409 protein-coding genes, 6 tRNA genes, 3 pseudogenes and 2 riboswitches (2 of these 420 running past the window's edge) are annotated in these 458,526 nt (G+C 71.3%); of the genes and pseudogenes, 170 read left to right on the top strand and 248 right to left on the bottom strand.

Translation table 11 applies throughout. The features are described from left to right. On the top strand, positions 1–329 hold the 3' portion of the coding sequence (locus OG562_RS31095) for an NADAR family protein (protein ID WP_266403792.1). Its footprint begins 232 nt before the window's first position; only the last 329 of its 561 coding nucleotides appear in the window; its start codon lies off the left edge, out of view; the stop codon is at positions 327–329. Positions 330–406: 77 nt separating this feature from the next. Here OG562_RS31095 and OG562_RS31090 read toward each other — a convergent pair whose 3' ends face one another. Continuing rightward, positions 407–1,255, bottom strand: coding sequence for a DUF4190 domain-containing protein (locus OG562_RS31090; RefSeq protein ID WP_266403791.1), 849 nt, complete (start codon positions 1,253–1,255; stop codon positions 407–409). Between the two features lie 448 nt (positions 1,256–1,703). Between OG562_RS31090 and OG562_RS31085 the strand changes: the two genes are divergently transcribed. Together OG562_RS31085 and OG562_RS31080 are read left to right on the top strand one after the other, a co-directional pair. Next, positions 1,704–2,840, top strand: coding sequence for an adenosine deaminase (locus OG562_RS31085; RefSeq protein WP_266409625.1), 1,137 nt, complete (start codon positions 1,704–1,706; stop codon positions 2,838–2,840). Positions 2,841–2,901: 61 nt separating this feature from the next. Further along, the gene (locus tag OG562_RS31080) at positions 2,902–3,594 is read left to right on the top strand and encodes a glycerophosphodiester phosphodiesterase (RefSeq protein WP_266403789.1); all 693 of its coding nucleotides are present in this window, start codon (positions 2,902–2,904) and stop codon (positions 3,592–3,594) included. Here the strand turns inward: OG562_RS31080 and OG562_RS31075 are convergent. Continuing rightward, positions 3,576–5,270, bottom strand: a complete 1,695-nt coding sequence (locus OG562_RS31075; RefSeq protein WP_266403786.1) for an RNA polymerase sigma factor — start codon at positions 5,268–5,270, stop codon at positions 3,576–3,578. The two genes, OG562_RS31080 and OG562_RS31075, sit on opposite strands and share 19 nt — an antisense overlap. Before the next feature lie 253 nt (positions 5,271–5,523). Between OG562_RS31075 and OG562_RS31070 the strand changes: the two genes are divergently transcribed. Then, positions 5,524–6,696, top strand: a complete 1,173-nt coding sequence (locus tag OG562_RS31070; RefSeq protein WP_266403783.1) for a serine hydrolase — start codon at positions 5,524–5,526, stop codon at positions 6,694–6,696. Positions 6,697–6,762: 66 nt separating this feature from the next. Here the strand turns inward: OG562_RS31070 and OG562_RS31065 are convergent, their stop codons facing one another. Continuing rightward, positions 6,763–12,717 carry a TIR domain-containing protein gene (locus OG562_RS31065; protein WP_266403782.1) on the bottom strand — a complete coding sequence of 1,985 codons (5,955 nt, stop codon included), beginning with the start codon at positions 12,715–12,717 and terminating at the stop codon, positions 6,763–6,765. Positions 12,718–12,851: 134 nt separating this feature from the next. Between OG562_RS31065 and OG562_RS31060 the strand changes: the two genes are divergently transcribed. Continuing rightward, positions 12,852–14,165, top strand: coding sequence for an SLC13 family permease (locus tag OG562_RS31060; protein WP_266403780.1), 1,314 nt, complete (start codon positions 12,852–12,854; stop codon positions 14,163–14,165). Here the strand turns inward: OG562_RS31060 and OG562_RS31055 are convergent. The 10 genes from OG562_RS31055 to OG562_RS31010 all read right to left on the bottom strand — a co-directional run bounded on the left by OG562_RS31055 (position 14,119) and on the right by OG562_RS31010 (position 22,692). Then, positions 14,119–15,078 carry an inositol monophosphatase gene (locus OG562_RS31055; protein ID WP_266403779.1) on the bottom strand — a complete coding sequence of 320 codons (960 nt, stop codon included), beginning with the start codon at positions 15,076–15,078 and terminating at the stop codon, positions 14,119–14,121. The two genes, OG562_RS31060 and OG562_RS31055, sit on opposite strands and share 47 nt — an antisense overlap. Continuing rightward, positions 15,044–15,712 carry a hypothetical protein gene (locus tag OG562_RS31050; protein WP_266403777.1) on the bottom strand — a complete coding sequence of 223 codons (669 nt, stop codon included), beginning with the start codon at positions 15,710–15,712 and terminating at the stop codon, positions 15,044–15,046. The genes OG562_RS31055 and OG562_RS31050 overlap by 35 nt, the downstream gene beginning before the upstream one ends. Before the next feature lie 43 nt (positions 15,713–15,755). Continuing rightward, positions 15,756–16,721: a hypothetical protein gene (locus OG562_RS31045; protein ID WP_323187576.1), complete on the bottom strand. Its 966-nt coding sequence runs from the start codon at positions 16,719–16,721 to the stop codon at positions 15,756–15,758. 75 nt (positions 16,722–16,796) lie between these two features. Then, positions 16,797–17,414, bottom strand: coding sequence for a hypothetical protein (locus tag OG562_RS31040; RefSeq protein ID WP_323187575.1), 618 nt, complete (start codon positions 17,412–17,414; stop codon positions 16,797–16,799). Continuing rightward, positions 17,398–17,895 (bottom strand): RNA polymerase sigma factor, encoded by a 498-nt coding sequence (locus OG562_RS31035; protein ID WP_266403772.1) that lies wholly within the window; start codon positions 17,893–17,895, stop codon positions 17,398–17,400. Before OG562_RS31035 ends, OG562_RS31040 begins: the two co-directional genes overlap by 17 nt. After that, positions 17,892–18,548, bottom strand: coding sequence for a class F sortase (locus OG562_RS31030; protein WP_266403770.1), 657 nt, complete (start codon positions 18,546–18,548; stop codon positions 17,892–17,894). Before OG562_RS31030 ends, OG562_RS31035 begins: the two co-directional genes overlap by 4 nt. Continuing rightward, positions 18,545–18,910 (bottom strand): Tat pathway signal sequence domain protein, encoded by a 366-nt coding sequence (locus tag OG562_RS31025; protein ID WP_266403767.1) that lies wholly within the window; start codon positions 18,908–18,910, stop codon positions 18,545–18,547. Before OG562_RS31025 ends, OG562_RS31030 begins: the two co-directional genes overlap by 4 nt. A 175-nt stretch (positions 18,911–19,085) precedes the next feature. Further along, positions 19,086–19,541, bottom strand: coding sequence for a sel1 repeat family protein (locus OG562_RS31020; RefSeq protein WP_266403765.1), 456 nt, complete (start codon positions 19,539–19,541; stop codon positions 19,086–19,088). Positions 19,542–19,864: 323 nt separating this feature from the next. Beyond that, positions 19,865–21,067, bottom strand: a complete 1,203-nt coding sequence (locus OG562_RS31015) for a spermidine/putrescine ABC transporter substrate-binding protein (protein ID WP_266403764.1) — start codon at positions 21,065–21,067, stop codon at positions 19,865–19,867. 176 nt (positions 21,068–21,243) lie between these two features. Continuing rightward, positions 21,244–22,692, bottom strand: a complete 1,449-nt coding sequence (locus OG562_RS31010; RefSeq protein ID WP_266403763.1) for a gamma-aminobutyraldehyde dehydrogenase — start codon at positions 22,690–22,692, stop codon at positions 21,244–21,246. A gap of 165 nt (positions 22,693–22,857) precedes the next feature. Here OG562_RS31010 and OG562_RS31005 point away from each other — a divergent pair, with 165 nt between their 5' ends. The 7 genes from OG562_RS31005 (at position 22,858) to OG562_RS30975 (ending at position 29,690) form a co-directional block, all read left to right on the top strand. After that, positions 22,858–23,376: an Lrp/AsnC family transcriptional regulator gene (locus tag OG562_RS31005; RefSeq protein ID WP_266403761.1), complete on the top strand. Its 519-nt coding sequence runs from the start codon at positions 22,858–22,860 to the stop codon at positions 23,374–23,376. 37 nt (positions 23,377–23,413) lie between these two features. Next, positions 23,414–24,778, top strand: a complete 1,365-nt coding sequence (locus tag OG562_RS31000; RefSeq protein ID WP_266403758.1) for an aspartate aminotransferase family protein — start codon at positions 23,414–23,416, stop codon at positions 24,776–24,778. Between the two features lie 195 nt (positions 24,779–24,973). Further along, the gene (locus OG562_RS30995; protein WP_266403755.1) at positions 24,974–25,717 is read left to right on the top strand and encodes an ABC transporter ATP-binding protein; all 744 of its coding nucleotides are present in this window, start codon (positions 24,974–24,976) and stop codon (positions 25,715–25,717) included. Further along, positions 25,699–27,096 (top strand): hypothetical protein, encoded by a 1,398-nt coding sequence (locus tag OG562_RS30990; RefSeq protein ID WP_266403752.1) that lies wholly within the window; start codon positions 25,699–25,701, stop codon positions 27,094–27,096. The genes OG562_RS30995 and OG562_RS30990 overlap by 19 nt, the downstream gene beginning before the upstream one ends. 127 nt (positions 27,097–27,223) lie before the next feature. Next, positions 27,224–27,643 (top strand): VOC family protein, encoded by a 420-nt coding sequence (locus OG562_RS30985; RefSeq protein WP_266403750.1) that lies wholly within the window; start codon positions 27,224–27,226, stop codon positions 27,641–27,643. 45 nt (positions 27,644–27,688) lie between these two features. Further along, positions 27,689–28,825 (top strand): LOG family protein, encoded by a 1,137-nt coding sequence (locus tag OG562_RS30980; protein WP_266403748.1) that lies wholly within the window; start codon positions 27,689–27,691, stop codon positions 28,823–28,825. A 160-nt stretch (positions 28,826–28,985) separates the two neighbouring features. Beyond that, complete coding sequence (locus OG562_RS30975; protein ID WP_266403746.1) at positions 28,986–29,690, top strand: LAETG motif-containing sortase-dependent surface protein; 705 nt, start codon at positions 28,986–28,988, stop codon at positions 29,688–29,690. A gap of 127 nt (positions 29,691–29,817) precedes the next feature. Here OG562_RS30975 and OG562_RS30970 read toward each other — a convergent pair whose 3' ends face one another. The 6 genes from OG562_RS30970 to OG562_RS30945 all read right to left on the bottom strand — a co-directional run bounded on the left by OG562_RS30970 (position 29,818) and on the right by OG562_RS30945 (position 36,932). Next, entirely contained in the window at positions 29,818–30,840 is a 1,023-nt protein-coding gene (locus OG562_RS30970) for an ABC transporter ATP-binding protein (protein ID WP_266403745.1), read from the bottom strand. Then, the gene (locus OG562_RS30965; RefSeq protein WP_266403742.1) at positions 30,840–32,510 is read right to left on the bottom strand and encodes an iron ABC transporter permease; all 1,671 of its coding nucleotides are present in this window, start codon (positions 32,508–32,510) and stop codon (positions 30,840–30,842) included. The genes OG562_RS30970 and OG562_RS30965 overlap by 1 nt, the downstream gene beginning before the upstream one ends. Then, positions 32,486–33,571 carry a thiamine ABC transporter substrate binding subunit gene (locus tag OG562_RS30960; RefSeq protein ID WP_266403741.1) on the bottom strand — a complete coding sequence of 362 codons (1,086 nt, stop codon included), beginning with the start codon at positions 33,569–33,571 and terminating at the stop codon, positions 32,486–32,488. Before OG562_RS30960 ends, OG562_RS30965 begins: the two co-directional genes overlap by 25 nt. Before the next feature lie 70 nt (positions 33,572–33,641). After that, a riboswitch (TPP riboswitch) is annotated at positions 33,642–33,749 on the bottom strand. A 33-nt stretch (positions 33,750–33,782) separates the two neighbouring features. Continuing rightward, positions 33,783–34,889, bottom strand: a complete 1,107-nt coding sequence (gene rlmN, locus OG562_RS30955) for a 23S rRNA (adenine(2503)-C(2))-methyltransferase RlmN (RefSeq protein ID WP_266403739.1) — start codon at positions 34,887–34,889, stop codon at positions 33,783–33,785. A gap of 349 nt (positions 34,890–35,238) precedes the next feature. Next, positions 35,239–35,481: a hypothetical protein gene (locus tag OG562_RS30950; protein ID WP_266403737.1), complete on the bottom strand. Its 243-nt coding sequence runs from the start codon at positions 35,479–35,481 to the stop codon at positions 35,239–35,241. A 68-nt stretch (positions 35,482–35,549) separates the two neighbouring features. Next, the gene (locus tag OG562_RS30945; protein WP_266403734.1) at positions 35,550–36,932 is read right to left on the bottom strand and encodes a S8 family serine peptidase; all 1,383 of its coding nucleotides are present in this window, start codon (positions 36,930–36,932) and stop codon (positions 35,550–35,552) included. Positions 36,933–37,501: 569 nt separating this feature from the next. Between OG562_RS30945 and OG562_RS30940 the strand changes: the two genes are divergently transcribed. Further along, positions 37,502–38,290 (top strand): NUDIX domain-containing protein, encoded by a 789-nt coding sequence (locus OG562_RS30940; RefSeq protein ID WP_266403732.1) that lies wholly within the window; start codon positions 37,502–37,504, stop codon positions 38,288–38,290. Here the strand turns inward: OG562_RS30940 and OG562_RS30935 are convergent. Then, positions 38,274–39,281: an XRE family transcriptional regulator gene (locus OG562_RS30935; protein WP_266403730.1), complete on the bottom strand. Its 1,008-nt coding sequence runs from the start codon at positions 39,279–39,281 to the stop codon at positions 38,274–38,276. The genes OG562_RS30940 and OG562_RS30935 overlap by 17 nt on opposite strands. 815 nt (positions 39,282–40,096) lie before the next feature. Here OG562_RS30935 and OG562_RS30930 point away from each other — a divergent pair. The 16 genes from OG562_RS30930 to OG562_RS30855 all read left to right on the top strand — a co-directional run bounded on the left by OG562_RS30930 (position 40,097) and on the right by OG562_RS30855 (position 53,394). Further along, entirely contained in the window at positions 40,097–40,276 is a 180-nt protein-coding gene (locus OG562_RS30930) for a hypothetical protein (RefSeq protein WP_266403729.1), read from the top strand. Positions 40,277–40,444: 168 nt separating this feature from the next. After that, the gene (locus OG562_RS30925; protein WP_266403727.1) at positions 40,445–40,702 is read left to right on the top strand and encodes a DUF6284 family protein; all 258 of its coding nucleotides are present in this window, start codon (positions 40,445–40,447) and stop codon (positions 40,700–40,702) included. Then, positions 40,699–41,010, top strand: a complete 312-nt coding sequence (locus tag OG562_RS30920; protein ID WP_266403726.1) for a hypothetical protein — start codon at positions 40,699–40,701, stop codon at positions 41,008–41,010. The genes OG562_RS30925 and OG562_RS30920 overlap by 4 nt, the downstream gene beginning before the upstream one ends. Beyond that, positions 41,007–41,876, top strand: a complete 870-nt coding sequence (locus OG562_RS30915; protein ID WP_266403725.1) for a DUF2637 domain-containing protein — start codon at positions 41,007–41,009, stop codon at positions 41,874–41,876. The genes OG562_RS30920 and OG562_RS30915 overlap by 4 nt, the downstream gene beginning before the upstream one ends. A 9-nt stretch (positions 41,877–41,885) precedes the next feature. Continuing rightward, the gene (locus OG562_RS30910; protein ID WP_266403722.1) at positions 41,886–42,968 is read left to right on the top strand and encodes a phosphoadenosine phosphosulfate reductase family protein; all 1,083 of its coding nucleotides are present in this window, start codon (positions 41,886–41,888) and stop codon (positions 42,966–42,968) included. 88 nt (positions 42,969–43,056) lie between these two features. Then, on the top strand, positions 43,057–44,610 hold the full coding sequence (locus tag OG562_RS30905; RefSeq protein WP_266403720.1) for a hypothetical protein: 1,554 nt from the start codon (positions 43,057–43,059) through the stop codon (positions 44,608–44,610). Between the two features lie 2 nt (positions 44,611–44,612). After that, on the top strand, positions 44,613–46,817 hold the full coding sequence (locus OG562_RS30900; protein WP_266403718.1) for a hypothetical protein: 2,205 nt from the start codon (positions 44,613–44,615) through the stop codon (positions 46,815–46,817). 222 nt (positions 46,818–47,039) lie between these two features. Continuing rightward, the gene (locus OG562_RS30895) at positions 47,040–47,348 is read left to right on the top strand and encodes a hypothetical protein (RefSeq protein ID WP_266403716.1); all 309 of its coding nucleotides are present in this window, start codon (positions 47,040–47,042) and stop codon (positions 47,346–47,348) included. Positions 47,349–47,368: 20 nt separating this feature from the next. After that, positions 47,369–47,515, top strand: coding sequence for a hypothetical protein (locus tag OG562_RS30890; protein WP_266403714.1), 147 nt, complete (start codon positions 47,369–47,371; stop codon positions 47,513–47,515). Positions 47,516–47,602: 87 nt separating this feature from the next. Further along, on the top strand, positions 47,603–47,950 hold the full coding sequence (locus OG562_RS30885; RefSeq protein WP_266403712.1) for a hypothetical protein: 348 nt from the start codon (positions 47,603–47,605) through the stop codon (positions 47,948–47,950). Continuing rightward, complete coding sequence (locus tag OG562_RS30880; RefSeq protein WP_266403710.1) at positions 47,947–48,867, top strand: bifunctional DNA primase/polymerase; 921 nt, start codon at positions 47,947–47,949, stop codon at positions 48,865–48,867. Before OG562_RS30885 ends, OG562_RS30880 begins: the two co-directional genes overlap by 4 nt. Continuing rightward, on the top strand, positions 48,864–49,223 hold the full coding sequence (locus OG562_RS30875; RefSeq protein WP_266403709.1) for a hypothetical protein: 360 nt from the start codon (positions 48,864–48,866) through the stop codon (positions 49,221–49,223). The genes OG562_RS30880 and OG562_RS30875 overlap by 4 nt, the downstream gene beginning before the upstream one ends. Further along, the gene (locus OG562_RS30870; protein ID WP_266403707.1) at positions 49,220–50,764 is read left to right on the top strand and encodes a YfjI family protein; all 1,545 of its coding nucleotides are present in this window, start codon (positions 49,220–49,222) and stop codon (positions 50,762–50,764) included. Before OG562_RS30875 ends, OG562_RS30870 begins: the two co-directional genes overlap by 4 nt. A 333-nt stretch (positions 50,765–51,097) precedes the next feature. After that, a complete protein-coding gene (locus tag OG562_RS30865; protein WP_266403704.1) occupies positions 51,098–51,346 on the top strand; it encodes a helix-turn-helix domain-containing protein in 249 nt (82 codons plus the stop codon). 77 nt (positions 51,347–51,423) lie between these two features. After that, positions 51,424–52,662 carry a site-specific integrase gene (locus OG562_RS30860; protein ID WP_266403703.1) on the top strand — a complete coding sequence of 413 codons (1,239 nt, stop codon included), beginning with the start codon at positions 51,424–51,426 and terminating at the stop codon, positions 52,660–52,662. 129 nt (positions 52,663–52,791) lie between these two features. Beyond that, positions 52,792–53,394: a hypothetical protein gene (locus OG562_RS30855; protein WP_266403701.1), complete on the top strand. Its 603-nt coding sequence runs from the start codon at positions 52,792–52,794 to the stop codon at positions 53,392–53,394. A gap of 267 nt (positions 53,395–53,661) precedes the next feature. Here the strand turns inward: OG562_RS30855 and OG562_RS30850 are convergent, their stop codons facing one another. The 6 genes from OG562_RS30850 to rpsB form a co-directional block, all read right to left on the bottom strand. Beyond that, a complete protein-coding gene (locus OG562_RS30850; RefSeq protein ID WP_266403700.1) occupies positions 53,662–54,111 on the bottom strand; it encodes an SRPBCC family protein in 450 nt (149 codons plus the stop codon). A 115-nt stretch (positions 54,112–54,226) separates the two neighbouring features. After that, positions 54,227–55,441: a phosphatidate cytidylyltransferase gene (locus OG562_RS30845; RefSeq protein ID WP_266403698.1), complete on the bottom strand. Its 1,215-nt coding sequence runs from the start codon at positions 55,439–55,441 to the stop codon at positions 54,227–54,229. Then, a complete protein-coding gene (gene frr / locus OG562_RS30840; RefSeq protein ID WP_107448712.1) occupies positions 55,441–55,998 on the bottom strand; it encodes a ribosome recycling factor in 558 nt (185 codons plus the stop codon). Before frr ends, OG562_RS30845 begins: the two co-directional genes overlap by 1 nt. Before the next feature lie 219 nt (positions 55,999–56,217). Beyond that, positions 56,218–56,976, bottom strand: a complete 759-nt coding sequence (gene pyrH / locus OG562_RS30835) for a UMP kinase (RefSeq protein ID WP_266403693.1) — start codon at positions 56,974–56,976, stop codon at positions 56,218–56,220. Positions 56,977–57,165: 189 nt separating this feature from the next. Then, positions 57,166–58,002: a translation elongation factor Ts gene (gene tsf, locus OG562_RS30830; RefSeq protein ID WP_266403691.1), complete on the bottom strand. Its 837-nt coding sequence runs from the start codon at positions 58,000–58,002 to the stop codon at positions 57,166–57,168. Positions 58,003–58,174: 172 nt separating this feature from the next. Beyond that, complete coding sequence (rpsB, locus tag OG562_RS30825) at positions 58,175–59,122, bottom strand: 30S ribosomal protein S2 (protein WP_266403689.1); 948 nt, start codon at positions 59,120–59,122, stop codon at positions 58,175–58,177. 280 nt (positions 59,123–59,402) lie between these two features. Between rpsB and OG562_RS30820 the strand changes: the two genes are divergently transcribed. Then, positions 59,403–59,981 carry a M23 family metallopeptidase gene (locus OG562_RS30820; RefSeq protein WP_266403687.1) on the top strand — a complete coding sequence of 193 codons (579 nt, stop codon included), beginning with the start codon at positions 59,403–59,405 and terminating at the stop codon, positions 59,979–59,981. A 28-nt stretch (positions 59,982–60,009) separates the two neighbouring features. On the opposite strand, the gene OG562_RS30815 is transcribed toward OG562_RS30820, so the two are convergent. From OG562_RS30815 to proS, 18 genes are all read right to left on the bottom strand, one after another. Then, positions 60,010–60,567: a TetR/AcrR family transcriptional regulator gene (locus OG562_RS30815; protein WP_266403685.1), complete on the bottom strand. Its 558-nt coding sequence runs from the start codon at positions 60,565–60,567 to the stop codon at positions 60,010–60,012. A 63-nt stretch (positions 60,568–60,630) separates the two neighbouring features. After that, a complete protein-coding gene (gene whiG / locus OG562_RS30810; protein ID WP_266403683.1) occupies positions 60,631–61,473 on the bottom strand; it encodes an RNA polymerase sigma factor WhiG in 843 nt (280 codons plus the stop codon). 302 nt (positions 61,474–61,775) lie between these two features. Then, entirely contained in the window at positions 61,776–62,936 is a 1,161-nt protein-coding gene (gene dprA / locus OG562_RS30805; RefSeq protein ID WP_266403680.1) for a DNA-processing protein DprA, read from the bottom strand. Further along, on the bottom strand, positions 62,933–64,558 hold the full coding sequence (locus tag OG562_RS30800) for a YifB family Mg chelatase-like AAA ATPase (RefSeq protein ID WP_266403678.1): 1,626 nt from the start codon (positions 64,556–64,558) through the stop codon (positions 62,933–62,935). Before OG562_RS30800 ends, dprA begins: the two co-directional genes overlap by 4 nt. A gap of 1 nt (position 64,559) precedes the next feature. Continuing rightward, positions 64,560–64,931: a YraN family protein gene (locus OG562_RS30795; protein WP_266403676.1), complete on the bottom strand. Its 372-nt coding sequence runs from the start codon at positions 64,929–64,931 to the stop codon at positions 64,560–64,562. Positions 64,932–65,113: 182 nt separating this feature from the next. Next, a complete protein-coding gene (locus OG562_RS30790) occupies positions 65,114–65,422 on the bottom strand; it encodes a DUF2469 domain-containing protein (RefSeq protein WP_005311352.1) in 309 nt (102 codons plus the stop codon). Between the two features lie 56 nt (positions 65,423–65,478). Then, positions 65,479–66,003 carry an NUDIX hydrolase gene (locus tag OG562_RS30785; protein ID WP_266403674.1) on the bottom strand — a complete coding sequence of 175 codons (525 nt, stop codon included), beginning with the start codon at positions 66,001–66,003 and terminating at the stop codon, positions 65,479–65,481. Continuing rightward, a complete protein-coding gene (gene lepB, locus OG562_RS30780; protein WP_266403672.1) occupies positions 65,993–66,775 on the bottom strand; it encodes a signal peptidase I in 783 nt (260 codons plus the stop codon). Before lepB (OG562_RS30780) ends, OG562_RS30785 begins: the two co-directional genes overlap by 11 nt. 117 nt (positions 66,776–66,892) lie before the next feature. Next, complete coding sequence (lepB, locus tag OG562_RS30775) at positions 66,893–67,915, bottom strand: signal peptidase I (RefSeq protein ID WP_266403670.1); 1,023 nt, start codon at positions 67,913–67,915, stop codon at positions 66,893–66,895. Continuing rightward, a complete protein-coding gene (gene lepB / locus OG562_RS30770) occupies positions 67,803–68,903 on the bottom strand; it encodes a signal peptidase I (protein ID WP_266403668.1) in 1,101 nt (366 codons plus the stop codon). Before lepB (OG562_RS30770) ends, lepB (OG562_RS30775) begins: the two co-directional genes overlap by 113 nt. Continuing rightward, positions 68,896–69,624, bottom strand: a complete 729-nt coding sequence (lepB, locus tag OG562_RS30765; RefSeq protein ID WP_266403666.1) for a signal peptidase I — start codon at positions 69,622–69,624, stop codon at positions 68,896–68,898. Before lepB (OG562_RS30765) ends, lepB (OG562_RS30770) begins: the two co-directional genes overlap by 8 nt. Before the next feature lie 45 nt (positions 69,625–69,669). After that, the gene (rplS, locus tag OG562_RS30760; protein WP_266403664.1) at positions 69,670–70,020 is read right to left on the bottom strand and encodes a 50S ribosomal protein L19; all 351 of its coding nucleotides are present in this window, start codon (positions 70,018–70,020) and stop codon (positions 69,670–69,672) included. A gap of 137 nt (positions 70,021–70,157) precedes the next feature. Beyond that, positions 70,158–70,991: a tRNA (guanosine(37)-N1)-methyltransferase TrmD gene (trmD, locus tag OG562_RS30755; protein WP_266403662.1), complete on the bottom strand. Its 834-nt coding sequence runs from the start codon at positions 70,989–70,991 to the stop codon at positions 70,158–70,160. Beyond that, positions 70,991–71,575 (bottom strand): ribosome maturation factor RimM, encoded by a 585-nt coding sequence (gene rimM / locus OG562_RS30750; protein WP_266403660.1) that lies wholly within the window; start codon positions 71,573–71,575, stop codon positions 70,991–70,993. The genes trmD and rimM overlap by 1 nt, the downstream gene beginning before the upstream one ends. Positions 71,576–71,687: 112 nt before the next feature. Beyond that, complete coding sequence (locus OG562_RS30745; protein WP_003973401.1) at positions 71,688–71,927, bottom strand: RNA-binding protein; 240 nt, start codon at positions 71,925–71,927, stop codon at positions 71,688–71,690. A gap of 5 nt (positions 71,928–71,932) precedes the next feature. Next, on the bottom strand, positions 71,933–72,355 hold the full coding sequence (gene rpsP / locus OG562_RS30740) for a 30S ribosomal protein S16 (RefSeq protein ID WP_256906009.1): 423 nt from the start codon (positions 72,353–72,355) through the stop codon (positions 71,933–71,935). 295 nt (positions 72,356–72,650) lie between these two features. Continuing rightward, positions 72,651–73,247, bottom strand: a complete 597-nt coding sequence (locus tag OG562_RS30735) for a hypothetical protein (RefSeq protein ID WP_069773287.1) — start codon at positions 73,245–73,247, stop codon at positions 72,651–72,653. A 260-nt stretch (positions 73,248–73,507) separates the two neighbouring features. Beyond that, positions 73,508–74,923 (bottom strand): proline--tRNA ligase, encoded by a 1,416-nt coding sequence (gene proS, locus OG562_RS30730; RefSeq protein WP_266403657.1) that lies wholly within the window; start codon positions 74,921–74,923, stop codon positions 73,508–73,510. 199 nt (positions 74,924–75,122) lie between these two features. Between proS and OG562_RS30725 the strand changes: the two genes are divergently transcribed. After that, positions 75,123–76,025: an SAM-dependent methyltransferase gene (locus OG562_RS30725; RefSeq protein WP_266403655.1), complete on the top strand. Its 903-nt coding sequence runs from the start codon at positions 75,123–75,125 to the stop codon at positions 76,023–76,025. Between the two features lie 8 nt (positions 76,026–76,033). Here the strand turns inward: OG562_RS30725 and ftsH are convergent, their stop codons facing one another. The 6 genes from ftsH to OG562_RS30695 form a co-directional block, all read right to left on the bottom strand. Next, entirely contained in the window at positions 76,034–77,974 is a 1,941-nt protein-coding gene (ftsH, locus tag OG562_RS30720; RefSeq protein ID WP_266403653.1) for an ATP-dependent zinc metalloprotease FtsH, read from the bottom strand. Between the two features lie 131 nt (positions 77,975–78,105). Continuing rightward, positions 78,106–79,656 (bottom strand): signal recognition particle protein, encoded by a 1,551-nt coding sequence (ffh, locus tag OG562_RS30715; RefSeq protein WP_266403652.1) that lies wholly within the window; start codon positions 79,654–79,656, stop codon positions 78,106–78,108. Between the two features lie 220 nt (positions 79,657–79,876). After that, on the bottom strand, positions 79,877–82,336 hold the full coding sequence (locus OG562_RS30710; protein ID WP_266403650.1) for a [protein-PII] uridylyltransferase: 2,460 nt from the start codon (positions 82,334–82,336) through the stop codon (positions 79,877–79,879). 26 nt (positions 82,337–82,362) lie between these two features. After that, positions 82,363–82,701: a P-II family nitrogen regulator gene (locus OG562_RS30705; RefSeq protein ID WP_003997576.1), complete on the bottom strand. Its 339-nt coding sequence runs from the start codon at positions 82,699–82,701 to the stop codon at positions 82,363–82,365. Next, positions 82,698–84,038, bottom strand: coding sequence for an ammonium transporter (locus OG562_RS30700; protein ID WP_266403648.1), 1,341 nt, complete (start codon positions 84,036–84,038; stop codon positions 82,698–82,700). The genes OG562_RS30705 and OG562_RS30700 overlap by 4 nt, the downstream gene beginning before the upstream one ends. Positions 84,039–84,365: 327 nt before the next feature. Beyond that, a complete protein-coding gene (locus OG562_RS30695) occupies positions 84,366–85,853 on the bottom strand; it encodes a hypothetical protein (RefSeq protein ID WP_266403646.1) in 1,488 nt (495 codons plus the stop codon). Positions 85,854–86,300: 447 nt separating this feature from the next. Here OG562_RS30695 and OG562_RS30690 point away from each other — a divergent pair, with 447 nt between their 5' ends. Further along, positions 86,301–86,957: a bifunctional DNA primase/polymerase gene (locus OG562_RS30690; RefSeq protein WP_266403644.1), complete on the top strand. Its 657-nt coding sequence runs from the start codon at positions 86,301–86,303 to the stop codon at positions 86,955–86,957. A 106-nt stretch (positions 86,958–87,063) separates the two neighbouring features. On the opposite strand, the gene ftsY is transcribed toward OG562_RS30690, so the two are convergent. Further along, the gene (gene ftsY, locus OG562_RS30685) at positions 87,064–88,278 is read right to left on the bottom strand and encodes a signal recognition particle-docking protein FtsY (RefSeq protein ID WP_266403642.1); all 1,215 of its coding nucleotides are present in this window, start codon (positions 88,276–88,278) and stop codon (positions 87,064–87,066) included. A 167-nt stretch (positions 88,279–88,445) separates the two neighbouring features. Between ftsY and OG562_RS30680 the strand changes: the two genes are divergently transcribed. Next, positions 88,446–89,417 (top strand): LLM class flavin-dependent oxidoreductase, encoded by a 972-nt coding sequence (locus tag OG562_RS30680; RefSeq protein WP_266403640.1) that lies wholly within the window; start codon positions 88,446–88,448, stop codon positions 89,415–89,417. A gap of 123 nt (positions 89,418–89,540) precedes the next feature. On the opposite strand, the gene OG562_RS30675 is transcribed toward OG562_RS30680, so the two are convergent. The 4 genes from OG562_RS30675 to OG562_RS30660 all read right to left on the bottom strand — a co-directional run bounded on the left by OG562_RS30675 (position 89,541) and on the right by OG562_RS30660 (position 96,047). Beyond that, complete coding sequence (locus OG562_RS30675) at positions 89,541–90,959, bottom strand: sugar porter family MFS transporter (protein ID WP_266403638.1); 1,419 nt, start codon at positions 90,957–90,959, stop codon at positions 89,541–89,543. A 274-nt stretch (positions 90,960–91,233) separates the two neighbouring features. Next, a complete protein-coding gene (locus OG562_RS30670; protein WP_266403635.1) occupies positions 91,234–94,923 on the bottom strand; it encodes an AAA family ATPase in 3,690 nt (1,229 codons plus the stop codon). 258 nt (positions 94,924–95,181) lie between these two features. Then, a complete protein-coding gene (locus OG562_RS30665; protein WP_266403633.1) occupies positions 95,182–95,385 on the bottom strand; it encodes a hypothetical protein in 204 nt (67 codons plus the stop codon). Between the two features lie 380 nt (positions 95,386–95,765). After that, the gene (locus OG562_RS30660; RefSeq protein WP_266403631.1) at positions 95,766–96,047 is read right to left on the bottom strand and encodes an acylphosphatase; all 282 of its coding nucleotides are present in this window, start codon (positions 96,045–96,047) and stop codon (positions 95,766–95,768) included. A 198-nt stretch (positions 96,048–96,245) separates the two neighbouring features. Here OG562_RS30660 and OG562_RS30655 point away from each other — a divergent pair, with 198 nt between their 5' ends. Next, on the top strand, positions 96,246–97,421 hold the full coding sequence (locus tag OG562_RS30655) for a CAP domain-containing protein (protein WP_266409622.1): 1,176 nt from the start codon (positions 96,246–96,248) through the stop codon (positions 97,419–97,421). A 78-nt stretch (positions 97,422–97,499) separates the two neighbouring features. Next, positions 97,500–97,901: a helix-turn-helix domain-containing protein gene (locus OG562_RS30650; RefSeq protein ID WP_266403629.1), complete on the top strand. Its 402-nt coding sequence runs from the start codon at positions 97,500–97,502 to the stop codon at positions 97,899–97,901. On the opposite strand, the gene mutM is transcribed toward OG562_RS30650, so the two are convergent. The 8 genes from mutM to recG all read right to left on the bottom strand — a co-directional run bounded on the left by mutM (position 97,874) and on the right by recG (position 105,439). Beyond that, positions 97,874–98,734 (bottom strand): bifunctional DNA-formamidopyrimidine glycosylase/DNA-(apurinic or apyrimidinic site) lyase, encoded by an 861-nt coding sequence (gene mutM, locus OG562_RS30645; RefSeq protein ID WP_266403627.1) that lies wholly within the window; start codon positions 98,732–98,734, stop codon positions 97,874–97,876. The genes OG562_RS30650 and mutM overlap by 28 nt on opposite strands. A gap of 145 nt (positions 98,735–98,879) precedes the next feature. Continuing rightward, the gene (rnc, locus tag OG562_RS30640; protein ID WP_266403624.1) at positions 98,880–99,746 is read right to left on the bottom strand and encodes a ribonuclease III; all 867 of its coding nucleotides are present in this window, start codon (positions 99,744–99,746) and stop codon (positions 98,880–98,882) included. Between the two features lie 7 nt (positions 99,747–99,753). Then, positions 99,754–99,927 (bottom strand): 50S ribosomal protein L32, encoded by a 174-nt coding sequence (gene rpmF / locus OG562_RS30635; protein WP_007493396.1) that lies wholly within the window; start codon positions 99,925–99,927, stop codon positions 99,754–99,756. A 2-nt stretch (positions 99,928–99,929) separates the two neighbouring features. After that, positions 99,930–100,583 (bottom strand): DUF177 domain-containing protein, encoded by a 654-nt coding sequence (locus OG562_RS30630; protein ID WP_266403610.1) that lies wholly within the window; start codon positions 100,581–100,583, stop codon positions 99,930–99,932. 183 nt (positions 100,584–100,766) lie between these two features. Next, positions 100,767–101,846, bottom strand: a complete 1,080-nt coding sequence (locus OG562_RS30625) for an ATP synthase F0 subunit B (protein ID WP_266403609.1) — start codon at positions 101,844–101,846, stop codon at positions 100,767–100,769. Positions 101,847–101,937: 91 nt separating this feature from the next. After that, complete coding sequence (gene coaD / locus OG562_RS30620) at positions 101,938–102,414, bottom strand: pantetheine-phosphate adenylyltransferase (protein ID WP_266409620.1); 477 nt, start codon at positions 102,412–102,414, stop codon at positions 101,938–101,940. A gap of 26 nt (positions 102,415–102,440) precedes the next feature. Beyond that, entirely contained in the window at positions 102,441–103,025 is a 585-nt protein-coding gene (rsmD, locus tag OG562_RS30615; protein ID WP_266403607.1) for a 16S rRNA (guanine(966)-N(2))-methyltransferase RsmD, read from the bottom strand. A gap of 182 nt (positions 103,026–103,207) precedes the next feature. Further along, positions 103,208–105,439, bottom strand: a complete 2,232-nt coding sequence (recG, locus tag OG562_RS30610; RefSeq protein ID WP_266403604.1) for an ATP-dependent DNA helicase RecG — start codon at positions 105,437–105,439, stop codon at positions 103,208–103,210. A 166-nt stretch (positions 105,440–105,605) separates the two neighbouring features. Here recG and OG562_RS30605 point away from each other — a divergent pair, with 166 nt between their 5' ends. Together OG562_RS30605 and OG562_RS30600 are read left to right on the top strand one after the other, a co-directional pair. Then, a complete protein-coding gene (locus OG562_RS30605; protein WP_266403601.1) occupies positions 105,606–107,447 on the top strand; it encodes an HSP90 family protein in 1,842 nt (613 codons plus the stop codon). Continuing rightward, entirely contained in the window at positions 107,447–110,416 is a 2,970-nt protein-coding gene (locus tag OG562_RS30600; protein WP_266403599.1) for a tetratricopeptide repeat protein, read from the top strand. The genes OG562_RS30605 and OG562_RS30600 overlap by 1 nt, the downstream gene beginning before the upstream one ends. Positions 110,417–110,448: 32 nt before the next feature. Here OG562_RS30600 and OG562_RS30595 read toward each other — a convergent pair whose 3' ends face one another. Further along, the gene (locus OG562_RS30595; protein WP_266403596.1) at positions 110,449–112,197 is read right to left on the bottom strand and encodes a DAK2 domain-containing protein; all 1,749 of its coding nucleotides are present in this window, start codon (positions 112,195–112,197) and stop codon (positions 110,449–110,451) included. A 242-nt stretch (positions 112,198–112,439) separates the two neighbouring features. Here OG562_RS30595 and rpmB point away from each other — a divergent pair, with 242 nt between their 5' ends. Further along, positions 112,440–112,625 (top strand): 50S ribosomal protein L28, encoded by a 186-nt coding sequence (gene rpmB, locus OG562_RS30590; protein ID WP_013000438.1) that lies wholly within the window; start codon positions 112,440–112,442, stop codon positions 112,623–112,625. A 90-nt stretch (positions 112,626–112,715) separates the two neighbouring features. Here rpmB and thiD read toward each other — a convergent pair whose 3' ends face one another. Continuing rightward, positions 112,716–113,528 (bottom strand): bifunctional hydroxymethylpyrimidine kinase/phosphomethylpyrimidine kinase, encoded by an 813-nt coding sequence (thiD, locus tag OG562_RS30585; protein ID WP_266403592.1) that lies wholly within the window; start codon positions 113,526–113,528, stop codon positions 112,716–112,718. Next, positions 113,525–114,490 carry a thiamine-phosphate kinase gene (locus OG562_RS30580; protein WP_266403590.1) on the bottom strand — a complete coding sequence of 322 codons (966 nt, stop codon included), beginning with the start codon at positions 114,488–114,490 and terminating at the stop codon, positions 113,525–113,527. The genes thiD and OG562_RS30580 overlap by 4 nt, the downstream gene beginning before the upstream one ends. Positions 114,491–114,696: 206 nt before the next feature. Here OG562_RS30580 and OG562_RS30575 point away from each other — a divergent pair, with 206 nt between their 5' ends. Further along, complete coding sequence (locus OG562_RS30575; protein WP_266403588.1) at positions 114,697–114,930, top strand: Lrp/AsnC family transcriptional regulator; 234 nt, start codon at positions 114,697–114,699, stop codon at positions 114,928–114,930. Positions 114,931–114,950: 20 nt separating this feature from the next. Then, positions 114,951–115,433 carry a DUF3515 domain-containing protein gene (locus OG562_RS30570; protein ID WP_266403585.1) on the top strand — a complete coding sequence of 161 codons (483 nt, stop codon included), beginning with the start codon at positions 114,951–114,953 and terminating at the stop codon, positions 115,431–115,433. A 67-nt stretch (positions 115,434–115,500) separates the two neighbouring features. On the opposite strand, the gene OG562_RS30565 is transcribed toward OG562_RS30570, so the two are convergent. The 3 genes from OG562_RS30565 to OG562_RS30555 form a co-directional block, all read right to left on the bottom strand. Then, positions 115,501–116,670, bottom strand: coding sequence for a D-alanine--D-alanine ligase family protein (locus OG562_RS30565; RefSeq protein ID WP_266403583.1), 1,170 nt, complete (start codon positions 116,668–116,670; stop codon positions 115,501–115,503). A gap of 80 nt (positions 116,671–116,750) precedes the next feature. Then, positions 116,751–117,761: an NAD(P)H-dependent glycerol-3-phosphate dehydrogenase gene (locus OG562_RS30560; RefSeq protein ID WP_266403581.1), complete on the bottom strand. Its 1,011-nt coding sequence runs from the start codon at positions 117,759–117,761 to the stop codon at positions 116,751–116,753. Then, positions 117,758–118,576, bottom strand: a complete 819-nt coding sequence (locus tag OG562_RS30555) for a 1-acyl-sn-glycerol-3-phosphate acyltransferase (protein WP_266403579.1) — start codon at positions 118,574–118,576, stop codon at positions 117,758–117,760. The genes OG562_RS30560 and OG562_RS30555 overlap by 4 nt, the downstream gene beginning before the upstream one ends. A gap of 165 nt (positions 118,577–118,741) precedes the next feature. Between OG562_RS30555 and cofC the strand changes: the two genes are divergently transcribed. Next, positions 118,742–119,380 carry a 2-phospho-L-lactate guanylyltransferase gene (gene cofC, locus OG562_RS30550; protein ID WP_266403576.1) on the top strand — a complete coding sequence of 213 codons (639 nt, stop codon included), beginning with the start codon at positions 118,742–118,744 and terminating at the stop codon, positions 119,378–119,380. Positions 119,381–119,389: 9 nt separating this feature from the next. Continuing rightward, entirely contained in the window at positions 119,390–119,593 is a 204-nt protein-coding gene (locus tag OG562_RS30545) for a hypothetical protein (RefSeq protein WP_266403573.1), read from the top strand. Positions 119,594–119,697: 104 nt separating this feature from the next. Here the strand turns inward: OG562_RS30545 and OG562_RS30540 are convergent, their stop codons facing one another. The 4 genes from OG562_RS30540 to leuC all read right to left on the bottom strand — a co-directional run bounded on the left by OG562_RS30540 (position 119,698) and on the right by leuC (position 123,101). Beyond that, the gene (locus OG562_RS30540; RefSeq protein WP_266403571.1) at positions 119,698–120,354 is read right to left on the bottom strand and encodes an HU family DNA-binding protein; all 657 of its coding nucleotides are present in this window, start codon (positions 120,352–120,354) and stop codon (positions 119,698–119,700) included. A gap of 138 nt (positions 120,355–120,492) precedes the next feature. After that, positions 120,493–120,723, bottom strand: a complete 231-nt coding sequence (locus OG562_RS30535) for a hypothetical protein (protein ID WP_266403569.1) — start codon at positions 120,721–120,723, stop codon at positions 120,493–120,495. Positions 120,724–121,070: 347 nt separating this feature from the next. Continuing rightward, positions 121,071–121,664 (bottom strand): 3-isopropylmalate dehydratase small subunit, encoded by a 594-nt coding sequence (leuD, locus tag OG562_RS30530; protein ID WP_266403567.1) that lies wholly within the window; start codon positions 121,662–121,664, stop codon positions 121,071–121,073. A gap of 6 nt (positions 121,665–121,670) precedes the next feature. Continuing rightward, positions 121,671–123,101: a 3-isopropylmalate dehydratase large subunit gene (gene leuC, locus OG562_RS30525; protein ID WP_266403565.1), complete on the bottom strand. Its 1,431-nt coding sequence runs from the start codon at positions 123,099–123,101 to the stop codon at positions 121,671–121,673. Positions 123,102–123,289: 188 nt separating this feature from the next. Here leuC and ndgR point away from each other — a divergent pair, with 188 nt between their 5' ends. After that, positions 123,290–124,006, top strand: coding sequence for an IclR family transcriptional regulator NdgR (gene ndgR / locus OG562_RS30520; RefSeq protein WP_028806673.1), 717 nt, complete (start codon positions 123,290–123,292; stop codon positions 124,004–124,006). 78 nt (positions 124,007–124,084) lie between these two features. Here the strand turns inward: ndgR and OG562_RS30515 are convergent, their stop codons facing one another. After that, the gene (locus tag OG562_RS30515) at positions 124,085–124,630 is read right to left on the bottom strand and encodes a DUF4188 domain-containing protein (RefSeq protein WP_266403561.1); all 546 of its coding nucleotides are present in this window, start codon (positions 124,628–124,630) and stop codon (positions 124,085–124,087) included. A gap of 38 nt (positions 124,631–124,668) precedes the next feature. Between OG562_RS30515 and OG562_RS30510 the strand changes: the two genes are divergently transcribed. Beyond that, the gene (locus OG562_RS30510; protein WP_266403559.1) at positions 124,669–125,313 is read left to right on the top strand and encodes a MerR family transcriptional regulator; all 645 of its coding nucleotides are present in this window, start codon (positions 124,669–124,671) and stop codon (positions 125,311–125,313) included. Positions 125,314–125,369: 56 nt separating this feature from the next. On the opposite strand, the gene OG562_RS30505 is transcribed toward OG562_RS30510, so the two are convergent. From OG562_RS30505 to OG562_RS30480, 6 genes are all read right to left on the bottom strand, one after another. Next, positions 125,370–125,442, bottom strand: a tRNA-Glu gene (locus OG562_RS30505). Positions 125,443–125,470: 28 nt separating this feature from the next. After that, a tRNA-Gln gene (locus OG562_RS30500) sits at positions 125,471–125,542 on the bottom strand. Positions 125,543–125,562: 20 nt separating this feature from the next. Further along, a tRNA-Glu gene (locus OG562_RS30495) sits at positions 125,563–125,635 on the bottom strand. Between the two features lie 29 nt (positions 125,636–125,664). Continuing rightward, positions 125,665–125,737, bottom strand: a tRNA-Glu gene (locus OG562_RS30490). A 42-nt stretch (positions 125,738–125,779) separates the two neighbouring features. After that, a tRNA-Gln gene (locus OG562_RS30485) sits at positions 125,780–125,851 on the bottom strand. A gap of 91 nt (positions 125,852–125,942) precedes the next feature. Beyond that, the gene (locus OG562_RS30480) at positions 125,943–126,677 is read right to left on the bottom strand and encodes an HAD family hydrolase (protein ID WP_266403557.1); all 735 of its coding nucleotides are present in this window, start codon (positions 126,675–126,677) and stop codon (positions 125,943–125,945) included. Here OG562_RS30480 and OG562_RS30475 point away from each other — a divergent pair. Next, positions 126,676–126,999 (top strand): hypothetical protein, encoded by a 324-nt coding sequence (locus OG562_RS30475; RefSeq protein WP_266403556.1) that lies wholly within the window; start codon positions 126,676–126,678, stop codon positions 126,997–126,999. The two genes, OG562_RS30480 and OG562_RS30475, sit on opposite strands and share 2 nt — an antisense overlap. 62 nt (positions 127,000–127,061) lie before the next feature. On the opposite strand, the gene gltX is transcribed toward OG562_RS30475, so the two are convergent. The 3 genes from gltX to OG562_RS30460 form a co-directional block, all read right to left on the bottom strand. Then, positions 127,062–128,546, bottom strand: a complete 1,485-nt coding sequence (gltX, locus tag OG562_RS30470) for a glutamate--tRNA ligase (protein WP_266403555.1) — start codon at positions 128,544–128,546, stop codon at positions 127,062–127,064. After that, a complete protein-coding gene (locus OG562_RS30465) occupies positions 128,539–129,324 on the bottom strand; it encodes a fumarylacetoacetate hydrolase family protein (protein ID WP_266403553.1) in 786 nt (261 codons plus the stop codon). Before OG562_RS30465 ends, gltX begins: the two co-directional genes overlap by 8 nt. Positions 129,325–129,515: 191 nt before the next feature. Then, positions 129,516–129,704: a hypothetical protein gene (locus OG562_RS30460; RefSeq protein WP_266403552.1), complete on the bottom strand. Its 189-nt coding sequence runs from the start codon at positions 129,702–129,704 to the stop codon at positions 129,516–129,518. A 602-nt stretch (positions 129,705–130,306) separates the two neighbouring features. On the opposite strand from OG562_RS30460, the gene OG562_RS30455 reads away from it, so the two are divergent. From OG562_RS30455 to OG562_RS30420, 8 genes are all read left to right on the top strand, one after another. After that, positions 130,307–134,161, top strand: coding sequence for a nitrate- and nitrite sensing domain-containing protein (locus OG562_RS30455; RefSeq protein ID WP_266403549.1), 3,855 nt, complete (start codon positions 130,307–130,309; stop codon positions 134,159–134,161). 9 nt (positions 134,162–134,170) lie between these two features. Continuing rightward, positions 134,171–134,584, top strand: coding sequence for a roadblock/LC7 domain-containing protein (locus tag OG562_RS30450; RefSeq protein ID WP_003993189.1), 414 nt, complete (start codon positions 134,171–134,173; stop codon positions 134,582–134,584). A 113-nt stretch (positions 134,585–134,697) separates the two neighbouring features. Then, positions 134,698–135,096: a DUF742 domain-containing protein gene (locus OG562_RS30445; RefSeq protein ID WP_009190816.1), complete on the top strand. Its 399-nt coding sequence runs from the start codon at positions 134,698–134,700 to the stop codon at positions 135,094–135,096. After that, positions 135,077–135,652: an ATP/GTP-binding protein gene (locus OG562_RS30440; RefSeq protein WP_030793795.1), complete on the top strand. Its 576-nt coding sequence runs from the start codon at positions 135,077–135,079 to the stop codon at positions 135,650–135,652. Before OG562_RS30445 ends, OG562_RS30440 begins: the two co-directional genes overlap by 20 nt. 376 nt (positions 135,653–136,028) lie before the next feature. Continuing rightward, on the top strand, positions 136,029–139,307 hold the full coding sequence (locus OG562_RS30435; RefSeq protein WP_266403547.1) for a nitrate- and nitrite sensing domain-containing protein: 3,279 nt from the start codon (positions 136,029–136,031) through the stop codon (positions 139,305–139,307). A 10-nt stretch (positions 139,308–139,317) separates the two neighbouring features. Beyond that, positions 139,318–139,731: a roadblock/LC7 domain-containing protein gene (locus OG562_RS30430; RefSeq protein WP_037737006.1), complete on the top strand. Its 414-nt coding sequence runs from the start codon at positions 139,318–139,320 to the stop codon at positions 139,729–139,731. Between the two features lie 93 nt (positions 139,732–139,824). Further along, positions 139,825–140,409: a DUF742 domain-containing protein gene (locus OG562_RS30425; protein WP_266403542.1), complete on the top strand. Its 585-nt coding sequence runs from the start codon at positions 139,825–139,827 to the stop codon at positions 140,407–140,409. Further along, complete coding sequence (locus OG562_RS30420; RefSeq protein ID WP_026248371.1) at positions 140,390–140,971, top strand: ATP/GTP-binding protein; 582 nt, start codon at positions 140,390–140,392, stop codon at positions 140,969–140,971. The genes OG562_RS30425 and OG562_RS30420 overlap by 20 nt, the downstream gene beginning before the upstream one ends. Before the next feature lie 186 nt (positions 140,972–141,157). Here OG562_RS30420 and OG562_RS30415 read toward each other — a convergent pair whose 3' ends face one another. Together OG562_RS30415 and OG562_RS30410 are read right to left on the bottom strand one after the other, a co-directional pair. Then, the gene (locus tag OG562_RS30415) at positions 141,158–141,352 is read right to left on the bottom strand and encodes an acyl-CoA carboxylase subunit epsilon (protein WP_266403534.1); all 195 of its coding nucleotides are present in this window, start codon (positions 141,350–141,352) and stop codon (positions 141,158–141,160) included. A 57-nt stretch (positions 141,353–141,409) separates the two neighbouring features. Continuing rightward, a complete protein-coding gene (locus OG562_RS30410) occupies positions 141,410–143,005 on the bottom strand; it encodes an acyl-CoA carboxylase subunit beta (RefSeq protein ID WP_266403533.1) in 1,596 nt (531 codons plus the stop codon). A 325-nt stretch (positions 143,006–143,330) separates the two neighbouring features. Here OG562_RS30410 and OG562_RS30405 point away from each other — a divergent pair, with 325 nt between their 5' ends. Both OG562_RS30405 and OG562_RS30400 read left to right on the top strand, forming a co-directional pair. Next, the gene (locus OG562_RS30405; protein WP_266403530.1) at positions 143,331–143,936 is read left to right on the top strand and encodes a YceI family protein; all 606 of its coding nucleotides are present in this window, start codon (positions 143,331–143,333) and stop codon (positions 143,934–143,936) included. A gap of 125 nt (positions 143,937–144,061) precedes the next feature. Next, the gene (locus OG562_RS30400) at positions 144,062–144,700 is read left to right on the top strand and encodes a hypothetical protein (RefSeq protein WP_266403527.1); all 639 of its coding nucleotides are present in this window, start codon (positions 144,062–144,064) and stop codon (positions 144,698–144,700) included. A 79-nt stretch (positions 144,701–144,779) separates the two neighbouring features. On the opposite strand, the gene OG562_RS30395 is transcribed toward OG562_RS30400, so the two are convergent. Continuing rightward, positions 144,780–145,391 (bottom strand): YdeI family protein, encoded by a 612-nt coding sequence (locus OG562_RS30395; protein WP_266403526.1) that lies wholly within the window; start codon positions 145,389–145,391, stop codon positions 144,780–144,782. A gap of 187 nt (positions 145,392–145,578) precedes the next feature. Here OG562_RS30395 and OG562_RS30390 point away from each other — a divergent pair, with 187 nt between their 5' ends. Together OG562_RS30390 and OG562_RS30385 are read left to right on the top strand one after the other, a co-directional pair. Beyond that, positions 145,579–147,657 (top strand): tetratricopeptide repeat protein, encoded by a 2,079-nt coding sequence (locus OG562_RS30390; protein WP_266403525.1) that lies wholly within the window; start codon positions 145,579–145,581, stop codon positions 147,655–147,657. Positions 147,658–147,815: 158 nt separating this feature from the next. Then, positions 147,816–148,601, top strand: a complete 786-nt coding sequence (locus tag OG562_RS30385; RefSeq protein ID WP_266403523.1) for a trypsin-like serine protease — start codon at positions 147,816–147,818, stop codon at positions 148,599–148,601. 81 nt (positions 148,602–148,682) lie between these two features. On the opposite strand, the gene OG562_RS30380 is transcribed toward OG562_RS30385, so the two are convergent. The 4 genes from OG562_RS30380 to OG562_RS30365 all read right to left on the bottom strand — a co-directional run bounded on the left by OG562_RS30380 (position 148,683) and on the right by OG562_RS30365 (position 154,518). Next, complete coding sequence (locus OG562_RS30380) at positions 148,683–150,044, bottom strand: hypothetical protein (protein WP_266403520.1); 1,362 nt, start codon at positions 150,042–150,044, stop codon at positions 148,683–148,685. Between the two features lie 114 nt (positions 150,045–150,158). After that, the gene (gene cimA / locus OG562_RS30375; RefSeq protein ID WP_266403518.1) at positions 150,159–151,790 is read right to left on the bottom strand and encodes a citramalate synthase; all 1,632 of its coding nucleotides are present in this window, start codon (positions 151,788–151,790) and stop codon (positions 150,159–150,161) included. 319 nt (positions 151,791–152,109) lie between these two features. Continuing rightward, entirely contained in the window at positions 152,110–153,198 is a 1,089-nt protein-coding gene (locus OG562_RS30370) for a branched-chain amino acid aminotransferase (protein ID WP_266403517.1), read from the bottom strand. A 276-nt stretch (positions 153,199–153,474) separates the two neighbouring features. Then, positions 153,475–154,518 carry a 3-isopropylmalate dehydrogenase gene (locus OG562_RS30365; protein ID WP_266403514.1) on the bottom strand — a complete coding sequence of 348 codons (1,044 nt, stop codon included), beginning with the start codon at positions 154,516–154,518 and terminating at the stop codon, positions 153,475–153,477. A gap of 152 nt (positions 154,519–154,670) precedes the next feature. On the opposite strand from OG562_RS30365, the gene OG562_RS30360 reads away from it, so the two are divergent. Then, positions 154,671–156,245, top strand: coding sequence for a metallophosphoesterase family protein (locus tag OG562_RS30360; RefSeq protein ID WP_266403512.1), 1,575 nt, complete (start codon positions 154,671–154,673; stop codon positions 156,243–156,245). Between the two features lie 73 nt (positions 156,246–156,318). On the opposite strand, the gene OG562_RS30355 is transcribed toward OG562_RS30360, so the two are convergent. The 3 genes from OG562_RS30355 to OG562_RS30345 all read right to left on the bottom strand — a co-directional run bounded on the left by OG562_RS30355 (position 156,319) and on the right by OG562_RS30345 (position 159,436). Continuing rightward, positions 156,319–156,450: a hypothetical protein gene (locus OG562_RS30355; RefSeq protein WP_256362880.1), complete on the bottom strand. Its 132-nt coding sequence runs from the start codon at positions 156,448–156,450 to the stop codon at positions 156,319–156,321. A 298-nt stretch (positions 156,451–156,748) separates the two neighbouring features. Beyond that, a complete protein-coding gene (pruA, locus tag OG562_RS30350; RefSeq protein WP_266403508.1) occupies positions 156,749–158,380 on the bottom strand; it encodes an L-glutamate gamma-semialdehyde dehydrogenase in 1,632 nt (543 codons plus the stop codon). Positions 158,381–158,509: 129 nt separating this feature from the next. Next, positions 158,510–159,436, bottom strand: coding sequence for a proline dehydrogenase family protein (locus OG562_RS30345; protein WP_266403506.1), 927 nt, complete (start codon positions 159,434–159,436; stop codon positions 158,510–158,512). A gap of 128 nt (positions 159,437–159,564) precedes the next feature. Between OG562_RS30345 and OG562_RS30340 the strand changes: the two genes are divergently transcribed. Continuing rightward, positions 159,565–160,770 (top strand): CdaR family transcriptional regulator, encoded by a 1,206-nt coding sequence (locus OG562_RS30340; RefSeq protein WP_266403504.1) that lies wholly within the window; start codon positions 159,565–159,567, stop codon positions 160,768–160,770. Between the two features lie 35 nt (positions 160,771–160,805). On the opposite strand, the gene OG562_RS30335 is transcribed toward OG562_RS30340, so the two are convergent. Further along, positions 160,806–161,690, bottom strand: coding sequence for an NAD(P)H-binding protein (locus OG562_RS30335; RefSeq protein WP_266403502.1), 885 nt, complete (start codon positions 161,688–161,690; stop codon positions 160,806–160,808). A 112-nt stretch (positions 161,691–161,802) separates the two neighbouring features. Here OG562_RS30335 and OG562_RS30330 point away from each other — a divergent pair, with 112 nt between their 5' ends. Then, positions 161,803–162,768: a LysR family transcriptional regulator gene (locus OG562_RS30330; protein ID WP_266403500.1), complete on the top strand. Its 966-nt coding sequence runs from the start codon at positions 161,803–161,805 to the stop codon at positions 162,766–162,768. Positions 162,769–162,786: 18 nt separating this feature from the next. Here OG562_RS30330 and OG562_RS30325 read toward each other — a convergent pair whose 3' ends face one another. Then, entirely contained in the window at positions 162,787–164,334 is a 1,548-nt protein-coding gene (locus tag OG562_RS30325; protein ID WP_266403497.1) for a hypothetical protein, read from the bottom strand. 186 nt (positions 164,335–164,520) lie between these two features. Here OG562_RS30325 and OG562_RS30320 point away from each other — a divergent pair, with 186 nt between their 5' ends. Genes OG562_RS30320 through OG562_RS30305 form a run of 4 tightly spaced genes read left to right on the top strand, consistent with a single transcriptional unit; the run spans position 164,521 to position 169,496 of the window. Then, positions 164,521–166,023, top strand: a complete 1,503-nt coding sequence (locus OG562_RS30320) for an ABC transporter substrate-binding protein (RefSeq protein ID WP_266403494.1) — start codon at positions 164,521–164,523, stop codon at positions 166,021–166,023. Next, positions 166,020–167,819: an ABC transporter permease subunit gene (locus OG562_RS30315; protein ID WP_266403492.1), complete on the top strand. Its 1,800-nt coding sequence runs from the start codon at positions 166,020–166,022 to the stop codon at positions 167,817–167,819. Before OG562_RS30320 ends, OG562_RS30315 begins: the two co-directional genes overlap by 4 nt. After that, complete coding sequence (locus tag OG562_RS30310; RefSeq protein ID WP_266403491.1) at positions 167,809–168,786, top strand: ABC transporter ATP-binding protein; 978 nt, start codon at positions 167,809–167,811, stop codon at positions 168,784–168,786. The genes OG562_RS30315 and OG562_RS30310 overlap by 11 nt, the downstream gene beginning before the upstream one ends. Further along, positions 168,783–169,496 (top strand): dipeptide/oligopeptide/nickel ABC transporter ATP-binding protein, encoded by a 714-nt coding sequence (locus OG562_RS30305; RefSeq protein WP_266403489.1) that lies wholly within the window; start codon positions 168,783–168,785, stop codon positions 169,494–169,496. The genes OG562_RS30310 and OG562_RS30305 overlap by 4 nt, the downstream gene beginning before the upstream one ends. Here OG562_RS30305 and OG562_RS30300 read toward each other — a convergent pair. Then, on the bottom strand, positions 169,447–170,082 hold the full coding sequence (locus OG562_RS30300; RefSeq protein ID WP_266403487.1) for a TetR/AcrR family transcriptional regulator: 636 nt from the start codon (positions 170,080–170,082) through the stop codon (positions 169,447–169,449). The genes OG562_RS30305 and OG562_RS30300 overlap by 50 nt on opposite strands. Positions 170,083–170,205: 123 nt before the next feature. Between OG562_RS30300 and OG562_RS30295 the strand changes: the two genes are divergently transcribed. Beyond that, positions 170,206–171,723: an MFS transporter gene (locus OG562_RS30295; RefSeq protein ID WP_266403484.1), complete on the top strand. Its 1,518-nt coding sequence runs from the start codon at positions 170,206–170,208 to the stop codon at positions 171,721–171,723. A 155-nt stretch (positions 171,724–171,878) separates the two neighbouring features. Here OG562_RS30295 and serA read toward each other — a convergent pair whose 3' ends face one another. The 6 genes from serA to OG562_RS30265 form a co-directional block, all read right to left on the bottom strand. Further along, positions 171,879–173,468, bottom strand: coding sequence for a phosphoglycerate dehydrogenase (gene serA / locus OG562_RS30290; RefSeq protein ID WP_266403481.1), 1,590 nt, complete (start codon positions 173,466–173,468; stop codon positions 171,879–171,881). A gap of 235 nt (positions 173,469–173,703) precedes the next feature. Continuing rightward, positions 173,704–174,702: a ketol-acid reductoisomerase gene (ilvC, locus tag OG562_RS30285; protein WP_093781113.1), complete on the bottom strand. Its 999-nt coding sequence runs from the start codon at positions 174,700–174,702 to the stop codon at positions 173,704–173,706. Positions 174,703–174,838: 136 nt separating this feature from the next. Next, the gene (ilvN, locus tag OG562_RS30280) at positions 174,839–175,363 is read right to left on the bottom strand and encodes an acetolactate synthase small subunit (protein WP_266403477.1); all 525 of its coding nucleotides are present in this window, start codon (positions 175,361–175,363) and stop codon (positions 174,839–174,841) included. 22 nt (positions 175,364–175,385) lie between these two features. Then, positions 175,386–177,236, bottom strand: coding sequence for an acetolactate synthase large subunit (locus OG562_RS30275; protein ID WP_266403474.1), 1,851 nt, complete (start codon positions 177,234–177,236; stop codon positions 175,386–175,388). A 252-nt stretch (positions 177,237–177,488) separates the two neighbouring features. Then, positions 177,489–180,686 carry a bifunctional diguanylate cyclase/phosphodiesterase gene (locus OG562_RS30270; RefSeq protein ID WP_266403471.1) on the bottom strand — a complete coding sequence of 1,066 codons (3,198 nt, stop codon included), beginning with the start codon at positions 180,684–180,686 and terminating at the stop codon, positions 177,489–177,491. Positions 180,687–181,094: 408 nt separating this feature from the next. Continuing rightward, complete coding sequence (locus OG562_RS30265; protein WP_266403469.1) at positions 181,095–182,072, bottom strand: 2-hydroxyacid dehydrogenase; 978 nt, start codon at positions 182,070–182,072, stop codon at positions 181,095–181,097. Positions 182,073–182,148: 76 nt separating this feature from the next. On the opposite strand from OG562_RS30265, the gene OG562_RS30260 reads away from it, so the two are divergent. Both OG562_RS30260 and OG562_RS30255 read left to right on the top strand, forming a co-directional pair. Then, complete coding sequence (locus tag OG562_RS30260; RefSeq protein ID WP_266403466.1) at positions 182,149–183,147, top strand: aldo/keto reductase; 999 nt, start codon at positions 182,149–182,151, stop codon at positions 183,145–183,147. 188 nt (positions 183,148–183,335) lie between these two features. Beyond that, positions 183,336–184,508, top strand: coding sequence for a sorbosone dehydrogenase family protein (locus OG562_RS30255; protein ID WP_266403464.1), 1,173 nt, complete (start codon positions 183,336–183,338; stop codon positions 184,506–184,508). A gap of 5 nt (positions 184,509–184,513) precedes the next feature. Here OG562_RS30255 and OG562_RS30250 read toward each other — a convergent pair whose 3' ends face one another. The 12 genes from OG562_RS30250 to OG562_RS30195 form a co-directional block, all read right to left on the bottom strand. Continuing rightward, positions 184,514–184,771, bottom strand: coding sequence for a type II toxin-antitoxin system RelE/ParE family toxin (locus OG562_RS30250; protein WP_266403461.1), 258 nt, complete (start codon positions 184,769–184,771; stop codon positions 184,514–184,516). A 26-nt stretch (positions 184,772–184,797) separates the two neighbouring features. Continuing rightward, a complete protein-coding gene (locus tag OG562_RS30245; RefSeq protein WP_266403458.1) occupies positions 184,798–187,827 on the bottom strand; it encodes a helix-turn-helix transcriptional regulator in 3,030 nt (1,009 codons plus the stop codon). A gap of 125 nt (positions 187,828–187,952) precedes the next feature. Beyond that, the gene (locus OG562_RS30240) at positions 187,953–188,183 is read right to left on the bottom strand and encodes a hypothetical protein (RefSeq protein ID WP_266403456.1); all 231 of its coding nucleotides are present in this window, start codon (positions 188,181–188,183) and stop codon (positions 187,953–187,955) included. Between the two features lie 202 nt (positions 188,184–188,385). Then, positions 188,386–189,012 (bottom strand): hypothetical protein, encoded by a 627-nt coding sequence (locus OG562_RS30235; RefSeq protein ID WP_266403454.1) that lies wholly within the window; start codon positions 189,010–189,012, stop codon positions 188,386–188,388. 36 nt (positions 189,013–189,048) lie between these two features. After that, positions 189,049–189,624: a GNAT family N-acetyltransferase gene (locus OG562_RS30230; protein WP_266403451.1), complete on the bottom strand. Its 576-nt coding sequence runs from the start codon at positions 189,622–189,624 to the stop codon at positions 189,049–189,051. Further along, positions 189,602–191,857, bottom strand: a complete 2,256-nt coding sequence (locus OG562_RS30225; protein WP_266403449.1) for an MMPL family transporter — start codon at positions 191,855–191,857, stop codon at positions 189,602–189,604. The genes OG562_RS30230 and OG562_RS30225 overlap by 23 nt, the downstream gene beginning before the upstream one ends. 194 nt (positions 191,858–192,051) lie before the next feature. Then, positions 192,052–192,363, bottom strand: a complete 312-nt coding sequence (locus tag OG562_RS30220; protein WP_266403446.1) for a hypothetical protein — start codon at positions 192,361–192,363, stop codon at positions 192,052–192,054. Between the two features lie 86 nt (positions 192,364–192,449). Then, positions 192,450–193,964 carry an Asp-tRNA(Asn)/Glu-tRNA(Gln) amidotransferase subunit GatB gene (gatB, locus tag OG562_RS30215; protein ID WP_266403444.1) on the bottom strand — a complete coding sequence of 505 codons (1,515 nt, stop codon included), beginning with the start codon at positions 193,962–193,964 and terminating at the stop codon, positions 192,450–192,452. A 15-nt stretch (positions 193,965–193,979) separates the two neighbouring features. Then, positions 193,980–194,219, bottom strand: coding sequence for a hypothetical protein (locus OG562_RS30210; RefSeq protein ID WP_266403441.1), 240 nt, complete (start codon positions 194,217–194,219; stop codon positions 193,980–193,982). Next, positions 194,216–195,718 carry an Asp-tRNA(Asn)/Glu-tRNA(Gln) amidotransferase subunit GatA gene (gene gatA, locus OG562_RS30205; protein ID WP_266403440.1) on the bottom strand — a complete coding sequence of 501 codons (1,503 nt, stop codon included), beginning with the start codon at positions 195,716–195,718 and terminating at the stop codon, positions 194,216–194,218. Before gatA ends, OG562_RS30210 begins: the two co-directional genes overlap by 4 nt. A gap of 6 nt (positions 195,719–195,724) precedes the next feature. Then, entirely contained in the window at positions 195,725–196,021 is a 297-nt protein-coding gene (gatC, locus tag OG562_RS30200) for an Asp-tRNA(Asn)/Glu-tRNA(Gln) amidotransferase subunit GatC (protein WP_018531282.1), read from the bottom strand. Between the two features lie 294 nt (positions 196,022–196,315). Further along, a complete protein-coding gene (locus OG562_RS30195; RefSeq protein ID WP_266403432.1) occupies positions 196,316–196,687 on the bottom strand; it encodes a DUF4267 domain-containing protein in 372 nt (123 codons plus the stop codon). A gap of 109 nt (positions 196,688–196,796) precedes the next feature. Here OG562_RS30195 and OG562_RS30190 point away from each other — a divergent pair, with 109 nt between their 5' ends. Then, entirely contained in the window at positions 196,797–197,381 is a 585-nt protein-coding gene (locus OG562_RS30190) for a TetR/AcrR family transcriptional regulator (RefSeq protein ID WP_266403431.1), read from the top strand. Positions 197,382–197,856: 475 nt separating this feature from the next. Here the strand turns inward: OG562_RS30190 and OG562_RS30185 are convergent, their stop codons facing one another. The 5 genes from OG562_RS30185 to OG562_RS30165 all read right to left on the bottom strand — a co-directional run bounded on the left by OG562_RS30185 (position 197,857) and on the right by OG562_RS30165 (position 205,052). Beyond that, on the bottom strand, positions 197,857–200,136 hold the full coding sequence (locus tag OG562_RS30185; protein ID WP_266403429.1) for a bifunctional diguanylate cyclase/phosphodiesterase: 2,280 nt from the start codon (positions 200,134–200,136) through the stop codon (positions 197,857–197,859). A 269-nt stretch (positions 200,137–200,405) separates the two neighbouring features. Further along, a complete protein-coding gene (gene ligA, locus OG562_RS30180; RefSeq protein ID WP_266403428.1) occupies positions 200,406–202,706 on the bottom strand; it encodes an NAD-dependent DNA ligase LigA in 2,301 nt (766 codons plus the stop codon). A gap of 15 nt (positions 202,707–202,721) precedes the next feature. Beyond that, positions 202,722–203,729, bottom strand: a complete 1,008-nt coding sequence (locus tag OG562_RS30175) for a methionine synthase (RefSeq protein WP_266403427.1) — start codon at positions 203,727–203,729, stop codon at positions 202,722–202,724. A 43-nt stretch (positions 203,730–203,772) separates the two neighbouring features. Then, positions 203,773–204,471, bottom strand: a complete 699-nt coding sequence (locus OG562_RS30170; protein ID WP_266403425.1) for an SDR family oxidoreductase — start codon at positions 204,469–204,471, stop codon at positions 203,773–203,775. A 17-nt stretch (positions 204,472–204,488) separates the two neighbouring features. Beyond that, positions 204,489–205,052 carry a TIGR00730 family Rossman fold protein gene (locus tag OG562_RS30165; protein WP_266403422.1) on the bottom strand — a complete coding sequence of 188 codons (564 nt, stop codon included), beginning with the start codon at positions 205,050–205,052 and terminating at the stop codon, positions 204,489–204,491. Between the two features lie 50 nt (positions 205,053–205,102). On the opposite strand from OG562_RS30165, the gene OG562_RS30160 reads away from it, so the two are divergent. Together OG562_RS30160 and OG562_RS30155 are read left to right on the top strand one after the other, a co-directional pair. Then, a complete protein-coding gene (locus OG562_RS30160) occupies positions 205,103–205,441 on the top strand; it encodes a DUF427 domain-containing protein (RefSeq protein WP_266403420.1) in 339 nt (112 codons plus the stop codon). Between the two features lie 38 nt (positions 205,442–205,479). Beyond that, positions 205,480–206,265 (top strand): alpha/beta fold hydrolase, encoded by a 786-nt coding sequence (locus tag OG562_RS30155; protein ID WP_266403419.1) that lies wholly within the window; start codon positions 205,480–205,482, stop codon positions 206,263–206,265. 9 nt (positions 206,266–206,274) lie between these two features. Here the strand turns inward: OG562_RS30155 and mnmA are convergent, their stop codons facing one another. Further along, positions 206,275–207,402, bottom strand: coding sequence for a tRNA 2-thiouridine(34) synthase MnmA (mnmA, locus tag OG562_RS30150; protein ID WP_266403417.1), 1,128 nt, complete (start codon positions 207,400–207,402; stop codon positions 206,275–206,277). A gap of 82 nt (positions 207,403–207,484) precedes the next feature. Between mnmA and OG562_RS30145 the strand changes: the two genes are divergently transcribed. Further along, the gene (locus OG562_RS30145; RefSeq protein ID WP_266403416.1) at positions 207,485–208,150 is read left to right on the top strand and encodes an N-acetylmuramoyl-L-alanine amidase; all 666 of its coding nucleotides are present in this window, start codon (positions 207,485–207,487) and stop codon (positions 208,148–208,150) included. A gap of 401 nt (positions 208,151–208,551) precedes the next feature. Continuing rightward, complete coding sequence (locus OG562_RS30140; RefSeq protein WP_266403414.1) at positions 208,552–210,123, top strand: multicopper oxidase family protein; 1,572 nt, start codon at positions 208,552–208,554, stop codon at positions 210,121–210,123. A gap of 70 nt (positions 210,124–210,193) precedes the next feature. Here OG562_RS30140 and OG562_RS30135 read toward each other — a convergent pair whose 3' ends face one another. Next, positions 210,194–211,417, bottom strand: coding sequence for a VCBS repeat-containing protein (locus OG562_RS30135; protein ID WP_266403411.1), 1,224 nt, complete (start codon positions 211,415–211,417; stop codon positions 210,194–210,196). A 43-nt stretch (positions 211,418–211,460) separates the two neighbouring features. After that, the gene (locus OG562_RS30130; RefSeq protein WP_266403410.1) at positions 211,461–212,519 is read right to left on the bottom strand and encodes an SUMF1/EgtB/PvdO family nonheme iron enzyme; all 1,059 of its coding nucleotides are present in this window, start codon (positions 212,517–212,519) and stop codon (positions 211,461–211,463) included. 293 nt (positions 212,520–212,812) lie between these two features. On the opposite strand from OG562_RS30130, the gene OG562_RS30125 reads away from it, so the two are divergent. Further along, positions 212,813–213,622 (top strand): SDR family NAD(P)-dependent oxidoreductase, encoded by an 810-nt coding sequence (locus OG562_RS30125; RefSeq protein WP_266403407.1) that lies wholly within the window; start codon positions 212,813–212,815, stop codon positions 213,620–213,622. Between the two features lie 179 nt (positions 213,623–213,801). Here the strand turns inward: OG562_RS30125 and OG562_RS30120 are convergent, their stop codons facing one another. The 6 genes from OG562_RS30120 to OG562_RS30095 form a co-directional block, all read right to left on the bottom strand. Continuing rightward, entirely contained in the window at positions 213,802–214,542 is a 741-nt protein-coding gene (locus OG562_RS30120; protein ID WP_266403406.1) for a GntR family transcriptional regulator, read from the bottom strand. A gap of 121 nt (positions 214,543–214,663) precedes the next feature. Continuing rightward, entirely contained in the window at positions 214,664–215,176 is a 513-nt protein-coding gene (locus OG562_RS30115; RefSeq protein ID WP_266403404.1) for a carboxymuconolactone decarboxylase family protein, read from the bottom strand. Between the two features lie 11 nt (positions 215,177–215,187). Further along, positions 215,188–216,717, bottom strand: a complete 1,530-nt coding sequence (locus tag OG562_RS30110) for a carboxylesterase/lipase family protein (protein ID WP_266403402.1) — start codon at positions 216,715–216,717, stop codon at positions 215,188–215,190. After that, a complete protein-coding gene (locus OG562_RS30105; RefSeq protein ID WP_266403399.1) occupies positions 216,714–217,934 on the bottom strand; it encodes an amidohydrolase family protein in 1,221 nt (406 codons plus the stop codon). Before OG562_RS30105 ends, OG562_RS30110 begins: the two co-directional genes overlap by 4 nt. After that, positions 217,931–218,749 (bottom strand): fumarylacetoacetate hydrolase family protein, encoded by an 819-nt coding sequence (locus tag OG562_RS30100; protein WP_266403396.1) that lies wholly within the window; start codon positions 218,747–218,749, stop codon positions 217,931–217,933. The genes OG562_RS30105 and OG562_RS30100 overlap by 4 nt, the downstream gene beginning before the upstream one ends. A gap of 4 nt (positions 218,750–218,753) precedes the next feature. After that, complete coding sequence (locus OG562_RS30095; RefSeq protein WP_266403393.1) at positions 218,754–219,701, bottom strand: fumarylacetoacetate hydrolase family protein; 948 nt, start codon at positions 219,699–219,701, stop codon at positions 218,754–218,756. Between the two features lie 106 nt (positions 219,702–219,807). Here OG562_RS30095 and OG562_RS30090 point away from each other — a divergent pair, with 106 nt between their 5' ends. Both OG562_RS30090 and OG562_RS30085 read left to right on the top strand, forming a co-directional pair. After that, positions 219,808–220,548: an SDR family NAD(P)-dependent oxidoreductase gene (locus tag OG562_RS30090; protein WP_266403390.1), complete on the top strand. Its 741-nt coding sequence runs from the start codon at positions 219,808–219,810 to the stop codon at positions 220,546–220,548. Between the two features lie 41 nt (positions 220,549–220,589). After that, complete coding sequence (locus OG562_RS30085; protein WP_266403387.1) at positions 220,590–221,372, top strand: SDR family NAD(P)-dependent oxidoreductase; 783 nt, start codon at positions 220,590–220,592, stop codon at positions 221,370–221,372. A 166-nt stretch (positions 221,373–221,538) separates the two neighbouring features. Here the strand turns inward: OG562_RS30085 and OG562_RS30080 are convergent, their stop codons facing one another. The 8 genes from OG562_RS30080 to OG562_RS30045 form a co-directional block, all read right to left on the bottom strand. Beyond that, positions 221,539–223,530, bottom strand: coding sequence for a hypothetical protein (locus OG562_RS30080; protein WP_266403385.1), 1,992 nt, complete (start codon positions 223,528–223,530; stop codon positions 221,539–221,541). 158 nt (positions 223,531–223,688) lie between these two features. Beyond that, the gene (locus OG562_RS30075; protein ID WP_266403383.1) at positions 223,689–224,489 is read right to left on the bottom strand and encodes an ABC transporter ATP-binding protein; all 801 of its coding nucleotides are present in this window, start codon (positions 224,487–224,489) and stop codon (positions 223,689–223,691) included. Further along, positions 224,486–225,373, bottom strand: coding sequence for an ABC transporter permease (locus OG562_RS30070; RefSeq protein ID WP_266403381.1), 888 nt, complete (start codon positions 225,371–225,373; stop codon positions 224,486–224,488). The genes OG562_RS30075 and OG562_RS30070 overlap by 4 nt, the downstream gene beginning before the upstream one ends. 4 nt (positions 225,374–225,377) lie before the next feature. Continuing rightward, positions 225,378–226,145 (bottom strand): ABC transporter permease, encoded by a 768-nt coding sequence (locus OG562_RS30065; RefSeq protein WP_266403379.1) that lies wholly within the window; start codon positions 226,143–226,145, stop codon positions 225,378–225,380. 4 nt (positions 226,146–226,149) lie between these two features. Then, entirely contained in the window at positions 226,150–227,163 is a 1,014-nt protein-coding gene (locus tag OG562_RS30060; protein ID WP_266403377.1) for an ABC transporter substrate-binding protein, read from the bottom strand. Between the two features lie 182 nt (positions 227,164–227,345). Beyond that, positions 227,346–228,761, bottom strand: coding sequence for an FAD-binding oxidoreductase (locus tag OG562_RS30055; protein ID WP_266403375.1), 1,416 nt, complete (start codon positions 228,759–228,761; stop codon positions 227,346–227,348). Between the two features lie 33 nt (positions 228,762–228,794). Further along, entirely contained in the window at positions 228,795–229,820 is a 1,026-nt protein-coding gene (locus OG562_RS30050; RefSeq protein ID WP_266403374.1) for an amidohydrolase, read from the bottom strand. After that, positions 229,813–230,673 carry an SDR family NAD(P)-dependent oxidoreductase gene (locus OG562_RS30045; RefSeq protein ID WP_266403371.1) on the bottom strand — a complete coding sequence of 287 codons (861 nt, stop codon included), beginning with the start codon at positions 230,671–230,673 and terminating at the stop codon, positions 229,813–229,815. The genes OG562_RS30050 and OG562_RS30045 overlap by 8 nt, the downstream gene beginning before the upstream one ends. 194 nt (positions 230,674–230,867) lie before the next feature. Between OG562_RS30045 and OG562_RS30040 the strand changes: the two genes are divergently transcribed. Continuing rightward, positions 230,868–232,187 carry a hypothetical protein gene (locus OG562_RS30040; protein WP_266403369.1) on the top strand — a complete coding sequence of 440 codons (1,320 nt, stop codon included), beginning with the start codon at positions 230,868–230,870 and terminating at the stop codon, positions 232,185–232,187. A 23-nt stretch (positions 232,188–232,210) separates the two neighbouring features. Next, positions 232,211–232,801, top strand: coding sequence for a carboxymuconolactone decarboxylase family protein (locus OG562_RS30035; RefSeq protein ID WP_266403368.1), 591 nt, complete (start codon positions 232,211–232,213; stop codon positions 232,799–232,801). A 41-nt stretch (positions 232,802–232,842) separates the two neighbouring features. Here OG562_RS30035 and OG562_RS30030 read toward each other — a convergent pair whose 3' ends face one another. The 3 genes from OG562_RS30030 to OG562_RS30020 all read right to left on the bottom strand — a co-directional run bounded on the left by OG562_RS30030 (position 232,843) and on the right by OG562_RS30020 (position 234,588). Next, on the bottom strand, positions 232,843–234,012 hold the full coding sequence (locus tag OG562_RS30030; RefSeq protein WP_266403367.1) for a cysteine desulfurase family protein: 1,170 nt from the start codon (positions 234,010–234,012) through the stop codon (positions 232,843–232,845). A gap of 95 nt (positions 234,013–234,107) precedes the next feature. Then, entirely contained in the window at positions 234,108–234,392 is a 285-nt protein-coding gene (locus OG562_RS30025; RefSeq protein WP_266403365.1) for a DUF4190 domain-containing protein, read from the bottom strand. A 31-nt stretch (positions 234,393–234,423) separates the two neighbouring features. Continuing rightward, the gene (locus OG562_RS30020; RefSeq protein WP_266403363.1) at positions 234,424–234,588 is read right to left on the bottom strand and encodes a hypothetical protein; all 165 of its coding nucleotides are present in this window, start codon (positions 234,586–234,588) and stop codon (positions 234,424–234,426) included. Positions 234,589–234,750: 162 nt separating this feature from the next. On the opposite strand from OG562_RS30020, the gene OG562_RS30015 reads away from it, so the two are divergent. Then, on the top strand, positions 234,751–235,377 hold the full coding sequence (locus OG562_RS30015; RefSeq protein ID WP_266403361.1) for a TetR family transcriptional regulator: 627 nt from the start codon (positions 234,751–234,753) through the stop codon (positions 235,375–235,377). 137 nt (positions 235,378–235,514) lie between these two features. On the opposite strand, the gene OG562_RS30010 is transcribed toward OG562_RS30015, so the two are convergent. Together OG562_RS30010 and OG562_RS30005 are read right to left on the bottom strand one after the other, a co-directional pair. After that, the gene (locus OG562_RS30010) at positions 235,515–235,889 is read right to left on the bottom strand and encodes a hypothetical protein (protein ID WP_266403360.1); all 375 of its coding nucleotides are present in this window, start codon (positions 235,887–235,889) and stop codon (positions 235,515–235,517) included. Between the two features lie 233 nt (positions 235,890–236,122). Next, complete coding sequence (locus OG562_RS30005) at positions 236,123–236,962, bottom strand: thioesterase family protein (RefSeq protein ID WP_266403359.1); 840 nt, start codon at positions 236,960–236,962, stop codon at positions 236,123–236,125. A 143-nt stretch (positions 236,963–237,105) separates the two neighbouring features. Between OG562_RS30005 and OG562_RS30000 the strand changes: the two genes are divergently transcribed. After that, the gene (locus OG562_RS30000) at positions 237,106–238,338 is read left to right on the top strand and encodes an esterase family protein (RefSeq protein ID WP_266403358.1); all 1,233 of its coding nucleotides are present in this window, start codon (positions 237,106–237,108) and stop codon (positions 238,336–238,338) included. Here OG562_RS30000 and OG562_RS29995 read toward each other — a convergent pair. The 10 genes from OG562_RS29995 to OG562_RS29950 all read right to left on the bottom strand — a co-directional run bounded on the left by OG562_RS29995 (position 238,247) and on the right by OG562_RS29950 (position 249,903). Beyond that, a complete protein-coding gene (locus OG562_RS29995) occupies positions 238,247–238,903 on the bottom strand; it encodes a trimeric intracellular cation channel family protein (RefSeq protein ID WP_266403355.1) in 657 nt (218 codons plus the stop codon). The genes OG562_RS30000 and OG562_RS29995 overlap by 92 nt on opposite strands. Before the next feature lie 56 nt (positions 238,904–238,959). Beyond that, complete coding sequence (locus OG562_RS29990; RefSeq protein WP_266403354.1) at positions 238,960–240,351, bottom strand: M1 family metallopeptidase; 1,392 nt, start codon at positions 240,349–240,351, stop codon at positions 238,960–238,962. 96 nt (positions 240,352–240,447) lie between these two features. Then, positions 240,448–241,815, bottom strand: coding sequence for an ABC transporter ATP-binding protein (locus OG562_RS29985; RefSeq protein ID WP_266409618.1), 1,368 nt, complete (start codon positions 241,813–241,815; stop codon positions 240,448–240,450). Between the two features lie 17 nt (positions 241,816–241,832). Then, on the bottom strand, positions 241,833–242,930 hold the full coding sequence (locus tag OG562_RS29980; RefSeq protein WP_266403353.1) for an ABC transporter ATP-binding protein: 1,098 nt from the start codon (positions 242,928–242,930) through the stop codon (positions 241,833–241,835). Then, positions 242,927–243,925, bottom strand: a complete 999-nt coding sequence (locus tag OG562_RS29975) for an ABC transporter permease (RefSeq protein WP_266403352.1) — start codon at positions 243,923–243,925, stop codon at positions 242,927–242,929. The genes OG562_RS29980 and OG562_RS29975 overlap by 4 nt, the downstream gene beginning before the upstream one ends. Before the next feature lie 142 nt (positions 243,926–244,067). Then, a complete protein-coding gene (locus tag OG562_RS29970) occupies positions 244,068–245,870 on the bottom strand; it encodes an ABC transporter substrate-binding protein (protein ID WP_266403350.1) in 1,803 nt (600 codons plus the stop codon). 119 nt (positions 245,871–245,989) lie between these two features. Next, on the bottom strand, positions 245,990–246,997 hold the full coding sequence (locus tag OG562_RS29965) for an ABC transporter permease (RefSeq protein WP_266403348.1): 1,008 nt from the start codon (positions 246,995–246,997) through the stop codon (positions 245,990–245,992). Positions 246,998–247,309: 312 nt separating this feature from the next. Further along, positions 247,310–248,065, bottom strand: coding sequence for an enhanced serine sensitivity protein SseB C-terminal domain-containing protein (locus tag OG562_RS29960; RefSeq protein WP_266409617.1), 756 nt, complete (start codon positions 248,063–248,065; stop codon positions 247,310–247,312). A 174-nt stretch (positions 248,066–248,239) separates the two neighbouring features. Beyond that, positions 248,240–249,067, bottom strand: a complete 828-nt coding sequence (locus OG562_RS29955) for an enhanced serine sensitivity protein SseB (protein ID WP_266403345.1) — start codon at positions 249,065–249,067, stop codon at positions 248,240–248,242. Between the two features lie 155 nt (positions 249,068–249,222). Next, positions 249,223–249,903 carry an AAA family ATPase gene (locus OG562_RS29950; RefSeq protein ID WP_266403342.1) on the bottom strand — a complete coding sequence of 227 codons (681 nt, stop codon included), beginning with the start codon at positions 249,901–249,903 and terminating at the stop codon, positions 249,223–249,225. A gap of 177 nt (positions 249,904–250,080) precedes the next feature. Further along, positions 250,081–250,192: riboswitch (glycine riboswitch) on the top strand. A 161-nt stretch (positions 250,193–250,353) separates the two neighbouring features. On the opposite strand from OG562_RS29950, the gene gcvT reads away from it, so the two are divergent. The 10 genes and pseudogenes from gcvT to OG562_RS29900 all read left to right on the top strand — a co-directional run bounded on the left by gcvT (position 250,354) and on the right by OG562_RS29900 (position 259,784). After that, on the top strand, positions 250,354–251,472 hold the full coding sequence (gcvT, locus tag OG562_RS29945) for a glycine cleavage system aminomethyltransferase GcvT (RefSeq protein WP_266403340.1): 1,119 nt from the start codon (positions 250,354–250,356) through the stop codon (positions 251,470–251,472). 165 nt (positions 251,473–251,637) lie between these two features. Next, positions 251,638–252,015 (top strand): glycine cleavage system protein GcvH, encoded by a 378-nt coding sequence (gene gcvH / locus OG562_RS29940; RefSeq protein WP_266403337.1) that lies wholly within the window; start codon positions 251,638–251,640, stop codon positions 252,013–252,015. 14 nt (positions 252,016–252,029) lie between these two features. Beyond that, positions 252,030–253,307 (top strand): serine hydroxymethyltransferase, encoded by a 1,278-nt coding sequence (gene glyA / locus OG562_RS29935; RefSeq protein ID WP_266403335.1) that lies wholly within the window; start codon positions 252,030–252,032, stop codon positions 253,305–253,307. 85 nt (positions 253,308–253,392) lie between these two features. Further along, a complete protein-coding gene (locus tag OG562_RS29930; protein ID WP_266403332.1) occupies positions 253,393–254,760 on the top strand; it encodes an L-serine ammonia-lyase in 1,368 nt (455 codons plus the stop codon). A gap of 276 nt (positions 254,761–255,036) precedes the next feature. Continuing rightward, positions 255,037–255,516, top strand: coding sequence for a hypothetical protein (locus OG562_RS29925; protein ID WP_266403331.1), 480 nt, complete (start codon positions 255,037–255,039; stop codon positions 255,514–255,516). A gap of 699 nt (positions 255,517–256,215) precedes the next feature. Then, a complete protein-coding gene (locus OG562_RS29920; protein ID WP_323187573.1) occupies positions 256,216–256,464 on the top strand; it encodes a hypothetical protein in 249 nt (82 codons plus the stop codon). Positions 256,465–256,606: 142 nt separating this feature from the next. Continuing rightward, on the top strand, positions 256,607–257,593 hold the full coding sequence (locus tag OG562_RS29915; RefSeq protein WP_266403328.1) for a phosphotransferase: 987 nt from the start codon (positions 256,607–256,609) through the stop codon (positions 257,591–257,593). A 160-nt stretch (positions 257,594–257,753) separates the two neighbouring features. After that, a pseudogene (locus OG562_RS29910) lies at positions 257,754–258,083 on the top strand (integrase); the annotation flags it as partial. A 260-nt stretch (positions 258,084–258,343) separates the two neighbouring features. Continuing rightward, entirely contained in the window at positions 258,344–259,036 is a 693-nt protein-coding gene (locus OG562_RS29905; RefSeq protein ID WP_266403327.1) for a PASTA domain-containing protein, read from the top strand. A gap of 160 nt (positions 259,037–259,196) precedes the next feature. Then, positions 259,197–259,784: a hypothetical protein gene (locus OG562_RS29900; RefSeq protein ID WP_266403325.1), complete on the top strand. Its 588-nt coding sequence runs from the start codon at positions 259,197–259,199 to the stop codon at positions 259,782–259,784. 118 nt (positions 259,785–259,902) lie between these two features. On the opposite strand, the gene OG562_RS29895 is transcribed toward OG562_RS29900, so the two are convergent. Next, entirely contained in the window at positions 259,903–262,758 is a 2,856-nt protein-coding gene (locus OG562_RS29895; protein ID WP_266403322.1) for a BTAD domain-containing putative transcriptional regulator, read from the bottom strand. A 305-nt stretch (positions 262,759–263,063) separates the two neighbouring features. On the opposite strand from OG562_RS29895, the gene OG562_RS29890 reads away from it, so the two are divergent. Beyond that, the gene (locus OG562_RS29890) at positions 263,064–263,753 is read left to right on the top strand and encodes an IclR family transcriptional regulator (protein WP_266403320.1); all 690 of its coding nucleotides are present in this window, start codon (positions 263,064–263,066) and stop codon (positions 263,751–263,753) included. A 248-nt stretch (positions 263,754–264,001) separates the two neighbouring features. On the opposite strand, the gene OG562_RS29885 is transcribed toward OG562_RS29890, so the two are convergent. Then, the gene (locus tag OG562_RS29885; protein WP_266403318.1) at positions 264,002–264,412 is read right to left on the bottom strand and encodes a hypothetical protein; all 411 of its coding nucleotides are present in this window, start codon (positions 264,410–264,412) and stop codon (positions 264,002–264,004) included. Then, positions 264,405–267,065, bottom strand: a complete 2,661-nt coding sequence (locus OG562_RS29880) for a CHAT domain-containing protein (protein ID WP_266403316.1) — start codon at positions 267,063–267,065, stop codon at positions 264,405–264,407. The genes OG562_RS29885 and OG562_RS29880 overlap by 8 nt, the downstream gene beginning before the upstream one ends. A 765-nt stretch (positions 267,066–267,830) precedes the next feature. On the opposite strand from OG562_RS29880, the gene OG562_RS29875 reads away from it, so the two are divergent. From OG562_RS29875 to OG562_RS29865, 3 genes are read left to right on the top strand one after another with little or no spacing between them, the layout of a single operon-like run. Then, entirely contained in the window at positions 267,831–268,268 is a 438-nt protein-coding gene (locus OG562_RS29875) for an STAS domain-containing protein (protein WP_266403314.1), read from the top strand. Positions 268,269–268,297: 29 nt separating this feature from the next. Continuing rightward, entirely contained in the window at positions 268,298–269,152 is an 855-nt protein-coding gene (locus OG562_RS29870) for an ANTAR domain-containing protein (protein WP_266409616.1), read from the top strand. A gap of 16 nt (positions 269,153–269,168) precedes the next feature. Further along, on the top strand, positions 269,169–269,885 hold the full coding sequence (locus OG562_RS29865; RefSeq protein WP_266403312.1) for a GAF and ANTAR domain-containing protein: 717 nt from the start codon (positions 269,169–269,171) through the stop codon (positions 269,883–269,885). Positions 269,886–269,898: 13 nt separating this feature from the next. On the opposite strand, the gene OG562_RS29860 is transcribed toward OG562_RS29865, so the two are convergent. Both OG562_RS29860 and OG562_RS29855 read right to left on the bottom strand, forming a co-directional pair. Continuing rightward, the gene (locus tag OG562_RS29860; protein WP_266403309.1) at positions 269,899–270,186 is read right to left on the bottom strand and encodes a hypothetical protein; all 288 of its coding nucleotides are present in this window, start codon (positions 270,184–270,186) and stop codon (positions 269,899–269,901) included. Between the two features lie 107 nt (positions 270,187–270,293). Further along, positions 270,294–270,572, bottom strand: a complete 279-nt coding sequence (locus tag OG562_RS29855; RefSeq protein WP_266403306.1) for a hypothetical protein — start codon at positions 270,570–270,572, stop codon at positions 270,294–270,296. A 344-nt stretch (positions 270,573–270,916) separates the two neighbouring features. Here OG562_RS29855 and OG562_RS29850 point away from each other — a divergent pair, with 344 nt between their 5' ends. Next, on the top strand, positions 270,917–271,180 hold the full coding sequence (locus OG562_RS29850) for a hypothetical protein (protein ID WP_266403303.1): 264 nt from the start codon (positions 270,917–270,919) through the stop codon (positions 271,178–271,180). A 37-nt stretch (positions 271,181–271,217) separates the two neighbouring features. Here the strand turns inward: OG562_RS29850 and OG562_RS29845 are convergent, their stop codons facing one another. Next, positions 271,218–271,880 (bottom strand): NADPH-dependent F420 reductase, encoded by a 663-nt coding sequence (locus OG562_RS29845; protein WP_266403301.1) that lies wholly within the window; start codon positions 271,878–271,880, stop codon positions 271,218–271,220. Between the two features lie 96 nt (positions 271,881–271,976). Then, the gene (locus OG562_RS29840) at positions 271,977–272,738 is read right to left on the bottom strand and encodes a FadR/GntR family transcriptional regulator (RefSeq protein WP_266403299.1); all 762 of its coding nucleotides are present in this window, start codon (positions 272,736–272,738) and stop codon (positions 271,977–271,979) included. A gap of 139 nt (positions 272,739–272,877) precedes the next feature. Here OG562_RS29840 and OG562_RS29835 point away from each other — a divergent pair, with 139 nt between their 5' ends. Together OG562_RS29835 and OG562_RS29830 are read left to right on the top strand one after the other, a co-directional pair. Continuing rightward, positions 272,878–274,404, top strand: coding sequence for a 2-isopropylmalate synthase (locus OG562_RS29835; RefSeq protein ID WP_266409615.1), 1,527 nt, complete (start codon positions 272,878–272,880; stop codon positions 274,402–274,404). A 65-nt stretch (positions 274,405–274,469) separates the two neighbouring features. Further along, entirely contained in the window at positions 274,470–275,249 is a 780-nt protein-coding gene (locus OG562_RS29830; RefSeq protein WP_266403297.1) for an ABC transporter ATP-binding protein, read from the top strand. Between the two features lie 59 nt (positions 275,250–275,308). Here OG562_RS29830 and OG562_RS29825 read toward each other — a convergent pair whose 3' ends face one another. Further along, positions 275,309–275,521, bottom strand: a complete 213-nt coding sequence (locus OG562_RS29825; RefSeq protein ID WP_266403294.1) for an EF-hand domain-containing protein — start codon at positions 275,519–275,521, stop codon at positions 275,309–275,311. 49 nt (positions 275,522–275,570) lie between these two features. Beyond that, positions 275,571–276,485 carry a MerR family transcriptional regulator gene (locus OG562_RS29820; protein WP_266403291.1) on the bottom strand — a complete coding sequence of 305 codons (915 nt, stop codon included), beginning with the start codon at positions 276,483–276,485 and terminating at the stop codon, positions 275,571–275,573. A gap of 49 nt (positions 276,486–276,534) precedes the next feature. On the opposite strand from OG562_RS29820, the gene OG562_RS29815 reads away from it, so the two are divergent. Then, positions 276,535–277,173, top strand: a complete 639-nt coding sequence (locus tag OG562_RS29815; RefSeq protein ID WP_266403289.1) for a GNAT family N-acetyltransferase — start codon at positions 276,535–276,537, stop codon at positions 277,171–277,173. Between the two features lie 12 nt (positions 277,174–277,185). On the opposite strand, the gene OG562_RS29810 is transcribed toward OG562_RS29815, so the two are convergent. The 6 genes from OG562_RS29810 to OG562_RS29785 form a co-directional block, all read right to left on the bottom strand. Further along, entirely contained in the window at positions 277,186–278,376 is a 1,191-nt protein-coding gene (locus tag OG562_RS29810) for a YncE family protein (RefSeq protein ID WP_266409614.1), read from the bottom strand. Between the two features lie 8 nt (positions 278,377–278,384). Then, on the bottom strand, positions 278,385–279,242 hold the full coding sequence (locus OG562_RS29805) for a polysaccharide deacetylase family protein (protein ID WP_266403287.1): 858 nt from the start codon (positions 279,240–279,242) through the stop codon (positions 278,385–278,387). 141 nt (positions 279,243–279,383) lie between these two features. Continuing rightward, positions 279,384–279,887, bottom strand: a complete 504-nt coding sequence (locus OG562_RS29800) for an ATP-binding protein (protein WP_266403284.1) — start codon at positions 279,885–279,887, stop codon at positions 279,384–279,386. A gap of 334 nt (positions 279,888–280,221) precedes the next feature. Continuing rightward, a complete protein-coding gene (locus tag OG562_RS29795; RefSeq protein WP_266403282.1) occupies positions 280,222–280,989 on the bottom strand; it encodes an enoyl-CoA hydratase/isomerase family protein in 768 nt (255 codons plus the stop codon). An 83-nt stretch (positions 280,990–281,072) separates the two neighbouring features. Beyond that, the gene (locus tag OG562_RS29790; protein WP_266409613.1) at positions 281,073–282,257 is read right to left on the bottom strand and encodes an Ig-like domain-containing protein; all 1,185 of its coding nucleotides are present in this window, start codon (positions 282,255–282,257) and stop codon (positions 281,073–281,075) included. Positions 282,258–282,484: 227 nt separating this feature from the next. After that, on the bottom strand, positions 282,485–283,765 hold the full coding sequence (locus OG562_RS29785) for an Ig-like domain-containing protein (RefSeq protein WP_266403280.1): 1,281 nt from the start codon (positions 283,763–283,765) through the stop codon (positions 282,485–282,487). A 153-nt stretch (positions 283,766–283,918) separates the two neighbouring features. On the opposite strand from OG562_RS29785, the gene glgX reads away from it, so the two are divergent. Then, positions 283,919–286,150, top strand: coding sequence for a glycogen debranching protein GlgX (gene glgX, locus OG562_RS29780; protein ID WP_266403277.1), 2,232 nt, complete (start codon positions 283,919–283,921; stop codon positions 286,148–286,150). A gap of 175 nt (positions 286,151–286,325) precedes the next feature. Further along, positions 286,326–287,732, top strand: coding sequence for a sulfatase (locus OG562_RS29775; RefSeq protein ID WP_266403275.1), 1,407 nt, complete (start codon positions 286,326–286,328; stop codon positions 287,730–287,732). On the opposite strand, the gene OG562_RS29770 is transcribed toward OG562_RS29775, so the two are convergent. From OG562_RS29770 to OG562_RS29750, 5 genes are read right to left on the bottom strand one after another with little or no spacing between them, the layout of a single operon-like run. Beyond that, positions 287,720–288,490, bottom strand: a complete 771-nt coding sequence (locus tag OG562_RS29770; protein WP_266403273.1) for a hypothetical protein — start codon at positions 288,488–288,490, stop codon at positions 287,720–287,722. The two genes, OG562_RS29775 and OG562_RS29770, sit on opposite strands and share 13 nt — an antisense overlap. Next, positions 288,487–289,167: a response regulator transcription factor gene (locus OG562_RS29765; RefSeq protein ID WP_323187570.1), complete on the bottom strand. Its 681-nt coding sequence runs from the start codon at positions 289,165–289,167 to the stop codon at positions 288,487–288,489. The genes OG562_RS29770 and OG562_RS29765 overlap by 4 nt, the downstream gene beginning before the upstream one ends. After that, on the bottom strand, positions 289,157–290,422 hold the full coding sequence (locus OG562_RS29760; protein ID WP_266403270.1) for a sensor histidine kinase: 1,266 nt from the start codon (positions 290,420–290,422) through the stop codon (positions 289,157–289,159). The genes OG562_RS29765 and OG562_RS29760 overlap by 11 nt, the downstream gene beginning before the upstream one ends. A gap of 25 nt (positions 290,423–290,447) precedes the next feature. Then, the gene (locus tag OG562_RS29755; RefSeq protein WP_266403268.1) at positions 290,448–291,182 is read right to left on the bottom strand and encodes an ABC transporter permease; all 735 of its coding nucleotides are present in this window, start codon (positions 291,180–291,182) and stop codon (positions 290,448–290,450) included. After that, positions 291,179–292,081: an ABC transporter ATP-binding protein gene (locus tag OG562_RS29750; protein ID WP_266403265.1), complete on the bottom strand. Its 903-nt coding sequence runs from the start codon at positions 292,079–292,081 to the stop codon at positions 291,179–291,181. The genes OG562_RS29755 and OG562_RS29750 overlap by 4 nt, the downstream gene beginning before the upstream one ends. Before the next feature lie 215 nt (positions 292,082–292,296). On the opposite strand from OG562_RS29750, the gene OG562_RS29745 reads away from it, so the two are divergent. The 8 genes from OG562_RS29745 (at position 292,297) to OG562_RS29710 (ending at position 305,000) form a co-directional block, all read left to right on the top strand. Beyond that, on the top strand, positions 292,297–294,117 hold the full coding sequence (locus OG562_RS29745) for an ABC transporter ATP-binding protein (protein ID WP_266403263.1): 1,821 nt from the start codon (positions 292,297–292,299) through the stop codon (positions 294,115–294,117). Beyond that, positions 294,114–296,030, top strand: a complete 1,917-nt coding sequence (locus OG562_RS29740) for an ABC transporter ATP-binding protein (RefSeq protein WP_266403260.1) — start codon at positions 294,114–294,116, stop codon at positions 296,028–296,030. The genes OG562_RS29745 and OG562_RS29740 overlap by 4 nt, the downstream gene beginning before the upstream one ends. A 26-nt stretch (positions 296,031–296,056) precedes the next feature. Then, the gene (locus OG562_RS29735; protein WP_266403257.1) at positions 296,057–297,763 is read left to right on the top strand and encodes an ABC transporter ATP-binding protein; all 1,707 of its coding nucleotides are present in this window, start codon (positions 296,057–296,059) and stop codon (positions 297,761–297,763) included. Further along, positions 297,760–299,526: an ABC transporter ATP-binding protein gene (locus OG562_RS29730; RefSeq protein ID WP_266403254.1), complete on the top strand. Its 1,767-nt coding sequence runs from the start codon at positions 297,760–297,762 to the stop codon at positions 299,524–299,526. The genes OG562_RS29735 and OG562_RS29730 overlap by 4 nt, the downstream gene beginning before the upstream one ends. Before the next feature lie 137 nt (positions 299,527–299,663). Next, positions 299,664–301,715: a M4 family metallopeptidase gene (locus tag OG562_RS29725; protein WP_266403251.1), complete on the top strand. Its 2,052-nt coding sequence runs from the start codon at positions 299,664–299,666 to the stop codon at positions 301,713–301,715. Between the two features lie 331 nt (positions 301,716–302,046). After that, a complete protein-coding gene (locus OG562_RS29720) occupies positions 302,047–303,711 on the top strand; it encodes a M4 family metallopeptidase (RefSeq protein WP_266403248.1) in 1,665 nt (554 codons plus the stop codon). Between the two features lie 85 nt (positions 303,712–303,796). After that, positions 303,797–304,327: a DUF1990 domain-containing protein gene (locus OG562_RS29715; protein WP_266403245.1), complete on the top strand. Its 531-nt coding sequence runs from the start codon at positions 303,797–303,799 to the stop codon at positions 304,325–304,327. Positions 304,328–304,475: 148 nt separating this feature from the next. Continuing rightward, positions 304,476–305,000 carry a hypothetical protein gene (locus OG562_RS29710; protein WP_266403242.1) on the top strand — a complete coding sequence of 175 codons (525 nt, stop codon included), beginning with the start codon at positions 304,476–304,478 and terminating at the stop codon, positions 304,998–305,000. A 130-nt stretch (positions 305,001–305,130) separates the two neighbouring features. Here OG562_RS29710 and OG562_RS29705 read toward each other — a convergent pair whose 3' ends face one another. Then, positions 305,131–306,219 carry a hypothetical protein gene (locus tag OG562_RS29705; RefSeq protein ID WP_323187569.1) on the bottom strand — a complete coding sequence of 363 codons (1,089 nt, stop codon included), beginning with the start codon at positions 306,217–306,219 and terminating at the stop codon, positions 305,131–305,133. Between the two features lie 214 nt (positions 306,220–306,433). Between OG562_RS29705 and OG562_RS29700 the strand changes: the two genes are divergently transcribed. Next, on the top strand, positions 306,434–306,796 hold the full coding sequence (locus OG562_RS29700; RefSeq protein ID WP_266403240.1) for a trypco2 family protein: 363 nt from the start codon (positions 306,434–306,436) through the stop codon (positions 306,794–306,796). A 4-nt stretch (positions 306,797–306,800) separates the two neighbouring features. Next, positions 306,801–310,535 carry a tetratricopeptide repeat-containing serine protease family protein gene (locus tag OG562_RS29695; RefSeq protein ID WP_266403237.1) on the top strand — a complete coding sequence of 1,245 codons (3,735 nt, stop codon included), beginning with the start codon at positions 306,801–306,803 and terminating at the stop codon, positions 310,533–310,535. 78 nt (positions 310,536–310,613) lie between these two features. Here OG562_RS29695 and OG562_RS29690 read toward each other — a convergent pair whose 3' ends face one another. Then, positions 310,614–313,238 (bottom strand): glycosyltransferase family 1 protein, encoded by a 2,625-nt coding sequence (locus OG562_RS29690; protein WP_266403234.1) that lies wholly within the window; start codon positions 313,236–313,238, stop codon positions 310,614–310,616. Positions 313,239–313,461: 223 nt separating this feature from the next. Between OG562_RS29690 and OG562_RS29685 the strand changes: the two genes are divergently transcribed. From OG562_RS29685 to glgB, 5 genes are all read left to right on the top strand, one after another. Further along, positions 313,462–314,721, top strand: a complete 1,260-nt coding sequence (locus OG562_RS29685) for a S8 family peptidase (protein WP_266403231.1) — start codon at positions 313,462–313,464, stop codon at positions 314,719–314,721. A gap of 280 nt (positions 314,722–315,001) precedes the next feature. Continuing rightward, entirely contained in the window at positions 315,002–317,104 is a 2,103-nt protein-coding gene (locus tag OG562_RS29680) for an alpha-1,4-glucan--maltose-1-phosphate maltosyltransferase (RefSeq protein ID WP_323187568.1), read from the top strand. After that, positions 317,101–318,816 carry a maltose alpha-D-glucosyltransferase gene (gene treS / locus OG562_RS29675; protein ID WP_266403229.1) on the top strand — a complete coding sequence of 572 codons (1,716 nt, stop codon included), beginning with the start codon at positions 317,101–317,103 and terminating at the stop codon, positions 318,814–318,816. Before OG562_RS29680 ends, treS begins: the two co-directional genes overlap by 4 nt. Before the next feature lie 111 nt (positions 318,817–318,927). Then, positions 318,928–320,310, top strand: a complete 1,383-nt coding sequence (locus tag OG562_RS29670; RefSeq protein WP_266403226.1) for a phosphotransferase — start codon at positions 318,928–318,930, stop codon at positions 320,308–320,310. Positions 320,311–320,364: 54 nt separating this feature from the next. Continuing rightward, entirely contained in the window at positions 320,365–322,578 is a 2,214-nt protein-coding gene (glgB, locus tag OG562_RS29665; RefSeq protein WP_266403223.1) for a 1,4-alpha-glucan branching enzyme, read from the top strand. 22 nt (positions 322,579–322,600) lie between these two features. Here glgB and OG562_RS29660 read toward each other — a convergent pair whose 3' ends face one another. The 5 genes from OG562_RS29660 to OG562_RS29640 form a co-directional block, all read right to left on the bottom strand. Further along, a complete protein-coding gene (locus OG562_RS29660) occupies positions 322,601–324,001 on the bottom strand; it encodes a cytochrome (protein WP_266403221.1) in 1,401 nt (466 codons plus the stop codon). 131 nt (positions 324,002–324,132) lie between these two features. Then, entirely contained in the window at positions 324,133–326,367 is a 2,235-nt protein-coding gene (locus tag OG562_RS29655; RefSeq protein WP_266403219.1) for a UvrD-helicase domain-containing protein, read from the bottom strand. A gap of 168 nt (positions 326,368–326,535) precedes the next feature. After that, positions 326,536–326,850 carry a co-chaperone YbbN gene (locus OG562_RS29650; RefSeq protein WP_266409608.1) on the bottom strand — a complete coding sequence of 105 codons (315 nt, stop codon included), beginning with the start codon at positions 326,848–326,850 and terminating at the stop codon, positions 326,536–326,538. Positions 326,851–326,864: 14 nt separating this feature from the next. Then, positions 326,865–327,278 carry a MerR family transcriptional regulator gene (locus OG562_RS29645; RefSeq protein WP_266403216.1) on the bottom strand — a complete coding sequence of 138 codons (414 nt, stop codon included), beginning with the start codon at positions 327,276–327,278 and terminating at the stop codon, positions 326,865–326,867. Between the two features lie 29 nt (positions 327,279–327,307). Further along, a complete protein-coding gene (locus OG562_RS29640) occupies positions 327,308–327,751 on the bottom strand; it encodes an Lrp/AsnC family transcriptional regulator (protein WP_266403213.1) in 444 nt (147 codons plus the stop codon). Positions 327,752–327,862: 111 nt separating this feature from the next. On the opposite strand from OG562_RS29640, the gene OG562_RS29635 reads away from it, so the two are divergent. Continuing rightward, positions 327,863–328,774 carry an NAD-dependent epimerase/dehydratase family protein gene (locus tag OG562_RS29635; RefSeq protein ID WP_266403210.1) on the top strand — a complete coding sequence of 304 codons (912 nt, stop codon included), beginning with the start codon at positions 327,863–327,865 and terminating at the stop codon, positions 328,772–328,774. Position 328,775: 1 nt separating this feature from the next. After that, the gene (locus OG562_RS29630) at positions 328,776–329,675 is read left to right on the top strand and encodes an aldo/keto reductase (protein ID WP_266403207.1); all 900 of its coding nucleotides are present in this window, start codon (positions 328,776–328,778) and stop codon (positions 329,673–329,675) included. Between the two features lie 58 nt (positions 329,676–329,733). Here the strand turns inward: OG562_RS29630 and OG562_RS29625 are convergent, their stop codons facing one another. After that, complete coding sequence (locus tag OG562_RS29625) at positions 329,734–330,513, bottom strand: DUF2127 domain-containing protein (protein WP_266403205.1); 780 nt, start codon at positions 330,511–330,513, stop codon at positions 329,734–329,736. A 126-nt stretch (positions 330,514–330,639) separates the two neighbouring features. Here OG562_RS29625 and OG562_RS29620 point away from each other — a divergent pair, with 126 nt between their 5' ends. Next, entirely contained in the window at positions 330,640–331,302 is a 663-nt protein-coding gene (locus OG562_RS29620; protein WP_266403202.1) for a TetR/AcrR family transcriptional regulator, read from the top strand. Positions 331,303–331,442: 140 nt separating this feature from the next. Here OG562_RS29620 and OG562_RS29615 read toward each other — a convergent pair whose 3' ends face one another. Next, entirely contained in the window at positions 331,443–332,849 is a 1,407-nt protein-coding gene (locus tag OG562_RS29615) for a cation:dicarboxylase symporter family transporter (RefSeq protein WP_266403198.1), read from the bottom strand. 153 nt (positions 332,850–333,002) lie between these two features. Between OG562_RS29615 and OG562_RS29610 the strand changes: the two genes are divergently transcribed. Next, entirely contained in the window at positions 333,003–334,676 is a 1,674-nt protein-coding gene (locus OG562_RS29610; protein ID WP_266403195.1) for a sensor histidine kinase, read from the top strand. 59 nt (positions 334,677–334,735) lie between these two features. Next, positions 334,736–335,437, top strand: a complete 702-nt coding sequence (locus tag OG562_RS29605; protein WP_266403192.1) for a response regulator — start codon at positions 334,736–334,738, stop codon at positions 335,435–335,437. 21 nt (positions 335,438–335,458) lie between these two features. On the opposite strand, the gene OG562_RS29600 is transcribed toward OG562_RS29605, so the two are convergent. Next, the gene (locus tag OG562_RS29600; protein ID WP_266403190.1) at positions 335,459–336,034 is read right to left on the bottom strand and encodes a hypothetical protein; all 576 of its coding nucleotides are present in this window, start codon (positions 336,032–336,034) and stop codon (positions 335,459–335,461) included. A gap of 59 nt (positions 336,035–336,093) precedes the next feature. Between OG562_RS29600 and OG562_RS29595 the strand changes: the two genes are divergently transcribed. Together OG562_RS29595 and OG562_RS29590 are read left to right on the top strand one after the other, a co-directional pair. Next, positions 336,094–336,942 (top strand): 5'-methylthioadenosine/S-adenosylhomocysteine nucleosidase, encoded by an 849-nt coding sequence (locus OG562_RS29595; protein ID WP_266403188.1) that lies wholly within the window; start codon positions 336,094–336,096, stop codon positions 336,940–336,942. A 32-nt stretch (positions 336,943–336,974) separates the two neighbouring features. After that, a complete protein-coding gene (locus OG562_RS29590; protein WP_266403186.1) occupies positions 336,975–337,667 on the top strand; it encodes a helix-turn-helix transcriptional regulator in 693 nt (230 codons plus the stop codon). Positions 337,668–337,722: 55 nt separating this feature from the next. Here the strand turns inward: OG562_RS29590 and OG562_RS29585 are convergent, their stop codons facing one another. Then, positions 337,723–338,748, bottom strand: a complete 1,026-nt coding sequence (locus tag OG562_RS29585) for an ATP-dependent 6-phosphofructokinase (RefSeq protein ID WP_266403183.1) — start codon at positions 338,746–338,748, stop codon at positions 337,723–337,725. 257 nt (positions 338,749–339,005) lie between these two features. On the opposite strand from OG562_RS29585, the gene pta reads away from it, so the two are divergent. The 3 genes from pta (at position 339,006) to pyk (ending at position 343,845) form a co-directional block, all read left to right on the top strand. Continuing rightward, on the top strand, positions 339,006–341,096 hold the full coding sequence (gene pta, locus OG562_RS29580; RefSeq protein WP_266403180.1) for a phosphate acetyltransferase: 2,091 nt from the start codon (positions 339,006–339,008) through the stop codon (positions 341,094–341,096). Then, positions 341,093–342,301, top strand: coding sequence for an acetate kinase (locus OG562_RS29575; RefSeq protein WP_266403179.1), 1,209 nt, complete (start codon positions 341,093–341,095; stop codon positions 342,299–342,301). The genes pta and OG562_RS29575 overlap by 4 nt, the downstream gene beginning before the upstream one ends. A 116-nt stretch (positions 342,302–342,417) precedes the next feature. After that, on the top strand, positions 342,418–343,845 hold the full coding sequence (gene pyk, locus OG562_RS29570) for a pyruvate kinase (protein WP_266403177.1): 1,428 nt from the start codon (positions 342,418–342,420) through the stop codon (positions 343,843–343,845). Positions 343,846–343,942: 97 nt separating this feature from the next. On the opposite strand, the gene OG562_RS29565 is transcribed toward pyk, so the two are convergent. From OG562_RS29565 to OG562_RS29550, 4 genes are all read right to left on the bottom strand, one after another. Continuing rightward, positions 343,943–345,310, bottom strand: a complete 1,368-nt coding sequence (locus OG562_RS29565) for a hypothetical protein (RefSeq protein WP_266403175.1) — start codon at positions 345,308–345,310, stop codon at positions 343,943–343,945. Then, complete coding sequence (locus OG562_RS29560) at positions 345,300–345,926, bottom strand: DUF6114 domain-containing protein (RefSeq protein WP_266403172.1); 627 nt, start codon at positions 345,924–345,926, stop codon at positions 345,300–345,302. Before OG562_RS29560 ends, OG562_RS29565 begins: the two co-directional genes overlap by 11 nt. Before the next feature lie 118 nt (positions 345,927–346,044). Then, the gene (locus OG562_RS29555) at positions 346,045–346,677 is read right to left on the bottom strand and encodes a DUF6230 family protein (protein WP_266403169.1); all 633 of its coding nucleotides are present in this window, start codon (positions 346,675–346,677) and stop codon (positions 346,045–346,047) included. A 647-nt stretch (positions 346,678–347,324) separates the two neighbouring features. Then, complete coding sequence (locus OG562_RS29550) at positions 347,325–348,305, bottom strand: tetratricopeptide repeat protein (RefSeq protein ID WP_266403166.1); 981 nt, start codon at positions 348,303–348,305, stop codon at positions 347,325–347,327. A gap of 170 nt (positions 348,306–348,475) precedes the next feature. Between OG562_RS29550 and OG562_RS29545 the strand changes: the two genes are divergently transcribed. After that, positions 348,476–349,132 (top strand): TetR/AcrR family transcriptional regulator, encoded by a 657-nt coding sequence (locus OG562_RS29545; RefSeq protein WP_266403164.1) that lies wholly within the window; start codon positions 348,476–348,478, stop codon positions 349,130–349,132. Positions 349,133–349,173: 41 nt separating this feature from the next. Here the strand turns inward: OG562_RS29545 and OG562_RS29540 are convergent, their stop codons facing one another. From OG562_RS29540 to OG562_RS29515, 6 genes are all read right to left on the bottom strand, one after another. Next, positions 349,174–350,880 (bottom strand): methylmalonyl-CoA mutase, encoded by a 1,707-nt coding sequence (locus tag OG562_RS29540; RefSeq protein ID WP_266403161.1) that lies wholly within the window; start codon positions 350,878–350,880, stop codon positions 349,174–349,176. Between the two features lie 75 nt (positions 350,881–350,955). Further along, positions 350,956–351,294, bottom strand: coding sequence for a DUF3817 domain-containing protein (locus OG562_RS29535; protein ID WP_266403158.1), 339 nt, complete (start codon positions 351,292–351,294; stop codon positions 350,956–350,958). A gap of 43 nt (positions 351,295–351,337) precedes the next feature. Further along, a complete protein-coding gene (locus OG562_RS29530) occupies positions 351,338–351,847 on the bottom strand; it encodes a MarR family winged helix-turn-helix transcriptional regulator (protein ID WP_266403155.1) in 510 nt (169 codons plus the stop codon). 58 nt (positions 351,848–351,905) lie between these two features. Next, positions 351,906–353,036 carry a matrixin family metalloprotease gene (locus OG562_RS29525; protein WP_266403152.1) on the bottom strand — a complete coding sequence of 377 codons (1,131 nt, stop codon included), beginning with the start codon at positions 353,034–353,036 and terminating at the stop codon, positions 351,906–351,908. Between the two features lie 166 nt (positions 353,037–353,202). Beyond that, a complete protein-coding gene (locus OG562_RS29520) occupies positions 353,203–353,502 on the bottom strand; it encodes an MTH1187 family thiamine-binding protein (protein ID WP_266403150.1) in 300 nt (99 codons plus the stop codon). Further along, positions 353,499–353,843, bottom strand: coding sequence for a DUF3817 domain-containing protein (locus tag OG562_RS29515; protein ID WP_266403147.1), 345 nt, complete (start codon positions 353,841–353,843; stop codon positions 353,499–353,501). The genes OG562_RS29520 and OG562_RS29515 overlap by 4 nt, the downstream gene beginning before the upstream one ends. 175 nt (positions 353,844–354,018) lie before the next feature. On the opposite strand from OG562_RS29515, the gene OG562_RS29510 reads away from it, so the two are divergent. From OG562_RS29510 to OG562_RS29495, 4 genes are all read left to right on the top strand, one after another. Beyond that, positions 354,019–354,651, top strand: coding sequence for an AIM24 family protein (locus OG562_RS29510; protein WP_266409607.1), 633 nt, complete (start codon positions 354,019–354,021; stop codon positions 354,649–354,651). A 1-nt stretch (position 354,652) separates the two neighbouring features. Further along, positions 354,653–355,303: an AIM24 family protein gene (locus OG562_RS29505; RefSeq protein WP_266403144.1), complete on the top strand. Its 651-nt coding sequence runs from the start codon at positions 354,653–354,655 to the stop codon at positions 355,301–355,303. A 2-nt stretch (positions 355,304–355,305) separates the two neighbouring features. Then, complete coding sequence (locus OG562_RS29500) at positions 355,306–356,112, top strand: AIM24 family protein (RefSeq protein ID WP_266409605.1); 807 nt, start codon at positions 355,306–355,308, stop codon at positions 356,110–356,112. Positions 356,113–356,216: 104 nt separating this feature from the next. Then, complete coding sequence (locus OG562_RS29495) at positions 356,217–356,693, top strand: MarR family winged helix-turn-helix transcriptional regulator (RefSeq protein ID WP_266403141.1); 477 nt, start codon at positions 356,217–356,219, stop codon at positions 356,691–356,693. A 14-nt stretch (positions 356,694–356,707) separates the two neighbouring features. Here the strand turns inward: OG562_RS29495 and OG562_RS29490 are convergent, their stop codons facing one another. Both OG562_RS29490 and OG562_RS29485 read right to left on the bottom strand, forming a co-directional pair. Next, a complete protein-coding gene (locus OG562_RS29490; protein WP_266403138.1) occupies positions 356,708–358,108 on the bottom strand; it encodes a cell wall metabolism sensor histidine kinase WalK in 1,401 nt (466 codons plus the stop codon). After that, on the bottom strand, positions 358,105–358,863 hold the full coding sequence (locus OG562_RS29485; protein ID WP_266403136.1) for a response regulator transcription factor: 759 nt from the start codon (positions 358,861–358,863) through the stop codon (positions 358,105–358,107). Before OG562_RS29485 ends, OG562_RS29490 begins: the two co-directional genes overlap by 4 nt. Before the next feature lie 136 nt (positions 358,864–358,999). Here OG562_RS29485 and OG562_RS29480 point away from each other — a divergent pair, with 136 nt between their 5' ends. Further along, positions 359,000–359,596 (top strand): PepSY domain-containing protein, encoded by a 597-nt coding sequence (locus OG562_RS29480; RefSeq protein ID WP_266403133.1) that lies wholly within the window; start codon positions 359,000–359,002, stop codon positions 359,594–359,596. A 7-nt stretch (positions 359,597–359,603) separates the two neighbouring features. Here the strand turns inward: OG562_RS29480 and OG562_RS29475 are convergent, their stop codons facing one another. The 3 genes from OG562_RS29475 to OG562_RS29465 all read right to left on the bottom strand — a co-directional run bounded on the left by OG562_RS29475 (position 359,604) and on the right by OG562_RS29465 (position 363,197). Further along, on the bottom strand, positions 359,604–360,806 hold the full coding sequence (locus OG562_RS29475; RefSeq protein ID WP_266403130.1) for an MFS transporter: 1,203 nt from the start codon (positions 360,804–360,806) through the stop codon (positions 359,604–359,606). A 141-nt stretch (positions 360,807–360,947) separates the two neighbouring features. Further along, complete coding sequence (gene meaB, locus OG562_RS29470; RefSeq protein WP_266403127.1) at positions 360,948–361,904, bottom strand: methylmalonyl Co-A mutase-associated GTPase MeaB; 957 nt, start codon at positions 361,902–361,904, stop codon at positions 360,948–360,950. A gap of 81 nt (positions 361,905–361,985) precedes the next feature. Then, positions 361,986–363,197, bottom strand: a complete 1,212-nt coding sequence (locus tag OG562_RS29465; protein WP_266403124.1) for an acetyl-CoA C-acetyltransferase — start codon at positions 363,195–363,197, stop codon at positions 361,986–361,988. Positions 363,198–363,347: 150 nt separating this feature from the next. Between OG562_RS29465 and mce the strand changes: the two genes are divergently transcribed. The 7 genes from mce (at position 363,348) to OG562_RS29430 (ending at position 373,403) form a co-directional block, all read left to right on the top strand. After that, positions 363,348–363,788 (top strand): methylmalonyl-CoA epimerase, encoded by a 441-nt coding sequence (mce, locus tag OG562_RS29460; RefSeq protein WP_073499834.1) that lies wholly within the window; start codon positions 363,348–363,350, stop codon positions 363,786–363,788. A 232-nt stretch (positions 363,789–364,020) separates the two neighbouring features. Then, positions 364,021–367,902: a polarized growth protein Scy gene (gene scy, locus OG562_RS29455; RefSeq protein ID WP_266403120.1), complete on the top strand. Its 3,882-nt coding sequence runs from the start codon at positions 364,021–364,023 to the stop codon at positions 367,900–367,902. A 183-nt stretch (positions 367,903–368,085) separates the two neighbouring features. Then, on the top strand, positions 368,086–369,024 hold the full coding sequence (locus OG562_RS29450) for a cellulose-binding protein (protein WP_266403117.1): 939 nt from the start codon (positions 368,086–368,088) through the stop codon (positions 369,022–369,024). A gap of 85 nt (positions 369,025–369,109) precedes the next feature. Further along, entirely contained in the window at positions 369,110–370,069 is a 960-nt protein-coding gene (locus tag OG562_RS29445) for an ABC transporter ATP-binding protein (RefSeq protein WP_266403115.1), read from the top strand. Positions 370,070–370,071: 2 nt separating this feature from the next. Further along, entirely contained in the window at positions 370,072–370,842 is a 771-nt protein-coding gene (locus tag OG562_RS29440) for an ABC transporter permease (RefSeq protein ID WP_266403113.1), read from the top strand. 216 nt (positions 370,843–371,058) lie between these two features. Further along, positions 371,059–372,546, top strand: coding sequence for an ABC transporter ATP-binding protein (locus tag OG562_RS29435; protein WP_266403111.1), 1,488 nt, complete (start codon positions 371,059–371,061; stop codon positions 372,544–372,546). Next, positions 372,543–373,403 carry an ABC transporter permease subunit gene (locus OG562_RS29430; RefSeq protein WP_266403110.1) on the top strand — a complete coding sequence of 287 codons (861 nt, stop codon included), beginning with the start codon at positions 372,543–372,545 and terminating at the stop codon, positions 373,401–373,403. Before OG562_RS29435 ends, OG562_RS29430 begins: the two co-directional genes overlap by 4 nt. 22 nt (positions 373,404–373,425) lie before the next feature. On the opposite strand, the gene OG562_RS29425 is transcribed toward OG562_RS29430, so the two are convergent. Further along, the gene (locus OG562_RS29425; protein ID WP_266403108.1) at positions 373,426–373,758 is read right to left on the bottom strand and encodes an ATP/GTP-binding protein; all 333 of its coding nucleotides are present in this window, start codon (positions 373,756–373,758) and stop codon (positions 373,426–373,428) included. Positions 373,759–373,981: 223 nt separating this feature from the next. Here OG562_RS29425 and OG562_RS29420 point away from each other — a divergent pair, with 223 nt between their 5' ends. Beyond that, the gene (locus tag OG562_RS29420) at positions 373,982–375,010 is read left to right on the top strand and encodes an LLM class flavin-dependent oxidoreductase (RefSeq protein ID WP_266403106.1); all 1,029 of its coding nucleotides are present in this window, start codon (positions 373,982–373,984) and stop codon (positions 375,008–375,010) included. An 83-nt stretch (positions 375,011–375,093) separates the two neighbouring features. On the opposite strand, the gene OG562_RS29415 is transcribed toward OG562_RS29420, so the two are convergent. After that, complete coding sequence (locus tag OG562_RS29415; RefSeq protein ID WP_266403103.1) at positions 375,094–375,486, bottom strand: SCO5389 family protein; 393 nt, start codon at positions 375,484–375,486, stop codon at positions 375,094–375,096. A gap of 312 nt (positions 375,487–375,798) precedes the next feature. Here OG562_RS29415 and nucS point away from each other — a divergent pair, with 312 nt between their 5' ends. Next, the gene (gene nucS / locus OG562_RS29410) at positions 375,799–376,470 is read left to right on the top strand and encodes an endonuclease NucS (protein ID WP_266403100.1); all 672 of its coding nucleotides are present in this window, start codon (positions 375,799–375,801) and stop codon (positions 376,468–376,470) included. 108 nt (positions 376,471–376,578) lie between these two features. Here the strand turns inward: nucS and OG562_RS29405 are convergent, their stop codons facing one another. Together OG562_RS29405 and OG562_RS29400 are read right to left on the bottom strand one after the other, a co-directional pair. Continuing rightward, positions 376,579–379,143: an ATP-binding protein gene (locus tag OG562_RS29405; RefSeq protein WP_266403097.1), complete on the bottom strand. Its 2,565-nt coding sequence runs from the start codon at positions 379,141–379,143 to the stop codon at positions 376,579–376,581. Positions 379,144–379,386: 243 nt separating this feature from the next. Then, a complete protein-coding gene (locus OG562_RS29400) occupies positions 379,387–379,710 on the bottom strand; it encodes an STAS domain-containing protein (protein WP_266403094.1) in 324 nt (107 codons plus the stop codon). A 396-nt stretch (positions 379,711–380,106) separates the two neighbouring features. Here OG562_RS29400 and OG562_RS29395 point away from each other — a divergent pair, with 396 nt between their 5' ends. Further along, on the top strand, positions 380,107–380,679 hold the full coding sequence (locus OG562_RS29395; protein ID WP_266403092.1) for a cob(I)yrinic acid a,c-diamide adenosyltransferase: 573 nt from the start codon (positions 380,107–380,109) through the stop codon (positions 380,677–380,679). A gap of 115 nt (positions 380,680–380,794) precedes the next feature. Here OG562_RS29395 and OG562_RS29390 read toward each other — a convergent pair whose 3' ends face one another. Beyond that, complete coding sequence (locus OG562_RS29390) at positions 380,795–381,376, bottom strand: hypothetical protein (RefSeq protein ID WP_266403090.1); 582 nt, start codon at positions 381,374–381,376, stop codon at positions 380,795–380,797. A gap of 163 nt (positions 381,377–381,539) precedes the next feature. On the opposite strand from OG562_RS29390, the gene OG562_RS29385 reads away from it, so the two are divergent. The 3 genes from OG562_RS29385 (at position 381,540) to OG562_RS29375 (ending at position 385,302) form a co-directional block, all read left to right on the top strand. Further along, positions 381,540–382,721, top strand: coding sequence for a sensor histidine kinase (locus tag OG562_RS29385; RefSeq protein WP_266403089.1), 1,182 nt, complete (start codon positions 381,540–381,542; stop codon positions 382,719–382,721). Next, positions 382,718–383,359: a response regulator transcription factor gene (locus OG562_RS29380; RefSeq protein ID WP_266403087.1), complete on the top strand. Its 642-nt coding sequence runs from the start codon at positions 382,718–382,720 to the stop codon at positions 383,357–383,359. Before OG562_RS29385 ends, OG562_RS29380 begins: the two co-directional genes overlap by 4 nt. A gap of 119 nt (positions 383,360–383,478) precedes the next feature. Next, complete coding sequence (locus tag OG562_RS29375) at positions 383,479–385,302, top strand: glycoside hydrolase family 18 chitinase (RefSeq protein WP_266403085.1); 1,824 nt, start codon at positions 383,479–383,481, stop codon at positions 385,300–385,302. A 71-nt stretch (positions 385,303–385,373) separates the two neighbouring features. Here the strand turns inward: OG562_RS29375 and OG562_RS29370 are convergent, their stop codons facing one another. The 17 genes from OG562_RS29370 to rpmE all read right to left on the bottom strand — a co-directional run bounded on the left by OG562_RS29370 (position 385,374) and on the right by rpmE (position 400,788). Further along, entirely contained in the window at positions 385,374–385,820 is a 447-nt protein-coding gene (locus OG562_RS29370) for a DUF2550 domain-containing protein (RefSeq protein ID WP_266403083.1), read from the bottom strand. 143 nt (positions 385,821–385,963) lie between these two features. Then, positions 385,964–386,338 (bottom strand): F0F1 ATP synthase subunit epsilon, encoded by a 375-nt coding sequence (locus tag OG562_RS29365; protein WP_266403081.1) that lies wholly within the window; start codon positions 386,336–386,338, stop codon positions 385,964–385,966. Between the two features lie 143 nt (positions 386,339–386,481). Beyond that, entirely contained in the window at positions 386,482–387,918 is a 1,437-nt protein-coding gene (atpD, locus tag OG562_RS29360) for a F0F1 ATP synthase subunit beta (RefSeq protein WP_266403079.1), read from the bottom strand. Beyond that, on the bottom strand, positions 387,918–388,835 hold the full coding sequence (locus OG562_RS29355; RefSeq protein WP_266403077.1) for a F0F1 ATP synthase subunit gamma: 918 nt from the start codon (positions 388,833–388,835) through the stop codon (positions 387,918–387,920). The genes atpD and OG562_RS29355 overlap by 1 nt, the downstream gene beginning before the upstream one ends. A 20-nt stretch (positions 388,836–388,855) precedes the next feature. Further along, entirely contained in the window at positions 388,856–390,445 is a 1,590-nt protein-coding gene (gene atpA / locus OG562_RS29350) for a F0F1 ATP synthase subunit alpha (RefSeq protein ID WP_266403075.1), read from the bottom strand. A gap of 139 nt (positions 390,446–390,584) precedes the next feature. Then, a complete protein-coding gene (locus OG562_RS29345; protein WP_266403073.1) occupies positions 390,585–391,400 on the bottom strand; it encodes a F0F1 ATP synthase subunit delta in 816 nt (271 codons plus the stop codon). Next, a complete protein-coding gene (locus OG562_RS29340) occupies positions 391,397–391,951 on the bottom strand; it encodes a F0F1 ATP synthase subunit B (RefSeq protein ID WP_266403072.1) in 555 nt (184 codons plus the stop codon). The genes OG562_RS29345 and OG562_RS29340 overlap by 4 nt, the downstream gene beginning before the upstream one ends. Positions 391,952–391,992: 41 nt before the next feature. Next, positions 391,993–392,241 carry an ATP synthase subunit C gene (locus tag OG562_RS29335; RefSeq protein WP_030008695.1) on the bottom strand — a complete coding sequence of 83 codons (249 nt, stop codon included), beginning with the start codon at positions 392,239–392,241 and terminating at the stop codon, positions 391,993–391,995. Positions 392,242–392,315: 74 nt separating this feature from the next. Further along, positions 392,316–393,152 (bottom strand): F0F1 ATP synthase subunit A, encoded by an 837-nt coding sequence (atpB, locus tag OG562_RS29330; RefSeq protein ID WP_266403069.1) that lies wholly within the window; start codon positions 393,150–393,152, stop codon positions 392,316–392,318. 210 nt (positions 393,153–393,362) lie between these two features. Next, a complete protein-coding gene (locus OG562_RS29325; protein WP_266403067.1) occupies positions 393,363–393,797 on the bottom strand; it encodes a hypothetical protein in 435 nt (144 codons plus the stop codon). Between the two features lie 311 nt (positions 393,798–394,108). Further along, positions 394,109–395,470: an MraY family glycosyltransferase gene (locus OG562_RS29320; RefSeq protein WP_266403065.1), complete on the bottom strand. Its 1,362-nt coding sequence runs from the start codon at positions 395,468–395,470 to the stop codon at positions 394,109–394,111. A gap of 129 nt (positions 395,471–395,599) precedes the next feature. Next, the gene (gene glyA, locus OG562_RS29315) at positions 395,600–396,838 is read right to left on the bottom strand and encodes a serine hydroxymethyltransferase (RefSeq protein ID WP_266403062.1); all 1,239 of its coding nucleotides are present in this window, start codon (positions 396,836–396,838) and stop codon (positions 395,600–395,602) included. A gap of 241 nt (positions 396,839–397,079) precedes the next feature. Continuing rightward, positions 397,080–397,757, bottom strand: a complete 678-nt coding sequence (locus tag OG562_RS29310; RefSeq protein WP_266403060.1) for a protein-tyrosine-phosphatase — start codon at positions 397,755–397,757, stop codon at positions 397,080–397,082. Continuing rightward, on the bottom strand, positions 397,754–398,401 hold the full coding sequence (locus tag OG562_RS29305) for an L-threonylcarbamoyladenylate synthase (protein WP_266403058.1): 648 nt from the start codon (positions 398,399–398,401) through the stop codon (positions 397,754–397,756). The genes OG562_RS29310 and OG562_RS29305 overlap by 4 nt, the downstream gene beginning before the upstream one ends. A gap of 52 nt (positions 398,402–398,453) precedes the next feature. Then, the gene (gene prmC / locus OG562_RS29300; protein WP_266409603.1) at positions 398,454–399,293 is read right to left on the bottom strand and encodes a peptide chain release factor N(5)-glutamine methyltransferase; all 840 of its coding nucleotides are present in this window, start codon (positions 399,291–399,293) and stop codon (positions 398,454–398,456) included. A gap of 87 nt (positions 399,294–399,380) precedes the next feature. Next, positions 399,381–400,457, bottom strand: a complete 1,077-nt coding sequence (gene prfA, locus OG562_RS29295; RefSeq protein ID WP_266403055.1) for a peptide chain release factor 1 — start codon at positions 400,455–400,457, stop codon at positions 399,381–399,383. Between the two features lie 106 nt (positions 400,458–400,563). After that, entirely contained in the window at positions 400,564–400,788 is a 225-nt protein-coding gene (rpmE, locus tag OG562_RS29290; protein ID WP_189919687.1) for a 50S ribosomal protein L31, read from the bottom strand. A 159-nt stretch (positions 400,789–400,947) separates the two neighbouring features. On the opposite strand from rpmE, the gene OG562_RS29285 reads away from it, so the two are divergent. After that, positions 400,948–401,424 carry a hypothetical protein gene (locus OG562_RS29285; RefSeq protein WP_266403052.1) on the top strand — a complete coding sequence of 159 codons (477 nt, stop codon included), beginning with the start codon at positions 400,948–400,950 and terminating at the stop codon, positions 401,422–401,424. Positions 401,425–401,438: 14 nt separating this feature from the next. On the opposite strand, the gene OG562_RS29280 is transcribed toward OG562_RS29285, so the two are convergent. The 9 genes from OG562_RS29280 to OG562_RS29240 all read right to left on the bottom strand — a co-directional run bounded on the left by OG562_RS29280 (position 401,439) and on the right by OG562_RS29240 (position 414,429). After that, positions 401,439–402,611, bottom strand: coding sequence for an LCP family protein (locus OG562_RS29280; RefSeq protein ID WP_266403050.1), 1,173 nt, complete (start codon positions 402,609–402,611; stop codon positions 401,439–401,441). 167 nt (positions 402,612–402,778) lie between these two features. Then, on the bottom strand, positions 402,779–404,557 hold the full coding sequence (locus tag OG562_RS29275; protein ID WP_266403047.1) for a trypsin-like serine protease: 1,779 nt from the start codon (positions 404,555–404,557) through the stop codon (positions 402,779–402,781). A gap of 180 nt (positions 404,558–404,737) precedes the next feature. Beyond that, positions 404,738–406,792, bottom strand: a complete 2,055-nt coding sequence (rho, locus tag OG562_RS29270) for a transcription termination factor Rho (protein WP_266403046.1) — start codon at positions 406,790–406,792, stop codon at positions 404,738–404,740. 405 nt (positions 406,793–407,197) lie between these two features. Then, a complete protein-coding gene (gene thrB / locus OG562_RS29265) occupies positions 407,198–408,133 on the bottom strand; it encodes a homoserine kinase (protein WP_266403045.1) in 936 nt (311 codons plus the stop codon). Between the two features lie 372 nt (positions 408,134–408,505). Beyond that, positions 408,506–409,564 (bottom strand): threonine synthase, encoded by a 1,059-nt coding sequence (gene thrC, locus OG562_RS29260; RefSeq protein WP_266403043.1) that lies wholly within the window; start codon positions 409,562–409,564, stop codon positions 408,506–408,508. 6 nt (positions 409,565–409,570) lie between these two features. Then, complete coding sequence (locus tag OG562_RS29255) at positions 409,571–410,863, bottom strand: homoserine dehydrogenase (RefSeq protein WP_266403041.1); 1,293 nt, start codon at positions 410,861–410,863, stop codon at positions 409,571–409,573. A gap of 244 nt (positions 410,864–411,107) precedes the next feature. After that, positions 411,108–412,499 (bottom strand): diaminopimelate decarboxylase, encoded by a 1,392-nt coding sequence (gene lysA / locus OG562_RS29250; protein ID WP_266403039.1) that lies wholly within the window; start codon positions 412,497–412,499, stop codon positions 411,108–411,110. Between the two features lie 17 nt (positions 412,500–412,516). After that, positions 412,517–413,617 carry an ArgS-related anticodon-binding protein NrtL gene (gene nrtL / locus OG562_RS29245; RefSeq protein ID WP_266403036.1) on the bottom strand — a complete coding sequence of 367 codons (1,101 nt, stop codon included), beginning with the start codon at positions 413,615–413,617 and terminating at the stop codon, positions 412,517–412,519. 251 nt (positions 413,618–413,868) lie between these two features. Beyond that, positions 413,869–414,429, bottom strand: a complete 561-nt coding sequence (locus tag OG562_RS29240; protein ID WP_266403034.1) for a response regulator — start codon at positions 414,427–414,429, stop codon at positions 413,869–413,871. Positions 414,430–414,546: 117 nt separating this feature from the next. On the opposite strand from OG562_RS29240, the gene OG562_RS29235 reads away from it, so the two are divergent. After that, a tRNA-Arg gene (locus OG562_RS29235) sits at positions 414,547–414,618 on the top strand. Between the two features lie 327 nt (positions 414,619–414,945). Here OG562_RS29235 and OG562_RS29230 read toward each other — a convergent pair. Beyond that, positions 414,946–415,173: pseudogene (locus OG562_RS29230) on the bottom strand (DUF2637 domain-containing protein); the annotation flags it as partial. Positions 415,174–415,709: 536 nt separating this feature from the next. On the opposite strand from OG562_RS29230, the gene OG562_RS29225 reads away from it, so the two are divergent. Continuing rightward, the gene (locus OG562_RS29225) at positions 415,710–416,033 is read left to right on the top strand and encodes a hypothetical protein (RefSeq protein ID WP_266403032.1); all 324 of its coding nucleotides are present in this window, start codon (positions 415,710–415,712) and stop codon (positions 416,031–416,033) included. A gap of 288 nt (positions 416,034–416,321) precedes the next feature. Beyond that, complete coding sequence (locus tag OG562_RS29220; protein WP_266403030.1) at positions 416,322–416,582, top strand: hypothetical protein; 261 nt, start codon at positions 416,322–416,324, stop codon at positions 416,580–416,582. Between the two features lie 484 nt (positions 416,583–417,066). On the opposite strand, the gene OG562_RS29215 is transcribed toward OG562_RS29220, so the two are convergent. Beyond that, positions 417,067–417,195 carry a hypothetical protein gene (locus OG562_RS29215; RefSeq protein WP_266403028.1) on the bottom strand — a complete coding sequence of 43 codons (129 nt, stop codon included), beginning with the start codon at positions 417,193–417,195 and terminating at the stop codon, positions 417,067–417,069. 180 nt (positions 417,196–417,375) lie between these two features. On the opposite strand from OG562_RS29215, the gene OG562_RS29210 reads away from it, so the two are divergent. Continuing rightward, positions 417,376–417,921, top strand: coding sequence for a hypothetical protein (locus tag OG562_RS29210; RefSeq protein ID WP_266403026.1), 546 nt, complete (start codon positions 417,376–417,378; stop codon positions 417,919–417,921). 1,523 nt (positions 417,922–419,444) lie between these two features. Here the strand turns inward: OG562_RS29210 and OG562_RS29205 are convergent. Further along, a complete protein-coding gene (locus tag OG562_RS29205; RefSeq protein ID WP_266403024.1) occupies positions 419,445–419,867 on the bottom strand; it encodes a hypothetical protein in 423 nt (140 codons plus the stop codon). Positions 419,868–420,039: 172 nt separating this feature from the next. Here OG562_RS29205 and OG562_RS29200 point away from each other — a divergent pair, with 172 nt between their 5' ends. The 3 genes from OG562_RS29200 to OG562_RS29190 all read left to right on the top strand — a co-directional run bounded on the left by OG562_RS29200 (position 420,040) and on the right by OG562_RS29190 (position 422,288). Beyond that, positions 420,040–420,984: an alpha/beta fold hydrolase gene (locus tag OG562_RS29200; RefSeq protein ID WP_266409602.1), complete on the top strand. Its 945-nt coding sequence runs from the start codon at positions 420,040–420,042 to the stop codon at positions 420,982–420,984. Between the two features lie 92 nt (positions 420,985–421,076). Further along, positions 421,077–421,769 (top strand): hypothetical protein, encoded by a 693-nt coding sequence (locus OG562_RS29195; protein ID WP_266403021.1) that lies wholly within the window; start codon positions 421,077–421,079, stop codon positions 421,767–421,769. 117 nt (positions 421,770–421,886) lie between these two features. Beyond that, complete coding sequence (locus tag OG562_RS29190) at positions 421,887–422,288, top strand: molybdopterin-binding protein (protein WP_266403019.1); 402 nt, start codon at positions 421,887–421,889, stop codon at positions 422,286–422,288. Positions 422,289–422,372: 84 nt separating this feature from the next. Here the strand turns inward: OG562_RS29190 and OG562_RS29185 are convergent, their stop codons facing one another. Continuing rightward, the gene (locus OG562_RS29185; protein ID WP_266403017.1) at positions 422,373–423,044 is read right to left on the bottom strand and encodes a TetR/AcrR family transcriptional regulator; all 672 of its coding nucleotides are present in this window, start codon (positions 423,042–423,044) and stop codon (positions 422,373–422,375) included. Positions 423,045–423,112: 68 nt separating this feature from the next. Between OG562_RS29185 and OG562_RS29180 the strand changes: the two genes are divergently transcribed. Further along, on the top strand, positions 423,113–423,952 hold the full coding sequence (locus tag OG562_RS29180) for an alpha/beta fold hydrolase (RefSeq protein ID WP_266403015.1): 840 nt from the start codon (positions 423,113–423,115) through the stop codon (positions 423,950–423,952). A gap of 164 nt (positions 423,953–424,116) precedes the next feature. Here the strand turns inward: OG562_RS29180 and OG562_RS29175 are convergent, their stop codons facing one another. Together OG562_RS29175 and OG562_RS29170 are read right to left on the bottom strand one after the other, a co-directional pair. Then, the gene (locus OG562_RS29175; protein ID WP_266403013.1) at positions 424,117–424,809 is read right to left on the bottom strand and encodes a M24 family metallopeptidase; all 693 of its coding nucleotides are present in this window, start codon (positions 424,807–424,809) and stop codon (positions 424,117–424,119) included. 122 nt (positions 424,810–424,931) lie between these two features. Next, positions 424,932–425,438: a molybdopterin-dependent oxidoreductase gene (locus tag OG562_RS29170; RefSeq protein WP_266403010.1), complete on the bottom strand. Its 507-nt coding sequence runs from the start codon at positions 425,436–425,438 to the stop codon at positions 424,932–424,934. Between the two features lie 137 nt (positions 425,439–425,575). Here OG562_RS29170 and OG562_RS29165 point away from each other — a divergent pair. From OG562_RS29165 to OG562_RS29145, 5 genes and pseudogenes are all read left to right on the top strand, one after another. After that, a pseudogene (locus tag OG562_RS29165) lies at positions 425,576–425,959 on the top strand (molybdopterin-binding protein); the annotation flags it as partial. A 79-nt stretch (positions 425,960–426,038) separates the two neighbouring features. Next, positions 426,039–426,887, top strand: a complete 849-nt coding sequence (modA, locus tag OG562_RS29160) for a molybdate ABC transporter substrate-binding protein (protein ID WP_266403009.1) — start codon at positions 426,039–426,041, stop codon at positions 426,885–426,887. Continuing rightward, a complete protein-coding gene (gene modB, locus OG562_RS29155) occupies positions 426,884–427,744 on the top strand; it encodes a molybdate ABC transporter permease subunit (RefSeq protein ID WP_266403008.1) in 861 nt (286 codons plus the stop codon). The genes modA and modB overlap by 4 nt, the downstream gene beginning before the upstream one ends. Positions 427,745–427,794: 50 nt before the next feature. Beyond that, the gene (locus tag OG562_RS29150; protein ID WP_266403006.1) at positions 427,795–428,937 is read left to right on the top strand and encodes an ABC transporter ATP-binding protein; all 1,143 of its coding nucleotides are present in this window, start codon (positions 427,795–427,797) and stop codon (positions 428,935–428,937) included. A gap of 150 nt (positions 428,938–429,087) precedes the next feature. Further along, entirely contained in the window at positions 429,088–429,507 is a 420-nt protein-coding gene (locus tag OG562_RS29145; protein WP_266403003.1) for a molybdopterin-binding protein, read from the top strand. Between the two features lie 30 nt (positions 429,508–429,537). Here OG562_RS29145 and OG562_RS29140 read toward each other — a convergent pair whose 3' ends face one another. The 6 genes from OG562_RS29140 to OG562_RS29115 form a co-directional block, all read right to left on the bottom strand. Beyond that, entirely contained in the window at positions 429,538–431,244 is a 1,707-nt protein-coding gene (locus OG562_RS29140) for a thiamine pyrophosphate-binding protein (RefSeq protein WP_266403002.1), read from the bottom strand. Further along, positions 431,237–432,463, bottom strand: a complete 1,227-nt coding sequence (locus OG562_RS29135; RefSeq protein ID WP_266403000.1) for an aldehyde dehydrogenase family protein — start codon at positions 432,461–432,463, stop codon at positions 431,237–431,239. The genes OG562_RS29140 and OG562_RS29135 overlap by 8 nt, the downstream gene beginning before the upstream one ends. A 279-nt stretch (positions 432,464–432,742) precedes the next feature. After that, positions 432,743–433,816: a LacI family DNA-binding transcriptional regulator gene (locus OG562_RS29130; RefSeq protein WP_266402999.1), complete on the bottom strand. Its 1,074-nt coding sequence runs from the start codon at positions 433,814–433,816 to the stop codon at positions 432,743–432,745. A gap of 326 nt (positions 433,817–434,142) precedes the next feature. Then, positions 434,143–436,539 (bottom strand): beta-galactosidase, encoded by a 2,397-nt coding sequence (locus OG562_RS29125; RefSeq protein ID WP_266402998.1) that lies wholly within the window; start codon positions 436,537–436,539, stop codon positions 434,143–434,145. Further along, on the bottom strand, positions 436,539–438,308 hold the full coding sequence (locus OG562_RS29120) for a beta-galactosidase family protein (protein WP_266402997.1): 1,770 nt from the start codon (positions 438,306–438,308) through the stop codon (positions 436,539–436,541). Before OG562_RS29120 ends, OG562_RS29125 begins: the two co-directional genes overlap by 1 nt. Positions 438,309–438,628: 320 nt before the next feature. Continuing rightward, positions 438,629–439,780, bottom strand: coding sequence for a sugar MFS transporter (locus tag OG562_RS29115; protein WP_266409601.1), 1,152 nt, complete (start codon positions 439,778–439,780; stop codon positions 438,629–438,631). Positions 439,781–440,209: 429 nt separating this feature from the next. Here OG562_RS29115 and OG562_RS29110 point away from each other — a divergent pair, with 429 nt between their 5' ends. Continuing rightward, positions 440,210–440,479: a hypothetical protein gene (locus OG562_RS29110; protein WP_266402996.1), complete on the top strand. Its 270-nt coding sequence runs from the start codon at positions 440,210–440,212 to the stop codon at positions 440,477–440,479. 57 nt (positions 440,480–440,536) lie between these two features. Here the strand turns inward: OG562_RS29110 and OG562_RS29105 are convergent, their stop codons facing one another. Further along, positions 440,537–441,607 carry a Ku protein gene (locus tag OG562_RS29105; RefSeq protein ID WP_266402994.1) on the bottom strand — a complete coding sequence of 357 codons (1,071 nt, stop codon included), beginning with the start codon at positions 441,605–441,607 and terminating at the stop codon, positions 440,537–440,539. Positions 441,608–441,667: 60 nt separating this feature from the next. On the opposite strand from OG562_RS29105, the gene ligD reads away from it, so the two are divergent. Next, positions 441,668–442,558 carry a non-homologous end-joining DNA ligase gene (gene ligD / locus OG562_RS29100; protein WP_266402993.1) on the top strand — a complete coding sequence of 297 codons (891 nt, stop codon included), beginning with the start codon at positions 441,668–441,670 and terminating at the stop codon, positions 442,556–442,558. Between the two features lie 178 nt (positions 442,559–442,736). Here ligD and OG562_RS29095 read toward each other — a convergent pair whose 3' ends face one another. After that, positions 442,737–443,540: a nuclease-related domain-containing protein gene (locus tag OG562_RS29095; RefSeq protein WP_266402991.1), complete on the bottom strand. Its 804-nt coding sequence runs from the start codon at positions 443,538–443,540 to the stop codon at positions 442,737–442,739. Positions 443,541–443,654: 114 nt separating this feature from the next. Here OG562_RS29095 and OG562_RS29090 point away from each other — a divergent pair, with 114 nt between their 5' ends. From OG562_RS29090 to OG562_RS29060, 7 genes are all read left to right on the top strand, one after another. Next, entirely contained in the window at positions 443,655–444,164 is a 510-nt protein-coding gene (locus tag OG562_RS29090; protein WP_266402989.1) for a dual specificity protein phosphatase family protein, read from the top strand. A gap of 100 nt (positions 444,165–444,264) precedes the next feature. Further along, positions 444,265–445,059, top strand: a complete 795-nt coding sequence (locus OG562_RS29085; RefSeq protein WP_323187567.1) for a hypothetical protein — start codon at positions 444,265–444,267, stop codon at positions 445,057–445,059. Beyond that, on the top strand, positions 445,056–446,342 hold the full coding sequence (locus OG562_RS29080) for a HAMP domain-containing sensor histidine kinase (protein WP_266402984.1): 1,287 nt from the start codon (positions 445,056–445,058) through the stop codon (positions 446,340–446,342). The genes OG562_RS29085 and OG562_RS29080 overlap by 4 nt, the downstream gene beginning before the upstream one ends. 147 nt (positions 446,343–446,489) lie before the next feature. Then, entirely contained in the window at positions 446,490–447,083 is a 594-nt protein-coding gene (locus tag OG562_RS29075; protein ID WP_266402982.1) for an SH3 domain-containing protein, read from the top strand. Between the two features lie 54 nt (positions 447,084–447,137). Beyond that, positions 447,138–448,559: an FtsW/RodA/SpoVE family cell cycle protein gene (locus OG562_RS29070; protein WP_266402980.1), complete on the top strand. Its 1,422-nt coding sequence runs from the start codon at positions 447,138–447,140 to the stop codon at positions 448,557–448,559. Further along, on the top strand, positions 448,556–450,013 hold the full coding sequence (locus OG562_RS29065; RefSeq protein WP_266402978.1) for a penicillin-binding protein 2: 1,458 nt from the start codon (positions 448,556–448,558) through the stop codon (positions 450,011–450,013). The genes OG562_RS29070 and OG562_RS29065 overlap by 4 nt, the downstream gene beginning before the upstream one ends. A 133-nt stretch (positions 450,014–450,146) precedes the next feature. Further along, a complete protein-coding gene (locus OG562_RS29060; RefSeq protein WP_266402977.1) occupies positions 450,147–450,659 on the top strand; it encodes a DUF3291 domain-containing protein in 513 nt (170 codons plus the stop codon). A 12-nt stretch (positions 450,660–450,671) separates the two neighbouring features. Here the strand turns inward: OG562_RS29060 and OG562_RS29055 are convergent, their stop codons facing one another. Next, the gene (locus OG562_RS29055) at positions 450,672–451,016 is read right to left on the bottom strand and encodes a hypothetical protein (RefSeq protein ID WP_266402975.1); all 345 of its coding nucleotides are present in this window, start codon (positions 451,014–451,016) and stop codon (positions 450,672–450,674) included. A 58-nt stretch (positions 451,017–451,074) separates the two neighbouring features. On the opposite strand from OG562_RS29055, the gene OG562_RS29050 reads away from it, so the two are divergent. The 4 genes from OG562_RS29050 to OG562_RS29035 all read left to right on the top strand — a co-directional run bounded on the left by OG562_RS29050 (position 451,075) and on the right by OG562_RS29035 (position 454,516). Continuing rightward, a complete protein-coding gene (locus tag OG562_RS29050) occupies positions 451,075–452,016 on the top strand; it encodes a diiron oxygenase (RefSeq protein WP_266402972.1) in 942 nt (313 codons plus the stop codon). 61 nt (positions 452,017–452,077) lie between these two features. Next, a complete protein-coding gene (locus tag OG562_RS29045; RefSeq protein ID WP_266402970.1) occupies positions 452,078–452,728 on the top strand; it encodes a TetR/AcrR family transcriptional regulator in 651 nt (216 codons plus the stop codon). Between the two features lie 14 nt (positions 452,729–452,742). Beyond that, positions 452,743–453,024, top strand: coding sequence for a hypothetical protein (locus OG562_RS29040; protein WP_266402968.1), 282 nt, complete (start codon positions 452,743–452,745; stop codon positions 453,022–453,024). Positions 453,025–453,256: 232 nt separating this feature from the next. Further along, positions 453,257–454,516: an NlpC/P60 family protein gene (locus tag OG562_RS29035; protein ID WP_266402966.1), complete on the top strand. Its 1,260-nt coding sequence runs from the start codon at positions 453,257–453,259 to the stop codon at positions 454,514–454,516. On the opposite strand, the gene OG562_RS29030 is transcribed toward OG562_RS29035, so the two are convergent. The 5 genes in view from OG562_RS29030 to OG562_RS29010 are tightly spaced (at most 56 nt apart) and all read right to left on the bottom strand, a layout consistent with a single transcriptional unit that may run on beyond the window. Next, the gene (locus OG562_RS29030) at positions 454,489–455,742 is read right to left on the bottom strand and encodes a styrene monooxygenase/indole monooxygenase family protein (protein ID WP_266402963.1); all 1,254 of its coding nucleotides are present in this window, start codon (positions 455,740–455,742) and stop codon (positions 454,489–454,491) included. The two genes, OG562_RS29035 and OG562_RS29030, sit on opposite strands and share 28 nt — an antisense overlap. Before the next feature lie 56 nt (positions 455,743–455,798). Beyond that, positions 455,799–456,443, bottom strand: coding sequence for an ATP/GTP-binding protein (locus OG562_RS29025; protein WP_266402960.1), 645 nt, complete (start codon positions 456,441–456,443; stop codon positions 455,799–455,801). Further along, positions 456,424–456,930 (bottom strand): DUF742 domain-containing protein, encoded by a 507-nt coding sequence (locus tag OG562_RS29020; protein WP_266402957.1) that lies wholly within the window; start codon positions 456,928–456,930, stop codon positions 456,424–456,426. The genes OG562_RS29025 and OG562_RS29020 overlap by 20 nt, the downstream gene beginning before the upstream one ends. Continuing rightward, on the bottom strand, positions 456,927–457,454 hold the full coding sequence (locus OG562_RS29015) for a roadblock/LC7 domain-containing protein (protein WP_266402955.1): 528 nt from the start codon (positions 457,452–457,454) through the stop codon (positions 456,927–456,929). Before OG562_RS29015 ends, OG562_RS29020 begins: the two co-directional genes overlap by 4 nt. Beyond that, a protein-coding gene (locus tag OG562_RS29010) for a nitrate- and nitrite sensing domain-containing protein (protein ID WP_266402953.1) crosses the window boundary here: on the bottom strand, positions 457,451–458,526 show its 3' portion. The gene runs 1,810 nt beyond the window's last position; only the last 1,076 of its 2,886 coding nucleotides appear in the window; its start codon lies beyond the right edge, outside the window; it ends in the stop codon at positions 457,451–457,453. The genes OG562_RS29015 and OG562_RS29010 overlap by 4 nt, the downstream gene beginning before the upstream one ends.

Genomic DNA, 458,526 nt, shown 5'->3' with positions numbered 1-458,526 from the left:
AGCGGGCGCTGGCCGCCGGGCACCCCTCCCAGGCGAAGAAGGCGGGGCGACTGGTCCGCGGCTTCGACGAGGAGACCTGGGAGCGTGAGCGGTTCCGGATCGTCGTCGAGGGCAGCGTCCACAAGTTCGCCTCGGACCCCGCGCTGCGGGACTTCCTGCTCGGCACCGGCGAGCGGGTTCTGGTGGAGGCGAGCCCCGTCGACCGCGTCTGGGGCATAGGCCTCGCGGCCGACGACGAGGCCGCATCCCACCCGGACCGCTGGCGCGGCCCGAACCTCCTGGGCTTCGCCCTGATGGAGGCACGGGGACGGCTGCGGGCGGGGGCCTGACGGGAAGCCGAGGCCGGTGGCGCCTCGCCTGCCGGTAGGGCCCGGGCGATGGGCCCGCCTCACCGACGGGGCGGGGCTCAGGGGTAGGCGATCACCAGCACGCCCAGGCCGATGCCGAGGGCGATGCCCACGGAGCCGCAGATGATGCCGGCCAGGGCCTGGCCCGGGTTCGAGGCCTCGCCCCGGCGGGCCTTACGGCGGCCGATCGCGCCGAAGACGATCCCCAGGATGCCCAGGACGACGGCCAGCGGCCACAGACAGAACAGCACGTCCGAGATGATCCCGAGCACGAGTCCGGCGATGCCCATGCCGTTGCTGGCCTCCGCCCCCGACCCGGACCAGCCGTAGTAGCCGCCGCCGTACTGGGGCTGGGAGGGGTAGCCGTAGCCGCCGGGGTAGCCGTACGGGACCTGTCCGGGGCCGTCGGGCGACACCGGCGGCGGGGGGACCGCGCCGTCCTGGGGGGCGGGAGGCGCGAAGGGGTTGGGCGGCGGACCGCCGACCGCCGCGGCGGGGTTCGGCGGCGGGTAGGAGCCGAGGGCGCCGTTCGCCGGCGCGGCGAAGGGGCTGGCCCAGGGCTGCGAGCTGTCCGCCGGCGGCGGGCTCACGCTCGGCAGGGCGGTCACCGTCCGCTGGTCGTGGACCGACGGAGGCGTCTGGTCCACGGGCGAGGGAGCGGGGCTGGACGCGGGGCCGGGGGCGGGGGTCGAGGCGGGGGCCAGCGGCTCGTTCGCGGCGACGGTGGCGCCGGGGCCGCTCTGCGAGGCGTCACCCGGGGCGGCCCACGGGTTGACCTCGGGCACGGCCCCCTTGTCCAACGGCACGCTCGCGGCCGCGTCCTGCGGACCGCCGGTCTCGTCGGAAGCGGGCTCGGGCCACGGGCCACGGGCGGCGTCACCGGCCGGAGTCGGTGCGTCGTCGGACATGCGCGGGGTCCCCTCTTTAGCCCTCTGCCGTACGTCACGCCATGCTACGGCCCACGGTTGGGCCGACGAGCGGCGGGCCGCAAGGCCGAACGGCCCCCGCAAAGCGCGGCGCGGGGGGCGGGGCAGGGGGGCCGGAAGGGAGCGTGTCCCCCGGCGACCCGAGGCGCACCCCACGGTGCGGGCCGGGACGCGGGGCAGGGCGCGGGTCCCGGCACGGGGCGGGGCACGGTTCCGGAGCGGGGTTGGGCGGCGAGCCGAGCGCAGGTCGGGGCGGAGAACAGGGCGGGGCTCGGGGCGGGGTGCGGAGCGCGCGTCGCGGCGGGGTGCGACCCGAAGTGCGCGGTGCAGCGGGGTGCGACCCGAAGTGCGCCTCGCGGCGCGGGGTTGAGGGTGCCTCGGGGCGGGGTCGATGTGGGGCCAGGTGGGGCGTTTACGATGATCCCGAGTCATCGATCAGCCGATCACCCGCGTCCCGTGCGGCCCCAGCGGCCCCGGACGCCGTCCCGGGGAGGACCCCTTGACCGATCACCTCGACCCAGCCAGCACGCCCGCCGCAGGCGACCTGCACGCCTTCATCGCCGGGCTGCCGAAGGCCGAACTGCACGTCCATCACGTCGGCTCCGCCTCCCCCCGCATCGTCTCCGAGCTGGCCGCCCGGCACCCCGACTCCAGGGTGCCCTCCGACCCCGAGGCCCTGGCCGACTACTTCACCTTCACGGACTTCGCGCACTTCATCGACGTGTATCTGTCCGTCGTGGACCTCATCCGCACCCCGGAGGACGTACGGCTGCTGACGTACGAGGTGGCCCGGGATCTGGCCCGGCAGCAGGTGCGGTACGCGGAGCTGACGATCACCCCCTTCTCCTCCACCCGGCGCGGCATCGACGAACGCGCCTTCATGGACGCGATCGAGGACGCCCGCAAGGCGGCGGAGTCGGAGTTCGGGACCGTGCTGCGCTGGTGCTTCGACATTCCCGGCGAGGCCGGTCTCGAGGCCGCCGAGGAGACCGCGCGGCTCGCCGTCGACGACCGTCTGCGCCCCGAGGGCCTGGTCTCCTTCGGGCTCGGCGGGCCCGAGGTCGGCGTACCCCGGCCGCAGTTCAAGCCGTACTTCGACCGGGCGATCGCCGCCGGGCTGCGGTCCGTTCCGCACGCCGGCGAGACGACCGGGCCCCAGACGGTGTGGGACGCGCTGACCCACCTGCGCGCCGAGCGCATCGGCCACGGCACCAGTTCCGCGCAGGACGAGAAGCTGCTCGCGCATCTCGCGGAGCACCGCATCGCGCTGGAGGTGTGCCCGACCTCCAACATCGCCACCCGCGCGGTCCGCACCCTCGACGAGCACCCGATCAAGGAGTTCGTGCGGGCGGGCGTCCTGGTCACGATCAACTCCGACGACCCGCCGATGTTCGGCACCGACCTGAACAACGAGTACGCGGTCGCCGCCCGTCTCCTCGACCTCGACGAGCACGGCGTGGCCGACCTCGCCCGGAACGCGGTCGAGGCGTCCTTCCTGGACGAGACCGGCAAGGCCCGGATCCGGGCCGAGATCGACACGTACACCGCCGGGTGGCTCGCCCCCTGACCCCACCGCCCCGCCGACCGGTACAAGGGGCCCCTGCGGAGACAGCGGACACAATGGGCCCATGCAGACCCTGACGGCCGTGGCCCATCGCGGCGACCCCTACCGCTTCCGTGAGAACACGATCGACTCGCTGCGTTCCGCGCTCGACCAGGGCGCGGACGCCGTCGAGATCGACGTACGGCTGACCAGGGACGGGGAGCCCGTGCTGTTGCACGACGAGACGTTGAAGCGGCTGTGGGAGCACGACCGGCCCCTGCGGTCGCTGTCGGCCGACGAGGTCCGGGGGCTGACGGAGGGCGGGGTGCCGACGCTGGTGGAGGCGCTCGCGGCGACCGAGGGCAGCCGGGTGATGATCGATCTGCCGGGGACTCGGGAGGCGCGTCAGGCGCGCCGCGTCGTGGACGCCGTGCGCGAGGCCGGGGCGGCGGACCGCGTCTACTACTGCGCCGACGCCGTCGCGATGCTCGCCGTCCGCGCCGCCGACCCGGCCGCCGAGATCGCCCTGACCTGCACCAGCGTGGCGCCCCCGCGGCCCGCCCTGCTCGCGGCGGTGAAGCCCCGCTGGCTCAACTACCGCTTCTCCCTGGTGAACCGGGACCTCGCCGCCCAGGTCCACCACGGCGGCCACCTGCTGTCCGTCTGGACCCCGGACACCCGCCGCTCCATGCGCCGTCTGATCGACACGGGCGTCGACTCGATCACCACCAACCGCATCGACGCCCTCTGCTCGCTGCGCTACACGTCCGAGCGCTGAGCCACCGTCGCCGGGTCGGTCGGGACGGCGCGGGTGAGGTACTGCGGGACCGGGGTCGCGTCGTCGCCGGTGTCGCGGACCAGGCCGTAGCGGGTCGCGCCCTGGTCGGGGCCGGTGGTGACGTCCTGCTCCACGGCGTCCCAGGTCGTCGGGAAGACGTTGAGGCCGTAGTCGGCGCCGCGCTCGTTCACGGTGAGGGTGACGTCGCCGTCGACGTAGAAGTACTCGTTCTGCCACATCTGCTGGGTACCGGCGGGCAGGACGGCGTAGCCGGTGGTGGAGTTGCCCATTCCGGTGGCGGAGGCGTCGGTGGAGCTGACGGGGTCGTCCATCCGGCGGCCGCCGCCCGAGGCCACGTGGAAAAGCTTGCCCTTCAGGCCGGTCCAGGCCGGCATGACCAGGCTGCCGGCCCGGTACTGCGGCGAGATCTGCCAGCGCACGAGGACATAGCCCTGGCCGGTGAGCGTCACGGCGTCCCCACGGTGGTTCATGGTGGCGTGCGCGCCGCCCGTGCTGGCGATCCCGGACGCGGGCCGGCGCGGCAGGGCCGCGGGCGCGGTGCCGGGGGCGGGCGCGCTGTCGACGGCGTCCACGACACTGCCGTACAGAGCCGTCTTCTTCTCCGTCACGGAGGGCGACGGAGACGGGGACGAGGAGGGTGACGAGGAGGGAGAGGGCGCGGCCGGGGTCTGCCGGACGGGCGTGCTCGCCGCCGTGGGGGCGACGGCCGCCTGGGCGGGCGGGCCGTCGGGGGGCTGTACGACGATGTAGGCCCCGCCTGCCGCGAGGGTCGCGCCCGCCGTCACCGCGACGGCCGGCTTGGTGAGCGCGCCCAGCACCTTCGCGGACCAGCCCACGGAGCCTGCCGCCGCGGCCGCCGCCGTCTTGCCGCCGAGGGCCAGGGAGAGGGTGAAGCCGACGGGGACGGGCACGAGCGCGATGCCGACGAGGAGCCGTTCCGCCGGTACGACGGTCTCGCGGGCGTCGCCGCAGTAGCCGCAGCCCCGGATGTGCCGGGCCAGCCGCTTGCGCCAGACGGAGTCGGGGCGGCCGGGCCAGCGGGCGGTCAGGTCGCGCAGGTCGGGGCAGGCGCTGTCGAGGGCGCGGACGATGCCCCGGGAGACCTCCAGGCGTTCCTTCATGCGCTGGACGCGCACGGCGGCGTGCTGGCGGCTGATGCCGACGGCGGCGGCCAGCTCGCGGCGGGTGAGCTCGCCCGCGACCTCCAGCCACCACAGGGACAGCAGTTGCCGGTCCTCGTCGTCCAGCCAGGGCACCGCCTCCGCGACCTCGCGCCGCTGGCCCTCCAGCTGGAGCCTGAGGACGGTGAGTTCGGCGAAGTCGGCGGCGTCGCCGTGGGGTGCGCTCTCGTCGAGGCGCGGTGCGGTCCTGCGGCGCGCGCGGTCGCGGATCTGGCGCATGGCGATGGCGACGAGCCAGGAACGGAAGCTGTCGGGCTCGCGCAGCGAGCCGAGGTTGTCGACGGCGCGCAGCATGGTCTCCTGGACGACGTCGTCGACGTCGGCGTGGCCGTTCAGGGCGCGGCCGACGATGTTGTAGACCAGCGGCAGCCAGCCCGCGACCAGCGCGTCCAGCGCGTGCCGGTCCCCGGCCTGCGCCGCGGCGATGGTGGCGCGCCAGTGCTGCCCGGCCTCGCCGTCCGCGTACGTCGTCATGCCCGCACCCTCTCAGCCGGGACCGCGCTGTTGGCAATGTCGGAGATCACACTGTGGAGACGGATCGAGGGGTTCCGGGATAACACTTTTCGGCCCCTAGGGATCACCCCTCAGTAACTTCGTTACCAGACAAGGGACTTGGTCAGGGATCCACCAGGGACGGACGCCCTCCTCAGTGAGGATCCGGTGACGCTCGGTTCACCGGAAGATCGTCGTGAAGCCATTCGACGATCTCCCCTGGAGCCCCCTTCCGATGCGTGCTCGCCGTCGCACCACCCTGGTCACCGCCTCTCTCGTCCTCGCCCTGACGGCGGCCGGCCCCCTGGCCGCCCCCGCGTTCGCAGCACCGGCCGCACCGGCCGCACCCGCTGCCCTTGCCTCCCAGCAGACGGGCGCCCTCGACACGGCGGCCCTCGCCGCCGCGCTCACCGGCCTCCCGGACGCCGACGCGACCGCCGCGCTCGTCCGGGTCGGCGGCACGGACGGCGCCTGGCGCGGCAGCGCGGGCGTGCACGACCTGGCGAGCGGTGCGGCGGCGGACCCCGGTGCCCGCTTCCGGGCCGGCTCGACGACGAAGGTGGTGACGGCGGCGGCCGTGCTCCGGCTCGCGGCCGAGGGCCGGATCGACCTCGACACGCCGATCCAGCACTATCTGCCCGGCCTCCTCGGCAGACAGTTCCGGCCGATCACCGTGCGGCAGCTGCTCAACCACACCAGCGGCATACCGGCGGGCGACGGCCTCGGGAACACCTTCGAGGAGGTGTACGCGCACCGCTTCGACACGCTCGCCCCGCAGCAGGTCGCCGCGTCGGCGGGCGCGAAGAAGCCGGAGTTCTGTCCGGGCGAGCAGCAGCACTACCTGAACATCAACTACACGTTCCTCGGCCTGCTGATCGAGAAGGCGACCGGGCGGTCGTACGCCTCCGAGGCCACCCGGCTGGTGCTGGCGCCCGCCGGGATGCGGGACACGTACTTCCCGGGGACCGACCCGCGCATCCTCGGCCCGCACAACCTCGGCTACCAGAAGGTGAAGAAGGCGGACGGGACGACGGAGTTCGTGGACGTCACCGAGTGGAACCAGGCGGACCGGTTCGCGGCCGGGGACATGATCTCCACGACCGCGGACCTGGAGCGGCTGCTGACCTCGCTCTTCCGGGGCCGAATCGTGCCGGAGCCGCAGCTCCAGGAGATGTTCACGGTGCCGGCGGACATCACCGGCGCCTCCTACAGCGCGGGGCTCCAGCGCTTCGAGTCCGAGGGGAAGGTCTACTGGGTCAAGTCCGGCGGCCGGTACGGCTACAACTCGGCGATGGCCGCCACCCGGGACCTCAGTCGCACGCTCGTCTACTCCGTCAACTCCACGGACGCGAAGAGCGAGGACGCGAACCCGGTCGTCGGCCGGATCATCATGGCCGCGCTCAAGTAGGGGCCGACCGCTCCCCCTGCTCCTGCTCCTGCTCCTGCTCCTGCTCCTGCTCCTGGAAGGGACACCTCACTGCAACGGCTCCTCCAACGCCACGTTCCGCACGCCCGGCAGATGTCCGTCCAGCTCCCCCGGCTCGAAGCGGCACATGCCGACCGCGTGCCAGAACTCGCCGGTCACGTCCCCCTCGTACTTGTAGCCGCCGGACGGCGCGAGCGCGGCCCAGCCGCCCGGCAGGCCTACCAGGGTGGCGCGGAGCGCGGCGGGGCCGTCGGAGGGTCCGGCGGCGGGGACCTCGGCGGGGACGCTCCACAGCCGTACCGTGCCGTCCTCGCCGCCGCTCGCGAGGAGGGAGCCGTCGGGGCTGAAGGCGACCGTCAGGACACGGCCGGTGTGGCCGGTGAGGGCGGCGGTCTCCCGGCCGGTGCGGGTGTCCCACAGGCGGACCGTGCGGTCGTCGCCGGCGGTCGCCAGCAGCGGGCGCCGCGGGTGCGCGGCGGCCGTCCACAGCTTGCCGGTGTGCCCGGTGAGCCGGTGGGCGACCGCGCCGTCCCGCCAGATCAGCGCCCGTCCGTCCCAGGAGGCGCTGGCCAGCCAGTCGCCGTCGGGCGCGAACGCCACGGCGTACACCCGGTCGGTGTGTCCGTCGAGGACGGCGGTGATCCGGCGCTCGGCCACGTCCCAGATCCGCACCTTGCGGTCGTCGCAGCCGGTCGCCAGGAGCACCCCGTCGGGCCGGAAGGAGATGGAGCGGACCCGGCCGAAGTGCTCGCCGACGGTGACGACGTGCGCGCCGGTGGCGCGGTACCAGAGGCGGACGGTGTCGTCGTCGTTGGCGGTGGCGAGCAGGTCGCCGTCGGGGCTGAACGCCTCGGCCCAGACGTGGTCCGTCTCGACGTCCATCTCGCGCTGGTACTCGCCGGTCTCCGCGTTCCACAGGTACATGTCGCCGTCGCTGCTCGCCGTGGCGAGCAGCGGGCCGACGGGGCTGAAGACGGCCGAGACCAGGCGGTCGCTCTGCCCGGCGAGTTCCCGCAGCCGCCGCCCGGTCGCGCAGTGCCACAGCCGGACGACGCCGTCGTTGCCGCCGGCCGCGAGCAGCGAGCCGTCGGCGCTGAAGGAGAGGGTGCCGATCCGGCGGCCGTGGCCGCGCAGGATGCGCCGCCCCTGTCCGGTGGCCGGGTCCCAGAGCCGTACGACGCCGTCGTTGCCGCCGGTCACCAGGAGCGGGCCGGTCTCCGGGGCGGGCCCGGCAGCGCTCTCCCCGCGCGGGCGGAACTTGCACACCCAGACCGAGCCGCGGTGCTCCGGGGGCTGGCGGGTCAGCGGCACGGCGACCGGCCCGGACCGCGCACCGGAGTCCGGGCCGGCGCCCCGGTCGGCGTCTCGTTGGACGTCCCGCCGGGCGTCCCGCCGGGCGTCTCCTCGGGCGTCCCGGTCGGCGTCCGAGAGGAAGCGCCACAGCCGGACCACGCCCTGGCTGTCCCCGGCGGCGAGGAGCGTCCCGTCGGGATCGAACAGCACCTGGTACACGGCCCCGCGGCAGCCGCCCAGCAGCCCGCCCTCGGCCGCGGCCCCGGCGGCCAGGTCCCACAGCCGCACCTCTCCCTCGGTGTCCGCGCTCACCAGGAACCGGCCCCCGGGATGGAAGTCCAGCGTGTAGACGCGTCCCGCGTGCCCGGTGAAGGTGTGCAGCACGCGCCGCCCGGCCACGTCCCACACCCGCACGGTCCCGGCCCGCCCGTCGCCCATGTCCCCGGTGGCCAGCAGCGTGCCGTCCGGGCTGAACCGCGCCCGGAACACCGCCCCCCGGTGCCCCGGCAGCGCCCCCAGCAGCCGCCCGCTCCCGACGTCCCACAGCCGTACGGCAGCGGAGGCGTCCCCGGTGACGAGGGTGGCGCCGTCCGCCGCGAGGGCGACGGTGTAGACGGGCGCGGAGTGACCGGCCAGCCGGTGCAGCGGTGTCCCGGAAGCCGTGTCCCAGAGGGTGACCACGCCGTCGGCGTCGCCGGTGGCCAGCAGCGAGCCGTCCGCGTCGAGGACGACGGGCCAGACGCCCCGCGCATGGATCTCCAGCCGATGCCGGCACGCGCCGGACACCGGATCCCACAGCCGTACGGTCCCGTCCGCGCTGCCGGTCGCCAGCACCCGCTCGCGGAACTTGACGGCGTAGACCCGGTCGGTGTGACCCTGCAGGGTGCGCAGGGCGGTGCCGGTGGCGGCGTCGCAGACCAGGACTCCGCCGTCCTCGCTGCCGACGGCGAGGAGTTCGCCGTCCGGGCTGTAGGAGATCGGCTCGGGCAGCCGGCTGGTGCGCATGTCGAAGCCGTACGGCACACCGACCGCGGAGGGCCGGAAGCCGGAGTCGACGGCCATGCCGGGGGCGAGCGCGGCGGCGGCCAGTTCGGGGGCGTCCGGCAGACCGGGGCCGGTGGTCGCCCCGATCAGCGCGGCGCGCCGCCAGCGGCCGCCCTCGATCCGGGCGTCGGTGAGGTCGGTGCGGATCAGCCGGGCCCGTCGCAGGTCGGCCCCGCGCAGGTCGGCGCCGGTCAGATCGGCGCCGTCGAGCCGGGCGCCGGTCAGCCGGGCGTCGCGCAGCACCGCGCCGGAGAGGTTGGCGCCGACCAGCCGGGCGTCGGTGAGGTCGGCGCGGGTGAGGTCGACGCCGGAGAAGTCGCGGTAGGAGAGGTCCTCCCCGGCGAGGGCCGCGCCGCGCAGGTCGGTGTGGGCGGGCACGCGCAGCCGGGAGAGGATCTTCACGGCGTTGGCGCGGGCGACCTCCGCGCCCCCGGAGTCCCGGTCGGCGAGCGCCCGTTCGGCCCACTCCTGGCAGGCGCGGTGGTCGGCGAGGTCGCACAGGAACTCCACGGCGAGCCGGCTGAGCTGCCGTCGGCCCAGCAGCGCGCTGTCCCCGGCGGCCAGCCGCACCGCGCACTCCCGGGCGATGAGCCACTCGACCACCGAGCCGTGGATGAAGCGGAACACGCCGTCCTCGCTGCGCACCAGCAGGCTGCCGGAGCCGACGGCGTGCGCGGCCTGCGGAACGGACAGCCGGCTGTCGGCGAGACCGGTGAGGGTCTCCGCCACGTCGGTCAGCTCGTCCAGCCGCAGCGAGTCCTGGCCGCTCTCCCACAGTCGCAGGGCGAGCGCGGTGACCGCGTGCCAGAGCTGGTCCTCGCTGAGTCCGGGGGCCCGGCCGGGGCCGCCGGCGGCGCGCTGCCGCTCGTGGCGCAGCCAGGCGGAGAGCACCTCCTGGTAGAGGCCGGCGGGGCTGAGCGCGCGTCCGGCGCCGGCGACGGCGCGCAGCTGGTCGTCGTCGAGGTCGGCGACGAAGCCCAGAAGTCGGGGGTTGCGGCACAGGACCATCAGGTCGGGGATGGCGTCGAGGAGGCGCACCCTGCGGTCGGCGGCGCGGTCGTCGCCGTCGTAGCGGTTGACCAGGTAGGCGCGGATCTGCTGCGGGGTGAACTCCTGGACCGCGAGGACGCGTCGGTGCGGGAGCAGGCCGACGCGCTCGCCGAGCGCGGTGAGCACTTGGCCCCGGGAGCGGAAGTGCTGGGTGCGGCTGCTGACGACGATCTTGGCGTGGTCGACGGCGGAGTCCAGCAGCACCTGGAGGCGTTCGGCGGCGCGGTCGTAGGTGACCCGGGTGACGAGTTCGTCGAAGCCGTCGAAGAGGAGCACGATCCGGCCCTGTTGGAGCATGTAGCGGAAGGCGCGCAGGTCGATGTCGTCGACGCCGTGGACGGCGAGGTGGGCGGCGACCAGTCCCTCGAAGGAGTAGGCCCGGTCCAGCGCGTTCAGTTCCACCAGCAGCGGCACCAGGTGGGGCAGTTCGGTGGGGATACGGCGGGCCAGCTCGCGCAGCGCGAAGGTCTTGCCGTGGCCGAAGTCGCCGAGCAGCAGCAGAAAGCGGCCCTGGTCGGAGTCGAGGAGGCGGAGCATGTCGTCGACCAGGCCGTCGCGGTCCTCGGCGTCGATGCGCTCCACCTCCCGGTACCGCTGGGGCAGATACATGCCCGGCGGATAGCGGGGGTCGGTGCGCAGCCGCTCGCTCTGGGCGCCGACGTAGGCGCGCAGGTCGAGCAGGCCCTGGAACTCGGTGAAGCTGCGCACCCGGACGCCTCTGCGGCGGGCCAGGTCGCGCAGGTCGCGGGCGGGCGGCGGGCCGTCGTGGACGAGTTCGGCCTCGGTCTGGGAGTCGGCCGCGTGCACGAGGGCGACGATCCGGTCGACGTCCTGGGCGGTCGGAGTGCCGGTGTGCACGGCGACGCGCTGCTGTCGCACGAAGCCCGACTGGGTCCAGGTGACCAGGAGTTGGGGCACCGGTCCGGCGACCGGGCGGATCTGGGCGCCCTCGTGCCGGGTCCGGCAGACCTCGGCGACGCGGGCCAGCAGGATCTCGGCCGGGGACTGCACGGCGCGCGGCTCGGCGTCGGGGGCGGCGACCGCGTCCGGGACGTCGGTGGAGGCCGCCTCGTCCGGGGCGAACGCGCGGTGCGCCCGCCGCCACTGGACCCGGCTGCGCCGCGGCTCGCCGGGGCCCGGCCAGGCGGCGAGCCCCTCGCGGCCGAGGCGCAGCAGCTGGTGGCGGGCGGGCCCGGCGGCCCCGAGCAGCGGCAGTTCGCCGGCGGCGGTGGCCAGGGCGGGATGCGCGCCGCCGCCCGCCGGGCCGTGCAGCAGCAGATGGAGGCGGGGTGCGGTGAGGCGGGCGAACACGTCGGTGTCGCGCAGCGGCCCGGAGCCGTCCGGGGCGGCGCCGCGCGGCGCGGCGGTCCGGGCGGCGCCGGGGGCGTGGCGCAGCGCGCCGATCCGCAGCCACCCCTCCTCCTCGTACGGTCGCAGCGCCTGGGCGAACCAGGCGGCCTGTTCGGGTCCGACCAGGCCGTACTGGTCGTCGAGCCGGTGGCTGTAGGCCATGGAGGAGTTGAGTCCCGCGACGACGGTGTGCAGTTCGGGCACGGGGAAGAGGGTCCATGGCTGGTCGCTGTCGAAGACCGCGTCGAGTCCCTGGTACAGCTCCTGGAAGAGCCGGGCGAAGTGCCGCCACTTGGGCCAGTAGGGCGGCCGGGGCGGCATCTCGTCGGCCTCGCAGGTGCTGAAGTAGGCGCGGCAGGCGGCCTGGTTGACGTCGTGGCCGCCGGGGACGAGGGCGACCCGGTGGGGTTCGAGGCCGAGCAGCGCGCGCAGTCCGGTGAGGAAGGCCAGCGCCTGGTCGAACTCGCGGGGGCTGCCGGAGGCGGTGAGGTCGCCGGTGACCACCAGCAGATCGGGGGACGGGGCGCCGGCGTCGGCGAGCTCGACCAGATCCCCCCAGATCGCCGCCTGCAGTTCGGCCGGATCCTGGCCGCGCCCGAAGGCGGGCCCGGCCAGCTGGAGCACGGTGACGGTGTCCCTGGTCGCGGCGTCCCCCGGGACGCGCGGGTACACGGGCGGCGCCGCGGGCCTGCGCCGCCCGGCCCATCCGGGACGGCCCAGCGGCCGGTCCGGCGGCCGGTCCGGCGGGGGCGCGACCGGCGGCGCGGGGGCGGGCGGCACGGGCCGGCCGCTGCCCGGGTAGTCGGGCCGCAGGCTGGGCCGGGCCCGGCCGTCGAGGGCCTGGCGGACCCGGGTCAGGAGCAGGTCGCGGGCGGCGGCCGGGTCGGCGACGGGCACCAGGTCGACGTAGGTGATGGTGGCGAGCAGGCCCTCCACCGGGATGTCCTCGACCCGCACGGTGAGCAGCCGGCGCTCGGGGGCGTCCGGGTCGGCGCGCAGGGCGGCCTGCCACTCCATCCGGCCGTACCGGGACCGTTCGTAGTTCCGCGAGAGCACGGCGACGACGGCCGCGGACTCGCTGACGCCCCGGTCCATGAAGTCCACGAAGTTGGTGCCGGGCACGAAGTCCCAGGCCTGGAGGACCGTGCGGTATCCGGCCTCCTCCAGCGTCCAGGCGATCCAGGACGCCCAGCGTTCGTCGGCGGGCGAATAACTGACGAAGAAGTCCAACGGCCCGGTCTCACCGGTCATCTGACGGTCCCCCATGTATTCATCATGCAATGAACGAGCGTGGATATGAACCGGTTTCGCAGCCCCTGGTCACACCGGGGCACAGGTGTGCGACCCTTCCGACCGTGTCTGTTCTATGGCGACTACATCGACTGCATGTACTGGACAAGGTGGCCATCGGTCTCCTGACGGTCGGGCTGGCGTGCGTGGCCTCGGGCCTGCTGCCCACCGCCCGGGCGGGCGACGCGATGACCCGGATCGCCCCGCTGCTGGCGTTCCTGGGCACGGTGATCGTGCTGGCCGAACTGACCAGCAGGGCCGAGGTGTTCGACGTGGTGGCGGCGCGGGTCGCCAGGGCGGGCCGGGGCAGCTACCCGCTCCTCTTCCTCCTCTGCGTGGCCTTCGCCTCGGTGACGACGATCGCCCTGAACCTGGACACCACCGCCGTCCTGCTGACCCCGGTGATGCTGGCGCTGGCCGCCCGGGTCGGCATCGCGGCGGTCCCGCTGGCGATGACCACGGTGTGGCTGGCCAACACCGCGAGCCTGCTCCTGCCCGTCTCCAACCTGACGAACCTGCTGGCCGCGGACCGGGTGGCACTGTCCCCCCTGGGCCTCGCGGGACGGATGTGGGCCCCCCAACTGGCGGCGATCGCGGTGACCATGGCCTGTCTGTGGGGCTTCTTCTGGCGCCGGGCGCGTCGCACGGCCCAGCGCCCGGCAGCCCGGGGCGACGGCCCGGGGGCGACGCGGGCACAGGACGTACAGGCGGAGGACGTACAGGCGGAGGGAGTACAGACGGAAGGCGTACAGACGGAAGGCGTACGCACGGACGGCGTACCGGCCGAAGGCGTACGAGGGAAGGGCGCCGATCGTTATGCGCCGCCCGAGGTGCACCGGCCCGCCGACCCGGTGCTGTTCCGGGCCTGCGCGCTGGGCTGCGGGGGCTTTCTGCTGGCGATCCTGGTCGCCGACGTGGAGCTGTGGGCGGCGTCCGCGACGGCGGCGGCGGCGGCCGTGGCGGTGTTCGCGCTGCGCGACCGCTCGGCGCTGCGCTGGTCCCTCGTCCCCTGGCGGCTGCTGGTGATGGTGCCGGGGATGTTCCTGGTGGTGGAGACGGTCAACGCGCACGGTCTGCATGAGCTGCTGGCCGCCGCGGTCGGTGACGAAGGCGGCGTCCTGGGACAGTTCCGGGCGGCGGCGGTCGGCGGCGGGCTGTCGAACGTCCTCAACAACCTGCCCGTCTACCTGGCCGGCGAGGACGCGGTCCCCGTCGCCAACCACGACCAGCTCCTCGCCCTTCTGATCGGCACCAACGCGGGCCCGGTGATCACCCCGTGGGCCTCCCTGGCGACCCTGCTCTGGTACGAACGCTGCCTCGCCTACGGGGTACGGGTCCCGTTGACCCGCCTGCTGGGGACGGGCGCGGTGCTGGCGGTCAGCGCGGTGGCCGCGTCGGTGGGGGCGTTGGCGCTGACCCGGTAGTCCAGGCGGCGCGCGTCCGGCCGGTTCGCCCCGCCGGCGTGGACGTCGCCACCAGGTCCAGCAGGGTCGGCAGCATCTCCGGGCGGCCCGCGACGAAGGACCGCTCGGTGTCCGGGCCGGTGAAGCCGCCGGCGAAGTCCCGGCCGTCCAGATGCCGGAGGGCCACTCCGGCCTCGCGGGCGAGCAGGGCGCCGGCCGGCAGGTCGATCGCCTCGGCCCGGTAGCCGACGAAGCCGTCGATGTCACCGCGGGCCAGCATGGCCCAGGCGACCAGCGGGGCCCAGAGCTGGAGCAGTCGGCGGGAGCGGAGTTCCAGGGTGTGCCGCAGCGCACGGACCGTGGGGTCGTCGCGGCGGACCGCGTGTCCCTGGGTCCAGGCCAGCAGGGGGCCGGCCGGGGAGAGGGGGCGGCTCCCGGGAGCGAGCGGTCCGGCGGGCCCGTGCGCGCCGCGGCCGTGCCGGGCCGACCAGGTCCGTCCGGTGACCGGGTCGTGGACCACGCCGACCACGGGCGCCGCGTCGACGCAGAGGGCGATGCCGACGACGTAGACGGGCAGTCCGATCACCACGTTGTTGCTGCCGTCGAGGGGGTCCACCAGCCAGGTGCGGCCGCGGCCGTCCTCGGCGCCGCCCTCGCCGCCGAGGTCGCCGGCCTCCTCGGCGAGGATGCGGTCGTGCGGGAAGTCCGCGCGGATCCGGTCGACCACCAGGTGTTCGGCGAGCAGGTCCAGGTCCGTGACGACGTCGCCGAGTGCGCCTTTGGGGCGGGCGGCGAAGCCGTCGGGGAACCGGGACCGCAGCAGCGCCCCGGCCGCCTCGGCGGCCGTCACCGCCGTACGGCACTCCGCGGTGAAGTCGGGGGTGAAGCCGGAGGCGGGGTCAGACGGGGGGTTCGCGGGGTGGTTCGGGCTCATGGATCCTCCAGAGGGCGGCCCGGGCGATCCGGGCGGTCTGGGCCGTGTCGCACTGTCTGCGCATCACCCGGTGGCCCGGGGCCCGCACCGGGCCCAGGGAGAGGTCCGCCCGGCCGGGCAGGGTCCGCCCCAGCACCAGCGTGGCGGTCGGACGGCCGTCCGGGACCACGGTGGTGTGGAACTCGCCCGCCGGCAGGGCGTAGGTCTGGCCTCGTGAACTCGTCTGTTCGGCGCCCGGCAGACAGCGCACCAGCCGTCTGGTGGGCCGCAGTTCGTCCAGGCCGGTCGGGTCGCTGTGCACCTCGAACACCCGGTGGGTGGGTTTCTCGGTGTCCTCGTCCACGCCCATGCGCCGGTTGCCCAGCCGTCCGTACAGCACGGTGCTGATCAACTCCCAGCTGTGGGAGTGGATCTGATGGTCGGTCAGGATGGGGTCCGTGGGACCGAAGACGTGCACGCAGACGCCCCGCGGCCCGTCGCGCAGCACGGGCAGGCAGACGAACCCCAGTGGATGGCGCACCGCGTGCAGCGCGCGGCGGCCCGTGACGACCTGGTGCAGTTCCGATGCGGCGTGCCGCACCAGCTCGGCGGAGTCCTCCCGCCGGGCGGCCCGTTCCAGGGCCGGGTAGTCCATCGCGTCCCCCCAGAAGGCGAACCAGAAGGCGAAAACACGGCGCTCACCTGCGGTAGGGGTCCTCCGCGCGCAGCGCCTTGTCGATGATGTCGCCGACGTCACGGTCGGTGAAACTCGTGGGCAGGGGCAGTCCGAGCCGCTCCAGCAGGCGTCTGACCTCGTCGACGGTCGGCTCCTCGCTCAGCGGGGTGGCCTCGCGCAGATCGAGCTTGACCGCCTGCTCGCGGCCCTGGTGCAACTCGGTGACGTAGTAGTCGTACAGCGGCCGCCCTCGCTCCACGTACAGGCTGACGCGGCGCGGGTCGTCCTGGGTGATGATCAGGCAGGTGTCGGAGAGGTCGAAGCGCAGGGTCGGGGCCACCGAGGACAGATGGACGTCGATCTCCAGGGTGTCCAGCCGCTGCCGGTGCCAACTGGCGGCGAGGACGGTGGCGTACGACTCCTTGCGGGTGCGTTCGAGGGTCCACTCCGTGAACGCGCCGCCCTCCTGGCGGTGGCCGAAGGTGCGTCTGAACCGGGCGTAGGCGGCGCACACCCGGTCGTCGGCCGGGTTGACGATGTCGATCTTCATGCTGAGGGAGCGGCGCTGCCGCTGTGCCTCCAGGACGCACTGCGGGAGCGTGACGGCGCGCAGATAGGTGCCGGTGCCGCCCTTGAACACCCAGCGGGCGGTGTTGCGACGGGCCTGCTCGTGCGCGAAGCCCACCTCGGCGCCGGACAGCGTGCGCACCATGGACAGGTCCTCGATGGCCCGGCTCGTGCCCTCGGTCGCGTCCCGGATGTCGGCCAGCCGTCTCCGGCGCTCGGTCAGCGATCCGTAGACCAGCGCGGCCAGGACCAGCAGGATCGAGCCGGTGACGATGTTGTCGTTGAACTTCCGGTCCGTGATGTCCAGCAGGCCGACGGTGAGGGCGACCCCGATGGCGACGACCCCGTCCGCGTTGCGGACCGCCCACGCGATCGAGTCCTCCAGCCGGCGCCCCGGCGACTGCGGTGTGCTGCGCGACACGTCCACCCTCCCCCGACGGCAGACCTCCATGGTAGGAGCAGTCACCTGCCGACGGCTACGGTGCGTGAATCGGCCTCAACGGCCCGTACTCGACGCGGACGGCGCATCCGAGGGCGCACTCGACTGGTCGGGGGCTACGGTCGGCTGCGACTGCTGCTGTTCCGTGCCCGCCGTGGTGCCGGGGGCATCGGTGCCTACGGAGGCAGCCGGGGTCGGGTCTTCGGGGACCGGGGCCACGGTCCCCTGCGTAGGGCTCGGTTCGGCCGACGAGGGCGCCGTCGACGGGGTGGGCATGATCGACGGGTCGGGCACGGTCGACGGGCTGCTCGCGGGCGGCGGGGCCAGCGGCACCGCCGGGGAGGCGGGCGCCTCCCGGGCCGTCAGGCGCAGCGGCAGCAGCACGGCGAGCGCGGCGACGGCGCAGGTCGCGCCGACCCCGGCCGCGGCACGCCAGCGCCGGCGGCGGGCGGCGCCCCGCCGGATCTCGTCGTAGCGGCCGGCGGGCGGGGCGAGATGGCCGGCCGCGGGACGCAGGACGACGGTGAGCGGGTCGTCGTGACCCAGGTGGTCGTCGTGACCGGGGCGGTCCAGGTGACCGAGGTGGTCCAGGCGATCGAGGCGATCACGGTGGTCCAGGCGATCGAGGTGGTCGTGGTCCGGGCCGTCGTCGAAGTCGTCATCGGGTGTGATCAAGGCTTCTCCTCAGGTGGGCGCGGAGCAGTTCGCGGGCCGCGTGGAGATCGGCCTTGATGGTTCCTTCCTTGCGCCCGGTCAGCACGGACACCTCCCGGATCGGCATGTCAGCGTAGTAGTGCAGCAGGATCGGGACGCGCAGCCGGTCGGGCAGGGACTGCACGAGCAGCCGGACCGAGGGGTCGTCCTGCTCGGCCGGCGGGCGCACCGCGGCCTCCACCGTCGCCCGGCGCACGGCCCGGCGTTCGCGCTCCAGCTTGCGCCAGTGGTCGCGGACCAGGTTGGCGGCGGTGACGTAGAGGAAGCCCTGGGGTTCCGTCACGGCCGTCCAGCGGGCCCACAGCCGGGTGAACGCCTCCGAGGCGATCTCGTGGGCCGTCTCGTCGTCGTCGACGAGCCGGCGACACCACCCGGCCAGGCGCGGGTAGAGGGCGGCGAACAGCTCGGACGCCGCCCTCTCGCGGGATCGGGACCGTTTCAACGTTCTCCTGCACTGCTCGGCGCGGTACCCAGCGCGGCGAAGACGATCACGTTGTCGCGGTATCCGTCGCCGGTACGGGGGCCGCCGCACGTGATGAGACGCAACTCCGGCCGGTCCACGTTCCCGTAGACGGCCTTCGTCGGGAACGCGTCCTTGGCCACCGTCCGCACCTCGGTGACGGTGAACTCGGCCGTCGTGCCGTTCTCCAGGCGCGCCGCGATCCGGTCGCCCCGGCGCAGCCGGTCGAGGTGGCGGAACACCCCGTCCCCGTAGGCGCCGACCGTGACGTGGGCGAGGATCACCGACGGCCCGGTCTGTCCCGGCGTCGGCGAGTGCTCGTACCAGCCCGCCTGGTCGTGCGCCGTGATCGGAGGCACCTGCACGCTGCCGTCCCCGGCCAGCCCGAGCCGCATGACCGGGGTGTCGACCCCGATCGCCGGGATCCGCAGGCCGACCGGGACCGAGCGCGCGAGGGGATGCGCAGCCCGGCCGGAGCTCTGGCCGGAAGCGCCCGAGGAGGCGGAGTGGTCCGGGGCCGAGGGCGTGCTCGTGGCGCCGGCGGTCGTGGCCTGACCGGTCGGGTGGCCGCCGCAGCCCGCCAGCAGGGCCCCCGCCGCCGCGACGAGGGCGGCGCGCCTGGAGAGGGGACTCATGCCCCGGTCGTCCGGCGGCGCCGCACGAAGTAGACCCCCGCGCCGCCCGCGGCGAACACCGCGACGGCGCCGCCGCCGATCAGCGCGCCGTGCCCCTCGGACGGCTGCGAGACCGGCAGTGAGCCCGTATCGGCCGCACCGCTCGGCACGACGTCGACCTGGCTCGGGACGGCGGACGGGGCGGACGACGGGGCGGTGGTGGCCGCGGGCGCCGGGGTCGGGTCGGTGCTCGCCTCGGCCGGAGCCGGGGTGGCCACGCTGGGGGCCACGGTCGGGTCGGCGCCGTCCGCGAACGCGGGCAGCGCGCCCGCCAGTACGGCGGTGGCCGCGAGGGCCAGGGAGCCAAGAACAGTTCGGCGCATGAGTCGCTCTCCTTCGTCGGTCCGCACGCCCACGTGGTCTGCGCGGGCCGTGCTGCGGATCGGGGGGAGAGACGAGACGACCGGGGGGCGGGTTGTAAAGAGATGGCAAAGCCGAGGAAGGGATGCCCTGTACTGCGGCCGGCGGGGGCCGGCTCACTTCCGGCCGGGGTGCGGCCTACAGAGGGTACAGAGGGTTGTCGCCGTCCATGTTGAGCGCGTGACCAGGTCTGAAGAATCGCTTGGCGAAGAAGTGACCGCGCTCGGCGGCCATACGGAACCACGGTTCCGACGCCTCCAGGCCGTCACGCTGCTCGACCAGGCGACCCATTTCCCACATCGACTCCACATCGCCGGCGGCGACGCCGGTGCGCAACAGACGCTCCGCTTCCCCGAAGTCGTCCTGGATCTTCGCGATCATCGCCAGGCCGCGCAGGGCTCGCATGTCCCCCGCCTCCGCGGCGGCCTTCATGCGCTCCGGAGTGCCGTACCTCCTGCGCAGGACGCTCCCGCGTATGAGCAGCAGGATGCCGATCGCCCAGAACGCCCAGCTCAGTTGGGTGAGCGAACTTCCGCCGGACGCAAAGCCGACGATGCTCAGCACTGCGGCGACGATCAACAAGAACCCGGCCACACCGATCCCCCTCCGCTTCCGCAGGACCCGGCCACGCGCAGAAAAGACCCCGCCGCGCACAGGCCTGCGCTTGCACGCATCGAGTGGCGTAGTCCCCGGCCCCATGCGACCCCAAACGTGCCCATGGCAACCCGAGCCACCACTCGACAGCAACACCGCGGGCTCCAACACACCTCCTGCACACCGGAGTTGATCGACATGCCCAGCGCGGCGGATCCGGGGGTAGGGCGGGTACGGCGGATGCCGCCCACGGCCGGGATGTGAAGCGGCGACATGGAGACGCCGAAGACCCGGTCGCGTCGCCTCACGCCTTCAGAACACCTTCAGAGCCCCACGATCACATTCCACCGCTTCGCGAACTCCACCCGTTCCGAGGACGTGATGTCCCGGGCGATCACGAGCCGCTCGCGCATGCTCGCGTCGGGGAAGATCAGGGGGTTGTCGGCGAGGGCGGCGGTGTCCGCGTCGTCGGAGTCGGCGAGGACCGCCTGGGCCGCGGGGACGGGGCAGACGTAGTTCACCCAGGACGCGAGTTCGGCGGCGACCTCGGGCCGGTAGTAGTAGTCGATCAGCCGCTCGGCGTTCGTCTTGTGCTGCGCGAGGTTGGGGATCATCAGCGAGTCCGACCACAGCTCGGCGCCCTCCTCGGGGACGACGAAGCGGATGTCGGGGTTGTCCGCCTGGAGTTGGATGACGTCGCCGGAGTACGCCTGACAGGCCAGGACGTCGCCGCTGACCAGGTCCTTGGTGTAGTCGTTGCCGGTGAACCGGCGGATCTGGCCGTTGCGCACCTGTTTCTGCACCTCGTCGCAGATCCGGTGGAAGTCGTCGGCCGTCCACTTGGTGACGTCGACGCCGTTGCCCTGCATCAGCAGCGCGAACGCCTCGTCCAGACCGGAGAGCAGGGTGACCCGTCCCTTGAGGTCGCTCGCCCACAGGTCGGAGACGCTGCGTATCTCGCGGCCCAGCCTGCGGCGGTCGTAGGCGATGCCGGTGATGCCGGACTGCCAGGGCACGGTGCACCTGCGGCCCGGGTCGAAGGCGGGCGAACGCAGCAGCGGGTCAAGGTACTCGGCGACGTTCGGCTGTCGGGCCCGGTCCATCTCCTGCACCCAGCCGAGCCGTACGAACCGGGCGCACATCCAGTCGCTCATGACGATCAGGTCGCGGCCGGTCCGCTGGTGGTTCATCAGCGCGGGGCTGATCTTGCCGAAGAACTCGTCGTTGTCGTTGATCTCCTCGACGTAGTCGACGGAGATGCCCGTGCTCTTCCCGAAGGCGTCCAGCGTGGGCCGCTTCGTGGCGTCGTCGTCCGCGGTGTCGATGTAGAGCGGCCAGTTCGCCCAGGTCAGCCGCTTGTCCGTGACGGACAGATCGGCGCCGGCCCGGTCACCGGGCCGTACGTACGCGGCGGGCACCCCGCAGCCGGCGAGGGCGCCGAGAGCGGCGGCGCCGCCGAGGGCGCTCAGCAGGGAGCGGCGGGACGGGGCGAAGGGCTTCGCGGACGTCTTCGGGGGGAGGGGCATGCGCGAAGCCTGCCCCTCCCGGCCGCGCCCGGGCAATCGACGCGGCGTCGAGCGGAACCGGCCGCACCCGACACCTTGTCGATCCCGGCCCCACAGAGGGGACCTCTCCCCTCGGAGGGGACCTCTCCGCTCGGAGGGGACCTCTTGACCAGGCGGAGCCGGGATCTCGTGGGCGTCTACGCGTCCAGCGACGTCATCACATGCTTGATCCGCGTGTAGTCGTCGAAGCCGTAGCCCGACAGGTCCTTGCCGTAGCCGGACTTCTTGAAGCCGCCGTGGGGCATCTCGGCGACCAGCGGGATGTGGGTGTTGATCCACACGCAGCCGAAGTCGAGCTTCTTGGACATGCGCATCGCGCGGCCGTGGTCCTTGGTCCAGACGGAGGAGGCGAGGGCGTACTCGACGCCGTTGGCCCACTCCACCGCCTGCTCCTCGTCCGTGAAGGACTGGACGGTGATGACGGGACCGAAGACCTCGTTCTGGATGATCTCGTCGTCCTGCTTCAGCCCGGAGACGACGGTCGCGGCGTAGAAGTAGCCCTTCTCGCCGACGCGCTGACCGCCCGCCTCGACCTTGGCGTGGGCGGGCAGCCGCTCGATGAAGCCGGTCACCTGCTTGAGCTGGTTGGGGTTGTTCAGCGGGCCGTAGAGCACGTCCTCGTCGTCCGGCTGCCCGGTCTTGGTCTCGGCCGCGGCCTTCGCGAGCGCGGCGACGAACTCGTCGTGGATGGACTCCTGGACGAGCACGCGGGTGGCCGCCGTACAGTCCTGGCCGGCGTTGAAGTAGCCCGCCACCGCGATGTCCTCGACGGCCTTGGCGATGTCGGTGTCCTCGAAGACGACGACCGGCGCCTTGCCGCCCAGCTCCAGGTGGACGCGCTTGAGGTCCTTCGACGCGGACTCGGCGACGGACATGCCGGCGCGCACCGAGCCGGTGATGGAGGCCATCGCCGGGGTCGGGTGCTCGACCATCAGCCGGCCGGTGTCACGGTCGCCGGTGACGACGTTGAAGACGCCCTTGGGCAGGATCGCGCCGATGATGTCGGCGATCAGGACGGTGGAGGCGGGGGTGGTGTCCGAGGGCTTCAGCACGACCGTGTTGCCGGCCGCGATCGCCGGGGCGAACTTCCATACGGCCATCATCATCGGGTAGTTCCACGGCGCGACCTGCGCGCAGACGCCGACCGGCTCCCGGCGGACGATCGAGGTCATCCCCTCCATGTACTCGCCGGCCGAGCGCCCCTCCAGCATCCGGGCCGCGCCCGCGAAGAAGCGGATCTGGTCGACCATCGGCGGGATCTCCTCGGAGCGGGTCAGCCCGATCGGCTTGCCCGTGTTCTCCACCTCGGCCGCGATGAGGTCCTCGGCGCGCTCCTCGAACGCGTCCGCGATCTTGAGCAGAGCCTTCTGCCGCTCGGCGGGCGTCGTGTCCCGCCAGCCGGGGAAGGCCGCGGCGGCGGCCGCCATCGCGGCGTCCACGTCCGCCTGACCGGACAGCGGCGCGGTCGCGTACGCCTCGCCCGTCACGGGGTTGACCACCTCGGTGGTCCGTCCGTCGACGGCGTCCCGGAACTCGCCGTCAATGTAGTTGCGTAGCTTGCGCAGCCGTCCCAGCTCGGTGCTCACTGACCGGCCCTCCACTTCGGGTGTCCATTGACTGAGACACCCACCCTAATCCGCACGCCCACGTTTTCAACACCCCCGCCCGCGCCATACCTGCGGAATCCGCAGATCTCACTCACGTAAACAACGAATTTCATCGCCCCGACCTTGCGGAGCTGTCGAGACGTCGTGCACAGTGAGGTCGTGGCCAGTCGAAGCGCAGAGCACAGGGACTCCCGCGAGTCCAGGAACGGCAGCACCCCTCATCTGGATGCCGTCAGTCTCGCCATCATCGAACAGCTCCAGGAGGACGGCCGCCGGCCCTACGCCGCGATCGGCAAGGCCGTCGGCCTCTCCGAGGCGGCCGTGCGCCAGCGCGTCCAGAAGCTGCTCGACCAGGGCGTGATGCAGATCGTCGCCGTCACGGACCCGCTCACCGTGGGCTTCCGCCGGCAGGCGATGGTCGGGATCAACGTCGAGGGCGACGTGGAGTCCATAGCGGAAGCGCTGACCGCCATGGCGGAGGTCGAGTACGTGGTGATGACCGCGGGCTCGTTCGACGTCCTCGCCGAGATCGTCTGCGAGGACGACGACCACCTGCTGGACGTCATCAACCGACGCATCCGGGCCCTGCCCGGCGTGCGCTCCACCGAGAGCTTCGTCTACCTGAAGCTCAAGAAGCAGACCTACATGTGGGGAACCCGATAACCGTGGGCAACCTGACGACCGTGAGGACCCGATAACCGTGAGCACCAAGGACCTCAGCCGCACCGCGTACGACCACCTGTGGATGCACTTCACCCGCATGTCCTCGTACGAGAACGCGCCCGTTCCCACCATCGTCCGTGGTGAGGGCACCTACATCTACGACGACAAGGGCAAGCGCTACCTCGACGGTCTCGCGGGTCTGTTCGTGGTCCAGGCCGGTCACGGCCGCACCGAGCTGGCCGAGAGCGCCTTCAAGCAGGCGCAGGAGCTCGCGTTCTTCCCGGTGTGGTCCTACGCCCACCCGAAGGCGGTGGAGCTGGCCGAGCGGCTCGCGCACCACGCGCCGGGCGACCTGAACAAGGTCTTCTTCACCACCGGCGGCGGCGAGGCCGTCGAGACCGCCTGGAAGCTCGCCAAGCAGTACTTCAAGCTGGTCGGCAAGCCCACCAAGTACAAGGTCATCTCGCGTGCGGTCGCCTATCACGGCACCCCGCAGGGCGCCCTGTCCATCACCGGCCTGCCGGCCCTCAAGGCCCCCTTCGAGCCGCTCGTCCCGGGCGCGCACAAGGTCCCGAACACCAATATCTACCGCGCCCCGATCCACGGCGACGACCCCGAGGCGTACGGCCGATGGGCCGCCGACCAGATCGAGCAGCAGATCCTCTTCGAGGGCCCGGACACGGTCGCCGCGGTCTTCCTGGAGCCGGTGCAGAACGCCGGCGGCTGTTTCCCGCCCCCGCCCGGCTACTTCCGACGCGTGCGCGAGATCTGCGACCAGTACGACGTGCTGCTCGTCTCGGACGAGGTCATCTGCGCCTTCGGCCGCCTGGGCACGATGTTCGGCTGCGACAAGTTCGGCTACGTCCCGGACATGATCACCTGCGCCAAGGGCATGACGTCCGGCTACTCCCCCATCGGCGCGTGCATCATCAGCGACCGGCTGGCCGAGCCGTTCTACAAGGGCGACAACACGTTCCTGCACGGCTACACCTTCGGCGGTCACCCGGTCTCCGCGGCGGTCGGCCTCACCAACCTCGACCTGTTCGAGCGCGAGGGCCTCAACCAGCACGTCCTGGACAACGAGGGCGCGTTCCTGTCGACCCTGCAGAAGCTGCACGACCTGCCGATCGTCGGCGACGTCCGCGGAAACGGCTTCTTCTACGGCATCGAGCTGGTGAAGGACAAGCACACCAAGGAGTCCTTCAACGACGAGGAGACCGAGCGCGTCCTGTACGGCTTCCTGTCCAAGGCCCTCTTCGACAACGGCCTGTACTGCCGTGCCGACGACCGCGGCGACCCGGTCGTCCAGCTCGCCCCGCCGCTGATCTCCAACCAGGAGACGTTCGACGAGATCGAGCAGATCCTGCGCGCGACGCTGACGGAGGCGTGGACGAAGCTGTGATCGTCAGCCTGATCAGCTGATCAACACCGGCCCCGGTGTCGACCGTTCGAGTGAGAAACGGCGACCCGGGGCCGTGTGCTGTCCGGCCTTCCCGTCCTGGCTGCCTAGCGTGCGAGTGACCGATCGACCCTGCCTTCGTTCCCCCGCACGGGGGATTGGCACGGGAACCACAGATCTGAACCGAGGTGTACGCCCATGGAGGCCCCGCCGGACAACGACGTGCTGTGGGCACGCTCCCTCTACTTCACGCACCGCGACGGCTCACCGGCGCTCGGCGGTGTCTCGCTGGGCGTGCGGGAGGGCGAGATCCTCGCCGTCAGCGGCCCGCGCGGCAGCGGCAAGACGACCCTGCTGCACTGTCTGTCCGGCCTGGTGCCCGCCCAGCGCGGCGAGGTCTGGTTCAACAGCGTGCCCGTCCACACGATGGGCCAGACGGCCCGCGAACGGCTGCGCCGCAACCGCTTCGGCTGGATCGACCCGGCCCCGGTGCTCGTCCCCGAACTGAACGTCTGGGAGAACGCGGCCCTCCCCCTGATGCTGCGCGGCACCAGCCGCCGCCGGGCCAAGGCCGCCGCGCTGGAGTGGCTGGACCGCCTGGACATCGGCGACAGATCCCGAAGCCGCCCGCACGAACTCACCCAGGCCGAGCGCCAGCGGGTCTGCATCACCCGCGCCCTGGCTCCGGCCCCCTCGGTCCTCTTCGCGGACGAGCCGACGGCCCCCCTCCACCGCGCGGACCGGGCCCATGTCCTGCGCACCCTGACGACGGCGGCCCGCTCCCACGGCATCACCGTGGTGCTGGCCACCCACGACCCGGAGACCGCCGCCCTCGCCGACCGCACGGTGCCCCTGATGGACGGCCGCCGGGTGAAGACGGTCCATCTGCCGCCGGTCACGGAGCCGGAAGGCCGGGGGGCCGCGTGCTCGCTCTCCGTCTGACCCGCAGCGCCCACCCGGCCGTACAGCTGCGCCGCCTGCTGGTGGCGACCGCGTCGGCGGGCACCGGCTTCCTCCTCCTGTGCACCCTCGGGCACGCCCTGACCCACCCCGACACCCCGGCCGGCTCCGCCCTCCGGCTGGCCTGGTGCGCGGTCCCGCTGGCCGCCACGGTCCACTTCGCCCTGGCCGTGGCCCGCGCCGACCCCGGCACCCGCCCCCGCCCCGGTCTGGCGGCCGTCGGCCTGGGCCCGGCCCGTCTGATGGCCGTCTCCGCGACCACCACGGCCCTGTCCACCCTCCTCGGCTCGGCGCTCGCCCTCCTGCTCTTCCTGCACCTGCGCGGCGACCTCACGGGCATGCCCTTCGACGGAGCGGCCACCGGGTTCCTCGCGGCGGACCGCCCGCTCCCCCTCCCCGCGGCCCTGACCCTGCTGGCACTGGTCCCGGTGACCGCGTCGGCGTCGGTCGCCCTGATGCTGCGCCCGAGGGAAGCCCGCCTGGCCGTACAGGCCGCCCCCAGGGTGTTCGGCCGGCTCGGAGCGAACAGGCGCCCGGGGGCCCGCGAGCCGTTCGGGGCGTACGGCCGATTCGGCGCACGCCCTGCCCTGAGCGGCCGCACCGCAGCGGCGGCGGCCCCCGCCGCCACCCCCACCCCGGCTTCCGTCCCCGCGCACGACGGCGCCCCGTCGGAGCAGAGCAGCCCGACCGAGCCCACGGCGCCGACTCCGACGCCGAGTCCGGCCGAGGGCACGTCTCCGTCGCCCCGCCGCCTCCCCGACCCCACCGCCCTCCCCTGGGGGACGGCCCTCCTCGCCGCCGGCCTGGCCGTGGAGGCCTACGCCAACCGCATCGCGGACCCCGCCACCCTCGCCCTGCCCGGAGACCTCCCCTCCGGTCCGGCGACCGCCCTGATCGGCTGGACCCTCACCGCCGTAGGCCTGGCGCTCGCCGGTCCCGGCCTCACCCACCTCTGCGGCCGACTGCTGCAGGCGGTCCGCCCCGGCGCGCTGCGGCTCCTCGCGGGCCGCGGGCTGATGGAGGAGGCGTCCCGCATCGGCCGGCCCCTGGGCGTGGTCTGCGCGGTGGCGTCGGGCGCGTTCACCATGGCCGCCCTGTACGACCCGGCCGACCCGTCCTTCGGGCCCCTCACCGGCCTCGGCGCCGCCGTCGTCGCCGGCAGCACGGTGGCCACGCTCCTCACCGCGGCCGTGGAGGCCCGTCAGGACCGCGCCGACACCACCGCCGCGCTGCTCCGCCTCGGCGCCCCGGCCCGCACCCTGCGCACCGCCGCCGCCCTGCGCACCGGCGCCCTGCTGACCCTCTTCGTCCCCCTGACCCTGGTCGTGGCCGAACTGGCGGCCCTTCCGCTGACCCGCTGAGCAGCGTTTCCGAGACCGCGTACGAAAAAGTTCCCGCCCGCCGATGAGTTCCGCAGGGCCCCCCGGTCTACCCAACGAACAGCACGCACCGGGCAGCACGGCCCGAACCCGATGGGAGACACCCCCGATGACCACCTCCGCCTACCAGCAGATGATCTTCGTGAACCTGCCCGTGAACGACCTCGCCGCCTCGAAGAAGTTCTTCACGGACCTCGGCTACACGCTCAACCCGCAGTTCAGCGACGACAACGCGGCCTCCGTGGTGATCAGCGACACGATCGTCGCGATGCTGCTCACCAGGCCGTTCTACGCGACCTTCACCAAGAAGGAGATCGCGGACGCCACGACGACCAGCGAGGTCCTGATCGCGCTGAGCGCCCAGAGCCGCGAGAAGGTCGACGAGCTGGTCGACCGTGCGCTGGCGCTGGGCGGCTCGCCGAGCGGCGACACCCAGGACATGGGCTTCATGTACGGCCGCTCCTTCGACGACCTGGACGGCCACACCTGGGAGGTCATCTGGATGGACCCGGCGACCGTCGAAGGCTGACCGAAGCCGGCCACTCCACCGCACGGCAGTGCCTAGCATGGGCGGGTGCATCCGACGACACCCGCCCAGCCGTTCGACGGTTCCCACGACCGTGAGATCGAGTCTCTCGCCGAGTTCGACGACATCGTCGCCGCGCACGGCACGCTCTCCCACTACCGCGTCCAGGCAGTGGACCTGACGGACCGTACGACGGTCCTGCTCTCCCTGGACACCGCGGGCGCCGTCTTCCTCGGCTGCCCGATGGCCCCGGAGGCGGCCGCGCGGGCCCGTGCCGCCGGCGCCCTGGTCTTCCCGCCGATACCCGGTCTCTCCTTCGACCCGTACCGCGGATTCGTCTACTCCCCCGACGAGTTGTTCGCCTCGCTGAACGAGGGCGACGCGGGCTACGAGGGCACGCCCGACGCCCTGACCTACGCCTGGTTCCAGCGGACGAAGTCCGACGGCGACATATTCGCCTCCATGCTCCGCTCCCTCCACGACGACGCCGTCTCCGACGCGCTCGACGAAGTCCTCCTCGACGCCCGGGTGGTCGGCGTCATGGGCGGGCACGCCATGGCGCGCGGGACGCAGGAGTACGCCGGGGCGGCGCGCCTCGGCCGTGAACTCGCCCGCGCGGGGCTCACCGTGGCGACCGGCGGCGGTCCCGGCGCGATGGAGGCGGCGAACCTCGGCGCGTACGCGGCCCCCTTCGGCGACGAGATGCTGACCGAGGCCCTCCAGCTCCTCGCCAAGGCCCCCGAGTTCACGCCGTCGATCACCGAGTGGGCGCGGGCCGCCTTCGAGGTGCGCGCCGGCTGGCCCGGCGGCGGTCCTTCCGTCGGCATCCCCACCTGGTTCTACGGCCACGAGCCGCCCAACGCCTTCGCCGGGCACATCGCCAAGTACTTCTCCAACGCCACGCGCGAGGACGGCCTGTTGGCCCGCTGCACCGCCGGCGTGGTGTTCCTGCCGGGCGCCGCCGGGACCGTACAGGAGATCTTCGACAACGCGACGCCCAACTACTACGAGTCGCGGGGCGAGCCGACGCCGATGGTTCTGGTGGACCGTGCGCACTGGACCGAACGGCTGCCGACCTGGCCGCTCTTGCGGGCACTCGCCCGGGAGCGGTCGATGGAGTCCCGTATCGCCCTCGTTGACCGGATCGAGGAGGCTCCGGAGGCGTTGAAACGTCTCACAAGTTAATAAGCGGGCAAAGGCGGCCGCTCAGAGGGGTCCTCGCATTGACACTGCTTATGGAACGCTTATAGACCTGTGAGTCTGCTGGGGATGGTGTCACCCTCCGTCCCGACGGGGGCATCTCCCCTTCGACCCCCCGCAGTTGCGCATCCCGTAAAGGACAAACGTGTCCCTATCTCGACGTACCGCCGCCCGTTCGGTGCGCATCCTCGGTGTCACCGCCGCCTCGGCCGCCCTCGCGATCGGCGCCGCCGGCAGCGCGCTGGCCTGCACCATCGGCGACTTCTCCGCCGCCGCCACCTGTGACGGCGCCAAGGGCGTCATCACCGTCACCGACAAGGACGCCTCGGGCGTCCCCGCCGTGGTCACCGTCTTCCTCGAGAACAACGGCGCCGACGCCCGCAAGGTCGGCGAGCTCACGGTCGAGGGCAAGGGCGCCACCATCTCCTTCGCGGAGGACTGGGCCCCCAACGCCGAATACCGCGTCCACGTCGTCGCCACCAAGGGCAAGAAGGTCCTGGTCGACGAGGACATCACGCCGAACCTGACCACCCCGTCCAAGGCCTGCCAGACCGAGGACACCACCAGCCCGTCCCCCTCGTCCAGCCCCTCCGACACTCCCCCGTCGGACGACGAGTCGACCCCGGCCGACACCGGGAGCCCGACGCCGTCCGACACGGCGAGCGACAGCGCCGCGCCCGCGCCCTCCGCGAGCAACGCCCCGTCCGCCGCGGCCCAGGAGTCCAACCTGGCCGAGACCGGCGCCAACTCCAACACCGGTCTGATCGCCGGCATCGCGGCCGCCCTGGTCGTCGTGGGCGGTGGCGCGGTCTTCTTCGGCATGCGCCGCCGCGGGTCCAGCAACCGCTGACCCCCGCCGACCGACCGTAGTCGAACGTCACGTGCGTGGCCCGCCCCTCCGGGGGCGGGCCATCCGCATGTCGGCCGCGTACGACGGCGTCGGTCCCGTACGACGACGACGGCCGCGTACGACGATGTCAGTCGAGCACGACGATGTCGGCCGGGTCGAAGGCGACCCCGACCACGTCCCCGACCTCCGGCGCGTCCCGCAGCGTGCACGCTGCCTCGAGCCTCGGTGCGCCCTCCGGCTGGAGGCGGACGGCGACATGGGTGCCCTTGAAGGTGCGGGCGGCGACCGTGCAGCGCAGGCCCTCGTCCGCGTCCACCAGGCGCACTCCGGCGGGCCGGACGAGCAGCGTGCGCGCCCCCTCGGGGGACCCGGGCGGCACGGGCGCCTTGCCCCAGGGAGTGACGGCGACCTCCCCGGCCACGGTCGCCTCCACCACGTTGTCGAAGCCCAGGAAGCGGGCCACGAAGGCGTCCGCCGGCCGCTGCCACACCTCAAGAGGCGTACCGGACTGGGCGATCCGCCCCTCCCGCATCACCACGACCCGGTCGGCGAGCGCGAACGCCTCGCCCTGGTCATGGGTGACCGCGAGCACCGTGGTGCCCAACCGGCCGAAGAGCTCCCGCAGCTCGACGACCAGCCGCTCCCGCAGCGAGCGGTCGAGCTGGCCCAGCGGCTCGTCCAGCATCAGCAGCCGGGGGCGGGGCGCGAGGGCGCGGGCCAGCGCGACGCGCTGCTGCTCACCGCCGGAGAGCGCGGCCACGGCCCGTCCTGCGGCGCCCGGCAGCCCGACGAGGTCCAGCAACTCCCCTACCCGTTCCCGCTGTTCACGCTTGGGCGTGCCGTGCATCCGCAGGCCGAAGGCGACGTTGCCGCCCACGTCCCGCTGCGGGAACAGCTGATGGTCCTGGAACATCAGTCCGAGCTCCCGCCGATGCGCGGGCACCCCCGCCTGGTCGCGCCCGTCGAGCACCACCCGCCCGGAGTCCAGAAGTTGCAGCCCGGCCACGGCCCGCAACAGCGTCGACTTGCCGCTGCCGCTGGGCCCGAGCACGCACACCACCTCATGCTCGGCGACCTCCAGATCCACCGCGTCGAGCACGGCCCGCCCGCCGAACCGCACGGTGGCTCGCTCCAGTTCGAGCAGTGGCATCAGAACTCCCCCGTCCGGTCGGTCCGCAGCCGCTCCAGCACCAGCAGGGCCACCGCGCACACCACCATCAGAATCGTCGAAAGGGCCATCGCCTGGCCGTAGTTGAGCTCGCCGGCCCGTCCGAGCAGCCGCGCCACCGCGACCGGCAGGGTCGGGTTGTCGGGCCGCGCGATGAACACCGTCGCCCCGAACTCCCCCAGCGACACCGCGAAGGCGAACCCGGCCGCGACCAGCAGCGCCCGCCGCACCATCGGCAGGTCCACCTCCCGCCACACCCGCCACGGCGACGCCCCCAGCACGGCCGCCGCCTCCCGGAGCCGCCCGTCCACCGCCCGCAGCACGGGCAGCATGGTCCGTACGACGAAGGGCACGCCGACCAGCGCCTGGGCGAGCGGCACCAGGATCCAGGTGCTGCGCAGGTCCAGCGGAGGCTCGTCGAGCGCGATCAGGAACCCGAAGCCGACGGTCACCGCGGAGACGCCCAGCGGCAGCATCAGCAGCGCGTCGAAGCCGCGGACCAGGCGTCCGGCGTCGCGACGGGCGAGCGCGGCCGCGGCCAGTCCGCCGATGGCCACGGCGATGGCGGTCGCCGCGAGCGCGTACTGCAGGGAGTTGCCGATCGCGTCGATCGGCGGGACCAGGAAGGTCCCGCCGTCCTCGCTGGTCAGCGCCCGGTAATAGGCGAAGTCGGGCGCGTCCAGCGAGCGCTGCACCAGCACCGCCAGCGGCAGCACCAGCAGCACGGCGATCGTGGCGAGCACCCCGGCCAGCAGCGCCCACTGCCCGGCCCCGCGCGGCCGCCGCGCCGTCACGGACGCGTCCACCAGCCGCAACGCGGTCTCCCGCCGCCGTACGGCCTGGGCGTACACGGCGAGGATCGCGCCCACGGCGGCGAACTGCACGAGGGTCAGGACGGCGGCCGTGGACAGGTCGAAGATCTCGGAGGTCTGCCGGTAGATCTCCACCTCCAGGGTGGAGAAGGTCGGCCCGCCCAGGATCTGCACGACCCCGAAGGAGGTGAAGGTGAAGAGGAAGACCATGAGCGCGGCGGCGGCGACCGCGGGCGCGAGCGCCGGGAGCGTCACCGTGCGCCAGGCCCGCAGCCGGGACGCGCCCAGCATCCGCGCCGCCTCCTCCTGCCGCGGGTCGAGCTGCGCCCACAGCCCGCCGACCGTGCGCACGACGACGGCGTAGTTGAAGAAGACATGCGCGAGCAGGATCGCCCACACGGTGGAGTCCAGTCGTACGCCCCACAGCTCGTCGAGCAGTCCGCCGCGCCCGAGAAGCGCGAGGAACGCCGTGCCGACGACGACCGTCGGCAGCACGAACGGCACGGTGACGACGGCCCGCAGCACCTGTTTGCCGGGGAAGGCGAAGCGCGCGAAGGCATAGGCGGCGGGCAGCGCGAGCAGCAGGGTGAGCACGGTGGAGGCGAGCGCCTGCCAGGTCGTGAACCACAGGACGTGCCGGATGTCGGACTGACCGAGCACGTCCGCGATCCGCCCCAGCCGCCAGACGCCGTCGACCTTCAGCCCACGGGCGACGATCGCGGCGACGGGGTAGGCGAAGAACACCCCGAAGAACGCGACGGGCAGGGCCAGGAGCCCGAGCCTCGCCGCGTTCCCGGCACGCCTTCTGCCAGGCGCTACTTCAGTACGAGCGAGGTCCATGACTTGACCCACTGGTCTCGGTCGGCGGCGATCTTCGCCGGGTCCATGGTCTCGGGATCCTTGGCGGCGGGACCGTACTGCGTGAACTCGGCGGGCACGGCCGCGCCCTTCAGCACCGGGTAGACGAACATGTTGAGCGGCATGTCCTCCTGGAACTTCTTCGTGACCAGGAAGTCGATCAGCGCCTTGCCGCCCGCGGTGTCGCCCGCGTTGCTCAGCAGCCCCGCGAACTCGATCTGCCGGAAGCAGGTGCCGGTCGCCACGCCGGTCGGGGCGGTGGTCGGCTTCGGGTCGCCGTAGATCACCTCGGCGGGCGGCGAGGAGGCGTACGAGACGACGAGCGGCCGGTCGGCCTTCGCCTTCTTGCCGCCGGCGGACCCGGAGAACTCCTCGTTGTAGGCCTGCTCCCAGCCGTCGACGACCTTCACGCCGTTGGCCTTGAGCTTCTTCCAGTAGGCCTCCCACCCTTCGTCGCCGTACTGCGCGGCGGTGCCGAGCAGGAAGCCGAGGCCGGGCGAGGAGGTGGCGGCGTTCTCGGTGACCAGGAGGTCCTTGTAGGCGGGCTTCACCAGGTCGTCGAAGGAGGTCGGCGGGGCCAGCTTGTGGTCGGCGAAGTACTTCTTGTCGTAGTTGACGCAGATGTCGCCGTAGTCGATCGGCGTGACCCGGTGCTTGCCGGCGTCCAGCTGGTACTGCGCGTCGACCTGGTCGAGCCCCTTGGCCTCGTACGGCTGGAAGAGCCCGTTGTCGAGGGCGCGGGAGAGAAGGGTGTTGTCGACGCCGAAGAAGACGTCGCCCTGGGGGTTGTCCTTGGTGAGGATGGCCTTGTTGACGGCCTGGCCGGCGTCGCCGTCCTTGAGGACCTTGACCTGGTAGCCGGACTCCTTCTCGAAGGCGGCGAGCACGCTCTTGGAGACGGCCCACGAGTCATGGCTGACGAGGGTGACGGTCTTGGAGCTCTTCGCGCTCGAGCCGGTGGTGGAATCGTTCGACGATCCGCACGCGGACAGTGTGACCAGCCCGAGGCCGACGGCCACGGCCACGAACGTTTTGGTGTGCACTTGATTTCCTCCTGGGGGTGGCCAGGAAGAGACGCGGCCCCGCCCGGAGTGTCCGGGCAGGGCGCAACAGCTTGAGTAGTCACCGAACTCCCTACCCAGAATGACCTGGGCGAGGTTCAGAGGGTCTGCGGCCTGGTTGCCGCACTCTCAGCGCTGTGGCGCTCCCCTGTCGGATGCTGAAGTTGTGATAAGACGATGTGACCTGGCCAGATTACCTCTCGGTGGCCGCCAGCTGTCCACAGGCCCCGTCGATCTCCTGGCCTCGGGTGTCCCGGACGGTGACCGGCACCCCGTGCGCCGCGATGGCCTGGACGAACGCCTTCTCGTCCTCGGGCCGGGAGGCCGTCCACTTCGAGCCCGGGGTCGGGTTGAGCGGGATCAGGTTGACGTGCACCGGCTTGCCCTTGAGCAGCCGGCCGAGCCGGTCGCCACGCCACGCCTGGTCGTTGATGTCCCGGATCAGCGCGTACTCGATGGAGAGCCGGCGCCCGGACCTCGCCGCGTACTCGAGGCCGGCGTCGAGCACCTCGCGCACCTTCCACCGCGTGTTCACGGGGACGAGGGTGTCGCGCAGCTCGTCGTCAGGGGCGTGCAGGGAGATCGCGAGCCGGCACTTGAAGCCCTCGTCGGCGAACCGGTGGATGGCGGGCACCAGCCCGACCGTCGACACGGTGATGCCCCGCTGCGACAGCCCGAGCCCGTCCGGTGCCGGGTCGGTGAGCGCCCGGACGGCGCCGACGACCCGCTTGTAGTTGGCGAGGGGCTCGCCCATGCCCATGAAGACGATGTTGGACAGCCGCGCGGGACCGCCCGGGACCTCGCCGTCGCGCAGCGCCCGCATCCCGTCCACGATCTGGTGCACGATCTCGGCGGTCGACAGGTTCCGGTCCAGACCGGCCTGCCCGGTCGCGCAGAACGGGCAGTTCATCCCGCAGCCGGCCTGCGAGCTGATGCACATCGTCACCCGGTCCGGGTAACGCATGAGCACCGACTCCACGAGCGTGCCGTCGAACAGCCGCCACAGCGTCTTGCGGGTGGTGCCCTCGTCGGTCGACAGATGCCGGACGACGGACATCAGGTCCGGCAGCAGCGCCTCGCGCAGCTTCTCGCGCGATCCGGCGGGGATGTCGGTCCACTCCGCCGGGTCGTGGGCGTAGCGCGCGAAGTAGTGCTGCGACAACTGCTTGGCACGAAACGGCTTCTCACCGATCTCCGCCACGACCTCCTTCCGCTCGGCGGGCGAGAGGTCGGCGAGGTGCCGCGGCGGCTTCTTGGCTCCGCGGGGGGCGACGAAAGTGAGTTCTCCGGGCTTAGGCATGGCCACACCAGTGTCGCAGATCGAATCTCGTGGCCTGGGCCGGAAGTCCTGCGGGGTAGTCGTTGTTGGTCATCCCTGGTCGTCCTGGGCCCCCCTCGGACGGCCCACAGACGGCCCGGCCCACGGGGGCCAGCGGGGTGTCTGCGCAGGTGAAGCTGCCTCACCGTGACACCTGGGCCCGGAGCGAGACTTTGCTGGGGCCGGTGGTGCTCACCCTCACACCCGAAACTAGAATCGAACGCGTGAACGCACGTAACGCATGCGCCAGCAGGGGGAGACGTCGAGGCGCAGGGCAGGGAAGGTGCGGAGACGCCGAGGTTTGAGCAGCTCTGCGCCTCGATGCCTTCGATCACATACTGGGATCCCCGACAAAATACTCGTCAGGATGCGCTCGCAAGATCTCCGGCACGTCCGTCGTCAGGTCATCGCAAATAGCGTCGGGGGTGCCATCCGGGAAGAGAACCACCATGTGGTCTGGCCACCCCTCCACTGGCGGCACAGCACCCTCGGCACCGAATACCGTCTGCAATTGCGGGACTACTCTCCGCCAGTCCGACTTAGAATCCAGTTCCACGATCACGCGAACTGCCATGGACTCCTACTCCTTCTATCCGACGCCCTCGCCGTACACCTCTGCGACCAGACAACGAACCAGTCCAGTCACGAGTGCCCGCCAGATACGCTTCCGTGCTCCATCACTCGGGACAGGGCCGCTTCAGCATTGATCAGCCCCCAGCCGAAATTTTGATTCGGATGGGGGTCTGCCTGGTCTTGACGCAATGGCGTAGCCGTCTCTCGGATGATTGTCGAGACTTCCTCCGCCGTCAAGTCGGGCGCAATGGAGATCATCAGGGCAGCAAGACCGCTCACGTGAGGGGCCGCAAAACTAGTTCCACTGTGCGTGTCATGCCCATTACTGAGATGCGTGGAACTAATTCCCACACCTGGAGCACACACAACGATGTGGTCTCCACTGTTCGAGAAGTAGGCACGCTGATTATCAAGGTCAGTCGCACCGACGGCAATAACTCCAGAGTATCCCGCTGGATACATCTTCCTATTCTTCGCGTGACCTTCGTTTCCAGCAGCAGCGACCAGAATCTTTCCGCGGTCTTGAGCGTGATGGATGGCCCGGAGTACGAATTCGTTGTTCTTCGCCCTACCCAAGCTCATATTCAAAATGCTGGCCCCGCCGCAGTCCACTGACCATCGAATTCCTGCTGCCAGGTTAGCCATGTTGCCGACGGTTTCATATTCACGCCTGACTGGCTCGTATGCCGTGGCGAGGACGCGTACCGGCAGTATCCGACAGCGTCGCGTCATCCCCGTCACCCCACCAAGATGGCTACATTCGCAAGAGATCGTGCCAGCGACATGCGTACCGTGCCCGACTTCGTCATCTGGACGATCACTGGCCCGCAGGTAGTTGCCTATAAGCTCTCTACCTGCTGGATACTGCTTCCCCGTGAAGTCCACACAGTTCTTACCCTGCAGCAGGTTGGATTGCAGGTCTGCATGGTTGAAGTCGACACCTGAGTCGATAACAGCAACCACGACGTGAGGTTCACCGTAAGTGCGCCTCCACGCTCTCGGGCAGTCAATTGCCTCTAGGTTCCACTGGGTTGGGAAAGTTTCATGTGCTGACCGGTCCACAGCCAGGCTCACATACCAGTCATTCGACGTAGCCAACTCAATGCGCTTGCCTTTCGTATCTAGCAAGCGCGCTACCGCCTCGTCGACAGGCACTTCCGGATCGAACCGCAGTCTATAGCTAACGTGATCCTCATCAGGGTCGGATTTAAACCTGGCCCCATCCCACTTAGGCGGCCCCCTGAAGAACAAGCGCGTGATCGACCACACGCCTATCTCACCCAGAACGCTGTCTATCTCTGGGTCGCCTAGGGTTGTCACGGGAGACGCAGAGCCGGAAGGATCCGGAATGAAGGGATTAACCATGCCCGCCAGCCAGGGAGCCAGCTCGATGAGTACTTCCCCAGGTATTTGCCCGGAGCTCTCTTCCGGAAGCGCGCGTTCTGTGTTCATAGCAGGATGCCTCAAGTCATTTGCCTGCCAACTACTGCTTGGCGGTACCTCGAGAATGTCTCTTCGATCGCGCGGTCGCTTATCCCTCCACGTTAATGGAGGTTTCCCGAGCTCGCACGCCGAGTTGGCTGCCACTCCTTGAAAAGGAAAACAGTGAACACGTGGATTCGCCCTACTCGATGGGCTCACGCGGCCGATGCCTACCTCTGACCTGGTACGCCTTCGACACAAGGTGTGACGCTGCGCGCCCTTACGTCCTCCGCGGATACGGGCAGGAGGTCTGAGGCATGGCCAACTCTCAAGCAGATCGTTGGGCGAGCCAGCCTGAGCGCTGATCATCCGAAGCCTCAGTGCGAACGCGCTGGAACCCCATCCGCTCGCCGCTCGTAGTAGGCGTGCAGGTTCGTTTTCGTGCGCCATATGTCGATGCGCACCCACGTGCGTCCCTCAAGTGCTGCAAGACGGGACAACCAGTCAATGACCCGACGCCGAGTTGCCAGCTGGAGGGTGCGTGCCCCCATGGCCGCTACGCTGGTACGCACCACGGCAGAACGGAGAGTGTTCCGCGCATGGGCCCGAAGACGACCAAGGTCTACGAGACGCTCCACGAACGGCTCGCGTCAGGCGAGTACGCCCCCGGCACCAAGCTCCCGTCCGAACGCACCCTGACCGAGGAACTCGGCATCGGCCGGACGGCGCTGCGACAGGTGCTTGCCCGTCTCGTGTCCGAGGGTGCACTGGAAGTTCGGGGCCGGAGCGCCTACCGCGTTCCGGGACTGGTGAGCGTGAGGACCCCGGAGGGTCTGGAGCCGTGGCGCATCCATGGCGAGCGCGACGTCTACGACAACCGTTGGGTCAAGCTTCAGGTCTGGGATGTGGAGCCCCCCGGCGTCGAGCGGTTCGAGCACCACGTCGTGAAGCTGCACCACGTCGCCGTCACGGCCGTGGTCGACGACCAGGACCGCGTCCTCATGCTGTGGCGGTACCGCTTCGTCCCGCAGCAATTCGGCTGGGAGCTCCCCGGCGGGATCGTGGACGAAGGGGAGGATGCGGCGGAGACTGCGCTCCGGGAAGTCGTCGAGGAGACCGGTTGGCGACCGAAGTCACTCGAGCATGTGGTCACCTATCAGCCGATGATTGGCATGGTGGACTCGCCACACGAGATCTTCGTGGGCCACGGGGCTGAACAGGTCGGCTCTCCGACGGATCTCGAAGAGGCGGGCCACATCGAGTGGGTTCCGCTCGCCGACATTCCAGGACTCATGGCTCGTGGTGAGCTGATGGGCTCCGGAACGCTGGTCGCCCTGCTTCACATCTTGGCCAGCCGTGGCAAGCAGGGGCTTACAGCCGCGCACTGAGCATGTCCACCCGTCGGCGCTGTCGCACCGAGCTGGTGCGGTTCGCCAGTAGTCGAGCCTCCCTCAGGTGGGTGCGCGCGTCGTCGTACTCGGCTCGTGCCAGATGGGCTTGCGCGAGATCGGTGTGCAGTCCCGCGCGCGCCCGCACGAAGGTCGGGTCTGCCACCTCAAGGGCGCTGTAGAGGCTACTCACGGCGTCACCGTCACCGAGCAGGGCAAGCACGCTGCCACGCCAACGGGCCAGATGCGCACCGTTCAAGAAGATGCTCAGCATGTCCGGGTCACGGTCCCCCGACCCCGCCGGGATGCACTCCGTAGCGGCATCGAGGGCGCGCCGGCAGTCGTCGTCCATCCCCGCGCGGGCGCACAGCTCAGCTTCTGCGCCGAACAGCCACGCCCGAAGACGTGGCGAACCGTCCCCGCCGAGAACGCGTTGAGCATCGCGGACCAGGTCGACCCCCAGTGCTGGCCGGCCCGCCTCGCACAGTACGTACGCCTGCTCCGCCATGGCGTGAGCCAGATACATCGGAGCCTCAGCGTCGCGCGCCGCGCGCTTCGCCAACTCGTAGTTTCTCCAGGCTCGTTCGACCGCACCCGAGTCGATCGCCTGCCACGCGGCCATGGTCGACGCGCCCGCGAGCGCGAGCGCGATCGGGCGGCGCGCGCCCGGCAGCACCGCGAAGTTGAGCGCGTCCTCAAGAGCGGAGAGATGCCCCGTCACCTGGTCCACAAGGCTGGCAGCGCCGCGCTCACGGTCCATGGTGCGGAGCAACTCCGTCTGCGCCTCGAAGGCTTGCACCATGGACCCGCTGATGCTGCTGGCTGAATCGATCCTGCTCAGCAACTCGTCATAGCCGTCCACCACGGGCACAGCGACCTGCGATGCGTCACCCCTCAGCTCTGCGTCCGTGGTTCCCAGAAGGCTGCGCAGGATGGCCGCATAGCGGTCCGAGATGGTGCGCTTGCCGTTCTCCCACTCGGACACGTACACCCGCAGACTCGCCGTCGAAGCAACGTCAGTGACGTGTCGTCGGGCGTACTGCTCGATCTCTCGGACCAGTCGCTCCTGGGACCAGCCCCGCGCCGTTCGCGCGCTTCGAAGTCCTGTGCTCACGGACCACCGTCCGGCGATAGCTCCATACACCCACCATCCCAGCATGGCTCGCGTTGTTGCAGGTCAACAGGGGTTAACAGGACGGGGGTTAAGTCCTGTGAGGTACCGAGACCCCCGTCTCGACCTGTCTTCTTGAGGTGCACCGCAAGGCGGATCGCCACCTGAATCAGTGAACCACCTTGACTCTGGTGCGCACCAGATGCAAACCTTCTGGTGCGCACCAGCTCACGGAGCTGACTCCGGTTAGCGGTGCGAAGGAACGTCCCTTTGCAGGCCGTTCCGCGAGCAGAGGGCGGGGACGCTGCAATCCCGCTAAAGGCCAGGCAGAACAGGGTTTCGGCCCGTACTGGCGAGGTGGCCCGGCGACCGCGAGCAACGGCCGGAGAGTGGGGACTCGGTCCCCCTTGCAGTGTTTTCCCTTCCTCCCTTCGACCGAGGAGTTCCGATGCTTCGACGACATCGTTCGGCGCTGCCGTGTGGGACCGACACGGACAGCATCGCCCGCTGAGTCCTTCTACAGCCCCTCCTGAGCACGACGGACCCCAGCTTCGGCTGGCGGGCGTCGCGCACGGGGATACCGCAGCGCGTTCGGATGCGCGCTGTGGGCCGGTTGCCTCCGCTGCTCGTCGCGTACGAGCAGCGCTGAGGGGAGCCGCGCACGCGAGCTTCATCCGTCGGCCGAAGGACTGTTCATGAGCCGCTTGAAGAATGCCGCCGCCTCGAACCGTGCCGCTGCTCAGGTGCAGCGTGACGCCGGCCGCGAGCAGGCTGCGGACCGCCTTGAGGCCCGCGCCGGAGAGCTGGAGTCCGGCAAGGTCGTCGACCGCACCGACGCCGCGAGCGCCCTGGTGCGCTTCGCGTTCCGTCACTGACCAACCCGCATGTCCGCCCCGCCGCTTCGGCCGGGGCGCTTCGGCCGCTGCTGCGGCCGTGCCGCACGTCGCGTGCGGCTGAACCCCATAAACGGCGCGGGCCCCGGAGGTGCAACTCCGGGGCCCGCTGTTCGGGCCGTTCACCCCTGAGAGAGGAAGCACGACCCAATGGATCACATCGTGACTGTTCAGGAAGCTGTTACGGCGTTCGCCGACTGGATGGAGCCGACGGACGCCGAGCTGGACGCGATCGAGGCTGAGATGCCGCTGATCGTCGCGGACATCGAGGCTCTGGACGTTCAGATCGCCCTGCTCGAGCGGACGCCGAGCGAGCTGGACGAGCGGCGGGTGCGCCGCGGCCGGCACCGGGTGCTGGCGGAGCGGGCGGCCCTCGCCAACCGCGTCGTGGCGGGGGAGGCGGCATGAGCGCCGAGGACCTCGCCGGGCAGGGGGCCGTCATCACGTCTCTGGCCGGTCTCCTGGCCCGTCACCCGGATCTGCCCGCCGCCTACTTCACCGTCAGCCGGCACACGGCGGGTGAGTTGGGCGTGCAGCTCGACAGTCCCGTCAAGGTGGAGGCGTGGCGTGAGGCGCTGGGCGTCGACGTGGACCTGATGCGCGTCGAGGCATTCGGTCACCGGTCGTCGCTGGAGTTCGACGCGACCGTGCACGGCGTCGACTTCCACGTCTTCGCCGCCTACGAGCAGGCGACGGCGCAAGCGGGTGCGGCATGAGCGCGCCCGCCTACGTCGACGCGTCGTCGACGCCCGTCGACGTGGAAAAGGCCATCACCGCGATCGCGGCCGTGCTCACGGTGCTGCTGACCGCGGTCGCCTTCTGGCTGTCGTATGAGCACTTGCAGGAGGTGGCCGCCGCCCACGGCATGGCCGAAGCGGTCGCGCGGTCGTGGGCGTGGCCGGCCACGGTGGATCTGTTCATCGTGATCGGCGAGCTGCTGATTCTGCGCGCCTCCCTCGCCCACAAGGTCGACGGGTGGGCGATCGGCCTGGTCGCCGCGGGCGACGGCGCTTCCATCGCGCTGAACGTCGCCGGGGTCGGCAAGGACGCCAACGCTCTGGACTACGTGGTGGCCGCGGTGCCTCCGGTGGCCGCGCTGCTGGCGTTCGGGGCGTTGATGCGTCAGGTGCACGCCTACCTCGCACGCCGCGCGTCGACGCCCGTCACCCTCCCGCCCCCGGGCGTCGACGTGGCTTCGACGCCCGTCGACGTGAGCGTCGACCGCCTGCCCGCCGCACCGCCCGCACCCCCGGCGATCGAGCCGGACCCGGTGCCGGAGCTCGCCGCGCTGCCGGTCGGCGTCGAGGCGGGTTCGACGCCCGTCACCGCCGGACCGGCCGCTGTCGACGCCCGGTCGACGGCCGTCGATCTGTGCACGCCGGTCGTCTACGCCAACCGGGTCGATCAGTTGGTGCGGGCGCTGTACGGGTCGGATTTCACGCAGCCGAGCTCGGCGCGGATGACGCAGGCCATGACCGCCGTCGGGCTGGGCGGGTCGGAGTCGACGGCGCGCACGGCGCGGGGCCGGGTCAAGGCGCGTGAGCCGTACCTGGCCGACTTCCCCGCCGCGATCGCCGGTTGAGGAGACGCCATGACCTCTCGCAACAAGCGCCGGCAACCGGTCGGGGACATGTTCCCGGGCATGGCCGACCGGATCGCCGGCCGCCCTCCGAAAGCGGAGACGGAGCCGGAAGCGATGACGCTGGATGAGGCGATCGCCCGCTCGGTCGCGATCCTCGACCGCGTCCTGGCCGCCTTCCCCGTCGTCGCCACGGTCGGGCTGTTCTCCGGCGGCAACGACTCCGTGGTGGTCAACCACCTCTTCCGCCGCCGGGTGGACGCGGTCGCGCACGTCAACACCGGGACCGGCATCCCGGAGACCACCCAGCACGTTCGCGACGTGGTCGCCTCCTGGGGCCTGCCCCTGCACGAGCTGCACCCCAAGCACTCCTATCGGGATCTCGTGCTCGGCAACGTGCTCGCCACCCGCGGCAAGAGCATCGGCCGCCCGGTGTGGAAGGGCTTCCCCGGCCCGGCCGGGCACTCCGTCATGTACCGCCGACTCAAGGACGAACCCCTTCAGCGATTGCGCGGGCAGATCATCGGCTCGCGCGGGCGTTCCCGCAACGTCGTCTACCTGGGCGGCATGCGGTGGGCGGAGACCCACCGGCGATTCCGCAACGCCGAAGAGGTCGACCGTGAGGGCGCGCTGATCTGGGTGTCCCCGATCGTGCACTGGACCGACGCCCACATGCGCGAATACCGGGCCCGGCACCGCTGCACCCTCCCGCACGAGCACGCCGAACACCAGATGTGCACCCCGGACGCACTGCCCCTGAACGAGGTCACCGCTCACCTGCACATGTCCGGGGAGTGCCTGTGCGGAGCGTTCGCCAAGCCCGGCGAACTCGACGAGATCGAGTACTTCTACCCCCACGCCACCAAGCCCTTGCGGGAGCTGGAGCGCGAGACGGAAGCCGCGGGCCTGCCCGCGTGCAAGTGGGGGCAGCGCCCGCCGGGCCCGCGCTCCCGCCGCCCGGCCGGACGGCTGTGCTCCAAGTGCGACGACGTCGAGGGGCAAGCCGATCTGCTCGCCGAATGGCGAGAGTCCGGGCTGATCACTCCCGCCCAGTTCGACGCCTTCACCCGCACCGACGAACAGCGCGCCGCCTGAACCCCGTCAACACAGAGACCCGGACGCCGCGCCCTGGAAAGCAGTGCGTCCGGGTCCTGCTCTCCTCCATGAAGGAGTGACCCTCAGCATGACCGAGACCACCACCGACCCGGTAGTGCCCCCGCCAGCCACCGCACCCCCTCCCACCCCCACCCCGCCCCGCGTGACGCCCCCGGTGCCTGCCGTGCAGTCCGCCCCGGTCCATACACCGGGTGGCATCCCGGTGCTGCCGCTGGCCCTGTCCGGCACCAACGCCGGCGTCGGCGCGGTGAGCGCCCTCACTCTGGTGGGCGGCGGGCCGGTCGCGCTGGCGGCGGCCGTGGGCGGTGCCGCGGTCCTGGGCACGGCCGCCGCCGTCCGCGCCCGCCGCGACAACCGTGAGCGTCGCAGCAAGACCAACACCGGCAAGTCCGCCCGCCGCAGCCCCTCCCCGTCCCGCAGCGCTGGTTCGCCGAAGGGCGGCGCGCTGGCGGGCGGCAGGGGACGCGGTTCCGGTTCCAAGCCGCGCAGCGGGGCGGGTAAGTCCGGCTCGCTGCGCAGCCTGGCTGCCACCGCCGGGCGTCACGCCGCCCGTCCCACGTCACCCCTCACCAAGGCACGCGCCGCGGGCGCGGCGAGCACCGGCCGTACGGCTGGTGGTGGGGGGCGTGTCGGTCAGGTGCGGGCGCTGCGCCGGGAGCGCAAGGAGCAGGCACCGACCCGCGCGGCGGCCCGCAAGCAGGCCACCGCCGCCCGCCGCGCCGTCGGGGACGCGCGCCGCGACGCCCGCGCCGCAGCCCGCGCCGGCAAGACCGCCCCCGGCGGGAAGGGGTGGGCGGGCCGCGCGGCCGGATGGGCCGGCGGCAAGACGGCGTCCGGCACCCGGGCCCTGGTCGGCAAGGCCCGCCAGGCGCGGGACCGGAGCACGGACGCGCAGGTCGACGCGAAGCGGTCGCAGGTGCGCAAGGCACCCGCCCGCCGCAAGGCCCGTTGGGGCCTTGCGAAGTCCGCGGCCCGCTTCCAGGGCCGCCGTCTGCTGGCCGCGCTCGTCTCCGGGACGGCCGGGGCGCTGGGGTGCCTGACCACTCCGCTGGGGCGCAAGCTCGGCTGGCGGTGGCTGATGCACCCCGGCCAGCGGCTGTACCGGCGGCTCATGACCGCCGCCCACGCCCAGCGCGCCGCCCGCGACGCGGCAATCCGGGCGCGGCGGGCCGCGGAAGAAGCCGCCGTCGAGGAGAGCCCGGACGAGATCGGGGACCGCGTCGCGCGTCCCGCCCGCCTCATCCCCACGGCCCCCGGGGCCGGTCAGGAGATTCACGTGTCTGGTTTCAAGTTCGACGAGGCCGCGGCCGAGATGGAGAACGCGGCGCGCACCTACGAGCCCGACGGGAACATGGAAGTTCTCGCGATGGTCGACGACCTGCCCACGGCGCTGCTGTCGGTCGCGAACACCTTCCGCGTCCTGGCCGAGCGCTCCGACCAGGAGTTCGCCTTCGAGAAGGACGTGGCCACCGGCTTCGACGACATCCACCAGACCCTCCTCAACGCCGTCGACGCGGCCGAGACCCTCGTGCCGCTGTTCCGCCGCGTCCACGAGCAGGACATCGCCCGCCACGAGGACCCCCGCAACGGCACCGAGGCCGAGAAGGGCTGGAACGTCTAGCCATGACCACCACCACCGAGACGGCCGTGACCAGCAGCAAGAACAGCAGCAAGCCGAAGCAGGAGGCCGGGAGCGGCGGTGGTCCGGTGTGGGACTGGGCGGCCGGTCACGGACCCGTGACCGGTGCCCTGTCCGCCACCACCGGCGCGTTCGCCGTCGCCACCACCGGCGCGGCGACCGGCATGCCCCCGGGCTGGGCGCTCGCCGTCGGCGCGGCCGGCGCGATCGGCCACACCGCCGCCGGCATCCGGCTGAGCAACGCCGGCCGTACCGTCGCCGCCCGCGCCGCGTCCTGGCTCGTCGGCGCGGGCTGGACCACCTGGGCCATGACCAACGGCCCGCTCACCTGGCAGGCGCTCGGCTCCCTCGCCGTCATCGGCGTCGCAACGGCCACCGTCACCCGCTCGACCGACCTCTATGAAGAGGCCCGTGAGGAAGAGGCGCTGGCCGCGGAGGAGCGGGCGGTGGCGCTGGAGCTGTCGCAGGAGCGGCGGGCGATCGCCGAGGAATGGATCGACCGGATCCGGCGGGTGTGCGGGGTGAGCGTGCGAGTGTTGGCGGTGGAGCGCTGGCCGACGGGGACCGGGTTCACGATCGACGCGGAACTCCCCGGTGCCACCACGTATGACCAGATCGCCGTGCGGGCGGCCGCTCTGTCGGCGGACGCTCACCTCCCGCACGGCTGCACGGCCACCGCGGGACCGGGCGTCCACCAGGGCCGCACCCTCATCGACGTAGCCACCGTCAACGCCCTGGAGACCGAAACCCCCTACCCCTCCGATTACGCCCCGCTCTCCCTGCACACCGGGATCCCGTGGGGCTACCGCTCCAACGCCGAACAGATCCTCACGTACTTGCGGGAACAGTGCGCGCTGGTCGTCGGGCCGACCGGGTCGGGCAAGACGAACATGGTCCACGTGATCCTGGCCGGGTTCGCCCGCGCGGTCGACGTGCTCACGTTCGTGATCGACCTGAACGCCGGATCGGCCGGCCTGTCCTGGGTGCTTCCCGCTCTCGGGCATCAGCCCGCGCCCGGTGAGCGTCCGATGCGGCCGGGGATCGACTGGCTGGCGGGCACGGTCGAGGAAGCCCACCTGATGCTGGACGCGGTGCTGCGGATCGGGAAGCAGCGCAAGATCTCCTACCAGGCCCTCATGGCGCGGGAGGACACCGACCTGTTGCCGGTCGGGCCGTCGATCCCGCAGATCATGCTGGTCGTCGACGAGGGAGCCGAGATCCTCACCAGCACCGACAAGACCCTGAAGGAACTCGCGAAGAAGATCCTCGAAGTCATCCGGATGCTGCGCGCCATGGGCGTGCGCACCGTCCTGACCGCCCTCGGCTCCACCGGCTCCGTCCTCGGCAACCTCATGATCCGCCGCGAGGCGAAGGTCAGGGTCGCCCTGACCGGCGGGGAGAAGGAGGGCATGGACCTGTCCAAGCTGTTCCCCGGCACCCGCGGCCTCAAGGTCGACCAGGCCCCCTACAAGGGAGCCGGGTTCATGGGCACCCCGGAGTCGCCGGCCGCGCTGTTCAAGTGCTGGCGGATCCTGCCCAGCCAGATCCGCGAGATCGTCGCCGCCACCAGCGAACGCCACCCCGCCCTCGACGACGTCTCCGCCAAAGCGGCCGGGGAGACGTACGCGCGGAGGTGGGACGCCGACCGGATCGACTGGATGCACAGCCCCCAGCCCACACCCCTCACCCCCGCCGACGGCGGGGCGGGCGGGGAGCCGCGGCGCGGACTGAACCTCTCGGCCCTGCGCGACCAGCCCGCCCCGCCGCCGACACCGGAGCAGGAGGCGGGGTCGGACGTCGACCGGCTCGCGGACGCGTTCATGCGCGAGATCGACGAACACTTCGGCACCACCACCGAACCCGACCACGCCCAACCCCAGCCGGAACGGGAGCGGGAGCGGCCGCAGCGTCCGGGACTGAACCTGTCCGCCCTGCGCGACGACCACGGCACCACCCCGGAGCCGGGAACGACGGCGGGGCGGGACGGCGGGCCGGACTGGCTGGCGGGCGCGATCGCCGCGATCGCCGAAGCAGGACCGGCGGGCATGAAGCCGTCCGCCGTCGCCGACCGCGTCAACCGCAGCCGGCAGGGCGTGCGCGACGCGCTCAAGGCCGCCGCCGAGCGGGGCGAGCTGGTCTACCGGGACAACGGACCGCACTCGGTCTACGTCCACCCCGACCACGCCTGAACCGCTCACAGACGGCTACCGGCTAGTGGCTACCGGAAACTTGCCACTAGCCACTAGAACACCCCTCTACTGACCAACAGGGGCCCCTGGCAGGCATTTTCCGCTTGCCAGTAGCCACTAGCCAGTGACCACTAAAACCACACACCGTGACCAGCAGGAGCCCGCCCGGAACCGTTCCGGGCGGGCTCCCGCACGTCCTCGGCTCGCCGGAAGGAGCACCACATGCACCACCGCGAACCGCACGGAAACATCGCCCCGCACATCCCCGCCGACGCCTACAACCGCGCACAAGCCACCGGACAGCCGGTCGTCATCGTCGTCAACGACACCCGCCCGGCCCACACCGAGTGGCGGCGGTTGCTGATGCCGTTCGCCATCGCCGGCGCGACCGTCGCCGGCGGCTGGGGACTGGTCGCCGCCATCTGCTACCTGCTCGACGCCGCCGCCCACACCTTCACCGTCATCGCCGGCGCAGCCGGCCCCATCGGCGTCGGCGGGCTCACCCTCAAGCTCGCCCACTCCAAGAAGTGATCTCGCCGAAGGAGCACCGCATGGAACTCGACCCCGACGAGATCGTCACGGTCGAACTCGGCTGGGACAACGACGGGTTCCCGACAGCCTGGAGCCGCGATATCACCCGCCGCCAGCTCGCCGACCTGCTCTTGCAGATCGACGACATGGCCAACGCCGACCACTAGCTATGCCAAGGGCGGCCCCCGTTCTCGCCAAAGTCCGGGGCCGCCCTTGCCAGCCAGTCACCCATCAAGGAACTGGAGACATTCAGCATGCCCGACCACAGCATCCATCCGCGACTGCCCGAGGGCACCGAACGTGTCGTCAGCACCGGCATTGAGCCGAGCTCCGACGGGAGCGTGATCCTCACCCTGGTCACCGTCGGCCCGACGCTCACCCTGATCGAGTACCGCATGTTCCTCGACCGGTACGTGACCTGGTCCCTGCTGCGCACCCTGGCCCGCGAACTAGACGGCATCGAGGACCCCGGCCCCACCCCGGAGGCCGCCGCCCTGCTCGACGCCGTCCGCACCGACGACCAAACCGCCATCGCCTCCGCCGGAGACGGCCTCAACGACCGCGTCCTCAGCCTGTGGGCAGACGGGAACGCGGCCGCATGACCATCTCCCTGAACACGGACCTCTCCCGGCTGGGGCTGCTCGCCTGGGCTCTCGAAGCCTCACGGCGGGACTGGCCGGTCATTCCCCTGCGGCCCATGGACAAGCGCCCGGCCGGCCACGCCGAAAAGTACTGCCCCCACACGGGCCGTTGCGCCGACGGGCACAAGACCCCAGAGGAGCGCGCCACCACCGACAAGGGCCTGTTGACCGCGGCGTGGACGCAGCAGCCCTACAACGTCGGCATCGCCACCGGCCCCTCCGGGCTCCTGGTAGTCGACCTCGACACCCTCAAGCCCCAGGAGCCGAAAGGAACGCCTGACGGCGTCGCCAACTTCGCAGCGCTCTGCGAGCGCGCCGGACAGACCGTCCCCGACACCTACCGGGTGCGGACCGCGCGCGGCGGGGAACACCTGTACTTCACCCAGCCCCCCGGTGCCCGCCTGCACAGCACCGCCGGACGCCTCGCCAAGAAGATCGACACCCGCGGCTGGGGCGGATACGTCGTCGCCCCCGGCAGCACCACCCCGGACGGCACGTACACCGTCCTCGACGACCGCCCGCCCGCCCCGCTGCCCGGCTGGCTGCACGACGCCCTCAAACGCCCTCAACGCCCCACGTACGCCATCCCGAACTCCATGAAGAGCGCGAGGGGGTACGCCGCGGCAGCGCTGCGCGGCGAGGTCGACAACGTCGCGTGCGCCGCGGACGGAACCCGCAACGCCACGCTGCTCAAGGCCGCACGGGCGCTCGGTCGGCTGATCGCGTCCGGCGACCTCGACCGCGGGGAGGTCGAGGAGGCTCTTAGCAAGGCGGCGGCGGGCAACGCCACCCGGTCGCAGCGCTACTACGACGACGTCATCACCCGCGGGCTGGACTGGTCCATCGCCCACAACCCGGCCGGCAGGCGAACGGCATGACCAACCCCCCGCCTACTAAGAGCCTTCCCGCCACAACCCGCCATCTGCAGGCCGCTCCACAGCCTGTGGACCCGGCGGGCGCATGCGAGCCGAAGGTCGCCGCCCGCAAGGGCGTCCCTTCTGCACGTCGCTCGGAGCTGTGCCCGGACGACGGGCGTCGCCCCGTGGTGTGGCTGCACATCACGGCACCACCGGACTGGAGCGTGACGCCGTCCGGACGTTCCTGGTGCTCGTGCGGCTACGACCGCCACGCCGTAGGGCGCGCCGCGGTCGCCCGGCTCGTGGAAGACCACACCCGGCACCGCACCGCCTGCCCCCGCATCCCCCGCACCCTGGAAGGAGGTACGGCCGCATGACCGCGAACGACGTGAGCCCTGATCTGTGGGAAGGGTTCGACCTGACCGCCGAGGACATCGCCGGACCCGTATGGGACGAGCCGGTACCCCTCAAGTCCCGGCCCCCGCTCCCGGCTTTCCCCGTCGACGCCCTGCCCGGCTGGCTCGCCGGCATGGTGCGCGGGGTGGCCGAGGAGACGCAGACCCCGGCGGACCTCGCCGGGTGCCTCGCCCTCGCCGTCCTTGCCACCGCGGCCGGCGGCCGGGTGAAGGTGTGCGTGCGCGGGCACTGGCGCGAGCCGGTCAACATCTACACCGCCGTCGCCCTGGACCCCGGCAACCGCAAGAGCGCCGTGTTCGACCTCATGGTCCGCCCCCTGCTCGCCGCGGAGAAAGCCCTGATCGAGCTGTCCGGGCCCGTGCGGGCGGAGGCGGAGACGACGCTCCGTCTGGCCAAGACGGCCGCCGACAAGGCCGCCGGCAAAGCCTCGGACGCAGAGCCGGACCAGCGCGCCGGACTGACCGCCGAAGCCGTCGAACTGGCCCAGGCCGTGGACGAGATGAGCGTTCCGGCCGTGCCGCAGCTCGTCGCGGACGACGTGACCCCGGAGAACATCGGGACCCTGCTGGACCAGCAGGGCGGGCGGATCGCCTGCCTGAGCGCCGAGGGCGAGCTGTTCGACATCATCGCCGGCCGCTACAGCGGCAAGCCCAACATGGGCATGTTCCTCAAAGGCCACGCCGGCGACATGATCCGCGTCAACCGCCAGGGCCGCGAAGCCCAGCACATCGACGCCCCCGCCGTCACCGTCGGCCTCGCCGTCCAGCCGGAAGTCCTCGACGCGCTCTCCCGCATCGACGGAGCCGACGGCCGCGGTCTGCTCGCCCGCTTCCTCTACTCCAAGCCCCTCTCCCTGGTCGGGCGTCGCAACCTCACACCCGACCTGCTCGACGAGCAGGTGACCGCCGCCTACAGCAGGAGCCTGAGCGGCCTCACCCTCGCCCTGGCCGACTGGACCGACCCCGCCCTGCTCCAGCTCACCCCCGAGGCCGACGCGGTCCTGCTCGCCTTCCAGAAAGTCACCGAGTCGCGTCTCGGCCCGGACGGAAGCTACGCCCCGATCGTGAAATGGGCCTCCAAGCGCGACGGAGCCGTCGCCCGCATCGCCGGCCTGCTGCACCTGGCCGCCCACCCCGAGGACGGCTGGCACAAGCCGATCGAGGCCGCCACCATGGCCGCCGCGACCGAGCTGGGCGACTACTTCACCGCGCATGCCCTGGACGTGTTCGACACCATGAGCGCCGACCCCGCCCACGACGCCGCCCTCACCGTCCTCGCCCAGCTCGTCACCGGCGCTCTCACGCAGTTCACCAAACGGGAGCTCTTCCGGGCCCTGCGGCGGGCGGACTTCCCCGCCATCGGCGACCTCGACCCCGCCCTGGCCCTGCTCGAAGAGCACGGCTGGATCCGGCAGATCCCCCCGCCGCCGCGCACCGGCCGCGGCGGCCGGCCGCCCTCGCCCCGCTACGAAACCCACCCCCGCATCACCCGCAGCCCCTGACACAACCCCCAACCCGCCGACACAACTGACAGAACCCCCACCGTGACTCGCTGACCTGCATAAACACGCATCATCGCGCTTGTGACAGAACCTGGTTAAAACTCGACAGAACTCCCCGCCCCGCGCCGGGAGCCTCCGTGACAGAACCCCGCCCGCCGAGGTTCTGTCAGGTTTTAACTCAGTTCTGTCAAAGATCGCGAACCCCGTAAAGCAGCAGGTCAGCGGCCTAGCAGCGAGGTTCTGTCAGTTCTGTCAGCGGATCCCGACTCAAGCACCCTCCAACCCGCGCTGAGTGACGGCTCAGCGCAAGGTCACCCACGTTCGGAGGACGCAGTGAAGCCGCACCGCCTGCCCGAAGAGATCGACCCCCGCGTTGTCCTGTGGCGCGGCATCCCGGATCGATACCTCACGCCCGACGACATCGCCGAGATCTTCGACGTGCCGAAAGAGACCGTCTACCAGTGGCGCAAGAAGCGGATCGGCCCGCCCGGCTTCCGCATCGGCAAACACCTCCGCTACGACCCCGCCGACGTACGCGCCTACGTCGACCAGCGCAAGCACGCCGACACCGCCGCCGCCTAACCAAACGCACACCACACAGCAGGGAGAGCCGCCCCCGCGGCTCTCCCTGCTGCATGTCCAGAGAGGACCACTGCCCGATGGCAGGCCACATCCAAGACCGCTGGTTCAAGAGCGAGACCGACGCCGACGGCAAGACCCTCCGCATCAAGACCGACCGCCACGGCACGGGCATGCGCTACCGGGCCCGGTACGTCGGGCCCGACGGTACCGAGAAGTCCAAGAGCTTCCCCGACGGACAGAAGCGCCTCGCGGAGAAGTGGCTGACCAACATCGCTTCCGACATGTCGCGCGGCCAGTACATAGACCCTCGCGCGGCCAGGGTCACCTTCAAGGGCTACGCCGAGAAGTGGCTCAAGGCTCACAGCGCGGACCTGTCCAGCCAGATCGTCACCGAACAGCGCCTGCGCCTGCACGCGTTCCCCGTCCTCGGCACACGCCCGCTCGACTCCTTCCGTCCCGAGCACATCCGCGAACTCACGAGCGCGTTGGAGGCCAACCCCGCCGTCAGCGGCGCGTACGCGCGCAACATATACGGCGACGTTCGAGCCGTACTCAGCGCGGCCGTGGACGACGGCCTGTTGCCTCGCAACCCGTGCTCCGCGAAGTCCGTCCGCCCGCCGGCCGCTGAACGACGGCGCGTCGTCCCCTGGTTGCCCGCCCAGGTGCTTGAGGTCCGTGGCGCACTCCCCGAGCGGTACCGGACCATGGTGGACGTCGGCGCGGGATGCGGACTCCGTCAGGGCGAGATCGTGGGACTCGCTGAGGACGCGCTCGACTTCGAGGGCGGCATCCTGCGGGTAGTCCGACAGGTAAAGCTCATCCGGGGAAAGGCCGTGTTCGCCCCGCCGAAGTGCGGCAAGGAACGGGACGTGCCTTTGCCGTCGTCAGTGGCTGAGGCCCTGCGTGCCCACATGGACGCCTGCAAGTCGGTCGACGTCACCCTGCCGTGGCGGAAGCCCGACGGGCCGAAAGTCTCGGTCCGACTCCTGTTCACGAACACCTCGAGCGGGATCGTGTGGCGCAGCAACTTCAACATCCAGGAGTGGAAGCCCGCGCTCTCCGTGGCCGGCCTCATCCCGGACGCCGGGGACGACGGCAAGTACGAGTCCGCCCGCGAGCACGGCATGCACGCGCTGAGGCACTTCTACGCGTCCGTGTTGCTGGACGCCGGAGAGAGCATCAAGGCCGTGAGCCAGTACCTGGGACACACGGACCCGGGGCTGACGCTGCGGGTGTACGCCCACCTCATGCCATCCAGCCAAGAGCGGACGGGAAAGGCAATCGACGCAATGTTTACAGCGAGGGATCACCGATAACCGATGTCTCCACTCGGGGCAGAGGCGCAACGATGCTGGCAGTCATTCATCTGGCTCTCGTCTAGAGGCGAGTCCCCATACGAGTACCTAGGGTGAGTTGCGAAGCCAGGCGAAAGAGCGGAGCACTCAATGGATGGCGCGCTGCGGGACCAGATCAAGTCGTTGCACCTGTTCGAACAGTGCAATCGCGTGCTCGCGACTGACGAGGTGTGGTCCCGGCGCTTGGCAGAGAAGCCTGCCCTTAGCGACTGGGACAGGCTTTACCTAGCCGGACTCGCGCGCGACATGGCCGATGGCATCGCTGCCATTCACGATCACTCCGACCTCGTGCTTCGGCTGCTGGACACCTACAAACAAGCATCGGAAAAAGAGCGGTATGCCCTGGAAAAAGTGTCCAAATACGCATCGGTCATCATGGATGATACGGAAGGCGTAGCTCATCTGGTGAACCAGGCACTGGACCACCTGGCCACGCATGGGCCTGCAGAGATCGTGGAGCTACAAAACAAGGCACACGAACTCACGTCTATCGAAGGTGGCGTCCCTGTGGGGGACCTCAAACGGAAGACTTGGGGACACATCGCTGTGATCGCGGGGTTTGCGATGCTGGCTGGTTCTGTCGCCATGGCCGTGTGTGGCGGCCCCGTTGGGGTGGCTGCTGGTGGAGCCGTACTGGTTCTGGCTGGCGCACTCTTGCAAAAGGGCATCGACATCGTTATGGAAGAGCCCTGACGGCCCGTAGACGGCCCAGGAACGCCAAATGGCCCCTGCCCAGCACCAAAGGCGCTGGTCAGGGGCCGTTCTTGCCGGATCACTGCCAGTTCTCCGGGCTTAGGCATAGCCATACCAGTGTCGCAGATCGACTCCGGTGCCCCGGTCGCCTCAGAAGAGGGAGGCGATACCGAGGAAGACCCGGCTGACATACGTCTTCGTGCGGTGCCAGGGTCGGCAGTACGGCCGCGGCCTGGGCGGACCCTGTCGACCCGCCCACCAGCGGGTCTACGCCGTCTCGTGCTCCAGCCGCTGCTTCAGCAGCCGCTCGTTCAGCGGCAGCTCCTTGCGGACCTGGGGCCGGACGACGAGGGGCAGCAGGACCTTGCCGATGCCGTGGCCCTCGAAGGCGAGGTCCATGGTCACTCGGGCTCGGCGGCCGCCGTCGAGCGGGGTGATCTCGCCGTGGAAGTGACCGCGGACGGGACCGTCGACGCCCTGCAGGCCCCAGGCGCGCGGTGGGTCGTACTGGGTGTACTCCATCGTCATCGGCATGTCCCGACGCCCCACGTGCCGGGTGATCCGCAGCCGGGAGCCGACGCCGACGGGGCCTTCGTCGAGCGGTTCGGCCGCCACCGCGCTGGCCTGCCATTCCGACAGGTGGGAGGGGTCGATGACGTAGGCCCAGACGTCCTCGGGGCTGCGGTCGACGTCGATCGATTCATGAAAGTCGGACATGGCGCCCGCCCCCTTCCAGGGGTCCCCCTGAATGGATTGTCCGCTCTTTCACCATACGGCGACGGGCCCCCGCCCTGGAAGGACGAAGGCCCGTCGCACCGCATGTGCGGGCCGGTCAGCCGGATCCCACGAACAGCACCAGCAGCAGCCACACGACGGGCGCCGTGGGCAGCAGCGAGTCCAGCCGGTCCATGATGCCGCCGTGGCCGGGGAGCAGCGTGCCCATGTCCTTGATGCCGAGGTCCCGCTTGATCATGGACTCGCCCAGGTCGCCGAGTGTGGCGCTGGCCGCGACCGCGAGGCCGAGCAGCAGACCCTGCCACCAGGTGCCGTCGTCGATCAGGAACTGCATCAACAGCGCACCCGCGACCATCGCGAACGACACCGCGCCCAACAGTCCCTCGCGGGTCTTGCCGGGGCTGATGCGCGGAGCGAGCTTGGTCTTGCCGAAGCGCCAGCCGACGGCGTACGCGCCCGTGTCGCTGACGACCGTCAGGACCAGGAACGTCATGACGCGGAACGCGCCGTCCTCCGCCGTGAGCATCAGGGCGACGAAGGTGGCCAGGAAGGGTACGTAGAACGCGGCGAAGACACCGGCCGTGACGTCCTTGAGGTAGCCCTCGGGCGGCTCGGTCATCCGCCAGACCAGGACCGCCAGCGCGGTCAGGGCCATGGCGACCCAGGCGCCCTCGGGACCCCGGACGTACCCGGCGACGACCATCGCGGCCCCGCCGAGCGCCAGCGGCACCAGGGGCGCCTTGATCCCCTTGCGCTCCTGCAGCCGACTGGTCAGCTCCCACAGGCCGACCACGACGGCGACTGCTATCACTCCGATGAACACGGCCTTGACGACGAACAGCGACGCGACGATCACCACGCCGAGCCCGACCCCGACTCCTATGGCCGCGCCCAGGTCTCGGCCCGCACTCTTCTTCTGCGGTGCGGGCGCGGGCTGAGGGACGTCGGGCATGGGCTCCGGATTCTGCGGCACCGCCGCAAGGGGCTGTGCCGACGGGGTCTCGTGGCGGAACGTCCCGTCACCGGACGCGCCACGGTGCGTGGGGTGCACGTCTTGGTGCGTCTCGTCGCGGAACGCCTCGTCTCGGAACAAGGGGCCGCCCAGCCGAGCGGCCCCCCGGTCGTCATCCTGGTTTCCGCCGTGAGCGGGTACGTCGGGGACGATGGGCATGGGGCGAGTCTGCTGCGCCTCAGGCGCATCGTACGCGGGACCCGCCGGAGCGGCCCCTTGGACAGGCCCCTGGTCGACGGGCCCCCAGTACCCGGCCCGTGACCCGGATTGCGGCGGTGAGCCCCAGGAAGAGTCGTTCATCAGACCTCGAGCAGCTCCGATTCCTTGTGCTTCAGGAGCTCGTCCACCTGGGCGACGTACTTCGCGGTGGTGTCGTCGAGCTCCTTCTCCGCACGGCGGCCCTCGTCCTCGCCGACCTCGCCGTCCTTGACGAGCTTGTCGATCGCGTCCTTGGCCTTGCGACGGACCGCGCGGATGGACACCTTGGCGTCCTCGCCCTTGCCCTTGGCGACCTTGATGTAGTCGCGTCGGCGCTCCTCGGTGAGCTCGGGGAACACCACCCGGATGATGTTGCCGTCGTTGCTCGGGTTGACTCCCAGGTCGGAGTCGCGGATCGCCTGCTCGATGTTGCGCAGCGCGGTCTTGTCGAACGGGGTCACGACGGCCATGCGCGGTTCCGGCACCGAGAACGAAGCCAGCTGGTTGATCGGCGTCGGCGCACCGTAGTAGTCGGCCACGATCTTGTTGAACATCGCCGGGTGCGCACGGCCGGTGCGGATCGCGGCGAAGTCCTCCTTGGCGACCACGACGGCCTTCTCCATCTTCTCCTCGGCCTCGAGGAGGGTCTCTTCGATCACCACTTGCTCCTGCGTGTCTTGAGTAGGCCCGGCTGCGGTTCCTTGCGGGGGCGGCGGCCGGCTGCGTCGCGTCTTCTTCCTGCACGGTTCCCGACCGGCAGAACATTGTCCATCCCCCGACCAGGGTCCGTCCGCCGGTCAGGTGTTGTCGTACGAACCCGGAGGTTCATGTCGTACGAACGCGGGAGTTCATGTCGTACGAATCCGGAGGTTCAGCGGTCAGGACCGGCTGCCCTGCTCACCCACAAGCGTGCCGATCTTCTCACCCTTGACGGCGCGAGCGATATTGCCCTCGGCCAGAAGCTCGAAGACGAGGATCGGGAGCTTGTTGTCGCGGCACAGCGTGACGGCGGTGGCGTCGGCGACCTTCAGCTCGCGCGTGATGACCTCGCCGTAGCCGAGGGCGTCGAACTTGACGGCCTCCGGGTTGGTCTTGGGGTCGGAGTCGTAGACGCCGTCCACGCCGTTCTTGCCCATCAGCAGCGCCTCGGCGTCGATCTCCAGGGCGCGCTGCGCGGCGGTGGTGTCGGTCGAGAAGTACGGCATGCCCATGCCGGCGCCGAAGATGACCACACGGCCCTTCTCCAGGTGCCGCACGGCGCGCAGCGGGATGTACGGCTCGGCGACCTGGCCCATGGTGATGGCGGTCTGCACCCGGCTGTCGATGCCTTCCTTCTCCAGGAAGTCCTGGAGGGCGAGGCAGTTCATGACCGTGCCGAGCATGCCCATGTAGTCCGAGCGGGCGCGGTCCATGCCGCGCTGCTGGAGTTCCGCGCCGCGGAAGAAGTTGCCGCCGCCGATGACGACCGCGATCTGGGCGCCGTCGCGGACGACGGCCGCGATCTCACGGGCGATCTTGTGCACCACGTCGGGATCGACGCCCAGGCCCCCGCCACCGGCGAAGGCCTCTCCGGACAGCTTCAGCATGAACCGGCCGCTCACTTTGCCGTCTTCGCTCTTCTGGGCCTTGGTGGTCATGGCGTTCTCGCTTCTTTCACATGTCGCACATACGAAAGAGGCCACTGCCGATGGGGTGTCGTTGGCATCCCATGCTCGGCAATGGCCTCCTCGTCAGATCTGCTGTCGTCCGTCACACGTCCATGTGACGGCGTACGCGAACGACTGCTGCCGACCCTACCGGGGCCGGGCGTCCGTCGCGGTACGGACTCAGATGCCGACCTTGATGCGCGAGAAGCGCTTCAGGGTGACACCGGCCTCGTCCAGGACCTTCTGGACGGACTTCTTGTTGTCCAGCGCGTACGGCTGGCCGAGGACCGTGGCGTCCTTGAAGAAGCCGTTGAGACGACCCTCGACGATCTTGGCGATCGCGGCCTCGGGCTTGCCCTCGGCGCGGGTGGTCTCCTCGGCGATACGGCGCTCGGACTCGACGACCTCGGCCGGCACGTCCTCCTTGGAGAGGTACTTCGGCGCGAAGGCGGCGATGTGCTGGGCGATGCCCTTGGCGACCTCGGCGTTGGGCTTGTCCAGCTCGACGAGGACACCGATCTGCGGGGGCAGGTCGGGCATCGTGCGGTGCATGTACGCGCTCACGTAGCCGTCGGCGAACTGCGCGAAGCGGTCCAGCACGATCTTCTCGCCGAGGGTGGCGTTGGCCTCGTCGACGTAGGCCTGGACCGTCTTGCCGGCCTCGATCTCGGAGGCGAGCAGCGCCTCGAGGTCGGCCGGGGAGGTCTTCGCGACGTGCGTGGCGATCGTGGTGGCGACGGCCTGGAACTTGTCGCCCTTGGCGACGAAGTCCGTCTCGCACTTCAGCTCGACGAGGACGCCGGAGGAGTTGTCGTCGGCGATGATCGAGACCACCGCGCCGTTCTCGGCGGAGCGGCCCTCGCGCTTGGCGACGCCCTTCTGGCCCTTGATCCGGAGCTCTTCGACAGCCTTGTCGACGTCGCCCTCGGCCTCGTCCAGCGCCTTCTTGCAGTCCATCATGCCGGCGCCGGTGAGCTCGCGGAGCTTCTTGACGTCGGCGGCGGTGTAGTTCGCCATGAGTCTGTGAGTCTTTCTCGAAGTCTGGAAGATCGGAGATCTGCTGAGTCCGCGATCTCCATGACTCCATGATCTCCATGGAGATGTGGATCGCAGACTCTGCGCTGACCTACGGGTGAACGGCGGGAGCGGACTTCATGTCCCCACTCCCGCCGTCACGCTGACCGAAGGGTCAGGCCTGCTCGCCCTCGGCGGCCGGAGCCTCGACGGCGGGCGCCTCGTCGGCGACCGGGGCCTCGGCGGCGGCCGGAGCCTCGGCGACGACCTCGGCCTCGGCAGCGGGGGCCTCGGCAGCGGGGGCCTCGGCGACGGCCGGAGCGTCGGCGGCCGGAGCCTCGTCAGCCTTCTTCTCGCCCTCGAGCAGGTCGCGCTCCCACTCGGCGAGCGGCTCGGCCGCGGCCTTCTCGCCCTTGTCGCCGGTGGCGACGCGGGAACGGGAGATGAGACCCTCGGCGACCGCGTCGGCGATCACACGGGTGAGCAGGGTGACGGAGCGGATCGCGTCGTCGTTGCCCGGGATCTTGTAGTCGACCTCGTCGGGGTCGCAGTTGGTGTCGAGGATGGCGACGACCGGGATGTTGAGCTTCCGGGCCTCGCCGACCGCGATGTGCTCCTTCTTGGTGTCCACGATCCAGACGGCGCTGGGAACCTTGGACATCTCGCGGATACCGCCGAGCGTCTTCTCCAGCTTGGCCTTCTCGCGGGAGAGGACCAGGAGCTCCTTCTTCGTCAGACCCGAGGCGGCGACGTCCTCGAAGTCGATGAGCTCGAGCTCCTTGAGGCGCTGCAGACGCTTGTAGACGGTGGAGAAGTTGGTGAGCATGCCGCCCAGCCAGCGCTGGTTGACGTAGGGCATGCCGACGCGGGTGGCCTGCTCGGCAATGGCCTCCTGCGCCTGCTTCTTCGTGCCGACGAACATGACCGTGCCGCCGTGGGCGACGGTCTCCTTGACGAACTCGTAGGCGCGGTCGATGTACGACAGCGACTGGAGCAGGTCGATGATGTAGATGCCGTTGCGCTCGGTGAAGATGAAGCGCTTCATCTTCGGGTTCCAGCGACGGGTCTGGTGACCGAAGTGGACGCCGCTTTCCAGCAGCTCCCGCATCGTGACGACGGCCATGGCCGTTCTCCTTGGTGTTCTCGGTTGTGCCGCGGATGCCGGACGGCTCCCGCGCCTGACGCCCGCGGTGCGCCGAGCCACGAAGGACCGAGGGGCGCGGATACCGGGAGACCGACCGTGGCCGGCCCCCGATACCGGGGCGTGCGAAGTCGACCCGGTGACCCGGATCGCCAGAAGAAGTGTACGGGACCGGCGAGGTACCGGGTGACGCCGATGTCCACAGGCGGGAGGTCGTCCACAGGTGCCGGCGGTGACCGTCGGCCCACGGCACGCTCACCCCATGCACCTCTATCCGAAGCGCTGCCTGGGCCTGCTGCTGTTCCTGTCGGTCATGACGGCGGCGGCGACCCTGGCCTGGGCGGACCCGACGCCACCGCCCGTCCCACCCCTGCCCCCGCCGGTCCCCGCCATCGCCCGGACCTGGCCGGTGGGCGTCCACCCTCCGGTGCTCCGCACCTGGGAGCCCCCGGCGACCGCGTACGCCCGCGGCCACCGCGGAGTGGACCTGGCGGCCGCGCCCGGCGCTGCGGTGCGCACGGTGGCGGCGGGCCGGGTGTCCTACGCCGGCCGGGTGGCGGGCCGCGGAGTCGTCGCGGTGGAGCTGTCGGGCACCGGCGAACCACCTCTGCGAACGACGTACGAGCCGGTACGGGCGTCGGTGGAGAAGGGGCAGCGGGTCACCCCGGGCGAGGTGATCGGCGCGGTGGAGCCGACGGGCTCCCACTGCACGGCGACGTGCGTCCACTGGGGCCTGCTGCACGCCGACGCCTACCTGAACCCACTCGCCCTGCTGCCCCCGGTCCTCTTGCACAGGGCCCCGTCACGACTGCTGCCGGTACTGGGCGTACCCCTGCCGTAGCCCGGGATCAAGGCTCAGGGCTCAGGGCTCAGCCCAGAACACCCCGTAGGACCATCGACACCGTGGCGTCGGTGATCGCGGCGGGGTCCTCCGCCGCACCCAGTTCGATTCTGCGGACGGCCGCGTCGACCACGCCCTGCACCAGCATCGCCGCCAGCCGGGGCTCCGCGTGGCCCATGTCGCGCAGTGCGTCGACGATCATCGCGACGAGTCCGCCGTGCGCCGCGCGGATCTTCTCCCGGGCCCCCGCGTCCAGCTCGCTCGCCGAGATCGCCACGACCGCCCGGTGCCGGCGGTCGCCCACCAGCGCCAGCTGTCGCCGCACATAGGCCTCGACCTTGGCCTCGGCCCCCTCGGCCGAGGCCATCCCCGCCTCGACCTCCGCCGCCCACACGGGGAAGTCGACCTCGCACAGCTCCTCGACCACGGCCGCTCGCGACCGGAAGTACTCGTAGACGGACGAACGCGCGAGGCCCGTCCGCTCGGCGAGGGCCGGGAAGGTCAGCGCCTCCGTCCCGCCCTCGGACAGCAGGGAGCGTGCCGCGTCCAGCAGGGCGGCACGCTGCATCGACCGGTGCTCGGCCACGGAGGCCGCTCGAATCCTTGGCACATCGGCCACTTTACGGATGCTCCACCCCGAGCGGGAGGGTCATCGACCGAAGCTCGCCAGCTTCGCGCGCAGCTGGAGCACGGACTTGGTGTGGATCTGGCTGACCCGGCTCTCGGTCACGCCCAGCACGTTCCCGATCTCGGCCAGGGTCAGTCCCTCGTAGTAGTACAGCGTGACGACGGTCTTCTCCCGTTCGGGCAGCGTGTTGATCGCCCGCGCCAAGAACCGTCGCAGCTCCCGGTCCTCGGCCACCTCCACGGGGTTGTCCGCGGCGGTGTCCTCCAGCGTGTCCATGACGCTCAGCCCGTCGCCGCCCTCGCCCCCGACGTGCAGCAGCTCCTCCAGCGCCACCACGTTCGCCAGGGACAACTGGCTGAACACCGCGTGCAGTTCGTCCACCGCGATGCCCAGCTCGGCGGCCACCTCCGCCTCCGACGGGGTACGTCTGAGCCGCGCCTCCAGCGTCGCGTACGCCCGCTCCACGTTGCGCGCCTTCTGCCGCACCGACCTCGGAATCCAGTCCAGCGCCCGCAGCTCGTCGATCATCGCGCCCCGGATCCGGGTGATCGCGTACGTCTCGAACTTGATCTCCCGGTCGATGTCGAACTTCTCGATCGCGTCGATCAGCCCGAACACCCCCGACGACACGAAGTCCGCCTGCTCCACGTTGGGCGGCAGCCCCACGCTGACCCGGCCCGCCACGTACTTCACCAGCGGCGAGTAGTGCAGGATCAGCTGCTCCCGGAGGCGCTCGTCCCCCGTCGCCTTGTACGACCGCCACAGCTCGTCGAGCGTCGAGGGAGCGGGCGGTCGCACGCTGCCACCGTCACGGGCGGCTGGGGGGAGCGCCGCCCGGTCGGACCCGGAGGTGTGCTGGGGCATTCGTCGCCTTGTGCCGTTCTGCCGTGAAGTGCGGGGAGTCGGTGCCAAGTGGTGCCAAGTAATGCGAAGTGGTGCCGAGTGATGCTGATCGGTGCAGAGGTGCCGTTCTGTGTCGGAATCCCGTGAGCGTAGCGTGACTGGGGTGTCGCGGTGCGCGAAGAGCGGCCCCCGACCTGTGCGCAGATACGTTCCGCTGGACGCCGCGCGAGGCGACGGCGGTCGCTCCGGGTGACCGCCGCAATGGTCAACTGCGGGAATTCCCAAGGGGTTCGGCGTTCCCCCGGACGGCCGAACAGGCTCGGTCAACACGGGCGTCGACCTCCTCCAACGGAGACCACCGCCTGGCGTGTCAACTTCCAGCCGTCGCCGTGTCGTTCGACGTAACCGAGCGCCCTGAGCTCGTACAGCCTCGCGATCGCGTCGTCCGGCGTGGTCCGGGCCTCCCGGGCGATCTCGTCGGCGGCCGCGGGCCGACGGGACGGCAGTGCCGCCAGAACACGCCGGGCGCCCGGTTCCAGCAGGTCGCGCGGGAGCACCGGGCCGCGCCGCTCCGGGGCCAGCTCGCCCATGTCGCCGACCAGCTCCACGACTTCCGCCGCGTCGGTGACCAGCACCGCCTCGCCGCGCAGGAGTTCGTGCACCCCGGCGGAGAGACCGCTGGTGGCCGGGCCGGGCACGCCCATCGTGTGTCGGCCCAGCCGCTGCGCCGACAGTGCGGTGACCAGCGAGCCGCTGCGGTGGGCGGCCTCGACGACCACCGTGCCCCGGGTGAGCGCGGCGATCACCCGGTTGCGCAGGACGAACCGGCTCTGCGTCGGATGGTCCCCCGGCGGCAACTCCCCGACGACCAGCCCCTGTTCCGCGATCCTGTTGATCAACTCCGTGTGGCCGGGCGGGTAGGGCCGGTCGACCCCGCAGGCGAGGACGGCGACCGTGGCGCCGCCCGCGCCGAGGGCGCCCCGGTGGGCGGCGCCGTCCACGCCGTAGGCGCCGCCGGACACCACCACCCACCCCCGTTCGGCGAGGCCGGCCGCGAGGGTGACGGCCATGTGGGCGCCGTACTCGGTGCAGGCTCGGGCGCCGACGACCGCCACCGAGCGCAGCGCCCACATCCGCAGGCTGGGCCGCCCCCGGATCCACAGACCCAGGGGCCGGCCGTCCCCGAGGTCGTCCAGCGGCCCCGGCCACTCGGCGTCCCCCGGGCACACGAACCGCACCCCGGCCTCCCGCGCGACCCGGAGGTCCCGCTCCGGCTCGGCCCGCCCGGCCCGCGCCCTGAGCCCGGCCCAGCGCCGCGCGCTCACCCCGGGGAGCATCTCCCCGTCGCCCCGCAGCCGCCGCACCACCTCCAGGACCCCGCGCTCGCGCACCCACTGCCCGCCGACCTCGTCGCCGGGCTCGATGACCCGGGCGAGGAAGACCCGGGCGAGCCGGTCGCGGTCCGGCTCGCCGGCGCTGTTCACGTCAGGGCCCCGAGGGCCATCGGCACCCCGCGCGGCACCCCCGTGCGCAGTTGCAGCGCCAGGGCGACGTCGCTCGCGCCGGGCCGGTCGTGTCCGACGAGGTCGGCGACGGTCCAGGCGACCCGCAGGACGCGATCGAGCCCGCGGGCGGTCAGCACCCCCCGCTCCAGGTTCCGCTCGGCCTCGTCCATCGCGCCGGTCGCGGCATGCCAGCGGCTGCGCAGCTCCCGGCCCGGCACCTCGCTGTTGGTCCGCCACGGGGTGCCGGCCAGCCTGGCCGCCGCGCGTTCCCGGGCCGCCCGGACCCGGTCGGCGACCGTCTGGGTGGACTCGCCTCCGGGACCGCGGTGGGCGAGCTCGGCCCTGCTCACCGGGTCCACCTCGACCCGCAGGTCGACCCGGTCGAGCAGGGGACCGGAGAGCCGCCCCTGGTAGCGGCGGATCACCGCGGGCGAGCAGTCGCACAGGGCGTCCCGCTGCGAGAAGCGGCCGCAGGGGCACGGGTTGGCCGCGAGCACCATCAGGAACCGTGCCGGGAAGCGCACGACGCCCGAGCTGCGTGCGATCACGACGTGTCCGGCCTCCAGCGGCTGCCGCAGGGCGTCGAGGGCGTGGCTGCTGAACTCCGGGGTCTCGTCGAGGAAGAGCACGCCCCGGTGGGCCAGGGAGACGGCGCCGGGGCGCGCGATACCCGGGCCGCCCCCGACCAGCGACTGCATGGTGGCCGAGTGGTGCGGGGCGCAGTAGGGGGCGACGTCGATCAGCGGCTTGCCCGGCGGCAGCAGCCCGGACACCGAGTGCACGGCGGTGACCTCCAGCGACTCCTCCCTGCTCAGGCGGGGCAGGACGGCCGGCAGTCGCTCCGCGAGCATGGTCTTGCCCGCGCCCGGCGGCCCCTCCAGGAACAGATGGTGTCCGCCCGCGGCGGAGACCTCCACCGCGGTCCGCGCCGAGCGCTGCCCCACCACGTCCGCGAGGTCGTGTCCGAGGTCGTGCTGGGCTGCGCCCATGCTGTGCATGCCGGTGGCCGCGCCCGTGCCGGGCATCCGCAGCCCGGCGAGGAGCGGATCCGGCCGGCCCAGGTCGTCGGGCTCCTCCTCGGGCACGGGCTCGTCGGCGAGGACGGCGATCAGCTGGCGCAGGCTGCGCACCCCGAGCACGGAGACGCCGGGCACCAGCGAAGCCTCGGCGGCGGCGCACTCCGGCACGACCACCTGTTCGTAGCCGGCGTCCGCCGCGGCGAGCACCGCCGGCAGGATCCCCCGTACCGGGCGCACCCGTCCGTCCAGGCCGAGCTCCCCGATCATCACGATGTCGGCGAGCACCCGTGGGTCGATGCGTTCCGCCGCGCCGAGCACCGCGCAGGCGACGGCCAGGTCGAAGCCGCTGCCGGCCTTCGGCACCGACGCCGGGCTGAGTCCGACGGTGAGCTTCTTCTGCGGCCACTCCCCGCCGGAGTTCACCACCGCCGCCCGTACCCGGTCCCGGCTCTCGGTCAGGCTTTTGTCCGGCAGCCCCACCAGGGTGAACGCCGCCACCCCGGGCTCCAGGTCGGCCTGGACCTCGACGACGACCCCCTCCACGCCCACCAGGGCCACCGAGCACGTCCGCGCGAACCCCATCTCAGGCCACCCCCCGCACGTGCTCGACCACGGCGGCCCCGCGGCGAGGCAGGACGACGCCGATCAGGTCGATGCGGACGCCGCCCGGCGGAGCTCCTCCGTGGGCGTGGATCCACCGCCCGGCGAGCCCGCGCAGCCGTTCGGCCTTCTCCGGCGTCACCGCCGCCATCGGGTGCTGGAAACCACCGCCCCTGCGGGTCTTGACCTCGCAGACGACCAGGACGTCGCCGTCCCTCGCGACGATGTCGATCTCACCGGTCCTGCCGCAGCGCCAGTTGCGCTCCAGGACCGTCATCCCGGCGTCGGCCAGCCGCCGCGCGGCCAGTTCCTCGCCGTACTTGCCGAGTGCACCTCGTGCCAGATCCGTGGTCATGTCGGCACCACCTCCGGCACCCACGCTCACGCACCCGGCCCCAAGAAGTGGATCTTGGTGGACAAGTCAACGCTTGTGGATAACTCCGTCAGCCTCGAGCCGACCCACAGGCCGACCCACAGGCCGACCCGCAAGCCGCACAAGCCACCCCACTGGCCACACAAGCCGCACAGGCCGACCCATCAGCTCCCCGGAAGCTCCAGATCGCTCTTGTTCAGCTCCTCGATGTTCACGTCCTTGAACGTGAGCACCCGCACCTGCTTCACGAACCGGGCCGGCCGGTACATGTCCCACACCCAGGCGTCCGCCATCGACACCTCGAAGAACACCTCGCCCTGGACCGAGTGCACCTGCATCTCGTAGTCGTTGGTGAGGTAGAAGCGCCGCTCGGTCTCGATCACGTATTTGAACAGACCGACGACATCGCGGTACTCCCGGTAGAGCTTCAGCTCCATCTCGGTCTCGTACTTCTCGAGGTCCTCGGCGCTCATGGCATGTTCCCCTTCAGCCGTGCGGTCACCCCATTGTGCGCCAGTCCCGCGCGCCCCTAGACGATTTCCGTGTCCAGGGTTACGGGCCCGGCCGGGGGACCTTCGTCGAGCAGCCTGGCCAGCAGCTCGGCGAGTCTGGTCGGATACACCGTCTCATGGGCCCGCGTCAGTTCCTGACAGGTCCACCAACGCGCTCCGGCGACGCTGCGCCGCTCCAGCTCCGTCAGGGCCGTGGCCCGGGTCGCCGTCACCGTCGTACGGGCCAGGTAGTACCACTCGTCCTGGTCCCAGCGGCGGCCGGCGAAGGGGAAGGAGCACATCCGCGTCCACAGCACCGGGCCGAGTTCGACCTCGGTGATGCCCGTCTCCTCGGCGAGTTCCCGCAGCGCGGCCTGTTCCCGGGTCTCGTCGCCCTCCAGACCGCCGCCGGGGGTGAACCACCAGTCGTCGGCCGGGTCGTCCGGTTCGTGGCCGTGCAGGAGCAGGATGCGGTCGTCGGGGTCGAGCAGGACGACCCGGGCCACCTTGCGCAGTCCGCCCTCGTAGGAGTCGACGCTCGCGTCCGTCGTCTCAGCGGGCACCGGCGGGCTCCGGCTGCGGACGGGTGCGGCTGCGGGACGTCCGCTTGGCGATCGGGCCGTACGCCCCGCCGCCCAGGACCAGCACCGCGCCGCCGACGATCAGCCAGACGATCGTACGGAGCGGTCCCGGCTGGGAGAGGGCGCCGAGCTCCTCGAAGCCCGTGGGGCGCGTGAGCAGGCCGTTCGCGGGCCATACGACGGCGTCCACGCGGGCCGTGACGGCGCTGCGCGCGACCGTGCCCTGGGCCGCGTCCGTGAGGTGGGCGGTGGAGTCCAGGGAGCCCTGGCGTTCGTCGCCGAGGAGGAACAGCCGCCCCGCGGGGACCTTCACGCTCGGGAAGTCCGTGATCTCGGCCAGGCTCCCCTGGGGCAGATACGGTTCGTCGATCTGCTTGCCGTTGACGGTCAGCTTGCCGTTCGTGCAGCAGGAGACCGTGTCGCCGCCGACCGCGACCACGCGCTTGACGACGAGCGCGTTGGTCACCCAGGTCTTGTCGCTGAAGACGACGACGTCCCCGCGGCGCACCTCGCCGCCGTCGATCCGCTGGGCCAGGACCCGGTCGCCGGCGTCGATGGTCGGGGTCATGGAGCTGGTGGGCACGGTGTACGGCCGGTAGATCAGCGCTCCCCAGACGAAGCCGCCCAGGAACAGCACAAGGCCCAGCGCGACGGCCAGTCCGGACAGGCGCTGTCCGGTCCGGCTGCCCACCGGGCCACTGCTGCTGCCACCGCCACTGCGCGGGGCCGTACGCGTCGTGCTCTCGCCACCCATGGATCCGCACCCTACCCGGCGGTACCGAACCAGGTCAGCCCTTCTCCCCGGGCCTCGGTCACAAGCTTGGGAAAGGGTTTGCCGAGTCGGCGGACCGACCCGGCGGGTGCGACGGGCTCAGCGGGTCGCGGAATCCCCCACGGACCCCGCCACGGACTCTCCCGCGCTCTCCCCCACGCGCCGACGGCGCCACAGGGCGATCGGCACGACCCCGGCGAGGGCGAGGCCCTCGGGAGCGACCGTGAGGGCCGCGGACGCCGAGGACTGGGTGTTCAGGCCGGTCTGGTCGAAGGTGTCCGGCACCGGCAGCGTGCCCCAGCGGGTGATCGGCCAGGCCTTGACGATGGCGCGGCCGACGACCTGGTCGACGGGCACCATGCCGTGGTTCTTGTCCGACTGGTTGTAGCGGGAGTCGCGCGAGTTCTGGCGGTGGTCGCCCATCACCCAGAGGTAGCCCTTGGGGATCTTCACCGAGAACTGGCCGCCCTGGTCGTCCTGGCTGCACGGGGTGTTGCCCGGGTACACGTACGGCTCGTTGAGCGCCTTGCCGTTGACCGTGAGCGGGCCCGTGCCCTTGCAGGCGACGGTGTCGCCGCCGACGCCGATGACCCGCTTGATGAGGTCCTTCTCCTCCGCGGACGGCATCAGGCCGATCCAGCTGAGGAAGGTCTGCAGGGCGTTCGGGTCAGTCGTCGCCTCGCCGGCCAGCCAGTTGTCCGGGTCGTGGAAGACGACGACCTCGCCGCGCTCGGGCTCGGAGCCGAACCACGGGGTCAGCTTGTCGACGAGGACCCGGTCGCCCTCCTTGAGGGTGTTCTCCATCGAGGCGGACGGGATCGAGAAGGCCTGCACCAGGAACGTCTTGATCAGCAGCGCGAGGATGAGCGCGATGAAGATCAGGATCGGCAGCTCCTTCCAGAAGGAGCGCGGCTTCTTCGGTTTGGGGGCCGGGCCGCCCGGCCCCTCCCCGTCGCGTTCGGCCCGGGGCGGCTCGTCCGCGGGCGGGCCGTCGCCGCCCGCCGCGGGGTCACTCCCGGAGGTCACGGCGCCGTCCGTAGCCGGGTCGGCGGCTTCCACGGGGCGTCCGCCGTGCTCCTCGCCCTCGTGCCCGGACCGTGCGCCAACCGCCACATCCCCCACGCCAACTCCTCACTCTGTGCCGCTGCCTGCCCCATGTACGACGCAGGCCCACCACTCCCATAACGAGCGGGAGTTCCGCAGGGCTCGGGAGTTGTCGGACGCTTCCGTTCGGATCGTCAGGAGCAACCCTATGCGACTGCTGGGCGGCTCCGGTCGCCGTGGAGGCCGCGCCGGAGGTCACGGAGGAAAAGGTTTGCGGTTCCTTGAGGGACGTCCAGTGACCGAAGGGCCAGGCGATGACCTTGGCCCGCCCGACCACGGAACTCAGGGCCACCGTGCCGCCGTAGTCGGTGTTCTGGTGTGCGCGGGAGTCCGCGGAGTTGCCCCGGTGGTCGCCCATCACCCACAGCCGGCCCTCGGGGACGGTGATGTCGAACGCCGCGTCGGACGGGGCGTTCCCGGGGTACAGATAGCTTCCCTCGTTCAGGGGAACGCCGTTGACCGTGACTCGCCCTTCCGTGTCACAGCACACGACGTGGTCGCCGCCCACGCCGACGACCCGCTTGATGAGGTCCTTCTCGTCGTCGGACGGCAGCAGACCGATGAAGGTGAGCCCTTCCTTGATCTGCTTGACGACGATGGGGTCGTCCTTCTTCGTGGTGGTCTGCTCGTCCTTGAGCCAGCCGCCGGGGTCCTTGAACACGACGACGTCACCGCGCTCGGGCTCGGAGCCGAACCACGGGGTGAACTTGTCGACCAGGACGCGGTCGCCGATCCGGATCGTCTGCTCCATGGAGCCGGACGGGATCACGAAGGCCTGCACCAGGAAGGTCTTCAGGACCAGGGCTATCAGCACCGCGACCCCGACCAGGAGCGGTATCTCCCGGACGGCCGAGCGCCTGCGCTTGCGCTTGACCTTGCGCTGGAGCTTGCGCCGCTCCGCGCGCGAGCGTCCGCCGGCCGAGCCGGACGTGCGCCGTGCGCCGGTGGGCAGAAGGCCTTCCGCCGCGCTGACCGGAACGCCGCGCGGCCTGCCGCGGTTACCCATGGGCGCCCTCCGCGGCGGGCACGCGCGCGTAGACGCTCGGGCGGTCGAGGCGGGTGAGATGCGCGAAGGGCCAGACGATCCAGTCCGCCCGCCCGATCACGTCGTCGACCGGGATCATGCCGCCGCCCGGCGAGCCCAGATGGTCACGGGAGTCGCTGGAGTGGCTGCGGTGGTCGCCGAGGACGAACAGCATGCCGTCGGGCACGACGACGTCGAAGTCCACCGTGGACGGACTGTCTCCGGGATACAGGAACGTCGACTCGTCGACCGACCGGCCGTTCACCTCGATCCTTCCCTCCTTGTCGCAGCAGACCACGTGATCTCCCCCTACACCCACAACGCGCTTGATGTAGTCGGCGTCCCCGAAATACCCGGTGCCGTCGAACACAACCACGTCACCGCGCTGGGGCCGGGCTCCGAAACGGTACGCCAACTTATTTACGAGAACCCGGTCACCGATCCTCAATCCGTTCTCCATGGATCCGCTGGGAATCTGGAACGGTTGCGCCATGAAAGCGTTGAGGAGCAGCAAAAACAGCAGGCAGATCAGCAGGGTCAGGCTGAACCGGCCGCCCGGGATCCGGTCCGTGATCCACGCCACCAACGCGAAACGCGACCGTCCCTCCGGTCCGTCCGTGTCCGGGGCCTCTGGTGAGGGGTCCGCGGAGACGGCAGGGCGGGAGGAGCGGTCGCGCTCGGTCGACTGTGCTTCGGTGTCCATCGGGGCCAGATGCTATCCGGCCCCTCTATGAACCCCGCAGAGCACTCAGTTGTCGCGCTTCTCCTTGATCTTCGCGGCCTTGCCGCGCAGCTCACGGAGGTAGTACAGCTTGGCGCGACGCACGTCACCGCGGGTGACGAGCTCGATCTTCTCGACGATCGGGGTGTGCACCGGGAAGGTGCGCTCCACGCCCACGGAGAAGGAGACCTTGCGGACCGTGAAGGTCTCGCGGACACCGGCGCCCTGGCGGCGGATGACTACGCCCTTGAACTGCTGCACACGGGAGCGGTTGCCCTCGATGACGCGGACGTGGACGTTGACGGTGTCGCCCGGGCGGAAGGCCGGGACGTCGGTGCGCAGCGACGCAACGTCGACGGAGTCGAGCAGGTGAGCCATTTCGTCTGCTTTCTTCGCTGATGCCACAGGTCATCAACGGAACTAGATGTTCGAGGATTGAGTGCCGTGTGCCCGTCGGGGCGGGCGTCGTGTCCCCCTGCGGCAGGGGCGCACACCGGACGGCGCACAACAGCGGCCTATTCTTCCACGCTCTCGGTCCTGCGCCAAAATCGACCGTACGGCGCACCCTCCGGGTCGGGCGCCCAGCCCAGGATGGAGAGCATCTCGCGGTCCTTCTTGTCGAAGGCCTTGGGGTCGCAGCGCTCGATCAGGTCGGGCCGGTGGGCCGTCGTGCGGCGCAGGGCCTCGTCGCGGCGCCACCGGGCGATCTTCCCGTGGTGGCCGCTGAGCAGCACGTCGGGGATCTCCCGGCCGCGCCAGGCCGGCGGCTTGGTGTAGACGGGGCCTTCCAGGAGGTTGGCCATGGCGCCGGGCGCGAAGGAGTCGTCGCGGTGGGACTCGGCGTTGCCGAGCACGCCGGGCAGCAGTCGCGCCACGGCCTCCGTGACGACGAGTACGGCCGCCTCGCCGCCGGCCAGGACGTAGTCGCCGATGGAGACCTCGTAGACCGGGATCCGGGTGGCGTACTCGTCGATGACGCGTCGGTCGATGCCCTCGTAGCGGGCTGGGGTGAAGATCAGCCAGGGGCGCTCGGAGAGCTCTACGGCGAGTTCCTGGGTGAAGGGGCGGCCGCTGGGGGTCGGCACGATGAGCGCGGGCGCGTGCGAGCCGGTCTCGTAGCCGTCGGCGAGGGCGGAGTCCAGGGCGTCGCCCCAGGGGCCGGTCTTCATGACCATGCCGGGGCCGCCGCCGTAGGGCGTGTCGTCGACGGTGTTGTGGCGGTCGTACGTCCACTGGCGCAGGTCGTGGACGTGCACGTTCAGCTGTCCACGCGCGCGTGCCTTGCCGACGAGGGAGACGTTCAGCGGGTCGAGGTACTCGGGGAAGATCGTGACGACGTCGAGGCGCATCACGACGCGCCCTGCTCGTCCTGGGCCGTGCCCTGCTCGCCCTCGGCCGTCTCCCGGGCAGAGGCGATCTCGGCGCGGTCGTCGATCAGGCCGGGCGGGGGGTCGATGACGGCCCGCTGCGCCTCCAGGTCGATCTCGGTGACGATCGCCTCGACGAAGGGGATCATCACCTCGCTGCCGTCGGGCCGCTCGACGATGAAGAGGTCCTGGGAGGGCAGGTGCGAGATCTCGGTGATCCGGCCGACCTCGACGCCGTCCTCGGTGACCACGTCCAGGTCCATCAGCTGATGGTCGTAGTACTCGTCCTCGTCCTCCGGCAGTTCCTCCGGATCGACGTCGGCGATCAGGAGGGTGTTGCGCAGGGCCTCGGCGGCGGTGCGGTCGCGTACGCCCTCGAAGCGCAGCAGGAGGCGGCCGCTGTGGACGCGGCCGGCCTCGATGGTGAGCGGACCGGTGGCGGCCGGGTCGGTGGCCAGCACGGCGCCGGGGGCGAGCCGGAGTTCCGGCTCGTCGGTGCGGACCTCGACGGTGACCTCACCCTTGATGCCGTGGGCGCGGCCGATGCGAGCGACTACCAACTGCACGGTGCTTGATCTCCTGTCATGCATACGAAGGCCCTGAATGTGAAGGCCATACGACTACGGGCCGGGGACGGCCCAGTGGCCCTCCCCGGCCCGAGCCGGTGCTGCGAAAGCGTCAGCGAACGTGGTCCACGTCGACGAGGTCGACCCGGACACCGCGGCCGCCGATGGCGCCCACGACGGTGCGCAGAGCGCGCGCGGTGCGGCCGTTGCGGCCGATCACCTTGCCGAGGTCGTCGGGGTGGACCCGGACCTCGAGCACGCGCCCGCGACGCAGGTTGCGCGAGGCGACCTGCACATCGTCGGGGTTGTCGACGATGCCCTTCACGAGGTGCTCAAGCGCCTCTTCGAGCATGCTGCTCAGGCCTCGGTCGACTCAGAGGACTCGGCGGCGGCCTCGTCCTTCTTCTCGGCCTTCTTCTTCTGGGTGATGGCCTCACCCTTGCCCGAGTCGTCGCCACCGAGGGCCTCGAACGACGGACGCGCCTTCTTCGGCTCGGCGACGAGCAGCGGAGCCGGGGCGGGCTCGCCCTTGAACTTCTGCCAGTCGCCGGTCTTCTTCAGGATGGCGAGCACGGGCTCGGTCGGCTGCGCGCCGACACCCAGCCAGTACGCCACGCGGTCGGCGTCCACCTCGATGATCGACGGGTGGTAGGTCGGCTGGTACTTGCCGATCTCCTCGATCGCACGGCCGTCACGACGGGTGCGGGAGTCGGCGATGACGATGCGGTAGTGAGGCGAACGGATCTTGCCCAGACGCTTCAGCTTGATCTTGACTGCCACGGGAGTGGACTCTCCTGTTTTTGACGTGGTTGGGCACGGCGAGATGGCCGCGTGGGGTTGCGGTACCCGAGTGCCCGATGGACGCGTCAGCCGGAGGAGAGAGGGGTCCTATGCGACTGTCGAGTACAGCTAGTCATTGTGCCACAGCCTGCGGGTCGCTTCCGACCGAGGGGGAATCGCGGGCATGCGTAAGAAGCGCCCGGCGCCGGCGGGGGGCCGCCGCGAAGGCGGCGCCCCCCACCACGCTGAACCGGCAGCCACGAGATGCCGGTGCATGAATACCGTCACACCCTTGCTAGGCCGCGCCCGCGATCTCGGGGATCCGGAACGGCTTGCCGCAGCCCCCGCACACGATCGGCGCCTGGGCCAGGACCGACGGCACCACGCGCACATTGCGACCGCAGTCGCAGACCGCCTTCACTCGGACGCCGCCGCCGGAGGAGCCGTGGCGGGCGGCCGGGCCGCGGAAGGTGCGGGCGGTGTCGGCGGAGGTGGCCGCCGTGTGGGCCTTCAGGGCCCGCTGGAGACGCTCGATCGTCGGACGGTAGCGGCGCTTGGCCTCGGGGTTGAGCGTGACGAGCGAGAAGCCGCTGCTGGGGTGCGGCTCCTCTGGGTGGTCCAGGCCCAGTTCCTCGGCGATCGCGAGGAATCTGCGGTTGTGGTAGCGGCCGGCCCGGGACGTGTCGCGGACGCCGCGGGCGGCGGCGATGCCATGGACTGCCTCATGAAGCAGTCGCTCGAAGGAGAGCTCGTGACCGCAGGCGGACGACGACTCCCCGATCAGGGACTCTGGCGCGGCAAGATCCGGCAGTTCGGGGTGGTACCGCTGAATGTCGGCCCACGCCTCTGCCAGCTCTGCGGCGAGAACAGGTGGTGTCTGTGTCGTGCTCACGTAATGACAACGAGCGGGGGTGCCCCTGTGTTCCTATTCCGGGGCATCCCAAATAATTTGCACGTACCCGTCAGTTGCCGCTGATGCGTCCTGACGAGGGCGGGTGCGCTGATCTGCGGAGAAGCCTCACAGCTCATACCAAGCTGGTGCGTAGTCCTCCGTACGACCCGGCGCGTAGACGGTGTCCACACGCCGGGGTGGGTGACTGCGGCGGATGCGCAAGAGGCCTTTCGGTCGCTCTCGCGGCGGAGGGCGCCGTCTCAGTAAGCGCGCGCGACGATCGCGACGTTACCGGGAGCGTCCCCGTCGTCCGGCACCGACCCGTCCTCGGCGACCAGACACCGTACGGTCAGCGACTGCTCGGACAGCCTGGCCTCGCCCTCCTCGCCGAGGGTCGCCCACGGGACGCGCGCCCAGCCGCCGGCTGCAGCCGCCTCGGCCGCCTCCTCCAGGGTGGACACGTCCGTCGTACGGGACTCGCGGCGCTCGCGGGACTGCCTCAGCAGCAGCGCCTGGTCCTCCTCGAAGATCCCGGGGAGCAGCTCGACGAGCGTGTCGATCGCCACCGGCTCCTTGCCTCCCGGGATGCGACGGGCCAGCATCGCCGTGCCGTTCTCCAGGTCGCGGGGCCCGACCTCGACGCGGACCGGCACGCCCTTGAGCTCCCAGTCGACCGCGCGCCGCCCGAAGGGGACGTCGGTGCGGTCGTCGACCCGGACGCGGACGCCGGCCGCCTTCAGCCGGTCGCCGATCTCGCGGACCTTGGCCAGAACCGCCGCGTCGCCCTTGATCGCCAGCACGACGACCTGGATGTGCGCCAGCCGCGGCGGCACCCGCAGACCGTCGTCGTCGCCGTGGGTCATCACCAGGGCGCCGATCATGCGGGTCGTCGAGCCCCAGGAGGTCTGCCACACCAGCTCCTGAGCGCCCTCCTTCGACAGGTACCGGGTGTTGAAGGCCTTGGCGAAGTTCTGGCCCAGCTCATGGCTGGTGACCATCTGCAGGGCCTTGCCGTCGCCCATCATGCTCTCGAGCGTGAGCGTGTTGATCGCGCCCGCGAAGCGCTCCCTGACGGTCTTGCGGCCGGAGACGAAGTCGATCGCGAGGACGTTGCGCAGGAAGTCGCCGTAGACCTCGCGCTGGATGTGCGCGGCGAAGTCGCGGGCCTCCTCGTAGGTGGCGTGCGCGGTGTGGCCCTCCTGCCACAGGAACTCCGACGTCCGCAGGAAGAGGCGGGGCCGCAGTTCCCAGCGGACCACGTTGGCCCACTGGTTGATCAGCAGGGGCAGGTCGCGGTAGCTCTGCACCCACTTGGAGAAGTACTCGTTGACGATCGTCTCGGAGGTGGGCCGCACGACCGCCGGCTCCTCCAGCTCCTTGCCGCCGCCGTGCGTGACCACGGCCAGCTCGGGCGCGAAGCCCTCGACGTGGTCCGCCTCGCGCGTGAGGTACGACTGCGGGATCAGCAGCGGGAAGTACGCGTTCTCGGCGCCCGTCTCCTTGATGCGGGCGTCCATCTCCGCCTGCATCCGCTCCCACAGCCCGTACCCGTACGGTCGGATCACCATCGTGCCGCGCACCGGGCCGTTGTCGGCCAGTTCCGCCTTGTTGATCAGATCCTGGTACCAGCGGGGGAAGTCGTCCGCCCGCGGGGTGAGAACGGGAGCCTTTGCCATGGCGCGATGGTACGGGCCCACGTTGCCGGGGTGTGAATTCTTTTCACCCGCACAGCCAGACCACAAACCGGCCGCCACAACCCCTGGACGCGGTCGCGGAGGCGGAGTTACCTGACATACGGGGGAAGTGCGAGCGCACTGCACGGGGGCCACCTGATCGGTTACTGCGGCAACTCTCGGCGGATTGGGGCGCTTATCCATGACACCTGTGCTCGTGCGGCAGCACCTGCCTCACGCGGGGCCGACGCTCCACGTGGACCGGGGTGCACGCGCGCGTGACTGGTCGGAGATCCAGGAGCGGATGCTGGTACCGCTCTACGAGGCCGTCTACGAGCGACTGGAAGTGGGCCCGGGCACCCGGCTGCTGGGCCTCGGCTGCGGCGCGGGGCTGGCCCTGCTGATGGCGGCCACCAGAGGCGCCGCCCTCACCGGCGTCGAGCCCTCCTGCCCCGAACGGCTGGCCCTCGCGCGCGAGCGCCTGCTGCCGGAGACACACGAGCGACTGCTCCCGGAGACGGGAAGCGCACGCACGCGTGACGGCGCAAAGGGCGGAGGAGGGAACAGCGGAGGGAACAGCGGAGCGAACAGCAGCAAGAGTATCCGGCTCATCGACGGCTCACCCGAGGACGCGGCCGACGCGGAGACGCCCGCGTACACCCTGGTGACCGCCTTCGAGCCCGTCGGGTGCCGTGCGGGAGACGCGGACCGGCTGCTCGGTCTGCTCGCCGAGGCGACACCGCTCGCCGAGCGCGGGGCGCCGGTGGTGCTCGCCGGCTGGGGTCCCCCGGAGCGCTGCGCCACGGCGTCCGTGCTGCGGGTCGCGACCAGGCCGCCCCTGCGCGACGACCTGGAGGAGATCGCCCGACGGGCGGGGCTGAAGCCGGACGGATCGGGCCGGGTGGCCTGCCCGTTCGGGTACGCCGGGGTCGACAGCGCCGTCAAGGGCCTGCTGTCCACCGGCCTGTTCGACACGGCGATCGCGGCGACGGACCAGGAACAGGTCGACAAGGAGCTGACGGAGGCGCTGCACCCGTACCAGCGGCGGGACGGGGCGGTCTGGATGCCGAACGTGTTCCGGTATCTGATCGCGCGCACCCCCTGACCTGCCTGCTACGCCTCCTCCTTCGTCAGCCGGGCGACGCCCGCGATGCGGTACGCGTCCGCCTCCTCCAGCGTCTCGTTCGCCAGCAGCGCCTCGGCCAGGGCGTCCAGCTGCCCACGGTGATCGACCAGTTTGCGGCACGCCTCCTCGTAGCACTCGTCGACGATGCGCCGCATCTCGTGGTCGATGGCGTCGAGGGTGGCCGGGGCGGCGGCGAGTCCGTAGGCCTGCTGGAAGTCCTCCGGCAGCGCCGAGAGCCGGCCGACGCGGTCGCTCATGCCCCAGCGGGCGACCATCCCGCGCACGATCGACGTGACCTGTTCGAGGTCGTTCTCCGCGCCGGTCGTGACGACCCCGTAGACCACCTGCTCGGCCGCCATCCCGCCGAGCGCCCCGATGATCCGGCCGCGCAGGTACTCCTCCGTGTACGCGTAGCGGTCCGCGTCCGGCGTCGACAGCGTCACCCCGAGCGCCCGCCCGCGCGGCACGATGGTGATCTTGCGAACGGGGTCGGCGCCCGGCTGGAGCATCCCCAGCAGGGCGTGACCGCTCTCGTGGTACGCGGTCCTGCGCCGCTCCTCCTCGGGCATCACCAGCGGGCGTTCCGCGCCGAGCTGGACCTTCTCCAGGGCTTCCGAGAGGTCGGCCTGGGTCACCTGCTCCTGTTGGCGCTTGACGGCGAGGAGGGCGGCCTCGTTGGCGAGGTTGGCCAGGTCGGCGCCGGTCATGCCGGGGGTGCTGCGGGCGACCCGGGCGAGGTCGACGCCCTCGGCGAGCGGGATCTCGCGGGTGTGGATCTCCAGGATCGCCGCACGGCCGCCGCGGTCCGGGGGCGAGACCATGACCACCCGGTCGAAGCGTCCGGGGCGGGTCAGGGCCGGGTCCAGGACGTCGGCGCGGTTGGTCGCGGCGATCACGATGACGCCCTCCGAGCCCGAGAAGCCGTCCATCTCCGTGAGGATCTGGTTGAGGGTCTGCTCGCGCTCGTCATGGCCGCCCACGCTCCCGCCCCCGCCGCGGGCCCGCCCGATGGTGTCGATCTCGTCGATGAAGATGATCGACGGCGCCACCTTGCGGGCCTCGGCGAACAGCTCGCGCACCCGGGACGCGCCGACGCCGACGATCATCTCGATGAACTCGGACGCCGAGGCGGAGAAGAAGGGCACCCCCGCCTCCCCCGCGACGGCCCGTGCGAGCAGCGTCTTGCCGGTGCCGGGCGGCCCGGCGAGCAGTACGCCCCGGGGCATCTTGGCGCCCATCCTGCGATAGGCGTCGGGGTTCTTCAGGAAGTCGACGACGTCGTTCAGCTCGCCCTCGACCTCGTCGATGCCGGCCACGTCCTCGAACGTCGTCCGCTGCTGTCCCGGCTCCAGCTCGACCGGCTTGGGCGGGGCCTTGCGGCCGAGCATGCCGCCCGCGCCGCCCAGTCCGCCCGCGCGCATCCGCCGGGCGATGAACACCCACACCGCGATGAGCACCAGCATCGGCGCCAACGAGATCAGCAGATTGGCCAGAAAGCTGCGGTGCTGGACGACCGGCTCCGCGGTGACCGTGACGTTGTTCTTGGTCAGGTCCTCCCAGAGCTGGTCGTCCGCGAAGGACGGCCGCTGGGTGTTGAACTTGGTGTACGACCCGCCGCCGTCGGGGTTCTTCTCGGACTTCTTCAGCTGCCCCTGGATCGCGTCGCCCTTGGCGTAGATCTTGCTGACGTTGCCCGCGTCGACCTGCTTGCTGAACTCCGTGTACGAGATCGTCGGCTCGTCGCCTTCGTTGAAGAACGACAGCACCAGGTTCGCGATCAGGTACACGACCAGCGCGGCGAGGATCAGGCTCCACCAGCCGCCGCGCATCCTCCGCCCGCCGGACGGCGGCTTCGGCGGCTCCTCGGGGGCGCCCTCGGTACGCCAGGGCTGGTCGGGCGACTTCCGTGGCGGCGCAGGGTTGGTCATATCGGGACGTTACGACACCCTTCGGGCACCGGCACGCGCAGAAGACCGGCAGAGACACCGAGGGCGCCCTTCCGGAGAAGGGCGCCCTCGGCGATGCACTCGGCGACGTAGTCGGCGAGCCGACAGGGCACTCAGCCCATGAACTTCTTGAACTCGTCCGGCAGCTCGAAGTCCTGGGCGCCCTGCTGGGGCAGCCCGAACGCGTTGCCGCCCTGGGCCTGGGCCTCGCGGCGCTGGGCCTCCTCCAGCTCCTGCTGCCTGCGCTTCATCGGGTTGCCGGAGCGCTGCTTGCCCTTGGCCTGCTTCGGCTGCTTCTTCTGCCGGCCGGGGCCGCCGCCCATGCCCGGCATCCCGGGCATCCCGGGCATGCCGCCGCCCTGGGCCATGCGGGACATCATCTTGCGCGCCTCGAAGAACCGCTCGACCAGGCCCTTCACCGCGCTGACCTCGACACCGGAGCCCTTGGCGATACGGGCGCGGCGGGAGCCGTTGATGATCGTCGGCTCCTGGCGCTCGGCCGGGGTCATCGACTTGATGATGGCGGCCGTGCGGTCGACGTCCCGCTCGTCGAGGTTGTTGATCTGGTCCTTGATCTGGCCCATGCCGGGCAGCATGCCGAGCAGCTTGCTGATGCTGCCCATCTTCCTGACCTGCTCCATCTGGGACAGGAAGTCGTCGAGCGTGAAGTCCTGGCCCTTCTTGGACGCCAGCTTGGAGGCCATCTTCTCGGCCTCTTCCTGACTGAACGTCTTCTCCGCCTGCTCGATCAGGGTGAGCAGGTCACCCATGTCGAGGATGCGGGAGGCCATCCGGTCAGGGTGGAACGCGTCGAAGTCGTCGAGCTTCTCGCCGTTCGACGCGAACATGATCGGCTTGCCGGTGACCGAGGCGATCGACAGGGCGGCGCCACCACGGGCGTCGCCGTCGAGCTTGGAAAGGACCACGCCGTCGAAGCCGACGCCGTCCCGGAAGGACTCGGCCGTGTTGACCGCGTCCTGGCCGATCATCGCGTCGACGACGAAGAGGATCTCGTCGGGGCTGACCGCGTCGCGGATGTCCGCGGCCTGCTGCATCAGCTCCTGGTCGATGCCGAGACGGCCGGCGGTGTCCACGATCACGATGTCGTGGACCTTGGTCTTCGCGTACTCGATGGAGTCCCTGGCGACCTGCACCGGGTCGCCCACGCCGTTGCCCGGCTGCGGCGCGTAGACGGACACCCCGGCCCGCTCGGCCACGACGCTGAGCTGGTTGACGGCGTTGGGGCGCTGGAGGTCGGCGGCCACCAGCAGCGGCGAGTGGCCCTGGTCCTTCAGCCACTTGCCCAGCTTGCCCGCGAGGGTGGTCTTACCGGCGCCCTGGAGACCGGCGAGCATGATCACGGTCGGCGGCTGCTTGGCGAAGCGCAGGCGTCGGGTCTCCCCGCCCAGGATCGTGACCAGCTCTTCGTTGACGATCTTGAGGACCTGCTGGGCGGGGTTCAGCGCCTTGGAGACGTCGGAGCCGAGCGCCCTGTCCTTGACGTTCTTGATGAAGGTCCGGACGACCGGCAGGGCCACGTCCGCTTCGAGGAGCGCGATGCGGATTTCACGGGCCGTGGCGTCGATGTCCGCCTCGGACAGCCGACCCTTGCCCCGCAGGGACTTGAAAGTGGCTGACAGGCGGTCGGAAAGAGTATCGAACACGGCGGCGTCGGTCCTTGGAGTCGGCGACAGTTTGGGCTGCCCTCCAGGGTATCCGGCCCCACAAGTAATTCGTCCCCGCCCGCCGTACTCGGCGGGCGGGGACGGAAGCCCCGCGTCGGCGGGGAGCACTCGGCCTCGGGGAGCCGGCCATTGCCGCGCAGCGGACCACCCCCGCAGCGGCGGGGAGCACATCCGCTTGACGCATGACGCGACCGCGAGGTCACCCCCGCAGGATCTCCTCCAGCTTGCGGGCCACGGCCGTCGCCTCCTCGCCCGGCAGGGGCAGGCCCTTGCCGCCTGTGACGTAGAAGGCGTCCACGGCGTTCGCGCCGAGGGTGGAGACGTGCATGCTGCGCACCCGCAGCCCCTCGTCCTCCAGGGAGCGGCCGAGCCGGAACAGCAGTCCCGGGGCGTCCTGGGCGCGCACCTCGATCACCGTGGCGTGCCGGGAGGCGGCGGAGGCGACCGTGACGCGCGGCGGCGGCGCGACCACGCCACGGCGACGGGGGTAGGCCGCGTCGCGTTCCGCGAGCCGGCCCGCGATGTCCAGCGAGCCGTCCAGCGCCCGTACGAGGTCGGCGCGCAGCCGGGCCGCCTGGGGCAGGGAGCCGTACTCCGCGGCGACCCGCCAGTTCAGCAGCAGGACGGAGCCCTCGACGCCGTCCGGCAGGTCCAGGGCGCGCAGTTCGGCGGTGCGGACGGTCAGGCGGTGCATGGCGAGGACGCCGGCCACGGCGGGCAGCACGCCCTCCTGGTCGGGCACGGCGATGAGCAGCTCCACGCCGAGCGGTTCGGGGTCGCCGGGCGGCTGGTCTCCCGCGGAGTCGGCGGGCGGCTCGGTCTGGGCGCGCAGGGCGAGCACCGGGCTGCCGGTGGCGATCGCCTCGATGGCGAGCCGTTCCTGCTCGGCGGTGGGCGCGGCGGCGTCGGGTTCGTCGAGTTCGTTCCCGGCGAGGACCGCCGCGACCCGCCTGACCAGGTCCGCCACGAGCGAACCTCGCCAGGAGGACCAGGCGGCGGGCCCGGTGGCCAGCGCGTCCGCCTCGGTGAGCGCGTGCAGCAGCTCCAGGGTGCTCTGTGTCCCGACGGCCTCGGCGACCGCGCGCACGGTGGCCGGGTCCTCCAGGTCGCGCCGGGTGGCGGTCTCGATGAGCAGCAGGTGCTGGCGTACGAGGGCGGCGAGGACGGCGACGTCCGCGCGGTCGAAGCCGATGCGGGCGGCGACGTCCTTGGCGATGATCTCGCCGGCCACCGAGTGGTCGCCGGGCCAGCCCTTGCCGATGTCGTGCAGCAGCGCGGCGACGAGGAGGAGGTCGGGGCGGCTGACGCGACGGGTGAACTCGGAGGCGCGGACGGCGGTCTCGATGAGGTGCCGGTCCACGGTCCAGATGTGCACGGCGTTGCGCTGCGGGCGGCAGCGCACCCGCTCCCAGTCGGGCAGCAGCCGGGTGATCAGGCCTTCGGCCTCCAGCGCCTCCCAGACCTCGATGGTCGGCTGGCCCGAGCCGAGGAGGGTCACGAGCTGTTCGCGGGCCTCGGCGGGCCAGGGGGTGGGCAGCGGGCGCACGGTGGCCGCCAGCCGCCGTACCGCGTGCAGGGAGAGCGGGAGGCCGGCCTGGGCGGCGGCGGCCGCGGCGCGCAGCGGGAGCACGGGGTCGCGTTCGGGGCGGGCGGCGCGGGCGAGCACCACCTCGCCGTCCTGCTCGACCACGCCTTCGGCCAGCGGGGACCGCTCGCCGGCGGGCTTGGCGCCGCCGCCCAGCATGGCGCGCAGCCGGGGCCTGACGGCGCGCGACCGCAGCACACGCCCCACTTCACGCCAGGTGACGTCACTGGCGTACGAGATGACGCGCGCCGCCTCGTACACCTGCCGCAGGAGTGTGTCCGCGTCGAGGAGGCCGAGCTCGGCGGCGACCTGGTCCTGCTCCTGGAGGGCGAGTCGGTCGGTGGCGCGGCCGGTGGCCAGGTGGAGGGCGTCGCGGACGTCGAGGAGGCGGCGGCGGGCGTCGTCGAGGCCCTCGCGCGGGGCGTCGGCGAGCCAGGAGGCGGCGACGGCGCGCAGGGCGGTGGCGTCTCTCAGTCCGCCCCGCGCCTCCTTCAGGTCCGGTTCCAGCAGGTACTGCAGCTCGCCCTGGCGTTCGGCGCGCTCGGTGCACAGTTCCTGGAGTTCGGGGAGGCGCTTGGGCGCCTGGTTGCGCCAGTCGGCGAGGACGGACGTACGCAGTCCCGCCGTCAGCGCGAGGTCCCCGGCGAGATGGCGGGCGTCCAGGAGGCCGAGTTGGACCTTCAGGTCCTCACCGGCGGTCTTGCGGGCCTCGGCCGGGGTGCGGACCGAGTGGTCGAGGGCGAGGCCGAGGTCCCAGACGGGGTACCAGAGGCGGTCGGCGAGGGCGGCCACGGCCTTGGAGTCGCCGCCGTCGTGCAGCAGCAGGAGGTCGAGGTCGCTGCGCGGGGAGAGCTCGCCGCGCCCGTAGCCGCCGACGGCGACCAGGGAGACGCCCTTGAGGTCCTCGGCGCCCGCCGTGAACAGGCCCGCCAGCCATTCGTCCGTCAGTTCGGCGAGGGCCGCACGGCGCGGCGGCCCGGACCGCACCCCCTCGGTGAGGAGGCGCAGCCGGGCCGCCGCGTAGCCGCTGGGTCCCGAGTCCTCTGCATCCTTGCGCACGTCCGTACTCGTCACCCAGCGACTCCTGTTCTGTTCTGCCGTCAGAGCGCGTCCGGGCCGCGCTCGCCGGTGCGGACCCGTACGGCCGTCTCGACCGGGAGGGACCAGACCTTGCCGTCACCGATCTTGCCGGTGCGGGCCGCCTTGACGATGACGTCGATCAGCTGCTCGGCGTCGTCGTCCTCGGCCAGCACCTCGATGCGGATCTTGGGAACGAGGTCCACGGTGTACTCGGCGCCGCGGTAGACCTCGGTGTGTCCCCGCTGACGACCGTAGCCGCTCGCCTCGGTGACCGTCAGTCCGTGGACCCCGAAGGCCTGCAGGGCTTCCTTGATCTCGTCGAGCCGGTGGGGCTTCACGACGGCGGTGATGAGCTTCATGCGTCCACCTTCTTGCTCTCCGCAGCGGCGAGGCCGGAAACCGAGCCGCCGACGATGCCGCCGCCCGCTCCGCTGAAGTCGTATGCGGTCTCGGCGTGCTCGGCCTGGTCGATACCGGCCACCTCGTCGTCCTCGGAGACCCGCATGCCGATGGTCTTGTCGAGGATGAAGGCGAGGACCGCGGAGGCCACCAGGGAGTAGGCGAGGACCGCGAAGACGCCGGCGCACTGCTTCCACAGCTGGTCGAAGGAGTGGTCGCCGTAGAAGACGCCGGTCGCGGTGGACTGGCCCTTGCCGGTGGCGAAGAAGCCGATCAGCAGGGAGCCGATGACACCGCCGACCAGGTGGACGCCGACGACGTCGAGCGAGTCGTCGTAGCCGAACTTGTACTTCAGGCCGACGGCCATGGCGCACAGCAGACCGGCGATGGCGCCGACCGCGATCGCGCCGAGCGGGGAGATCGCACCGCCCGACGGGGTGATGGCGACCAGACCGGCGACCGCGCCGGAGGCGGCGCCCAGCGTGGTGAACGCGCCGTGGCGGATCTTCTCGTAGACGAGCCAGGCGAGCATGGCGGCGGCGGTGGCGACCTGCGTGTTGACGAACATCAGCGCGCCGACGCCGTCGTCGTTGCCGAGCCACGAGCCGGCGTTGAAGCCGAACCAGCCGAACCACAGCAGACCGGCGCCGAGCATGACCAGCGGGAGGCTGTGCGGGCGCATCGGGTCCTTCTTGAACCCGACCCGCTTGCCGATGACCAGGATCACGCCGAGCGCCGCGGCGCCGGCGTTGATGTGGACCGCCGTACCGCCGGCGAAGTCGATGACGCCCAGCTCGAAGGCCCAGCCGCCGGCGCCCCAGACCCAGTGCGCGACCGGGAAGTAGACGACCGTGGCCCACAGGGCGACGAACAGCGCCCAGGCGGAGAACTTGACGCGGTCCGCGAGAGCGCCGCTTATCAGGGCGGGCGTGATGATCGCGAACATCATCTGGAAGACCATGAAGACGAAGATCGGGATGGTGTAGCCGTCCCAGAGGTCCGTCAGGCCGATGTTGCTGAGGCCGACCCAGTCGGAGTTCCAGCCGATGAGGCTGCCGGAGTCGGTACCGAAGGCGAGGGAGAAGCCGTACAGCACCCACAGGATGGTGACGATCCCGATGCTGATGAAGCTCATCATCAGCATGTTCAGCGTGCTCTTGACGCGGACCATGCCGCCGTAGAAGAAGGCGAGGCCCGGGGTCATGATCAGCACCAGGGCGGAACAGATGAGCATGAAGCCTGTGTTCGCGGAGGACAGCTTGGGTGCCTCCGCGGCAAGCGTGATGGCTGGTGCCATCGGCGTCTCCTCGTCGTAGGTACGGCCCCGTGCGGGCAGAGCCAGAGCGGGTTGTGAGGGGTGGGCCGGTTATGCGCCATGAGATTGACGCAGCGCGGTTTCGGTCGAAGCCCCTCGTTGTTTCGCCGCCGTGACGAAGGCGCCGTGCGTGTTACGCCTCGATGAACTGCCGGATGCGCGCCGGATCGATCGTTATCGTGGCGCAACCTTCACTGGAGGAAGTGAAACCAGGGAAGAGAAACCGGCCGCGGCGGCCTTCCGATGACCTGGCATGGGGGAGCCGAGTCGGGCAGTTCGGGAGGGCCGCCGCGGCCGGGGTTCAAGGGATCAGACGGCCTCGGCCACCGTCTCCGGCAGCTCCATCGCGAGCCGCTCGGTCAGGTCCACGACCTCGGAGAGATCCCCGAAATCGCGTACGGCGCTGTCGACCGTCTTTCGAATACGAGTGTTCACACGCTCGGAGCGCACTTTCTTGGCCTCCTTCATGGCCTGCGCGGCGAGTACGGCGCTCTGCTCGGGCTCGCTCTGCAGCAGATGCACCGTGGCCATCCCGATGAGATTCAGCACGTACGACCGCTGGTGGTCGGCGTCGTCCGCGAACAGCTGGACGGCCTTGCTCATCAGGGGTTCGGCGAGGGAGGCGTAGGTGGGGCTGCGGCCCGCGACATAGGCGAGGTCGCGGAAGGAGTGGGAGTTCTCGCCGTAGAGCTCGGCGGCGGAGAAGAAGCGGATCCAGTCGGGGTCCGGCTCGTCCCACTCGTCGGCCTCGGCGAAGGTGTCCTCGGCCATCCGCACCGCCCGCTTGCACCGCCCGGGCTGCCCCATGTTGGCGTAGGCGCGGGCCTCCATCGCATACAGCATGGACTGGGTGCGCGGGCTCGCGCAGTCCCGGCTGCCGTACTGCGCGAGGTGGATCAGCTCCAGCGCGTCCTCCGGCCGCCCGAGGTGGATCATCTGGCGGCTCATGCTGGACAGCACATAGGAGCCCAGGGGCCGGTCGCCGGCCTCCTTGGCCGCGTGCAGGGCGAGCACGAAGTACTTCTGCGCGGTCGGCTGGAGCCCGACGTCGTACGACATCCAGCCGGCCAGCTCGGCCAGCTCGGCGGCGACCTTGAAGAGCTTCTTCGCGGTGGAGTCGGGCTGGGGCTCCTGGAGGAGGTCCGTCACCTCGTGCAGCTGGCCGACGACCGCCTTGCGGCGCAGCCCTCCGCCGCACTGGGCGTCCCACTGCCGGAACATCGTGGTGGTGGACTCCAGCAGGTCCAGCTCGGGCCGGGAGAGCCGGCCGCGGGCCCGGCTGGTCGGGACGGAGCCGGGGTCCTCCTGCGGGGCGGGCGGGGACGGGACGAGCCAGCGCTGCATGGGCTCGATGAGGGTCGGCCCCGCGGACAGGGCCAGCGAGGTTCCGAGGAAGCCGCGCCGCGCCAGCATCAGGTCGCTGCGCGAGAACTCGCTGAGCAGGGCCACTGTCTGCGGGGCCGTCCAGGGCAGGTCGACGCCGGTCGCGGAGGGCGCCTGGCGCGCGGCCCGCAGCCCGAGGTCCTCGACGGAGACGACACAGCCGAAGCGCTCGGAGAACAGCTCCGAGAGGATCCTGGGGATGGGCTCACGGGGGTTCTCGCCGTCCAGCCAGCGACGCACGCGCGAGGTGTCCGTGGAGATGTGGTTGGCGCCCAACTGACGGGCGCGACGGTTGACTTGACGAGCCAGTTCGCCCTTCGACCAGCCGCTCCGCACGAACCACGAGGTGAGCAGCTCGTTCGGGCGCTTGTCCGCGCTCGCAGCGTTGTGTCCACTTCCGCCGTTGCCGCTCACTGGAACGCCCCCATCCCTGAGACCACTTGTCACTGAGTGCGCCAAGCCTTATCAGAATGCCGGTAAATACGGCCCTCCGTCCGGTAGTTGTCACCCTTCGAACGGAAAGCCGACTTGCCTCCGGCATACCCACAAAGGCATGTGCCTCCAGGACCCGCACACTCAAAGTAATCCTACGATCACGCCCTCAGCCACGGCGATCCCGGAAACGCCACCATTCGCCACCCCTTCGAATGAACTCCCGATGGCCCGCACGCGATTCACTTGACACCGGACGGCCGGGAGTGAGTGGAGGGATGCACTCAGGGGCGCACGCCGCCGAGCACACCACCCGGAGCGCTTCCGGACGCCGCCTGACGCAGGGGGGCACGGGGAAGCGTGAGCACGCACAGTTACGACATGCGTCCGTTACGTAACCAGGGGCGCGTCGGACCCGTTGGAGGGGGCATGGGCTTCACGATCGGCGGCATTCGCGAGATCCGCTCCGGCGCGCGCAGGCGCGGTCGCTCGTCCGAGTGCACCGCCGTCGCCGAGTTCACGGGGCTGTGGGGCTGGGACGTGGCGCCGGGCGCGCGGGCCGCGGCGGGCGTCTGCTCGTGCGGCCGCTCCGACTGTCGCGTACCCGGCGCGCATCCCCTGGAGTTCGCGCCGCAGGTCCCGGCCGGCGCCACGCTCGACGACGCGAGCAGGACCTGGGCGGAGTTCCCGGGCGCCGCGGTGATGCTGCCGGTCGGGCGCGCGTTCGACGTGATCGAGGTGGCCGAGGCCGCCGGGCGTCGCGCGCTGGTCCGACTGGAGCGCATGGGCCTGCCCCTCGGCCCGGTCACCGTCACCCCCGAGGGCCGCGCCCAGTTCTTCGTCGCCCCCGGCGCCGCCGCCGAGCTGGCCGACCTGCTCTACCGCATGGGCTGGGACGACCCGACCTCCCTCGACCTGCACGGACTCGGCCCGGGTACGCACGTCACGGCCCCGCCCTCCGACCGGGGCGGCCTCGGCCCGGTGCACTGGCTGCGCCCGCCCGCGCTGGACTCCGCGACCCGCCCGCCGCAGGCCCGGCTGCTGCTGGGGACGCTGGCGTATGTGGCGCACCGGTCGCGGGCGTAGGACCGCGGCGGACCGTACGACGAGAAGCGCCCGCTCCCACTGGACCTGGGGGCGGGCGCTTCTCACGGCTGCTGCCGAATTCGGTAGCAGGTCTCTCCCCGATAAGTCAGTCCCCGATGAGGGCGTCAACGAACGCCTCCGGTACGAACGGCGCCAGGTCGTCCGCGCCCTCGCCCAGTCCGACCAGCTTGACCGGGACGCCCAGCTCGCGCTGGACCGCGACGACGATGCCGCCCTTGGCCGTGCCGTCCAGCTTGGTCAGGACGATGCCGGTGATGTCGACGACCTCGGCGAAGACCCGGGCCTGGACCAGGCCGTTCTGGCCGGTCGTGGCATCGAGGACGAGCAGCACCTCGTCCAGCGGGGCGTGCTTCTCGACGACGCGCTTGACCTTGCCGAGCTCGTCCATGAGCCCGGTCTTGGTGTGCAGCCGGCCGGCGGTGTCGATGAGGACGACGTCGACCCCCATCTCCTTGCCCTCCTTCACCGCGTCGAAGGCGACGGAGGCGGGGTCGCCGGCCTCGGGCCCGCGCACGGTGTGGGCGCCGACCCGCTCGCCCCAGGTCTGCAGCTGGTCGGCGGCGGCGGCGCGGAAGGTGTCGGCGGCGCCGAGGACGACGGTGCGTCCGTCGGCCACGAGCACCCGGGCGAGCTTGCCGGTGGTGGTGGTCTTGCCGGTGCCGTTGACCCCGACGACCATCACGATGCCCGGCTTGCGGTCCTCGGGCTCGGTCTTCACCCTGCGGTCGACGTCGGTGCCGACCAGCTTGAGCAGCTCCTCGCGCAGCAGGGCGCGCAGCTCGTCGGGGGTGCGGGTGCCGAGCACCCGCACGCGCTCGCGCAGTCGTTCCACCAGCTCCTGGGTGGGGGCCACGCCGACGTCGGCGGTGATCAGGGTGTCCTCGATCTCCTCCCAGGTGTCGTCGTCGAGGTGCTCGCGCGAGAGCAGCGTGAGCAGGCCCTTGCCGAGGGCGTTCTGGGAGCGGGAGAGCCGGGCGCGCAGGCGCACCAGACGTCCCTCGGTGGGCTCCGGGATCTCGATCTGCGGAGCCTCGACGGCCTGGTCGGCGGGCGGCTCCTCGACGGCGACACCGGTCGGGCCGCCGTCGGGAAGGTCCACCTCTTCTATCGTGCGGCGCGGTTCGTCGCGCGGCGTCTCGGCCTCGTCGCCGACGTGCGGCTCGGCCGGGGGCGCGGTGATGTCGGGCGCGGCGGGGGGCGGCGGGGGCAGCGACTTCTTCCGTCGGCTGCCGACGACGAGCCCGCCGAGCACAGCGAGCACGACCACGGCGATGACTACAGCAAGGATGACGGTTTCCATAACGCGTCCAGTATGCGTGACCCCTTCCGGCCGGGGCCGTCGCCCACGCGTCCGAACGGCGGCATGCCGTACCCCTGGTTACCTGATGAGCCGTCAGCTACCGTCCCCCCTCCACACCCGCAGGGGGCTTCCCGGCTTGTCCCCTTCCGCGCCCCAAGGGGGCCCGCATGCCCGTCACCGTCGTCCGTTTCAACCTCGTCGCCCCCGGCGCCTCCCCCGCCGCGCTCGGCGCCCGCTACCGGGCCGCCCTGGAGATGGCCGCGTACGCCGACGAGCACGGGGTCACGACCGTGCAGACCGAGGAGCACCACGGGGCCGAGAACAACTGGCTGCCGTCGCCGTTCGCCTTCGCGGGCGCGGTGCTGGGCGCGACCCGGCAGCTGGCGGTCACCGTCTCGGCGATCATCGGCCCGTTGCACGACCCGCTGCGGCTGGCCGAGGACATCGCCGTACTGGATCTGCTGAGCGGCGGGCGGCTGGTCACGGTCGCCGGGATCGGATACCGGCCCGAGGAGTACGCCCAGTTCGGCGTGGACTGGAAGGAGCGCGGCCGTCTCCAGGACGAGACCCTGGAGACCCTGCTCAAGGCCTGGACCGGCGAGGAGTTCGAGTACCGGGGCCGTACGGTACGGGTCACCCCGCGCCCCGCGTCCGAGCCGCACCCCCTGCTGCTGGTCGGGGGTTCCTCGAAGGCCGCCGCCCGCCGGGCCGCCCGGCTCGGGCTGCCGTTCTTCCCCAGCGCGCATCTGCCGGAGCTGGAGGCGTACTACAAGGAGCGGCTGGTGGAGTACGGGACGGAGGGCTGGACGCTGATGCCGGCCGCCGAGACCCCGTTGCTGCACGTCGCCGAGGACCCGGACCGGGTGTGGGAGACCTACGGCGAGCACTTTCTGCACGAGGCGCGGACGTACGCCTCCTGGCAGTCCGGCGAGATCCGCTCGGCGGTGAAGTCGGGGGCGAGCACGGTCGAGGAGCTCCGGGACGAGGGCGTGTACCGGATTCTCACGCCGGACGCGTGCGTGGCGCAGGGGCTCGACAACCTCGTACTGCATCCGCTCGTGGGCGGGATGCCGGTGGAGGAGGGGTGGCGGAGTCTGCGGCTGTTCTGCGAAGACGTGCTGCCCCGGCTCAGCGAGTGAGCCGGGGCAGCAACGTCTTACGGGTATCGAGGAGCGGGCAGCGGGGACTTGGCCCGGCTCCTCGAGCTCAGGGGGCCCAGGGATCTCAGGGGTCCCAGGGGCCTCAAAGCCTCTTCAGGAGGCTCAGCCCATCTCCTCCAGCGCCTTGCCCTTCGTCTCCTTGACGAACTTCAGGACGAACGGGATGGAGAGCGCGGCGAAGACGGTGTAGATCGCGTAGGTCGCGGAGAGGTTCCAGTCGGCCAGCGACGGGAAGCTCGCGGTGATGGCCCAGTTGGCGAGCCACTGTGCGGAGGCGGCGACGCCCAGGGCGGCGGCGCGGATCCGGTTGGGGAACATCTCGCCGAGGAAGACCCAGACGACCACGCCCCACGACAGGGCGAAGAAGAGGACGAAGACATGGGCGGCGATCAGGGCGACCCAGCCCTGGGTGGCCGGGAGCTTGCCGTCGACCAGGTCGTAGGAGAACGCCCAGGCCTCGAGGCCGAGGCCGATCACCATGCCGACGGAGCCGATCAGGGCCAGCGGCTTGCGGCCGATCCGGTCCACGAAGATCATCGCGATCACGGTGCCGACGATGTTGATGATCGACGTGGTGAAGGAGTAGAAGAACGACTCCGTCGGGTCGACGCCGACCGACTGCCACAGCGTCGAGGAGTAGTAGAACGCGACGTTGATGCCGACGAACTGCTGGAAGACCGACAGTCCGATGCCGACCCAGACGATCGGCCGGAAGAAGAAGGAGCCGCCGAGCAGGTCCTTGAAGGTGGACTTGTGCTCGCTCTTCATGGCGTGCTCGATCTCGGCGACGCGAGCGTCCAGATCGATCTTGTCGCCCTCGACCTCTTCGAGGATCTCGCGGGCCCGCTCGTGCTTGCCGACGGAGATCAGGAAGCGCGGGGACTCGGGGATGGCGAAGGAGAGCAGGCCGTAGAGGACGGCCGGGATCACCATGACGCCCAGCATGACCTGCCAGGCCTCCAGGCCCATGAGCTCGCCGCGCTGGTCGCCGTCGGCGGCGTTCAGCAGACCCCAGTTGACCAGCTGCGAGATGGCGATGCCGATGACGATCGCGGCCTGCTGGAAGGAGCCGAGGCGACCGCGGTAGGCCGGAGGGGCGACCTCCGCGATGTAGGCGGGGCCGATGACGGAGGCCATGCCGATGGCGAAGCCGCCGACGATCCGCCAGAAGGCGAAGTCCCACAGCGAGAAGGGCAGCGCCGAGCCGATGGCACTGATCGTGAACAGCGCGGCGGAGATCTGCATGACCCGGATGCGGCCGATGCGGTCGGCTATGCGGCCGGCGGTCGCGGCGCCGATGGCGCAGCCGATCAGGGCGATGGCGATGACCTGCGCCAGAGCGACGGAGCCGATGTCGTAGCGGCTTCGGATGGCCTCGACGGCGCCGTTGATCACGGAGCTGTCGTAGCCGAAGAGGAAGCCGCCCATCGCGGCGGCGGCCGCGATGAAGATGACATGCCCGAGATGATCGGGGTGAGCCGTCCCGGCTCCTGACTGAGGTGCCTGCGCTGTGCTGGTCACGTGTTCTCCTCGGGCCACCGGCAGCGCTGCCGGGGTGGGGGCGAGCCCTGTCAGATGTGGTTCCAGTGGCGCACAAGTCCACGTCACTCACACCTGAAGGTAAAAGCAACGTTGCAGAGACTATGCCTTCAAGTATCGAAGTCAATAGTCGCCGTCGTGTGAATTTCGGGCCACGACAGCCCCACAGCGCCCCCGCCTCGCGTTCAAGAGTTGAAGACTCCAAAGAGAGCCCAGGTCGGGATAGGTGTAGACACCATGCGTCCGGTGCGGACGTCTAGCGCAGACGCTGCGAGATGACCTTCGACACACCGTCGCCCTGCATGGACACGCCGTAGAGCGCGTCGGCGACCTCCATGGTGCGCTTCTGGTGTGTGATCACGATCAGCTGCGAGGACTCCTGCAGCTCCTGCATGATCCGGATCAGCCGCTGCAGGTTGGTGTCGTCGAGGGCGGCCTCGACCTCGTCCATGACATAGAACGGGCTGGGCCGCGCCTTGAAGATCGACACCAGCATGGCGACCGCGGTCAGCGACCGTTCGCCGCCGGAGAGCAGGCTGAGCCGCTTGACCTTCTTGCCCGGCGGCCGCGCCTCGACGTCCACGCCCGAGGTGAGCATGTTGTCGGGGTCGGTCAGGATCAGCCGCCCCTCCCCGCCCGGGAACAGCCGGCCGAACACGCCCTCGAACTGCCGGGCGGTGTCCCGGAACGCCTCCGCGAAGACCTGCTCGACGCGCTCGTCGACCTCCTTCACCACCTGAAGCAGGTCGGCACGGGTCTTCTTCAGGTCCTCCAGCTGCTCGCTGAGGAACTTGTGGCGCTCCTCCAGCGCGGCGAACTCCTCCAGGGCGAGCGGGTTCACCTTGCCGAGCTGCTGATACGCCCGCTCGGCCGCCTTCAGCCGCTTCTCCTGCTCGGACCGCAGATACGGCCTCGGCTGGTTGCGGGGGTCCTCGGGGTCCTCCGGCAGCACCTCGCCCTCGGCGGCGAGCGAGGGCGGCACGAGCTGATGCGGCCCGTACTCGGACATCAGCCCCGCCGGCTCGACGCCCAGCTCCTCCAGCGCCTTCGTCTCCAACTGCTCGATCCGCAGCCGCTTCTCCGCGCCGAGCACCTCGCCCCGGTGCACCGAGTCCGTCAGCTTGTCCAGCTCGGCCTTGAGATCCCGCCCGGCGGTGCGGGCCGCGGCCAGCTCCTGCTCCCGCCGCGCCTTGGCCGCGTCGGCGGCGACCCGCTCCCGCTCGGCCCGCCCGAGCGACACCTCGACGTGCGCGAGCAGCTGCCGCGCCCCGGAGGCGACGGCCTCCGCGACGGCGGCCTCGTGCCGCAGCCGCGCCCGCCGCTCCTCGGCACGCGCGCGTGCCTCGCGTTCCGCCCGCGCTGCGCGGTCCAGCGAGTCGGCCCGCCCGGCCAGCCCCTTGACCCGCTCCTCGTGCGTACGGACCTGGAGCCGCGCCTCCATCTCGGTCTGCCGGGCATTGGCCCCGTCGGCGGCCAGCCGGTCCCGCACGGACGTGTCGGGCTCGTCCTCGACCGGCATCTCCTCAGCGACGGCCAGCCGTTCGGCCAGCTCCTCCGCCTCCGAGACGGCCCGCTCGAGCGCGTCCTGCGCCCGGGCCGCGGCCGCCGCGGACCGCTCGGCCTCGCCCGCCGCGCCCCGGGCCTGACCCGCGAGCCGCCCCAGCTGCTGGGCCACCGACGACTTCTCCCGGTCGGCGGCCCGCCGCCGCTCCCCCAGCTCCTCGACTAGCGCGACGCACTCCTTGCGCAGCTCCCCCGCCGCGGCCTGCGCCTCGGCCAGCTCCGCGCACCGCACGGCCAGCTCCTCCAGCTCGGCGGCGGCCTCGTCGACGGACGCCTGCACCTCCAGCAGACTGGGCGCACCCGCAGACCCGCCGTGCGCGAAGTACGCGCCGAGGAGATCACCCTCGGCGGTGACAGCGGTCGACTCCGGCCGCGCGTAGACAAGCGCCTCGGCGTCCTCCAGCCCCTCCACGACGACGATCCCGCGCAACAGCCGTCGTACGGCGGGCATCAGCTCGGACGGTCCACGGACGAGATCGGCGGCGAAGGGCGGCGCCACGGAGCCGCTGTCACTGTCGCCGTCGCGGTCGCGGTCCTGGTCAGCCGCCCCGCCCCCGCCCTCCACCGCGGATTCCGTACGGTCCACCCCGGACCCGGCGTCGAGGGCCGCCGTCCGCTGATCGCCTCCCGCCGCGCCCGTCACCGAGGGCGTCGCCTCCTCCGGCGCGCCGGCCAGCAGCAGGGCCGCCCGGCCGCCGTCCTGCTTGCGCAGCAGGCGGATCGCGTCGGCGGCGGCGGACGGCGTGGTCACGGCGAGGGCGTCGGCCGCCGCACCGAAGGCCGCCGCCAGCGCGACCTCGTACCCCGGCGTCACCGTCAGCAGTTCCGCCGCCGGGCCCAGCAGTCCGCCGAGCCGGTCCTTGGCGTCGAGGAGCGCGCCCGTGCCGTCCTTGCGGCGCAGGCCCAGGGCCAGCGCCTCGTGGCGGGCCCGGGTCGCGGCACGGCTGCGCTCCGCGGCCGTGGCCGCCTCGCGGGCCGTGGTGAGGGCGGTCTCCGCCTCGGCGAGCCGACGCCTGGCCGCCTCATGCCGTTCGCCCAGCTCCTGGTCCCCCGCGTCGAGGCCGTCGACCTCCGTCTGCAGCGCCTCGTACTCCTCCTGGGCGGCGACGGCCCGCTCCTGGGCCTCGTCTCGGGCGGCGGCCAGCCGGTCGATCTCGGCCTGGGCGGAGGCGGCGCGTGAACGGGCCGCGTTGACCTGGCCGTTCAGCCGGGCGAGACCCTCCCGACGGTCGGCGATGGCGCGGGCGACGTCCTTCAGCCGCCGTTCCTCGACGGCCAGTTCCCGTTCCAGGTCGGCGCGGTGGGAGACGGTGTCGTCCAGCGCGTGCCGGGCCGCTTCCAGGGCGGCCTCCAGCTCGGCCTCCTGCTCCCGGACCCGGGCGGCCTCGCGCTCCATGTCCTCGGGGTCGCGGCCGCGCCGCTCCTCGGGGGGCGCGGAGGTGGCGCTCTTCACGCGGGCGTCGGCGAGGGAGATCGTGCCGCGGACGCGTTCGGCGAGCTGGGAGAGCTCGTACCAGGTCTGCTGGGCGCGCTGGAGGCGCGGGGAGAGCCGACGGACCTCTTCCTCCAGGAGCGCCTCCCGCTGGAGGGCCTTGCGCAGTTCCTGCTCGGCGGCCTCCTTGCGTTCCTTGAGGGCGGCCTCGTCGGCGACCTCGGTCTGGAGCGCCTCGCGCAGCCGCAGAAGGTCGTCGGCGAGCAGGCGCAGCCGGGCGTCGCGCAGGTCGGCCTGGATGACGGCGGCCCTGCGGGCGACGGCGGCCTGCCGGCCGAGCGGCTTGAGCTGACGCCGGAGCTCGTCCGTCAGGTCCTGCACGCGCGCGAGGTTGGCCTGCATCGCGTCCAGTTTCCTGAGCGCCTTCTCCTTGCGCTTGCGGTGCTTGAGGACGCCCGCGGCCTCCTCGATGAAGGCGCGGCGGCCCATCGGATCGGCGTGCAGGACGGAGTCGAGCTGGCCCTGGCCGACGATGACGTGCATCTCGCGGCCGATGCCGGAGTCGGAGAGGAGGTCCTGGATGTCGAGCAGCCGGCAGGTGTCGCCGTTGATCTGGTACTCGCTGCCGCCGTTGCGGAACATGATCCGCGTGATGGTGACCTCGGCGTACTCGATGGGCAGCGCCCCGTCGGAGTTGTCGATGGTCAGGGACACCTCGGCGCGGCCCAGCGGGGGACGCCCGGTGGTGCCGGCGAAGATGACGTCCTCCATCTTGCCGCCGCGCAGCGACTTGGCGCCCTGCTCGCCCATGACCCAGCTGAGCGCGTCCACGACGTTGGACTTGCCCGAGCCGTTGGGTCCGACGACACACGTGATCCCCGGCTCGAACCGGAGTGTGGTCGCCGACGCGAACGACTTGAACCCTCGGAGGGTCAGGGCCTTGAGGTGCACGCCGCCGGACTCTACCTTCCGCAGTTGTCTCACACGGTGAACGCCTGGCGACCCCGCGGTTTCACCCATGAACGCGCAGGGCACACCACACGTTAAGAAGACTGAGAGGGCGGGCGGGGCGAGTCGGCGGGGGAAAGAGGCGGAAAGAAAGAAGGGACGCCGAGGCGTCCCTTGCAAACCTTTGACAACTAAGCGGTCCGACGCGGATGGAATGTGCCTCCCAATCGCTGCGTGCGCTGTTGTGGAGCGGTGCAGTGATCAGGTGAGCGCAGGCTCCGCCTGGTGTGCGTCGATGCTCTCCATGAACCTGTCGTGAGAAGCGGCAGCCGAGAGAGCGTCGTTCTCGGCCTGGATCCGTCCGAGCTCGGATTCCAGGTCCTGGACGCGCTGCTGGAGCCGTCGCATCTCGGCGAGGAGTCGCGGGTCGGAGCCGCCGACGTAACCGAGAAGCGCCTTTGCCATGATGGATGGTCCTCCACACTGAGTGACCGACCGAAGCGGTGTGGGTCGTGAGGGATTCGCACCCGCGGTGCCTGGCAGGATCTTGTTCGTACTGCCGTTCATCCATGCCAAACAGCTAAGGTGCGCGGGGTGCTATCAGCGTCTCACCAAAAAGTTTGACGGTCAACACGATCACGCCCCGTATTGGCGGGCAACCCTGCTGCGCGCGGCCGAAACGGCGACGCTGCGACTCCTGCGGGACCCTCGGGACGTGGCGATCATCTTTACGTGCGGAGCCTCCCACTGCAAGCGATTCTTGGCAACCACCTGCTCATTTCCGCTGCGGGCAGGTGCCGGTGGCATGTCCCTCCGCTTGTGCGGGGACTCCTCGGGGAGGGTCCTCAGCGAATCGCGAAACCGTCGTAACCGCCGCGCGGTGTGTCCCAGATCTCGGTGACTCCATCCACGCGCCCGGGCGTGTCGTCACCCGTCAGCCAGTCGAGCAGTCCCTCACAGCCCGCGCGGGCCCCTTCCGCGACCACCTGGACCCGGCCGTCGGCCAAATTGAGAGCAAAACCACTCAGGCCGCCGATCTCCAGCGCCTTGGCCCGCGTGAACCAGCGGAATCCCACGCCCTGGACGTGTCCGCGCACCCAGGCGACCAGCCGTACATCCTCGCTCATGGGTGCAACCTAACCGGGCAATGTCTCTCGGGACACTTCCTCCTCGGACGGCATGCGGTACCGTCCCCACCCAATGATTCTCATATGAAACTCACTCGATCGAGTGAGTTAGGTCGCCCAGACGCAGCACGAGGGGACCGTCGCCCCAGAAGCCCGGGGCGGCCGCTGGGACACCGCATGGACGAGGAAGGCAAGGACATGGGACGCCACCGACGCTCCGCCGCCGGCCGCGCCGCCACAAGCCGCGCCACGGGGGTCACACAGACGCACGGCTCGTACGCGGAACGCCACACCCCGCAGGACTCGCACCCGGACGGCCCGGAGACGATGGGCATCGCGCCCTACCTCCACCAGGAGGCGTACGCCGACTCCGTGGCCAGAAGCCAGGATTACCTCTACGCGACGGAGTTCGCCACGTCGTCGTCCACCGCGGGGTTCGCCGCGGACGAGGACTACGCCCGCGCCGACACCGTGATGTTCGCGTCCGACGGCTTCGCACCCGACGGCGGCACCCGGCGCGACGGCCCGGACGGGCCCGGCGCGGGCCGTCGCCGTCGTAAGAAGAAGGGCGTGACGCCGGTCAAGACCGGGCTGCTCGGGGTCTCCGCGGCGGTCGCCCTCGGCACGGTCGCGGTGGCCACCGGTGTGGTGCCCGGCCTCGACAGCTACAAGCTCGGCGGCGGAAACGCCGGCGACAATGTGCAGGCCGCCGGCTCGCCGACCAACTCGGCCTCCGAGCAGGGCGGCACGTCCGGCTCCGCCGACGCCGAGCGCGGCGGTACGTCGACCAGCCGCGACGCCGGCCGGTCGACCTCGCCGTCCGCCTCGCCGTCGCCCTCGGCCTCCACCGCGTCGGCGTCGCCGACCGAGACGGAGACCGAGACCGAGAAGCCCGAGGCCACGCCGTCGAAGGAGCCGGAGACCACGCCGGCCGCGTCGAAGACGGCCGCCAAGGCGCCGGCCGCGGAGTCGGAGTCCCCGGTGACGGTCTCGGCCGAGGCGCAGGCCGCGGCGGAGGTGCTGAAGCTCGTCAACGAGGAGCGGGCCAAGGTGGGCTGCAGCGCGGTGTCCGCGAACAGCTCGCTCGCCGACCTCGCCGAGAAGTTCAGCGACGACATGGCCGCGCGGGGCTTCTTCGACCACACCGACCCCGATGGGGCGACCCCGTGGGACCGGGCGGCGAAGGCCGGCATATCCGACCTCGGCGGCGAGAACATAGCCCGCGGTCAGGCCGACGCGGCCGCCGTCATGGAGGCCTGGATGAACAGCCCCGGCCACAAGGCGAACATACTGAACTGCGACTTCAAGACGCTGGGCGTCGGCGTGCACCTGGGGTCCGGCGGACCCTGGTGGACGCAGGACTTCGGCTACTAGACCGCAACGACGAAGATTGCGCTAACCCCTGGTTAGCGCAATCTTTTGGTTGGCGCTGCCTTCACGTACCCTGAGCGCATGACCGGCACCCAGGAACACGCGACGGAGCAGGACCTCCCGTACAGCGTGTTCGCCAGGGCCTGCCCCTCGCGCGGCACGCTGGAGCATGTCACCGGCCGCTGGGGCGGGCTCACGCTCGGAGCGCTGCACGAGGGTTCCCTGCGCTTCAACGAGCTGCGCCGCCGGGTCGACGGCGTGAGCGAGAAGATGCTGTCCCAGACCCTGCACGCGCTGGAGCGTGACGGACTGGTGCGCCGCGAGGCACAGCCCACCAACCCGCCGCGGGTGGACTACGAACTGACGCCGCTCGGCCATGAGGTCGCCGAGCGCCTGCTGTCCCTCATCCAGTGCGTCGAGGGACGCATGGACGACGTCCTGGCCGCCCGCGAGCGCTACGACGCCACGCGCGGCGCCCGCTGACAGGTCGGGCAGAAGTAGCTGGACCGGTTCATCCAGGGCCGTCGGCGCATCGGCGTCGCACACCGCTTGCAGGGCAGGCCCTCGCGGCCGTACGCGTCCAGGGAGCGGTCGAAGTAGCCCGACTCGCCGTTGACGTTGACATACAGGCTGTCGAAGCTGGTGCCGCCGACGGCGAGGGCCGCGTTCATCACGTCCCGGACATGGCCCAGGAGTTCCAGGGTCCGGGGGCGGGTGAAGGCGGCGGTCGGACGCTCGTAGTGGAGGCGGGAGCGCCACAGGGCCTCGTCCGCATAGATGTTGCCGACCCCGCTGATCAGCGACTGGTCGAGCAGGGCCCGCTTGATGGTGGTGCGCTTGCGGCGCAGCGCCTGGTGGAAGGCCTCGTCGTCGAAGAGCGGGTCCAGGGGGTCTCGGGCGATGTGCGCGATGACGTCGGGCAGACCGTCGGGGGTCGTCTCGTGCAGCGACAGACCGCCGAAGGTGCGCTGGTCGACGAAGCGCAGCTCGGTGTCGACCTCGTCGGCGAAGCGCACGCGGATGCGCAGGTGCTTCTCGTCCGGGGACTCGTGCGGCTGGACCAGGAGCTGGCCGCTCATGCCGAGGTGGGCCAGAACCGCCTGGTCGGTGTCCTCCAGCGGCAGCCACAGGTACTTGCCCCGGCGGCTGGGGGCGCCGATGCGGTGACCCTTGAGGCGGTGCGCGAAGTCGTCGGCGCCGGCCAGATGACGGCGTACGGCACGCGGGTGCAGCACTTCGGCGTCGGCGACCGTGCGATGGGCGACCCACCGCTGAAGACCACGCCGGACGACCTCGACCTCGGGCAGTTCGGGCACGGAGCTCGCTCCTTGGGCAGTTGTGCGGGCGATCGCAGCGTAACGCGCCGTGGACGGGCCGAGCGCCCGCCCCCGGACTGGGGGCGGGCGCTCGGTTCGCGCTGTTCATCGGTGCAGCTCAGGGGCGCTGAAGGCGGCCTGGCTGCTAGGCGGAGGCGGATTCGGACTCCGACTCGGACGCGTGGTCCGAGCTGGAGTCGTCGGCGGGCTCGGCGTGCTCGACGGACTCGACGGCCTGGGCCGTCTTCGCCGCCTCGGCGCGCTCGTCCGCCGCGGCCCGGATGGACCGCCATGCGGACTCTGCGGCCTGCTGCTCCGCCTCCTTCTTGCTGCGGCCGGTGCCGGTGCCGTACGAGACGCCTCCGACGCGGGCGGCAGCAGTGAAGGTCTTCTCGTGATCGGGGCCGGTCTCCGTGACCAGGTACTCGGGGACGCCGAGCCCTTCGGTCGCGGTGAGCTCCTGGAGACTGGTCTTCCAGTCCAGGCCGGCACCGAGGTTCGAGGACTTCTCGATCAGCGGGTCGAACAGGCGGTGCACCAGTTCGGAGGCCGCGCCGAGGCCCTGGTCGAGATAGACCGCGCCGATCACCGCTTCAAGGGTGTCGGCGAGGATGGACGCCTTGTCCCGGCCGCCCGTGCCCTCTTCACCACGGCCGAGCCGGATGAAGGAGCCCAGGTCGAGGCCACGACCGACCTCCGCCAGCGCACGCGAGTTGACCACCGCGGCCCGCAACTTGGCCAGCTGGCCTTCGGGCAGGTCGGGATGGGTGCGGTACAGCGTGTCCGTGACGACGAGGCCGAGCACGGAGTCCCCGAGGAACTCCAGCCGCTCGTTCGTCGGCAGACCGCCGTTCTCGTATGCGAAGGAACGGTGGGTCAGCGCACGCACCAGAAGGGCGGACTCGAGCTGGTAGCCGAGCCGCCCTTCCAGAAGCGTGTGGGACGAGGCCGTGTTGTCCGCCTGTTTCTTGGCGACCGAGTTCGCCTTGGCGTCAGACATGGAGCCTCTCACCAGCCGCTCAGACCTCGAGGACCTGGCGCTTGTTGTAGGTGCCGCAAGACGGGCACGCGATGTGCTGCAGCTTGGGCTCGTGGCAGCGCTCGCACGCAACCAGGGTGGGGACCGCAGCCTTCCACTGCGACCGGCGGTGGCGCGTGTTGCTGCGCGACATCTTCCGCTTCGGAACAGCCACGGCTACTTCTCCTGCTTCTCGGCGGCGCGTGCTGATCGATGCGCTTCGCCGCTCATCTCGTCCTTCTCGCCGTCTTCAGGTGAACCGGCGAGTCCCTGCAGTGCCGCCCAACGAATGTCGACGGCGTCGTGGTGGTGGTCCGGGTCGTCCGTGAGCCGCGCTCCGCATTCGGAGCACAGGCCCAGACAGTCGTCCTGGCACACCGGCTGCATCGGCAGTGCGAGCACCACCGCATCGCGCAGCACGGGTTCGAGGTCGAACAGGCCGTCCTCGATGAAGAGCCTGTCCTCGTCTTCCTCGGCGTCGTCGACCGGTTCCGCTTTCACACGGCCACGGTCGTCGGCGTCAGGGTACGAGAACATCTCCTGGAAGTCCGCTTCGAGCTCCAGCTCAAGCGGCTCCAGACACCTTACGCACTCCCCCTCGGCCGATGCACGGGCGGTGCCTGTGACGAGCACCCCTTCCATGACCGACTCGAGCCGGAGCTCGAGCTCCACCGGGGCGCCTTCCGGCACTCCGATGACCCCTGCGATGCCGAGATCCACCGGGGCGTCGATCGTGCGGGTCAGGCGCTGCAGCGCGCCAGGACGCCGCCCCAGCTCGTGTGTGTCGAACACAAGAGGGTTGCGGTGGTCGAGGCGGGCGTTCAGGGCCATTCCTGCTTTCGATCTTCTGAGCTCTGGGGACGCCGCCCCTACGGTGTTCCGGGGCAGCGTCGATCGCGGGCGTATACGAAGTCTGTGAAGTCAGCGAAGCGCACACGCGACCGATGAGTCAGGATACTGGAGCTTTCGCCCACAGCCCAATCCGGCCCCTGACTGCCGGCTGCCGGACGGGCACTAGAGGCCGCGGCCCTGCTCGTAGGCGCGCAGCTGCTCGGCGCTGATCATGCCCGTGTCGAAGAGGCTGGTCTCGTCGAGGGCGTAGCCCTGGTGGTCGTGCGCGGGCTGCTGGGACTGCTGCGGGACCTGGTTCGGGTCGTAGCCGCCCTGCTGGGTGTCGTAGCCCTGGTACGCGTACGGGTCGGCCTGCTGCTGGTAGCCGTACGGGTCAGCCTGCTGCTGGCCGCCGTAGCCCTGCTGCTGCGCGTACGCGCCCGCGTAGGGGTCCGGCTGCTGCTGGTAGGCGTAGGCCTCCTGCGGCTGCTGCTCGTACGGGCTGTGGGCGGGCTGCTCGGCCGGGGCGTCGCGCTCGGCGTGGGCGACCAGGTCGGCGAGGTAGTCGGCGTCCGAGGAGTGCTGGAAGGTCGTGGTGTCGTCGGCGAGCGAGCCGAGGTCGTCGCTGGCGATCCGGCCGTGCAGCTTCTGGCGGCCGCGGCCGACCGCGTCCAGGGTCTTGGCCAGCACCGCCTCGAACGCGCCCAGCTTGGTGTCGACGTAGGCGTCGGCGTCGCGGCGCAGGGTCTCGGGGTCGTGGCTGCGCTCGGGGGCGTCGTCGTCCTCGGGGTCGGCGAAGCCCTGCTCGTCGAGGCCCGGGCCGGTGCCGAGGAGCTTCTCGCGGCCGCGGCCGACGGAGCCGAGGGTCTTGGTGAGGACGACCTCGAAGTTGGCGAGCTTGGAGTCGACGTAGTCGTCGGCCTCGGCGCGGACGTCCTCGGCCTCCTTGCGGGCCTCGGCCAGGATGCGGTCGGCCTCGGCCTGGGAGCGGCGGGCGATCTCGGTGTCGGAGATCAGGGAGCCCCGTTCGGCGTGCGCGGTGGTGATGATCCGCTCGGCCTCCTGGCGGGCCTGCTCGACCATGTGCTCGCGTCCGCCGATCAGCTCCTGGGCCTGGGCGAGGGAGTCGGGCAGGGCCGCGCGCACCTCTTCGAGCAGGGCGAGCAGATCCGCGCGGTTGACCACACACGAGGCCGACATCGGCATCGACCGGGCACTGGAGACCGCCGTGACGATCTCGTCGAGCTTCTTCTGCACGTCCACCGGTTGCTCGCCACTCTCTACAGCTGTGTTGGAGACGGACGGGACGACTGTACGGCCATGAGGCTGCGGCCGGACACCGAGTGACGGGACGTCACTTCTTCAGGCGTTCGCCCAGGGCCTGGAGCACCAGCGGGGGCACCAGGTGGGAGACGTCGCCGCCCCAGGTCGCGACCTCCTTGACCAGGGAGGAGGAGAGGAAGCTGTAGGTGGGGTTGGTGGGCACGAACAGGGTCTCGACGCCCGAGAGGCCGTTGTTCATCTGGGCCATCTGCAGCTCGTAGTCGAAGTCGCTGACCGCGCGCAGGCCCTTCACGATGGCCGGGATGTCGCGCTGCTTGCAGAAGTCGACCAGGAGGCCGTGGAAGGCCTCGACCCGGACGTTTCCGTACTCGGCGGTGACCTGGCGGATCAGGTCGATCCGCTCGTCGATCTCGAACAGGCCCTTCTTGGACTTGTTGATCATGACCGCGACATAGACCTCGTCATACAGACGGGAGGCGCGGGAAATGATGTCGAGGTGTCCGTTGGTGATCGGGTCGAACGACCCGGGACAGACGGCGCGGCGCACTAGTGATCCCTCGCTCTCCGGTCCGGTCATCGTGCGTCTTCGCACGTAGAGGCGGCGCGACCGTACCAAAACGTTCCCTCGCCGTAGCGACGGGCCCGGAGCGCTTCGAAGCCGTCCGGCCACGGGAACTCTCCGCCTCTGGTGCTGCGCTCCACGGTGACGAGGGCTTCGCCCGCGAGCCACCCTTCCGTGCGGAGTGTGAGCAGAATCTCCCGAAGATCGTCGTCCGAGACGGCGTACGGGGGGTCGAGGAAGACGAGATCGTACGGTGCGGTCGGCGGCGTCTGGATCACCTGCCGGGCCTTGCCGACGCGGACCTCGGCGCCGGGCAGGCCGAGGTTCTTCACGTTCTCCCGGACGGTGCGGGCCGCTCGCGCGTCGGCCTCCACGAGGAGGGTGTGGCTCGCGCCCCGCGAGAGTGCCTCCAGGCCGACCGCCCCTGATCCGGCGTAGAGGTCCAGGACGCGTTCGCCGTCGAGGGGGCCGCCGAGGAGGGCCTGCCAGGTGGAGAAGAGGCCCTCGCGGGCGCGGTCCGATGTCGGACGGGTGCCTGTCCCTGGCGGGACGGCCAGGCGGCGTCCGCCGGCTGCGCCGGCGATCACGCGGGTCATCTTGGGTCCTTGGTCGTGGGGTGACTACCGGTCCAGTCTGGCAGGCGGAGGTGAGGGGGTGGTTCGTGTCGTACGCGACTGCGGGTCCGTTCGGGCTGGTCGCGCCCGCGCGGCGGCAGCCGCATATCCGATGGCGGCAGCCGCATATCCGATACAGCCCCGCGCTCCTGGGGCAGCTGTCCTCAGCCCTTTTCCAGGTACTGCTCCCTTTCCTCGTCCAAGAGGGCGTCGAGAGCTGTTCGCAGGCCCGGGTAGGCGGCCAGCTCCGGGTCGGAGGCGACCACCTGCGCGGCCTCCTCCCGCGCCTCCGCGATGACCTCCTCGTCCTCGATCACCGCCAGGACGCGGAGCGAGGTGCGGGCGCCGGACTGGGCCTGGCCCAGGACGTCGCCCTCACGGCGCTGTTCGAGGTCGATGCGGGAGAGCTCGAAGCCGTCGAGGGTGGAGGCGACCGCGCCGAGGCGCTGGCGGGCCGGGCTGGCCTCGGGCATCTCGGTGACGAGGAGACAGAGCCCGGGCGCCGAGCCGCGCCCGACCCGGCCGCGCAGCTGGTGCAGCTGGGAGACGCCGAAGCGGTCGGCGTCCATGATCACCATCGCGGTGGCGTTCGGGACGTTGACGCCGACCTCGATGACGGTCGTGGCGACCAGGACGTCGGTGTCCCCGGCGGTGAAGCGGCGCATGACGGCGTCCTTGTCGTCGGGGTGCATACGGCCGTGCAGGACCTCGACGGCCAGGCCCTGGAGGGGGCCTTTGGACAGGTGGTCGGCCACCTCGAGGACCGCCAGCGGCGGACGCTTGTCGGCCTCGCCCTCCGCCGGCTTCCTGGCCTTCCTGGCGTCCTCGTCCTTGACGTCCTCGTCGCCGATGCGTGGGCAGACCACGTACGCCTGGTGGCCGTTCGCCACCTCCTCGCGGACCCGCTCCCAGGCGCGGGCCAGGAAGTGGGGTTTGTCGGCGGCCGGGACGACATGGCTGGCGATGGGCGAACGGCCGGCCGGGAGCTGGTCGAGGACGGAGGTCTCCAGGTCGCCGAAGACGGTCATCGCGACCGTGCGCGGGATCGGGGTGGCGGTCATGACCAGGAGGTGAGGAGGCTGCTTGCCTTTGCCGCGCAGGGCGTCGCGCTGTTCGACGCCGAAGCGGTGCTGTTCGTCGACCACGACCAGTCCGAGGTCGTGGAACTGGATCTTGTCCTCGATCAACGCGTGCGTGCCGATCACGATGCCGGCCTCTCCGGTGACGAGGTCGAGCAGCGCCTGTCGCCGCCCGGCCATGCCCATGGAGCCGGTGAGCAGCGTGACCTTGGTGCCCTGCTCGGCCCCGCCCAGCATGCCGCCCTCGGCGAGCTCGCCCATCATCTCGACGACGGAGCGGTGGTGCTGCTGGGCGAGGACCTCGGTGGGCGCGAGCATGGCGGCCTGCCCGCCGGCGTCGACGACGGCGAGCATGGCGCGCAGCGCGACCAGGGTCTTGCCCGAGCCGACCTCGCCCTGGAGGAGGCGGTGCATGGGGTGGTCCGTCGCCAGGTCGTCGAAGATCTCCTTGGAGACCTTCTGCTGGCCGTCGGTGAGGGTGAAGGGCAGGCGGTCGTCGAAGGCGGACAGCAGGCCGTCGGGGGCCGGTCTGCGCGGGACCGCGGGGAGTTGGGCGTCGGCGTGGCGGCGGCGGGCGAGGGCGACCTGGAGGACGAAGGCCTCGTCCCACTTGAGGCGGGCGCGGGCGTCGGCGATGTCGGCCTTGGTGTGCGGGCGGTGGATCTTCAGGAGGGCCTCGGGGAGGGTGACCAGGCCGCGGCCCGCGCGGAGCGAGTCGGGGAGGGGGTCGATCGCCTCCTGGGCGCTGGGCAGGACGGTCTGGATCGCCTTGCCGATCTTCCAGGACTCCAGCTTGGCCGTGGCGGGGTAGAGCGGGATGAGGGCGCCGGCCCAGCTGTCGACGGTCTCGGCCGCGTCGTCGGCGTCGGCGCGCAGCAGTTCGTAGGCGGGGTGGGCCAGTTGGAGACGGCGGTTGAAGACGGAGACCTTGCCCGAGAACATCGCGCGGGTGCCCGGCAGCAGATCCTTGTGGGGCTTGTGGACTCCGCTGCCGAAGAAGACCAGCTGGAGGCGGCCGCTGCCGTCGGTGATGGTGACCTCCAGGCGCTGGCCCTTGCCGCGGGGCGCCTTGGCGGAGGCGAAGGAGTGCAGCCGGGCGTCGGCGACCATCGCGACCACCGTGACGTGCTCGTCCATGGGGAGGTCGGCGAGGTGGGTGAGCTGGCCGCGCTCCTCGTATCTGCGGGGGTAGTGGTGCAGGAGGTCGCCGACGGTGTGCAGGCCGAGATGCTCGGCCATCACCTTCGCGGTGGCGGGGCCGAGCAGTTCCTTCAGCGGCTCTTGCAGCGGTTCTTGCGGTACGGGCACGAGATCCATTGCACACCACCCCACTGACATTGCCGTATACGTGTCCTGAAACCCCTGGTCAGACGGCTCGTTCGGGCTCTAGGATGGCGCGCTCCGGCCATCACGCGGTCACCGCCCCACCGGGACCGCCCGACCCCGCGCCGTCGACAGTCCCCCAACCCGCGGCGCTGCAGCGATGGACTCCCAGACCTCACAGTCATCCCAGGCATCTCCGTCACCTCATACGTTCCAGGTCGACCTGCGTGGTCTGGTGGACCTGCTGTCCCATCACCTCTACTCCAGTCCCAGGGTCTACCTGCGCGAGCTGCTGCAGAACGCCGTGGACGCCGTCACCGCCCGGCGGGCGGAGGAGCCCGGCGCCCCGGCGCGGGTGCGGCTGTTCGCGGCGGGCGGGGAGCTGCGGGTGGAGGACTCCGGCGTCGGGCTCACCGAGGCCGACCTGCACACACTGCTGGCGACCATCGGGCGCAGCTCCAAGCGTGCGGACGGGTTGCAGGAGGTCCGCTCCGACTTCCTCGGGCAGTTCGGCATCGGGCTGCTGGCCTGTTTCGTGGTCGCCGAACGGATCCGGGTGGTCAGCCGCAGCGCCCGTACGCCCGGCGCGCCGCCCGTGGAGTGGACGGCGCGCGACGACGGCTCGTACACCGTGCGGACGCTCCCCCACGACGCGCGCCCCGAGCCGGGCACCACCGTGCACCTGGTGGCGCGGGCCGGGGCCGGGGAGTGGCTCACCGAGGAGCGGGTGCTCAAGCTGGCACGCGACTTCGGCTCGCTGCTGCCGTACGACGTCCGGGTGGGCGAGGAGGCGGTCACCGATCTGCCGGCGCCCTGGGACCGGGCGTACCCCTCCCCCGCCAACCGGCGGGTGGCGCTGGCCCGGCACTGTCACGGGCTGTTCGGTTTCACGCCGTTGGACACGATCGAGCTGAACGTGCCGCTGGCGGGGATCCGCGGGGTGGCGTACGTGCTGCCGGCGGCGGTCAGCCCGGCCCAGCGGGCGGGTCACCGGGTGCATCTCAAGGGCATGCTGCTGACCGAGCGGGCCGAACAGCTGCTGCCCGACTGGGCGTTCTTCGTGCGCTGTGTGCTGGACACCGACAGTCTGCGGCCCACGGCGTCGCGCGAGTCGCTGTACGAGGACGAGACGCTGGCCGCCGTACGGGAGGCGCTGGGCGAGCGGATCCGGTCGTGGCTGACGGGTCTGGCCGCCGGTGATCCGGAGCGGCTGGCGGCCTTCCTGGCCGTGCACCACCTGGGCGTGAAGTCCCTCGCGCGGCACGACCCGGAGATGCTGCGCACGATGCTGCCGTGGCTGCCCTTCGAGACGACCGACGGACGGCTGTCGCTGGAGGAGTTCGCACAGCGGCACCCGGTGGTGCACTTCACGCGGACCGTGGAGGAGTACCGGCAGGTCGCGCCGATCGCGTCCGCGCAGGGCGTCGGGGTGATCAACGGCGGTTACACGTACGACAGCGAGCTGGTGGAGGCGCTGCCGTCGGTGCGGCCGGGGACGGTGGTCGCCGAGCTGGACGCGGACACCGTGACCGCGCATCTGGACTCGGTCGATCCGGCCGAGGAGCTGGCGCTGTCGGGGTTCCTGGCGGCCGCGCGGGCGAAGCTCGACCCGCTGGGCTGCGATGTCGCGCTCCGCGCCTTCCATCCGCTGTCCGTGCCCGCGCTGCACCTGGACGACCGCTCCGCGCGGCACGAGCAGGCGCGGGCCCAGGCCGAGGCGCAGGCCGACGACCTGTGGGCGGGCATCCTCGGCTCGCTGCGCGGCAGCGCCCCGCGCGCGCGTCTGGTGCTCAACCATCTCAACCCGCTGATCCGCAGGATCAGTTCGCTGAAAGATCCCGAGCTGATCGGCACCGCCACGGAGTCGCTGTACGGGCAGGCGCTGCTGATGGCCCAGCGGCCCCTGCGGCCGGCGGACTCGGCGCTGCTGAACCGGGCGTTCATCGGGCTCCTGGAATGGGCCACCCATGGGGAGTCCCCGCATGAAGAGGACGGCCGCTGATGAGTGAGATCACGGACTTCGACGCGCTCCGCCGGGCGATGGCGGAGAACGGCGAGCAGCCGGAGGGCCCGGCGCGCAACGCGCGCGCGGAGCAGCTGTTGACCCAGGCCGAGCAGCTGAACGAGCCGCTCGCGGTGATCGAGGCGCTCGGACACCAGCTGAAGGTCTACAACTACAGCTCCGAGAAGGCCAAGATGTTCGTCCCGTTCGCGCGGCTGCTGCGCATGTGGGACGAACGGCCGGAGGACTTCGACGCGCACGAGACGCACTCGCTGCACTGGGTCTTCAAGTGGGTGTCGGCGGGCATGCTCGACCAGCCGCACGTGCCGCTGGCGTCGGTGGAGAAGTGGCTCGGCGAGATGGAGCACCGCTACCGGCTCGCCGGGCACTCCGAGCGGGCGGTGCGCAGCGCCGAGTTCAGCGTCGCGGCGCATGTGGGGGACGTGGAGCGGGCCGAGCGGGCGTTCGCCGCGTGGCTGGCCGCGGACCGGGACGCCATGGCCGACTGTCACGCGTGCGAGCTGCACGGGCAGGGCTGGTGGCAGGCGGAGCGCGGCCGGGACGCGGCGGCGCTGGAGCTGTGGGAGCCCGTCCTCGAGGGCGCGTACACCTGCGCGCACGAGCCGCACACCGTGCTCGCGTCGTCCCTGCTGCCGCTGTTGCGGCTGGGCCGCGTGGACGAGGCGCGCGCCAACCACCTGCGGGGCTTCCGGCTCGTACGGCCCATGGAGAGCATGCGGGGCGCGTACGCCGACCACGTCGAGTTCTGCGCGCTGACCGGCAACGAGGCGCGGGGTCTCGAGCTGCTCGCGGAGCGGCCGGCGTACTTCACGGACGAGGGGCATCCGCGCAGCAGGCTGGAGTTCCTGAGCGTGGTCGTGCTGATCATGGACCGGCTGTCCGAGCTCGGGCTGGCCGGGCAGCGGGTGCCCGGGCCGGCCGGCCGGGGCTGGGACGCGGCCGAACTCGCCGCACACGCGCGTGCGCAGGCCCTCGCACTGGCCGCGCGGTTCGACGAGCGCAACGGCACGTCGTACGTCACCGAGCGGGCACGCGCGCGTATGGCGCAGCGTCCGCTGGTGGAGCGACTGCCGTTGGGGGTGCGGGCGGTGCTGGCGGCGGCGTACGCGCCCGTCCCGGCGCCGGCTCCGGCGGTCGCTGCGCCCGACCTGTCCGCCCTGCTCGCCGAGGCCCGACGGCTGTCGGACACGCTTCAGCCGCGCGCAGTGGAGGCGTGGGCGGAGGTGGCGCGCGCCGCGGAGGGCGTCGAGCTGGCGGCGCGGGACCGCGCGGAGATCGCCGACCACGAGGCGATGGACCTCGGCCCCGAGGGCGTCGAGCTCTTCGAGCGCGCCGCCGAGCTGTACACGGAGGCGGGCGACCCAGGGGAGGCCCTGGCGGCACGCGCGCGTGCCGCGTACGTGCACGCTCTCGCGGGTGACGTGGACGAGGCGCTCACGGCTGTCGCCGAGCCCTACGACGCGGTCCTCGCGCTCTACGCCGAGGACGGCACGGGCGTACGGCAGACGGCGTCCGTGGTGATGGCGCGGGCGCGGATCCTGATGCGGCGGGTGCACGAGGCCGAGGAGCAGGCCGGCGACACGCTCCTGTCCGACGCGGAGGCGGCCGTGCGGGAGGTGCTCGCGCTCGTCGAGGGACGCACCGAGGACGACGTCCGGCTCGCCGCGCGGGTCTCCGAGGCGCAGGCGATGCTCGCGGAGCTGGCGACCCGTACCGGGGACCTGGAAGGGGCCGTGGAGCTGTTCTCGTGGGCCGCGACGGGGTTCGTCGCAGCAGGGCTGCCGTGGTTCGCGGTGGAGTACGAGGCACGGCTCGCCGCTCTCGCCCATCAGCTGGGCGACATGGTGGAGGCCGAGCGGGCGCTGCGGGCGGCCCTGGACCACGGGGGGCCGCACCTGGAGGCGACGGGACGCGCACAGCTGTATCTGCAGCTCGCCGAGGTCGTCGGCGGCCGGGGGCTGTCCGAGGAGGCCGCCGAGTACGCCCTGGAGGCGGCGCACTGGGCCGACGAGGCGGACGAAGGTCCGACGTTCGGGGCGTGGGCGCGGCACCAGCTGGGCGGGTTCCTGGTGCGGCAGGGCCGCTGGGCGGAGGCCGCGGAGGTGCTGGAGTCGGCGCTGGCGGACCTGTCCGCCCAGACGCACGGCGACGGGGCGGTCGTCCAGACGCAGTGGTGGCTGGGCGACTGTCTGAGCGAGCTCGGGGAGCACCGGGACGCCGCCGAACGCCGACTGCAGGCCGCCGAGATCGCCCGGCACTGGCCCGAGCAGCACGACCACGCGACCCTCGCCCATCTGGCCGCCGAGTCCCTCGGCCGGGCGGGGCTGCACGCCGAGGCGGACCGGGCGTACGCGCGCGCGGGCGAGCTGTGGCGGGGCCTCGGCAACGTGCACGGTCTCGTCCGCTCCGTGCGCGCCCGTGCGTGGCTGGCGCTGCGCACGGAGGACGGGCCGGGCGCGGCACACGCGCTCATGACAAGCGCGGTCGAGGAGTGCGCGGACGCGTTCGACGCGGCGCGGGACGAGGCGGCGCGGCTGCGGCTCGTCGCCGAACTCGGCCACACCCACCGCCAGTTCGGGGACCTGCTGGCCCGCTCGGCGGCCGAGGACGCCGACGACGACTCGATCCGGGCCACCCTGGAGGAGGCGCTGTCCCAGATGGCGGAGGCGGTCGCCGTGTTCGTCGCCCTGGGCGACAGCGCCCTGCACGCCCGCACCGGCGCCGAACTGGCCGCGGGCTGGCTGGAGACCGACCTGGGCCGCCCGTCGGCCGCGGCGGCACGCGCACGTGCGGTGCTACGGGCGTACCCGGAGTCGGCGAGCGCCGCCGACGTCGGCGACATGGACCGCTACGGCGACGCGGACTCCGACGGCGACGACACAGCACCGGCACGGCGGGCGGAGGCCGAACAACTGCTCCAGGTGGTGGCGGAACAGACGACGGACTGAGCCGGGGCCGGGCCGGGGGCCGGAGTCCGGGGCTACTCCACGCCGATCAGCAGGAGCGCGCCTTGGCGGCCGCCCCGGTAGACGACCGTGTCGACGGCGAGGTATGCCTCGCGCACCCTCGCCTCCAGGCGCTCGGCGACGCCTTCGGGGGCGTCGTCGCCGAGGACCAGGGTGACCAGTTCGCCGCCCGCCGCGAGCATGCGGTCCAGGACGGCCTCGGCGGTGACGGTGACGTCCGTGCCGATCACGGCGACGTCGCCGTCGACGAGCCCGAGGACGTCGCCGGCCTGGCAGATGCCGGCCATGGTCCAGGACTGGCGTTCGGCGACGGCCACCTCGGCGTAGCGGGTGGCGCCGGCCGCCGAGGTCATCGAGACGACGTCCTCGTCGAAGCGCCGGTCCGGCTCGTGCACGGCCAGCGCGGCGATCCCCTGCACCGCGGAGCGGGTCGGGATCAGCGCCACCCGGATGCCCTCCGTGCGGGCCTGCTCGGCGGCCGCGGCCGCGGTGTGACGTAGATCGGCGTCGTTGGGCAGCAGGACGACCTCGCGCGCGTGGGCCCGTCGTACGGCCTCGACGAGCTCACCGCTGGCGGGCGGCTCACCGGGGCGTGCGAGGACCGTGGTCGCGCCGGCCTCGGTGTACAGCCCGGCCAGGCCCTCGCCGGGCACGACCGCGACGACCGCCCGCTGGGCCCGTTCGCGCGGCGGACGCTCGCCCCCGCGCGCGTGCGCGTCGTCGACGCCGAAGTGCGTGATGCGGATCCGGTACGGCCGCCCGGCCTCGACGCCCGCCTCCACGGCGGCGCCCGCGTCGTCCACGTGCACATGGATGTTCCACAGGCCGTCGCCGCCGACCACGACGAGCGAGTCCCCCAGAGCGTCCAGCCGCTGCCGCAGCCGTGCGACGGCCGCGTCCTCGGCCTCCAGGAGGTAGATCACCTCGAAGGCGGGCCCGCCGCCGTCCCCCGGCCCGTCGGCGCAGGCGTCCGGCGGGGCGGACTCCACGCGCGCGTGGACGGGGTGAGCCGGGTGGATCCCGGAAGCGGCCCCGGAGTACCCGGGCGTCTCCCCCGTGAAGGTCTCCACCAGCGCCGCGAGCACCGCCACCAGCCCCCGCCCGCCCGCGTCCACGACTCCGGCGTGCTCCAGGACGGCCAGCTGCCCCGGGGTCGCGGCGAGGGCCGCGCAGGCCCCCTGGTAGGCCGCCCGGGAGACGGTCCCGCAGTCCCCCTCCGCTTCCCCGGCCGCGTCGGCGGCGGCCGAGGCGACGGACAGGACGGTGCCCTCGACGGGGTGGGCGACGGCCTGGCGAGCGGAGTCGGCCGCGTGCCGCAGGGCCAGCCGCAGGCCGTCCCCGTCGGTGTGGGGAGCCCCACGCTCGGCGGCGAGCACCTGGGCCATGCCGCGCAGCAGCTGCGCGAGGATCGTGCCGGAGTTCCCGCGCGCGCCTATGAGCGCGCCGTGCGCCATCGCGTGCGCGGCGTCGGCGAGCGTGGGACCCGTGTCACCGAGGTGCTCACCGACGGACCCGCTGACGGACTCCCCGACGGACTCGCTGAGAGGCGTCGAACCGGCCTCGTACCCCGCGAACACCGCCTCGACGGCGGTCGCCGCCGACTCGACGGTCAGATACAGGTTGGTGCCGGTGTCCCCGTCCGCGACCGGGTAGACGTTGATCGCGTCGATCTCCTCGCGCGCGCGGCCCAGCGCGGCGAGCGCGAGACCGCACCAGGTGCGCACCGCGAGAGCATCGAAGAATGTCTGCGGCACCTGCGCCACCTGCGCCTCCTTGAGCGGCTGGACTGGACGCAGCGTAGACCGAGTCGGCGCCGAGGTCGGTGCCGGGGACGAGGCCCTGAGCAGCCATGGTAGTTTCGTTGTACTGGCGCAGTCGTTGTATGCTGCTCCGGTTGCCCGATCACATCGGGCTCTCCCCCTGGCAGCGCCACTCAGATCCTATGATCCTGATCCCGGCATGCCGGGATCAACCGTAAGTGCATCTGAAGTCTTTGGAGTGACCCGTGGCTGCCAACTGCGACGTCTGTGGCAAGGGGCCGAGCTTCGGCAACAACATCTCGCACTCGCACCGCCGTACGTCCCGTCGCTGGAACCCGAACATCCAGCGCGTCCGTACCGTGGTCGGCGGGACGCCGAAGCGCGTGAACGCTTGCACCTCGTGCATCAAGGCCGGCAAGGTCTCGCGCTGACGTACAGCTAAGCGCGCGGCCACTGCTGGTTCGCTGCATTGAGCCGGTCCACCTGGGTGGACCGGCTCAATGCTGTGCCCAAGAGCAGGCTCAGGACGTACCCCGTGTGAGGTCCCAGCCGTGGTCCACCGGGCCGATTCCCGTGCCGAGGGCGAAGCCGGCCGTGATCGCTCCGGTGACGTACCGCTTGGCCGCCGTCACCGCCTCCGGCACGGGGCGGCCCTGCGCGAGCTGTGCGGCGATCGCGGACGCGAGGGTGCAGCCCGTGCCGTGCGTGTGGCGGTTGTCGAGGCGCGGTGCGCGCAGCCAGTGCTCCTCGACGCCGTCCGTCAGCAGGTCCACGGCGTCGCCGGGGAGATGGCCGCCCTTGATCAGCGCCCACCGCGGGCCGTAGGCCAGCACGGCGGCCGCGGCCTCCCGCAGCCCGGACTCCGACTCGACGTGTACGCCGGTGAGTTGGGCCACCTCGTCGAGGTTCGGGGTGGCGACGGTCGCGACCGGCAGGAGTTTCGTGCGGACGCAGTCCAGCGCGGAGGCGGCCAGCAGCGGGTCGCCGTGCTTGGAGACGCCGACCGGGTCGACGACCACGGGAACACCCGTGTCGGCGATCGAATCGGCGATCAACTCGGCGACCGTCTCCACGAGTTCGGCGGAAGCTAGCATGCCCGTCTTCACGGCCTGGACGCCGATGTCGTCGACGACGCTGCGGTACTGGGCCCGCACCGCCTCCACCGGCAGCTGCCAAGCGCCCTGCACGCCGAGGGAGTTCTGCGCGGTGACCGCCGTGATCACGCTCATGCCGTGCACGCCGAGCGCGAGCATCGTCTTCAGGTCGGCCTGGATCCCGGCCCCGCCGCCGGAGTCGGAGCCCGCGACCGTCAGCACGCGCGGGAGTGCGCTCACGACTCGATGTCCCCGAAGTGGTCCCAGCCGCCCTTGCTGGTCCAGGGCGCCCCGTCGACCGTCACCTGGGGCAGGGCGGACGGGTTGAGGACCTCGCCGATCACCTTCCAGCGGGCGGGCAGCTTCACGTCCGGCGGGAAGGTCGCCACGATCGCGTGGTCCTCGCCCCCGGTGAGCACCCACTGGATGGGGTCGACGCCGACGGCCTGTCCGATGTCGTTCATCTGCGTCGGGATGTCGATCGCGCCGGAGCGGATGTCGATGCGGACCTTGCTGGCCTCGGCGATGTGTCCGAGGTCGGCGATGAGCCCGTCGCTGACGTCGCACATCGCGGTCGCGCCGAGCGCGGCGGCGGCCGGCCCCGCGTGGTACGGCGGCTCGGGGCGGCGGTGGGCCTCGACGAAGGCGCGGGGCGAGCGGAATCCGCGGGAGAGGACCGCGTACCCGGCCGCGGACCAGCCCAGCCAGCCGGTCACCGCGACGAGGTCGCCGGGCTGGGCGCCGCCCCGGGTGATGGGCTCCTGGTTGCGCAGATCGCCGAGCGCGGTGATCGACACCATGATCGTGTCGCCGCGCACGACGTCGCCGCCGACCACGGAGGCCCCGGCGACCTGGCACTCGTCGCGCAGGCCGTCCATCAGCTCCGAGGGCCAGGTGACCGGCAGCTCGGCGGGCACGACGAGGCCGAGCAGCAGGGCGGTCGGCACCGCGCCCATGGCGGCGATGTCGGCGAGGTTCTGTGCGGCGGCCTTGCGGCCGACGTCATAGGCGGTGGACCAGTCGCGGCGGAAATGCCGGCCCTCCAGCAGGATGTCGGTGCTGGCCACGACCCGCCGGTCGGGGGCGGCGACCACGGCGGCGTCGTCGCCGGGGCCTACCCGGACCGCCGGGGTGGTGGTGAGACGGGAGGTGAGCTCCCTGATGAGCCCGAACTCGCCGAGCTCACCAACAGTGCCCTTCATTGTCCTTTCGACCCTTCTGTCCCTGTTCGTGCCCAGTCGCGCGTGACCAGTGTCCTCGATACGGTCGTGATGACCGTCGGCTTCTGTCATGCCTGCACCCCGGCGCGCGAGTCGCGGCCCCCGCAGGTCTCCCCGCGGCGCGCGGCGACGCGATACCGTGGCGTTCCTTTTCCCCACATGATCCTCGTGGCCGCCCTGGAGGTTCCGTGGTACAGGCGTACATCCTGATCCAGACGGAGGTCGGCAAAGCGTCGACCGTCGCCGAGGAGATCAGCAAGATCCCTGGGGTCGTCCAGGCCGAGGACGTGACGGGTCCGTACGACGTGATCGTGCGGGCCCAGGCCGACTCGGTGGACGACCTCGGCCGTATGGTGGTCGCCAAGGTCCAGCAGGTGGACGGGATCACCCGTACCCTGACCTGCCCGGTCGTGCATCTGTAGCCCCCGTCTACGCTTGGCCGGTGAACCTTTTCCGGCACCGGCCAGTTGTTCTGCCCTCGCTGGCCCTCCTGCTCGCCGCAGGGGGCTGCTCCTCAGCAGACGGTGACACGTCGGCGGCGGTTCCCAGCCCCTCGGCGACCGTCACCAAGCTGTGCCGGAACCTGGACCAGGCGCTGCCGTCCACGGTGGACGACCTCGACCGCCGGGACCCCTCACCCGCCTCCGCGCTGACCGCGGGCTGGGGGAACCCGGCGATCATACTGCGCTGCGGTGTCGAACGACCCGAGAAGATGAGCGATCCGGAGGCCGACGGGGTGGAGGTCAACGGGGTCGGGTGGCTGCTGGAGAAGCAGGAGAACGAGTCGTTCCACTTCACCACGACCCTGCGCAGGGCGTACGTGGAGGTCACGATCCCCAAGGACCGCACGGCGGACGGCATGGCGCCGCTGGTGGACCTGGCCTCGGCCGTGAAGAAGGCGATCCCCGAAGGGATCGCCGACTGAGCCTCTGCCCCTTGGGCCCCCTGGCCCCTGGCCTCTTGGCCTCTTGGCCCCTTGGCCCCTTGGTTGGCTAGCGCAGGCCCGTCGACCTGCGAAGCGCCGCCTGTACCAGCCTGTCCACCAGCTCCGGGTAGCCGATCCCGCTCGCCTGCCACATCTGCGGGTACATCGAGATCGGGGTGAAGCCCGGCATCGTGTTGATCTCGTTGATGACGAACTCGCCGTCCTCCGTGAGGAAGAAGTCGGCGCGGACCAGACCCTCGCAGGACGCGGCCTCGAAGGCGTCGACCGCCAGCCGCTGCACCTCGGCCGTCTCCTCGGGCGTGAGCGGCGCCGGCACGAGCCCCGGGGTCGAGTCGATGTACTTCGCCTCGAAGTCGTAGTAGGCGTGGGCGTCCGGCGGCGGGATCTCGGCCGGGACGGAGGCGCGCGGGCCGTCCTCGAACTCCAGGACCCCGCACTCGATCTCGCGGCCCCGCAGCGCCGCCTCGACCAGGATCTTCGGGTCGTGGCGCTGGGCCTCGGCGATCGCCTCGTCGAGGCCGGCGAGGTCGTCGACCTTGGTGATGCCGATCGAGGAGCCCGCGCGCGCGGGCTTCACGAACAGCGGCCAGCCGTGCTCGCCCGCGAAGTCGACGATCTTCTTGCGGGCCGCCGACTCGTCCCGCGCCCACTCGCGCGGCCGGATCACCACGTACGGGCCGACCTTGAGCCCGAAGGAGGTGAACACCCGCTTCATGTACTCCTTGTCCTGCCCGACGGCCGAGGCCAGGACGCCCGCGCCCACGTACGGGACGCCGGAGAGCTCCAGCAGACCCTGGAGGGTGCCGTCCTCGCCGTAGGGGCCGTGCAGGACGGGGAAGACGACGTCGACCTCGCCGAGCGCCTTGGGCACCGATCCCGGCTCGCTGTAGACGACTTCGCGGTTCGCGGGGTCGACGGGGAGCACCACGCCGCCCTCCCGCGACTCGGCGAGCTCCTCGACGTCGGGCGTACGGCGGTCGGTGATCGCCATGCGCTCCGGCGCGTCGGCGGTCAGGAACCAACGCCCTTCCCGGTTGATGCCGATCGGCAGGACCTCGTACTTGGTCCGGTCGATGGCCTTGAGGACGGCGCCGGCTGTGACCACGGAGATCCCGTGTTCGGAGCTGCGACCGCCGAACACGACGGCCACGCGCGGCTTGCGGGACGGCTGCTCAGGGCTCGGCTCAGGGCTCTGGGGAAGGTTCTCGGTGCTCATATCGGCATGAGAGTACCCGGTGGTACGGCCGCCAGTCAGCGTCTGTCCCCCCGGGTTCCCTCGGGTTCGCCCGGGATCGCTCAGCGTCGCTCGGGCTTCGCGCTGCGCGACATCAGCTCCTTCAGGGCGACCACCGGAGGCTTGCCCTCGTGCACGATGCCGACGACCGTCTCGGTGATGGGCATGTCGACGCCGTGCCGCCGGGCCAGATCCAGCACCGACTCACAGGACTTGACGCCCTCGGCGGTCTGCCGGGTGACCGCGATGGTCTCCTGCAGGGTCATGCCCTTGCCGAGGTTGGTGCCGAAGGTGTGGTTGCGCGAGAGCGGCGAGGAGCAGGTCGCCACCAGGTCGCCCAGGCCCGCGAGTCCGGAGAAGGTGAGCGGGTCCGCGCCCATCGCCAGGCCGAGGCGGGTGGTCTCGGCGAGACCGCGGGTGATCAGCGATCCCTTGGCGTTGTCGCCCAGGCCCATGCCGTCCACGATGCCGACCGCCAGTCCGATGACGTTCTTCACGGCGCCGCCCAGTTCGCAGCCCACCACGTCCGTGTTGGTGTAGGGGCGGAAGTACGGCGTGTGGGAGGCGGCCTGGAGCTTTCGGGCGACGGCCTCGTCGGTGCAGGCGACCACGGCGGCGGCCGGCATGCGGGAGGCGATCTCCTTGGCGAGGTTGGGCCCGGTGACCACGGCGATCCGGTCGCGGCCCACCTTGGCGACGTCCTCGATCACCTCGCTCATCCGCATGGTCGTACCGAGTTCGACGCCCTTCATCAGCGACACCAGGACGGTGTCCGGGGCGAGCAGCGGCGTCCAGTCGGCGAGGTTGGCGCGCAGGGTCTGCGAGGGGATCGCGAGGACGGTGAAGTCGGCGTCCCGGGCCGCCTCGGCGGGGTCGGCGGTGGCCCGCAGGTTCTCGGGGAGTTCGACCCCGGGGAGGTAGTCGGGGTTGGTGCGGGTGGAGTTGACCACGTCGGCGAGCTCGGCGCGGCGCGCCCAGAGCGTCACCTCGCAGCCCGCGTCGGCGAGGACCATGCCGAAGGCGGTCCCCCACGATCCGGTGCCGAAGACGGCCGCCTTGACGGACTCGCTCACTTGCTGTTCTCCCCCTCGTGCTCGTGACTGATTTCCACGCCGGTCTCCACGCTCGTCTCCGCGCCGCTCTCCACGCTCGTCTCCGCCTGGGTGCGGCGCCGCTGTTCGATCCGCTCCCGGCGCGGGTCGTAGGGCGTGTCGGGCGCCTTCTCGCCGCGGATCTCCTCCAGCTGGCGGGTGACGGCGGCCATGATGGCCTCGGTCGCCTCCTTGAGGAGTTCCGGGCTCATCTCCCGGTCGTAGAAGCGCGCGAGGTCCACAGGCGGCCCCGCGAGCACGTGGTGGGTCTTGCGCGGAAGGAGGTTGGGCTTCTTGGCGTACGGCGGCAGGAGTTCGTTGGCGCCCCACTGGGCGACCGGGATCACCGGGCACTTGGTCTGCAGGGCGACGCGCGCGGCGCCGGTCTTGGCGGTCATCGGCCAGCCGTCGGGGTCGCGGGTCAGGGTGCCCTCGGGGTAGAACGCGACGCACTCGCCGCGCTCCACGGCGTCGATCGCGGCGCGGAAGGCGCTCAGCGCGTCCGTGGACTCGCGGTAGACGGGGATCTGTCCGGTGCCGCGCATCGCGGCGCCGACGAATCCCTCCTTGAAAAGCCCGCTCTTCGCGAGGAATCGCGGGACCCGTCCGCTGTTGTACTGGAAGTGCGCGTACGCGAAGGGATCGATGTGCGAATTGTGGTTCACCGCGGTGATAAATCCGCCGTCGGCCGGAATGTACTCCATTCCATGCCAGTCCCGCTTGATCAGAACCACCAGCCAGGGTTTGCAGAGGACCGCTGCGAAGCGGTACCAGAAGCCGATTCTGCGGCGGGGCACGCGGACACCTTCCTCTAGGACTTCCTGCCGGACTTCTTCCGGAGCCTGGGGCCGCACAAGTGTCGCGCCGGGCCGCCGGTCTGTCGAGAACACCGTACGCCCGCCCACCGGACCGACGGATGGGCCGGGTGACAATGGCCGCGACAAGAGAGGAACGGTACGCCGGTGCAGTGGACCCTGGTCATACCTCTGAAGCCCTTGGCGCTGGCCAAGAGCAGGCTCGCGGACACCGCCGCCGACGCGCTGCGCCCCGGCCTCGCCCTGGCCTTCGCCGAGGACACGGTGACGGCCGCCCTGAGCTGCCCCGCCGTACGGGATGTGGCGGTCGTCACGGACGACGTGCTGGCCAAAGCCGCCCTGGCGGCCCTGGGCGCGCGCATCGTCCCCGACGAGCCGCGCACCGGACTGAACGCCGCCCTCGCCCACGGAGCGACCGCGGTGCGTTCGCTGCGCCCCGATTCCCCGCTCGCCGCCCTGAACGCCGATCTCCCTGCTCTTCGCCCACTCGAATTGGCCCGGGTCCTCGACGCGGCGGCGGAATTCCCCCGCGCTTTTCTTCCGGATGCCGCCGCAATCGGCACGACGCTTCTCGCCGTGACCCCCGGCCGCGAATTGCTCCCCGCATTCGGCACGGATTCCCGCGCCCGCCACCGCGCCTCCGGAGCCGTGGAACTCCGTCTAGACGCGGTCGATTCCGTACGGCAGGACGTGGACACCGGAGAGGATCTGCGGGCGGCGCTCGCCCTGGGGGTGGGTCCCCGAACGGCCGCGGCGGCCGCGCGTCTGCTGATCCCCGGGCAGTAGGCTGCGCCCATGCAGGCGACCGCATACACGTACGACCCCGACAGCCGCAGCGGACAGGTGCTGCTGGACGACGGCACTCCGGTGCCCTTCGACGCGCCGGCGTTCGACGCGGGCGGGCTGCGGCTGCTGCGGCCCGGACAGCGGGTGCGGATCGAGACCGAGGGCGACGGGGACGCACGGCGCGTCACCCTCGTGACGCTGCAGACCTTCTGAGCAGGCCCGCTGAGCACCCAGTCCGGCAAGGGGCCGGACACGCCGCGGGCCGGACTCCGTGAGGGAGTCCGGCCCGGCGCGTGAGTGCCCCTGCTGCCTTGTGTCTAGCGGGCGGTGGTGGCCTTCTTGGCGGTGGTCTTGCGCGCGGTCGACTTCTTGGCCGGGGCCTTCGTGGCCGTCGCCTTCTTCGCCGGGGCCTTCTTGGCCGTCGTCTTCTTGGCCGCGGCCGTCTTCGCGGTGGTGGTCTTCTTGGCGGCCGCCGTCGTCTTGGTGGCCGTCTTCTTCGCGGTCGCCTTCTTGGCGGTGGCCGTGGTCTTCTTCGCGGCCGCGGTGGTCTTCTTCGCCGCCGCAGTCGTCTTCCTCGCCGCAGCGGCCTTGGTGGTGGTCTTCTTCGCGGCGGCCTTCTTGACCGTCGCGGAAGCGCCGCCGGTCAGGCTGCCCTTGGGGGCCTTCTTGACCGCGACCTCGCCGCCCCGCGGGAGCTTCTTCGAGCCGCTCACCAGGTCCTTGAAGCCCTGGCCTGCGCGGAAACGCGGCACGGAGGTCTTCTTGACCCGAACCCGCTCGCCCGTCTGGGGGTTGCGAGCGTAGCGGGCCGGCCGGTCGACCTTCTCGAACGAACCGAAGCCGGTGACCGAGACCCGGTCTCCCGCGACGGTCGCGCGGACGATGGCGTCCAGGACCGCGTCGACGGCGTCGGCGGCCTGCTGGCGGCCGCCCACCTTGTCGGCAATCGCTTCTACGAGCTGCGCCTTGTTCACGTCTTCCCCTTCGGAGACATTAGCCAGAACGAAACTGTTCAAGCTTTTTCGCACGTTAGGCAGATATATACCGCAAATCAAACACGAAACGGGCTAATCACCCTTGTGCCGCAACGAACTCGGCTGCTCCGGAGGCGATCAGTGGTCCCCTTCGGGCATTCGCCCCTCGTCGAGGTCCGCCATGAACCGCTCCAGACGCCTTGTCGCATCGGCGAGATCGTGCTTGGCCGCGGCCGTAATGACCAACAGCTTCCGGGTCAGCGCCATCCGTACGCCCTCCGGGACTTGCAGTGCGCGCACTCTTGTGTGCGCTTCCTTGAGTTGGTTCGCGACCGCCGTATAGAGCTCGAGTTGGCCGTCGTGTTCCATGCACAGATTGTGCCATCTGGGGCGAGTTGTCGCCCGCCCAGGGGGCAACTGCCGCCTCAAACGGCCGTCCGGGCACTTCCGGCGATCGTTTCCACACCAGGCGCGTACCCCGGCAACAACCGTCCTAACGTGGGAAGTTGGGAGGAACGGTGGAGAACTGCGGGGCCGAACGGGTGCAGACACAGCCGTACCCCCGATCGGACCGATCGGGGGTACGGCGGGGGTGTCGCGGTGGCCGAAACTCGACCCGCTGCGAAGCCTGAAGGACCAGAGCCGGCGGATCGAGCCTGCCGGATCGGACCCGAAGACCGGGCCCGAAGACCGGGCCCGGCATCAGACCTGGCGGCTCAGACCTGGACGGTGCGCGGCTTGTGCGAGGGGCGCTTGGCCTCGTACGCGGAGATGTCGCCCTCGTTCTGGAGGGTGATGGAGATGTCGTCCAGCCCGTTCAGCAGCCGCCAGCGGGAGTTCTCGTCCAGCTCGAAGGAGGCGGTGATGCCCTCGGCACGCACTTCGCGGGCCCGGAGGTCGACCGTGATCTCGGCCTGCGGGTCCTGCTCCGTGAGCTCCCACAGCGCGTCCACGATCTTCTGCTCGATCACCACCGTGAGCAGGCCGTTCTTCAGCGAGTTACCACGGAAGATGTCGGCGAAACGGGACGAGATGACCGTCTTGAAGCCGTAGTTCTGCAGTGCCCAGACGGCGTGCTCGCGCGAGGAGCCGGTGCCGAAGTCGGGGCCGGCGACCAGAACGGTCGCGCCCTGCCGCTCGGGGCGGTTGAGGATGAAGGACCCGTCCTTGCGCCAGGCCTCGAACAGCCCGTCCTCGAACCCGTCCCGCGTGACCTTCTTGAGCCAGTGAGCAGGGATGATCTGGTCGGTGTCGACGTTGGAGCGGCGCAGCGGGACGGCCCGGCCGGTGTGCGTGGTGAATGCTTCCATGGCTTCTCAGACTCCAGCGGGCGTACGGGTCTCGGCGTCGGACAGGTCGGCCGGGGAGGCCAGGTGGCCCAGGACGGCCGTCGCGGCCGCGACCTGCGGCGACACCAGGTGCGTACGACCGCCCTTGCCCTGCCGGCCTTCGAAGTTGCGGTTGGAGGTGGAGGCGGAGCGCTCGCCCGGGGCCAGCTGGTCGGGGTTCATGCCCAGACACATCGAGCAGCCCGCGTGCCGCCACTCTGCGCCGGCCTCCTTGAAGACGAGGTCCAGGCCCTCGGAGACGGCCTGCAGACCGACCCGCGCGGAGCCCGGGACGACCAGCATCCGTACGCCGTCGGCGACTTTGCGGCCCTCGACGATCGCGGCGGCGGCCCGCAGGTCCTCGATGCGGCCGTTGGTGCACGAGCCTACGAAGACGGTGTCCACCTTGATGGAGCGCAGCGCCTGCCCGGCCTCCAACCCCATGTATTCCAGGGCCTTTTCGGCGGCGAGGCGCTCCGAAGCGTCTTCGTACGAAGCAGGGTCGGGGACGTCCGCCGAGAGCGGCGAGCCCTGACCGGGGTTGGTGCCCCAGGTGACGAACGGCGACAGCGCGGCGGCGTCGATGACGACCTCGGCGTCGAACTCGGCGTCGTCGTCCGTCTTCAGCGTCTTCCAGTACGCGACCGCGGCGTCCCAGTCCTCGCCCTCGGGCGCGTGGGCGCGGCCCTCGAGGTAGGCGAAGGTGGTCTCGTCGGGGGCGATCATGCCCGCGCGGGCGCCGGCCTCGATCGACATGTTGCAGATGGTCATCCGGGCCTCCATCGAGAGCTTCTCGATGGCGGAGCCGCGGTACTCCAGGATGTAGCCCTGGCCGCCGCCGGTGCCGATCTTCGCGATGATCGCCAGGATCAGGTCCTTGGCGGTGACGCCGTCGGGCAGCTCGCCGTCGACCGTGATGGCCATGGTCTTGGGGCGGGCCAGCGGCAGCGTCTGGGTGGCCAGCACATGCTCGACCTGCGAGGTGCCGATGCCGAACGCCAGCGCGCCGAAGGCGCCGTGCGTGGAGGTGTGCGAGTCACCGCAGACGACCGTCGTGCCGGGCTGGGTCAGGCCCAGCTGCGGGCCGACGACGTGCACGACACCCTGCTCGACGTCGCCGAGCGAGTGCAGACGCACCCCGAACTCGGCGCAGTTCTTGCGCAGCGTCTCCAGCTGGGCGCGGGAGACGGGATCGGCGATCGGCTTGTCGATGTCGAGGGTCGGGGTGTTGTGGTCCTCGGTGGCGATGGTGAGGTCGAGACGGCGCACCGGGCGGCCGTTCTGACGCAGACCGTCGAAGGCCTGGGGGCTGGTCACCTCGTGCAGCAGGTGCAGATCGATGAAGAGGAGGTCGGGCTCGCCCTCGGCGCGCCGGACGACATGGTCGTCCCAGACCTTCTCCGCGAGTGTCCTACCCATCGCTTTCCCTCCGGCCGGCCATGACGCGCCGGCCCAACTAGAGATCTTGTGGAGGCGACGCCCACGCCCCTGTACCCGGGCACCCGCCGCCAGGCCCGTCGGTCTTCGGGCCGCCATGTGTCCAAGGGTTGCGCGTCTCACGGAAAAATGAACTTGCGTTTCACAGAGTGAGACGGGAGTATCGTTGCATGGACAACAGTAGCGGCGTCGGCGTCCTGGACAAGGCAGCCCTTGTCCTGAGCGCCCTGGAGTCCGGTCCGGCCACCCTCGCAGGCTTGGTCGCTGCCACCGGACTCGCACGACCCACGGCCCACCGGCTGGCCGTGGCTTTGGAACACCACCGTATGGTGGCGCGCGACATGCAGGGCCGTTTCATCCTCGGTCCCCGACTGGCCGAGCTGGCCGCGGCCGCCGGCGAGGACCGTCTCCTCGCCACCGCGGGCCCGGTGCTCACGCATCTGCGCGACATCACCGGCGAGAGCGCACAGCTCTACCGCCGCCAGGGCGACATGCGCATCTGCGTCGCCGCGGCGGAACGCCTGTCCGGCCTTCGGGACACCGTCCCGGTCGGCTCGACGCTCACCATGAAGGCCGGCTCCTCGGCCCAGATCCTGATGGCCTGGGAGGAGCCGGAGCGCCTGCACCGGGGCCTGCAGGGCGCCCGCTTCACCGCGACGGCCCTCTCGGGCGTACGACGCCGTGGCTGGGCCCAGTCCATCGGCGAACGCGAGCCGGGCGTCGCGTCCGTCTCCGCGCCCGTCCGCGGCCCCTCCAACCGCGTGGTGGCCGCCGTCTCGGTCTCCGGCCCCATCGAGCGCCTGACCCGCCACCCGGGCCGCATGCACGCCCAGGCGGTCATCGACGCGGCGGGCCGCCTGTCGGAGGCTTTGCGCAGGACGGGCTGACACGGGACACCGGACACGCTGACGCCTGACGGGAAAAGGGCCGGCCTCAACGCCGCGGCAGGCCCTTCCGCACTCGGCTCAGACCTTGCCCGCCTCGCCTCCCGCCCGGTCCCCGCTCGTGTCCCCCGCCTGGTTCCCCGACCGGTACGCGTACCGGTCCTTCGCGTAACGCCCCCGCCGCTCCAAAGGCACCTGCCCGTGCGCGGCCGCAAGTCCGAACGGCGGCATATCGCCGTAGACCGCCTCGTACCGCCCCTCCGGCACGATGTACGCCTCGTGCCAGATCCCCACGTGCCCGCGCACCTTCCCGCCCTTCTCCAGGCGGTTGATCTTCGCCCAGGCCCGGTGGTGGAACGCGTCGGGCGCGCTCGCGTACGCGTAGAGCTTCTCCTTGGACTCCCAGTACTGGACGACGTAGTACGTCCGTGGGGAGGCCGTCAGCAGGACGCGGGAGAGCAGACCGCGGCTCGGGTCCTTCTTCAGCTCGGCCAGCATGCGGAACATCGCGAGCATGACCGGCAGCCATTGGTGCACGGCCCAGAAGTGGTTGACGCGCATCCCGATCAGCAGGACGGTCACGTCCCCCTGGGCGTCCGCGGTGGTACGGGTGGCGGCGTTAGACATGCTTGGATAGTGCCGCTAACCAAGGAGGGGCGCAAGAGATGCGGCTGGCCGAACTGAGCGAGCGCAGTGGGGTGTCCACCGCGACGATCAAGTACTACCTGCGTGAAGGCCTGTTGCCCTCCGGCCGCCAGATCAACGCGACGACCGCCGAGTACGACGAGGAGCATCTGCGCCGGCTGCGGCTGGTGCGCGCGATGATCCAGGTGGGCCGGGTCCCGGTGGCCACGGTCCGGAAGGTGCTCGGGCACGTCGACGACGACTCGCTGGGCCGCACGATCCGGCTGGGCGCGGCCCTGTGGGCGCTGCCCCAGGTCCCCGAGCCGGACGCGGAGGACGAGCACGTGGGCGCGGCCCATGTCGAGGCGGACGAACTGCTGCGGTCCCTGGGCTGGTCGAACGCCCGACTGCTGACGACCATCTCCCCCGCCTACCGCTCCCTGGTGGTGGCGGTGGCCGCGCTGCGCCGCCTCGGCTACGACTGGGACCCCGAACTGCTCGCCTCCTACGCGCGGTTGATGCACCGGGCGGCCGTCCTCGACCTGGACTTCGTGGAGGCGCAGGCGTCGGAGGCGGAGCGGATCGAGACGGCGGTGCTGGCCGCGATCCTGGTGGAGCCGATGCTCCAGGCGCTGCACCGGCTGGCCCAGGAGGAGGAGTCGGCGCGCCGCTACGGCTTCGAGTGAGGCGTCTCCGGGTACGACGAAGGCCCCCCACCGAAGTGGAGGGCCTTCGTTCCGCGTACCCCCGACCGGATTCGAACCGGCGCTACCGCCTTGAGAGGGCGGCGTGCTAGGCCGCTACACAACGGGGGCGTGGATCCTGCGTTTCCGCAGGTCCGAGCTGGTCTACCTGGACTCGAACCAAGAATGACGGTACCAGAAACCGTAGTGTTGCCAATTACACCATAGACCAAAGTGGTTTAAACCATTTCGTACCCCCGACCGGATTCGAACCGGCGCTACCGCCTTGAGAGGGCGGCGTGCTAGGCCGCTACACAACGGGGGCCCTAGCGATCTCGAGTTGATCGAGATCAGTACCCCCGACCGGATTCGAACCGGCGCTACTGCCTTGAGAGGGCAGCGTGCTAGGCCGCTACACAACGGGGGCTTCGTGGAGCTGATCTCCACATGCACAGATGAGCTCTGCGAGCTGGCCTACCTGGACTCGAACCAAGACTAACTGAACCAGAATCAGTCGTGCTGCCAATTACACCATAGGCCACTGGAACGCAAATCCCGGAGGGGATCTTGTTCTAGTTTCGCTCCTCCGGTTTCGGCCTTTCGGCCCGCTCTCCGGCGGCGCAGGAAGAACATTACCCGAAGGTGGACTGCGCTCCAAAACGGGTATCCGCGCCGAGGATCGCGGGGAGTTCGGCGAGGCTGGCGATCCGGTGCCGCCCGGAGGGGAGCTCGACGGTCGCCGCGCCGCCGTAGCGGTCGATCCACACCGAGAGCAGTCCGGCGTCCGCCGCGCCCCGTCCGTCGATCTCCGGGTGGTCGCCGACGTACGCCACTTGGTGCGGGTCCAGCTCCAGGGCGTCGCAGGCCGCGAGGAAGGCGCCGGCCTCCGGCTTGGCGACGCCGAGTTCCGCCGCGCACAGGATGGTCTCGAAGCGGTCGTGGACGCCGAGGACGCGCAGCTTGCGGTCCTGGACGTGGATGCTGGAGTTGGAGAGCACCGCGTGCCGGTGGCTGGCGGCGAGGGCGTCCAGGACGGGCAGGACGTCGGGGAAGAGGGACCAGGCGGCCTCGTAGTGACCGAGGTAGCGCCGGAACCAGTCGTCGGCCTCCGCGTCGGTCAGCTCCGGGCGGCCCAGGAACACCCGTACGCGGTCCCGGCGCTGGTCCTCGAAGGTGATCCCGCCCGCCGAGAACCGCGCCCACTGCTGGTCGGTGACCTCCCGCCACAACGCGAGCGCCTGCTCCGCGGTCCCGTACCCCTCCAGCAGCCCCTCGGCCGCCAGATACGACCGCATGCCTTCGCGATCGGCGGTCGTGTAGTCGAAGAGGGTGTCGTCCACGTCCCAGACCACGGCGAGGATGCTCATGTCTGCGACGGTATCGCGGGCTGGCATCCTGCGGGGCATGATCGAGTACCGCGCCCGGTTCACCGTAGAGGCCCGTGCCACGCTCGACGCTCTGCCCGCGGAACGCCGAGCCCAACTGGACCGCGCCGTTCGCATACTGGCCCGCGACCCCTTCCGCAGGACGTCGACCGCGCAACTCGGCCCCGACGAGCACCTGCGGAGGGCGTACGTGGCCCCGGGCGTGATGCTGAAGTACCTGGTGGCGGCGGCGACCATGGTCGTCGTCGCGGTGGAGACCTTCGACGAGACCGCGTACCTGATCGACGAGATCGACGCCGTCTGAGGCGCGTACGTGAGGGGCGGCGCCCGGGGACTCCGGATGCCGCCCCTCACGTATGCAGAGCGTTACGCCGCCAGCCGTGCCAGCGCCGCGTCGATCCGGGCCAGCGTCTTCTCCTTGCCCAGGATCTCCAGGGACTCGAAGAGGGGCAGGCCGACCGTGCGGCCGGTGACGGCCACGCGGACGGGGGCCTGGGCCTTGCCGAGCTTGAGGCCATGGGTCTCGCCGGCGGCCAGGACGGCCTCCTTCAGGGACTCCGCGGAGGTCCAGTCGGCCGCGTCCAGCTTCTCGCGGGCCGTGGTCAGCAGGGCGTCGCTGCCCTCCTTCATGGCCTTCGTCCAGCTCGCCTCGTCGAAGACCGGCTCCGCGAGGAAGAGGAAGTCGACGTTGTCGGTGATCTCCGAGAGGACCTTGAGGCGGGTCTGGGCGTGCGGGGCGACCGCCTGCCACTTGGCGTCGTCGAAGTCCTCCGGGTCCCAGGGCGCGAAGGGGGCCTTCAGCCAGGGCGCGCAGCGCTCCGTGAAGTCCTTCACGTCCAGCAGCCGGATGTGGTCGGCGTTGATCGCCTCGCACTTCTTCAGGTCGAAGCGCGCCGGGTTGGGGTTGACGTCCGCGACGTCGAAGGCCGCGACCATCTCGTCCATGGCGAAGATGTCCCGGTCGGCCGAGAGCGACCAGCCGAGCAGGGAGAGGTAGTTGAGCAGGCCCTCGGGCAGGAAGCCGCGCTCCCGGTAGAGGTTGAGGGAGGACTCGGGGTCCCGCTTGGAGAGCTTCTTGTTGCCCTCGCCCATCACGTACGGCAGATGACCGAACTGCGGGGTGTGCTTGGCGATGCCCAGCTCGGCCAGCGCCTTGTACAGGGCGACCTGGCGCGGGGTGGAGGACAGCAGGTCCTCGCCGCGCAGCACGTGCGTGATCTCCATCAGCGCGTCGTCGACCGGGTTGACGAGCGTGTACAGCGGAGCGCCGTTCGCTCGTACGATCCCGTAGTCCGGCACGTTCTCCGGGGTGAACGTCAGCTCGCCGCGGACCAGGTCCGTGAAGGTGATCGTCTCGTCGGGCATGCGGAAGCGGACGATCGGGGCGCGGCCCTGGGCCCGGTACTCCTCGACCTGCGCGGCGCTCAGGTCGCGGCAGTGGCCGTCGTAGCCGGAGGGCTTGCCGGCGGCGCGGGCGGCCTCGCGACGGCTGTCCAGCTCCTCCTGGGAGCAGTAGCAGCGGTAGGCGTGGCCGGCGTCGAGGAGCTTCTCGGCGACGTCCTTGTAGAGGTCCATGCGCTGCGACTGGCGGTACGGCGCGTGCGGGCCGCCGACCTCGGGGCCCTCGTCCCAGTCGAAGCCCAGCCAGCGCATCGCGTCCAGCAGCTGGTCGTAGGACTCCTCGGAGTCGCGGGCCGCGTCGGTGTCCTCGATGCGGAAGACCAGCGTGCCCTGGTGGTGCTTGGCGAACGCCCAGTTGAACAGGGCGGTGCGGACCAGGCCCACGTGGGGGTTACCGGTGGGCGAGGGACAGAATCGGACGCGTACGGGGGAGCCGGGTGCGCTAGCCACGCTTGACAACCTTGTTGGTGAGAGTGCCGATGCCTTCGATGGTGACGGCGACCTCGTCGCCGACAGCCAGGGGGCCGACCCCTGCCGGGGTGCCCGTGAGGATCACGTCGCCGGGGAGCAGCGTCATGGCCTCGGTGATGTTGACGATCAGATCCTCGATGGAGTGGATCATCTCGCTGGTCCGGCCCAGCTGGCGTTGTTCGCCGTTGACCGTGAGCTGGATCGTCAGGTCGGACGCGGTGGCGAGGTCCAGGTCCGTCTCCACCCAGGGGCCGAGCGGGCAGGACGTGTCGAAGCCCTTGGCCCGCGCCCACTGCTTCTCGCGCCGCTGCACGTCCCGCGCGGTGACGTCGTTGGCGCAGGTGTAGCCGAAGATGACGTCCGCCACGCGTTCGCGCGGGACCTCACGGCACATGCGGCCGATGACCACGGCGAGCTCGGCCTCGTGGTGGAGCTCCTCGGAGAAGGGCGGGTACTGGATGGCGTCGCCGGAGCCGATCACGGAGGTGGAGGGCTTGAAGAAGGCGAACGGCGCGTCCGGCACCTCGTTGCCCAGTTCACGCGCGTGCTCGGCGTAGTTGCGGCCGAAGGCCACGACCTTGTTGGGCAGCACGGGCGGGAGCAGTCGGACCTTGCTCAGCGGCACCTTCGTACCGGAGAGCTGGTGGTCCGCGAACGGGATGCCCTTGATGATGTCGAGGACGAGCTCGTCCGGCTTGTCGCCCTCGACCGCGCCGAAGGCGACGTTCCCGTCGATGGAGAACCTGGCGATGCGCACGGGTTGGTTGGCCCCTTGACTGAGCTGGCTGGAGTGTGACGCTCCAGGCTAACGCGGAAGGGCGCCCCCGGCCGGGGACGCCCTTGACATCCGTGGGCGGCCGCCTTGAGCGTTCGGCGGCGTGCGCCCGTATCCCTGTGTGAAGATCCGTTCCGCGACTCGTGAAGATCTGATCCGCGGGGCTTGAGGATCTACTCCGCCACGGAGACGGTGGCGGGGATCTCCATGAGGATGGTGCGCTTGGGATTGGCGGTCTGGGCCGGGAGGTCGACGGAGTGCTCCGGCTGCTCCGGGAGCTGCAGTTCGTCGGCGTCCTTGAGGTGCGCCAGCGTCGTGCGCCGCGGGTTGGCGATCTTGTGGAACATCGTCGTCGTCTTCACTGTTGTAGTCGACCCTGTCGTGTCCGGGCGCCGGGCGGGCCCGTGAGGGCCTCGCGCAGGCGCGGCTTGTCGGATGTGCCAATTCCGTAAAGCGTCAGGCTAAACACGCGATTCCCCGGGAACGCGTGCGGGTCTCATGATCACCGTGTGAGTTTGCTCACGACTCCACGGGCAAAACGGTCATTCCTGACCCCTGAGTGCCTGCCATGAAACGGACATTCGGCCCCTGAAGCGCCCATTCCGCTCCTGATCATGGCGACTGGGACACCCCCCGGGGGCCAGTACTTCACCCCTTTATGCCTCCCTTACGCACGTTTCGCGTCCACATCGTGTGACGTGCTCCTCACGTGTTGTCACAGATGTCACAGCACGGCCAACACACCTTGTTGGAGATCCGCCTCTGTGCTGGAATCTCACGGACCGCCGCAGGATCGAGCCGGCGCACAGGGGGCGCACACGCGCCGACGTGGCGGCTAGACAGGGGGAGCGAGCGCCGGTCACTCACGACCACCCGAGGGGCGTAATTCAGGACGCCTCTCAACACGCCGACACCGTCCTTCCGGTCACACGGAAGGGCGCCTGGTCCAGAGGTTGCGACGCTAGTGCAGGGACGTTTCAAGAGGGATGGCAGCGCTTCGGCCGAGCCGGAGCCGCACGGCGGGACCGGCCCGATGGCAGTCGGCTCCTCGCCCCAGCACGCCCAGAACCCGGGCCCGGCACCGTCCGGCGACGGCGGTGAGCGCTCCGGGCGCCCCGGCGCGTCCGCGTCGCCGAGCTCCACTCCCCCGACTCCGGCCGGCAAGCCGCAGACCGGTCCCACCGGGCCCGGCTCGCGCGTGGCCCTGCGCAACTGGCGTATCTCCACGCGCCTGGTGGCGCTGCTGACGCTGCCGGTGGTCGCGGCCACCACGCTGGGCGGGCTGCGCATCAACCAGTCCATGGACGACATCCAGCAGCTCGACAACATGAAGCTGCTGACGGACATGACCACGCAGGCCACCGAGCTGGCCGTCGCGCTCCAGGAGGAGCGCGACCGCTCGGCCGGCCCGCTGGCGCACGGCGCGAAGGCCAGCGACTACGCCGTCAAGGGCCTCCGGGACAAGACGGACCGTGCGCTGACCGCTTTCCAGGACGCCTCGGAAGAGATCGACGGCGCCTCCCAGGACGGCAACCTCCAGGGTGTCCGCGAGACCCTCGTCGGTCTCCTCGGCGACCTCGCCAAGCTCCAGGACGCCCGCTCGACCGCCTACGCGGAGAAGGGCAACTCCTCCCAGACGGTCGACGCCTACCACCGCCTCATCACCGGCCTGGTCGACCTCTCGCAGGACATGGCGCAGGCCACCAGCAACCCGGAGATGATCCAGCGCACCCGTTCGCTGGCGGCCTTCTCCTCCGCCAAGGAGTGGGCCTCCATCCAGCGCGCCGTGCTCGCGGCGGCGCTGCCCGCGAACAACACCACCTACGGCGACCTCTCCGAGAACGACCGGCAGTACGCCGCGGCCGCGTACCAGAACGAGGACTCCGAGCTCAACACCTTCCGCGGCATCTACGGCGACGACAACTCCGAAGAACTGCTGAGCCCCATCGAAAAGGGCAACCCGGTCATCGAGGAGTCCGACACCTACGCCTCCCGCGCGCTCAGTTCCAAGAGCGGTCTCACCTCGCTGGACAAGCGGTCGTACAAGGACTGGGTCGACGACTCCACGACCAAGATCCGGCAGATGAACAACATCGAGCACACGCTGCTCGAGGACATGGAGCAGAAGGCGCGTGAGCTGCGCGCCGAGTCGGAGCGCGAGGCGATCATCTCGGGTGCGCTCATCCTGCTCGTGCTGGGCGTGTCGCTGGTCGGCGCGTTCGTCGTCGCCCGGTCCATGATCCGCTCGCTGCGCCGGCTCCAGGAGACGGCCACCAAGGTCGCCCAGGACCGACTGCCCGAGCTGGTCAAGCAGCTGTCCGAGTCCGACCCGCAGGACGTCGACACCTCCGTCGAGTCGGTCGGTGTGCACTCCCGGGACGAGATCGGCCAGGTGGCCGCGGCCTTCGACGACGTGCACCGCGAGGCCGTCCGCCTCGCCGCCGAGCAGGCCCTCCTGCGAGGCAACGTCAACGCGATGTTCACCAACCTCTCGCGCCGCTCCCAGGGTCTGATCCAGCGCCAGCTGTCGCTGATCTCCGAGCTGGAGTCCCGCGAGGCCGACCCGGACCAGCTGTCCTCGCTGTTCAAGCTCGACCACCTCGCGACCCGCATGCGCCGTAACGGCGAGAACCTCCTCGTCCTCGCGGGCGAGGAGCCCGGCCGTCGCTGGACCCGTCCGGTCCCGCTGGTCGACGTGCTGCGCGCCGCCGCGTCCGAGGTGGAGCAGTACGAGCGCATCGAGCTGTCCTCCGTGCCGACCACCGAAGTGGCCGGCCGGGTCGTCAACGACCTCGTGCACCTCCTCGCCGAGCTGCTGGAGAACGCCACCTCGTTCTCCTCGCCGCAGACCAAGGTCAAGGTCACCGGTCACGCGCTGCCCGACGGCCGCGTGCTGATCGAGATCCACGACACCGGCATCGGCCTCTCCCCCGAGGACCTCGCCGCGATCAACGAGCGGCTCGCCTCGCCGCCCACCGTGGACGTCTCCGTCTCCCGACGCATGGGTCTGTTCGTGGTCGGCCGGCTGTCGCAGCGTCACGGCATCCGCATCCAGCTGCGCCCGTCCGACTCCGGTGGCACGACCGCGCTGGTCATGCTGCCTGTGGACGTCGCCCAGGGCGGCAAGAAGCCCCAGCCCAAGCCCGGTCAGGCCAGTGTCGGCGGCGGTCCCGCCGCCGCGCAGGCCGCCGCCGGCGCCGCCGCGGCACGTCGCCAGGGCGGACAGCAGGGCGGCGCCCTCGGCGCCGGCGCCCCGGTCGGCGGCGCCCTCGGGTCCGCTCCGGGCTCGGGCGGCCGGCTCGCCGCCGGTCAGGGTCCCCGGGCCGCGCTGCCCGGCCGTGACGGCGGTGGCCGTCCCGGCGGCACCCCGCCGCGCGGACCGCAGGGTCCCGCCTCCCCGCAGGGCCGCCCGGCTCCGGCCGGCGCCGGCTTCGGCGGTCAGGCGCAGGGCGCCCCGCAGGGTCTGCAGTCGGCCGGCACGGGTACACAGGGCCAGGACATGTTCGGCGGCGGTCGTCCGCCGCAGCGCCAGAACAACAAGGCCGACCAGGGCGGCCGCGGCCGTCAGCCGCAGCTTCCGCCGCGCGGCGGTCCGCGCGCCGAGCTGCCCGGCGGCAACCCGCCGCGGGTGACCAGCTGGGGCGACGAGAACGCCCAGCCGCCGGTGCCGCGCACCCCGCTGGACGCCCCGCGCGGCCACGAGGAGCCGGACGTCGCGCGGACCTCGCAGCTGCCGCGCATCGACGACCTGCACGGTCCCGGCGCGACCGCCGAGATACCGGTGTTCCCGCGGGTCGACGAGCGCCAGGGCCCGGCCGGTCCGGCCGACTTCGGCCGTCCCGGCGCGAACGGAAACCAGGGCACGGGCCAGTTCCCGGCCGTCGGCGCCCCGCAGTCGGGCCCGGGCGGCCGCCAGGACACGAACAACCAGTTCCAGCGCCCGGGCACCAGCGCCCCGCAGGACACCGGCCAGTTCGAGCGTCCCGGCAGCGGCCAGCAGGACGCCAACGGGTACGTCCGCTCGGACGTCTTCGGCACACCCGGCGGCCAGAACACCCCGGCGAACCCGGGCCAGTTCGCCGCCCCGCAGGCCTACGACAACGGCTCCACCGGCCAGTTCTCGATCAACGGCTACGACAGCTCGGCCACCGGACAGCACGCGCTGCCCGGCCGCCAGGACCCCTCGTCCACCGGCCAGTTCCAGCGTCCCCAGCTCAACGGCAACAGCAACGGCAACAGCAACAACGGCACGGGCGGCTACGGCACTGCGCAGCCGCCGGTCCCGCCGCGTCCCGCCGGACGTCCCGAGCCGGAGGCGCTGCCGCCGGCCCAGGGCCCGGGCGACGGACGTACGCCGTTGTACGACACGCTGGAGACCAACTGGTTCCGCGGTCAGCAGGCCGGCCAGCAAGCGGGCCAGCCGACGGGACAGCAGGCGGGCGGTTCGGCTCCGGCCGCCCAGGTTCCGCAAGCGCCGCCGCAGCCCGCACAGGCTCCGGCAGCCCCTCAGCGTCCCGCCGCCAACGCCTCCTGGCGGACCTCGCCGAACGACGAACTCGTCCGGCAGGCCGAGCGGGTCAGGCAGCCGGCCGCGGGCGGCGTCACCACTTCCGGCCTGCCGCGCCGGGTGCCCCGGGCCAACCTGGTCCCGGGCACGGCTCAGCAGCAACAGCACCAAACCGGTCCGCAGGTCTCACGTGCGCCTGATGACGTACGTGGCCGGCTGACCAATCTCCGTCGGGGTATCGCGCAGGGTCGTCAGGTCGGCAACGGCCAGACCGGCAGCTTCCCGAACCCCACTCACCAGCAGGAGCGTTAGTTGAGCCAGATGAGCCAGGCGGCACAGAACCTGAACTGGTTGATCACCAACTTCGTGGACAACACCCCCGGGGTGTCCCACACCGTCGTGGTGTCCGCCGACGGGCTCCTGCTCGCGATGTCCGAAGGTTTCCCGCGTGACCGGGCCGACCAGCTGGCAGCCGTCGCGTCGGGGCTCACCTCGCTGACCGCCGGCGCCTCGCGCATCTTCGAGGGCGGCAGCGTGGCACAGACGGTCGTCGAGATGGAACGAGGATTCCTCTTCCTCATGTCCGTCTCCGACGGCTCGTCCCTCGCCGTGCTCGCGCACCCCGAGTGCGACATCGGCCTTGTCGGCTACGAGATGGCACTGCTCGTCGACCGTGCGGGCGCGGTGCTCACGCCCGACCTGCGCGCCGAGCTCCAGGGCAGTCTGCTCCACTGACCCGCCCCAGTACCACCCACCTCACGAAACCCCCGTCCGGCCGACACAATCCCCCCACCGGCCTCGACGGACGGCACGACTGACCGAGACTTGCTGTCCCGCCCGGAGGATCCATGACCCCGCCCACCGCCCATCATGATCCGTACGCGGAGCCGTACGGTGACGAGGGCGACCAGCCGCTGGTGCGTCCGTATGCGATGACCGGTGGCCGGACCAGGCCGCGCTATCAGCTCGCCATCGAGGCGCTGATCAGCACCACGGCCGATCCGGCAGCGCTCATGGGACTGCTCCCCGAGCACCAGCGCATCTGCCACCTGTGCCGCGAGGTGAAGTCGGTCGCGGAGGTGTCGGCTCTCCTTGCCATGCCGCTGGGCGTGGCGCGGATCCTCGTCGCGGACCTCGCCGAGGCCGGACTGGTGGCCATCCACCAGCCGGGCGGCGACGAGAACAACGGCGGCGCACCGGACGTGACGCTGCTCGAAAGGGTGCTCAGTGGACTTCGCAAGCTCTGACGGTGGCCGGGCCACCACCTCGGCGAAGATCGTGGTGGCGGGCGGCTTCGGCGTGGGCAAGACCACGTTCGTGGGAGCGGTCTCCGAGATCAACCCGCTGCGTACGGAGGCCGTGATGACGTCCGCGAGCGCGGGCATCGACGACCTCACCCACACCGGGGACAAGACCACCACGACGGTGGCCATGGACTTCGGCCGCATCACGCTGGACCAGGACCTGATCCTCTACCTGTTCGGCACGCCCGGCCAGGACCGGTTCTGGTTCATGTGGGACGACCTGGTGCGCGGCGCCATCGGCGCCGTGGTGCTCGTGGACACCCGGCGGCTCGCCGACTGCTTCCCTGCGGTCGACTACTTCGAGAACAGCGGTCTGCCGTTCGTCGTCGCCCTCAACGGCTTCGACGGTCAGCAGCCCTACCAGCCCGAAGAAGTGCGTGAGGCGCTGCAGATCGGCCCGGACACGCCGATCATCACGACCGACGCGCGGCATCGCTCGGATGCCAAGAGCGCGTTGATCACGCTGGTGGAGCACGCGCTCATGGCCCGCCTGCGGTAACTTGCACATCGCCCGTGCCGTACGGCGGTTGTCGTAGACGCTCTGGAGCCGACTGTGGCCTTTGACACGGTCGGCTCCGGTGTTCATAACGTTTCGGCAGAGGTATCGGGCGAAACCACCACGCGTCGCGGTCGTTCGGTGTCACTGCGCGCACGTCGGCCCCGTCATTTGGCGGGGCTCGTTCTATTTGACCGTTTTATCTGGGGCTTACATCACTTCGAACCGACCCTTTCCACTGTTTGGAAGAGCACTGGTCGTCGTGCTGGAATGCCTGAACTGCCCAATAGTCAATGACGTACTCATGGTCGATGGCTGACCGGGCTCTGAGACACTGCGGCACGACGAAGGTGCCGACCGCCGAGAGGTTGTTGGTCGAGTGAGGCGAAGCAAGAAAAGTCCCGAGCCGGCGGCCCGGGGCAACTTCACGCCGCCGCCGCGCGGAGCGGCGCCCGCCCCTGTGCCCGGCTCGGAGCCGACGGCCGCGCCCGCCAAGAGCGGCGGCCGTCTCTCCCCGCGCAACTGGCGCGTGCCGACCCGGCTGAACGCGATCCTGCTCATACCCGTGCTGGTCGGCCTCGTCATGGGCGGCTTCCAGGTGAAGGGCTCGATCGACACCTGGCAGGAGGCCCGCGACGCCGAGAAGGTGGCGAAGATCGTGGCCGCCGCCGGCCAGTACGCCGAGGCGCTCCTCGACGAGCGGGACGTCACCGCCGAACCGCTGCTGGAGAACAAGAAGAACAGCACGGTCGTCAAGGAGGCCCGCGCCACCACCGACGAGAAGGCCGCCGCCTTCCACGACGAGGTCGTCGGGATGCCGGACAAGGAGGGCCTCAAGCGCCGTCTGAAGCTGGTGGAGGAGGCCGAGCCGGCGCTCACGAAGATCCGGGCGTCTGCCTACACCAAGGCCATGGACCCGGTGACGACCGAAGAGGGCTACGTCACGGTCGAGCACCTGCTGGTGGAGTTCTCCAACGAACTCGGCCTCGGCACCGGCAACATCACGGCCTACGGCCGCACCGTGTACGCGATCACCCTCGGCAAGGGCGCCGAATCCCTGCAGCGCGCGATCGGCATGCACCTGCTCGTCCGGCCCAGCCCCGACCCGAAGGTCTACGCGCGGCAGGTCACCGCCTTCACCTCGTACGCCTACCTCGAGGGCATCGCCCAGCAGGAGTACGTCTCCGGTGGCACCGTCCAGGACGCCGCGCGGCTCCAGGAGGTCATGAAGGAGAAGACCGCGGAGGGCGCGAAGCAGGTCGCCGACGCGAAGGCCAAGGCCGACGCCGCGGGCCAGGACTTCACCGCTCCGCCCTCGATGGACAAGATGATCCAGGCGATCGGCAGCGGACAGACCCCTGCCCAGCTCGCCGAGCAGGGCATCACCGCCCAGGCGTGGATGTCGGCCGCGACGCTGAAGTTCCAGGGCTACAGCCAGGTCGAGAACGAGCTCATCAACCGCGCGGTCGACGAGGCCGGACAGATCGCCTCCGACGCCCAGCGCGACGCCATCGTCAACGGCGCCATCGTCATCATCGCCCTGCTCGCCGCGTTCATCATCGCGTCCCTCATGGCCCGCCAGATGAGCCAGTCCATGCGCCAGCTGCGCAACGCCGCCTTCGGCATCGCCGAGCAGCGCCTGCCGATGCTGGTCGACCAGCTCTCGCGCACCGACCCCGGCCGCGTGGACACCCGGGTCCAACCCATCCCCATCAACACCAGGGACGAGATCGGCGAAGTCGCCCGCGCCTTCGACCAGGTCCACCGCGAGGCGGTCCGACTGGCCGCCGAACAGGCCCTGCTGCGGGGCAACATCAACGCGATCTTCACCAACCTCTCGCGCCGCAACCAGTCCCTGATCGAGGGCCAGCTGACCCTGATCACCGACCTGGAGAACAACGAGGCCGACCCGGACCAGCTGGAGAACCTCTTCCGCCTGGACCACCTCGCGACCCGTATGCGCCGCAACGGCGAGAACCTCCTGGTCCTCGCCGGCGAGGAGCCGGGCCGCCGCTGGGACCAGCCGGTCCCGCTGGTCGACGTGCTGCGCGCCGCCTCCTCCGAGGTGGAGCAGTACGAGCGCATCGAGCTGTCGGGCGTCCCGGAGGCCGAGATCCACGGCCGCGCGGTGACCGACCTCGTGCACCTGCTCGCCGAGCTGCTGGAGAACGCGACGACGTTCTCCTCCCCGCAGACCAAGGTCCGGGTCACGGCCACCCGTCTCCCCGACGGCCGGGTCATGATCGAGATCCACGACAAGGGCATCGGCCTCACCGCCGAGGACTTCGCGGACATCAACCACAAGCTGGCCAACCCGCCGACCGTGGACGCCGCGATCTCGCAGCGCATGGGCCTGTTCGTGGTCGGCCGGCTGTCCGACCGGCACGGCATCCGCGTCCAGCTGCGCCCCTCGGGCGAGCAGGCGGGCACCACCTCGCTGGTCATGCTCCCGGACGCCATCACCCACGGCGGCGGCGGCGAGACGCAGCAGCCGGAGCGCGACGAGTTCACCGTCTCGCAGATCATCCCGGAGCAGCAGAACTACTCGGGCGAGGACTTCAACAGCGGTCTGCCGATGCGGACGGCCGCCGAGCTCGGCTTCGACGACACCGCCTACACCGAGGTCCCCGACGACATCCGCGAGCTGGACCCGGTGGGCCGCTCCCTGATGCGCGAGGAGCGCCGGGCCGCGCTGGAGTCCCAGCCGGACCCGCAGGCGGGCCCGGAGACGCCCGTGTACGGCGAGGGCTTCGACTCGACCCAGCAGCAGCAGGCGTACGACGCGGGACAGGCCGCTCAGAACGGCTACAACGGGCCGCAGAGCGGCTACGCCGAGCAGCCCGCGGCGTTCGACGGCGCGAACGGCCGTCCGGCGTACGACGAGCAGCAGCCGACTCCGTACGAGGAGCAGCAGCGTCCGGCGTACGACGAGCAGTACTACGCGCCGAACGGCACTCTGCCGCAGACCGACGCCTTCTCGTCCAACGGCGGCTACCCCGACCCCGCGTACGCGGAGCCGGGCCAGGAGGAGCGGACGCCGGCGCACGCCCCCGCGTCCGAGAACTTCGCTCCGTACGAGGAGCAGCCCTACCAGGACGACTGGCCCCAGCAGAGCGGTTACCAGAACGGCTACCCGGACCAGTACGCTCCGGAAGCGGAAGCGACGCAGGTCGCTGACGCGGGTGAGCGGGACCGCGTAGGCTTCGAGCGTCCGGGACCGGCTCCCTCCGCGTCCCACGCGCTGACCGACGCCGGGCTTCCCCGCCGTGGATCCACCGCGAGCGCTTCGAACGGCGCGCGGCCCGCGACCCAGGAGGCGCCGGCCTCCGCTTCGGAGAGCAACGGCGGCGGCGACGTCTGGCGCTCGTCGAACGACGAGCGCTGGCAGCAGGCCTCCGCTCTGAAGAAGCCCAAGGCGGGCGGGGTCACCTCCTCCGGTCTGCCGCGGCGGGTGCCCAAGGCCAACCTGGTCGAGGGCGCCGCGGAGAACACCCCCCAGGGAGGCCCCCAGGTCTCCCGCGCCCCGGAGGACGTCCGAGGCAGGTTGAGCAACCTGCGTCGGGGCGTCCAGCGAGGTCGCAACGCAGGCAGTGAAACGAACGGCCAGGCCACTAGGAACCACAGTGGTCCTGACAGCACCTACAACCAGGAGCGTTAGTGTGAGCCCGATGAGCCAGGCGGCACAGAACCTGAACTGGGTGATCACCAACTTCGTGGACAACACCCCGGGGGTGTCCCACACGGTAGTGGTCTCCGCCGACGGACTCCTTCTGGCGATGTCCGAAGGCTTCCCCCGCGACCGTGCCGACCAGCTCGCTGCCGTCGCCTCCGGTCTGACGTCCCTGACGGCAGGCGCCTCCCGGATCTTCGAGGGAGGCAGCGTGAACCAGACGGTTGTGGAGATGGAGCGGGGATTCCTCTTCCTGATGTCCATCTCCGACGGTTCCTCGCTCGCGGTTCTCGCTCACCCCGAGGCGGACATCGGCCTCATCGGGTACGAGATGGCCCTCCTGGTGGACCGAGCGGGCTCGGTCCTGACGCCCGATCTTCGTGCGGAGCTCCAAGGGAGCCTTCTCAACTAACAAACGGACGGTGCGTTTTGGCGTCCCGTGGCCGTAAGGTTTCGGGACGCGGCTCCACGTTGGGTGCCAGGCACAGTCGGAGGAGGAGAGAAAGTGGCAACACCCCCAGGCGGTTCGAATTCGGGCAACTGGTCGTACGGCCCTGCCCAGGGCCAAGGCGACGGTTCCCAGAACCCGAACCGTTACAACTTCCCCTCCGCGCCCAGCCAGCGGCGTCAGCAGCCGTACGCGCCGCAGGGCCCCGGCCCGTCGCCGTACGACCAGCCGCCGGCCCCGCGCATCCAGCCCGTGCAGCCGCAGCGCCGCACCCCCGAGCCGGCGCCCGCCGGGGCGTCGAACAACCCGTTGGTGCGTCCGTACGCCATGACCGGTGGCCGGACCCGCCCGCGTTACCAGCTCGCCATCGAGGCGCTGGTGCACACCACTGCGCAGCCGCACCAGATGCAGGGCCAGTTGCCCGAGCATCAGCGGATCTGCAACCTCTGCCGAGAGATCAAGTCGGTCGCCGAGATCTCGGCGCTGCTGACCATCCCTCTCGGCGTGGCCAGGATCCTCGTCGCCGACTTGGCGGAGGCGGGACTGGTCGCCATCCATCAGCCCGGCGGCGACGAGAGCGCCGGCGGCCAGCCAGACGTGACACTGCTCGAAAGGGTGCTCAGTGGACTTCGCAAGCTCTAGCGGCGGTCCTTCCCGCTCCACCACCTCAGCGAAGATCGTGGTGGCGGGTGGCTTCGGCGTGGGCAAGACCACGTTCGTCGGGGCCGTCTCGGAGATCAACCCGCTGCGTACCGAGGCTGTGATGACGTCCGCATCGGCGGGCATCGACGACCTCACCCACACCGGAGACAAGACGACCACCACGGTCGCCATGGACTTCGGCCGCATCACGCTGGACCAGGACCTGATCCTGTACCTCTTCGGTACGCCCGGCCAGGACCGCTTCTGGTTCATGTGGGACGACCTGGTGCGCGGCGCCATCGGCGCGATCGTGCTCGTGGACACCCGACGGCTCGCCGACTGCTTCCCCGCGGTCGACTACTTCGAGAACTCGGGTCTCCCCTTCGTCATCGCCCTCAACGGCTTCGACGGGAACCAGCCGTACAACCCGGACGAGGTGCGCGAGGCGCTCCAGATCGGGCCGGACACGCCGATCATCACGACCGACGCGCGGCATCGCGCTGACGCCAAGTCGGCGCTCATCACTCTCGTGGAGCATGCGTTGATGGCTCGCTTGCGGTAGCGGGCGTGCGGCCACCGGGCTGCCTCGGATGGTCGTTGGCCGTCTGCAGGCAGTCTGTGGCCGGGTCGCGCTCACGCGGCGGAGTCGCATGTTGATATACAGCCCCGCGCCCCTTAGAGGCACTAGAGGCACGCAGAAGGGCCCCTCTCGAGGAGAGGGGCCCTTCTTTGTGCTCGCTCGTGCGGCTCAGTGCCAGCTGTGCGGGGCTCGGAAGCCGCCCTCGCGCTCCAGGCGGCGCCAGCCGGCCTTGGGGCGGCCTCGGTGGTGGTCCGGGGTCGTGGAGGACTGGGCGGCGGCGCGGGCCAGGAGGACCGCCGTGATGGCGGCGACTTCCTCGGGCTCGGCGTGGCCCTTCTCGACGCGGATGTCGGGAGTGTTCATGGGTGTCAGTCTCCGTGAGAGAGGTTTCCGCAGGGGTGTCGCGGAAGGTCCGCCGGGTTACTGCGGGGGGTTGCCGTGCTTGCGGGAGGGCAGGTCGGCGTGCTTGGTCTGCAGCATGGCCAGGGACTTGATGAGGATCTCGCGGGTCTCCGCGGGGTCGATGACGTCGTCGACCAGGCCGCGCTCGGCCGCGTAGTACGGGTGCATCAGCTCGGACTTGTACTCCTTGACCATGCGGGCCCGCATGGCCTCGGGGTCCTCGGCCCCGGCGATCTGGCGCCGGAAGATGACGTTGGCGGCGCCTTCGGCGCCCATCACGGCGATCTCGTTCGTCGGCCAGGCGTAGGTGAGGTCGGCGCCGATGGACTGGCTGTCCATCACGATGTAGGCGCCTCCGTACGCCTTGCGCAGGATCAGGGAGATCCGGGGGACGGTCGCGTTGCAGTAGGCGTACAGGAGCTTCGCGCCGTGGCGGATGATTCCGCCGTGCTCCTGGTCGACGCCCGGGAGGAACCCGGGGACGTCCAGGAACGTGACGATCGGGATATTGAAAGCGTCACACATCTGGACAAAGCGCGCAGCTTTTTCCGACGCCTCGATGTCCAGGACGCCCGCGAGGGACTGGGGCTGGTTGGCGACGATGCCGACGACCTGGCCGCCGAGGCGACCCAGCGCGCAGATGATGTTGCGCGCCCAGCGCTCGTGGACCTCGAGGTAGTCGCCGTCGTCGACGATCTCCTCGATGACCTTGGTCATGTCGTAGGGCCGGTTGCCGTCCGCCGGGACCAGGTCCAGCAGGACGTCGCCGCGGCGGTCGGCGGGGTCGCCGGACTCGGCGCGCGGGGGGTTCTCGCGGTTGTTCTGCGGCAGCATCGACAGGAGGTAGCGCACCTCCGCGATGCAGGTCTCCTCGTCGTCGTACGCGAAGTGACACACGCCGGAGGTCTCGGCGTGCACGTCCGCGCCGCCGAGGCCGTTCTGGGTGATCTCCTCGCCGGTGACCGCCTTGACGACGTCCGGTCCGGTGATGAACATCTGCGAGGTCTCGCGGACCATGAACACGAAGTCGGTGAGGGCGGGGCTGTAGGCCGCGCCGCCCGCGCACGGGCCGAGCATCACGCTGATCTGGGGGATGACGCCCGAGGCCTTGGTGTTGCGCTGGAAGATGCCGCCGTAGCCGGCGAGGGCGGAGACGCCCTCCTGGATCCGGGCGCCCGCGCCGTCGTTCAGCGACACCAGCGGCGCGCCGGCCGCGATGGCCATGTCCATGATCTTGTGAATCTTGGTGGCGTGGGCCTCGCCCAGCGCGCCGCCGAAGATCCGGAAGTCATGCGCGTAGACGAAGACCGTACGGCCCTCCACCGTGCCCCAGCCGGTGATCACACCGTCCGTGTACGGCTTCTTGGTCTCCAGTCCGAACCCGGTCGCCCGGTGCCGGCGCAGCTGCTCGACCTCCTGGAAGGAGCCCGCGTCCAGGAGCAGCTCGATCCGCTCCCGGGCGGTCAGCTTGCCCTTGGCGTGCTGCGCCTGGGTCGCCTTCTCGCTCGGGCCCGCCAGCACCTGCGCACGGATCTCGTGCAGCTCGGCCACGCGGCCACGCGCGTCCGTGGGCTCCGCGGTCGGCTCACCCGTCGACTCTTCCAAAACGGTCATGTAGCGACCTTACGAAGCCCACCCAGGAAAGCGAGACGTCGACTCCGTACAGTCTCCGGAGCGTTTTCCTGGTAGCACTGAACAGAACTAGGGGGGTGTGCAGGCGTTCCGACTGCTCAGAGGGCGTAGGGGTTGTAGGGGTCACACAAAGGTGAGGGATGAGATCCGCTTCACATCGGGGCCCACGGCGCGCCGATCGGCATGCTCCGGTGGAGTGACGCGGCGAGCCTAACCGGCCCCGCGCCGGAATAGGTCTAGCCTCCCCCCTGTTAACCTCGTTGAAAGTTAAACATCAACGATCTTCCGTCCCCTCAAGGAGAACGTCATGGGCATCTTCGGCCGCAAGGACCCCGCCGAGACCACCGCTGCCGCCGGCGCCACGAACCCCGACCTGGCCGCCCTCACCGGCGACTACTCGATCGACCCGGCGCACTCGACGATAGGCTTCGTCGCCCGCCACGCGATGGTCACGAACGTCAAGGGCAAGTTCAACGACTTCACCGGCTCGCTGCACCTCGACGGCTCCGACCCGGCGAAGTCCACCGCCTCGATCGACGCCAAGATGGACAGCATCGACACCGGGTCCGCCGACCGTGACGGCCACCTGAAGAGCGCGGACTTCTTCAAGACCGAGGAGTTCCCGACGATGTCCTTCCGCTCCACCTCGGCGGAGGCGCTCGGCGGCGACGACTACCGGATCACCGGCGACCTGACCATCCTCGGCGTGACCGGGACGCTCACCATCGACCTGGAGTTCAACGGCTCCGCCAAGGACCCGTTCGGCAACGAGCGCGTCGGCTTCGAGGGCAAGGCGGAGATCCTGCGCTCCGAGTGGGGCCTGACCTGGAACGCGGCGCTGGAGACGGGCGGCGTGCTGGTCTCCGACAAGATCAAGCTGAACTTCGACATCTCAGCGATCAAGAACGCGTGACGATGCGACCGGATCACGCATGATCGCGTGACCGGATGCGGCAGAAAGATGCAGAAAACAGCAGGTGGAGGCCGGAAGCGATCAGCTCCCGGCCTCCTTTTGTGATATGTGCCACAGTCGCCGTCATGAGCACCAGGACAGGACCTCAGCGCTACCCCGGCGCGAACCGCGACCACTGGTACCAGGACGACTTCGGCGGCGACCGCATGGAGGTCAACGTCGTCGTCCTGCACACCACGGAGGGCCCTTCACTGCCCGACTACCAGGGCGGCGCCAGCGCGCCGAACCTGACGGCGGTCCCGGACTTCGCCGCCAAGCGGCTGAGGTGGTACCAGCACTTCGAGATCGACGTCTCCTCCCGCGCGCTGGTCAACGCGCGCGGCGGCGTGGAGACGAACACCCTGAACGTGTGCCAGGCGGAACTCGTCGGCACCTGCGACCCCGAGCGCCACGCCAAGTGGAAGGGGAACGACACCCCCCACATCTACTGGCCGAAGGCCCCGGAGTGGGCGCTGCGCGGGGTCGCCCAGTACCTGGCGTGGATGCACATCCACCATGGCGTGCCGCTGCGCGGCCCGGCGCTGTGGCCCGCGTACCCGAGGTCCGCGGGCAACGGGGGCGGGCAGCGGATGAGCGGGGAGCGGTGGAACGCGTTCAAGGGGGTGTGCGGTCATATGCACGTGCCGGAGAACGCCCACGGGGATCCCGGGGCGATCGACTTCGAGGAACTGATCGGGTTCGCCAAGTCGGCGGCACAGGACTGAGCCGGACGGTGCCGGTCCGAGCCGCACCGGCCCGGATCGACCCGCACCGGCCCGGATCGACCCGGATCGACCTGGCGGCTCACGGGGTGGTGCCGGCCGCCTCCAACCTGGCGAGCGCGGCCGCCAGGCAGGCCGACCGGCGTTCCGGGGTCCGCGCCCGGAGCAGGTCGAGCATGACGAGATAGCGGTCCGTCCGCCCCAGTCCGTCGAACACCTCCCTGGCGCGCGGGTTGGCCTCCAGCGCGGTCGCGAGGTCCTCGGGGACGGTGGCGTCCTGCTGCGAGGCGTACGCCGCCGCCCACCGGCCGTCGGCCCGCGCGGCCGCCACCTCGGCGAGACCGGCGGGCCGCATCCGTCCGGCCGCGGTGAGCTCCTCCACCCGCCGCACGTTCACCGCCGACCAGAGGCTGCCCGGCCGCCGCGGGGTGATCCTCTGCAGAAAGCGGCTCCCGTCGAGCCCCTTGCGCTGCCCGGTGATCCAACCGTGGCACAGGGCCACGTCGTTGACCTCGGCGGCGGTCACGGAGGGCAGCCCTGAGCCCTTCTTGGCGACCTGCACCCAGAGGCCGGGGCGGGGGACGGCGTGGGGAGCGGCGTGGACGGTGAGCCAGTCGTCGAGGGCGTCGGCCGAAGGGAACGACAGCGACTGCTGCGGCTGCGGCTCGGCAGGGGGCTGCGGCGAGGTGGGCATGGGGGCAGGGTAGGCGGGGAGTAGGACGGTTTCCGTCCTGATCGGCGTCCCTTCCGCGATCGCGACCCGCCCGTGCGGCGACCTGCGCCAAGATGGGCGACGAGGCGGGCGACGGCGGGGGCGGCTGGTGGGCGACGGGGACTACTTCGACTTCCGGAACGGTGTCTTCAACGGTCCTGTCACCGGCGTGGACAGAGCGCCCCGGACCGCGCCCCCGTCCGGCGGGGTGTCCAGCCTGCTGGGTGCGCCGGCCGTCTTCACCGGGCGGGACGAGGAGGCCGGGCGGCTGCTGGACGTACTGGACCCGGGCGGCGCGGAGGGCGCGGAGGGCGCGGGCGGCCGAGTCGCCGCCGTCGCCGGGCTGGGCGGTGTCGGCAAGACCGCGCTCGCCCTGCACGTCGCCCACGCGGCACGGCAGCGGGGGTGGTTCCCCGGCGGGGCGCTCTTCGTCGACATGCGCGGCTACGACGAGGCTCCCACGACGGCCGACCACGCGGTGCTGTCGCTGCTGCGGACGCTCGTCGGCGTGGGCGGCGACGAGGGGCGGTTCGGCGCGGGCGACGACTTGTACGCCTGCTACCGGGTCGAACTGGCCTCCCGTGAGCCGGTGTTGATCGTCCTGGACAACGTCTCCGACCCGGCCAGGATCACGCCCCTGCTCCCCGGCGAGGGAATCGGCCACCGCGTCCTGATCACCTCTCGGGAGGCCCAGGACTCCCTCCCCGTACGGCAGTTCACCATCGGCGCCCTACGGACCGAGGACGCCTGTCTGCTCGTCGGCCGCAAGCTGCGCGAGGGCGATCCCGGGGACCGGCGAGCCGCCGAGGAACCCGATGCGGTGCGTGAACTGGCGGGTCTGTGCGGGAACCTGCCCCTCGCCCTGCTGATCGCCGCCGCGCTGCTACGACGCCGTAGGCACAGCCCGGTCGCTTCACTGGCCGATGAGCTGCGCGCCGCCGCCGACCGGGTGCGGGCGTTGCGGTTCAAAGGCGGGGTGGACCAGTACCGGCGGGAGCTCGCGCTGGGGCCGGTCTTCGAGGTGATGTACGGGCGGCTGGAGCCGGAGACGGCGCGTGTGCTGCGGGCGTTGGGGCAGGCGCCGACGCCGGACGCCTCGCTGGACACGGCGCTCGCGCTGACGGGCTCGGCGCCCGACGAGCTGAGGCCTCACCTGGATGATCTGGTCGCCTGCTCTCTGCTGACGGCGGACCCTGGGGGTGGCCGTTGGCGGATGCATGATCTGGTGCAGGTGTACGTCCGTACGGTGTCGTCGGGGGACGCGGACGGTGTGCGGGAGGCCGAAGGCGCCCGGGAGAGGCTTCTGCGCTGGGCCTTGCACGCCGTGCTGGCCGCCACCGCATGTCTCCGGCCCGGCGCACGGGAAGGTGCGCCGGACGACATGTTCTCGGGCAGTTACTGGGGCGCGCTGAACTGGCTCGACCAGGAACGCCAGACGCTGCTCGGCCTCGCGCAGTGGACGGACCCGGCACCGCCCGAGCAGGCGCGGCTCGCCATGGTGTTGGCCATGCGGTTCTCGCCCTATCTCCAGTTGAGCCGCTCCCACCAGGACTGGTTGGACGTCGCGCAAGCCGCGCACCGCACGGCGCAACGCCTCGGCGACCGTGAGACCCTGGCCGCGACCTCCATCTTGTTGGGCTCGAGCCTGTACCACCTGGGCCGCCACGAGAGGGCCGTCGACCATCTGCGCCGCGCGCAGCAGTTGTGCGCCGAGCTGCACCACCGATCGGGCGAGGCTGCCGCGTGGACCATCCTGGGGCTCGCGCTGCACGGTCTGCGACGGTTCCCCGAGTCCACGGAGGCGCACGCCCGGAGCCTGCAGCTGCATGCCCCGAACGGCAACCGGAACGTCACGGCGTTCTCGCTGATCAACTACGGCCTCACCCTCAACGCTCTGGGCCGCGTCGACGACGCCCACCAGGCCGTGACCCGAGCGCTGGACCTGCACATCGGCGCGGCCAACAGAGCCGGGGAGGCTGGTGCGCGAGCCGTCCGGGGAAGTCTCCTGCGACAAACCGGCCGCACCGACGACGCAGCCGACGAACTCCTGCGCTCCGCGCAGCTCTACGACGAACTCGGCCACTGGCACAGCGCGGCGGAGCGGTGGCTCGAACTGGGCCGTCTCCTGCGCGATCTGGGCCGGGACGACCATGCCTGGCAGGCCTTCACCGCCGCCGCCGAGGCCTACGACCGCGCCGGCGCGGACGCCGAAGCAGCCGAGGCCCGACGTCTCGCCGGGCAGCCGTGAAACCCGCGTTGGCTGAATCCGCCCCCTTGTGCGGGGTCGCACAGGATCCACATAATCCAGCAACAGATTTGACCTGACCATGCCACCGCATGGGCATCTCTTTGCGATGTGCGTTGACATGTTCACGTCAGCGACTACCCCCCACGGAAGGCATCGCCTTGAAGAAGCTCCTCACGACCCTCAAGAGACTCGCGGCGGTCGGCGCAGCCGCCCTCGCGATCGCCAGCCTTCAGCCCCTCTCGTCCGCGCAGGCCGCCCCCTCGCCCGTCGTCGGCGGAACCCGTGCCGCGCAGGGCGAGTTCCCGTTCATGGTCCGGCTCTCCATGGGCTGCGGCGGGGCGCTCTACACCCAGCAGATCGTCCTCACCGCCGCGCACTGCGTGAGCGGGACCGGCGCCAACACCAGCATCACCGCCACCGCCGGCGTCGTGGACCTCCAGTCCACCACCGGCCGGGTCCAGGTCAAGTCCACCTACGTGTACCGGGCCCCCGGCTACAACGGCAACGGCAAGGACTGGGCGCTCATCAAGCTCGCCTCGCCCATCACCACCCAGTCCACCCTGAAGATCGCCACCACCACGGCCTACAACACCGGCACCTTCACCATCGCCGGCTGGGGCTCGGCCACCGAGGGCGGCGCCCAGCAGCGCTACCTGCTGAAGGCCACCGTGCCGTTCGTGAGCGACGCGACCTGTCGCGCGTACAGCGGCTACAGCGGCCTCGTCGCCAGCGACGAGATCTGCGCCGGGTACGCGGCCGGGGGCACCGACACCTGCCAGGGCGACTCCGGCGGCCCGATGTTCCGCCGGGACTCCGCCAACGAGTGGATCCAGGTCGGCATCGTCAGCTGGGGCATCGGCTGCGCCCGAGCCAACGCCCCCGGCGTCTACTCCGAGGTGTCCACCTTCGCCTCGGCCATAGCCGCCGCGGCGGCCACGCTCTGACGTCCTCCTGATCTCCGCCCGGACCACGGGCTCCGTGCCCCGGGAACAGGGAACACCCTCCTGTTCCCGGGGCACGTCGGGTCAGAAGCCGCCGCCGAAGTCTCCCCCGCCGCCTCCGCCGAAGTCCCCGCCCCCGCCGAAGCCGCCGAAGTCGCCCGGGTCGAAGTCGGAGCCGGAGACGTCACCGCCGTCGTAGCCGCTTGCGCCGAAGTCGCCGTAACCGCTTCCGTAGTCGGCGGCGTAGGCCGGCGCGGACATCAGGCCGCCGAGCATCGTGCCGACGAGCAGACCCGGGAGCAGACCGCCGCCGAAGTAGCCGCCGGCCCAGGGGCCGTAGGCGGGGCCCGCCTCCCAGTAGGGGCGGCGGCCGTAGTCGCTGTCGACCTCACGGATGACCGGATCGCGGCCGTCGGCCAGCCGGGTGGCGTCCGCCGCGCAGACCGGCACCTCGCGCGGGGCCCCGCCGGTCGGGGTCCAGGTCGCGTCAGTGACGGAGGGGCCGTGGCGGGGGTCGAAGAAGCACGGCGGACGGCGTTCCGGCAACGGGCTCCTCTCGCGGCGGGCGGCCAGCTGGGCCAGGGAGAAACGGCCGTCCTCCAGAGCCTGGGCGACGGGGGTGACGTCCTCGGGTCGGGTCGCGGCGGCCATGGCCGTCTTGGCCTGGTCGTAGGCGTCGAGGGCGCGTTCGTAGTCGGCGCGCATCAGGTCGTCGGCGCCGCGCTCGGCCGGGTGGAAGTCCAGGCGGTCGAGCTCCTCGCCGAAGGCGGTGATGTCCTCGTCGACCACCACCCTCAGCCGCTCCAGCGCGGCCCGCCGCTCCTCCTCGTGGCGGCGGCGGCCTCGGCGGACCAGCGCGTACGCGCCCGCGCCGCCCGCCACGACGACGACTCCGGCGGTGACCAGTGCGCTGGTCGAGACCCCGCCCCCTCCTCCCGACGAGCCGCCCCAGCTCGCGGGGGCCGAGCCGCCCATGTCGGCCAGGGCCCGGTCGGTGAAGTCGTCCAGCTGGGTCTTGGCGTCGCTCTCCCCCTGGACGCTGGTGACCAGGTTGCGGACAGCCGTGCGCGGCAGGACGGACGCGTCGGCGCGGGCGTCGAAGCGGTCGCCCAGGCGGATCGCGTACAGGCCGGTGATCCCGGTGGCGGTACGCAGGTTCGTGAAGAGGTCGGCGGTGGGGTAACCGGCCGGGAGGACCGCGACGAACAGCGGCTTGTCGGCCTTCTCGATGGTTTCCCGCAGGGCGTGCGCGTCCGCCTGGGAGAGCTGGGAGGCGGCGGCCGGATCGACGTAGACGGGACTTTCGCGCAGGGCCCGGGCGATCGTCGACACGCCGGTCTCGGCCGTCGCCCGGGGCGCGAACACGGTCAGCGCCGCGAGGGCCAGAACAGCCAGGGCGACCACCAGGGCGGAGAGGCTTCTTCGGGGCCGTACGACACCCTTCATGCTTCGACGCTACCCGAAGCCTCCCAAACCGGTCACCCGGCGCGAAACGCCTCCGTCGGCTTCCCGCCCCGCGGGGCGCCGCGTGCATGCGGCGCCCCCGTGCCCGATGCCGGCCTACTCGGCCGGTGCCACGCCCGCCCGCAGCAGGCCGAAGGTGTACGCGTCCTCCAGGGCCTGCCAGGAGGCGGCGATGACGTTCTCGGCGACGCCCACCGTGGACCACTCGCCCGTGCCGTCCGTCGTGGAGATGAGGACGCGGGTGGTGGACTGGGTGCCGTGGACGCCTTCGAGGATGCGGACCTTGTAGTCGACCAGGTCGAGCTTGGCGAGCTGGGGGTAGATCTTCTCCAGGGCTACGCGCAGGGCGCGGTCGAGGGCGTTGACCGGGCCGTTGCCCTCCGCCGTGGCGACGATGCGCTCGCCCTTGGCCCAGAGTTTGACCGTGGCCTCGTTGGCGTGGGTGCCGTCGGGGCGGTCCTCGATGATCGCGCGCCAGGACTCGACCTCGAAGTAGCGCAGGGGCTTGCCGCCCTGGATCTCGGTGCGCAGGAGGAGTTCGAAGGACGCGTCGGCCGCCTCGTACGTGTAGCCCTTGAGCTCGCGCTCCTTGACCCGCTCGACGACCCGGCCGACCAGCTCGCGGTCGCCGCCGAGGTCGACGCCGAGTTCCTTGCCCTTCAGCTCCACCGACGCACGGCCCGCCATGTCGGACACCAGCATGCGCATGGTGTTGCCGACCTCCTCGGGCTCGATGTGCTGGTACAGCGCCGGATCGACCTTGATCGCGGAGGCGTGCAGCCCGCCCTTGTGGGCGAAGGCCGAGACTCCCACGTACGGCTGGTGGGTGGCGGGGGTCAGGTTCACCACCTCGGCGATCGCGTGCGAGATCCGGGTCATCTCGCGCAGCGCGCCCTCGGGGAGGACCTTCTTGCCGTACTTCAGCTCCAGGGCGGCGACCACCGGGAAGAGGTTGGAGTTGCCGACGCGCTCGCCGTAGCCGTTCGCCGTGCACTGGACGTGGGTCGCGCCGGCGTCGACGGCGGCGAGCGTGTTGGCGACCGCGCAGCCCGTGTCGTCCTGGGCGTGGATGCCGAGCCGGGCTCCGGTGTCGGCGAGGACGGTGGCGACGATCGCCTGGACCTGGGCCGGGAGCATGCCGCCGTTGGTGTCGCACAGGACCACGACGTCGGCGCCCGCCTCCGCGGCGGCGCGGACGACCGCCTTGGCGTACTCGGGGTTGGCGCGGTAGCCGTCGAAGAAGTGCTCGCAGTCGACGAAGACCCGGCGGCCCTGGCCGGTCAGGAAGGAGACGGTGTCGCGCACCATCTCCAGGTTCTCCTCCAGCGTGGTGCGCAGGGCGAGTTCGACGTGCCGGTCGTGGGCCTTCGCCACCAGCGTGATCACCGGCGCACCCGACTCCAGCAGCGCCTTGACCTGCGGGTCCTCCGCCGCCTTCGCGCCCGCTCGGCGGGTCGCGCCGAACGCGACGAGCTGGGCGTGCCTGAAGTCGATCTCCTGCTGGGCGCGGGCGAAGAACTCGGTGTCGCGCGGGTTGGCCCCGGGCCAGCCGCCCTCGATGAAGCCGACGCCGAAGTCGTCCAGGTGCCGTGCGATCGCGAGCTTGTCGGCGACGGTGAGGTTGATGCCCTCCCGCTGGGCGCCGTCGCGCAGGGTGGTGTCGAAGACGTGGAACGAGTCGTCGAGTTCGCCGGTCTCGCTGGTCTCGTTGGTTTCCGTCTCGGTCATGTCTCAAGGCTCCTGTTGTGAATCTTCGGTCTTACCGGAATGACCGGCTCCACCGTCCCCTCATGGTCTCTCGCACGCTCGCTCCCGGCTGTGGTGGGGCCAGAAAAGCGAAAAACCTCTCGCGGGTGCGAGAGGTCTGCGCGCGGGTCGAGGACGACGATGGCCGCCCGTACCTGGTCGTACGTGGCGGTCACTGCGGACCGGCGCGCCTGCTGCCAATAATCGTGGCGAACGAGAACACGGGGGCAGTCTGGCACAGACCGCCCCCGCGTCCACCGCCCGTCTCAGAATGCGAGCGGCGCGGCGCTCACCACGGCACTCAGCCCAGTTCGTGCATCCAGCCGTGCTTGTCCTCGGCCGTGCCGCGCTGGATGTCCAGCAGGGCGCTGCGCAGGCGCAGGGTGACCTCGCCGGGCTCGGCGCCCGACTGCTGCCACTCGACGCCGGCCCGCTTGACCGTGCCGACCGGGGTGATCACGGCCGCCGTACCGCAGGCGAAGACCTCGGTCAGGGCGCCGCTCTCGGAGTCCCGCTGCCACTGCTCGATGGAGATGCGGCCCTCCTCGGCCGTGTAGCCGAGGTCGCGGGCGACGCTGAGGAGCGAGTCGCGGGTGACGCCCTCCAGGATGGAGCCGGTGAGCGTGGGCGTGACGATCCGGTCGCCGTAGACGAAGTACAGGTTCATCCCGCCGAGCTCCTCGACCCACCGGTGCTCGACCGCGTCGAGGTAGCAGACCTGGTCGCAGCCCTTGGAGATGGCCTCGGCCTGGGCGAGCAGGGAGGCGGCGTAGTTGCCGCCGGTCTTGGCGTCGCCCATGCCGCCGGGGACGGCGCGGACACGGTCCTCGGAGACCCAGATCGACACCGGCTTCACACCGCCGGCGAAGTACGCGCCGGCCGGGGAGGCGATGACCAGGAAGAGGTACTCGTTGGCCGGCTTGACGCCCAGGCCGACCTCGGTCGCGATCATGAAGGGGCGTAGGTAGAGGGACTCCTCGCCGCCGTGCGCCGGCACCCAGCCCTTGTCCTGGGCCACCAGTGCGTCGCAGGCCTCGACGAACGTCTCGACCGGCAGCTCGGGCATGGCCAGGCGGCGGGCGGAGCGCTGGAAGCGCTTGGCGTTCTGGTCCGGCCGGAAGGTGGCGACCGAACCGTCGGGACGGCGGTACGCCTTCAGGCCCTCGAAGATCTCCTGGGCGTAGTGCAGGACGTTGGTCGCCGGGTCGAGCGGGATCGGCGCGTACGGGACGAGCTGGCCGTCGTGCCAGCCACGGCCCTCGGTCCACTTGATCGTCACCATGTGGTCGGTGAAGTGGCGGCCGAACCCGGGGTTCGCCAGGATCGCCTCCCGCTCCGCGTCGGACAGCGGGCTGGATGAGGGCTTGAGCTCGATCGTGGGCGTCGTCATGAGTGGTTGTCCTTCACCGGTGTTGTAGTGACGGGCCGCGCTCACGCCCGTACGGCCAGTGGCCGGTGCTAGGACGTCCGAGCAGTGCCTCATACCGCGGCTCCGCGTTCGATTATCGCAAGCGGGGCACGAGGAAGAAAACGGCGTTAATACGGCGTGATGCGACCCGGGGTTGATGGTGTCACCCGGCGGCGGACATGCGGAAGCCGCCGGGCGCGAATGCGACCCGACGGCTTCGTTCAGCTGGGTACGTTCAGCTGGGTGCAGCTCGGCGGGTCAGCCGGCTACTCGTACGGAGAGCGCGTCGCCGATCTCGGAGGTGGAGCGGGCGGGCTTGCCCGTGCGCTCGGCGAGGTCGGCGGAGACCGCCTCCTCGATGCGGGCCGCCTCGGACTCGTAGCCGAGGTGGCGCAGCAGGAGGGCGACGGACAGGACCGTGGCGGAGGGGTCGGCCTTGCCCTGGCCGGCGATGTCCGGGGCCGAGCCGTGGACCGGCTCGAACATGGACGGGAACGCGCCGGTCGGGTTGATGTTCCCGCTCGCGGCGACGCCGATGCCGCCGGAGACGGCCGCGGCGAGGTCGGTGATGATGTCGCCGAAGAGGTTGTCGGTGACGATCACGTCGAAGCGCGCGGGGTCCGTGACCAGGTAGATCGTCGCGGCGTCCACGTGGATGTAGTCCGTGGTGACCTCGGGGAACTCCTCGGCCACCTTGTTGAAGACGTTCGTCCAGAGGTGACCGGCGAAGGTCAGCACGTTGTTCTTGTGGACCAGCGTCAGCTTCTTGCGCGGACGGGCCTGGGCGCGGGCGAAGGCGTCCCGGACGACGCGCTCGACGCCGAACGCCGTGTTGACGGAGACCTCGGTGGCGACCTCGTGCTCGGTGCCCTTGCGGATCGTGCCGCCGTTGCCGGTGTACGGACCCTCGGTGCCCTCGCGGACCACGACGAAGTCGATCTCCGGCTGGCCGGCCAGCGGGGTGGCGACACCCGGGAGGAGCTTCGACGGACGCAGGTTGACGTGGTGGTCGAAGGCGAAGCGGAGCTTGAGCAGGAAGCCGCGCTCCAGCACTCCGGACGGGACCGACGGGTCGCCGATGGCGCCGAGCAGGATCGCGTCGTGCTGCTGGAGGGACTCGAGGTCGGCGTCGGTGAGGGTCTCACCGGTGGCGTGGTAGCGCTTGGCCCCGAAGTCGTACTCCTTGGTCTCCAGCTTCACATCCTGCGGGAGGACGGCGGAGAGGACCTTGAGACCTTCGGCCACGACCTCCTGGCCGATGCCGTCACCGGGGATCACTGCGAGATTGATGCTGCGAGACATGTCGGCACCGTACTCCTTGTCCCATGGGATGACATGGCCTGTCCGGCATACGGACACATCCGGACACCGGGCGGCGGACCGGCGTCCTTCGGTCGACTGGCGTTCACCCGTACGCAGGACGCCCGTTGTGACGTGCGGGAAGCTTCGGATCCATGGAGACACCCGATGTCGGCATTCCGCCCGAGCTGGCCCGCGGAATGAGCATGGCGGATCAGTACGAGTACCTGCGCACCAAGCTGACCAGGCGCCGCGCGCTGGTGACGGCGGGGGCGGTGGCGGCGGGCGGGCTGCTGACGGGGTGCGGGGGCGACTCCCCCGGGCCGAAGGCGTCGGCGGCTTCGAGCGCGAGTCCGACCATCGCCGCCGCCGGCCCCGGTTCCTCGGTCGCCCCCTTCGGCCGCCATCTCGCCTTCGGCTCGGACCCTCGCACACAGATGCGGATCTCCTGGCAGGTCCCGGCCGCCGTCCGCACGCCGTACGTCCGGATCGGCGCCCGCCCGGACGACCTGGGCGGGAAGGTGAAGGCCGAGGTGCGGGCCCTGCACACCCCGGGGGTCGACGGGGTGCGCAGGGCGCTGGACCAGTACTACGTGCACGCGGCGGTGGCCGACCTGCTGCCCGGCTCGACGTACTACTACGGCGTCGGCCACGAGGGCTTCGACCCGGCCGACGCGGCCCACCGCGCCACGGTCGCGTCCTTCCGTACGGCGCCCTCCGGCGCCGAGCGGTTCGTGTTCACCGCGTTCGGCGACCAGGGCGTGGGCCGCTCGGCGGCGGCGATCGACCGACTGCTGCTGAAAGCCGCCCCCGCCTTCCATCTCCACGCGGGCGACATCTGCTACGCCGACGGCACCGGCCGGGGCGAGAAGTCGGACGGCTACGACCCGACCGCCTGGGACGCGTTCCTGAAGCAGAGCGAGCCGGTGGCGCGGTCGGTGCCGTGGATGGTGACGACCGGCAACCACGACATGGAGGCCTGGTACTCCCCCGACGGCTACGGCGGCCAGCTGGCCCGCTTCTCCCTCCCGGACAACGGCTTCGACCCGCGCACGGCCCCGGGCGTGTACGCGTTCCGGTACGGCAACGTGGGCGTGGTGGCGCTGGACGCGAACGACGTGTCGTACGAGATCCCCGCGAACCGGGGCTACACGGAGGGTCGGCAGACGGCCTGGCTGAAGCGGACGCTGAGCACCCTGCGCGCCGCGGCGGACGTCGATTTCGTCGTCGTCTTCTTCCACCACTGCGCCTACTCGACCTCGGCGCACGCCTCGGACGGCGGGGTGCGGGCCGAGTGGCAGCCGCTGTTCGACCGGTACCAGGTGGACCTGGTGGTCAACGGCCACAACCACGTGTACGAGCGGACGGACGCCCTGAAGGGCGGACGGGTGGGCCGTACGGTTCCGGTCGGCGGGTCCACGGACCCGACGCGGGACGGGACCGTGTACGTCACGGCGGGCGGCGGCGGCCGTGATCTGTACGGCTTTCCGGCGGACGCGCCGGAGAGCTACGAGGGACACGTCCGCGACCGCGACTCCGTCGACACCTTCCACTGGACGCGCTCGCGCGAGAACGCGGCGGAGACGGTGGAGTGGTCGCGGGTGCGCTACCGGGGCTTCTCGTACCTCTCGGTGGAGGCGGTCGGCGGGCCGTCGGCGCGGCTGACGGTGTCGGCGCTCGCGGAGGACGGACGGCGCATCGACCGGTTCGAGGTGCGACGCGGGGCCTGAAGTCCCGTTCAGGACCCGCGCCGCACCCCGTGCGGGTGCGGCTCCCGGACTGCGTTCTCCTGCGGGGCGCGGCTCAGTGGCCGGTCTCGCCGCCGTTGTCCCGGCGGTCGAGGGCGCGCTGGAGCGCGGCGGCGGCGTTCTTGCGGTCGGACTCGCTCGTGCGGGAGAGGTGACGGACTCGGCGGCGGACGGTCGTCTCGGCCATGGGAAATCGACTCCTTCAAGGAACCAGGGAGCTCGGAAAGGTTTACGAGACGCCGGAGGGGCGGGGAGCACCGGCCACAGGGGTTGCCTGCACGGGCCCGGCTCACGACCGCCATTCGCTGGATCGAGCGAGACGTTCGGCTCCTACAAAGCTAAGGGAGGAGCACGCGCCTGTCTCCACAATTACTCGGACTTCCTACTATCTGAGACGGACGGCCCCGCACGGCCGGTCCGCCGCCTCGCACACGGGAAGGGGCCAGGTCCCGGAGGACCTGGCCCGTTCGGGGCGCGCGCGGGCGTCAGCCCATGTGCGGGTACGTGTAATCGGTCGGGGCGACCAGGGTCTCCTTGATGGCGCGGGTCAGCGTCCAGCGCATCAGGTTCTGCGGGGCGCCGGCCTTGTCGTTGGTGCCGGAGGCGCGGCCGCCGCCGAAGGGCTGCTGGCCGACGACGGCGCCGGTCGACTTGTCGTTGATGTAGAAGTTGCCGGCCGCGTAGCGCAGCTTCTCCATCGTGTACGCGGCCGCCGCGCGGTCGCCCGAGACGACCGCGCCCGTCAGCGCGTAGTCCGACGCCGACTCCATCTGGGTCAGCATCTCGTCGTACTTCTCGTCCTCGTAGACGTGGACCGCCAGGATCGGGCCGAAGTACTCGGTGGTGAAGACCTCGTTCTCGGGGTCGCTGCACTCGATGACGGTCGGGCGGACGAAGTAGCCGACCGAGTCGTCGTAGGAGCCGCCCGCGACGATCGTGCAGGTCGGGTCCGACTTGGCGCGGTCGATGGCGGTCTTGTTCTTGGCGAAGGCGCGCTCGTCGATGACGGCGCCGATGAAGTTGGCCAGGTCGGTGACGTCGCCCATGGTCAGGTAGTCGACCTCGGCCGCGAACTCCTCCTTGAAGCCGGAGTTCCAGATCGACGCCGGGACGTACGCCCGGGAGGTAGCGGAGCACTTCTGGCCCTGGTACTCGAAGGCGCCGCGGGTGAGGGCGGTCTTCAGGACGGCCTTGTCGGCGCTGGGGTGGGCGACGACGAAGTCCTTGCCGCCGGTCTCGCCGACCAGGCGCGGGTAGGCGCGGTACTTCTCGATGTTGGCGCCGACCGTCTTCCACAGGTGCTGGAAGGTCCTGGTGGAGCCGGTGAAGTGGATGCCCGCGAGGTCGCGGTGCTCGAGAGCCACCTTGGAGACCTCGACGCCGTCGCCGGTGACGAGGTTGATGACGCCCTTGGGCAGCCCGGCCTCCTCCAGCAGCTGCATCAGCAGGACGGCCGCGTGGGTCTGCGTCGGGGACGGCTTCCAGACCACGACGTTGCCCATGAGCGCGGGCGCGGTCGGCAGGTTGCCCGCGATCGCCGTGAAGTTGAACGGCGTGATCGCGTAGACGAACCCCTCCAGCGGACGGTGGTCGAGGCGGTTCCAGACGCCCGGGGAGTTGGCCGGGGGCTGCTCGGCGAGCAGGTCGCGGGCGTACTTGACGTTGAAGCGCCAGAAGTCGACCAGTTCGCACGGGCTGTCGATCTCGGCCTGCTGGGCGGTCTTCGACTGGCCGAGCATGGTGGAGGCGGCGATGGTCTCGCGCCACGGGCCGGCCAGCAGTTCGGCGGCGCGCAGGATGATCGCGGCGCGGTCGTCGAAGGCCATCGAGCGCCAGGCGGGCGCGGCGGCGAGGGCCGCGTCGATCGCGTCCTGGGCGTCGGCCTGGGTCGCGTTGCGGAGGGTGCCGAGGACCGCCCGGTGGTTGTGCGGCTGGACGACCTGGAAGGCCTCGCCGCCGCCCATGCGCTTCTCGCCGCCGATGGTCATCGGCAGGTCGATCGGGTTCTCGGCCAGCTCCTTGAGCCTGACCTCCAGACGGGCGCGCTCGGGCGAGCCGGGCGCATAGCCGTGCACCGGCTCGTTGACGGGGGTGGGGACCTGGGTCACAGCGTCCATGGGATCCGTAACTCCTTGTACGTGAGCGGGTGTTCGGGTCAGCCCTCGGTGAGGGTCGAGCGGACGCTGTGCCTGCCCGGGGGACAGCCTCCGGACCCCCGGCAGAAGCCGCGGCACAGCCAGGTTGAATCAGCCACGCGTGATCACGCCTCGCAGGAAGAACACCAGGTTGGCGGGCCTTTCGGCCAAACGTCGCATGAAATAGCCGTACCAGTCGGTGCCGTAGGCGGTGTAGACGCGCATGCGGTGGCCCTCGGCGGCCAGGCGGAGGTGCTCGTCGCTGCGGATGCCGTACAGCATCTGGAACTCGTACTCGTCGAGCTTGCGGCCGGCGCGCCGGGCGAGTTCCTGGGCGATGGAGATGAGCCGGGGGTCGTGGGAGCCGATCATCGGGTATCCCTCGCCCTCCATCAGGGTGCGCAGGATCCGGACGTACGCCTTGTCGATCTCGTGCTTGAGCTGGTACGCGACTTCTGCGGGCTCCTTGTACGCGCCCTTGACGAGCCGTACGCGGCTGCCGTTCGCGGCGAGGCGGCGGGCGTCGGCCTCGGTGCGGAAGAGGTAGGCCTGGATGACGCAGCCGGTCTGCGGGAAGTCCCGCCGCAGCTCCTCGTGGATGGCGAACATCGAGTCGAGGGTGGTGTGGTCCTCGGCGTCGAGGGTGACGGTGGTGCCGATGGCGGCGGCGGCCTCGACGACCGGGCGGACGTTGGCGAGGGCCAGCTCGTGGCCGCCGTCCAGCGCTTGGCCGAACAGGGACAGCTTCACCGACATCTCGGCGCGCTCGCCCAGCTCCAGCTCCTTGAGCCGGTCGATCAGCTCCAGGTAGGCGTCCCGGGCGGCGGCGGCCTGCTCGGGGCGGGTGATGTCCTCGCCGACGACGTCCATCGTCAGCTCCAGGCCGCGATCGGTGAGCTCCCGGACGATCGGCACGATCTCGTCGACCGTCTCCCCCGGGATGAAGCGGTCGACGACCTGCCTGGTCACCGGGGCCGCCGAGATCAGACGTCGCATCCGGTCGCTGCGCGACGCGGCAAGAATCACGGGACCCAGCACGGGGCACCTCCACAAACCAGCAGATAGAACCACCGTGAAACCTAAGGATCCCTCCGATCGTCGGCCATCGACAGCTGTCACGCATCCGTGCCCGGGATCTCAGACATATGTATGAAGGCGGCCGGGGGATGCGGGAGAATGCCGGGGTGACGGCCGACAACAAGGGCGACCACCAGGGCGACTACCAGGAGCTCGTCGACGAGATCTCCGAGCTCCTGGACGCCCCCGCGACCCTGGAGAACCGGGACTTCGAACTGATCGCCTTCGGGGCGTACGACGGTGAGGGCGACCTGGATCCGACGGCGCTGGACCCCGTCCGCACCCGCTCGATCCTGACCCGCCGCTCGACGGCGGCGATCCGCACCTGGTTCGAGGGCTTCGGCATCACCCGCGCGAGCGGCCCCGTCCGGATCCCGCCGACCCCGGAGGCGGGGGTCTACCGGGGGCGCGTCTGCCTCCCCGTACGCCATCGGGGGGTCGTCCTCGGCTACGTCTGGCTGCTCGACGACGATCCGGGGCCGTCGGAGGCCCAGTTGGCGGCGGCGATGGAGGTGGCCGGCCGGATCGGCGCGCTGCTCGCGGACGAGGCCCAGCACGGCGCCGACCTCACCCGGGAACTGCGGGCGGTGCTGACCGCCGAACACGGCTGGCCGCGCGACATGGCGGTGGCGGAGCTGCGCAGCGCGCTCGGCGCCCGCGCGGACGGCCCGCACACGGTGGTCTGCGTGGCCCCCTGGCCCTCCGCCGACCCGGACGACGCCCCCTCGCTGCGCACCCTGCCGGGAGCGACGGCGCTGTGCACGGCCCCGTGGGGAGCGGCGGGCCAGTGTCTGGCGGTGCTGGTCCGGCTGCGCTCGACGGACGTCCTGACCCCGGCGACCTCGGCGGCGGCCCGGCTGCTGGAGCGGGCGGGCGGGGGCGGCGCGGCGGGGGCCGGGGTGGCCGCCGGGCGCGCGGGACTCGCGGAACTGGGCGCCGCCTGGCAGGAGGCCTCGGCGGCGGCGCGGGCCGCGCGGGCCGAGCCGCGCCTGGGGCCGGTGGCCCGGTGGGCGTCGATCGGCCCGTTCCGCCTGCTCACGGCGCTGCCCCCGGACAGCGCCCCCGACCCGGCCGTACGCACCCTGCTCTCCCCCGCCCACCGGGAACTGTCCCGCACCGCCGAGGTCTACCTCGACCGCGCGGGCCAGGCCGGCGTGACGGCGGCGGAGTTGGGGATCCACCGGCAGACCCTGTACTACCGGCTGTCGCGGGTGGAGCAGCTGACGGGCCTGGACCTGGCCGACGGGGAGGACCGGCTGCTGCTGCACATGGCCCTGAAGCGGGCCCGGCTGTAGTGCCTGCTCACGAGTGCCTGCTCACGAGTGCCTGCTCACGCCAGGACGGCCGGCTTGAGCACGTTCTCGCACCACTGGCGGAAGGTGGTGGGCGTACGGGCGGCGGCGGTGCGCGGCACGGCGTTGTCGAGTCCGGCGTCCTTGGCGACCGCCATGTCCCACAGCCCCTGGACGATGGCCTCGGACATGCCGAACCCCAGCATCTGGGCCCTGTACTCCGGGCCCGGAACCTGCCGGAAGCGGATCGGACGCTCCAGCACCTCGGACATGATCCGGGCCATGTCGTCGAAGGACAGGTCCTCCGGCCCCAGCACGGGCACCTCTTCCACCCCGCTCCACGCGCCGTCGAGCAGCAGGTCCGCGGCGACCGCGGCGATGTCGTCGACGGCACAGGCGGGCCTCGCGAGGCTTCCCGAGCAGGGCGAGGTGAACAGGGACCGCTCCCTGATCAGTTCGGTCTGGCGCAGCAGGTTGTCCATGAACGAGGGCAGGGCCAGGGCCCGGTAGCTCACACCGGCGCCGGCCAGCAGGTCGTCCATGGCGAGGCAGGCGGTGACATGACCGGCGCGGTCGGCCAGGGGCGTGCCGCGGCCGAGGGCCGAGACGGCGACGACCCGCTTGACGCCCTGGGTCTCCAGGGCCACGCTCGCCGGCCGGCTGAACTCCGCGTACACGGCGTCGAGGCTGTCGGCGCGCGGGTTCGGCGGCGCCAGCCAGAAGACGGAGTCCGCCCCGGCGAACGCCTCGGCGACCACGTCCGGGTCGCCGTGCGAGCCCTGGACGACCTCGGCCCGCTCGCGCACCGCGCCGGGGAGGCGGGCGGCGTCGCGCACGATCACCCGGACCGGCGCTCCGGCGGCCAGCAGCCGGTCGAGCGTCCGCCGGCCGATCTGACCGGTGGGAGCAGTGACGACGATCATGAGAACCCCTGACAGAAGTGACAGAACCGCGGGTGGGAGGACGTTCTTCAGTCAACTCGCGGCGGCAGCAGACCTGAAGGACCGATCTCGACGCCACTGATACCGTGGAGGTATGAGTGATCTGGAGGTCAGACAACTCCGGTACTTCGTGGCCGTCGCCGAGGAACTGCACTTCGGACGGGCGGCGCAGCGGCTGGGCATGGCGCAGCCTCCGCTGTCGCGGGCGATCCGCGAGCTGGAACGGCAGCTGGGCGTGACGCTGCTGGAGCGGACCACGCGCCGGGTCGCCCTCACGTCCGCCGGCGAGATCCTGTTGCGCGACGCCCGCACGGCGCTCGACGCGGTCACCGCCGCCGCCCGGCGGGCCCGGCACGCCGGGCAGTCCCGGCCCGCGCTGCGCCTGGCGCTCAAGGCCGACTACGACGGCGGACTGCTGCCGCGGATCCTCGCCGCCTACCGGGACGAGGCGGCTGCCCTCCCCGTGGAACTCCTGCTCGGCGGACGCGAGGAGCAGGTGCCGGCGCTGCGCGACGGCCGCGCGGACCTCGCCCTGCTGCCCCGGCCGTTCGACGTCCGCGGCCTCGACGTCGAACCGCTGCTGACCGAACCGCGTCTCCTCGCCGTCGCGGCGACCGATCCGCTGGCCGCGCACAGCCGCCTGCGGCTGGCCGACCTCGCGGGAAGGGTCCTGCCCGACGGGCGTCCCGCGGACCGGGAGTGCCTCCCTCCGCTCGCCCCGACCGACTCCCGCGACGACGACCGGCCGCCGTCGGCCCACCTCTCGGCCACGGCGAGCCCGCACCGCTTCCGGGACCAGACCCAGATCTTCAGCCTCGTCGAACTGGGCAGCATCCTGTGGTTTCCGCCGGCGTCGATCGCCCGACGCCACCCCCGGCCGGGCGTCGCCTACCGGACCGTGAGCGACCTCCCGCCCCTCGAACTCGCCCTGGCCTGGCCGCAGGAGTCCCGCTCCCCCGCCGTGGCCGCCTTCGTCCGCACGGCGCTGGCGATCGCCGGCAGCGTGTATCCCATGGACCGCAGGGACCGCGCCGACCGCACGGCCGAGGCCTCTGCCTGACGCTGTACTCGCTACTCCCTACTCGCCCTCGCCCTCCTCCTCTTCGTCCTCATCGAGCTGGTACACGTCCTCCAGGCTCTCGATGCACTCCTGGGCGACCGTCGCGGCGAACCGCGGGCACGTCCAGGACTCCAGGCTGCGGGAGTGCTCGGTGGGCGGGAACTCGTCGGGGGCGTAGAGGTGTGCCAGACCGTGCCGGAACTCCGCTCGCTGCAGCGCCGGGTGTTCGTCGGGGTGGGCGCAGTCGGCGGGCTGGGGCGCGGCGGCGACGGTGCGCATCAGGTCGAGGACACCGCGGGTCACGGCGTACAGCGGGCTCGGGTAGGCGATCTGCGTCGCCTGGTGGGCGGTGAGCAGCAGGACGGCGCGTTCACGGGCGTCGGCGGACTCGTGTCGGCGGGCGGCCCACAGGCCCAGACCGTCGGCGTACTGCTCGTTCCGGCCCTGGAGTTCGAGGCGTTCGGCTATCTTCTCGATCTCCAGGCGGCCGTCCGCGCGCAGGTACTCGGCGTCGAGGTGGGCGGTGGGGAGGTCGCCGAAGATTCGGTCGCGGCCCTCCACCAGGGTCGACAGCGTCTCCTCGGCGACCTCCTCCAGGCGGGCCGGGCACAGCAGCTCGTCCAGGGGAGGGTTGTCCCAGTCCTCGCGATCGCGCTCGTAGATCGCCCGTCCGGCGGGGCAGCTCAGCCGTAGGCCGGTCTCGGCGGCCTCCGGGCTGCTGTTCTCCAGGTCCGGGTGCCCGGCGTGCTCGCAGGTCGCCCCGGCGTAGTGCGGCAACGTCTCCTCCAAGGCCTCGATGAGGTCGTCGAAGATCGACTTCCGGTGTACCAGGCCGGACGCGATGTGCCAGCTGATCGCCCTGGCGACCAGCAGCCGTCCGGGGCGGTCTCCGTCGCCGGCGACGGAGAGGCTCCAGGCCTGGGGAGCCAGGTCGTCGTCGGGGTCGCCGTAGGGATAGAGGTTCAGCACCGACGACAGCGACTTGATGTCGCTCTGGATCTCCGCCGGAAGCCGGGGCGGAACGTCCGACACCGAGCCCGGGTCGAGGATGTCGAGGGCGATGCGGGCGTAGCCGGCGACGTTGCGCGGGCAGAGCCATTCGTCGCGCGGCTGTTCCTCCTCCCACTCGGCCGTCTCGTCCGCCTCGGCGGCCGCGAGCCGTCGCACCGTGCCGGCGAGGTGCCAGTCGTCCTCTTCGGCGTCATGGATCCGGTACGGGTGCGAGGCGTGGTCGCAGGGGCGGTCGCGCAGCTCGCGGTCCGTGGCCTCCAGCGCCTCCCAGGCCGCTCGCTCGACTCCCTCGCCGGGTATCCAGGCCGCGTACGGGGCCATCAGCGCGAGCCCGAGGGTCCAGATGAGGGCGCTCTCCCCGTCGGGGGCGGCGGCGAGACGGGCGGCGCAGTCGAGGACCGCGCGGTCGGAGTCGGCGTCGCGGGCCGAGGTCTTCAGCTGGCGGAGGGCGTCCCAGGTACGGGAGAGGTCGGCGAGGTCGGCGGGGGCGGAAGGGTCGGCGGGGCCGGAGCGGTGGGAGGGGCCGTCGAGGAAGGGGTCGTCGATGTTCGTCACGATCTTCTCGACGCGCGGTCCGCCGGGGCAGTTCCCCTCGGAGACCGCTGTGGAGACCGCCGTGGAAGCCGCCGTGGAGACCGCCGCCGAGAAGCGAACTCGATATTGAAAACGATTATCATCATGCTACTGTCGGCGCACTCGCCTTGACCACCCCTTTACCCGCCCCTTTACCCGGAGGGTTCCATGCGCCTGCCCGCTCGCCGTCTGCTCCCCGTCACCGCCCTCACGGCCGCCTCGGCGCTGCTCACCGGGTGTTTCACCGGCGACGGATCCGCCGCGGACGGCTCCACGGACACGGAGGGCAGGCGTGTGCGCATCGCGATGATGCAGCCGCCGCGCTCGGGCCTGTCCCCGCTCTCCGACGACGCCTTCAAGCTCTCCCGTTGGTCGACCGCCGAGACCCTGGTGAAGCTGGACGCGGACGGCGACCCCGAGGCCGCGCTCGCCACCGAGTGGCAGCAGTCGGGCCGCACCTGGACCTTCGAGATACGCGACGGCGTCACCTTCCACGACGGCACGGCACTCGACGCCGACGCCGTCGTGCGGTCGCTGACCAAGGCCGCCACCGCCGCCCCCAAGCCCCGCATCCTGGACGGCGTCGAACTGACCGCGAAGGCCGCCGACTCCGACACGGTCACCGTCACCACGGCCGACGAGGACCCTCTGGTCCCGCAGCGGCTCAGCTCGCCGCAGCTGTCGGTCCTCGCGGCGAAGGCGTACACGGGGAAGACGGTGAACCCCGTCGGCGCGGGCACCGGCCCCTTCGAGCTGACCCGGGTCGACGGCACCGCCTCGGCCGCCCTCGACCGCTACGACGCCTACTGGGGCGACAGGGCCAAGGCCCCCGGCATCGACGTACGGTTCGTGCCCGACGGCACCGCCCGCGCCGCCGCGCTGCGCAGCGGGGAGGCCGACATCGTCGAGGCGGTCCCGGTGTCCCAGGCCGCGCTGCTGGACGAGGACCTGATCACCGAGGTGCCGATGCCGCGCACCAACACCCTCTACCTCAACACCGGGAAGGGCGTCTTCAAGGACGCCTCGCTGCGGGCCGCCGCCCGGGAGGCGATCGACGCCGAGTCGATCGTGAAGGGCGTGTACGAGGGACGCGCCGACGTCGCCGAGGGGCTGCTGGGACCCGCGCTGCCGTGGGCGGCCGGACTGCGCACGCCGGTGCGACGCGCCGACGCCGGCGATCCGGCCGGAAAGACCGTCACCATCGGCACCTTCACCGACCGCGCCGAGCTGCCCGAGGTGGCCGCCGCCCTCCAACAGCAGCTGCAGAAAGCCGGGTTCAAGGTGAAGCTGGAGGTGCGCGAGTACGCGAACATCGAATCCGACGCACTGGCGGGCGCGTTCGACGCGTTCATCCTCTCCCGGGCCACCGTCCTGGACTCCGGCGACCCGGCCGCCTACCTCTACAGCGACTTCGCCTCCGACGGCTCCTTCAACATCGCCCAGCTCCAGGACCCTTCCGTGGACGCCGAGTTGAAGAAGGCCGCCGAGACGCCCACCGGTGACGCGCGCCGTAAGGCCGTCGTCGCCGCCGAGGCCGCCGTCCTCGCGACCGACGCGGCCGTGCCGATGCTGCACGAGCGGGTGATCCAGGGCGACGCCGCCGGGGTCGTCGCGGTCGCGCACGACCCGCGCGAGCGGGAGCTGGTCACGGCCGCCACCTACGTCAAGTGAGGCCCACCGCCGCCGGGTTCACCCGCGCCGTCGCCCTCCTCGGGGTCGTCGCCGCCGTGGGGCTGCTGCCCTGGCTCTCCGGCCGCGACCCCGCGCTGACCGTCCTGCGCGCCCGCTCCGCCGAGCAGGAGCCCACCCGGGAGGCCCTGGACGCGATCCGCCGCGACCTCGGCCTGGACGCGGGTCCCCTCTCCCTGCTGGGGAGTTGGGCGGCCCGCCTGGCCCACGGCGACCTCGGCACGTCCTGGGTCTCCGGGACCGACGTCCTGCCGTCGGTCGCGGCCGGCCTCCAGGTGTCGCTGGCGCTCATGGGCGCGGCCCTCGGCGTGGCGGTACTGCTCGCCGTCGTGCTCGTCGCACCGGTCCTGCGCCGGGGACACGCCTCGGCCGGGGCGGGGGCGGCGATGCTGGCCGCCGTACCGGAGTTCCTGCTGGCCACGGTGGGGCTGCTGGTGTGCGGGGTGTGGCTGGGGTGGCTGCCGACCTCCGGATGGCAGGGGCCGCAGCACCTGGTCCTGCCCGCCGTCGCCCTCGGGGTCCCGGCGGGCGGGCTCCTCGGACGCCTGGTCGCGGACGCGCTGCCCGCGGTGCTGGAGGAGCGGTGGGTCGAGCTGTGGCGGGGCGCGGGCGTCGGCCGGGCCCGGATCTCGGCGGCCGCCCTGCGCCGCGTACTCCCGCCGCTGGTCCCGCAGTTCGGGATGGCCGCCGTGGGTCTGACGGGCGGCGCGGTCGCGGTGGAGACGGTGTTCGCGATCCCCGGCATCGGGCGTACGGCGCTGGGCGCGGCCAAGTCGCAGGACCTGCCGCTGCTCCAGGGGTCGGTGCTGGCCCTGCTGCTGCTCGGCCTCGTCACGGGCGCGACGGCGGCGTCGGCCCGGCGACGACTGCTGGGCCCGGCGCTGCGGGACGCGTCGCTGCAACCGCCCCCGGCCCACCCGGTCCGCGTCCGCCCGGCGATCCCGCTGACCCTGGCCGCCGTACTGCTGACGGCGATCGGGTGGGGGCTGCTGCGCGATCCGTACGCGGTGCACACGGCCGCGCGACTGGCGCGGCCGTCGTGGGCGCATCCGCTCGGCACGGACGGGCTCGGACGGGATGTGCTGGCCCGGCTCGGCCATGGGGCCGCGACCACGGTCGGCACGGCGGCCGCCGTCTGTCTGCTCAGCCTGGTCGTGTCCCTGGCCCTGGGGTTCCTGCCGGGCGTCGCGGCGGGCGCGGCGGACATCGCCAACGCCCTGCCGCCCGTGATCGTCGGCATCCTGGTCGCCGCGGCGGCCGGACCCGGAACCGGCGGGGCCGCCCTGGCGGTCGCCCTGATCTCCTGGCCCCCGCCGGCCGCGCACGCGGCGGCCCTGGTGCAGGAGGTGCGGGCGTCGGCGTATCTCACCGCCCAGCGGGCGATCGGCGCGTCCCCGTCCTGGATCCTCACCCGGCACGTGCTCCCGTCGGTGGCGGCCCCGGTCGCCCGCCACGCCCTCCTCCGCCTGCCCGGCATCGCCCTCGCGCTCGCCTCCCTGGGCTTCCTGGGCCTGGGCGCCCAGCCGCCCGCCCCCGAGTGGGGACTCCTCCTGGACGAGTCCCGCGCCTATGTGGAACGGGCCCCCTGGGCGGCTCTGTCCCCGGCCGTCGCCCTGGCGTTGCTCGCGGGACTGGCGGTGACGGGAGCGGCGTACACCCAGGGGCGCGGGGCCGCCCGGACCGCGAAGGACCGGACGACGACGAACCGGAAGAACCAGATGCCGAAGACGACGAAGACGACGAAGACGATGAACAAGGAGACCCTCGTTGGCGTCTGAGCCCCTGCTCTCCGTGCGTGACCTGCGTATCTCCTTCGGCGGCGACGAAGCCGTGCGCGGGGTGTCGTTCGACGTCCGGGCCCGCGAGGTGTTCGCCCTGGTGGGCGAGTCGGGCGCGGGCAAGAGCCTGACCGCGTCGGCGCTGCTGGGCATGCTGCCGAGACAGGCGGCGACCGCAGGGACGGTCCGCCCGGACCTGTCCGGCGCGCGGGGCCGCCGTATCGCCCTGGTCCCCCAGGACGCCCTCTCGGCGCTGTCCCCCGTCCATCGGGTCGGCGACCAACTCGCCGCGGCCGTACGGTCGGTGCGGCGCGCAGGACGCCGGGAGGCGCACGCACGGGCGGTGGCCGCGCTGGAGCGGGTGGGCATCCCCGACGCGGCCCGGGCGGCACGCGCGTACCCGCACGAGTTCTCCGGAGGCATGCGCCAGCGGGCGGTCATCGCGATGGCCACCGTGAACGAACCGGAGATCCTGGTGGCCGACGAACCGACCACCGCACTGGACGCCGACCGCCGGGAGCTGGTGCTGAAGCTGCTCGCGGAGCAGCGCGAGGCGGTCGGCGCCGCGCTCGTCCTGGTCACCCACGACCTGGACGTCGTCCGCGACCACGCGGACCGCATGCTGGTCATGTACGCGGGCCGGGCCGTCGAACTCGGCCCGGTGCGGGCGGTGTCGGACCGCCCCCGGGCCCCCTACACCGCAGGCCTGCTGGCCTCCCTCCCGCGACCGGACGGCCCCCGGCGCCGCCGCCTGCCCACCCTCCCCGGCGTCCCGCCCGCCCCGGGCGCGCTCCCGCCGGGCTGTGCCTTCGCACCGCGCTGCCCGCTGGCGACGGACCGCTGCACGGTCGAGGAGCCGGAACTCCGGGAGATCGACGGACGGTTGACGGCCTGTCATCGGGCGCACGAAGTCCCCCACGCACCGGACGAGTTGTTCCCCGAGCAGAACAGGCGACAGCACGCATGAACCCCCTGCTCGACGTCCGCGACCTCGTCGTGCGCTACGGCTCGTTCACCGCCGTCGACCGCGTCTCCTTCGCCCTGGAACCGGGCGAGACCCTCGCCCTCGACGGCCCGTCCGGCTGCGGCAAGTCCTCCACCGCGCTCGCGGTACTCCAGTTGCGCCGCCCGAACGCGGGCCAAGTCATGTTCGAGGGACGGGAGTTGACGACCCTCACCGAACGCGAGCTGCGCCCGCTGCGTCCCCGTATGCAACCGGTCTTCCAGGACCCCTACGGCTCCCTCAGCCCCCGCCACCGCATCCGCGACGCGGTGGCGGAGCCGCTGAAGGCGCAGGGACGCTGGAGCGCGGCCGACGGCCCGGCCCGGGTGGCCGAGCTGCTCGACCGGGTCGGCCTGGACCCGTCGTACGGCGACCGGCGGCCCGACGAGCTGTCCGGCGGTCAGTGCCAGCGCGCCGGCATCGCCCGCGCGCTCGCCTCCGAGCCGCGCCTGCTGGTCCTCGACGAACCGGTGTCGGCCCTGGACCCGTCCGTACGGGCCGGAGTGCTGAACCTGCTGGCCGATCTCCAGGACGAGCTGGGCCTCGGCTATCTGTTCATCTGCCACGACCGGGCCGTCGTACGGCACTTCGCGGACCGGGTTCTGGAGATGCGGGACGGGCGGATCAGCTCCCCTCAGCCCCGTCAGCCCCGTCAGCCCCCTCGACGCCCTTGACCCCCTCGGCCCCCGCGATCACCCGCCGAAGGCCCTCGGTGAGCTGCTCGGCGCTGGTCGCGGAGCCCTGGTCGAAGAGCCACTGGACCATGAGCCCGTTGAGCAGGGTCTGGTAGAAGCGCCCCTCGGTGTCGACGGTCTCCTGGTCGAGCTCCGCCTCCGGGACGCCGTTGAACAGGGGCACGATCCCCGAGCGGCCCTGCTCCTGCGCCTCGGCGAGAAGTTTGCGCACCTCGGGGAGCCGGTCGCCCTGGAGGATGATCTCGAAGCTCAGCAGCCAGATCGCCCGCGACTCGGGCAGCGAGCCGATGACGCTGGCCCACACCTCCTGGAAGCGCGCCAGCGATCCGGCGGGCGCCGTCGCCTCGCCGCCCGCGTCCCGGCCGGGGTCGAAGTCGTCGCCGGCGGCCTCGATCAGCGAGACGTAGGCCTGCACCAGCAGGGCGTCCTTCGAGCCGTAGTGGTAGCCGATGGACGCCAGGTTCGTCCCCGACTCCTTGACGACGTCCCGCGCGGTCGTGCGCAGGAACCCCTTCTCCAGCAGGCAGCGCTTCGCGCCCTCGAGCAGATCCTCACGGTGTCCCATGACCCTCACCCTACCGCCGATCCATACAACCGTCCCATACAGATGACTTATACAGATGACTTACACGGGCGACTTATACATTCGTTCTAGACAACCGTTTAATACGCTCGTACAGTCACTGCCATGACGAACCCGACAAGCACCGCCACCACCCCGGCCGCCCGCGCCGGCCGCCGCGAATGGACCGCCCTCGGCGTCCTGATGCTTCCGCTGCTGCTGGTCTCGATGGACGTCTCCGTCCTCTACTTCGCCATCCCGGCGATCAGCGCGGACCTGGATCCCAGCGGCACCCAGCAGCTGTGGATCTTCGACGTCTACGCGTTCGTGCTGGCGGGCCTGCTGATGACGATGGGCTCGCTCGGCGACCGCATCGGCCGCCGCAGGCTGCTGCTCATCGGCGCCGCGGCCTTCGGCGCCGCATCGCTGATCGCCGCCTACGCCGACAGCGCCGAGACCCTCATCGCGGCCCGCGCGGTCCTCGGCATCGGCGGCGCGACCCTGATGCCCTCGACGATGGCCCTGATCCGCACCATGTTCACCGACCCCGGCCAGCGCGCGAAGGCGATCGGCCTGTGGTCCGGCGTGATGACGGCCGGCATCGCACTCGGCTCGGTGATGAGCGGGGTGCTCGTCCAGTACTTCTGGTGGGGCTCGATCTTCCTGGTCAACCTGCCCGCGATGGCGCTGCTCCTCGTCCTCGGCCCGATCCTGCTCCCCGAGTCCAGGGACCCGAAGCCCGGCCGCTTCGACTGGCCGAGCGTCCCCCTGTCGATGGCCGCCGTCCTCCCCGTCGTCTACGGCCTCAAGGAGATCCCCTCCGACGGCTGGCACACGGAGTACGTCGTCTCGATCGTCGTCGGTCTGTTCTTCGGGGCCCTCTTCGTCCACCGTCAGCGCACGGCGGCCTCGCCGATGATCTCCCCGGACCTGTTCCGCGGCCGCGGCTTCGCCCCCGCGGTCGTCCTGAACCTCGTCTCGTCGTTCGCGATGCTGGGCTCGGCGTTCTTCACCACGCAGTACCTGCAGTCGGTGCTCGGCAAGAGCGCGCTGGAAGCGGCCCTGTGGGCGCTGCTGCCCTCGGTGCCGATCGGCGCGGCGGCCCCGCTGGCCACCGTCCTGGTCCAGAAGGGCGTCGACCGGGCCCACGTCGTCGCGGCGGGCTTCGCGACCGCCTCGGCCGGCTATGCCCTGCTGGCCCTCGTCGGCGCCGACTCGCTGTGGCTCGCGCTGACCGCCGCCGGGGTCCTCGCCTCCGGGATCGTCATGGTGATCTCCCAGATGACCGACCTCGCGATGAGCACGGCCCCGGTCGAACGCGCCGGCTCGGCGTCCTCCCTGCTGGAGACCGGCGCGGAGTTCGGCGGCGCGCTGGGCATGGCGACCCTCGGCTCCATCGGCACGGCGATCTACCGCCACGACATCCCGGCCTCGGCCCCGGCGCCGGCCCGGGAGACCCTCGGCGGCGCACTGGCCGCCGCCGGCCGACTCCCCGGGCGCACGGGAGACGCCCTGGCGACGGCGGCACGGGAGGCCTTCACCCACGGGATGCACGGCGCGGCGATCGCGGGGGCGGTGCTGCTGGCGGGGGCGGCCGTGGCGGCGACGGCGACGCTGCGCAACGCAGAACGCCGGACGAACTGAGAAACCTCAGCACGTCCGGCGCCTTTGTGGCCCAGGTCGGCACAACAGCCCGTCCTGCGTTTGAGGACGAGGCCCTTGGGGGCCGACAGCGGGGGCCTGGGGGCGGCAGCCCCCAGGGACGGCGACCTCGACCGACGGTCACCGGAAACGAGCGGTCAGACCAAGTTCACCGCACGGGCGGACGTCGCGCCGATCTCCGCCGCGACCTCCCCCAGCACCGCAGCCGGAACCGAGTCGTCCACGGTCAGCACGGCCAACGCCTCCCCGCCCGCCGCCGCACGAGCGACCTGCATGCCGGCGATGTTGATGCCCGCCTCGCCGAAGATACGACCGACCGTGCCGACGACACCGGGACGGTCCTCGTACTTGAGGACGACCATGTGGTCGGCGAGGGCGAGGTCGACGTCGTACTCGCCGACCGCGACGATCTTCTGGAGGTGCTTCGGGCCGGCCAGCGTGCCGGAGACCGACACCTCCTCGCCGTCCGAGAGCGTGCCGCGCACGGTGACCACGTTGCGGTGGTCGGCGGACTCGGAGCTGGTGGTCAGGCGGACCTCGACCCCGCGCTCCTGCGCGAACAGCGGCGCGTTGACGTAGGACACGGTCTCGTCGACGACGTCCTCGAACACACCCTTGAGCGCGCTGAGCTCCAGCACCTTCACATCGTGCTGGGTGATCTCGCCGTACACCTCGACGTCGAGGCGGACCGCGACCTCGCCCGCGAGGGCGGTGAAGATGCGGCCGAGGCGCTCGGCGAGGGGCAGTCCGGGCTTGACGTCCTGGGCGATGACGCCGCCCTGGACGTTCACCGCGTCGGGCACGAGCTCGCCGGCGAGGGCGAGGCGCACCGAGCGGGCGACGGCGATGCCGGCCTTCTCCTGCGCCTCGTCGGTGGACGCGCCGAGGTGCGGGGTGGCCACGACCTGGTCGAACTCGAACAGCGGGGAGTCCGTGCAGGGCTCCTTCGCGTACACGTCGAGGCCGGCGCCGGCGACCCGGCCCTCCTTCAGCGCCGAGTACAGCGCCTCCTCGTCGACGATCCCGCCGCGCGCGGCGTTGACGATGCGCACGCTGGGCTTGACCTTGCGCAGCGCCTCGTCGCCGATCAGACCGACCGTCTCGGGGGTCTTGGGCAGGTGGACGGTGATGAAGTCGGAGACCTCGAGCAGCTCGTCCAGCGTCAGCACCTTGACGCCCATCTGCGCGGCGCGCGCGGGCTGCACGTAGGGGTCGTAGGCGACGACCTTCATGCCGAAGCCGGACATGCGCTGGGCGACGAGCGCGCCGATGCGCCCGAGGCCCACGACGCCGAGGGTCTTCTCGGCCAGCTCCACGCCCGTGTACTTGCTGCGCTTCCACTCGCCGTTCTTCAGCGCGGCGTTGGCCTGCGGAATGTGACGGGCGGTGGCCAGCAGCAGACCGCAGGCCAGCTCGGCCGCGGTCACGATGTTGGAGGTGGGGGCGTTGACGACCATCACGCCCGCCTTGGTGGCGGAGGAGACGTCGACGTTGTCCAGGCCGACGCCGGCTCGTGCGACGACCTTCAGCTTCTTCGCGGCGGCGATCGCCTCGGCGTCGACCTTGGTCGCCGAGCGGATCAGGATCGCGTCGACGTCGGCGATGGCCGGGAGCAGTTCGGCTCGATCCGCTCCGTTGCAGTGCCGGATCTCGAAGTCCGGGCCAAGCGCGTCCACAGTCGCGGGCGACAGCTCTTCAGCGATGAGTACGACAGGTTTCGAGCTCACGTGAGTCCTCACAAGTCCAATGCGTGCGGACGGCCGTCCCGACGGCCGCAGGCGGAGGAGGGGCTAGCCGCGTGGAAGACGCACGACGCTGTGGGCCTGAACGCGTATGTAGTGCAGCAGTGTAGTGCTGCGCCGGAGGTCGCCTTACGCCTCCGCGGAAGGATCACCCGTCCGTGATCGGCCGGGATGGACAAGAGGGCCGGAGCGATCCGCTCCGGCCCCCTGGCCTCGAGACTTACGCCTCGTCGTTCACCCAGCTCATCAGCTTGCGGAGCTGCTTGCCGGTGGTCTCCAGCAGGTGCTCGGAGTCCGCGGTCTTGTACTCGTTGTACTTCTTCAGGCCGCCGTGGTACTCGTCCATCCAGTTCTGGGCGAAGGTGCCGTCCTGGATCTCGGCGAGGACCTGCTTCATCTCGGCCTTGGTGGCATCGGTGATGATGCGCGGGCCGGTGATGTAGTCGCCCCACTCGGCGGTCTCGGAGACGCTCCAGCGCATCTTCTCCAGGCCGCCCTCGTACATGAGGTCGACGATCAGCTTCAGCTCGTGCAGGCACTCGAAGTAGGCGATCTCGGGCTGGTAGCCGGCCTCGACCAGGGTCTCGAAGCCCGCCTTGACCAGCGCGGAGGTGCCACCGCAGAGGACGGCCTGCTCACCGAACAGGTCGGTCTCGGTCTCCTCGGTGAAGGTCGTCTTGATGACGCCGGCGCGGGTGCCGCCGATGCCCTTGGCGTACGACAGGGCCAGCGCGAAGGCGTTGCCGGTGGCGTCCTGCTCGACGGCGGCGATCGCGGGGACGCCGCGGCCCTCCTCGTACTGGCGGCGCACGAGGTGACCCGGGCCCTTCGGGGCGACCAGGGCGACGTCGACGCCGGCCGGGGCCTTGATGAAGCCGAAGCGGACGTTGAAGCCGTGGGCGAAGAAGAGCGCGTCGCCGTCGTTCAGGTTCGGGGCGATGGACTCCTCGTAGACCTGGGCCTGGATCGGGTCCGGGATGAGGATCATGATGACGTCGGCCTCGGCGGCGGCCTCGGCGGGCGTCACCACGCGCAGGCCCTGCTCCTCGGCCTTGGCCTTGGACTTGGAGCCCTCGTGCAGACCGACCCGCACGTCGACACCGGAGTCACGGAGCGACAGGGCGTGGGCGTGGCCCTGGCTGCCGTATCCGATGACCGCGACCTTGCGGCCCTGGATGATGGACAGGTCGGCGTCGGCGTCGTAGAACAGCTCGGCCACTTTGGGTTCTCTCCTTGGTGTGCAGGTGTTGCGTCCCACCGTATGACGGCGGGCGGAAGGGAAGTCTCGGGGTCTCGGTATACGGGCGGTTCTCGGTGTGCGGGCGGTCGGTGACGCCGACCGCCCGTACCCATCCTTACGCCGACCGGTCGAGGGCGCGCAGCGAACGGTCCGTGATCGAGCGGGCGCCCCGGCCGATCGCGATCGTGCCGGACTGGACCAGTTCCTTGATGCCGTACGGTTCCAGCATCTTGAGCATGGCGGACAGCTTGTCGTGGCCGCCGGTGGCCTCGATGGTCACGGCCTCCGGGGAGACGTCGACGGTCTTGGCGCGGAACAGCTGGACGATCTCGACGATCTGGGAGCGCGTCTCGTTGTCGGCGCGCACCTTCACCAGAACGAGTTCACGGTGAACGGCCTGCGACGGCTCCAGCTCGACGATCTTCAGCACCTCGACGAGCTTGTTGAGCTGCTTGGTGACCTGCTCCAGCGGCAGGGCGTCGACGCTCACCACGATCGTGATGCGGGAGATGTCGGGGTGCTCGGTGACGCCGACGGCGAGCGAGTCGATGTTGAAGCCGCGCCGGGAGAACAGGGCTGCGATCCGGGCCAGGATGCCCGGCTTGTTCTCCACCAGGACGGAGAGCGTGTGCTTGGACATGTCTTCTTTACGTCTCTCTCGCTCAGTCGTCTTCGTTGTCGCCGAAGTCGGGGCGGACGTCCCGGGCGGCCATGATCTCGTCGTTGGAGGTGCCTGCGGCGACCATCGGCCACACCATCGCGTCCTCGTGGACGATGAAGTCGATGACGACCGGGCGGTCGTTGATCGAGTTCGCCTCTTCGATGACCTTGTCGAGGTCGTCCGGGGACTCGCAGCGGATCGCGTAGCAGCCCATGGCCTCCGACAGCTTCACGAAGTCGGGGACGCGGGTGCCGGCGCTCGGCTGCTTGCCGTCGGCCTCGGGGCCGGAGTGCAGCACGGTGTTGGAGTAGCGCTGGTTGTAGAACAGGGTCTGCCACTGGCGGACCATTCCGAGGGCGCCGTTGTTGATGATGGCGACCTTGATCGGGATGTTGTTCAGGGCGCAGGTGGTCAGTTCCTGGTTGGTCATCTGGAAGCAGCCGTCGCCGTCGATCGCCCAGACCGTCTGGCCGGGCCGACCGGCCTTGGCGCCCATCGCGGCCGGGACCGCGTAGCCCATGGTGCCCGCGCCGCCGGAGTTCAGCCAGGTGGCGGGCTTCTCGTACCGGACGAAGTGGGCGGCCCACATCTGGTGCTGGCCGACGCCCGCGGCGAAGATCGTGTCCTCGGGGGCGAGCTGTCCGATGCGCTCGATGACCTGCTGCGGGGAGAGCGAGCCGTCGGCGGGCTGGTCGTAGCCGAGCGGGTAGGTGTCCCGCCAGCGGCTCAGGTCCTTCCACCAGGCGGTGTAGTCGCCCTGATGGCCCTCGCTGTGCTCCTTCTGGACCGCCTGGACCAGGTCGGCGATGACCTCGCGGGCGTCCCCGACGATCGGCACGTCCGCGGCGCGGTTCTTGCCGATCTCGGCCGGGTCGATGTCCGCGTGGACGATCTTGGCGTACGGCGCGAAGCTGTCCAGCCTGCCGGTGACGCGGTCGTCGAAGCGGGCGCCGAGGGCGACGATCAGGTCGGCCTTCTGCAGACCGGTGACGGCGGCGACCGAGCCGTGCATGCCCGGCATGCCCAGGTGCTGCGGGTGGCTGTCGGGGAACGCGCCCAGCGCCATCAGCGTGGTGGTGACCGGCGCCCCGGTCAGCTCGGCGAGGACCTTCAGCTCGGCGGTGGCGCCGGCCTTGAGGACGCCGCCGCCGACGTACAGGATCGGCCGCTTGGCGGCGGTGATCAGCTTGGCGGCCTCGCGGATCTGCTTGGCGTGCGGCTTGGTCACCGGGCGGTAGCCGGGCAGGTCCATGGTGGGCGGCCAGGAGAAGGTGGTCTTCGCCTGGAGGGCGTCCTTGGCGATGTCGACCAGGACCGGGCCCGGCCGGCCGGTGGAGGCGATGTGGAAGGCCTGCGCGATGATCCGCGGGATGTCCTCGGCCTTGGTGACCAGGAAGTTGTGCTTGGTGATCGGCATGGTGATGCCGACGATGTCCGCCTCCTGGAAGGCGTCCGTGCCGATCGCCTTCGACGCCACCTGCCCGGTGATCGCCACGAGCGGCACCGAGTCCATGTGGGCGTCGGCGATCGGGGTCACCAGGTTGGTGGCGCCGGGGCCGGAGGTGGCCATGCAGACGCCGACCCTGCCGGTGGCCTGCGCGTACCCGGTGGCCGCGTGGCCCGCGCCCTGCTCGTGCCGGACCAGGACGTGCCGGACCCGGGTCGAGTCCATCAGCGGGTCGTAGGCAGGAAGGATCGCACCGCCGGGAATGCCGAATACCGTGTCGGCGCCGACCTCCTCGAGAGAACGGATGAGGGACTGCGCACCCGTCACGTGCTCGACGGACGCGGAGTGCGTTCCTCCGGATCGGGGCCGCGGCTGCGGATGGGCCCCGGTGGCCTGCTCGGTCATCGTCATTCTCTTCTCGATGCTGAGGGTTTTACTGCTGAGGGTTTCACTGAGCGGTCTTACGGCAGTGGTGCCGCTGGTTTTGTGCAACAAAAAACCCCTCGTGCCAAAAGGCAAGCGAGGGGAGCGCGCCGGGTGTGGGTCGCTGTGCGTTCCGGGTCCGTCCGGACGTCACCAGCTTCAGCCGACGCGCTTTCCAAGTACGAGAATTCGGGTGCGCATGGCAATGACCCTCCCCCCGGCGCGCACCGACTGTCAAGTGGGTGGGACGGGAGTCTCATTATGTGAACGAAGGGCACTTCCGCTCCCCAGGACGGCGGTCACACCACTGGTGTACACCCCAGCGCCCCCGCCCGCGAACGCGGGTTCCGCGGGACCGTGCGGCACCGGATAGCGGCCGGACGCGAGCGCCCGTCGCAGCCGGTACTCGTCGAGCGGCCCGGAGAACGCCATGCCCTGTCCATGGGTGCAGCCCATCGCGCGCAGGGCGACGACCTGCTCGGGCAGATCCACGCCCTCGGCCACGGACTGCAGCCCGAGATCGCCGGCGATCCGCAGCAGCCCACTGGTGATCTTGTGCAGCCGCGCGGACTCCACGACGCCCTCGACCAGCGAACGGTCGAGCTTCACCACGTCGACCGGGAGCCTGCGCAGCGCTGTGAGCGCCGCGAAGCCGCTGCCGAAGCCGTCGAGGGCGATCCGGACGCCGAGTCGGCGCAGCGCGCCCAGCCGCCGCTCCAGCTCGTCCAGCGGGGCCCTCGGATCGGTGTCGGACAGCTCGACCACGAGCGACCCGGACGGCAGCCCGTGCCGCGTCAGCAGCGCCTCCACGGACCCCAGGGGCATCGACCGGTCCAGCAGGCGGCGGGCGCCGACGCGGACCACCACCGGCACGTTCAACCCGCTCGCGCAGCGGTCGGCGGCCTGCTCGACGGCCTCCTCCAGGAGCCAGCGGTCCAGCTCGGCGGTCTTGTCGCCGTCCTCCGCGACCCGCAGGAACTCCGCGGGCGTGAACAGCACGCCCTGCGAAGAGCGCCAGCGGGCCTGTGCGGCGACCGACGCGATCCGGCCGTCCTCCAGCCGCACCACGGGCTGGTGCAGCAGCGTGAACTCGCCGTCGTGCAGCGCGGCCCGCAGCCGCGTGGCCACCTCCGCCTTGCGTACGACGTCCTGCTGCATCTGTGGCTTGTACAGCTCGACCCGGCCCTTGCCGCCCGCCTTGGCGCGGTACATGGCGAGGTCGGCGTTGCGCAGCAGTTCGCCGGCTCCGAGGCCCGGTTCGGCGAAGGCGACGCCGATGGACGCGGCGACCCGGACCTCGTTGCCGTCGATGAGGTACGGCTGCGAGAGCGTGAGCCTGAGGCGGTCGGCGAGCTCCAGGATGTGGCCTTCGCGGGCCCCCCGGTCCCGGGTGCCGTCGCCGACGATCAGGGCCGCGAACTCGTCGCCGCCCAGCCGGGACGCCGTGTCGCCCTTGCGGACGGCGTCCTCGAGTCTGCGGGCGGCCTGGACGAGCAGCTCGTCCCCGGCCTGGTGCCCGATGGTGTCGTTGACGGCCTTGAAGCCGTCCAGGTCGATGAAGAGGACGGCCGTGTTCCGCAGGGCGGGGCCCCGGTCGGAGCTGCGGCGGCCGGACAGGGCCTGCTGGACGCGCCGGGTGAACAGCGCGCGGTTGGGCAGGTCGGTCAGCGGGTCGTGCTCGGCGTTGTGCTGGAGCTGCGCCTGCAGGCGCACCCGTTCGGTGACGTCCCGGCTGTTGAAGATCAGGCCGCCGTGGTGACGGTTGACGGTGGACTCGACGTTGAGCCAGCCTCCCCCACTCCCGGCTTCTCCCCCAGCCTCCGGCCGGGAGGTGCCCCCAGAGCGGGAGGCGCCCCCATCGCCGGAACGGAAGCGGCACTCGATGCGGGTGGTGGGCTCGTCCTGGGGGCTGGCGGCGAGGAAGCGGCGCACCTCGTGCACCACGCAGCCCAGGTCCTCCGGGTGGATGAGATCGGCCAGCTCGCTGCCCACCAGGTCCTCGGCGGGCCGTCCGTAGACCCCGGCGGCGGCCGGGGAGACATAGCGCAGGACGCCGGTGGGGGCGGCGATCATGATGACGTCGCTGGAGCCCTGCACCAGGGAGCGGAAGTGGTTCTCCTTCTGCGCCAGCTCCTGGGTAAGGGCGATGTTGTCGAGCAGCATGATCCCCTGGCGCACCACGAGCGCGAGCACGACCGTGCCGCCGGTGAGCAGCACCACGCGGTCGACGCTGCGGCCGTTGAGGACGTTGTAGAGGATCCCCAGCGTGCAGACGGCGGCGGCGAGATACGGCGTGAGGGCCGCGAGGGAGCCGGTGATGGGCCGGGTGACCGGATAGCGACCGTGATCGCCGCCTTGGGGCGGTGCCTGCGGGTGCGGGTGCCCCGAGGCCGGATGTCCGGCTGGCTGATTTCCGGACGGCTGATGTCCCGGCGCCTGCTGCCCCGGCGTCTGGTGTCCTGACGTCTGGTGTCCTGACGTCTGGGCGGACGCCTGCGGCGGCACGGCGGCGGGGTGGCCGCCGGGGCGCTGTCCGGGCACATGCTCGTGCACCACGCGTGTGTGCCCCTCTTCCCACCCCGGCCCGCGCTGCCGGGAAGCGGCCCAGGGCGCGTAGGCGAGGAGCAGGGAGCCCGCGAACCAGCCCGCGTCCAGGAGTTGGCCCGAGCGGTAGTTGTTGTGCAGCAGCGGCGAGGTGAACAGGGCGTCGCACATCACGGTCAACGCGAGTGCGCCGACGGCCATGTTGACCGCCGTGCGGTTCACGGGCGAGCGCCGGAAGTGCAGCACGAGCACCATGCTCACCAGGGCGATGTCGAGCAGCGGGTACGCCAGGGACAGCGCCGTGTGCGCCACGCTCGGCCCGTCGAACTTCGCCGCCTGGGCGAGGGCGAGGCTCCAGGACAGGGTGAGCAGGGAGCCCGCGATGAGCCAGGCGTCGAGGCCCAGGCACACCCAGCCCGCCTTCGACATGGGCCGGGCGGCGAGCACCAGCAGGCCCACGATCGCGGGCGGGGCGAAGCACAGGAAGAACAGGTCGGCGTAGCTGGGGCTGGGCACGGGCCGGTGCAGGACGACCTCGTACCACCCCCAGACGAGATTGCCCAGGGCCGCCATCGCCGAGGAGAGCGAGAACAGCAGCCAGGCGGGTCGAAAGCGGACGCGGCGGGTGCGCGCGTAGAGGAAGCAGGACACCGCTGCGGTGCCCGCGGCCGCGGTGAGCCCGAAGTCGCCCATGATCAGGGCGAGTTGGGTCGAGCCCCAGTTGAGCGCGGAACCGACGGCGTATCCCGCGCACACCAGGGACAGCAGCAGCCGGTGGACCAGGCCCGTCCGGGCGCACGAGGTCGGCGGTCCGCTCGGCGACGTCTTCGCCGGAGGCCGCTCCCGCACGCTTCCGTCGAGGAGGGTCGTGGAGGTCGGCGATGTCACCGGGTCCTCCCGGTCCGCGCCGCTCCCGAGTCCCTCGGGTCCGGGTGCGCTGGGTGCGCATGCCTCCTGCGGCCGCCGCCCTTGCGGTGATGATGACTGCCGTGCATGCCGTGAGTGCCGTGACCGCGTCCGCGCGTCGCCGTGCGCCAGGGTCGCCGGCGGCGGCTCCGCCGCGTCGGATCGTTCGTCCATAGGCCGTGCATCGCCCGTCGCCCCCCTCACAAGTCTGAAATGTCCAACCCCGGCGCCGAACGTGCGCGGCGCGCCCCTGTCGGGACGATACACCAGTCTCGTCACTCAGGGACATAGTTCCTCTACGCTCCGTGACGATCATCGGCATATGCGTACGGACCGCGTCCGGGGGACTGCGGAGGGTGCCTGAACCGGACTACAGGTCTGCCGTCGTCGTCACGGTCCGTCGGCCGTGCCCGTCGTAAGGATCACGTGGCGCAGCGGCTCCCGGTTCACGAAACGGCTCAACTGATCCGCCAACAGGCGCTTGGCGCGCGGCAGGAAGGCGGAGGTGGGTCCGCCGACGTGGGGGCTGATCAGCACGCCGGGCGCGTGCCACAACGGGTGGCCCGGGGGCAGGGGTTCGGGGTCGGTGACGTCCAGGGCGGCCGTGAGGCGGCCGCTCTCCAGCTCGGCCAGCAGCGCCTTGGTGTCGACGACCGGGCCGCGTGCGACGTTGACCAGCAGGGCGCCGTCCTTCATGCGGGCCAGGAACTCGGCGTCCACCAGGCCGCGGGTGGTGTCGTTGAGGGGCGTCGACAGGATGACGACGTCCGCTTCGGGGAGCAGGGCGGCCAGTTCGGTGAACGGATGCACGGGCCCGCGCTCCGTCGTGCGCTGGGAGCGCGCGACGCGCGCCACCCGCGCGACCTCGAACGGCACGAGCCGGTCCTCGATGGCCGCGCCGATCGCCCCGTAGCCGACGACGAGGACGCTCTTGTCGGCCAGCGCCGGGTGGAACTCGGTCTGCCACCGCTCCTGTTGCTGCCCCCGCACGAACTCGGGGATCCCGCGCAGGGCGGCCAGGGTCAGGGTGAGCGCGAGCTCGGCGGTGCTCGCCTCGTGCACCCCGCGCGCGTTGCACAGCCGGACGCCGTCAGGGAGGTCCGCCAGCCGCCCGGTGATGTCGTCGACGCCGGCGGTGAGCGTCTGCACGAGCCGGAGGCCGCGCATCTCCCGCAGCGGCCGCACCTTCACGTCCTGCCGCTTCATGTACGGCACCACGTACACGGCGCAGCGCGCGGGGTCGCCGGGGAACGGCTGGTCCCCGGCCTCTCCCCCGTCCCAGAACAGGTAGTCGAGGCCCGGCGGAAGGCCGTCGATCTCGTCGGGCGGGATGGGCAGCCATACGTCTCGGGGCGTGTCGAAGGTCATGGTCAGGAGGCTATGTGCTGCACGCGCGTGTGCAGAGGTTAGGTTGGGGGGTCGGGAGAGAGAGGGTCACGAGCAGGTGGAGCGCAGGACGATCGGCGCGGGGGCGCTCGCGGTGGGGGCCGTCGGACTCGGGTGCATGCCGATGAGCTGGGGCTACAGCGGGTCCCGGCGACGGGGCGACGAATCCCTCAGGGCGGTGCACCGGGCGCTGGATCTGGGCTCGTCCCTGCTGGACACCGCCGACATGTACGGCCCGTTCACCAACGAGCTGCTGGTGGGGCGGGCGTTGAAGGAGCGGCGCGAGGACGCGTTCGTGTCGACGAAGGTCGGCCTCCTCGTGGGCGAGCAGCACATCGTGGCCAACGGCCGTCCCGGGTATGTGAAACGGGCCTGCGACGCGTCGCTGCGGCGACTGCAGACGGAGGTCATCGACCTCTACCAGCTGCACCGCGCCGACCCCGAGGTCCCGGTCGAGGAGACCTGGGGCGCGATGGCCGAGCTCGTACAGGCGGGCAAGGTGCGGGCGTTGGGGCTGTGCGCGGTGGGCGCGCGGGGCGGCCGACGCACGAGCGGGCGGCTGTACGACCCGACGATCAGGCAGCTGCAACGCGTCCAGCAGGTCTTCCCGGTGAGCGCGGTGGAGGCGGAGCTGTCCGTGTGGTCGCCGGAGGCGCTGGACGCCCTGCTGCCGTGGTGCGCCGCGCGCGGGGTCGGCTTCCTGGCGGCGATGCCGCTCGGCAACGGCTTCCTCACCGGCACGCTGACCCCGGGCGAGGGCTTCGAACCGGACGACATGCGCGCCCGGCACCCCCGTTTCACCGCCGAGATGATGGCCGCGAACCAGCCGATCGTGGCCGGGCTGCGCCGGGTGGCGGCCCGGCACGGGGAAGGGGCGACGGCCGCGCAGGTGGCGCTGGCGTGGGTGCTGGCGCAGGGCCGGCACGTGGTGGCGGTGCCGGGGTCCAAGCAGGAGCGGTGGGCGACGGAGAACGCGGGGGCGGCCGGACTGCGGCTGAGCGCGCGGGACCTGGCCGAGGTGGCGGAGCTGCCCGGGGCACAGGGATCGTGGGAGTGAGCGCCGGTCGAGTGGCGGGTGAGCGGCGGGTGCCTGCCGGGTGAGTGCCGCTTTCGGGTCGGATCGGCGGTGATCGGGAACCCCTGGGGCGCGTGCCGCGTAGGACAGGGGGAAGCCGCCGCTGGAACCGCCGCGTCGAAGGGTCGTCGAAGGGACGAGGGGTTGTCGAGGGGACGAGGGAAGGGACCATGATCGTGCACCGTCGAACCGTGTCCGCCGTGTTGGCCGTGCTGGCCGCGAACGCCCTCCTGCTGACGGCCGGCTGCTCCTCCGACGGCGGAGGGTCGGCGGACGGCGGCGCCGACGCGTCCCCGAGCGGAGCGACGTCGGCGGCGTCCTCCCCGTCCGCCGAGGAGACCCCGCCGGCCAAGGGCGCGGTGACGGTGGTGCGCACGGTCGCCGAGGGCCTGAACACCCCGTGGGGCCTCGCCCCGCTCCCCGAGGGCGGCCTGCTGGTCGCCTCCCGCGACCAGGGGACGATCACGCTCGTCGACGAGAAGACGGGCGAGAAGACCGAGCTGGGCGAAGTGGCGGGCGTCTCGGCGGCCGGCGAGGGCGGCCTCCTGGGCCTCGCCCTCTCCCCCGACTACGCCTCGGACCACATGATCTACGCGTACTTCACGTCGGCCTCCGACAACCGGATCGTCCGCGTGATCTACGACCCGAAGCGGCCCGCGGGCGATCAGCTGGGTGCGCCGGACACCGTGTTCAAGGGCATCCCCAAGGGCATGATCCACAACGGCGGCCGGATCGCCTTCGGCCCGGACGGGATGCTCTACGCGGGCACGGGCGAGAGCGGCGATCGGGGGCTGGCCCAGGACAAGAAGTCCCTCGGAGGCAAGATCCTGCGGCTGACCCCCGAGGGCGAACCGGCCCCGGGCAACCCGTTCCCGGACTCCCCGGTGTACTCGTACGGCCATCGCAATGTGCAGGGGCTGGCCTGGGACTCCAAGCAGCGGCTGTTCGCCTCGGAGTTCGGCCAGGACACCTGGGACGAGCTGAACGCGATCGTGCCAGGCGCGGACTACGGCTGGCCGAATGCAGAGGGCGCGTCCGACGACGCGAAGTACCGCGATCCGATAGCCCAGTGGCACACCGACGACGCCTCCCCCAGCGGCATCGCCTACGCCGAGGGCTCGATCTGGATGGCGGGCCTCAAGGGCCAGCGCCTGTGGCGCATCCCCCTGAAGGGCACGACCGCCTCCGCGGACCCGCAGTCCTTCCTCCAGGGCGAGTACGGCCGACTGCGCACGGTCGTCTCGGCGGGCGGCGACAGACTCTGGGTCACCACCAGCAACACGGACGGCCGGGGAGCCCCGAAGAAGGACGACGACCGGATCCTGGAACTGAAGGTGAGCTGAGCGGCCTACTCGTCGAGGAGGGACTGGTCGAGGATCGCCACGGACACCAGGATCAGAAAGGCCCGGTGGACCATGTAGTCGACGGTCAGCCCCGGGGAGACGGACACGACGCGGATGTCCTCGCCGCTCACTGCCTGCGACACCGGCGTGTACGGGTCCTCGGCGAGCTTCAGCAGACCGCGTTCCAAGAGCTTGCGCCGATCCTCGGGCAGCGTGTCGCGCTGTGCTGCCGCACGTTCGGTGAATTCGATCTGGTACAACACGGCTCCTCCCTTGTGGTCTGTGCCCATTATCGCGCGATCAGCCGGTCCTCGGCCCCCGCCGGGAACAATCCCAGCCGGTGGGCCATGGCCGCCGCCTCTCCGCGGCCGGAGACGTTCAGTTTGGCGAGGATGTTGGAGACGTGGACGCTCGCTGTCTTGGGGGAGATGAAGAGTTCCTCGGCTATCTGGCGGTTGGTGCGGCCGGCGGAGACCAGACGGAGGACGTCGTGTTCGCGGCTGGTCAGGCCGAGGGACTCCAGGGGGGCGACGGGGGCGGGGGCCAGGGAGAGGCGGGCGCGGCGGGCGAGGAGGGCGACCTCGTCGGCGAGCGGGCGGGCGCCCAGGTGGTCGGCGACGGCGTGGGCGAGGCGCAGCAGTTCGGCGGCGCGGTCGCGGTCGTCGCCGCCGTCGGCCGAGAGGAGCGCCTCGGCCAGGCGGCGCCGGACGCGGGCGAGGTCGTAGGGGCGTTCCAGGCGTTCGAAGGCGGCGACGACCTCGGACCAGTCCTCCGGGTCGGTACGGCCCTGCGCGCGCAGGAGTTCGGCGCGCACCCAGCGTTCGTGGGCCTGCCAGACGGGGACGATCGTGGCGAGCTGTCCGGCGGCCCCGCGGATGCGTTCCAGCAGCTCGGCGGGGGATCGCGTACCGGAGTCGGCCTCGGCGGCGGCCCCGGCGAGCAGCAGGGGCCAGGCGTAGCGCTGGGCGCCGGGCGGGAAGCCGTGGTCGAGGACGCGTTCGAGGTCGGCCCGGGCGTCCAGGGGACGGCCCTGGACCGCGGCGAGTCCGATGGCGAGGCGGACTAGGGGGAAATGGTGCTGGGGGGCGCGTTCGTGGGAGCCGAAGAAGCCCTGGGCCGCGGCCAGTCGGCCGGCGGCCTCGGAGAGGTCGCCACGGGCCAGCGCGAGTTCGGCGCACAGGGTGGCGTGGACGCCGCGGACCACCATGCCCTGGCCGACCCGCCCGGCGGTGCAGGCGCGGTCGGCCTCGTCCCAACGGCCCAGGGAGAGGAGGGACTCGGCGAGGTTGCCCCACACCCAGGCCTTGGTGTCGGGCACGCCGTCGCGCTGCGCGAAGGCCAGGCCCTCCTCCAGGATCGGCACGGCCTCCCGGGAGCGGCCGACCGCCTCCAGCTGGGAGGGCAGGTTGACGTAGGCGTCGAGCGCCACGGCGGGGAAGCGCTCGGCGAGCGCGCGGTCCTTGACGTCGTGCAGCTCCCTGAGGCCGGCCTCGATGTGGCCGGCGTCGACCATGAGGTTGCCCAGGACCTGGCGGGCGTTGAGCTCGGTCTCGCGGGCGCCGACCAGTCGGGCGTACTCCACGGCGCGCTCGGCGGCGGCGTAGGCGTCGGGGCCGGCGGCGTGGACCATGGACCAGTTGGCGGCGTGGGCGAGCACGTCGGCGTGCACCTCGCTGGGCGGCAGGCCGCGCACCAGGTCCTGCGCGGCGGCCAGTTCCTCGCGGCCGCTGCCCCGGCCCAGGGCGTGGACCAGCTGGCCGCGCTGCACCCAGAACCAGGCGGAGCGCAGAGGGTCGGACTCGTCCTGGAGCAGTCGCAGCGCCCGCTTGGTGATCTTCAACGCGCGTTCGCGCTCCCCGCACAGGCGGCCGGCGACGGCGGCCTCGGCCATGAGGTCGAGGTAGTGCAGCGGGGTGGTGGCGGGGTCGCAGCCGCACGGAGGGTAGACCTCGGTGTAGTCGACCGGGCGCAGCCGGGACCGTACGTCCTCGGGGGCGGTGTCCCATAGCTCCATCGCCCGTTCCAGGAGCCGTAGTTGCTCGCTGTGGGCGCGTCGGGAGCGGGCCGCGACGGAGGCGTCGAGGACGGCCGGGAGCGCCTTGGCCGGGTCGTGGGCGTGGTACCAGTAGCTGGCCAGCCGCATGACGCGCTCGTCGGCGGGGACCAGCGTCGGGTCGCTCTGGAGGGCCTCGGCGTAGCGGCGGTTGAGGCGGGAGCGTTCGCCGGGCAGCAGGTCGTCGCTCACGGCCTCGCGGACCAGGGAGTGCCGGAAGCGGTAGCCGTCGCCGTCGGGGGTGGCGAGCAGGAGGTTGGCGTTCACGGCGGCCCGCAGCGCCTCGATGAGGTCGTCCTCGGTGAGCCGGGCCACGGCGGCCAGCAGCCGGTACTCGACGGTGGAGCCGCCCTCGGCGACGATCCGGGCGACGCTCTGGGCGCGTTCGGGCAGCGCCTCGACGCGGACGAGCAGCAGGTCCCGCAGCGAGTCGGTGAGGCCGGTGCAGCAGCCCTCGTGGGCGGCGACGGCGAGTTCCTCGACGAAGAAGGCGTTGCCGTCGGAGCGTTCGAAGATGTCGTCGACCTGGTCGGGGGCGGGTTCGGCGGCGAGGATGCCGGCGATCTGACGGCAGACCTCGTCGCGGGTGAGGCGGTCCAGTTCGAGGCGCCGCACGGTGCGCAGCCGGTCGAGTTCGGCGAGCAGGGGGCGCAGCGGGTGGCGGCGGTGGATGTCGTCGGCGCGGTAGGTGGCGAGGACGACGAGACGGCCGGTGCGCAGGGTGCGCAGCAGGTAGGACAGGAGGTGGCGGGTGGAGGCGTCGGCCCAGTGCAGGTCCTCCAGGGCGACGACGACCGTGCGGTCGGCGGCGACGTGCTCCAGGAGCCGGGCGGTGAGCTCGAAGAGGCGGGCCATGCCCTCTTCCTCGGGGCGGCCGGGGCCGCGGGCGGTCAGGGCGGTCAGGGTCTCGCCGAGTTCGGGCAGGAGCCGGGCGAGTTCCTCCTCCTGGCCGGCCGCGGCGGCGGCCAGTTCGTCCGGCAGGGCGCGGCGCAGGGCGCGCAGGGCGGTGGAGAACGCGGCGAACGGCAGCCCGTCGGCGCCGATCTCGACACATCCGCCGAGCGCGACGACGGCGCCCCGGCGGCAGGCGGCCGCGGCGAACTCCTCGACGAGCCTGGTCTTGCCGACCCCTGCCTCGCCGCCGATCAGAATCGCCTGGGGCTCTCCCGCGGCGGCGCGGGTGAGGGCGTCGTTCAGGTTGTCCAACTCGTCGGCACGACCGACGAAGACGGGACTGACGGACCTGGTCTCCACGGGGGCGAGCATCGCACAGCGGCCCGACCCCGCCCCAGCGGATATAGCCGAGGGCAGAGCCGGGACCGGGATCCCCGGGTGCGGGCGGCCGTCCCCCGTGCGGCCGCCCGCCTGCCCTCCCGCTCGCCCTCCCCCGGTCATGCCGGTCGGGCGAACCGGGCGAACCTCGACCGGGGGGAGCGGCGACTGTGCGGGTCGCTCTCGGCGGCGTCGCCGTCCGAGCGTCCGGCGGTGCGGCCCGCGGCGCTTTCGGCGGCCTCGCGGCGGGCGGCGCGGCGGGTGCGGACGGCCTCGCGGGCCAGCCGCTCGTGCTCGGCCCGGCGGATCAGCTCGGCGGAACGGGCCTGCTGGAGCTCGTACTCGTACATGGTGGGTCCCCTGAAGTCTGGAGTTCCGTGGTTCTGGCTTCGCTCGGTGCGATGCCTCAACCTTCGTCTCGCAGGGGGGTGCGCCACATCGGGAGCATGCCGCATCTTCGGCGGCGGGCGGGGCCTTAGACGCGCGTGAGGGGCCTCAGGCCGGCCGTAAGGTGCTTACGGTCGACCTAAGGCCCCTCGTGACCTGCGGGTCTCAGCTTGCCGAGGGCAGGCCGAGCAGGGCGTCGGTGTACTTGAGCACGGCCAGGAGCAGGCCGATGACGCCGAGCGCCACGCCGGCCCAGGCGACGGACTTGATCCAGGGGGCCTGGGGCCTGGCCGGGGCGCCGAAGGCGGGGCGGGCCAGGACGACGACGCCGATGATCAGCGCGGTCAGCGCGAACAGGCCGGCCCACAGCGCGGTGGTCTGCCAGGCGTCGCCGTAGACCTCCTTGATCTGGGTCGCGACGCTCGCCGTGGACGACGTCTGCAACTGGCCGACGAGCGTCTCGCGCGCGGCGGCGACGGTGCCGATCCAGCCGCCGGTCAGCGACACGACGCCGAGCGCGGCGGAGACGACGGCTCCCGCGCCCTGGCCGACCCCGGTGGGACCGTCCGTCGTGCCGTCGCTCTCCGCCGCGAGGAGCTCGTCGTCGTCCTCGATGTCGTCGTCGGCAGCGGCAGCGGCAGCGTCCGACTCGTTCTCCGCGTCGCTCCCGGCCTCGGTGACCTCGGTGGCCTCGTCCGACGCGTCGGTCTTCGTGACGTCCACCGTCTCCTCGTCGCGCTTCGCCTCGGCGCCGGTCTCTGCGCCGGCCTCGTCAACAGTCTTGGTTCCCATAACCCCGCACCGTACGGACGCTCTCTGAGAGGTCCCTTAATGATCGTTGTGAGCGGCACGCGCGCGTGCGTCGCGCCACTCCTGGGCCAGCACGGACCAGATCTCGAGGTCGTGCCGGACCCCACCATAGGGGTGCGCCTCGCGCTGCACACCGTCGCGGGTCATCCCCAGTCGCCGGGCGACGTTCAGGCTGGGCTGGTTCCCCGAGGCGGCTATCCACTCGATCCGGTGCATTCCACGCTGCTCGACGGCGAAGTCGATGAGCACGCGCATGGCCCTCGTGACCAGGCCGCGGCCGGTGCCGGCGGGCTCCAGCCAGCAGCCGACCTCGCAGTTCCCGCGCTCCGCGTCGAAGTTGAGGAAGAGCACACCGCCCACGAGCGTCCCGTCCAGCCACAGGCCGTGCAGGGAGCCGGTGTCGGCGGCGCGCAGATCGGCGTACCGCTGGAGCAGGGCGCGGGCGGAGGCCATGTCCGTCTCCTTCGACCCGAAGGAGATGTACTGCTGGATGAAGCCCCGGCCCCGGTCGAGATGCGCGAGGAACTCCTCCGCGTGCCAGGGCTCCAGGGGACGCAGTTCGGCTCCGTCGTCACCCAGCGATATCGCGTACATCCGGCTGTCGCTCCTTCTCCAGTTCCGCCACGACCTCGGTGAGCCTCTCATGGGCGGCGCGGCACTCGGGAGGCTCGATGCTGATGCGCGGCAGGCACCGGTCCAGCCGGCGCGGCAGCCACCAGTTGGCGGCGCCCAGCAGATGCATCAGCGCGGGCACCAGCAGCGTACGCAGGACGAAGGCGTCGAGGGTGACGGCGGCGGCCAGCGCGATGCCGAACATGGCGATCACCCGGTCGCCGCTGAGGACGAAGGCGAGGAAGACCGAGATCATGATGACCGCGGCGGAGTTGATCACCCGGCTGGTCTCGGCGAGGCCGACCCGGACGGCGCGCCGGTTGTCGCCGGTCTCCAGCCACTCCTCGTACATCCGGCTGACGAGGAAGACCTGGTAGTCCATGGAGAGCCCGAAGAGGACGGACACCATGATCACGGGGAGGAAGGGCTCGATCGGCCCGGCGCGGCCCAGGCCCAGCAGTTCGCTGCCCCAGCCCCATTGGAAGATCGCCACGACGACTCCGAAGGCGGCGGCGACGGCGGCGACGTTCATCACGGCGGCCTTCAGCGGTATGCCGACGGACCGGAAGGCGAGCAGGAGCAGCAGACAGCCCAGGCCGATGACGACGCCGACGAACAGCGGCAGCTTGCCGACGATGACGTCCGCGAAGTCGTCGTAGCCCGCCGTCACCCCGCCGACCTGCACGTCCAGGGAGGTGCCGGCCTCGGCGCGGGGCAGCACCTCGGTGCGCAGCCGTTCGACGAGGTCGCTGGTGCGCTGTGACTGCGGGGCGGAGTCCGGCACGACGGTGAGGTACGCGGTGTGTCCGCCGGAGTCGAAGGTCACCGGGGTCACCGACGCCACGCCCTCGGTGGTGCGCAGCGCTGCGTCGAGGTTGTCCAGGGCGAGCCGGTCCTCGGCGCCGTCGACGCGGGTGACCAGCGTCAGCGGGCCGTTCACGCCCGCGCCGAAGCTGCTCGCGAGGAGGTCGTAGGCCTGTCGGGTGGTCGTGGACTGCGGGTCGTTGCCCTGGTCGGAGGTGCCCAGGCGGAGGGAGAAGGTGGGCAGGGCGAGGACGGCGATGACGACGAGGGCCAGCGCGCCCAGCAGTTTGGGGTGGCGCTCCACGAACGCCGACCAGCGGGCGGCGAACCCGGTCGGCAGCTCCGGTCCGGGCCCGTGCTCGGCGAGCCGGCGCCGTTCGCGGCGGCTGAGGGCGCGTGGGCCGATGAAGGACAGCAGGGCGGGCAGCAGGGTCACGGAGGCGGCGACCGTGAGCACGACGGTCAGCGAGGCGGCGATCGCGACGCCGTTGAGGAAGCCGAGGCGCAGGATCAGCATGCCGAGCAGGGCGATGCACACCGTCGCGCCCGCGAAGACGACCGCGCGTCCGGTGGTGGCGACGGCGTTCGCGGCGGCCTCGGCGACCGACCGTCCCCGTTTCAGCCCGCGGCGGTGTCTGGTCACGATGAACAGGGCGTAGTCGATGCCGACGCCGAGGCCGATGAGCATGCCGAGCATGGGCGCGAAGTCGGCGACGGTCATGGCGTGCCCGAGGAGGACGATCCCGGCGTAGGCGGTGCCGACGCCGACCAGCGCGGTGGCGATGGGCAGCAGCGAGGCGAGAAGCGAGCCGAAGGCCAGGAACAGCACGACCGCGGCGACGACCACGCCGACGACCTCGGCGAGATGGCCGCCGGAGGACTCGGTGAGCCCGATCGCGGCGCCGCCCAGCTCGACCTGGAGCCCGTCGGATCCGACGGAGGCGTCGGAGGCGTCGGAGGCGTCGGCCCTGGCGGCGTCGACGACGGCCTGCGCCTGCGCCTTGTCGATGTCCTCGGCGCGGTCCTCGAAGGTGATCGTGGCGTACGCCGTGTGCCCGTCCTTGCTGATCCGCGCGGCGCCCTGGTCGTCGTAGGGCCCGGAGACCGAGGCGATGCCGGGCAGGTCGGCGATCTTCTCCAGGGCGCGGGTCATGGTCTGTTCGACGTCGGCGGCGCGGACGGTGCCCGACGCGGTGTGCCAGACGACGGTGTCGCTGTCGCCGCCGAGGTCCGGGAAGCCCTCCGCGAGCAGTTGGGCGGCGCGGCCGGACTCGGTGCCGGGGACCTCGTAGTCGTTGGAGTACGCCGAGCCGGTGACGACGGCGGCCGTGGCCGTGCCGCCGAGGGCGAGGAGCCAGAGCAGGACCGCGAGAAGGCGGTTGCGCACACACCATCGTGCAAGGGCTGCCACTGACGTGCTCCCGGGGTGAATTGTGGATCTTTGACCGGGAACAGCCGTACAAGAGCCGAACAGCCCGCAAAGAACGTATGAGCAATGTGGGCTCACTCTTACAGGCGTGAAAGATCGTTTGACGCGTTCGTGCGTCTTTTCACATGAGTGGGAGGCAGATCACAGGACAATAACGACGATGGTGTCAGGCCACGTCAGTCCAGCTGGTCGCCGAACGCCATCACCATCACTCCGGCGATGAGCAGCCACAGGGCGCGCCGGGTACGGCCGCGGGAGCCCAGCAGCGCGGCGAGGGCGCAGACGGCGGCGCCGAGGGCGTAGGCCGCCGGGACGAGAACCGGGGCGGTGCCGGTGAGGCGCATCAGGGACGCGGCGAGACCGGCGAGGGTGAGCAGGGCGCCGGCGCCGGTCGCCGTCCAGCGGGCCCGGCGGGCGTCCTGCGTGCCGTACTCCTCGTCCGGGTCCTCTATGTCGCTGTGGGGGTCGGAGTCGGTTCGTGCACTCATGGCGGGCGAGCGTAGCGCCTCCGGCTGAGAGACGGCGAAGGGGTGCACCGGCGAGCGGCGCACCCCTTGCGCGGACATTCCGGATATCAGCCCTCGCTGACGCCCAGTTTCTCCAGGATGAGCTCCTTGACACGGGCCGCGTCGGCCTGCCCGCGGGTGGCCTTCATCACGGCGCCGACCAGAGCGCCGGCCGCGGCGACCTTGCCGCCACGGATCTTGTCGGCGATGCCCGGGTTGCCGGCGATGGCCTCCTCGACGGCCGTGCCGAGCGCCGAGTCGTCCGATACGACCTTCAGCCCGCGCTTGACGACGACCTCGTCCGGGGTGCCCTCGCCCGCGAGGACGCCCTCGATGACCTGGCGGGCCAGCTTGTCGTTCAGGTCGCCGGAGCTCACCAGCTCGGTGACCCGGGCGACCTGCTCCGGCGTGATCGCCAGCTCGTCCAGCGCCTTGGCCGACTCGTTGGCGCTGCGCGCCAGTTCGCCCATCCACCACTTGCGGGCGGACGCGGCGTCCGCGCCGGCGTCGATCGTGGCGACGATCGGGTCCAGCGCGCCGGCGTTGAGGATCGACTGCATGTCGAGGGCCGAGATGCCCCACTCGGCGACCAGCCGGTTGCGGCGGGCCAGCGGAAGCTCCGGCAGACCGCCGCGGATCTCCTCGACCCACGCGCGGGAGGGGGCCACCGGCACCAGGTCCGGCTCGGGGAAGTACCGGTAGTCCTCGGCCTCCTCCTTCACGCGGCCCGAGGTCGTCGACCCGGTGTCCTCGTGGAAGTGGCGGGTCTCCTGGATGATCGTGCCGCCCGCGTTCAGCACGGCCGCGTGCCGCTGGATCTCGAAGCGGGCCGCGCGCTCCACGGACCGCAGCGAGTTCACGTTCTTCGTCTCGGACCGCGTGCCGAACTTCTCCCGGCCGTGCGGACGCAGCGACAGGTTCACGTCGCAGCGCATCTGGCCCATCTCCATCCGGGCCTCCGAGACGCCGAGCGCCTTGATGAGCTCGCGCAGCTCGGCGACGTACGCCTTGGCGACCTCGGGAGCGCGCTCGCCCGCGCCCTCGATCGGCTTGGTGACGATCTCGATCAGCGGGATGCCGGCGCGGTTGTAGTCCAGGAGCGAGTGCGAGGCGCCGTGGATACGGCCCGTCGCGCCGCCCACGTGGGTGGACTTGCCGGTGTCCTCCTCCATGTGGGCGCGCTCGATCTGCACCCGGAAGGTCTCGCCGTCCTCCAGCTGTACGTCGAGGTAGCCGTCGAAGGCGATCGGCTCGTCGTACTGGGAGGTCTGGAAGTTCTTCGGCATGTCCGGATAGAAGTAGTTCTTCCGGGCGAAGCGGCACCACTCGGCGATCTCGCAGTTCAGCGCGAGGCCGATCTTGATCGCCGACTCGATTCCGATCGCGTTGACGACCGGGAGCGCGCCGGGCAGGCCGAGGCAGGTCGGGCAGGTCTGCGTGTTGGCGTCCTGACCGAGTTCGGTCGAACAGCCGCAGAACATCTTGGTCTTGGTGCCGAGTTCGACATGGACCTCGAGGCCCATGACGGGGTCGTAGGTCGCCAGCGCGTCCTCGTACGACACCAGGTCGGTCGTGGTGGTCACGGTGAAACTTCCCTCTCAGCCCAGCAGGACGTCGTCGTCGCCCAGCCGCTTCAGCTCGCGGTACAGGATGGCGAGGCCGGTGACGATCGCGACCGCGGAGACGGTGGCGTCGACCAGCCGCAGCGTGTCCTGCTCGGCCCGGGCCTTCTTGATCTGCTTGGCGACGCCCAGCGCGCCGAAGGCGGTGGTGGCCATGGACAGGTACGTGCCGGACTTGGACTTCTTGAAGCCCTTGGCCTTGTTCAGTGCACTCACAGCGACGGTGCCTCCTCGAGGAGCGGGTGACCCCACCTTTCCACGAAGGCGGCCTCGACGGCGGCCCCGACCTTGTACAGCCTGTCGTCCTTCAGCGCCGGAGCGATGATCTGCAGGCCGACCGGGAGGTTGTCCTCCGGAGCGAGACCGCAGGGCAGCGACATGGCCGCGTTGCCCGCCAGGTTGGTCGGGATGGTGCACAGGTCGGCCAGGTACATCGCCATCGGGTCGTCGGCGCGCTCGCCGATCGCGAAGGCGGTGGTCGGCGTCGTCGGCGAGACGATCACGTCGACCTGCTCGAAGGCCTTCTCGAAGTCGCGCGTGATGAGCGTGCGGACCTTCTGCGCGGAGCCGTAGTACGCGTCGTAGTACCCGCTGGACAGGGCGTACGTGCCGAGGATGATGCGGCGCTTGACCTCGGGGCCGAAGCCCGCCTCACGGGTGAGGGAGGTGACCTCCTCGGCCGAGTGGGTTCCGTCGTCGCCCACGCGCGCGCCGTAACGGAGTCCGTCGAAGCGCGCCAGGTTGCTGGAGCACTCGGACGGCGCGATCAGGTAGTACGCCGACAGGGCGAGGTCGAAGGACGGACAGTCCAGCTCGACGATCTCCGCGCCCAGCTCCTTCAGCAGCGCGACGGACTCGTCGAACCGCTGGATGACGCCGGCCTGGTAGCCCTCGCCGCGGAACTGCTTGACGACGCCGACGCGCATCCCGTCGACGCTGCCGTTGCGGGCGGCCTCGACGACCGGCGGGACCGGGGCGTCGATGGAGGTGGAGTCCAGCGGGTCGTGCCCGGCGATGACCTCGTGCAGCAGCGCCGCGTCCAGGACCGTACGGGCGCAGGGCCCGCCCTGGTCCAGGGAGGAGGAGAAGGCGACCATGCCGTACCGGGAGACCGCGCCGTACGTCGGCTTCACGCCGACCGTGCCGGTGACGGCGGCCGGCTGACGGATGGAGCCGCCGGTGTCGGTGCCGATGGCGAGCGGGGCCTGGAAGGAGGCGAGCGCGGCGGAGGAGCCGCCGCCGGAGCCGCCGGGGATCTTGGTGAGGTCCCAGGGGTTGCCGGTCGGCCCGTAGGCGCTGTTCTCCGTGCTCGACCCCATGGCGAACTCGTCCATGTTGGTCTTGCCGAGGATGACGACGTCGGCGGCCTTGAGCCGCTTGGTGAGCGTCGCGTCGTACGGCGGGATCCAGCCCTCGAGGATCTTCGAGCCGACGGTCGTCGGGATGCCCTCGGTGGTGAAGATGTCCTTGAGCGCGAGCGGAACGCCGGCCAGGGGGCCGAGCTTCTCGCCCCGCGCCCGCTTCTCGTCGACGGCACGGGCCTGGGCGAGGGCGCCCTCGCGGTCGACGTGCAGGAAGGCGTGCACCTTCTCGTCGACGGCCTCGATCCGGGCCAGGTGGGCCTCGGTGACCTCGACGGCCGTGAGCTCGCCGGAGGCGATCTTCGCGGCGGTCTCGGCGGCGGTGAGCTTGATGATGGTGACGTTGTCCGTCATGACTTTCTAGTCCTCCCCCAGGATCTGCGGCACCTTGAAACGCTGCTGCTCCTGGGCCGGGGCGCCGGAGAGCGCCTGCTCGGGGGTGAGCGAGGGACGGACCTCGTCCGCCCGCATGACGTTCGTCAGCGGGAGCGGGTGCGAGGTCGGCGGTACGTCTTGGTCGGCGACCTCGCTGACGCGGGCGACCGCGCCGATGATGTCGTCCAGCTGTCCCGCGAAGTGGTCGAGCTCTTCGGGCTTCAGCTCCAGACGCGCCAGCCGGGCGAGGTGGGCGACCTCCTCGCGCGTGATGCCAGGCATGCAGCGTTCCTCTGGGGTGAGTGAAATGTGGTTTGGGGCCAATCCTAGGGGGCCTGGCCCTGTGACCGTGAAACGGTTTGCCCGGGGGTTGCCCAGGGGTTTGCCTACGGGAGCGCCTGGGAGTGCCTGGGAGTGCCCGGGGGTGCCGTTGCTCAGCGGCGCGCGTCCCAGGCCGCGCTCTGCAGGAAATGGTTGTCGTACAGCTCCCGAGGAGGTCGGCGTCCGAGCCGGGTACGACGGCGAAGGCGTGCGGCTTGCCCCGCGGGACGATGACCAGGTCGCCGGTGCGGCGTGTCAGACGGCGAACAGAAGTCCCGCGCTGATCAGCACAACGACCGCCGTGGCGAAGTGGATCCCGAAAGCGACGGCCTTCGTGCCGCCGTGGCGCAGGACTATCAGGGTGTCGAAGAGCGGGACCAGCGCGACGGCGAGCATGAACCAGGCCTCGGCGCGGGCGCCGACGAAGGCCAGCAGGGCCAGGCCCACCACTCCGAAGGTGCCGTCCCGCAGGCCCTTGACCGTGAGGTAGGCGCCGGCGTCGCCGTCCGGCCGGGCGGGGACGCCGTAGCCCGCGGCGGCGGGGGCCGGCTGGAACAGGAACCGATAGCCGAGGAACACGCAGAACAGGTCGAGCACGACGGCCAGGGTGTACGCGGTGACGGTCACGTCTCTACTCCTCTTGGTATTTTCCAGCGCTGATTTCTAGCAACGCTAGGGACAAGAGCGAAGCTAGCAGAGCATCGACAGGATGGCTAGCGATGCTAGAATCCGGAGCATGTCGATCCAGACGCGCCGGGAGCGCGAACGAGCGGAACGCGAACAGCTGATCGTCACGGCCGCACTGGAACTGGCGGAGACCGAGGGCTGGGACGCGGTGACGACCCGACGCCTCGCGGCCGAGATCGAGTACAGCCAGCCCGTCCTCTACAGCCACTTCAAGGGCAAGGACGCGATCATGGCGGCGGTCGCGGTGCAGGGCTGCGCCGAGCTGGCCGTGGAGCTGCGTGCGGCGCGCACCGCGGCGCAGGACGCGCGCGGGGCGTTGAAGGCGGTGGGCGAGGCGTACGCCGCCTTCGCCCGCCGTCGGCCGGCGTTGTACGACGCGATGTTCACCCACGCCGTGGACCTGCCGTTCGCCACGCCGGAGGCTCCGGCGGCGCTGTGGGCGGCCTTCAACGAGCTGCTGACGGCCGTGGAGCCGGCGGCGGCCGAGGGCGACGATCCGGGCCTGCTGACCGAGACGTACTGGGCCGGCCTGCACGGCCTGGTGACCCTGATGCGCAGCGGCCGACTACCTGAGCGAGCCCACGAACAACGACTGGAGCTGCTGATCGGCCACTTCACGGCGGGCGCCGGCTGAGGACGGCAGGCGTGAGTCGACGACGACGGCGGGCGCCGGCCGGGGCCGGGGCGCAAGCCGGAGGAACGGCAGGCGCCGGCTGAGCAACGGCGGGCGCAAGCCGGAGGCGCCGCTGACGTCGGCCGGAGGCGCGACGGCCGTCAGCCGGAGGAGGGGCAGGTGTCAGCCGAGGCCGCCAGGCATCAGCCGACAGACAGTCGGGGGCAACCGAGGCCAGCGGGCATGTGCCGAGGACGCGGGCGCACGCTGAGGGAAGGCGCGCGTCAGGCGAGGACCACAGGGTCAGCCGAGGGCGTCGGGCGTCAGCGCAACGAGCAGCAGACCCCAGCCGAAGACAGTGGACGTCAGCCCGACGAGCAGCAGACCCCAGCCGAAGGCGGCAGGCAGGGCCCAGCCGAAGGGCAGTCGGCGTGAGTCGGCGGGCAGCGGGCGTCAGCCGCGACCACGGGGTGGCTGAGGGCGGTCCGGCCGGTGTTCAGGCGCCGGAGGCTCGTTCGTCGACGGTTGCCGCGGGGAGCGCCGCGGCGGGCCGCTGCCAGCCGCGCGAACCGCGTGCCCGCAGCCAGGCCGTCATGTCCTCCGGCGGCATCGCCGCCGCGACCAGCCAGCCCTGTACGGCGTCGCAGCCGAGGTCGCGCAACCGCTCCCACGTCTCGTCGTCCTCGACGCCCTCCGCGACGACGAGCAGCCCGAGGGAATGGGCGAGATCGACGGTGCAGCGCACGATCTCCGCGTCCTCGGTGTCCACGGCCAGCCGGGCCACGAAGGAGCGGTCGATCTTCAGCTCGCTCACCGGGAGCCGCCGCAGATGCACCAGCGACGAGTAGCCCGTGCCGAAGTCGTCGAGGGACATCTTCACGCCGTGTCCGGTCAGCCCGTTGAGGGTGGCGGCGGCGCGCTGCGGGTCCTCCAGGAGGACGTGCTCGGTTATCTCCAGCTGGAGCGCCGACGCGGGCACCCCGTGCCGGGCCAGGCGCGCGGCGACGGACCCCGCGAAGCCGGGGGTGTGCACATCACGCGGGGAGACGTTGACCGCGACCGGCACGTACAGGCCCTGGGCCCGCCACCGGGCGACCTGGCCGAGCGCCGTCTCCAGCACGTACTCCGTGAGATGCGGCATCAGCCCGGACGACTCGGCGATCGCTATGAACTCGTCCGGCGGCACCTTCCCCCGCTCGGGGTGCACCCAGCGGACCAGGGCCTCCAGGCCGGCCACCTGTCCGTCGAAGCGGACCTTGGGCTGGTAGTGCAGCTGCACCTCGTGCGCGTCGAGCGCGCGGCGCAGATCGCCCAGCAGACCGAGCCGGTCGGGGGTGTTGGAGTCCCGCTTGGACTCGTACACCTCCACGCCCGTACGGTCCCGCTTGGCCTGGTACATCGCCACGTCCGCCCGGCGCAGCAGACCCTCCGCGTCGAGCGCGTGGTCGGGGAAGACGGCGACCCCGGCGCTGGCCTCCAGGACGAGGGTGAGGCCGTCGAGGTCGAGCGGCGAGCTGAGGGCGGCGACCAGGTTGCGGGCGACGCGGCTCGCCGAGGTGGTGGAGTCGGCGACGGGCAGTAAGACGGCGAACTCGTCGCCGCCGAGCCGCGCGGCCTCCGCCCCGCGCGGCAGGGCCACCCGCAGCCGGTCGGCTATCTTCAGCAGCAGCCGGTCGCCGGCGAGATGGCCCAGGGTGTCGTTGACCGAACGGAAGCGGTCGAGGTCGATCAGCATCAGGGCGGCCCGGGCGCCGATGCGTTCGGCGTCGTCCAGCGCGGTCCAGATGCGCTCCAGGAGCCACTGGCGGTTGGGCAGCCCGGTCAGCGGGTCGCGCAGCTGCTCCTCGGCCCGGGCCCGGGCTATCCACAGGGTGGAGTCGAGGGCGATGAGCGGGATGGCGAACAGGGGCAGCAGGATCGGCTTGGCCACGGCGACCACGCAGACCAGCGGGGCGATGCCGAGCAGGGCGACCGCGACCAGGCCCTGTCTGACCAGGGCCGTCCGGGCGACGGTGGGCAGTCCGCCGGAGCGCGGGGCGTGCAGATACCAGAGCAGGACGCGGGTGACGGCGAGGTAGGCGACGGCGACCAGGATCACCTGGGGGCCGGTGTAGACCGTCCAGCTGTCGGGGTACCAGGGGTGCTCGACGGACGGTATCCGTCCGCAGGCGGCCAGCAGGACGGCGCCCGCGCCGATGCCGAGGATGTCCACCGCGCCGTGCAGGACGCCCTGTCGCCAGCGGTGGCGGCGGGCTATGCCGACCAGGACGACGACGGTGAGGCTGACCAGACCGGCGGACACCCAGCCGTACAGCAGCAGGACGGCGAGGGTGAGGGCGGCGCCGGAGCCGGTGCCGCCCCACCAGCGGGCGCGGCCGAGCATGACCAGGTGGCCGACGATGACGCCGGTCAGCACGGCCAGCGACCAGCCGGCCGTGCCGGACGGGAAGAGCGCGTGGTGGTCGCTGAACGCGCGGAAGAAGCCCGCGCCGAGGGCGAAGGCGGCCGCTGCGACGACCGCCGCGGGCAGCGTGGGCCAGGACAGGCGCCGTTCGGCCTCGGCGTCGGGCAGCCCGCCGGACAGCGGGTCGGCACGGGAGTCCGGGGGCGCGTACGGAGCGGAGTGCGGGGTGGTGTACGGAGCGGCGTGCGGGGTGTACGACGGTACGCCCGGCGGTTGCTCGGAGTGCGCCGCCCGCCAGCGCTCCCGCCGGACGCCGGAGGCCCGACGTCGGGGCAGCCCTGAGTCCGGGGCGGCGCTCTCGGTCGGTTCCATTCCCGTCCCTCTCACAGCCGGCGGTGCCCACGCCATGCGGTCCGCCGCCCGACGACCGTCGACGGCACCGCAGTGGAAAGCCCTTCCCCCCGCCCGTCACGAGCAGGAGGATGCCCCGACCGCAGCTGGGCACGGCAGGTGCACACCTCAACAGTAGGCCGCAGAAGGCTTCCACGGGCAGCGGTCGTCGACGGTTGCCCGAATGCGCCCCGCCCGCCCGTATGCATCTGATATGCGCCGATCGGGTGACCTTCAACCGCCACCGCGCGCTACTTCTCGGTCGGTTCGGCGGTCGGGTCCGCGGTTGCCTCGGCGGTCGGGGCCGGGGTCGGGTCCGAGGCCGCCCCCTCGGCAGGCGTCTCGTTCGACTCCTGCGTCGACTCCTCCGCCGGAAGGGCGACTTCGGCCGCCGCGTCCGGGCCCTGTTCGAGGAGGACGGTGAAACCGTCCTCGTCCAGCACGGGCACCTTCAGCTGCATCGCCTTGTCGTACTTCGAACCAGGACTGTCGCCCACGACGACGAACGAGGTCTTCTTCGACACCGACCCGGTCACCTTCGCCCCACGGCTCTGCAGCGCGTCCTTCGCACCGTCGCGGGTGAAGTGTTCGAGCGTGCCGGTGACGACGACCGTCAACCCTTCGAGGGGGCGGGGGCCTTCGTCCTCGCCGGAGCCCTCCTCTTCGAGGACGACGTCGGCCTCCTTCCACTTCCGGATGATCTCCCGGTGCCACTCCTCTGCGAACCACTGCTTGACCGCCGCGGCCACGATGGGGCCGACGCCGTCGGTGTTCTTCAGCTCTTCCTCGGTGGCCTCGTCGATCCGGTCGATCGAGCGGAAGTTGCGGGCGAGCGCCTCGGCCGCGACCGGCCCGACATGCCGGATGGAGAGCCCGTTGATGAAGCGGGCGAGCGGACGGGCCTTGGCCGCCTCGATGTTCTCGAGCAGGGCCAGCGTGTTCTTCTTCGGCTCGCCCTTCTGGTTGGCGAAGACCGTGGCGACCTTCTTCTCGCCCGTCTTGGGGTCGCGCTTGGGCAGACCGCTGTCCTTGTCGAGGACGTACGCCGTGATGGGCAGCAGCTTCTCGACGGTGAGGTCGAACAGGTCGCCCTCGTCGACGAGCGGCGGGGCGGCCGGCTCCAGCGGACGGGTGAGGGCGGCCGCGACCACGTCACCGAAGTGCTCGATGTCCAGGCACTCCCGGCCCGCGAGGTAGGAGACCCGCTCTCTCAACTGCGCGGGACAGGTCTGCGCGTTGGGGCAGCGCAGGTCGATGTCGCCTTCCTTCATGGCCTTCAGCGCCGTACCGCACTCGGGGCACTCGGCCGGCATCACGAACGGGCGCTCGCTGCCGTCGCGCAGGTCCGCCACGGGCCCGAGGATCTCCGGGATCACGTCACCGGCCTTGCGCAGCACCACGGTGTCGCCGATGAGGACGCCCTTGGCCTTGACCACGTCCTGGTTGTGCAGGGTCGCGAACTCGACCTCGGAGCCGGCCACCGTCACCGGTTCCACCTGGGCGTACGGCGTCACGCGGCCGGTGCGGCCCACGCCCACCTTGATGTCGATGAGCTTGGTGTTGACCTCTTCGGGCGCGTACTTGTAGGCGATCGCCCAGCGGGGCGCACGGGCCGTGGAGCCGAGCCGGCCCTGGAGGCGGATCTCGTCGAGCTTGACCACCACCCCGTCGATCTCGTGCTCCACCGAGTGCCGGTTCTCGCCGTAGTTCGCGATGAACCGCCGTACGCCGTCGAGGTCGTCGACGACCCTGTTGTGCCGGGAGGTGGGCAGGCCCCAGGTCTTGAGGAGGGCGTAGGCCTCGGAGAGGCGGACGAGGCCCTCGTAGCCCTCCAGGGCGCCGATGCCGTGCACGACCATGTGCAGGGGACGGGTGGCGGTGACGCGCGGGTCCTTCTGGCGCAGTGAACCGGCCGCCGCGTTGCGCGGGTTGGCGAAGGGCTTGTCGCCGGCCTCGACCAGACGGGCGTTGAGCTCCTCGAACTTCTCCATCGGGAAGTAGACCTCGCCGCGGATCTCCACGAGGGAGGGCACCCCGTCGCCCGTCAGCCGGTCCGGGATCTCCGCGATGGTGCGCACGTTGGGCGTGATGTCCTCGCCGGTGCGGCCGTCGCCTCGGGTCGCCGCGCGCGTGAGACGGCCGTTCTCGTAGGTGAGGTTGACGGCGAGGCCGTCGACCTTCAGCTCGCACAGGAAGTGGTAGGCGGAGGCGCCGACGTCCTTGTGGACGCGCTCGGCCCAGGCCGCCAACTCCAGGTCGTCGAAGGCGTTGTCGAGGGAGAGCATGCGCTCACGGTGCTGGACGGCCGTGAACTCCGTCGCGTAGGCGCCCGCGACCTTCTGGGTCGGCGAGTCGGGCGTGCGCAGCTCGGAGTACTCCGCCTCCAGCGCCTCCACGGCGCGCAGGAGACGGTCGAACTCCGCGTCGCTGACGACGGGAGCGTCCTTCACGTAGTACCGGAAGCGGTGCTCCTCGATCTGCTCGGCGAGCTGCGCGTGCTGCTCCCGTGCCTCGACGGGCACCGTCGTCTCCGCTTGCTTGTCGCCGGCCACCGTGTTGTCCTCCCGTTACTCTGGGTTGTCCGCGAGGGATCTCGCCGCCTGGACGCAGTGGGCGAGGGCCTGGCGGGCGTACGCCGGGGAAGACCCCGCGAGACCGCACGTCGGCGTGATGGTGACCGCCTCCGCGAGAAGCCCCGGTTGCAGCCCCAGCCTGCGCCACAGCGTCCTGACACCCATGACGCTACCGGCAGGGTCTGACAATGCCGCGTCCGTGCCCGGCACGACACCGGCGAAGAGCCTCGTCCCCGCTTCCACCGCCTCGCCGATCGCGTCCTCGTCACGCTCGGTGAGAAGCGAGAAGTCGAAGGAGACCGCGGCCGCGCCGGCCCGGCGCAGCAGGGCGAAGGGGACGTCGGGGGCGCACGAATGGACCACGACGGGGCCGTCGCCGTGCACCGCGACGACGTCCCGGAGCGTGGCCTCCACGATCTGCCGGTCGACGGCGCGGTGGGTGCGGTAGCCGCTGGCGGAGCGCACATGGCCGCGGAGCACGGCGGTGAGGGAGGGTTCGTCGAGTTGCAGGACGAGCTGCGCGCCGGGCATCCGGCGTCGTACCTCGGCCAGGTGCAGGCGCAGGCCCTCGGCGAGGGAGGCGGCGAGGTCGCGGCAGGCGCCGAGGTCGGAGAGCGCGGCCTCGCCGTTCCTCAGCTCCAGTGCGGCGGCGAGGGTCCAGGGGCCGACCGCCTGCACCTTCAGCTGTCCTTCGTAGCCCTGGGTGAACTCCTCCAGCGCGTCGAGGTCCTCCCCCAGCCACGAGCGGGCCCGCTTGCTGTCCCGTCCCGGTCGGTCGCCGAGCCGCCAGCCGCTGGGCTCCACGCGCGCGTACAGCTCGACGAGCATCCCCGCGGTGCGGCCGATCATGTCGGCGCCGGGGCCTCGGGCGGGCAGCTCGGGGAGGAACGGGAAGTCCTCGAAGGACCCGGTGGCGGCCTTGGCGGCCTCCCGGGCGTCGCCGCCGGGGAGGGAGCCGACGCCGGTGGCTGCGCCGAAGCGGAACGTGGTTGTGTTGCTCACCCGAGCAGCCTACGGGGGCCGGAACGATCGGCCGGCGACACCGTCACCTTCCCGGGCGCACCGTCACGTCGTTGATCTCCGCGTCCCTCGGCAGGTCGACGGCCATCAGGATCGTCGTCGCCACCGACTCCGGGTCGATCCACTCCGCGGGGTCGTACTCCTTGCCCTCCTGCTGGTGGACCTTGGCCTGCATGGGGCTGGCGGTGCGGCCGGGGTAGACGGAGGTGACGCGGACGCCGTTGCCGTGCTCCTCGTGCCGCAGGGCGTCCGCGAGGGCCTTGAGGCCGTGCTTGGAGGCGGCGTACGCGGACCAGTCCGCGCTCGCCCGCAGGCCCGCGCCCGAGTTCACGAACAGCACATGACCGCGCGCGACGCGGAGCTGGGGCAGGAAGTGCCGGGTCAGCTCGGCGGGGGCGATCAGGTTGACGTCGAGCTGGTGACGCCAGGACCTGGGGGTGAGGTCGCCGACCGGGCCGAGGTCGACGACGCCGGCGATGTGCAGCAGGGAGTCCACCCGGTCCGGGAGCGACTGGTGGGAGAAGGCCCAGCTCAGCTTGGCGGGGTCGGCCAGGTCGCCGACGAGCGTCCGCGCGCCCGGGAACCGTGCCGCCAACTCCTTCGCGCGGCCCGCGTCGCGCGCGTGGAGGACGAGTTCGTCCCCGCGCGCGTGCAGGCGGCGGGCGACGGCCGCGCCGATGCCGGAGCCCGCTCCGGTGATCACATGAGTAGCCATGCCCGCCATGCTCGCATCACGGGCAGCTACCCGACGCCCTGGCCCACGGCGGCGGCCGTCGACGTCGCGGCCTCCAGGCAGGCGAGCGCGCCCGCCGGCTCCTCCGCGAAGAACACCAGGTCGGCCAGGGGGCGCGGCAGGAAGCCCTCGTCCTCCATGCGTCGGAGCTGCGCCTTGAGGCCGTCGTAGAAGCCCGCGGTGTTCAGCAGGACCACCGGCTTGTCGGTGTGGCCGTGCTTCTTCAGTTCCAGGACCTCGGTCGCCTCGTCGAGCGTCCCGGTCCCGCCGACCATGACCACGACCGCGTCGGCCTTCTCCACCAGCAGCCGCTTGCGCTCGGCCAGGTTCTCGGCGATGACCATCTCGTCGGCCCCGGGCCGCGCCGAGGCCGCGAGGAAGGTCACCGACACCCCGCACAGCCGGCCGCCGGTCTCCTGCACGCCGTCGGCGACCACCTTCATCAGCCCGCTGTCGGAACCGCCCCACACGAGCGTGTGACCGCCCTTGCCGAGCAGTTCGGCGAACTCCCGCGCGGGGCGCGTGTAACGGTCGTCGAGGTCGGCGGCAGAGAGAAAGACACAGATACGCATGCCGTCACCGTAACCGGGAAGAACCGGGGGCCCGCGAGTGCTTTTCCGGCATGACCCAAGGACACACGATCACGATCGAGCGGGGCGACCGGCACGTCAAGGTCGTCCACGACGGCCATGTGCTGGCGGAGAGCGACCGGGCCCTCGTGCTGCGCGAGACCGGCTGTCCGGTGCGGTACTACCTCCCCGCCGAGGACGTACGCCTGGATCTCCTGACCCCCTCCGACACCCACACCTACTGCCCCTTCAAGGGCACGGCGTCCTACTGGTCGCTGCCGGACGCGGCGGATCTCGTCTGGGCGTATCCCGACCCCAAGCCCGACGTCGCCGAGATCAAGAACCACCTCTGCTTCTACGAAGCAGAAGTCTCGGAAGCGGAAGTGTCGTAGGCCGATGAGCGCCGTGCCGTGCGGCAGTCTGCACTGGCATGGACAAGAAGACCATTTCGCGCGACGGCACCGCACTGGCGTACGCGCGCGCCGGACAGGGCCCCGCGGTCATCCTGGTCAGCGGGGCGATGTCGACGGGCGGCACCGTCGCTCCCCTGGCGGGACTCCTCGCGGACCGCTTCACCGTCCTCTGGTACGACCGCCGGGGCCGCGGCGAGAGCGGCGACACGGCCCCGTACGCGGTGGAGCGTGAGGTCGAGGACCTGGCGGCGCTCGTCGACGCGGCCGGCGGCGAGGCGGCGCTGTACGGCATCTCCTCGGGCGGCGCGCTGGTGCTGGAGGCGGTGGCGAGCGGGCTGCCCGTGCGCCGGGCCGCCGTGTACGAGCCGCCGTTCGCCCTCGACGAGGAGGCGGCGCGGGGACGCGCCGAGTACACCGCGCACCTCACGGAGGCGTTGGCGCAGGGGCGGCGCGGGGACGCCGTGGAGCTGTTCCTGCGGCTGACGGGCCTGGCCGGGGAGATGATCCGGCGGGCCCGCCAGTCGCCCATGTGGGACGGCATGGAGGCGATCGCGCCGAGCCTGGCCTACGACGACGCCGTCATGGGCGGCGGACGGGTCCCCCGGGAGCGGCTGGCCTCGGTCGGCGTACCGGTGCTCGCCGTGGCGGGCGGGGCCAGTCCCCCGTGGCTGCGCGAGGCCGCGCGCGCGGTGGCGGAGGCGACGCCGCAGGGGACGTACCGGACGCTCGAGGAGCAGACCCACATGGTGGATCCGAACGTCCTGGCGCCGGTGCTGGCCGAGTTCTTCGGACAGCGCGGCTGACGGCGACGGTCAGGACACCCCGGCCGTCGCCCGTACCGTCGACGCGATCGTCGCCGAGCCCACCACGCGTGTGCCGTCGTACAGGACGATCGCCTGGCCGGGGGCCACGCCCCGTACCGGCTCGCTGAAGGAGACCTCCAGCGTGCCGTCGATCAGCTCGGCGGTGACCTCGGTCTCGCCGCCGTGGGCGCGCAGCTGGGCGGTGTACGTGCCGGGGCCGGTGGGGACCGTGCCGCACCAGCGGGGTTTGACGGCGGTCAGGCCGGTCACGTCCAGGGAGGCGGCCGGGCCCACGGTCACGGTGTTGTCGACCGGCGAGATGTCGAGGACGTAGCGCGGCTTGCCGTCGGCGGCCGGGGTGCCGATGCGCAGTCCCTTGCGCTGGCCGATGGTGAAGCCGTACGCGCCCTCGTGCGAGCCGACGACCGCGCCGGACTCGTCGACGATGGCGCCCTCCGCCTTGCCGAGGCGCTGGGCGAGGAAGCCCTGGGTGTCGCCGTCGGCGATGAAGCAGATGTCGTGGGAGTCGGGCTTCTTGGCGACCGCGAGGCCCCGGCGCTCGGCCTCCGCGCGGATCTCGTCCTTCGTGGTGAGGGTGTCGCCGAGCGGGAACAGGGCGTGCGCGAGCTGCTTCTCGTCCAGGACGCCGAGGACGTAGGACTGGTCCTTGGCCATGTCGGAGGCGCGGTGCAGTTCGCGGCCGCCGTCCTCGCCCACGAGGACCTTCGCGTAGTGGCCCGTGCACACCGCGTCGAAGCCGAGCGCGAGCGCCTTGTCGAGCAGGGCGGCGAACTTGATCTTCTCGTTGCAGCGCAGGCAGGGGTTCGGGGTGCGGCCGGCCTCGTACTCGGCGACGAAGTCGTCGACGACGTCCTCGCGGAAGCGGTCGGCGAGGTCCCAGACGTAGAACGGGATGCCGATGACGTCGGCGGCGCGGCGGGCGTCGCGGGAGTCCTCGATGGTGCAACAGCCTCGCGCGCCCGTGCGGAAGGATTGCGGGTTCGCGGAGAGGGCGAGGTGGACGCCGGTCACGTCGTGGCCGGCTTCGGCGGCGCGGGCCGCGGCGACGGCGGAGTCGACCCCGCCGGACATGGCGGCGAGTACGCGGAGGGGGCGGGGCTGCGAGGTCTCAGTCATAACCCTTCCAGGGTAAGGGTCGCCGGGAACCGGGGCCCGCGAGTATCCGTTGAGGATCACGAGGGGCGAGAAAGGGCGGGCCATGGGGGAGAGAAGGAGCGGCGGCGACTCCGATCGGCGGATCGGGCGGCGCGCTCTGTTGGTCGGCGGGGCGGCGGCCGCCGTGGGCGCGGGGGTGCTGGCCCGTGACGAGCTGGCGGAGCTGTACTGGCGGCTGCCCGGGGTGCGCAAGGCGCGGGTGGAGGGCGCGGTGGACTTCCGGGGGGCGCGCTGGGTGGCGGCCTCGGAGGCGAACTTCCGCTGGGCGGACCGGCCGGACGACTACGGCGTCGACATGGTCGTCGTCCATGTCACCCAGGGCGACCTCGACAGCGCGGTGAAGGCGTTCGAGGACCCGGGGCACCGGGCGGCCGCGCACTACATCGTCGGCAAGGACGGGCACGTCACGCAGATGATCCGCGAGCTGGACGTGGCGTACCACGCGGGCAACCGCGCGTACAACGAGCGGAGCGTCGGCATCGAGCACGAGGGCTTCGTGGACCGGCCGCAGGACTTCACCGACGCGATGTACACGGCCTCGGCCCGGCTGACGGCCGCGATCTGCCGGCGGTACGACATACCCGTCGACCGCGAGCATGTCATCGGGCATGTGGAGGTCCCGGGGACGGATCACACCGACCCGGGCGAGCACTGGGACTGGGACCGGTACATGCGGCTGGTGCGGGAGGCGCACCTCGCCTCCGCTTGAGGGTCCGCCCGACCTGCCCGACGCTTCCGCAGGAGGGTCCGACGGTCGTCAAGTCACCTTTCTGGATGTGGAGTCGGCGTGCGCTGTGGTCGCGCTGTGCACTCCGTTTCCCCGGGGAAGGATCGGTGCGACCCCGCCCGAAAGGCGCACACCGCCCCGCCGTTCGACCTGACAGGAAAGGCACGTGATGCAGGTCACATGTTCTCGATGTTGTGAACAATCCTCCATGATCCCGCGTCCGATGTGTCCCGCACCCCGAGCGTGACCTGCGGCCAGGCAACTTGGCTTATTTTCAAGGAAGTTGACGGACCCCGACAACGCACGGCGGCTTCACAGAATCCCCGGCTCGCTCCTAACTTCGCCTCAGTCTTTACATAGCCCTTAGCCGGAGCCTCCACGCCATGACACACACCACGGATCCCACCTCCGGCACGGGACGACAGAGCAAGGGCGCCCACGCGAAGAACGGTCGCGACGGCAAGGGCGAGCACAGCAACCCCGCCAAGGGCCGCGGCAAGGGCGTGCACCGGCGCAGCTTCCTCGGCGGAATGGCCGGGGTCGGCCTGGGCGCCGTCGGCGCGGCGGGCGCGACCTTCGGCCTGCTGAGCGGCGGCAACGACAAGGCCTCCGCCGCGGACGCCACCGCCACCCTGACCATCCCCGACCTCGCCACGGCCACCACCACCGACGGCGTCACCACCTACACCCTCGAGGCGGCGGCCGGCACCAACGAGGTGCTCAGCGGGGTCACCAGCACCACCGCCGGCTACAACGGGTCCTACCTCGGCCCGACCATGAAGTGGACCAACGGCGAGACGGTCCTGATGAACATCACCAACTCCCTCGGCGCGGACACCACCGTGCACTTCCACGGCGCCCACATCCCGGCCAAGATGGACGGCGGCCCGCAGAACGCCTTCGCCGACGGCGAGACCTGGTCCCCCACCTTCGAGGTCAAGGACGAGGCCAAGACCCTCTGGTACCACCCGCACGCCCTGGGCACCACGGCCGAGCAGGTCGTGCACGGCCTGGCCGGGATGATCATCGTCGAGGACGACTCGGACGTCTCGGCCGCGCTGCCGAGCGAGTACGGCGTCGACGACATCCCGATCATCCTGCAGTGTCTGGCGGTCGACACCGCCGGTGACATCAAGTACAACGTCACGGGCTACCTCACCTCCGGCCTCAGCTACCCGGTGCTGTGCAACGGCGTCAACGTCGACTCGACGACCCTCGGCTTCACCGCCACCAAGACGCGCACCCGCTTCCGCGTCCTGAACGCCTCGCCGGCCGACATCATGACCATCCAGCGCAGCGACGGCGGCACGCTCACCCAGATCGCCACCGACCAGGGCTACCTGGCCGAGGCGGCCGAGGTCACCACCATCCGGCTGGTGGCCGGCGCCCGCGCCGAGTTCGTCCTCGACCTCGCGGACGCGGTCACGCTCCAGACCGTCGTCACCACCGGCTGGATCCGCGGCGGCAGCGGCACGTTCGACTTCCTGACGGTGACCCCGTCGGCCTCCGACACGCCCGCCGACCTGCCGAGCACGCTCAACACCATCACCCGGTACGACACGACCGACTTCACCGCGCGGACGATCACCCTCGGCCAGAGCGGGGCCACCATGCTGATCAACGGCTCCGCCGGCACCAGCATGTCCTCGATGGCGATGATCAGTACGACGCTGGACGCCGAGGAGGTCTGGACGATCAAGAACAGCACGCAGCTGGAGCACTCCTTCCATCTGCACGACGTGCCGTACCAGTTGATCGAGATCAACGGCGAGGAGCCGACCGGCGTCGACCTCGGCTGGTTCGACACCTACGAAGTGGTCGGCGGCGGCTCCATCAAGATCGCGATGAAGTTCACCGACTTCACCGACGACACGTACATGTACATGCTCCATTGCCATCTGCTCCAGCACGAGGACGAGGGAATGATGGCCTCCCTCATGGTGACGGAGAGCTAGAACCTGCCCGCCGCCCTTCAGGACGGCTGCCGCCGGCAGTGGAAGTGCCGGCGGCAGCCTGCTCGGGGGGCTAGCAGGAGCCCTTGAACACATCGACCTGTCCCTCGCTGCTGTTCGCCACGGCGAGGTCGGACACGCCGTCGCCGTCCAGGTCGGCCGCCGTGGCGTCGTAGGCGCCGGTGGCGGACAGCTCGGCGAGGGCGGTGAGTTCGCCGTCGGCGGCGCCCTGGAAGAGGGTGACCGAGTTGCCGCGCAGCGAGGAGACCATGAGGTCCGTGAGGCCGTCTCCGTCCAGGTCGGCGGCGCCCACGGCGACGGGCAGCGCGCCGACGGCGTAGGCGGTGGCCGCGGCGAAGGTCCCGTCGCCGTCGCCGAGCAGCACGTCCAGGACATCGGACCCGTTGCTCACCGTGGCCAGGTCGAGGTCGCCGTCGCCGTCGAAGTCGCCCTCGGCGAGGGAGTACAGACGGGAGGCGGCGGCGTACTCGGTCGAGTCGCCGAGGCCGCCCGTCCCGTCGCCCGGCAGGACGCTGACCCCGGCGCCGCCCACGCTGGCCGTGGCCACGTCCGCCGTGCCGTCCCCGTCGAAGTCGCCGACGACGACGCCGTGCGGCTGGCTGCCGGTGGCGGTCTGGCCCTGGTCGGCGAAGGCGCCGTCGCCGTTGCCGAGCAGCACGCGCACCGTGCTCGGCCCCTGTTCGGCGACGACCAGGTCCGGCGTGCCGTCGCCGTCGAGGTCACCGGTGGCCAGGGCCCGCGGCGAGGCCCCGACGTCGATCGCGGAGGCGACGCCGAAGCTTCCGTCCCCCTGGTTCAGCAGGACGCTGACCTGGGCGCCGCCGAAGTCGGCGGTCGCGAGGTCGGGGCGGCCGTCGCCGTCGAAGTCCGCGACCACGGTCTGGTAGGGACGCGTGCCCACCGGGTAGGTGACGCCCTCGGCGAAGCCGCCGTCGCCGTCGCCGTCGCCGAGCAGCACGGTCACCGAGTCGGCGTCGAGATTGGCGGCGACCACGTCCTGCGCACCGTCGCCGTCGAGATCGGCGGCGACCACGTGCCGGGTCTGCGCGGCGGCCGGCGCGGAGACGTCGAGCGGGGTGTAGGAGAGCGAGCCGCCCGCGCAGGGGGCGCTCACGTCGTACGTCCCGGCGATGGCCGGGGTCGCGATGGCCGGGATCGCGGCGGCCGGGATCGCGGCGGCCGGGGTCGCAGCGGCCGGGATCGCGGCGGTCGCGCCGACGAGGAGCAGGCCGGTCACGGCGATCCGGTGGGCGCGGCGGAGCTTCGTCGGAGGCATGCGGTTCCTTCGGGTGTCGTGGGGTGTCCGGTCCGCGAGCACGTCAGTTTTGGTCGGCCGCGACGCGAAAGCCCACGGTGGGGTAACCGCCGGCGCCGTCGCGGCCCTCCCCCCGGTACCAGGTGGCGCAGCTGCGGGCGGTCGCATACCAGGAGCCGCCGCGCACGGCGTTGACGTCCTGGCCGGCCTCGGCGCCGTTGGTGGCGGTGACGATGCTGGAGGTCCACTCGAAGCAGTTGCCCGCCATGTCGTACGCACCGTGGACGCTGACGCCGTCCGGGTAGGAGCCGACGGCCGAGGTGTTGCCGCCGGCCGCGGTCAGCGCGTCGAAGACGTCGGTGTAGACGAAGCCGGTCCAGGTGGAGTGGTCGATCCAGCCGGTCACCCCGCCGGTGGCGGAGACGGTGAGAATGGCGGAGATCGGTTCGCTCTCGCCGTAGCGGCTGGAGTCGGAGTCGTTGTACGTCGCCTCGGTGGAACCGTACTCGGCGAGATAGTACGCGGCGCAAACCGCATTGTAGTTGTACTTACTGCTGAGCGCGGGGGCGGTGTAGATCGTGCCGGCGTCCGGTCCCCAGGGGTAGGCGTACGCGTCGGGGCCGCGGGCCGCGCTCTCCCACTCCGCCTCGGTCGGCAGCCGGAAGGTCCAGCCGTCGGCCTGCGCCGTGAGCCAGTCGCAGTAGGCCTCGGCGTCCGCCGACGAGACGTGCAGGACCGGGTGTTCGTCCCTGCCGGACGGGATGTCTCCGTCGTCCCAGTAGGAAGGTGCGGTGCGCTCGGTCTCGTCGAGGAACGCGCCGTACTGGGCGTTGGTGACCTGGTAAGCGCCCAGCCAGTACGCCGAGGCGATCGCGGCGGCCTCGCCCGCGCCCTTGTTGTTGGACAGGTCGGCGGCGAACACGAAGTCCGGATCGGCGGGGACGGCCACGAGCCGCTGGCCGACGACGGTCTCCGCCTCCTCTTGGGCCGCGGTCTCCTCCCAGTCGGGCCGCAGGGTCCGCGGGGCGAACACGGAGCCGAGCAGTCCGGCGGCTCCCGCGCCGCCGAGCAGGAACAGGTTCCGCCGGGTGAACAGGCTGTGGCGCTGTGGTGCGACGGGCATGGGGCGGCCCTCCGTCGACGGGAATGGTCGGGGAACGGTCACCGGAAGGTAGATGCCGTGTCTTTGCCTCGCGTCTCACCGAGCTGTGCGTTCGATGAGCGCGGGCGCACGCTCCGCCCTCCGGGGCGGCGGGCTTCCCCGCTCAGCCCGCAGTGTGCACCAACAACCCACGCACTGTCGACAGTTAGCGCCATTTTCGAGAGAAGAACCCTTGACTCGAGCTTACTGTCGACACTAGTAAGTACCTGGCGGCATTCGACGCCCGTACAGCAGGCCTCGACGAGGAGGACGACATGGACGGTTCCCGGCGTGGGCACGCGGAGCACACGGCGACCGGCAGGCTCTCGGGCAAGGTCGCTCTCGTCACCGGCGCGGGCGCGGGGATCGGCCAGGGCTGCGCGCTGCTCTTCGCCGCGCAGGGCGCGACCGTCGTCGGCTGCGACATCGACGCGGCGGCCGCCGAGCGGACCCGGAAGCTGGCCGCGGACCGGGGGGTCCGGCTCGACGTGCTCGCCCCGCTCGACATGACGGTCCCGGCGGACGCCCGGCGCTTCGCGGACGAGGCGTACGAGCGGCACGGACGGATCGACGTGCTGGTGACCGCCGGGGCGATCGCCCCGCACATGGCGGCCACGGCGGAGATGGACTTCGACGCCCAGTGGACGCCGACCCTGCGGGGCGAGGTCGACGTCGTCTTCCTGCCGGCACGGGCGGTCTGGCCGCACATGGCCGCGTCCGGCGGCGGCTCCGTCATCAACTTCGCCTCGGTGAACGCCTTTCGGGGCAGCAGGAACTTCGGCATGGTCGCCCACTGCGCCGGCAAGTCGGCGGTCCTCGGCCTGACCCGTCAACTCGCCGTCGAGGGCGGCCCGTCGGGCATCCGCGCCAACACCATCTCGCCCGGCATGGTCCGCACGCCCGCCACCGAGTCGGCCGGCGCGCACGAGGGCGCCGCCCGCGAGGCCCTGCTCGCCCGCATCCCCCTGGGCCGCGTCGGCACCCCCGAGGACATCGCCTGGTGCGCCGTGTATCTGGCGTCCAACGAGTCGGCCTGGGTCACGGGCGGCAATTTCCCGGTCGACGGCGGGGTGCTCGCCGGATGAGCGGCACGCCCGTCGGACGGCGGGACGAGAACGGCCGTTCGGCGGGGCCGGCACACGACGGACGGCAGGTGCGCGCCGCCCGACCGGACGCCGGCCCCGCCGAACGGCTCAGCCAACTGGCCAGTTCAGGAGGTCCAGAGGGTCCAGGAGGTCCAAGAGGATCAGAGGGTCCAGGAGGTTCAGGAGGCCGCGCGTCGCCTGCGGCTCGTGGTGCGGGCGTCCGCGGCGTCCTGCTCCAACTGCTCCTCCACCGCGCGCAGCGCACGGACCGTCGCCCCCGCGATCAGCGCCGACGCCAGCTCCTTGTCCCGCTCCTCGCAGGCCTGGAGCAGCCGTTCCTGATCGTCGACGCTGTAGGCGAGGCGGCCGGCCCGGGTCAGGCTGAGGTGGCGCAGCATCAGGGTGCGCAGGGCCAGCGAGTCCAGGATCTGCTTCAGCGTGGCGTTGCCGACGATCTCGGTCATGCGTTCCTGGAGCTGCACATGGCTCCAGAAGTACGCGTCCACGTCGCCCTCGTCGGCGAGTGCGCGCATCGCCCCGACCCGGTCGCGCAGTTCGGCCAGCTGCTCGTCCGTGGCCCGCTCCACGAGCAGCCCGGCGAGCATCGCCAGCAGTTGCCGCCGGACCTGGTAGATGTCACGGATGTCCTGGAGAGACGGCGCGGCGACCCGGGGCCGCCGCCGTGCCTTCATCTCGACCAGGCCCTCCTGCTCCAGGACCATCAGCGCCTCGCGCACCGGCGTACGGCTGGTGTCGAACCGGCGTGACAGGTCGACGCTGTTGAGGTCCTGGCCGGGCTGCAGACGGCCCTCGATGATGCCCGCCCCGACCCACTCGGCGATCTGCGCGACCAGCGGCTCACGCCGGTCCCGCAGCCGCAGCAGGCGCGCGAGCACGACATGCGTGTCCTGATCGGCCATCCGGCAACCCTCCCTGCCCATATTCACAGCAGATCCATCGGTGTCGACACTATCGCACCGACAGACCACCTCCTACCCCTGTTCCCGACCGACTCCCGGCGACCTGTCGACAGAGCTCGTCCTAGCGCACGTCCAGCGCGACCAGAAAGCGCGACACCATGTTGTACGCCGCCACCGTCGCCGTCAGTTCGACGAGTTCCGCGTCGGTGAAGTCGGCGCGCAGGGCGTCGAACACGGCGTCCGTGACATGGACGTCACGGGTCATCGCGTCGGTGTAGGCGACGACCCGAGCGGCCCTCGGGTCGAGGGTGGGCCGTTCCTTGCGGAGTTCGGCCAGCAGGGCGTCGTCCAGCCCGGCCCGCCGGGCCTCCGGCTCGTGCGCCGCCCACTCGTAGTCGGCCCGGTTGAGGACGGCGATCCGCAGGATCACCGTCTCCCGGACGTCGGCGGGCAGGGTGAGGCGCTGTCGCAGCGCGCCGAGCAGGCCGTTCCAGCCGTCGGCCAGCTGCGGGCTGTGCAGGAGCATCCGGTCGAGGGGACGCAGCGTGCCGCCGCGCCGCTCGCGGACGCGGGCGGCGATCTCGCCGGTCGCGCCGGTGGCGTCGGCCGCGTCGGCGTCGGGGAGTCGGGCCACGGGAGGTCTCCTCAGTGCAGGGGGCGCGGCAGGCGGGCCAGGAACCGCAGCGCGTCGAGCCGCGCGACCTCGCCGGGCGCGGCCCCGCCCTCCCCGAAGACCATCGCCTCCCGGTCGGTGAAGCGGGGCCAGACGGGCAGCGCGCCGCCGTTCGGGTCGCCGGTCTCGACGAAGCGCGCCCAGGCGTCCGCCATGAGCCGGGCCAGCGCGCGGTCCGCGTCCTTCCAGGGCCAGGGTCGGCGGTCCAGGGTGTCGAGGGCGTAGGGGAGTTCGGCGGTGTGGTGGGCGCCGTAGCCGGGCAGTCCGTCGCGGGGCGGCGCGAGGTCGAGGTCCGCGGGCAGCGGGGGTGTCCGGGTGAAGCGGTACATCCAGGTCGGCGCGGCGGCGCGATGCGCCCGCGCCCAGTGCCACACGGGGTGGACGAAGCGGCTCTCGCCGGTGAACCTCCGTGCGGTACGGCGGAGTTCGGCGCCGTCGTGTACGGGGTACAGGGCGTCGGCGCCCGGCCCGACCGGCAGGCGCCGCAGGACGTCGAGGGTGGCGTACACGGAGCCCTCGTCGTCGTTGGCCCCGACGAGCAGGGGCACGGGGTGCTGGCGTCCGGCGGCGAAGACGTCGTCGGTCGACTCGGGCAGGACGCGGCCGTCGACGACCGGCCCGAAGTGGCCCTTCAGGACGAGTTCGACGCCGCTGAGCCGGCGCAGTCCTGCGAGGTCGCGGCCACCGAACTCCGCCGCCCAGCGCAGGCCCTGGCGCTGGGCGGCGGCCTGGTCGGGCAGCGGTCCCTCGGCCCGGCCGACGCCCGAGGCGCTCTGGCCGAGCGCGGCCCGGAAGAGGGGCCGGGCCAGGGGCGAGGCCATGAGGTGGCAGACATGGGCGGCGCCGGCGGAGTTGCCCGCGAGGGTCACCCGGTCGGGGTCGCCGCCGAAGCGTGCGATGTTCTCGCGCACCCAGGTGAGGGCGGCGACGACGTCGAGGAGCCCGTAGTCGCCGGACGCGCCGAGGTCGTCCTCGGCGGCGAGTTCGGGGTGGGCGAGGAAGCCGAGGGCGCCGAGGCGGTGGTTGAGGGTGACGACGACCAGGCCGCGGCGGGCCAGGGCGCGGCCGTCGTGGATCTCCTGGCCGCCGTGCCCGTAGCGGTTGCCTCCGCCGTGGATCCACACCAGCACCGGCAGTCCGGCCCCGGGGCCCGGGTCCGGGCTCCACACATTGAGGTAGAGGCAGTCCTCGCTCATCACCAGGGCCCGCCGGTCGGCGAAGTTGGTGTGGAACATGATCGAGTCGCGGGGCGGCTGCGGCTGCAGGGGCGCGGGACCGAAGTCGTACGCGGGGCGCTCGCCGTCCCAGGCGGCGGCCGGCCTCGGGGGCCGCCAGCGCAGCTCCCCCACCGGCGGCTCGGCGAAGGGGACGCCGCGGAAGACGGCCACGTCGCCGGGCCCCTCCTTCACGGACTCCCCCGCGGGCTCCCCCGCGCCTTCCCCGACGGACTCCCCCGCGAACCGCCCCACGAGCCGTCCGGCGGCGGTGGCGACCTGGATCACCCGGCCGCCTTGTGGAGCCGGCCGTCCTTCATGATCACCGTGAGGCGGCGGGGATCCTGGAGGATGCGGACGTCGTCCAGCGGATCGCCGTCGACGAGGACGAGATCGGCGAGGAACCCCTCCCGGATCAGGCCGAGTTCGTCGCCCATGCCCATGACCTGGCCGCCGTATTCCGTCGCCGCGCGCAGCGCCTGCGCCGGGGTGAAGCCGAACCAGTCGACGAACAGCTCCAGGTCGCGCAGATTGCGCCCGACCGGGTTCCAGGCGAAGCCGTAGTCGCCGCCGGGGACGACCCGCACCCCGCGCGCCACTAGTTCGGGCACGACGGCGCGTACGGCGTCCCGTGTGGCCTCGACCTCCATGCCGGGCTCGGGCTCGCCGCCCGCCTCGTGGAGGTTGGCGTGGACGATGCCGGGCGTCGGGGCGACGAAGAGGCGGTCGCGGGCGGCCCCGAGCAGGTCGAGGGCCTCCTCGTCGGCGAAGGTGCAGTGGTAGACGGCGCGGACGCCGTGCCGTACGGCCGTCTTGACCGACTCGGCCGCATGCGCGTGGGCGGTGAGCCAGACGCCGTGCTTCTCGGCGGCGTGCGCGGCGGCGGCGACCTCCTCGTCGGTGAACTGCACGATCCGTGAGGTGCCCCGGACGACCGCACTCTCGCCGGAGAGGGACAACTTCACTATGTCCACGCCGAGTTCGGCCATGTCGGTGACGAAGCGGGCGACGGATCCCGGGTCGGAGGCGCGTCCGTCGACGCCCGGGAAGTCGTACACCCCGGGTTCGACCATGCCCGCGCTGCCCTCCCAGGAGGCGGCCTTCAGGCGGGGGCCGGGCAGCCAGCCCTCGGCGAACGCCTTGCGGGCCGCCGTCTCCGTGCGGGGCAGCCGGTTGCCGCCCGAGTAGGCGCTGGTGATGCCGTGGTCGAGGAGGACCCGGCCGGCGTGCGCGACGAGCAGGGCCCTCTCCTCGTCGGGTTCGTCGCGGCGCCGGGAGAGGTGCTCGACGGTGGAGCCGAAGCCGAGGTGGGCGTGGGCGTCGACGAGACCGGGCAGCAGGGTGCGCCCGGCGCCGTCGATCACCCGGGCGCCGGTCCGCAGATCGGCGGCGACCCGGTCCGCGACGGCGGTGATGCGGTCGCCCTCGACGAGGACCTGGGCGGGGAACGGGTCGCGGCCGGTGCCGTCGAAGACCCGGACGTCCGCGAAGAGGGTCGAGGTCATGGGGTGTTCCTCCGGAAGCGGTGCCGCATCTCGCCGACTCCTTCGATCCGGCTGACCAGTTCGTCGCCGGGGGTCAGGAAGCGCTGCGGGACGCGGCGGTTGCCGACGCCCGCCGGGGTGCCGGTGAAGATCAGGTCGCCGGGGAGCAGCGTGCAGAACTCGCTGAGGTACGAGACCAGTCGAGGAATGGGGAAGATCATGTTCGCGGTGCGGTCGTGCTGCACGGTCTCGCCGTTCAGCACGCAGGTCAGCTCCAGGTCGTCCCGGTCGGGGAACTCGTCGAGGCCGACGAGCGCGGGGCCCACGGGACCGAACCCCGGGTAGGACTTGCCGAGCGAGAACTGGGCCGGACGGCCCGCGAGTTGGCTGATCCGCTCGGACAGGTCCTGCCCGACGGTGAGCGCGACGACCGGGTCCCAGCCCTTCTCCACCGGCACCCGGCGGGCCTCGCGCCCGATCACGGCGACCAGCTCCAGCTCCCAGTCGACATGGCCCGCCGGCAGGTCGACGGTCGTGTACGGGCCGGTGAGGCAGGTCGGGAACTTGGTGAAGACGAGCGGGGCGGCGGGCTCCTCGTAGCCCGCCTCGGCCGCGTGGGGGCGGTAGTTGAGGGCGACGGCGAAGATCTGGCGGGGGGCGGGGACGGGGGTCTCCAGGTCGGCCTCGGCGTAGGGGCGGGCGCCCGTCGCGGTGGCGGACCAGGCGAGCAGGTCGTCCCAGTGGGCGAACACGTCGTCCGCCGGCGGGGCGGGCAGGTCGACGGCGCCCTCGTCGGTCAACAGGACGCTGCGTCCTGCCAGTCGGGCGATCCTCATGCGCTCACCCCCTCCCCCGCAGGGGCGACCCGGAAGGCGACCCGGAAGCCGACCCGGAAGGGGACCCCCACCCGGCCGGCGGCTCGGCTGTGCCGTGCGCGTCCTGCCAGGACACCACCGGATTGCGCAGCACGCCCAGCCCCTCGATCTCGGCCTCGACGACGTCGCCGGGCTTGAGGTAGTTGGCGAAGGGGTCCTCGGTGCTCGCGGCCACCCCGGCGATCGTGCCCGTGGTGATGAGGTCGCCCGCGCTGTACACCTGCGGCGAGTGGTAGGCGACCAGCTGTGGGAGGGACACCGACATCCGGGAGGTGTTCGACTTCTGCCGTACGTCGCCGTTGACCCGGAGCTCCATGTCGAGGTCGTGCGGGTCGTCGATCTCGTCGGCGGTGACGATGTACGGGCCGATCGGGCAGAACGTGTCGATGGCCTTGGAGAAGGAGAAGACGCCCGACTCCATCTCCCGGCGCTGGATGTCGCGCGCGGTGACGTCGTTGAAGACCAGGTAGCCGGCGATGTGCTCGGCGGCCTGCTCGACGGAGAGGAAACGGCCCGGCTTGCCGATCACGACGGCGAGTTCGAGTTCGTAGTCGAGTTCCCGGGTGAGGTTCGCGGGGTAGACGATCGGGTCCTCGGGGCCGATGACCGCGTCGACGTTCTGGAAGAACACGATGCCCTTGTTGACCGGGTGGGACCAGTCGACCCGGACCAGATCCTCGTGGTGCTCACGGAAGTTGCCCGCGGTGTGGAAGAACTTCTTCGGCGCGATCGGCGCGCGCAGCCGGACGCCGGACGCGGCGAACGTCCGTCCCGTCTCGCCGACCTGCCCCTCGCGCTCGAAGTACGCCCGGGTCGACGGCACGTCGAGCTCTACGACCGTGTCGCCCACAAGTCGTCCCACGAGCCCCGTCCCGAGCCCCGCGGCTCCCGGATCGAACGTCACCAGCTTCATCGAACCTCCTCAACTGTCGACAGACAGCCTCCCCAGACAGCTCCTGCGCGTCAATAGGTGCGTGAAGTGTGGACACAAATCGGGTTCGTGACTTACCGTCCGGAGCATGGCGACGACATGGGACTTCACGGGCCGACGGGTGTTGGTGGCCGGGGCCGGCGGTATCGGGGCCACGGTGACCAGAGCGTTCGCGGACGCGGGCGCGAGCCTGGCAGTCCTCGACGTCGACGACGACAAGCTCGCCAAGCTCGCCTCGGGCCCGGTGCGGGGCCTGCGCACCGACCTCGCCTCGGCCGACGCCTGCGGCGCGGCCGTGGAGCAGGCGGTCGCGCTGCTCGGCGGCCTCGACGTGTTCGTGCACGCCGTCGGCGTCAACGACCGCAGACCCGTGCTGGAGACGCCCGACGAGGTGTGGCGGCGGATCACCGCCGTGAACCTCGACAGCGCCTTCTGGCTGGGCCGGGCCGTCGGCGCGGTGCTGGTGCCCGCCGGATACGGCCGGATCGTCTACCTCTCCTCCGTCTCGGGCCGGCTCGCCCACCGCGACCACGCCCCGTACGCGGCGAGCAAGGGCGGGGTCGACCAGCTGATGCGGGTGATGGCCCACGAGTGGGCGGCCGCCGGCGTCACCGTCAACGCCGTGGCGCCCGGCTACACGGAGACCGACCTCACCCGCGCCCATCTCGCCCGGCCCGGCGTCCGCGACGCCCTGGAGGCCCTGGTCCCCGCCGGACGCCTCGGCCGACCCGAGGACCTGACCGGCCCGGTCCTGTTCCTGGCCTCCGACGAGTCCGCGTTCGTCACCGGGCAGGTGCTGTACGCGGACGGCGGCCGGACCCTCGTATGAACGCCCTTGTGAGCCGAGCGACTTCACGAACGGAGCCCCCTATGCCTCCCGTCCCCGAACGCTTCAGCGGCAAGACCGTCCTCGTCACCGGGGCGGGCACCGGATTCGGCGCCGAGATCGCGGTGCGCGCGGCCCGGGAGGGCGCCGACGTGGCGATCCACTACCGCAGTTCGCGCGAAGGCGCGGAGGCGACGGCCGAGCGGGTGACCGCGCTCGGCCGCAAGGCCTTCGTCGTGCGGGCGGACATCGCCGAGCACGAGCAGATCAGGCGGCTGGCCGACGAGGTGTGGGCGCACTTCGGCCGCCTCGACGTGGCCGTCAACAACGTCGGCGACGTGGCCCGCGAGCAGATGTCCTGGCGGGACCTCACCGAGGAGTCCGTCGACCACGTCCTCGCCGTGGACGTGAAGGGCACCCTGCTGTGCACGCACGAGTTCGGCGCGCGGATGCTGGAGCAGGAGGGCGGCGGCGCCATCGTCAACATCGGCTCCACGGTCGTCGTACGGGGCAGTGCGCGCGCTCCGCAGTACGCGGCGGCCAAGTACGGGATCATCGGGCTGACCAAGTCCTACGCGCACGCCTTCGCGCCGGTCGTGCGGGTGAACGTCTTCGCGCCCGGGTTCATCGAGACGGCGGCGACGCTGGGGCGCGCGGACTGGCAGGGCGGACGCGGGGACGCGCTGCGCGCGGCGACGCCCATGGGCCGCATCCCCGGCCCGGAGGAACTCGCCGGCGCGGCCCTGTTCCTGGCCACGGAGGACGCGCATCACATCACGGGCGGCTTCCTGGTGGCGGACGGCGGCTACAACATGCTGGGGGCGTAACGCTGCGCTGGGCTTGGGCCGCGTTTCGTCTGCGGGCGTGTGGTGGCTGGTCGCGCCCCGCGGCGGAGCCGCCCATGTCACAGCCCCGCGCCCCCGAGAAACACAGAGCTCCGGCCCCCGGGACACGGTTCGCATCCGCCCGGGGGCCGGTTTCGTGCGGGTGGGGTCAGTTGATCGTCAGGGTGAGGGCTCCGGTGTAGGCGGTGCCCGGCTGGATGGTCGTGGCCGTGCCGTTCACCGTGAGGGTGACCGTCTTGCCGGAGGGGGCGGTGACGGCGGCGTCCGCGGCCAGGGTCAGGGCGCTGAGGTACGACGTGCCGGTGACCGTCCAGGTGGAGCCGGCGCCCAGGGTCAGCAGGACGCCGTTGTTGACGACCGCGCTCGCCGTGTTGGTGACCTCGCTGATCTCGCGGTACTCGGCCGAGGTGATGGTGGAGACGCCGTGCTGGGCGGTGGACGCGGAGACGACGCCCTCGAGGGTGGAGCCGGTGAGGCTCACGACCAGGTTCTGGCCCTGGAGGCTCGCGTTGCCGCCGCCCCGGACGGAGTTGTAGAAGTCGCCGGTCAGGGCGATGTCCGTGAAGGCGGCCTTGGCGTCGGTCGACTGGGACGAGGTCGTCGTCCAGGTCGTCGACCTGGTCGGGGAGCCAGTGGGCTCGGTGTAGGTGCCGGTGGTCTCGGTCTTCCACGCCTTGCCCGACACCGAGACGCTGCTGGGCCGGTCGGTGTCCATGAGCTGGAAGAGGACGCCGTTGCCCGCGGTGATCGTGGCCCCGTCGGAGCCGTCGACGGTGACGGTCCCCGCGACCGCCTTGCACATGAACGCGGTCTCCCCGGTGGTGACCTGCGTGCCGCCGTCGATGGCGACGGATCCGGCGGCGTACCACAGGACCATGAAGCGGCCGCAGTCGACGGTGGTCGACTTCACCGGCAGGGCGCTCAGCTCGGCGGCGGTCAGGCCTATTTCGAGGGAGTCGTTGAGGGCGGCGACCGCGGCCTTGGTGCTGTCGCCGTAGTGGGCCGAGGCGCCCCAGTGGATGAGGGCGTAGTCGCCGACGTCGAAGGTGCAGCCGAGGAAGTGCTCGGTGACGTTGCCGATGGCGTAGCTGCCGTAGCCCTCGCCGCCGGTGTTGGCGATGGTGCTGTTGATGGCGGTGAGCGTGCAGTAGCTGCCGCCGTCGACCGACAGGGCGCCCCACTTCTCGCTGGAGACGGTGGAGTTGACGTACGACGCCCGGGTGCTCGCGCCGAGCAGGTTGGTGGTGCGGACGTTGCCGGACAGGCCGAGCATCCAGGGGACGCTGATCATGTACCGGGTGTCGCCGGTGCCGACGTATTCGTCGGGCAGGGTGCCGTCGGCGCAGTGGAGCGTGGAGTTCTTGACGATCACGTTGGCGGTGGCGTCGGCGATGACCGCCGTACGGACCACGCCCTCGTTGCCGATGGTCGCGCCGTCGACGACGAGGGTGGTGCCCGCGCCGGTGCCGACGACGGAGGCGCCGTAGCCGATGAAGTCGCAGCGGCCGTTGCCGTCGAAGGCGATCTTCGGGTTCGTGAGGGTGTAGGAGCCGCCGCCGGTGACGTAGACGCCGTTGAAGGCCTCGCCGTCGGAGGTGAGGGTGACGCCGGTCGCCGCGGTGTCGGTGACGGTGCCGCCCAGGACGGCGGAGGGTACGGACTTGGCCTCGTCCACTCCGTCGGCGCCGACGTAGAGCGCCTGGCGGAAGGGGAAGGTGAGGTCGCTGAAGGCCACTTCGGTGGCCTCGGCGACGGTGAGGACGACGGTGCCGCGGTAGGCGCCGGCGGCGATGGCGGTGGCTCCTCCGCCGTAGCCGTCGGTGAGGGCGGCCAGTTCGCTGCCGGTCTCCACCCCGTTGACGGTGAGGCTCAGGCTGTAGCCGTCGGGGACGGTGATGACCCCGCCCTCCGCGATGGTGAGGCGGGTCGCGGTGGTGGTCTCGGTGAGTTCGAGGGTCTCGCCGGACGCGACCGTGATCCGCTTGCCTGCCTTGGCGGTCGCGGCGTGCGCGGTGGCCGGGGCGAGCAGCGTCGGGGCCATGGCGGCGGCCACCGCGACGAGGAGGGCGCGGGGGCGCGCGCGGTAGCTGACGTCCACGTCCACGTCCACGTCCTCGAGGGTCCTGGGGGTGTGCGGCACTGTGAACTCCTTTGTCTTCCAGTGTTTTCGGGCAGGGGTGACCGACGCGTGGCGCGACGGCCGGGAAAAGGGAGTGGGGAGAGGGAGAGGGAACGGGGAGAGGGAACGGGGAACGGGGAAAGGGGAAAGGGGAGTCGCTTGAGGGGCGGGGCCTCGGGTCAGTTGCGGGCGGGAAGGCCCTCGCCGCGGATCTGGGCCAGGACCGTCGTGCGCAGTTCGGCGAAGCGCGGGTCCGCGCGGGTGGTGAGCTGGTCGCGGTCGGCGCCGAAGGGGACGGCCAGGGTGTCCAGGACGCGGGTCGGCTTTCCGCCGAGGACGATGACGCGGTCGCCGAGGTAGACGGACTCGTCGATGTCGTGGGTGACCACGACGACGGTGATGCCCAGTTGCCGGCGCAGTTGCAGCGTCAGGTCCTCCAGGTCGAACCGGGACTGCGCGTCCACCGACCCGAACGGTTCGTCCATGAGCAGGACCGGGGCGTCGTAGGCGAGCCCGCGCGCGATGGCCACCCGTTGCTGCATTCCGCCGGAGAGCTGCCAGGGGTACTTGTCCCCGACGTCCGCCAGGCCGACCGCGGCCAGGCACTCCAGGGCCCGGCGTCGGCGCTCCGGCTTGCGCACGCCCCGGCCCTGGAGCGGGAAGGCGACGTTGTCCCACACCCGCATCCAGGGCAGCAGCGAGCCCCGGTAGTCCTGGGAGACGACGGCGATGTCGGCGTGCGGACCGGTGAGGGGCTGCTCGCCGTAGCGGACCGTGCCGGAGGTGGCCGGGGTCAGCCCGGCGAGAGCGCGCAGCAGCGTCGTCTTGCCCGCGCCGGAGGGTCCGACGATGCACACGGACTCCCCCGGGTCCACGCGCAGGGTGAGCCCGTCGAGCACCCGGTGCTCCTGCGGCCCCTGGCCGAAGGTCATGCCGAGGTCCTCGACGTACAGGGTGGACCCGCGGGTCATTCGGCTCATACGACGGCTCCGTTGCTCTTCTCTGGGGGCGCGGGCGGGGTCGGGCGGGCGCGGGGCGTGCGGGGGGCGCGTTGGTGGTGCCAGCCCAGGAGACGGTGCTCGACGAGCAGGAGCAGCACGCTCAGGACGTAGCCGAGGACGCCGATGAGGAGGGTGCCGGCCCAGGTCTCGGCGACGTGGAAGCTCGACCCGCTCTGCAGGATGAAGTTGCCGAGGCCCACGGGCGATCCGTAGATCTCGCTGACGACCATGAGGACGACGGCGATGGACAGGGCGACCCGGATGCCCGCGAAGACCTGGGGCAGGGCGCCGGGCAGGATCACCCGGCGCAGCCGCAGGCGCCAGGGGATGCGGTAGCCGCGGGCGGTCTCGTGCACGGCCGGGCCGATGGACCGCACTCCGCTGACCGTGTTGAGCAGGATCGGCCAGAGGGAGCCGAGGAAGATCAGGAAGACCTTGGGTCCTGAGCCGATGCCCAGGGTGAGGATGATGACGGGCACGAAGCCGACGGTCGGGGTGGCGCGGGCGAAGTCGAGCAGCGGTGCGGTGGCCAGGCGCAGGGTGCGGACCTCGCCGATGACCAGGCCCGCGCCGACGCCCACGACGGTGGCGAGCGCCAGGCCGAGCGCGATGTTGCGCAGGCTGAAGAAGAGGTCGTCGAGGAGTCCGCCGTGGGCGAGTTCGCTCCACAGGGTGTCGAGCACCGTGGTCAGAGGCGGGAAGTAGAAGCTGGTGCTGCCCGCGGTGGCGAGCAGCAGGATCACGAACACCAGGACGGGCAGCCACAGTTGGCGCAGCATCCGGTTCAGCAGCATCCGGTTCGACAGCGGGCGGTTCGACAGCGGGCGGTTCAGCGGCGGTCGGTTCCACGGCGGGCGGTGCACGGTTCTATGCCTCCCCGGGGTGCGTGGGCGGCCGCCAGCGCAGCAGCCGGCGTTCGGCGAACTGGGCCAGCAGGGTGATCGAGTAGCCGATCGCGCCGGCGGTGAGGATGTACGCGTACGCCCGGTCGGACGCCCCGGCCGCCTGCGACTCCATGATCATGTGGCCGATGCCGGGGAGCGTGGTGAGCACCTCGACGCCGATGGCCACCAGCACGGAGGTCGTCGCGGCCAGCCGCAGTCCCGTCATCACGGACGGCACCGCGCCCGGCAGGATCACCCGCCGGAAGCGCAGCAGTCGCGGGATGCGGTAGGTCCGTACGGTGTCGTGGACGGCCGGGGGCACGCTGCGGGCGCCGTACTGGGCCTGGAGGAGCACCGGGAAGACGCAGGCGATGAAAACGACCGTGGCCTTCATGCCCGGCGTCGAGCCGAGGACCAGCAGGAACACCGGCAGCAGGGCGATGACCGGGAAGGAGCGCAGGATCTCGGTCAGCAGCCGCGAGGACTCCTCGGCCGCCGCGTACACGCCCGTGACCAGGCCGACCGGGATGCCGACGGCGACGGCCACCGCGAGCCCGGTGACCGCGCCGCGCAGGGTGTCGCCGACGGCCTGCCAGAACACCCCGGTGCCGACGAGATCGCCGAACGCGCCGGCCACGGACACCGGGCCGGGCAGCGCCGTGCTGCTCACCGCCCCCAGTGTGGTGACAAGCGCCCAGAGGGCCAGTACGGCGGCCAGCGCGCCGAGTTGGAGAAGCCGGACCCGCACCACCGGGCTACTCCGCACCGGTGACGGTCGGCGCCTCGTCCCAGTAGACGGCGTCGTCCGCGGGCTCTTTGTCGAGCAGGTCGAACTCGTGCATCTTCTCGATGACGGTGCGCATCACGGTGGTGTCGAGGTTCTTGTCGTAGTAGTTGATGTCGTGTGCGTCGATGTAGGCGGCCGGCGCCTGGGTGTACTTCTTGTCGATCGCCTTGACGGCCGCGGGGTGGGCGTTGGCGTAGGCGATGGCCTGGGCGACGGCGTCGATGAACTTCTTCGCGGTGTCGCCGTTCGCCGCGAGGTACTTCTGGCTGGAGAACAGCACGCCCTGGACCATTCCGGGCAGGTCGTTCATGCCGTTGCCGACGGTGCGCAGCCCGCTCTCCTGGGCCGCCGCGTAGAACGGGCCGAAGGAGAAGATCGCGTCCGTCTTGCCGGAGGTGGCGGCGTCGGTCAGCGAGGTGGTGGGCAGGGCGACGAACTTGACCTTCGAGGGGTCGCCGCCGGCCTTCTGGACGAGGTACTCGCAGATGAACTGGATGGTGCCGCCGAGCGCCGAGATGCCGACGGTCCTGCCCTCCAGGTCCGCGAACGACGTGATCTCGCTCTTCTCCTTCACCAGGAGACCGTCGGTGGGCGCGGTCCTCGTCGTGGCGGACTGCAGACCGGTGACGATCCGGATCGGCATGTCCTGGGCGGCGCCCTTGAGGAAGCCGGAGCTGTCCGTCATCGCGAACTGGGCCTCGCCGTTGAGGACGGACGGCGCGTTCTGCGAGGTGTCCTGCGCGCCGGCCTTGATGGTGACGTCCAGGCCGGCGGCCTCGAAGTAGCCCTGCTGCTCGGCTATGTAGAGCGGCTCGAAGATCGCGCCGTTGGAGCGCAGGACCGTGATCTTCGCCTTCCCGTCGGCGCTCGTGGCGTCTGCGGCCGAGTCGCCGCCGCAGGCGGTGGTGGTCAGGGACAGGACGACGACGCAGGCGCTGAGCGCGAGGACGGCACGCCGCCGCGCGATTCTCGAGGTGTCCATGAAACGGCTCTCCTTGCGGTCGGACGGGGCGTGCGGGACGAGGACGGTGCGGGACGAAGGCGAGGCGGGGCTGAGGCGGGGCAGGGCTAGGGCGGGGCAGGGCTGAGGCGGGGCGGGGCTAGGGCGAGGCAAGGGCTGAGGCGTTGCGGGGCAAGGCGAGGCAGCGAAGCTGTGCGGTGCCGTCAGCGCGTCCGGGCCGCTGCCGCCGCCGTCCGGGCCGCTGCCGCGTAGGCGGTGGTGGACTCCCGGGGCGTCATGTACGTGTGGAACAGACCGTCGGGGTCGTAGACGGCCCGGATCTCCTCCAGGCGGGTGGCGTGCTCCGGGCGGAGTCCGTGGTCGGGGCGGTCGGCGAGGTTGTTGTCGGAGAACTGCAGCCCCTTCGACAGGTGCTGGATCGCCGCGAGTTCGCCGTGCGCCCACTGTTCGTGGACGAGGTCCTCGGCCGGGTCGGTCCAGCCCGCGTTGGGCGAGAGGTAGAGCTTGGCCTGGCTGGACCAGCAGGCGTCGGCGCGCTCCGGGAAGCCGCCCCACAGCATCCACAGGACATGGCTGGGGGCGCCCGGCAGCGAGTCGAGCAGGGGGCGGGCGGCGGCCAGGATCTCGTCCACCGGGCCGTCGGTCCAGATCCCGTCGAGGGCCCAGCGCAGCCCGGCCGGGTTCATCCGGTCCGCGTGGTCGTAGAGCTCCGCCATGGTCGTCGGGGCGCCGACGAGCGCGCGCAGGGCGTGCCCGCGGAAGGGCGCGTCCTCCAGCGCGGCGAGCGGGTCGGCGTCGCCGTGGGCGAAGGCGGTGGCCGTGACGGAGACGGTCGGCCGGTCCAGTCCGGGCGTGCCGTGCTGTTCCGGGGGCAGGCCCCCGGACCCCCACCCGACCTTCGCCGAGAACTCGACTTCCGGCGGCAGCAGTTCGAGCGTGTCGTACGTCCAGGCCAGCACCTCGTCGCGCAGGGCCAGGGGGTAGGTGTGGACGGTGCGCAGGATGCGCTCGGGGGCGTCGTGCAGGGCGAGGTGGAAGCGGGTGACGACGCCGAAGAAGCCGGGGCCGCTGCCGCGGGCCGCCCACAGCAGTGCGGGGTGGGTGGCGTCGGTGGCGTGCACCAGGGTGCCGTCGGCGAGGACGACGTCGACGGCCTCGATGCTCAGACAGGCGGGGCCGAGGTGGCGTGAGTCCCAGCCGTAGCCGCCGCCGAGAAGAAAGCCGCCGAGACCGACGGTGGGAGCGTGGCCGGTGGGGAAGAACAGGCCGTAGGGGGCGAGGGCTTGGAGGAGGGCCGGGCCCTTGGCGGCGGGCTGCACGCTCGCGGTGCCGGCCAGGGGGTCGACGGAGATGTCCTGCAACAGGGAGAGGTCGAGGAGCATGCCGCCGTCGCGCACGCCGTTGCCGACCCAGCTGTGGCCGCCGGAGCGGATGCCGACGGTCAGGCCCTCGGCGCGGGCGAGGCGGACCGCGGCGACGACGTCCTGCTCGTTCTCGGCGCGTACGACGACCGCGGGGTGGCGGTGCGGCTTGCGCGCGTTCCAGACGGCGTCCAGCCGGGCCTCTTCGTAGGCCTCGTCACCGCGGCGGACGAGGGCGCCCTGGGGCGGTTGGTGCATGGCCGTCTCCTCACGACGATTGCATCCGGGACACTACTGTCGACACTTTTTGCCTTCAAGAGATGAGTCATCGAAATATCTGCCATCTCTGCCGACACTAGTTGGCGGAGAGAGGTCAGAGACGCCGTTGTTCCAGGAGCTGTCGACCGAGGGGCCGAAGTCGAAGAGCTCGGCGGGGTTGTCGACCATCAGCCGCCTCAGGTGGGCGGGGTCGGGGGCGATGCGCTCGAGAAGGTCCACGAGCAGGCCGTCGTCGGGGGCCTCGCCGACGATGTTGACGTGCGGATAGTCGGTCCCCCACACCACCCGCTCGGGCGCGTGCGCGACGAGGGACGCGGCGAGTTCCACGGCGTCGGCGTACGGCGGCCCCTGCCGGGAGACCCGGTCGACGCCGCTGACCTTGACCCACACGTCACCGGTGTCGAGCAGCTCCCGCAGGCTGCGCACGGCCGGGCTCTCCCGCCCCGCGTCGAGGTCGACCCGCCCGATGTGGTCGACCACCACCCGGCCGGGCAGGGCACGGACGAGGTCCTCCACGGCGGGCAGGTCCACGCCCCGCACATGCAGCTGGGCGACCCAGCCGAGGTCCGTCACCCGGTCGAGCACGGCGTCGATCTCGGCGCGGGTCGGCGGAGTCCGCAGATGGGGAAGGAAGTTGAGCCGAAACCCCCGTACTCCCGCCCGGTGCAACTCCTCGACCTCGGCCCGACTCGTCGCCTCCCCGACCAGGGCCACCCCGCGCAACCGCCCGCCCCCCGCCGCGAGGGCGTCCAGCAGCACCCGGTGATCGCGCCCATGGCAGGACGACTGCACGACCACGGCCCGGCTGAGCCCCAAGTGGGCATGGAGCGCGCACAGTTGCTCCTTGGGGGCGTCGAGCGGCGTGAACGTCCGCTCGGCCGCGTACGGAAAGACCCCGGCCGGCCCGAACACATGACAGTGCGCGTCACAACTCCCCTCCGGCAGGCGAACCCCGGGCGCGCGAGGTGCGGGGTGCGGCGGCGGGCAGCCGGGCGAGGGAACGGCGGCGACCGGCCCGTGGAGGGCGGAGTCAGTCACAGCGGGCCGTCATTCCACCGTCCACGACGATCTCGGTGCCGGTGACGAACCGCGCCTCGTCGCAGGCCAGGAAGAGGGCGGCGTACGCCGTGTCGCGGCCGTCCCCCATGAAGCCGAGCGGGATGCGGGCCTGGCGGTCGGCGAGGAGTCCGGTGACGTCGCCGCCCGCGCGCTGCCCGGCGAGACGGGCCTCGACCATCGGGGTGTGCAGCTGACCGGGCACGACGGTGTTCACCCGGATGCCGTCCGGCGCGTACTGCACGGCGGTGACCCGGGACAGCTGGATGACCGCCGCCTTGGCCGCCGCGTAGCCCACCTGCGCGGCTCCGGTCCAGCGCAGTCCTGAGCAGGAGGCGGTGTTGACGATCGCCCCTCCGCCGCCGCGCCGCATGACCGGGACGACGTGCTTGCAGGCGAGGAAGGCGCTGGTCAGGTTGGTCCGCAGCTGACCGTCCCAGTCCTCCTCGCTCAGCTCCGCCACCCCGCCGGGCCGGGAGCCGCCCACGTTGTTGACCAGGACGTCGATGCGGCCGGCCCGGGCGGCCGTCTCCTCGAAGTAGGCCCGGACGGCGTCCGGTTCGGTGACGTCCAGCAGATCCGTGCGGACGGCGCCGCCCTCGGCGCGGACCTGCTCGGCGGTGACCTCCAGCGCGTCCTTGTCGCGGTCGGTCAGATACACGGCGGCGCCCTCACGGGCGAAGAGCACGGCGGCGGCCCGTCCGTTGCCCCAGCCGGGACCGACGCTGCCGGCGCCGCCGATGACGGCGACCTTTCCGGCGAGCCGGCCGGGACGGGGGTCGGAATGCGGACGGGGGTGGGGATCGGGGTGGGGTTCTGGCGTGTCTCGGAGCACAGGAGACTCCCTCGGTCGGGGATCGAACCTGCCGACAGTCTTAGCCAAGTGTCGACACAAAGTAAACACGGAGACCGAAACAAGGGATTCGCTGTCACACTCTTGCCAACTCTGTCGACAGACACCTTGGATGGTGTCGAAGAGCCCGCATCAGGACGGACGCCCGCCAAGAGGACGCCCACCAGGAGGACGCCTTGGAGAAACCCCCCGTCTTCGCTCCGGAGGAGCTCGCCCGGTTCCGCGCCGAACTCCGTGCCCGGCGTGCGCCCGGCGCCCACGAACCCGGCCGCTGGTCCGTCAGCCCGCTCAACCGCCGTACGGACGTGGTGGGTCCGTTACCATCCGCCGTGCGGCTGCGGGACGCGACCCTGCGCTCGGTGGAGACCCTGCCTGGCGTCGTGGCCTCCACCGGGGCCAAACACGCCTTCCTACGGCGGCTGGTGGCCGCCGGGGTCCCCGAGATCGTCACCGCCGGGCCCGGCGGCCGCGAGGACGCCCTGCTCAAGGCCGAGGTCGACCTGGTGAAGGGCGAGAACCCGGACTGCCGGGTGATCTGCCCCCTGATGCGCTCGCCCGAGGACGTCGACCGCGCCGCGCGGGCCGGCTACGACGCCGTACAGGTCTGGGTGCAGGGCTTCGGAGAAACGTCCCTCGCCTACCAGCCCGCGGTCTACGCGGCCGCCTGGCGGGGCGAGACGCGCGGCGCCGCCCCGCCCACCCGCAGCGCGGTGCTGGAGCGGGCCGCCGGGCTGGTCCGGCACGCCCGCGCCCAGGGACTCGACGTGATCGCCCCGATGCTCATGGTCTCCTACCTCACCGAGGACGATCTCGAGGAGACCGTGGCCGCGCTGACCGCCGCCGGCGCCGGCGAACTGACCCTGTTCGACGGGCCGGGCGCGATGAGCCCCGAGGCGTACGCGTATCTGGTGCACCGCGTCCGGGAGCTGGCGCCGGACGTCGAGGTGGGGCTGCATCCGCACAACACCTTCGGGCTCGCCGTGGGCTGCGCGGTGGCCGCCGTGCAGGCCGGCGCGAGCGCCGTCGAGCTGTCGGTCAACGGCTACTGCGGCGGCCCCGGCAACGCCGACCTGGCCGCCGCCGCCCTCGCCTTCGAGGCCCTCTACGGCGTACGCACCGGCCTGCGGACCGAGTCGCTCACCGCGCTGGCGCGCGCGGGCGAGGAGCTGACCGGGTACCGCACGCCGTGGAACCACCCGGTGACCGGCACGCACGCCTTCTGCTGGGGCGGCCTGGACTTCATCACCCAGGAGGCGGAGATCGACCCCCTCCTGCACAACTGCCTGGAGCCCGGCCTCGTCGGCAACGCACGCCTGGCGCCCTTCACCCCCGACAGCGGCCCGTACACCCTGGCGGACCGCACGACGGCCCTCGGCCTCGACCTCACCCCCGCCGCTGTGGACGAACTCCTGCGCCGGGCCCGCCTGTTCATGGCCGCGGAGAACCGTCTGCCCACGGACGAGGACCTCATGGCACTGGCCCGGGAGGCCGGATGACACCCCGCCCGACACCCCGCCCGATGCCCCGTCCGACACCCCGCCCGCCCCGCCTGCCCCTGCTCGACCCCGGCGAACTCTCTCCGGAGCAGCGGACGTTGTACGAGGAGATCACCCGTGGACCGCGGGCGAGAGGGCCCCGGCACTTCGCGCTCACCGATGCCGACGGGCGGCTGCACGGCCCGTTCAACGCCATGCTGCTGAGCCCGGCACTCGGCCGGTCCCTGCAGGAACTGGGTGCCGCGATCCGCTATGCGTCCGGGCTGTCGCCGCGGGTGCGCGAGCTGTCGATCCTGGTGGTGGCCGCGGCCTGGGACTGCGCCTTCGAGCGGTACGCGCACGAGCGGGTCGGCCGGGCCGCCGGCCTCACCGAGCCCGAACTGACGGCCCTGCGCGAGAGCCGCGACCCACAGCTCGCCGATCCCCGGGAACACGCGGCCTGGGAGCTCGCCCGCACCCTGACCGTCCCGGTCCGCGCACTCGACGACGAGGGCTACGAGCGGGCGCGCACCGCCCTCGGCGAACGCGCCCTGTTCGAACTGTCCACCCTGGTCGGCTACTACGCCACGCTCGCCCTCCAGCTACGGCTCTTCGCCGTCCCCGCACCCCGGTGAGCCCCTGAGCCGAGGGAAGAACCGCGCGCGTGGGACAGGTCCTAGGTGAGCCCCGCCGCCCGCGCCCGTTCCACCGCGGGGCCGATGGCCTTGGCCACCGCCTCGACGTCGGCCTCGGTCGAGGTGTGGCCGAAGGAGAAGCGGAGGGTGCCGCGGGCCAGGTCGGGGTCGGTGCCGGTGGCGAGCAGGACATGGCTGGGCTGGGCGACGCCGGCGGTGCAGGCGGAGCCCGTCGAGCACTCGATGCCCTGGGCGTCCAGGAGGAGGAGCAGGGAGTCGCCCTCGCAGCCCGGGAAGGTGAAGTGCGCGTTGGCGGGCAGCCGGCCCCCGGGCGCCGGGTCGCCGCCGAGGATCGCGTCCGGGACCGCCGTACGGACGGCGTCGACCAGGGAGTCGCGCAGGGCGCCGATCTCGTGGGCGAACCACTCGCGCCCCTCGGCGGCGAGGCGTCCGGCGACCGCGAAGGAGGCGATCGCGGGCACGTCGAGGGTGCCGGAGCGGACGTGGCGTTCCTGTCCGCCGCCGTGCAGCACGGGCACGGGGGTGTGTTCGCGGCCCAGCAGCAGGGCGCCGATGCCGTACGGGCCGCCGATCTTGTGGCCGGAGACCGTCATCGCGGCGAGGCCGGAGGCGGCGAAGTCGACGGGGACCTGACCGAAGGCCTGGACGGCGTCGGCGTGCAGCGGGACGCCGAACTCGGCGGCGACGTCGGCGAGTTCGCGGACCGGCAGGATCGTGCCGATCTCGTTGTTCGCCCACATCACGGTGGCCAGGGCGACGTCGTCGGGGTTGCGGGCGATGGCCCGGCGCAGGGCGTCGGGGTGGACGCGGCCGTAGGAGTCGACCGGCAGGTACTCGACCGTGGCCCCCTCGTGCTCGCCCAGCCAGTGCACGGCGTCGAGGACCGCGTGGTGCTCGACGGGGCTGGCCAGGACGCGGGTGCGGGCCGGGTCGGCGTCGCGGCGCGACCAGTACAGGCCCTTGACGGCGAGGTTGTCGGCCTCGGTGCCGCCGGAGGTGAGGACGACCTCGCTGGGGCGGGCGCCGAGCGCTTCCGCGAGGGTCTCGCGGGCTTCCTCGACCGTACGGCGGGCTCTGCGGCCGCTGGCGTGGAGGGAGGACGCGTTGCCGGTGACGCTCAGGTGCGCGGTGAGTGCCTCGACCGCCTCCGGGAGCATCGGGGTGGTCGCGGCGTGGTCGAGGTATGCCATGGTGAGCCGATTCTACGGGGCGGGGGCGGGAAGCCTCGTGCCCAGGTGGCCCACAGGCCCGGCGGTACCCGTCGCTCAGCGGCCGGGGAAGATCGTCAGAAGCTCCAGGAGATCGTCGAGTCCGCCTGCATGAACGCCGCCAGCACCAGGAGGTCGGCGACGCCGAGGGCGAGGCCCAGGTAGGCGCGGCCGCGGCGGGCCGTGCCGCGCCACAGGGCCGCTGCCGCCAGGACGACGGCGATCGGGCCGAGGAAGACGTTGAGGACGAGCAGGCCCAGCAGCCCCAGGATGAAGGACGCGACGGCCATGCCGTCGGCGTCCCGGACGCCGGTACGAGTGCTGCGGACGGCGCGGTCGGCGGCCGGTGCGGTGAGTTGCATGGTCGGTCAGCTCCTGTGGGGGTCGATCGGGTCAGTGGTGCGAGGCGTGGCGGCGGCCGTGCCGCTCGCGGAGCGCGAAGACGCCGAGCCAGACGGCGATCACGGCGGCGGCGACGAGGGTGAAGGCGAACGGCGCGTGGGCCACGGTGCCCATGACCACGCCGAACAGCAGCAGAGCGGCAACGAGGAACAGCATGGGATCGGATCCCCCTCCGAGGCGGCTCTCGCGCCGCCTCACATGACATCTGACTCTCGTGACATCCGGGTGAACAGTTGTAGTTACACTTGTTCACTGACTTATGAGTCTAGCGCGTCCCGCGACTTTCCAATTACGGAGAACAGTTGTTAACTGGATGACATGAGTCACACCCTCGGCATCCGGCAGGCCCAGAAGCAGAAGACCCGGCAGGCGCTCCTCGACGCGGCGTTGGGCCTGCTGGAGGAGCAGAGTCTGAGCAGCCTGGGCCTGCGCGAGGTCACCCGCGCCGTCGGCGTCGCCCCGACCGCCTTCTACCGGCACTTCCGCTCCACCGCCGACCTCGGGACCGCCCTGGTCGAGGAGGCGCTGGGCAGTCTGCACCCGATGATCCAGAACACCGTGTCCGGCGCCGCCACGAGCGAGGAGCGCATCGCCCGGGCCGTGGAGTTGATCGCCCATCATGTGCACAGCCATCCGGCGCACGTCCGTTTCATCGCCCGGGAGCGGCACGGCGGGGTCCAGCCCGTGCGGGAGGCCATCCGCGATCAACTCGGCCGGTTCGCCGAGGAGGTGAAGGCCGAGCTGGCCAAGGACCCCGAGTCGCGGGGCTGGAGCGAGGCGGATCTGCTGATGCTCGCGCATCTCTTCGTCGACCAGATGCTCGTGACGGCCTCGATGTTCCTGGAGTCCCTCGAGGCCCCGGAGGAGGACCGCGAGCGCGTCACCCAGCTCGCGACCCGCCAGATGCGGCTCATCAGCATCGGCCGCCACCACTGGCTGGACTGAGCGCAGACAGGGGCGGCGCACTCGTCTCCGAGTGCGCCGCCCCTGTCGTGCCGATGCCGGCTGATCCCGTGCCCAGGATTCCGGGATCCAGGATCCCGTGCGCAGGATTCCGGGATCCAGGATTCCGGGATCCGGGATCAGCCCTGCTGCTGGGCCTGGCCGCCCTGCCGGCCACCGCCGGGCCCGCCGCCGCAGCCGCCGCCCTGGCCGCCGCCGGGGCCGCCCTGACCGCCGCCGGGCGCACCGCTCGGCATGCCGGACGGAACACCGGTGGGCGTGCCGGTCGGCTGCCCGGACGCGGCGGCGCCGGTGGGCGCGCCCGAGGGGGCGCCGCTCGGCATACCGGAGGCGTTGCCGGTGGGCATGCCGGACGGCGGCTGACAGGACTGCTGGCTGGACGTGCCGCTGCTGGAGGAGGAGTCGCCCGAGCCGCAGGCCACGAGGGCCAGGGGCGAGAGCGCCAGAAGAGTCACCGCGGGGACGAGACGGGCGGGTATCAGCGCACGCTTCATGAGAAACAGCTCCAAGGAGGATGAGGAGGTCCTGAGGCGGGAACTCAACCAACGGCGCTTAGGCCTTCCTTGAGGCCCCTCTGTCCCCCGCCTGTCAATCAGGTAAAGCCCGCCTCAAGAAACCTCTCTGGCCTGGGAGTTCATCTCCGGGGCCGCCCGGCGCGCTGGTACAGCTCCGTGACAGAACCGGTCGGTTCCGTGACAGAAGCGGCCGGCAGGACCGGGCGGGACCCTCAACCGAGCCTGACGCGCGCGAGTTGCCGGGACTGGGCGACCAACCGGTCCGCGCTGTCCCAGACTTCGGCGTCCTCCTCCAGGAAGCCGCCCGCGAGATTGCGGGTGGCGATGGAGACGCGCAGAGGACCCGGGGCCGGGCGGCAGCGGACGTGGACGGTGAGTTCGACGGTGGGGACCCAGCCGCGCAGGCCGATCTCGAAGGCGGTCGGCGGCAGCGCGTCCACGGCGAGGAGCAGCGAGAGCGGGTCGGGGTCGCGGCCGTCCTTGAGGCCGAACCAGGCCCGCATCTCGCCCTTGCCGGAGGGCTGCCCGAGGGCCCAGCCCAGGGTCGACGGGTCGAGCTTGAGCATCAGCCGGTCGGCGATCGCGGAGCTGTCGTCGACCGGGGTGGGTCCGTCCTCGGGGCCGAAGCACTGCTCCATCGGCGGGAACGCGGGCGGCCGGGCCGCGGTGCGGACGTCGTCGGGCAGGGAGTCCAGGTCGCCGTAGGAGGCGAGGACGCGGATCCGCTCGACTTCCCGGCCCTGCTCGTCGTACTGGAAGAGGGAGGCCTGGCCGGTGGAGAGGGTGCGGCCGGTGCGGACGAGGTCCGTGCGGACGACGGCCGGGCCGGGCTTCGAGGCGGTGAGGTAGTGCGCCGAGATCGTGAACGGGTCGCGGTGCGGCAGGGCGTCGGCGAGCGCGCGGCCGAGGACGGCGAGGAGGTAGCCGCCGTTGACGGCGCCCAGGATCGTCCAGCCGGCCGAGAGGTCGATGTCGTAGACGCCGGGCGCGCGCAGGGTGAGCGCGGTGTCGCGGTCGAACTCGCTGTCCACCGCGGTAGCTGCTTCTAGCATGGCTGAACAGTACAACAGGCGATTACTAAGCGGTAGCTTTTCTCTTTTTCACGCGCCCGGGCAGGTGAGACGCGGGCAATTTCTTGGTAAGTGTCCGTACTGGTCCGTAAACCCGGGACGCCCTGTGTTCCCTCTATGAGGGCATGAGCCTCACCGGGACTCCGTTCCTCCTCACCCTGATCGTGCTGTCCGTCCTCGCGGTCGCACTGCCGCTGCTGCTGTGGTCGCGGCTGCGCGGACCGCGGATCCTGCGCGCCGCGACCCGGACGCTGATGCTGCTGTTCGCCCAGGGCACCGCCGTGGCCCTGGTCTTCGTCGTGGTGAACAACGCCAACAGCCTCTACGACACCTGGGGCGACCTCCTGGGCACAGGCGACCATGTGCAGCAGGCCGCCGACCTGGGCGCCGACGGCACCGGCGGCATAGCGCTGAAGAAGCTGCCCAGGGTCAGACAGACGTTCGCCCAGGCCGACGGACCGGGCATGCACGCGGCCGGCGGGGTCCGCGTCACCCAGCTCGAGGGCCGGGTCTCCGGCGTGAACGCCGAGGTCTACGTCTGGCTGCCCCCGCAGTACGACGAGCCCGCCTACCGGCACCACCGCTTCCCGGTCGTGGAGCTGCTGCCGGGCTATCCGGGCTCGCCGAAGTCGTGGTTCGGGTCGCTGGACGCGCCCCGGCAGCTGGAGCCGCTGATGCGCGACGGCAAGGTCGCGCCGTTCATCCTGGTCGCGCCGCGCACCACCCTGCTGCCCGGCGTCGACACCGGCTGCGCCAACGTGCCCGGCACGGTCAACGCCGACACCTGGCTGAGCGTGGACGTGCCGAAGATGGTCATGGACAACTTCCGGGCCCTGCCCGCGCCCAAGGGCTGGGCGGTGGCCGGCTACTCGGCCGGGGCGCACTGCGCGGTCAAGCTGGCCGTCGCCCACCCCGACCGCTACCGGGCGGCCGTCAGCCTGTCCGGCTACAACGACCCGATCGGCGAACGGGACTCCCTCGCCGCCCAGGACCCGGCCCTGCGCCGGGCCGCCAACCCCTACCTGATGCTCGCCCGGGCCGCGACCCCGCCCGCCGTCGCGCTCTACCTCTCCGGCCAGCCGCACGACGGCTACGAGGCCGCCCTGGCCCTCCAGCGGGAGGCGAAGGCGCCGACGGCGGTGCACGTGGTCTACATCCCGAAGAGCGCGGGCGGCCACACCATGGCGCTGTGGCGGCCCCAGGTGGCGCCGGCGTTCCGCTGGCTGACGACCCAGCTGGACCAGCACCGCGCCACGCTGAAGGGGGTCACTCCTCCCGAACCGTCGAACGTCGGTTCCACGCACGAGGCGCTCGCCAGTGGAACCGCATCGCGAGCAGCCGCAGGACGAAAGCGGTGAGCGCGGCGAACCCGCTGGCCAGCGGGGTGAGGACGTCGTAGCGGATGCAGAGCGCCACCATGGCGGCGCCGACGATCGCCGGGACCGCGTACAGGTCGCGGTCCCAGCGCAGCAGCGACGGCACCTCGTTGGCCAGCACGTCGCGCAGCACACCGCCGCCGACGGCGCTGGCAAGACCCAGGGCGGCCGACGCGGTGAGGCCGAGGCCGTAGGCGTACGCCTTGGTGGTGCCCGTGACGCAGAACAGGCCGAGGCCGGCCGCGTCGAAGACGTTCACGGCGCTCTGGATGCGCTCCACCTGCGGGTGCAGGAAGATCACCAGGAGGGCGGCGAGCAGCGGGGTGAGGAAGTACCCCAGGTCCGTGAAGGCGGCCGGGGGCACGGCCCCGATGACCAGGTCACGGAACAGCCCTCCGCCCAGCGCGGTGACCTCGGCGAGCATGGCGATGCCGAACACGTCGAAGTTCTTGCGGACGGCCAGCAACGCGCCGGAGATGGCGAACACGAAGATGCCGACGACGTCGAGCGTGTGCTGGACGGAGGGACTGAAGATTTGCTGGAACACCCTTACATTGTCACCCGAAGACAGTCGTGAACCTTACAAAGCCAGGTCTACGCGGCCTACAGGGTGGGTTTCCCTGTGGTGAACAGCCAGGTCTGGAAGAGGTCGTCCAGCTGCTGCCCGGAGGTCTTCTCGGCGAGCCGGATGAAGTCGGCGGTGTCCGCGTTGCCGTAGCGGTGCAGCTTGGTCCAGGCCGGGAGCAGCTTGAAGAAGGCGGTGTCGCCGATGCGTTCGCGCAGCGTCTGGAGGGTCATCGCACCGCGCTGGTAGACGGCGGAGGCGAACATGGTGTCGCGCTGCGGGTCGCCGACGACCGTCTGCCAGAAGGCGGAGTCGGCGGGGCGGGCGTTGTAGCCGGCCAGGAAGGAGTCGTGCGCCGAACGCGTGCCCTGGTGCTCGGCCCACAGCCACTGGGCGTAGGTCGCGAAGCCCTCGTTCAGCCAGATGTCCTTCCACTGCGCCACCGAGACGGAGTCGCCGAACCACTGGTGGGCCAGCTCGTGCACGATCGTCGTCTCGCTGCGCACGGCCGAGTAGACCGGCTTGGACTGCACCTCCAGGGAGAACCCCGCCTGCGGCATGTCGTCGACGATCGCGCCGGTCTCCTCGAAGGGGTACGGGCCGAAGACCTGCGACCAGTAGTCGGTGGCCGCGGCGGTGACGGCGTACACGTCGACGTTGTTGCTGTTCGCGAGCACCGGGTCGACGGCGACGTAGATCGGGGTGCCCCCGGGCGTCGTCCCGGTCTTCACGTCGAACTTCCCGATCGTCGCGGTCGCGAGATACGTCGCCATCGGCTTCGTCTCGCGCCAGTGCGTGTACGTCGAGCCGCCCTTGTCGTACGTCGAGACCAGCCGGCCGTTGGAGACGGCGGTCAGGCCCTGGGGGGCCTTGATCCGGATGTCGTAGGCGGCCTTGTCGGCGGGGTGGTCGCTGGACGGGAACCAGGTGGAGGCCGCATTGGGCTCACAGGCGACGAAGACGCCGTCGGCGGTCTTCATCCAGCCGTAGTCCGAGCCGAAGACGATGGGTCCGCCGAGGGGTTCGGGGACGCCGCCGTAGGTGACGGCGACCGTGAAGGTACGGCCCTTGCGCAGGGCGTCGCGCGGGGTGATCCGGATCTCGTCGCCGTCGCGCGTGAACTGCGCGCGTCTGCCGTTCACTTCGACCCGGGTGACCTCCAGCTTCTGCAGGTCCAGATCGAAGGAGGAGAGGGTCTGGGTGGCGTGGGCGGTGATCGTCGTACGGCCGTCGAGGCGGTCGGTGTCCGGGTCGTAGGCGAGCGAGAGGTCGTAGTGCCGGGCGTCGAAGCCGCCGTTGCCCAGCTGGGGGAAGTAGGGGTCGCCGATGCCGTCGGCGCCCGGGGCGGGGGCGGCGGAGGCCGCTATGACGAGGAAAGAGGCCGCCGCGGTCGCGAGGGCCCCTAAACGTGCCGAACGGGAGAGCGTCATGAGTCGTCCCTTCGAGCGTGTGCCGATAAGTCGGACACGGATGACTCTGCGCTCTCCCGTTTGGGCATGTGCATGACTTTGCCAACTCGTCATGCGCTACTTGTCGGTTGACTCCTGTGCCTCGACGTCACCGGAGCCGGAGTCCCCGGACTCGGGGGCCTCGGCCTCGGCCTCGGCAGGCGCTGCCTCAGGAGCCGCCTCGGGAGCAGCCCCGGCAGACGCCGGCTCACGCTCAGCAGACGACGCCTCGGGCGCCGCCGCCTCGGCAGGCTCCGCGGTGGCCTCCGCGACCTCCGCCGCCACCGCCGCCGACGTCTCCGCCGACTCCGCGAGGACCTCGTCGGCCACCAGTTCCGCCGCCTCCCTCGCGACGGTCAGCAGGACGGTGTCCTGCGGGGCCTGGTCCGCGAAGTTCTCCGGGTGGTGGCAGGCGACCTGCTGGCCGGGCTTCAGCTCCACGAGCTTGGGCTCGGTCGTCGTGCAGATCTGCGTCGCCTTCCAGCACCGGGTGTGGAACCGGCAGCCGCTCGGCGGGGAGATCGGCGAGGGCACGTCGCCCTTGAGCAGGATCCGCTCGCTCTTGGCGTCCTTGCGCCGCGGGTCCGGGATCGGCACCGCCGACATCAGCGCCTTGGTGTACGGGTGCATCGGCGCCCGGTACAGCGACTCGCGGTCGGCCAGCTCGACGATCTTGCCGAGGTACATCACCGCGATCCGGTCCGAGACGTGCCGGACGACCGAGAGGTCGTGCGCGATGATCACGTACGTCAGGCCCAGCTCCTGCTGGAGGTCGTCCAGCAGGTTCACGACCTGGGCCTGGATCGACACGTCCAGCGCCGAGACCGGCTCGTCCGCCACGACCAGCTTGGGGTTCAGCGCGAGCGCGCGGGCGATGCCGATGCGCTGGCGCTGACCGCCGGAGAACTCGTGCGGGTAGCGGTTGTAGTGCTCGGGGTTGAGGCCCACGACCGACAGCAGCCGCTGCACTTCCTTCTTGATGCCGCCCTCGGGCGTCACGCCCTGAAGCTTGAAGGGAGCGCTGATGATCGTGCCGATGGTGTGGCGCGGGTTCAGCGACGAGTACGGGTCCTGGAAGATCATCTGCACATCGCGGCGCAGCGGACGCATGCCGCTCACCCCGAGGTGCGTGATGTCCTTGCCCTGGAACTCGACCTTGCCCGCGGTCGGTTCCAGCAGCCGGGTGATCAGCCGGCCCATCGTCGACTTGCCGCAGCCGGACTCGCCCACGACGCCGAGCGTCTCGCCGGAGCGGACCTCGAAGTCGAGACCGTCGACCGCGTGCACCGCCCCGACCTGCCGCTGGAGCAGGCCCTTCTTGATCGGGAAGTGCTTCTGCAGTCCGGTGACCTTCAGCAGGACCTCGCCGGGGGCGGCGTCCTTGGTGAGGGTCGCGCCCGCCTTCCGGTCCGCCTCGGGCGCGTCGGCCTGCGCGGGAATCGTCACCGCTTTCTCGTCGTCACTCACAGCTTCGGCGCAATCTCTTCGGTCCAGATACGCTCCCGCTGCTCCTTGCCCAGGTGGCAGGCGGCCCAGTGCCGGCTGCCGACCTCGGCCAGCTCGGGGCGGACGGTGCGGGTGACGTTGTCCTTCGGGAGGTCCGCGTACGGGCAGCGCGGGTTGAAGGCGCAGCCGGACGGGATGTTGATCAGCGAGGGCGGGGAGCCCTTGACCGGGATCAGGCGCTCCTGCTGCTCGCGGTCCAGCCGCGGCATCGAGCCGAGCAGACCCCAGGTGTAGGGGTGCCGGGGCTCGTAGAACACCTTGTCGGCCGGGCCCCGCTCGACGCAGCGCCCGCCGTACATCACCAGGATGTCGTCGGCCAGTTCGGCGACGACGCCCAGGTCGTGGGTGATGACGATGACCGCGGAGCCGAACTCCTTCTGCAGGTCCCGGATGAGGTCGAGGATCTGCGCCTGGACGGTCACGTCCAGGGCGGTCGTCGGCTCGTCCGCGATCAGCAGCTCGGGGTTGTTGACCAGCGACATCGCGATCATCGCGCGCTGACGCATACCGCCGGAGAACTCGTGCGGGTAGCTGTCGACGCGCTTGTCCGGCTGCGGGATGCCCACCCGGTCGAGCATCTCGACCGCGCGGCGCTTCGCCGTCTTCTTGTCCACGCTGTGGTGGATGCGGTACGCCTCCACGATCTGCTGGCCGATCGTGTAGTACGGGTGCAGCGCCGACAGCGGATCCTGGAAGATCATCGCCATCTCGCGGCCGCGCAGCTTGCGGACGTAGTCCGGGTCGGCGGACAGCAGCTCGGTGCCGTTCAGCCAGATCTCGCCGGAGATCTGCGCCTTGCGCTTGCCGTACTGGCCGGCGGTGTGCAGACCCATGATGCCGAGCGAGGTCACCGACTTGCCGGAGCCGGATTCGCCCACGATGCCGAGGGTCTTGCCCTTCTCCAGCTGGAAGCTGAGCCCGTCGACGGACTTGACCAGGCCGTCGTCGGTCGGGAAGTGCACCTTGAGGTCGCGCACTTCGAGGAAGGCGGTCGGCGCGGGCGAAGCGGGGGTGGGCTCCCCCACGGCCGCTCCGCTCTTGCTGAGTTCGGTCATGTGAGCCTCACTCGGGGGTCGATCACGGCGTACAGGATGTCCACCACGAGGTTGGCGACGAGTACCGCGAGGGATGTGATCAGGGTGACGCCCACGATGATGGGCAGGTCCTGGTTGCGGATGGCGTCCAGCACGGCCCGGCCGAGACCGGGCAGGTTGAACGTGGACTCGGTCAGGATCGCGCCGCCGATGAGGGCGCCGAGGTCCATGCCGAGCATGGTCAGGATGGGCGTCATCGTCGAGCGCATGGCGTGCTTGCCGATGACGGTCTGCTCCTTGAGGCCCTTGGCCCGGGCGGTGCGGATGTAGTCCTCGCCGAGGATCTCCAGCATGGTGGCGCGGGTGATCCGGGCGTACATCGCCGCGTACAGGAAGGCGAGTGTGATCCAGGGCAGGATCATGCCGCCGAACCAGCCGGTGAAGCTCTCGTCCAGGGGCACGTACTGGGCGTCGATCCACTTCAGCCCGAAGGCGAAGATCGCCAGGCTCAGCATGCCGGTGAAGTAGATGGGCAGGGAGACGCCCGCCAGGGCGACCACCATCGCGCCGCGGTCCCACAGGGTGCCGCGCTTGAGCGCGGAGAGCACACCGGCCGCGATGCCGAAGACCAGCCACAGCACGGCGGCGCCGAGCGCGAGACCCAGGGTCACCGGGAAGCGGTCGGTCAGCACCGGCCAGACGGCCTGCTCACTGCGGAAGGAGTAGCCGAAGCAGGGGGCGGCACAGTGGATCGTGTCGCCGCCGCCCGAGTAGGTGCGGCCGGCGAAGATGCCCTTGAAGAACTCCCAGACCTGGGCGTAGATCGGGTCGCCCAGACCCAGCTTCTGCCGTACGCCCTCGACGGCGGCAGGGTCGGCCTGCTTGCCCACGAAGCTCGTGGCAATGTCCACGCCCGCCCACTTGGGGACGAGGAAGAAGATGCCGAAGACCACCATGATGATGACCACGAGCATCACTGCGGCGGCGAACAACCGCCTGATGAGGTAAGCGAGCACAGCTCTCGGCCCGCCGCGGACCGCGGGCCACCGGAGGTCTCCCCCACTGCCTTATGGGCGTGGGAGGGGCCCCCAGGTGGCCCGCGAGTCCGCCGCGCCGGCCTTCACCTGCCTTTCGTGCCGTTCGGCGGGTGTGCCGGGTTTACTTCTTCGGGTTCTTCAGACCGAGGTTGACGAAGTCGTACTGACCGCTGTAGCCGTCGGTCGTGTAGACGTTCGCCAGGTTGTCCGAGCGCCAGTTGATGAACTTCTCGAAGACGAAGGGCAGGTAGTACGCGCCCTCCATCACCTTGTGGTTGATGTCCGTGGCGATCTTGGTCTTGCCGGCGTCGTCCAGCGTGGTGACGTACGAGTCGAACAGGCCGTCGATCGTCTTGTCCTTGATCAGCGCGTAGTTGGAGTTACCGCTGTCCAGGATGTACTTGCTGTCCCACAGCGGCAGACCGAAGCCCTGGACGGACGGGAAGTCCGGACCCCAGCCCATGATGATGATGCCGAAGCCCTTCTTCTTCACGTTCGCGGGGCTGCCGATGATGCCGGTGGTCTGCGAGCCGTCGTACTGCTCGATCTCGGCGGTGATGCCGATCTTCTTCAGCGACGCCTGCAGGGACTGGGCGGTGGCCACCTCGACCGGCTTGTTGTTGCGGACCGCGATGGTGGTCGAGAAGCCGTTCGGCTTGCCGCAGGCCTTCAGGGCCTCCTTGGCCTTGGCCGCGTTGCCGCTCTTGTTGGCGCCGGCGATCTCGTACGGGTCGTACTTCTGGCCCTCGGAGCCCGCGACCGACGGCGGCAGCATGTTGGTGCCGATGTCGCCGCCGGCGACCGGGCCGCCGCGCGCGGTCTGCAGCGACACGTGGTCGGCGCCGTAGATCACGGCCTTGCGGCACTCGATGTTGTCGAACGGCTTGACGCTCTGCGGGAAGACCGCGTAGCGGATGTAGCCGGAGACCGGGTTGTCCAGGTTGGCCTTGTGCTCCTTCAGGGCGGTGGTGCGGCCCTGCGGCGACATGCCGGTCTGGTTCAGGTCGAGGTCCAGGTCACCGCTGAGCAGACGCTGGTCGAGCTGGTTGGCGTCCGAGAAGAACTCGATGGTGATCTTGTCCGGGTAGGCCTTGCGGATCGGGTCCGAGGCCTGCTTCCACTCGGTGTTGCGGACCAGGGTGAGGTCCTTGCCCGGGCTGTAGGACTCGAACTTGTACGGGCCCGAGGAGAACGGGTGCAGACCGTACTTGGACTTGGTGTCCTTGTCCTGGCGGACCGGGGAGGCCGAGACCAGGGCCAGCATCTCCTCGAAGTCCGAGTTGGCCTTCGGCAGGTGGAAGACGATGGTCTTGTCGTCGGGCGTGTCGATCGCCTTCAGACCCAGCTTGTCCGCGGTGGTGTCCTTGTACGGGCCCTTGTAGGCGCCCGTGGGGTCGAGGACGTCCTTCAGGTAGACGGGACCGCCGGAGAGCACGTCCTGCGCCCACACGCGCTCGATGCCGTACTTCACGTCCTTGGACGTGATCGGCTTGCCGTCCTCCCACGTGCTGCCGTCCCGCAGCGTGTACGTGTAGGTCTTGCCGTCGTCCGTGACCTTCGCGGTCGAGGTGGCGAGGTCCGGAGTGATCTCGGCGCCCGCCGCGCCCGGCTCGGTCTTGTTCGTGACGAGCTGGCGGCTGTAGTAGCGGGCGAAGTTCCACATCATGCCGTAGTAGCCGCGCGTGGTGTCCCACGAGTCGGCGTCCTGGGCACCACCGAACTTCAGCGTGCCGCCCTTCTTGGCGGCGGAGGCCTGGGCGACCTTGTTGTTCGCGGCGTCGAAGCCGGCGGCGCCGGTCTTCGAACCGCCGTTGTCGCCGTCATCTCCACCGCCGCCGCACGCCGCCGTGGTCAGCAGCGCGGCGACCGCGGCAGCAGCGGCAAATGCCTGCTTCCGCCGCCCTGAGGTGCGTTGGGTAGTCACGATCTCGGATCCTCCGGATAGATGAGAGAGACCCCGTGTGAAGGCCACGGGACGGTTGGGGTGCCGTGTTTTCGGCGGTTCTGCGGCTCGGCGGTTCTGCTGATCCCCGGCGTGGCGGTTCAGCGGGAGGCCTTCGGGTCCAGCGCGTCCCGCACGCCGTCGCCGAAGAGGTTGAAGGCCAGCACGGTGATGAAGATCGCCACACCCGGGACCACCATGTACATGGGGTCCGACTCGTAGTAGTCGATCGCGCTCGAGAGCATCTGCCCCCACGAGGCGGTGGGCGGCTTGACACCGACGCCCAGGAAGCTGAGCGCCGCCTCGGTGAGGATGTTGGTGGGGATCATCATCGTCGTGTACACGACGATCGGGGCGACCAGGTTGGGCAGCAGTTCCTTGAACAGGATGTACAGCCGCCCCGCGCCCAGCGATCGGGCGGCCTCGACGTACTCGCGCTCACGCAGCGAGAGCGTCTGGCCGCGCACCACGCGTCCGATGTAGGGCCAGCCGAAGAAGCCGATGACCAGGATCATCACGAAGACACGCACGCTCGAACCGGAGAGGCCCAGCATGTCGTTCGGCATGACGGAGACCAGCGCGATGATGAACAGCAGCTGCGGGAAGGCCAGCAGGCCGTCCATGACGCGGCTGATGAGGGAGTCGACCCAGCCGCCGAAGAAGCCGGCGAGGATGCCCAGGACGGTTCCCAGGATCACCGCGACGACGGCGGACAGGAAGCCCACCAGCAGCGAGATGCGGGCGCCGTAGAGGATCCGGGCGAAGATGTCGCGGCCGTTGACCGGCTCGACGCCCAGCAGGTGGTCGCCGCTGATGCCGCCCAGGGAGCCCGTGGGCGTGCCGAAGAGCGGGTCGATGAGGTTCTCGTGATACTCGTTCGGGTCCTGCCCGAGCAGCCCGGTGATGACCGGGGCGAGCAGTGCGAGCACGACGAGGACGAGCACGACGATGCCGCCCGTCAGGGCGAGCTTGTCCCGCTTGAGGCGCTCCCAGGCGATCCGGCCCAGGGAACGGCCCTGTACGGCCTTGGCGTCGCCGGCTGCTACCGCCGCTTCCGTGGCCGCACTCGGGGCCGCTTCCGCGGTCGGCTCGTGCAATGGTGCCGTCATCTGGCAGGGACCCCTCTCAACCGGCGGTAGCCGGCCCGCACTTGCCGCTGTAGCGGCGTGATCAGTCCGTCGTACTGGGGGACGAAGCCCCCTGGACCGGGAGTCTTCAACGCTTTGGCGATCTGTAGCCAGACTTGGCAGTGAATGGATGCGTAAACGTGATGCGGGTAGAGGGGTTCCGTTATCCGGACGGCGGGTAACGCCCCCCGGACAGTGACCAATCGGGCAGATCGGACAGAAGCGGAATCAATCGCCGCTATCTACGCGCGAAGACATTCGGTGTCCGTTCGACTACAGGACCCGCGCCGGACGTCAGTAGCGACCGGTGGGCGGATAGCCGTAACCGCCCGCGGGCGCCTGGGCCGGAGCGGGGGCGTGGGCCTCGCGGTCGTAGAACGGCCGGGCGTTGGCGCGCATCCACATCACCACCGGGTCGTACTCGTCGGTCATCGCCACCGTCGACACCGGCAGCCCTTCCGGGACCGCGCCGATGGACTGCTGCATCATCGCCCGTACGGCGTCCACGGCCGGCGGAGAGGTGTCGTACACGTCGAGCCCCACGGCCAGGTAGGGCGCGCCCAGGGCCGGCTGGACCCAGGCACGGCGCAGGGCGCGGACCGCCTGGGTGCGGTGGGCGTTCTGCGCGAGCAGGGCGTAGAACTGCGGGATCTCGATGCCGGGTTCGGACAGGCGCAGGGGGCCGGCGGGCTGGCGGTCCAGGCCGGTCGCGATGCGGCGCAGGTCCAGCCAGGGGATGCCGACGCCGCCGCCGGGGGCGTGCGGGTTGAGCCAGAGGCCGTAGTGGTCGGGGTAGAGCGTGCGGGCCACGTCGACCCCGTCGACGACCTCGTAGGACCGGTTCCAGCCGCTGGCCGAGAGCTCCTGGGCGGAGGTGACGCAGGGGGCGTAGCCGTGGCCCTCCACTTCCATGTTCCCGTACTGGGCGTCGGGGGAACCCGCCTGACCGTGCCACAGGAGCATCCAGACCTGGCCGGAGGCGGGGGTCGCGAGCGCGCGCAGGAGCGCCTCGTAGGCGTCGTAACGCCCGGGCGTGACCTGGCGCAGCATGTGCTCGACGCTGCCGCTGAGGCTCGCGCTCACCTGTCGTACCGCCCCTTCGAGAGTGCCCCGCGTTTCCGTGACAGCTTAAGCGCCCAAGAGCTCGGGGCTTGTTGCGCGTCGGCGGGTGCGGGTTTGTCGTGGCTGGTCGCGCAGTTCCCCGCGCCCCTTGGATGGGTGTCCCTAGCGTTGGTAGAAGGGGCGGACGCGGTCCCTCATCCACTGGCCCACCGGGTCCTGGGCCATGTCCAGGAGGATCAGGTTGACCGGCCAGCGGACCGGGACGCGGCCCATGGCGCGGCCCAGCGCGTCGAGGGGGATCTCACGCAGATCGCCGTCCAGCGGGGACAACGGGGATGACTGGGACAGTTGGGACAGCTCCACGCCCACGAACATCACCGGGTCCGCCGTCTCGACGGCGGCCAGGCAGCGGCGGGCGGTGAGGACCACGCCCGCCGCGTCGAACTCGGCCGAGGCGGCGGTGAGGAAGTCGATCGGGTCGTCCTGCCAGTCGGGCTCGAAGAGCCGCACCCGACCGCCGGTCGCGGGACCGTCCAGCGGGGTCCGGCCCGCCCGGCACAGCTCGGCGACCGCCGGCGGGGGCAGCGGGATGCCGACCAGGCCCTCCGGGTTCACCATGATGCCGACCTGCGGGGGCAGCCCCCGGGCGAACTCCACGGCCGGCGCGATCGTGTACGACAGATGCGCGCCGGCGACCTGACGGAACTGCTCCTCGGAGCTGAACACGGGCACGTACACCTGGCCGTCCAGCTCCAGGGTGGGCAGATCGAGGGGGCCGCTGTGCGGGCCGCCGCCGCTGGGCAGGGGCACCCAGACGAAGCTGCGGCCGAGCACCTCCACGATGCGGCCGCCGGCTCCCGGCACGCCGAGGGAGGCGGAGAGCACCTCCTCCAGCTCGTTGCCGGGCCATCCGCCGTGCGAATGAGGGTGCGCCTGCGCCGGGAAATCCGCGGAGAAATCCGCCGGGAAGTCCGCCGGGGGGAAGTCCATCTGCCTACCGCCTGCTGGGAACCACTGCTGTGGCTGAAAGGCTAGCGGGTACCGGGGGACTTTCCTCAGTCCCCGGCCCCTCGGTTTCCGGTCATGAAGCCTCGTGAGCCTCAGGTCGTGAAGCCTCAGGCCGTGAAGCCTCAGGCCGTGAAGCCTCAGGCCGTGAAGGCGATTCGGTGGAGGGTGTCCGCCGCGTCGCGGTCCAGGAGGACTGCCGAGCCGCAGCCTTCGGGGAGGCGGCCCTGTTCCACCGAGCGGATCAGACGGGCGGCCGCCCTGCGGTGGCGCAGGAACGCGTACCGGGAGACGCCCCGTCCGCGCTCGCGCTGGCCCTCGAGAGCCGCGTCCGGGGTGACGTCGAGGAGGAGCAGGTGCAGGGTGCCGCCGCGGCGGCGGGCCGCGCGGGCCAGCCAGTCGCGCACCCAGGTCTGCGTACCGCAGTCGTGCACGACGACGCCCTCGCCGCCGCGCAGCGCCCGGCGCAGTCCGGCGTAGTGGGCGAGGCGCACCAGGGGCCGGTAGAGGGCGTAGGGCAGGAGGCGGGGGGCGCGCGCGTCCCAGCGGTCGCGGGTGTCCTGGGAGTCGATGCGCGCGCCCCGCACCGCCCGCCGCATCAGCGTGGACTTGCCGCTCCCGGGCAGACCGGTGACCACGACCAGGTCACGGGGGCCGAAGAGCAGGCCGTGCGGGCTGTGGCCGGCTCGCTCGCGCAGATCGCGGACGACGGGCGCGGGCCGCGGGGCGCACGCCTCCCGGGCCGGCGCCGTGGGTTGCGCGGGCAGCGCGATCGCCGAGCCGGTCGCGAACGCCGTGGTCCTCGCCGTGGTCCTGTTCACCGTGATCGTCCTCCCCGGGGGTCAGGTAAGTCCTCTCCCCACTGAGCGTAAAGAAACGGTAATGCGCCGCGTCTCGCGTTTTCGTGCGCGTACCGACACAAGCCGGTTACAGATGCGGCCTGCCGTGACCGGGGCGGGCCGTGCAATGATGTGCCCGCCAACTGCATACCGGCCGTTTGAATCCGCGCGGGAGAGTTCCCAGCAGCAGCTGCATCGCCAGCTTCGCTGGGGCGCCGAAGGAGCAAGTCCCTCCCTTGAATCTCTCAGGCCCAGTTACCGCGCGGGCGAGGCACATCTGAAAAGCGGGCCGATCCCTGTGTCGACAGGGGCGGCTCCACCCAAGGTGCAAGTCGGTGATCCGGAGATCACGGCGAACCTCTCAGGTTCCGATGACAGATGGGGAGGAACGACCTCGCCCTCGCCTGTCATGCCTTGGGAGACGAACGCCCGATGAGCAGTAACGAACCCCGTCACACCGCGCTCGATGCCCTGCATCGTTCGCTCGGTGCGACGATGACCGACTTCGCCGGCTGGGACATGCCCCTGCGCTACGGCTCCGAGCGCGACGAGCACAACGCCGTCCGCACGAAGGCCGGGCTCTTCGACCTCTCGCACATGGGCGAGATCACGGTCACCGGCCCCCAGGCCGCTGCTCTTCTGAACCACGCCCTGGTCGGCGACCTCGCGTCCGTCGGCGTCGGCCGCGCCCGCTACACCATGATCTGCCGGGCCGACGGCGGCATCCTCGACGACCTGATCGTCTACCGGCTGGCCGAGACCGAGTTCATGGTCGTCGCCAACGCCTCCAACGCCCAGGTCGTGCTGGACGCGCTGACCGAGCGGGCGTCCGGCTTCGAGGCCGAGGTCCGCGACGACCGGGACGCGTACGCCCTGATCGCCGTCCAGGGCCCCGAGTCCCCCGGAATCCTGAAGGCCCTCACCGACGCCGACCTCGACGGCCTGAAGTACTACGCCGGCCTGCCCGGCTCCGTCGCCGGGGTCCCCGCGCTCATCGCCCGCACCGGGTACACCGGCGAGGACGGCTTCGAGCTGTTCGTGAAGCCCGGGCACGCGGTCGAGCTGTGGCAGGCCCTGACCAAGGCCGGCGAGGGCGTCGGCCTTGTCCCGTGCGGTCTGTCCTGCCGGGACACCCTGCGCCTGGAGGCGGGCATGCCGCTGTACGGGCACGAGCTGTCGACCTCCCTCACCCCCTTCGACGCCGGGCTCGGCCGGGTGGTGAAGTTCGACAAGGACGGCGACTTCGTGGGGCGTACGGCGCTGGAGGCGGCCGCCGAGCGCGCTGCTTCGCAGCCTCCGCGCGTCCTGGTCGGCCTGGTCGCCGAGGGCCGCCGCGTCCCGCGCGCCGGGTACGCCGTCGTCGCGGCCGGCGAGGTGATCGGCGAGGTCACCTCCGGCGCCCCCTCCCCCACCCTCGGCAAGCCGATCGCGATGGCCTACGTCGACGCCGCCCACGCGGCCCCGGGCACGCCCGGCGTCGGCGTGGACATCCGGGGCAGCCACGAGCCGTACGAGGTCGTGGCGCTGCCGTTCTACAAGCGCCGCAAGTAGACACTGGGCGGGGGACACCGGGCGCGGGCCTTCCGTCTCCGGCCCCCGCCCTCAGTCCCCGGCCCCGCCCCCGGACGTGACCCTGCGCACATTTCCGCTGCTCACGTGCGTTTCCAGCAGTCCCCCATTCATCAGCACTCCCCCGCGTACAGGAGAATTCAGGCCATGAGCAACCCCCAGCAGCTGCGCTACAGCAAGGAGCACGAGTGGCTGTCGGACGCCGAGGGCGGCGTCTCGACGGTCGGCATCACGGAGCACGCGGCCAACGCGCTCGGCGACGTGGTCTTCGTCCAGCTCCCGGAGGTCGGCGCCACGGTGACCGCGGGCGAGTCCTGCGGCGAACTGGAGTCGACCAAGTCGGTCAGCGAGCTGTACGCGCCGGTCACCGGCGAGATCGTCGAGGTCAACCAGGACGTCGTCGACGACCCGGCGCTGGTGAACTCCGCGCCCTTCGAGGGCGGGTGGCTGTTCAAGGTACGCGTCGCGGACGAGCCGGACGACCTGCTGTCCGCCGACGAGTACACCGCCTTTTCCGCCGGCTGAGGAGTCGTAGCCCCATGTCTGAGCCCACATCCGTTCTGAACACGCCCCTGCACGAGCTCGATCCGGAGATCGCCGCGGCGGTCGACGCCGAGCTGAACCGCCAGCAGTCCACGCTCGAGATGATCGCGTCGGAGAACTTCGCTCCGCTCGCGGTCATGGAGGCGCAGGGCTCGGTCCTGACCAACAAGTACGCCGAGGGCTACCCGGGCCGCCGCTACTACGGCGGCTGCGAGCACGTCGACGTGGCCGAGCAGATCGCGATCGACCGGATCAAGGAGCTGTTCGGCGCCGAGTACGCCAACGTGCAGCCGCACTCGGGCGCCTCCGCCAACCAGGCCGCCCTGTTCGCGCTGGCCCAGCCCGGCGACACCATCCTCGGCCTGGACCTGGCGCACGGCGGTCACCTGACCCACGGGATGCGGCTGAACTTCTCCGGCAAGCAGTTCAACGTGGTCGCCTACCACGTGGACGCCGAGAACGGCCTGGTCGACATGGCCGAGGTCGAGCGGCTCGCCAAGGAGCACCGCCCGAAGGTGATCATCGCGGGCTGGTCGGCGTACCCGAGGCAGCTGGACTTCGCCGAGTTCCGCCGGATCGCGGACGAGGTCGAGGCCTTCCTGTGGGTCGACATGGCGCACTTCGCGGGTCTGGTCGCGGCCGGCCTCCACCCGAACCCGGTGGAGCACGCGGACGTGGTCACCTCCACCACCCACAAGACGCTGGGCGGGCCGCGCGGCGGCATCATCCTCGCCAAGCAGGAGTTCGCGAAGAAGCTGAACTCGTCCGTCTTCCCGGGCTTCCAGGGCGGCCCCCTGGAGCATGTGATCGCGGCCAAGGCGGTCTCCTTCAAGGTCGCCGCGAGCGAGGGCTTCAAGGAGCGCCAGCGCCGCACGGTCGACGGCGCGCGGATCCTCGCGGAGCGCCTGACCGCGCCGGACGCCCGCGCGGCCGGGGTGAACGTCCTCTCCGGCGGCACGGACGTCCACCTGATCCTGGTCGACCTGCGCGAGTCCGAGCTGGACGGCCGGCAGGCCGAGGACCGTCTCCACGAGGTCGGCATCACGGTCAACCGCAACGCGGTCCCGAACGACCCGCGTCCGCCGATGGTGACGTCGGGCCTGCGGATCGGCACGCCGGCCCTCGCCACCCGCGGCTTCACGACCGAGGACTTCGCCGAGGTCGCGGACGTGATCGCCGAAGCCCTCAAGCCGTCGTACGACGTCGAGGCGCTGAAGTCCCGCGTCAAGGCCCTGGCCGACAAGCACCCGCTGTACCCGACCCTGGGCCGGTAGTACCGCTGCACGGGGCGCCGCGCGCACACTGAGAGGTGAACGCGGTGCCCCACCCCTTGTTCCACCCCCGTTCTGAGGAGTCACCGTGGCCATCTCGGTCTTCGACCTGTTCTCGATCGGCATCGGCCCGTCCAGCTCCCACACGGTCGGCCCGATGCGCGCGGCCCGCATGTTCGCGCGGCGACTGCGGAGCGAGGGTCTGCTGGACGCGACGGCGTCCGCCCGCTGCGAGCTGTACGGCTCGCTCGGCGCGACCGGCCACGGCCACGGCACGCCGAAGGCGGTCCTCCTCGGCCTGGAGGGGGCCTCGCCGCGCACGGTCGACGTGGAGGGCGCGGACGAACGGGTGGAGCAGATCAAGGAGTCCGGCCGGCTGCGCCTCCTGGGCGAGCGCGAGATCCCGTTCTCCTTCGACGACGACCTGGTCCTGCACCGCCGCGAGACCCTCCCGTACCACGCGAACGGCATGACGCTGTGGGCCTACGACGCCCAGGGCACGGAGTTGGTTCGTAAGACGTACTACTCGGTCGGCGGCGGCTTCGTCGTCGACGAGGACGCGGTGGGCGCGGACCGCATCAAGCTCGACGACACGGTCCTGAAGTACCCCTTCCGCACCGGCGACGAACTGCTGCGCCTGACGCAGGAGACGGGCCTGTCGATCTCCTCCCTGATGCTCGAGAACGAGCGCGCCTGGCGCACGGAGGACGAGATCCGCTCCGGCCTCCTGGACATCTGGCGGGTCATGCAGTCCTGCGTCTCCCGCGGCATGTCCCGCGAGGGCATCCTGCCGGGCGGCCTGCGCGTGCGCCGCCGCGCCGCGATGACGGCCCGTCAACTCCGGGCGGAGGGCGACCCGTTGGCCCACTCCATGGAGTGGATCACGCTGTACGCGATGGCGGTGAACGAGGAGAACGCGGCCGGCGGCCGCGTGGTGACGGCCCCCACCAACGGCGCCGCGGGCATCATCCCGGCCGTCCTGCACTACTACGTCAACTTCGTCCCCGGCGCGGACGAGGACGGCGTCGTCCGCTTCCTCCTCGCGGCCGGCGCGATCGGCATGCTCTTCAAGGAGAACGCCTCCATCTCCGGCGCCGAGGTCGGCTGCCAGGGCGAGGTCGGCTCCGCCTGCTCCATGGCGGCGGGCGCCCTCGCCGAGGTCCTCGGCGGCTCCCCCGAACAGGTCGAGAACGCCGCCGAGATCGGCATGGAACACAACCTCGGCCTCACCTGCGACCCGGTGGGCGGCCTGGTCCAGATCCCCTGCATCGAACGCAACGGCATGGCCGCCGTCAAGGCCGTCACCGCCGCCCGCATGGCCATGCGCGGCGACGGCTCCCACAAGGTGTCCCTGGACAAGGTCATCAAGACGATGAAGGAAACCGGCGCGGACATGAGCGTCAAGTACAAGGAGACCGCGCGCGGGGGCCTCGCGGTGAACATCATCGAGTGCTGATGACGTAGGCCCTGCCCAGCGCATTCGTAACTTTCAGCGCTGTCAGGGCCTTCCCTGCTTACGCGGCGGAAAGTCCCTGAAAAGTCCCCAGCTTGCCCCTGGATCGGCGATGACTTCCAAGGCGTGACGGCAGGTCCGGATCCGCTGGATCGGGCCACGCCGTCACCAGCAAAGACGACTCGACCAAGCCCCACTCCCTGATCGTTGCCGTCGAGGATTGATGATCAGTATGTTCGTCTCGCCGAAGGTTGGGACGGCAGGGCCTCAGGGGGTTTGATGCTGGACACGCTTGTGACTACGGCCGCTGGAGCGCTTTCCGCCACAGCGGGTGTGCTGGTCGGCGGTATCGTCACGCGCCGTGCTCAAGATCGTCAGTGGACACGGGATCAGCAGCTTGCCGCCTACCAGGAACTGTTCAACCACTACGCCAAGTTCACGATGGAACTCAGGCGAGCGCATGGTGACCGGCGCGGCTGGGATTACGACTGGGGCGAGTGGAGCGCGGCCTTGATAGGCGTAAGCCTGGTCGCCCCCGCGGAAGTTGCGGCCGAAGTCGACAACTTCGGCCGCGCCATCAACTCCTTCCTGGACCAGGTGGAGCGAGGCGAACGCACTCCGCTGCGTAACCCGCTGAGTCCGGAGGAGTTCGAACAGGCCAGGCAGGCACCCGCCAAGGCACAGGCGAAGCTGGTCAACGTCATACGACGTTCACTGAGCAATGATCACAAAGGGCTGCCCTTCGGAATCGGCGGGTAATACAACGTCTGTAGCTTGGTTGCCGGATCGCAGGGCTTCTCCGGATTCCAGCATCGACAGGAAGGCCTGACTCAGGCCGGTCAGTGTCGCCAGATCATCTTGCCGGAGCGAACCGAGTCTTCGGACAAGTAAGCAGACAGTCCCGAAGTCTCTGTCCTGGAGGGCTAATTGGATGTCGCTTGACTCCCAGACGTGCTCCGGTACCCACGGTTGAGCCCCCGGGGCTTCCCCCCACGCCAGCCGGAGGCATGCATTGCACTGTGCGTCGTCGTTGTATCTACTCAAGTGGCACCCGGATCCGTGACAGCGACGCGAATGTCCCGTCAGCCCGGACGCCTGGGCAGTGCGGGGTGCCGACACGGAGATCTTCTCCCTGGTGAACCGAGATGCCGATGGGGGCGATGGGCCGCGTTCGCGCTGCCCCCCGGCCGACGTTGTCCGTGAACAGTGGGAGCGTCGCCTTACTGGGGCGTTGGGCGGCACCGGCAGCGAGGTTGTTCCGGATCCGACTGTGCGCGGTCTACGAGGCTGGGTCTTCCGCGGACGCACGGCGCTCTCTGCGCGCTTTACTCAGGGCTCGGCGCAACGCGGCGGGTTCCGTCAGAGCCCTGGGAGAACTGGGCACCCTGTGCCAATGGAGACCGGGCGGCTCGGTCTTGCCCGCCGGCGGGACGATGACGTGGCACACCCAGTGGCGACATGCAGAAGTTCGTCGGCATGGCCTTCAACGAACACCACGCGGACGTCGCCCTGTTCGTCGCCACCTGCGAGTACGGCAAAGCTGCACGAGACCTCGCGGTCAAGCACCAAATCGTAGCTCTGAACCGCAACTTGTTCGGCTCCTGGAACAGCGGAGCGCCACTGGAATCCCTCCTGCCCTTGAGTGGGACCGGCGGCGGAGTACCCCACCGACGCTCGGCAAGAAGACGTCCCAAAGAGGCCTCCTGATCTCTCCACGGGTCTGTCTGCAGCCTCCGCTGCCTGCCGTGGAGATCGTCCACCTGGTGGTGGCCCCCCACCGGGTGGATCGGCAGGGCCGGATGCCAGAACTCGGTGGCGTAAGAGACGGCAATCCCCTCACGCTGAGGAAATGTCGAACACGATCACCCCGCGCCTTCAGTACAGCTCCACAGCCGTACGCCCGCGCTGGGCCGACCTGCCACAGGATGTCCGTTGGCTTGTCTCTCGGCATCTGGGCGGCGTGGTGGACGCCGGGCCGAGCGCCGGAAGCGGGTTCACCAGCGGCTTCGCCGCCGTGCTCCACGGCGCCAACGGGCCCGAGTTCGTCAAGGCGGTCAACGCCCTGGACAACACCGTGATTGCCGACTGCTACCGACGGGAGGCATTGATCAACCAGGCGCTCCCCGCAGGGGTTCCAGCGCCCCGTCTACGGTGGATCGAGGAGCAGGCAGGCGGGTGGATCGTCCTGGGATTCGATGCCGTCGATGACGGCCGCATGCCCAGAGCGCCGTGGAACCCTGCCGAACTTGCAGCGACGCTCAACGCCTGCACGGTCACGGCCGAAGCACTCTCCACGCCATCCGGAGCACTCCAGCAGGTCGGCCTCAAACCGATCGGTGACGACAGCGACTTCGCCGACTGGCGCGGCCTCGCCAGCGGTGCTTCCAGTACGAAAGCCTTGCCGACATGGGCGCCGACCAACCGGCTGGAAACATTGGCTGAGCTCGAAACCCAATGGCGACAGGCCGTGGCCGGCAATGCAGTCCTCCACCACGACCTGCGCCAGGACAACGTTCTGCTCGACACAAACGGATCCGCGTGGATCTGTGACTGGAACTGGCCGTGCCTCGGGGCGAGTTGGTTTGACCTCGTGCTCCTCCTGGCCACAGCGCACGCCGACGGGCACGATGCCACCCTTCTGTTCGCGAGCCATCCCACGGCCCGAGGAGTCGACGGTGAGCAGCTCGATGCGGCCCTGGCCGCTCTATCGGGCTTCTTCCTGGTCTCCGGCGCACAACCCCAGGCGGACTGGTCCCCGTACATTCGCCAGCACCAGACCTGGTGCGGCGAGGTCACTCTGCGATGGCTGGCCGACCGTCGCGGCTGGACGTTCTGACCGTCGGAGTCGTCCAGGGTCAGGATCGGTCACGCCGTTCCGCTGCGCCGATACCCGGCCCACCGTACGACGGGGCAACCGCCTGGTCCCACCGAGCCCACGCACTCGCCGATCGGAGGTACGGCTCGGTGAACTCCCACTCCACATAGACGACCGGAGTCGGCACACTTACGCCAGTGTGCAACTGGAGTCCGGCGAGTCGATCGTGAGCCTGTCGGCTTGGCTCGGCCACTCCTCTCCAAAGATCACCCTCGACCACTAGGCTCACTTCATGCCCGGCGCCGGTCGGCGTGCCCTCGCCGCGATGGACTCATGACTGGAGCAAGATCAACCGCGGATTGTCCCTGAGAAGTCCCTACTGACCGGACGGATCAAGAAACTGATCCCGAATCCGCAGGTCAAGGGGATGATGGCCTCAGGCGTCAGCATGAACGACAAGTACAAGGAGACGGCCCGGGGCGGGCTCGCGGTGAACATCATCGAGTGCTGATGACGTGGGCCCTGCCCAGCACGTTCCTCACTTTCAGCGCGGTCGGGCGCGGTCCGCCTCGACCGTGTGGCCGGTTCTGCGGCGGAGATCTCACCGTGGGCCTGCCGCGAGCGGACCGCGGCGTCGTGGTTTCGCTGAGCGGACCGGCGAGCGACAGGCCGCTCCCCCCATCAGCACACTGTCCACCGGTCGTTGACGGCCCCGTCCGGGGCCTTTCACGACATCCGCCGCCCCAAGGGGCGCAGACGACAGGGGGAACCATGCGACAACCACCGCATCCGGCACGCCGACGGATCCTCGGGAGGACGGCCGCCGGGATCCGGAAGCGGGCGGGCCGGTGGGCACGTTCGCCCAAGGCCGCGGTGCTCGTGGGGGCGGCGCTGCTGGCAACCGCCTTCGCCGTGACACCCGCCTACGCGGACGACCCGGGGCTGAACTGCGCGCTCACCGCGACCGCCTCGATCTCGGTCTCGCCGTCACCGGTGGTGTTCGGGCAGAACGCCCAGGTGCAGTGGAGCGCCGACGGCGTGAACTGCTTCTCCGAGAACGCGCTGCAGATCAGCGGGCCGGGCTTCAACCCGTCGGCGGAGATCTTCCCGGTCGGCGGCGGTTCCCGGTCGGTGTTCATCGGCTTCACCGGCACCGCCGCCTGGGACGTGACCGTGCTCGACCTGTCGTCGGACACCGGGTTCTCCAGGCACCTGGCATCCGTCACAGCCTCGGTCACCGGCGTCACCGTCGTACCGGACCTGGTGGGCGACACCCAGGCACAGGCCCGCCAGGAGCTGTCGAACGCGGGATACGTGCTCGGCGGTGTCGGCAGCGTCGTCGACTGCGACAACGTCAACAGGGTGAGCGGGCAGAACCCTGCTGCGGGCACCCCTCTGGTGCAGGGGTCCTCGGTGTCGGTCACGATCGGGAGGAAGCCCACGCCGCCTCGGCAGTGCCAGTGACGGATCCGCTGCCGTACTCGGTCCGGGGTGTCGACGCGATGTCGACGCGGTGTCGACGCGACGCAAACGGACTGTGGACGGCCTTCGCCAGGCTGGGCGAGATCCAGGCCGATCGGACTTCTCACCGGCGAGATTCCCCTTCTTCTAGGAGTGATCCAGCATGAGAAAGCGCATGATGACCGTCATCGCCGTTGCCGCCCTGACCGCGGGAGCCGCGGCGAGCACGGCTCCCACCGCCTCGGCCACGGCTCAGACCTCGCACCACGGGTCGTCCGTCGATCGCAATGTCAGGCGGGTGCCCGCGGCGCTGTCGGCGGCGGCCGTGAAGTACAGCCCCGGCTGCTCGGGCACGACACTGCCCATCGACTGCACGATCAGCGAGCCGGTCGTGACCCAGCACGAGATGACGTACCCCTTCTCGTTCCTTCCGGGCGACCACGTCACGGTGACCGCGGGAGGCTGTGTGCAGACCGGAGGTCAAGGGCTGACCTGGAAGCGGTACGTCGATCCGGCCTCGGACAGCGACCTCTACCACGGCCTGATCACCGTTCCGGGGGCGACGGGCGAACTGCAACGGCTGGTGAACGTGGTCGGACGGCCGTATGTGGTCGGCGGCCGCGGCGGAAGCCTGAAACTGGGCTACGAGGACGACGGTTACTCCGACAACGGCTACACCGCGCACGACAACGGCACCGGGAACCAGTGCCTGAACTCCGTGAACGCCTGGGTGCGCATCGTCGTCTCCTGATCGACGGCCGATCGGCCGTCGGGGTGCGGGCCGGCTCCCGCGCCCCGACGGCCACCGCGGCCCGCAACCGCCCAGGACGAGCCCGCACCAGTCCCTGCTCCTCGCATCGGCGGCCCGGTCAGGCGCGTTCCGGGAGCACCGTGTCGGCCGGGTCCTTGCCGAGGTGATGCAGGAGCCTGGCGCGCAGCGCCTCGGTGTCGGGGTGGTCAAGCTCCTCGAAGAGCGTCAGGGACCGGGTCCAGGCGTCGCGGGCGGCGTCGGCGTTGCGGGCTGCGTGGTGGGTGTCACCGAGGTGGGCGAGGATGTCCGCCTCGTAGTAACGGTCTCCCAGGTCGCGGAAGAGCGCGGCGGCTTGTCGGTAACAGGCGGCGGCCTCGTCGTACTGGCCGAGATGATGATGGGCGTACCCGAGGGTGTCCCAGGTGTGAGCCTCGCCGGAGGTATGGCCGGTCTGCTCCACCAGGGCGAGCGCCTGCCTGCCGTGGACGATGGCCTTCTGGTAGTGGCCCAGCTTCGCGTGGTCCCAGCCGACGTTGTTGAGGGCCAGGGCCTGCCAGGCGCGGTCGCCCGCGGCATCGAACAGTTCCACCGCCCGCAGTGAGTGGTCCAGCCCCTCGGCGCGACGCCCCTGCCGTATCGAGACCCGCCCGAGTGCGAGACGGGTGTGCGCTTCTCCCCCTGGATCGCCGAGCCCCCGGTACAGCTCCGCCGCGCATTCGAGGTGAGCGCGGGCCTCGTCCTGGCGGCCGAGGGCCGAGGCGGCGTTGCCGAGGTTGCGGCGGGCGCATGCCCGCGCCGCCGGGTCGGCCAGCCGGCGGGCCGCGGCCAGTGCGACCGTATGGGCTGTGGTCCAGTCGGACCACAGCACTCTTCGCTGCTGGTACGTGGTCAGCGCCGCTGCCAACTGCCAGACGTGTGAGTCGAAGCCGACGTCGAAGGCCTGCTGAACGGCGGCGAGCAGAACGGGGTGTTCGGCGGTGAACCAGGCCATGGCGGCTTCGCGGCCGGCCGGTTCCTCGGGGACCACCTGCGGCTGGGCCGGGGAGGGAAGAATCCGGTCGGCCGGGGGCCCGAGGAGGCGTTGGGCCCGCAGAGCGGTGTGCAGGTAGTGGTCGAGCATGCGGTGCGTCGCGTGACGGCGGCCGTCCTCCTCGTCCTGGGACCGGGCCAGTTCCCCCGCGTAGGCCCGGAGCAGATCGTGGAAGGAGTACCGGCCCGGTACGGGTTCAGCGAGCAGATGCGTCCGGGTCAGTTCGACCAGCAGCGCCCGGGCCCGCGCCGACGGCACACCGGAGAGGCTCGCTGCGGCCGGTGCCGAGACATCCGGTCCGGGATGCAGCCCGAGCAGCCGGAAGAGCCCGGCGGCGGCGGGGCTGAGAGCGTCGTAGGACCAGGAGAAGACGGCCCGTACCTGGGTGGCGGGATCACCGCCGTCGAGTGCGTCCAGACGGTCGCCGGTGTCCCTCAGCTCGTCGGCGAGCGTGGCGAGCGGGATGTGCGGCTGGGCGGCGGCGCGGGCGGCCACGACGGCCAGAGCCAGCGGCAGGCCCGCGCACCGCGCCACGATGTCCGCGACGGCGGCGGGCTCGGCGGCCGTGCGGCGGGCGCCGAGCCGGTCGGCCAGCAGGGCACGGGCCTCGTCGGGGGAGAGCACGTCGATGGCGAGCAGGTGGGCGCCTTCGGCCGCGGCCAGACTGGTGAGCCGGTTCCGGCTGGTGACCAGGGCGAGGCAGCCGGGCGCGCCGGGCAGCAGGGGCCGTACCTGTTGGGCGTCCAGGGCGTTGTCCAGGACCACCAGCACGCGCCGGTCGGCCAGCAGGCTCCGGTAGAGGGCGGCCTGTGCCTCCAGGCCTGCGGGGATCCTGGCCGGGGGCACTCCGAAGGCGTCCAGGAATCCGCGCAGTGCCTCCGCCGGGTCCCGTAACGATCCGCTCGGGTCGAAGCCGCGCAGGTTCACATAGAGCTGTCCGTCGGGAAAGTGCTTCCGTACCCGGTGCCCCCAGTGCACGGCCAGCGTGGTCTTGCCGACCCCGGCCGTGCCCGACACGGCCGAGATCACCACGGGGGCCGACAGTCGCGCTGTCTCGAGGAACGTGTCCAGGCGGGACAGTTCCTCCTCCCGGCCGGTGAAACCTCGCACCCCGACGGGCAGTTGCGCGGGGACCACGCCTCGCGGCGGACCGGAGCGAGGCGGCGCCGCGGGACGTGCCGGCGCGGCCGGCTGCGGCGACTGTCCCCGCAGGATGGTCTGGTGGACCTCGCGCAGCGCCGTGCCGGGATCCGTCCCGAGTTCCTCCGCCAGCCGTTGTCGGACGGAGGCGTAGCACTCCAGCGCCTCGGCGCCCCGTCCGGCCGCGTACAGTGCCCGCATCAACGCCTCGGCCAGTGGCTCCACCAGCGGATGTTCACCGAGGAGCGCGGAGAGCGGGCCGATCGCCGCGGCGGGGTCGCCCAGACGCGCCTGGACGCCGGCCCAAGCGACGGTCGCGTCCGTCTGCTCCCGGCGCCAGGCCTCCCGCACCTGCTCCGCCCACGGGCCGTCCAGTCCGCTCAGCGGCTCGCCGCGCCACAGACCGAGGGCCTCGCCCAGCAGGGACGCCCGCGCAGGGTCCGGTAGCCGGGCCGCGCGCGCCTGGTCGACCAGGCGCCGGAAGCGGTGCACGTCGACCTGCTCCCAGCCGGCTTCCAGAACGTATCCGCCGGACCGGCGCGTCAGCCGGAGCCGTTCGCCCGCCGCGTCACCCGTCCGCTCGCAGATCCGACGGATCCGGGCGATGTGCGCATAGACGGAGCGCCGGGCTCCTTGCGGCGGGGTCGTCCCCCAGACCCGCCTGATCACCACGTCGGCTCCCACCGGCCGACCCGCGTCCACGGCCAACGCCGCGAGCACGGCGCGTCGTTGCGGCGGCCCCACCTCGGCCGCCCGCTCCGGCGTGGCCAGTTCGACAGGCCCGAGCAATCGCAGTTGCAGCATGCCGCCCCTCCCCGATCCCCCCGCTTCGCCAGAGTCTGCCCGCGTCCGCACGGCGAGCGACAGCCCCGTCGACGGGGGACGACAACCTATCGACAACATTTTCGCCGAGACCCGGCTCTCACCATGGCGGTGTACGCGGCGGCCGACCACCGAACGCGTCGCTCACACGGGGGGCTTGGGGAACCATGCGAGAGAACGGCAGTTCTGTACGTGTGCGCACCGGCGGCAAGTCGGGTGCGAGCGGGGGCGCAGACGGGCCGGCTCCCACCTCGGCTCGTCCCTCGGCGCATGCCGGGGGACGGAGTGTGCTGGAGGGAGCCTTCGAGTTGCTGGCCGCGGTGGAACGTACCGGGGGTGCGGGGCTGACCCGGCTTTCGTCCGAGAGCGGACTGCCCAAAGCCACGGCGTACCGGCTGCTGGAACAGCTGGCCGGCCTGGGCGCGGTGGAACGGTTCGTGGACGGGTACCGGATCGGCTCGCGGATGTTCCAGCTCGGGAACGGGTGGCAGCCGCATCCGAGGCTGCGTTCCACGGCGGCCGAGCCCGCCCGCCGCCTGGCAGGGGCCACGGGCGCGGCCGTGGGGATCGCGGTGCTGCGTCACGACCGGACGCTCCTGCTCGACTGGACGCCCGGTGAGGCCGTGACGTTCCCGGCTTCGCGGAACCAGTCGGCCTGGCCCTGGTACACCGCCGCCGGCAAAGTGCTCGCCGCAGCGCCGGAGTACCGCTTCCCGCCGAGCGCGATGCCCGCCGCCTGGCCACGGGAGGCACGGGCGATTCGGGAATGCGGTGTCGCGGTCGACCGGGGGATTCTGATGCCCGGGGTGTGCTGTGTGGCCGCCCCGTTGTACTCCGTGAGCAGCGCTCCGGTCGCCGCGCTGTTCGCGGCGACCGGCCCCGCTCACCGGCCGGAGCGGCTCGCCGACGTCGTCCGGCGGACCGGCAGGGCGATCAGTGCGGACCTCGGGGGCGGCGGCCTCCGGCTGAGCATCTGATCCTGGCACGAGGAGGGAACCACCCGGGCGCCGCCGACCGGCATCGTCTGCACGGTCATGTTCTGGCTCTCGTACCAGCGCCCCAGTCCCTCGGCGGCCGCCCCGAGGTCGACGCCCGGTGCGCGAAGTCGCGTGGACCTGACGGATTCCACCGGTGTCGCCGCAGAGGTGGGACTCAGCGCGTCGCGCAGGTTCCGCAGGCGGGAGTCACCCGCTTCGTCGGGATGGGCCACCGTCTCCGCCTCCGCTCAGGACTCGTCTTCGGCAGCGCCGAACTCTTCTTCAGAAGCGGCGAGCTCGTCTTCAGAAGCGGCGAGCTCGTCTTCGAGAGCGTCGAAGGGGAAGTCGTCGAGATGCCGGAACTCGCCGTCGACCTCACGGCTGATCCCCCTCAACCCTCGGAGTTCGGCGGCGAGTTCACGAAGAGAGCCGATCAGGTTCGTGACGCTTTGGGCACCGTCGCCGGCGAGCTGAACGAACTGGATCGCCGCGGTGACGCCGATCAACACCTGTTCGGCGTCGATCAGATAGTCGTCGACCTCGGCTGCGGCCTCGCCCACTCCGGGCACGGTGGCGAGCCGGTCGCGGAGCAGGGCGGCGCCGGCGACGGCGCTCTCCTCGTCGGCGAAATCCAGATGTACGTAGACGACGTCAGACATGCGCAATCCCGGGGCCGAGCGGCCTGGGACGGCCGCGGGAGACGAGGAACAGGGGCGCCCAGACGGCGGCGGGCCGTTGCAGAAGGCCTGCCGTCCGCCGGAACTCGCGAATCGCTGTGCGGAGCGCCTGGTCAGGGGCCTGCCCGTCGATGACCAGCGCCTTGTGGAAGAGTGTGCTGATCTTGACGCACTCCTTGCTCCTGATCGGCCAGAGAGCGCCCAGTACGGCGGAGGCGCCGGCGGCGAAGAGGGCCGCCTGCAGCCCGAACACCTCGTCGCCCGGCAGTGCCTGCTCGTCCGCCATGGTGATCGCCCGCTGGCCGGAGCAGCAGGCGGTGAGCGTCACCAACGCCCCGGCCAGGGGCCACAGGGAGATCTCCAGCCCGTCCAGGGCCGAGTCGTGCAGCCACAGGATCGACTCCATCGGGGTCTCGGCGTCGACGCTGGCGCCGTGCGTCAGAAGGGATACGCACCCGGCGGACCGGAGGGCTCCGCCGACCTCCTTGAGCTCGAGCAGGGATCTCTTGGTGGCCTTCTCGTCGGTGAACTCCTCGACCGGCCGCCCGGCGGCCCGGTGCAGGTCCCCGATCTCACGGGCTGCGTCGGCCAGCCTCTCGCGTGGCGCGAGGCTGGGGTCGGCGAAACGGCCGATGCCGGCGACGACGGTGCCCGGGCCGGGGGCCTGCACCTCGTCCTCCACCAGGCCGGAGAGGTTCGGCAGATAGGTGACGGAGACCGCGTCGAGCAGGATCCCCTCGCCCCAGGGCAGGGCATGGATCGGCAGGCTGTGCAGGATGCCGTGCGGGCTGACGTAGAGCCTGGTGCAGCCCGCCAGCACCTCCTGGTCGGCGGGGAGCAGCCACTGCGCGGACGCGGCCAGGGGGCCGTCGATGTCGACCCTGACGCGTTCGTTCCCCGTCGGCCGGATCAGCCTCACCAGTCTGTCCAGCTCCTCGCGGGACCCCGGTGGCAGGGTGCGCAGCCCGATGACCTTCCGTTCGCGTCGGATGAGGGCGACGATCAGCCGGCTGTCGTCGAGCCAGTAGTGGTAGAGAACGGCTTCGTCCGGGCGCAGGGCCTGCTGGACGGCGCTGAGCGTCGGCACGGGCCTCGTGTCCCCGTGGTCGCCGCCCGCGAGGACGTAGTCCCACAGCAGACGTCGGTGCAGGGTCAGTTCGGCCCGCTCGGTGGAGCCCGGTGCGCTCTCGTGGATCAGTCGGCCCAGCTCGGTGATCTGCCCGATCCGCTCGGGCTCCGGTCGGGTGGCGGCGCTCGCCAGCCGTCGCGCCTTCGAGAGCTCCGCGGCGCGGAAGACGCGTTCGGCGTCCTTGGCGTAGTACGCGGCCTCCACCAGGAGCCGGTACAGATCGATGCGGTCCTTGAGGTAGAAATCCTTCATGTAGGTACCGCTGACGTCGTAGCGGTGAGCCTCCACCAGGGCGATCCCCCGGGACGCCGCCTGCGACACACCGGGCCAGTCGCCGACGGCCGCGTGGCACGCCGCGATCCTGGCCAGGAGTACGGGCTGGAGATCGTGCCGACTCCTGTCGTCCAGCAGACCGAGCGCCTCCCGCAGCACCGCGAGCGCGTCGAGCGGCCGGCCGGTACGCAGCAGCAGGTCGCCCTGTCGCCTGCCCACCGCCGCCTCGAACCTCACCACGCCGAGTTCGCGAGCCCGCGCCCGCAACGCGCCGAGGCGGACGAGGACCGCGTCCGTCGGCAGGGTGTGCAGCTCGCCGTCGATCCGTGCCAGTGAGGCGGCGAACTCGCCGACGGCCGCCGACGAACCGGCGATCTGATCATGATAGGAGGCGAATTCGCCGAGGATGGAGGTGTCGAAACCGCTCACGCTCCACTCGGCGCGGGCCGCTTCCGTATGCCGTCGCGCTTCTCGCGGATCGTCCGCGATCTGGGCGCGGGCGATGTTCAGGGTCTGCCGGAGTGTGCTGATCCGCACAGCCAGCCGCGCGCGGTCAAAAACCCTTTCGAGTCCCTCCGAGGTCGCCGAGCCGTCCCCGGCGGCCGTGCCGACGAACTCCTCGAGGGCCTCTTCCGCGGACGCCTCTCGATCGACGGCTGCGTCCAGCGCCGCTGCGGCGACCTCGAAGATCCGCCGCGCTTCGGCGACGTCGCCTCCGCGTACATAGAGCTGGCCGAGCTGGACGAGCCTGCCGAGGGCGTCCATGTCTCCGGTCCGGGCGGCCTCTTCCGTCCCGGGGGTCAGGCGCCGGATCTCGGCGTCGACGTTGCCGCTGCTGTACAGCCGCGTCCGGGCGGCTGCGTCGCGGCAGCGCTGCACGGCTGTCTCGTCCCCGAGCCGCGCATACAGTTTCTCGGCGAGCTCGTAGCGCCGTACCGCCTCCGTGGGATTCCCCAGGGAGTCGTAGGCACGGGCCACCCATTCGCGGGCGTCGGCACGTCTGCGGGCGCCCGTCGTGCGCGCTGTCGTCCGCAGCCCTGCCGCGGTGCCGGATTCCTCGTCTGCGAGCAACTCCCCCAGGAGTGTTTCGAATTCCCGGGTGGCCGCGTCGATCTCAGCGGCGATCTCCTCCATTCCGGCGACGAAGGCGGCGTCGACCCGGCCGTCGACGCAGAGACCGGCCCGCTTCATCAGTTCCCTGCCGACGGCGTCGACACGGGATTCCGCCCCCATGACGAGTTCCCATGTCGGTTCACAAGATGAGGGTTTTTCGTCCATACGCTCGCGATCCCCCGAAGCTCTCTTCCCTCAGCGAAGTTAGAGCTCCGGCCCGGTGCGCCGCAGGACAGATTGCGGGCAGGCGCGAAAAGCGCGGCCCAGTTCCGCTGTTCACCGTAGCGAGGGCTCCTCCATGTTCCGTGGCGGGGCAGGGCCTTGACTTCAGGGAACGCGCCGTCCGCTGGGGCGCGCCTTGGGGATCCCCGCGGACCGAGGCACCCGGGCGGAACCCAGCCCCGCGTGGGACTCAGGAGGATGCCCGAAGAGGCCCGAAGAGGTCTGAAGAAGCCTGAAGAGGCCTGAAGACGACTCAAGGCGCCCCGAAGTCGGCCGAGAAGCGGCACCTGGCCGTGCACGGGGGAATGGACCGGCTTCCCGCCGTCCACCGGACCCGGTCGAGGACTATGCTGCTGTACGGACGTCCCAGACCCCGGCGGCTCATCATCTCTCGTCGCTCGACTCAGATGACTGGGGGGAGCGGACCTTCCGTCCGCCACCCGACGCATCCCTGGAGGGACCGGGTGGGTCCGATGTCCTGTCGTACAGACTGCCGTGACGGGCTGCCGTAACGGGCTGTCATAACAGGCTGCCGCACCGGCCGTCGCTCCGCCTCCGCCTCCGCCGAACGTACGTCCCACCCGGGAGCACGCCAAGAGGGGCCGGGAACACCGGCGTCACACAGCGCGTCCGCTACCGGATGGTCTTCCGAACCGAGGCAGCATGCCCCTTCCGCAGCTCACCGTCCACCGCCGTCGCCGAAGGAATCGGGAGCTGATCACCCTGGCCGGCGAGATCGACCTGGAAACGGCCCCTCTGGTGCGCACAGCGCTGACGCGGTGTCTCAGCGACGGCGTCCGCACCATCGACGTCGACCTCACCCCTGTCACCTTCTGCGACTGCAGCGGCCTCAACGTCTTCCTCCACGCCGCACAGCAGACCACCGCCGCCGGCGGAACCCTCCGTCTGCACCACCCTCCGTCGACACTGCGCCTGCTCCTGGACGTCACCGGTTCCGGGTTCCTGCTCCTGGGCGTTCCGTTCGATCAGCCGACGCCTCGTCCCGGGGACCTCCCGGACCCGACCGCCCAAGCCCCGCCACCCCACCGGACCACTCCGCTGGCCTCCGTCGTCACGGGTGAGACGCGGTGGCCCGGGTGAGGGCCGACGGCCGGTCGGCGCGGATCCAGATGCTGGTCGCACAACAGGCGGCCCTCCGAGGCAGCCAGGTCGGTGTGGCGGACGTGTGCACCGCGGCCGTGGCCGCGCTCCCGGTCGGCGGGGCCGGGCTGTCGGCGATGTCCAGGACCGCCGCGAGTCATCCCCTGTGCAGCACCGACGACATCAGCGAGCAGCTGGAGGAGCTGCAGCTCACCCTGGGCGAGGGGCCCTGCGTGGACGCCTTCCTGCACGGCTCGGCCGTGCTGACGCCCGATCTGCTGGCCGGTGGACTGCCGGACCGCTGGACCGTGTTCGCGGACGCGGCCCTGAAAGCCGGGGCACGCGCGGTCTTCGCGCTCCCGCTCCAGATGGGGGCGATCAGCCCGGGAGTCCTGGACCTGTACGCCGACGTGCCGACCGTGCTGGACGCCGAGGAACTGGCCGACGCGCTGGCGTTCGCCGATCTCGCGACACTGCTCCTGCTCGATGCGAGGATCGACGAGACGGGCACGTCGGACGGCGGACCGTCGCCTGACCGCGGACCCTCGCCGGACCGCGGACCCTCGCCGGACCGCGGACCGTCGCCCGACGGCGGACTGTCGCCGGACCGCGGACCGTCGCCCGACGGCGGACCGTCGCCTGACCGCGGACCCTCGCCGGACCGCGGCTTCGAGATCCTGAGCGGATACCGGGCGGAGATCGACCAGGCCACCGGCATCCTCACCGCCCAGCTCGGCGTCGGCATCGACGAGGCCTTCGTCCGGCTGCGCGCCCACGCCTTCGTGCGGGGACGTCGGCTCGCCGACGTGGCCGCCGACGTGGTGGCCCACCGGCTGCGCTTCTCCCCGCACGGGGAACCCACACAGACCGACGAGGAAACCTGAATCGAGGATGTGCCCGATGAATCAGCAGCTTCTGGCCAAGACGTTCGTCGAGCTGGCGGACAACCTGGTCGCCGACTTCGACCTGATCGATTTCCTGCGCCTGCTCACCGACCGCTGCGTCGGCATGCTCGGCGCGAGCGCCGCCGGGGTGCTCCTCGCCGACCGCGACGGCGAGCTGCGCGTGATGGCCGCCTCCGACGAACAGGCACGTCTGCTGGAGCTCTTCCAGCTCCAGAACGACGAGGGCCCCTGCCTGGAGTGCTACCGCTCCGGCGCACCCGTGATCGTCCCCGACCTGACCCGGGAGGTCGACCGCTGGCCGCGCTTCGTCACGGCGGCCCACCGCGGCGGCTTCGGGGCGGTCCAGGCGCTGCCCATGCGCCTGCGGGACGAGGTGGTCGGCGCGCTGAACCTCTTCCACGCCGCCCCCGGCCCCTTCGACCCCGTGGGCACGCTCATCGCCCAGGCCCTGGCCGACGTAGCCACCATCAGCCTCCTGCAGCAACGCTCCACCCAACGCAGCACCGTCCTCAACGAACAGCTGCAGAACGCGCTGAACAGCCGGGTGCTGATCGAACAGGCCAAGGGCAAACTCGCCGAGCGCCGGGGCGTCGACATGGAACAGGCGTTCACCGCCCTGCGCGGCTACGCCCGCGCCCACAACCGGCGGCTGTCCGACGTGGCCCGCGCCTTCATCGACGACTCCGACCCTCTCCCCGGACTGCTCGCCTGACGCCGGGAGCGGGCTAGGTCCGGCTGACCCGGCCGGCCACCGCGTGACCGATGAACAGGTAGACGACAGCGGGCAGTCCGTAGGTGACCACGGTGCGCCAGTTGTCGGAGTGGATGGTGAACAGGTCGTGCGACCAGCCCGAGAGCCAGTACGCCGAGTCGTGGACCCAGTCGACCGCGCTGTTGGCGGTGTTGGCGTCCAACAGGTAGAACACGATCCACAGGATCAGGATCAGTGCCGCGATATCCGCGATGATGGAGATGACGGTCCCCACGGGGCTTCCGCCGTAACGTCTGGACATGTTCAACGACTCGCCCGCATTGAAGAGTTGAAACCTCGCCGGACGCCGGGCGACTTCATCGGCCGCCGCGAGGCCCTGGTGATCCTCCGAGTGATCCCCCTCGGCGATCAGCCCCGCCGTTCACGGTCCCTGCGGTCCTCGCGCCTCCAACGTGCCCGGTTCCGGCGGCTGTAGCGGCGGTCCCAACGGTCCTGGCGATCCCGGCGGTGCTCGTAGTCCCGGTACTCCCGGTCGTCGGAACCGTCACCACGGATCCACCCTCCGCCACGATCGCGGCCGTAGCGGGTGGCGCCGAAGGCCAGCAGGCCCGCGGCGATCCACCAGACGGGGTGGAGGAAGCCGAGGCCGAACATGACCACGATCGGAAGAAGAAGCAGAACGAACACGGCGGGCCTTCCCGGAGCGGGAGAACGCATCACGTGCCGGGGGCCAGGGCCTGTTCCAGCAGCGTAGCGCCATCCAGACGGCACGGATAGCGACCCGTGTCCGCGTCTTCCGGCGGAGCCGGATGGCCACTTGCCGTCTGTCCGGCGAGTACGGCGAGGGCTAGCGTGCACGGTACGGCCCCAGCCCCCGGCAGCGTCGATCACCTCTCGCGCTCCTTCGGGGGCGCACCTCGCGCATCGGCGCCGGAATCCGCCCCTCGATCCCGGCACAGCATCGATGCGCCTCACGCGGGCGCTCTCGCGCTGCCCGCCGCGTCGCACGCGCTTCCCGACAGGCGATACACATGTACGCACTGATCGTTCCGGCCTCGACCCCCTTCGTCCTGCTCGTCACCGTGCTGGGCCTGTCCTGGTGGGAGGACCGCATCCTGCCGCGGACCGAGCCGGCCGAGCCGGCCGAGGCCCTCACGAAAGCCCCCACCGAAGTACCCGTCCAGGCCCCCGCCGAGCCCCTCGCCGAGACCCCCGCCCAAGCTCTCCCCGAGACCCCGCTCGCCCCGATGCCCTCTGTCCCGCTCCCCGAACTCCTCGGCGGCCGTCGGGGGTGAACCCCGGCGGCCACCGGGACGAAGACGGGTTCCGGGGTCAGCCGCGGAACCCCTGCGGGCGCTCGGGGCTCGCCTCCGCCAGCGCGCGGGTGACCGCCTCGACGCCGGCCTGGAGACCGTAGACAGGGGTGTCGGGCTGCTGGCGCCAGGAGTCGTCGATGCCGCCGGCGTCGACGGTGTCGAAGCCGATCTCGTCGATCAGGGCCCGCACCTTCGCCTTCGCCACCGCGTCGTCGCCGGCCACCGGCAGCGCGATGCGGTCGGCGGCGCCGGCGGGGCGCGGGCGGTCCAGGATGTCCTGGGCGTAGGTGCCGTTGAAGGCCTTGATCACGGGGTGGCCGATCCGGCGCTCCGTCCAGCGGCTCTCGGTGATGCCCTCGTCCTCGATCTCGGCGATCCGGCCGTCGCGCTGCTGCGGGTAGTAGTTGTTCGTGTCGATGACGGCCACGTCGTCGGCCGCGCCGTCGAGGATGCCGCCCGGCAGGTTCGGGACCGCCTTGGTCGGGACCGTGATCACCACGACCTCCGCGCCGCGTGCCGCCTCCTCGACGGTGACGGGGGTCGCGCCCGTCTCCTCGGCCAGGTCCTTGAGCGTCTGCGGTCCGCGCGAGTTCGCCACGGAGACGTCATGGCCGACGGCGGTGAGCCGCCGGGTGAGGTTGCCGCCGATGTTGCCCGCGCCGATGATGCCGATCTTCATGACAGGCCTTGCCTTCCCGGAATCGGTGTTCCCAGAATCGATGCATTCGATGCACGCGCATGCGTCTGGCTGGCGTCAACCTCGCCCCGTCACGAGCTATTCCGCCTCCCGTCCAAGGGGACCTACTTGGCCGAAAGCACCCTCCTGCCCAAAGGGGTCCGCCTGCCCGAAGCGGTCCTCCTGCCCGAAGGGGTCCTCCAGTTCCCCGCGCAGCACCTCCGCGGCGGTCGGCGCGTCGCCTGCGACGATCGCGCGGGCGAGCGCCTCGTGGGCGTCGTCCCCGGTGTCGGGGTCGTCGGCGCGCAGTCCGGTCAGGGCCAGATAGTCGACGAGGCCCTTGCGCAGCACCGGGACGAACTCCCCGAACAGGTCCGCGAGCACGGGGTTGTGGGCGGCGGCGACCACGGCCGCGTGGAAGGCGATGTCGGCCTCGACGAAGGCCGCGTCGTCGGCCGTCGAAGCGGCACGGCGGCCGGCCAGCGCCTCCTCGATCGCGGTGACGTCCTGCGGGGTGCGGCGGGCCGCGGCGAGCCGGGCCGCGTGCACCTCGACCGCCATGCGGACCTCGTAGACGTCCGCCACCGCGGCCCGCCGCAGCCGGGTGGGCCAGTCCTCGACGGGCTCGGTCGCGACGACGAAGACGCCCGCGCCCTGCCGGGGCCGGACGAGGCCCGCGCCGGTCAGGGAGCGCACCGCCTCCCGGACGGTGGAGCGGCCGACGCCGAGCTCCTTCGCGAGAGTGGTCTCGCCGGGCAGCCGGGTGCCGACGGGCCACTGTCCGCCCGCGATCTGCTCGCGCAGGCGGTCCACGACCTGTTCGACCAGGGGGCTGGGACGGACGGGTCCGAGGGGGGTCACTTCTTCACCATCTTCACAGGGACATTCTCACTTGTCTGAGGACCTGAGGAGTGACTAGCGTACCCGGCATGACGTTCCGCGACCCGCAAGGCGGCGACCGTTGACCACGACCTTCCGCAACCCGCAGCGCCCCGGCCCCATGCCCCACCACCGCTACCGCCCCTTCCACGAGCGGGTGAACGTGCCTGTCGTCGACAGGAGCTGGCCCTCCGCCCGCATCGAGCGCGCCCCTCTCTGGGTCCCCGTCGATCTGCGCGACGGCAACCAGGCGCTCGCCGAGCCGATGGACACGACCCGCAAGGGCCGCTTCTTCGACCTGCTGGTCGCGACCGGCTTCAAGGAGATCGAGGTGGGCTATCCCTCCGCGAGCCGCGCCGACTTCGACTTCGTACGCCGCCTGGCGGCCGCCGACGCCGTCCCCGACGACGTCACGCCGGTCGTGTTCACCCCGGCCCGCTCCGAGTTGATCGACCGCACCTTCGAGGCGATCGAGGGGCTGCCCCGGGCCGTCGTCCATCTGTACATCGCGACCTCGCCGGTGTGGCGGGACGTCGTCCTGGGCCGGGACCGCGACCAGGTGTGGCGGACCGTCCGCGAGGCCGCCGAGCGCATGGCGCGACGCGCCTCCTCCCTCGCCTCGCCCGGGTCCGTCCGCTTCCAGTTCTCGCCCGAGACCTTCAACCTCACCGAACCCGACTTCGTCCTCGAACTCTGCGACGGGCTCACGGAGTTGTGGGACGCGAGCGCCGACCGCCCGGTCACGCACAACCTCCCGGCGACGGTCGAGATCGCCACGCCCAACGTCTACGCCGACCAGATCGAGTACCTGCACCGCAACCTCGCCCGCCGGGACAGCGTGATCCTCTCGGTGCACCCGCACAACGACCGCGGCACCGGCGTCGCCTGCGCCGAGCTCGCGGTGCTGGCCGGGGCCCAGCGGGTGGAGGGCTGCCTGTTCGGCAACGGGGAGCGCACCGGCAACGTCGACCTGGTGACCCTGGCCCTCAACCTCTACTCCCAAGGCGTCGATCCCATGGTCGACTTCAGCGACCTCGACGCCGTCCGGAACACCGTCGAGCACTGCAACCGCCTGCCGGTCCACCCCCGTCACCCCTACGCCGGGGAGCTGGTCCACACCGCGTTCTCCGGCACCCACCAGGACGCGATCGGCAAGGGCCTCGCCCACCATGCCCGCAGGGCGGCCGAGTTGGGGGTCCCGGCGGCGCAGGCGCCCTGGTCGGTGCCGTATCTGCCGATCGACCCGGCGGACGTGGGCAGGTCCTACGAAGCGGTGATCCGGGTCAACTCCCAGTCGGGGAAGGGCGGAGTGGCGTATCTCCTGCACACGCACCACGGCCTCGACCTGCCGTCGCGCATGCGGCCGGACTTCTCCCGGGTCGTCCAGGAGGCGGCGGACGACAGCGGACGCGAGCTCACGGCGAAGCAGCTGTACGAGCTGTTCCTGGTGACGTACGTGGTGGACGCCCCCGTGGACCTGGGCGCCCACCACGTCGACGTCCTGGAGCACGTCGAGCACCCGACCCCGGACGGCACGGTCGCCTACGCCGAGTGCCGGGTGAACGGCGTCACCGCCTGGGGCGCGGGCACAGGCCCGGCGGCCTCCGCGCAGGCCGTGCTGTCGGCGGTCGACCGGGCGGTGCGGTGAGGAAGGGGGCGGGGGCGAGGCCTGGACCGGAGGCGGGGCCGAGACCGGGGCCGGGGGCGCCGGAGGTGCTGTGCGCCGAGGACGTGCACGTCGTGCGCGAGGGGCGGCCCCTGCTCCAGGAGGTGTCGCTGACCGTGCGGGCCGGCGAGCACTGGGCCCTCCTCGGGGCCAACGGCGCCGGGAAGTCCACCCTGCTCAGCCTGCTCGGCGCACTGGTCCACCCGACGCGGGGCACGGTGGAGGTGCTGGGCCGCCGCCTCGGCCGCGTGGACGTCCGCGAGCTGCGGGCGTACGTGGGACACGTCGACCCTCGCCACCCGCTCACCGAACCGCTGCGGGTGCGGGACGTCGTCCTGACCGGGCTGACCAACTCCGTCGCGCCGCTTCCCCGTTGGCGTGCGACCCCGGCGCAGGAGGCGCGGGCCGACCGGCTGATCGACACGCTGGGCCTGGCCGACCGCCGCGCGGCGCGCTGGCCGACGCTCTCGCAGGGCCAGCGCGGCCGGACTCTGATCGCCCGCGCACTGATGCCGGAGCCGCGGCTGCTGCTGCTCGACGAACCGGCGACGGGTCTGGACCTGCCGGGCCGCGAGCGGCTGATCGACGCGCTGGACACCCTGCGCGAGGAGCATCCGGGCCTGGCGACCGTCCTGGTCACCCACCACCTGGAGGAGCTGCCCACGGGCACCACCCACGCCCTGCTGCTGCGCGAGGGCCGTGCGCTCGCCCAGGGTCCGGCGGCCGAGGTCCTCACCGGCGACCGGGTCGGCGCGTGCTTCGACCTGCCCCTGACCCTTCAGCGGCACGGCGGCCGCTGGAGCGTGCGCATCGAGCGCCGGGCATGACGAAGGGGCGCCCCGCATCCCGCGGGGCGCCCCTTCATGCAACACAGCGTCACATCACGTCACTTGCTGAGGTACGCCCAGAACTCGTCGAACGAGAGCACCTTGTCCCCGTTGAGGTCACGGGTCTTGATGATCGCCTCGGCGACCGACTCGGTGACGTTCCAGTCGCCTTCCTGGGCCAGGGCGGCCTTGAACTCGGCTGCGGTGATGAAGCCGTCACCGTCCGTGTCGATCCGCTGGAACTGCTTGCGCGCCTCTTCGATGTCGGCCACCGATTCCGCCCCTTTTTCGTAGCTTGCCGTCGTACTGACGCAGGTCAGATTAACGGCCCGCGTCGGAGCGCAGCGCAGCGACCACCCAGGAGAACTCCTCCTCGTACGACGGCTGGCTGCCCAGACCGTTCACTACGGCCGACAACTCGCGGTAACGGGCGACCCGTCCGCTCGACGCGGCGGTCAGCCGCTCCAGTACGGCGGCCCGGTCCGCGGCGCCGAGCAGGTCGCGCAGGACGTCCCCGGCCGCGGGCGCGTCGGGGGCAAGGCCCTGGCGCAGCGCCTCGCCCCCGGCGTGCACCAGCCTGCCGATGAACCACAGGGAGGTGCCCGCCGGGAGGTCCGGCCGGCGGTCGACCGTGTTGAACTCGACCGTTCTGCGCATCAGCGCCCGGAACTCCGGGTCCTGGATCATCTCGGCGAGCTCCACCCAGGCGTCCACCTGCTCGGGCGTCGGATCGTCCGGCAGATCCGCCGCGGCGAAGCGCAGCCGGGTGCGGACGTCGGGGTCGAGGGTGTCGAGCCCGTCGAAGATCTCGGCCGTGAAGTCGTCGACGATCCGTCGCCGTTCGGCCGCCGACAGCCGTGCCAGTCTGTTCATCAGGGTCGTCTCCTCCGCGCTCGAGTCACGCCGTGCCACGCTCGACAGCACCGCACGGGTCACCCTGAGCGAGCGGATCTGTGCGTCCAGCGCGACCACATGGGCCGCCGCGACCTCCGCGACGGTCCGCTCCCCGGCCAGCACCCGGCGCACGTCGAGCAGGCCGAGGCCCAGTTCGCGCAGGGTGCGGATCAGTTCCAGCCGGGCGGCGGACTCGGCGTCGTACAGGCGGTAGCCGCCGGTCGAGCGGGCCACGGGGGTCAGGACGCCCTCGTCGGACCAGTAGCGGATGGTGCGCACGGTCAGTCCGGTCGAGCGGGCCAGCTCGCCGATGGTGAAAAGTCCGGTGCCGTCGTCGATCACGTGTGTGAGTGTGGTCCTTCCAGTGGGTGGAGACTCAAGGAGCACGGTGGTGGAGACCCTTCAGGACATTCTCGACGCGGTCGCACGGGGTGTCCTCCCACCGGCGGACGGCGCTACGACCGTCGTGCCGCAGGCGTCCGACCGGGACGCGGGCGTGTTCGCATTCACCGCCCACGCGGTCGTCTTCACGGACGAGGATCCGCAGTGGGTGTACGACACGCTGGCCGCCGTGCCCTGCGACGCCCTCGCGGCGCCGATGAACCCGCGGTTCCTGACGGCCCTGCTCGAGCGGACGGGGCGTACGGCCGAGACGATCGACGCGATGCTGGTGGGCTCTCCCCTGCCGGGCGAGCCGCCGCTCCCGCTGAAGGAGATCACGGACGGCGAGCATCCGCGGATCGTGTACGCCCGAAGGCGGCGCGACGACGTGCGCGCCTGGACGACGGAGGGCGGCGTCCTGGTGCTGGGCCGCGGGATCGCGGGGCGGCTGGAGGTCTCCGTCGAGGTGGAGGAGGGAGTACGGCACCGGGGGCTGGGCCGGGCCCTGGTGACCGCGGCGCGGCAGCTGGCCGGGGGCGAGCCGCTGTGGGCGCAGGTCGCGCCGGGGAACGCCCGCAGCATGCGGGCGTTCCAGGCGGCCGGCTATCTGCCCGTCGGCGCGGAGGCGCTGCTGCTCGGCGCCGGGTAGGGGCGGTCCGCGTCAGCGGAAGACGCCGGTGTGACCGAGGGAGTAGCGGCCGGGCTGCGGGTAGACGGCGAGGCCGTGCGGGCCGCCGCCGACCTCGATGCGGGCGAGCTGGCGGCCGGTGCGGGTGTCGATGGCGTACACCTCGGAGTCGTAGCGTCCGGACAGCCACAGGACCTTGCCGTCCGCCGAGACGCCGCCCATGTCGGGGCTGCCGCCGTCGGGCAGGCGCCACTTCCTGGTCACCTTGCGCCGGGCGAAGTCGAAGACGGAGACGGTGCCCTCGCCGCGGTTGGAGACGTACATCACACGGGAGTCGCGGCTGACGTAGAGCCCGTGGCAGCCCTTGCCGGTGGGGAGGAAGCCGGGCTTGCCGAAGGTGTCGCCGTCCACGATCCACATGCCGTCGGCCATCATGTCCGCGACGTAGAACCGCTTGCCGTCGGGCGAGACCTTCACGTCCTGGGGCATGGCGCCCTTGAAGGGCAGTTTCTGCTGCGCCACGACCTTCATCTTCTCGGTGTCGACCTTCAGCAGTTCGCCGCTGAACTCGCAGGACACGATGAAGTACCTCCCGTCGAGGGAGAAGTCGGCGTGGTTGACGCCGTAGCAGGTGACCGGCACGGTCTTGATCCGCTTCATGGTGTGCGGGTCGCGGAAGACGAGTTCGCGGTCGAGGGAGGCCATGACGACGGCGTACCTGCCGTTGGGCGTGAAGTAGAGGTTGTACGGGTCGTGCACCTCGACCGGCTTGCCGGCCCTGCCCGTTCGCGGGTCGATGGGGGTGAGGGTGTGTCCGCGGTTGTTGTTGACCCAGAGCGTCTTCAAGTCCCAGGAGGGGACGACGTGTTGGGGCTGGTGGCCGACGTGGATCGTGTCGATGACCTCGTACGTCCTGGGGTCGATGACGGAGACGGTGTCGGACTCGGTGTTGGGGACGTAGACGCGGGAGGGGAAGTCCTTGACGACCGGGGAGAGCTTGTCGGGGCGGTCGGCGGCGTAGACGTCCTTGGGGTCGAGGACCGGCGGCATGCCGGGCAGGCCCCGGACGGTCTGCTTCCGCTCGGCCGGGGCGGGGACGGCGGCCTTGGTGGCCTTGGCCGTCCCCTCCTTGCTCGCCCCGCCCTTGCCCTCGGTGCCGCAGGCGGCGAGGACGGCGAGGACGACGCCCGCGAGCAGGGTGCTTCTCACGAGGTTGCGGTGCATCTGGCGCATCAGCTGAACAGCTCCGTGGCAGTGACCGCGCGCAGTCCGCGGCGGTCGAGTTCGTCCAGTACGGCGGGGAGCGCGGCGACCGTGTCCGGGTACCCGAAGTGCAGGCTCACGACGGATCCGTTGCGGATCCCGCCGAGGACGTTGCGGGCGACGGCGGGGGCGCCGGGCGAGGTGAAGTCGAGGGAGTCGACGTCGTAGGAGAGGACGTGCGGGTAGCCGGCGCGGCGGGCCAGCGTCTCGACGAGGGGGGAGGCGCGGGTGGCCCGGGAGGGCCGGAACCAGGTGCCGATGGACCCGGTGAGTCTGCGCAGCCGCTCGGCGCACCCGGTGATCTCGGCCCCCGCCTCGGCCTCGGACATGGCGTTGACGTCGAGGTGGCGTTGGGTGTGGTTGCCGAGGTCGTGGCCGCCGTCCAGGACGCGGCGGGCGAGGTCGGGGTGTGCGTCGAGCCAGGTCCCGACGGCCAGGACGGTGACCTGGGCGCCGTGCCGTTCGGCCTCGCCGAGGAGGGCGTGGGCGACGGCCGGTTCGCCCTGGCCGTGGAAGGTGAGGGCGACACGGGCGTGGTCGCGGGGACCGTGGGCGATCTGGGCGGGCTGGCCGGGGAAGGCGCGGGGGGCGGGGGCGGCGAGGGGGCGGGCGGGGGCCCGGGAGGCGGGGGCGGGGGAAGTGGGGGCGGGGGCGTGGTGGACGGCGGCGCCGGAGAAGGATCCGGACGGGGAACCAGAAGAGGAGCCGGAGGGGGAACCGGACGGGGTCCCGGAGGGCGAGCACGCGGCCGCGAACGCACCCCCGGCGACGAGCCCGGCGCCCGCCCGCAGCGCGGCACGGCGGTCGGTCGAAGTCACCCGTCCCATTTAAGGGGCAAAGTCCTGGAAAACAGCCCATTCACCCGGTCGGCGGCCAGAGCGGGCGTCGAGCGCCCTCAGCCGCCGGAGGTCCTGGCCGTAGGCCCCGGAGGTCCTGGCCGTAGGCCCCGGAGGTCCGCCGGACCGGCCCTAGCGGTCCGCGACGCGCATCTCGAACCAGGTCGTCTTCCCCCGCGGCAGCAGGTCGACGCCCCAGCGGTCGGAGAGCTTGTCGACTAGGAACAGGCCCCGGCCGCTGACGTCGAGTTCCTGCACCGGCATCAGACACGGCAGCCCGCGGGAGGGGTCGCGGACCTCGACGCGGATCCAGCCGCGCCGACGGCGCATCCGCAGGCCGAAGACCCGGGCCCCGGTGTGGCGTACGGCGTTGCCGACGAGCTCGGAGACGAGCAGGACCGCGTCCTCCGTCATCTTGGGGGTCAGTCCCCACTGACGCAGGACGACGACCTGGGCCAGTCGGCGGGCGGTGGCGGCGGACTCGGGGCGGGACGGCAACGGAACTTCACCCTCCGTCGGATTGCCGAACAACTCCAGCGCCTTGAGCGCCCGTTCGTCCTCGACCGCAGGCGACCAGCGCGCCGCGGTCGCACGGCCCTGTCCCCGCGGCTGATCCATGCCCTCCAGCCCCGCCATGCCCCCATCATGGCCGCAGGAGGCGGCCTCCGGGGCCGTTCCCGGGGAATGCGCCCCCGCGAAATCAGCGCTGCACAGCAGTCCTCAGACATATGCCAGAGGCAGTTCATAACCCGATAAAGGGTCCCTGACCTGCGGTGACGACTCCTCCAGAGGCAATCGACACGCTCCCTCGACAAGGCAGGCTTAAGGTCGCCTTAAGGTTTCCATAAACCGCCCCATCGAGGGACCCGGATGAGACATCGCGTCAATTGCAAGTGATTCCGGGGAGTTCACAGGAGATGTGTCTCACACGATCAAGGAGACACATCTCTCGCGCACAAGGCGACACGCTTCACTGGAACTTGGCCTTGCCCGGTCCCTCTTCCACGAAGCTCCGCATGCCGATCTCCCGGTCCGCCGTCGCGAACAGTCCGGCGAACCAGTTCCGTTCGACCGTGAGACCCGTCTCGATGTCCGTCTCCAGACCGGCGTCGATCGCCTCCTTGGCCGCGCGCAGCGCGATCGCCGGGCCCTGCGCCAGCTTCGCGGCCCACGCGTGCGCCTCGGCGTACACCTCGGCGGCCGGGACCACCCGGTCCACCAGGCCCAGCGTCAGCGCCTCGTCCGCCTTCACCATGCGGCCCGTGAAGATGAGGTCCTTGGCCTTGGAGGGGCCGACCAGCCGGGCCAGGCGCTGGGTGCCGCCGGCGCCGGGGATCAGGCCCAGCAGGATCTCCGGCTGGCCGAGCTTGGCGTTGTCCGCCGCGATCCGGAAGTCCGCGCACAGCGCGAGCTCGCAGCCGCCGCCCAGCGCGTATCCCGTCACGGCGGCCACGACCGGCTTGGGGATGCGGGCCACCGCCGTGAAGGACTCCTGCAGGGCGCGGGCACGCAGGATCATCGCCGTGTGGTCCATGTCCTCCATCTCCTTGATGTCCGCGCCCGCCGCGAACACCTTCTCCCCGCCGTAGACGACGACGGCGCGTACGTCGTCCCGCCGGCCCGCCTCCTCGGCGAGCTCCTTGAGCCGGTCCTGGGTGGCGACGTCCAGCGCGTTCATGGGCGGGCGGTCGAGGCGGATCGTGCCGACGCCTTCGGCGACTTCGAGATTCACGGTCATGGCAGCAGGTTAACCACCACTAACGCCGACGGGCCCGGTGCCGTCCGTCACAGGACGCCGCCGGGCCCGCAGTCGCGGAAGAGTTACTTCTTCCACTCCGCCCAGGGGATGTTCCAGCCGTTGAGGCCGTTGGCCGGGTCGACCGTCGGGTCGGTGGAGTTCTTCACGACCACCACGTCGCCGACCATCGAGTGGTTGAAGAACCACGCGGCCGGGACGGAGCTGTCGTAGCCGCCGCGCACGTCCCGCAGGCCGATGCAGCCATGGCTGGCGTTGTAGTTGCCGAAGGCGCCGCCGCCCCAGTAGTTGCCGTGCACGAACGTGCCGGAGTCGGTCAGCCGGATGGCGTGCGGGACGTCCTTGATGTCGTACTCGCCGTCGTAGCCGACCGTGTCGCCGTTCATCCGGGTCACGGTGAACTTCTCGCTCATGACCATCTGGCCGTTCCAGGTGGCGTAGCCGGGCTTGCCGGTGGTGACCGGGATGGTCTTGACGACCTTGCCCTCCTGCATGACCTTCATCGTGTGCTTCTTGGCGTCCACGACGGACACCTGGTCGCGGCCGATGGTGAAGGAGACGGTCTTGGACTGCTTGCCGTAGACGCCCTTGCGGCCCTCGACGCCGTCGAGGTTCAGCTTCACCGTGACCTTGGTGCCGGCCTTCCAGTACTTCTCGGGCCGGAAGTCGAGGCGGTCGTTGCCGAACCAGTGCCCCTCGACGTCGACGGCCGGCTCGGTCTTGATCTCGATGGCCTTCTCGACGTCCTCGGGCTTGGTGATGCCCCGGGTGAAGCGCACCGAGAACGGCATGCCGACGCCGACCTTGGAACCGTCCTCCGGCGTGAAGTTGCCGATGAAGGTGTTCTGCGGGCTGAGCGTGGTGAAGGTGGAGTCCTCGGCGGCCGTACGGCCCTCGGAGTCCTTGGCGACCGCGTGCACCTGGTACTTGGTCGAGGCGGCCAGGTGCGTGGCGGGCGTCCAGCCCGCGCCGTCCGCGGAGATCGCCCCCGAGACGGTCGTGCCCTTGTCGTCCTTGACGACCACCTCGGTCAGCTTGCCCTTGGCCGCGGTGACCTTCAGGGCGCCGCTGGTGTCGACGTCGGTCGCGCCGGCCTTGGGCGCGATGGTGACGGTCGCCACCGACTGCTTGCTCTGGGCGGCCGTCGTGCTGTCCTTGGCCTTGTCCTTGGCGTCCGAACCGGAGTCCGAACCGCCGCCCCCGCCGCATGCCGTGACGGCGAGCAGCAGCCCCCCGACGATCACGGCCATGCCCTTGTTGCGGCCACTCGGGCGCCGGTCGGCCGCCCCCGATATCGGTCGCACGTTCACGTCGTTCTCCCCTCGCAGGGCCTGGTCAGGCCCCCACCCCCGCGCCCGCCGCGCGATCACTGGCGCATATTAACCGCACGGATTTGAGTACCGTGTCAGGTGAATGTCACCGTTCTGTCGCAACTAGGACTATGTGATCGCGGGGATGGTTGCCTCGGCGAGAGGGATCATTTCGCGGCGCCGCCCGCGGTCCACTCCCTCCAGCTCATGTTCCAGCCGCCGAGCCCGTTGTCGGGGGCGACCGTCTTGTCCTTGCTGTGGACGACCTCGACGACGTCGCCGACGAGCGAGCGGTCGAAGAACCAGCCCGCGGGCGTGCCCGAACCGCCGCCCTTGACGTCCCTGAGACCCACGCAGCCGTGGCTGACGTTGGACGCGCCGAAGACGTCGTCGTCGGCCCAGTAGTTGCCGTGCAGGAAGGTGCCGGAGTCGGTCAGGCGCATGGCGTGCGGTACGTCCGGGATGTCGTACTCGCCCTTTCCGTTCTTCTTCTTGAAGCCGACCGTCGCGCCGTTCATCCGGGTCAGCTCGAACATCTCGCTGACCACCATCTTGCCGTTGTACGTCGTGTTCTTCGGCGACCCGGCCGTGATGGGCACGGTGGCCAGCAGCGCTCCGTCGCGCCGGACCTGCATGGTGTGCCGGGCCGCGTCGACGAGGGAGACCTGGCTGCGGCCGACGGTGAAGGAGAACGTCTTGTACTGGAGCCCGTAGACGCCGGGCGCGCCCTCCACGTCCCGCAGCTTGAGGGCGACGGTGACCCGGGTGCCGGGCTTCCAGTAGCGCCGGGGGCGGAAGTCGAGGCGTGCGGTGCCGAACCAGTGGGGGCGGATCTCGACGGGCGGGTCGGCGGTCACCTGGACGGCGCGCTCCACGGCCGCCCGGTCGGCGATCTCCTGGTTGAAGTCCAGGGAGACGATCATCCCGGCGCCGACGGTGGAGCGGTTCTCCGGGGCGACGTAGCCGATGAAGCGCTGGTCGGGGACGTAGGTGGTGAAGGCCGCGTGCCGGGCGGAGCGGCGGCCGTCGCCGTCGACCGCGACGACGTCGACCGTGTAGCGGGCGGCGAGCGCGAGCCGTTCGCCGTCCGGCCGCCAGCTCAGCCCGTCGGCGGAGACGCGGCCGGCGACCGGCGACTCCTGGGCGTCCTGGGACTTCACCACCTTCACCGACTCCAGCCGCCCGTCCGGCACCCGCACCCGCAGCGCGTCCTCGGGGCGCACGCCCTTGGCGCCGTCCTCCGGGGCGATGCGGATGACGTCCTCGGCGGCCGGAGGCCCGCCGAGCATCCGGTCGAGCCCGCCGCCGCCCTCAGCCGTGCAGCCGGCGGCCCCCGCCAGCAGCCCCGCCCATGCCAGTACGGCGGCCAGTGCGACCCCCGCGCGCCGCGCGCGCCCCGGCCCCTGCGTCCGCCCGAACCTCTGTTCATGCCTCTGCCCATGCCTCACGAGGTGTCCAACGATCGGGCCCGCTCGGGGGAAACGTGAGTGCGAGGCACGCGATGGGCAGAACTGGGGGGAGGACGACACGACGGAGGGCGGCGGCCGGGACGCCGTACGCTCTTCTCCCACGTCGTTCCACGAGCCGCGGGAGGCGGAACGGTGTCCAGCGCAGCCGAGCAGAAGGCGGTGGCCCAGGAGCGCGCCACGCCGGACACCGCCGTGAACGGGGTGTCCCACAAGGTGCCCGGTGTGCCCGTGTGGCCGGGCGCTCCGATGCCGCTGGGGGCCCGCTTCCGGGTCGGCCCCGACGGGGTCGCGGGGACCAACTTCGCGCTGTGGGCAGGCGGCGCGGAGGCGGTCGAGCTGTGCCTGTTCGACGAGTCGGGCCGCGAGACCCGGGCCCCGCTGACCGAGCTCACCCACGAGATCTGGCACGGCTTCGTGCCGGGGGTCATGCCGGGCCAGCGCTACGGCTTCCGGGTGCACGGCCGCTGGGACCCGTGGACCGGGGGCCGCTGGAACCCCGCGAAGCTGCTCCTGGACCCGTACGCGCGGGCCGTCGACGGCGAGTTCGGGCTGCCGCCCGAGGTGTACGGGCATGTCCGCGACTGGCCGCAGCAGCAGGTCGCGGACACCGTGCGCGACGAACGGGACTCGGCGCCGTACGTCCCCAAGGGGGTCGTCGTCCACGATGACGACGACTGGGCCGACGACCGCCGCCCGAAGACGCCGTGGGCGGACTCGGTCATCTACGAGCTGCACGTCAAGGGCTTCACCCGACTGCACCCGGGCATCCCGCAGGAGCTCCGCGGCACCTACGCGGGCCTCGCGCACCCGGCGGCGGTCGAGCACCTGGTGGGCCTCGGCGTGACGGCGGTGGAGCTGCTGCCGGTCCACCAGTTCGCGCACGAGGACCATCTGCTGCGCCGAGGGCTGAAGAACTACTGGGGCTACAACTCCATCGGCTACTTCGCCCCGCACGCCGGCTACGCCTCCTCCGGCACGACGGGACAGCAGGTCGGCGAGTTCAAGCGGATGGTGCGCGCACTGCACGCGGCCGGGATCGAGGTCATCCTCGACGTGGTGTACAACCACACGGCGGAGGCGGGCGAGCTGGGCCCGACGCTGTCGCTGAAGGGCATCGACAACAAGGGCTACTACCGCCTCCAGTCGGACGCCCGCAGATACGCGGACTACACGGGCTGCGGCAACACCCTGCACGTCGTGCAGCCGCATGTCCTCCGCCTGATCACCGACTCGCTGCGCTACTGGGTGACGGAGATGGGCGTCGACGGCTTCCGCTTCGACCTGGCGGCGGCGCTGGCCCGCTCCATGCACGACGTCGACATGCTGTCGCCGTTCCTCGCGGTGATCGCGCAGGACCCGGTGCTGCGCCGGGTGAAGCTGATCGCCGAGCCGTGGGACGTGGGCTCCGGCGGCTACCAGGTGGGAGCCTTCCCGCCCCTGTGGACGGAGTGGAACGACCGCTACCGCAACGCCGTGCGCGACTTCTGGCGGCACGCGCTGCCGGACGTCCGGGAGATGGGCTACCGGCTGTCGGGGTCGAGCGACCTGTACGCGTGGGGCGGGCGACGGCCGTACGCCTCCGTCAACTTCGTCACGGCCCACGACGGCTTCACCCTGCGCGACCTGGTGTCCTACGAACGCAAGCACAACGAGGCCAACGGCGAGGGCAACCGGGACGGCACCGACGACAACCGCGCCTGGAACTGCGGGACCGAAGGGGAGACGGACGACGAGCAGGTGACGGCCCTGCGCCGACGCCAGCTGCGCAACCTGCTCACGACATTGCTGCTGTCGACGGGCGTGCCGATGCTGGTCGCGGGCGACGAGTTCGGACGCACCCAGCGGGGCAACAACAACGCCTACTGCCAGGACAGCGAGATCAGCTGGGTGGACTGGGGGCTGCTGGAGGACCCCGGCTGGCGGGCGCTGTACGACCTGACCTCGCGGCTGATCGCCCTGCGCCACCGCCACCCGGTCCTGCGCCGCCGCGCCTTCTTCTCCGGGCGGGCGCACTCGGCGGACGGCCTGCGGGACCTGGCCTGGTTCACGGCGCGGGGCACCGAGATGACGGAACGGGACTGGTACGCCCCCGCCGCCACGCTCGGCATGTACCTCTCCGGCCGGGACATCCCGGGCCGGGACGAACGCGGGGCCCCGATCACCGACGACAGCTTCCTCGCCCTGCTGCACGCGGGCGACCGTCCGGTGAGCTTCGTCCTGCCGGGGCCGCCCTGGGCGCAGCGGTACGAGGTGGTCGTCGACACGTCCCGCGAGGAACAGGAGGAGGCGCCGGAGGCGGTGCACCGGGCGGGGGAGGCGATCACGGTGCCGGCGCGGGCGGTGTTGTTGCTGAGGATCGGCTGAGGGCTCGTTGAGGGTCGGCCGGGAGCACACCGAGGGGGCGACCGGGGCGATGTTTCAGGCGCGTGAACTCCGGCCGGATGCCTGGGCAGGCGTCCGGCCGGTTGATCACACTGAGGTCACGCGCTCCCCCCATGCCGTCCGCCGACTTCCGTCGCCTTCCGCGCAAGGACCTCGTATGCCCGAAATATCCCGTCGTGCCTTCGGTGGTCTCGTCGGCGGCGGCGCCGTCACCGCCGTCGCCGCTACGACCGCTGCCGCCGAGGCCGCTCCCGCCGAGCGCCCCTTCCAGGCCCGTACGGCCTCCTCCGCCGCCGGTCGCCCCAACTTCCTGGTCATCCTGGGCGACGACCTCGGCTGGGCCGACCTCTCCTCCTACGGCGCCCCGCACATCAAGACGCCGAACCTGGACCGGCTGGCCCGGCAGGGGGTGCGGTTCACCGACGCGTACTCGGGGTCGGCGACCTGCTCCCCGACCCGGTTCAGCCTGTACACCGGGCGCTATCCGGGTCGTACGAAGGGCGGGTTGGCCGAGCCCGTCGCCAACAGGAGCCAGGGGTTGGACCCCAGCCACCCCACCCTCGCCTCCCTCCTCAGGAAGGCGGGCTACTCGACCGCCCTGATCGGCAAGTGGCACTGCGGCTGGCTGCCCGACTACAGCCCCACGAAGTCGGGTTGGGACGAGTTCTTCGGCAACCACGGGGGTGTGCTGGAGTACTTCTCCAAGCTCGGCCAGCTCGGCGACTACGACCTCTACGAGGGCGACGCGACCTACCAGGACCTGCGCTACTACACACAGGTCCTGACCGAGCGGGCGGTGGAGTACGTCGGCCGCAGGCACGACAAGCCCTGGCTGCTGAACCTCAACTTCACCACCCCGCACTGGCCGTGGCTGAGCGAGGAGGACGCCGAGACCGGCGCCGAGATCGCCGCGAAGATCCGCGCCGCGAAGAGCCAGGCGGAGGTCTCCAACGCCCTCAACCACTACGACGGCGGCTCGGTCGCGAAGTACACGCAGATGGTGGAGAGCCTCGACGCGTCGGTCGGCGAGGTGCTGGCGGCGCTGCGCCGGTCCGGGCAGGAGGAGAACACGGTGGTGTACTTCGCCAGCGACAACGGCGGCGAGCGCTGGTCGTACCTCTGGCCGCTGAGCGGCGAGAAGTTCGTGCTCCAGGAGGGCGGCATCCGGGTGCCCACCATCGTGCGCTGGCCGCACCGCATCGACGGCGGCCAGGTCAGTCACGCGCCGAACATCTCCCCCGACTGGACCGCGACCCTGCTGGAGCTGGCCGGGGCCCGGCCCGACCCGGCGTATCCCCTGGACGGCGCCAGTCTCGCGGGCTATCTGCTGAAGGGCGAGAAGCCGCCCGAGCGGGACCTGTTCTGGCGGGTGCGGGCCAACCGGGCCCTCAGGCGCGGCGACTGGAAGTACTACCAGGACTCCGAAGGCGACGACCACCTCTACGACCTCGGGGCCGACCTGCGCGAACAGGCCGACCTCGCCCCGGACCGCCCGGAGCTGCTCGCCGAGTTGAGGTCGGCGTGGGAGCGGATCGCGAGCGGGCTGCTGCCCTACGACAGCTGAGCGGCCCAGGCGTGCGGACTGCGGTGGTGGTTCGTGTGCCCCCCGGTGAGCACGGCGTGGAGTGCGGCGAGGTGCGGGGTGTCCGGGGGGAGGTCCAGCCGGGCGAGGAGGACCAGGGCGGCGGCTGGGTCCAGGTCGCCGTAGACGTCGTGATAGCAGGCCAACAGGCCTTGGAAGAGGGCCTGTCGGAGGGCGGGGAGGCGGGCCGCCGTGTCGTAGGCCGCCGCCTTCGCCGGCCAGGGCACCGGGCCGGAGCAGGCCAGGACCCGGCGGGCCCGGCGCAGCAGGGCCTCCGACGAATCCGTGAGGAGGCCGTCGATGTCACGGCCGAGCACCTCCGCGAACGCGGTCGCGGAGGTCTGGCGGTCCTCGAACCAGTCGGCCCACAGCGCGTGGGCGACGGGCTCGGCGTCCCGCTCCGCCTCCAGCCGCCGACGGCAGCCGTCCCAGAGCACATCGGCCGGCAGGGGCCCGTCCGGGCCCCGGTCCTCGAAGCGGATCTCGCACATCACCCAGTAGTCGTCGAGGAGGTCCAGCAGCCCGAAGGCGAGGCGGACCTGGTCGGCGGGGGTCAGCTCGTCGTCGGCGAACACCTCGGCCACCCAGCCGTGCGCGACCTCGTTCGCGGTCAACAGGCGGTGCGGTTCGTCGACTTCGGCAACTGCGTCGGCTTTCCCGTCGGCTTCGACTTCGGCCCAGCCGTCTCCCGCACGTACGACACCGCGCTCGGCCAGCCAGCGCAGGGCTGTCTCGCTCATGCCTCGCCCCGCCCGAGGATCCCGCGCTCGTACGCCGCCGCGACCGCCGCCGCGCGGTCGTTGACGCCCAACTTCGCGTACAGATGGGTGAGATGGGTCTTCACGGTGGCCTCGCTGATGAACAGGTCGCGGGCGATCTCGCGGTTCGACGTGCCCCGGGCGACCAGGGTCAGGACCTCGCGCTCGCGGGCGGAGAGGGGCTCGCCGGCGGGTGTGCGCGGGGTGCGGACCGCGGAGACCAGGCGGGAGGCGACGGCCGGGGAGAGGACGGTACGGCCCTCGGCGGCCGCGCGGACCGCGGTGAACAGTTCGTCGCGTGGGGCGTCCTTCAGCAGATAGCCCGTCGCCCCCGCCTCGATCGCGGGGAGGGTGTCGGAGTCCGTGTCGTACGTGGTCAGGACGAGGACCTTCGCGCGGGCGGCCCGGCGGGTCAGCTCCCGGATGGCGTCCACGCCTCCCCCGCCCGGCATCCGCAGGTCCATCAGGACCACGTCCGGGTCCAGGACCTCGGCCCGCGCGAGCGCCTCCACCCCGTTCGCCGCCTCGCCCACGACCGTGAAGCCGGGGGCGGACTCGAACATGCCGCGCAGACCGTCCCGTACGACGGGGTGGTCGTCGACGATCAGCAGGGTGATCACATCGTCGTCGGTCACGTCGTCGGTCACGTCATCGGTCATCGCGGATCAACGGTACGCGAGCCGAGACCGCCGTGCCGTGACCCGGCTCGGCCTCGACGGCGAGGGTGCCGGCGATGCGTTCGGCGCGGGCCCGCATGCCGTCGAGGCCGAAGCCGCCGGCGCGGGTGCGTTCGGGGACGGCGTCCGGCTCGAAGCCGCGGCCGTCGTCGCGGACGTCGAGGATGACCTCGTCGCCCAGGAAGGAGAGGGTGACGCCGACCCGGGCGGCCTGCGCGTGGCGGGAGGCGTTGGACAGGGCCTCCTGGACGATGCGCAGGAGGGTCGCCGCGACCTCGTCGTGGAGCTGCTCGGCCGTTCCGGTCACGGTGAACTCGCCGCGTACGCCGGTTCGTTCGGCCCATTCGGCGACCGTCTTCTTCAGCGCCTCGGACAGACCGTCGTCGGCCAGCGCGACGGGGGCGAGGTTGTGCACCGAGCGGCGGGCCTCGCCGAGGCTGTGCCGGGCGAGCGCGGAGGCACGGTCGAGGTGCATGCGGGCGATCGTCAAGTCCGGTGCGTTCGCCACGACTTGCAGCTGGGCGATGACGCCGGTCAAGCCCTGGGCGATGGTGTCGTGGATCTCGCCTGCCAGCCGTCTGCGCTCGTCGGCGACACCCGCCTCCCGCGCCTGGACGAGGAGTTGGGCGTGAAGGGCGGCGTTCTCGTCCAGGGCCTGCTGGAGCGCCGTGTTGGTGCGTTCGAGTTCCGAGATGGTCTCGGCCCGCTCGCGGGAACGCCGTTCCTCCTGCTCGGTGAGGTGGGCGACCACCGTCTGCAGGCCGGAGTTGGCGACCAGGAGCCCGCCGAACGCGATCCACTGGGTCGCGCTCTTCGGCGGCAGCCCGCCGCACTGCGCGCCGGCCACGGTGACGGCGCTGGCGAACAGCCCGAGCCGCCGCCACATGCCCGGGATCAGCTCGTCGGCGTCCATGTAGCCGGTGGCCGCGTAGAACGCGAAGAACGGGTTGCTCCAGGTGAGCGTGAAGGCGATCGCCCAGCGGACGACGTAGTACGCCGTCCCGGCCCGGGACGGGACCCGGCCGCGGCCGGTCCGACGGTTGCGGGTGCCGTTCCACCACAGCTGGAGCACGATCGCGGCGGCGACCAGGCCCGCGTCCACCTCCCACTCGAGGGGGCCGTCCATCTGGCCGCTGCTGACGGCCCCGAGGACGACGCTGACGCCGAGCAGTCCGTACGGCCCCCAGTTGTGCACCTGCTCCCAGCGCCGCTCGATCTGCCTGTCCGCCGCGTTCATGTCCCCAGTCTGCACGGCCCGTCCCCTACTCCCAGCGGAACCAGCGCGAGGCGCCGGCCGTGAGCAGCACCGTCCAGGCCACCAGCGCCCCCAGGTGCGCCCAGCCCGGCCAGTCGCCCGCCGCCGCCCGGTTCAGGGCCTGCGCGGCGGCGCCGAACGGGGTGCAGCCGACGATCCGGGCGAGCAGATCCGGCATCGACTGCACCGGGATCCACACGCCCGCGCAGAACATCATCGGGAAGAACACCGCCGTCCCGATCGCGCCCGCGATCTTCGTCGTGCGGGAGAGCGCGGAGACCACCGCGCCCAGCGCGAGCGCGGCCAGGATCGCGAGGAGCAGGGCGAGGAGATAGCCGTAGGGCTGCTTCGGCAGTCGTACGGCGAAGGCGAGGCGGCCCACCACGAGGGCGGACAGGGCGGAGGCCAGGGCCGCCGCGCCGTGGACCAGCATCTGCGCGGACAGCAGGGCGGACGGGCGTACCGGAGTGGTGGACATACGGCGCAGGATGCCGCGCTCGCGATAGCCGGTGATGTTCTGCGGCATCGACTGCAACGCGCCGACGATCATGCCGAGGAGCACGGCCACCGGGACGTACACGTCGATCGTGCGCAGGCCGCCCAGGTCTGCCTGGTGGTGGCGGAAGGACGGGATGGAGCCCAGGATCACCAGGAGCAGGGTGGGGAACGCCAGGATCCAGAAGAGGGCGCCCGGTTCGCGGCGGAAGAGGTGCAACTCGGTGCGCAGGACGGCGGTGTTCATGCGGTGACCTCCGTCAGGTCCAGGAACGCGTCGTCCAACGTGGCGTCGGACACGCGGAGTTGGTGGGCGGTGATGTGGCCCCGGGCGAGCAGCGTGATGACGGCGTTGACGGTCTCGTCGGTGCCGGCCAGCGTGATCCGGCCGTCCTTGTGCTCGACCGACACGAGCGCGGGCAGCGCGTTCAGGTCGCCCTCGTCCAGCGGCGCGGAGGGTGTGAAGCTGATGACGGTGGAGCCCGCCGAACGCCGGATCAGCCCTGACGGGGTGTCCAGGGCGGCCACCCGGCCCTGGTCGATCACGGCGATCCGGTCGCACAGGCGCTGCGCCTCCTCCATGAAGTGGGTGACGAGCAGGACGGTGACCCCGCTCGCCCGGACGTCCTCGATGAGCTGCCAGGTGTCGCGGCGGGCGCGCGGGTCGAGCCCGGTGGTCAGTTCGTCGAGGACGACGACCCGGGGGTCGCCGATGAGGGCGAGCGCGATGAACAGGCGCTGCTTCTGGCCGCCGGAGAGCTTCGCGAAGCGGGTGGTGAGCCTGTCGGTCAGGCCGAGGCGTTCGGCCAGCGGCCTCCAGTCCGCGGGGTGCGGGTAGAAGGCCGCGTACAGCTCCAGGGCCTCGCGGACGGTGAGCTTGGCCTGGAGCTCGCTCTCCTGGAGCTGGGCCCCGAGGACGCGGGCGACCTTCTCGTGGTCGGCGACGGGGTCGAGGCCGGTGACCCTGACCCGGCCCGCGTCGGGGACGCGCAGGCCCTCGACGCACTCCACGGTGGTGGTCTTGCCGGCGCCGTTGGGGCCGAGGATCCCGAAGATCTCGCCTTCCTGGACGGCGAAGGAGACGCCGTCGACGACCGCACGGCCGTCGTAGGACTTGCGCAGGTCGGTGACTTCGATGACGGGCATGGCACCAGCGTTGCGGGGAGGGCCGGGTCCGCACATCGACCACCTCGCTCGAACGGGCATCAGCCGATCGGTGGATGCGGCGCTACGACCCTCGGCAGAACCTCGGCGGATTCTCGGCCGACTCCTCGAACACGCAGGTCGTAGGACCAGCGGCCGAGCCGGGTCCGGCCAAAACTCGGTGGGCGTTGTCAGTGCCGGTCCGTAGGCTCGCGGTGATGCCCACGACACCCGCGACCAGCGCCCCCCAGGACCGTTCCGACCGTTCCGCCCTGCGCACCCTGCTGCGGCTGTGGCCGTATGTGCGGCCCGTGCGGGTGCGGCTGTTCACCGCCGCGGTCGTCGCCGTCGTCGCCTCCTGTACGGGGCTGGTGATCCCGCTCGTCCTGAAGTGGATGGTGGACGGGCCGGTCGCCGACCGGGACACGGCGGGGGTCTGGCTGGGCGGGCTGTGTCTGCTGCTCCTCGGCGTCGCGGAGGCGGGCCTGTTCGGGATGCGGCGCGTGCTGGTGGCGCGCCCGCTGGCGCATGTCGAGGCGGAGATGCGGGCCGATCTGTACCGGCATCTGCAGCGGCTGCCGGTGGCGTTCCACGACCGGTGGGCTTCGGGGCAGCTGCTGTCCCGGGCCACCACCGATCTGATGCTGGTGCGTATGTTCCTCGCCTTCCCGTTGACGTTCCTGCTGGTCAACGGGGTGACGATCCTCATCGGCGTGATCATCATGCTGCTTCAGGACTGGACGCTGGGGCTGGTGATCCTGGGGCCCGCCCTGCCCGTCGTCGTGATGTGCGTGATCTTCGAGAACCGGTACGCGCTGGTGGCGCGGCGCGCTCAGGACCAGGTCGGGGACCTGACCACGGTCGTCGAGGAGAGCGTGCTCGGCATCAGGATCGTCAAGGGGTTCGGCCGGCACCGCAGCCAGGCGCGGGCGTTCCGCAGGCTGTCCCAGACCCTGCGCGGCACGGAGCTGCGCAAGGCGCGGCTGCTGGCCACCATCTGGGCCGTCATCGTGACGCTCCCGGAGGTGGCGATCGGAGCGGCGCTGGTGCTGGGCGCCGTACAGGTGGCGGACGGGGAGCTGTCCGCGGGCACCCTGGTCGCCTTCCTCTCCACGGCCCTCGCCCTGCGCTGGCCGGTCGACTCCATCGGCTTCCTCCTGGCGATGAGCCAGGAGGCGGCCACGGCGACGGAGCGGTACTTCGAGGTGATGGACGAGCGGCCGGAGGAACAGGGGGAGCCGGAGGAACAGGGGGCTGAGGAACAGGGGGCTCAGGGGGGTTCCGCCGACGGCGGCCTGCGGTTCGACGGTGTCGTCTTCCGCTATCCCGACGCCTCCCCCGACTCCGCGCCCATCCTCGACGGCGTCGACCTGCACATCCGGCCGGGCGAGTCGATGGCCCTCGTCGGGGCCACCGGGAGCGGCAAGACCACGCTGACCGCGCTCGTCCCCCGGCTGCACGAGGCGACCGCCGGACGCATCACCCTCGACGGCGCGGACGTCACCGCCATGCCCCGCGAGGAACTGCGCGAGAAGGTGGCCGTCGCCTTCGAGGAGCCCACCCTCTTCTCCGCGACCGTCGGCGAGAACGTGCTGATGGGCGCCGACGACCAGGCCGGCGCCGAAGAGCTGGAGCGGGCGCTCGGCGTGGCGCAGGCCGCGTTCGTGCACGCGCTGCCGCAGGGCACGGACACGCAGGTCGGCGAGCAGGGGCTCAGTCTCTCCGGCGGGCAGCGGCAGCGGCTGGCGCTGGCCAGAGCCGTGGTCGGCCGCCCCCGGTTCCTGGTGCTGGACGATCCGCTGTCCGCGCTCGACGTGCACACGGAGGCCGCCGTGGAGGCCGCGCTGCGCCGGGTCCTCGCCGACACCACCGCGCTGATCGTGGCCCACCGCCCGTCCACCGTGCTCCTCGCCGACCGGGTCGCCCTGCTGTCCGGCGGCCGGATCACGGCCGTGGGCGCCCATCACGAACTGCTGCGCACCAACGCCGAGTACGCCCACCTCATGTCAGGATCCGGCCGCCAGGAGGACGACCGATGACCGCCCCCGCCACGTCCTCCCCCACCGCCGACGACGACGAACGGGACCTTCTCCACGGCGAAGCCACCGACGCCCCCGAGGCCACCGGAACCTCCGGCGCCCCGGGCGCCCCCGGAACCGCCGACGACGTGTTCGACCGTGACGTCCTGCCCAGCCCGCCCGGCGCCACCGCCGCCCTGCTGCGCTCGCTGCTCGCTCCCATGAAGGCGCGCGTCGCCCTCACCACCGTCCTGCTGCTGCTCCAGCAGGCGGCGGTGCAGACGGGCCCGCTGCTGGTGGCGTACGCCATCGACCGTGCCGTGCCCGCCTTCCGGGCCGACGACCACGGGCCGCTGATCGCGGTGGGCGTCGGCTATCTGCTGTGCGCGCTGGTCTCCGGCGCGCTGCAGTACGCGTTCCTGATCGCCTCCGCGCGCGTCAACCAGGACGTGCTGCTGGATCTGCGCGGCCGGATCTTCCGGCACGCCCAGGCGCTCAGCGTCGACTTCCACGAGCGCTACACCTCGGGCCGGCTCATCTCCCGCTCGACCACGGACGTGGAGTCGCTGCGCGAACTGCTCAGCGAGGGCCTGCAGGAGCTGGTGACGGTCATCCTGTCCTTCGTCTACATCTCGTCGATGCTGCTCTGGCTGGATCTGGGCCTCGGGGCGGTCGCGGTGGTCTCGTTCGTGCCGCTGTACCTGCTCGTACGCCTGTACCAGCGGCGGGCCGGGCGGGTGTTCCAGGTGCGGTCCACGGCGATCGCGAGCGTGATCGTGAAGTTCGTGGAGACGATGAACGGCATCCGGCCGGTGCGCGCGTTCCGCCGCGAGGCCGTCAACGACGCCGACTTCGGGGCCCTGAACCAGCGGCACGAGCGGGTCAACGGCGACTCCATCCTCGAGATGGCCCGGTATGTCGTCGGGTCGCGGCTGGTCGCCAACACCGCGGTCGCGGCGATCGTGCTGTGGGGCGCCTTCCGGGTGGCGGACGACTCGCTGGCGCTGGGCGTGCTGGCGGCGGCGGTGCTCTATCTGCGGCGGCTGTACGACCCCATCGACCGGCTCGGCATGTTCCTCAACTCCTACCAGTCGGCGGCCGCCTCGCTGGAGAAGATCGCGGGGCTGCTCGCCCAGACGCCGTCCGTGCCCGAGCCGGCCGCGCCCCGCGAACTCCCGGCGCACCGCGGCGACCTGCCCGGCCGCGAGGTCGTCTTCGACCAGGTCGCCTTCGGCTACCGCACCGGCGGCGAGGTCCTGCCCCGCTTCGACCTCACCCTGCCCGCCGGGCAGACGGTCGCCGTGGTCGGCTCCACCGGCGCCGGCAAGTCCACGCTGGCCAAGCTGCTGGCCCGCTTCTACGACCCCTCCGCGGGACGGGTGCTGCTCGACGGCGTCGACCTGCGCGAGCTGGGCGTGCCCGAACTGCGGCGCGGGGTGGTCATGGTGACGCAGGAGGCGTTCCTGTTCTCCGGCACGGTCGCCGAGAACATCGCCATCGGGCGGCCGGACGCGAGCCGGGAGGAGATCGAGCGGGCGGCGAAGGCGATCGGCGCGCACGAGTTCATCGCCGCCCTGCCCGACGGCTACGACACGGACGTACGCAAGCGGGGCGGCCGTATCTCCGCGGGCCAGCGTCAACTCGTGGCGTTCGCACGGGCGTTGCTGGCCGATCCGGCGGTGCTGATCCTCGACGAGGCGACCAGCTCGCTCGACGTCCCCGGCGAGCGGGCCGTGCAGGCGGCGATGGCGACGGTGTTGAAGGGCCGTACGGCGGTGGTGATCGCGCACCGGCTGTCGACCGTGGAGATCGCCGACCGGGTGCTCGTCATGGAGCACGGGCGGATCGTCGAGGACGGCAGCCCTGCCGAACTCATCGCCGGCACCGGCCGGTTCGCGGACCTGCACCGGGCCTGGCGCGACAGCCTCGCCTGACCCTGCCCAGGACCTTCGGGGGACGTGTGATCGACGTGTACGAGGATCCCGGCACGCCCGACCGGCGCGGCGGCTGGTGGTACCTGGCGTGGCTGGTGCGCCGCCAGCCGTGGCGGGCGGCGGCCGGGGCGGTGCTGGCCAGCGCCTGGATGGTGCTGCTGGCGATGGCGCCGTATCTGCTGGCCAGGGCGGTGGACGACGGGCTGGAGCCCGGGGACACGGGCGCGCTGGTCGGCTGGACGGTCGCGCTGTCCGTCGTGGGGGCGTTCAACGCCTGGGTGAGCATCATGCGGCACCGCACGATGACCCGGCTGCGCATGGACGCCTACTTCCGGACGATCAAGGTCGTGGTCCGGCAGACGGTGCGGCTCGGCGACGCGCTGCCGCGCCGGGTGGGGGCCGGCGAGGTCGTCACGATCGGCGTGGGCGACGTGCAGACCATCGCGAACGCGCTGACCGTGATCGGGCCCGGCGTCGGCTCGGTCGTCGTCTACGTCTTCGTGGCCGGGCTGCTGCTGTCCGTCTCGCCGCTGCTGGCGGCCGTCGTCCTGCTGGGGCTGCCGGTGGTCGCCGTGCTCGTCGGGCCGCTGATGGCGCGGCTCCAGGGCGCGGAGGCGGAGTACCGGGAACGGCAGGGGGTGCTCACCACGCGGATCGGCGATCTGGCGGGCGGGCTGCGGGTGCTCAACGGCCTGGGTGGCAAAGGGCTGTTCGCGGACGCCTTCCGACGGGACTCGCAACGGCTGCGGGAGCAGGGCTACCAGGTGGGCGCGGTCGCCAGCTGGCTGCAGGCCCTCGGTATGGGTCTGCCGACGCTGTTCCTCGCCCTGGTGACCTGGCTGGCGGCCCGGCTCGCCGCTCAAGGGGAGCTGACGGTGGGCGAGTTGGTGTCGGTGTACGGCTATGTCGCCGTCCTGGTCGGCCCGGTGGCGTTCCTCGTCGACATGGGCTACCAGCTCAGCCGGGGCGTCGTCGCCGCCCGCCGGGTCGTGGAGCTGCTGCGGCTGGAGCCCGACCCGGACACCGGCACGGCCGACGCGCCCGCCGAGCCGGCGGTGCTGTTCGACCCCGCGTCGGGCGTGCGGGTGGCGCCGGGACGGCTGACCGCGCTGGTCGGGGCGCGGCCGGCCGAGGTGAGCGCCGTCGTGGACCGGCTCGGCCGGTACGGTCCCTCGGACGCGACCTGGGGCGGGGTACGGCTGGACGCGATGTCCGTGGCCCAGGTCCGGGCCGGGATCCTGGTCGCCGACAACGAGGCCGACCTGTTCGCCGGCAGCCTGCGCGCGGTGGTGGGCGGACGACGTGAGCGGGACGCGGCGGCGATCGCGGGGGCGGTGCGGGCGGCCGCCGCCGACGACGTCGTGCAGGGGCTGGCGGAGGGCCTGGACACGCCGGTGGCCGCGCAGGGCCGGAGTCTCTCCGGGGGCCAGCGCCAGCGCGTCCGGCTGGTCCGGGCGCTGCTCGCCGACCCCGAGGTGCTGCTGGCCGTGGAGCCGACGTCGGCGCTCGACGCGCACACGGAGGCGGCGGTGGCACGGCGGCTGAGGGCGGCACGGGCGGGCCGTACGACGGTCGTCACCACCTCCTCCCCGCTGGTCCTCGACCACGCGGAGACCGTCCACTACCTGGTCGACGGCAAGGTCGCGGCCACCGGCCACCACCGCGACCTGCTGGAACGCGAGCCGGGATACCGGGCGTTGGTGGCCCGGGACGCAGAGGAGAGCGTGGGGTGAGCGTGGTCGAGGGGAGCTCGGGGCGGTTGCCGGTCGCCGGGGCCGCCGAGGTGCGCCGGGCCGCGGTGCGGCTGGTGCGGGCCGACGGGCGGGCCTTCGTCCGGGTGCTGGCGCTGAACGTCCTCGCCGCCGGGGCGGGCCTCGCCGGTCCGTGGCTGCTCGGGCGGATCATCGACGAGGTGCGGGCCGGGCACGGGGTCGGGGCCGTGGACCGGCTGGCGTCCGGGATCCTGGTGTGCGCGGCGGCGCAGTTGCTGCTGGCGCGCTGGGCGCGGTACGCGGGCCACCGCTTCGGTGAGCGCACGCTGGCGCGGGTGCGGGAGGAGTTCGTGGAGCGGACGCTGGCGCTGCCCGCGTCGGTCGTGGAGCGGGCCGGCGTCGGGGACCTGACCACGCGCGGCACCGCCGATGTGGCGGCCGTCGGCACGACGCTGCGGGACGCCGGGCCCGAGCTGCTGGTCTGCGCGGTGCAGGCGCTGTTCACGCTCGCGGCGGTGTGCCTGATCGACCCGCTGCTCGGCGCGGTCGGGGTGGTGGGGCTGACCCCGATCTGGTGCGCGCTGCGCTGGTATCTGCGGCGGGCCCGCTCCGGCTACCTCGACCAGGGCGCGGCGGACTCCGAGGTCGCCGAGATCGTCGCCTCGACGGCGGCCGGGGCGCGCACGGTCGAGGCGTTCCGGCTGGCGGAGCGGCGGACCGCGGCGAGCGGGGACGCGCTGGGGGTCTCGCGGCGCACCCGGTTGCACACCCTGTATCTGCGGTCCGTGTTCTTCCCGGTGATCGAGGTGTCGTACGCGCTGCCCGTCGCGGGCGTCCTGCTGCTGGGCGGCGCGCTGCACGCGCGGGGTGCGATGAGTCTGGGGACGGTGGTGGCGGCGGCGCTGTATCTGCGGCAGTTCACCGAGCCGCTCGACCAGATCCTGGTGCGGGTGGAGCAACTGCAGAGCAGTGGGGCCTCGTTCGCCCGGGTGGAGGGGCTGGCCCGGGCGCCGCGGTCCGGGCCGGACGGCGACGCGCCGACTCCGGCGGACGACCGGATCGACGTGACGGGCGTGCGGTACGCCTATGAGCGGGGCGGCGAGGTGCTGCGCGGGGTCGATCTGACGGTGCGGCCCGGGGAGCGGCTGGCGGTGGTGGGCCCCTCGGGTGCGGGCAAGTCGACGTTGAGCAGGCTGCTGGCGGGAGTGGACGCGCCGAGCGCGGGCACGGTGACGGTGGGCGGGGCCCCGGTCGCCGAGCTGGCGCCCGAGACGCTGCGCCGGCAGGTGGTGCTGGTCACCCAGGAGCACCACGTGTTCCTGGGCACGGTCCGCGACAACCTGCTGATCGCCGAACCGGCCGCGTCCGACGAGGAGTTGTGGGCCGCGCTGGCGGCGGTGGGCGCGGCCGACTGGGTCCGGGAGCTGCCCGGCGCCCTGGCCGCGGAGGTCGGCTCGGACCGGGGCCGTACGGACGGCTCGCAGGCCCAACAGCTCGCCCTGGCCCGCGTGGTGCTGGCCGACCCGCACACGCTGATCCTGGACGAGGCGACGGCCCTGCTGGACCCGGCGACGGCCCGGCACACCGAGCGCGCCCTGGCCGCCGTACTGCGCGGCCGTACGGTCATCGCCATCGCGCACCGGCTGCACACCGCGCACGACGCGGACCGGGTGGCGGTGATGGAGGACGGCCTGCTGACCGAACTGGGCACGCACGAGGAACTGGTGGCGGCGGAGGGCGCGTACGCGGCGCTGTGGCGGACCTGGCACGGTACGTCCGCATAACGAACATGAACTCCCGGACAACGAACCGTTTCCGGCCAACTTTCTGACGCGCTCCTGACAGATAGCGCAATCCCCTGCCACTCTTCCCACTGCTACCTCACAGCAACCCCACAGCTTCATGTTCTGAGGAGTCAGTGTTGAGCAGCAGTTTCTCTCGCAGACGCACCTCCCACACCACCCCCCGTCGCGCCGCGGCCGTCGCCCTCGTCGGCGTCTCCGCGCTGATCGCCGCCGCCGTGCAGTCCGGCGCCGCGTCCGCCGCCCCGGAGCAGGCGCCGTCGGCGTCGAGCGGAGCGAACCCGGGCGCCGAGTCGCTGCGCCTCACCCCCGCCCAGCGCACCGCGCTGATCCGCGAGGCCGACGCGGGCAAGGCCGCCACCGCCAAGGAACTGGGCCTGGGCGCCAAGGAGGCGCTCGTCGTCCGTGACGTCGTCAAGGACGCGGACGGCACCCTCCACACCCGCTACGAGCGCACCTACGCCGGCCTCCCGGTCCTCGGCGGCGACCTGGTCGTCGAGACCGCGAAGTCCGGCGCCACCGAGGGCGTCACCAAGGCCACCCGGGCCGCCATCAAGGTCGCCTCGCTCACGCCCACGCTCGCCGCCGCCAAGGCGGAGAAGCAGGCTCTGACCCTGGCGAAGGCCGACGGCGCCGAGAAGGCCGCCGCCGACCGGGCGCCGCGCAAGGTGATCTGGGCGGCGAACGGCACGCCCGTCCTGGCGTACGAGACGGTCGTCGGCGGCCTCCAGGAGGACGGCACCCCGAACGAGCTGCACGTCGTCACCGACGCGGCCACCGGCGCGAAGCTCTACGAGTACCAGGGCGTCGAGACCGGCACCGGCAACACGATGTACAGCGGCCAGGTCACCCTGGGCACCACGCAGTCGGGCTCGACGTACAACCTCACCGACGGCGCGCGCGGCGGGCACAAGACGTACAACCTCAACCGGGGCACCTCCGGCACCGGCACGCTCTTCTCCGGGGCGGACGACGTCTGGGGCACCGGCGCCGCCTCCAACCTGGAGACCGCGGCCGCCGACGCGCACTACGGCGCGGCCCTGACCTGGGACTACTACAAGAACGTGCACGGCCGCTCGGGCATCAGGGGCGACGGCGTCGGCGCGTACTCCCGGGTCCACTACGGCAGCAACTACGTCAACGCGTTCTGGCAGGACAGCTGCTTCTGCATGACGTACGGCGACGGCTCGGGCAACACCCACCCGCTCACCGCCATCGACGTGGCCGGCCACGAGATGACGCACGGCGTCACCGCCAACACCGCGGGCCTCAACTACAGCGGCGAGTCCGGCGGCCTCAACGAGGCGACCTCGGACATCTTCGGCACCTCGGTCGAGTTCTACGCCCAGAACTCCTCGGACGTCGGCGACTACCTCATCGGCGAGGAGATCGACATCAACGGCGACGGCACGCCGTTGCGTTACATGGACAAGCCGAGCAAGGACGGCTCGTCGAAGGACAGTTGGTACTCGGGGATCGGGTCGGTCGACGTCCACTACTCCTCGGGCCCGGCGAACCACTTCTTCTACCTGCTGAGCGAGGGCAGCGGCGCCAAGGTCATCAACGGCGTCAGCTACAACTCGGCGACCGCGGACGGTCTGCCGGTCACCGGCATCGGCCGCGACAAGGCGGAGAAGATCTGGTTCCGTGCGCTGACCACGAAGTTCACCACGACCACCAACTACGCGGCGGCCCGCACCGGCACGCTGGCGGCGGCCGGTGAGCTGTACGGCACGACGTCCGCCGAGTACAAGGCGGTCCAGGACGCCTGGGCGGGCGTCGCGGTCGGCGCGCGTTCCGACGGCGGTGGCGGCGGCGGTGGCACCTCCTTCGAGAACACCGCCGACGTATCGATTCCGGACAACGGGGCGGCGGTCACCTCGTCGGTCACCGTCTCCGGGCGGACCGGCAACGCGCCCTCGAACCTCGCGGTGGCGGTCAACATAGTCCACACCTACATCGGCGACCTTCAGGTGCAGCTGGTCGCCCCCGACGGCACGGCGTACACGCTGAAGGCGTACGGCACCGGTGGAAGCACGGACAACATCAACACCACGTACACCGTGAACGCGTCCTCCGAAGTCGCCAACGGCGTCTGGCAGTTGAGGGTCCAGGACAACGCGGCCCAGGACACCGGCTACATCAACAGCTGGAAGATCACCTTCCCGTAGCCCACGCGCCCGCACAGGCCCCGCACGGCCCGTGCACAGCGCATGACCAGGCACTCCACAGAACGCCGCCCCGGGGGCTCGAATCCCCCCGGGGCGGCGCCCTCTTTTTGCCAGCCGCTTACCTACGTCCTGTTGGCCTTTTACCCAGGTCAGATCCGTTTACATTCCCGCAATGTTCATTCATCAGTCGATTTTCAGCCAACATCACTTGGGGGTCCTGACATGTACGCGCCCTTGATGTCAGTCTTCCTGTCACCCGCCGCACAACTTCACAGCCGCCACGAGCAGTCGCCCCACGCTGCCCGGGCACCCCCACACTCAAGGAGCTTGTGTGACTCCCCTCTACGCGCGTCACAAGCGCACCACGCTGGCCATCGCCACCGCCGTCGCGGCCGGAGCGCTGGTCACCACCGGTCTGACCGCCGGTTCCGCCGCCGCCCAGACTCCGGCGGAGTCCACCGGCAAGGCGATCTCGCAGGGCGCGCCCGTCCAGCTGTCGGCCGCCGCCCGCACCACGCTGATCAAGCAGCAGCAGACCGACGCGCCCGAGACCGCCCAGGCGATAGGCCTCGGCGCCAAGGAGAAGCTGGTCGTCAAGGACGTCGTGAAGGACGCCGACGGCACGGTCCACACCCGCTACGAGCGCACCTACGCGGGCCTCCCGGTCCTCGGCGGCGACCTGGTCGTCCACGAGTCCGCCACCGGCGCGACCAAGAGTGTGACCAAGGCCGTCAAGGCGACCATCAAGGTCCCGACGACGACCCCGCAGGTCGCCACCGCCAAGGTCGAGAAGCAGGCGCTGACCGCCGCCAAGGCCGCTGGCTCGGAGTCCACCACCGCCGACCAGGCCCCCCGCAAGGTGATCTGGGCCGGCAACGGCACGCCGACCCTCGCCTACGAGACGGTCGTCGGCGGCCTGCAGGACGACGGCACCCCGAACCAGCTGCACGTCATCACCGACGCGACCACCGGCAAGAAGCTCTACGAGTACCAGGGCATCGAGACCGGCACCGGCAAGAGCCTGTACTCGGGCACCGTCAGCCTCAACACGACCCTGTCGGGCTCGACGTACCAGCTGACCGACGGAACCCGCGGCAGCCACAAGACGTACAACAAGTCCCACACCACGACGTCCTCGGCGGGCACCCTGTTCACCGACGCCGACGACACCTGGGGCACCGGTGTGGCCTCCAGCTCCACCACCGACCAGACCGCCGCCGTCGACGCCGCCTACGGCGCGCAGACGACGTGGGACTTCTACAAGTCGACGTTCGGCCGCAGCGGCATCAAGAACAACGGCGTCGCGGCCTACTCCCGCGTCCACTACGGCAACGCGTACGTCAACGCGTTCTGGGACGACAGCTGCTTCTGCATGACGTACGGCGACGGCGACGGGAACACCCACCCGCTGACCTCGCTGGACGTGGCCGGCCACGAGATGAGCCACGGCGTCACCTCGAACACGGCGGGCCTGAACTACTCGGGCGAGTCCGGCGGCCTGAACGAGGCGACCTCCGACATCTTCGGCACGGGCGTGGAGTTCTACGCGGCCAACTCCAACGACGTCGGCGACTACCTCATCGGCGAAGAGATCGACATCAACGGCGACGGCTCCCCGCTGCGCTACATGGACAAGCCCAGCAAGGACGGCGGCTCGTCGGACTACTGGTCCTCCAGCGTCGGCAGCAAGGACGTGCACTACTCGTCCGGCGTCGCGAACCACTTCTTCTACCTGCTGTCCGAGGGCAGCGGCTCGAAGACGATCAACGGGGTGAGCTACAACTCCCCGACGTACAGCGGCACCACGGTCACCGGCATCGGCCGCGCCAAGGCGCTGCAGATCTGGTACAAGGCGCTGACGACGTACTTCACGTCGACGACCAACTACAAGTCGGCCCGCACCGGCACGCTGAGCGCGGCGACCGCCCTGTACGGCTCCGGCAGCACCGAGTACAACGCGGTGGCGGCGGCCTGGACGGCCGTCAACGTCACGTGACGTATCGGCAGGCGTGATCCGTAGGTGAGCTGGGGCGGTACCCGGGACGAAGGCATCCCCGGGTACCGCCCTACTCTTGGGCCCCATGTCTTCCAAGTCTTCCAAGGACTTCACGTACGACGACGTCGGCGCGACCCGCGAACCCGGTTTCTGCCCGCCCGGCTTCCACCCCCTGCACGTACGCACCCGTCTCGGCGAGGGCGAACGGGTCTTCCGCCGGGCCGCCGAGGCCGTCCTCACCTGGGAGATGCACCGCGCGCTCGGCATAGGCATAACCGCCACCGCCGACCGGGCGGCCCCCGACGTCGATGTCACCGTCACCCTGGCCGGCCTGATCAAGGCCCCCTGCCGCATCGTCTGGACGGCGGAGGAACACCGCCGCGCCGGCTGGGCCTATGGAACGCTTTCCGGCCACCCCGAGTCCGGCGAGGAGTCCTTCGTCGTCCACCGCACCGGCGACGGCACGGTGTGGCTGACGGTGTCGGCGTTCAGCCGCGCCGCGAAGTGGTACGCCCGCATGGGCGGCCCGGCGACCCGAGGCTTCCAACAGGCGTACGCCCGCCGCTGCGGGGTGGTGTTGCGCCAGCTCTCGGTGACGAACCCCGAGGAGGCCTGACCAGGCGACGAGCACCGCGTCCGACCTCTGGCAGGAACTCCGCGCAACCGACGAGCATCAAGGGCCGCCCCGAAACCGCTCGATCTGCCCGATGTCTCCGCCTAGGGTTTCAGCCCGGGCAAACGCATGATCGACGAGGGGAAGCGGTGTGAAGTACCTGGGGCCGCTGGAGCTGATCGAGAACCGCTGGGTCATCGGAGATCCCACGCGCAAGGACGGCTTGTGCCTGGTGCTCGCCGCCGACGGCATGGAGCATCACCGACGCGGAGTGCCGGAGCCTCAGGCAGTCGTCCCGTGGACCAGGTTCGTGGGTGTGGGGGTGAGTGCCACGCACTACGCGTGGGAGTCCACCCGCACCGCGGGCGTACTGGACGTGCTGGGCAACAGCTCGATCGGCGCCGGCCGGAGCGGCTGTTCCGTGGGGGGTCTCCTTCGCCATCCGTACGAGGACTGGTCGGTGAACTACACCCACCACAGGCGCAGGTACACGGCCGCCCACGTCACCATGGTGGAAGCCCTGTTCCGAAAGGTGTCCGCCGCGAAGGCGCCGCACCTCCTCGGCGACCCCGTGTGGCTGGGCACGGCTGTCGCCCGGCTGGCGCCGTTGCCCGCACGGTGGGGCCCGCCGGTGACCCGCCAGATGAGGGAGACCATCGAGGACCTCGGCATCTGACCAGGTCAGCTGGAACGGCGCCCACCGCTGATCCGGTTCGACGACCACGGCGGCGAGGGCACCCCGCCGCCGCACTCGCGTACGTCGTCCGCGGCGACCCGCCCCCGCCCCCGGTCCCGCCCCCGACCGGTCAGGTGCGGGACACGACGCCGCAGCCCTCGTCACGGTCCGCGGCGATGTCCCCGCTGCGGTCGTACGGATCCGTCGTCGGCCCGGTCGGGGGCGTGCCCGTGGGCTCGGCCGTCGAGAACTGGGGGTGCAGGAAGCCGTCGTAGACGTCGCAGGCGGAGTTGCCGATCTCCTGGTCGTACTTCCGAAGGGAGATCTTTCCCGGGGTGACGATGTACTTGGCGGGATCGGAGAGCTCGACGTCGAGGACGCGACGGACGATGGTCCGGGCCACCTCGGTGGAGCCCTGGCCGGTGTGGGCCAGCGGGTAGACGAAGGTGTAGTCGGCGTGCACGACGACCGAGGCCTGCTCGCCGGCCTTGAACGTCATCCGTCCCCGGGTCTTGACCACGTCACCGGCCAGCCGCAGTTCGTGGGGATCGAACCGGCTGAACAGCCACAGCGGGTCGTGGTCCTTGTCCGGCTTGCTCAGCGCGGTGTTCAACAGGCGGAGCAGGTCCGTCTGTCGGGGCTCGATCAGGGCGAGCGCGGTCTCGGGGCGTTCGCCGCGCAGGGTGGCGGGGTCGAGGTTCGCGTCGATCAGGAGCTTCCTGGTCTGCTGCAGCGCCTGCTCCACCTGAGCCTTGGACAGCGACCCGACCGCAGCCGCCTTCGGCAGCACGATGCCGGCCGCGCCGTCGGCCCACTCCAGGGCCGGGGAACCCGCGAACGGCCGTGCCACCGTGGGGACTTCGGGGTCCACCGACGCGGGCGCGCCGGTCGGGGCCGCGGTCTCCGCCGGCAGCGGTGACGCGGAGGCGGCCTCCGACCCCCCGGCGCCGAAGGGGTCGCCGGGCAGCAGCGACGGCCGCATCGCCACGACGGCCAGAACGATGACGACGGGCACGCCGAGGAGCGCCCACCGCCGCCGCTTGCGGGCCGCTCGCCTCTCCCCGTCCTGCACAGTCGGACCGGCCCGCCAGCCCTCTGACACCTCACCCCGCGCGTCCTGCTGCCGCAGCCGCTCGGTGACCATACGGGCCCGCGCGGACGGCTCCTTCGGCGCGGAGGCCGGTATCTCGCGTTCGCTGTCCTGGAGGAACTTCCGCAACTCCTCATCGGACAGGGAGGACCCGGAACCGCTTTCTTCGAACGGTCTGTCAGACACTCGTCGTCGGCCTTTCTGTCAGTTGGGTGTTCGGGCATAGTGCCAGCAGGGAGTGACAAACGGCGGAAGCCGGGCTCCGGAACCCGCCGCTCTGGCACGCTGTCCCTCTTGGACCGCTGCGCGCGCCATTCCACTCCGCGTCGGCACTGGGGGACGTATGCCCGATGAACTTGAACTGGCCGACGCCGTGCAACTCGTGCGGGACGAGTTGCTGCGGGCCTCGGCCGCTGCCGCCGACGAGGATCTGCGGTTCGAAGTGGGGCCGATCGGGATGGAGTTCACCGTCGAGCTGCGGCGGGACGTCACCGTGAAGACCGGTTTCAGGGCATGGGTCGTCTCGGGCGACGTCGAGGGGAAGGGCGGCCGGACCCGGACCCACAAGGTCTCCCTGAGCCTCACGCCCAAGCGGGCGGACGGCACGTCGGTGGAGATCTCCCAGGACATGGCCGGGGACCCTGACGGAGACGGGGACGGAGACGGGGACGAAGCGGTGCTGTTCGTGCCGCCCGAGCCCGCGTGAGCACATGAACAGAAACCGGCTGGTCGCCGTTCGGGCGAGCGTCAAGGGCAAGCGTCCTCGGGTGAGTTCGGGGTGCGTGATCGCGCCGCGGCTGGTGCTGACCGCCGGGCATGCGCTGCAGCCGCAGGGCGCGGCGATGTCGGCCGCCCATGTGCAGGTGCATGTGCAGCTGTTCGCCGTCGGTCGGCTCGTGCCCGCCCGCCTCGTCTGGGACGGACGTGCGGCGGGACTCGACGCCGCCGTGCTCCAGGTCGCCCCGGAGCACTGGCCGCAGGACGCCGCCGAACCGCCCGTACGGTTCGGGAGGTTCGTGACGCTGCGGGCGGGTCAGCCCGCCGACGCCCTCGGCTTCGCGCGCGTGCAGGGCGCCCGGCGGGCGGACGGTCTGGAGACCGCCCAGGCGTCCGGCACGGTCAGCCCCGGGGACGGGATGCTCGGCGCGCACTGGGAGCTCTCCGTGGACCGGGCGCCGGCCGGCCTCGACGAGTCGCCGTGGAGCGGGATGTCCGGGGCGGCCCTGTGGAGCGGGCGGCTCCTGTGCGGGGTGGTCGCCGTCGACCTGGCGCACTGGCGCCATGGCAAGCTCCAGGCCGTACCGGCGCACCGGCTGCTGCGCGAGGAGGGGCTGCGGTCCTTGCTCACCCGGGAGTTGGGGTACGTTCCGGTCGCCGAGGCCGTCGAGCTGGAGGCCCTGTGCGAACCCGCGGTGCCCAGCCGTGCGCCGAGGCTGCCCTCGGAGTTGCTGCGCCCGCAGGCCGAGGCGGTGCCGTTCGCCGGCCGGGACCGGGAGCTGCGCGAGTTCGGGGACTGGTGCGGCGACGGCGGCGGTCTCGCCACCCGGCTGATCACGGGACCCGGCGGGCAGGGCAAGTCGCGGTTCGCGCGGGAGCTGTCGGTGACCCTGGCGACCCAGGGGTGGGTGACGGCCCAACTGCGCGAGTCGGACGCGGAACGGGCCGAGCTGGTCCGGTCGTTGGAGGCGCTGACCGCGGTCGACCACCGGATGCTGCTGGTCATGGACTACGCCGAGACCAGCCCCGAGCTGGTGGGCAGCGTGCTGGAGACGCTGGAGGCACGCGGCGGCCACCATCCGGTGCGCATGGTGCTCATCGCCCGGAGCGCGGGCGAGTGGTGGGAGCAGTTGCCCGGGGCCACACCGCGCAGCGCCGGGGTGCTCAGCGGGGCCCGCACGGTCGAACTGCGCGAGATCGCCTCGACGTCGGCGGAGCGGGAAGGCATGTACCGGACGGCGGTGGAGGCCCTGTCCCGGCGGCTGCCCGCGCTGCGGGAGCTGCCGGAGTACACCCGGATCGACTGGGCCTCGGTCACCCGGTCGGTGCTGGCGAAGCCGTACCGGGACTACGGCCACGGCTCGGCGCTGCATCTGCACATGCGGGCGCTGCTGGACCTGCTGACGGCGGCCGATCGGCACACCGGGCACGGCAGACAGGTCAAACAGGCCGGACAGGCCGGACAGGCCGGAGCGAGCCGCGGGGACGCCCCTCGCGAAACCCGTCACGAAACCACTCCCGAACCCCCTCGCGAAACCCGTCACGAAGCCCGTCACGGACATCGTGAGGAAGTCTCCGAGGAGCAGCCCGCCGCCCGCCGCCGGGAGCCGGACGTCCAGGCGGAGCTCCTCGCCCATGAGCGGCGGTACTGGAAGCGCACCGCCGGCTCCTGGTCCGAGCTGGACGGGCTCGGTCACGACGCCCTGGCCGACGCGGTGGCGGTGGCGACGCTGACCCGCGCCGCGGATCCGGGCCGCGCCGCCGAACTGCTGACGCTGCTGCCGGACCTGGCCGGGGACGGCCGGAGCGCCGCGGCGGCGGACTGGCTGCGTCTGCTGTACCCGCCGGTCGAGGGCTCGCACTGGGGCGCCCTGGAACCGGATCTGCTCGGCGAATACCACGTGGCGCTGCGCGCCCGCGACAGCCAGGAGCTCCTCGCCCGGGTGCTGCCGCGACTGCAGGGCCGGGAGGCCGAACGGGCGCTGACCGTGCTGGCCCGAGCGGCGGCCCAGCCCACCTGCCCGCACCCGGACCTGGCCGCTCAGGTGGCGGAGCTGATCGTCGGCCATCCCGGTGTGCTCGCCGTCCCCGCGGTCGTGGTCGCGGGGCGCTCGGAGAACCCCGGCTTCCTGCTGGACGCGCTGCGCCGCCTGGCCGAGCGCCCCGACCTGCCGCTGGAACTGCTGGAGCACCTGCACACGGCGGTGCCCGAGCGCAGTCGGCTGCTGGGCGAGCAGGCGCTGGACATCGCCGAGCGGCTCGCCCGCGTACGCCGTCGCCGGGCCCGCCTCTCGGGCGGCGCGCTCGCCCCGGCGCAGGCACGGGCCGAGCTGGCGCGCGCCGAGCACAATCTGGCGGTCCGGTTCAGCTCCGTACGGCGTTGGGCGGATGCCATGGAGTCGAGCGGACGGGCGGTGCAGCTCTACCGGGGGCTGGCCCGCGCCCGCCCCGACGAATACCTGCCGCTGCTCGCCGAGTCCCTGGGGGTGCGCTGGGCCGCGCTGTCCGAGCTCGGGCAGTACCAGGAGGCGCTCGCGGACTGCGCGGAGGCGGTGCGCGTCAACCGGCGTCTCGTGGCGGGCGAGTCGGGTGCGCACTCCCGGGCCGAGCTGATGCCGCACCGGGCCCGGCTCGCCCAGGCGCTGAACCACCTGTCGGTGGTGCTGGCCGCGCGGGACATGCGGCGCGAGGCGCTCACCGCCGGAGAGGAGGCCGTGGAGATCCTGGAGCAGCTGGTCAAGGAACGCCCCACCCGCCGGCATCTGGCGCTGCTCGCGGGGGCGCTGCACAACCTCGCCAACCGCCGATCCCCCGGCCAGAGCGCACTGGAGACGGTCACGCACGCCGTGCTGATCCGGCGCAGACTCGCCCAGGTCCATCCGGACATGTATCTGCCCGGCCTGATGGAGTCGTTGCACAACCAGGCGCTGGAGCTGGCGGCGCTGGGCCGGTACTCGGCGGCCGGGAAGGTGGTCGACGAATGCCTGCGGGTGACCTTGCAGCTCGTGCAGGACCAGCCGGTCATCTACCGCCCGATGGTCGCCCGGGTGCTGCGGATCCGGGCCGGGGTGCTGAACAAGTCCGGCGGGGGCATCGAGGCGACCCGGACGGTCTTCCGGTCGCTGTTGCTCTATCGCGAGCTGGCGCGGGAACGGCCCGCCGAGTTCGACGAGACCGTCGAGGCGACGCTGCGGCAGGCCGCGTGGGTGGCCTGGGACGCGTTCGAGACCTGGGACAGCTACTCCGGAGCCCTCCGGTGGAGGGAGCTGCTCCGGGAGGCGAACGACCTCGCCGCCCGGCGCCGCAGGCGCGTCCGGCTGGAGCGGTTGCGGGAGACCCGTTGGCCCCGTCTGCTGGCGAGGCTGCGCCAGGTGACGGGGATCCGGCTGCGGGTGGCCCGCAAGGTCCGGCCGAACGCGCTGCCGGCCCCGAAGGTGCCCCGCTTCCGGCTGGATCTGACGGTCCCGGGGGTCCGCCAGATCCCGACCGTGGACGAACAGGCCCGCGATCAGCAGGCGTTCCAGGAACTCCTCACCGTCGGGGACGTGCTCAGGCCGCCTCCCGGCGCCGATCCGGACGAGCCCCCGGCCCCGGCGCCCCCCGGTCTCGCCTGGGCGCTGGAGCTCAACCCCGAGCTGGAGCGGCTGCTGGAACCGCTGCAGCCGCTGGCATACGAAGGAGACGCCCAACCGGCGCAGGACAGCACGCCCTTCACCTGGCCGGCCTGACACCACTCGGGGGTTCACCACTCGGGGGTTCACCACTCGGGGGTTCACCACTCGGGAGGGCTCACCGCTGCGGTGGGCTCACCGCAACAACACCCCCGCCCCCTCCACCGCATCCTCCGAAGGCACCGTCACCAGCCCCAACTCCGCGCCCGACGCCAGCAGTCGGTGCGTCGGCAGGATGCGGACCGTGTAGCCGAACGGGCCCGTGCGGTCCAGTGACAGCGGGCCCTCGTACAGCCACCTGCCCTCCAGGTCGGGGCCGCCCGCCGGTTTCAGGGGGACCGTCGTCGCGTCGGTGAGGCGGTCCTCCTCGTCGACGCGGCCGGAGACCGCCTGGACCTCGACGTCGTCGGGGGCCAGGTCGCCGAGGCCGACGCGGACCCGCAGCGCGAGGGTGGTGCCGAGTTCGGCCGTGGTCGTGGCGATGGACGTCTCGACGTGGTCGACCGTCACCGCGTGCCAGGCGGAGCGCACCCGCGTCTTCCAGACGGCCAGTTCACGGGCGGTGTCGGGGGTCAGCGCCCGGTGGGCGTGGGCGGCGGGGGCGTAGAGGCGCTCGACGTACTCGCGGACCATCCGGCCGGCCAGCACCTTCGGGCCGAGCAGGGTGAGGGTCTGGCGGACCATCTGGATCCAGCGGTCGGGCAGACCCGCCCGGCCGCGCTCGTAGAAGCGGGGGGTGATGCGCTGCTCCAGGAGGTCGTAGAGCGCCGCCGCCTCGACGTCGTCCCGGTGGTCGGGGTCGGTGCCGACGCCGTCGGCGGTCGGGATCGCCCAGCCGAAGTCGGGCTGGAACCACTCGTCCCACCAGCCGTCCAGGACGGAGAGGTTGAGACAGCCGTTCAGCGCCGCCTTCATGCCGGACGTGCCGCAGGCCTCCAGCGGGCGGAGCGGGTTGTTCAGCCAGATGTCGCAGCCCGGGTACAGCTTCTGCGCCATGGCCATGCCGTAGTCGGGGAGGAAGACGATGCGGTGGCGCACGCGCGGGTCGTCGGCGAACCGGACCAGCTCCTGGACCAGCCGCTTTCCGCCGTCGTCCGCCGGATGCGCCTTGCCCGCGACGACGATCTGGATCGGATGCTCCGGATGCAGGAGCAGCTCCATCAGCCGGTCGCGGTCGCGCAGCATCAACGTCAGCCGCTTGTACGACGGGACGCGGCGGGCGAATCCGATGGTGAGGACGTCGGGGTCCAGCACGCCGTCGATCCAGCCCAACTCGGCCGTTCCCGCGCCTCGTTGACGCCAGGAGGCGCGCAGCCGCTCGCGCACCTCCACGACCAGCTGTTCGCGCAGGGTCCGGCGCAGCTCCCAGACGTCCTGGTCGCCGATCTCCGCGACCGCGTCCCAGCGGTCCGTGCCGCCGACGCTCAGCGCGTCCTCGGTGCGCTCGGCGCCGATCTGGCGGGCGCCGAGGCGCAGCACCTCCGGGGCCACCCAGGTCGGGGCGTGCACCCCGTTGGTGACGGAGGTGATCGGCACCTCCTCGGGGTCGAAGCCGGGCCAGAGACCGGCGAACATCTCGCGGCTGACCTGGCCGTGCAGCAACGACACCCCGTTGGCCCGCTGGGCCAGGCGCAGCCCCATCACGGCCATGTTGAAGAGGTTCGGCTCGCCGCCGGGGTAGGTCTCCATGCCCAGCCGCAGGACGCGGTCGACGTCGATGCGCGGAAGTTCGGCGTCGGGGCCGAAGTGGCGGGCGACCAGCTCGCGGTCGAAGCGGTCGATGCCGGCCGGGACCGGCGTGTGGGTGGTGAAGACGGTGCCGGCCCGGACCGCCTCCAGCGCGGAGTCGAAGTCCAGCCCGGTGTCGGCGAGTTCGGCGATCCGCTCCAGACCGAGGAACCCGGCGTGCCCCTCGTTGGTGTGGAAGACCTCGGGCGGCGCGTGACCGGTCAGACGGCAGTACGTCCGTACGGCCCGGACACCTCCTATGCCCAGGAGCATCTCCTGGAGCAGCCGGTGCTCGCTGCCGCCGCCGTAGAGCCGGTCGGTCACCCCGCGTTCGCCGAGGTCGTTCTCCTCGACGTCCGAGTCGAGCATGAGGAGGGGCACGCGGCCGACCTGGGCGAGCCAGATCCGGGCGTGCAGCTGCTTGCCGGCGGGGAGGGCGAGGGAGACCCGGGCGGGGCTGCCGTCGGCCTCCCTCAGCAGGGTCACCGGCAGCTCGTTGGGGTCCAGCACGGGGTAGTGCTCCTGCTGCCAGCCGTCCCGGGACAGCGACTGCCGGAAGTAGCCGTGCCGGTAGAGCAGCCCGACGCCGATCAGCGGGACGCCCAGGTCGCTGGCCGCCTTCAGATGGTCGCCGGCGAGGATGCCGAGGCCGCCGGAGTACTGGGGCAGGGCGGCCGTGACGCCGAACTCGGGGGAGAAGTAGGCGACGGCGGCGGGAAGCTCGGCCGTCCCGGCGTGCGCCTGGTACCAGCGGTCGCCGGTCACGTAGTCGTGCAGGTCGTCGACGGCGGCGGTCAGCCGGCGCAGGAAGCGGCGGTCCTGGGCGAGCTCGGCGAGCCGTGCGGGGCGGACCCCGCCGAGCAGTCGCACCGGGTCGCCGTCGTAGGCGGCCCAGCGTTCGGGATCGACGGACTGGAACAGGTCACGGGTTTCCGCGTGCCAGGACCACCGCAGATTCCGGGCCAGATCGCTGAGCGGCCGGAGGGGTTCGGGGAGGAGGGGTCGGACGGTGAATCGACGGATCGCCTTCACATTCCACCTCGGCGTGGCGCGTTCGCTGGATGGACGCACGGCTCTGTACGCCCGGTGACTCAGAACCGTACCGGTGTTGCCCCGACACCTGGGGGAGGCTTTCCCCGAAGGGACCGAATCACGCATTCCAGCGATATGGCTGATTCCACTCACACAGGCCACCTTGTGGCACTTCACCCCGCACGAGAGGCTGCCTCTTGAGTCGAGGAGGGGAACTCGAACCATGGCACGGACGCGTACCCGGCGTCTGCGCGGGGCAGGGGGCCTGACCGCGGTCGTCACGACCGTGGTCCTGTCGGCCGGCACCCTGCCCGCGCACGCCGCACCGGAGGGGAAGATAGTCGGCGCCGGTCTGCCCGGCTCCGTCGGCGGAAGCTACCTGGTGACGCTGAAAGGGGGCACACAGGCGTCCTCCGCGGCCGGGCGACGCCTCGTCAGGGCGTACGGAGCGAGAATCAGCCACACCTACGGCACGGTCCTCAACGGCTTCGCCGTGGCGGCCGACGCGAGACAGGCCCGGCGGCTCGCCGCCGACCCGCACGTCGCCTCGGTCGTCCAGGACACCCGGGTGACCCTGGACTCCGCAGGGAAGGGGGTCGTGGGGAAGGGGGGCACGGGGAGGGAGGTCGCGGGGAAGGCCGTGGGGAGGAACCCGCCGTCCTGGGGGCTGGACCGCGTCGACCAGCCGTCCCTGCCGCTCGACGACCGCTACACCTCGCCGGCGTCCGCGGGGGCAGGGGTGACGGTGTACGTCATCGACACCGGCGTCCGCGTCACGCACCAGGAGTTCGGCGGCCGGGCGAGCTACGGCTGGGACTTCGTCGGCGGGGACCGCACCGCCGCCGACGGCAACGGCCACGGCACCCATGTCGCCGGCACCGTCGCGGGCGCCCACGTCGGCGTCGCCAAGAAGGCCAGGGTGGTCGCCGTACGGGTCCTGGACGACACCGGCGCGGGCACCACCGCGCAGGCCATCGCGGGCATCGACTGGGTCACCCGGCACGCGCACCGGCCCGCCGTCGCCAACCTCAGCCTGGGCGGCTCCTACAACGTCCAACTGGACGCCGCCGTCCGCGCCTCCATCCGGTCCGGCGTCACCTACACCGTCGCCGCCGGCAACGAGGGCCGGGCGGCCGCTCTGTACTCCCCCGCCGACGTACGCGAGGCCGTCACCGTCGGAGCCACCGACCGCCAGGACGCCAGGGTCGGCTACTCCAACCACGGCTCGGCGCTCGACCTGTTCGCCCCGGGCGTGTCGATCACCTCCGCGTCGTACCCGAGCGACACCGGCCGGGCGACCTACTCCGGTACGTCGACGGCGGCGCCGCACGCGGCGGGCGCGGCCGCGCTCTATCTGGCCGACCACCCGACGGCCACCCCCGCTCAGGTCGCCAGGGCGCTGGTCGCGGGAGCGGCGAACGGCAAGGTCTCCGGCCGGGGCCCCGGTTCGCCGAACAAACTCCTGCAGGTGCCGCCGTTCTAGGCGGCAACGGCGGCGGGACGTCGCAACCGGCTCCATTCCTCCTGAGCGGGGCCGGTCCCGTGCGCGGACATACGCGTGAGTAGTTAACAAAGTGCCGGATTGCTCACCCGAATAGGGTGGGAAGGCTCCTCCGGTACGCCCGGGGTACACGACCCCCGTACGCCCCCGGCACACCCCTCAGCACCCCCCGGCATTCCTCAGCACTTCCCAGCACTTCCCAGCAGGACCCACCTCCCCACATCCATCCGCCCACCCCCCGTTGATGCGGACAGGAGCGGTCATGCCAGCCAGGCGCCACTCGTCAACACCCCCGACGAAGCACACCGAAGCAGCCCGGACAGCCGACCCGGCCGACATGGCCGGCACAGCCGGCACAGTCGGCACAGTCGGCACGGCCGTCGGGCGCATCCCCGTCCTCGACGTCCGCCCGATCGTCCAGCACGGGCGCAGGCCCGCCAAGGCGGTCACCGGTGAGACGTTCGAGATCTCGGCCACCGTGTTCCGCGAAGGACACGACGCGGTCGCCGCCAACGCCGTGCTGTACGACCCCGAAGGCCGCCCGGGTCCCTGGACCCCGATGCGTGAACTCGCCCCCGGCACCGACCGGTGGGGCGCGGACGTCACGCCGGACGCGCCGGGCCGGTGGACGTACACGGTCGAGGCCTGGAGCGATCCGGTCGCCACCTGGCGGCGCCACGCCCGGATCAAGATCCCGGCGGGGATGGACACGGAGTTGGTCCTCGAGGAAGGCGCACGCCTCTACGAGCGGGCGGCCACCGGCGTGTCCAAGCCCGGCGCGAAGCGGAAACGGGCCGTGCTCCTCGCCGCGGTCGACGCCCTGCGCGACGACGCCCGCCCGCCGGTCTCCCGGCTCGCGGCGGCGTCGACGCCTGAGGTGGACGCCGTCCTCGCCCGCCACCCGCTGCGGGAGCTGGTCACCGCCTCCGACCCGCTGCCCCTCCTCGTCGAGCGCGAACGCGCCCTCTACGGCGCGTGGTACGAGTTCTTCCCGCGTTCCGAGGGCACCCCCGAGCGCCCGCACGGCACCTTCCGCACCGCCGCCCGCAGACTCCCCGCGATCGCCGCCATGGGCTTCGACGTCGTCTACCTCCCGCCCATCCACCCCATCGGCGCCACCTGCCGCAAGGGCCGCAACAACACCCTCGACGCCACCCCCGACGACGTCGGCGTCCCCTGGGCCATCGGCTCCCCCGAAGGCGGACACGACGCCGTCCACCCCGACCTCGGCACCCTCGACGACTTCGCCTGGTTCGTACAGCAAGCCCAGGACCTCGGCCTCGAGATCGCCCTCGACTTCGCCCTCCAGTGCTCCCCCGACCACCCCTGGGTGGAGAAGCACCCCGAGTGGTTCCACCACCGCCCCGACGGCACCATCGCCCACGCCGAGAACCCGCCCAAGAAGTACCAGGACATCTACCCCGTCGCCTTCGACGCCGACCTCGACGGCCTCGTCGCCGAGACCCTCCGCGTCCTGCGCCACTGGATGTCCTACGGGGTACGGATCTTCCGCGTCGACAACCCCCACACCAAACCCGTCGTCTTCTGGGAACGCGTCATCGCCGAGATCAACGCCGCCGACCCCGACGTCGTCTTCCTCGCCGAGGCCTTCACCCGCCCCGCCATGATGCGCACCCTCGCCGAGATCGGCTTCCAGCAGTCCTACACCTACTTCACCTGGCGCAACACCAAACAGGAGCTCACCGACTACTTCACCGAGCTCTCCGGCGAGTCGGCCGCCTCCATGCGGCCCAACCTCTTCGCCAACACCCCCGACATCCTCCACGCATACCTCCAGCACGGCGGCCCGCCCGCCTTCGCCATCCGCGCCGTCCTCGCCGCCACCCTCTCCCCCACCTGGGGCCTCTACAGCGGCTACGAACTCTACGAGAACACCCCCCTCAAAACCGGCGGCGAGGAATACCTCGACTCCGAGAAATACCAGCTCAGGCCACGCGACTGGGCAGCCGCCGAACGCGAGGGCCGCACCCTCGCCCCCCTCGTCACCCAGCTCAACGACATCCGACGGGCGAACCCGGCGCTGCACCAGCTGCGCGATCTGCACTTCCATCACGCCGACCGGGAAGCGGTGATCGTCTACTCGAAGAGGAGCGGTTCGAACACGGTTCTGGTGGTCGTCAACCTCGACCCCCACCACACCCAGGAGGCCACGGTCTCGTTGGACATGCCGCAACTCGGCCTGGAATGGCACGAGTCGGCACCGGTGCGCGACGAGCTCACCGGCGAGACCTACTACTGGGGCAGGGCCAACTACGTGCGCCTCGAACCGGGCACCCGGCCCGCGCACGTACTCACCGTCCTGCGACCGTCCAACCCGCAGATCGGAGGGTCACCCACACGATGATCGTCAATGAGCCCGTTCCGGACACCTTCGAGGACACTCCCGCCAAGGACCGCGACCCCGAGTGGTTCAAACGCGCCGTCTTCTACGAGGTCCTCGTCCGCTCCTTCCAGGACAGCAACGGCGACGGCGTCGGCGACCTCAAGGGCATCACCGCCAAACTCGACTACCTGCAATGGCTCGGAGTCGACTGCCTCTGGCTCCCGCCCTTCTTCAAATCGCCCCTGAGGGACGGCGGCTACGACGTCTCCGACTACACCTCCGTCCTCCCGGAATTCGGCGACCTCGCCGACTTCGTCGAATTCGTCGACGCCGCACACCAGCGCGGCATGCGCGTCATCATCGACTTCGTCATGAACCACACCAGCGACCAGCACCCGTGGTTCCAGGAATCGCGCAAAGACCCCGACGGGCCCTACGGCGACTACTACATGTGGGCGAACGACGACAAGCAGTACGCCGACGCCCGCATCATCTTCGTCGACACCGAGGTCTCCAACTGGACCTTCGACCCGGTCCGCAAGCAGTACTTCTTCCACCGCTTCTTCTCCCACCAGCCGGACCTCAACTACGAGAACCCGGCCGTGCAGGAGGAGATGATCTCCGCGCTGCGGTTCTGGCTGGACCTGGGCATCGACGGCTTCCGGCTGGACGCCGTGCCGTATCTCTACGCGGCCGAGGGCACCAACTGCGAAAACCTTCCTGCGACCCATGAGTTCCTCAAGCGGGTCCGCAAGGAGATCGACGCGCACTATCCGGACACGGTGATCCTGGCGGAGGCCAACCAGTGGCCCGAGGACGTCGTCGACTACTTCGGCGACTACGCCTCCGGCGGCGACGAATGCCACATGGCCTTCCACTTCCCCGTCATGCCCCGCATCTTCATGGCCGTACGACGCGAATCCCGCTACCCCGTCTCGGAAATCCTCGCCAAGACCCCCGCGATCCCCTCCCGCTGCCAATGGGGCATCTTCCTGCGCAACCACGACGAGCTCACCCTCGAAATGGTCACCGACGAAGAACGCGACTACATGTACGCGGAATACGCCAAAGACCCGCGCATGCGCGCCAACATCGGCATCCGCCGCCGCCTCGCCCCCCTGCTGGACAACGACCGCAACCAGATCGAGCTCTTCACCGCCCTCCTCCTCTCCCTCCCCGGCTCGCCGATCCTCTACTACGGCGACGAGATCGGCATGGGCGACAACATCTGGCTCGGCGACCGCGACGCCGTGCGCACCCCGATGCAGTGGACACCGGATCGCAACGCAGGTTTTTCCTCCTGCGACCCCGCGCGGCTCGTCCTGCCGACCATCATGGATCCCGTCTACGGCTACCAGGTGGCCAACGTCGAGGCGTCGATGTCGTCGCCCTCCTCGCTGCTGCACTGGACCCGCCGCATGATCGAGATCCGCAAGCAGAACTCGGCCTTCGGACTCGGCTCCTACACCGAACTGCCCTCCTCCAACCCCGCCGTCCTCGCCTTCCTGCGCGAGGCCCCTCCGGGGGAGGGAGAGGACGACCTGGTCCTGTGCGTGCACAACTTCTCCCGCTTCGCACAGCCCACCGAGCTGGACCTGAGCCGGTTCAACGGGCGGTACCCGGTGGAACTGTTCGGCGGAGTGCGTTTCCCGGCCGTGGGCGAGCTGCCGTATCTGCTCACTCTGGCGGGGCACGGCTTCTACTGGTTCCGGCTGCGCCGGGACGCCGTGTAGAACCACCGGGAGAACCGCCGTAGAGAACCCGACGGCGGGGCGGTTTCCGCTGCCTCGCCCGGGGCACCCATCAGTAACACCCCGACCCCCCGGGGAAAGGAATGTGACGCCATGGCGGACACGGTCACACTCTCCGGCACGACAAGCCCCGGCCTCCTCGCGTCACTCGACCCCCTGCTGCGGGAGTGGCTGCCACGGCAGCGCTGGTTCGCCGGCAAGGGGCGTCCGGTCACCGGGTTCTCGCTGGCGGCGGGCACCGAGCTGCTGCCGGCCGCCTCCCGGCTCGGCCTCTTCCATCTGCTGGTCCGCGCCCACCAGCCGGACACCCCGGGCGACTGCTACCAGCTCCTCGTCGGCGCCCGCGCGGCCCTGCCGCCCCGGCTGGCCCCCGCGCTGATCGGACACGTCACGGACGGTCCGCTGACCGGCCGGACCGTGTACGACGCGCTGTACGACGCCCGGCCCGCCGAGGTGCTCCTGGAGGCGCTGCGCACCCGGGCCAGGATCGGCGCCCTGCGCTGCGACCGCGACCCGGCCCAGGAGATCCGCCCGGGGCTGGTGCCCCGCCTGATGACCGGCGAACAGTCGAACTCGTCCGTCGTCTATGGAGATACGTTCATCCTGAAGCTGTTGCGCAAGGTCGTGCCGGGCGTCAACCCCGATCTGGAGCTGCCGCTGGCGCTGGCCCGCGAGGGCTGCCCCCGGGTGCCCGCGCCCACGGCGTGGATGCACGCGGACCTGGACCCGGAGGGCCCGGGGGAGTCGTCCGTGCTGGCCGTGCTCCAGCCGTATCTGCAAGGGGCCTCGGACGGCTGGGAGCTGGCGCTGCGGGAGCTGGCCAAGGGCGAGGACTTCGGCGCGGAGGCGCGGGCGCTGGGGCGGGCCACCGCCGAGGTGCACGGGGCGCTGGCCCGGGCGCTGCCCACGGCGACCCTGGGCGCCTCCCAGATACGGCCGCTGGCGGACGGCATGGCCGCACGGCTGGACGCGGCAGCCCAGGCGGTGCCGGCGCTGCGCCCGTACGCGCCCGCGCTGCGCACCGCCTTCACGGCGCTGGCCGATCTCGCGGCCGAGGGCTGCACCTGGACCGCCCAGCGCGTCCACGGCGATCTGCACCTCGGGCAGTGCCTGCGCGCGCCGACCGGCCGGTGGTCGCTGATCGACTTCGAGGGCGAGCCGGCCCGGCCGCTGGCCGAGCGGCGGATGGCGCAGCCGGCCGTGCGGGACGTGGCGGGGATGCTGCGGTCCTTCGACTACGCGGCCCACTCGTCCGACCCGCCGGCCCCCGGCTGGGCGTCCGCCTGCCGGGCGGCCTACTGCTCCGGATACGCCGAGGTCGCCGGCCGCGACCCGCGCACCGATCCCGTGCTCCTGCGGGCCTACGAGACGGACAAGGCGGTCTACGAAGCCGTCTACGAAGCCCGTCACCGCCCCGACTGGCTCGCCGTACCGCTGTCCGCGATCCACCGCCTCGCCGCCCCCGACCTGCCCTGACCGGCCCTGCCCTGATCGGCCCTGTCCTGACCTGCCACTGAGGAGAACCCGCACGTGACTCCCCCGAAGAAGAAGGCGACAGGCACGACAGCAGCCGAAGCTGTCGACCGCGAGCGGCTGCTGGCCGGCACGCATCACGACCCGCACGCCGTGCTCGGCGCGCATCCGGCGCCCGGCGGGGTCGTCTTCCGGGCGTTGCGCCCGTACGCGCGGTCCGTCACCGTCGTCGCGGGGGAGCTGCGCGCCGAGCTGCACGACGACGGCGACGGCTTCTTCTCGGCGCTGGCGCCCCTGACGGAGGTCCCGGACTACCGGCTTCTGGTGGCGTACGACGACGCGGCCGTGGAGCTCGCGGACGCGTACCGCTTCCTGCCCACGCTGGGCGATCTGGACCTGCATCTGCTCGGCGAGGGCCGGCACGAGGAGCTGTGGACGGTGCTCGGCGCGCACCCGACGGTCCACGAGGGCGTGAGCGGCACCCGGTTCGCGGTGTGGGCTCCGAACGCGCGCGGGGTGCGGCTGGCCGGGGCCTTCAACTTCTGGGACGGCACCGGGCATCCGATGCGTTCGCTCGGCTCCTCGGGGGTGTGGGAGCTGTTCGTGCCGGGGCTGGGCGAGGGCGAGCTGTACAAGTTCGACATCACCCGCCCCGACGGCTCGCACACCCTGCGCGCCGATCCGCTGGCCCGGCGCACGGAGGTCCCCCCGAGCACCTCGTCGATCGTGACGGCCTCGCACTACACGTGGGGCGACGAGGAGTGGCTGGCGCGGCGCGCCGAACTCCCCGTACACGAAGCGCCCTTCTCCATATACGAGGTCCATCTCCCCTCCTGGCGACCGGGACTGACGTACCGTCAACTGGCCGATCAGCTCCCGGCGTACGTCAAGGACCTGGGCTTCACGCATGTCGAGCTGATGCCGGTCGCGGAGCATCCGTTCGGCGGCTCCTGGGGGTATCAGGTCACCGGGTTCTACGCGCCCACGGCCCGGCTCGGCACGCCGGACGACTTCAAGTACCTGGTCGACGCCCTGCACCAGGCGGGCGTCGGGGTGCTCATGGACTGGGTGCCGGCGCACTTCCCGCGCGACGACTGGGCGCTGGCCGAGTTCGACGGGCGTCCGCTGTACGAGCACTCCGACCCGCTGCGCGCCGCCCATCCCGACTGGGGGACGCTGGAGTTCGACTTCGGGCGGCGCGAGGTGCGCAACTTCCTGGTGGCCAACGCCACCTACTGGTGCGAGGAGTTCCACATCGACGGCCTGCGGGTGGACGCCGTGGCCTCGATGCTCTACCTCGACTACTCGCGCGAGCCGGGCCAGTGGACCCCGAACGAGCACGGCGGCCGGGAGAACCTGGACGCGGTGGCGTTCCTCCAGGAGATGAACGCGACGGTCTACCGGCGCAGTCCGGGCGTCGTCACGATCGCGGAGGAGTCGACGGCCTGGGACGGCGTCACCCGGGCCACGCACCTTCCGGGCCCGAGCGGCTTCGGGGGGCTCGGTTTCGGGCTGAAGTGGAACATGGGCTGGATGCACGACTCGCTCGCGTATCTGAGCCATGAGCCGGTGCACCGCAGATACCACCACCACGAGATGACGTTCTCGATGGTGTACGCCTACAGCGAGAACTACGTCCTGCCGATCTCCCACGACGAGGTCGTGCACGGCAAGCGCTCCCTGGTGTCGAAGATGCCGGGCGACTGGTGGCAGCAGCGCGCCGACCTGCGGGCCTACCTCGCGTTCATGTGGGCCCATCCGGGCAAGCAGCTCCTCTTCATGGGGCAGGAGTTCGCCCAGGGCGCGGAGTGGTCCGAGGCGCACGGCCCCGACTGGTGGCTGCTGGACCCCGCCTACGGGGCGGAGGCCGACCACCGCGGCGTTCGCGACCTGGTGCGCGACCTCAACGCCGGCTACCGGCGGACCCCCGCCCTGTGGCAGCGGGACACCGACCCGGCCGGCTTCCAGTGGGTGGTCGGCGACGCGGCCGAGGACAACGTCTTCGCCTTCCTCCGCTACGACGTCGAGGGCTCCCCCCTCCTGTCCGTCTCCAACTTCTCCCCCGTCGTCCGCCACGACTACCGCCTGGGCGTCCCCGACGACGTCCTCGCCTGGCACGAGGACCTCAACACGGACGCGACGGCGTACGGCGGCAGCGGCGTCGCCCGGTCCGACCCGCTCAAGCCCGAGCCCCAGCCCTGGCACGGCCGCCCGGCGAGCCTCCGCCTCACCCTGCCCCCGCTCGCGACGGTGTGGCTGCGGCCTGCCTAGGCCCCGCCGCCGCCCCCGGACGTCAGCCGCCCCCGAACATCAGCCTGCGCAGGGCCGCCAGCAGCCCCCTGGCCTGCCGGTCGCCGCCCGTCGGGGCGTCGCCCGCCGGGACGAGTTCGCCGCTCCGGTGGGCGGGGGTGAGGGCGGGGTTCAGTGCGTAGCGGACCGGCAGCACCTTCAGGCCTCGTACCACCGGGCCCGAGCGCCAGGGCAACTGGTCGTGCGGGAGGGTCAGTTCGGCCTGGGTGAAGTGGTCGAAGACGCGGCCCACGGCGGTGGTGACGATCAGCGAGCCGAGTTCGCGGGCCGCGCTGGGACACTGGTGCGGGCCCGCGCCCCAGCCCAGATGGGCGCGGGTGGAGACGGTGGAGCCGACCATGTGGGAGGAGCCGATGGCCAGCAGGTCCTGGTGGGCGGCCGCGGCGGACGGGGACACGATGTCGCCGGCCCGGATCCAGAACCCGCCCAGCGGCACGTCCCGCGCGGCGAACCGGAAGCACATGTTGGCGACCGGCGGGTTGGCGAGGGCCGCCCGGTTCACGGTCTCGCCCAGCTGCCCGGCGGAGAGGCTGCGGCGGACCGTGGCGTTGCCGCGCAGCACCTCCAGCAGGGTGTTGAGGACCATGTTGCCGGTGATGTCGTTGAGGTAGACGGCGTTCATGAACAGTTCCCGGCCGAGCTGCTCGTCGCTGAGGTCGGGATCGGCCAGCAACAGGTACGAGGTGAGGTCGTCGCCGGGCACCGCACGGCGGTGGGCGGCGAGCCGGGTGAAGGCGGCCAGCGCCCTCCCCGTGGCGGGGCCCGCGTCGGGGCCTCCGTCGAGCATCCGCCACAGGTCCATGACCAGTTCGTCGCCCAGCTCGACCGGGCAGCCGAACAGCTTGGTGGTGACCATCAGCAGCAGCGGCCGGGTGTACTGCGCGCTCAGGTCGGCGAAGCCGGTACGGCCCGACTCGGCGGCCAGCAGGGCGACGAGTTCGTCGGCGTACCGGGCCACGGCGGAGCGCAGCTCCCAGCCCTCGGGGGTCCTGGCGTCCTGGAAGGGGCGCAGGGCCGCGTGGTGGGTGCGGCGGGCCGCCCGGTGCTCCTCCTCGTCCATGAACATCATCTGCCGTACCTCGTAGCCGGCCAGCAGCGGCCAGTCGGGCGGCAGTTCGCCCTGCGCCCGGGCGCGCCAGCAACGGACGTCGCGCCGCCACAGGCTCTCGTTGCGCAGGACCTCCAGGACCTCCCGGTAGTCCAGCACGAGCCACACCGGTACGCCCATGAGGCCGACGGGGGCCACGGGGCCGTACGTACGCCGCAGCCGCCGGTACACCGCGCCGGGGTCCGCGTCGAACTCCGCGGTGAGCAGGGGTTCCACGGGCAGCGAGCCGAGTGCGGGACTGTCGGCCGGTGCGAGGGCGTGGGGGTGCGCTTCCATACCGCCACGCTTACCGCACCGGCCGTGCACGCGCAGTGATCACGGCGTGAACTGTTACGTCTTGGTGATCCTGCGTTACTCCGAGGACTGCCCCGGGCCCGCCCGAGCTCCTCCCCGGGACTGCCCGGGGACTACCCGAGGGCCTTGGCCAGCGCCGTCGGCAGTTCCTCGCCGTGGACGATCCCGAGCCGCTGGGTGGCCCGGGTCAGGGCGACGTACAGATCGCTGGCTCCGTACCGCGCGGGTTCGACGACGAGGACGGAGTCGAACTCCAGGCCCTTGGACTGGCGGGGGTCCAGCAGGACGACGGTCCGGGTCAGGTCCGGCTCCGCACCCGCGCGCACCCCGTCGAGCCGGGCGGCCAGTGCGCGATGCAGGGCGCGCGGCGCGATCACCGCGAGCCGCCCCTCGGCGGGGGTCAGCTCGGCCACCGCCTCGGCGACCGCGCCGGGCAGGTCGCCGTCGGCGGCGCGCGCCCAGGGCCGTACGCCGGTGGAGCGGACGGAGCTCGGCGGCTCGAAGCCGGGGTCCTGGGCGCGCACCACCGCTGCCGCGACCTCCATGATCTCGGCCGGGGTGCGGTAGTTGACGCCGAGCCGGGTGTGCTCCCAGCGGTCCTCGACATAGGGGGCGAGGATGTCCGACCAGGAGCCGACGCCGGCCGCCTCCGCGGTCTGCGCCGGGTCGCCGACCAGGGTCATCGAGCGGGTCGGGCTGCGCCGCATGAGCAGCCGCCACGCCATCGGCGACAGCTCCTGCGCCTCGTCGACGATGATGTGCCCGAACGCCCAGGTCCGGTCGGCCGCCGCGCGCTCGGCGGCGCTGCGGTGGTCGTCCTCCTCGTGCCGTTCGGCGAACCGTTCGGCGTCGATGATGTCGTGCGCGGACAGCACCTCGGAGCCGTCGGGGTCGCCGTCCTCCTTGTCCTCGAACTCGTAGGTGCGGGAGGCGTAGGAGACGTCGAGGACGCCCTGCGCGAAGGCGACCTGCGTCTCGCGCTCCCGCTCCGCCAGCGCCCGGGCCACCCGGTCGTCCTCGCCGAGCAGTTCGGCCGCCTCGTCGAGCAGCGGCACGTCCGCGACGGTCCACGCCCGGGTCACCGGCCGGCGGATCGCGGCGGCGTCCTCGTCGCCGACGTACTCCTCGGGGTGGGCGAGGAAGTCGGCGACCAGGCGCTGGGGGGTGATCCGCGGCCACAGCCGGTCGATGGCGGACCATACTTCGGGGTTCTCGGCGAGCTCGTCGCGGATCTGGGTGATGTCGCTGGCGTCCAGCATGTTCGAGCCGTCGTAGGGGTCCGTGCCGATGCGCTCGGCGACCATGTCCGTCAGCGTGTTGAGGATGTGGCCCTCGAAGTGCTCGCGGGCCGCGTTGTGCGGCAGGTTGACGGCCCGGGTGCGCTCGCGGGCCATGCCCACCAGTCCGTCGTCGAGCATCAGGACCTCGCGGTCGTGCTCGATGGCGAGCACCGGATCGGGCAGCGCCTGCCGGTCGCGTACGACGGCGGCGAGCACGTCCGCCATCGCGGCGCGGCCCTTCACCGCGGCCGCCTGGGGGGTGTCCGTCGCCGTGGCCCGTACGCCCGGGTAGAGCTCGCCGACCGTCGCCAGCAGCACGCCGGTCTCGCCCAGTGAGGGGAGCACCTCGCCGATGTAGCCGAGGAAGGCGGGGTTGGGGCCGACGATGAGGACGGCGCGCCGGGCGAGCAGTTCCCGGTGCTCGTAGAGGAGATAGGCGGCGCGGTGCAGGGCGACGGCGGTCTTGCCGGTGCCCGGGCCGCCCTCGACGACCAGCACCCCGCGGTGCGGGGCCCGGATGATCTCGTCCTGTTCGGCCTGGATGGTCTGCACGATGTCGCTCATCCGGCCGGTGCGCGCGGAGTCGAGCGCGGCGAGCAGGACGGCGTCGCCGGTGGGGTCCTCGTGGCCGGTGCGGGTGGCGTCGCCGAGGTCGAGGATCTCGTCGTGCAGGGCGGTGACCCGGCGGCCGGAGGTGGTGAGGTGCCGGCGGCGGCGCAGGCCCATCGGGGTGTGCCCGGTGGCCAGGTAGAAGGGGCGGGCGACGTCGGCCCGCCAGTCGATGAGGAACGGCGTGCGCTCGGCGTCCTCGGTGCGCAGGCCGATCCGGCCGATGTGGTGGCGGGCGCCCGAGGTGAGGTCGATGCGGCCGAAGCAGAGGGAGCCGTCCACCGCGTTCAGCGCGGCCAGCAGCCCGGAGCGCTCGGCGACGAGGATGTCCCGTTCCAGGCGGGCCTGCATGGGCGCGACGCCCTGGGCGAGCGCGTCGGTGACCGCGGCCTCGGTGTGGCCGCGCAGGGCGTCCACGCGGGTGTACAGGGCGTCGATGAATTCCTGCTCATCCCGCAATTCACTATCTGGAAAGTCGGTGTTTGACAATTCCGCTCCCGGCCGGATATACTGCGCTCAGTGAACTTCTTTGCGACTCGATTATCCTGAAGTCGCGAATCATTGAATATACGCAGAGAAATCCCCCGAGCGCAATTGCTCGGGGGATTTCTTCTTTCCCTGCCGGGATCACAGCACGTCGGACAGCTCCTCCAGCAGCCGCCGCTTCGGCCGGGCCCCCACCATCGCCTTCACGGGCTCGCCGCCCTGGAAGACCATGAAGGTCGGCATCGACAGCACCTTGTACGCGTTCGTGGTCTCGGGGTTGGCGTCCACGTCCAGTTGCACCACCTTCAGCCGCTCGCCCTCCTCCGCCGCCAGCGCGCTGAGCACCGGCCCCATCTGCCGGCACGGCGGACACCAGTCGGCCGTGAACTCCACCAGCACCGGCAGCTCCGCGTCGATCACCTCCGCCGCGAAGTCCGCGTCCGTCACCTCGGGCACTCCGACCGCCTTGGTCACAGCTGTTGTCCTCCCAGTTCGCACCCGGGTTCCGGACTCCCCGGAACCAGCGCGCCGGCGGCCAGCTCGGCGCGCACGAGCTGCCCGGCGACCTGCTCCCGCACCGCCCGCAGCTCGCCGATCAGCGCGTCGAGCTCGTCCAGCTTGCGCCGGTAGACCGCGAGCGAGGCGGGGCAGGCGTCGCCCTGCGGGTGCCCGGCGCGCAGGCACTCCACGAACGGCCGCGTCTCCTCCAGGTCGAACCCGAAGTCCTGCAGCGTCCTGATCTGCCGCAGCAGCTTCAGATCGTCCTCGTCGTACGTCCGGTACCCGTTGTCGCCGCGCCGCGCGGGCAGCAGCCCCCGCGACTCGTAGTACCGCAGAGCCCGCGTCGTGGTCCCGGCCCGTGCGGCCAGCTCGCCGATTCGCATGCCTACGAACGTAAGGCTTGACGTCGACGTCAGGGCAAGAGCGGTTTCCGCGGCACCGGCGACGTCAGCACGATCGACGTCGTGGTCCGCCCGAGCGCGGAGATCTCCCCGAGGACCTCCTCCAGGTGGACCGTGTCCCGGACGGCGACCTTCAGGAGCCAGCAGTCCTCGCCGACGACATGGTGCACCTCGGTGATCTCGGGGCGCTCGATCAGCTCCAGGGTCCTGGGGTGCTTCAGGTTGTAGCCGCCGTGCGGGTTGACCCGGATGAACGCCTGGATGCCGTAACCGAGCCGGCCGGGGACGACCTGGGCGCCGTAGCCGCTGATCACGCCCGCGCTCTCCAGTCGGCGCACCCGCTCGGTGACCGCCGCCGGGCTCAGCCGGACGCGTCGCCCCAGCTCGCTGAGCTTGATCCGGCCGTCGGTCTGCAGAAGCCGGAGGATCTGCCGGTCCAGCCCGTCGAAGGCCACCGACGTTTCCCTGGCTGCGCCTCGCAGCTGCCGTGGTTCTTTCGGTGCGGCGGCCGGAACTCCCATGTCTCCCCCTTCAGAACACCCATGCGGACCGGAAGAATTATGACCATGGAGAAACGAGAGGTCTTGGTCATCGGGGGAAACCGCTATTTCGGCAAGCGGCTCATCGCACGGCTCCTGGCCGCCGGGGACCGGGTGACGGTGCTGAACCGCGGCTCGTCGGCCCCGCCCCCGGGCGCGGTCCACCTGGTCGCCGACCGCGACGACGAGACGGCGCTGAACTCGGCCCTCGGTTCCCGCACCTTCGACGTCGTCGTCGACCAGGTCTGCTACACCCCGCGCCAGGCGACCGTCGCCCGCCGGGTCTTCGCCGGCCGCGCCCGCCGCTATGTGATGACGTCGACGGTCGAGGTGTACGAGCACGAGGACTCCCTCGCGCCGGTGCGGGAGACCGACGTCGATCCGCTGAGCGTGACCGTGGACCTGGAACTCCCCTGGGACGAACCGGAGTTCCTCGATGCCCACTACGGCGAGGGCAAGAGGCAGGCGGAGGCCGTGTTCGCGGCGGACCCCGCGTTCCCCTACGTCGCCGTGCGCGTCGCCCATGTCCTGGGCGGGGACGACGACTTCACCGGACGGCTGGAGCACTACGCCTCCCGCATCCGCGCCGGCGAGCCGATCACCGTGCCGACGGTGAACCACCCGGCGACGTACATCCATGTCGAGGAGATCGCCGACTTCCTGTTCTGGGCGGTGGGCGAGGACTTCGCGGGCCCGGTCAACGCGGCGTCCCACGGCCCGCTGACCACGGACGAACTGGTGGCGGCGGTGGCGGCTCGGGTGCCCGGCGGCGAGCCGGTCTCCTTCCAGGAGGTCGAAGTGGGCGAGGTCTCGCCGTTCTCCTTCTTCCGCTCCTACGGCATGGACAACTCCCGTGCCACGAAGCTCGGCTTCGCCTTCGGCGACGCCCGGCGCTGGCTGCCGACAGCCGTCGCCGAGACCCTCGGAAAGGACGCCTGACGTGCGGTACCGCACCCTGGGCGGCCTGCGGGTGAGCGCGATAGGGCTCGGTGCGATGCCGCTGTCCGTCGAGGGCCGCCCCGACGAGGCGCGCGCCCTGGCCACCGTCCACGCGGCGCTCGACGCGGGCGTGACCCTGCTGGACACGGCCGACTCCTACCACCTGCCCGGCGAGGACCCCGGCCACAACGAACGCCTGTTGGCCCGCGCCCTGGCCTCCTACGGCGGTTCCCGGGACGGCGTGCTGGTGGCGACGAAGGGCGGCCGCGGCCGACCGGCCGGCTCGGACTGGACGGTGAACGGCGACCCCCGCCGTCTGAAGGCCGCCGCCGAGGCCTCCCTGCGCCGGCTCGGCCTCGAGGCGATCGGCCTCTACCAGCTCCACAAGCCCGACCCGGCGGTCCCCTTCGAGGAGTCGGTCGGCGCGCTGCGGGACCTGCTCGACGAGGGCAAGATCCGGCTGGCCGGCGTCTCCAACACGGACGCGGAGCAGATCCGCCGGGCCCACGCGATCCTCGGCGACCGGCTGGTCTCCGTGCAGAACCGGTACTCGCCCGCGGTGCGCGACAGCGAGCCCGAGCTGCGGCTGGCGGCGGACCTGGGCCTGGCGTTCCTGCCGTGGAGCCCCCTGGGCGGCCTCTCCCGCAGCGCCCTGGACGGACCGTCGTCCCGGCCGGCGGACGCCCCGCGCTTCGGCGCGTTCCACGAGATCGCCCGCGAGCGCGGGGTGAGCCCCCAGCAGATCGGCCTCGCCTGGCTCCTGACCCGCTCCTCCACGGTGATCCCGATCCCGGGAGCGAGCCGCCCGCAGACCATCCGGGACTCGGCGGGGGCGGCCGACCTGGTGCTGGACGAGGAGGAGAGGGCGCGGCTGGCGGGGGCGCTGGAGCGGGAGGGGTGAGGGGAGGGCGACAGAGGGCGGTGGGGGGCGGGGGGCGGGGGCGATGACGTCCCCTGGATCAGCTCGCCGCCGTCGCCTCTGTCACCCCGGCCGACTCCTCGACCTCCAGCAGGGAGGCCCCGCGGCGCTCCGCCTCGAAGGCGCGGTGGCCGCCGCGGAGGCCGAACAGCCTTTTGGCCAGCAGGATGTAGACGACGGCGAGGACGTTGAGGACCAGGGTGGCGATCTTCAACCAGCTGACGTGCTCGGTGAGTTCGTAGATCTCCAGCGGGAGGAAGGCGGCGGTGGCGACGACCGTCAGATACTCCGCCCAGCGCCTGGCGTACCAGAGGCCCACCGCCTCGACGAGCTCGATCAGCGCGTACGCCAGCAGCAGCACCGCCACCAGCAGCAGCGTGGAGTGCCGGTAGCCGAAGGTCTTCTGGATGGTGCCGACGACCGGTGAGTGGTCGAGGTCGTAGTGGAAGTGCCGGAACACCGGGCGGAAGACGTCCAGATACTCGTCGAAGAGCCGGCGCACGGCGTCCTGGGAGTTGCTGAACCTCCACACGGCCGCCGCGACCAGCACGATGAACACCCCGCGCACCGCCCGCTCGATCGCCAGGAAGCGCAGGATGAACAGGTCCCGCAGCACCTTGCCGCGCGGCACGAGCGGGGCGTCGGCCGCCGGTCCCGAGCCGTGCGGCGCGCCGAGCGCGAAGTCGCCGCAGCGCAGACAGCGCCAGACGTCCCCGAGGGCGGTCTCCGCGTGCAGCCGAGCCCGTAGCAGCGCCTCGTCCGGCGCGTACGTCACATGCCCGCGCCGCGCACACGTCCGCCGGTCCCAGTCGATCTTCATCCCCCGTGCCTCCCACATCGTTCGACCGGCGCGGCACGCTAGTGGACGCGGGTAAGAGGTCGGTGAGGATCGTCGAGTGGCCGAGATCTTGGGGCCGCTCCCCCCGGGGCGGGCACAATGGCCGCCATGACCCCCGGTAACCCCACCCGCGCCGACGCGAACCGCCGCCGGATACTCGATGTGGCCCTCGCCGAGCTGATGCGGGACCCGGACGCGTCCATGGACCGGATCGCACGGGCCGCGGGCGTCGTACGACGGACGGTGTACGGGCACTTTCCGAGCCGGGAGGCGTTGATCGGGACGCTGGTGGACGGGGCGGTGGAGGCGCTGGCGGCCGCGCAGGCGGCGGGGCGCGAGGGGGCCGTGGATCCGGCGAACGCGCTGGCCCGCTCGGTGCTCGCGGTCTGGGAGGTCGCCGACCGCTATCGCCTGCTGGTCACGCTGGCCCGGCGCACGGTCACCGACCGAGGCGTCCGGGAGCGGCTGGCCCCGGTCCGCGAGAGCACCGTACGGCTGTTGCAGCGTGGGCTGGACGAGGGGGTGTTCGCCTCGCCGCTGCCGGCTCCCGCGCTGGCGTATGTGCAGGAGGAGATTCTGTTCGCGCTGGTCGAGGCGGTGAACGAGGGCCTGCTCGGCACGCGCGAAGCGGGCCGCTCGGCCGCGGTCACGGTGCTGACCTCGGCGGGCGTGCCCGCTGCGCTGGCCGCCGCACTGGTGGCGAGGGCCGGTGAACCGAAGAAAGGGAACCCGGAGAAAGGGAACCCGGAGAAGGAGAAACCGGGCGGCTGAACGACGGGGGAGTGCACAGCCGCCCGGAGCAGGTGGGGCGGGTAACGCCCGGGGGAAAGCGGGGGGGGAGAGAGTGACCGGGTGTCCGGCCCCGGTTCAGGCGGGGCCGGACACTCGGGGTTCGGGGAGTGCGCGGACGGTCAGGCCTTGGCGAGTTCCTTCTCGCCGCCCTCGCGCTGCTCGGGCACGTCCGCCGGGGCGTCCCCGGCGGCCTCGCCCTCGTAGTCGTCGAGCAGGGTCTTCTCGTCGAAGGGCAGCCCGCCGGCGAGCACGAGGTCGACGCGCTCCCGGTCGATCTCCTTGGTCCAGGTGCCGATCAGGACCGTGGCGACCGCGTTGCCGGCGAAGTTGGTGAGGGCGCGGGCCTCGCTCATGAAGCGGTCGATGCCGACGATGAGGCCGATGCCGTCCACCAGGGCGGGCTTGTGCGACTGCAGACCGCCGGCCAGGGTCGCCATGCCGGCGCCGGTGACGCCGGCCGCGCCCTTGGAGGCGACCAGCAGGAAGAGCAGCAGCGGGATCTGCTCGCCGAGCGACATCGGGGTGCCCATGGCGTCGGCGATGAACAGGGACGCCATGGTCATGTAGATCATGGTGCCGTCGAGGTTGAAGGAGTAGCCGGTCGGGACGGTGATGCCGACGACCGGCTTGCTGACGCCCAGGTGCTCCATCTTCGCGATGAGTCGCGGCAGCGCGGACTCGGAGGAGGAGGTGGACAGGATCAGCAGGAACTCGCGGCCGAGGTACTTGAAGAACGTCAGGATGTTCAGACCCGCGACGATCCGCAGCAGCGTGCCGAGCACCAGGAAGACGAAGAGGAAACAGGTGACGTAGAAGCCGAGCATCAGCACGGCCAGGCTCTTGAGCGCGTCCACGCCCGCCGAGCCGACGACCGCGGCCATCGCGCCGAAGGCGCCGATCGGGGCGGCCCACATCACCATCGCCAGGACACGGAAGACGAGGCGCTGGATGTGCTCGACGCCGCGCAGGACCGGCTGGCCGGCCTTGCCCATGGCCTGCAGGGCGAAGCCGCAGAGCAGCGCGATGAGCAGGGTCTGGAGGACCTCGCCCTCGGTGAAGGCGGAGACGATCGTGGTGGGGATGATGCCGAGGAGGAACTCGGTGGTGTCCTTGGCCTCCGGCGAGACCTGCGCCTGGCCGGTCTCCTTCACGGCGTCGGTGATCGCGAGGCCGGTGCCCGGCTCCAGGATGTTGCCGACGACGAGGCCGATGCCGAGGGCGACCAGCGACATGACCAGGAAGTAGCCGAGGGCGATGCCGCCGACGGCGCCGACCTTGGCGGCCTTGCGTACGGATCCGATGCCGAGAACGATCGTGCAGAAGATGATCGGCGAGATCATCATCTTGATCAGGTTCACGAAGCCGGTGCCGATGGGCTTCAGCTCGACGGCGAAGTCGGGGGCGATGAGCCCCACGGCGATGCCGATGGCGACCGCGACGATCACCGCGATGTACAGATAGTGGGTGCGGTCCCGCTTGACTGCGGGTGCGGCAGGTGCCGTATCGGGGGTGCTGCTGGCGGCCACGGCTGCCCTCCTTGACGTCTTCGTCGGCGTCCACCGGAGTGCGGCTCACGTCCGGGGGTTATGGGGGATTGCCGTGACTATCTCCCGCCCTGTGAGGGCGGTCACCCTTCCGTTCATTTAGTTCACACTTAACGCCGGGGGCACACTGACGACATGCGCATCCCCGACCTGCCGAGACCACGCAGCCTCGCCGGCCAGCTCTTCGCCATGCAGGCGGTGCTGATAGCGGTGCTCGTCGCCGGTTACGCGCTGTTCACCTACGTCAGCGACCGCGGCCAGGCCGAGGAGGCCGCGGGCCGCCAGGCCACCGCGGTGGCCCGCTCGGTCGCCGACTCGCCGTCGGTGCGTGCGGCGATCCACACCGCGAACCCCACGGCGGAGCTCCAGCCGTACGCCCTGCGGGTCATGCGGGACACGGAGGTCGACTTCGTGACGATCATGAATCCGGAGGGCATCCGCTGGACCCATCCGGACCAGGACCAGATCGGCCAGCGCTTCCGCGGCAACACCGCGGCCGCCCTCGCGGGCCGGACCTTCACCGAGACCTACACCGGCACCCTCGGCGCGTCCGTCCGCGCGGTCACCCCGATCGAGGACGACCACAAGAAGATCATCGGAATGGTCAGCGCGGGCATCAAGGTCGAGGCGATCAGCAAACGGGTGCAGGACCAGGTCACAGCCCTGTTCGGGGTCGCGGCCGGGGCCCTCGCCCTCGGCGCGATCGGCACGTACGTCATCAACGCGTCCCTGCGCCGGCACACCCACGGCATGAACGCGGCCGAGCTCAGCCGGATGCACGACTACCACCAGGCGGCGCTGCACGCGGTGCGCGAGGGGCTGCTGATGCTGGACGGGCAGTACAGGGTGGCGTTGATCAACGACGGCGGGCGGGAGCTGCTGGGGGTGTCCGGGGAGGCCGTCGGGCTGTCGGTCGCCGACCTCGGTCTGCCGGCCCCGCTGACGGGCGCGCTGCTCTCGTCCGAGCCCCGGGTCGACGAGGTGCATCTGACGGCCGACCGGGTACTCGTGGTGAACACCTCGCCGGTGTCGGGCGGCGAGCAGCGGGGCACCGTGGTGACCTTGCGTGACGTCACCGAGCTCCAGTCCCTGATGGGCGAGTTGGACTCGGAGCGCGGCTTCACGCAGGCGCTGCGCTCGCAGGCCCACGAGGCCGCCAACCGGCTGCACACGGTGGTGTCGCTGATCGAGCTGGGGAGGGCGGAGGAGGCGGTGGAGTTCGCCACGGCGGAGCTGGAACTGGCGCAGGCTCTCACCGACCAGGTGGTGGCCGCCGTGAGCGAGCCGGTCCTTGCGGCCCTGCTGCTGGGCAAGACGGCCCAGGCGAACGAGCGGGGCGTGGAGCTGGTGGTGTCCCAGGAGAGCGACCTGGACGACGGGCTGCTCCCCCGGTCCCTGCCGGCCAGGGACCTGGTGACGATCCTCGGCAACCTCATCGACAACGCGGTGGACGCGGCGCAGGGCAGCGTGCGGGGGCGGGTGACGGTGACGGCGTCGACGGCTTCCGCGGATCCCGGCACGGGCGCGGCGGACGACGAACTGGTCCTACGGGTGGCGGACACGGGATCGGGGGTGGATCCTGCTCACGCCTCCCAGGTCTTCGAACGGGGCTTCTCCACCAAGCCGGCGGGCCCGGGCGGACGGGGCCTGGGACTCGCCCTGGTCCGCCAGGCCGTACACCGGCACGACGGGACGCTGTCGGTGGCGGAGGCCGAGGGAGGCGGGGCGGAGTTCGTGGTGCGGCTGCCGTTGCGGGCGGAGGCCGCGGAGGCCGTCGTGGCGAGACCGGTGTCTGGAGGCGCGGGATGACGGGCGGGACGGGTGGGACAGGTGGGACCAGCAAGACAGGTGGGACGGGCGATACGGGCGTGACCGGCGAGGAGCCGATTCGGGTGCTGGTCGTCGAGGACGACCCGGTGGCCGCCGACGCGCACGTCCTGTACGTCGGCCGGGTGCCGGGTTTCGTTGCGGTGGGCAAGGCGCACACCGGCGCGGAGGCACGGCGACTGCTGGACCGTACGCCGGTGGATCTGCTCCTGCTCGACCTGCACCTCCCCGACGGCCACGGCCTGCAGCTGGCCCGGTCCCTGAGGGCGGCCGGATATCACGCGGACGTGATAGCGGTGACGTCGGCGCGGGATCTGACGGTCGTCCGGGAAGGCGTGTCGCTCGGGGTCGTGCAGTACGTCCTGAAGCCGTTCACCTTCGCGACCCTCCGCGACCGGCTGGTCCGGTACGCGGAGTTCCGCGGGGCCGCGGGCGAGGCGAGCGGCCAGGACGAGGTCGACCGCGCCCTCGCCGCCCTGCGCGCGCCCAGCCCCGCGGCCCTCCCCAAGGGCTTGAGCGCGCCCACCCTGGAACGGGTCACCGAGACCGTCCGACAGGCCACGGAGGGCCTGACCGCGGCGGGCGTGGCCGAGGCCGTCGGCATCTCCCGGATCACCGCCCGACGGTATCTGGAGCACCTGGTGGAGGCGGGCAGGGCGGAGCGAAAGCCGCTGTACGGGCAGGTGGGGCGGCCGGAGCTGGTGTATCGGTGGGTGCGGGGGGCGGCGGGGAAGGGACGGTGAGGCGGGCGGGGTTCACGGCGTTCAAGCCGAACCGCTTCCCCCGCCCCCTCCGCCTCCGCTCCCTCCCCCGAACGGCACCGTGTACCGCACCACGAACACGCCGAGTCCCACGACCGCCCCCGCCTCCACGAGGGACAGCGCCAGCAGCCCCGGCGACACCGCTCCCCCGCCCCAGTACACGCCCAACGCGGCCAGCGGTACGGCGCAGAAGGCGAGGAGGTCGACCACGCACTGCACGATCTTGCGGGTCCTACGGCGGGAGTCGCCCCGGTGGTAGGCCTCCCACCCGAAGACGTCCGCGGAGCCCGTGAGCGCGGCCAGCCGAGGCCCCAACTCGCCCCGGATGTACCGGCCGATCACCGAGATCTTCTCGTCGTTGACCAGGTAGGTCCACCCCAGCACCACGCACACCGGCGGCAGCGCCAGCAGCATCGACGCCTGCCTGGCCTGCGCCGCGGCGGCGATCACGGCGGCCACGACCGCCAAGGTCACGTACAGCAGGTTGTCCCGGAACCCGATGCGGGCCTTCTGCTCGTCCTTCACGGTCTGGTACTCGGCGAGCAGCAACTGCCCGACCCCGACGTCCTGTTCGGCCACGACACAACCCTTCCCCCGATGAGCCCGGCAGTACCGCAGTACCGCAGTACCTTAAAAGGGTGCCGAAGACACAGCCCACTGTCGTGATCCTCACCGCGCTCGCGCTCGAGTACGAGGCGGTACTCGACTGGATCGAGGATCCCGAGGAACTCACCCATGAAGGCGGCACCATCGTCGAGGCCGGCCGGCTCTCCGGCACGCCCTGGACCGTGGCGGTGGCCGAACTCGGCGAAGGAGCCGTGAACGCGGCCGCGCTCACCACGCAGATCATCGCGTGGCTGCGTCCCGAGGCGCTGCTCTTCGTCGGAGTCGCGGGCGGACTCAAGGACGACGTGGAGATCGGCGACGTCGTGGTCGGCACCAAGGTGTACGCGGTGCAGGGCGGCAAGCTGACGCCGGAGGGCTTCAAGGCACGGCCCGAGGTCTGGCACGGTTCGCACCGACTCGTGCAGGCGGCCCGTTCCGTGCTGCGGGAGATGAAGAACGAGGTTCGGGGACACCGCAAGCCCATCGCCTGCGCAGACGTGGTCCTGGCCGACGACAGGTCCGCGTTCGCCGAGTACATCGGGCAGCACTACAACGACGCGTACGCCATCGAGATGGAGGGCTCGGGCGCGGCCCACGCGGCACACCTCAACGGGCAGTTGGACGCCCTGGTCGTCCGAGGAATCAGCGATCACGCGAACCCGGACAAGGACGAGGCCGACGCTTCGGGATCACAGGGTCGGGCCGCCGCCCAAGCCGCTGCGGTGGCGATGGCGATCCTGCGCAGACTCCGACCTCGGGACCACTCGTCCGAGCCCGGAGAAGGCGCCGCGGAAGAACCCCGACACCGCGGCGACCACCTCGACTTCCGCAACAGCGTCTTCAACGGACCGGTCGTCGGGAAAATCACCGGACGCCCGTAGCCACCCCACCCCCCACCCTCTACGTTGTCCCCGTGCCCAGACCTCCCGCCCACACGCGCCAGCCAGGTCCCCCCTTCGACTCCCCCGCCGCCCGGAAGATCCGTGCCGCCCTCGGGATGAGCCCCGAACACGTCGCCTACAGCCTCCGCGCCTCGTACGACCTCCCCTACGCCACCCCCGAGCTGGTGATCGACTGGGAACGCGGGACGGACGCCCCCAGCGCACCCGAACTCGCCGCTCTCGCAGGCGTCTTATGGTGCTCCCCCGCCGATCTGATCGGCCGCCCGCGGACGCTTCACGAGCATCGCATCGCCCGAGGCCTCGCCCCCGAGGACGTCGCCCGGGCCGTGGGGCACGAGTTCCTGGCCTACGTCCGGATGGAGGAGAGCGGGCAGTGGCGCGGCACGGAGCGGCAGTCCGCCGCGCTGGCCGAGCTGCTCGACCTCTCGCTCCCCGATCTGGTCGCCGTCACCGGCGAGGAGTCCCGGCTCGCCGAGCTGCTCCGCGCGGCCGTGCGCACGCGCTGGCAGGCGTACGCGAAGGCCGTGGGCAGGATCGTGCCCCTGGACCGGCGGCTCCTGGAGGAGGCCCTCCAAGAGCTGCACCGGGGCTACCAGGGGCAGGTCGCCACGCCGAACTGGGGCGACGGCGGCGCGGCCGGCCGGGACTTCCTCGACATGATCGTCGACAACTTCTGGACGACCCTCGAGCAGCGGACCGCGTAGGTCTCAGCAGACCTCAGCAGACCTCAGCAGACTTCCGTAGGCCTGCGCAGACCTCCTAGAAGACCGACTCCGCCTCGTCCATGCGGTCCTTCGGGACCGTCTTCAGTTCCGTGACCGCCTGTGCCAGCGGCACCATCACCACGTCGGTCCCGTTCAGCGCCGTCATGCGGCCGAACTCGCCCCGGTGCGCCGCCTCCACGGCGTGCCAGCCGAAGCGGGTCGCGAGGACGCGGTCGTAGGCCGTGGGCACGCCGCCGCGCTGGATGTGGCCGAGGATGACCGGGCGGGCCTCCTTGCCGAGCCGCTTCTCCAGCTCGTACGCCAGCGCCGTGCCGATGCCCTGGAAGCGCTCGTGGCCGAACTGGTCGATCGCGCCATGGCCGTAGTCCATGGTGCCCTCGGCCGGGTGCGCGCCCTCCGCGACGCAGATCACCGCGAACTTCTTGCCGCGCGAGAAGCGCTCCTCGACCATCTTGACCAGGTCCGCCGGGTCGAAGGGGCGCTCGGGCAGGCAGATGCCGTGCGCGCCCGCCGCCATGCCGGACTCCAGGGCGATCCAGCCCGCGTGCCGGCCCATGACCTCGACGACCATCACCCGCTGGTGGGACTCGGCGGTGGTCTTCAGGCGGTCCATCGCCTCCGTCGCGACGCCGACCGCCGTGTCGAAGCCGAACGTCCGGTCCGTCGACGAGATGTCGTTGTCGATCGTCTTCGGTACGCCGACCACCGGCAGCCCCGCGTCCGACAGCATCCGCGCCGCCGTCAGCGTGCCCTCGCCGCCGATCGGGATCAGCGCGTCGATGCCGAAGTCGTGGATCATGTCGGAGGCGCTCTCGCAGGCCTCGCGCAGCCGGTCGCGCTCCAGCCGGGACGAGCCGAGAATGGTGCCGCCGCGGGCGAGGATGCCGCTGACCGCGTTGAGGTCGAGGCCGCGGTAACGGCCGTCCAGCAGGCCGGCGTAACCGTCCTCGAAGCCGATGACCTCGTCGCCGTAGTTGTCGACCGCGCGGTGCACCACCGACCGGATCACTGCGTTCAGGCCGGGGCAGTCGCCGCCTGCGGTGAGAACTCCGATGCGCATCGTGCTGTGTCTCCTGCTCGCTGTCGTTGCCGGTGAGCCGAGTCCGATTGTTTCACGCCGCCGAGCGGGCTGTCTCTTGACGGGCGCCTTATCCACGCCCAGAGGTATTGTCAAGAGGGATCTGCTCACCTAGGTGGGCGATTTTTATGACCCCATACAAGAAGAGCTCGACAAGAAGAGCTCGATAGGAAGAGCTCGATACGACGAGCCCGATACGAAGAGCCCGGCAGAAGAGACGGAAGAGACGGAGTGCTTGCGTGACGCGCAGCGTGTACGTGACCGGTATCGATCGCGGCGACGGCCGCCAGGTCGTCGAGCTGGGGGTCATGGAGCTGCTGACCCGGCAGGTCGACCGGGTGGGCGTCTTCCGCCCCCTCGTCCACGACGGGCCCGATCGACTGTTCGAGCTGCTGCGTGCGCGCTACCGGCTGGCGCAGGACCCCGCGACCGTCTACGGCATGGACTACCACGAGGCGTCCGCCCTCCAGGCCGAGCAGGGCACGGACGAGCTGCTCTCCACCCTCGTCGACCGCTTCCACCTCGTGGCGCGCGACTACGACGTCGTCCTCGTCCTGGGCACCGACTTCGCCGACACCCAGTTCCCCGACGAGCTCGCCCTCAACGCGCGCCTGGCGAACGAGTTCGGCGCGTCCGTGATCCCCGTCGTGGGCGGCCGCGGCCAGACCGCGGGGTCCGTGCTCGCCGAGACCCGCAACGCCTACCGCGCCTACGACGGCCTCGGCTGCGACGTCCTCGCCATGGTCGTCAACCGGGTCGCCCGCGAGGACCGCGAGAAGATCGCCGAGCGGCTCGCCGACCGGCTCCCGGCGCCCTGCTACGTCCTGCCCGACGAGCCCGCCCTCGCCGCGCCGACCGTTGCGCAGATCGCCCACGCGCTCGGCGCGAAGGTGCTGCTCGGCGACGACTCCGGGCTGGCCCGCGACGCGCTCGGCTTCGTCTTCGGCGGCGCGATGCTGCCGAACTTCCTCGACGCCCTGACCCCGGGCTGCCTGGTCGTCACCCCGGGCGACCGGGCCGACCTGGTCATCGGCTCGCTCGCCGCGCACAGCGCCGGCACCCCGCCGATAGCCGGCGTGGTGCTCACGCTCGACGAGGTCCCGTCCGACGAGATCCTCACCCTCGCCGCCCGGCTCGCCCCCGGCACCCCCGTCGTCTCGGTGCCCGGCCTCAGCTTCCCCACCGCCGAACAGCTGTTCTCCCTGGAGGGCAAGCTGAACGCGGCCACCCCGCGCAAGGCGGAGACCGCCCTCGGCCTCTTCGAACGGCACGTCGACACGGCCGGCCTGCTGAAGCGGGTCTCGGCCCCCAGCAGCGACCGCGTCACGCCGATGATGTTCGAGCACAAGCTCCTCGAACAGGCCCGCTCCGACAAGCGCCGGGTCGTCCTGCCCGAGGGCACGGAGGAACGCGTCCTGCACGCGGCCGAGGTGCTGCTGCGCCGGGGCGTCTGCGACCTCACCCTCCTCGGGCCCGTCGACCAGATCCGCAAGAAGGCCGCCGACCTCGGCATCGACCTCGGCGACTGCCTGCTGATCGACCCGGCCACCAGCGAGCTGCGCGACTCCTTCGCCGAGAAGTACGCCCGGCTGCGCGCCCACAAGGGCGTGACCGTGGAGCTGGCCTACGACGTCGTCTCCGACGTCAACTACTTCGGGACCCTGATGGTCCAGGAGGGCCTCGCCGACGGCATGGTCTCCGGGGCCGTGCACTCCACGGCCGCCACCATCCGGCCCGCCTTCGAGATCATCAAGACCCGGCCGGACGCCGACATCGTCTCGTCCGTCTTCTTCATGTGCCTCGCCGACAAGGTCCTCGTCTACGGCGACTGCGCCGTGAACCCCGACCCCAACGCCGAGCAGCTCGCCGACATCGCCCTCCAGTCGGCCGTCACCGCCGCCCAGTTCGGCGTGGAGCCGCGGATCGCGATGCTGTCGTACTCGACGGGCACGTCCGGGTCGGGCGCCGACGTCGACAAGGTGCGCGAGGCCACCGAGCTGGCCCGCTCGCGGCGGCCCGACCTGAAGATCGAGGGGCCGATCCAGTACGACGCGGCCGTGGAGCCGACCGTCGCCGCCACCAAGCTGCCCGAGTCCGAAGTCGCCGGACAGGCCAGCGTGTTGATCTTCCCCGACCTCAACACCGGCAACAACACCTACAAGGCCGTGCAGCGTTCGGCCGGCGCGATCGCCGTCGGGCCGGTGCTCCAGGGCCTGCGCAAGCCGGTCAACGACCTGTCCCGGGGCGCCCTCGTGCAGGACATCGTCAACACCGTCGCCATCACGGCGATCCAGGCCCAGACTTCGAGCGAGAAGGTTCCCCAGCAGTGAGCGCGACCCGCATCCTCGTCCTCAACTCCGGCTCCTCGTCGGTGAAGTACCAACTGCTCGACATGCGCGACAGCAGCCGGCTGGCGGTGGGGCTCGTCGAGCGCATCGGCGAGCAGTCCTCCCGGCTCAAGCACACGCCCCTGGCCACCGGCGGCGCCTCCCGTGAGCAGACCGGCCCGATCGCCGACCACGACGCCGCGCTGAAGGCCGTGTCCGAGGAGCTGGCGAGGGACGGGCTCGGGCTGGACTCGCCCGAACTGGCCGCCATCGGGCACCGGGTGGTGCACGGCGGCAAGCACTTCACCGAGCCGACGGTGATCGACGCGGCCGTGCTCGCCGAGATCGAACGGCTGATCCCGGTGGCCCCGCTGCACAACCCGGCCAACCTCACCGGCATCCGCACGGCCATGGCCCTGCGCCCCGACCTGCCCCAGGTCGCCGTCTTCGACACCGCGTTCCACACGACGATGCCGGAGTCCGCCGCCCGCTACGCGATCGACGTCGAGACCGCCGACGCGCACCGCATCCGGCGCTACGGCTTCCACGGGACCTCGCACGCGTACGTCTCCCGGGCGACGGCGAAGCTGCTCGGCAGGACACCCGAAGAGGTGAACGTCATCGTGCTGCACCTGGGCAACGGGGCGTCCGCCTCCGCCGTGCGCGGCGGCCGGTGCGTGGACACCTCCATGGGGCTGACCCCGCTCGAGGGCCTCGTCATGGGCACCCGCTCCGGAGACGCCGACCCGGCCGTCATCTTCCATTTGGCACGTGTTGGCGAAATGTCCATCGATGAAATCGACACTCTTCTCAACAAGAAGAGCGGGCTCATCGGACTGTGCGGCGACAACGACATGCGGGAGATCCGGCGCCGGATCGACGAGGGCGACGCGCAGGCGAAGCTCGCCTTCGACATCTACATTCACCGTCTGAAGAAGTACATCGGCGCCTATTACGCCGTTCTCGGGCGGGTGGACGCGGTCGCGTTCACCGCCGGGGTCGGGGAGAACGCGGCCGAGGTGCGGGCGGCGGCCGTCGCGGACCTGGAGAGCCTGGGCCTCGCGGTGGACGGCGGGCTCAACGCCGTACGCGGCGACGAGCCGCGGCTGATCTCGCCCGCGGACGCGCGGGTGGCGGTCGCCGTGGTGCCGACGGACGAGGAACTGGAGATCGCCACACAGACCTACGCATTGGTCGGGCGGTATTGATATGCGGCTCCGCCGCGTGGCAACTGAGCAGGAAAGCAACTGAGCGCGAACCCGCCCATTTGTATCTTCCACCAGACGGAATATTCCGTAGCGAAACAAACCGATAGGATCGCCCCATGCGCCGTTCGAAAATCGTCTGTACTCTCGGCCCCGCGGTCGACTCCCACGAAATGCTCGTGTCGCTCATCGAGGCCGGCATGAACGTGGCCCGCTTCAACTTCAGCCACGGCACGCACGCCGAGCACCAGGGCCGCTACGACCGGGTCCGGGCCGCCGCCAAGGAGACCGGCCGGGCCATCGGCGTCCTCGCCGACCTCCAGGGCCCCAAGATCCGCCTCGAGACCTTCGCCGAGGGTCCGGTCGAGCTGGTGCGCGGTGACGACTTCACCATCACCACCGAGGACGTCCCCGGCGACAAGACGATCTGCGGCACGACGTACAAGGGTCTGCCCGGCGACGTCTCGCGCGGCGACCAGATCCTCATCAACGACGGCAACGTCGAGCTGAAGGTCCTGGACGTCGAGGGCCCCCGGGTGAAGACGATCGTCATCGAGGGCGGCGTCATCTCCGACCACAAGGGCATCAACCTGCCCGGCGCGGCGGTCAACGTGCCCGCGCTGAGCGAGAAGGACATCGAGGACCTGCGCTTCGCACTGCGCATGGGCTGCGACCTGGTCGCCCTGTCCTTCGTCCGGGACGCCAAGGACGTCTCCGACGTCCACCGGGTCATGGACGAGGAGGGCCGCCGGGTCCCCGTCATCGCCAAGGTGGAGAAGCCGCAGGCGGTGGAGAACATGGAGGACGTCGTCGCGGCGTTCGACGCCGTGATGGTGGCCCGTGGCGACCTGGCCGTCGAGTACCCGCTCGAGAAGGTCCCCATGGTGCAGAAGCGCCTGATCGAGCTGTGCCGGCGCAACGCCAAGCCGGTGATCGTGGCGACCCAGATGATGGAGTCGATGATCACCAACTCCCGTCCGACCCGCGCCGAGGCCTCCGACGTGGCCAACGCGATCCTGGACGGCGCGGACGCGGTCATGCTGTCCGCCGAGTCGAGCGTGGGCGCGTATCCGATCGAGACCGTGAAGACGATGTCGAAGATCGTCACCGCGGCCGAGCAGGAGCTGCTCAGCAAGGGTCTGCAGCCGCTCGTGCCGGGCAAGAAGCCGCGCACGCAGGGCGGTTCGATCGCCCGCGCCGCGTGCGAGATCTCCGACTTCCTCGGCGGCCGGGGCCTGGTGGCCTTCACCCAGTCCGGCGACACCGCGCGCCGGCTGTCCCGCTACCGCGCGTCCCAGCCGATCATCGCCTTCACCACCGACGAGAACACCCGCAACCAGCTGGCGCTCAGCTGGGGCGTCGAGTCGCACGTGGTGCCGTTCGTGAACACCACCGACGAAATGGTCGACATGGTCGACCAGGAGATCGCCAAGATCAACCGCTTCAACCCGGGCGAGATCGTCATCATCACCGCCGGCTCGCCCCCCGGCGTCCCCGGCACCACCAACATGCTCCGCGTCCACCACCTCGGCGAGAGCGCCAACTGACGCTCCCGCCAAGGGACTCGGTTCCTTCGGGAAATGGTCTGAAACGACGGTGAGGGCGCCCCCTGTGACAGGGGGCGCCCTCACCGTCGTGGCGTTTCTAGTCGTTGTAGACGTGCATCCCCGGAATGTGGAGGTCGCCGCCGAACTGGCCGGCCTGGACGACCTTCACCTTCGTGAAGTAGATCAGCGGGATGTTCAGCGGGGGCGGGCTGTCCGGGCTGAACGTGACCGGGATCAGGCCGAACAGGTTCCCCGAGATGCTCTCGGTGTACATGATCGTCTGCCCGTTGCGGATCGTGGACGTCGTGCCCGAGCCCGCCTGGACGTGGTAGGTCTTGCCGGCCTGCTTGTCGATCACCGTCTGGTGCAGGTCGCCGATGTCGGTGCCGTCGGAGATGACGTACTTCAGGACCTTCTTCTTGGTCCCGTCGGCCGTCTTCACCTCGACGACGCCCTGGTAGTCGGCGCCCTTGAGCAGCAGCGAACTGGCGTTGAGGTACCAGGGGTCGTTCGCGAGAGCGACCTTGTTGTCGATGCCGCTCTCGTCGAGGGTGGCGACGGGGCAGTCGTCGGTGCTCGTGGCGCTCTCGCTGGCGGACGGCGAGGCGGTCGCCTCGTCGGCGGCCTTCTCGGCGTCCTGGGTGGCGTCGTCGGCCGCGTCGGCGGCTTCCTTGGCCGTGTCCTTCACCGTGTCGGTGACGGCGTCGCTGGTGCCCTTGGCGGTGCCCTCGTCGGAGCCGCTCGTGTCCGAGCCGCCGGAGGAGCCCGAGCTCGACGACGAGTCGTCGCCGGTCGAGGCCGAGGCGGACGCGGACGGCGACGGGCTCGCGCTCGTGCCGGAGTCGTCGGCGGTGTCGGCGGAGTCGCTGCCGTCGAAGAGGTCCGTGATGGCGTCGCCGATGGTCTCCAGGACGTTCTTGCTCGTCTCGGAGGCCGACGGGCTGGGCGTCGCGGTGTCGTCAGACGACGTCGACGAGGACTGGGAGGTCGTCGTCGAGCTGTCCGCGGCGGCCTCGGAGGACGCCGACGGCGAGGGCTCGGCCGTGCCGTCGGAACCCGAGTCCGACGAAGAGGAACCGCCAGAGCCGCCCGACGCGTCCTCGGAGTCGTCCGTGGACGTCGAGCCGTCCGTGGAGTCGTCCTTGGTGTCGCTCGTGCTCTCGGACGCGGACGGCGACGGCGAGGCCGACGCGGAGGCGTCCGACTCGTCGAGGGCCGCGACGCAGTCCTTGTACTCGTCGATGGTGAGGCTCTTGGACGCCGGCTGGTCCTCGGCAGTGGCGAGGGTCGGCGTGAAGCCCATCCCCATCAGCACCGCGGTGGGCATGGCCGCCAGGGCTATCGCCTTGCCGGCCGGCATGTGGAACCTGGTGAACAGCGGCTTCTTGGGTGCCGCGTGGCGCGGCCCGGTTCTCACACGGGCAGCGTCCACACCGCTCCCGGTGGTCACCTCGTCAGCCGGCACTGTGCCTCCCGTTCGCCCCGGTGGCCGGGATCGTTCCTGACAGATCGTTCGGCTCGCCCGCCCTGTCGGCGTCCTCCGTGTGGGAGGACTCCTTGGTCAGGGCCGGGCCCGTGCTGTACGGGTTCTCGGTGATCTCGCCCGCCGGTTCGGCGCCCGCGGGGAACGCGCTCTCGGGCGCTCCTCCCATGGCCGGTCCGGTCCCCGGCGCCGGCTCCACAGGCGGTACGCCCGGCATCCAGGACACCGCCATCGCTCCGCCGATCAGTGCGAACAGGAAGCCGATGAGGAAGCCGCCGAGGTTGGAGACCGGCAGGGACACCAGGCCGAGCAGGATCGCCGCGACACCCGCGAAGGTCCTTACGTGCTTCTGGAACCACAGGCTCACGCCCAGTACGACCAGCAGCACACCGATGATCAGGGAGCCCGCGCCCGCGGTGGTCGCCATCGCCAGCGTCAGGTGGCCCACCTGGAGGTGCGCGTACGGGAAATAGGCGATGGGGAGTCCACTGAAGAGGACGAACAGACCGGCCCAGAAAGGCCTCGTGCCCCGCCATGCGCGGAACTGCTGCCTCCAGTGGGTGAACCGGCCGGGGGCGACAGGGGTCTCGGCGCTCATGGAAAACAGCTCCCTGGTGCGGCGTTGCTGTGGTGGTGGGTCGTACTGCGGGTGAAGACCCGGGGTTCAGACTGGACGGGCGGGGGCGCCACCGGCTCCCCCGCCCGTCAGAGAGTGCTTAGTAGCACTCCTTGGTGCCCGTCGACAGCGACATCTTCAGGCCGCTGAGCTTGAAGGTTCCGGCAGTGGTGGCCCACGCCGTCTGCTTCACGTCGGTCAGCTCCGCGGACTCCGCCTGCTGGGCGAAGCCGTAGGGGTTGGCCGTGTCACCGCTCTTGATGCCAGGACCCTTGCTGAGGTCCTTGCCGGCCACACCGATGTCGATGCCCTTGAACACGGCATCGGCGGCGAGGTCCTCGACGTCGATGTACAGGTTGTCGGCCTCGACCGGCGTGCCACTGCCGCCGGCCTTCAGGATGAGGCTGACGGACCCGAGCAGCGGGATGTTCGGGGTGACCACGGACTGGCACATGTTCGTGATCGAGGCGCTCTTGAACGCCGAGACGGCGACGGGGTGAGCCGTCTTCTTGCCGTCGAGGGTGTAACCCGCGTCGATCGCGCCGTACTGCGAGAAGCCGGTGCCGACGAGCTTGTCGGCGCTGACCTTGAACGACTGCCCCGACACGCTGAACGACGCGGCGAGCGCGCCCTGCGCGAGGGCGACGCCTATCGCAGCCGTGGCGGCCACGCTGGGCACCATGACGACGGCGAACCGCTTCCATCTGGTCCCGCCACGCACCTGGGACTCCATATTTCCTCCTTCTCGGACGTACATCTCCGGCCCTGACTCGCCCCCATGGCGGCGGCTCAGCCGGGCAGGGATGGGAGAAGTGCTACGTCCTCGGGAATGGGGAGCGCCCGTACTCGGAGGCGCGAACCGCGCACCGATCACCGGCGATCACCCCCGAGCGACAACCACTGGTCGCGCCTGACACGCATCACGCACAACCTTGCTGGACAGGCTCCACCGAGCGGCGAAGACCCCCCTGCCCAAGGGACGACGGCACTGCCGTCGGCCCTGCTCGGTGGGGACCCAGGAAAACCCGTTGACCCAACCGGCTGTCGGGGTACGGGAATGGACCGAGCGTGGCCGATCGTGGTGCATTCTCGCCGCCCGCACAAGGGGGTTCGTTACTGGCTAGTAACGGCGCGATAACCGAACAACGACCCATAGGTCTCGGGCAGCGACACAGGGTGGCAACAACCCCCGGAACAAAGCTGTTGATCGATGGACAGAACCCGACAGACCAACGCCCTCGACTTACTTGAAGTAACAGCGGCCGCGATTACCAAGATTTGGTAAAGCGCGGCCGCAGGGGAACCACAGGGACGGAACTTTCACTCGGGAACCACGAGTCCCGACGTTTAGCGACTGGTCAGAACCGGCCCCCGCCCGGCTCAGAACAGAGCGCGCGCCAGCGCCCGCCGCGCCGCGGCCACCCGCGGGTCCTCGGGCCCGACCACCTCGAACAGCTCCAGCAGCCGCAGTCGTACGGCGTCCCGGTCGTCGCCGAACGTGCCCCGCACGGTGTCGATGAGCCGTCCGAACGCGTCCTCGACGTGACCGCCCACCAGATCCAGGTCGGCCGCCGCGATCTGCGCCTCGACGTCGGTGGGCCGGTCGGCGGCGTCCTTGCGCACCTGCTGCGGGTCCATACCTCCCACCCGGTGGAGCAACTCGGCCTGCGCGAGCCCGAGTTTGGCCTCCGTGTTGCCCGGGTCGTCGGCGAGCACGTTCTGGTAGGCCCGCACCGCGCCGCCGAAGTCCCCCGCGTCCAGCGCCTGGACGGCGGCTTCGAGGAGCCCGTCGTACGGACCGGCCGGGGTCTCCTCCACGGCCTCGGCACCGCGGTCGCCGGGCTCGGCGTCGGGGTCGACGGTCAGGCCGGTCAGACCGAAGCGCTGCTCGGCGACCTGCACCAGCTGATCGAGGGTCTGGCGGATCTGCGCCTCGCCCGCGGCCCCCTGGAAGAGCGGCAGCGCCTGCCCCGCGACCACCGCGAAGACGGCCGGGATCCCCTGGACCCCGAACTGCTGCATCAGCATCTGGTTGGCGTCGACGTCGATCTTGGCGAGGAGGAAGCGTCCGTTGTACTCGACGGCAAGCCGCTCCAGGACGGGGCTCAGCTGCTTGCAGGGCTGGCACCACTCGGCCCAGAAGTCGATGACGACGGGCACTTCGGCGGACCGCTGCAGGACTTCGCTCTCGAATCCCGCCTCGTCGACGTCGATGACGAGATCGGCCGGGGAGACGGCCCCCGCGCCGCCCTGGCGGGCCGTTTCGGCGCGCGTCTGCTCCGCCTTCGCCTTGGCCTCCTGGGCCGCCTTCACCGCGGCGAGGTCGACGACTCCGCTCATGGACATGTTCCGTGGCTGCATGCGTCTATCCTCCCCCGTTTCCGCGCCTGCACGAAAAGCGCTCCGGGTACGTCCGTCACGGCGCTTTCGCTACGAGTCGTAGCGTAATGGCACCGAGTGCCTCTGCAACAGGGCCCACCGGTGATCTCCCTCACGGAGGCGCCGCGGAAACCGGCGGTTATCGTCTGGGGATGCAGAGCCGCACCCCCGCCGGCCGCACCCCCGCGTGCCGTACCCCCGCGTGCCGTACCGGCAGGCCGCGCAGCGCCGCCGCGGACGCCGCGATCCTGGCCGCGACGCGGGCGGCACTGGTCGACCTGGGCTGGTCGAAGCTGACCCTGGGAGACGTGGCGACGCGCGCCGGGGTCGCCAAGACGACCCTCTACCGCCGCTGGGCGGGCAAGAACGAACTCGTGGTCGACGCGGTCGCGGAACTCTTCGACGAACTCGAACTCCCCGACCGCGGCAGCCTGGCCGCCGACATCGAGGGCGTGGTCCTGCAGTTCGCGGCGATCCTGGCCCGCCCCGAGGCCAGGAGCGGCCTGATGGCGGTGGTCGCCGAGTCCACCCGCGACGACGCCCTGCGCGCCCGCATCCGCGACTCCATCGTCGAGCCCCAGAAGGACCTGGTTCTGGAGGGCCGCGCCCGCGCCCAGGCCCGCGGCGAACTCCCCCCGCAGACCGGCCCCGACGAGACCGCCCGCACCGTCGACCTCATCTTCGACGTCGTCGCGGGCGCGGTCGTCCACCGCACCCTGGTCAGCGCGGAACCGGCGGACGAGGAGTGGGCGCGCGGCTTCACCCGGGTGCTGCTGCTGGGACTGGCGGGAGCCTCGCAGGTCGCGTAGCGCCGGCCGACGCAACAGCCAGGACCCGGATCGGAACCCGCTCAGAACCCGGCCGGCTCCGTGTAGACCCCCCACTCCTCCCGCAGCAGGTCGCAGATCTCCCCCAGCGTCGCCTCCGCCCGGACGGCGTCCAGCATCGGCCCGATCATGTTCGAACCGTCGCGGGCGGCGTCCGTCAGGGCGTCCAGCGCGGCCCGTACGGCGATGTCGTCACGCGCCGCCCTACGGACGCCCAGCGCCCGCACCTGCTCCCGCTCCACCTCGTGGCCGACCCGCAGGATCTCCAGGTCCCCGGTCACCGACCCGGTGTGCGCGTTGACGCCGACGACCCGCTTCTCCCCCTTCTCCAGGGCCTGCTGATAGCGGAACGCCGACTCGGCGATCTCCCCGGTGAACCAGCCGTCCTCGATGCCCCGCAGGATCCCGGAGGTGATCGGACCGATCGGGTGCCGTCCGTCGGGGTGGGCCCGCAGCCCCCGCTCCCTGATCTGCTCGAAGATCTTCTCCGCGTCGGCCTCGATCCGGTCCGTCAGCTGCTCCACGAACCACGAACCGCCCAGCGGATCGGCGACGTTGGCGACGCCGGTCTCCTCCATCAGCACCTGCTGCGTGCGCAGCGCGATCTCGGCGGCCTGCTCGCTCGGCAGCGCGAGGGTCTCGTCCAGGGCGTTGGTGTGCAGCGAGTTGGTCCCGCCGAGGACCGCCGCGAGCGCCTCCACCGCCGTGCGCACCACGTTGTTGTACGGCTGCTGGGCGGTCAGCGAGACGCCGGCGGTCTGGGTGTGGAAGCGCAGCCACTGGGCCTTGTCGGACCGCGCGCCGTAGACGTCCCGCATCCAGCGGGCCCAGATCCGGCGCGCCGCGCGGAACTTGGCGATCTCCTCGAAGAAGTCGAGGTGCGCGTCGAAGAAGAAGGACAGGCCGGGCGCGAAGACGTCGACGTCCATGCCGCGGGACAGGCCCAGTTCGACGTACCCGAAGCCGTCCGCCAGCGTGTACGCCAGCTCCTGCGCGGCCGTCGCGCCGGCCTCGCGGATGTGGTAGCCGGAGACGGACAGCGGCTTGTACGCGGGGATGGCGCTCGCGCAGTACTCCATCAGGTCGCCGATGAGGCGCAGATGCGGCTCGGGCGGGAAGAGCCACTCCTTCTGGGCGATGTACTCCTTGAAGATGTCCGTCTGGAGGGTGCCGTTGAGGACGGACGGGTCGACGCCCTGGCGCTCGGCGGCGACCAGGTACATGCAGAAGACGGGGACGGCGGGACCGCTGATCGTCATGGAGGTCGTGACGTCGCCCAGCGGGATGTCCTTGAACAAGACCTCCATGTCGGCGGCGGAGTCGACGGCGACCCCGCAGTGGCCGACCTCGCCGAGCGAGTGCCGGTCGTCGGAGTCGCGGCCCATGAGCGTCGGCATGTCGAAGGCGACGGAGAGTCCGCCGCCGCCGTTGGCCAGGATCGTCCGGTAGCGCTCGTTGGTCTGCTCGGCGTTGCCGAACCCGGCGAACTGGCGGATGGTCCACGTCCGCCCCCGGTAGCCGGTCGGATACAGGCCTCGGGTGTAGGGGTACTCCCCCGGCCAGCCGATCCGCTCGAAGCCCTCGTACGTGTCACCGGGCCGGGGCCCGTACACCGGCTCCACCGGGTCTCCGGAGAGCGTGGAGAAGTCGGCCTCACGCGTGCGTGAGGCGTCGTACCGGGCCTGCCAGCGACGGCGGCCCTCCTCGATGGCGTCAGCGTCAGCGTCCATGCCCCAAATTTACTAGGACGTCCTAGTAAATGTCGACGGCTGACCGCCGTACGCCATCCGTACGGCGGTAACCCGCTAGACCTTCGCGGCGACGGGCACGTCCTGCGCGATCTTCGACTCCAGCTCGTGGCTGATCTTCCGCTCCACGAAGAAGGCGGCGGTCGGGATGGTCCCGGCCAGCAGCACCCACAGCTGCTTGCCGACCGGCCACTTCGCCTTGGAGCCCAGGTCGAAGGCGAAGACGAGGTAGACGACGTACAGCCAGCCGTGCGCGATGGCGACGACCCGGGTGAAGTCGGCGGCGCCGTCGACGCTCAGGCCGTACTTGGCGATCATGCTCAGGCACAGCAGGACCAGCAGCACACCGGTGACGTAGGCCAGGACGCGGTAGCGGGTCAGCACGCTCTTTTTCATGCGGTCGAGCGTAACGACCCGTTCCGGGAGATCTTGCCCCGGGTCAGTCCTCGTCGAAGTCCCGCGCGGCGACCCGCAGCGGCCTGAGCATCGCGAAGAGCTCCCCGCACTCGTCCGCGTCGTACACCCCGAGGCCGAAGTCCATCGCCATCAGGTCGCGGGTGGCCGCGTCGACGACCTCGCGGCCCTTGTCGGTGATCACGGCGAGGGTGCCGCGGCCGTCGTTGGGGTTGGGGCGCTTGGCGACCAGGCCCGACTTGACCAGGCGGTCCACGGTGTTCGTCACCGACGTCGGGTGCACCATGAGCCGCTCGCCGATCTTCGACATGGTCAGCTCGCCCTCCTTGGAGAAGGTGAGCAGCACCAGCGCCTCGTAGCGCGCGAACGTCAGCCCGTACGGCTTGACCACCGCGTCGACCTCGGCGAGCAGGATCTGGTGGGCGCGCATGATCGAGGTGATGGCGGCCATGGAGGGCACACTGCCCCAGCGCTGCTTCCAGAGCTCGTCGGCGCGCGCGATGGGGTCGAAGGGAAGACTGAGCGGCTTCGGCACGCCTCCAGACCTTACCGGCCGTTCATATGCTGGTCAGCCCCGTCTCGACTTTCGGTCCTCACCTTCGGTAGAGGCTGCGCAGGCCGAGGACGTCGCCCTTGCCGAGGGTGCGGGCGCTCATGGAGCAGGGGAACGAGTTCGCGAACATGGTGAGGTTCTCGTGGCGCGCGCCCGCGTGACCCAGGCCGAAGACATGCCCGGCCTCGTGGGTGGCGACGCCCCGGATGTCGTAGTCGTTCGCGCAGCCGGTGCCCGCGGGGTCGTTCGTGAACGTGTAGTCGTGGGTGTTGAAGCGGACGTCGGCTTCGAGCAGCCGGTCGGGGCCGCCGGGAACCGGACGGCTCCAGGTGCAGGTCGTGGCCACGGCGACGGTGCTGAGGTCGCCGGCGTCCCAGACGCTCATGCCGTCCCGCGCGGTGCAGCGGGCCATGTGGTCGATGCCCGCCTCGTTGCCGGTGGCGGCCAGGAACCTCGCCTTCGCCGCGACCGGGTCGGCGAAGCCGCAGCTGTTGCGGGCGCCGGTGATGGTGGCGATGGCCTCCTCGAAGATCTGGCGCACCTCGCGGCGGGGCAGATCGCCCGGCTGGGGGCCGTCGCCGATGAACCACTCGTAGGTGCCGTACTCCTTGCTGTCGACGGTGGTGTAGGCGGAGTCGGCGCAGGCGGCGGGGGCGTCGGCGCGGGTGCCGGGGGCCGAGGCCGAGAGGAGCGCGTGGGGCGCGTGGGGCGCCCCTGCCGACGGCTGGCCGTCGTCGTGGCCGTCGTCGTAGCTGTAGGAGACCGTGCCGTCGGCGGCGACGGTCAGGGTGAAGCCGTGGGCCGAGCCGTCCGTCGTGAGCGCGTCGACCCTGACGGCCGTGCCGGGCTCGGGGACCGTGAGGCCGGCGCCGTCGTGGGTGACCAGGCGGCCCACGGCGGCGCAGTCGAGCACGGAGGCGCCGGCGGGCAGATCGTCGACGGTCAGCTCACCCGGCGCGAGCGCGCACGCGGGAGCGGGGGCCGACGATCGCCCGGCTCGCGACGGCGCACCTCCCCCGGCCGCCGCCAGGGCCGCCACCAGCACCGACGCGGTGACCGTCCTGCCCAGCAGCCCGCCGCCGGAACCACTCCGCCGCACCACTCCGCCTCCCTCCGGCCCCGTCGAACGCTCGCTCGTCGCACGGAACTTGATCGTCGCCCTGATGAGCACCGGGAGAGGTTAGCCACCCCGCAGACGTCGAAACGCATAACCCGATCGCCTGATTGAGCGACCGGTCAAACGGGTGTACCGACTTGGTGCAGGGGTTCGGAACGAGAGGTTCGGGGGCGGAGGGAGGACGCGGAGGAGGACTTCGGAGGGAGGGGGGCAGGGGGCCTCAGAGGGAGGGGTTCAGGTACCGCTCCACCGTCTCGACCTTCGCCGTGAGTCCGTCCGTCACGCCGGGGCGGATGTCGGCCTTGAGGACCAGGGAGACCCGGGGTGCGCGGGCTTCCACGGCGGCGACGGCGCGCTTGACGACGTCCATGACCTCGTCCCACTCGCCCTCGACGGAGGTGAACATCGCGTCGGTGCGGTGCGGCAGGCCCGAGTCGCGGACGACGCGGACGGCGTCGGCGACGTACTCGCCGACCTCCTCGCCGACGCCCAGCGGGGTGACGGAGAAGGCGACGATCACGCGTTGACCACGCCTTCCTTGCGGACGCGGGAGGCGATCACCGCGTCCTCGGCCTCACGGCGCAGCCTGCGCTCGGCGAAGAAGCCGCCGGTGGGCAGGACCGAGAGGACGAAGTAGAGGGCGGCGGTCTTCAGGGACCACTTGGCGCGGTTCCAGGCGTCCGCCCAGAAGATCACGTACAGGACGAAGAGCACGCCGTGGACCATGCCCATGACGGGCACCGCGTTGAAGTCCGTGGTCCGCTTCAGCACCGAGCACACGAGCAGGAGCAGGAAGGAGATGGCCTCGGGGGCGGAGACGAGTCGGAGTCGGCGGAGGGCGGAGGCTGTCTTCAGATCCACGGGTCACCTTCGGGGGAGATCGGGGGAGAGACGTTGACGTCGGCGACTTGTGAACGCACGCACAAGCGCTCGCCCATTGTGACAAACGGTCCCCCTAAGGGTGCGATCAGGGTCTCTCTCCACCTACGGGCCCTGTTCCACCCGGCCGTCCGGCGGCTACCTTCGCAGCGTGGCGATGTTTCGACTGCAAGGCAGCAAGGTGCTCGCCGTCGACATGACCGGGGATGCCGTGAAGGCGAAGAACGGCTCCATGGTCGCGTACGACGGGCAGATGGCCTTCAAGAAGCTCAGTGGCGGCGGCGAGGGCATCCGGGGGATGGTGACCCGGCGGCTCACCGGCGAGCAGATGACCGTGATGGAGGTGAGGGGGCAGGGGACGTGCTGGTTCGCCGATCGCGCCTCCGAGATCAACCTCGTCAGTCTCCAGGGGGACAAGCTGTACGTGGAGTCGAGCAATCTGCTCGCGACGGACGCGGGGCTGCGCACGGGGACCAGTTTCACCGGGCTGCGGGGGGCGTCCCAGGGCAACGGCCTGTTCACGACGACCGTCGAGGGCCATGGACAGGCGGCGATCATGTCCGACGGGCCCGCGGTGGTGCTCCGGGTGAGCCCGCAGTACCCGCTGACGGTCGACCCGGGCGCGTACATCGCGCACCAGGGCAACGTCCGGCAGTCCCTCCAGTCGGGTGTGACCTTCCGCACCTTCCTGGGCGAGGGCGGCGGCGAGGCCTTCCAGATGCGCTTCGAGGGGGACGGTCTGGTGTACGTCCAGCCGAGCGAGCGGAACACGATCGCGGGGGACGTGTGACATGGCCTTCCGTGAGATCAACTCCAAGATGGTCGAGGCGACCCTCCATCCCGGTCAGCGGCTGTTCAGTCAGCGCGGCGCGATGCTGGCGTACCGCGGCGAGGTGTCCTTCACGCCCAACATCCAGGGCGGGCAGGGCGGGGTGATGTCGATGATCGGCCGCCGGCTGGCCAACGAGGACACGCCCCTGATGAGCGTCGAGGGCAGCGGCACGGTCCTGTTCGGACACGGCGGACATCACGTCCATGTCATCCAGCTCACCGGCGACACGCTGTACGTCGAGGCGGACCGGCTGCTCGCCTTCGAGGGCACGCTCCAGCAGGGCACGATGTTCCTGGGCTCCCAGGGCGGGGTGATGGGCATGGTCCGCGGCCAGATCAGCGGCCAGGGCCTGTTCACCACGACCCTGAAGGGGCAGGGGGCCGTCGCCGTGATGGCGCACGGCGGGGTCTTCGAGATCCCGATCACCCCCCAGCGCCCGGTCCACGTCGACCCGCAGGCCTACGTCGCCCACCACGGCGACGTCCGCAACAAGCTGTCGACCGCGCTGGGCTGGCGGGACATGGTGGGCCGGGGCTCCGGCGAGGGGTTCCAGCTGGAGCTCAGCGGCAGCGGTGCGGTGTTCGTCCAGGCGTCGGAGGAGAAGCTGTGAGCATGTACGGAGCTCCGGGCGCCGGCCCGTCGGTGTTCGACCCCATGACCCTGCCGGTCGACGACAACGTGAACAACTACACCTTCTGCGTGGAGCTCAAGGGGAGCCAGTGGTTCCTGCAGAAGGGGAAGATGATCGCCTACTACGGCTCGATCGACTTCAACGGCATCGGACACGGCCGGCTGGACCGTCTCGTGCGTACGTCGTTCCATTCGCCTCTGCACGCGAGCGACTGGGTCGTGGCGGAGGGCTCGGGCAAGATGCTCCTCGCCGACCGGGCCTTCGACGTGAATTCGTACGACTTGGACGACGGCAATCTGACCATTCGCTCGGGCAATCTGCTTGCTTTTCAGCCAACTCTGTCGCTGAAGCAGTCGATCGTGCCGGGATTTCTCACTCTGATCGGAACCGGGAAGTTCGTCGCCGCATCTAACGGTCCGGTGGTGTTCATGGAGCCTCCCATCCGGGTGGACCCGCAGGCGCTCGTCGGCTGGGCCGACTGCCCGTCGCCCTGCCATCACTACGACCACGGGTACATGACGGGCGTGATGGGCGGTCTACGTGCGCTGACAGGCCTGGGCGGGGCCTCCGGGGAGGAGCACCAGTTCGAGTTCGTGGGCGCCGGCACGGTGCTGCTGCAGTCCTCCGAGACCCTGATGGCCGAGCAGGCCACGGGGGCCGTTCCGCACGAGCCGGGGGTGCCCGGCGGCGGTGCGGCGCCCGGCGGTCAGGGCGGCCACGGGGCGCCGGGCGGGGCGCCGCGCCTTCCCGGACAGCTGGGGGACCTCCAGCGTCGCTTCGGGCTGTGAGCGGTAGTCTGCGGAGTGTGACATCGAACGTGTGCACACCGTCACTTTCACCGCACGACAACCCTCACTAGTTCGCCTTTCAACATTTTAGGTAGACTTCATTCATGGAGACCGAAACGGCCACACGCTGGCTGACCGATGCGGAGCAGTGCGCCTGGCGCACCCACCTGGAGGTCAACAGGCTGTTGACGTACCAGCTCGAGAAGGACCTGCAGCCGTTCGGCCTGACGATGAACGACTACGAGATCCTCGTGAACCTCTCCGAGTCGGAAGACGTCCGGATGCGGATGAGTGATCTCGCCTCCGCCACCCTCCAGTCCAAGAGTCGCCTCTCGCACCAGATCACCCGTATGGAGAACGCGAACCTGGTGCGCCGCGAGAACTGCGAGTCCGACCGCCGCGGTCTGTACGCGGTGCTGACCGAGCACGGCATGGAGACGATGCAGAAGGTCGCGCCCCATCATGTGGGATCCGTGCGCCGGCACTTCATCGACCTGCTCTCCCCCGAGGCCCTGGCGGAACTCGACAAGGCCCTCAAGCCCATCGGGGAACACCTCCGAGGGCAGCGCGGACGCCCGTAGCGCCGCACAGCGCGTCAGTGAACCGGCAGGCGGAGCTCGAACAGGGCTCCGCCTGCCGGCGTCCGGCGCAGGGTGAGCGTGCCGCCGTGCCGGACGGTCACGTCCCGGGCGATGGCCAGGCCCAGCCCCGCCCCGCCGTCGTCCCGGCTGCGCGCGTCGTCGAGCCGTACGAACCGTTCGAAGACGCGCTCCCGGTCCGCCTCGGGCACCCCGTCCCCGTCGTCGGCGACCTCGACGACGGCCCACTCGCCCTCCCGCCGCACGGTCACGGCGACCGCCGACCGGGCGTGCCGCTGCGCGTTGTCCAGCAGGTTGGCCAGCACCCGCCCCAACTGCCCCCGCGATCCGGCCACTTCCACGACCGCCCCGGCCCCCGCGGTCTCCCCGGCCTCCACCTCCACCGCGGCCTCCACGACCACCGTCACGTCCGGCCGCCCGGCCGCCGCGGCCCGCGCCAGCGCCGTCAGCTCGACCGTCCCGTCCGCGGGCCGCTCCCCCGCGTCGAGCCGCGCGAGCAGCAGCAGATCGGCGGCGAGGTTCTGCAGCCGTACGGTGTCCTCGACCGCGCCCGCCACATCCAGCAGCTCGGGATGGGCAGCGCCCACCTCGAGCTGGGTGCGCAGCGAGGCGATCGGGCTGCGCAGCTCGTGGGAGGCGTCGGCGACGAAACGGCGCTGGCGCTCCACCGAGGTCTCCAGCGCGGCCAGCGTCTCGTTGGTCGTCCGGGCCAGGCGGGCGACCTCGTCATGGGCGTCCGGCTCGGGCACGCGGCGGGCGAGGTCGGCGGAGGCGGTGATCGCGGCCATCTCACGCCGGATCCCCTCGACCGGGCGCAGCGCGCGCCGGGTGACCAGCCAGGTCACGCCCGCGACGACGGCGAGCAGCAGCGGGAAGCCGACCAGCAGCACGGTGAGGGCGGTGCGTACGGCGCTCTGCTCGGCGGCCAGCGGCGCGCCGGCCTGGACGGTGAGCGGGCCCTTCTCCGGGGAGCGCACCTGGACGGCGGCGAAGCGGTAGTCGGCCGTGTCGCCGTCGACGGTCGCAAAACCGTCGGCGAAGTCGGTCTCGTCGCCGATCTCGCCGGGGTCGAGGTCCTCGCCGGAGTCCTCGTCCGCCCCCGACACGCCGATCCGCTCCAGTTCCTCGCTCGCCGCGACCCGCGAGCCCCGCGCGTCGAGGATCTGGACCGGCCGGTCGTCGTCGTCCATGGCGGAGAGGTCCTCGTACGGGGCGCCGACGGCGACCTGGGCGGCGACGGCCCGTGCGGAGCGCTCCGCCTGGCCGCCGGCCTGGCCGGTGAGGTTGGAGCGCAGGGACAGCAGCACGGCCGTCCCGGCGGCGAGGAGGGCCACGGCGACGACGAGGGTGGCGCCGAGCGTCGCCCGGGCCCGTACCGACCCGAACCGGCGCCTCATCGCGCCGCCTCCGGCGTCTGCGGCCTCTCCGGCGGCTGCGGTCGCTCCAGCCGGTACCCGGCGCCGCGGACCGTCCGGATGAGGGCCGCGTCCAGCTTGCGGCGCAGGGCGCTGACGTAGACCTCGACGATGTTGGGGTCGCCGTCGTAGGCGAAGTCCCAGACGTGGTCGAGGATCTCGGCCTTGGACACCACCTCCCCGGCCCGCCCGACCAGCTGCTCCAGGACGGCGAACTCCTTGGCGGTGAGCGCCACTTCGTCGTCCCGCAGGAACACCCGGCGGGCCGCGGTGTCCACCTTCAGCTCCCCGAGGACGTGCACGGGCGAGGCCCCGGCCCCCTGCCCGCGCCGGCGCAGCAGCGCCTTGATCCGGGCGACGAGGACGACGTAGGAGAACGGCTTGGTGAGGTAGTCGTCCGCGCCCGTGTCCAGGCCCTCCGCCTCGTCGTACTCGCCGTCCTTGGCGGTGAGCATCAGGATCGGCACGTCGTTGCCGGCGGCGCGCAGGGCCGAGCAGACCCGGTAGCCGTTCATGCCGGGCAGCATGATGTCGAGGACGAGCAGGTCGTACGGCGACTCGCTCGCCCGGTGCAGTCCCTCCAGGCCGTCATGGACGACGTCCACGGCGTAGCCCTGGGCGATGAGGCCCTTGGCCAGGGACACGGCGAGTCGTTTCTCGTCCTCGATGATCAGGATTCTGAAGGGGCGGCGCGGAGCGCCTCGAGCAGGGTGGTGGCGGGCGACGGGCGGGCGCATGCGCCCAGGGTCGCAAACCGAAGCTGAAGTGATCTTCAGGTGGCTTCAGCCTGCCTTCAGCTCCGCTCCGGCAGCTTGGTTCCCGTCGAGAGCGAACCGACGCAACGAAGCACCATCCGACTCGGGAGGAACCCCCATGAAGCGCAAGCTCGTCATCGCCGCCGTCGCCGCGTCCGTCGTGATCGGCGGAGGCGCGGCGGTCGCCTTCGCGGACGACGAGACGCACAGCGGTACGGCGGCCGCAGGCGCCCAGGTCGTCTCGAAGAACGCGTCGGACGGTGCCGGGAGGGTCCAGGTCAGCTCCGCCCGGACGACCGCCGCCGAGGCCGTCGCGGCCGCGCTGAAGCACACGCCGGGCACCGCCGTCGGCGCCGACCGGGAGGACGACGGCGCCGACGCGGGCGCCTGGCAGGTGGACGTCGTCCGGGCCGGCGGCACGGAGTACACCGTCGTCGTCTCGTCGGCCACCGGCGAGGTCCTCGGCGCGCACCGCGACGGCGACGCCGACGACGACGGCGACGGCGACGGCCGCGAGGACCTGGCCGCGCTGAAGGGCGCGAGCGTCGACGCCCGCGAGGCCGCGCTGGCCGTCGCGGGCAAGGGCACGGTGACCGACGTGGATCTGGACGACGACGACCACGCCGCCACAGTCTGGAGCGTGGACACCGCCCAGGGCGTCCAGTGGACAGTCGACGCGCGCACGGGCAAGGTCACGCAGGACCTCGACGACTGACGGGCTGTCAGGCGAGGGGCACGAGTTCGCTCGTGCCCCTTCGGGCGCTTCTGGTGACCGCCGCCGCCGTGACCAGCACCGCCGCTCCCGTCAGCGCGAAGCACAGCCCGACCGGCAGTCGCCCGGCCAGCGCGCCCGCGGCCGCCGTGCCGGCCGTACTGCCCGCGTTGACGGCCGTGTTGACCCAGGCCCCGGCCCGCACCCGGGCCTCGGGCGCGGCGGTCTCGTCGGCGATGAGGTAGGCGGTGGTGATCGTCGGCGACACGAAGAACCCGACGACCGCGACGGCGACGGCGAGCGTGCCGAGGCCCGGCGCCAAGGCCGCGCCGCACAGTGCCAGTCCGAGGGCCGCCGTCAGCGGGGGCAGCCGCGTCCCGGCCTGCGCCCGCCAGGCGACGGCCCCGTTGAGCAGCCCGCCGACGGCGCTGCCCGCCGACAGGGCGGCCAGCACCCAGGCCACGCTCGCACCGCCGTGTCCGTGCCCCTCGGCGAAGGCCACGACCAGCAGATCCACCACGCCGATCGCGAGCCCGACGCCCGCGACGGCGGTCATGGGCCGCCCGAGCCCCCGCAGGCCGCCCCCGTCGCGCCGCCGCACCGCGCGCTTCCCCGGCGGCACCGCGCGCACCGCCGGCGAGGACACGAAGGCGGCCGTGCCGACGGCCATCAGGGCGGCGCCCAGGACGATCCCGGCGGCGGGCGGAGCGAACCCGACGAGGACGCCGACCAGCAACGGCCCCGAGACGAACAGGAGTTCCTCGGCGACGCCGTCGAGGCTGTAGGCGCGCTGGAGCAGCGCCCGGTCCGGGGCGAGGCGTCCCCACACGGCCCGCATGGTCGGCCCCAGCGGCGGAACGCAGGCCCCGGCGGCCGCGCCGAGGGCGCCGAGGACCGGGGACGGGACGGCGTCCGGGCGGGCGACCGCGCCGGTCAGCAGGCCGAGCACCGCGAGATAGGCGACGGCCGTCGGGACGAGCGCCCGGCGCGGCCCGTACCGGTCGACGAGGGCCGCCCGCGCGGGCGACAGGAAGACGGCGGTGGCGCCGAACAGCGCCATCACCGCGCCCGCGACCGCGTACGAGCCCGAGGCCCGGGTCGCGGCGAGCATCAAGGACAGCGGGACGATCCCGTACGACAGCCTGCCGGTCAGGGCGGCGGCGAAGGTACGGCGGGCATGCGGAACGCGCAGGACATGCGCATACGAATACATGGAGGTTCCTCGAAGGAGGCGTGAGCGGGGACACCTGAGAGCCACCTGGCCTGTGGTGGGGCGGTGGCTCGGGGTGCGCGCTACGCCAAGGAGAGGAACATGTCGGTCAACTTACCAGCGGAGGACGGGAGTCGACGAGTGTCAGCTCTCCGTCAGTCCCGCCACCAGCTCGTCCGCCGCCCGGTAGGGGTCCAGCCGGCCCGCGACGATCTTCTCCGCGAGCGTGCTCAGACGGCGGTCGCCGTGCAGGTCGCCGATGCGTTCGCGCAGGGCGGTGACGGCGATGGTCTCCACCTCGTGGGCGGCCCGGGAGCGGCGGCGCTCGGTGAGGACGCCGTGCTCCTCCATCCACGCGCGGTGCTTCTCCAGCGCCTCGACGAGTTCGTCGACGCCCTCGGCGCGGGCGGCGACCGTCTTCACGATCGGCGGTCGCCAGTCGCCGGGGCGGCGGGACTCGCCGAGGCCGAGCATGTGGTTGAGCTCGCGGGCGGTGGCGTCGGCGCCGTCCCGGTCGGCCTTGTTGACGACGTACACATCGCCGATCTCCAGGATTCCGGCCTTGGCCGCCTGGATGCCGTCGCCCATGCCGGGGGCCAGGAGGACGACGGAGGTGTCCGCCTGGGAGGCGATCTCGACCTCCGACTGGCCGACGCCGACCGTCTCGACCAGGATCACGTCGCAGCCCGCCGCGTCCAGCACGCGGATCGCCTGCGGGGCCGCCCAGGCGAGGCCGCCGAGGTGGCCGCGGGTGGCCATGGAGCGGATGTAGACGCCGGGGTCGGAGGCGTGGTCGGACATCCGGACGCGGTCACCGAGCAGGGCGCCGCCGGAGAACGGCGAGGACGGGTCGACGGCCAGGACGCCGACCCGCCTGCCCTGCTTGCGGTAGGCGGTGACCAGCGCCGAGGTGGACGTCGACTTGCCGACGCCCGGGGAGCCGGTGAGGCCGACGACGTAGGCGTTGCCCGTGAGCGGGGCCAGGGCCGCCATGATCTCCCTGAGCTGCGGGGACGCCCCCTCGACCAGGGAGATCAACCGGGCCACGGCACGCGGCCGGCCTTCCCTGGCCTGGGCGACCAGCGAGGAGACGTCCTGCATCACAGCTCCCTTCCTCACGACCTGCGTACCACCTGGTACGTGCTACGAACCAAGTACGTGCTACGAACCGAGTACGACGGTTCAGGCCTTCGGCACCCGCACGATCAGCGCGTCGCCCTGGCCGCCGCCGCCGCACAGCGCGGCCGCGCCGACCCCGCCGCCGCGGCGCTTGAGCTCCAGGGCCAGGTGCAGCACGAGGCGGGCGCCGGACATGCCGATCGGGTGGCCGAGGGCGATCGCGCCGCCGTTCACGTTCACCTTTTCCGTGGACACGCCCAGGTCCTTCATTGACTGGACCGCCACGGCGGCGAAGGCCTCGTTGATCTCGACGAGGTCGAGGTCGGAGACCGCCAGGCCCTCCTTCTTCAGGGCGTGCAGGATGGCGTTGGAGGGCTGGGACTGCAGGGAGTTGTCCGGCCCGGCCACATTGCCGTGGGCGCCGATCTCGGCGAGCCACTCCAGGCCGAGCTCCTGCGCCTTGGCCTTGCTCATCACGACCACGGCCGCCGCGCCGTCGGAGATCTGCGAGGCCGAGCCCGCGGTGATCGTGCCGTCCCGGGTGAAGGCCGGGCGCAGCTTGCCCAGCGACTCGGCCGTCGTCTCGGCCCGGATGCCCTCGTCCTTGCTGAAGACGACCGGCTCGCCCTTGCGCTGCGGGATCTCCACCGGGGTGATCTCGGCCTCGAAGAGGCCGTTCTTCTGGGCGGCGGCGGCCCGCTGGTGGGACAGGGCGGCGATCTCGTCCTGCTCGGGGCGCAGGATGCCCAGGCGCGTGTTGTGCTTCTCCGTGGACTCGCCCATGGCGATGTTCTCGAAGGCGTCGGTCAGACCGTCGTAGGCCATGGCGTCGAGCATCTCGATCGCGCCGTACTTGAAGCCCTCGCGGGACTTGGGCAGCAGGTGGGGGGCGTTGGTCATGGACTCCTGGCCGCCCGCGACGATCACGTCGAACTCGCCGGCGCGGATCAGCTGGTCGGCCAGCGCGATCGCGTCGAGGCCGGAGAGGCACACCTTGTTGACGGTGAGCGCCGGGACGTTCATCGGGATGCCGGCCTTGACCGCGGCCTGACGGGCCGGGATCTGACCGGCGCCGGCCTGGAGCACCTGGCCCATGATCACGTACTGCACCTGGTCGCCGCCGATCCCCGCGCGGTCGAGGGCGGCCTTGATCGCGAAGCCGCCGAGGTCGGCTCCGGAGAAGGACTTCAGGGAGCCCAGCAGTCGTCCCATGGGCGTCCGCGCGCCCGCGACGATCACCGAGGTCGTGCCGTTTGAACCAGTCGATCCAGTCATGAGCTGCGATTCCCCTTACCGGCCTGCACGGGCCGAGGAGTGAACGAGGGTTTACTTGAAATGTACTGACCGGTACTTCGGGCGTCATCGGGCCGTCGGTGTGATCGCGCGCACGTTGCGTAACCACCTCCGTCGCGCTGCACTGGCAGCATGCTGACGCGAATCGACCACATCGGGATCGCCTGCCACGACCTCGACGCCACCGTCGAGTTCTACCGGGCCACGTACGGCTTCGAGGTGTTCCACTCCGAGGTCAACGAGGAGCAGGGCGTACGCGAGGCCATGCTCAAGATCAACGATACGTCCGACGGCGGGGCCTCGTACCTGCAGCTTCTGGAGCCGACCCGGGAGGACTCGGCCGTGGGCAAGTGGCTGGCGAAGAACGGCGAGGGCGTCCACCACATCGCTTTCGGTACGGCGGATGTGGACGGCGACGCCGCGGACATCCGCGACAAGGGCGTACGCGTTCTGTACGAAGAGCCTCGACGCGGCTCCATGGGGTCACGAATCACCTTCCTGCACCCGAAGGATTGCCACGGAGTACTGACAGAACTGGTCACATCGGCCCCTGTTGAGTCACCTGAGCACTGACCCTCGTACATATGGGCCGGTAGGGTTGGGGTCGGTCGCCGCTCCAGCCAGGGCGACCAGGTCCTGCCTTGGACGGCGGGATCCAGCCGGGGTCCGGGTTTCGGGGGACGAGCGTCGGGGCAGCAGCCCGTGCTCCGCCGTTGATCTGACACCATTCCCCGGGGGCCCCGTTCGGCGGATGGACGGAGCTCGTTTCGGAAAGCTTGCGACCAGGGACGGATGGGACCGCGCAGTGCGGGGCTATGAGAGCCAGGAGCGGGAGCCGGCGGCTGACGTCGACCACCTGACTCGGTTCGAAGCCGAGATGAAGCGGCTGAAGACCGAGCGGGAAAAGGCGATTCAGCACGCCGAGGACCTCGGCTACCAGGTCGAGGTGCTGCGCGCCAAGTTGCACGAGGCGCGGCGCACCATCATGTCCCGGCCCGCCTTCGACGGCGGCGACCTCGGGTACCAGGCGGACCAGTTGCTGCGCAACGCGCAGATGCAGGCCGACCAGCTGCGGCAGGACGCCGAGCGGGAGCTGAGCCAGGCCCGCGCGCAGACGCAGCGCATCCTCCAGGAGCACGCCGAACAGGCGGCCCGGCTCCAGGCGGAGCTGCACCAGGAGGCGGTCACCCGCCGCCAGCAGCTGGACCAGGAACTGGCGGAGCGCCGGCAGAACGTCGAGTCGCACGTCAACGAGAACGTGGCGTGGGCCGAGCAGCTGCGCGCCCGCACCGAGGCGCAGGCCCGCCGGCTGCTCGACGAGTCGCGGGCCGAGGCCGAGCAGTCCCTGACGGCCGCGCGCGCCGAGGCCGAACGGGTGGCAGCGGAGGCCCGCCAGCGGTTGCAGGCCGACGCCGAGCAGACCCGCGCGGAGGCCGAGCAGCTCCTGCTGCGCGCCCGCACGGACGCCGAGCGTCTGCTGAACGCCGCCTCCACGCAGGCCCAGGAGGCCACCGACCACGCGGAGCAGCTGCGCAACTCCACCTTCTCCGAGTCCGACTCGGCCCGTCGCCAGGCCGGTGAGCTGAGCCGCGCCGCCGAACAGCGCATGTCCGAGGCCGAGGAGGCGCTGCGCAAGGCGCAGGCCGAGGCCGAGAAGCTCGTCACCGAGGCCAGGTCGACCGCCGAGAAGGCGCTCACCAGCGCCGAGTCGGCCAACGAGCAGCGCACCCGGACGGCGAAGGAGCAGGTCGCCCGGCTGGTCAGCGAGGCCACCAAGGAGGCCGAGACCACCAAGGCGGACGCCGAGCAGGTCGTCGCCGACGCCCGCGCCGAGGCCGAGAAGATCGTCGCGGAGGCCTCCGAGAAGGCCCGCACGCTCACCGCCGAGGAGAGCGCGACCCAGCTGTCGAAGGCGGCCAAGACGGCCGAGGACGTCCTCATCAAGGCGCAGGAGGACGCGCAGAACACCACCAAGGCGGCCGCCGAGGAGGCCGAGCGGATCCGCCGCGAGGCGGAGACCGAGGCGGACCGGCTGCGCGCCGAGGCGCACGACATCGCCGAGCAGCTCAAGGGCTCGGCGAAGGACGACACCAAGGAGTACCGCGCCAAGACCGTCGAGCTCCAGGAGGAGGCCCGCCGGCTGCGCGGCGACGCCGAGCAGCTGCGCGCCGACGCGGTCGCCGAGGGCGAGAAGATCCGCGCGGAGGCCCGCAAGGAGGCCGTCCAGCAGATCGAGGAGGCGGCCAGGACCGCCGAGGAGCTGCTGTCCAAGGCCCGGGCCGACGCGGACGAGCTGCGGCAGAAGGCCACGACGGACAGCGAGAAGGTCCGCACCGAGGCCATCGAGCGCGCCACCTCGCTGCGCCGGCAGGCCGAGGAGACCCTGGAGCGCACCCGCAAGGAGGCCGAGCGCCAGCGCGACGAGGCCGTCGAGCAGGCCGACGGCATCCGCGACGACGCCGAGCGGGCCGCGCACGAGCTGCGCGAGGAGACCGAGCGGGCCGTAGAGGCGCGCCGCGTCGAGGCCGCCGCGGAGCTGACCCGGCTGCACACGGAGGCCGAGGAGCGTCTCGCCGCCGCCGAGCAGGCGCTCACCGACGCCCGGGACGAGGCCGCGCGGATCCGCCGCGAGGCCGCCGAGGAGACCGACCGGCTGCGCGGCGAGGCCGCCGAGCGGATCCGTACGCTTCAGCAGCAGGCCGAGTCCGAGGCCGAGCGGCTGCGGGACGAGGCCGCCGCCGACGCGTCCGCCTCCCGCGCCGAGGGCGAGTCCATCGCCGTACGGCTGCGTTCGGAGGCCGTCGCCGAGGCCGAGCGGCTGCGCACGGAGGCCCAGGACACCGCCGACCGGGTGCGCGGGGAGGCGCAGGCCGCCGCCGAGCGGCTGGCCGTCGAGGCGTCCGAGACGCTGGCCGCCGCCCAGGAGGAGGCGACCCGGCGTCGCCGCGAGGCCGAGGAACTCCTCGGCTCCGCCCGCCAGGAGGCCGACCAGGAGCGCGGGCGGGCCCGCGAGCAGAGCGAGGAGCTGCTGGCCTCGGCGCGCAAGCGCGTGGAGGAGGCGCAGACCGAGGGCGTCCGGCTGGTCGAGGAGGCCGACCGGCGCGCCAACGAGATGGTCTCCGCGGCCGAGAGCCACGCCCAGCAGGTGCGGGACTCCGTGGCCGGGCTGCACGAGCAGGCCCAGGACGACATCGTCGGGCTGCGCTCCGCCGCCGAGCACGCGGCGGAACGGCTGCGGCGCGAGGCCGGCGAGGAGGCGGACCGGCTGCGCGCCGACGCCTACGCCGAGCGGGAGCGGGCCGCCGAGGACGCGAACCGGGTCCGGCGCGAGGCGAGCGAGGCGTCGGACGCCGCGCAGGCACTGGCCGAGCGGACCGTCGGCGACGCGATCGCGGAGGCGGAGCGGCTGCGCTCGGAGGCGTCGGCGCACGCCCAGCGGGTGCGCACGGAGGCCTCGGACACCATCGCGCAGGCCGACCAGGACGCCTCGCGCACCCGGGCGGACGCCCGGGACGACGCCAACCGCATCCGGTCGGACGCGGCGACGCAGGCCGACACCCTCATCACCGAGGCGCGAGGCGAGGCGGAGCGGCTCCAGACGGAGACCATCGCCGAGGCCGAGCGGCTGCAGTCCGACACGATCGCGGAGGCCGACCGGGTACGGGCCGAGTCGATCGCGAAGGCGGAGAAGCTGATCGCGGACGCCACCGGCGACGCGGAGCGGCTGCGCGCCGAGGCCGCCGAGACGGTCGGCTCCGCGCAGGCGCACGCCGACCGGGTCCGCACCGAGGCCGAGCGCGTCCGGCGGGAGGCTGCGGCGGAGGCCGACCGCATGCTGAGCGTGGCCCGCGACGAGGCCGACTCGACGCTGGACGGGGCCCGCAAGGAGGCCAACAAGCGGCGCTCCGAGGCGGCCGAGCAGGTCGACACGCTCATCACGGAGACCGCCGCCGAGGCGGACAAGCTCCTCACCGAGGCCCAGCAGCAGGCGCAGCAGACCACCGCGGACGCGGAGGCGCAGGCCGACTCGATGGTCGGCGCGGCCCGCAGCGAGGCCGACCGGCTGGTGTCCGAGGCGACGGTCGAGGGCAACGGGCGGGTGGAGAAGGCCCGTACGGACGCGGACGAGCTGCTCGTCGGCGCGCGCCGGGACGCCACCGCCATAAGGGAGCGGGCCGAGGAGCTGCGCGACCGCATCACCAACGAGATCGAGGAGCTGCACGAGCGGGCCCGCCGCGAGGCCGCCGAGACGATGAAGTCGACCGGCGACCGCTGCGACGCGCTCATCAAGGCCTCCGAGGAGCAGCTCACCAAGGCGCAGGCGAAGGCGCGCGAGCTGGTCTCGGACGCCAACTCCGAGGCGGGCAAGGTCCGCATCGCCGCCGTGAAGAAGGCCGAGGGGCTCCTCAAGGAGGCCGAGCAGAAGAAGGCGACGCTCGTACGGGAGGCCGAGGAGCTCAAGGCCGAGGCGATCCGCGAGGCCCGACGCACGGTCGAGGAGGGCAAGCGCGAGCTGGAGGTGCTGGTCCGCCGCCGCGAGGACATCAACGCCGAGATCTCACGTGTCCAGGACGTGCTGGAGGCGTTGGAATCCTTCGAGGCCCCGTCCGGGAACAAGGACGGGGGCGTCAGAGCCGGTGCGACGATCGGAGCACCACGTTCGGGTGGCAAGTCCCCCGAGAGCTAGCGGAATGTGAGGATTCCGTTGAAATCTGGGGACTTTAACCAAGTCTTAGGCAAGCCGTCCGGAGGTTAGCCACTCAAAAGGGGTGTCATTCTCCAGATCAAACACGTATCCGCTCTATGACACACCGCTTCGGCCCCTAGGATTCCATCTATCACCTCACCGGTCTCATTCGACAGGAACCCCATGAGCGACACTTCCCCCTACGGCTTCGAGCTTGTGCGGCGTGGGTACGACCGCGCTCAGGTGGACGAACGCATCTCGAAGCTCGTCTCCGACCGTGACAGCGCTCTGGCTCGTATCACTGCTCTGGAAAAGCGCATCGAGGAGCTCCACCTCGAAACGCAGAACGCCCAGGCACAGGTAAGCGACGCCGAGCCGTCGTACGCCGGTCTCGGCGCGCGGGTCGAGAAGATCCTCCGCCTCGCCGAGGAGGAGGCCAAGGATCTGCGCGAGGAGGCCCGTCGCGCGGCCGAGCAGCACCGCGAGCTCGCCGAGTCGGCGGCGCAGCAGGTGCGCAACGACGCAGAATCGTTCGCTGCAGAGCGCAAGTCCAAGGCCGAGGACGAGGGCGTCCGGATCGTCGAGAAGGCCAAGAGCGACGCGTCGCAGCTGCGCCAGGAGGCGCAGAAGGACGCGCAGTCGAAGCGTGAGGAGGCCGACGCCCTCTTCGAGGAGACCCGCGCCAAGGCCGCGCAGGCCGCCGCCGACTTCGAGACCAACCTGGCCAAGCGCCGGGAGCAGTCGGAGCGCGACCTGGCGTCCCGTCAGCAGAAGGCGGAGAAGCGTCTCGCGGAGATCGAGCACCGCGCGGAGCAGCTGCGGCTGGAGGCGGAGAAGCTGCGCACCGACGCCGAGCGCCGTGCCCGCCAGACCGTCGAGACGGCGCAGCGCCAGTCCGAGGACATCGTGGCCGACGCCAACGCCAAGGCGGACCGGATCCGTTCGGAATCGGAGCGCGAGCTGGCGGCTCTCACCAACCGCCGCGACTCGATCAACGCTCAGCTGACGAACGTCCGCGAGATGCTCGCCACGCTCACGGGCGCCGCGGTGGCCGCGGCCGGCGCGCCGGCCGTGGACGACGAGCCGATCTCCCGCGGAGTCCCGGCGCAGCAGTCCCGGTAACCTCCCGCGGTACAGCGGCTGAACAGCTGCGGAGCCCTCTGCCACTCCGGTGGCAGGGGGCTTCGTCGCGCTTTAGCGTGGCCGCATGATCGAGCTCGAGGGCCTGACGAAACGGTACGGCGAGAAGCTGGCGGTCGACGACCTCACCTTCACCGTCAGACCCGGCATCGTCACGGGCTTCCTCGGCCCGAACGGCGCGGGCAAGTCCACCACCATGCGGATGCTGCTCGGCCTGGACCGGCCCACCGCCGGGGACGTACGGATCGACGGCAAGCACTACGACCGGCTCAAGAACCCCCTGAAGTACATCGGCGCCCTGCTGGACGCCAAGGCCATGCACGGCGGGCGCAGCGCCTTCAACCATCTGCTCTGTCTCGCGCAGAGCAACGGCATCCCCAGAAGCCGGGTGCACGAGGTGCTCGACACCGTCGGGCTCACCGCGGTGGCGAGGAAGAAGGCCAAGGGGTTCTCGCTGGGCATGGGGCAGCGGCTGGGCATCGCGGGCGCGCTGCTGGGCGACCCGCGGATCCTGATGTTCGACGAGCCGGTCAACGGCCTCGACCCCGAGGGCATCCACTGGATCCGCAACCTGATGAAGTCGCTGGCCGCCCAGGGCCGGACGGTGTTCGTCTCCTCCCACCTGATGAGCGAGATGGCGCTGACCGCCGACCATCTGGTCGTCATCGGCCAGGGCCGGCTGCTCGCCGACACCTCCATGGCCGACTTCATCACCCAGAACTCACGGTCGTACGTCCGGATCCGCAGCCCTCAGCGGGAGCGGCTGCTCGATGTGCTGCACGAGGCCGGGATCACGGTCGTGGAGACCGGCAGCGGGGTGCTGGAGGTCGACGGGAGCAAGCCCGAGCACATCGGGGAGCTGGCCGCCCGGCACCAGCTCGTGCTGCATGAGCTGAGTCCGCAGCAGGCCTCCCTGGAGGAGGCGTTCATGCAGCTCACCGCGGAGTCGGTGGAATACCACGCGCACAGCGAGACGCCCGCGGAACTGCGAAGGCAGCCGTGGGGCGACGACTGGACGAGGAGCTGATCATGGCGGCGACCCAGGTCGTGCGGTCCGAGTGGACCAAGATCCGGTCGGTGGCGTCCACGGTGTGGACGCTCTCCCTCGCCGTGTTCGTGACCGTCGCCCTCGGCATGCTGATCTCGGCGCTTTCGAGGAACGAGTTCGACAAGATGAGCCGGAACGACCGGCTCTCCTTCGACCCGACGTTCATCAGCTTCGCCGGGATGAGCCTCGGCCAGCTCGCGATGATCGTGTTCGGGGTGCTGGTCGTGTCCAACGAGTACAGCACCGGCATGATCCGCACCTCGCTGGCCGCCGTGCCGCAGCGCGGGACCTTCCTGTTCAGCAAGATCGCGGTGGCCGCCGGGCTCTGTCTGGTCGTCGGGCTCGCCACCAGCTTCGTCGCGTTCTTCCTGGGGCAGGCGATGCTCGGCTCGCACCGGGCGGAGATCGGCGACCCCGGCGTGCTGCGCGCGGTCATCGGCGGCGGGATCTACATGACCCTCATCGCCGTGTTCTCCATGGGCGTCGCGGTGATGCTGCGCTCGCCGATGCTGTCGCTGGGCATCCTGATGCCGTTCTTCTTCCTGATCTCCAACATCCTCGGCAACGTCTCCGCGACGAAGAAGATCGGCCGGTATCTGCCCGACCAGGCCGGCAGCAAGATCATGCAGGTGGTCACACCGGTCGACGACGACACCCCCTACGGGCCCTGGGGCGGCCTGGCGATCATGGCGGTGTGGGTGGCGGTCGCCCTCGTCGGCGGCTACACGCTGCTGAAGAGGCGGGACGCGTGAGGCGGCTCCGGCTCCGGCTCCGGCTTCCGCTGCGGCTCGGCTTCCGCTCCCCCTGCGGCTCTCGCTCCGCGCCGCGTAACGCTTGGGCTTCGATCCGTGGGCTTCTCCCTTCGCTCTTTGCTTTCATTTGAGCGGAACCGTCAGCGCCTCGCTATCCTCCTAACCCTTACGGGGGCGTGTGCCCTGCTGTCCTGAACCTTTCGATGGGTGCGGAGCATGATCGAGGCTGTCGGCCTGACCAAGCGGTACGGCGACAAGACCGCTGTGTACAACCTTTCCTTCCAGGTGCGGCCCGGCGCCGTGACCGGGTTCCTCGGACCCAACGGGTCGGGCAAGTCCACGACCATGCGGATGATCCTCGGCCTGGACAACCCGACCGCCGGGACGGTGACGATCGGCGGCTACCCGTACCGCAAACTGCCCAACGCGCCCCGCCAGGTCGGCGCCCTGCTGGACGCCAAGGCCGTGCACGGCGGCCGGCACGCCCGCAACCACCTGCTCTGTCTGGCCCAGCTGTCCGGCATCCCGGCCCGCCGGGTCGACGAGGTGCTCGGCGTGGTCGGGCTGCAGGATGTGGCGAGAAAACGCTCCAAGGGTTTCTCCCTGGGCATGGGGCAGCGGCTCGGCATCGCCGCCGCGCTGCTCGGCGACCCCCAGGTGCTGCTCTTCGACGAGCCGGTCAACGGCCTCGACCCGGAGGGCATCCTGTGGGTGCGCAACCTGATGAAGGCGCTCGCCGCGGAGGGCCGTACCGTCTTCGTCTCCTCGCACCTCATGAGCGAGATGGCGCTGACCGCGGACCACCTGATCGTCATCGGACGCGGACAGCTGCTCGCCGACATGAGCGTCACCGACTTCATCTCGGCCAACTCCGCCGACTTCGCGCGCGTGCGCACCCCGCACACCGAGCCGCAGCTGCGCGAGAAGCTCGCCTCCGCGCTCACCGAGGCGGGCGGTCACGTCCTGCCCGAGGTGGACGGCGCGCTGCGCGTCACGGGGCTCGCCCTCCCCCGCATCAGCGACATCGCCCACGACAGCGACGTACGGCTGTGGGAGCTGTCGCCGCATCAGGCGTCGCTGGAGGAGGCGTACATGCGGATGACGCAGAACGCCGTCGACTACCGGTCGACCATCGACCAGAAGGCCGGCCTCCAGCAGCCCCTGCCGCCCGGCGCCCAACCGCCCATGCCGGTACCGGGCCAGGGCCAGCCCGGCTGGTACGCCCCGCCGCCCCCACAGGGCTACGCGCCCCCGCACCCCGCCCAGACCCCTCCCGCGGCCTCCTACGGCGCGTACGGCGCCCCGGGCGCCCCCGCCCCCACCCCGACCCCGAACGGCCCCAACCCGTACGCCCAGGCCCCGGGACAGGCCTTCGGCCAGGCGTCGGCGCAGGCCCCGGCTCCGGCGCAGGCACCCGTCCAGGCCCCGGGCACCGCCCCCGGCACCGCTCCGGCGCAGCCGGCCGGCAGTCCGGCGGCAGCCGCGGTCGCCGCGCCCGCGAGCCAGGCGCCGGCAGCGAGCCCGGCCGTACCGGCCTCGGCGCCGGCGGTCCCGCCCTCGGCTCCGGCCGCAGCTCCCGCCGCACCGGCCGCCGCGCCCGCCTCCCTCACCAAGGCTCCCGGCGCGCCCGCGCAGGCGCCCTCCGCCGCCGTGCAGGCTCCCGTCGCCGACGACGACCCGACCAAGACCGAGGACGCCCGATGAGCACCCCGCAGTACCCGTCGCCGCAGGCCGCGCCCGTCTGGCAGGGGGCGCCCGGTCCCGCCTACACCTCGCCGATCCCGATCGTGCGCACGCACCTCGGGCATGCCGTCGCCTCGGAGTGGACGAAGATCCGGTCGGTGCGCTCGACGATCTGGACGCTGGGCGTGTTCGTCGTGCTCGTCGTCGGCATCGGGCTGCTGGCCGCCCTGGTCGTCGCCTCGAACTCCTCGGAGAGCGACCTGCGGGGCGAGAACGCGCTGTCGTTCGGCTTCTTCGGGCTGCTCCTGGGCAGCATGTGCGTCATCACGCTCGGCGTGCTGACCACGGCCTCGGAGTACGGCACCGGCATGATCCGGACCACGATGGTGGCGTGCCCCTCGCGCGGCCGGGTCCTCGTGGCGAAGGGGATCGTGTTCTTCACGGTCGCCTTCGTGGTGACGCTCGCGTCGTCGGCGTTCGTCGCCATGGTGGACGTGGGCCTGCTGAGCGACGCCAAGAAGCCCTCCGGCGGTGAGTGGCTGAAGGCCACCTTCGGCGTGTCCCTCTACATCGCGCTGCTCGGGCTGCTCTCGCTCGCGGTCGGCTCGGTGATCCGGCACTCGGCCGGCGCGATCACCATCATGATCGGCCTCATGCTGGCCCCGCTGGTCATCGCGATCTTCATGTTCTCGTCCTCGCTGGAGGATCTGCGCCAGGCCCTGTTCGAGTACTCCATCCCGAACCAGCTCAGCGTCTTCTACTCGACCTCGCTCAGCGACAGCGGCCCGTCCGGCTGGGACCCGCTGTGGATCGCGCTGGGCGTGACGGCCGTGGTGTTCGGCGGCGCTTTCGCCCTGCTGGAGAAGCGGGACGTGTGATCCCCCTCCAGAACCTGCCGTCCTAGAACCTCGGCGCGTTACGGGACCGCTGCACCCCGGGGGTGCGGCGGTCCCGTGCGTTCCAGCAGGCCTTGTGCCAGTGGCGGCGCTCGTCGACGCCCGAGTGCTCGGGCCAGACGACGACATGCGGCACCCCGTCGGGGATCATCTGGTCGCAGCCGGGACAGCGGTACGTCTTGCCCTGCGCACTCGCCCCGGCCACATGCCGCACGCTCCACTCCTCGCCGTGCCAGCTCTCCGAGGACTGCCAGCCGCCGTAACGGCTCGAGCGGTCGTCCTCGGCACTCTGGCCGGACGAGCCCTCACCCTTGGGACGGTTGCGACGCGGGGACACAGGACACCTCACGGGGCTATACAGGAAGCATGGTTCGTGTTCCAGCCTACGCGGCGCGAACGGGGGTAGAGGTGGGGAGCAGATCCCCACAAGTCGCCCTCCCGGACACCTGATTCTGCAGACAATCCGCAAATCTCTTCGCCAGGCCGTGTCCTCGGCACGTGTCAGACGGTTATGCCCGGTGGGGGAGCTCCGAGTCGGGGCCAAGGAAGCAGGAAAGTCCATGCGCGTTGGAAGTTTCGTGTTGGGAGCCCAGTTCCCGGGACAGGGCCAGGGGGAGGCGCTGCACCGCGCGGTCCGCTCCGCCGAGGTCGCCGAGGAGGCGGGTCTCGACTCGGTCTGGCTGGCCGAGCACCACTTCGTGCCGTACGGCACATGCCCGTCCGCCGTGACGCTGGCCGCGTTGCTGCTGGGCCGGACCCGGCGCATCCGGGTCGGCACGGCGGTCAGCGTACTGCCCACCGTCCATCCGGTCGCCCTCGGCGAACAGGCCGCGCTGCTGCACCTGACGAGCGGCGGCCGCTTCTCGCTGGGCGTGGGGCGCGGCGGCCCGTGGGTCGACCTGGAGGTGTTCGGCTCGGGCCTGGAGGCGTACGAGCAGGCGTTCCCGGAATCACTCGATCTGCTGGTGCGCTGGCTGCGCGAACCCTCGGTGGGGGCCGACGGGGACCGTTTCCGCTTCCGTGAAGTCACCGTCGTACCACGCCCGTCGGAAGCTCTGACGGACGCCGGGGGTCCGGAGGTCGTCGTCGCGTGCACCTCGCCGGCGAGCGTGCGGCTGGCCGCCGAGCGCGGGCTGCCGATGCTGCTCGGGATGCACGTCGGAGACGAGGAGAAGGCCGAGATGGTCGCCCTGTGGCGCACGTACGCGCACGCGGCCGGAAGGTCCGGGGACGAGATCCGCGGCGCGGCCCATGTCTCCGCGGGCGTCTGCCAGATCGCGGACCGGCGCACGGACGCGGCGGAGACGCTCGTGAAGGCGATGCCGGGCTGGCTGAAGCAGGGGCTCGACGCCCATGTGACGGTGGACGGTCGCGCCCGCTCCATGCGGGACCCGGTGGCGTACACCGAACTGCTCTGCGGGCTGCACCCGGTGGGCACCCCGCGGCTGTGCGTCGACCGCCTCGCCGCGACCAGCGAACGGACCGGGATCTCGCGCTTCGCGCTGCTCGTCGAGGGCTCCGGCGACCTGGCGGCCACCGAGGAGAACGTACGGCGGCTGGGCTCGGAGGTGCTCCCCCACCTCCGGTGAACAGCCCAGCCGACCGTGAAGCTTGCCGCTCCCGTACTGATGAACCCTCCCGCGTCAGGAGCGGCAAGCAGCAGGCTCACGTGTCAGCAGTCCCGGAATTCCGGGGACTGGTTCAGCACCTGGCTGCGGATCGAGGTGAAACGGGCGAGCTTCTCGTCGACAGCGGACTCCAGCGGGAACACCGCCACCCGGTGGCAGTTCTGGAAGGCCAGCCGCACACCGAAGTGCCGCTGAAGCGCACCGCGTATGGCGTCACTCGCGAGCGCGCGCAGCAACTGCCCGCGTGCCTGCTCGTCCGGCGGGGGCGTCTGGTTGTCGGCGAAGTCTCCGCCGTCCACCTTCAGCTGGGCCACCAGAGAGCTGACCATCTCCCACGCGTAGGGCAGGGAGGTCCGGACGCAGTCGACGAATTCCGCTTCGTCGACCTCGCCTCGCTCGGCCTGTTCGAGTAGGGCCGGTGAGACGTCGAGCGACATGGGTTCTCCTCTCGCACCCCCGGAACAACAGGGGTTGCCGGACAGGGAAAGGGAGTTCGGCATGCCGAAATGCCGGACACGCTGAGTACACGCGCCGCGACCTCCCGTTCACTACGGTAGGCAACGGACCGTGACGGCACCAGGAGAATGGGCACATAGGGAACTCGTAGTAGGCACACAATCGGCCACGGCGGAACTCCCGTTTTCCTGATCAAAAGGGGCGGGCCAGAAGGGGCCTCGGTTGAGGGTGGTGGTGGGGAGACGGGCGGGCGAATCGCGTGCACTGTGGGGCGTCGGATAGCGTTGCGCCCCATGCGTCTCGTCATCGCCCGGTGCTCCGTCGACTATGCCGGCCGGCTCACCGCCCACCTGCCCTCCGCCCCCCGTCTCATCCTGGTGAAGGCGGACGGCAGCGTCTCGATCCACGCGGACGACCGGGCCTACAAGCCCCTGAACTGGATGTCGCCGCCCTGCACCCTGAAGGAGGGAACGGGCGACGAGGACGGCGTCTGGACCGTCGTCAACAAAGCGGGCGAGAAGCTCATCATCACGATGGAGGAGATCCTCCACGATTCGTCGCACGAACTCGGCGTCGATCCCGGCCTGATCAAGGACGGCGTGGAAGCGCACCTCCAGGAGCTGCTCGCCGACCGCATCGAGATCCTCGGCGAGGGCTACACCCTCATCCGCCGCGAGTACATGACCGCCATCGGCCCCGTGGACATCCTGTGCCGGGACGCGGCCGGACAGACCGTCGCGGTGGAGATCAAGCGGCGCGGCGAGATCGACGGCGTGGAGCAACTCACGCGCTACCTGGAGCTGTTGAACCGCGATCCCCACCTCTCCCCGGTCCGCGGCGTCTTCGCCGCCCAGGAGATCAAGCCCCAGGCCCGCGTCCTCGCCACCGACCGCGGCATCGGCTGCCAGGTCCTGGACTACGACGCGATGCGCGGCATCGAGGACGACAAGCTGCGGCTGTTCTGAACCGAGGGGACCGTTCGACGGCTGTTTTCGACGGCTGTTCGACGGCTGTACGACGACGAAGGGCCGGGTTCCTGTGACGGGAACCCGGCCCTTCGTGCTGTTCGGGGCTCAGATCACCTGGTCCGGCGTGCCCTGTGTGCCCGCGCCGGTGCTCTGGGAGGAGCTGATCGAGCTGGCGGGGCTGGAGGTCGTGGGGCCGCTGGCCGAGGTCGAGGTGCCGGAGGGGGTCGGGGACGTGCCGGACGGGGATGCCGAGGGCGACGGCGAGCCCGAGCCGGAGCCCGAGGTGGGCGACGTGGTCGGCGACGGCGACGGCGAGTGCGAGCTCGTGCCGGACGACGACGGCGTCGGCGTCGGAGACGTCCCCCCGCTCCCCGACGTGGGCGAACTGCTCGCCCCCTGCGTCGGCGTCGCAGAGGCCGTCGGGGTCGGGTCGTCCGACGTGCCCATCGTCCCGTCCGGACCCGGATCCGTGGGGCTGCTGGTCGTGCCGCCCGCGCCGCCGGTGCCGGTGTCCGCGCCCGGGGTGGCCGCGCCCAGCTCGCCGTCGTCGAGGCCGGTGCTGGCGGAGGGGTTGACGTTGACCCGGTCGGAGGGGTCGTTGGCGTCGTTGTTGGAGGTCGCGCCGAGGGTCACCACGGTGCCGAGCACGGCGACGAGGAGCGCGCCCGCGCCGACGGCGACGAGGTTGCGCCGGGCGAAGCCTCGGATGCCGCCCCGGCCGTGGTGGGCCGCCGGGGCTACGGGCCGGGCGGCGACGACGGTCTCGGCGTCCGGCGCGAACGTCGGCAGCGCCGCGGTGATGCCGCGCGGCGGCGACGCCGACTCCTCGTGGCGGGCCTCGGGCACCTCCTCGCCGGCCGTCGCCTCGGCCGGTCCGGGCACGTCGCCCGAAGCGTCGGCGACCAGCGCGAGGGCGCGGCGGCCCGCGATGGCGCCCCGCTTGTCGGCGAGGGCGGCGCGCAGGTCGAGGGAGGCCTCCAGCTCGGAGCGGGCCCGGTCGAGATCGCCGGCGCAGAGCGCGAGGACGCCCAGTTCGTGGTGGAAGTAGGCCCGGTCGGCGGTCTCCCCGGCGAGCCGGGAGGCCTCCGCGCCCTCGTGCAGGGCGGTCTCCCAGGCGCTCCAGTGCAGTCCCCCGGCGAACGCGGGCGCGGCGGTGCGGGCCAGCTGGACGGAGAGGCTCCCCGTGTCCTCGGCGTTCTCTCCGCTCCCGAGGTTCCCCGGGTTCCCGGGCTTTCCGGAGCCGCCTGAGTTCTCGGTGGACGGGGTCGTGGCCGGGACGATGACCGCCAGGGCGGCGAGGATCGCGTCGGCCTCCGCGGAGACCCGGTCGGGGGTGACCGAGGGGTGTCCGGCCCACCAGGCGTAGTGCTGGGCGGCGGACTGGACGCGGGCCTCGGCGTCGTCGCCGTATCCGGCGGCCGCCAGCTGGGTCTGGACGCCCGCGGCGAGCCGGTAGCGGGCGCCGACCGGGGAGACGAGCCCGCAGTCGACGAGCTCGCCGAGGGCCGCGTCGGCGTGGGTGTCGCCGACCAGGGCGGGCAGATGGGCCTGGTGCGGGACCTCGCCGTCGAGGGCGACGGCGAAGCGCAGGGTGGCGCGGGCCGAGGCGCTGAGGCGGGCGGCGAGCAGCGGGGCGGGCGCGGCGGCCTCGCCGAGCGAGGGCAGGGGTATCTCCTCGGCCTCGCCGGCTCCGGCGGCGGCCGGTGCGGTGAAGGGGCGGGCGTCCTCGAAGACGCCGAACTCGTCGACCGCGTCGGCGTCGGCGCGCAGTCGGTCGCGCTGCAGCAGCAGGGCGCCGGCCTGGACGAACCTCAGCGGCAGGCCCTCGGACTCGAACCAGAGGTCGCCGGCCCAGTTGGCCTCCTCCTCGGTGAGGGAGCGGTCGACGACGCGTTCGATGACCTCGACGCCGCCCGCGCGCTCCAGTCCGGTGAGGACGACCTCCTCGACGGCGGAGTCGGCGGAGGGCGACGGGGTGTCGGGGGTCGCGCCGAGCAGGAAGGCGCACTCGGGCGTCGCGTCCAGCAGGACGTCGAGGGCGGCGCCGCCGAGGTCGAGGTCGTCGACGACGACGACCGCGCCGATCTCTCGGACCAGGGCCGCCAGCTCCTCGTCGGCGGGGCGGTGCAGGTCGGCGTCGTAGACGGCGTGGAAGAGGGCGTGCAGCAGGTCGGCCGTGGTGCGGCGGAAGCCGGTGAGGCGGACGACGCCGTCGGGGGCGAGGTCCTCGCAGTCCTCGGCGACGAGGTCGAGGAGGCTGGTGCGGCCGGATCCGGCGGGGCCGGTGAGGCGGACGGAGCGGCCGCGGGCGAGGAGCCGGACGAGCTGTTCGCGCTCGTCCTGGCGGCCCAGCAGCGGGGGCGTGCGGCGGCCGGGTCCGGCGGGGGACGGCGGGCGGGCGGCGCGCTCGGCCTCGGCCCGCTGCTCGGGCGTGCGCTTGGCGGGGCTCTCGGGCCGCTGGGTGGGCGGGCAGAGCTCGATCTCGCTGCCGTCGACGGGGTTGACCGTGAGCAGATGATCGCCGGCGACGAGTCGCACCGTGCGGGCCAGAGCCGGCGTGTGCTGTCCGAAGTCGGGGGTGAGGGGGTCCCTGGACGGGCGCGGGCGCGGCGCGTTGCCGCCGTCGCCGTCATGGCCGTACTCCTCGGGTCCCCGGGCGTTCGGGTCCATAGGTCAAGCCCCCCAAAAGCGTCGTGTGGCGGTAGCCCCTCCCGGCCGTGCTGCACACTGCGCTGTCGCTTCTGGTCCGGTGCCCGCTCGAGGGCTGCGGGCGGCGGGCAGACGAACCGTAAACCTTCGCACAGTATCTACGACAGCCCGGGGTGCCGCGCCGCCCGAGACGTCACAGTCCGGTGAGGATTGCGCGCACCGTGCCCCCGTGGAACGTTTCGTCGCAGGTCGCAGGTCGTCGCCTCAGACCCGAGGGAGGGATTCCACTCCGATGCCGCCCTCGATCGCCAGGATCCGGTGCAGCCGGGTGGCCACCAGCAGGCGTTGCATCTGCGGCGGTACGTCGCGCAGCACCAGGCGGCGGCCGCAGCGGCCGGCCCGCCGGTGGACGCCCATGATGACGCCGAGTCCGGTGGCGTCCCAGGAGTCCAGCTCGGACAGGTCGAGCACCAGGTCGCCGGCTCCGTCGTCGACGGCCGTGTGCAGGACCGTACGGGCGTCCGCCGCGCTGCGGACGTCGAGGCGGCCCCCGACGACCAGCTCGGCGTGGTCGCCCCTGATGTGCATAGCGCTCCCCTAGGCGTGCGTGTCTCGTGCTCCGCGCTGTGTGTCCGGTTGTCCGGGTGTTGCATCCTCTGACTGCATGACACGGCCGGAGGTTGCCGTCTGTGAGCGAACCGATACCGAATTCACCCGCAGGGGTGAGGCCACTGGGACCTGTGCGGTTTCAGCGCCTGGAAAAGCCCTGCCCGCTCAGGCGTCCGATGTCACCGGCGTCAACCATCCGGCGCATCGTTCGCGGTACCCTCCGCCTGACTCTGGCCGGGACACTAGCGGGCCCGAGGCGGTGTGTGACCGCTTAGTAACGCGTTTCACGTCTCAGGGGGTGAGACACCGGTCACGTCCTCAATTACGTCCGCTTTCACCCCGATTGACCCCACCCTGAAGGTCTAGATTGGCCGCATGGTCAATCTGACGCGCATCTACACCAGGACCGGCGACCAGGGCACCACCGCTCTAGGCGACATGAGCCGGGTCGCCAAGACCGACCTCCGGATCGCCGCGTACGCCGACGCCAACGAGGCGAACGCGGTGCTCGGCACGGCCCTCGCGCTGGGCGCGCTGGACGAGGAGATCGTCAAGGTCCTGACCCGGGTGCAGAACGACCTGTTCGACGTGGGCGCGGACCTGTCGGCGCCCGTGGTGCAGAACCCGGAGTTCCCGCCGCTGCGGGTCGAGCAGTTCTACGTCGACCGGCTGGAGGCGGACTGCGACCGCTTCAACGAGCGCCTGGAGAAGCTGCGGTCGTTCATCCTCCCCGGCGGCACCCCGGGCGCGGCCCTGCTCCACCAGGCCTGCACGGTCGTCCGCCGGGCCGAACGCTCCACCTGGGCGGCGCTGGAGGCGCACGGCGAGACGATGAACCCCCTCACGGCGACCTACCTCAACCGGCTCTCGGACCTGCTGTTCATTCTGGCCCGCACGGCGAACAAGGCGGTCGGGGACGTCCTGTGGGTCCCCGGCGGCGAACGCTGACGACGACCACCCTCCCGCCGGGGGCCCGGGGGTCGCCCCCGGACGGCACAGCATTGCGGCCCGCACGGCGAACAAGGCGGTCGGCGACGTCCTGTGGGTCCCCGAGCGGCGAGCGCTAACGCATCTTGGCCTGTTCCCGCTCCGGCTCCTGCTTCCTGCCTCGCTCGGAATCCCGCTTCGGGAACAGGGTGTAGCTCGCGGCGATCACGACGTTGATCCCCATCACCCACAGCATGCGCTGCTGCCAGGCGCGCAGCGAGCTGACGTCTCCTGCGCCGCCGACGTACCAGGCGGCCGCCTGGAGCAGGGCGAGGGCGACGAGCGCGGCGAGGATCCAGCGGCCCGCGACCTTCCACTCGTGGACGGCGCGGGCCGTGCCGTACTTCGGGGGCCCGACGGGCGGCGGCCCGCCGGCGAAGCGGTGGGCGACCCGGGCGTCGGCCCACCTGACGGTGGAGTGGCCGAGGCCCACGGTGAAGCCGATGTAGACGGCCGCGAGACCGTGCCGCCAGTCGGGCTCCGCGCCGTTCCTGAGGTCGATCGCGGTGACCGCGAACAGCACGACCTCCAGCAGCGGCTCGCACAGCAGCAGGGCGAGGCCCAGCCGCGGCATCCGGAAGACGTACCGGAAGGCCAGTCCGGCGGCCAGCAGCACCCAGAAGGCCACCTCGCAGGCGACGATCAGTCCGACGATCACGGTTCGCTCCTCTCGCTCACCCTCCCAGGCTCCCGTGCCGCGCGGCGCGTCTCGTCGTCGGCGATGACGAAGTCCCCGTACGTCGCGGTACATCGAAAGATGCAGTTCGGGACCGTACCCGGGGAGCAGGCGGACCGTGCGCGGGGCGTGTTGGATGGAGGGCATGGCCGTCACCCTCCCCCGCCCGCACCGCTTCGACGTGTACGTCGCGACCGGCGGGCTGCTCGGCGGGCTGCTGCTGGTGGGCATCGGGCTCGGCACCCGGCCGGCCGACGAGCCGATCGTGCTCCTCGACGGCCCCTGGCCGATCCTGGCGGCGCTCTGGGTGACGGCAGGCTGTGAGCTGCTGCGCCGGTCCGCGCCGCGCACGGCCCTGCTGACGGGTACGGCCGCGGTCGTCCTGGACACCTTCACCGAGGGCAACCTGGCCACGGTCCTGATGTTCACCGACCTGATGTACGCGGCCGTCGTGTACGGCCCGCTCGCCTCGGCCCGCCGCATCCAGTGGATCACCGGGCTGCTCACGGTGGCCGGGACGCTGGCGCCGTTCGCGGTGTGGCGTGAGCCGGAGGCGCTGCTGATCGGCGTGGTCGTCGGCATCGTGGCGTACGGCCCCGCCGCCACCGGCTGGATCGTGCGCAACCACCGTGACGCCGCCGAGGCCGCCCGACTGCGCGCCGAACAGACCGCGCTGCTGGCCGAGGTGGACCGCGCGCAGGCGGTCGTCGCCGAACGGGCGCGGATGGCACGGGAGTTGCACGACATGGTCGCCAACCATCTGTCGGCGATCGCCATTCACTCCACGGCCGCGCTGTCCATCGACGATCCGGCGACCTCGCGGCAGGCGCTCAGGACCATCCGGGAGAACAGCGTCGAGGGACTCTCGGAGATGCGCCGGCTGATCGGCATCCTGCGCGACGGCAGCGGGGAGCGGGAGCCCGCCGCGACCCCCACCCTCGACGGCCTCCCCGCACTGGTCGACGGCGCCCGCGCCAACGGTCTGGACGTCAGTCTCGACACCCTCGGCACCGGGGTCGACCGGGTCCCCGCGCCCGTCGAACTCGCGGTCTACCGGATCGTGCAGGAGTCCCTGACCAACGCCCTCAAGCACGCCCGCCCGGGCCGGGTGACCGTGCGCCTCGCCCGTCGCGACGGCATGCTCGACGTCCGGGTGAGCAGCCCCTACGGCCACCGGGACGGGCCGCGGGCACCCGGTTCCGGGGCCGGTCTGGTCGGCATGCGGGAGCGGGTGGCGCTGCTGGGCGGCGTCTTCGGGGCCGGGCCCGAGGGCGCGCTGTGGACCGTACGGGCGGAGCTTCCGCTGGCCGAAGGAGATCTGACGTGATCCGTGTGGTCGTCGCCGAGGACCAGTCCGCCGTGCGGGCCGGGCTCGTCCTGATCCTGGGCAGTGCGCCGGACATCGAGGTGGTCGGCGAGGCGGGGGACGGGGAGCAGGCGGTGGCGCTGGCCCGGGAGGTGCGGCCGGATCTGGTGCTGATGGACGTTCAGATGCCCCGCCTGGACGGGGTGTCGGCGACCCGGCTGATCGTCGAGGAGGGCCTCGCCGATGTGCTGGTGCTGACCACCTTCGATCTCGACGCGTATGTGTTCGGGGCGCTGCGCGCGGGTGCGGCCGGGTTTCTGCTGAAGCACACGGAGGCGCGGGACCTGCTGGCGGCGGTCCGTACTGTGGCGGGCGGGGAGGGGATGATCGCCCCTGCGGTGACCCGTCGGCTGATCGCCGAGTTCGCCGCGCGGCCGGTGCGGGGGCCGAGGACCGATCCGGCCGTGCTGGACGCGCTCACCCGGCGGGAGCGCGAGGTGCTGGCCTGTCTCGGGGAGGGGCTGTCGAACGCGGAGATCGCCGAGCGTCTCGACATGGCCGAGGCGACGGTGAAGACCCACGTCAGTCGGCTCCTCGGGAAGCTGGAGCTGCGCAGTCGGGTCCAAGCGGCCGTTCTGGCACAGGAGTTGGGCGTCTAGAGGTTTAAACAGGAGCAGTGGTCCAGACCTATTGACCCGTGGTCCAGACCTTTCTATTCTCGCGGCACTGTGGGTGTGAAGGCTCAGTCACGCCCCCCGACTCCCCGAGGAGGCGCAGGATGCGCTTCAGACACAGAGCCGCGGCAGGGTTCGCGACACTGTTGCTCCCGCTGGCCGGACTGGTCGGCCTCGCGAGCCCCGCCCAGGCCGCCACGACCGCCACCGCCACCTACACCAAGGCCTCCGACTGGGGCACCGGCTTCGAGGGCCGATGGACGGTGAAGAACACCGGCACCGCCGCCATCAGCTCCTGGACGGTCGAGTGGGACTTCCCCTCCGGCACCTCCGTCACCTCCGCCTGGGACGCCGACGTCACCTCCGCCGGCACCCACTGGACCGCCAAGAACAAGTCCTACAACGGCTCGATCGCCCCCGGCGCCTCCGTCTCCTTCGGCTTCAACGGCGCGGGCAGCGGCTCCCCCGCCAACTGCCGCCTCAACGGCGACAGTTGCGACGGCACGACGGTCCCCGGCGACGCCTCCCCGTCCGCCCCCGGCACCCCCACCGCCTCGGGCATCACCGACACCTCGGTGAAACTGACCTGGTCCGCCGCCACCGACGACAAGGGCGTCAAGAACTACGACGTGCTGCGCGACGGCGCCAAGGTCGCCACGGTGACGACGACGTCGTACACGGACACCGGTCTGACCGCCGGGACCGACTACTCCTACACCGTCCAGGCCCGCGACACCGCCGACCAGACCGGACCGGTCAGCGGCGCGGTCGCCGTGCACACCACCGGCGGCACCACCACTCCCCCGCCCGCCGGAAACAAGGTGAAACTCGGCTACTTCACCGAGTGGGGCATCTACGGCCGCAACTACCAGGTCAAGAACCTGGTGACGTCCGGCTCCGCCGCGAAGATCACACACATCAACTACGCCTTCGGCAACGTCACGAACGGCCAGTGCGCGATCGGCGACTCCTACGCCGACTACGACAAGGCCTTCACCGCCGACCAGTCGGTCAGCGGCGTCGCCGACACCTGGGACCAGCCGCTGCGCGGCAACTTCAACCAGCTGCGCCAGCTGAAGGCCAAGTACCCCAACATCAAGGTGCTGTGGTCCTTCGGCGGCTGGACCTGGTCCGGCGGCTTCGCGCAGGCCGCCGCCAACCCGGCCGCGTTCGCCCAGTCCTGCTACAACCTGGTCGAGGACCCGCGCTGGGCCGACGTCTTCGACGGCATCGACATCGACTGGGAGTACCCCAACGCCTGCGGCCTGTCCTGCGACACCAGCGGGGCCGCGGCCTACAAGAACCTGATGTCCGCCCTGCGCGCCAAGTTCGGCGCCGCCAACCTGGTCACGGCCGCCACCACCGCGGACGGCACCTCCGGCGGCAAGATCGACGCCGCCGACTACGCGGGCGCGGCCCAGTACGTCGACTGGTACAACGTGATGACGTACGACTTCTTCGGCGCCTTCGACGCGGACGGCCCGACCGCCCCGCACTCCCCGCTCACCACCTACAGCGGCATCCCGACGCCCGGCTTCACCACGGCCGACGCGATCGCCAAGTTCAAGTCGAAGGGCGTCCCCGCGAGCAAGCTGCTCATCGGCATCGGCTTCTACGGCCGCGGCTGGACCGGCGTCACCCAGGACGCCCCGGGCGGCACGGCCACCGGGCCCGCGCCGGGCACCTACGAGCAGGGCATCGAGGACTACAAGGTCCTCAAGACGTCCTGCCCCGCCACCGGCACGATCGCCGGCACGGCGTACGCGAAGTGCGGCAGCAACTGGTGGTCCTACGACACCCCGGCCACCATCGGCACGAAGATGGCCTGGGCCAAGACCCAGGGCCTGGGCGGCGCGTTCTTCTGGGAGTTCAGCGGCGACACCAGCAACGGAGAGCTGGTGACCGCCATCAACAGCGGCCTGTCGTAAGCCAGTTCGGCTAGTTGAGCGATGTTCACTCTCCTCCGGACCGCACTTCGTCCGGGGGAGAGTGAATGCGGCTACGCCACATTCACTCGCTGTCCGGGCGGGGCTGCCTCCAGCCACGCGAGGAAACCGGTCAGCGCGTCTTCGCTCATCGCGAGTTCGAGACGCGTGCCCCGGTGCAGACAGACGAGGACCACCGCGTCGGAGAGCAGCGCCAGCTCCTCCTCGCCCTCGGGGAGGCGGCGGCCGGCCACCTCGATCGAGGCGCGTTCCAGGACGCGGCGCGGACGGTAGGCGTAGGAGAAGACGCGGTACCACTCGATGCGGTCGCCGTTGTAGCGGGCGACGCCGTAGCTCCAGCCCTTGCCGCTGGGGTCCGGTTTCTCGGGGACGTCCCAGCGCAGCGAACAGTCGAAGGTGCCGCCGGAGCGCTGGATGAGTCTGCGGCGCAGACCGAAGACGAACAGCCCCAGCGCCACCAGGGCCACGACGATTCCGCACACAGTCAGAGCGAGGACCATCGACACCGACCTCCTCGTCTCCTAGGTACCGAAAATAGGTAACGGAACGGAAAAAACATCCATATCTGCCTCAGCCGCGGTCGGCTCCGGATCGCTCCGGTGCCGGCCGCGGCTGAGTGACGTCATCGCAGCGTGCGCTTGTCTCAGCGCGACGTCGCCGCCCGCAGTCGTACGTCCGCTCGACGCTCGGCGGCGGCATCGCCCTCCGCCTTCGCGCGCTCGAGCTCGCGCTCCGCGCGCTGGACGTCGATCTCGTCCGACAGCTCGGCGATCTCGGCCAGCAGCGACAGCTTGTTGTCCGCGAACGAGATGAAACCGCCGTGCACCGCGGCGACGACCGTTCCACCCTCACTCGTACGGATGGTCACCGGGCCCGACTCCAGCACACCGAGCAGCGGCTGGTGACCGGGCATGACGCCGATGTCGCCCGACGTGGTGCGCGCGACGACCAGGGTGGCCTCGCCGGACCAGACCTCTCGGTCGGCCGCGACCAGCGCGACGTGCAGCTCAGCAGCCAAGGTGGCTCCTCGGGTCACCACCCGGCGGGTCTGCCGGGTGTTGGTTACAAGTCTAGTGGGCGTGAGTGAGGGGGCGGGACGCGCCCGCCCCCTCACATCGAGCTCAAAGCTCAGAACTGGTCCTCAGTCCCGAAGTTCCGAGTTCAGGAGACGCCCAGCTCCTTGGCGTTGGCCTTCAGGTCCTCGATGCCACCGCACAGGAAGAACGCCTGCTCCGGGAAGTGGTCGTACTCGCCGTCGATGATCGCGTTGAAGGCCACGATCGACTCGTCCAGCGGCACGTCCGACCCGTCGACGCCGGTGAACTGCTTGGCGACGTGGGTGTTCTGGGACAGGAAGCGCTCCACGCGACGGGCGCGGTGGACGGTGAGCTTGTCCTCCTCGCCGAGCTCGTCGATGCCGAGGATGGCGATGATGTCCTGGAGGTCCTTGTACTTCTGCAGCACCGTCTTGACACGCATGGCGGTGTTGTAGTGGTCTGCCGCGATGTAGCGCGGGTCCAGGATGCGGGACGTGGAGTCCAGCGGGTCCACGGCCGGGTAGATGCCCTTCTCGGAGATCGGACGGGAGAGAACCGTCGTCGCGTCGAGGTGGGCGAAGGTGGTGGCCGGGGCCGGGTCGGTCAGGTCGTCCGCGGGGACGTAGATCGCCTGCATCGAGGTGATCGAGTGACCACGGGTCGAGGTGATGCGCTCCTGGAGGAGACCCATCTCGTCGGCCAGGTTCGGCTGGTAGCCCACCGCGGAGGGCATACGGCCGAGCAGGGTCGAGACCTCGGAACCGGCCTGGGTGAAGCGGAAGATGTTGTCGATGAAGAACAGCACGTCCTGCTTCTGCACATCGCGGAAGTACTCCGCCATGGTCAGACCGGCCAGGGCCACGCGCAGACGGGTGCCCGGGGGCTCGTCCATCTGACCGAAGACCAGCGCGGTCTTGTCGATGACGCCCGAGTCGGCCATCTCCTCGATGAGGTCGTTGCCCTCACGGGTGCGCTCGCCGACACCGGCGAACACGGAGACACCGTCGTGGTTGTTGGCGACGCGGTAGATCATCTCCTGGATGAGCACCGTCTTGCCGACGCCGGCACCGCCGAACAGGCCGATCTTTCCACCCTTGACGTACGGGGTGAGAAGGTCGATGACCTTGACGCCGGTCTCGAACATCTCGGTCTTCGACTCGAGCTCGTCGAAGCGCGGGGCCTTGCGGTGGATGGACCAGCGCTCGCCCTCGTACTTCTCGTCGACGTTCAGCACCTCACCGAGGGTGTTGAACACCTTGCCCTTGGTGAAGTCGCCGACCGGAACGGTGATGCCCGTGCCGGTGTCGGTGACGGCGGCCTGGCGGACCAGACCGTCGGTGGGCTGCATCGAGATCGTGCGGACCAGGCCGTCACCCAGGTGCTGGGCGACCTCCAGGGTCAGCGTCTTCTTCTCGCCGTCGTTCGCCGGGTCGGCGACCTCGACGTGAAGGGCGTTGTAGATCTCCGGCATGGCGTCGACGGGGAATTCCACGTCGACGACCGGGCCGATGACCCGGGCGACGCGGCCCGTGGCAACGGCCGTCTCAACTGTCGTCGTCATTACCTGTCACTCCCCGCGGTCGCGTCGGCCAGGGCTGCGGAGCCACCGACGATCTCGCTGATTTCCTGGGTGATTTCGGCCTGGCGGGCCGCGTTGGCAAGGCGGGAGAGCGTGTTGATCAAGTCTCCCGCGTTGTCGGTGGCCGACTTCATCGCGCGGCGCGTGGCGGCGTGCTTGGAGGCGGCCGACTGCAGCAGCGCGTTGTAGATACGGCTCTCGACGTACCGCGGCAGCAGGGCGTCGAGGACGTCCTCCGCCGACGGCTCGAAGTCGTACAGCGGAAGGATCTCGCCCTTGGGGTGAGACTCCTCCGCCACCTCTTCGAGGCGTAGGGGCAGCAGCCGGCTGTCAGTGGCCGTCTGCGTCATCATCGAGACGAACTCGGTGTAGACGATGTGGAGTTCGTCCACCCCGCCGTCCGCCGTCTCCTTCTCGATGGCCTCGATCAGCGGAACCGCGACCTTCTTCGCGTCCGCGTACGTGGGCTCGTCGGTGAAGCCCGACCACGACTCCACGACCTTGCGCTCGCGGAAGTTGTAGTGGGCCAGACCGCGGCGGCCGACGATGTACGTGTCGACCTCCTTGCCCTCCGCCTCGAGGCGCGCCGTCAGCTGCTCGGCGGCCTTGATCGCGTTGGAGTTGAAGGCGCCGGCCAGTCCGCGGTCGCTCGTGAGGAGCAGGACCGCGGAACGGGTCGCCGTCTCCGCCTCCGTGGTCAGCGGGTGCTTGGTGTTCGAACCGGTGCCGACCGCCGTGACCGCGCGGGTGAGCTCGGTCGCGTACGGCGCGGAGGCCGCCACCTTGCGCTGCGCCTTGACGACGCGCGAGGCGGCGATCATCTCCATCGCCTTGGTGATCTTCTTGGTCGCGGTGACGGATCGGATGCGACGCTTGTAGACCCGGAGCTGGGCTCCCATGAGTCGGTCCCTTCCTTACGTCACTTGGCCGCGGCCGGGGCGTCCTCGCCGAGAAGCTTGCCGTCCGAGGTCTCGAACTGCTTCTTGAACTCGGCGATCGCGTCGGCAATGGCGGTGAGGGTGTCGTCCGACATCTTGCCGCCCTCCTTGATGGAGGTCATGAGGCCCTGCTCCTTGCGGTGCAGGTACTCCAGCAGCTCCTTCTCGAAGCGGCGGACGTCGACGACCGGAACATCGTCCATCCGGCCGGTGGTGCCGGCCCACACGGAGACGACCTGGTCCTCGGTCGGCATCGGCTGGTACTGAGCCTGCTTGAGCAGCTCGACCAGGCGCTGACCGCGCTCCAGCTGCGACTTCGACGCCGCGTCCAGGTCGGAACCGAAGGCGGCGAACGCCTCCAGCTCACGGTACTGGGCCAGGTCGAGGCGGAGACGGCCGGAGACCTGCTTCATCGCCTTGTGCTGCGCGGAACCACCGACTCGGGAGACGGAGATGCCGACGTTCAGCGCGGGGCGCTGACCGGCGTTGAACAGGTCCGACTCCAGGAAGCACTGGCCGTCGGTGATGGAGATGACGTTGGTCGGGATGAACGCCGAGACGTCGTTGGCCTTCGTCTCGACGATCGGCAGACCGGTCATCGAGCCGGCGCCCAGGTCGTCGGAGAGCTTCGCGCAACGCTCCAGCAGACGGGAGTGCAGGTAGAAGACGTCGCCCGGGTAGGCCTCGCGGCCCGGCGGACGGCGCAGCAGCAGCGACACGGCGCGGTAGGCGTCGGCCTGCTTCGAGAGGTCGTCGAAGATGATGAGGACGTGCTTGCCCTCGTACATCCACTGCTGACCGATGGCCGAACCGGTGTACGGCGCCAGGTACTTGAAGCCGGCCGGGTCGGACGCCGGGGCGGCGACGATGGTCGTGTACTCCAGCGCGCCGGCCTCTTCGAGGGCGCCACGCACGGAGGCGATGGTCGAGCCCTTCTGACCGATGGCGACGTAGACGCAGCGGACCTGCTTGTTCACGTCGCCGGAGCGCCAGTTGTCGCGCTGGTTGATGATCGTGTCGACGGCCAGGGCGGTCTTGCCGGTCTGGCGGTCACCGATGATCAGCTGACGCTGGCCGCGGCCGACCGGGGTCATCGCGTCGACGGCCTTGTAGCCGGTCTCCATCGGCTCGTGCACCGACTTACGGGCCATGACACCGGGAGCCTGCAGCTCCAGGGCACGGCGGCCGGACGTCTCGATCTCGCCGAGGCCGTCGATCGGGTTGCCGAGCGGGTCGACGACACGGCCGAGGTAGCCCTCGCCGACGGCGACGGACAGGACCTCTCCCGTGCGGGTGACCGGCTGGCCCTCCTCGACGCCGCTGAACTCGCCGAGGATGACGGTACCGATCTCGCGCTCTTCGAGGTTGAGCGCGAGGCCGAGGGTGCCGTCCTCGAACCGCAGCAGTTCGTTGGCCATGGCCGAGGGGAGACCCTCGACCTTCGCGATGCCATCGCCTGCAAGGGTGACCGTACCGACCTCCTCGCGCGAGGCCGCGTCCGGCTTGTACGACTGGACAAAGTTCTCCAGCGCGTCCCGGATCTCCTCCGGCCGGATCGTGAGCTCCGCCATCTGGGTTCCCTGCTCTCCTTGTTGGGCCCGAAGTTTCTTAGGGGGTCTGGGGGCGACCCCCAGGATTCTTCTGCACGGCCCAACCAGGGCCGTCATGTACGTCGTGCGGTCTTGAGTTGCTGCCGGTCTCGAGTCGGCGCTAGCTCGCCATGCGGCGGCCGGCGTCCTCGATGCGGTCCGCGAGGGAGCCGTTGATCACCTCGTCGCCGACCTGCACCCGGATCCCGCCGAGGACCGCGGGGTCCACGTCGAGGTTGAGGTGCATCTGGCGGCCGTAGAGCTTGGCGAGGGCGGCGCCGAGGCGCTGCTTCTGCCCGTCGCTCAGCGGCACGGCCGAGGTGACGACGGCCACGAAACGGTCCCGACGCTCGGCGGCGAGCTTGGACAGGGACTCGAGTCCCGCTTCCAGGCTACGTCCTCGCGGCGCGGTCACAAGGCGCGTCACCAGACGCTCGGTGGCCGCGTCGGCCCGGCCGCCGAGCAGGCTGTGCAGCAGCTCGCTCTTGGCCGAGGCGGTGGCCTTCCGGTCGGTCAGTGCGGCGCGCAGCTCGGTGCTGGAGGAGACGATCCGCCCGAAGCGGAACAGCTCGTCCTCCACGCTGTCGAGCCGGCCGGCCCGCTGCGCGGCGGTGAGGTCGGCGGCGTTCGCCAGCTCCTCCAGGGCGTCCACCAGGTCGCGCGACTGCGACCAGCGGGAACGCACCAGGCCGGACACCAGGTCGACGGTCTCGCCGCCGAGCTGGGCGCCGAGCAGGCGCTGGGCCAGCTCGGCCTTGGCCTCGCCGGCCTGCGCCGGGTCGGTGAGGACCCGGCGCAGGGACACCTCGCGGTTGAGCAGCGCGGTGACGGCGGCCAGTTCGCCTGCGAGCTGCGCCGCGTCCACGGACGTGGAGTCCGTGAGCGCGTCGAGACGCTCGCGTCCGGCGGCCAGGGCGTCGCGGCTCGCGCCGTTCATCGCGTGGCCTCGGCCTTCGTCGCCTTGTCGTCGAGCTCGTCGAGGAAGCGGTCGATCACGCGGCTCTGCCGGGCGTGGTCCTCGAGGGACTCGCCGACGAGCTTGCCGGCCAGATCGGTGGCGAGCTTGCCGACGTCCTGCCGCAGCGCGGACGAGGCGGCCTTGCGGTCGGCCTCGATCTGGCTGTGACCGGCCGCGACGATCTCCTCGCGCTGCCGCTGGCCTTCCGCGCGCATCTCGGCGATGAGCGTGGCGCCCTGCTCCTGCGCCTCCTGGCGCAGACGCGCGGCCTCGTGGCGGGCCTCGGCGAGCTGAGCCTTGTACTGCTCAAGAACGCTCTGGGCCTCTTGCTGAAGGGCCTCCGCCTTCTCGATACCGCCTTCGATGTTCTCGCGACGCTCTTCCAGAACCTTGTTGATGTTCGGGAGGAGCTTCTTGGCGAGGATGCCGAAGACGATGACGAAGGCGATCAGGCCGATCACGAGCTCCGGAATCGGCGGGATGAGCGGGTTTTCCGCTTCCTCAGCCGCCAGCTGAACCAGGGGGCTCATATCAGTGCCTTTCGTCGAAAGGAGCGGTCCGACGGATCAGGTCAGGAGGTCGGGTAAACGAACGGCATGACCAGACCGATCAGGGCCAGCGCCTCACAGAAGGCGAAGCCGAGGATCTGGTTGGCGCGGATCAGGCCGGCCGCTTCGGGCTGGCGGGCGAGCGCCTGGGTGCCGTTACCGAAGATGATGCCGACGCCGACGCCCGGGCCGATCGCCGCGAGGCCGTAGCCGATCGAGCCGAGGTTGCCCTTGATCTCGACGCCGGCTGCAAGGGTCTGGAGAGCGGACATGCCGGTTCTTCCTTTGCTTTCAATGACCGGTGGGGGTTGGCCACCGGATGTCTTTGGGTGGGGGTCGGGCTGGCTCAGTGGTGCTCGGCGAGCGCGCCCTGGATGAAGCTGCAGGTCAGCAGGACGAAGACGTACGCCTGCACGGCCTGGATGAAGAGCTCGAAGGCCGTCATCACGAGGACCATCACGAACGAGACGGCGGAGTAGGCGATGCCGATGCCGTTCAGCATGTACCAGCTGGCGATCGTGAAGAGCAGCAGGAGTGTGTGGCCGGCGAACATGTTCGCGAAGAGTCGGACGGCGTGGGTGAAGGGCCGCACGAGGAGGTTCGAGAACAGCTCGATCGTCATCGACAGCGGGAGGACGCCGCCGAGGGACTTGTCGTAGCCGGTGAAGTTCTTCCAGGCGCCGACGAAGCCCTGGCGCTTGAAGGTCAGGGAGACCCACAGGATGTAGACGATGCCGGCGAGGACCGCGGGGTAGGAGATGATCGCGGTGACCGGGAACTGGGCGATCGGGATGATCGACCAGAGGTTCATCATCCAGACGAAGAAGAAGAGCGAGACGATCAGTGGTACGTACTTCTCGCCTTCCTTCTTGCCGATGGTCTCGTAGACGACGCCGCGGCGGATGAAGTCGTAGCCGGCTTCGGCGACCATCTGGAGCTTGCCCGGGACGACCTTCGGACGAGCGAAGGCGGCCCAGAAGAAGCCGACGACGATGACCGAGCCGAGCAGCGCCAGCAGCATCGTCTTGTTGAAGTACGAGTTGCCGTCCGCGTCGCCGAGGAGCGGCTCGAACAGGAACGAGTGCAGGCCCGGAGCCGGGAAGCCACAACCGTCGAACAGGTGGCAGTCGGTCTCGAACGCGAGCACCTGTGTCGGGTCAGCACTCACCGCGGGCTCCTTCATCGTGGCGCATAGGTACGGCAACCTCGTTGTGTCGGCGCGGCGTACGGCCGCGATTCGGCACGGGACTGGTGGTTCGGATGTGGGGGCGGCGTGGGGGCATCTCGCCTCGCGATTGAGCAGGCGTCAGCTCGGATGCCCGCGCCCGCGATGCCGCAGTTGGCACCGGACGATAGCAGGAGATCTCAGACGTCTTTATCGCGGCCCTACCCCTCACGACGAGTGCCCCGATTTTTCGGGCTTGCTGCCCGTCGATTCGGGCTCGACGTAGAGGATCTTGGCCTTCATGTGCGCACGCGTCTGTGCGCCGATCCACGCGAGGGTGGCGACGACGAGCGTGATGGCGAAAGCCCGGGGGTTGAACAGCGTCGTGTTCTTGAAAGCTGCCATGAAGATGAACAGCAACAGGAGTTGCGCCGCGTAGAGCATCAGACCCATGGCCTGGAAAAGCTGCGGAAGCGTTTTGGCGGTGCGCTGCAGAACGTAGAGCCCGAGTCCCATGAAGGCGATCACCACGACCGTCGCGACCACGGCTCCGACGGCTCCCTTGCCGCCCGCGACCACACCGGCGATGACGGCGGTGATCGCACCGACGGCGACAGTGGGCACGGCGGCCTGGGCCAGGATCCGGACGTCGTTGGACGGCATGGCGGCAACTCCGCTTTCAATGGGGGCAGGGGTGTCGTCATGGACGAGCGTAGCCCCGGCCGGAGGGGCGAAGACCTCACGCCCACCTCACACCAAGGGACCGTCGCACTACGGTCCTTCGGCTCTATCCGGGGTTCTCGTGAACCGTATCACAAACTATTTGATGAGGTCTTTACCTGGTTGGTGTGCCCACTGTCACACATGAGAGTGAGAGTGCGCGTCTGTGCAGAAACCGGGTCGGGTTGTCTGGTATTGGGGAGCTTTGCCCGCCCAGCACTCTCCCACGAGTTGGCAATGCTCTAGTCAGATTCTTACCTTGCCGACCGGGAGCGAGGGCCCACGGCAGTCGCTCCGTTGACCCCTGAGACCCCTGAGACACCGGCCGGGACCGGCGTGCGCGGCAACGGACCGGCCTCCCCGGACTCCCCTTCGGCGACGGAGGCGACGGCGGCGACGGCGGGCGTCTCCACGGACGCGGGCTCCTCGACGACGGCCGCGACGGCCTTGCGGCGGCGGTAGCGCGGCGGCACGAAGGCCTCCGCCCAGCGCGGGGCGCGCGGCGTGAAGCGCGGCAGCAGAAGCAGCACCAGCCCGATCGCGCTGAGGATCACGACCCCGAGGACGATCCACATGGCGCCCGCGTTGACGGAGTAGGTGAGCGTGCCGAACGCGATCAGCGCCGACCAGAAGTACATGATCAGCACCGCGCGGCTGTGCGAGTGGCCGATCTCCAGCAGCCGGTGGTGCAGGTGCCCGCGGTCCGCGGCGAACGGCGACTGACCGCGCCAGGTCCGGCGGACGATCGCCAGGATCAGGTCGGCGGCCGGGATCGCGATGATCGTCAGCGGCATCACCAGCGGGATGTAGACCGGCACCATCTGGTGCACCGAACTGCGCTCGGAGTTCGTGTACAGGTTCATCAGATCCGGGTCGACCTGGCCCGTGACCGAGATCGCGCCCGCGGCCAGCACCAGCCCGATCAGCATCGAGCCCGAGTCGCCCATGAAGATCCGCGCCGGATGCATGTTGTGCGGCAGAAAGCCCAGGCACATGCCCATCAGGATCGCCGCGAACAGCGTCGCCGGAGCGGCGGCCTCGATGCCGTACGAGTACCAGATGCGGTAGGCGTACATGAAGAACGCGGTCGAGGCGATGCACACCATGCCGGCGGCGAGGCCGTCGAGGCCGTCCACGAAGTTGACCGCGTTGATCGTGATGACGACCAGCGCCACCGTCAGCAGGGTGCCCTGCCACTGGGTCAGCGCGACCGTGCCGACGAGCGGGACGGGCAGCCACAGGATCGTCAGACCCTGCATCACCATCACACCGGCGGCGATCATCTGGCCGCCCAGCTTGATCAGGGCGTCGATCTCGAACTTGTCGTCCAGGACGCCGATCAGCCAGATCAGCGCGGCCCCGGAGAGCAGCGCGCGCGGCTCGTTCGACTTCTCGAAGACCTCGTTGAGGTTCGTCAGGTGGTCCGCGACCAGCAGGCCCGCGCACAGTCCGAAGAACATCGCGATCCCGCCGAGCCGCGGAGTGGGTTCCCGGTGCACGTCACGGGCCCTGATCTCCGGCATCGCTCCGGCCACGATCGCGAACTTCCGCACCGGCCCTGTCAGCAGATACGTCACCGCGGCCGTGATGCAGAGCGTCAGCAGGTATTCACGCACGGGCTTCCCCACAGGTCTCGCTGGCCATCTCAGCCCCACACCCTAGCGACGGCCGCATATGGTTGGGGACATCCGGGTAGCCACGATGGTTGCACGTGTGGCTGTGTACACAGGTGCGGCTGCCCCCTTTCACCCGGGATACGGCGGAAAGGCCATGGCCAGTTCCCGTGCCTCCTCCCGGCCCCGCCTGCCGTCGATCTCCCCCCGCACCACCCGCGCCAGCAGCTTGGCGATCCGGGCCATCTCCTGCTCGCCCATGCCCTGCGTGGTCACCGCGGCCGTGCCCAGACGCAGGCCACGGGCGTCGGCATGCGGGAGCGCGCAGCAGTCGAGGACCAGGCCCGCGGCCGCGAGCAGCCCCCGCGCGCCGCGTCCGTCGGCGCCCAGGGGCGCGGGATCCACGACGATCAGATGGGTGTCGGTGCCCCCGGTGACGACGGCCAGCCCCTCCGCCTCGAGACAGGCCGCCAGAACCCTCGCATTGGCGACCACCTGATGGGCGTACACGGTGAACGCCGGCGTTGCCGCCTCGCCGAACGCGACCGCCTTCGCGGCGATGGTGTGCATCTGCGCGCCGCCCTGGGTGAACGGGAAAACGGCCCGGTCGACCCGTTCCGCCAGCTCTCCGCCGCACAGGATCATCCCGCCGCGCGGCCCGCGCAGCACCTTGTGCGTGGTGGCGCAGACGACGTCGGCGTACGGCACCGGGCTGGGCGCCGCTCCCCCGGCGACGAGCCCGACGGGGTGGGCGGCGTCGGCGATCAGATACGCGCCCACCTCGTCGGCTACCTCGCGGAAGAAGGCGTAGTCGAGGTGGCGGGGGTAGGCGATGGACCCGCACACGATCGCCTTGGGCCGGTGGGCACGGGCCAGCACGCGCACCTGCTCGTAGTCGACCAGCCCGGTCTCCGCGTCCACCCCGTACGGCACGAAGTCGAACCAGCGGCCGGAGAAGTTGGCGGGCGACCCGTGCGTGAGATGACCGCCGTAGGGCAGCCCGAGCGCGAGGACGGTGTCGCCGGGCCGCAGCAGCGCGGCATACGCGGCGAGCACGGCCGACGACCCCGAATGCGCCTGTACGTTGGCGTGCTCGGCCCCGAACAGGGCCTTCGCCCGGTCCACGGCGATGCGCTCGGCGACGTCGACGATCTCGCAGCCGCCGTGGTGACGGGCGCCGGGATAGCCCTCCGCGTACTTGTTGGCGAGCGGCGAGCCGAGCGCGGCCAGCACGGCCGGCGAGGTGAAGTTCTCGGCGGCGATCAACTGCAACGTCGTCGCCTGCCGCACCCGCTCCCCCAGCAGGATCTCGGCCAGCTCGGGATCCTGCCGACGCAGGACATCGGCCTCTGGGACATGGGTGACCGACATGACGGACTCCGGGCGTCGACGATGACGTACGTCCAATGTAGGCCCGGGACGCCCGGCCTGCCCGGCTGCTAGGCCCTTGCGGGCACGGCCGGTCACGCCCGTGCGGGCACGCCCGTCAGCGCCGTGACGACGGGCCCCCATTCCCTGACGCGCCCCTCGCACCGCTCGGCCCCGGCGGGCCCCCCGGGCCACGGGCCGCCGCGGCGGACTCCGTCCACCGGCTGCCGGCCGACGCCGATCGTCAAGCCCGTGCCGGCACGCCCGTCAGCGCCGTGACGACGGGATCCAGCGCCTGGTGTATCTCGTCGCCGATCGAGCGGAAGAACGGGAGGGGGGCGCCGTAGGGGTCGTAGACCTCGTCCGCTTCTGCGGTGGGGGCCAGGAGCCAGCCTCGTAGGGCCGCTGCCGCGCGGACCAGGGCGCGGGCGCGCATGACCACGCCCTCCTCCAGGGGAGGGAGCGTGGCCGGGTCGATCGCGTTCACCAGGCGGGTGAACTCCTTCAGCGTGAAGGTGCGCAGGCCCGCCGAGTGGCCCATGGAGATGACCTGGGCTCGGTGGTCGCGGGTCGCGGTCAGGACCAGGTCGGCCATGATGACGTGCTCGTCGAGCAGCTCCCGGCCGGTGAAGCCGGAGGCGTCCGCGCCGAAGTCGGCCAGCACGGTCTCCGCGTTGGCCTCCATCGGCGCGCCCTCGTGACCCCAGGTGCCCGCGCTCTCCACGATCAGCCCGCCGCCCAGCACCCCGAGCCGCTGCGACACGAAATGCCGGGTCAGCCGCTCGGTGATCGGCGAGCGGCAGACGTTGCCGGTGCTGACGTGGAGGATGCGGAAGGTGTCGCGCGGAAACCCGAACGTCGTCGTCTGTTCCGCGGCACGTTCCCCGTTGCCTATGCCACGCCCCGCGTCAGGGGCTGTCAATTCGCCACCTCGAGGTCGGGTACGACCTTCCGCAGCTCGTCCGCGGAGATCGCGCCCGCCCGCAGCAGCAACGGCACCTCACGGCTGACGTCGACGATCGAGGAGGGGACGTTGCCGGGGGTCGGGCCGCCGTCGAGGTAGACGGACACGGAGTCGCCGAGCATCTCCTGGGCGTAGTCGCAGTTCTCCGGCGCGGGGTGACCCGTCAGGTTCGCCGAGGACACCGCCATCGGGCCGATCTCGGTCAGCAGCTCGATGGCGACGGGGTGCAGGGGCATGCGTACGGCGACCGTGCCACGGGTGTCCCCGAGATCCCACTGCAGGGACGGCTGGTGCTTGGCGACAAGGGTGAGGGCGCCCGGCCAGAACGCGTCGACCAGCTCCCAGGCCAGCTCGGAGAAGTCCGTGACAAGGCCGTGCAGGGTGTTCGGGGAGCCGATGAGCACGGGCGTGGGCATGTTGCGGCCCCGGCCCTTGGCGTCCAGCAGGTCGGCGACGGCCTCCGAGGAGAACGCGTCCGCGCCGATGCCGTACACCGTGTCGGTCGGCAGGACCACGAGCTCGCCACGGCGGACGGCGGACGCGGCCTCGCGCAGACCGGTCACGCGGTCGGTCGCGTCATTGGTGTCGTATCGCCGTGCCATGTCTAGCGGGCCTCCTCGTGCACGTACTGCCGGACTGAAGTCGGGGTCGCGCTCACGGCATCGCCCTGCGGGCGGTGGCGAAGCGCGGGCGGTTGTTCAGGTCGGGGTGGTCGGCCGCGTCGGCCCAGCCCCGCTCCTCGGTGAAGATCCACGGCACCTGGCCGCCCTGGGTGTCGGCGTGCTCGATGACGACGACGCCGCCGGGGCGCAGGAGCCGGTGCGCGGTGCGTTCGATGCCGCGGATCAGGTCGAGGCCGTCCTCCCCTGAGAACAGGGCGAGTTCGGGGTCGTAGTCCCGGGCCTCGGGGGCGACGTACTCCCACTCGGTGAGCGGGATGTACGGGGGGTTGGAGACGACCAGGTCGACCTGGCCGTCGAGGTCGCGGAAGGCGTCCAGGGCGTCGCCCTGGCGCAGGTCGACCCTGGACCCCTCCATGTTCTTGCGGGTCCACTTGAGGGCGTCCTCGGACAGCTCCACGGCGTGCACCCGGGAACGCGGGACCTCCTGGGCGAGGGCGAGCGCGATCGCGCCGCTGCCGGTGCACAGGTCGACGATGCGCGGCTCGACGACGTCCATGGCGCGCACGGCGTCTATGGCCCAGCCGACCACGGACTCCGTCTCGGGGCGCGGGACGAAGACTCCGGGGCCGACCTGGAGCTCCAGATACCGGAAGAAGGCCCGCCCGGTGATGTGCTGCAGCGGCTCGCGCTGCTCGCGCCGGGCGATGGTCTCCCAGTAACGGGCGTCGAAGTCGGAGTCCTTCACGGAGTGGAGTTCACCGCGCTTCACACCGTGCACGAACGCGGCGAGCTCCTCCGCGTCGTTGCGCGGCGAGGGCACGCCGGCGTCGGCCAGCCGCTGGGTGGCCTGAGCTACCTCAGCGAGCAGCAGCCCGCGGGGGTTCGGGGGTCGCCCCCCAAATGATTGCTGCACGCAAGTCCTCCGTGTCGTACTCGGTCGTGCGTACGTCCTACACGCTTACGCGGCTGCCAGCTTGGCGGCCGAGTCCGCGTCGACGCAGGCCTGGATCACCGCGTCGAGGTCGCCGTCCAGGACCTGGTCCAGGTTGTACGACTTGAAGCCCACGCGGTGGTCCGAGATGCGGTTCTCCGGGAAGTTGTACGTGCGGATCTTCTCGGAGCGGTCGACGGTGCGGACCTGGCTGCGCCGGGCGTCGGCGGCCTCCCGCTCCGCTTCCTCCTGCGCCGCTGCGAGCAGCCTGGAGCGCAGGATACGCATCGCCTGCTCCTTGTTCTGCAGCTGGCTCTTCTCGTTCTGGCAGGAGGCGACGACTCCGGTGGGAATGTGCGTGATGCGCACGGCGGAGTCGGTGGTGTTGACGGACTGTCCGCCCGGTCCCGAGGAGCGGTACACGTCGATGCGCAGGTCGTTGGCGTGGATCTCCACGTCGACCTCCTCGGCCTCCGGCGTGACCAGCACACCGGCCGCGGAGGTGTGGATGCGCCCCTGCGACTCGGTCGACGGCACGCGCTGCACGCGGTGCACCCCGCCCTCGTACTTCAGCCGCGCCCACACGCCCTGCCCGGGCTCGGTCGCCCCCTGGCCGCCCTTGGTCTTCACGGCGACCTGGACGTCCTTGTAGCCGCCCAGCTCGGACTCGGTGGAGTCGATGATCTCGGTCTTCCAGCCGACGCGCTCGGCGTAGCGCAGGTACATGCGCAGCAGGTCGCCGGCGAACAGCGCGGACTCGTCGCCGCCCGCGCCCGCCTTGATCTCGAGGATGACGTCCTTGTCGTCGCTCGGGTCGCGCGGGACGAGGAGCAGCCGCAGCTTCTCGGTCAGTCCCTCGCGCTTCTTCTCGAGCACCTTGGCCTCGGCCGCGAAGTCGGGGTCGTCGGCGGCGAACTCACGCGCGGTCTCGATGTCGTCCCCGGTCTGCTTCCAGGAGCGGTACGTGGCGACGATCGGGGTGAGCTCGGCGTAGCGCTTGTTCAGCTTGCGCGCGTTGGCCTGGTCGGAGTGGACCGACGGGTCGGCGAGCTTCTTCTCCAGGTCGGCGTGCTCACCGAGCAGTTCCTCGACGGCCTCGAACATGGTGGGCTCCTGATGACGTACGTGGGGGAAGGCGGGCGACCAAAAACGCCGGTCCCGGCGTGCCCCTGGGCGGGGACACGACCGTGGACCGGCGAAATGGGGCTCGCTACTTCTTGGAGCCTGCGGCGGCCTTGCCGAAGCGGGCCTCGAAGCGGGCCACACGGCCACCGGTGTCGAGGATCTTCTGCTTGCCCGTGTAGAACGGGTGGCACTCGGAGCAGACGTCGGCGCGGATGGAACCGCTCTCGATCGTGCTACGGGTGGTGAACGACGCGCCACAGGTGCAGCTGACCTGCGTCTCGACGTACTCGGGGTGGATGTCGCGCTTCAAGGTGTCTCCTAGTTTCGGGAGGGCGCCGGGTCGTTGCCGCGGGATACGGCGAACGTGAACCGGAGCCGACGTACCAGTCTGCCAGGACTGGCCGCATCCCCCAAAACCGGGGGTGGCGGGGATCTATTCCCGGGGGCCCGGGAGGACGGGGTGCGGGGGATGTACGAGATGCGTGGAGTGATCGCCGGCGAGCAGGTGCTGCGGCGGGCCGCCCAGGATCTGCTGCCCTTTGCGCTGCGGTCGTCGCCGCTCGAGCAGGGCCTGTCGCTGGTGCCGATGTCGAACGCGTTCTTCGCCGCCGTCGCGGACGGCGGCCGTGGTCACGCCCTGGGGTTCCGGTTCCTGCCCGCCGCGCTCGTCCACCGGCTGGCCCTCTGGTCGCACGCCGGTCCGGCCGCCTACGTCGAGGCCGACTACTTCGGCGGCGTGGGCGAGCAGCAGGCCGCCGTGTGGCACGAGGGCCGTCTCACGCTGGGGCCGTTGCGGGTCGAGGAGGAGGAGCCGTTCCCGGCGGAGGGCAGCCCGATCTCCCAGGCCCTGCGCCGGCTGGGCGTGGTGGCGCAGGCCGGCGAGGACGAGTTCTCGGCGGTGCGGCTGGGCCGTCGCCGCTCCCTCATGGGCTGGCCGACGACCTGACCCGCACGCCCGTCCTACGACGCCGTCACCACGCCCGCCGCCTCGCCCGAGGCGTTGCCCTGGGTGGCCGCCTTCGGGATCGCCCGGTCGTTCTTGAGGGCCGTCCAGACCTGTTTGGCCTTGGCCTGCGAGACGACGACCCGGTTGGGGTCGGCCGGGTCGTACTGGACCGGCATCGTGACCATGTTCATGTGCTTCGAGCTGATGCCCTTGAGGCCGTTCGTGAACGACATGAGGGAGTTCACGGTGCCCAGGTCCGAGTCGGTGGTGACGGCCTTCGTGGCGGTGTCCGCGAGGGCGTACAGCTTCGTCGGGCTGGTGAAGAGGCCGACGTGCTTGACCTGGTCGACCAGGGCCTTGATGAACGCCTGCTGGAGCTGGATGCGGCCCAGGTCGGAGCCGTCGCCGACGCCGTGCCGGGTGCGGACCAGGCCGAGGGCCTGCTCGCCGTCGAGCGTGTGCGTGCCGGCCTTGAGCTTCAGATGGCTGTCGGGGTCGTCGATCGCCTTGGTGGTGGTGACGTCGACGCCGCCCAGCTCGTCGATGAGCTTCTCGAAGCCGGAGAAGTCGACCTCGAGGTAGTGGTCCATCCGGATGCCGCTGAGCGACTCGACGGTCTTGACCGCGCAGGCCGCGCCGCCCGTGGAGTACGCCGAGTTGAACATCACGCCGGACGCCGCGTCGTGGACGGTTCCCGCGGTGTCGGTGCAGGACGGCCGGTCGATGAGGGTGTCGCGCGGGATGGAGACCACGCTGGCCTTCTTGTGCCCCTCGTACACATGGATGATCATCGCCGTGTCGGAGCGGGCGCTGCCGTCGTCGGTGCCGCCGCCGAGCTTCTTGTTGGAGCCGGAGCGGGTGTCCGAGCCCAGGACGAGGATGTTCTCGGAGCCGTTGTCGACCTTCGTCGGCCGGTCGGTGCCCAGGGCCTGGTCGATGTCGACGCTCTTGATGTTGCCGTTGAGCTTGAAGTACAGGTAGCCCGCCCCGGTGCCGCCCAGCACCACGATGCCCGCGGCGGTCCAGGCCATGATCAGCAGCCCCTTGCGCCGGCCCCGCTGCTTACGGCGGCGGCCCTTGCCTCGGCGGCGCGGACCGTCGGCGGTCGGCTCACCCGTTGGACCGGTGTTCCCCGGTGTGCCGGTGCTCCCCGGTATGCCGGGGTCCGGCGTGCTCTCGGCGGACATCTGCTCCTCGGTTCTCGTGCGACCTCACCATCGTCACTCCGCCAGGTCAGACGGGGAAACTCGGGCCAGGGTTGCACAACGCTCTGTGCCCGAACCGTGCAGGTTCGGTCACAGAGCGTTCGCAGGTGGGCGAGGCGTGCCCCGCCCACCTGCGTGTTCGACCGGACTCAGCCGAAGAGGTCGTACTGCTTGAAACTGGTGCCGAGCGACACCCTTGTGGCAAAGATCTCGCTCGTGCTCTTTCCGGTGCCCTTGTACAGGTACAGCGTGCCGGCGGGCGTGCGGGCCAGCAGGTCGGCCTTGCCGTCGCCGTTGACGTCCCCGACGGTGTCGAAGGCGTTGTACGTCGCGGTGGACCAGGTGGCCACCTTGACCCGGGCCGCGAAGGCGCCCGTGCCGGCCTTGCCGGTGCCCTTGAAGAGGTAGACCGCGCCGGTGCTCTTGTTGCGGGCGAGCAGGTCGGCGCGACCGTCGTTGGTGAAGTCCCCGTGTCCGCGCACGAAGTTGTACTGGTTCCAGCCCGTGCCGACCTTCACACGGGTGCCGAACGTGCCGGCGCCCTTGCCCGGGTAGATCCACAGGACGCCGGCGGAGTCGACGGAGAGCAGGTCCGGCAGGGCGTCGCCGGTGACGTCGCCGGGGGCGACGATCGACAGCCGCGACTTCCAGTTGTCGCCGATCAGGTTGCTGGTCCAGGTGCCGCTGGACGGCACGTAGTGCCGCCAGTAGACGTCGCCGTCGGACGTGCGGCGCAGGATGAAGTCCTGGTAGCCGTCGCGGTTGAGGTCCGTCTGCAGGACCAGGTTCCAGGCGCTGAAGGAGCCCCAGGACTCGCGGGCGGCGAGCGTGGTGCCCTTGGAGTCCAGCTCGTAGCCGGTCTTCGTGGAGGAGTTGCGCACGAAGAGGTCGGCGTTGTGGTCGCCGCTGAGGTTGGTGTCGTCGATGCGCGGGGAGGCGGCGCCGACGTAGGTGGTGACCTTGGTGAAGACGCTGTACGCGCCCGCCTTGACGCAGTCCTTCACGCCCCACGACACGACGCCCACGATCTTGCCGCCGACCACCAGCGGACCGCCGGAGTCGCCGTTGCAGGCGGAGGTGGTGCCGGCGTCGGAACCGGTGGCGGGGTCGCCCGCGCACACCATGTGGCCCGCGATGAAGGAACTGCTGAAGCCCGTGCAGGTCGCGTTGGACTGGATCGGCAGGTCGGCCGTCTTCAGGGTGTCGGAGATGTCCTGCGTGGTGGAGGTGGTGCGTCCCCAGCCGAAGACCTTGGCGGTGGTGCCGGCCTTGTAGGAGGCCGTGTCGCCGGCCGTCGTCAGCTGGATCGGCGTCGCCTTGACCGGGTTCGGCAGGGTCAGCACGGCGAGGTCGTTGTCGATGGTCGTCGCGCTGTACGACGGGTGGTTCCACTGCCGCCAGATACCGGTGGCGGTGCCGCCGTGCAGGTCGGCGTTGCCGTCGGCGTCGACGGACAGCAGCTGCGCGGTGCCGGTGATGACGACGCCGTGGGCCTTCCAGTTGTAGCCCTTGACGCAGTGCGCGGCGGTGAGGATCTTCGTCGGCGAGACGACCGCGCCGCCGCAGAAGAAGCCGATGTCGTCGGTCTCGGTGGTGGTCCCGCGGTCGTCGCCGTACCAGAGCTGGGCCATCCAGGGGGCCGCGGCGACGGTCGTCGTCGTACCGCCGATGATCTTCGGGTCGACGCTGGCGGAGCTGGAGCTGGAGCCGGCCTTGGAGCCGGTGCTCGCGCTCAGGGACGTCTGGGAGGACGTCTCGCCCGCGATGTCGTCGCCGGCGTAGGCGGTCACGAGCCGCTTGTTCAGTTCGCTGCTCGACGGCGACGTGGTGGCCGGCGTCGGCAGCGAGGTGGCGGCGCCGGCGGACGTCGTCACCAGCACCCCGGCGACGGCGGCGGCCAGGGCGGCCGCGGCGACGGGCAGGGCCATGCGTATCCGGCGTCTGTGCCGACCGCCCCCGGACGTGGGTGTACCCACTGGAGTCCCCCCTCGGGATCAACAAGTTCGAAGGGCGCGATCGTATCCCCCGCCACTGACACGCGAAGGGCCGCCCCCATGAGCGGGGACGGCCCTTCTGAGCGCTGACGTCAGTCGTTCGACCGGCGTTCGTCAGTCGTTGTTGCCGGACGTCGGCGTCGTCTTCTGGATCTGCATCAGGAACTCGGCGTTCGACTTCGTCTGCTTCATCTTGTCGAGGAGCAGCTCGATGGCCTGCTGCTGGTCGAGCGCGTGCAGCACCCGGCGCAGCTTCCAGGTGATGGCCAGCTCGTCGTTGCCGAGCAGGATCTCTTCCTTGCGGGTGCCGGACGCGTCGACGTCCACCGCCGGGAAGATGCGCTTGTCGGCGAGCTTGCGGTCGAGCTTGAGCTCCGCGTTGCCGGTGCCCTTGAACTCCTCGAAGATGACCTCGTCCATGCGGGACCCGGTGTCCACCAGCGCGGTGGCGAGGATGGTCAGCGAGCCGCCGTCCTCGATGTTGCGGGCCGCACCGAAGAAGCGCTTCGGCGGGTACAGGGCCGTGGAGTCGACACCACCGGACAGGATGCGGCCGGAGGCCGGGGCGGCGAGGTTGTACGCACGGCCCAGACGCGTGATCGAGTCGAGCAGCACGACGACGTCGTGGCCCAGCTCCACCAGTCGCTTGGCGCGCTCGATGGCGAGCTCGGCGACCGTGGTGTGGTCCTCGGCCGGGCGGTCGAAGGTCGAGGAGATGACCTCGCCCTTGACCGACCGCTGCATGTCGGTGACCTCTTCCGGACGCTCGTCGACCAGGACGACCATCAGGTGGCACTCGGGGTTGTTGTGCGTGATCGCGTTGGCGATCGCCTGCATGATCATGGTCTTGCCGGTCTTCGGCGGGGCCACGATCAGACCGCGCTGGCCCTTACCGATCGGTGCGACGAGGTCGATGATGCGGGTGGTGAGCACGCCCGGGTCCGTCTCCAGACGGAGGCGGTCCTGCGGGTAGAGCGGGGTCAGCTTGTTGAACTCCGGCCGCCCGCGACCGGAGTCGGGGGCCATGCCGTTGGTCGAGTCCAGGCGCACCAGCGCGTTGAACTTCTCGCGGCGCTCGCCCTCCTTCGGCTGACGGACCGCACCGGTGATGTGGTCGCCCTTGCGCAGGCCGTTCTTGCGGACCTGGGCGAGGGAGACGTACACGTCGTTGGGGCCCGGCAGGTAGCCCGACGTACGGATGAAGGCGTAGTTGTCGAGGATGTCCAGGATGCCCGCGACGGGGATCAGGACGTCGTCGTCGGCGAGCTGCGGCTCCGGCGTGCCGATCTCGTCGCGGCCACGGCGGCCACGGCGGTCCCGGTAGCGGCCGCGACGGCCACGGCGGCCGTCGCCGAACTCGTCGTCGTCCTGCGGACCGTTGTCGCGCTGCTGGCGGTCCTGACGGCCTCCGCCCTGCGGCTGGCTCTGCTGCTGACGCTGCGGCTGTCCGCCGCCCTGCTGGTCCTCGCTCTTGCGACGGTCGCCGCGGTCGGCGCGGTCGCCGCGGTCACCACGGTCGGCGCGGTCACCACGGTCACTGCGGTCGTTACGGTCACGGCCGCGCTCACGGCGGTCGCGGCGGCGGCCCTCAGCGTCGCCGGCGTCGGCCTTGGCCTCGCCCTGCGGCTGCGCGGGGGTCTCGACCTTCGGCTCGCTCTTCGCCTCGGCCACGACCGTCTCGGGGCTGCCCGCGTCGGCGGTGGCACGGCGACGGCGGCGCTCCACGGGGGCGTCGGCGCCGGCCGGCTGGCCGGGGATCTCGATCTGCTGCTGGGCCACGGCCTTCTCGGCGGGGGCCTCGGCCTTGACGGCGTCCGCCTTCTTCTCGACGGCGTCGTCGCCGGTACGAGCCTTGGAGGTGGCGCGGCGCCTGGGCTTGGTCTCGGCGGCGTCCCCGGCAGGGGCAGAGGCTGCCTTGGGAGCCGCGGCACCCCCGCCCGCCTGCGCCTCCTTGATGACCTCGATCAGCTGGCTCTTGCGCATGCGCGCGGTGCCCCTGATGCCGAGGCCGGATGCGACCTGCTGCAGCTCGGCCAGCACCATGCCGTCGAGGCCGGTACCACGGCGCCGCCGGGAGCCGGCACCGGTGGCAGGCGCGGAGGCGTCCGTGGAGGGCGCGGCAGCGGTCTCCTCGACACGTGCGCCCATCAGATCGGTGGTGTCGCTCACGAAGGGTCCTTCCCTGGAGCGGACGTCGGCCTGTCTGGCTCGGCGACCGGTTGTGCTGTCCGACTTCGGTCCTTGCTGAGGCGAAGCCGGGGCGGTGGTCCGCCACAGCGGCGGAAGAGAGATTTGCTGGTGATGGCGCTTCCTCGACGAGCCGTGACACCCAGTGTCACGTGGCTTGGTCGCACCAATTCCGGAGCGTGCCCTGCAGACCGCTCAACGTCGATGTACGGCGTACTGCCCAGGTACGACGTACGGAACGCAGTGCGGCTTGGGAAGCTCCCGGAAGAATGTCTGTCCCGAAGGGGGACACGAAGCACCTCGCCATGGTGGGGTCGGGTGCAGACTTGAGGTTAACACTACCGGATCCAACAAACATTCCCCCTCTCGAAATCCGGCGACGGCGCACTAAATGTCGCCGGCGCCGGTGGGCGCGAGCGGCAATACGCTCGCTCCCTGCAGGTCCAGGGCCAGCCGGTTCGCGGCCCAGTCCGCGCCCGCCAGGGCTTCCACCTTGGCGGCCGTGCCCTCGTCGGCCAGCGCCATCACGGTGGGTCCGGCGCCGGAGATCACCGCGGGAATCCCGTCGGCGCGCAGCCGCTCCACCAGCGCCGCGCTGTCCGGCATGGCCGGTGCGCGGTACTCCTGGTGCAGACGGTCCTCGGTGGCGGGCAGCAGCAGCTCGGGGCGCCGGGTGAGGGCCTCGACGAGCAGGGCGGCACGGCCCGCGTTGGCGGCGGCGTCGACGTGCGGCACGGAGCGCGGGAGCAGTCCGCGCGCGGTCTCGGTGAGGACCGGCTTTCCGGGCACGAAAACCACCGGAACGATGGAATCGGCGGGTTCCATCCTGATCGCCCGCGCGGCGCCCGCCTCCATCCACGACAGGGTGAACCCGCCGAGCAGACAGGCCGCGACGTTGTCGGGGTGGCCCTCGATCTCGGTCGCCAGCTCCAGCAGGGCGGCGTCGTCGAGCTTGCCCTCGCCGCCTATGGTCACCGCGCGTGCGGCGACGATGCCGGCGCAGATCGCGGCGGAGGAAGAGCCCAGGCCACGGCCGTGCGGGATGCGGTTGGCGCAGACGATCTCCAGCCCGCGCGGCTGGCCGCCGAGGACGTCGAAGGCGGTGCGCAGGGAGCGGACGAGAAGGTGCTTCTCGTCGCGCGGCAGCGTCTCGCTGCCCTCGCCCGCGATGTCGATGTGCAGCCCGGAGTCGGCCACCCGGACGACGACGTCGTCGTAGAGCCCCAGGCCGAGGCCGAAGGCGTCGAAGCCCGGGCCGAGGTTGGCGCTGGTGGCGGGGACGCGCACCCGGACGGGGGCGGCGCGGAAGGCGGGACCGGCCATCTCGCGATGACTCTCCTTGAGCTGCGTGACTGTCGAATGACATTCGATGGGTACGGCGAAAGGTGTACGGCGCGATGTGTGGGACGACATATGTACGACGACCTGTGTACGGGGAACCCGGAGGCCGCGGCGACGACGCGGCACCATGCCGTACGCGGAGGCATATGCGGCGGGCGGGTTCAGTACAGCCTATCGAAGGAAGGTTCTGTGGCGACATAGGGCGCACAGGAGGCGCACGATGCGTGTCGTAAGCCCCCTGTGCACCCCTGTGAGGGTTAACCCGGTGGGATCGGGTGGGTCGCCCTGGTGGAATCGGGTCGGGCGCTCCGGTGGGGGTCGCCCCGGTGGGGGTCGCCCCGGTGGGGTCGACCGTCAGACGAGGCCGAGGCGGGCGGCGGCGGCCGCGGCGTCGACCGGGACGACGACCGGACGCGGGGCGCCCTCGGTCGCCCAGCCCGGGTCCTTCAGGCCGTTGCCGGTGACGGTGCACACGATCGTCTGCCCCGGATCGACCTTGCCCTGCTCGGCCGCCTTCAGCAGACCGGCCACGGACGCGGCGGACGCGGGCTCCACGAAAACGCCCTCCTGAGCGGCCAACAGCCGGTAGGCGCGCAGGATCTCACGGTCCGTCACCTCGTCGATGAGCCCGCCGGACTCGTCCCGCGCCGCCAGGGCGTACTGCCAGGAGGCCGGGTTGCCGATGCGGATCGCGGTGGCGAGGGTGGAGGGGTCCTTGACGATCTCGCCGCGCACGATGGGGGCGGAGCCGGACGCCTGGAAACCCCACATCCGGGGCGTCTGCCGGGCGATGCCGTCGGCGGCGTACTCCTTGTACCCCTTCCAGTACGCGGTGATGTTGCCCGCGTTGCCGACCGGGAGGACGTGGATGTCGGGGGCGTCGCCCAGCATGTCCACGATCTCGAACGCGGCCGTCTTCTGCCCCTCGATGCGCACCGGGTTGACCGAATTGACCAGCGCCACCGGGTAGTTGTCGCTCAGCGAGCGAGCGAGCGTGAGGCAGTCGTCGAAGTTGCCGTCGACCTGGAGGATCGTCGCGCCGTGGACGAGGGCCTGCCCCATCTTGCCGAGCGCGATCTTGCCCTGCGGCACGAGCACGGCGGAGACCATGCCCGCGCGGACCGCGTAGGCGGCCGCGGAGGCAGAGGTGTTGCCCGTGGAGGCACAGATGACGGCCTGCGCCCCCTCCTCCTTGGCCTTGCTGATGGCCATGGTCATGCCGCGGTCCTTGAAGGACCCGGTCGGGTTGGCGCCCTCCACCTTGAGGTGGACCTCGCAGCCCGTGCGCTCGGAGAGCACCTGCGCGGGCACGAGGGGCGTGCCGCCCTCACGGAGCGTCACGACCGGTGTGGTGTCGGATACCGGCAGTCGGTCCCGGTACTCCTCGATGATTCCGCGCCACTGGTGGGTCATTGCTGGTTACTCTCCTTCAACCCGCATGATGCTGGCGACACCCCGCACGGTGTCGAGCTTGCGCAACGCCTCGACGGTCCCGGTCAGGGAGGCGTCGGACGCGCGGTGGGTGACGACGACGAGGGAGGCCTCGCCGTCCTTGCCCTGCTGGCGCACCGTATCGATCGATACGCCGTGCTCGGCGAACACGGTCGCCACCTGGGCGAGAACGCCCGGTTTGTCGGCGACGTCGAGGCTGATGTGGTAGCGCGTGACGACGTCGCCCATGGGCGACACCGGCAGGGCGGCGTACGCCGACTCGCCGGGCCCCGTTGCCCCGCTGAGCCGGTTACGGCAGACGGCGACGAGGTCGCCGAGCACGGCGGAGGCGGTGGGAGCACCGCCGGCGCCGGGACCGTAGAACATCAGCTGCCCGGCCGCGTCCGACTCGACGAACACGGCGTTGTAGGCGCCGCGTACGGAGGCGAGCGGGTGGGTCAGCGGGATCATCGCGGGGTGCACGCGCGCGGTGACGGACCCGCCGTCGGCCGCCCGCTCGCAGATGGCGAGCAGCTTGATGGTGCAGCCCATGTTCCTGGCCGAGACGAAGTCGGCGGCGGTGATCTCGGTCATGCCCTCGCGGTAGACGTCGTCGAGGCGCACGCGCGTGTGGAAGGCGATCCCGGCGAGGATGGCGGCCTTGGCGGCGGCGTCGAAGGCCTCGACGTCGGCGGTGGGGTCGGCCTCCGCGTACCCGAGGGCGGTGGCCTCGTCGAGGGCCTCCTGATACCCGGCGCCGGTGGAGTCCATCTTGTCGAGGATGAAGTTGGTGGTGCCGTTGACGATCCCGAGCACCCGGTTGACCTTGTCCCCGGCGAGGGACTCGCGCAGCGGGCGGATCAGCGGGATGGCGCCGGCGACGGCGGCCTCGTAGTACAGGTCCTCGCCGTGCTCCTCGGCGACGGCGTGCAGAGCGGCGCCGTCCTGGGCGAGGAGCGCCTTGTTCGCGGAGACGACGGACGCGCCGTACTCGAAGGCGGTGGTGATGAGCGTACGAGCGGGCTCGATCCCGCCGATGACCTCGACCACCACATCGATGTCACCGCGCTTGACGAGGGCGGTGGCGTCGGTGGTGACGAGGGAGGGGTCGATGCCGTCGCGCACCTTGGAGGGCCGCCGCACGGCCACGCCGGCCAGCTCCACCGGCGCGCCGATCCTCGCGGCGAGGTCGTCGGCGTGCGTCGTCATGATGCGCGCCACCTCTGAGCCGACCACTCCACAGCCCAGCAGCGCCACCTTCAGCGGACGCGTACGCATCATCCGACCTCGTTTCCTCATACCGTCAACGGTTGGACCAGTCTCACTCACCGGACCGGAGTTTCTATCCCTGGTCCGGATCGTGAGACATCTATTTCATTTCAGAGAGGGCGGTGGACGAAGATTCTTCCGCGGGTCACTCCACCGATCCTTCCGGAGCCTCTTTCACGGATTCTCCCGCCCTTTCTTTCCCGCATTCTTTCCCGCCCTCCCCGACGTCCTCACCCGACGCCGTCACCCCACGCCGTCACCCGACGTCGAGCCGCAGCAGGTCCTCCTCCGTCTCGCGCCGGACGATGACCCGCGCCGCACCGTCGTGCACGGCGACGACGGGCGGCCGCAGCACATGGTTGTAGTTGCTGGCCATGGACCGGCAGTACGCACCCGTGGCGGGTACGGCGATGAGGTCACCCGGTGCCAGGTCGGAGGGCAGGAACGCGTCCTTGACCACGATGTCCCCGCTCTCGCAGTGCTTGCCCACGACCCGGGCCAGCATCGGCTCGGCGTCGGAGGTGCGGGAGACGAGGGCCACGCTGTACTCCGCGTCGTACAGCGCCGTACGGATGTTGTCGGACATGCCCCCGTCGACGGAGACGTACGTCCGCAGCCCGTCGAGCGGCTTGATGGTGCCGACCTCGTAGAGCGTGAAGGCGGTCGGCCCGACGATGGCGCGCCCGGGCTCGACGGAGATACGGGGCGTACGCAGCTTGGCGACCTCGCACTCACGCGTGACGATCTCCGTCAACGCCTTGGCGATCTCGTGCGGCTCACGGGGATCGTCGTCGCTCGTGTAGGCGATGCCGAGTCCGCCGCCGAGGTCGATCTCGGGCAGCTCGACCCCGTGCTCGTCGCGGATGTCCTTGAGCAGCCCGACGACCCGGTGGGCGGCGACCTCGAACCCGGACATGTCGAAGATCTGCGACCCGATGTGGGAGTGGATCCCGATGACCTCGAGCCCGTCGAGCTGAAGCGCCCGCCGCACGGCCTCGGCGGCCTGCCCGCCGGCCAGCGGGATCCCGAACTTCTGGTCCTCGTGCGCGGTGGCGATGAACTCGTGGGTATGGGCTTCCACCCCGACGGTGATCCGGATCTGCACGGGCTGGCGCCTGCCGAGGGACTGTGCGATGTGGGCGACGCGCACGATCTCCTGGAAGGAGTCGAGCACGATCCGCCCGACCCCGGCCTCGACGGCCCGCCGGATCTCCTCCACTGACTTGTTGTTGCCGTGGAAGGCGATGCGGTCGGCGGGCATCCCGGCGGAGAGCGCGGTGGCCAGCTCGCCGCCTGAGCAGACGTCGAGGTTCAGCCCTTCCTCGTGCAGCCAGCGCACGACGGCCCGGGACAGGAACGCCTTCCCGGCGTAGAACACGTCGGCGTCGGCCCCGAACGCGGTACGCCACGCACGGGCCCGGGCCCGGAAATCGGCCTCGTCGAGGATGTACGCGGGCGTCCCGTGCTCCTCGGCGAGCGTCTTGACGTCGATGCCGCCGACGGTGAGGACGCCCTGCGGGTCACGCCCGACGGTCTGCGCCCACACCTTGGGGTCGAGGGCGTTGAGGTCGGTGGGCGGGGCGGAGTAGTGGCCCTCGGGGAGGACGTCGGCGTGGCGGGGCCCGGCGGGGTGGGCGGAACGGCTCATGACTTCTGGTGGCTCTCTCAGAGGTGTTCGGGTGCGTCGATGCCGAGCAGGGACAGGCCGCCGGCCAGCACCGTCCCGGCGGCTTCGGCGAGTGCGAGCCGGGCACGGTGGGCGGCCGAGGGTTTCTCCTCGCCGCGCGGCAGGACGTCGGGCAAGAGGACGAGGGTGGCGTCCGCGACCGCCAGAAGGTGCCGGGTGAGGCGCGAGACGGCGGCGACCCCCTCCGCACGGGGAAGCACACCGACCGTGCCGAGGACACGGGGGTGATCCGCGAGGAGGGCGACGAGGTGAGGCGCGGCGGGGGTGGAGACAGGGGTGGAGGTGGCGTGCGGTTCGGGGCGGGATGCAGGGTGGAGCGCCTGCGGTACGTCGTCGACGTCGACGTCGGCGGTGAATCCGAGGTCGGCGGCGTTGCGGCTCGCGGCCCGGGTGCGGGCGTGGGCGTAACGGACGCGGAAGACGGGGTTGCTCTCCCGCTGGACCAGGTGATCGGCGGTGATGCGGGGCCGGTCGTGCGGTGCGGGATGAAGCAGAGCCCAGCGGGCGGCGTCGGGGCCGAGGGGTGCGGGGTCCTCGGGGGCGGGGACGGGGCGAAGGTCCAGGCGGGCCGGGGTCGCCGGGGAGGCGAGGGGCCCGGGGCCGGCGGTGCGCCCACGGTGCTCGATCGCGACGCGTCCGCCCTGCGAGGCGATGATCCGCGCCAACGCGTCGGCGAGGACCTCGGCCCGGACCTCGTACGGCACGCGCAGCTCGAAGACCTGTCCGGCGAGGGCGTCGGTGTGCCCGTAGGCCAGGCCCTCGCGGCGGATCCGCTGGACGAGGTCGGCGGCGGCGGAACGGTCGAGGCTGATGTTGAGGAACCCGGGCCCGGTGATCTCGACGCCGGTGACGCCTTCGGCGCGGGCGAGGTGCGGCTGGAGAACCTCGGCGACGCGCAACGGGGGCTGTCCGGCCGGACGGGCCAACTGCAGGGCGATGTTGGTGGCGTAGTCCCCTCGCCCCCCGGGCCCCGGCGGCCCGACGACCGCCCGCACGGGAACGGCCACCCTGAGCTCTCCGGCATCAACGGCACGACGCACCGCGTGCAGCACGGTACGGGAGAGCTCGACGGGGGTCACGGGGACAAGCGTAGGCGAGGAGGGGGGTGGCTGGGCGAGTCGGTTTGGCAGAGGTCCGGGATGTGGACGGGGGTGGGGGCGGGAGGGGGACGGAGCCCGGGGTATGGACCGAGTGCGGGATATGGACGGGAGCCGCTTTGTTCCCAGCCCCGCCATCGGCGTGAGCCGATCGCCAATCACCGACCACTGGCCCACCGACTCAACGGCTCACCGGGCTCACCGGGCTCACCGGGCTCACCGCCAAGCGGGCCCTACTCGCCGGCAGTCCCCCCGCTCGCCCCGCTCCCCTTCCCCGCGCCGACGCCCTCCCCGCCACCGCCGTCGCCGCCGTCGCCGCCCAGCACGGTCCCGCGTGCGCTGCCGACGTCGCCCCGTTGACTCTGCTGCTGCTCCATCAACTTCCGTACGAGGGTGACGAGTTCAGTGGGTTCGAAGGGCTTGGCGAGGAAGGCGTCGACGCCGACTTCGAGGCCGGCCTCGACCTCGTACTGGGTGCAGGCGCTGATGATGGCGAGGGGAAGGTCATGGGTACGCGGGTCCGAACGCAGCCGGGCGGCGGTGCGCAGCCCGTCCAACCTGGGCATGACCACATCGAGGGTCACCACATCGGGCCGCACCTGATGCACGACTTCCAGACACTCGGCACCATCGGACGCGGTCACGACCTCGAGGCCCTCCAGCTCGAGATTGACCCTGATCAACTGCCGGATGACCTTGTTGTCGTCCACAACAAGCACCCGACCCGACGCGCCTGGCACAACTCGAGAGTAGGTCGGGACCGGCCACCGCGTCCGGGTTTTCCCCACTTCCACCCCGTGCGAGCGACCCCTACCTCCTCTTCCGCCCCCACAGAAACCCGTTCATGAACACCCTGAGGGAGCTGGTAGTGTTCTACTCGTCGCCGCGAGCAAACACCTCCCGGCCGATACGCCCCCGTAGCTCAGGGGATAGAGCAACGGCCTCCGGAGCCGTGTGCGCAGGTTCGAATCCTGCCGGGGGCACCTTGAAATAGGTGCCCAAAGACCCCGTCACCAGCGGAAACGCTGGGTGCGGGGTCTTCGCGTATGTGCAGGCGGATGCCGCTCGGAGCGGCTGCATGTCGGGCGCTGTGGACTATGCGTGGACTGGCCGAGGGCAGGCCAGGCCCGGAAACGACGAAGCCCCCGGACCGTAGTCCAGGGGCCATCAGGCCGCAGGTGCGTGCTGTCGCAGGTGTGTCGGGATCAGGTCCGGTCGCCGGGGCCGTCCTCTTGGTCGTCCTCCCCGAGGAGTTCGGCGATCCGACGGTTGGCGACGTCCTGCCGACCGTCGAGGCACTTGGCGTACCGGAGGAACCACAGCCGCGGTCCCCCGGCCGGCCGCCCCGCACGCTGCTGCTCCCGCATCCGACGCCAGGCGGCGACCAGCAGCAGGTCAACGCTGATGGGGTAGGCCCACGCCTTCCAGCCGCCCTGTCCAGCAGCGTCGGCCAGGTCGTGAAGGTGCGAGAAGGACAGGGCCCCCGCGATGACGGCTTGGACGATCACGGCGTCCACACGGGCCAACTGGGCGCGCATCGGGTCGACTTCCTTCCGGTTCGGGGCATGGGAGGGGTAGGGACTTGGCGCGAGGCGGTCACGCCGACCGTGGGGAAGGAGGGCTGCTAATCGGTCACCGGGCGGCCGACGGGCACGGCAGCGGAGGGGGACGCCGCCCTGGTGGACTCGACGGCGAAGACGGGCCGGAAGGAGTCGAGGCTAGGCAGCTCCGGCAGGAGGGCGGCAACTGGTTCTTGGCAAGGAGCCCGTTGCCCTGTCACGATCAAGCCGTGGCCGACCTTTCGAAGTCGCGAGGCGTGTGAACGTCCTCTCCGACCCGATGGGTTTGGCAGTCGGCATCATGCTGCTGGTGACTGGAATCAGGGCTTACCGCGATGGGGGCTCCGTGGGCTGGCCCGTCGCGGGATTGCTAATCCTCTTGATCAACCTCTGGGTGGCCGGGCATCGGCTCGCCCGGCCTAGGAAAACCAGCCCATCGTCGTAGGGACGCGAAGCAGCGGAGTACAGCAGCCATCCCAACTGCAGTCGACCGCGAACGAATCGAGGGGATTGTGATGCTGCGGTTCATGGACTGGTCTGTAGTCGCGATGGGGTGTGCGCTTGTCCTCGCGAGCCTCGGCGGTCGGTGGTGGGAGCGGACCAACGTTCGCAAGGGAGCCGGTTCCGATCATGGCAGGCGCTTCTTTTGGGCATGGCTCCCCCTCCTCATGGGCCTGGGGATGATCGGCACCAACGTGCCGCGCCTGCTGGGCGCGCCCTACTCCGTCATGATGATTTTGGACACTCTCAACCTCGTATTGGCGATCACGACGCTGTTCCTGGCCCTCCGCGCAGGTCGTCATTTCCTTCGGACGCGAGGTCTTCGCACCCTCGAATGATGGCAACGCCGGCGGCGAGCACGGACGGCGCCGACACCCGGCAGCTTGCCGCGGGACTGGCGCGGCGCAGGGCCTCAGAGAGGCAGCGGAACAGAAGACACGGCCGTTCAGGTGAGACCTCAAGTCATGCCCGCGCCACCGGCCAACCGCCCATGTACGCAGGTGAACGCCCCCGCACGCACCCAACCACCCCACCACCACAGTTGGAAAGCGTGCGCCCTCGGTGCCTGACGGTCCCTGAGTACGCGATGCTGGGGTATGGCCCCGGAACCTAGCGCTGCTCCGTCGATGACCACTCACGTGAGTGCGGTGACCAACGGAGTTGCCAGAGTCTTCACGTGGGAGGAAGGCGCACACGTCGAGGTCCGCAACTTGGGCGGAGAGGTCGTCGTCGAGGCGAACGCTGCCGGGTTGAGGACCCTGGCCGGCCACCTCCTCACGCTAGCCCAGGACGACACCCCAGATGGCGCTCACCTCCACCTGGAGGAGAGCAACGGACTCAAAGAAGGGTCCATAGGCCTGGTTCTGGAGAGGTGTGACGAGGAATGACTCCTGTTCCAAGCCACTCCGTCGACCTCACCCCGGGTACGGGGCATCAGCAAGCCGGAGGGCCTCATGACCAACGGTCGGCGCGTCGATGACCACGCAGCAATATCCATGCTGGCCTACTCCGCTGTGATCGAGATTCGAGCCATGGCCCGGCGGCACAAGGCGCTGGCCAGTTGGCCCGATGATGACTACGTCGCATGCATCGCTTGGCTTGCCGACCTTGTTCACAACATTGCCATGGGTGCGAGACGAGAACCCCGGTGGAAGTTTTGGCGCAAGCGGAACCGCCCTATGGCCTATACCTGGAGTGTGGCAGGCCCGGTCGGTCAAGCGTGGATCCTGGCCACTCTCTCCAAAAATGGACTGGAGTGGACCCCACCTCCGCCGCTCCCTGTCCTGGTCGGTGATATCCACGGCTGACATGTACGACGCCGGACGGGAGCGTAGGCCAGGGCCCCGGCGTGTGCCTCGGATGTCTGGCTGATCACGTGATGCCGTAGAGGGCGAGGACGCGGTGGCGTTCGGTGTGGGCTCGGCGTCCGGCGGCGGTGTTGACGTACCCGGCGAGCTTGAGCGCGCCGCGGATCAGGTCGCGGACGGCAGCGACCGGCAACTCACCATGGAACAAGACGGGATGAGCCGGATAAAGTGGCGGTTGGCTCTCTCTACGGCGCATGCGAGGCGGGAAAACTTCGGCCTTCCCGGGAAGGGATCGAACTGGCCTGTCCGTTCGGCACTGTCCGCGATAGTGGTCCCCGAATATCGTTGTCCAGATAGATGGAGTGGACTGGACGTGACACGAATAAACAGTGGGATCGCACGCATTCTGACAGTCGGTGTGGTGGCTGTGGCGTTGGCGTTGTCCATGAGTTCCCCGGCTTCGGCCGCTGCCCAGGCAGCAGCGAACAGGGTCTGCGCCAAGGTGTACGTGCAGGGCTCCGGCTGGACGGCCGAACAGTGTGCCAACGCCGGACAGTCCGTGTCGGTCGGCGCGGCCGGAGGGGGGCACGCGATCGAGGCCGTTCAGATGGCGGTCGCCGGGAGCAGTCTCTGTGCCAGGGGCTATCGGCAGGGCAGCGGGTGGGGGGCTGAGAAGTGCGCCGAGTCCGGCACCCGCATCACGCTCGGCTCCGCAGGATCGGGGCTGCGCCTGGAAGCGGTGATTTTCAGTGTGCAGACAGGGACGATTTGCGGCAACTCCTATGTGCAGAGCGTGGGCTGGAACCCGATCTGGTACTGCGGGGTCGACGGCGAGACCAACGCGATCGGCACCACCGGGCAGAACAAGCGTATGGAGGCCGTGTCCTTCATGATCTGTCGGTCGATCGAGAGCTGCTGACCAGCCTTCCGTCGCGGCCCGATTGAACAAAGCCAGGCGGAAGACGTCTGGCCTGCATGAACGGCCGTAACAGCTCCGCCCCGCTCAGGGGCGGAGCCAGGGCCCTGGGGCGCAGGTGCCCAGCTCTGTCTGGTCATCACGATGCGGCCATCAGTACGAGGCGTCAGTGCCGGTCGAAATCCCTAAGCGTTGCTCACCGGAGCCGTGTGCGCAGGTTCGAATCCTGCCGGGGGGGCACCTTGCATTGGGTGCCCAAAGGCCCCGTCACCAGCGGAAACGCTGAGGTCGGGGTCTTCGCGTATGTGCAGGCGGATGCCGCTCGGAGCGGCTGTATGTCGGGGTCCGTGGACGGGGCGTGGACGGGATCTCGAGGCATCGTCGGGGGTGAACCTGAGGAGACGTTGACTCCCAGACGGTCGGTCGACGACACCAGCGTTCCGGATCCCAAGTGTCCGGCTGCCGTCACGGCCGACCTCGAACGATCGGCCGCCCCGGCGGTGTTACGGGGTCTCGGCGTCGGCGGCCACAACGGTACGGCTCAGCAAAGGCGTTGGCCCCAGGCCATGAGCCGGGCTGGTCTGGGGTTATCGTCCCCATGATTGGGCCATAGGGCCCGACTTGGCAGGGAGGGGGTCAGCCATGGGGCTATTCCAGAAGTGGGCGCGCAAGCGCATGACTCAAGGCGCTATCGCAGCACGGGAACGGGGTGAAACCACCTACGTTCACAGACTGGCCAGTTCGAATCAGCAGATCCAGGACCGGTACACCTCGGTGATCGGGTCAGAGGGCTGGAAACTGGCCGGGATCCATGAAGATCCCTCACGCCCCAAGGAGCGCTGGGTGATGACCTTCGAGCGCGCAGGCGAGGCGAGGGGGACAACTGCCCAATCCTCCGAGTAAGCCCAGTACGCCCTCCTGACCTCGCGATCTTGCGCCGGGCTCTGAGGAGGAGTGGAAACAGCCACCAGGTGATCCGACGAAAAGGCCCCTGGAGGATCCCAGGGGCCTCAGGCGCGAGCAATGGATCTCACTCGTACTCGCGCAGCAGGTCCTCGATGCGTCGGTTGGCAACGTCGACAGCGCCGAGTGCCGAAGGTCAGCTGTCGTCGACCGAGGCGCAGGCAGGGCCAAGCCGCATCGAAGGTGTTGGTCGTCGGCCGGACTGCGGGCCCGTACCGATCAAGGCCGGGCCGTCCCTGGGCCGTCCGGTGTCCCCCGAGGTCACTCGATGACGATCGACAGTGACAGACGACCCACCGCCGTAAACACCGAACCCCCAGGTCGATCGAGCGGACCTTGTGCGCCACGTGGCGCTCTGTTTGTATCCCCGGTTCAGCCGGGAGGAACTCGGAAAGAGGTTCCTGGGCCTGATGACTTACCTGGATCCGAGTGGTGAAGGGGACAACAGCATGTCAGGAGACCAGCGACCGGGCTCAGTTGTCGGAGACGGGGTGTTGGGAGGCCCGCGCGACATGGCAAAGACCGTCGCTCGATCGGCCGCGCCGTAGAGCGGTGCCCTTGCACTAGTCGGCGGTGACCCCCCAGTAGCCGATCCATGTGGGCCGGCCGTCGCGGTAGAGCACCGTGCAGTTCCCCTGGGCGCGGTCAGGGAAGGCCAACCGCTCGGTGTCGAGGGCCTCGTCCCACTCCGAGGAGGTGGGTCGGCCGTGGGAAGCGAACGCACGCACCTCACCGTCGGTCAGCGGCCGCATGAACGGACCGTCGTCCGTGTCAGCGGCGTCGATCATGAGGGGGAAGTCCAGCACGGTGGCCGTGCCACCGGTGAAGATGTACTCGTGCCACTCCGGGTCGAGCCACAGCTCATCGATGGACCGGCCTTCGAAGCCATGGTTGTCCCGCGCCAGCGCCTCTTCCTGAGCCTGGCGGAACGCGGCCTCCAGATCAGGCTGATACGGGCCCGTGTGACGCCATCCGTTGCCGCCCATCCCCGCCCCCCCCTCGCTGTTCCGATGGAAGCGAGTTTAGGAGAGGGCACTGACAGGCCGCCCGCCGACTCCAACGCCTTGACGTCACCGGACCCCAGCCGCCGCTCGGAGATCACTACGCGATCACTCCGCGATCACTCCGCGTACGCTCGCCCACATGGTTGAGCATCGGATGATCGACGTGAACGGGGTTCGGCTGCACGTGGCCGAGGAAGGCGAAGGCCCCCTGGTGGTGCTGCTGCACGGGTTCCCCGAGTCGTGGCACTCCTGGCATCACCAGATCGGCGCGCTGGCCGGTGCGGGGTTCCGGGTGGTCGCCCCCGACCAGCGTGGATACGGGCGCAGCGACCATCCCGACGACGTGGACGCGTACAGCATCCTGCACCTGGTCGGCGACGTCGTCGGTCTGATCCAGGCCCTGGGCGAGACGAAGGCGTACGTCGTCGGGCACGACTGGGGCGCGCCGGTGGCCTGGCACACCGCGTTGCTGCGGCCGGACCTGGTGCTCGGGGTGGCCGGTCTGAGCGTGCCGCCCTCCTTCCGCGGGACCGAGCCCCCGCTGGCCGCCATGGACAAGAGGTTCGACGGCCGCTTCTACTGGAACTACTTCGCCCGACCCGGTGTCGCCGACGCCGAGTTCGCGAGGGACACCCGGACCAGCCTGCGGAAGTTCTTCTACGCGCTGTCCGGGGACGCTCCCGACGCCGGCGAGGGGAACCAGCCGCTGGTCGACCCCGCGCAGGGCTGGCTCGCCGGGATGCCGGATCCCGAGGTGCTGCCCGAGTGGTTCACCGAGGACGATCTCGACGCGCTCACGGAGAGCTTCTCCCGGGGCTTCACCGGGGCGCTCAACTGGTACCGCAACCTCGACCGCAACTGGGAACTGACCGCTCCCTGGCACGGCGCCGTCGTCACCCCGCCCGCCCTGTACGTCTACGGCGACCGGGACGCCGTCCCCGCCTTCCCCGGCACCCCCGAACTCATCGAACGCCTCCCCGACCTCATGCCCAACCTGTGGCGCAAGCCCCTCAAACTGGCCGGCTGCGGACACTGGACCCAGCAGGAACGCCCGGACGAGGTGAACGCGGCGCTCATCGAATTCCTCAGGGGGGTATGAGCGCGGCGGGGGCGGGGCGGGGCGGGGCGGAGTCGAACCGCCGCCGTCGGTGGACGACCGGACAAGTGGACTAGTGGGGGGTTCTCGTGGATGTGACCACGCTTGCCGTCGCCTTGATCAGCGTCGGGGGGACGCTGGGCGGGACGCTGGGCGGTGCGGTGCTCGGGCAGCGGGCTCGGCGGGTCGAGATGGTCGAGCAGAATCAGCGGGCCGAGCGTGAACGGCAGCAGGAGCGCACGGAGCACGCGCTGCAGACCAAGCAGGACCTCTACGCCCAGCTGAACACCGCGGCCCGCGCGTACCGGGTGGCCGCCAGGGACGCCGTGGAGGCCGCTGAGCGCGGTGAGAGCGTCGACCCCGCGCACCTCGACGCGGCCAAGGACGCCTGGGCCGAGCAGTACTCGCAGGCGCAGATGGCGCTGCGCAAGGATGTCCTGGACGTGGTTTCCAGTCTCAACAGGGCGCTCGGAGTGGGCTACTCGGTGGTCAGGCAGTTGCCCGTCAGTCCCGATCGCGGCGAAGCGTGCCGGCGGGCGAAGGCCTGGTTCGGCGGTCCGTTGTCCGACGGTGTGTATCTGCTGCGGGTCACGCTGCGGCACGATCTCGGCGTCGAGGACGACCCGCACTTCGAGCGGACCCGGGCGCGGCTGCTCGGCGCGCTCGACAGCGCGCGCGACGACCTCGCGCGCCGGCTCGCCGCGGAGCGGACCCAGGCCGCCGGACCGACCGGCCCGGCCGACCCGGCTGACCCGACCGGCCCGACCGGCCCGACCGGCCGGAGCTGAGAGCGTCCGCCCCTCCGTCCCCTCCCCTCCCCTCCCCTCCCGTCGCCTCCCTCGCCTCCCCTCCTCTCCCCGCCCTGCTGGCGAGTGGGACCGTGTTGATCGCCTATCTTGGCGGGCATGCAGTCCTACACGATCGGCCAGGCGGCGCGTCTGCTCGGAGTGAGTCCGGACACCGCGCGGCGGTGGGCGGACGCGGGCCGGGTGGCCACTCACCGGGATGAGGGCGGTCGGCGCCTCATCGACGGGAAGGATCTGGCCGCCTTCTCCGTCGAGCTGGCCAAGAGCGGCGGAGGCGGAGCCGAGGAGGACGCCTCGTACACCTCCGTGCGCAACGCCTTTCCCGGCATCGTCACCGCCGTGAAGCTCGGCGACGTCGCGGCCCAGGTGGAGATCCAGGCGGGGCCGCACCGGCTGGTGTCGTTGCTGACCCGGGAGGCCGTGGAGGAGTTGGGGCTGGAGGTCGGGGTGGAGGCCACCGCCCGCGTGAAGTCGACGAACGTGCACATCGACCGGGTCTGAGAGAAGACTCAAGGCTCGGTTCAGGGCTCAGACACCGTCCGCTCGTCGATCACGGGGCCGGCCTCCTGCGTCGGTCGGCCGTGGTCAGGCTTCTGGGCTCCGTGCCGCCGGCTGGTCGCTGTCGCCGTGTGCCAGTGACGCGAGAATTTCCTTGCGGCAGACATCGAGGATTTCGTCCGCCAGCGGAGAGCCGTCCGGGCATGCCCGGGACAACATGATCGCGCCGACCGAATGGGCGAGCATGTCGATCACCTTGGTGCGGGCCGCGCCCTGGTCCGCATCCCCCGCTGCATCGCTTGGGGCCTGGAGGGCCGTCAGCAGGCTCTCGATCCCGGCTGCGAACTCCGTCTTGATGTCCTCGGGCTGACGTGCGGCGTCGCCGCTGAGGGCCGCGATGGTGCAGCCGTCACCGCGCCCGTCGCGATGCTCCCGGGAGACGTAGCGCTCGACGAACTCGGCGGCGTCCAGGCCCTCCGTCCGTGCCGCGGTCTGCGAGAGCCCGCTTGCGGACGCTTCGGCCATCAGATCGGCCTTGGAGCGGAAGTGCTTGTAGAACCCGCCGTGGGTGAACCCGGCCTCCGCCATCAGCTCCGCCACGCCGACACCGTCATAGCCGCGCTCACGGAACAGTCTGGAGGCTGTCGCGACGATGTGGGCACGGTTGCGCTCCGCCTGCGCCTTGGTGACCCGCATGTCCAGCCGTCCCTTCTTCGGTCGACGCTCGACGGTCAAGCATACATAGATGTCGATCGACATCAAAGCAGTTGACTTTTTAGATTATGACCGTAATCGTATTGCTCGCCCCCTCCAGAAAGGCTCAGGCCATGAGTGACGCGCACGCGACCGCACCGACTCAGTACATCGAGGTCGACGGCGACCGGTTCGCCTACCGACGCTGGGGCAAGCCCTCCGGCGTCCCGATCTTCCTGGTCCAGCACTTCCGCGGAGGAATGGACAACTGGGACCCCCTGCTCACCGACGGCCTGGCCGAAGGCCGTGAGGTCATCCTGTTCAACGGGCGCGGCATCGCCTCGTCATCCGGCACGCCGCGCAACCGGATGGAGGACATGGCCGACGACATCGCCGCGGTCATCCGGGCGCTGGGGCTGGAGCAGGTCGACCTGCTCGGCTTCTCGATCGGCGGCTACCAGGTGGAGGAGGTCACACTGCGCCACCCCCAGCTGGTGCGCAAGCTCCTCCTGCTCGGCACCGGCCTCCGCGGCGGGGACCCGACGAGCGACCCCAAGGTGCCTGACTACGCCCTGAATCCCGTCCCCACCCTGGAGGACTTCCTCTTCCTCTTCTTCGGCCGCTCGGAAGCCGCGGTCGAAGCGGGCCGGGCCTTCTGGGAGCGACGTCACCAGCGGGCCGACCAGGACACGCCCAGCTCGCCCGCCGTCGCACAGGCGCAGTTCGAAGCGGCCGTCGCCTATGCGGAACCGCTGCCGGGCGAGAACCCCTACGCCCACCTGAACGCGATCACCCAGCCGACGCTGGTCCTCAACGGCGAGAACGACGTGATGATCGCCTCGATCAACTCCTGGCACCTCGCCCAGAACATCCCCAACGCTCAGCTGCTGATCTACCCCGATGCCGGGCATGGAGCGCAGTTCCAGTACCCCGAGCGGTTCCTGAAGCACGCCCTTCAGTTCCTCGACGAGTAACACCTGCGGGGCTTCGATGCAGTCGCTGACGCCTGGTCCGTGATGACGGGCCGGCGCATCCCGCGTGATTCCGGGCGGGGTGCGCTGTCGCCCGGCTGTCGTGCCCGCACTCGGTTGGGATACGGCTTCTCAGCTCTGGGCTCAGCTCAGGGCTCAGCTCAGGCTCAGCCCAGGGTGAGGAGTTCCTCGTAGAAGCCGCCGAACTCCCTTTCCCGGTCGACGAGATGGATCTCGAGGATCCAGTGGCAGCGGAGCCCGGCCTTGTCGGTGCGTCGCAGCGGGGTGGGGTTGGCGGGGGCGATGTACGACTCGACGTCCGCACCCTCGATCCACTCGTGCGGGAACTCGCCCACCAGGTGCCCGGCGTGCCAGCCGCCCAGCTCCCAGCCGGCCTCCTCGGCCAGCCGCTCGACCTCGGCGTACAGCCGCTGACCGGAGACCTGGGGATCGTTCTCGAAGAACCTCTTGCCGGCGGCGAAGATCTCCGCCAGGTCGGCGCGCAGCCGGTGCTTGACCGGGTCGTCGCCGAGGACGAAGGTGCGCCCGAAGTCGGCCTCGTACTCCTCGAAGATCGGCCCGAAGTCGGCGAACACGATGTCGTCTACGCCGATCAGCCGGTCCGGCGGGTTCTCCCGGTAGGGCTTGAGCGTGTTCGGTCCCGAGCGCACGATCCTCTTGTGCCAGTGCCGGGTCGTGCCGAACAGCTCGTTCGCCAGATCCCGGACCCGGTCGCTGACCGCCCGCTCGCCCTCCCCCGGTGCGACCAGCCCACGCTCCTCGATCTCCGCGAAGAGCCGCTCGGCCTTCGCCTGGGCGTCCAGCAGACGCGCCGCGCGCGTGGGTTCGTCATCCGCCATGGGGCCGACCGTAGGCAGGCGAATCATCGCCCGGCAAATGGATTCACCTCTCGGATCGCCCGTCTCACCCAGGTCGCCCGTCTCGCCCAGGTCGCCCCAGGTCGCCCAGGTCGCCCGTACCGTCAGGTGTCTGGGCACCGGTGGTGCCAGGTCCACGACGGGTAGCCGCCGTCCACGCGGATCGCGTCGATGCCGCTGATGTGGCGGGCCCCGCAGCGGTCCTGGGGCAGGGCCAACTGAGGGCCGGCGCGGTCGAGCGGGGTGTCGTCGATGCTGATCGCGAGCAGGACCGGGGCGCGGCCGAAGTCGGGGTCGATCTCGGCCCAGGACAGCAGCGCGTGGTGGCCGTCCCGGCCGGAGACCGCGATCAGGAAGCGCAGTCGGTCCTTCCGCCGGACGGGGTCGAAGCCGGGGCCGGCGTCCGCCAGCACGTCGTGCAGCAGCGGGCCGGTGAAACGGTGACGCTGGATACCGCTGATGGCGCACTCGAAGCTGACGTCGGCCGTGTGCTGCGGCCAGGCGAGCAGGTCGGACACGGTCAGCCGGGCCGGACGGCTCAGATCGCCGGCGAGGACGAGTTCCGCCATCCGACCGGCTGCCGTGCCGGTGGCTGCGAGGGGCTGACTCACGGGCTCCACCTCCCGGATGACGGTACCCGGACGGGCATTCCGTACAAACGCACATGCCACCCTTGAGGATCACAGCTCCAGCTCATGCGAAGCGACAGAAGACTTTCGCCTCGCAACTGCGGCAGTATCATCGGCGTGTGCACAGCTACCGGATCGGGGACGCGGCCGCCTTACTGGGCGTCAGCGCGGACACCGTGCGGCGTCTGGTCGACGGCGGGAGACTCACCGCCGAACGCGACGAGCTGGGCCGTCGGATCATCCCCGGGCCGGCCGTCGCGGCCTACGCCCGGGAGATGCACCGCACGGAGCGGGAGTCCACCGGCTCCTCGGCCCGCAACCGCTTCCCCGGCATCGTCACCGACGTGCTGCTGGGGGACGTGTCGGCGCAGGTGGAGATCCAGGCCGGACCGTTCCGGGTGGTGGCGATGGTCAGCCGCGAGTCGGCTGAGGAACTGAAGCTGGAGCCCGGCGTTCCGGCGGTTGCCGTGATCAAGTCGACCAACGTGGTCGTCGAAAGACCGCAGTCGGTCACCAGTCGGTCAGCGAAAGACCCGAAAGACCGTAGACGCGTCCGTCAGGACCAAAGGGAGTGGACCCGTGATGACCCGTACCGCGCGCAGGACCCGTGCGACCCGCCGGACGCTGCAGGCGGCCGGCATGAGCGTGGCCGCGCTGCTGGCCCTGAGCGCCTGCTCGTCGTCCGACGACTCCTCGTCGACGAAGTCGGACTCCTCCGCCGCGGCGTCCTCGTCCGCGTCCTCGTCGGACAAGCTGTCCGGGACGGTGACCGTGTTCGCCGCCGCCTCCCTGAAGGAGAGCTTCACAACCCTGGGCGAGGAGTTCGAGAAAGCCCACCCGGGCACGAAGGTGACCTTCAGCTTCGGCGGCAGCGACACCCTCGCCGCGAGCATCACCGGCGGCGCGCCGGCCGACGTGTTCGCGTCGGCCAGCCCCAAGACCATGGCGATCGTGACCGACAAGAAGGACAACGCCACCGAGCCGGTCACCTTCGTCCGCAACCAACTGGAGATCGCCACCCTGCCGGGCAACCCCGACAAGATCGCCTCCCTGAAGGACCTCACCAAGTCGGGCCTGAAGGTCGTCCTGTGCGACAAGACGGTGCCGTGCGGCGCGGCCGCGCAGAAGGCGCTCGACGCCAGCAGCCTGAAGCTCACGCCGGTGTCGTACGAGCAGGACGTCAAGGCCGCGCTGACCAAGGTCGAGCTGAAGGAGGCCGACGCGGCCGTCGTCTACAAGACCGATGTGCGCGCCGCGGGTGACAAGGTGGAGGGCGTGGAGTTCCCAGAGTCCGCCGACGCCGTCAACGACTACCCCATCACCCTCCTCAAGGACGCGCCCAACGCCGACGCCGCCAAGGCGTTCATCGCGCTGGTGCGGTCCGCCGAGGGCCAGAAGGTGCTGGCCGAGGCCGGGTTCCTCCAGCCGTGACCTCGACCGACAGGTCCGCCGCCGCGGCCGACACCCTCCAGGGTGGGCCGCGGCGTCGGCGCGTCCGGGCGGGCGGCCGCCGGGGCGTGCCGCTGCCCCTGCTGGCGCCCGCGCTGATCGGCCTGGCGTTCCTGGTGGTGCCGCTGATCTCCCTGCTCGTGCGCACGCCGTGGCACAGCCTGCCCGGACAGCTGACGAGCGCCGAGGTCTGGCAGGCGCTCCGGCTGTCCCTGGTGTGCGCCACGGCGGCGACCGCGGTGAGCCTGGTGCTCGGCGTCCCGCTGGCCTGGCTGCTGGCCCGGGTCGAGTTCCCCGGACGCGGCCTCGTACGGGCCCTCGTCACCCTGCCGCTCGTCCTGCCGCCGGTGGTGGGCGGTGTGGCGCTGCTGATGGCGCTGGGCCGCAACGGCATCGTCGGCCAGTGGCTGGACGCCTGGTTCGGGATCACGCTGCCCTTCACCACCGCCGGGGTGGTGGTCGCCGAGGCGTTCGTCGCGATGCCGTTCCTGGTCATCAGCGTCGAGGGCACCCTGCGGGCCGCCGACCCCCGCTACGAGGAGGCGGCCGCCACGCTCGGCGCCTCCCGCTTCACCGCCTTCCGCCGGGTCACGCTGCCGCTGATCGCGCCGGGCATCGCGGCGGGCGCCGTGCTGGCCTGGGCGCGGGCGCTGGGCGAGTTCGGCGCCACGATCACCTTCGCGGGCAACTTCCCCGGCCGCACCCAGACCATGCCGCTGGCCGTGTACCTCGCCCTCCAGAGCGACCCGGAGTCCGCGATCGCCCTCAGCCTGGTCCTGCTCGCCGTGTCCATCGCGGTGCTGGCGGGCCTGCGCGACCGTTGGATGACGGCCTCATGAGCGGGTCCGGGAACACGCACGGGAACACGTACGGGAACACGCACGAGGGCATGCGCCCCGAAGACATGGCCGACGACGTGATCCAAGACGTGACCGACGCCGGGACCGGGACCGGGCCCGGTCCCGGACTCGAGCTCGGGCTCGACGCGCACCTCGTCGTCGACCGCGGCTCCTTCCGGCTCGACGTGGCGTTGAGCGCCGCGCCCGGCGACGTCGTCGCGCTGCTGGGCCCCAACGGCGCCGGCAAGACCACCGCCCTGCGCGCCCTCGCCGGTCTCGTGCCGCTGACCGGCGGCCGGCTGCGGCTGGACGGTACGGCGTTGGAGCGTACGCCGACGGAGTCCCGCCCGGTCGGCGTGGTCTTCCAGGACTATCTGCTCTTCCCGCACCTGAGCGCCCTGGACAACGTGGCGTTCGGTCCGCGCTGCCAGGGCGTCGGCAAGGCGGAGGCCCGCGCCCAGGCGGCCGAGTGGCTGGACCGTATGGGCCTCGCCGAGCACGCCGGCGCCAAGCCCCGCCGCCTCTCCGGCGGCCAGGCCCAGCGCGTGGCCCTGGCCCGCGCTCTGGCGACCCGCCCCCGGCTGCTCCTCCTCGACGAGCCCCTGGCGGCGCTGGACGCCCGCACCCGCCTGGAGATCCGCACCCGGCTCCGCCGCCATCTGGCCGAGTTCGAGGCGGTCGCCGTACTCGTCACCCACGACCCGCTCGACGCGATGGTGCTGGCCGACCGGCTGGTCGTCGTGGAGCACGGCCGGGTCGTCCAGGAGGGCGGCCCCTCCGACATCGCCCGCCACCCGCGCACGGAGTACATCGCGCAGCTGGTCGGCCTGAACCTCTACCGGGGCCGGGCCGACGGCCACACGGTCCGGCTGGACGGCGACCCCGCGGTCACCTCCCCCGAGGTGCTGATCACCACCTCCGAGGTCCTGTCCGGTCCGGTGTTCGTGGCGTTCCCGCCGAGCGCGGTCACCCTCTACCGCGACCGCCCCACCGGCGTCAGCGCCCGCAACCTCTGGCGCTGCGAGATCGCCGGCCTGGAGACCCACGGCGACCAGATCCGCGCCGACCTCACCGGCGAGCTCCCCCTCGCCGCCGACCTCACGACGGTCGCCGCCGCCGAACTGGACCTGCACCCGGGCGCGGCGGTCTGGGCGACGGTCAAGGCGACCCAGACCCACGCCTACCCCGTCTGAGGACGTCTCGGCACCTCTCAAGCACGTCTCAGCACGTCTCAGCACGCCTGAGGACGTCTGAGGACGCCTGCGAGGCGTCGCCCGCGCCACGCCTCGCAGATGCGACGGCGACGACGCCGACGCGGGCCGCGCCGGACTACGGTGAAGTACATGAGCCTGAGCATCCGCAACCAGATCCCCGGCACGGTCACCGCCATCACCACCGGTCAGGTGATGGCCACGGTCAAGGTCCGCCTCGACGGAGGCCAGGACCTCACCGCGGCGATCACGGCCGAGGCCGTCAAGGACCTCGGCCTCACCGAGGGCTCCGCCGTCCGCGCCCTCGTCAAGTCCACCGAGGTCGCCCTGGCAACCGGCCCCGTCGAGGGCCTCTCCATCCGCAACCAGCTGCCCGGCACCGTCACCGACGTCGCCACCGGCGGCGCGATGGCCTCCGTCAAGATCACGGTCGACGGCGGCGAACTCACCGCCGCGATCACCAAGGACGCGGCCACCGAACTCGGCCTGACGGCCGGCACTCCCGTCGTAGCCCTGATGAAGTCGACCGAGGTGTCGCTCGCGGCGGGGTGAGGCGGGCGGCGGGGTCAGCGGCTGTCGGGGTCAGTAGCCGGCGGCCTCGATGCCTATCGGTACGTCGTCGTCGGGGACCGGTACGCGGATGATGGAGAAGTCGCCCTGGCGGGAGCGGTGTTGGGCGATGTGGAGGGCTTGGGTGAGGGAGTCCTGGTCGGCTGCTGTCGTGCCCCAGCCGCCGAAGGCGGCGGCCAGGCGGTCGGGGGGTGCGTCGGGGGCCCAGGCGGTGCTGACGTGGGGGGCGTCCGAGTGGGTGCGCAGTCGGCGGGGCCAGCCGAAGCCCTGGTTGTCGAAGACGACGATGATCACGCCGAGGGAGTGGTGACGGAGGGCGTCCAGGGCTCCCACGCTCAGTCTCAGGGCGCTGTCGCCGGTCAGGAGGACGACGGGTGCGGCGGGGCGGGTCAGGGCGGCGCCGACGGACGCGCCCAGGCCGAAGCCCATCATCGTCTGTTCGCCGGGGCAGACCGGGCGGGCGCCTCGGGCGACCGTCACGACGGGGTAGTGGTAGCTCCAGATGTCGTGCAGGCCGTTCTCCTGGACCAGGAGGGTCTTCGGGCCCAGGATCCTGCGTACGCCACTCAGTGCCGCTCGTACCGGCGAGGTCGCGAAGTCGGCTTCCACGTGGGCCTGCTGGGCCTTCGCGACCTGGCGCTGGAGAGTGGACCAGGTGGCGGGGGCGCGCTTCTTCCTCGGTCCTTCGGCCTTGAGGCGAGTAATCAGTTCCGCTGTCACCAACGCCGTGTCGCCCAGCAGGGGTTGGGCCACCGGGCAGCCTTCGCCGAAGGCCTGGGGCGAGGCGTCGACCTGGATGACGTGTGCCGTGCGCCAGGCGTCCCAGCCCATCCTGGCCGTCTCCTCCAGTTTGGAGCCGAGGACGAGGATCGTGTCCGCGCCGTTCAGGAGGTCGGCGGCGGGGGGTGTGGTGTACAGGCCCACCAGGCCGAAGGACCTGGGGTGACCTTCGTCGACGGCGCCCCGGCCGGCCGCCGTGGTGAAGACCGGCGCCCCCAGTACGTCGGCGAGTTCCTCCAGGTCCTGCTCCTCCAGGTCCAGCTCCTGCGACCAGCGGGTGCCTCCGCCGGCCACGATCAGGGGGCGGTCGGCCGTGCGCAACGTCTCGGCCGCTCGGTCCAGTTCCGACGGCGGGGGCAGCGAGCGCAGGCGGCGCACCCGTCGTACGGGAGGCGTGGCGGCCGCGTCCACCTGGTGTTCCTGTGTCGTCAGCTCCTCCGCTATCTCGATCACCGTCAGGTCGGGGCGGCCGTCGACCGCCCTGCGGACGGCCTGGTGTACGGCCCAGACGAGCTGGCCCGGGTGTTCGACCCGATGCGTCCAGCCGGCCAGGGGCTCGATCATGCGGAGCTGGTCGACGTACTGGAAGGCTCCGCGGCCGATGTTCTCCTCGGGCACCCGGGTGGTGATCACCGTCAGCGGGACGGAGAGCGAGGCCGCCTCCAGGAGCCCGGGCAGGGCGTTGGCGAAGCTCGGGCCGGAGTTGAGGGCGAGGGCGACCGGTTCTCGGGCGGCCAGCGCCCAGCCCGCCGCGGCACAGGCCGCGACGCGCTGATCGCCCACGACGGTGACGTCCAGGCCCGGTACGGCGGTCGCCGCGTCCAGCAGACCCGGTTCGTCGGAGGGGAGACCGAAGACGCGGCGTACGCCGGAGGCGGCGAGGGTGTCCGCCACGGCCTGCCAGCAGCCGCCGCTTCGGGGGTGGTCCTTGTCATTCATGGCTCGTCGCCCTTTCCGGTCCTCTGTCGTGGGCTTGCGCGAGTTCCGCCGAGAGGAGGAGTGGTCTGGCCGTGAGGGCGCCGTGGTGGCGTACGTGGCTCGCGTCCGGGCCGTAGCCGCCCAGGGGCTCGTTGCCGTTCTCCGCGTCCAGGGCGGTGCGGGCGTCGAGGGTCACGCTGGCGCCGACGCGGGGGGCGTGCAGCGCGGGCTCGCCGTAGACGGAGACGTACATGCCTCGGCGGCGTTCCGTCGGGCTGTTCAGCCAGCGGACGACGTCCGCGCCGGTCGGGTAGCGCATCACGCAGACGACGGGGGCGAAGAACTCGGGGGGTAAGAAGGAGTCGTCCCAGGCCAGGTCCAGCAGCGTGGGGCGGATCAGGCCCGTACCGCGGTCCGCTCGGCCGCCCTCCCGTATCCGGTCCCGGTGCGCTGCGAGGAACTCCGCCGTCTGCTCCACCGCGTCCGGGTAGCAGAGCGGGCCCACGGTGGTGGCCGGGTCGGACAGGGGGCCGACGGGCACGGCGCGGACGGCCTCGCGCAGGGCCGTCAGGAGGTCGTCGGCGATCTCGTCGTGCGCGAAGACGACGTCGGGGCAGAGGCAGTCCTGGCCCGAGTTGTGCATCCGGGTGCGGACGATGTCCTGGGCCGCGACGGGGAGTACGGCGTCCCGGCCCACGACGATCGGGTTCGGACCGGAGCCGAAGGAGAGGAAGAGGGTGCGGTCCGGCAGGCGTCCGCCCACCTCGCGGGCGTTCTCCGGGCGGCCGTTGAAGACCACGGCCTCCGACTCGGCGCACCGGGCGATGAATTGACGTTGTGTCATGTCGGTGAGCTCTATCGCCGTCCGGGCCGGGAAGGCGGGGTCGGACGTGATGACGTGGTGGATCCGCCGTGACTCCTCCCCCACGCGTCGGGACGGTCGTACGACGATGTGCGAGGCGTACAGGCTCGGTATGAGGGCGAAGAGGGCGTACGAGTAAAGGATGTTGTTGGAGGGGAGGAAGACGCCCAGTTCGGCGATGTTCCTCGGGCGGTGGCCGTCGAGTTCGGCGCGGGCTCCGCGCAGTGCGGCGAGCGCGCTGTCGAACTCGTCGGCCGCGGCCGACGCCGTGGTCACGGTCTCCAGGGCGGCCAGCAGGGCGGTGCGGTTGCGGAGGAGGACGGCCGTCGGGCCGGTCTCGTCGTCGGCCCTGCCATCCGCTTCGGCTCTGCTGTCCACTTCGGCTCTGCCGTCCACTTCGGCTGCGGCTTTGGTTTCGGCTGCGGCCGCGGCTTCGGTTTCGGTCTCGTCCCTGTCCATGAGCCGGCCGCAGGGTGACGTCGTCGCTCGCTGTGGTTCGGACACGGTTCCTCCTGGGCTCGGTGGGAGTTCGAGCAGGTGGCGTGTGCAAGAGGGGCGTGCTCAAGGGGGCGTGCGGTGGGCGTGCCGTGGGCGTGATGTACCCGACCGTCGCCGGATCCACGCCCGCGCGCCGGTCGTTGGAGGCCTTGCCCCGGGTCAGCCGGTGAAGCGGTGGGTGCTGTGGCGGACGCGCAGTTCGACGGGGGCGAGCGTGAGCGGCGGCGGGGGCGGTCCGGCGGCGTCGATCTGGTCCAGGAGGACGTGCAGGGAGCGGGTGCCGATGTCCGTGAAGTCCGTCCGGACGGTGGTGAGCGGGGGGAGGAAGTGGGCGGCCTCGGGGATGTCGTCGTAGCCGACCACGCTGACGTCCTGGGGGACCCGGCGGCCCGCCTCGTGCAGGGCGCGCAGGACGCCCAGGGCCATCTGGTCGTTGGACACGAACACGGCGGTCACCGCGGGGTCCTTCGCCAGCTCGCCGCCGAGGTCGTAGCCGGAGTCGGCGCTCCAGTCGCCGACCAGGGGCGGGTGCACCTCCGCGCCGGCCGCCCGCAGGGTGTCCCGCCAGCTGTCCGCCCGGCGGTCCGCCGAGGTCCAGCCGGTCGGGCCCGCCACATGCCGGACCGTGGCGTGACCGAGGGCCAGCAGGTGCCGCGTCGCCTTGCGGGCGCCGGTGCGGGCGTCCGAGGTGACGACGGGGGTGCCGTCGCCGAGGTCGTTGTCCATGACGACGAGCGGGATGTCCAGATGGGCCTCGGCCAGCGCCCGGGCCACCCGCAGCTGTGGGGCGATCGCGATCATCCCGTCCGCGCCCTCCGCCGACAGCCGGTCCGCCGCCTGGACGACGGTGTCCCGGTCGGCGGTGTCCAGGGCGATCGAGCTCACCAGGTATCCGGCCTCCTGAGCCGCCGTGTTGATCGCGGTGAGGGTCGAGGCGGGGCCGTAGCGCGCCGCGTCGAACGAGATCACGCCGAGCATGCGGGTACGGCCGCTCGCCAGCGAGCGTGCGCTGCGGCTGGGGCGGTAGCCGAGGGTGCGCATCGCCGCCTGGACCGCCTCCCGGGTCTCGGCGCGCACGGCCGGGTTGTCGTTGAGCACCCGGGACACCGTCTGCTTGGAGACGCCGGCCAGCTTCGCCACGTCGTCCATCACGGGGCGCGCGCCCGCGAAGTTGCGGCGACTGCGGCCCTTGGTCGCCGGGCCGTCCTCGTCAGCGGCGGCGCTTGGGGTCATGGTGGGTGCTCTTCCTTCGGCCTGAGGGCGGTCCGCCGGCCTGGTGGCCTGGTGGCCGACCTGGTCTCGGTCCGCCGACCTGGGTCGGTCCCGGCGGGCCTGCCCGCCCGGCGGACCCACAGGATAGGCCGGGCGGGGCGGGATGGCCGGGGGCGGGCCGGGACCGAGCCGTGGTCGGGCCGGGAGGGAGACAGGGCAGGGGCAGGAAGAGGCCGGGGCAAAAGCAGGAAGAGGCCAGGGCAGGGGCAGGGAGAGGCCAGGGCAGGCCGAGGTCAGGGCAGGGGCAGGCTGAAGCCAGGACAGGCCTGGGTCAGGACAGGCCTGGGTCAGGACCTGCGGAACGTCCATCTCCGGGGCGTCGACCACTCGGCTTCGCGTATCTCCGCCACGCCGTGGACGGTCTCCCCCGGGATGTACACCTTCGCCTCGGCGGCGAGCGGCAGCACCTTCACCTCCAGGGGGTCGCCGGCCGGCAGCCGGTCCAGGGCGATGTCCCACGGGCGGCCCGCGAAGAACTGGTCCGCCACCAGTTCCTCCCCCACGTACGCGCGCGCCGCGTCGCCGGTCCAGTGCAGGCGCAGCAGAGTGCCCTCCGGGGCGGGGTGCGGGACGTCGACGCGGTAGACGGCCGCGGCGGTGTCGTAGTGCTCGTCCGCCGGGGCGCTCGCCCGGCCCAGCACTCCCGTCGCGGGGGCGGGCGGCCGGCCCGCCGGGCGGAGCGGGGTGAGCGCGGGGGCGGGCGGGGCCGGGGCCTCCGTGTCGGGAACGAGCGTGTAGCGGATCAGAGCGCCGTCCCCGCTCTCCTTCACCGTCGCACCGGGGACCTTCGGCGGACGGTGCGGGGCGGGCAGGACGGAGAGGGACGTCGTCGGGTCGGCGGTGCGGGTGTGGACGCGTACCTCGTCCGCCGCCGCGTCGAAGACCACGCCGTCGGCGCACAGGACGAGCCGCTGCGCGCCCCACGCCTCGCCCCGGTAGGCGGTGCGGGCCGACGCCGCGTCCAGGACCAGGACGTCGATCCGGCCGCCTCCCGTCGTCTCCAGCTCGACCAGGGCGTCCGTGCCGGGGCGCAGGCCGGTGATCAGGATGCGGTCGGCCCCGTCGGCGCTGTCGGTGACGTCGGTGACGGTCGCCCCTGGCGGGGTGGTGTAAGACCTCACCGTCCGTGCGTCCAGGGCGAGTTCGGGTGCCATGCCGTCGGTCGCCGCCAGGACCAGGAGCGTACGGCCGTCGTCCGCGACCGTGCACACCGGCTGGGCGGTGGCCCAGTCGAGGCGCAGGCCGGCCACGTCCAGGCGCAGGGGCCAGCAGAAGTACGCGCCCGCGGGGACGGTGACCGGGGTGCTGGGCAGGGTGAGGGGCGGAGCCTGCGGGAAGGCGACCGTGAAGGTCGTCTCCGGGTGGTCGGGCAGCGGCTCGTGCGGCTGGTGGTTGGTGACGAAGAGGAAGCCCGCGCCGTCGTCGGCGCCGCGGACCGCCCAGCGCAGGGTGTCCCGGTCGTGCTGACCCTGCGGCCGCTTGTCGGGGAGCGTCGACTCCATGGGCGCGATCGTCGAGCCGAAGTCCGCCAACATGAGGTGCTGGAGGCGGAGTTCGTCGTACGACGGGCGGTACTGGCCGTACTCGCCGAGCGGGGCCTGGAAGTCGTACGTCAGGACCGGGAGGTCGTTGGGGTAGGCGGTGGCGTGGGACTCCTGGAGGGTGGTGAGCTCGCCGGTCGGGTTCGTGCCGCCGTGGAACATGTAGTAGCCCTGCCAGACCGAGCCGCAGCCGATCTTGGTGAGGCCGAGCGCGCCCACGTCGGCGGCCTCGACGCGCGGGCGGCGGTGGTAGGACACGGCCATTCCGCCGCCCAACTCGCAGGTGGCCCAGGGGAATCGGTCCGCGTAGGCCTCCGGGTCCGTGCCGCGTACCGTCGTGGGGCGCAGATCCGCGCCGATGCCCTCGTCGTCGCGCTGGTGGGTGAAGAAGAAGTGCTTGCGGCAGGTGTCCGGCCAGCCTCCGTCGGCCTCCGTCCAGAACGTCTCCGGGTAGCCGCCGTAGAGCGGGAGCAGTTCGTCGCCCGGGAGTTGGACTCCGCCCCACGCCGTCGACGTCCACAGCGGTGCGCTGAGGCCGGCCTCCTGTGCCATGCGCTTCAGGGTGAGGAGGTGGCCGGGCTGGTCGTAGAGCTCGTTCTCGATCTGGATCGCGACGATCGGGCCGCCGTTCGCCCGGTCCAGGCCGTGGAGTTGGGCGGCGATCGCCTGGAACCAGGGGTGTACGGCGGCCAGGTACGCCGGGTCGTCCGTGCGGGTGGCCGCGGTGCGGGCCGACACCCAGTCGGGCAGACCCCCGTTGCGGACCTCCGCGTGGGACCAGGGGCCGATACGGGGGATGAAGTCCAGGCCGTGGCGGGCGCAGAGGAGCGCGAAGCGGCGTAGGTCCCGGGCGCCGTCGAAGCGGACGCCTCCCTCTGTCTCCTCGTGGTGGATCCAGATGACGTAGGAGGCTACTGCGGTGATTCCGCCCGCCTTCATCTTGAGCAGCTCCTCCTCCCAACTCCGGGCCGGGTAGCGGGAGTAGTGGAACTCGCCCGACACCGGGAACCAGGGGCGGCCGCCTCTGGTGAGCCAGCGGCTCGTCACCTCTATCGGGTCGGTGGCTGCGGGGGCGTCGGCCAACGGGAGGTGGCCTCGCAGCGGGGGCTGCGGCGAGGCCGGAACGTCTGCGTGGTGGTGCATCAGGAACCCTTCGGGCCGAGGTCGGGGGTCTCGGTGAGGTGGGCCTGCGCGGTCGTCGTGCCGTGGAGTTCGAGGACCACCAGGTCGTTCGCGCCGGGCCGCAGGATCGGGGCCGGGACGTAGAGGGTGCGCTGGGGGCCTCGGTTCCAGTAGCGGCCCAGATGGAAGCCGTTGATCCAGGCCTGGCCCTTGGCCCAGCCGGGGAGGGCCAGGAAGGCGTCGGCGGGCTTCCGCACCTCGAACGTGCCTTGGTGGAAGGCCGGTTCGGCGCAGGTGGAGGTCTCGGCCGGGGTGAAGGCTGCCGCGGGGGGAACCTCGTCCAGAGGGAGGGGGTGGCAGTCCCAGCCCTGGAGAGGCGCGCCGTTGAGGGTCACCGGGCCCAGGAGGCCCTTGGGCACGCCGATGCGGGGGCCGTAGTTGACCCGGCCCTGGTTCTCCACCAGTACGTCCAGGACCGCGCCGGGGCGGGGGACGTGGACGGGGAGCGTCTCGTCGTAGCGCTCGCGTTCGAGGACGCCTGCGGGGGCGCCGTCCAGGAAGACCTGGGCTCGGTCGCCCACTCCCCCGGCGAAGTGCAGGAGGCCTGCGCCCTGGGTGGGGACCGTCGTTCGGTACAGGACGTATCCGGCGCGCTGGTTCAGGTCGTCTGCCGAGAGGGGGTCCGTCGGGGCGTGGACGGGGCGGTGGTCGGCCAGGGGGAGGGCGGCGAGGAGGGGGGCTCGGGTCGTCAACTCCACCATGGTCGGGGGGAGTTTGGGTGCGGGCGTCGGGATCGGCTCGTCGGGGACCTGGGCGTGGCGGGCGATGACCTCGCGGAAGGCGTGGTACTTCGGGCCCGGGTCGCCGCTCTCGGTGAGCGGGGCGTCGTAGTCGTAGGAGGTGACCGTCGGGACGTAGGCGTGGTGGTGGTTGGCGCCGCTGGTGTAGCCGAAGTTGGTGCCGCCGTGGAACATGTAGATGTTGACGGAGGCGCCTGCGGCGAGCAGTCGGTCGAGGTCGGCGGCCGCGTCGGCGGCGTCCCTGCCGTGGTGCGGGCCGCCCCAGTGGTCGAACCAGCCGATCCAGAACTCCGCGCACATCAGGGGGCCTTGGGGCTGGTGCTCGCGAAGGCGCTGGAGGGAGCTGTCGACGCGGCTGCCGAAGGTGCCGGTGGCCAGGACGCCGGGCAGGCTGCCCTTGGCGAGGTGGTCGCCGTCGGCCTGGTCGCAGGTGAAGAGGAGCTCCTCGATGCCTCGGGAGCGCAGGGAGTTCTCCAGGTGCTTGAGGTAGGCGATGTCGTCGCCGTACGCCCCGTACTCGTTCTCCACCTGTACGGCGATGACCGGGCCGCCCGCCGCCGCCAGGTGGGGCAGGAGCGGGGGCAGGAGGAGGTCGAGGTAGCGGTCGACCACGTCCGTGAAGCGGGGGTCGCTGGTGCGCAGGCGGATGTCGTGGTCGGCGGTGAGCCAGTGCGGCAGCCCGCCGCCGTCCCACTCCGCGCAGATGAACGGGCCCGGGCGGAGGATGACGTGCAGGCCCTCGGCGGCGGCCAGGCGCAGGAAGCGGGGCAGGTCGAGGAGGCCGTCGAGGACCAGGGTGCCGGGCTCGGGCTGGTGCAGGTTCCAGGGGATGTACGTCTCCACCGTGTTCAGGCCCATGAGGCGGGCCTTGCGCAGGCGGTCGGTCCACTGGTCGGGGTGGACGCGGAAGTAGTGCAGGGCGCCGGAGAGGATCCGGAACGGTTCACCGTGCAGCAGGAAGCCGTCGGAGGTGGTGGTCAGGGCGGGCATGCGGGTCCCTTCTTCGGGGCGGGCGTGCGGTGGGGTTCGGCGGCGTGGGGGCTGTGGGGTTCGGTGCGGTGGGTTCAGCGGGGTGGGGTTCGGTGGGGTGGGGTTCGGTGGGGTGGTGCGTGATCCACCGTGCGCTGCTGCCGGTGGGTGGGTCGGGGTCGTGGCGGTACGGCGAGCCCGTCGCGTGTTGGGCGTACTGCTGTCTGCTGCCACCGTGGAACTCGGCTGTGACGGGCTGAGCGACGGGCTGCGCCGTACCGCCACGACCCGCTCCCGTGCGGGGCGGCTACGGGCGCGTGGGGGTGCATCACCTACGTTTTCTACGGGGCCGCTGTGGGCCCTTTTCTTTCGTGGGGCCGGCTGCTCGTCGCCCTGGTCAGCCATCTCGTCGCTGCCAGGCAGGTGGCGGAGACCGCGGCCAGGAGCAGGGGTACGGCCTGGACGTCGGACCATTCGATGACCTTGCCCAGGGCCGGGCCGGCCGCCACTCCGCCCGCCATCGACGCGGCGATGACCAGCGCGCCTGCGCGGCGGGCTCGGGGCGCGGCCCGGTTGAGCCAGGGCAGGCCGGTCGGGAAGATCGGCGCGATGAAGAGGCCCACGCCCGCGTAGGCGTAGGGGGCGAGGGTGGGTACGGCGGCCAGCAGGAGGCAGGCCGTCATTCCCGCGCAGGAGACCGTGATGATCGTCTGGGCGGAGAAGCGCAGGGCTATCGGGGCGACCAGGAAGCGGCCCACGGTCATCATCAGCCAGTACACGGAGGTGGCGGTGGCCGCGATGCCGGCGCCGTAGCCGACTGTCTCCAGGTGGGTCGGCTCCCAGCCTCCTACGCCCGCCTCTATGCCCACGTGCAGGACGTAGAGGGCCACGAAGACCGTGAGGATGGAGGCGAGGCTGCGGCGCAGTGCGGCGGTGGAGACCTCCTCGGCCGCCGTCGGCGGTGGGGGCGCCTGGTCGCGTACGCCCTTCAGGCACAGGAGCAGGGGGAGGTTGGCCAGGGCGAAGGCCAGGAAGATCGTCGGGTAGCGGTCGGCGCCCACCGCGCCTATGAGGGCGGGGCCGAGGATCGCGCCGATGCCGAAGTGGGCGTTGAGGATGTTGAGCATCGCTGTGGAGCGGTGGCCGAAGCCGACCGCGAAGAGTTGGTTGAGGCCGTAGTCGATGCCGCCGAAGCCCAGTCCGGCGAGCAGCGCCGCGGCGAGGACGAGCGGCCAGTCGGGGGCCAGCGCGAAGCCTGCCGCGCCGACGGCCATGAGGACGTACGACATGCCCAGGATCCGTCGGTTGCCGATGCGGCCGTAGAGGCGGTCGAAGAGGAGGACTCCGGCGACCCCGCCTACGAAGTGAGCACTGAGACCGAGACCGGCCGCGGAGGGCGAGAGGCCGAACTCCTGGCGCAGGCCCGGGATCGCGGGGCCGTAGAGAGCTTGCAGCGCGCCGATCAGAACGAAGCCGACGCAGGAGGCGGCCACCGCGGACGTGGTGAAGACGGGGACGGCCGCTTCCCGGAAGTCCGGCGCCCTCGACGCCTCCGGAGCGCACTGTGCCGTGGGCTGGTCGGTCACGCGGACTCCAGAAACGAACGGCCCACTACGTCGTGGGGTGCGGTGTGATGCTCAGACGGGCATCGATGTTACCGGTAACATTCGGCGCGTCAAGATGTTTTGCGCGGGCGTCGACGTCGGCGGCGAGCGGGGCGAGCGGCCTATGCGGGAGACCGGCCTCGTCCGGATCAGCCGCTGCGGCGACAAGGCCTCACGCGCCGGGGCGGACGAGCGAAACGAGTCGGCCGACTCCGGGGCGTCAGCACCCTCTTCGGCACGTCCGGTTTTGGCGTGGCCAAGCCGATTCATCGAGTGTTAAATTGCCGAAACCTTGATCCAAACGAGGGGGCGACGGACATGAGCAGGCCCTGGGAAGCTGATCCCAGCACAAGGTTCAAACAGCGTTTGGGGAAATCGCCACAGGAACTCGGAATCACCACCGACAGCCCTGACTGCCCCGACATCTGGGAACTCGACAACGGAGACATCGCCGTCATCGGACGGGATCTCACGGAGTCACTCGGCCGAAGACTACCGGCGGGCGTCTCGGTCGGGACGGACGAGCGACTCGTCGTCATCCCGAGGAACATGCTGGTCGCGGCGAAACCGGATATCCCCGGCGATTGATTCTTTCCGCAGGGTCGACTGGGGGCAGGAATTCATCCTGGAGCGTCGGATTCGCCGTCAGGCCGTGTGTTTGCGGGGCGTTGTCTTCTTTGCCGTTGATTTCTTTGCGGTTGCCTTCTTGGTTGTGCTCTTCGTGGCTGCCGTGCCCGTCGCCCCTGCCTTGCTCTTTGATGCCGTTGTTTTTCTTGGGCTCTGGGTCGTCTTCGTCGTCTTCGAGGTCGACTTCTTCGCCGTGCCGGACGCCGTCGACTTCTTGCCGCCGGTTTCCTTGGGGGCCGGACGGGAGGGGCTGCGGCGGGGCAGGGGGCTGACCGCTGCCTCCTGGGCGGGCTGCGGTTCCTCGCCTCGGGACTGCTGCGCCGCTCGTACGCTCTTCTCCAGTGCCGCCATCAGGTCCAGGACCTTGCCTCCGGACGGCGGGGCGGGGGCCTCGGGGGGTGTCTCGCCGGCGGCCTTCGCGGCGACCATCTCGTCGACGGCCTCGCGGTACTCGTCGTGCAGGTCCGCCAGGTCGACCTCGCCGAGGGTGTCCATCAGGGCGTCCGCGAGGTCGAGTTCCTTGTCGCGGACGGTGACGTCGGCGTCGGGGGCCACGCCCTCGGGGGCGCGGACCTCGTCCGGCCAGAGCAGGCCGTGCATGGCGATCGCGTCGCCGACCACGCGGAGCATGCCGAGCCGCTCGCGGCCGCGCAGGGCGTACTTGGCTATGGCCACCTTGTTGCTGCGCTTCAGGGCCTCGCGCAGCAACGTGTACGGCTTCGCCGCCGGGACGCCGCCCGCCTGGAGGTAGTACGCGGCGTCCATCTGGAGCGGGTCGATCCGGTCGGCCGGGACGAAGGCCACGATCTCGATCGTCCTCGCGGTCGGGATCGGCAGCTGGGCCAGGTCCTCGTCGGTGATCGGGACGATCGAGCCGTCCGCGTCCTCGTACCCCTTGCCGATCTCGGCCGAGCTCACCTCCCGGTCCTCCAGCTCGCAGACCTTGCGGTAGCGGATGCGGCCGCCGTCCTCCGTGTGGATCTGACGGAAGGAGATCGAGTGGCTCTCGGTGGCGTTCACCAGCTTGATCGGGATGCTGACCAGGCCGAACGAGATCGCGCCGTTCCATATGGATCGCACGGGCAGCATCCTCCTGGAGCAGATTGGCCGGTATGGGTTGATATGCGGTTTTTGTGTGATTCTCATCGTATGACGCCGATCACAGAGGTGGAGGGGCGGCGGCTCGCGCTCAGCAATCTGGAGAAGGTGCTGTATCCGGCCACCGGCTTCACCAAGGGCGAGGTGCTGCACTACTACGCGACCGTCGCCGACGTCCTGCTCCCCCATCTGCGCGACCGGCCGCTGTCCTTCCTGCGCTATCCGGACGGCCCCGACGGGCAGGTCTTCTTCGCCAAGAACGTGCCGCCGGGGACGCCCGAGTGGGTCGCCACCGCCGAGGTGCCCCGGTCGGAGGGGCCGGCCCGGATGGTGCTCGTGCAGGACCTGCCGAGTCTGATCTGGGCGGCGAACCTCGTCACCGAGTTCCATACGCCCCAGTGGGTGATCCAGGACCCCGGGACGGCCGACCGGCTCGTCTTCGACCTCGACCCCGGTGCGCCCGCGACCGTCGTCGAGTGCTGCGACGTCGCCCTGTGGCTGCGGGAGCGGCTGGCGGCGGACGGGATCGAGGCGTACGCGAAGACGTCCGGGGCGAAGGGGCTGCATCTGGTGGCGGCGGTGCGGGGGGCGTCGTCCGGGCAGGTCAGCGAGTACGCCAAGCGGCTGGCGGTGGAGGTGGAGGGGGCGATGCCTCGGCTGGCCCTGCATCGGATGACGCGGAGTCTGCGGGCGGGGAAGGTGTTCGTCGACTGGAGTCAGAACGCCGCGCGCAAGACCACGGCCGCGCCGTACACGTTGCGGGCTCGGGCGGAGCCCAGCGTTTCGGCGCCCGTGAGCTGGGACGAGGTGGGGGGCGTCGCGGAGTCTCGGTCGCCCGGGGGGTTGGCGCTGTTCGCGGCGGACGTCGTGGAGCGGGTTCGGGAGTACGGCGATCTGCTCGCACCGCTGTTCGATGCCGGTCGTGCGGGGGCACTGCCGTGAGCGGGGCCGCTGTTCATCGCCCCCGCCGCCCCTTCCCGTTCCCGGCCCCTGGGGGCTGCCGCCCACAGACCCCCCGCTGCCGCCCACAGACCCCCGCGCTCGCCCCCTGAAGGGCCTCGCCCCCAAGCGCCGGACAGGCGGAGATGCGCCACCCGGCACCGGTCAGGAGCCGCCCGCCTCACACCCTCCCCCACGCCCCCCGATCCCTCGCCATCGCATGCAGCGCCTCCACATCCGCCGGTTTGAGTACTCCGCCCAGGCGGGCCAGGTCCGGGAGGGCGGTGTCCTGGAGGACTCGGACCTCTCTGGGTGGGGCGGTGAAGGAGACGTCCGTCGGGCCGACCAGGGCCAGGACGGGGCGGACCTCGGCCGTGAGGGCGTAGGACGCGCGGGCGGCGTTGCCGCGCACTCGGCGGAGCAGGGGCTCCGGTTCGTGGCGGCCCAGGGTGACCAGAGGGTCGGCTATCCGCACCCGCGCCCTGCGGGCGTACAGCGCGTGGACCGCGAACAGTCCTCCGGGGCCGATGGCCAGGTGGTGGACGCGGTCTCCGCCGGGCAGCGGAATGGAGTGGAGGGTGTGCCAGCCGGCGCCGTCGAGCCGGTCCAGGGCCTCGCCCACGGCCTGCTCGGCAAAGAGCGCACGTCGGCGTGGGTCGGCCCGGAGGCGGTGGGCGGGGCCGGGGTCGCGGTCCAGGGCGACCAGCAGGGCCTCGCCGGGGCGGTTGGGGGCCAGGTCGTCGTCCGGGTGGAGGGAGAGTCGGGCCAGCTCCGCAGGCGTGGGGACAGGGGGCGGGCCCACCGTGACCGGGCCGGTCAGGAAGGGGCCGAGGGCTTCCAGCACGTCTTCTTTGCGGTCGTCCCCTATCAGGTTGATCCGGGCGGTCTCACGGTCGTACCAGGCGATGTTCCGGCCGTCCGTGAGGCAGACGTAGAGCCGCTCCCGGCCATGTCGCCAGGTCGGTATGACGCGCAGTCCGTTCATGCACCATCACCCCACGACCATGGGAACAGGAGGATGCCCCGGGGGCAAGAAGGCGGTTACCTTTGGAGGGAGTTGGGCAGGTCCCAGGGATCGCGTTGGTGGGGGGAGGCGCCGTTGCGGACCCGTAGGAAGCAACCCGACGTACCGGCTCCGGACGGTCCGTGGAGCGAGATCGTGCCGGGGCTGTGGATGGGCGGGCACGAGTTCCGGGGGACCTCCGGACAGCTGGAGTCCGCCGTGGTGCGGGACGAGTTCGATCTGGTCCAGACGTTGACCAGGGCCCGGCCGGAGCATGGGCCCGACCCGGGCGTGGAGCACCATGTGTGGCCGGTGCCGGACGGGCCGCTGGACGGGACCCAGCTCGCGGGGGTGATCCGGCTGGCGCAGGCCGCGGGAGACGCCATGGACCAGGGCCGTACGGTCCTGGTCCGCTGTTACAGCGGCTACAACCGCTCGGGCCTCGTCGTCGCCCACACGCTGATGCGCCGGGGGCACTCGGCCGAGGAGGCCATACGGCTGATACGGTCGCGGCGCTCGCCGTGGGCCCTGCACAACGAACTGTTCGTGGAGTACCTGCGGGCGGGGCTGCCGACGGCCAGACTGCTGGAGGAGCTGGCCGAGTGACCATGGACAATCGTTTCCTCTCATGGTCCTCGCCTCCACGCCCGCCCGGTACGCAAAAAGGACTTTCCCATGAATAAGGTGTACGGGGCCCGTCACCGTCATGCAGCACAGGAGTCCCGTGCCCCGCACCCGCACCGTCCGCACCGCCCTCGCCGTGACCGCCGTCGCCCTGCTGGCCTCGGCGACCGCGGCCTGCGGTGACACGGGCGGACTGCGCGGCGCGGGCGCGACGCCGACCGCGATCAGCCCGAAGAAGCTCTGGCCGGGCCTGCCGGCCGCCTCGAGTCCGGCGTTCGACATCGACGAGGTCAACACCCAGGTCGTGAAGGGCCTGAAGGTGCCCGGCGACGACATCCGCAAGGTGGATCCGGTCGAGGTCGTGCGCAAGGAGATCGCCGCGAATCCCGGCGACTACAGCGCCGGGGCGTATGACGAGACGGTCCGTCTCATTGCCGACTGCGGCGACGGCCTCGACAGCGACAGCGACACCGGTAGCGGCAGCGGTAGCGGCAAGCCGGGTAAGTGTCCCGTTCTCTCGCCCTACTACCGTGATCTCACCGGCGACGGGCACGACGACCTCACGCTGGGCTTCCGGCAGCTGCCCGGCAATCTGACGGCCGTCCGCGTGTACACCGTCGAGAAGCACCGGCTCGTGCAGGTCATGGGCTGGGAGGACGCCGTGAGCGGGGTCGAGCTGGCCGCGCGGTCGGTGATCATCCGCTCGCCGTCCGAGGTCGCGGGGTACGAGTACCGGCTGCAGTGGACCTGGGATCAGGACCAGCACGCGATGCTGCTCACCCATGACGAGATGCTCCGCTCCGGCGGGCGGACCCATTCGCCTCGCCCCTCGGCGTCGCCTTCGGCCTCGGCGTCCTCCTCCGCGAGCGATCGATGAGGCGCGTGCTCCCCCGGTGGGGCGTCCCGCAGTGGGCCGGAACGCTCGCCGCCAAGGCCGCCGTCTTCATCACGGTGATGTGCTGCGCCCTCGCCGCGCTGCTGGGCGTGCTGGTGCATGTGCAGGTGACCGACCAGACCGTCGGCGAGGCCCGTGACCTGGCGTTGTCCCGGCTGAAGGACGCGACCACGGCGTTCGAGTCCGGGGACACCCTCGGGTGGGGTGCGAGCGTCGATCCACCGGGGCTGCCCGCTTCGCTGCGGACGCTGGCGGTGGCCGGGGAGCGCGGCACGATGGTCGCCGATCACCGGGGGCGGCCCACGATGTGGGCGGCGGGCCCCGCCGACGGCGAGCGGGCCCTGGCCGTCGAGGTCGACTACTCGCAGAGCGCCCGTACGATCCAGGGGCTCGACACCGCGATCCTGTGGTCCTCGGCGCTGGCGATCGGGGCGACGCTGCTGGTCGGCGCGGTCGCGGTGACCCGGGTGACCCGGCGGCTGCACACCACCGCGCAGGTGGCCCGGCGGATCACCGCGGGCGACCTGGACGCAAGGGTGGACGACCCCCGTACGAAGGAGCCGGCGCGGCCGCAGGACGAGGTGGCCGCGGTCGCCGCCGCGCTGGACACCATGGCCTCCTCGTTGCAGGGCAAGCTGCTGAGCGAGCAGCGCTTCACCGCGGACGTGGCGCACGAGCTGCGCACCCCGCTGACCGGGCTGCACGCGGCGGCCGAGCTGCTCCCGCCGGGCCGGCCGACGGAGCTGGTGCGCGACCGGGTGGCCGCGTTGCGCACGTTGACGGAGGACCTGCTGGAGATCTCCCGGCTGGACACCGGGCGGGAGCGGCTGGAGGCGGACGCCGAGGAGCTGGGCGCGCTGGCCGTGCGGGTGGTGCGGGCCTCGGGGACGGACACCGAGGTCATGGTCGTGCGGGACGCGCGCGTGGAGACCGACCGGCGGCGGCTGGAGCGGGTGCTGGGCAATCTGGTCTCCAACGCGCACCGGCACGGTCGCGCGCCCGTCGTCCTGACGGTGGACGGGCCGACGGTGACCGTGCGGGACCACGGGGACGGGTATCCGGAGTACCTCGTGGCGCACGGGCCGCAGCGGTTCCGTACCGAGGGCGGGGCGAAGGGGCACGGGCTGGGGCTGACCATCGCGGTCGGCCAGGCGGAGGTGCTGGGCGCGCGGCTGACGTTCGCGAACGCGCCGGACGGCGGGGCGGTGGCCACGCTGACGCTCCCTCAGACGCCTCCGGCCGGAGCGCCTTCGGTCACTCCCTGACCGAGGACCCGGATGACCGGCGGCCTCGGTGGCCTCGTGGCCTCGGCGGCCTCAGTGGCCCCGATGGCGCAGCGCGACGGGCGACACGCGCGAACCGCTCCTAATGTGGCGATAAGTCAGCTTCACCCCCTGTACGGAGGTATCGCCATGTCCCTTCGCCGCTCCGCCCTCACCCGGCTCGCCATAGCGACCGCCATCGGCGCGCTGGCCGCCACGGCCGTCGTCACCCCCGCCGCAGCCGACGGCGGGGACGACGACGGCGGAGGCTTCGACGTCGCGACCGGCGGGCCGCACGACTGGCAGGGCGGAGGGGACGGGAACGGGCAGGGCGGCGGAGACGGGAACAGCCAAGGCGGAGGAGACGGGAACGGCCAAGGCGGCGGGGACTGGCAGGACGGCGGCGACTCGCAGTCCGGGGACGGCGGCAACTGGCAGAACGGCGGCGGCGACGACAACTGGCAGGACGGCGGCGGCAACCGCCCCGGCAACGGCAACGGCAACGACCCCCGCCGCTACCGCGGGCGCGTCACCGCCAGCGAGCTGCTCCTGCGCAGCAAGCCGACCCGCGCCAGCCAGGTCATCCGGGTCGTCCACCGCGGCCAGATCGTCTCGATCTTCTGCAAGACCTCCGGTCAGAACGTCCAGGGCAACGCCCTCTGGTACCTCCTCACGGACGGCACCTGGGCCTGGGGCTCGGCGCGCTACATCGACAACATCGGGGCCGCGCCGCGCTGGTGCTGACCCGAAGAAACGTTTCAAGGCTCGCAAGGGGCCCTATTTGGGTAAGTTCCGGACATGACGAAAGCCGCAGCCGGGACCGGCCTCGCCGCCGGAACCGCCGTGGCGGCGGCCGACGCGCCCGCCCCCGGGGTACGCCTCCCCCGGCGCGGTGGCATCGAGCTCACCCTCATCGTCGTAGCCGTCCTGCTGTCCGTGTACGGCTACTGCGCGGTCGGCCTCGCCAAGAACGGCGCCCTCCCGCCCGGCGCCGCCGGTTACGGCGCCGGGCTCGGCGTGCTCGCACTGCTGGCGCATCTCGCGGTGCGGCTGCGCGCCCCCTGCGCGGATCCGCTTCTGCTGCCCATCGCCGTGCTGCTCAACGGGATCGGGTTGGTGCTGATCTACCGGCTGGACCTGGAGACGCCGGGCGACCGGGCCGCGCCCACGCAACTGGTGTGGTCCACGCTGGGCGTGTCCCTGTTCATCGTGGTGGTGGTCGCGCTGCGCGACCACCGGGTGCTCCAGCGGTACGCGTACGTCTGTGTGGTCGCCGCGCTCGCCCTGCTCACCCTCCCGATCCTCTTCCCGGCGGTGAACGGGGCGCGCATCTGGATCCGGATCGCCGGGTTCTCCATCCAGCCGGGCGAGTTCGCGAAGGTGCTGCTCGCGGTGTTCTTCGCCGCGTACCTGGCGGCCAACCGCACGGCGCTCGCGTACGCGGGCCGGCAGGTCTGGCGCTTTCGGCGGATGCAGCTGCCCACCGGGCGGGTGCTCGGCCCGATCGTCGCGATCTGGCTGCTGAGCGTCGGCGTCCTCGTCCTGGAACGGGACCTCGGCACGTCCCTCCTCTTCTTCGGCCTGTTCGTGGTCATGCTCTACGTCGCCACCGGCCGCACCGGCTGGATCGCCGTCGGTCTGCTGCTCGCCTCGTTCGGCGCGGTCGCCGTCGGCTGGCTGGAACCGCATGTGCACAGCAGGGTCGAGGACTGGCTGGACCCGTTCGCGACCATCGAGGCCGGTCAGGGCCCCAACCAGCTCGCCCAGTCGCTGTTCTCCTTCGCGGCCGGCGGGGTCCTCGGCACCGGGCTCGGGCTCGGCCACTCCATCCTCATCGGCTTCGCCGCGAAGTCCGACTTCATCCTGGCCACGGCCGGCGAGGAACTGGGCCTGACCGGCCTGTCCGCCCTCTTCCTCCTCTACGGCCTGCTGGTCGAGCGCGGCTACCGGGCCGGCCTCTCTCTGCGCGACCCCTTCGGGCGGCTGCTCGCGATCGGGCTCGCCTCGATCGTGGCGCTCCAGGTGTTCGTGATCGCCGGCGGCGTGACCGGGCTGATCCCGCTGACCGGTATGGCGATGCCGTTCCTCGCGCAGGGCGGCTCGTCGGTCGTCACCAACTGGGCGATCGTGGCGCTGCTGATCCGGGTGAGCGACTCGGCGCGCCGACCGCACGAGCACGACGGAAAGGCGGGCCCTGTGAACCGTGAGGATCCGAGGTGACCCGGCACATCCGGCACGCCGCCGTCTTCTGCGCCCTGCTCCTGCTGGCGCTCCTGGTCAACGCCCTGCGCATCCAGGTCGTCCAGTCCGGGACCTACGACGACAACCCGGCCAACCGGCGTGACTCCATCGCCCGGTACGCCCAGCCGCGCGGCGACATCCTGGTCGACGGCGAGGCGGTCACCGGCTCCCGGGACACCAGGGAGCAGCTGCGCTACGAACGGACGTACCGTGACGGGCCGTTGTACGCGCCGGTGACCGGCTTCGCCTCGCAGGTGTACGGGACGACGTTCCTGGAGCACGCCGAGGACGGCGTCCTGTCCGGCGCGGACCCGCTGCTCGCGCCGTTCCCGCTGTTGAACGACGTCACGCGCGGCCGCCCGTCCGGCGGGAACGTCGTCACGACCCTGGACCGCGACGCCCAGCGGGCCGCGTACGAGGGGCTGGCCGGGCGCAAGGGCGCGGTGGCGGCGGTGGAGCCGTCGACGGGGCGGGTGCTGGCGCTGGTGACCAGTCCGTCGTACGACCCGGCCGTGCTGTCCGGGAACGACGCCGGGGCCGAGCGGGCCTGGGCGCGGCTGAACGGCGATCCGGACAGGCCGATGCTGAACCGGGCGGTGCGCCAGACGTATCCGCCGGGGTCGACGTTCAAGGTGGTCACGGCGGCGGCGGCGCTGGACTCGGGCATGCTCAGGGACCTGGACGAGCCGACCGACTCCCCCGCTCCCTACACGCTGCCCGGGACCACGACGCGGCTGACCAACGAGGGCGACGGCTGCGAGGACGCTCCGCTGCGGGACGCCTTCGAGTGGTCGTGCAACACGGTGTTCGCGAAGCTCGGCGTGGACGTGGGGCTGGCGCGGATGACGCGCACGGCGCAGGCGTTCGGCTTCAACGACACGGACGTGCGGATTCCGTTCTCCGTCGCGCCGAGCACCTTCGACACCTCGCTGGACCGGGCGCAGCTGGCCCTGTCGTCGATCGGGCAGTACAACACGCGGGCGACGCCGTTGCAGATGGCGATGGTGTCGGCGGCGGTCGCCAACGGGGGGCAGCTGCGCCCGCCGTACCTGGTGGAGCGGACGACACGGAAGGGCGGGGCCACGGTGGCCTCGGCCGGTTCCCGGCCGATCCGTCAGGTGATGCATCCGTCGACCGCGCGGACGCTGCGGGAGCTGATGGAGGACGTGGTGCGGGAGGGCACCGGCACCAACGCGGCGATCCGCGGCGCGCGCGTCGGCGGCAAGACCGGCACCGCCCAGCACGGCTTCGGCAACGCGGGGACGCCGTACGCCTGGTTCGTCTCCTGGGCGCAGGGCGAGCGGGACCTGGAGCCGAAGGTCGCGGTCGCGGTGGTGGTGGAGGACGCGTCGGCGGACCGGGGGGACATCACGGGGGGCGGGATGGCCGCGCCGATCGCGCGGGCGGTGATGGAGGCGGTGCTCGGGTCGTGAGACGTACCAGGTTCGGAGGCGCACCACCTTCGGGAGACGCACCACCTTCGGGAGACGTACCAGCTTCGTGAGGCGTGCTCAGTTCCTGAGACGGGGGGTTCCAGACGGTACAGGTCCGTCCTAACGTTCGCGCATGACTGAGCCCACGGCACCCGCGTACGAACTCGCCCAGGCCAACATCGGCCGCCTCAAATTCCCCCTGGACTCACCGGAGTTGAAGGACTTCGTGGACGCCCTCGACCCCGTGAACGCCGTCGCCGACGCGGCCGAGGGCTTCGTCTGGCGACTCCAGTCCGACTCCGGCAACGCGACGGACGTCCCCGTGCTCGGCGACGACTGGCTGATCATCAACATGTCGGTGTGGCGGGACACGAACACCCTGACCGCGTTCATGTACCAGGGGCAGCACCGGGAGTTGCTGGCCCGCCGCCGGGAGTGGTTCGAGCGGATGCGGGAGATGATGGCGGTGCTGTGGTGGGTCCCGGCGGGCCACCGCCCGACGGTCGCGGAGGCCGAGTCCCGCCTGCTGCATCTGCGGACCAACGGCCCGACGCCGTACGCCTTCACCCTGCGCACGTCGTTCCCGGCACAGGGGGCGGAGCCGGTGGCGTTCGCGGTGCCCGAGGATCTGGGGTGCTCGGTCTAGGACCGGACGGCGCTAAGGAAGTCTCAGCTTGAAGGGGTCGACCGAGGGCGACGGGGCCGGTCTGTTGTGCCCGCACTCGATCTCGTCGCCGTCGGCGTCCCCGACGTAGGCGGGCAGGTGTTCGGCGTGCACGGTCACCCGGCCCGGCTCGTGCTCCACCTCGCACACCTCGCCCCCCGGGTCCCCGAGCGTCCAGATCACAAAGGTCTCCCCGGGTCGCATCCAGTGGTCGCTCCCGTACGGCTCCAGCGTGAGCTCCAGCAGTTCCGCACCGGTGTTGCGCACCCGCAGGACGGCGGTGGGGGTCTGGTCGTCGTCCGGTCCGTGCGCGCGCGCACCGCTCGTCGTCGTGTCCATACGGCGAAGTCTGCCCTAGGGATTGACGGGCTTGCTGACAAGCAGTCTCATAAGAGCCATGACGACGACCCTCACGGATGCCGACGCGCTGGAAGGGCTGCGGGACGCGCTGGGCCTGCTCAAGGACCGGGAGCAGGTGGCCGAGCGACTGCTCGCGTCCTCCGCCAAGCACTCCTTCGACCCGGACGTGGAGCTGGACTGGGACGCGCCCTTCGAGGAGGGCAAGTGGTTCTGGCCGCCGGAGCTCGTGTCGCTGTACGGCACACCGCTGTGGAAGCGGATGGGCGAGGAACAGCGGATCCTGCTGTCGCGGCACGAGGCCGCCGCACTCGCCTCGCTCGGGATCTGGTTCGAGATCATCCTCATGCAGCTGCTCGTCCGGCACATCTACGACAAGGCGGCGACGAGCGCGCATGTGCGCTACGCGCTGACCGAGATCGAGGACGAGTGCCGGCACTCGAAGATGTTCGCCCGGCTGATCGCGCAGGGCGGCACGCCCTGGTACCCGGTGAGCCGGGCCCACCAGAACCTCGGCCGCCTCTTCAAGACGATCTCCACCACCCCCGGCTCCTTCACCGCGACCCTGCTCGGCGAGGAGGTCCTCGACTGGATGCAGCGGCTGACCTTCCCGGACGAGCGGGTCCAGCCGCTGATCCGGGGCGTCACCCGCATCCACGTGGTCGAGGAGGCACGACACGTCCGGTACGCCCGTGAGGAGCTGCGCCGGCAGATGGTGACCGCGCCGAAGTGGTCCCAGGAGTTCACCCGGGTGACGTCCGGGGAGTTCGCCCGGGTGTTCTCGGTGGCCTTCGTCAACCCGGACGTCTACGCCAACGTAGGCCTGGACCCACGGGAGGCGCTGGCGCAGGTCAAGGCGAGCGGCCACCGCCGGGAGGTCATGCAGACGGGGGCGAAGCGTCTGACCGACTTCCTGGACGACATCGGCGTGCTGAGGGGCGTCGGGCGGCGGCTGTGGCGGGCGTCGGGGCTGTTGGCGTGAACGCCCGCACCGACGCCCGGCGGAGGCGATCGGCGCGGCCGGGGGGATTACGCTGCACGTCATGACCCCCGCCGCCCCCGCCTACCGTCGCCTCAGCGTCGAGGAGCGCCGCAGTCAGCTGCTCGACGCCGCGCTCTCCCTCTTCGCGCACCGCGTCCCCGAGGACGTCTCGCTGGACGACGTGGCGGAGGCCGCCGGGGTGTCCCGCCCGCTCGTCTACCGCTACTTCCCCGGCGGCAAGCAGCAGCTCTACGAAGCCGCGCTGCGCTCCGCCTCCGAGGAGCTCCAGCACTGCTTCGACGAACCGCACGACGGCCCCCTCCTCCCCCGGCTCGCCCGCACCCTGGACCGCTACCTCGCCTTCGTGGGCCGCCACGACGCCGGCTTCAGCGCCCTGCTCCAGGGCGGCAGCGTCGTGGAGACCTCCCGTACGACCGCCACCGTGGACGGCGTACGACGGGCCGCCGCCGCGCACATCTACAGCCATCTGGGCGTGGCCGACCCGGGGCCGAAGCTCCGGATGACCGTGCGGATGTGGATCACGGCGGTCGAGGCGGCCTCCCTGATCTGGCTCGACGAGGACAAGCAGCCGCCCGTCGAGGAGCTGCGGGACTGGCTGGTGGAGCAGTTCGTGGCCGTGCTCGCGGTGACCGCGGGACGCGATCCGCAGACCGCCGAGGTGGTCCGGGGTGCGCTGGCCGCACAGACCTGATCGACACTGGTGCCGTGAAGAGCCAAGACACCCCCTTCGAGGGCGGGCCCATGGACGGCCGCGTCCTGCCCGTGCTGCTGGGCCCGACCGGGCACCCGCCGAAGACGTACCGCATCCCCGTCCCCGACCCGGCGGGCGGCCCGCCGACCGTCCTGGTCTACCGACGCGTGCCCCGCGCGCACAGCGGGAAGCTCGGGCTGGTGCAGGGCTGGAAGTACGAGTACGACCCCGAGGGCAGGGCCGGCGGCCGCTTGAAGTGGCCGTGGTCGAAACCCGACGCCGGCCCCGGCGCCTAAGCCTGTCCGCCGGACGCCCGGACGGCTCACGCCAGACGCCGGACGGCTCACGCCACGCCGTACGGCAGCCCGCGCCATGCCACGCCCGACGCCACGCCGCGCGGCGGGCGGGATGACGCCGACGGGTGACGCCGTTGCGCCGAACCGCGCACGCTCGGCGCGCGGGCCGCGCGCGCAGCGCTGATGCTCACCCTGCGGGATGGAGGGGCCACCCCGCAGCGGAGGTGATGACGTGTCAGGAAGACTGCTGCGTCTGGCCTGTGCGGTCACGGTCGCCACGGCGGCGTTCACCGCTCAGGCCGTCCTGGCTCCCGGGGCCGCCGTGGCCGCGCCGGAGCCAGATGTCGCGGTCGCCGTACCGGAGCCAGATGTCGCGGTCGCCGCGCCGGAGCCCGATGTCGCGGTCGCCGTACCCGAGCCTGATGCCGCGGTCGCGGTACCGGAGCCCGACGCCGCGGTCGCCGCGCCGGAGCCCGGCCGGCGGCCCATGGCCGAGCTGCTGACGGACCTTCAGCGGCTGTACCGGGAGGCCGAGCAGGCCACCGAGGCCTACAACGCGACCGAGGAGAAGCTCAGGCAACGGCAGGCCGAGACCGGACACCTGGACGCCGACCTGGCGAAGGCCCGGCTGTCGCTGCACGAGAGCCGGGGAGCGGCCGGCCGGCTGGCCCGCCAGCAGTACCAGGGCAGCACCGGCCTCTCCCCCTACGTACGGCTGTTGCTCGCGCGCGATCCGCAGCACGCCCTCGACCAGGGGCATCTGATCGGCCAGTTGGCGCGCGAGCGGGCCGAGACTGTGGGACGGCTGGAAGGCAGCGAACGCAAGGCCGACGGGCTGGCGCGCAAGGCCCGCGCGGCCCTCGACGACCAGCTCACCCTCACGGAACGGAAGAGGAGGGAGCGGGACGACGTACGCCGGCGACTCGACGACGTGGAAAGACTTCTCGCGTCTCTCACGGCCGGCCAGCTCGCCGCCCTGGCCGCGCTGGAACGGGCCGGCGTCGCCGAGGACCAGAAGCAGCTGCTGGCCTCCGGGGCGCTCGGCGGCGAGCACACCCCGACCGAGGAGGGCGACCGCGCCCTGCGCTACGCCGAGCAGCAACTGGGCAAGCCGTACGAGTGGGGCGCGGAGGGCCCGAGCTCCTACGACTGCTCGGGCCTGACGTCGGAGGCGTGGGGGCATGCCGGGTCGCCCATCCCTCGGACCAGCCAGGAGCAGTGGGCACGACTGCCGAAGGTCCCGCTGAAGGAGCTACGCCCCGGGGACCTCGTCGTCTACTTCCCGGACGCCTCGCATGTGGCGATGTACGCGGGGGACGGGAAGGTCGTACAGGCTCCCCGCCCGGGCGAGCAGATCAAGCTCTCCCCGATCGCATCCAACCCGATCCTGGGAGCCGTCCGCCCGGACGACCCGCTCAGAGGGGCGCGGGGCCGAGACATGACTCCCCCGCACCCCGACGGCGATCAGGCCCCTGCGACTTCCGCCAGATAGGCGCCGGTCTTGTCCGGCTCGTAGAAGAAGTTCTCCAGATCCCCCGGATCATTGAACGCGTTCGCGAACCGGTGGGCGACCGGCGGCAGCTGCCCTGCGGCGCCGATGAGGTTCAGGACATGCTCCGGCGGCGGGGAGAGCATCGCGTTGGTCCACTTGGTGACGTGCTGCGCCGTCGCCCAGTAGCGGTCGAACGTCGCCTGCATCCACTCCTCGTCGAACTCCTTCTCGCCCTGCTCGAGGATCGAGTCGAGGTAGGCGGCGGCGCACTTGGAGGCCGAGTTGGAGCCCTGGCCGGTGATCGGGTCGTTGGCGACGACGACGTCCGCGACGCCGAGGACCAGCCCGCCGCCGGGCAGACGGCCGATCGGGTTGCGGACGGTGGGGGCGTAGCGGCCGGCCAGCGTGCCGCCGGCGTCGGTCAGCTCGACGTCGCCGGTGCGCGCGTACTCCCAGGGCGTGAACTTCTCCATGAGTTCCAGGGTCAGGGAGAGGTGCTGCGCCGGGTCCTTGACGCCGTTGAAGACGTCGAGCGGGCCGCCGGGTATGCCCTCCCAGAAGAGGATGTCCGCGCGGCCGGAGGTGGTGAACGTCGGCATGATGAACAGCTCGCCGACGCCGGGGACCAGGTTGCAGCGGACGGCGTCGAAGTCCGGGTGCTCCGGGCGCGGGCCCAGGCCGTGGACGTAGGCGACGGCGAGGGCGCGCTGCGGCTGGCTGTAGGGGGACCGCTCCGGGTCGCGGGCGAACATCGACACCAGCTCGCCCTTGCCCGCCGAGACCAGGACGAGGTCGTAGGCGCGGGAGAAGTAGTCGAGGTCGGAGACCGCCGCGCCGTGTATGACCAGCTGGCCGCCGCGCTGGGCGAACGTCTCCATCCAGCCGGCCATCTTCACCCGCTGGTCCACGGACTGCGCGTACCCGTCGAGCCTGCCCACCCAGTCGATCGCCCGCTGGGTCGGGCCGGGGTCGTGCGAACCGGGGGCCGCGACGGAGACGCCGAGTCCTTCGATCTTCGGGGCCTGGGACTCCCAGAAGTTCAGCTGGAGATCGCGCTCGTGCTGCAGCGCCGTGTGGAACATGCACTGTGTCGACATGACCCGGCCGGAGCGGATCTCGTCCGCGGTCCGGTTCGACATCAGGGTGACCTCGTACCCGTGCGACTGGAGGCCGAGGGCGAGCTGGAGACCGGACTGGCCGGCTCCGACGACGAGTATCTTCCGCATGCGGGGGACGTCTCCTTGGTGGGCTTCGGTGCGCCTGCTCGGTGGCTTCGGTGCGCCTACTCGGGGGTCTCGTCGAGCGCGTGGCCGACGAGGGACAGCAGGGTCTCGATGACCGAGATCCGGCGGCGCGCATCCATGATCATGACAGGTATGTGCGCGGCGACGGTGAGGGCTTCGCGCACGTCGTCCGGCTCGAACAGCTCGCTGCCGTCGAAGTGGTTGACGGCGACGACGTACGGCAGTCCGCAGCTCTCGAAGTAGTCCAGCGCGGGGAAGCAGTCCTTCAGGCGGCGGGTGTCGGCGAGGACGACCGCGCCGATCGCGCCGCGCACCAGGTCGTCCCACATGAACCAGAACCGCTGCTGGCCGGGCGTGCCGAACAGGTAGAGCACCAGGTCGTCGTCGAGCGTGAGCCGGCCGTAGTCCATGGCCACCGTGGTGGTGGTCTTCTCCGGCGTGCCGGTGAGGTCGTCGGTCTCCTCGCTGGCCTGGGTCATCAGCGCCTCCGTCTGGAGGGGCGTGATCTCCGAGACGGTGCCGACGAGGGTGGTCTTGCCGGCTCCGAAGCCGCCCGCGACCACGATCTTGGTGGCTATGGGGGCGCGGGTGCGGTCCGTCTGCCAGGGCTGCACGGGCTCGTCGGGTTCGACGATTGGGTCGACGCCAAAGGAGGAGGCGGCGTCAGAGACGACGGAGTCCACTCAGCACCCTTTCCAGCAGAGCGCGGTCGGGACGGCCCGTACCGTGAGCGGTACCGGTGCCGTACACACGGATCTTTCCCTGGTCCGCGAGGTCGCTGAGGAGCACCCGGACCACGCCGAGCGGCATCTTCAGCAGCGCGGCGATCTCGGCCACCGTGCGCATACGGCGGCACAGTTCGACGATGGCCCGCATCTCCGGCATGACCCGGGTGGTGAGAGAGCCGTTCGTGAGTTCCTTGCGCTCTTCCGGCCCCTCGATGGCCGCCGTGGTCTCCGTCGTCGCCACGAAGGTCTCGACGAGGAGGACGTGGCCGAAGCGGGTGCGGCCGCCGGTGAGCGAGTAGGGGCGTACGCGGGCGGGCTTGCGGTCGCCCCCGCGGACGGGGAGCAGCCGCCGCACGGCGCTCGCGTCGCCCGTGCCGTTCGCGGTCTTCTCGGGGTCCGTGCCGTTCGTGCCGTTCGTGCCGTTCTCGGGGCTCGTGCTCATCGCGTGCTCCCCGTCGGCTCGGCCTGGGTGTCGGACCCGGTGTCGTTCTCCAGGGACTTGCGGAGCTCGCTGCGGAGTTCGGGCGTCAGGACGTGGCCGGCGCGGCCCACGAAGAGCGCCATGTGGTACGCCACCACGCTCATGTCGCAGTCGGCGGAGCCGTGGACTCCGAGGAGGGATCCGTCGCTGATCGACATGACGAAGAGGCTGCCCTCGTCCATGGCGACCATGGTGTGCTTGACCACGCCGAACTCCATCAGCTTGGCGGCCCCGATGGTGAGGCTGCCGATGCCGGAGACGATGGTGGCGAGGTCGGCGGAGGAGCCGCGCGGGCCGGTGGGTTTCGCTCCGCGGGCCTCGCGGGCCGCGTCGTTGCGGCCGGGGTCCGAGGAGAGCAGGAGCAGGCCGTCGGAGGAGACGACGGCGACGGACTGGATGCCTGGCACTTCCTCCACGAGGTTGGTCAACAGCCAGTGCAGGTTACGGGCTTCACTGCTCAGTCCGAAGGTACTGGGCGCGGTCAACTGCTTGCCTCCTCGACTGTGCCCCCCGTGTCTTCTTCGGCATGTGCGCGTGCTGGTTGAGGGGACGGCACCTGGTTCTGGCCCGTCTTCTCGAAGATCTCCGCCTCTACGTCGCGGTAGCCGGCCTCCGCCCCCCGGCGGAAGCCGCCCAGGCGGCGGCGGAGGGCGTCGGCGTCGACGGAACCGCTGCGCTGCCGGGGAGCGGGGGTGGGTGCGGTGAGTTTCGGGGTGCGCTTGGGGAGGCCCTTGTCGGTGACGGGTTCCTCCGGGGCGAGTTCCTCCGGGGCGTCGGGGGTGCGTGCGTGCTCCGCCTCGGCCTCGAACTCGGGTGCGGGTGGCTCCTCTTGCTGCTCCCCTTGCTGGTCCTCGTACCGACCCTGGTGCTGGTGCTGGTCCTGCTCCGGGTGGTCCTGGTCCTGGCGCCGGCCCTCGAACCGATCTCCGGCCGACCCGCCTTGCGGCTGGGGCAGCAGGAGCTCCATCGTCATCTCGGCCGGCGTCTCCGCCACCGGCGCCGGCACAGTCGCCGGTGTCGGCTCAGGCACCGGTGTCGGCTCAGGCGCCGGTGTCGGCTCGGCCTCGGTTTCGGCCGCCGCCTGCGACTCCGCCTCCGACTCCGCTGCCGCCTCGGACTCCGCCTCTGCCCGTCGTACGGCCTTCTCGGCCAGTTCGATGAGGGGGTCGGCGGACTTCGGGCGGGCCGGGAGGACGTTGGAGTTGACCTCGGCGTCCGCGCCCGGGAGGGAGAAGGCCGGGGCCGTGGGGGAGGTCGAGGTCGCCGTCGGGATCGCGGTGTGCGGGGCGGCGGCGAGCAGCGGGGTCGGCAGGACGACCACGGCGGCCACCCCGCCCTGCTTCTGCTCGCGCAACTGCACGCGCACCCCGTGCCGGTGGGCCAGGCGGGCCACGACGTACAGGCCGAGGCCGAGACCCTCCTCGCCCTCCTGGTCGTAGGGCGTCTCCGGGTCGAACTCGGTGAGACGGGCGTTGAGGCGGCCCATCCGCTCCTCGGGGATGCCGATGCCCTCGTCCTGGACGGAGAGCATGACCTCGCCGTTCTCCAGGAGCCAGC

This window comes from Streptomyces sp. NBC_01275 (assembly GCF_026340655.1).
Lineage (GTDB): Bacteria > Actinomycetota > Actinomycetes > Streptomycetales > Streptomycetaceae > Streptomyces.
The sequence above is the reverse complement of the archived record's forward strand: the minus strand, read 5'-3'. Positions and strand labels throughout refer to the sequence as shown.

Excerpts from the sequence above, each read along its gene's own strand:
- OG562_RS29500 (WP_266409605.1), top strand. The coding sequence starts at position 355,306 with ATGTACGGAGCTCCGGGCGCCGGCCCGTCGGTGTTCGACCCCATGACC.
- modA (WP_266403009.1), top strand. The coding sequence starts at position 426,039 with ATGACCCGTACCGCGCGCAGGACCCGTGCGACCCGCCGGACGCTGCAG.
- OG562_RS29745 (WP_266403263.1), top strand. The coding sequence starts at position 292,297 with ATGCCCACGACACCCGCGACCAGCGCCCCCCAGGACCGTTCCGACCGT.
- OG562_RS29085 (WP_323187567.1), top strand. The coding sequence starts at position 444,265 with ATGCAGCACAGGAGTCCCGTGCCCCGCACCCGCACCGTCCGCACCGCC.
- OG562_RS30910 (WP_266403722.1), top strand. The coding sequence starts at position 41,886 with ATGACCTCTCGCAACAAGCGCCGGCAACCGGTCGGGGACATGTTCCCG.
- OG562_RS30265 (WP_266403469.1), bottom strand. The coding sequence starts at position 182,072 with ATGACCTTCGACACGCCCCGAGACGTATGGCTGCCCATCCCGCCCGAC.
- OG562_RS29925 (WP_266403331.1), top strand. The coding sequence starts at position 255,037 with ATGCTGGACACGCTTGTGACTACGGCCGCTGGAGCGCTTTCCGCCACA.
- OG562_RS29585 (WP_266403183.1), bottom strand. The coding sequence starts at position 338,748 with ATGCGCATCGGAGTTCTCACCGCAGGCGGCGACTGCCCCGGCCTGAAC.
- OG562_RS29075 (WP_266402982.1), top strand. The coding sequence starts at position 446,490 with ATGTCCCTTCGCCGCTCCGCCCTCACCCGGCTCGCCATAGCGACCGCC.
- OG562_RS29990 (WP_266403354.1), bottom strand. The coding sequence starts at position 240,351 with ATGACGCTCTCCCGTTCGGCACGTTTAGGGGCCCTCGCGACCGCGGCG.
- OG562_RS29395 (WP_266403092.1), top strand. The coding sequence starts at position 380,107 with ATGGTCAATCTGACGCGCATCTACACCAGGACCGGCGACCAGGGCACC.
- OG562_RS29375 (WP_266403085.1), top strand. The coding sequence starts at position 383,479 with ATGCGCTTCAGACACAGAGCCGCGGCAGGGTTCGCGACACTGTTGCTC.
- OG562_RS30535 (WP_266403569.1), bottom strand. The coding sequence starts at position 120,723 with ATGGAACACGACGGCCAACTCGAGCTCTATACGGCGGTCGCGAACCAA.
- OG562_RS30340 (WP_266403504.1), top strand. The coding sequence starts at position 159,565 with ATGCGGGAGAATGCCGGGGTGACGGCCGACAACAAGGGCGACCACCAG.
- OG562_RS29800 (WP_266403284.1), bottom strand. The coding sequence starts at position 279,887 with ATGGCGGGGCTGGAGGGCATGGATCAGCCGCGGGGACAGGGCCGTGCG.
- OG562_RS29980 (WP_266403353.1), bottom strand. The coding sequence starts at position 242,930 with ATGACCGAACTCAGCAAGAGCGGAGCGGCCGTGGGGGAGCCCACCCCC.
- OG562_RS30165 (WP_266403422.1), bottom strand. The coding sequence starts at position 205,052 with ATGCGTATCTGTGTCTTTCTCTCTGCCGCCGACCTCGACGACCGTTAC.
- OG562_RS31080 (WP_266403789.1), top strand. The coding sequence starts at position 2,902 with ATGCAGACCCTGACGGCCGTGGCCCATCGCGGCGACCCCTACCGCTTC.
- OG562_RS30895 (WP_266403716.1), top strand. The coding sequence starts at position 47,040 with ATGCACCACCGCGAACCGCACGGAAACATCGCCCCGCACATCCCCGCC.
- OG562_RS30800 (WP_266403678.1), bottom strand. The coding sequence starts at position 64,558 with ATGGGGTTCGCGCGGACGTGCTCGGTGGCCCTGGTGGGCGTGGAGGGG.
- OG562_RS29865 (WP_266403312.1), top strand. The coding sequence starts at position 269,169 with ATGAATCAGCAGCTTCTGGCCAAGACGTTCGTCGAGCTGGCGGACAAC.
- OG562_RS29760 (WP_266403270.1), bottom strand. The coding sequence starts at position 290,422 with ATGAACGCGGCGGACAGGCAGATCGAGCGGCGCTGGGAGCAGGTGCAC.
- OG562_RS30700 (WP_266403648.1), bottom strand. The coding sequence starts at position 84,038 with ATGGCACCAGCCATCACGCTTGCCGCGGAGGCACCCAAGCTGTCCTCC.
- OG562_RS30035 (WP_266403368.1), top strand. The coding sequence starts at position 232,211 with ATGCCCCGTCCGACACCCCGCCCGCCCCGCCTGCCCCTGCTCGACCCC.
- OG562_RS30705 (WP_003997576.1), bottom strand. The coding sequence starts at position 82,701 with ATGAAGCTCATCACCGCCGTCGTGAAGCCCCACCGGCTCGACGAGATC.
- OG562_RS30630 (WP_266403610.1), bottom strand. The coding sequence starts at position 100,583 with ATGGCCCTGAACGCCCGCCTCGACCACCGCAACCCTCTTGTGTTCGAC.
- OG562_RS29175 (WP_266403013.1), bottom strand. The coding sequence starts at position 424,809 with ATGGCGGATGACGAACCCACGCGCGCGGCGCGTCTGCTGGACGCCCAG.
- OG562_RS29255 (WP_266403041.1), bottom strand. The coding sequence starts at position 410,863 with ATGATGCGTACGCGTCCGCTGAAGGTGGCGCTGCTGGGCTGTGGAGTG.
- OG562_RS29960 (WP_266409617.1), bottom strand. The coding sequence starts at position 248,065 with ATGCTGCGCCAGGTCACGCCCGGGCGTTACGACGCCTACGAGGCGCTC.
- OG562_RS29695 (WP_266403237.1), top strand. The coding sequence starts at position 306,801 with ATGAACAGAAACCGGCTGGTCGCCGTTCGGGCGAGCGTCAAGGGCAAG.
- OG562_RS30790 (WP_005311352.1), bottom strand. The coding sequence starts at position 65,422 with ATGAGCGCCGAGGACCTCGAGAAGTACGAGACCGAGATGGAGCTGAAG.
- OG562_RS29345 (WP_266403073.1), bottom strand. The coding sequence starts at position 391,400 with ATGAACGGCGCGAGCCGCGACGCCCTGGCCGCCGGACGCGAGCGTCTC.
- OG562_RS29480 (WP_266403133.1), top strand. The coding sequence starts at position 359,000 with ATGAAGCGCAAGCTCGTCATCGCCGCCGTCGCCGCGTCCGTCGTGATC.
- OG562_RS29370 (WP_266403083.1), bottom strand. The coding sequence starts at position 385,820 with ATGGTCCTCGCTCTGACTGTGTGCGGAATCGTCGTGGCCCTGGTGGCG.
- OG562_RS29070 (WP_266402980.1), top strand. The coding sequence starts at position 447,138 with ATGACGAAAGCCGCAGCCGGGACCGGCCTCGCCGCCGGAACCGCCGTG.
- OG562_RS30090 (WP_266403390.1), top strand. The coding sequence starts at position 219,808 with ATGGCGACGACATGGGACTTCACGGGCCGACGGGTGTTGGTGGCCGGG.
- glyA (WP_266403335.1), top strand. The coding sequence starts at position 252,030 with ATGTCTGAGCCCACATCCGTTCTGAACACGCCCCTGCACGAGCTCGAT.
- OG562_RS29095 (WP_266402991.1), bottom strand. The coding sequence starts at position 443,540 with ATGAACGGACTGCGCGTCATACCGACCTGGCGACATGGCCGGGAGCGG.
- OG562_RS29740 (WP_266403260.1), top strand. The coding sequence starts at position 294,114 with ATGACCGCCCCCGCCACGTCCTCCCCCACCGCCGACGACGACGAACGG.
- OG562_RS31015 (WP_266403764.1), bottom strand. The coding sequence starts at position 21,067 with ATGCCCCTCCCCCCGAAGACGTCCGCGAAGCCCTTCGCCCCGTCCCGC.
- tsf (WP_266403691.1), bottom strand. The coding sequence starts at position 58,002 with ATGGCGAACTACACCGCCGCCGACGTCAAGAAGCTCCGCGAGCTCACC.
- OG562_RS29150 (WP_266403006.1), top strand. The coding sequence starts at position 427,795 with ATGCGCCCCGAAGACATGGCCGACGACGTGATCCAAGACGTGACCGAC.
- ligD (WP_266402993.1), top strand. The coding sequence starts at position 441,668 with ATGACGCCGATCACAGAGGTGGAGGGGCGGCGGCTCGCGCTCAGCAAT.
- OG562_RS30015 (WP_266403361.1), top strand. The coding sequence starts at position 234,751 with ATGAGTCACACCCTCGGCATCCGGCAGGCCCAGAAGCAGAAGACCCGG.
- OG562_RS30945 (WP_266403734.1), bottom strand. The coding sequence starts at position 36,932 with ATGAACACAGAACGCGCGCTTCCGGAAGAGAGCTCCGGGCAAATACCT.
- OG562_RS29145 (WP_266403003.1), top strand. The coding sequence starts at position 429,088 with ATGAGCCTGAGCATCCGCAACCAGATCCCCGGCACGGTCACCGCCATC.
- OG562_RS29130 (WP_266402999.1), bottom strand. The coding sequence starts at position 433,816 with ATGACCCCAAGCGCCGCCGCTGACGAGGACGGCCCGGCGACCAAGGGC.
- OG562_RS30745 (WP_003973401.1), bottom strand. The coding sequence starts at position 71,927 with ATGCTCGAAGAGGCGCTTGAGCACCTCGTGAAGGGCATCGTCGACAAC.
- mnmA (WP_266403417.1), bottom strand. The coding sequence starts at position 207,402 with ATGACTGAGACCTCGCAGCCCCGCCCCCTCCGCGTACTCGCCGCCATG.
- OG562_RS30565 (WP_266403583.1), bottom strand. The coding sequence starts at position 116,670 with ATGAGCACCGAGAACCTTCCCCAGAGCCCTGAGCCGAGCCCTGAGCAG.
- mce (WP_073499834.1), top strand. The coding sequence starts at position 363,348 with ATGCTGACGCGAATCGACCACATCGGGATCGCCTGCCACGACCTCGAC.
- OG562_RS30515 (WP_266403561.1), bottom strand. The coding sequence starts at position 124,630 with ATGTCTAACGCCGCCACCCGTACCACCGCGGACGCCCAGGGGGACGTG.
- OG562_RS29485 (WP_266403136.1), bottom strand. The coding sequence starts at position 358,863 with ATGCGCCCGCCCGTCGCCCGCCACCACCCTGCTCGAGGCGCTCCGCGC.
- OG562_RS29810 (WP_266409614.1), bottom strand. The coding sequence starts at position 278,376 with ATGCACCGCAACCTCGTGAGAAGCACCCTGCTCGCGGGCGTCGTCCTC.
- OG562_RS30370 (WP_266403517.1), bottom strand. The coding sequence starts at position 153,198 with ATGACGACGCCCACGATCGAGCTCAAGCCCTCATCCAGCCCGCTGTCC.
- OG562_RS30360 (WP_266403512.1), top strand. The coding sequence starts at position 154,671 with ATGGAGACACCCGATGTCGGCATTCCGCCCGAGCTGGCCCGCGGAATG.
- OG562_RS29660 (WP_266403221.1), bottom strand. The coding sequence starts at position 324,001 with ATGGAAGCGCACCCCCACGCCCTCGCACCGGCCGACAGTCCCGCACTC.
- OG562_RS29750 (WP_266403265.1), bottom strand. The coding sequence starts at position 292,081 with ATGCCCGTCATCGAAGTCACCGACCTGCGCAAGTCCTACGACGGCCGT.
- OG562_RS29895 (WP_266403322.1), bottom strand. The coding sequence starts at position 262,758 with ATGCTGCAACTGCGATTGCTCGGGCCTGTCGAACTGGCCACGCCGGAG.
- OG562_RS29850 (WP_266403303.1), top strand. The coding sequence starts at position 270,917 with ATGTACGCACTGATCGTTCCGGCCTCGACCCCCTTCGTCCTGCTCGTC.
- OG562_RS30230 (WP_266403451.1), bottom strand. The coding sequence starts at position 189,624 with ATGTACGCGATATCGCTGGGTGACGACGGAGCCGAACTGCGTCCCCTG.
- OG562_RS29905 (WP_266403327.1), top strand. The coding sequence starts at position 258,344 with ATGCGACAACCACCGCATCCGGCACGCCGACGGATCCTCGGGAGGACG.
- OG562_RS29105 (WP_266402994.1), bottom strand. The coding sequence starts at position 441,607 with ATGCTGCCCGTGCGATCCATATGGAACGGCGCGATCTCGTTCGGCCTG.
- OG562_RS29625 (WP_266403205.1), bottom strand. The coding sequence starts at position 330,513 with ATGAAGATCGACTGGGACCGGCGGACGTGTGCGCGGCGCGGGCATGTG.
- OG562_RS30140 (WP_266403414.1), top strand. The coding sequence starts at position 208,552 with ATGACACACACCACGGATCCCACCTCCGGCACGGGACGACAGAGCAAG.
- lepB (WP_266403668.1), bottom strand. The coding sequence starts at position 68,903 with ATGGGTAACCGCGGCAGGCCGCGCGGCGTTCCGGTCAGCGCGGCGGAA.
- OG562_RS29185 (WP_266403017.1), bottom strand. The coding sequence starts at position 423,044 with ATGTCGATCGACATCTATGTATGCTTGACCGTCGAGCGTCGACCGAAG.
- OG562_RS30245 (WP_266403458.1), bottom strand. The coding sequence starts at position 187,827 with ATGCTCGCCCCCGTGGAGACCAGGTCCGTCAGTCCCGTCTTCGTCGGT.
- proS (WP_266403657.1), bottom strand. The coding sequence starts at position 74,923 with ATGGCAAAGGCTCCCGTTCTCACCCCGCGGGCGGACGACTTCCCCCGC.
- gcvT (WP_266403340.1), top strand. The coding sequence starts at position 250,354 with ATGAGCAGTAACGAACCCCGTCACACCGCGCTCGATGCCCTGCATCGT.
- OG562_RS31090 (WP_266403791.1), bottom strand. The coding sequence starts at position 1,255 with ATGTCCGACGACGCACCGACTCCGGCCGGTGACGCCGCCCGTGGCCCG.
- OG562_RS29050 (WP_266402972.1), top strand. The coding sequence starts at position 451,075 with ATGACGACGACCCTCACGGATGCCGACGCGCTGGAAGGGCTGCGGGAC.
- OG562_RS29540 (WP_266403161.1), bottom strand. The coding sequence starts at position 350,880 with ATGGACGCTGACGCTGACGCCATCGAGGAGGGCCGCCGTCGCTGGCAG.
- OG562_RS29030 (WP_266402963.1), bottom strand. The coding sequence starts at position 455,742 with ATGCGGAAGATACTCGTCGTCGGAGCCGGCCAGTCCGGTCTCCAGCTC.
- OG562_RS29505 (WP_266403144.1), top strand. The coding sequence starts at position 354,653 with ATGGCCTTCCGTGAGATCAACTCCAAGATGGTCGAGGCGACCCTCCAT.
- OG562_RS30885 (WP_266403712.1), top strand. The coding sequence starts at position 47,603 with ATGCCCGACCACAGCATCCATCCGCGACTGCCCGAGGGCACCGAACGT.
- OG562_RS30055 (WP_266403375.1), bottom strand. The coding sequence starts at position 228,761 with ATGCACCAACCGCCCCAGGGCGCCCTCGTCCGCCGCGGTGACGAGGCC.
- OG562_RS29610 (WP_266403195.1), top strand. The coding sequence starts at position 333,003 with ATGCGCATCCCCGACCTGCCGAGACCACGCAGCCTCGCCGGCCAGCTC.
- OG562_RS30870 (WP_266403707.1), top strand. The coding sequence starts at position 49,220 with ATGACCGCGAACGACGTGAGCCCTGATCTGTGGGAAGGGTTCGACCTG.
- OG562_RS29405 (WP_266403097.1), bottom strand. The coding sequence starts at position 379,143 with ATGGACCCGAACGCCCGGGGACCCGAGGAGTACGGCCATGACGGCGAC.
- OG562_RS30085 (WP_266403387.1), top strand. The coding sequence starts at position 220,590 with ATGCCTCCCGTCCCCGAACGCTTCAGCGGCAAGACCGTCCTCGTCACC.
- OG562_RS30155 (WP_266403419.1), top strand. The coding sequence starts at position 205,480 with ATGGACAAGAAGACCATTTCGCGCGACGGCACCGCACTGGCGTACGCG.
- OG562_RS31030 (WP_266403770.1), bottom strand. The coding sequence starts at position 18,548 with ATGAGTCCCCTCTCCAGGCGCGCCGCCCTCGTCGCGGCGGCGGGGGCC.
- pyrH (WP_266403693.1), bottom strand. The coding sequence starts at position 56,976 with ATGACCACCAAGGCCCAGAAGAGCGAAGACGGCAAAGTGAGCGGCCGG.
- OG562_RS30160 (WP_266403420.1), top strand. The coding sequence starts at position 205,103 with ATGACCCAAGGACACACGATCACGATCGAGCGGGGCGACCGGCACGTC.
- OG562_RS29560 (WP_266403172.1), bottom strand. The coding sequence starts at position 345,926 with ATGAGCGCCGAGACCCCTGTCGCCCCCGGCCGGTTCACCCACTGGAGG.
- OG562_RS29340 (WP_266403072.1), bottom strand. The coding sequence starts at position 391,951 with ATGAGCCCCCTGGTTCAGCTGGCGGCTGAGGAAGCGGAAAACCCGCTC.
- OG562_RS29440 (WP_266403113.1), top strand. The coding sequence starts at position 370,072 with ATGGCGGCGACCCAGGTCGTGCGGTCCGAGTGGACCAAGATCCGGTCG.
- OG562_RS30235 (WP_266403454.1), bottom strand. The coding sequence starts at position 189,012 with ATGGGAACCAAGACTGTTGACGAGGCCGGCGCAGAGACCGGCGCCGAG.
- OG562_RS29955 (WP_266403345.1), bottom strand. The coding sequence starts at position 249,067 with ATGGACTTCCCCCCGGCGGACTTCCCGGCGGATTTCTCCGCGGATTTC.
- OG562_RS30580 (WP_266403590.1), bottom strand. The coding sequence starts at position 114,490 with ATGAAGGGCACTGTTGGTGAGCTCGGCGAGTTCGGGCTCATCAGGGAG.
- lepB (WP_266403672.1), bottom strand. The coding sequence starts at position 66,775 with ATGGGTGGCGAGAGCACGACGCGTACGGCCCCGCGCAGTGGCGGTGGC.
- leuD (WP_266403567.1), bottom strand. The coding sequence starts at position 121,664 with ATGGAAGCATTCACCACGCACACCGGCCGGGCCGTCCCGCTGCGCCGC.
- OG562_RS30970 (WP_266403745.1), bottom strand. The coding sequence starts at position 30,840 with ATGCCACTGCTCGAACTGGAGCGAGCCACCGTGCGGTTCGGCGGGCGG.
- OG562_RS30860 (WP_266403703.1), top strand. The coding sequence starts at position 51,424 with ATGGCAGGCCACATCCAAGACCGCTGGTTCAAGAGCGAGACCGACGCC.
- meaB (WP_266403127.1), bottom strand. The coding sequence starts at position 361,904 with ATGCAGGACGTCTCCTCGCTGGTCGCCCAGGCCAGGGAAGGCCGGCCG.
- OG562_RS30190 (WP_266403431.1), top strand. The coding sequence starts at position 196,797 with ATGTCGATCCAGACGCGCCGGGAGCGCGAACGAGCGGAACGCGAACAG.
- thrB (WP_266403045.1), bottom strand. The coding sequence starts at position 408,133 with ATGGCCGGTCCCGCCTTCCGCGCCGCCCCCGTCCGGGTGCGCGTCCCC.
- glyA (WP_266403062.1), bottom strand. The coding sequence starts at position 396,838 with ATGTCGGTCACCCATGTCCCAGAGGCCGATGTCCTGCGTCGGCAGGAT.
- OG562_RS29795 (WP_266403282.1), bottom strand. The coding sequence starts at position 280,989 with ATGACCGTGAATCTCGAAGTCGCCGAAGGCGTCGGCACGATCCGCCTC.
- OG562_RS31070 (WP_266403783.1), top strand. The coding sequence starts at position 5,524 with ATGCGTGCTCGCCGTCGCACCACCCTGGTCACCGCCTCTCTCGTCCTC.
- OG562_RS31055 (WP_266403779.1), bottom strand. The coding sequence starts at position 15,078 with ATGAGCCCGAACCACCCCGCGAACCCCCCGTCTGACCCCGCCTCCGGC.
- OG562_RS29685 (WP_266403231.1), top strand. The coding sequence starts at position 313,462 with ATGGCACGGACGCGTACCCGGCGTCTGCGCGGGGCAGGGGGCCTGACC.
- OG562_RS30320 (WP_266403494.1), top strand. The coding sequence starts at position 164,521 with ATGCGCCTGCCCGCTCGCCGTCTGCTCCCCGTCACCGCCCTCACGGCC.
- OG562_RS30240 (WP_266403456.1), bottom strand. The coding sequence starts at position 188,183 with ATGTACGAGTACGAGCTCCAGCAGGCCCGTTCCGCCGAGCTGATCCGC.
- OG562_RS29325 (WP_266403067.1), bottom strand. The coding sequence starts at position 393,797 with ATGCCGTCCAACGACGTCCGGATCCTGGCCCAGGCCGCCGTGCCCACT.
- rpsB (WP_266403689.1), bottom strand. The coding sequence starts at position 59,122 with ATGGCCGTCGTCACGATGCGGGAGCTGCTGGAAAGCGGCGTCCACTTC.
- OG562_RS30450 (WP_003993189.1), top strand. The coding sequence starts at position 134,171 with ATGAGCCAGGCGGCACAGAACCTGAACTGGTTGATCACCAACTTCGTG.
- OG562_RS31025 (WP_266403767.1), bottom strand. The coding sequence starts at position 18,910 with ATGCGCCGAACTGTTCTTGGCTCCCTGGCCCTCGCGGCCACCGCCGTA.
- atpB (WP_266403069.1), bottom strand. The coding sequence starts at position 393,152 with ATGAAGGAGCCCGCGGTGAGTGCTGACCCGACACAGGTGCTCGCGTTC.
- OG562_RS30915 (WP_266403725.1), top strand. The coding sequence starts at position 41,007 with ATGAGCGCGCCCGCCTACGTCGACGCGTCGTCGACGCCCGTCGACGTG.
- OG562_RS29635 (WP_266403210.1), top strand. The coding sequence starts at position 327,863 with ATGGAGAAACGAGAGGTCTTGGTCATCGGGGGAAACCGCTATTTCGGC.
- OG562_RS29915 (WP_266403328.1), top strand. The coding sequence starts at position 256,607 with ATGTCGAACACGATCACCCCGCGCCTTCAGTACAGCTCCACAGCCGTA.
- OG562_RS30415 (WP_266403534.1), bottom strand. The coding sequence starts at position 141,352 with ATGAACACTCCCGACATCCGCGTCGAGAAGGGCCACGCCGAGCCCGAG.
- OG562_RS30940 (WP_266403732.1), top strand. The coding sequence starts at position 37,502 with ATGGGCCCGAAGACGACCAAGGTCTACGAGACGCTCCACGAACGGCTC.
- OG562_RS29680 (WP_323187568.1), top strand. The coding sequence starts at position 315,002 with ATGCCAGCCAGGCGCCACTCGTCAACACCCCCGACGAAGCACACCGAA.
- OG562_RS29335 (WP_030008695.1), bottom strand. The coding sequence starts at position 392,241 with ATGTCCGCTCTCCAGACCCTTGCAGCCGGCGTCGAGATCAAGGGCAAC.
- OG562_RS29490 (WP_266403138.1), bottom strand. The coding sequence starts at position 358,108 with ATGAGGCGCCGGTTCGGGTCGGTACGGGCCCGGGCGACGCTCGGCGCC.
- OG562_RS30335 (WP_266403502.1), bottom strand. The coding sequence starts at position 161,690 with ATGATCGTCGTCACTGCTCCCACCGGTCAGATCGGCCGGCGGACGCTC.
- OG562_RS29275 (WP_266403047.1), bottom strand. The coding sequence starts at position 404,557 with ATGGCCCTGCCCGTCGCCGCGGCCGCCCTGGCCGCCGCCGTCGCCGGG.
- OG562_RS29435 (WP_266403111.1), top strand. The coding sequence starts at position 371,059 with ATGATCGAGGCTGTCGGCCTGACCAAGCGGTACGGCGACAAGACCGCT.
- OG562_RS29885 (WP_266403318.1), bottom strand. The coding sequence starts at position 264,412 with ATGTCTGACGTCGTCTACGTACATCTGGATTTCGCCGACGAGGAGAGC.
- OG562_RS30965 (WP_266403742.1), bottom strand. The coding sequence starts at position 32,510 with ATGGACCTCGCTCGTACTGAAGTAGCGCCTGGCAGAAGGCGTGCCGGG.
- OG562_RS30690 (WP_266403644.1), top strand. The coding sequence starts at position 86,301 with ATGGGCTTCACGATCGGCGGCATTCGCGAGATCCGCTCCGGCGCGCGC.
- OG562_RS30905 (WP_266403720.1), top strand. The coding sequence starts at position 43,057 with ATGACCGAGACCACCACCGACCCGGTAGTGCCCCCGCCAGCCACCGCA.
- OG562_RS30880 (WP_266403710.1), top strand. The coding sequence starts at position 47,947 with ATGACCATCTCCCTGAACACGGACCTCTCCCGGCTGGGGCTGCTCGCC.
- OG562_RS29190 (WP_266403019.1), top strand. The coding sequence starts at position 421,887 with ATGCAGTCCTACACGATCGGCCAGGCGGCGCGTCTGCTCGGAGTGAGT.
- OG562_RS29550 (WP_266403166.1), bottom strand. The coding sequence starts at position 348,305 with ATGCAGCCACGGAACATGTCCATGAGCGGAGTCGTCGACCTCGCCGCG.
- thrC (WP_266403043.1), bottom strand. The coding sequence starts at position 409,564 with ATGACCCACCAGTGGCGCGGAATCATCGAGGAGTACCGGGACCGACTG.
- OG562_RS30400 (WP_266403527.1), top strand. The coding sequence starts at position 144,062 with ATGAGCACCAGGACAGGACCTCAGCGCTACCCCGGCGCGAACCGCGAC.
- OG562_RS30060 (WP_266403377.1), bottom strand. The coding sequence starts at position 227,163 with ATGGACACCTCGAGAATCGCGCGGCGGCGTGCCGTCCTCGCGCTCAGC.
- OG562_RS30030 (WP_266403367.1), bottom strand. The coding sequence starts at position 234,012 with ATGGCATACCTCGACCACGCCGCGACCACCCCGATGCTCCCGGAGGCG.
- OG562_RS29385 (WP_266403089.1), top strand. The coding sequence starts at position 381,540 with ATGGCCGTCACCCTCCCCCGCCCGCACCGCTTCGACGTGTACGTCGCG.
- OG562_RS30930 (WP_266403729.1), top strand. The coding sequence starts at position 40,097 with ATGAGCCGCTTGAAGAATGCCGCCGCCTCGAACCGTGCCGCTGCTCAG.
- OG562_RS30405 (WP_266403530.1), top strand. The coding sequence starts at position 143,331 with ATGGGCATCTTCGGCCGCAAGGACCCCGCCGAGACCACCGCTGCCGCC.
- OG562_RS29620 (WP_266403202.1), top strand. The coding sequence starts at position 330,640 with ATGACCCCCGGTAACCCCACCCGCGCCGACGCGAACCGCCGCCGGATA.
- OG562_RS29715 (WP_266403245.1), top strand. The coding sequence starts at position 303,797 with ATGTCTTCCAAGTCTTCCAAGGACTTCACGTACGACGACGTCGGCGCG.
- OG562_RS30410 (WP_266403533.1), bottom strand. The coding sequence starts at position 143,005 with ATGACCGTTTTGGAAGAGTCGACGGGTGAGCCGACCGCGGAGCCCACG.
- OG562_RS30655 (WP_266409622.1), top strand. The coding sequence starts at position 96,246 with ATGGGACGCCACCGACGCTCCGCCGCCGGCCGCGCCGCCACAAGCCGC.
- OG562_RS30510 (WP_266403559.1), top strand. The coding sequence starts at position 124,669 with ATGCGGCTGGCCGAACTGAGCGAGCGCAGTGGGGTGTCCACCGCGACG.
- OG562_RS29225 (WP_266403032.1), top strand. The coding sequence starts at position 415,710 with ATGCTGCGGTTCATGGACTGGTCTGTAGTCGCGATGGGGTGTGCGCTT.
- OG562_RS30095 (WP_266403393.1), bottom strand. The coding sequence starts at position 219,701 with ATGAAGCTGGTGACGTTCGATCCGGGAGCCGCGGGGCTCGGGACGGGG.
- OG562_RS30275 (WP_266403474.1), bottom strand. The coding sequence starts at position 177,236 with ATGACCGAGCAGGCCACCGGGGCCCATCCGCAGCCGCGGCCCCGATCC.
- OG562_RS29775 (WP_266403275.1), top strand. The coding sequence starts at position 286,326 with ATGCCCGAAATATCCCGTCGTGCCTTCGGTGGTCTCGTCGGCGGCGGC.
- OG562_RS30010 (WP_266403360.1), bottom strand. The coding sequence starts at position 235,889 with ATGAAGCGTGCGCTGATACCCGCCCGTCTCGTCCCCGCGGTGACTCTT.
- OG562_RS29200 (WP_266409602.1), top strand. The coding sequence starts at position 420,040 with ATGATCGACGTGAACGGGGTTCGGCTGCACGTGGCCGAGGAAGGCGAA.
- OG562_RS29860 (WP_266403309.1), bottom strand. The coding sequence starts at position 270,186 with ATGTCCAGACGTTACGGCGGAAGCCCCGTGGGGACCGTCATCTCCATC.
- OG562_RS29645 (WP_266403216.1), bottom strand. The coding sequence starts at position 327,278 with ATGCGAATCGGCGAGCTGGCCGCACGGGCCGGGACCACGACGCGGGCT.
- OG562_RS30100 (WP_266403396.1), bottom strand. The coding sequence starts at position 218,749 with ATGAGGATCGCCCGACTGGCAGGACGCAGCGTCCTGTTGACCGACGAG.
- OG562_RS29120 (WP_266402997.1), bottom strand. The coding sequence starts at position 438,308 with ATGCCCGCCCTGACCACCACCTCCGACGGCTTCCTGCTGCACGGTGAA.
- rplS (WP_266403664.1), bottom strand. The coding sequence starts at position 70,020 with ATGGCTCACCTGCTCGACTCCGTCGACGTTGCGTCGCTGCGCACCGAC.
- OG562_RS29465 (WP_266403124.1), bottom strand. The coding sequence starts at position 363,197 with ATGACTGGATCGACTGGTTCAAACGGCACGACCTCGGTGATCGTCGCG.
- OG562_RS31050 (WP_266403777.1), bottom strand. The coding sequence starts at position 15,712 with ATGGACTACCCGGCCCTGGAACGGGCCGCCCGGCGGGAGGACTCCGCC.
- OG562_RS30900 (WP_266403718.1), top strand. The coding sequence starts at position 44,613 with ATGACCACCACCACCGAGACGGCCGTGACCAGCAGCAAGAACAGCAGC.
- OG562_RS30075 (WP_266403383.1), bottom strand. The coding sequence starts at position 224,489 with ATGAGCCGAATGACCCGCGGGTCCACCCTGTACGTCGAGGACCTCGGC.
- OG562_RS30135 (WP_266403411.1), bottom strand. The coding sequence starts at position 211,417 with ATGCCTCCGACGAAGCTCCGCCGCGCCCACCGGATCGCCGTGACCGGC.
- OG562_RS29430 (WP_266403110.1), top strand. The coding sequence starts at position 372,543 with ATGAGCACCCCGCAGTACCCGTCGCCGCAGGCCGCGCCCGTCTGGCAG.
- lysA (WP_266403039.1), bottom strand. The coding sequence starts at position 412,499 with ATGAGCCGTTCCGCCCACCCCGCCGGGCCCCGCCACGCCGACGTCCTC.
- OG562_RS30600 (WP_266403599.1), top strand. The coding sequence starts at position 107,447 with ATGAGTGAGATCACGGACTTCGACGCGCTCCGCCGGGCGATGGCGGAG.
- OG562_RS30185 (WP_266403429.1), bottom strand. The coding sequence starts at position 200,136 with ATGGAACCGACCGAGAGCGCCGCCCCGGACTCAGGGCTGCCCCGACGT.
- OG562_RS29475 (WP_266403130.1), bottom strand. The coding sequence starts at position 360,806 with ATGTATTCGTATGCGCATGTCCTGCGCGTTCCGCATGCCCGCCGTACC.
- OG562_RS30020 (WP_266403363.1), bottom strand. The coding sequence starts at position 234,588 with ATGCTGTTCCTCGTTGCCGCTCTGCTGCTGTTCGGCGTGGTCATGGGC.
- OG562_RS29495 (WP_266403141.1), top strand. The coding sequence starts at position 356,217 with ATGGAGACCGAAACGGCCACACGCTGGCTGACCGATGCGGAGCAGTGC.
- OG562_RS30950 (WP_266403737.1), bottom strand. The coding sequence starts at position 35,481 with ATGGCAGTTCGCGTGATCGTGGAACTGGATTCTAAGTCGGACTGGCGG.
- rlmN (WP_266403739.1), bottom strand. The coding sequence starts at position 34,889 with ATGCCTAAGCCCGGAGAACTCACTTTCGTCGCCCCCCGCGGAGCCAAG.
- OG562_RS30220 (WP_266403446.1), bottom strand. The coding sequence starts at position 192,363 with ATGAGTGCACGAACCGACTCCGACCCCCACAGCGACATAGAGGACCCG.
- OG562_RS30255 (WP_266403464.1), top strand. The coding sequence starts at position 183,336 with ATGATCGTGCACCGTCGAACCGTGTCCGCCGTGTTGGCCGTGCTGGCC.
- OG562_RS29805 (WP_266403287.1), bottom strand. The coding sequence starts at position 279,242 with ATGGGACGGGTGACTTCGACCGACCGCCGTGCCGCGCTGCGGGCGGGC.
- cimA (WP_266403518.1), bottom strand. The coding sequence starts at position 151,790 with ATGACCGAGACGGAAACCAACGAGACCAGCGAGACCGGCGAACTCGAC.
- OG562_RS29020 (WP_266402957.1), bottom strand. The coding sequence starts at position 456,930 with ATGAGCACGAGCCCCGAGAACGGCACGAACGGCACGAACGGCACGGAC.
- OG562_RS29700 (WP_266403240.1), top strand. The coding sequence starts at position 306,434 with ATGCCCGATGAACTTGAACTGGCCGACGCCGTGCAACTCGTGCGGGAC.
- OG562_RS30850 (WP_266403700.1), bottom strand. The coding sequence starts at position 54,111 with ATGTCCGACTTTCATGAATCGATCGACGTCGACCGCAGCCCCGAGGAC.
- OG562_RS29510 (WP_266409607.1), top strand. The coding sequence starts at position 354,019 with ATGTTTCGACTGCAAGGCAGCAAGGTGCTCGCCGTCGACATGACCGGG.
- ftsH (WP_266403653.1), bottom strand. The coding sequence starts at position 77,974 with ATGACCAACCCTGCGCCGCCACGGAAGTCGCCCGACCAGCCCTGGCGT.
- OG562_RS29835 (WP_266409615.1), top strand. The coding sequence starts at position 272,878 with ATGCCCCACCACCGCTACCGCCCCTTCCACGAGCGGGTGAACGTGCCT.
- OG562_RS29770 (WP_266403273.1), bottom strand. The coding sequence starts at position 288,490 with ATGAGCGAGACAGCCCTGCGCTGGCTGGCCGAGCGCGGTGTCGTACGT.
- OG562_RS29670 (WP_266403226.1), top strand. The coding sequence starts at position 318,928 with ATGGCGGACACGGTCACACTCTCCGGCACGACAAGCCCCGGCCTCCTC.
- trmD (WP_266403662.1), bottom strand. The coding sequence starts at position 70,991 with ATGCGCCTCGACGTCGTCACGATCTTCCCCGAGTACCTCGACCCGCTG.
- OG562_RS30355 (WP_256362880.1), bottom strand. The coding sequence starts at position 156,450 with ATGGCCGAGACGACCGTCCGCCGCCGAGTCCGTCACCTCTCCCGCACG.
- OG562_RS30985 (WP_266403750.1), top strand. The coding sequence starts at position 27,224 with ATGACCACCTCCGCCTACCAGCAGATGATCTTCGTGAACCTGCCCGTG.
- pyk (WP_266403177.1), top strand. The coding sequence starts at position 342,418 with ATGCGCCGTTCGAAAATCGTCTGTACTCTCGGCCCCGCGGTCGACTCC.
- OG562_RS30395 (WP_266403526.1), bottom strand. The coding sequence starts at position 145,391 with ATGCCCACCTCGCCGCAGCCCCCTGCCGAGCCGCAGCCGCAGCAGTCG.
- OG562_RS29060 (WP_266402977.1), top strand. The coding sequence starts at position 450,147 with ATGACTGAGCCCACGGCACCCGCGTACGAACTCGCCCAGGCCAACATC.
- OG562_RS30025 (WP_266403365.1), bottom strand. The coding sequence starts at position 234,392 with ATGCAACTCACCGCACCGGCCGCCGACCGCGCCGTCCGCAGCACTCGT.
- OG562_RS29755 (WP_266403268.1), bottom strand. The coding sequence starts at position 291,182 with ATGAACACCGCCGTCCTGCGCACCGAGTTGCACCTCTTCCGCCGCGAA.
- OG562_RS30105 (WP_266403399.1), bottom strand. The coding sequence starts at position 217,934 with ATGACCTCGACCCTCTTCGCGGACGTCCGGGTCTTCGACGGCACCGGC.
- gatA (WP_266403440.1), bottom strand. The coding sequence starts at position 195,718 with ATGACGGACAACGTCACCATCATCAAGCTCACCGCCGCCGAGACCGCC.
- atpA (WP_266403075.1), bottom strand. The coding sequence starts at position 390,445 with ATGGCGGAGCTCACGATCCGGCCGGAGGAGATCCGGGACGCGCTGGAG.
- OG562_RS30845 (WP_266403698.1), bottom strand. The coding sequence starts at position 55,441 with ATGAACGACTCTTCCTGGGGCTCACCGCCGCAATCCGGGTCACGGGCC.
- OG562_RS30005 (WP_266403359.1), bottom strand. The coding sequence starts at position 236,962 with ATGCTAGAAGCAGCTACCGCGGTGGACAGCGAGTTCGACCGCGACACC.
- OG562_RS30130 (WP_266403410.1), bottom strand. The coding sequence starts at position 212,519 with ATGCCCGTCGCACCACAGCGCCACAGCCTGTTCACCCGGCGGAACCTG.
- OG562_RS29555 (WP_266403169.1), bottom strand. The coding sequence starts at position 346,677 with ATGGAGTCCCAGGTGCGTGGCGGGACCAGATGGAAGCGGTTCGCCGTC.
- OG562_RS30820 (WP_266403687.1), top strand. The coding sequence starts at position 59,403 with ATGCACCTCTATCCGAAGCGCTGCCTGGGCCTGCTGCTGTTCCTGTCG.
- OG562_RS30680 (WP_266403640.1), top strand. The coding sequence starts at position 88,446 with ATGCCCGTCACCGTCGTCCGTTTCAACCTCGTCGCCCCCGGCGCCTCC.
- OG562_RS29545 (WP_266403164.1), top strand. The coding sequence starts at position 348,476 with ATGCAGAGCCGCACCCCCGCCGGCCGCACCCCCGCGTGCCGTACCCCC.
- OG562_RS30430 (WP_037737006.1), top strand. The coding sequence starts at position 139,318 with ATGAGCCAGGCGGCACAGAACCTGAACTGGGTGATCACCAACTTCGTG.
- OG562_RS29355 (WP_266403077.1), bottom strand. The coding sequence starts at position 388,835 with ATGGGAGCCCAGCTCCGGGTCTACAAGCGTCGCATCCGATCCGTCACC.
- whiG (WP_266403683.1), bottom strand. The coding sequence starts at position 61,473 with ATGCCCCAGCACACCTCCGGGTCCGACCGGGCGGCGCTCCCCCCAGCC.
- OG562_RS30855 (WP_266403701.1), top strand. The coding sequence starts at position 52,792 with ATGGATGGCGCGCTGCGGGACCAGATCAAGTCGTTGCACCTGTTCGAA.
- OG562_RS30300 (WP_266403487.1), bottom strand. The coding sequence starts at position 170,082 with ATGGGACACCGTGAGGATCTGCTCGAGGGCGCGAAGCGCTGCCTGCTG.
- OG562_RS29110 (WP_266402996.1), top strand. The coding sequence starts at position 440,210 with ATGAGCAGGCCCTGGGAAGCTGATCCCAGCACAAGGTTCAAACAGCGT.
- OG562_RS30545 (WP_266403573.1), top strand. The coding sequence starts at position 119,390 with ATGCAGGCGACCGCATACACGTACGACCCCGACAGCCGCAGCGGACAG.
- ndgR (WP_028806673.1), top strand. The coding sequence starts at position 123,290 with ATGGACAACAGTAGCGGCGTCGGCGTCCTGGACAAGGCAGCCCTTGTC.
- pruA (WP_266403508.1), bottom strand. The coding sequence starts at position 158,380 with ATGGACGCTGTGACCCAGGTCCCCACCCCCGTCAACGAGCCGGTGCAC.
- OG562_RS29205 (WP_266403024.1), bottom strand. The coding sequence starts at position 419,867 with ATGGGCGGCAACGGATGGCGTCACACGGGCCCGTATCAGCCTGATCTG.
- OG562_RS29420 (WP_266403106.1), top strand. The coding sequence starts at position 373,982 with ATGCGCGTTGGAAGTTTCGTGTTGGGAGCCCAGTTCCCGGGACAGGGC.
- OG562_RS29415 (WP_266403103.1), bottom strand. The coding sequence starts at position 375,486 with ATGTCGCTCGACGTCTCACCGGCCCTACTCGAACAGGCCGAGCGAGGC.
- OG562_RS30665 (WP_266403633.1), bottom strand. The coding sequence starts at position 95,385 with ATGGCAAAGGCGCTTCTCGGTTACGTCGGCGGCTCCGACCCGCGACTC.
- OG562_RS30125 (WP_266403407.1), top strand. The coding sequence starts at position 212,813 with ATGGACGGTTCCCGGCGTGGGCACGCGGAGCACACGGCGACCGGCAGG.
- OG562_RS29445 (WP_266403115.1), top strand. The coding sequence starts at position 369,110 with ATGATCGAGCTCGAGGGCCTGACGAAACGGTACGGCGAGAAGCTGGCG.
- OG562_RS29920 (WP_323187573.1), top strand. The coding sequence starts at position 256,216 with ATGCAGAAGTTCGTCGGCATGGCCTTCAACGAACACCACGCGGACGTC.
- OG562_RS30650 (WP_266403629.1), top strand. The coding sequence starts at position 97,500 with ATGACCGGCACCCAGGAACACGCGACGGAGCAGGACCTCCCGTACAGC.
- OG562_RS30170 (WP_266403425.1), bottom strand. The coding sequence starts at position 204,471 with ATGGCGGGCATGGCTACTCATGTGATCACCGGAGCGGGCTCCGGCATC.
- OG562_RS29965 (WP_266403348.1), bottom strand. The coding sequence starts at position 246,997 with ATGACGGCACCATTGCACGAGCCGACCGCGGAAGCGGCCCCGAGTGCG.
- OG562_RS29280 (WP_266403050.1), bottom strand. The coding sequence starts at position 402,611 with ATGTCCGCCGAGAGCACGCCGGACCCCGGCATACCGGGGAGCACCGGC.
- OG562_RS29045 (WP_266402970.1), top strand. The coding sequence starts at position 452,078 with ATGACCCCCGCCGCCCCCGCCTACCGTCGCCTCAGCGTCGAGGAGCGC.
- OG562_RS29285 (WP_266403052.1), top strand. The coding sequence starts at position 400,948 with ATGTACGAGATGCGTGGAGTGATCGCCGGCGAGCAGGTGCTGCGGCGG.
- gcvH (WP_266403337.1), top strand. The coding sequence starts at position 251,638 with ATGAGCAACCCCCAGCAGCTGCGCTACAGCAAGGAGCACGAGTGGCTG.
- gatC (WP_018531282.1), bottom strand. The coding sequence starts at position 196,021 with ATGCCTGGCATCACGCGCGAGGAGGTCGCCCACCTCGCCCGGCTGGCG.
- OG562_RS29900 (WP_266403325.1), top strand. The coding sequence starts at position 259,197 with ATGAGAAAGCGCATGATGACCGTCATCGCCGTTGCCGCCCTGACCGCG.
- OG562_RS31075 (WP_266403786.1), bottom strand. The coding sequence starts at position 5,270 with ATGACGACGTACGCGGACGGCGAGGCCGGGCAGCACTGGCGCGCCACC.
- OG562_RS29870 (WP_266409616.1), top strand. The coding sequence starts at position 268,298 with ATGCTGGTCGCACAACAGGCGGCCCTCCGAGGCAGCCAGGTCGGTGTG.
- recG (WP_266403604.1), bottom strand. The coding sequence starts at position 105,439 with ATGGATCTCGTGCCCGTACCGCAAGAACCGCTGCAAGAGCCGCTGAAG.
- OG562_RS30890 (WP_266403714.1), top strand. The coding sequence starts at position 47,369 with ATGGAACTCGACCCCGACGAGATCGTCACGGTCGAACTCGGCTGGGAC.
- ftsY (WP_266403642.1), bottom strand. The coding sequence starts at position 88,278 with ATGGAAACCGTCATCCTTGCTGTAGTCATCGCCGTGGTCGTGCTCGCT.
- treS (WP_266403229.1), top strand. The coding sequence starts at position 317,101 with ATGATCGTCAATGAGCCCGTTCCGGACACCTTCGAGGACACTCCCGCC.
- OG562_RS30480 (WP_266403557.1), bottom strand. The coding sequence starts at position 126,677 with ATGAGCATCCTCGCCGTGGTCTGGGACGTGGACGACACCCTCTTCGAC.
- lepB (WP_266403666.1), bottom strand. The coding sequence starts at position 69,624 with ATGGACACCGAAGCACAGTCGACCGAGCGCGACCGCTCCTCCCGCCCT.
- OG562_RS31065 (WP_266403782.1), bottom strand. The coding sequence starts at position 12,717 with ATGGGGGACCGTCAGATGACCGGTGAGACCGGGCCGTTGGACTTCTTC.
- ilvN (WP_266403477.1), bottom strand. The coding sequence starts at position 175,363 with ATGTCCAAGCACACGCTCTCCGTCCTGGTGGAGAACAAGCCGGGCATC.
- OG562_RS29055 (WP_266402975.1), bottom strand. The coding sequence starts at position 451,016 with ATGGACACGACGACGAGCGGTGCGCGCGCGCACGGACCGGACGACGAC.
- atpD (WP_266403079.1), bottom strand. The coding sequence starts at position 387,918 with ATGACGACGACAGTTGAGACGGCCGTTGCCACGGGCCGCGTCGCCCGG.
- OG562_RS30660 (WP_266403631.1), bottom strand. The coding sequence starts at position 96,047 with ATGAGCGAGGATGTACGGCTGGTCGCCTGGGTGCGCGGACACGTCCAG.
- OG562_RS29845 (WP_266403301.1), bottom strand. The coding sequence starts at position 271,880 with ATGAAGATCGGCATCATCGGCGCGGGCAACATCGGCGGCAACCTCACC.
- OG562_RS30920 (WP_266403726.1), top strand. The coding sequence starts at position 40,699 with ATGAGCGCCGAGGACCTCGCCGGGCAGGGGGCCGTCATCACGTCTCTG.
- OG562_RS30380 (WP_266403520.1), bottom strand. The coding sequence starts at position 150,044 with ATGAAGGGTGTCGTACGGCCCCGAAGAAGCCTCTCCGCCCTGGTGGTC.
- OG562_RS30330 (WP_266403500.1), top strand. The coding sequence starts at position 161,803 with ATGAGTGATCTGGAGGTCAGACAACTCCGGTACTTCGTGGCCGTCGCC.
- rsmD (WP_266403607.1), bottom strand. The coding sequence starts at position 103,025 with ATGACCCGCGTGATCGCCGGCGCAGCCGGCGGACGCCGCCTGGCCGTC.
- OG562_RS29450 (WP_266403117.1), top strand. The coding sequence starts at position 368,086 with ATGAGCGACACTTCCCCCTACGGCTTCGAGCTTGTGCGGCGTGGGTAC.
- OG562_RS30995 (WP_266403755.1), top strand. The coding sequence starts at position 24,974 with ATGGAGGCCCCGCCGGACAACGACGTGCTGTGGGCACGCTCCCTCTAC.
- OG562_RS30875 (WP_266403709.1), top strand. The coding sequence starts at position 48,864 with ATGACCAACCCCCCGCCTACTAAGAGCCTTCCCGCCACAACCCGCCAT.
- OG562_RS30725 (WP_266403655.1), top strand. The coding sequence starts at position 75,123 with ATGACACCTGTGCTCGTGCGGCAGCACCTGCCTCACGCGGGGCCGACG.
- OG562_RS30145 (WP_266403416.1), top strand. The coding sequence starts at position 207,485 with ATGGGGGAGAGAAGGAGCGGCGGCGACTCCGATCGGCGGATCGGGCGG.
- OG562_RS29765 (WP_323187570.1), bottom strand. The coding sequence starts at position 289,167 with ATGACCGATGACGTGACCGACGACGTGACCGACGACGATGTGATCACC.
- OG562_RS30925 (WP_266403727.1), top strand. The coding sequence starts at position 40,445 with ATGGATCACATCGTGACTGTTCAGGAAGCTGTTACGGCGTTCGCCGAC.
- OG562_RS30605 (WP_266403601.1), top strand. The coding sequence starts at position 105,606 with ATGGACTCCCAGACCTCACAGTCATCCCAGGCATCTCCGTCACCTCAT.
- OG562_RS29535 (WP_266403158.1), bottom strand. The coding sequence starts at position 351,294 with ATGAAAAAGAGCGTGCTGACCCGCTACCGCGTCCTGGCCTACGTCACC.
- OG562_RS30305 (WP_266403489.1), top strand. The coding sequence starts at position 168,783 with ATGAACCCCCTGCTCGACGTCCGCGACCTCGTCGTGCGCTACGGCTCG.
- OG562_RS29140 (WP_266403002.1), bottom strand. The coding sequence starts at position 431,244 with ATGAATGACAAGGACCACCCCCGAAGCGGCGGCTGCTGGCAGGCCGTG.
- OG562_RS29125 (WP_266402998.1), bottom strand. The coding sequence starts at position 436,539 with ATGCACCACCACGCAGACGTTCCGGCCTCGCCGCAGCCCCCGCTGCGA.
- OG562_RS29080 (WP_266402984.1), top strand. The coding sequence starts at position 445,056 with ATGAGGCGCGTGCTCCCCCGGTGGGGCGTCCCGCAGTGGGCCGGAACG.
- OG562_RS30365 (WP_266403514.1), bottom strand. The coding sequence starts at position 154,518 with ATGTCTCGCAGCATCAATCTCGCAGTGATCCCCGGTGACGGCATCGGC.
- OG562_RS30475 (WP_266403556.1), top strand. The coding sequence starts at position 126,676 with ATGTCTGCGACGGTATCGCGGGCTGGCATCCTGCGGGGCATGATCGAG.
- prfA (WP_266403055.1), bottom strand. The coding sequence starts at position 400,457 with ATGTTCGAGGCCGTCGAGGAACTGCTCGGTGAGCACGCCGACCTGGAG.
- OG562_RS29790 (WP_266409613.1), bottom strand. The coding sequence starts at position 282,257 with ATGGCCGTGATCGTCGGGGGGCTGCTGCTCGCCGTCACGGCATGCGGC.
- OG562_RS30000 (WP_266403358.1), top strand. The coding sequence starts at position 237,106 with ATGAGCCTCACCGGGACTCCGTTCCTCCTCACCCTGATCGTGCTGTCC.
- OG562_RS29220 (WP_266403030.1), top strand. The coding sequence starts at position 416,322 with ATGACCACTCACGTGAGTGCGGTGACCAACGGAGTTGCCAGAGTCTTC.
- OG562_RS29305 (WP_266403058.1), bottom strand. The coding sequence starts at position 398,401 with ATGGCACGGCGATACGACACCAATGACGCGACCGACCGCGTGACCGGT.
- OG562_RS30295 (WP_266403484.1), top strand. The coding sequence starts at position 170,206 with ATGACGAACCCGACAAGCACCGCCACCACCCCGGCCGCCCGCGCCGGC.
- nucS (WP_266403100.1), top strand. The coding sequence starts at position 375,799 with ATGCGTCTCGTCATCGCCCGGTGCTCCGTCGACTATGCCGGCCGGCTC.
- OG562_RS29880 (WP_266403316.1), bottom strand. The coding sequence starts at position 267,065 with ATGGGGGCGGAATCCCGTGTCGACGCCGTCGGCAGGGAACTGATGAAG.
- OG562_RS30445 (WP_009190816.1), top strand. The coding sequence starts at position 134,698 with ATGACCCCGCCCACCGCCCATCATGATCCGTACGCGGAGCCGTACGGT.
- OG562_RS29875 (WP_266403314.1), top strand. The coding sequence starts at position 267,831 with ATGCCCCTTCCGCAGCTCACCGTCCACCGCCGTCGCCGAAGGAATCGG.
- OG562_RS30795 (WP_266403676.1), bottom strand. The coding sequence starts at position 64,931 with ATGACCACGGATCTGGCACGAGGTGCACTCGGCAAGTACGGCGAGGAA.
- OG562_RS30120 (WP_266403406.1), bottom strand. The coding sequence starts at position 214,542 with ATGGCCGATCAGGACACGCATGTCGTGCTCGCGCGCCTGCTGCGGCTG.
- OG562_RS29180 (WP_266403015.1), top strand. The coding sequence starts at position 423,113 with ATGAGTGACGCGCACGCGACCGCACCGACTCAGTACATCGAGGTCGAC.
- leuC (WP_266403565.1), bottom strand. The coding sequence starts at position 123,101 with ATGGGTAGGACACTCGCGGAGAAGGTCTGGGACGACCATGTCGTCCGG.
- OG562_RS29400 (WP_266403094.1), bottom strand. The coding sequence starts at position 379,710 with ATGCACATCAGGGGCGACCACGCCGAGCTGGTCGTCGGGGGCCGCCTC.